This is a genomic window from Sorangium sp. So ce1036 (assembly GCF_051369805.1).
Classification (GTDB): domain Bacteria; phylum Myxococcota_A; class Polyangia; order Polyangiales; family Polyangiaceae; genus Sorangium; species Sorangium cellulosum_F.
Genome location: NZ_JBBMOX010000001.1, coordinates 2,100,317 through 2,561,689, shown reverse-complemented (window position 1 = coordinate 2,561,689; position 461,373 = coordinate 2,100,317). Strand labels below are relative to the sequence as shown.

Genomic DNA, 461,373 nt, shown 5'->3' with positions numbered 1-461,373 from the left:
GCGAGCCGGGCGATCGAAAAGCTCGCGCAGACGCCGCTCCTCTGCTCCGTCATCTGCGTCGTCCACCGGTTCCTCGGACAGAGGATCCCGGAGCGTCGGGTCGCCCTCTACGAGGCGATCACCAACGTTCTGCTCTATGAGTGGGACCGGGCCAAGTTCCCGGAGGGCACGGCCACCGGCAAGCTCGATGCGCACGCAAAGCGCGCCTTGCTCGCACGGCTCGCGCTTTCGATGCACCGGGCGCGCGTGGCGGAGCTGCCCGCGGAAGAGGTGATAAAGCAGCTGGCAGCACACCTCCCCGATCTTGGCCATCCGGAGGAGGACGCGGCGGCGATCGTGGCGGAAATTCGCGACCGCGACGGCGTGCTCGTGGAGCGGGCACCGGGATCGTTCGCGTTCTCGCACCTGACCTTCCAGGAGTACCTCGCGGCGATGGAGCTCGTGAACGCACACGCGTAGGACGATCTCCTCCTCGAGTACCACGACAGGTGGTGGCACGAAGTCATCGTTCTGGCAGCCGGTTTTCCAGGCGCACATGCCGAGAGGATCATCCGCGGGCTACTCGGCAAGGACGGCGACGAGGTCGCGACTGGAACGATGCTCGCGGCGCAGTGCGCGGAAACAGCGATCGAGGTGCGGCAGCCGCTGCGCAAGGAGCTCGAGAGACGCGTGGCCAAGCTGGTTCCGCCGACAAGCCCCACGGAATTACAAGTACTGGTAAACTTGGGCGCAGCGGCTGGGCCGACGCTGCTGCGAAAGCTGGAGAAAGCGAGCACAGTCGGTAAAGCCAGGATCATGAACACGCTTCGCTCCATCGCGTACAGACACCGAGACTACGAGCATACGACGAATGCGGCGATTCGTCTCATGAAAGACTCGACCCCGATCGATCGCTCGACGCCGACTCGTTCAGCAGCGACGCCGCCCGCTCCAACAACCCTCGCGGAGCACGCCGCAGGCGTGGCGGCGGAAATGGTCAATTTTTCTGATGCAGCATTCTCCGCCATTCATGCCACCATGCCCGGCGCAGATCCGAGCGCTGTCAAGATGTTACGGGCGCTGGTGAAATCCGCCAAAGGCTCGGAGGGGCGCGAGAGGCTGCAAGCGCTTATCGAACACTACGAGGCCGCCCACGCCCCCGCTGGCCCCGCTTCCGCCGTCGCTGCCGCCCGCTCGCCCAGACGCACCGCACGTTCTGGTTGATCGCCTCGGAGAACGCCGAGTGCGGCGCGATCAGGAGATCCTCCACCCGCACGTCGAGGTCCGCCGCGATCAGGATCAGGCGGCACACGAAGACGAGATGGCTCTCGATCGCCCTGCCCCGATGGTAACTGAGCCCGTGGCGGTTCAGGTCGAGATCCTCGACCGTGCGCTTCGCCTGCTCGTCTCCCTTGCGGCCGCCCATCGTGCCGTCCTCCGCGAACACGAAGCGGCTGCCCGGCTTGCCCTGGTCGGGTCGAACGTACCCGCCGTTCGGCCACCTGTCGTGCTTGGCGCCGTTGCACCCCATGCACACCAGGAAGTAGTTCTTCCAGCCGTAAGCCTGCGCGGGGAAGCGCGCCTTGGGTCGAAAGTGCTCGACCTGGCCCGGCGGCTTGGCCTTGCCCTTCTTCCCGGCATGCGTCGAGCTGACGCGCGACTGACAGTAGGCGCAGAAGCCATGCGACATCCCGGCGATCGCCTGCCGGACGCGCGCGTCGGTCCGCCACACCGGCGGCAGATCCGGTCTGCCCTTCGCATCGAGCGGCAGCACCTCCGGCGCGTGGCGCGCAAACCCCTTCTTCCGCTTCGCCCCTTGCTCTGCTCGCGGCGCGTCGTCACGCACCGACGACAACCCAAAGCATCGCGAAGGGCGCACGTGCCGCGTGACTTCAATAAGCCAGAGAGGCTGCCGGTCACTCGCCTGATCGAACGCTTGTCGATCACGTAATGCAGCGATGGCCCGCCGCTGCCTCAATAAGGCGGCAACATCCTCCGGAATCCGTGCTTCAGCGCCAGCACCAGAAAGACCAGGTTGCGCACGGGCAGCGCCGGCCAGAACAGGGGGAGCGGCCCCTCGCATCGGGGAGAGCGCTCTCCCGCCGCGGCGCCGTCCCCCTCGCCGTCGAGCTCCCGCGCGAGCCGCGCCCCCAGCCGCCGCATCCACGCGACGGAGACAGGCACGTCCACGATGCCGTCCAGCCACGCCTCCGGGATGGCGCGCGCCCCGAGCGTCGCGCCCGCGAGGCCCCCGACGATCGCCCCCGTGCTGTCCGCGTCGCCCCCGAGCAGGATGACGTCCTCGACCGCGCGCCGGAAATCGCCCGGGTGCGCCAGCCAGCAGAACAGGGCCGCCGGAACGGTGTCCACGATGAAGCCGCTCACCCCGCGCTCGAGGCCGATCGCCCGCGCATAGTCCTCTGCTGACGCGCCCCGGCCGAGCAGCTCCGCCGCGCGGTCGAGCCGGCGGCGGAGCTCCCCGTCCGAGACGCGCTCGCGGAGCGCCGCGAGCAGCTCGGCCGGGCGCACCTGCCCGGGCGCGCGCACCGCGGCGTACGCGGCGGCCAGCGCGACCAGCCGCGCCCCCTCCTCGGCGCGCGGATCGGTGTGCGTGAGGCGCGTGGACGCGCGCACCATCGGCTCGATGCGCGAGGGCGTGAGGGCGAGGCTCGCCCCCAGGATCGGCGCGCGCATCGCGGCGCCGTTGCCGGCCGAGAAGACACCGCTCCGCTCCGGGGAGAAGCCGAGCCAGAGCTTCACGATGGCCCGCAACGTGGCGTAGCCGATGCCCGCAGGCAGCGCGGCCAGCCAGCCGCGGAGCCGCCACCCGAGCGAGCGCGCGAACCGCGCAGGATCCCCCCGCGCGGCCAGCAGGGCCTGCGCGGTCATGCAGGCGTGCTCGGCGTCGTCGCTGATCATCCCGCGGCCGAGGACGAACCGGTGCTCGAGCGGCGCCCCGCCGAAGAGCCGCGCGGCGCGGCGCGGCGACAGGCCCTCGCGGGGCAGGCCGAGCGCGTCGCCGACCGCCGTGCCGAGCAGGACGCCGATGAGCCGGTCCTCGCGATCGATATGCGTCATTGCCATGGACATGCGAGCGCGCCATTCACGCTTCATGCCCGGGAATCACCGCAACCGGATCTCCGCGAGATGCCGCGGCGAGAGACCGCGGCGCGCCCCCGGAGCCTGTCAGGATGTCCGGCGCCGCCCGCGCCGACCGACATCGTGTCAGCCGCGCGTCGGCGAGCGCGCGATGGCCCTCGCTCCCCGCCGGCGCCGGCGCGCCGGGGGCCGCACCCCACGCCGCCAGGTTGCCTCCCGGCCCCTGCGCAGGCAAGCCGACGGCGGTCGGCGCCAGGTCAGCCGCGCCGCTCACCGCGCGATGCATCATCCCCCGGCCGGGCCGGCGGCGCGCACGGATCGCGCTCGAGGCCGAGGCAGAACGGGGGCCGCACCCCGCGGATAGCTGTTGACCATGAATCGATGAAGTGCTCTGCTCGCGACCTCCATTGTTGACATGGAACCGCTCGCCGACGCGGCGGTCGATCTCGGCCCGCTCGCCCTCCCCATCGCCCGGGCGCCTCGATACGCCTCCTGCGCCGGGTCCTGTCAGCCCCCCGCAGCGCCCCTGTCGCGCCGGCGCACGCTCGCGACGCGCGTCGACGCGCGCGCCCAGCCCGCCGGCGAGCACCACGAGCGGACATTTGTATCCGCGCGACAACCGGAGGAACTCCGGGCGTCGCCGCCGCGTGCTCGCGGGTCGGCGCACGAGGCGTCCTGGGCAATCCGAGTCTGGCGGCGGGAGTGACCCCATGGCAGAAGGGGCGCTGGGTCCTCAGGCGTGCTGAGCATCGCACGCGGCAGCCCGCGTCGCCGCGGACCGGCCGCAAGCTCGAGGCAGCGGAGCGAGGTCGCGGCTCGGAAACGGTACGGCAACGAATCAAGGGAACGATCATGAAGAAGACCTTATTGCTCGCGCTGAGCGTGCTCTCGCTGGCCGCGTGCTCCTCGGAATCCACCAATCCCTCGAACCCCGGCGCGGGCGGCGGCAACGGTGAGGGGGGCAGCGGCGAGGGCGGCAGCGAGGAGACCGGCGGCGGCGGGGACGGAACCGGCGGCAGCGGCGAGGGGGGCAGCGGCGAGGGGGGCAGCGGCGAGGGCGGCGGCCCGGTCGCGGAGCTCGACTGCGAGAACGACCCCGAAAAGTGCTACGTCCGCGTCGACGGGACTAAGCTCGTGCTCGACGGGGAGCCGTACAAGTACATGGGCACGAACTTCTGGTCGGCACCTTACATTGCGCAGGATCGCCTGAGCACCGAGCTCGACATCCTCCAGGCGCATGGCGTGCTGAACCTCCGGATCATGGCGCTGAGCGAGGGCGACATCCCCGCGTCGCAGCAGAACGACGCGCTGTACGGCCCGCAGCGGATCTTCCCGGCGTCATCGAACGAGCCGTGCGCCGATCCGGAGCTCGAGGAGTTCGCGGACCACCTGAAGACGGTGCTCGACGAGATCCACGGCCGCGGGATGAAGGCGGTGATGACCCTGAACGACTTCTGGCACTGGTCCGGCGGGATGCCCCAGTACATGAAGTGGGCGCACGAGGAGGCCGAGACCTCGTGCGGAGAGGACTTCAGCGCGTACCAGGTCGGCCTGACCCACCCCGAGACGGGGGACGCGCTGCTCGAGGACGGCCACCACGTGCCGTTCCAGGGCTCCATCCGGTTCGAGGAGGGCACCGGCGACGACTGCCAGGCCGTGGCCAAGGGCGAGTGGGCGATCCCCCACCCGGACACGCTCCCGCCGGACACGAACCCCTGGCCCGACCAGATGGACCTCTCGACCCTGTTCTTCTGCAACAAGAAGGCCCAGGAGTTCTACTTCAGCCGGGCCAAGGTCGTGATCGAGAAGCTCAAGGACCACCCGGGGATCATGGCGTGGCAGCTCGGGAACGAGCCGCGCTCCTTCAAGGGCTGGGGCCCGCTCTTCAAGCTCTGGGTCGAGCGAAACGCCAAGTTCATCAAGGACATCGACCCGAACCACCTCGTCTCGATCGGCTCGGAGGGCGACCTGTCCTACAACTGGGGCGACTACGCCAACAGCGATTTCCGGGACTTCCACGACGTGCCCGGCATCGATTACCTCACCTTCCACATCTGGCCGGAGAACTGGCAGTGGTACGACCCGTCGCTGCCGGCGGACAGCGACGACGAGAGGTCGCTCCAGGCGGCCATCGCCAAGAGCGACGAGTACATCGCGCTGCAGCTCGAGCACGCCGCGGCGCTGAACAAGCCGATCGTCGTCGAGGAGTTCGGGCTCGCGCGCGACGACAAGTCCGAGCCGGTCGCGTCGCCCGTCACGAAGCGGAACGAGTACTACACCTCGGTCTTCGAGGCCGTCGTCGACAACCCCGAGCTCGCCGGCGTCAACTTCTGGGCCTGGGCCGGGATCGGGCGGCCGTCGGACGACGCGAACGACCACTGGCTCCTCGGGGAGGAGTACATCGGCGATCCGCCCCACGAGATCCAGGGGTGGTACTCGGTGTACGACGACGACACGGAAACGCTGAATGTCATCATGAGCTACGCCGACCAGATCACTACGATCGAATAACCGCCGGCGCCCCATAGCAACCCCATTCCACTGACGCGGAGGTCACCTTGATTCGTCGTTCTACGTTCCTCATGGCAATGCTCTCGCTCGCGTTCTCGGCCGGCTGCTCGAAGCCGTCCGAGGGCGAGGCGGGCAAGACGGGAGAGAGCGCCGCGAAGACCGCGGACACCAAGGGTGCAAACAAGAAGATCCGGATCGGCTTCTCGATGGATACCCTCAAGGAGGAGCGGTGGCAGCGCGACCGCGACCTCTTCAAGGCGAAGGCCGAGTCGCTCGGGGCCGAGGTCCTCGTGCAGTCGGCGAACGGCGACGACGCCCTGCAGAACTCGCAGGCCGAGAACCTGCTCACGCAGGGCGTCGACGTCCTCGTGGTCGTGCCCCACAACGCGAAGACGACCGCCACCATCGTGGCGTCGGCGCACAAGCAGAAGGTGCCCGTCCTCGCCTACGACCGGCTGATCCTCGACTCCGACGTGGACCTCTACGTGTCGTTCGACAACGTGCGCGTGGGCGAGCTCCAGGCCGAGTACCTGGTCAAGAACCACCCGAAGGGCAACTACATCCTCATCGGCGGCTCCCCGACCGACAACAACGCGAAGCTCTTCCGCGAGGGGCAGATGAACGTCCTGAAGCCGCTCATCGACAAGGGCGACGTCAAGGTCGTGGCCGACCAGTGGGCCAAGGACTGGCAGCCGGTCGAGGCGCTGAAGATCACGGAGAACGCGCTCACGAAGAACAAGAACGACGTCACCGCCGTCGTCGCCTCGAACGACGGGCTCGCGGGCGCGACCGTCCAGGCGCTCGGCGAGCAGAAGCTCGCCGGCAAGGTCGGCGTCTCGGGTCAGGACGCCGAGCTCGCCGCCTGCCAGCGCGTCGCGGCCGGCACCCAGAGCATGACCGTCTACAAGCCGCTCAAGGCCCTCGCCGAGAAGGCCGCCGAGCTCGCCGTCAAGCTGGCGAAGAAGGAGGACCTCGGCGAGAAGACGCAGACGGTCAACAACGGGAAGAAGGACGTCCCGAGCGTGCTCATCGCGCCGATCGCCGTGGACAAGACGAACCTCGCCTCGACGGTGATCGCCGACGGGTTCCACAAGGTCGAGGACGTCTACAAGGACGTTCCCAAGGACCAGTGGCCGGCGGCCAAGTAGCCGCGGGACGAGAGCTGCATCGCCGCCGCGAGCGATCTCGCCACCGCGGGGTCGCTCGCCGCGCTCCGCGCCGTCCCCGACGCGGCTCCTGACACCCGATCTCCCTCCGGCATACCGCGCCTCGCCCGAGGCGGACTCGATCTGCTCGAACAACGCCGGATCGCAGCGACTACATGAGGAATCGGGATCTGCTCGTGAACACGCAGCATCCCTAAATCCGGCGCTTCCTGGATGGCCCGGATCTGCGCCGCCGTCATGCTGGCCGTGCGCTCGCGCCGCCGATCATGGCGCAAGGAGATCCGATGTCTTCACTGAAGCGACGACTGCTCTTGCAATACGGCCTGACCGCGACGGGCGGGCTCCTCCTGTTCCGTCGCGAGGGGCTCGCGCGGGTGCCCGTGGGCCGATGTGACTTCCCCGCCCCGTCGTTCCCGACGCTCGACCCCGGGTGCATCCCGAAGTACACGGAGCCGCTGTTGATTCCCCCCGTCATGCCCAGGGCGAGGGGGCGCCTCATCCACGACGATTTCATCGACTATTACGAGATCGCCGTCCGTCAGATCAGGCAGCAGATCTTGCCGGCGGACTTTCCCCGGACGACGGTGTGGGCGTACGGCTCCGCCCAGCACCCGGGGACGTTCTCGTATCCCGGGTTCACCATCGACGCCACGTGGAGGAAGCCGGTGCGCGTGAGGTGGATCAACGACCTCACCGATCGCCGGACGGGGAAGTTCCTCCCGCACCTGTTCACCGTCGACCCGACGCTCCACTGGGCCAACCCGCCCGGCGGGGAGGAGGGCCGCGACGACGCGCCCAAGTTCAGGGGCCCTTGCCCGCCGGATCCTTACAACGGCCCCGTGCCCATCGTGACCCACCTCCACGGGGCGGCCCCGGTGGAGCAGGAGAGCGACGGCTTCCCGGAAGCGTGGTTCCTGCCGAACGCGCGCAACATCCCGGACGGCTTCGCGACGACCGGGACCTTCTACGATTACTTCCAGAAGACATCACGCCTCGGGCCCCTGTGGAGGCCGGGGTCGGCCGTGTTCCAGTACATGAACCGCCAGCGGCCGACGACGCTCTGGTACCACGATCACTGCCTCGGTATCACCCGGCTCAACGTCTACGCCGGGCTCGCCGGCTTCTACCTGATCAGCGGCGGTCCCCACGATCTGCCGAGGGGGGTGCTGCCTGGACCGCGCCCGGGGCCGCTCGACCGCCCCGGAGCCGAGGTGTTCGATATCCCGCTCGTGATCCAGGATCGCTCGTTCAACAACGACGGCTCGCTCTTCTACCCGGACAGCCGGGGGCTTCCGGCCGCGCTCGCCAGGGAGGTTTACACGCCGAACGGCCCCATCGCGCCGTACTGGGTTCCCGAGTTCTTCGGGAACACGATGGTGGTCAACGGCAAGACGTGGCCTTACCTCGACGTCCAGAAGCGCCGCTACCGGTTCCGCATCCTGAACGGCAGCAACACGAGGCTCCTGGTCCTGAGGCTGAGCAACGAGCTCCCGATTTGGGTGATCGGCTCCGACGAAGGCTTCCTCCCCAGGCCCGTGCAGGTCAATGAGCTCTTCGTCGGGCCGGCCGAGCGCTGGGACGTCATCATCGATTTCAGCGGCGTCCCCGCCGGCACCGAGATCCTCCTCCTCAACGTCGGACCGGAGGTCCCCGCCGGCATGCCTGGCATGCCGTCCGTGGCCGACCCGGACACGACGGGCCAGGTCATGCAGTTCCGCGTGAAGGAGGCGACGAGCACGGACACGAGCACGCCCCCTGAGCTGCTCACGCTGCCGGATTTCGATCCGCTCGGCGACGAGGACGCGGCACGGCGCGTGTCGCTGAACGAGGAGATGCTGGAGGGAGTGGGCCCGATCCGGGCGCTCCTCGGCGTCGTCCGTGGGGAAGACACGCCGGTACGGCTCCACTGGGACGATCGCATCACGGAGAGGCCGGACCCGGGCTCGATCGAGCTCTGGGAGCTCTTCAACTTCACCGCGGACGACCACCCGATCCACCTCCACAACGCGCAGTTCCAGGTCGTCAACCGCCAGGTGCTCGACCAGTCCGCGCCGCCCATCGATCCGTTCCCCGGGGAGGAGGGCTTCAAGGACACGGTCGGCGCGCTCGCTGGTCAGATCACGCGCATCAAGGCGAAGTTCCCCAGCCCCGGGCTGTTCGTGTGGCATTGCCACATCCTCGAGCACGAAGATCACGAGATGATGCGGCCTCTGCTCATCGGGCCGAAACCCCGCGATCTCCCGTTCCACGAATCCGAGCATCGAGATCCGCGGGGTCACTCGAGGGAGTGAGCGCCCGCGTCGTCGACCGCGGCGGGCTCGACACGGAAAACAGCGCCTGAGCGCCGCGCCCCGCGTGCGACCAGAGGACCTCCGGGCCGATACCGCACCACCTCCCGGATCCCTTCTCTCCCCGCGGGCGCGGCGCACGCCTCGCGCGCAGGCGCACGTTCTGCGAGCGCGCCGCGCCGGCCAGCCCGCCGAGCTCGCCGCCCCGCGCGGCGCGACGCCAGGATCCCGGGACGCTGCGCGGCGGGTGGTCCCATCGGGCACGCGGCCTGCTTCTTGCTGGGCTCATGGCCACGTCAGCACGTCACCCAGTCCCCTTGTTTTCGCGCCCGAGGACACCATGAGCACCCAGACGGTCTTGCCCGAGCCCGAGCCCTCCCGTCAGATCCGTCAGCTCGTCGAGGCGGTCCTGCCGGATGCACGGGTGGTGGAGATCGCCCCCCTGGGGCCGGACGGCAGCTCGAGCCACGACCTCACCGAGAAGGCCGCCGGGTACGGCGTCGCGCGCCGGATCACGGTGGCGGGGCGGGACGGCTCGACGCGGAGGCTGGTCTTCCACACGTCGACGGCGAACGAGTTCGGGCACGAGCGACGCGCGGATCGCGCGGCGGACATGCTGCTCGCCTTCGACACCTTCGGGTCGATCCCGTCGCACGTCCGCGCGGTGGACGTCGGCTCGCTGACCCGCGACCATCGCTTCCTGTCGCTGCGGGACGCGGGCGAGTTCTACCTCCTGACCACGTACGCCGAGGGGCACGTCTACGCGACGGATCTGCGCCGGATCGCGAAGGAGCGCCGCGCGCTCCCGGAGGATCTCGCGCGCTGCGAGGCGCTCGCCCGCTACCTCATCGCGCTCCACGGGGCGCCCGGCGCGCAGCCGGGCACCTACCGCCGCGCGGTGCGCGATCTCGTCGGCCACGGCGAGGGCATCTTCGGCATCATCGACGGCTACCCGGACGACGTGCCCGGCGCGCCGCCGGAGCGGCTCCAGGCCATCGAGCGGCGCTGCGTCGAGTGGCGGTGGAAGCTCCGCGGCCGGGACACGCGGCTCGCGCGCACGCACGGCGATTTCCACCCGTTCAACATCGTCTTCGACGAGGGATCCGACCTCACCCTGCTCGACACGAGCCGGGGCTCGCAGGGCGATCCCGCGGACGACGTCACCTGCCTCGCCATCAACTACATCTTCTTCGCGCTGGACGCGCCCGGCGCGTGGCAGGCGGGCTTCCGCGCGCTGTGGCGGCGGTTCTGGCAGGTGTACCTCGGGTGGAGCGGCGCCGCGGGCCTGCTCGAGGCGGCGGCGCCGTTCCTCGCGTGGCGCGCGCTCGTGCTGGCCAACCCGCGCTGGTACCCCGCGGTCACGCAGCGCGCGCGGGGCGCGCTGCTCACGCTCGTGGAGCGCGCCCTCGACGCCGAGCGCTTCGATCCGGACGACGCCGAGAGGATCTTCGCGTGAGCGGCGGGGTCGTCTGGATCACGGGGCTGCCGTCGTCGGGCAAATCCACCCTCGCCGGCCGGGCGCTCCGCGCGCTCCGCGGCGAGGGCCTCGCGAGCTGCCTCCTCGACGGCGACGAGATCCGGGACGCGCTCGTCCCGCGGCCCGGCTACGACGCGGCGGGCCGCGACGGCTTCTACGAGACGCTCACGCGCCTGTCGGCGCTGCTCGCGCGCCAGGGGCTCGTCGTGGTCGTGCCGGCGACGGCGCACCGCCGCGCCTACCGCGAGCGAGCGCGCGCGCTCGCGCCGCGGCTCGTCGAGGTGTTCGTGGACGTGCCCCCCCCGATCTGCCGCGAGCGCGACGCGAAGGGCCTTTACCGGGCCGCCGGGGCCGGCGCGCTCGGCGGGCTCCCCGGCGCGGGCCTCGACTACGAGGCGCCGCGCGCGCCGGAGATCGTCGCGCGCGGCGGCGAGGACGACGAGGCGCTGCGGGCGATCGTCGCGGCCGCGAGGTCCTGGTCCGCGTCCGGGGAAGGGGCCCCGTGGTAGGCTCCGCCGCCGTGCCCGGCCGCGAGAGCCTCTTCGAGGAGATCAAGCGCTACGTCCGCTTCGACGAGGACGACGCGCGCTGCCTCGCCGCCTTTCGCGCCCACGCGGAGCCCCACTTTCCCCGCATCGCGGCCGAGTTCTACGATCGCATCCGCGAGCACGAGGACGCCCACCGGGTCTTCACCGGCGAGGAGCAGGTGGAGCGGCTCAAGCGCTCGCTCGTCCGCTGGATGGCGCGGCTCCTCACGGGGCCCCACGACGAGGCGTACTTCGAGGAGACCGCCAAGATCGGGCGGATCCACGTGCGGGTCGGCCTGCCTCAGCGGTACATGTTCACGGCGATGGCGCTCATCCGCCTCGCGCTCGACGAGATCGCCCAGGGCGCGCTCGGCGCGCGGGCGGCCGAGGTCCGGGCCGCGGTGAACAAGGTCCTCGACCTGGAGCTCGCCATCATGCTGGAGACGTACCGGGACGCCTTCCTCGCGCGCGCGCAGCGCGCCGAGCGCCTGGACCGGGAGGAGGTCGGCCGCACGCTCGCGCGCACGGAGCACCGCTACAAGAACGCCGTCGAGCTGGCCCGCATCCTCATCGTGGGCCTCGACGCGCACGCGATCGTGCGGCTCTTCAACCGGGAAGCCGAGCGGATCACCGGGCTCGGGCGGGAGGAGGTCGTCGGGATGCCGTTCGTCGAGACGCTCCTCCCCGAGGAGGTCCGCGGCGATCACGGCGCCCTCGTGAAGGACATCGCCGCGGGCCGCCGCGCCGGCGCGGACCTCCTGGAGAGCAGCCTCCGCACGCGGGCCGGCAAGATCCGCGACGTGCGCTGGCAGCTCGCGTATGCCCCTTCCGAGGTCGACGACGGGGTCGTCCTGTTCGCGATCGGGCAGGACACCACCGACGAGAACGCGCTCGCCGCGCGCGTGCGGCAGAGCGAGAAGCTCGCCGCGGTGGGGACGCTCGCCGCCGGGCTCGCGCACGAGATCCGCAACCCGCTCAACGGCGCGCAGCTCCACCTGACCTTCCTGGAGCGGGGCCTCGCGCGCGCCGGCATGGCGGATCCGGACACCCAGGACGCGATCCGGGTCGTCCACGACGAGATCCGCCGCCTGTCCGCGCTGGTGAGCGAGTTCCTGGACTTCGCGCGGCCGAAGCCGCTGGTCCTCACGCAGGCCTCGCTGCTCCCGCTCTGCGAGCGGGCGGCGCGGCTCGCCCGGTCGGACGGCGCCGGCGCGCACGTCGAGGTGGAGCTCGACCTGCCCTCGGCCGACATCGTGCTCGACCTCGATCCCGCGAAGATCGGGCAGGTCCTCCTGAACCTCCTCCGCAACGCGATCGAGGCGCTGGAGGCGGCCGGCGGCGGCGCCGTGATCCTGCGCGCGCGGCGGCGGCCGCGCCACGCCGTCATCGAGGTCGAGGACAACGGGCCCGGGCTCGCGAGCCCGGACGCGCCGATCTTCGACCCGTTCTTCTCGACCAAGCCGAACGGCACCGGGCTCGGCCTCGCGATCGCGCACCGCATCGTCACCGACCACGAGGGCGCCATCGAGTTCGAGAGTCGTCCGGGCAGGACGCTCTTCCGGGTGACGCTCCCCATCCGCCTCTCCGGATGAGCCTCCTCGCCCGCATCGACCAGGCTGGAGCTGCGTCTGGCACGCAAATTGGTAGCTGTCCTTGCGTGGAACCCCGCGTCGAGGACCCGCTGATTCTCCTGGTCGACGATGACGTCCGGACCGCCCGCGTGCTGGTGCGCCTGCTCGAGGACGACGGCTTCCGGGTGGAGCTCGCCACCGACGGTGCCCTAGGCATCGCGCGGCTCACGCGGCGCCCGCTGCCCGACATCCTGGTCACGGACTTCCGGATGCCCCACGCCGACGGCATCGCGGTCGCGCGCTTCGCGAGGTCGCTCCGGCCGGGGCTCCCGCTCTTCGTGCTCACCAGCTATCCCGAGATCGTGGCGCGGCTCGGGCACGAGTTCGAGCCCCGGGCGGTGGTGCACGAAAAGCCGGTCGACTACGCCGCCCTGAGCAGGGATCTCCGCGCGAGCGCGGCCGCGATGCGCGCCGCCGAGCAGCCGAGCCTCCCCCGCCCCTGCCCCGGCCCGAGCCAGTGAGCCCCCGGCGCGCGGCGCCGCCCCCGGCGAACGACTTGCGCTCGCGTGCAACCGCTGCGGCCGGCCGCCCCCGCCCCGCGGGCGGTCCACCCCGGAGCGGGCCGCGCCGCGCGCCGCCCGGGGAGAGCGCCGGGGGAGCGCGCCTGGCGCGGGGCGTGCACCGGGTCGGGGCATGTCCCTCAGCCGTTTCGAGCATGGAGCCGTGAGCGCGGAGCTCACCGAGACCGCAATCGATGTCGCGCGCCGGATGCGTGAGTTCCGCGTCGGGTGCGTCGTCGTCACCGAGGGCGCGCGCGCCATCGGCATCCTCACCGACCGGGATCTCGTGCTGCGGGTCCTCGCGGAGGGGCGCTCGCCCGCGGAGACCCTGGTCTCCGAGATCGTCACGTACGACCCGACCACGCTCCAGCAGACCGACAGCATCGAGACGGCGCTCCGCATCATGCGCGAGCGCGGCATCCGCCGGCTGCCGATCGTCCGTCACGACGGCAAGGTGACCGGCATCGTCACGGCCGACGATCTCATGGTGCTGCTCACCGCGGAGCTCTCCGACCTGGGCGCCGGCATCCGCGAGAACGTCGAGGCGACCGAGACCCGCTGAGACGCCCGCCCGCCTCCCCGCAGACCCCTCGCGCCGCCTTCGCTGCGACGCAGATCTTGCGTTATTTCCCGGGGGACACCCGCCTGCGGGCGGCGCGGCCGAACGGGGATCGCGGCGCCCCGCGGTCGAGGTATCCTCCCGAGGTCTGCGGAAGGAACGACATGAACGCTGGGAAGAAGCAGGGCTCGCGGGTGCTCGTCGTGGACGACGAGGCGAGCGCGCGCTCGGGGCTGGAGAAGCTCCTGCGGCAGGAGGGTTACCTGGTCGACGCGGCCGCCGACGGGGTCGAGGCGCTCGAGGTCGCGGCGGAGCGGCCGCCGAACATCGTGATCACCGACCTCAAGATGCCGAGGATGGATGGCGTCGCGCTGCTCGGGAAGCTCCACGAGCAGGATCCGGATCTCCCGGTGATCGTCGTCACGGCGTTCGGGGACGTGTCCTCCGCGGTGCAGGCGATGCGGGCGGGGGCCGAGGATTACCTGACGAAGCCGGTCGATTTCGACGCGCTCCTCCTCGCCATCGAGCGCTCCATCGAGCGGAGCGCGCTCCGGGTCGAGGCGGAGAACCTGCGCCGGCAGCTCCGGGAGCGCGAGGGCGAGGGCGTCGAGGGGCTCATCGGCGCGAGCCCGGCGATGCAGAAGGTCTACCGGATGGCGCGGCAGGTGGCGGGGGCCCGGGCGACGGTGCTCATCACCGGCGAGAGCGGCACGGGCAAGGGCGAGCTCGCGCGCGCCATCCACGCGAAGGGCCCGCGCGCCAAGGGGCCGTTCGTCGCGCTGCACTGCGCGGCGCTCGCGGAGTCGCTCCTCGAGAGCGAGCTGTTCGGCCACGAGCGCGGCGCGTTCACCGGCGCCGACAAGCGGCGCATCGGCCGGTTCGAGCAGGCGCACGGCGGGACGCTCTTCCTCGACGAGGTCGGCGAGATCGCCCCCTCGACGCAGGTGAAGCTGCTCCGCGTCCTGCAGGAGAGGACGTTCGAGCGCGTCGGCGGGAACGACCCGGTGTCGGTCGACGTGCGGCTCATCGCGGCCACGAACCGCGATCTCGTGACGGCCGTGCAGGAGGGCCGCTTCCGGGAGGACCTGTATTACCGGCTGAACGTCGTCCACATCGACATGCCGCCGCTGCGCGTCCGCGACACCGACGTGCTGCTCCTGGCGAACCACTTCCTCCGCCGGTTCGCCGCGGAGAACCGGCGCAAGATCGAGGGGTTCACGGACCGGGCGCGGGGGAAGATCGTCGCCCACCGGTGGCCGGGGAACGTGCGGGAGCTCGAGAACGCGATCGAGCGGGCCGTGGTGCTCTGCGACGACACGCTCATCGACGAGGAGCACCTGCCCATCGACGTCGCGCCGGTCCCCAAGGGCGCCGTGCGGATCCCGGGCTCGACCATGGCGGAGATCGAGCGCTACGCGATCCTCTCCACGCTGGAGGCCACGAACGGGTCGACGACGCGCGCGGCGGAGCTGCTCGACATCAGCATCCGCACCATCCAGTACCGCCTCCACGAATACGGGATGACGGCGAAGTCCAGGCGGCCGCCGCCGGCGGAGTAGCGGCAGCGATCGGCGCCCCCGCCGTCACGCCGGCCGGCGCGCTGGCCGTGCTGAAGCCGACACGGCACGCCGGCGGCGCCCGCGCGGTGCGCATCACGCGTTGAGAAACGGATTTCGGTCTCGCTCCTCACCGATGGTGGTGGAGGGGCCGTGTCCGGTGACGACCCGGGTCGACGGGTCGAGCGTGAGCAGCTTGCGCCGTATGGATGAAAAGATCGCCTGCGAGTCGCCTCCCCACAGATCGGTCCTGCCGATGCCGCGCCGGAACAGCGTATCCCCCGTGAACGCGACGGCGCCCGCCTTCGACTCGATCAGGAACGACACGCTGCCGGGCGTGTGCCCCGGCGTGTGGAGCACGTGGAGATCGAGGCCGCCGGCCTTCACGATCGCGCCGTCGTTCAGGTCGCCGTCGATCTCGCACGTCTCCGGCGTCGCCACGCCGAGGAACGCCGCCTGGATGGGGAGCATGTCGTAGAGGAACCGATCGGCCTCGTGAATGCGCGCCGCGGCGCCCGACCATCGCTGCAGCGGCGCCGTGGCGCCGACGTGATCGATGTGCGTGTGCGTGTGAACGATGGCCGCGACCTGCGCCCCGGCCCGCTCGAGGCGCGCGCGGATCTCGTCGAAGTCGCCCCCGGGGTCGATGACGATCGCGCCCTTGCTGACCGGGTCGACGAGGAGCGAACAGTTGCACCCCAGCGGCCCTGTGGGAAATGTCTCGATCTGCACGGGGCGAGCTTGTAGCACGCCGCGCGTCGGACCCCACCGCGGCTTCGCCGCGACGCCGGCGGCCGGGGAGGCGAGCCCGACGCCGCGGCCCGGCGGCGGGCGATCGCCCGGGCGCGGAGGCCTCCCGCCGCGCGCCGGGCGTCGCGCCCCCCGGCCCGCTATTTCGGCGCGCTCACGATGCTGCCGACCCGCCCGAGGCTGTTGGTCCAGTAGACGCGCTCCGCGTCGACGGCGATGCCGAGGGGCGACCGCTCTCCCGCGGCGAAGGCCCCGGTGACGCCGTTCGGCCACGCCCTCATGACGTCCGTCGAGGTCGGGTCGGCCCAGTAGATGCCGGTCCGGTCGGCGGCGATGCCCCGCGGATTGCCCAGCCCACGGGCGACGACCGTGACCTCGCCCCCGGCCTTGGGCGCGCGGACCACGGTGCCCGTCCTGCTGGTCGTCCAGTACACGTGGGTGGCGTCGACGGCGATCTCGCGCACCTCGCCCTGATCGGTCGCCAGCGTGGTGGGCGGGGTGTCGCCCCGCGCGTCCTTCGGCGCGGCCATCACGCGGCCGCCGCCGTCGCGGAGGGTCCAGTAGACATGGGTCGCGTCGACGGTGAGGGCGTGGGGCGTCCCGCCGGTGGGGATCTCGACGAACGGGCCATTGCCGCGCGAGCTCTTCCGCGTGCGGACGAGGGAAGCGCCCTCGCGGTTGACCCAGTAAACGAACTCCTCGTCCACCGCCACGCTGAAGGGATCGGACTGCGCCGCGGCGACGACGACCGGATCCTCGCCGCCGCCCACCGGCACGCGCACCACCTGGCCGTTGTCCTCGCCGCTCACGCCCTGGTTGACCCAGAAGACGTGCGTCCCGTCGGACACGATGCCCGCCGGGTTGACCTGGCCGGTGGCGAGCGGGATCGTGGTGTCGCCGTCGCGCGACAACTGCATGACGGAGCCCTCGACCCCCCCGTTGGTCCAGAACACGTTGCCGCCGGCGGCGGCGATGTACAGCGGCTCGTGCTGGTCGGTGGCGTGGACGGTGACGGGGACGCAGGCGCCGGCCCGGCAGGTGCCCTCGCACTCGACCGGGCAGGTGCCGCAGTGCCGGGCGTCTCCGGTCACGTTGACCTCACACCCGTTCTCCGCATCGCCGTCACAATCGACGTAGGTCTCCCCGCAGGTCGGCGGCTCCACGACCCCGGTCCCCGCGCCGCCCCCGCCCGCGTCGCCCCCGCCCTGGCCCGTCGCGCCGCCCCCGCCCGTCGCGCCGCTGCCCGCTCCGCCCGAGGAAGACGACGTCGCGCTCCCCTGCCCCGAGGAGCCGGAGACGAAGAGGCTCGACGCCTCGGGAGCGGAGCAGGCGACTACGGCGAGCCCGATGGGCAGCGCGAGGAGAACGGCGTGACGCATTGTGCTCTGCATGGAAACCTCCACCCATACAGGCTACACGAGCCGATCGGGAAAACGCATCTGCGAATTCGGTGTGTCGTCTCCTGTCGTGCGCCGACGCCTCGTGTGCCCGCGCGCGTCGGCGCCCATGTGGGGTGAGCCCCCAAAGGGCCGCACCGCCTCGCGGCTCAGCGTTCTTGCGTCGAATTCTCGTCTCTCACAAGAAACGGAGATCCTGGAGTGACACTCCCCTCTCCCGGCGCGCTCTCGATCCGCGCTCGCCGCCGGGCCCCGGGGTTTCGCGGTATGGCGCTTGACCGAGAGGGGCGCTACCCTCGGGCGCCGGGTGTCAGCGCGTACGATGCCAGCGAGGGTGGACCTGCCGTTCCGCCGCGGAGCGCCTTGCGGGCGCGGCGCACCGACGCGCGCGCGGCGCCGGGGCGGGGGCGCGCGGGCGGGGGGCGCCCCCGCATGAGCGGGTCCGTGTACATCGCGGGGGGCAGGGCGAGCTCCGCGGCGCAGGAGCGGGCCATGGCGCTCATCGGCCGCACGCTCGTGAACCGCTACCGCATCGAGGAGCTCGTCGCGATGGGCGGCATCGCCGCCGTCTTCCGCGCCACGAAGCTCGCGACCGGCGAGGACGTGGCCGTCAAGGTGCTCCACCCCGACGCCGAGGAGCTGCCGGAGCTCATCGAGCGCTTCGAGCGCGAGGCCATCGCCGGCCGCCACATCTACCACCCGAACGTCGCGGCGGTGTACGAGACCAACCAGCTCGACGACGGCTCGTGGTTCATGGTGATGGAGTTCATCCGCGGCATCACGCTGCGCAAGCTCATCGACCAGGGCCCCATCCCGCCGCTGCGCGCGACGAACATCGCGCGCCAGATCGCGACCGCCCTCAACGCGGCGCACGACTTCGGGATCGTGCACAGGGACGTCAAGCCGCTCAACATCATGGTGCTCGACGGGCCGGAGGAGCGCGTCCAGCTCATCGACTTCGGCCTCGCGAAGGTCCCGGTCGAGCAGTTCTCCTTCACCACCGACGACGGCTCCCGCCGCTCGCTCACGAACGCCGGGGTGCTGCTCGGCACGGTGGCGTACATGGCGCCGGAGGCCGCGCTCGGCATGCGGTCGATCGACCGGCGCGCCGACCTCTACGCGCTCGGCGTCATCCTCTACGAGATGCTCGCGGGCAAGCACCCCTTCACCGCCGTCGAGCCGGCCGCGCTGTTCGCGGAGCACCGGTCGACGCCCCCGCCGCCCATCGCCGAGCGCTCCCCCGGCGTCGTCGTCCCGCCGGCGCTCGAGGGCGTGGTGATGCGCCTCCTGGCCAAGGACCCGGACGACCGCTTCCCCCATGCGCGCGCCGTGCTCGTGGCGCTCGACGCCGTCCTGCAGAAGCTCACGGCGCCGGAGAGCATGCGCATGGCCCCGGCGAGCCTCCGGACCGCGGCCCGCTTCATCGAGGGGCGGGCCTCGCGCGCCGCGCTGGCCGGCGCGGGCATCCTGTTCTTCGCGATCGGGAGCGCCATCGCCTGGCTGCTCGGGTCGGACTGATCGCGCCGGCGGCCGCGCCGCCGTCGCGGACGCACGCGCGCCCCGGGGTCGACCCGAGCGCGCGCGACGCGCGCCGCGGCGGGGGGCAAGAGGGGCCGCGAGGGCGCATGGGAAAGAGGGGAGAGGCGAGCGGCGCTCTCTCCCTCGTTTCCCTCGCGCCCTTGTGCCATTGCGCCTTTGCGGTCTTCTCCCTCATCGGCAGACCCCTGCAGAATTCACCATGATGGGCGATTCGGGGGTCGGCGCTCGCAGGATGCAAACCGCTGAATGACGAAGAGCCTTTGCGCGCACCACCTGGGCATGGGAGGCTCAGCAAGGAGTGATTCGAACAGGGGAGCGGCCAGGGAGCTGGACGTGACGGTGAAGGAGCTCCGCGCTGCCATCGACGATCTGGCCACGAGGCTGGAGGCACCGGAGATCGCGAGTCCGGCCGGCCGCCGCTGTCGTCGCCGCCGCGGCCGTCGCGGCTGCAGCTAGCCCGGAGTCCGAGAGGTCGAATCGGCGCGCCGCGCGGAGCAGCGCCGGGAACGAAACCCCATGACCGAAGGTGGCGTGCGACGCGGCCCCGGAGCCGGCGCGCCGCCCCTTCCCGGAGAGCTCGCGTGTCCACCCAGCCGCCCAGGAAAGAGGAGCTCCTCCGCGCCCCGCTCGCCGGGATGACGGGCGACTTCATCGCGCCGGAGCGACTCTGTCTCTACGACGAGGCGCAGTACGGGAGCCCCGGGTTCCCCTATGCGCCGCTCGATCCGGCCACGCCGATCGCGTGGGCGCTCGGGCGCTGGCTCGACACCGGCGCGCCTGTCCGCGTCCCCGCGCTCCCGGCCTGCCCCGACCACCGCACCGGCCCCGAGGCCCGCTTCTGCCAGGTGACCTCGAGCGGGCTCGCGGCGGGCGAGGCGCTCGACGGCGCGTCGATGGCGGCCGCGCTCGAGCTCATCGCGCGTGACGCCTTCATGATCTCGTGGCTCGCGCGCCGCCCCGGGCGGCGGATCCTCCCCGACGACACGCTCGACCCCGAGGTGTACGAGATCGCCCGGCAGCTCGCGGAGCAGGGCGCCCGGATCGAGCTCTATCTCCTCGAGGCGGGCATCGCGGTCCCCACGATCCTGTGCGTCGGGTACGGCGACGGCGAGCGCTGGCCCGGCGCCGTGGTCTCGCTCGCCGCCCACCTGAGCCCGCACGAGGCGATCGAGAGGGCCATCCTGGCGCAGGGCCAGGCAGGCCCCCGCGTCCTCCGGCGCATGACCGGCGACGAGCGCGCGATCCCCGAGCGGCCGGAGGACGTGCGCACACGCGCGGATCACGCCGCCTATTACGTCCCTCCGAGCCGCGCCACGGCCTTCGCCTTCCTCGGCGAGGGCGGCGTGCTGACCGCCGCCGAGATCGAGGAGCCCGAGAGGGTGTCGCTGTCCGAGCTCACCCGGCGCGTGACGGCCGCGGGGCTCCGCATCGCCATCGTCGAGGTGACATCCCCCGATCTCACGACGCCCCCCTCCCGCGTCGTCCGGGCGCTCGGGCCCGACTTCCAGCAGATCCACTTCGGCCACCGCGTCGCGCGGCTCGGCAACCCGCGCCTCCGCGCGATGGCGCCCCACGGCATCAACCCGGATCCCCACCCGATGGCCTGAGCGAGGCCTCGAGGCGTTGTCCCGCCGAGGCCCGGCACCGGATGGCCCGCCCCGGCGGCAGCGGGAGCCCCCGGCGCTCCTTGGCCGGGCGGCTCCCGCTCGATCGGATCCGTGTCAGTCGTCGACCACGAACTCCACGCGCCGGTTCCTCGCGCGGCTCGCCTCGTCGTCGCCCTCCGCAATCGGACGATCCGGCCCGTAGCCCTCCGTCTCGAGCCGGCCAGGGCTGACCCCTCTCCGGACAAGGTATCTCCGGACCGTCTCCGCGCGCTGCTCGCTGAGCTCGATGTTGAACTCCCGCGTCCCCGTCTCGTCGGTGTGCCCCTCGATCCGGACCCGCTCGACCTCCGGGTGCGCCTTCAGCACGAGCGCCACCTGATCGAGCGTCCTCCGCGACTCCGGCTCGAGCTCCGCCGACCCGGTCTGGAAACGGATCGTGTCGCGCATCACGAGCTCGCCGTCCTCGTACGTCACCCGCGGCTCGCCCTCGTCAGGACAACCGTCGTCGTCCTCGACTCCGTTGATCGTCTCCTTCTCGTTCGGGCACGCGTCGTCCGCGTTCGGGACGCCGTCCTGATCGTCGTCGGCGTCCTCCTCGGGGCAGCCGTCGCTGTCGTAGTCGGCGTCGCGATCCTCGGGGACGTCCGGGCACAGGTCGCGCTCGTCGTCGACGCCGTCGTGATCGCCGTCGTGCGACGTCGGCGTGTACTTCACCCCCGCGAACACGCGGAAGATCGGGACGCCGTACCCCGCCAGCGCGCCGATGCCCGGGCCCGCGACGATCTCCCACTCGTCGCTCGGGTTGATCTTCACGTAACCGAGCGCCTCGAGCGGGGTCTCCTCCAGGTCCGCCGCGGTGAGGCCCACGCCGCCGTTCGCCTCGGCGCCGATCTCGACCTTGCCGTCGATGCCGCCGAAGCGATAACCGAGCGCCGCGGCGTAGGTCAGCTCGCTCGCCGCCTCGACGTTCGCGTACTGCGTCCCCTCGCGGATCGCGACGCCCGCGTTCACGCCGAACCTGAGGCCCGGCGCGAAGCGGTGATCGAGCACGATGCGCGGCCAGAACACCACGTTGCGCGCGCCGCCCGAGAAATCGCCGGTGTGCGTGGGCACGCGCAGCTCGGCGACCAGGCCGAGGCCGATGGAGTCGCGATCGTCGAGCAGGCGCAGCTTCGGCACGATCCGGATGTCGCCGAGCCCCGCGAACGACGGCGACCCCTCGCCCGATTGCGCGAGGAAGAACGGCACGCCGAGGCCGATCGCGAACGGCTCGGCCAGCGTGACCGACGCGATGAGGTCGGCGCCGAGGCGGCCGCTCACGATCTCCCGCCGCACCTCGCCGTCGCCCGTCGCGACGATGAGCGGGTTGCGCGCGTAGTTCAAGAACAGCCCGAACGCCCAGGGGTCGGCGGGCTCGCGCACGCCGGAGCCCTCGGTCACGACGAACCCGTCGTGCGTGACGGCCGGCTTGAAGCGCTCGATATCGATGTCGTTCTCCTGCGCCGCCGCGCTCGTGGCGGCGGCGAGGACGATGCAAGCGGTGGCAGCGGTGATCCGTGCGCGCATGGGTCTCCTCGTCATCGACCTGTCCCGTGTCCGCGGCGCGGGCGCCGGCGCAACCGGAGCGCGAGCCCGCCGGCGGCGAGCAGCGAGAGGGCGCCCCCTCCGTACGGCGCCGGCCCCGCGGCGCAGGCGCAGGCGCCGCCGCGGACCTCGTCGCCCGGCTCCAGCCAGGGGCCGTCCGGCCCTCCCGCGCCACTCGATCCCGGGCCGCCCGATCCCGCGCCGCCCGACGCCGCGCCCTCGACGCAGACGCCCGTCGGCGCGCAGCGCGCGTCCGGACCGCACTCGGCGCCGCCCGGCGCGCACGGGCCGCACCGCCCGTTCGCGCAGACGAGGCCGTCGCACTCCGCGTTCGTCGTGCAGGTGCCCGTGGGCACCGGGACGCACCGCCAGTCCGGCGAGCACTCCTCGTCCGCGTCGCAGTCGGTGTCCTCCACGCACGACACGGGCAGCACGCAGGCGCGGTCGACGCAGACGCCGCGGCCCGCGCAATCGCCGTCCCACGTGCACCCCGAGGGCGGGACGATCACGTCGGGCACGCGGTCGGAGTCCGCGTCGCCGGGCACGCACGGCGCGGAGATGCCGATGTCGAGATCGCCCGGGCCGAGGCCCGCCGTGCCGCTCACCGACCGGAAATAAAGATTCGCGTCGCACGCCGCGGTGACGCCCACGACCCCGAGATCGATGGCGCCCTGCGCATACCCGCGCACCGCCTCGTTGATCAGCACGGGGTCGACGTCCGTCCCCACCTCGGTCGCGACCTGCTCCGCCGGCACCGTGAGGCGCTCGTAATCCCCGGACGCCCCGAAGGCCCAGACGCCCGCGAGCGTGCCGTCGCCCTTCACGCCGAGCACGACTTCATAGCCGCCCGGCGAGCTGTCGATCGTGAAATTCGGATCGATCTCCGTCGCCTCGGCCGTGCCCCCGGTCCCCCGGTTCCTGTCGGCGTCGATGAACACGTAGAGCGTGACGGCGCCGCTGATCGCGGCCGTCTCCGACACGTAGGCGCGCGCCCAGAGCCGTCCGGCGTCGGCCACCGCATAGGCCGTGCGAAAATCGATCGACCGCTCCGGCTGCTCGAAGCGCGCGGCGCCGTCCCCGGCCACGTCCTCGTCGCCGAACGGCCAGCGCGGCTCACCCGTCCTGTCAATGGCGACGATCTCGTCGAGCACCGGCGTCTTCCGCCCGCCGGTCCACGTCTGCGCGGCCGAGCTCGTCGGCCCGAGCACGACGGCGAGCGCCGCGCCCACAGCCAGCGGCGCGCTCCACGCGCGCCGCCGCACCCACCCATCTGTGTGATGTGTCATGGCGCGAGCATCCTCGCACAGGTCGCCGTAACCCTTGCAAATGAAAGGCATTCTGCGCAGACGGTGCGCAAGGGTGCGCGCCCGCGGCACCTCGCGCGCCCCGCCCGCTCGATGCCCGAGGCCACCGCGTCGCTTGGCCGCGCGCCCGGTTTCTCGTAACTGTCCATAGGTCAGTTACACGCCCGGCGCCGGCCCGTGGCCGCGCCGGCCCGGGACGAGCGCTGTCTGCTGAAGTCCTTCACGGCGTGAATGCCAACCCATCTTCCGAGGAAACCGGATGCACCGCACCGTTCACCATCGCCGCCCCGGAGCGCTCCGGGTGGCCTGCCTGCTGCTGCCTGGACTGCTCGCCACGGCGTGCTCGGGTGAAGACCCGGGCGCGCCGTTCGGGAGCGAGTTCGACGTCGCGCGCTACGACCTCCGGGGCGAGTTCGACTGGGAGCGAGAGCGCCTCGTGGCGACGCTGGATCTCACCCTCTCGATCACCGGCGAAGGGCCGCGCACCGTCGTCCTCGACAGCGCCGTCGCCGAGGTGAAGGGGGTCCGGCAGCGGGGCGGCGGCGCGCTCCCGCACACGTTCCACCGGGCGCACGAGGCGCTCGCGATCGATCTGTCGGGCGTGCCCGAGGCGGCGGACGGCGGGGCGATCGCCGTCGAGATCGACTACGAGGCGCTCGCGGGCGACGCGCTCCGCGCGGTCCCGGCGCGCAAGGGCGACCCGGTCGCCGTGCGCGCGGTCTACACGATCTCGGAGCCGCTCGGGGCGTCGCGGTGGATGCCGTGCCACAACACGCCCTCGGACCGCGCCATCTTCTCGATCGCCATGCGCGTCGACGGCGGCGAGGCGATGATCGCGAACGGCGATCTCGTCGGCGAGGAGGACCTCGGGGCCTCGGGCCGCCTCATCCGGTACGAGACCGCGTACCCGCTGCCGACGTACCTCATGGCGTTCGCCATCGGCGATTTCGAGGTCGAGCGCGGGGCGAAGGGCGATCTGCCCATCGCCGTCTGGCGCCGCCGCGGGCTGCCGGGCGACTACGGCAAGGTGCTGGGGGAGATCGAGCGCGCCATCGGTCGCTTCGAGGAGCTGCTCGTGCCGTACCCGTTCGAGAAATACGCGCTCGTGCTCCTGCCCGATTTCTCGGTGGGCGGCGTCGAGCACGCGAGCATCAGCTTCCAGCGCGAGGAGCGGAGCACGCAGCCGGCGCTCGCCTCGGATCTCCTGCTCACGACGCACGAGCTCGCGCACCAGTGGTTCGGCGATCTGGTGACGGTCGAGAGCTGGGACGATCTCTGGATCAAGGAGGGCATGGCGACGCTGCTCGAGAACGAGGGCGCGCGCGCCTACACGGACGAGAGCGGCGCGGGGACGCTGAACGGCGACGAGCTCGCCGCCGCGGACGGCGACGCCGTGCGCGACGTGTCGCTCGATCCGGGCGAGAAGTACACGAGCGGCCCGTACGGCCGCGCCGCCTGGGTGCTCACCCAGATCCGCAGCCTCGTCGGCGAGGACGCCTTCTGGTCGACGCTCCGCGGCGTGCTCGAGGAGCACCGCTTCGGCAGCCTCGGGACCGACGCGTTCCTCGACGCGTTCGCGCCGGCGCTCGGCCCGGACGCGACGGCCCGCGCGCGGCGCGCCGTCGTGGCCAGGGCGCTGCCGTCGCTCGAGGTCGACCCCGCGCCCTCGGGCGGGGCGTTCGTGACGCTGCGCGACCCGGAGGGCGCCCTCGTCGCGCCCCTCGACGTCGCCTGGGTGGCCGCGGACGGCGCGACCCGCGCCATGACGCTCGCGCCCGGCGAGCGCGTCGAGCTCGCGCCCGGGGCGCCCTCCGATCTGCTCGTCGTCGATCCGCAGGATCGCCACCCCGAGGCGCTCTTCCTGAGCGCGGTGGACGATCTCGAGGGCTACCTCGCCCACGTCGCGCCGCTGCGCGCGCCGAGGGTCCCGGAGGCGATCCCGCGCTTCCTCGAGCTCGGCGGCGCGCACCAGCTCGCCGCGCTGAAGGACGGGCTGCCGGAGGGGGTCGGGCCCGAGCGGTTCGAGGCGTTCGTCGAGGGGCTCGACGCCGGGGCGGCCCGGGGCGTGGCCGTCGCGGAGGCGTGCGAGGCCGCGGGCGCGGACGACCTCGATCCCGCGCTCCGCGACGCGTGGGCGAGCGTGCTCGCCGGCCTCTTCGCGGAGGCGCCGCCCAGCTACGGGCTCGATTACGTCGGCAGCTACGCGGCGTGCGGCGCCGTCGTCTCGCCCGAGGACCTGTTCGCGGACGAGTGGGCCGCGCTCGAGGCCGGGCTGCCGTCCGGCGAGCTCTCCGGCGAGCGGCTCCATCTCCTGTCGAAGTTCCGGTTGCCGGCCGCGAGGGCGCTCCGCGCGTGGGGGCAGGTCGCGCTGACGTCGGGCTCGGTGCGGGCGCGCCTGCTCGCGATCGAGCACCTCACGACCTACCTGGGCGGGGTCGCGCCGGCCGAGCTGCCCGCGTGGCGCGCCTTCTTCGCCCGCGTGCTCGACGAGACCGATGTCTCCGAGATCCTGCGCGCGGACCTCCACGCGGTGGTGGCGTCCGCCGCGCCCACCGCGGCGGAGAACGCGGGCGCGCTCAAGGGGCTGCTCCGGGTGCTCCGCGCCCGGGAGACCCGCGCGGTCCACGCCGCGGCCGTCTGCGCGGCGTTCGAGCTGACGGGCGATGACAAGGGAGCCTGGGGCCGGTTCACCGCGGCGCTCGAGGGAGCAGCCCTCTCGGATCGCGCCGCGGCCCTGCTGCGCGCTCCCGCGGCGTGCGGCTGAGGCTCCCCTGCCCCGGCATCGCGCATGTCCGGTCCGCCTCGCGCTCCCGCGAGGCGGACCGCCTGCGCCGGGGCCGGGCGCCGCTGCTATGCTCTCCGGCCCATGCCGGAGCTCAATGACCTTGTTCGCCAGGGCGCCCCAGTCGCCCGCGTCGCGGAGTACCTCGACGGGCTGACGCACGAGGAGCGCCTGCGCGCCCTGTCCATCACGACGCGCGCGGTTCAGCGGGCGCTTTACAACGCCGCCAGCGCATCACCACCGCTCACGCTCGACTTCTTCGTCCCGGGCGGCACCCCGCCCCGCGTGGCCGTTCATCACAAGGGGAGGAACAGCCTGCCCCTCCCCCCGCCGCTCCGCGTCTTCGAGAAGCGGTTTGCCGCCCCGGAGGACGGGAGCGCCCGCCTCTTCGGTTACAACGAGGGGCTCACGCGCGCGTGGATCGGCCCGGGCTACTTCGTCGCGGTGCCGACGGCGGGCAACGCCGCGTGGCAGGAGCGCGGCGCGATCGTGATCGATTACTTCCAGGTCCCGGACGGCCCGGTGCCCGACGGCTGGCCGAAAGTCGTGCCGAACAGCCAGGGTCTCCAGTCCGTCGTTTACGCCGGGACACGCGATTTCATGCGCAGGGTCTCGAAGGACGTGTCGATCGGCGCGGCGTTCAAGGGGGAGAAGGCGCTCGACCACTACTTCACGCTGTGCCGCGAGCCGCGCGACGGCTGACGGGCGCAGCTCCGGCGCATCACCGGCCACCTCGACCGCGTGCTGTACGAGGACGGCGCGCGTCGCGCCGCTGACGCTACTGCGGGAAGTCGGGCCGAGAGACAAACCGCCATGACGCCAAGGGCGCCAGGAAACCAGGGAAGTAGAAGGGGGAAATGGGGGGACAACCGTTCCCCTCTCTTCTTGGCGTCGTTGGCGCCATGGTGGTTCTTCTGCTGGTCCGGGGCAACTTTCCGCAGCAGTGACAATCCGGGTTGAACTCAGACCCATAACCACAGAGGCGCAGAGGACACAGAGGAGAGAGAGCAAGAGAACTCTCCTCTCTGTGCCCTCTGCGCCTCCGCGGTTCAAATCCCTCTCCTTTCCTCGTGGGTTCAACCTGCTCGGCGCTCCAGGCTGGGCCAGATGGGTCGGCGGCCGGGTCGCGCCTCCCCGGCGGCCGCCCCACGCGCCATCGGCCCCGGCTCCTCAGCCCCGCGCCCCTCCGGCTGGCCCCGTCGTGCCGAGGCGCGCCGCCACCCCCTTGCGCAGGAGCCCCATCTTGTTCCGCATCGCCGTGACCTGCTGCCGCATCCCGTCGGCCTGCTCGGCGAGGTCGACGAAGCCGGCGGCGCTCGCCGCGTGAGCCAGCGCGCGCGCCTCGTCGGCGAGGCGCGTCATGCGCCCCTCCACCTCGTCCATCGCCGCCACGACCGCGGCGATCTGCTCGGGCGCCGCCGCCTCGCGCTGCCGCGCCGCGATGTCCTGCACGAGCTGGTTGATGCGCCGCCCCTCCTCGCCGAGCGCCGCGAAGCGCTGGAACAGCGCGCCGAGCTGCTCCGCCCGGCCCCGGATCTCCTCGCCGCGCGCCGCGAGCGCCGCCGCCGTCGCCTCGTGGCGGTCGCGCGCCGCCGTGATGGCCGCGATGAGCGCCCCGAGCGCCGCGCTCACCCGCTGCTGCGCCCCGGCGGCCTCGGTCGTCGCCCTGGCGGCGCGCTCGATGCCCTTGCGCGTATCGAGCGACATCCTCCGCACCGCCTCCGCGATCCCCTCGAAGGCGTGGAGCTCGCGCTCGAGCGCCCGCGCCGCCTCGGCGAGCTCCCCCCCGCCCCGCAGGCGATCGTCCCTGTCACCGCCTCCCCGGCCGTGCTTCTCGCGCTTGCTCACGTCTTCACTCTCGCGCGCCTCTCCGACGCCCTGGAGAGCCAGGCTATCATCCTGCAGGCGGATGTCCTGCCGCGCCCTTTCGTGTTCTGGCGCTGCTCAGGGCGGTGTACTGTAGCGAAACGTCACGCCCGACGTCGTACCCCCTCGGAGGAACCGATGCGAAGCGCGCTGCTCGTCCTCGTCGGCGCTCACGTCCTGCTGGGCTGCGGGGCGGCGCCGGGGACGGAGCCGGCCCACGCCGCCCGCCCCACCACGGAGATCAGGAGCGCCGCCCCGCACGAGCGGCGCCCGGCCCGGCCGGCCGGAGAGGAGCGCGCCGCCACGGGCTCGGCCGCGGCGGCCCTGCGCTCGACCGACGCGGACTGCGCGGCGCTCGCGCCGGAGGTGCAGAAGGCCTCGCGGATGATCGAGGTGCTCCGCGAGTCCGACCTGAGCACGCCGCCGGACGCGCTGCGCAGGATCGCGGACCGGCTCGACCTGTGGGCCAGGGCGACCGCGGTCCGCGCGTCCGATCCGGAGCTCGCGGAGAGGGCCCGGGACCTCCGGGAGAGCTTCGCCCGGACCGGCGCCGCGGTCCGCGAGCTCCGGGCGACCCTCGAGGCGCGCGACATCAAGAAGGCCAGCCTCGGGCGCGCCAGGCTGGAGCGGGAGCTCGATCGCGACGCGAAGGTCGTGAGGAGCGTGGCCGGCCGCTGCAAGAGCGACCCGTACGAGCCGATCCAGGGCAAAGCCCATATCCCGCCCCACGTCGTGCGGCGCGTCGTCCACGAGAACTTCGCGCCGATGCGCGCCTGCTACGAGAAGGGCCTTCGCCGGGACCCCCGGCTCGAGGGGCGGATTCCCGTGCACCTCGTCGTCGACCGCGACGGGAGGGTCACGTACGCGGGCGACGCCGACCGCCCCGCCGCGGACGCGCCGCTCCTGATCGCGCTCCCCTCGCCCGGCGCGACGCCGCCGTCGTCGCCGGCCCCGCCGCTCCGCGACGAGGGGGTGGTCGACTGCGTGCTCGGGGTCTTCCGCGGGCTCCGGTTCCCCGCCCTCGCGGACCGCAAGAGCGTCGCGACGGTCGTGTATCCCATCGTCTTCGGTGTGGACCACAACCGCTCTCCGGCACAGTGACCAGGTGACGCGGAGCGCAATCCCCGCGGCCCGGCGCACCCCCGACCGATCGAGCGTGGCCGGCGTCAAGCACGCTCGCGCCCCGACGTGCAAAGAAGTTTCCTTCTCCAGGACCCGAGGGTAAGCATTCCGCCGATGAACCTCTCGCTCACCGAGCTGCAGGACATCCGCCGCACCCTCGCGGCGCGCATCGTCTTCGGCCTCTCCACGCCGGGCACCGAGATCGCGGCGCTCCCCGCCTACCTCGCGCCGCCGCCGGCCGGGATGACGGGGCGCGCCGTGGTGGTCGACGCCGGCGGCACGAACCTGCGCGCCGCCATCGTGGAGCTCATGCCGGGCGGCGCGTCGCGGATCGTCGCCGGGCCCGAGTCGGCGAGGTTCCCGGGCGGGCCGGAGATCGCGGGCGACGCCTTCTTCGAGGTGCAGGCCGAGGTCGTCGAGCGCCTCGGCGCCGTGCACGGCCTGCCGGTGGGGTACTGCTTCTCGTACCCGTCGGAGACGCTGCCGTCGCTCGATGCGCGGCTGCTCCGCTGGACCAAGGGCATCCAGATCCCGGGGGTCGAGGGCACCTGCGTGGGCGAGCGGCTCGGCCGGGCCCTCGCCGCGCGCAGGCTCCGGCCGGGGCCGGTCCGGGTGCTGAACGACACGGTGGCGAGCCTGCTCGGCGGCGCGTTCGCGCACGGCGGGGCGCAGCCCGCGGCGTTCATCGGGCTGATCGTCGGGACGGGGACCAACATGGCCACGTTCCTGCCCGCGAGCCGGATCCCGAAGCTCAAGACGGGGCACTTCGTCGCGCCGATGGCGATCAACCTCGAGAACGGGAACTACAACCCTCCGCACCTCCGGCCGGTCGACGCGGAGCTCGACGCGGCCTCGGAGAACCCGGGGGCCCAGCGCTTCGAGAAGGCGGTCTCCGGGGCCTACCTGCCGCGGCTGTTCGCGCGGCTGTGCCCCGATCACGCGCCCCTCGCGAGCGCGGCGGATCTCGTGGCGCTCCGGGAGCAGGGCCCGGACGGGGCGCGGAAGGTCGCGGGCGAGCTGCTCCAGCGCTCGGCGGACCTCGTCGCGGCGGCGCTCGCGGCGGTCGTCGACGTGCTCGAGGGCCCCGCCGGGGTCGGCGTCCTCGCCGAGGGCAGCCTCTTCTGGGGCGATCCGCGCTACGCGCCGCGCGTGCACGACACGCTGCGCGCCCTCGTCGGCGCGCGCGTCGAGCCCCGGATCACGCGGCTCGACCACGTCAACCTGATCGGCTCGGCCTGCGCGGCGCTGTTCGCCTGACCGAGCCCGCTGGCGCCGCGCGCGCCGGCCTTCCTCCCCCGCGACCTCCCTTGCACGACGCTCCGCGCGCCCGGCCACCCTGGCCCGGAGGGCAATCCCTGGTGGTTGAAGAACAGTTCTCCAGGACATGCTCGCTTTCCCCCTCCGCGCCGCGCCGCGCGGAGGGCGCGGGAGGGGTCCGGCCGGTGAGGCGCGCCGTCGCGGCGGGCTTCCGCCCCCGTCCGGTCGTCACGAGCGGGTTTCTCGAGCCAGAATGGCTAACGTGTCGGGGGAGATGAGCACGACCACTCGCAGACTCGCGTTCCAGAGGCAGCCGCACCTGGTCGACGGCAGCGGCAGCGTCGGCGTGTGGCTCACGCAGCCGGCCGGCATGCTGGTGCAGCTCCTGCGGGAGACGGTGACGACGGGCGACATCGCGCGGTTCATCTCGCACGACGCCTACCAGCGGCTCGTGGGCGTCATGCGCCCGGACGAGCGGGCCTTCTTCCTCTACGACATGGCGCTCATGGTGCGGTACGAGAGCGAGGCGCGCGTGATCCTGACGCAGTGGGGGCTGAACGTGCGCGACCGGATCGAGCACATCGTCATCCGGCCGCCCCCGGAGATGAACAAGCTCGGGCGCATGGGCATCCAGACGATCGCCGCGGCGATGAGCCTGGCGCGCGTGCCGATCGACATCGTGGACGACCTCGAGCCGTTCCTGCGCGCGCGGAACCTGCGGCCGCGGCTGGGCGCCGGCTGAGGAGGGCGCTCGGGGGCGGGGGGCGCTCACGGGCGGGGGGCGCTCACGGGCGGAGGGCGCTCACGGGCGGGGGGCGCTCACGGGCGGAGGGCGCTCACGGGCGGAGGGCGAGCGCGTCCGGCGCGCTGCGGGGGGGGCGGGCCGGGGCCGGCCTCGAGGAGGGCCCGGTCCGAGGAGGCCGCGCGCGCCGCGCGGCGCCCGGTCGATGCCCTGGATACTCTCCGCATCCCATCTGCCTTCTTGGAGCCAAGTCGAGTGGCTTGCAGAGGATTCCGCCTCCCGGAAACCGTCGAGCCCAGTCATGAGCAGCCTGCCCACATCGGCTGCCAATCGACGTATCCGGCGACTCCATCATGCCAATGCCACCGTGGTCGCTCACTGACTTCAACTCCGTGCATGCATCGAGCAACGACGCCGGAAATGATCCGGATGAAACGGCAAACCAGAGCGATGGGAACGCCATCGGGGGGATGAGGGTTTCAGCGGCCGCGCGGACCGCGCCCCGCTCGACGCGCTGCATCTCGCCGCCCCCGATCGACAGCTCCACCCGCAACAGCACGGCACCGCTGCGCACGTCATCCGCCTCCCAGGCGCGCCAGCACGCACGTCACGTTGTCCGGCTCGCCGTGCTCGTTCGCGAGGTCGACGAGCAGGCTCGCCGCCAGGCTCAGGTCGCGGTGGCTCCCGAGCACCCCCGCGATACGCCCCTCGGGCACCGGGCCCCACAGCCCGTCTGAGCACACGAGGAAGATGTCTCCTGGTGCCGTCGGCTCCACCCGCGACTCGATCTCGACGTTCTCGTCACACCCCAGCGCCCGTGTCACCGCGTTCGCCCGGTCGCTCAACGCCTCGACCGCCTCCCGCACACCATCGCCATCGTAGAGCAGCTCTTCTAGCAGCGTGTGATCCCGCGTCAGCCGCTCCAGCTTGCCGCCGCGCATCCGGTAGACCCGCGAGTCGCCCACGTGCGCGATGTACGCCATCCCGAGCCCGAGAAGCACGCCAGCGAAGGTCGTCGCCATTTCACGCGTGTGCTCTTGCCGCTGGCTGGCTTCGTAGATCGCCCGGTTCGCCCTCCGCACGCTCAGCACGAGCCTCACCTCGTCCCGGTCGTGCGGCGTCGCTGTGCCGTACGGCCACGTCTCCTCGATCTCCTCGTCCACTTCGAAGCAGCTCTTGACGACCTCGATGGCCATGCGCGACGCCACCTCGCCGGCCGCGTTGCCGCCCAGCCCATCGGCCACCATGAACAGCCCGAGGCACGGCAGCGCCGCCAAGCTGTCGTCGTTGTGGCTCCGTCGCCGGCCCACGCCCGAGTGCGCTGCCGCCTCGATGGCGACCTGTGGATACACGATCGTCCTCCTCGCGCGCTCGTCGTCAGGACGAGCCGAGCCATGGCGCGCTGACATCACCGGCGCGCGTTCTCCTCGATGTGATCAGGCCGCGCCGCGCGCGGCCTTCGCTGCGTCGTTACCGCTCCGCCGTCAGGGCGGCGCGCGTTCTCGCCTCAATCACTCGCCGCGCTCGAGCTGCTCTCGCGCGCCTTCGCCTCGTCTCACGCGCGCAGCCTCGACGCCTTGAGGCTGCGCGCTCACTCCATCAACGCTCCGACTCCGCGGCGGCGTGGCTCGCCGCAGGCGACGCCTCCTTCACCGGTGCGTTCATCGTGGCGGGCACCTCCGTGTGCGACGGACGCAGCAGATGCATCGTCAGCTCCAGCGTCTCCCCCGCCTTCGCCTTGATGACAAGCTGCGCCGGCACGTACCCATCGAGCTCCGCTTGGATCCGATGCGGACCCGGCGCCAGGAACACCGGAACCGAGAACGGCGTGCGGCCCCGCTTGCACCCATCGACCGTCACCTGCGCGCCTTCCGGCGTTGTCGCCAGGTTGAGCGTCATGACCCTGGTCACTGCTTCCTTCAGCGCTTTCTCGGACTGCTCCAGCAGCGCCATGTCGTCGGGCGTCAGCTCCACGGACGAGGACCGCTGCGCTGGCTCGGTGCTGTCCGCTCTCCAGCAGGTCGTGCGCTCCCCCTGGGCCGTCCTCTCCGCGGGCGGTTCCTGTGGGGACGACGACGGCTGCGCCAGCGTCGCCGTGACATCCGCGGACCGAGCGGCGCACCCAGCGAGCCAAACCCCGGCGGCCAGCACGAGGACGCCGAACCGTGGCGAGGCGAGATGGGAGATGCCCACGACCCGGCGGTGCTCGGGGCTGTGCGCCTGTGCGTCGCCCGACCGTCCTACGTCTCGCGCTCCGCGCGGGACGAGAGGGGATGCTTTGCTCGCGGCCTTGCTGCTCATCGTTCTCATCGCTGCCCTCCGTCCACGGGTTGCCTTCGAACCACCGCGCGCTGCTGGAGGTTGCACCGGAGCGCTCACGGAAGCTCCTGTTCCGCGGCCACCACGCCCTCAGCTCCGGCGTTGAGCGCGACGTTGTTGCTCCCGCCAGGACCACCGGCGCCCGGGGCCCCCGGCGTCAGCGTCGTCTTGCCTTCCTGCTTCACCGGCTCACCCCGGAACGCGATCGCAAGCGACGGCCCACCGAGACCTCCACCGCCGGGCCCGCCGTTCCCTCCCTGACCCCCCTGCCCGCCAGCGCACGCGTTCTTCGAGCCGCCCACGCCCATGCCTCCTAGCCCACCGACGCCACCGGCGCCGCCCGGCTGCAGGTCACCGCCGGCGCCTCCCTTGCCTCCGCTGCCCGCCTTCAGCGAGCAGTCCGTCAGCGTCACCGTCCCCTCCACGCTCACCAGCGCGATGCTCGCTCCACCGGCCCCACCGCCTTGGCCGGGCAGCCCGCCGCAGCCGCCAGCCCCGCCACTGCCGCCGCTGGCGCCGGCGCCCGCCATGCCGCCAGCGCAGACGAGGCCACCCTTCGCGCCACCACCGCCGCCACCGCCCTGTCCGGGCTTGCCTGCGCTGCCCGCGCCGCCGCTGACGCCCGCGTAGCCGGATGCGCTCAGCGTCCCGATGCCGCTCGCCCCGACGCCAGGTTCACCGGCGGTGCCGTTGCTGCCGGCACTGCCACCGCCTTTGTTCGGATCGTTCGGGATGGCACCACAGTTCCACATGGATGTCGTGGAAGCAGGCTCTCCCGCACCGCCTTGACCCTCGATCCCGATCTGCCCAGCATCGCCGCCGCCGCCGTTGCTCACCTTGCCGTCGCCGCCTTCTCCGCCGATCGACAGCGTGTCGCCCTCGCACGCGTTCTCGACCTGAGCCCCTCCGGGCAGCGTCTCATCCGGTGCACCTGACGTATCCAGATCGCTGCACGCGTTGGCTCCGTCCACTCCTCGCGGTCCCTGTATCGCCGCCTCGCTCGGCGCGTCCTCTCCGTCGGGGCCATCGGCCCCGTTGCCCGCGACCAGCTCGCACCGCGCAAGCTCCGCCGTCGCACCATCCACCAGCACCGCGATCGACGAGCCGCCGGCCGCCTGCGCGTCCGCGGCGCGCGCCGACACGTCTTCGATCCTCACGGCGCCCTCGCCTCGCACCAGCTTCAGCGGGATCGCGTCCGCGCCCGGCGCCACGGTCGTCTTCTTCTCCTCGCCGATCCATCGCCACCCGTTCGCGCAGTCCAGCCCGCCGAAGAGCGTCACGCCGGCGGGCACCTCGACCGCCTCCGCGAACTCCTCCGCGCACGCGTACACGGCGGTCCCCCTCTCCGCCGCTCGCGCGATCGCCTTGCTCAGCGTCTTCACAGGCTCCGCCTTCGTCCCGATGCGTCGGTCGTCGCCGCTCGCCGCGACGAACACACCGCACGCATCGCTCACGCCCTCCACGCTCTCGCTCGGCACGCATCCCCCGGCCGGCCAGCCGCTGCTGGTGCTGGTCGTCGGGCGGAAGTGCTCGCACGTGAGCATCAGCTCGCAGTCGTCCTGGATGTGGTACCAGAGCCCATCGCAACCGCTGGCACCGATGACGAACGCCGTGGTTACCGTGAGCGCGCCCATTCTTTGACGTGTCATCGCCTGACTTCTCCGGCTCATCACCATGCCCCCACGACGATGATGCCGCTGCCGTGCAAATCGACGTTGGGTAGCACCGACACCTCCGTCGAGTTGGTCGCCGCTCGCCTGGGCCAGAGCGCATACGTCAGCGCGGCAAGAGCGGACACGCCCGACGCGACGTAGCTCCCGAACGCAGCGTCACCCAGGCCGTCGGCCTTTGCTCCCAGCCGATTCAGCTCGGCACACCGCACCGTGAACGCGGTCGACGGCTCGATGCATTGCCCGCCAGCGCCCTGGATCGACCGGCTCTGCGCACGCGCCTCGTCGTTCGCGTTGTTCGACGCCATCGTCATGCCCACGCCCACGCCGAGCCCGACGACGCTCGCAGCTCCCAGCGCGATCATCGGCACCCAGCTCCGCTCCGCCGGCGGCACCACGGTCGTCTCCGGCAGCTTCGCCGGCCCCGGCTCGCTCGCCGCCCGTGGCCCCGTCGTCCCCGCCGGCCCCGGCTCGCTCGCCGCCCGCGGCCCCGTCGTCCCCGGCGCCTCCACCGCGGCCGGCTCCTCCGCATCCCTCCGCACCAAGTACAGCTTCATCCCGACGACATCGCCTGCTTTCGGCTCGATCCGCTCCTGCGCCGGCTTGTAGCCGTCGAGCTCCGCCTGGATCATATGCTGCCCCGGCTCCAGGAACACCGGCAGCGCCAGCGGCGTCCGCCCCATCTCCGCCCCGTCGACCGTCACCTCGGCGCCCTCCGGCTCCGTCTTCACCGTGATCGCTGCGACCTTCGCCAGCGCCTCCTTCAGCAGCACCTCCGCGCGCTGCCGTTGCGTCACCCTCGTCGCGGGCGCCTCACGCAGGTACCAGGACAGGTGCTCCGCGGCGTCGCGGTACTTGCCGAGCCGGAGCTCCGCGACGCCGAGGTTCGATGCGATCTGGTAGTGCCGCTCGATCCGCCACGCCGCCAGGAACGACGCGTGCGCCTCGACCCAGCGCGACTGGTTGAGCGCCGCGAGCCCCTCGTCGTAGAGCTGTCGCGCCTTGTCCGTCAGCGCCTCCGCCTCGGCCGCGCCGGGGGTTTCGGCGCTCGTCTGGGCGCGGCTCGCGGGCGCGAGCAGCGCGATCGAGACGCCGAGCGAGCACATCAACGCATGCTTGTTCATCGTTAGAACTCCGGTACTCCTTCGACAAAGGGTGGCGGCTGCGGCGGCACCATCGGTGGTTGCGAGGAGGCTGGCGACGCGAGCGCGTCCTTGGACGCGGCTGCACCAGCGGGCTCCTCCTCGGGCGAAGGCGTCCGCTTCAAGAGCAGGACAATGATGGATGCCCACCCCCCGTCGGTGCTCGGCGCTCCGCGCCTGCGCGCCGCCGGCCCCTCCCATGTCCCGCGCTCCGCGCGGGACGGGAGGGGTTCCCTGGAGGACGCTGGCGGTTCTCCGCCCGCGTCTTCGTGGCGTCGCGTTCTCCATCCACGACGGCTCCTGCACGAGGCAAAAGCGATCCGCTGCTGGGCTGCCTTCAGCGACCGTCGGATAACATCCGCTCTCGCGGCCCGACGCAGAAGGGGTCAGCAGATCTCCGGTCCATCCGCCCGCGCCTTGGGCATTCCACTCTTCGGTGGTGAGGTTGTCAGCGCCAAGCAGCCCACCGTGCCGCGTTTCCGCGACAAAACGGTCCCTACCACCCCAGCGCAGGGGGCGTCCACTCATTTCTCTTGATCCCTTCAACTCAGCCGCTCACGGCGCAGCTCTCATGATCTCAACAAGATGCATTCCGGTGAGACCCACGAAATTGCCACGCACCACATCCTTTTCTTACTGCCCGCAGCTCTCGTCGGTCGCGAAGTCCCAGCAGGCCCCGCTCGCGCCCGGCGTGCCGGCGCCTTCCGGCGGTCCGCCGAGCCCGACCTGCCCGCCGTCGCCTGCCGTGCCCGCCGTGAAGTCCTTCAGCTCAACCGCGGCGCTCGGTGCTCCGGCATACGCGATGCCCACGGCGTGACCGCCTCGGCCGCCTCCGGCAGGGCCGCCGTCTCCGCCTCGGCCACCTCGACCGCCATCGCAGCCAGGGATCGAGCCCACCTCCCCAGAAGCCTGCCCCCCCGGACTGCCGGCGCCGCCGGCGCCGCCGGGGATTCCGGCCACTCCGTCTCCCCCCTTGCCCGCCTTGCCCACCGCGACGGTCACCTCCGTCAGCACCAGCTTCGTCCCCAGGCTGAGGATGCCGATGCTCGACCCACCGGCCTTGCCGCCGCCTCCTCCTTTGCCGCCGCACCCGCCGGCCCCGCCTCCGCCGCCGCTCGCGCCGGGTCCTTCCACGGTGTCGGCGCCGGCCAGGCAGAATAGCCCGGCCTTTGCACCGCCGCCGCCTCCTCCCCCTTGACCTCGCTTCCCCGATGTGCCTGGGCCCCCGTCGCCGCCGCCGATGCCGGCCAGCGTCAGCACGGTGCCGCTGCCCGCGGCACCTGCGACGCCGGAGGCTCCTGGCGCGCCGTCTTCTCCACGTCGGCAGTTGCCCGCGGCCCCCGTTTGTCCCGTGCCGCCGAGTCCGTACGCGTCGGGGTTCTCCTCCGGCAGCGGCGCGCCGTCCTCTCCGCGTTGCCCGTTCCCCTCATCCATCCCCGGGCTTCCTCCGAGCCCACCTTGGCCGCCGCGCGTCTCGCCGTCCTCGCACGTCGTCACGCCGGGCTCGCCGCCGAAGACCAGATCGCACGCGTTCGACACCGCTCCCGCCGGCGCTCCCGCCTGCGGCGGCTCCGCTGGCGCCTCACCCTTCGCGCCATCCATCCCGTCGCCCGCGGTCACGTCCACCTGCACGAGCTCCGCCTCGATATCTGCCACCGCCACGCCGATCGACGACCCGCCCGCCTCCGTCGCGCTCGCCGCGCGGACCGCGAAGCTCCTCACCTTCGCCCCGCTCGCGCCTTCCGACAGCGTGAGCGCGATCTGGTTCGCCGGCGCCTCGATCGCGCTTCGCGCCTCCTCGCTCCACGCCCACTCCGCGCCGCAGTCGAAGCCGCCGATCACCTCGACCTCCGCCCCGATCGTCACGCTCTCCGCGAACGCTCCGCCCGCGCACGCCAGCACCCGCTTGCCGTTCGCGTTCGCGATCGCCTCGCTGAGCGACGCGTACGGCTTCGCCTTGGTGCCATCGCCGCCGGGCGCCGCGCTCGCGCTCGCGAACACCGCGCACTCGTCGATCACCGTGCTCGCGTCCTCCGTCGGATCCGCCTCGCACGCGAGGGTGCTCCCGCCGCCACCGCCCTCGCCGCTGCTCACGTCGCAGACAAGCGTGAGCGCACAGTCGTCCGGCATCACATACGGGAAGCATCCCACCTGCTGGCTCCCCGCAACCATCATCCCGAGGATGAGCACCGAGACACATCGAGCAGTCCGACGCATGCTTCCCTCTCCTCGATCCACTACGCCCTGCTCAGAAGTCACCGCGTACTCCAATCCCGAGGCCATTCGACCCGACGAGCGGCGCTACATGCACACGCCGCTCGTTGACCGAGGGGCGCGTGATGAGGCCATAGACGAGCGTTCCGATCCCGACCGTACCCGCACCGACGAAGCTCCAGAACGCCGCGTTGCTAAAGTCGTAGCGCGCCGCGACGGCATCGTTCAGCGCCGTGCATCGCGCGGGTGAGCCGGGAGCTGCACATGCACCCAGGCCGCCGCTTTGCCGTAGCAGGCTCTGTTGCTCTTCCGCGTCGCTGGCGTTCGCGTTCGCCAGCACCGTGAACACCACGCCCGCGACCGCCGCCGCCCCCGCCGTCGCCGCGCCGCCGATCAGCACCGCCGTCCTCGGCCCGCCGGCGCGCTCCTCCGCGCCGCGCGCAGGCGGCGCCAGGGTCATCACCGGCGGCTTCGGCGGCGGCGCGCTCGCCGACTTCCGCTGAAGCTCCACCCCGTTCTCGCTCTCCTCACCGGCCCCGACCTGCACCGTCATCTTCTTCGTGTCGTACCCCTCGTGCTCCACCGAGATCGTGTGCGTCCCTGGCTCCACGAACACCGGATCCGCCAGCGGCGTCTGCCCTCGCCAGGTCCCGTCCACGAACACCCGCGCCCCGTCCACGTCCGCGCGCACCACCAGCGTGCCCACTTTTGACCGCGCCTCCGCGTACATCGCCGCGCCTCGCTCCCGCTCCACCGCCGTGCTCGTCGCGTCCTCCCCCATCTCACGCACGTACCTCGCGAGGTGCTCCGCCTGTCCAGCGGCGCACCCAGGCAGCGGGATGCTGGCGGCGAGCATCGCGATGGCAGACACAGAGGAAGCGTGACGAGGGATGCCCACCCCCGGCCCGTGCTCGGCCCTTCGGGCCTGCGCGCGGTCCGCCCCTCCCAGGTCCCGCGCTCCGCGCGGGACGGGAGGGGTCCCCTGGAGCGCGCCGGCGGTTCTCTGCCCGTGCCTTCGTGCCGTCGCGGTCTCCATCCACGACGGCTCCTGCACGAGGCAAAAGCGATCTGCTGCTGGGCTGCCTTCAGCGACCGTCGGATAACATCCGCTCTCGCGGCCCGACGCAGAAGGGATCAGCAGATCTCCGGTCCGTCCGCCCGCGCCTTGGGCATTCCACACTTCGGTGGCGAGGTTGTAAGCGCCGGGCAGCCCACCGTGCCGCGTTTCCGCGACAAACCGGTCCCTATCACCCCAGCGCAGAGGGCGTCCACTCATTTCTTTTGACCCCTTCAGCTCAGTAGCTCACGGCGCAGCTCTCATGATCTCAACAAGATGCATTCCGTTGAGATCCACGAAATTGCCACGCATCACATCTTTTTTTCCTTCTTACTGCCCGCAGCTCTCGCCGGTCGCGAAGTTCCAGCAGACTCCGCTCGACCCTGATGCGCCGGCGCCTTCCGGCGGTCCGCCGAGCCCGACCTGCCCGCCGTTGCCCGCCGTACCCTCGGTGAAGTCTTTCAGCTCAACCGCCGCGCTCGGTGCCGCGGCGTACGCGATGCCCACGGCGTGACCGCCTCGGCCGCCGCCACCGGACCCGCCCGCGCCGCCTCGACCGCCTCGACCGCCGTCGCAGCCGGGGATTGAGGGTGGGTTCTCCGATGCAGCTCCGCCTGCGGCGCCGGTGCCACCGTTCGCCCCGTTCTGCCCAGCCACTCCATCTCCCCCCTTGCCCGCCTTGCCCACCGCGACGGTCACCTCCGTCAGCACCAGCTTCGTCCCCAGGCTGAGGATGCCGATGCTCGACCCACCGGCCTTGCCGCCGCCTCCTCCCTTGCCGCCGCAGCCGCCGGCGCCGCCTCCGCCGCCGCTCGCGCCGGCGCCCTCCACGGTGTCGGCGCCCGCCGGGCAGAACAGTCCGGCCTTCGCACCGCCGCCGCCACCTCCCCCTTGACCTCGCTTCCCCGATGTGCCGGGGCCCCCGTCGCCGCCGCCGATGCCGGCCAGCGTCAGCACGGTGTCGCTACCGGCGGCGCCTGCGACGCCGGATGCTCCTGGCGCGCCGTCTTCGCCTCGCCTGCAGTTCCCCGCGGCACCCGTTTGTCCTGCACCCCCAAGCCCGTACGCGTCGGGGTTCTCCTCCGGCAGCGGCGCGCCGTCCTCCCCGCGCTGCCCGTTCCCTTCCTCCATCCCCGGCGTGCCTCCGAGCCCACCTCGGCCGCCGCGCGTCTCGCCGTCCTCGCACGTCGTCACGCCGGCCTCGCCACCGAACACCGCGGCGCACGCGTTCGACACCGCTCCCGCCGGCGCTCCCGCCTGCGGCGGCTCCGCTGGCGCCTCTCCCTTCGCGCCATCCATCCCGTCGCCCGCGGTCACGTCCACCTGCGCGAGCTCCGCATCGATGTCCGCCACCGCTACGCCGATCGACGACCCGCCCGCCTCCGTCGCACTCGCCGCGCGGACCGCGAAGCTCCGCACCTTCGCTCCGCTCGCGCCCTCCGACAGCGTGAGCGCGATCTGGTTCGCGGGCCCCTCGATCGCGCTCCGCGCCTCCTCGCTCCACGTCCACTCTGCGCCGCAGTCGAAGCCCCCGATCACCTCGACCTCCGCCCCGATCGTCACGCTCTCCGCGAACGCCCCGCTCGCGCACGCCAGCACGCGCTTGCCGTTCGCGTTCGCGATCGCTTCCCCGAGCGACGCGTACGGCCTCGCCTTCGTTCCATTGCCGCCGGGCACCGCGCTCGCGCTCGCGAACACCGCGCACTCCTCCGTCACCGTGCTCGCGTCCTCCGTCGGATCCGCTTCGCAGACGTGGTCGCTGTTGCCGCCGGCACCACCGCCGCCCCCCACGCCGAGATCGCAACCGATGAGCTTGTGCTCGCAATCGTCACGAAATGCGAGCGGCCAGCACCCAGGTAACACGGTCGCAGCAAGCATCGCGCTTACGAAGAATGTCGATGTACGACGAGCAGAACGACCCATGATGTTGTTCCTATCTCCCCTGCGAGCCGCGCCCTCAGAACTCACCGCTGACAGAAACGCCGAAGCCGTTCGCTCCCACGACCGGCATGGCACGGACGCCGTGCTGCGGCACTGAGGGCCGTGTCGCGAACCAGTAGATCGCCGTTCCCGCGCCGATTGCACCCGCAGCAGCGAAGCTCAAGATCGCCGCGTTGGCCGCTCGGATATGGGCGTCGTCCGTATCGCTGAGGGTCGAACACGTCGCCGGTGCGCTCGCGCGTGAGCATGGTCCCGGCCCGTTCTCGCGCACGAGCGCTTCCCGCTGTGTTTCGGCCTCGTCACCCTTCGCCACCGCGAGGACCGTGAACACCACGCCCGCGACCGCCGCCGCCCCCGCCGTCGCCGCGCCGCCGATCAGCACCGCCGTCCTCGGCCCACCGGCGCGCTCCTCCGCGCCATGCGCAGGCGGCGCCAGGGTCATCACCGGCGGCTTCGGCGGCGGCGCGCTCGCCGACTTCGGCTGAAGCTCCACCCCGTTCTCGATCTCCTCACCGGCCCCGACCTGCACCGTCATCTTCTTCGTGTCGTACCCCTCGTGCTCCACCGAGATCGTGTGCGTCCCTGGCTCCACGAACACCGGATCCGCCAGCGGCGTCTGCCCTCGCCAGGTCCCGTCCACGAACACCCGCGCCCCGTCCACGTCCGCGCGCACCACCAGCGTGCCCACCTTCGACCGCGCCTCCGCGTACATCGCCGCGCCTCGCTCCCGCTCCGCCGCCGTGCTCGTCGCGTCCTCCCCCATCTCACGCACGTACCTCGCGAGGTGCTCCGCCGCGTCGCGGTAGCGGCCCAGCTTGAGCTCGGCCGCGCCCAGGTTGCCGCGGATCGTGTAGTGAGCGTTCAGCGACAGCGCCGCCAAGAACGCGGCCCGCGCATCGGCCCAGCGGGATTGCGCGAAGGCATCGACGCCTTCCTTGAAGAGCTTCCGCGCCTGCTGCGTCATCGCGGCTGCCTCCGCCTCGTGCGGCGCCGCGCTCGGCTGGGTCCTGCCGGGCGCGGTCCAGGTGAGCAAGGCGACAAAGCCGGCGAGAGACGCGATACGACGAACGTGCCTGTGCATGATCAGAACTTCGGCTCCGTGTGGGGGGCACTCTTGCCCGGTGCTTCGGGGGAATCGTTCGCGCTGCCGAGCGGCGCCGGCGGCCGCGTTTCGGGCGGCGTGGAGGTGGGCGCCTCGGATGCCGCCGGCGCGGGTTGCGCAGGCCGCGTCGCTTGCTCCTCCGATGGCGATCGCGTCACCTTCGGTGGTTGCGGCGGCGGGGCTACCCACTTCGCGGAGCGCGGCTCCGGCGCGGGCCGCGGCTCCGGCGCGGGCCGCGGCTCCGGCGCGCTTTCCACCGACACCGAGCGCGCGGGCCGCGCGGCGCGTGACGCCTCGGTCGATGCCGGGTGAGGCGAGGCGTTCAACGCCGGCACGCTCGCCGCGGGCGCATCGCTCCCCGCGGGCGCATTGCTCCCCACCGCGGGCGTACCGCTCACCGCGGGCGTACCGCTCACCGCGGGCGCATCGCTCACCACGGGCGCGACACTCGCCGCCGCCTTGCTGCTCGCCGCCGCCCCGCGCGCCCCCGGCGCCTCCGCCGGCCGCCTCGCTCCCCACATCGCCGCGGCCCCGATCCCCGCCACCAGCGCCAGCGCCGCCACCGCCGTCCCGACACGCCGCGCCTTCGCCGGCCTCGCCGCCGCCCCGTCCTTCTCCTCCGCCGCCTCGCTCCTCGGCCGGTTCGCCGACGGCAGCGCGCCCTTGTCGATCACCGCCGCCGCCGCCTCGTCCGCCGCCCACGGGCTCCGGCCAGCGCTCTTCTCGCCGCTTCGCTGCTCGCCCGCGCTCTTCCCGCCGCCTCGCTGCTCGCCGGCGCTCTTCTCCCCGCCCCGTCGCCCTGCGCCCTTCGGCGCCACCGCGTCCCGCAGCCGCGCCGCCTCGGTCGGCTTCCCCTCGTGGTCCACCCGCACACTCACGCTCGGCGCCCGCGGCGGCGGCCCTTGCCTCGTCCTCTCCCACGCCGCGTACTCCTGCCAGTACGCCTCCACCTCGTCCCGCAGCTCCGGCTCCACGTGCACCACCCCCGTGTGGAACGCCGGGTGCCCCAGGGGTGGGCTCGATCCGGGCACAGGGCTCGCCGGCGCGACCGCGCCCGCGCCCTCCTCGCGACCTCCGCGCTCGTCCCGGTCGTCGTCCTTCAGTGCCACTGCGTCGCCTCCCATCCGTGCCGCCGAGATCCGTGCCGCCGAGATCCGTGCCGCTGCGCGGTCACCGCGATCCATCGCCCCAGCGCGCCCGGTTTCTCACCGTTCTCACCGCGCTCCGCGGCGCGCCGTCCGCTCACAGCTCGTCCTCCCGCGGCGGCAGCTCGGTCACCCCGGCCGCGCGCATCAGCTTGCCCAGCCGCACGATCGCGCGGTCGTGAACGCGGTACGCGCCCGGGTGCGGGATCCGGAGCGCGCCGCCGACCTCGTTCAGCGGCCGCCCCTCCAGGTAGTGCATCGACAGCACCTCGGCCTCGCGCGGCGTCAGCCTGGCCAGGGTGCTCCGGAGCAGCGCGTGGGCCCGGTCGTGGCGCTCGCGCCGCGACAGCGCATCCTCCGCGGTCGCCGGCTTCGCCGCCCCGACGGCCGTCGCGAAGACGCTCGCCGCGAGGCCGTCGACGTGGTCCAGCAGCCGCTCCTCCGCCTTGCCGTCGATGTCGGTCATCACGTCGCCCTGCCGCCGCCTCCGGCCGACGAAGTCGTACCCGCCCTTCATGCAGAGCGCGAGCACCCGCTCCTGCTCCGCGGCCTCCCGGGCGTAGCCGTCGAGCATCGCGCCCCGGATGCGGTACCGCGCGAAGCGGGGAAAGCTGTCGCCGCGCGCCGGGTCGTAGACGCGCGCCGCCTCGACGAGCCCCGCGTGGCCGAGCGACACCAGCTCGTCGAACGAGAGGCGGAAGCGGAGCCTCGCGGCCAGCCCGCGCGCCACGCCGCTCACCTCGTCCACCGCCGACGCCACGAGCGCCTGCTGCGCCGGCGTGAGCCGGTCCCCGTCCCCGGGCTCAGCCATTCTCGCCGCCCCCCGCCTTGCGCCCCGGCTCCGCGCCGCCGTCCCGGGCCTGCACGCCGCTCCCGAGCGGCGCCGCCCGAGGCCGCGCGCGCTCCACGAGATCCCGCCCGACCTCGTCCTCGGTGAGCGCCTCGACGAGCAGCTCGCGCATGATCTCGAGCAGCTCCGGCCGCGCGACCCCGCGGTAGGGCGCGAGCGCCCGCTCGACGACCTCGTCGAGGAAGGGATCGGCCGCGCTGGGTTCGTCCTTCGCCATGTTCTCGCTCCTTGGCGCGCCGCTCCGCGCGCTCAGAAAATCGGCTTGCTGCCGAACGGCGGCTCGCCGCCCACCGCCCGCCGAGGTCGGGCCGGCTTGGCGGGCGCGGCGGCGCGCCCGCGCGAGGGCATCGGGTAGATGTCCTCGTCGTCCTCGTAGATGTCGCTCGACAGCCAGTCCCACGCGTGCGGCGCGGGCGCTCGCGCCGCCCCCGCGCCCGGACGCGCCCGGGTCGCCGGCGCGCTCGCCCGGGCCGGCGCCCCGGCGCCCCCGGCGCTCTCCCTGGCCGACGCCCCGGCGCTCTCCCTGGCCGGCGCCCCGGCGCTCTCCCTGGCCGGCGCCCCGGCGCTCTCCCTGGCCGGCGCCCCGGCGCCCCCGGCGCTCGCCGCGGTGCGGGGTGACGGCGCCGCCTCGGGCGCCTCGGCCTCGGCCTCTTCGGGCCCGGGCGCCGGCGCGGTCGCCTGCGCGGCGTGCGCGGGCGCGACGCCCGGCGGCGCCCCGGTCTCGCGGGTCTCGCGCGCGCCGGGGAGCGCCGGCTCCGCCCGCACCGTCGCGACGGCCGCGCTCGAGGCGTGGGGCGCGGACGCGGCCGCCGCGACCTCGCCGGCGGACGCCGCCGCCGCGGGACGCTCGCGGCGCGCGTGGATGTACAGCGCGGTCACGGCGCCGGAGATCGGGATCGCCAGCACCGCGGCGGCGAGACAGCGGCGCAGGAGCAGCGCGCGCCGGCGCCGGTCGGCGACGCGGTCCGTCGGCGGGAGGCCAGGCGCGGGCGGGACCGACCCCCGGTCTCCCGGCGACGATCGCACCGTGACGGGCCCGGGCGTCATGGCCAGCGGCCAGCCCGGTTCTGCCGCAGGCGCAGCGCTCGGCGGCGGATGCGACGGAGCGACCGAAGGCTGCGCCGGCCGCGCCCCCGTCGCCGCGCCCTCCTCGCACGCCTCGGCCTCGCCCGGATCGGCCGAAGCCGCCAGCCCGGCGAGGATCACCCGGGTCTCGGCGGGCATCGGCGCCGTGATGAGCCGCTCGGGCGAGCGTGGCCCGTGGTGCTCCCGCCGGGACCCCGGCTGCCCCGCGTCCTGCTCCGCCTGCTCCGCCTGCTCCACGGCGAGCCGGCCGGCACGCGCGTCCGAAACGTAGCGCTCCCGGAGCTCGCGGAGCGCGCTCGCCGCCGCGCCGGCGTGCCGGAAGCGCGCGGCCGGCTGCTTCGCCAGCCCGAGCTGGAACACCGGCCAGAAGTATGCCGGGATCGACGGCGTGACCTCGTGCAGCGGCGTCGGCGGCCAGAAGAGGTGCGCCGCCACGAGCTGTCCCTCGCTGGGGATCCCCGAGAGGCCCCGGCCCGTCGCGAACACGTAGCGCCCGGCCAGGAGCTCGTAGATCACCAGCATCAGCGAGTAGACGTCGCTCGCCGGCGTGCACGGGTCGCCGTAGCACTCCTCCGGCGCCATGTACGCCGTCGTGCCGAACCGCTGGCCCGGCCGGGTGCTCGGCAGGCCGTCGACCTGGATCTTCGCGATGTTCAGGTCGAGCAGCTTCACGTCGCCGTGCCGGTCGAGGAACACGTTCTCCGGCTTCACGTCCCGGTGGACGATCCCGAGGTCGTGCGCCGCCGCGAGGCCGTCGGCGATCTCGATCCCGAGGTGGAGCCCCCGCGCGACCGAGAGCGGCGACTCCACCTGGCAGATCCGGCGCAGCGACTGGCCCTCGAGCAGCTCCATGGCCATCCAGACCGTGCCGTCGGGCAGCGTATCGGCGCTGTGCACGGAGACGATGTTCTTGTGCCGCAGCCTGCACAGCGCGATGGCCTCCTTGCGGGCGCGCTCGCGCGCCTGCGCGGAGCTCGCGTAGCTCGGCAGCAGCAGCTTGAGCGCGACCCTCCGTTGCGTGAACTCGTGGACCGCCTCGTAGACGGCGCCGAGGCCGCCCGTGCCGAGCACCCGGACGAGCCTGTGGCCCGCGACGACGCTGCCCGGCGCATAGGGAGCCGGGGGCGCGGATCGCTGACTCCCATCGTCCGTGTCGCGGTTTTCGCCGTGACTCATCCCATCCACCACCGCATCAAGAGCGCGGCGACCATACCAAAGAACGCCGCCGTCGAACCGACGAGGAGCCATGTCATCGCCAGCTCGCGCGTGCGCGAGGCGAAAGCCCGCGCGCCCCGCGGCCGCTCCTCGGCCTCCGGGGGGAGCGATGCCCGGCGGATCGACCGATCCGGCGCCCGGACGACGACGCATTCCGCAACGACCGGCGGCGCGTCTGGGACGAGCGGTAATGGAGCCGTCTCCATGGGAATTGGCGCCGCATCGCGCCGCGGCCACGGAAGGGGCGAGCGCGGGGTAAAGCAAGCTGGAAGCGGCTCGGTGCCCAGCCGGGCCAGAGGAGGCTCACTGCGACCCACCGGCTCGGTGAGCACCGGCTCGGTGAGCACCGGCTCGGTGCCCAGCAGGGCCAGAGGAGGCTCGCTGCGGCCGACTGGCTCGGTGATCACCGGCTCCGTGGCCAGCCGGGCCAGAGGAGGCTCGCCGCGACCCACCGGCTCGGTGGCGCAATCGCCGGTGCGAACGCGCTCGTCCACCGGCACGGTCACGAGGTGGCGTTCGATCGAGCGACGGGCTGTCACGGCCATGTTCCTCCTCGGAGAGCGCGCAGACAGGACAGCGGCGGAAACACCGGGAGCCCGGGTGTCGGCCAGGCGGCGGCTGTCCTCCGCGCGTTCGGGCGGATCTATCGGCGTGGAGGCGTGGATTTCTCAAGAAACAGGTCGATCGCAGAAGCGATCCGGGCCCATGGCCGCGCTCTCCGCGCCCATGGCCGCGCTCTCCGCGCCCATGGCCGCGCTCTCGTGGCCCATGGCTGCGCTCTCCAAGCCCATGGCCGCGCTCCCCGCGCCCATGGCTGCGCTCTCCGCGCCCATGGCCGCGCTCCCCGAGCCCATGGCCGCGCTCCCGTGGCTCATGGTTGCGCTCTCCGGGCCCATGGCCGCGCTCTCCGCGCCCATGGCCGCGCTCTCGTGGCCCATGGCTGCGCTCTCCAAGCCCATGGCCGCGCTCTCCGAGCCCGTGGCTGCACGCTCGGAGGTCATCGCTGCATCCTCGGACAGCGTGCGTTGCGCTCTCAGGGAACCTCGCGCATCGCCGAGGAACGGTGGCGGCGCGGCGGCGGAGCTACGCCGGCACGCCGGGCTGGGGCTGGGGCTGCGGCGACGTCGCGGGGGCCTCTTCGGTGGGCTTCTCCGGCTTCGTGCGCCGTGGTGAGAAATAGCGGCCGAGCGAGATGGGGACGAGCCGCGGCACCGACGGATCGACCAGGTGGCCCGCATCGAAGAGGTCGATGATCATCTCCAGCAGGAGGAGGTTCATCCCATCCCAGGTATCGACCTCCGTCTGGTCGACGCTCGCGCTCGCCGTCACGGCCGCGGCGGCGTCGCCGGCCTTGCGGATCTCTCCCGCGAGCGCCTCGATCTCGTCGAGCTTCGCGGCGTCGAGGCGCGTCCCCTTCCGGCGCTGCTCGGCCGCGGCGGAGGTGTCGGCGAGCAGCTCCCGCCCCACCTTGACCAGCGCGGCGAGCGACGTCGCGAGCTTGCCGGCGTCCGGCGCGACGCCGTAGGCGCCGTCGATCTTCTTCAGCAGCCTGGGCTCGCCGCCGCTCAGGATCCGGAGCGCGGTCGTGAGCTGCTCCCGTATGCCCCGCCCCTTGCGCCGCGCCGCGTCCGCCGCGGCCTCGCGCGCCGCCTTGGCGCTCCCGGCCTTGGCCTTGCTCCCATCGCGCGCGGCCGCGAGCCGGCTGCCGTGGCGCGCCGCCCAGATCGCGACCCGCAGCAGATCGTCGGACAGCCCGAGCAAGGCGTCGCGCTGCGCCTCCGTCGCCTTCCGCAGGAACGCGTCCGCCTTGCCATAGAGACGCGCCGCGTCCCGGTCGATCCGCGAGGTCGCGACCGCTCGGCCCTCCCGGACGAGATCGGCCTTCTCGACGCCGCCCACATACGCGCGCACCTCCTCGACGGTCGCCTCGCCCCGGCGCTCGACGAGCTCATCCAGGCTGTAGATCGCGTCCTCTTCGTCCTCCCCTACCCGCTCGGACCGCGCCTCCTGGACTCTCGCCCTCGCGACCGTCGATTTCGCCTTCCGAGGTGCGGCCGTGGATGCCCCCTTGGCCGCTCCTCGGTTCCTTGATGTGGTGTTTGTCGCCATAGCATCCATGATGCTACGAAGGACGGCATCCCGAGCGCAACGACCTGGCCCAGCGCTGGCGCCCAGGTCGGTGCTCTGCCGCCGGCCCACGCCGCGCCGCGATCCCCGTCGACACGGTCGTGGCCATGGCGGCGGCGACGCCCTCGTCGGAGCTCGGTGAAGGCGTCTGCCGGGTGGGGTCGAGTTACAGCACAGGCGAGGCGGTCAGTGGCCGCCGCCGGTGCCCTTGATCTCGAGCTGAGGACGGGTGGGGTGCGGCCAGTCGAGGTGGAAGAACTTGCCGCGCGGCTGGTCCGTGCGCTCGTACGTGTGGGCGCCGAAGTAGTCGCGCTGCGCCTGCAGGAGGTTCGCCGGCAGGTGGGCCGCGCGGTAGCCGTCATAGTACGAGAGCGCCGACATGAACGCAGGGGCCCAGACGCCGTTCTGCGCGGCGATCGAGACCACCCTCCGCCAGTTGGCCTGTCCCCGCTTGATCTGATCGTTGAAGTACGGATCGAGCAGGAGGTTCGTGAGGCCAGGATTGCGCGTGTACGCCTCCGTGATCTTCTGGAGGAACCGGGCCCGGATGATGCAGCCGCCGCGCCAGATGCTCGCGATGGTGCCGAAATCGAGCTTCCAGTCGTACTCCGCCTGGGCCGCCGCCATGAGCTGGAAGCCCTGGGCGTAGGCGCAGATCTTCGAGCAGTACAGGGCGTCGCGGATGGCGTTGATCGTGCCCTGCCTGTCCTCGATCGGCGCGGGGGTCGGCCCGGCGAGGTGCTTCGACGCCTCGACGCGCTCGTCCTTGAGCGCCGACAGGCAGCGGGCGAACACCGCCTCGGCGATCGCGTTCGCGGGGATGCCCATGTCGAGCGCGTTGCTGCTCGTCCACTTGCCCGTGCCCTTCTGCCCGGCCGTGTCGAGGACGAAGTCGACGAACGGCCTGTCCTTCTGGACGGGATCCTTCTGCTGGAGGATGTCCGCCGTGATCTGGATGAGGTACGAGTCCAGATCCCCGCTGTTCCACTCGGAGAAGATGCGCGACATCTCGTCCTTCGACAGCCCGAGCAGCCCCTCGAGGAGCGTGTAAGCCTCGCAGATGAGCTGCATGTCGATGTACTCGATGCCGTTGTGGACCATCTTCACGTAGTGGCCCGCGCCGTTCGGCCCGATGTACGCCGTGCAGGGGACGCCGCCCTCGACCGGCTTGCCCGGGGCCGCGCCCTCGATGGGCTTGCCGGTCACGGGATCCACCTTCGCGGCGATCGCGCGCCAGATCGGCTCCAGGTGCTGCCAGGACGCGGGGTCGCCGCCCGGCATCAGCGAGGGGCCGAAGCGCGCGCCGACCTCGCCGCCCGAGACGCCCGAGCCGAAGAACTTGCACTTCGACGCGTACTCCTGCTCCCGCCGGATGGTGTCGGTCCAGAGCGAGTTGCCGAGATCGACCACGATGTCGTCCGGCTCGATCCCCGCCTCGAGGAGCTGCTTGACCACCATGTCCACCGGCGGACCGGCCTTGACCAGGATCACCGCCTTGCGGGGCTTCTTCAGGGCGCGGACGAAGTCCTTCAGCGTCTCGCAATAGACCAGGCCGCCCGGGGTGCTCGGGTTCCTCGCGACGAAGTCCTTGGCGACCTGCACCGTGCGGTTGTACACGGCCACCTTGAACCCGTGGTCGGCCATGTTGAGCGCGACGTTCTCGCCCATGACGGCCAGCCCGATCATGCCGATGTCGCAGCTGGATGTGGCATCATTCATCCCGGTTCTTCTCCTTCACACGTGGCTCATGCGCCGTCAGCCACCGCTGTCTTGTGCGGATCGGACGGCTCAGCAAGGCGTCGGCCCGCGCGTCGTCGATCTCTCTCTGTGGGTCGGCTGGCAGCCACGGCGGCGCATTCTTCGCAGGCCGGGGCCGCGGCGTCCAGTGCGGTCGCGAGCGGCCGCCGCGGCGCCGTGCCGCGCCGCGCCACGCGCGGCGGCCCCGCGGGCGTGGGGCCTCGGCGCGCGGCGCGGGCGCCCGCGTCCGGCGCGGTGGGCCCGCGTCCGGCGCGGTGGGCCCGCCCCGCGGGCGTGGGGCCGCGCTCACGGCGCGTGATGAGCTCGCGCCGGCGCGACCGGGCGGCCTCGCTCGCCGACGAGGTGCTCGCGAGCGCCCCGTACTCGCCTTCCACCAGCTCGCCATCCCGAGCGCCGCGTCGCTTAGGTTCGCCCGCGGCCGCCCTCGACGCCGCTCGCCTCGAAGCGCCTCACGCTTCGCGATGACGCGCCGGATCCGGCGAGCCGGCTGTCGCCGGGAAGATCGCGCGCCAGCCGAGCTGGTCCGCGAGCAGGGCGCCGAGCACGGGCCCCAGCGCGGGCACGAACGCCAGCATCGAGCCGAACAGGCTGTCGATCACCGCCCCCTTCGGCGCGCTCCGCACAGACGTCGCGCACCGTCACGAAGGTCGAGCAGCGCGTCGAGGGACCTTCCAGCGGGGGCGCGTGACGGAGACCTCCTCGGGATCTGGCCGCCTCGCGGAACCCGCCCATCGCAGGGACGATCCGTTATAGTATCAACAAAAAAAAACTTCACGCCAACACGCGACGCGGCGAGGAGCTTACGAGGAGAAGACGACCGATGATCACGAAGACCACGACGGCAGCGCTTGGGCTCGCAGGGTTCGGCCTGGTCACAGGCTGCACGGAGACGCTCGACTCGCAGCAGATCCGCACCGGAGGGATCTCTGCGACCCTGGAGGCGGTCGCCGAGAGCGCGTCGTCGACGAGCGTGACGGCCACCCTCAAGGCCGGCGGCGACGAGAGCAACACGTACATCATCCTGAGCGGAGGAGACCGGATCTCGGCGGAGGCGGACGGGGAGACGGTCGACATGTCGGCCGAGAGCTCCGGCGTCTACGTGGCCCGGTTCAAGACGGGCGCGGCAGATACCGAGTTCAAGGTGCTGCTGGATCGGGAGGACGACGACGACGCGCCGGGCAACACCGGGACGCTCCCGGCCCCGTTCGATCTCGAGGCGTTGCCGTCGGAGCCGGCCTCGCGCGGCGAGGACCTCACCGTCTCGTGGTCGCCGAGCGGGACCGGCGACGACATGCAGATTCGGGTGAACGGGAGCTGTATCTTCTCCCGGACGATCGACGTGGGGGGCGACCCGGGGACCTACACCATCAAGGCGGGGACGCTGGAGTCGACCCGCTCGGACGAGCCCGAGACGTGTGATGTGGACCTCGAGATCAGCCGCACGCGCTTCGGCGATACGGACCCAGGGCTGGACCCGGAGAGCTCGTTCGAGCTCAAGCAGGTCCGGAGGGACCGCTTCCCGTCCGCACCCTGAGCCTCCGGGGCGCGGCGGTGGTGCGGCTGCTGCGGGATCAGCCGAACAGCGCCGCGTAGTCGCCCTCGCGAAAGCCCACCAGCACCTTGTCCCCCTTCACGAGCACGGGGCGCTTGACGAGCTTCCCGTCCTCGGTGAGCCAGCGCGTGATCTCCTCGTCGCTCGCGGCGTCCACGCGGGCCTTGCCGAGCGCGCGGTAGCTCTGCCCGCTCGTGTTGAGCCACCGGCGCACGGAGAGCCCGCTCGCCGGGATCCACCGCGCGAGCTCGTCGGCCGTCGGCGGCTCGTCGACGATGGGACGCACGGCGACGTCGACGCCGTGGTCGCCGAGCCACTTGAGGGCCTTCTTGCAGGTGCCGCAGCCGGCGTAGGAGAGGATCTGGACCTTGCTCATGCCGGGGCTTCTGCCGCCTTCGCGAAGGGGAAGCAAGGGATGACGGAGCACTGGCCATGCCATCGCTCGTCGCTCGTCGCTCGTCGCTCGTCGCTCGTCTTCCGTCTTCCGTCTTCCGTCGTCCCTCCCCCGTCTTCCGTCGTCCCTCTTCCTCTTCGTGCGCGTGCGCGTGCGCGTGCGCGCTCATTCCGTGCACGTCTATCGTCCTCCGCTTCTGTGTCCATCCGCGTATTCATGATCGTGCGGGCGCTCAACACGACTGCTCGCGAGCACGTGGACGAACACGGAATGAGCGCGCACGCGCACGCGCACGAAGAGGCGGACGAAGACGGAAGACGGAAGACGGAAGACGGAAGACGGAAGACGGAAGACGGAAGACGGAAGACGGAAGACGGAAGATGGGGGACGGAAGATGGGGGACGGAGTGTGAGGCGGGACACGGACTGCATCAAAATGAATCCCGCCCGGTGCCGTGGAGCCCCGATCCCGCGCTACCGACGGATTCGGACTACCGGATCTCCTCGGTCGATGAAGCCTCCTCGCCTCCTCGACGCGGAAGAAATGCCGCTTCGCGGGACGAGCCCTCTGGTATACGTGCGCGCGGAAAGGAGCCGCCTCCGGCGGCGCAGCGCCTCGTGATCCGCCTCGATTCCATCAGCAAGCAGCACGGCAAGCAGATCCTCTTCCTCGAGGCCTCGGCGGCGGTGAACCGCGGCGAGAAGGTCGGCCTGGTAGGGCCCAACGGCTCGGGCAAGACCACGATCTTCCGGATGATCACCCGCGAGGAGGCCCCCGACGGCGGCCAGGTCGCCATCGACCGCGGCGTGACCATCGGGTACTTCAGCCAGGATGTCGGCGAGATGAAGGGCAAGAGCGCCGTCGCCGAGACGATGGACGGCGCCGGCCCGGTCTCCGTCGCGGCCGCCGAGCTCCGCGAGCTCGAGGCCGCGCTGGCCGATCCGGAGCGGATGGACGAGATGGAGAGCCTGATCGAGCGCTTCGGCCACGCGCAGGCGCGCTTCGAGGAGCTCGGCGGCTACGCGCTCGACGCCAGGGCGCGCGAGATCCTCGCCGGCCTCGGCTTCAGCCAGGCCATGATGGACGGCGACGTGGGCGCCCTCTCGGGCGGATGGAAGATGCGCGTCGCCCTCGCCCGCATCCTGCTCATGAGGCCCGACGCGCTCCTGCTCGACGAGCCGACCAACCACCTCGACATCGAGTCGATCATCTGGCTCGAAGGCTACCTCAAGCAGCATCAGGGGGCGCTCATCATGACCTCGCACGACCGCGAGTTCATGAACCGCATCGTGACCAAAATCATCGAGATCGACGGCGGCGAGCTCACCTCCTACTCCGGCAACTACGACTTCTACGAGCAGCAGCGCGCCATCCACGAGCAGCAGGCGGAGGCGCAGTACGAGCGCCAGCAGGCGATGCTCGCGAAGGAGATGCGCTTCATCGAGCGCTTCAAGGCGCAGGCCGCCAAGGCGGCGCAGGTCCAGTCGCGCGTGAAGAAGCTCGAGAAGATCGACAAGGTCGAGCCGCCAAAGCAGAGGAGGACCATCCGCTTCGAGTTCAAGCCGCCGCCGCGCTCGGGCGACGACGTGGCGCGGCTCGAGGGGGTCAAGAAGGCGTACGGCGGCCGCCCCGTCTACGACGGGCTCGACCTCCTCATCCGCCGCCGCGAGCGCTGGTGCGTGATGGGCGTGAACGGCGCCGGCAAATCCACCCTGCTCAAGCTCGTCGCGGGCGCGGCCGCGCCGGACGAGGGCAGCGTGACCGTCGGCGCGAGCGTGAAGCTCGGCTATTTCGCGCAGCACGCGATGGAGCTCCTCGACCCTTCGCGCTCGGTCTGGGAGTCCATCGTCGCGAGCTTCCCGCAGGCCTCCGTCGGCTCGCTCCGCACGCTCGCCGGCGCGTTCGGCTTCTCCGGCGACGACATCGACAAGCCCTGTCGCGTCCTCTCGGGCGGCGAGAAGGCGCGCCTCGTGCTCGCGATCATGCTCTACGATCCGCCGAACTTCCTCGTGCTGGACGAGCCGACCAACCACCTCGACATGGCCACCAAGGAGATGCTCGTCGAGGCGCTCTCCGCGTTCGAGGGCACCATGCTGTTCGTCTCCCACGATCGCCGCTTCCTCGCCGCGCTCTCCAACCGCGTCCTCGAGGTCCTGCCCGAGGGGCCGCGCGTCTACGGCGGCGGATACCTGGAGTACGTGGCCCAGAGCGGACACGAGGCGCCGGGGCTCAGGAGCTGAAGCGTCGGGCGCGCAGCACCCCAGGCGCCCGGCCGCGCGGCGCGAGCGCCGATCGAGCTCAACTTCCGTTGTCGTCGACTGGAGCGCGGCGCGAGGTAACACCTACGCGAGCACCGCGCTGTCGTGCGTGGAGGCCTGCATGGATCAGCTCGGTGGACCGAACCCACAGCGGCTCTCCAGTTTCATCCGCCGCCGCCGTGACGCGATCCTGGAAACCTGGAAGGCGCAAGTCCGGTCGCTGAGCCCCGCGAGAGGGCTGTCGGATCCGGTCCTGATCGACCACATCCCACACCTCCTCGAGTACATCGCCGACGTGGCGAGCGGCGCGATCACGGGGGCCGCCGTCCCCCGGACGCTCCGCGGAATGCCCGGATGTCACGCGCTGAGCCGGCTGGGCCAGGGGTACGATCTCGCCGACGTCGTGCAGGAGTACGCGACGCTCCGCACGGTGCTCCTCGACCTCTGGGAGCGGGAGGGGAGCGGCGACGGCGCGGGCGGCGGGCGGATTCTGCTCAACAAGGCGATCGACGACGCGATCGCGGACGCCGTGACCCGCTACCAGGACGCGCGCGTGCGGCTGCTCCAGGTGCTCGAGCGCATCTCGATCGCCGCGCTGGGCAGCAGCGATATGGACACGTTCCTGGGGGCGCTCCTGCGCGCCACGCGGCAGGCCGCGGCGGCCGTGGACGTGGCGATCCTGCTGCTCCGGGACGGCGACGCGTTCGAGGTCCAGGCGAGCGCCGGCCTGGAGGACGATCCCCTGCGCGGCGCCGTGATCGACGCGGCGCGGGAGCTCGCGCGCGCGGTCCTGGACGCGGGCCAGCCCTGCTCGCTCGACGAGGTGCTCGGGTCGGCGCCCGGCGCGGCGCGGGCGCTCCGGTCGAGGGGGCTGCGCGCCGTCTACGGCGTGCCCCTGCTCCACGAGGCGCGCCCCCTCGGCGTCACGGTCTTCGGGTCGCGCAGCGCCGACGAGCTCTCCGAGGAGGACATCCTGATGCTCCGCACGATGACGAGCCGCGCGAACGCGCTCATCCTGCAGGCGCAGCTCGCCGCGAAGGAGCGCGCGGCGATGCGCGAGGCGGACGACGCCCGCGCGCTGCTCGAGGAGGTGATCGAGCAGATGCCGGCGGGGGTCATCATCGCCGAGCGGGGGACGGGGCGCGTCCTGCTCAAGAACCGGCAGGCCGCGGCGATCGCCGGGCGGCCGCTCGACGCCGCGCGGGGCATCGAGGACTACGCCGCGGAGGCGGGGTTCCACCCGGACACCGGCGAGCCGTACGAGCGCTCGGAGTGGCCGCTGGCGCGCGCCGTCACGGCCGGCGAGGTCGTGCGCGACGAGGAGATCGAGGTGCTGCGCGGCGACGGCACGCGGCGGCGGATCCTGGTCTGCGCGAGTCCGGTCCGGGATCCGGACGGGCGCGTGTCGGCGGGCGTCGCCACCATCTTCGACGTCACCGAGCGGACGCGCTCCGCGCAGGCGCAGCGCTTCCTCGCCGCCGCGAGCGCGGCCCTGAGCGACAGCCTCGATTTCGACGACACGCTCGGCCGGCTCGGCCGCCTCGCCGTCCCCGAGCTCGCGGACTGGTGCGTCGTCCACACGCTCCCCGAGGCCGAGGCGGCGCGGCGGGTCCTGGTGACGCACGCGCGGCCCGAGGAGGTCAGGCGGGCGCGCGCGCTGCTCCGGCGGCTCGATCCGCCCCCGGAGCTCGCCGCGCGGATGGAGCAGGTGCTCCGCGGCGAGCGCGCGGAGCTCCTCCGGGACCTCTCGCGCCCGCGCCCGCTGCTCGCCTTGCTCGGCGAGCAGCGGGCGCGGGCGCTCGTCCGGGAGCTCGGGCTCCGGTCGGCGATGCTGGTCCCCCTGATCGCGCGGGGCCGCGCCTTCGGCAGCATCCTGCTGGCGACGGCGGAGTCCGGGCGGCTCTACGACGAGGCGGACCTCGCGGTCGCGCGCGATCTGGCGCAGCGGGCGGCGCTCGCGGCGGACAACGCCCGGCTCTACGCGGCCGCGCAGCGCGCGATCGAGCTGCGCGACAAGGTCCTCGCCACGGTGTCGCACGACCTCAGGAACCCGCTCAGCGCGATCATCACGGCGACCGCCGTGCTGACCCGGCGCGCGGCGGCGCGCGGCGAGGACCGGGCCGACGCGAAGGCGATCGAGGCGATCCAGCGCTCGGCGCACCGGATGGACCGGCTGATCCACGATCTGCTCGACTTCGCGAGCCTGCGCGCGGGCCGGCTGGCGCTGAGCCGGAAGCCGCAGGATCCGCGGGAGATCGTCCGGGAGGCCGTCGAGACGTTCGAGCCGCTCGCCCTGGAGAAGGGGGTCCGCCTGGGCGCGACGTCGGACGACGACGTCCCGCTCATCCCCTGCGATCGCGATCGCATGCTCCAGGTGCTCTCCAACCTGCTGAGCAACGCGCTCAAGGTGACGGAGCCGGGGGGCGCGGTCTCGGTGAGGTGCGAGCGCCGGGCGGAGCACGTCGTGTTCTCGGTGGCGGACACGGGGCCGGGGATCCCGGAGGACGAGCTCCCGCACCTCTTCGAGCGGTTCTGGCGGGGCCAGCGGAACGGCTACAAGGGCACCGGGCTCGGCCTGGCCATCGCCCGGGAGCTCGTGGTGGCGCACGGCGGGACCCTCGGCGTGGAGAGCCGCGTGGGCGAGGGGAGCACCTTCCGGTTCACGATCCCCGTGGGCGACGTCGAGCGCTGAGCCCGGGCCGGCCGGGAGACGTCGGGGGCTGCGCCCCCCGGCGGGGAGAGGGAGGAGTGGACGATCGATCGCGCCGGCCCCAGGAGGTCCCTCCGGAGGACGAAGCATGGCGAGCGAGAGGACGCAGGACCAGCTCGGTATGGAGCGCCCGGAGCACGAGGTCAGCGAGGAGAAACGGCCCGAGTCGCAGGCGGACGTGCCTGGCGTGCGCGGGCCGGTCACCTCGTCCGGCGAGCGGGAGGATGCGCCTTCGGGCGAGGTCGAGACCTGGGGCAGCGAGGGGGGCGCCGGCACCTACGAGGGGGGGCCGGTCGTGTCGGACACGAAGCTGCCGCCGGGGCGCTCGGGCCGCAGACCGGCGTGATCGCGGCGGTCTGCGCGTGGCGGGGGCGCGCGGAGCGGGCTCGTCGAGCGGGCGTCGAGCCTCGGGCCCGACGGAGCAGCTCACGGCCGCTGCCGGTGTTGCAGCGCGGGCCTGGGCGCGCACCGCTTGATGTAGTCCGGTCCGGGGCAGCCATCGTGGGTCAGGACCTCGCCGTCCTTGCACACCACGAGCGCAGCCCGGATGTCGAGGCATCTCCCCGGCCCCGCCTCCACGCATCGATGCTCCGTGGTGGTCCCGAGGGCGCAGCCGTCGACCTGCCCCTCGGGGCAGTCGAGCAGCGGCCCCGTGGAGCAGGCGTCCCCCTGCCGGACGCCCGGCGCCGTCGTCCCCTGCGCCGCTTGCTGCGTCGTGCAGGCGGCGCTCACGGCGAGCGCGAGCGCGGTGAAGAGGAGTGGGCCCCTCCGGGGCGTGCGGCTCCGAGCGTCCATGCCGTGGTTCTCCGTGGGTCAGGTCCGGACGGGGATCCCTGAGGCAGGCCACCGCCCGGCGCGCCCGGCAGACTACTCCACGAGACGGCGCGCCCCCGGCGCTTTCGCCACCGCCGCCGGGGGGCGCGCGGCCGCGAGGATGCCGTGGGCGCAACCTCGGTCAGGTCGGCCGGCGTCGGCGATCGTGCTGGAACACGCGAGGAGGCACGCGCCGGTCAAAACGCGCCGCCGCCGTGCGCGAGCAGCGCCCAGCTGTCGCCGCCCGTCGGGGTCGCAGAGCCGCGCACCGCCAGGTCGTCGAAGAACGCGGGACGGAAGTTGAGCCGAGCCCCCAGCTTGACGTTGCGCGTGACGAGCCGCTCCACCCCCGCGCTGATCGGCACCGACAGCGCGAACGCGTCGCCGCCCTCGCCTGCCCAGCCGACGTAGCCCACGCCCGCGACCACGAACGGCTGCACCACCGCCTGGTCGGCGCGCATGATGTTGTAACGCACCCCCGCGTCGAGCGACGTCATCACGAGCGCCTCGTCCGTGGTGGCACGCTCGTTCACCGAGCCCGTGTAGTTGCCCTCGATCGCCACGCGCGGCGACAGGGTCCCGGTCACGCGCACGTTCCAGCTCGGGCCGATGCCCGCGGCGCCGCCCACGTAGCCCAGCACGCCCAGGCCGCCCTCGACCGCGATCGCGGGCTCGGGGATGCGCCGGATGAGCGGCTGATCCGCCGAAGGGACCTCCCCGGTCGGCGGGCCGCCGCGCTGGCCCGTCGCCCCCGTGTCCTGCGCGCCCGCTGCCAGCGCGAGCGTCATCGTGGCAGCGACGGACATTCCCGCCGCCGCGTATCGTAGCGTCCGCATCATCGGTCTCCCTCCGTGAACTGGTTCCGCCTGTGACGCCGGCGTGTGCACACAGTGGGCCACATTTCCCCTGTGCAGCGCGGGCCCGGCCGCCCGCAGTGAGCCGTTGCGGCGGCCCGGCGGGTCTGAGAGAAGCGGCGCTCCGGCCGCCGCGGAGACACCGGACCCGGCCGCGCCCGTACCGGGCGCTCGGCCATCGAGACGAAAACCAGAGGAGCCACACGATGTTGTCGAAGAAGAGCATCTACGAGACCCTCGCCGCGCTGAGCACGGGTGCCATGGTGATGAGCGGCTGCGGCAGCGCGCAGGCGCCGGTGAACGCGGCCGAGGTCCCCGCCGCGCAGGAGACACCTCCGGCCGCCCCGGCCGAGGCCACCTCCGGCGACGCCGCCGCGGGCGAGGGCGCCCCCGCGGCCCCGGCCCCCGCAGCCCCGGCCGCCGCGGCCCCGGCCCCCGCGGCCCCCGCTGCACCGGCCGCCCCGGCCTCGACCGACGCGTCCACGCCCCCCGCCGACGCGCAGTCGGCGCTGACCGCGCCCCAGGTCGCGCCCACGGCCACCCCGGCCCCCGCCGCGCCCGGGCCCGCGCCCACGAGCGCTCCGGCCAAGCCCGCCGCGAAGAAGCCGGCCGCCAAGAAGCCCGCCCACGCGGGCTGCGGCCAGGGCACCTGCGGCTGACGCGCGTCCGCCGTACCCGCGGAGGTCCCCCCATGACCGGCAGCGCGCTCACCGGCGTCGGCCTCGGGCTCCGGTGGGAGCTCCTCGACGAGGTGCTCGCGGCGGTCGACGCGCTCGACCCGCCCGCGGCGCTGCCCGTCCCCTTCTTCGAGCTCTCCCCCGAGAACTACCTGCGCCGCGGCGGCTACTTCCCCGCCGCCATCGAGCGCATCCGGGAGCGCTGCCCGATCCTGACGCACGGGCTCACCCTGTCGGTCGGCGGGCTCGACCCGTTCGACCCCGGCTACCTGCGCGCCCTCAAGGAGCTCCTCGGGCGGCTCGATCCCCCCTTCCACAGCGACCACCTCTGCTTCTCCGGCGTCGACGGCAGGATCCTCCACGACCTCCTGCCGCTCCCCCTGACCTCCGCGGCCGCCGCCCACGCCGCGGCCCGCATCCGCGAGGCCGAGGACCGGCTCGAGCGCCCGATGGCGATCGAGAACATCACCGCCTACCTGGTCCCGGGCCGCGCCGCGATGGACGAGGCCGACTTCCTCGTCGAGGTGCTCGAGCGCGCCGGCTGCGGCCTCCTGCTCGACGTGAACAACGTCTACGTGAACTCCCGGAACCACGGCTTCGATCCGGCTGCGTTCCTCGAGAAGATCCCGCCCGGGCGCGTCGTCGCGATGCACGTCGCCGGGCACGCGTTCTGCGCCGAGGCGGAGCTGCTCATCGACACGCACGGCGCCCCGGTGATCGCGCCCGTGCTCGACCTGCTCGCCCGCGCCGTCGCGCGGACCGGGCCGGTGCCCGTCGTGCTCGAGCGCGACCACGACGTGCCGCCGCTCGCGGCGCTGCTCGCCGAGGTCGCGGAGGTCGACGCGGCGTACCGGCGCGGGCTCGCCGCGCGGGAGGCGCGGGCGTGAGCGCCGCGGAGGGCGCGCCGCCCGAGCTCGCGGCGCTGCAGCGGGCGCTCCAGCGCACCGTGAGCGCGAAGGACGACGGCGCCATCGCGGCCGATCCGCGCGCGTGGCTCGAGCGCGCCGGGCTCACGGGGCCGGACCTCGAGGCGATGGCCGCGCTCCCTCCGGGGCGGCTGCTCCTCTACCGGCGCCTCGTCCGCCGCGGGCTGACGGGCGCGATCCGCGCCGAGATCCCGCGGACCGCGGCGCGGCTCGGCGCGCGGTTCGAGGCCGACGTCGCCCGCTTCTTCGAGGAGGAGCTGCCCCGCTCGCGCTACCTCCGCGACGTCGCCTTCGAGTTCGTGGCCTTCGCGGCGCCGCGCTGGGCCGAGGACCCGGACGTGCCCTCGTACCTCGCGGATCTCGCGCGCCACGAGCTCGTCGCGCTCGCGGTGGCGTGCGCCGAGCCGGACGGCGCGGAGACCGTCACGCCGAGCGCGTCCGGGTCGGGCGCGTCCGGCGAGGAGCTCTCGCTCGACCGGGGCGCGCGCTTTCAGCGGGCCGCCACGCTCGTGCGCCACGAGCACGCGGTCCACCGGCTGTCCGCCGACGAGGCGGCGCGCGACGTCCCTGTGCGGGAGCCGGTGAGCTTGCTCGTGTACCGCGACGCCGAGCACGAGGTCCGCTTCCTCGAGCTCACGCCGCTCGCGGCCGAGATCCTCGGCCGCCTCCTCGCCGGCGAGGCGCTCGGGGAGGCCGTGATCGCGGGCTGCGCTGCGCTGGAGCACCCGGTCGACGGCCCGGTGCTGGAGAGCACCGCGGCGCTCCTCGGCGATCTCGCCGAGCGCGGGGTGCTCCTCGGGCCGTCGCAGCGCTGATCTCCGGCCCGTGGAGGGGGTTGCCCGCCCGGGGCCGGCAGCGGCCACGCCCTCCGGAGCACGCGCGGCCGCGCTTGCTCCGACGCGCCCCCTCCGGAGCACGCGCGGCCGCGCTTGCCCCGCGGCGCTGCCCGGGGGTAACGCATCCCCGTGGTGATGGCGGATCGACCCATGCAACGCACCCTCTTCTGGCTGGCGGCCGGCCTGTGGCTCGGTTGCGGCGGCTCCGGCGCCACAGGGCACGGGTCCCAGGCGGGCGCCTCCGGCGGCGGGGGTGACAGCAGCCATCCGGGCAGCGGCACGGGCGACCGCAGCAGCGCGGGCGGCGGCGACACCGGCGCCGGCGCAGGAGGTAGCGGAATGGGAAGCACCGGCGTGGGCGGCAGCGGCGAGGAGAGCACCGGCGCGGGCGGCGGCGGGGAGAGCACCGGCGCGGGCGGCGGCGCCTCGGCGCCCGCGGGCGTGCCCTTCGTCTATGTCGGCGGCCATCAAGGCATCTTCGTCTTTCGCCTGGACGAGTCCGACGGATCGCTCTCCGCCGTGGAGGGCCCGATCGACGCCGAGATGAACCCGACCTTCCTCGCCGTCGACCCGGCGCACCGGCACCTCTTCGCGGTGAACGAGCTGGGCGAGGTGGACGGCGAGAGGTCGGGCGCGGTCAGCGCGTACCGGATCAACCCGGCGGACGGGACGCTCACGTTCCTCAACAGGGTCTCCTCGAAGGGCGCCGGGCCTGCCCACCTCGCCGTGGATCGCGCCGGCCGCTTCGTCCTCGTCGCCAACTACGGCGGGGGCACGGCGGCGGTGCTCCCCATCGGCCAGGACGGCGCGCTCGGCCAGGCGGTCTCCGAGGCGGTCTTCCCGGGTCGCCTGCCGAGGTCGCATCACATCGTGACCGCCCCGTCGAACCGGTTCGCGTTCGTCACCAACCTGGGGCTCGACGCGATAGCCCAGCTCACCTTCGATCCGGACACGGGCCAGATGGCGCCCAACGATCCGCCGGCCCTCTCCCTCCCTCCGGGCACGACCCCCCGGCACCTCGACTTTCACCCGAGCCGGACGCTCGCCTACGTGATCCACGAGTCCTCCGACGCGAGCACCACGCTGGGCTACGACCCGCAAAAGGGCACGCTCGCCGCCCTGTCCACCGTCTCGACGCTCCCGGACGGCGTGAGCGGCCTGGCGAACACCTGCGCCGAGATCCAGGTGGCCCCCACGGGCAGGTTCGTTTACGGCTCGAATCGAGGCCACGACAGCATCGCGATCTTCGCGGTCGACGCCGGGACCGGAGCGCTCACCGCCGTCGGCCACCAGCCCACCCAGGGGAAGACGCCGCGTCATTTCCAGCTCTCGCCGACGGGCAAGCTGCTGCTCGTCGCGAACCAGGACTCCGACAGCATCGTCGCGTTTCACGTGGACGAGACGACTGGCGCCCTCGAACCGACCGGCCGCGTCACCGAGGTACCCCGGCCGACGTACGTGGGGATCGTGGCACCGTCGGGCCGGTGAGCGCGTCGCGACGAGCTACTCGTCGCTGGGTGAACAGTGCACCACGTCGGCGTCATAGGCGTCGCACAATATCTCACACAGCTCAGCTCCTTCCCAGCAGCACCCGGCGTTCGAGCACCCTTGCGCGTCTCCCTCTATCCCGTTGCTGCACACGACGAAATAAGGAGGACACTCGGACTCCGCTTCGCAGACTTGCCCGCAGTCACCGCACCCGCCGGCGCCCGCCGTGACAAGGACCTGCATGACCATCCCAACGAACACCGCAGACAGCGAGAATCGCGCCAGTTTCAAGGTGCCCCCTCCCGAAGCGCTCGCCATGGGCCGGCGAGCCCGCCCCTCATCGCGTCCGCATCGACCTCTCGTGCCGTCCCGCCGCCGCTCGTCTCCTCCACGGGATCGCCTGTACCCGTGGAGGGCATGCCCGGCAGCGGGGCCCACGGCGGCCGCATCCGTCAGCGGATGAAGATGGCCTCATCCGACTGACAGCAGAAGAACGACTCGCCCCTCGGGCTCACGTCACCCGTGGGCACGCCGCCACGCGCGGCGCACGAGCCTGGCTCATCCTCGATCCACTGCGCGTCCAGGCTCGCCAGCCGCAGGCCCGGCCCCGTGACGCACTTCGGGCCGGCGAGCGTCACCGTCACCGCGTCGAGGACCCGCCCGCAACTGCGGTCCTCATAGGCCGACACCAGCGCGATGCACCTGCTGCCGTGCGCCGGGCCGCACTCGCACCGCGTGCAGCCGCGCGTGTCGTCGAAGCCTTGAAAGAACGTGCGCATCTCGGGGTACTCCGCCGGGCAACGCGGGGCGCCCTCGCGGAGATAGTGGATGCACACCGTGAAGTCCGGATGTCGCGACGCGAGCGACGCGACGCAGGTCGCGTCAAGGTCCGAGTCGGCGCGCTCCTCCTCGACGCCGGCGCAGCCGCGCGCGCGCTCGCCCCACGGCGCGGGCAGATCGCGCGGCTCTCCTGCGCGCTCGTCCACCACCTCGCAGGCGCTCACCGTCGGCGCCGGGATGCGGAGCGAGCCGATCTCCCCCGGCGTCGCCGCGGCCGGCGCCGCACACGCGCCGTCCCACCCCGCGGGCGCGTCGAACGACATGGATCCCGGCCCGTCGCACGCGGCCGAGGCGCTCCCTTCGAGGGCCCGGGGCAGCTCGCAGGACGGCTCGGAGCACCTGCAGGGAGGACACTCGTGCGCGCGATCGAGGCCGCCGTAGCCATCGAACACGCGCTCAGGCGCCTCCTTCGGGCACTCCGGCACGGACGCCTCATCGCCCGGCTCGCCCATCCAGAGGAGGATGGGATCGCTGAAGCCGGGGGGCGGCGGGGCCGTCACGCACGGGTCTATACTTCCATAGAGGTCCAGGCCGGGGTACGGGTCCTCCTCCGTGCTCAACATGATCTTTCCGGCCGTCCAGCAGCCCGCGACGCTCCCGAGGGCAGCGACGGCGAGCGCCGTCCCGGCCCGACGATTCTTCATGATCATAGGCCTTCTCCGACTCGGATCGACGCCGCTCTCTGACACGGTATCTTCGCGCGACGCCGATCCCCGCGGCCCCCCGGGATCTCCCCGCTTGTTCAGGCACGTTGACGAGGCGATCCCCCCGGGGCGCGCGGCGCTGGCGACGCTCCAGAGCGAACGAGCGCCCGCATTCCGATCTCATACTTGTATCGACCCATGCAGGAAAGTCCAATCTTGCGCGCAGGCTCAACGATCCGAGGCATTCCATCGGACGCGCATGAATTCTCATTTTTTCCGAAGCTCAGACGACGACCTTGCGAGAGTCCGTGTTCGGGCAGAAGCGCCTGTGAATATCTGGCGTTCTCCCTGGGCGGATCGGTCGGGTCGACGGGTCCCGGCGGCGGATCCGTATGGCCAGCGCAGGGCCGGCCCCTGAGCGCTGCCCGGCGCGCGCAGGGCAGCCGGTGGCGTCGAGGCGGACGTCACCGAGCTCGACGGCGCCGTCCTCCCCGACCGCCCGGCGTCAGCCCCTGGCGCCGCCGCAGGCCACGCGCGACCTGCGGAGCGCGCATAAGGCAACTCCCACCGCGCAAAGGCCGCTGAGCAGCAGCCATGCGCGACGCGGCACGACGAGGAGGCGAGTTCCTGGCGCGGCCACCTTCAACCCGTCCACAAGGCAGCCGCATATCGCCAATCCATCGAAACATCGCATCGGGCACCCCACGTCGATCTCGCCCTCGAACAGGTCCCTCTCGGCATGGCGCACCACCCCTTCCGCCGAGAGCGAGGATCCGGCCACCTTGAAAACGAGATCGGCCGCTCCATGGAGATAATCGCCCGCGCCCAGCGCCAGCGTCGTGCCGCAGGTGCTGTCCTGGCGGCCCGCCTGGTGGTCGTAGCCGCCCGCGACGCCGACGTCGCGGGCGAGGGTCGGCTCGCGGACGGCGAGCTGGCGCTCGACCCGCTGGAGGGTGTGCTCGCGCGAGGTCCTCGCCCGGTCGAACGGGACGAGGATCTGGCCGGCGCGCGGCTGGAGATGGCGGCGCCGGCGCGGCGAAGGCCGCCGGGGCGCCGCGAGAGGGTTCCAACCGGGCGCGCTGCCACTAAGATGGCGCTGACGCACGCGCGGGGCGCTCCCCCGGCGCCCCGCCGCGGTGCGCAGGGAGCTCATGAGCCAGAACCCGGACCGCAGCGATCCGCTCCACATCGCCGGCACCCTGATCGCCGACAAGTACCGGATCGAGCGCGCCGTCGGCGAGGGCGGCTTCAGCGTCGTCTACAAGGCCGAGCACGTCATCTGGAAGCAGCCCGTCGCCCTCAAGTGCTTCACGCTCCTCGCGAACGCGCCGCCCGAGCAGCGCGAGTCGCTGCTCCAGGGGTTCATCCAGGAGGGCAAGCTGCTGGCGGAGCTCTCGAGCCGCTCGGCCTCGATCGTCCAGGCGCGCGACATCGGCACGTTCAACGCGCCGGATGGACAGTGGCTGCCTTACATGGTCCTCGAGTGGCTCGACGGCGACCCGCTCGACCGGGTCCTCGACGAGGAGGCGCAGCGGCGCATGCCCCCGCGCGATCTCCGCGAGGCGGTCGCGCTGCTCGAGCCGGCGGTGACCGCGCTCGAGCTCGTGCACGCGCGCGGCATCGCGCACCGCGACATCAAGCCGGCGAACCTCTTCGTCATCGGCCCCGCGCGCGGCGCCACGACGCTCGTGAAGGTGCTCGATTTCGGCATCGCCAAGGTGATGGCCGAGCACGCGGCCGCGGCGACGGCGCTCGCCCACACCGGCAAGGACATCACCGCGTTCACGCCGATCTACGGCGCGCCCGAGCAGTTCAGCCGCACCCACGGCGCGACCGGCCCCTGGACGGACGTGTTCGCGATGGCGCTCATCCTGATCGAGGTGATGCGGGGCGGCGCGCCGGCGCTGGAGGGCGACGACTACATCCAGCTCGCGGTCGCGAGCCGCGACCCGTCCCGCCGGCCGACCCCGCGGACCCTGGGGCTCGCGGTCAGCGACGAGGTCGAGGCGGTCTTCGCGAGGGCGCTCGCGGTCGCGCCGGCCGATCGCTTCCCGACCATGGGGAGCTTCTGGTCGGCGCTGCACCGGGCGCTCTTCCCCGGCAACCCGAGCTGGACGGGCATCACGGGCGGCGGCGCCCGCGGCTCGCTGCCGGGCAGCGGGCCGGGCCGCGCGTCCCTGCCCGGCACGCTGCCGGGCGGCGCGTCCGTCCCGCCGGCGTCCTCGCCGCAGCTCGCGCCGACCCTGGTGGCGCCCCCGGGCCTGCCGACCGCGGCGCCCCCGTCCGCGGGCGCGTCCTGGCCCGGCCCGGCGCTCGAGAGCAAGATCACGGGCATCACGGGCGGCACCGCGAAGGACACGGCGGGGCGGCCCGCGGTGACGTCGCGGCGCACGCTGGTGCTCGGCGGCGCCGCCCTCACGCTCGCGGCCGGCGCCGCGCTCGCCTGGGGGCTGCTGCGCGACCAGCCGCCCGCGGCCGGGGCCTCGCAGGCCCCGCCGGCCGGGACCGCGGCCGCGGCGACCGCGAGCGCGACCGCGAGCGCCGCGGCCATGGCCGCGGCGCCGGCGCGCAGGACCGAGTGCCCTTCCGGCATGGTGCTCGTCCCGGGCGGCAAGTTCTTCATGGGCTCCGACGATCCGACGTTCAAGCTGTGGCAGCCCGCCCACAAGGTGACGCTCGACACGTTCTGCATCGACGTGCACGAGGTGACCGCGGGCGACTACCGGGCGTGCTCGGACAAGGGGGAGTGCAAGCGGCCCCCGCCCGTGCCGGATTTCCCGAAGGCGGACGGGGTGTCCGACGCCGCGCACCGGGAGACGCTCGAGGCCCTCGCCGAGCTCTGCACCTTCGGCAAGCCCGCGCTCGCGCGGCACCCGATCAACTGCGTGCCGTGGAGCCTCGCGGACGCGTACTGCGCAGTCCAGGGCAAGCGCCTGCCGACCGAGGCCGAGTGGGAGTACGCGGCGCGCGGCTCCGACGGGCGCAAGTTCCCCTGGGGCGACGAGCCCGGCGACCACACGTTCATGAACGCGTGCGGCGCCGAGTGCACGCGGTGGGAGCGGGCGCGCGGGCTGCCGGTGAGCCAACGCATGTACGAGGCCGACGACGGCTACTTCGGCACGGCGCCGGTCGGCTCGTTCCCGAAGGGCAAGACGCGGTTCGGCGCCCACGACGTCGTCGGCAACGTGTGGGAGTGGACCGCGGACTGGTTCGAGACCTACAAGGACGAGGAGCAGGTGAACCCGAAGGGGGCGCCCGCCGGCGATCGCAAGGCGATCCGGGGCGGGGGGTACAACGGCGGCTTCGCGCTGTGGGTCGACCCGGCGTTCCGCTACCACCAGCTCGCGACGGCGAGCGCCCCGGGCATCGGCTTCCGCTGCGTGATGAACCTGTAGCCGTGCCCGTCCCCGCCTCCCAGCTCACGAGCCCGTCGATCGCCGGCCCCCTCGGGACGCTCGCGTTCTCGCAGGTGCGCCCGCTCAGCGCGTCGCTCGCGCTGCGCGCGATCCGCTGGCACCAGAGCCTGGAGCGGCTCGGGGTCGTGCTGCCGTTCGCGCTCGTGCACGACGCGGGCCTGCTCTTCTCGACGCCGCGCGAGCAGCTCGAGCTCGGCCCGCGCTGCGACCCGAAGGAGCTGTCGGGCCGGCTCCGCGACGCGGAGCGCGTCGTGGCGGCGTACCGGGCGGTGCTCCGGGAGCTCGGCGAGAGCGAGGCCGCGCGCAGCGCGGCGCAGCTCCGGATGAACGACGACCTGGTCACGGTGGTGCTGTCGCGCCTCCTCGGCACGGTCGCGGCGCGGACGCCCACGGCGCCGGCGTACCGCGCGGCGCTCCCGGTGGACGCGGCGCTGTTCGAGGGCCTCGAGCCGCAGCTCCGGGGGCTGTTCCTGTCGACGCGGCGCGAGTTCGAGCAGCGGGCGCTCGAGGCGCTCGAGGTCGCGCGGCTGTACGTGCTCACGATGTCGGACGCGCTCGACGTCGAGACGCTGCGCCTGTTCGGCATGCTGGGCTCGGAGACGTCGGCCGGGGCGCTCGCCCAGGTCGACCTGCTCGCGGCGCTCTCGTCGCCCGAGGCGAACGACATCGTGAGCTTCTCGCTGGAGATCCTGCCGAGCGTCCTCGAGACGAAGACGCGCCCCGCGGCCGGCACCACGGCGGCGCACGGCTACTCGGGGCTGGGCACGCGCGGCTCGATCGACAGCATGGTGCTGACGGAGCTCGCCTGGGACGACATGGAGCTCGCGCGGCGCATCGCGGACAACGAGGTGCTCTATTTCGCCCGCGAGCAGAGCCGGGACGAGCAGCGGCGGATCCACTACCTGCTCATCGACGCGTCGGCCTCGATGCGCGGCGATCGCCAGACGTTCGCGCGGGGGATGGCGATCGCGACGGGCAAGCGGCTGCTGCTCGAGGGCGAGGACGTGGCGTTCCGCTTCTTCGACGCGCGCCTGTACGAGCTGCACCGCACGAAGAACGGCCAGCTCCCGACGGCGCACATCCTTTCGTTCAAGGGCGAGCGCGGCCGGAACCCGGCGCGCGTGTTCGCGGAGCTCGCGACGGATCTCGACCTCGCGCGGCACCACGATCCGCGCACGCCGGTGGTGCACCTGTTCACGCACGCGGCGCTCTACATCCCGCGGGAGATGGTGCAGGCGGTGCAGAGCCACGCGCACATCTCGGCGGTGTTCATGCTGCCGTCCGGGGGGCAGCTCGACCTCGACTACCTGGATCTGCTCGATGCGCACTGGGTGGTGGACCACGCGACGGTCGCGAGCGGGGCGGCGCGGGCGAGCGCGGCGAAGGCCATCCTGGGCGAGCAGGAGGAGGGGGCGGCCCGCGGCGGGGGGACGGGCGCGCGGCGCGCAGGGGGGTGAATCGCAGGGGATCTGCCGGGCTGCCCGGCCCCGGAGAGAGGGTATTGCCGGGCTGCCCGGCCCCCGGCGAGGGGGTTCGTGGGGCGGCGTGGGGGCCCCACGAACCCCCTCGCCGGGGGCCTACGCCTATCGATGAATCAACCGTCGACTCACTCAACCGCGCGCCGCCCCACGAACCCCCTCGCCGGAGGCCTGCGGCGATATGCCCTGCACCGCGGCCGGGAGCCTCACGAGGCTCGACCGTAATACTCCGGCTCGTTGCCGGGCTTCCACTTGATGTTGCACCCGATGCTCGGCCGCTGATCCGACGGGACAGGCGCTCTCCTGAGCACCGCGTCGATGGCGGCGCGGAGGTCGCGGCCGGTCACCGGGACGTCGTTGCCAGGGCGGCTGTCGTCGAGCTGGCCGCGATAGACCAGCCGGCGATCGGGGCCGAAGAGGTAAAAGTCCGGGGTGCACGCCGCCCGGTAGGCCTTGGCGACCTCCTGCGACGCGTCGAGCAGGTAAGGGAACGTGTAGCCGACCTCGCGCGCCTCCCTCGCCATCGCCTCGGCGTTGTCCGCGGGATAGGCGACGACGTCGTTGGGATTGATGGCCACGACGGCCAAGTCCTCGGGGCGGTAGTCGCGCCGCAGCCTGGCGAGCTCGTGGCGGATGTGTTTGACGAACGGGCAGTGATTGCAGATGAACATCACGAGGAGCGCCGGCGGCTCGGTGAAGTCCGACAGCGCCACTTGCTTTCCGTTGAAGTCCGGCAGCCTGAAGTCGGGCGCCGGGGTGCCCAGCTCAAGCATCGTGGACGGGGTGCGTGCCATGACAGATCCTCCTCTCGGATGGCCGGGCGCACCATATCACGCACGATGACGGGCGCGACCGCTCCACCCCCCCGCGGCGAGCGGGGCTCACGCCGCGCCGGGCGGCTCGCGCCCGAGGACCCGGGCGACCGCCGCCGAGAGCGCGGGGGGCCGGACCGGCTTGGTGAGGTGCACCTGGAACCCCTCCCGCAGCGCGCGCTCCATGTCGTCCCTGCGCGCGAGCGCGGTCAGCGCCAGCGCCGGCACGCGCCCGCCCTGGGCCTCGGGCAGCGCCCGGAGCCTGCGGATCAGGGAGTAACCGTCCTGCCCCGGCATGCTGATGTCGCTGATCAGCACGTCCGGCACGCAGAGGCGCAGCCGCTCCAGGGCCTCGTCCGCCGACGCCACGTCGTCGACCTCGGCCCCGCAGCGCTGGAGCACGAGCCGGAGGAGCTCCCGCGAGTCGCCGTCGTCGTCGACGAGCAGGACGCGCACCCCGTCGAGCTCTCGCCGGATGCTCCGGGGCGGCTCCGAGGTCCGGGGCGCGTCGCGCTCGGCCAGCGGGGGCGCGGCCTCGACCGGCGCGGCCCGCCTGGGCAGCCGGATCGTGATCGTGGTCCCCTCGCCCTCCCCCGGGCTGTCGGCCTGCACGGTGCCGCCGTGCAGCTCGACGAGCTGGCGCACGAGGGTCAGCCCCAGCCCCAGCCCGCCGTGTCGGCGGGTGATCGAGCTGTCGGCCTGCCGGAACCGCTCGAACAGGTGCGGCAGGAGCTCCGGCGCGACGCCCACGCCGCTGTCGGTCACCGCGATCTGCACGAGCGACCCCTCGGCGCGCAGATCGATCTCCACGCGCCCCCCGCCCGGGGTGAACTTGATCGCATTCTGGAGGACGTTCCAGACGACCTGCTGCAGCCGGTCGGCGTCGCCGTGGACGAAGCCCACCCCGGGCCCCGGGCGCAAGCGCACCGAGATCCCCTTGGCCACGGCGGCGAGCCGCACCGACTCCATCGCCGCCTCGACCACGGAGCCGATGTCCACCGGCTCGATGTCGAGGCTCAGCTTGCCCGAGGAGATGCGCGAGGCGTCGAGCAGATCGCCGATGAGCTGCGTCTGCGCGCGCACGTTGCGATCGATCACCGCGAGGCCGTGCGCTGCCTGGTCGGGCGGCAGCTCCGCCTGCCTGAGCAGGTGCACCCAGCCGGAGATGGCGCCGAGCGGCGTCCTGAGCTCGTGGGAGAGCATCGCCAGGAACTCGTCCTTCATGCGGCTCGCCGCCTCGGCCTGCTGGCGCACCGCCTTCTCCCGCGCGAGGAGCTCCTCCCGGCGGCGCGCCTCGTCGCGGTGCTTGCCGGCGTCGCGAAACACCAGCACCACGCCGACCACCTTGCCCCCCTCGTCCCGGATGGGCGCCGCCGAGTCCTCGATGGGCCGCTCCGTGCCCCGCCGCGACCGGAGGAGCGTGTGGTTGCTGAGGGTGACCACCCTCCCCTCGCGCAGGACGCGCGAGACCGGATCCTCGGTCGGCTCGCGGGTATCCTCGTCCAGGATCCGGAAGGTCTCGGCCAGGGGCCGCCCGGCGGCTTCCTCGCGCTGCCAGCCGGTCAGGGACTCGGCGACCGGGTTCATGAACGTGACGCGCCCCTCCCTGTCCGTGGCGATCACGGCGTCTCCGATGCTCGCCAGGGTGATGCGCAGCCACTCGCGCTGGGCGTGGAGCTCGGCCTCGGCCCGCCGCCGGTCGTTGATCTCGCGGGACAGCGCCTCGATCCGCTCGTTCAGGACAGCGAACCCGGGCGTCGCCTCGGCCTTCAGCCGGCAGCGGAGCAGCACGAGCGCCGGGGACGCGCCGTCGCGCGGGCGCACGAGCGCCCCGTCGACCCGGCATTCGCGGAGCGCGCCCGAGCCGGCGCGGAACGCGAGGGCTCCGACGACCATCGCGCGGCTCCTGGCGCACAGGCCGAGGTACCGCTGCACCTTCTCGAGGGGATCGGCCACGAGCTCGCCCACGGGGCGGCCGCGGACGTCCGGCGGCGCACCCCCGCACAGCGCGCCGGCCGCAGCGTTGCAGGCCAGCACGAGCCCCCCGGACGAGACCAGGAACATCGCCTCGGAGAAGGGACCGGAGAACCGCTCGAAGCTACCTGCGTCGTCCATCTCACCGCTTACCCGCGGAAGTACTCTCTCCCCTCTGCGGTCACGGCGGCAGGCGTCGGCTGCAGGTAGACCACCACGCGGCAACCGCCATGCCCCTGCGCGATGGTCTCCTTCAGCTCGACCTTGGCATACCCCAGGTTCTCCGCGGCGATCGCGCCGAAGACGTTCGAGGTCATCATGCACAGCGACCGCCGGCCCACGACCTTGTCCTCGAAGGGACAGGCGCGGTTGCCGAGGACGATCTTCTCGTCATCCTCCTCGATGACGTGGAAATCGCCCTGGATGCGGCGCTTGAGATCCACGAGCACCGCGGCGACCTGCTCCCGGGTGAGCTGCGGGACCGCGAGGGCCGCCCGGTAATCCCGGTCCATCTGCAGCCCGATGTGCTGCCCCACGACGCTGATGAACCCCGAGGCCTCCTTCAGCCCCACGACGTCCTCGAGCGTGCCGGCCAGCTCGCGGAGGAGCGCGCGCAGAAAGACGTCTCGGTTCAGCGGTACATCCGCGGCGATGACCTTGAGCTGCGAGGACTGAGACATCGGCCTCTTCCGTGGTTGAGAAGAAAACGGAGGTTCAGCGGGCTCTCTGCGGGGCGCCGGAGGGCCTCGCCGGTCCCGGCGAGCGCCCGGCGCCACGAGCGCAGCCTCACAGGCTGGTCCAGGCGGCAGACAGCTTCAAGCGCTCGATGCGCGAGGGAGCAGAAAGTGACGAGCTCATCGGTCGCTGCGACCGCGCGGCCCGTCCGAGGCGCCCTCGAGACGATCGCGATCACCTCGGGAAGTGGCGCTCGATCATCGAGAAGAACGCCGCCCCCTCGGGCTCGCCGCCGATGCTCCAGTACGTGATCCCGCCGAGCCCGCCGCGCCTCGCGGCGGCGACCTTCTCCTCGAGCGACGCGAGATCCTCGAAGAAGAGGTGATCTCCGCTCGCCAGGGCGCGGTTCGGCGCCCTCCCCGCCTCGACCGGCGCTCCGCCGTCCTCCCCGCAGCGGCGCATGTGCCCGGTGCTCGTCTCGTAGCGCTCGCCCGCGAGCTCGAGGCACTTCGTCAGCGGCTCACACCCCACGACGGTCCCCTCGTCCTCCGGCGCCTCGGGCCCCACGAGTCCGTAGTTCGGCAGGCCGAAGATGAACTTCGGCGCTCGCGCGCCGCCGTCCAGCGCCCCGATGTGCGCGATGGTCCGCTCGAGCCACCCGAGCGGCGCGACCGGCCCCGCGTGGGAGCCGCCGCCCCAATGGTAGTCGTAGCCCATCACGTGCACCTGGTCCGCCGACGCGCTCAGCGCCTCGTAATCGAACACGCCCCGCGCCGACGTCACCGCCGGCACCGCGAGCGAGAGCGTCTTTCCGCGGGCGTGGAGCGCGCGCGCGAGCTCGTCGATGAACGCCGAGAACGCCGCCCGCTCGGCCTCGATCGTCTCGCCCGGCCCGAGCGCGGACGACAGGTGCTCGTAATCGATGTCGATCCCGTCGTAGCCGTTGTCCATCACGAGGGCCACGACGCCCGCCACGTGCTCCGCCCGGAGCGCGGGATCGTGGATCATGGCGTGCACCGCGGCGACATCGGGCCTGTCGACCGCGGCGATGAGCGGGACGAGCCGCGTCGGCCTGCCGCCGCGCGTCGTGTTGTCGAGGACGCGCCGGTCGTGGAAGCCCGCGTACGGCTCCTCCCTGCCGCGCGGGTGGTTCTCGAACGTGGTCGGCGAGGCGACGCGCCACCACTTCGGGTGGACGGCGTCGAACGCCGCGGCGTGGGCCGCGAAGGTGTCGTATCCGAGCTCGCTGGACTCGGGGTCTCCGAGGAACTCGTGCAGCCACCCGCAGAGGCGATGATCGCCGGAGGCCTCCTCGCGCGGCGCGGGGGCCCGCGCGGCCAGCGCCTCGGTCGCGCGCGGCGCGCCGCCGGCCGGCGCGGCCGGCGCCTCCGCCGCGGGCAACGCGCCGCAGAGCCGCGCGGCGGACGCCGTCACGCGCGGCGCCGCGCGCCTCGCCTCCGGCTGCACGGACGTGCGCGCGCCGCCATCCCCGCAGGAGACCGCGGCCGCGGCGGCCGCGGTGAGCAAACCAACCCAGCGAAGCACCTTCATCTCGATGTTCTTCCCTCGAATCCAGGAGCCGACATGCGGGCGCGCCGACGCCGCCCGCCCCCCTCGACGGCCGCTCTCTAGCAGCGCGCCGGCGCATCGACAGCCGGGTTCTCTCGGTTCCGCGGGCCGCATCACGGCGGACCCGCGATGCGCCGTTTCACGGTTCCTCCATCGCCGCGCGGCCGCGACGCTCGTGGTGTACTACCCTCTCCTGCCCGCATGAGCCCCGGCGTCCGCCCCCTGCACGAGCTCCGCGAGGAGGCCCGCTCCGCGCTGGCCAGGAACGATCTCGTCCGCGCGCGCGACGCGCTCCTCGGCGCCCTCCAGCACACCATCGCCCGCGAGGAGGACTACGTCGCCATGACGGACGAGCTCCGCGAGGTGCTGGTCCGGCTCGGCGAGCCCAGGGCCGCCCTCACGGTCGCCTGGTACGCGGGCAGCGAGCTCACCCAGCGCCCCCTCGTCCCCCACGTCCCGCCCATCGATCGCGCCCGCACCGCGCTCGCCTGGGCCGAGCGCGAGCAGGACCCCGAGCGGCAGAGGCGGCTCTACGCCCGCGCCGCCGACGAGTACGAGGCCGCCGGCCTCGTCGCCCAGGCCGCGATCGCCCGCGAGCGGGGCCAGGATTTCGCCCGCGCCCGCGCGCTCTGGTCGCGCCTCGCCCAGCTGCTCTCCTCGTCGGGCGCCGACCTCTACGCCGCGGGCCTCGCCCGCTTCAACCTCGCCCGCACCTCGCTCCGGACGGGCGACGCCGCGGCGGCGCGCGAGGCGGTCTTCGCCTCCGTCCACCTGCTCGAGGAGGCCGCCGACCGGTACGAGACCATCGGCCAGCGCGAGCGCGCCTTCGACTGCTACCAGGTCCTCATCGCCGTCGGGCGCGAGAGCGGCGCCTTCGAGCACGTCCTCGAGGGCTACGTGAACGTCATCCGCATCCTGCGCGAGGACCACCTGCGCTACTACGCGCTCCAGTCCTACGAGGAGGCGGTCGCCGTGGCCGAGCGGCAGGGCGAGATCGCCGCCGCCGCCACGCTCGCCCGCGAGATGGCCGCCTACGCCCGCAAGGAGGGGCTCGCCGCCGTCGCCAACTTCGCCGTGCTCGCGCAGGCCCGCCTCTGGCAGGAGGTGTCCGCCGTCTCGCAGCGGCGCGCCGCCCCGCCGGAGATCGCCGAGAACGCGCTGCTCGCCGCCGTGATCGCGCTCGGCGAGGCGGGCCAGTACAGCAAGGTGGGCGGCGTCTACCGCGCCCTCACGGCCCTGCCGATCGACGAGGCCCGCAAGGGCCACTACGCCCGCGCCGGCGCCCGCTACGTCGACGCGCAGGATCTGCCGATCGACGCGGCGCCCTTGCCGGCGCACCTCCGCCACGAGCTCGGCTTCCCCGACGTCTGGCACATCGATCTGGTCGAGTGGGAGCAGGCCGGCAGCGCCAGCCAGGCGTGCGGCGACATCGTGCTCGACCCGGCGCAGTGGTCCGAGGTCACCCGCCGCCGCGCCATGCTCGCCCGGCTGACGGCGCTCGGCGTCGAGCGGAGCGCGCCCGACGGCGCGCCCGCGTCCGCGGCACCCGAGCGCGCGCCCGCGCAGCAGCTCGTCACGCTCGCCGAGCAGCTCGCGACCGTGGAGCTCTACACGATCCTCTCGCCGCTCGAGCACCTGTTCCGCCGCCCCGAGCCGAAGATCCGGGTGGCCGTCGCCCGCGCGCTCTCGCGCTTCTTCTACAAGCGCACGTTCATCACGCTCCGCGAGGCGCTCGCGGATCCTGACCCCACGGTGGTGCACGAGGCGGCCCGCGCGCTGGAGGGGATCCACTTCCCCCACGCCTTCGATCCGCTCGCCCGCATCTACCGCGAGGCGCAGGCGCCCGCCGTGCGCGCCAGCGCGGTGCGCGCCATCGCGAAGATCGACACCCTCGAGGCCGCCGAGATGCTCCTCGGCATCCTCCAGCACGAGGGCAGCGAGGAGCGCGTCGCGGCCGTCGAGGCGCTCAAGCGCGCGCGCGGCATGAAGTTCGTGGATCTCGCCCGCGGCTCGCTCGCCGAGCTGCCGAGCTCCACGCAGGCCGTGGTGCGGGAGATCCTCCAGGGCCGCGGCATCAACGCCTGATCGCGCCCCGCGCGCGTGCGGCGCCGCCCGTTGCCGCCGGGGGGCTCACCTCCGGGGCTTGCGTTCCGGCGAGCCCCCTTGGTGGCTCGCCTGCACGAAAGCCCCTCCGGTGAGCCCCCCGGCGGCAACGGGCGGCGCCGCACGTGCGAGCTCGCCGGTCACGAAGGGCCTCCACACCGGGGCGGCGCCGTGGTAGCGCGCTGTCAGGACAGGGGCCGCGACCTGCGCCCCCATGCCCCCCTCCTCGCGCGCTGGACTCGTCATCTTCGCGAGCAATCTCGCGATTACGCAGCGCGGCAAGGAGATTCCTTAACGACTTTGCACATCGCATCGACCGCTCCGGGGCTCCACGGCACGGTCGAGTCGGGATACCCTGCACGCGCCAATCCAACTCATCCCGAGAGATTCCCGGCGCGCGATGTCGTAATCCTTGAAGCGGACGGAGCGCTTGGGGGAGCGCTGGGAAAACGCCGTCCGAGCTCCCGGTGGTGCGCTGCTCGACAAGGGTCGACTTCTCAGAGCGCCGCCGGCGGCTCGTCTTGCGCGTGCCAGCAGCTGGGCGCCGCGCCACCGTCCGCGGCGCCCAGCTGCTCACGCCTTCCGCGGCGGCGGGCCGCGCGCAGCGCGCTCTCCGCGCGCGCGGTCGCCCTCGCCGCGGTCTCGGCGCGGTCGCCCTGCGCGGGCGGCTCAGCGGCCGAAGATCGACTGGAGCGCCGGCACGAGGTCGGCGCGGCGGAACGTGTACCCTAGCTCCTCCGCCCGTCGGGGATAGACGCGCTGTCCGGTCGTGATGATCTCGGCCGCGTCGCCCAGCCCGAGCTTCACCACCGCCTCGGGCACACGGAGCCACGAGGGGCGGTGGAGCACGACGCCGAGCGCCCGCGCGACCTCCTCGCCGGTCGCCGCGTTCGGCGACGTCACGTTCAGAGGGCCGCGCACCGCCTCGTTGTCCAGGGCGAGCAGGGTGAGCCCCACGACGTCGTCGACGTGGATCCACGAGATCACCTGGGTCCCGTCGCCGATGGGCCCGCCCAGGAAGAGCTTGAACGGCGCGATCATCTTGTCGAGCGCCCCCCCGCCCTCGCCGATCGTCACGCCGATCCGCAGCTGCACCGACCTCGTGCCGTGCTGCGCCTCGACCGCGCGCGCGGCCTCTTCCCAGCGGACCACGACGTCGGCGAGGAAGCCTTCCCCGGGCGCGGCGCTCTCGTCGAGCACCTTGTCGCCCGGCTGCGGGCCGTAGTAGCCGACGGCCGAGGCGCAGACGAACACGCCCGGCTTGCGCCGGGCCTTGCCGATCGCCTCGCCCATGAGGCGGGTCGTCTCGACGCGGCTGTTCACGATCTGGCGCCGCACCGGCTCGGTCCAGCGCTTGGCGATCGGCTCGCCCGCGAGGTGGATGATCCCGTCCACCCCGTCGACCTCCTCGAACCACGGCCCCGGCCGCTCGGGGTCCCACGTCGCCACCCGCGCCCCGGGCAGCGCCGCCTGCGCCCGCTGCACGTCGCGCGTCAGCACCGTCACCCGATCCCCCCGCGCCAGCAGCGCCTTCACAAGACCGCGCCCGATAAACCCGCTGCCGCCGGTGACCAGAACCGTCTTCACGGGATCCTTCTATCACGGCTTGGACGGAGACGGAGCGCGCTGACGGAAGCGCAGGAGGTGCGGCGGACGGACCAGGGCGCTCCTGTCGTGACGCGGAGCACGATAGACGGTAAGAGGAGGTGGTGATGGACGACCTAGAAACCTTCAAGAAGCTACCGCTCGGCGGCCTGGATCGCCGTGCACTCGTCGGGGCGCTGGCCGAGCACGGCGCGCGCGTGGCGGCCGAGCAGCTCGCGGCGCATCGCGCCCGCATCAGCCCGGCCGGGACGCGCATCGCCCCGGACACCGCGGTGCTGATCCTGGGCGGCTCGAACGGCATCACCCGGGCGCTCGCGCTGCAGCTGCTCTTCGGGGAGCGCGCGGCCGTCTTCGGCGTGCACTTCGACAGCGAGAAGATGCAGATCGGCCCGCACCACGTGAAGGCGATCACGGAGGCGGCGGCGGCCGAGGGGCTCACGGCGCGCTTCTGGAACGGCGACGCCACGAAGCCGCAGGTCATCGACGAGGTCGTCGCCGCGCTGAAGGAGCGGTACCGGGCGGTGCACCTCGTGAACGGCATCGCGAACGGCGCGACGAAGCGGTACGCGGAGCACGGGCCGACGAAGGTGAAGGAGCTCGACGTCGCGTTCGATCCGGTGCTCCAGGTCCCCGACTTCTCCCGCCCCGAGAACCTCCGCAAGCTCGGCCTCGTCGACGTCGAGGTCGCGAACGACGCCGACATCGAGCGGACGAACAAGTTCATGGGCACGTCGTCGATGCTCTGGGCCGAGCCGCTCGCCGCGGCGGGGCTGCTCGCGAAGGGCGAGAGCGTGGTGGCCTTCTGCGACTACGACTTCCCGAGCGACGATCCGGTCTATGCGGTGGGGCCGCTCGCCGGCTCGAAGATCCTGCAGCGCAAGACGATGGGGGAGATGAGGGAGCGGTTCGGCGTGCGGACGGCGCGCATCTGCTACCCCGCCCTGGCGACGACCGCGCTCGGGGCGATCCCTGGAGGGCTCCTGATGTACGCGCTCAGCGCGCAGATCCTGAAGGAGCGGGGGCAGTTCAAGGACATCCTCGAGCTCGCGCGCGACACGATGGAGGTGTGGCGCCCGAGCTGGGACGGGAGCGATCTGCGGGTGGACGCGGCCTACCAGGCCTGCCTGCCGGAGTTCAACGAGCGCAAGGCGCGGCTCTCGGCGAAGGACGTCCCCGACGCGTTCCGGCTGCTGTTCGCGTGATCCCCCGCGCGCGCAGGGCGCGCGCCTCACCGCCTCACCTCCAGCCGATCACCGTAGCCCGCGGGAGGGGGAGCAGCCCGCCGGGCGCTCCCCTCCGGGGCTTGCGTTCCGGCGAGCCCCTGTTGTGGCTCGCCTGCACTCCAGCCCCTCCAGGGAGCGCCCGGCGGGCTGCTCCCCCTCCCGCGGGCGGCTCTCACCCCTCGGCCCGCGCGACCTCGGGCTCGAGGCGGGCGACCTGGCGCTTGTCGGGCATCTGGAGGATGCCCACCCAGGCGAGCACGCGGATGACCTGATAGGCCGGGTCGATCTCGTACCACCGCACCGCGAAGTTCGGGCTCATCGCGTACTTGTGGTGGTTGTTCTGGAACAGCTCGCCGAGCGTCACGAAGTCGAGGGCGAGCGTGTTGCGCGAATCGTCATCGCTGTTGAAGTTGCGATAGCCGTAGCGGTGGCCGCACCAGTTCACGATGGCGCCGTGCAGCGGGCCCATGGTCCAGTGGAGCGGGAGGAACAGGAACTGCCACCAGTGCGAGGCGAAGGCGATGTAGAAGAACGTGTAGCCCGTGCCCCAGGCCAGGCGGCTGATCCACGAGTTGCCGATGCGGTCGAGCGTGCGCCACTCGGGGTAGCCGCCGAGGAACCGCGGCTCCACGTTCGCCGTGCCCGCGTAGATCTCGTCGTAGCGCTTCGCCGTATCCCACATCATCGCGAACGGCTCCTTGTAGTACCGCGGCGAGTGCGGGTCCTTCGGCGTGTCGCTGTACGCGTGGTGCATGCGGTGCAAGATCGCGTAGACCCAGGGGACGAGGTACGAGGAGCCCTGGGTCAGGTACGTGAGGAAGTGAAAAATCCGTTCCCAGCGCTTCGACATGGTGAACATCCGATGCGAGGCGTACCGGTGAAGGAAGAAGGTCTGGAAAAAGACCGAAAGTGTCGAGTGAGCGATGAGAACGATCACGATCTCCATGGTTCGCTTCTAGCCCGGGGGGACGCGGCGACAGGTCAGCGCACGGTCACGATTCCGTAATGGGCGCAGGCACCGGGCGTTTCTTCTGCGGGAGTGATGTCCTCGACGATCGCCCGCGCCCGTCCGTGGTAACGGGCATGTCGTGAAGGCTGTGATCATCGGGGCGGGCCGGGGCAGCCGGCTGCGTCACCTGACGGAAGAGCTGCCGAAGACGCTGGTCCCCATCCTCGGCCGTCCGATGCTCGACGGCATCCTCGACGCGCTGGCGGCGGGCGGCTTCAAGCGGTCCGACATCGTGTTCGTCTGCGGCTACAAGGCCAGCGTGATCCGCGCCGCGTACCCGGATCTGACGTACGTCGAGAACCGCGACTGGGAGCAGAACAACATCCTGCTCTCGCTGCTCTGCGCGCGCGAGCACCTCGCGGGCGGCTTCGTCTCGACCTACGCGGACATCGTCTACCGCCCGGAGATCGTGGCGGAGCTGGTCCGTTCTCCGCACGACATCGCGCTCGCGTGCGACACGGACTGGCGGCGCCGTTACCGGGGCCGCTCGCAGCACCCCGAGACGGACGCCGAGAAGCTCCGCGCCGACGGGGACCGCGTGGTGGAGATCTCGCGCCGCATCGCTCCGGAGTCCGCGGCGGGCGAGTTCATCGGGGTGATGAAGCTCTCCGCGCGGGGCGCCGCGCAGTTCCTGTCCGCGTTCGACGCCGCGCGCGCGGCCTTCGCCGAGAGCCCCGAGTTCCGCGAGGGGCGCACGTTCCGCCGGGCGTACCTCATCGATCTGCTCCAGCACATGATCGAGGGGGGCAGCGCGATGCACAGGGTGGATACCCATGGGGGGTACATGGAGATCGATACCCTGGAGGATGCGGGGCTGGCGGAGAGGTGGTGGGGGGGCGGGGGCGCAGAGGGGGCTGGAAGGGGCTGAGAGGGGGACGGGGGCCGTCCGCGTCCACGTGGCCGTGGTCGTGGTCGTGGTCGTGAACGTGGTCGATCAGGGCGCGACGCCCCGCTTACATCGAATCCGCAAAGCTCGCCCCCTGCGCGAGCAATCCGGGCAGCCCCCCCGTATGCAGGAACAGCACCCTCTTCCCCGCCAGCTCGCCTCGCTCGGCCAGGTCCCAGAGCCCCGCGAACGCCTTGCCCGTGTACACCGGATCCAGGAGGAGCCCCGAGAGCCGCGCCACCTGGACGATCCGCTGCCGCTGCTCCGGCGTGGCCACCGCGTACGCCGGACCCCTGGCCGAGTCGTCCACCACGAGGTGGGCCGGCGCGCCGAGGTGCGGCTCGAGCGCCCGCGCGTCGTCCATGAGCTGGAGCGCGACGCGCGCGAGCGTCGCCCGGTCGTCGCTCACCGCCATCGCGCGCACCTCGCCGGCGACCCCGTAGCGGGCCGCGCCGAGCGCCGTGCCCGCCGCCGTGCCGCCCGAGCTGCTCGCGTGCACGATGACGTCGAACGGCTTGCCCCCCGCGAGGCCGAGATCGAGCTGCTTGCGGATCTCCTCCATCGCGCGCACGTAGCCGAGCGCGCCGAGGCCGTTCGAGCCGCCCTCGGGGATCACGTACGGCCGGCCGCCCGCCGCGCGGATCTCCGCCGCCGCCTCGGCCATCACCGCCTCGCGGTCCCTGTACGCCTCCGGCGAGATCAGCCGGACCTCCGCGCCGGCGAGCCGGTCGAGCAGCGCGTTGCCCTCGAACGGCGCGCCGGCCGCCACGTCGGCGGTGCGCAGGTACAGCACCGCGCGCAGGCCGAGCCCGGCAGAGAGCAGCGCCGTCGCGCGCGCGTGGTTCGACTGGAGGCCGCCGCAGGTGATCACGCAGTCCGCGCCCTCCTCCCGCGCGGCGGCGAGCAGGTACTCGAGCTTGCGGATCTTGTTGCCGGCCTCCGGGCCCGCCGTCATGTCGTCGCGCTTCACGTAGAGGTCGACGCCCATCGCGTCGGCGAGCCGCTTCGGGCGCTGGATCGGGGTCGGAAGGTGGGCCAGCGCGAGTCGTTTGCGCATCGTCTCTCTCCAGTCTCTCTGTCCCGGGGATGGCGCCGCGGCCGGCGCCGTCACCCCACCTCGACCAGCCGGGCGCCGCTCTCCACCGCGGCGCCCGGGGTCACGTAGATCTTCTTCACCACGCCACCGCGGGCCGCGCCGAGCTCGTTCTCCATCTTCATCGCCTCGACGACCACGAGCGGCGCGCCGGCCAGGACCTCGTCCCCCTCGCGGACGAGCACCTTGAGCACCCGGCCGGGCATCGGCGACGTCACGAGCCCCTCGCCCAGGACCGGCCCGGCGCTCCTTGCGCTGCGCAGATCCCGCGCCCGCTCGCTCTCCACCCGCGCCGTGAAGCGCCGGCCGTTCGCGGCGACGTCCACGTCGGGCGGCGCGCCGGCCAGCCAGAGATCCACGCCGCGGCCGTCGAGGCGGACGTGCAGCGACGCGCCTTGCCCGGAGACGTCGGCGGCCAGCGGGCGCCCCTCGACCGAGACCTCGAGCTGGCCGTCCGGCAGGTGCGTGACGTCGACGGGGATCTCTCGGCCGGAGGGAAGGGTGACGTGGTATCGCATCGCGTCTCGTTGATCTTACCAGGTGGCGCCGCCGCGCCTCCGCGGCGGCGCGCGGCGAGCGCGAGCCCCCTCGACGCCGTCGCGCAGCCGCCCCTCTAGCACCCTGGGCGGCCCCCGTCTGCCGTGTCGCGCGCGAGCTCGACCGGAGGCCGGGCGAGCCCCGGCCGGCTCAGTGGAGCACGCCCAGCTTGAGGGCGATCAGGAACTGATCGGAGAGCGGGATCCCCGCGGCGTCGTCGAACGCGCCCCCGGGGAAGAAGGCGCCGGCCTCGGTGCCGAGCTGGATGGTGACGAGCCTGCCCATCGCGATGCGCGCGTCGACGCCGAGGTCGAGCTCGACGCCGAGGTCGCGGCGGCGCCGGTCGCCCCCGTCGTAGTTGGCGAGGCTACCGGACGCGGCGACGCGGTACGGATCGACCGGATCGGCCGTGGTGTGCGCGATGACCGCCCCCGCCTTCAGGTCGAGCCAGCGCGCCGGCCGCACGACGACGCGCGGGTTCACGTAGGCGGCGCCGAAGATACCGCCCCTGGAGGGCAGCGCCCTCAGGCCCGGCCCGGGCGCCGCGCCGGCGCGCTCCGCCTCGAGCTCGAGGATCGTGGCCGCGCGCGCCGTCTTCCAGGCGAGCACGTGGTCGAACAGGAGGAGCCCGACGTGGTGGCCCGGATCGAAGGTGAACCGCCGCGACACGCCGTCGCCGGGGTCGTCGTCGCCCGAGGCGTAGCCGGCCTCGATCTCGGTGACGACGCGCCCCCAGCGCTCGCCCGGCCGCGGCGAGCGGCCGGCGACGTGCACCGCGCCGAGCGTGGCCGCGCCGCCGATCGAGCGCACCGCGCCGGGCGCGCGCTCGGCCCCCGGGCCCGGAGCCTGCGCCGGGTCGCGCGGGGAGAACGCCGCCGAGCCCAGGATCACCGCGGCCTCGATCTGGCCGTACACGTGGGCGCCGCCGTCCCCCGGCACCTGCGCGTTGAACTTGCCCGTCACGTCGATCACGCCCGCCGTGAGCGCCTCGGTGAACCTCGCGGGGCTCCCCTTCACGCGCCGCTCGCGCGTTTGCCGCCGCAAGGCGGCGTAGATCCCGACCTCGCCGCGCCGCTCGCGCCAGAGCGCCGACGCGACCGCCTGGAGCGCCCGGTCGCCCGCCCCCCCGTCCTGCCCCTCGACGTCGTTGCCGAGCAGGTCGGCCGCGCCGTCCTCGAACACGACGTCGCCCGCGACGGTCACGATGAGCGGCGCATGCCGGCCCATCGGCGTCGCGGCGAAGAGCACGCGCTCCACCAGCGAGCCGCGCCTGGGATCCCCGAAGAGCGTCGCGTGATCGCCGTCGTTGGCGACGAGCCCCATCCCCCAGTGCGCGCCCTGCTGGCCGAGCCGGAAGATCCCGATCTCGGTCGGCACCTCCAGGTAGAGGTAGCGCGGGTGCACCTCGTACCACGAAAGGGAGGCGCGCGCGTCGCGCACCTGGTCGACGTACCGCGTGGTATCCCCGGCGAGGAGCCCCCGGACGACATCGATCTGCGCGATGACGGAGGCCTTGTCCTTGTAATGGAAGCGCGGCGAGAGGCGCAGCCAGTGGGCGACGTACTGGTGCTGCCCGAGCCTGGTCTCGCTCGGCGCCGACGGGGGCGCCTCGAGCCGGAGCGCGCTCATGGCGCGGTAGCGGAGCTGGTACTCGCCCTGGAGCGAGAAGGTCGCCCGGGTCGGATCGGGCAGGCGCGACGGCGCGCGGCCGGTCTCCAGCACGAAGCGCTCCTCGAACTCGCCCGCGGTCGGCGAGGTGGCGCCCGGCGTGGCGGTGCCCGCGGCCGGCGAGGCGGCGCCCGCGGCGGGCTGAGCAGCGGCCGGCGCGGCGAGCGCGACGGCGAGCGCAAGCGGAGCGAGGAGGGCCAAGGTGAAGCGCATCGGAAGCAAGCGGCGCGCTCGTGCCGAGCCCGGTCGGGCGCGCCCCGCGGAGGATAGGCGGATCGATCTCCGCAGGGCACCGGATTCTTCCGTCGCCGCGGACCCCAGCGTGGTGGTCGTGGTCCGGTCTCCGCGCGCTCCGCGCGCTCCGCGCTCTCCGCGCCTTCCAGGCGATCGCCGCCGGACATCGCCGGACCGGATCGCCCCGGGCAGGCGCCCGGACGGATCGGCCAGGATCGCCCCAGGCGAGCGGCCGGACAGCGCCGAGCGCGGCCTCGCGGGTGTCCTTTCCTCGCGGCGTCCGCCGCCCTAGCGTGCGCCCTCGTGACCCGCACCGCGCCGCACCCCCCCGCCGTTTCCCCGCTCTTTCTGGGCCGTCCTCTCTCGCTCGCGGATCTCGAGGACGCCGCGCGGCGCGGCCGCCCGGTGGCGATCTGCGCCGAGGCGCGCGCCCGCGCCGCGGCCTCGCGGCGCGCGATCGACGCGATCGCGGCGGCGGGCGACGCCGCGCCCGCGGTGTACGGGATCAACACCGGCTTCGGCGCGCTCGCGGAGACGCGCATCGCCGATCACGACATCCGGGCGCTCCAGCGGAACCTCGTGCGGAGCCACGCCTGCGGGGTCGGCCCCGACCTGGGCGAGGCCGAGGTGCGCGCCATGATCGTCCTGCGGGCGCAGGTGATCGCGCTCGGGCACTCGGGGGTGCGCACGGAGGTGCTCGACCTGCTCGCGGCGCTGCTCGAGCGCGGCGTGTGCCCGCGCATCCCGGCGCAGGGCTCGGTGGGCGCGTCGGGCGATCTCGCGCCGCTCGCGCACCTCGCGCTCGCGCTCCTCGGCGAGGGCGAGGCGCGCTTCGAGGGGCAGCTCATGCCGAGCGCGGCGGCGCTCGCGAAGGCCGGCCTCGCGCCGCTCGAGCTCGCCGCGAAGGAGGGGCTCGCGCTGATCAACGGGACCCAGTACATGACCGCGCTCGGCGCGCTCGCGCTCCGGGACGCGGCCGCGCTCTGCACGGCCGCGGACATCGCCGGCGCGGTGAGCCTGGAGGCGCTCATGGGCTCGAAGCGCCCGTTCGACGAGCGGCTCATGCGCGTCCGCCCCCACCCGGGCCAGGCCGGCACGGCGGGCAACCTGCGCGCGCTGCTCGACGGCAGCGAGATCATGCAGAGCCACGCGGACTGCCCGAGGGTGCAGGACGCGTACTCGCTCCGCTGCATGCCCCAGGTGCACGGCGCGACGCGCGACGCGGTGGCCTGGGCCGCCGAGGTGCTGACGCGCGAGGTCAACAGCGTCACCGACAACCCGACGGTGTTCCTCGGGGAGGGCGGCGCGGAGCTGATCTCGGGCGGCAACTTCCACGGCCAGCCGGTCGCGCTCGCCCTGGACCTGGCGGCGATCGCCGCGGCCGAGCTCGCGAACATCAGCGAGCGGCGGGTCGAGCAGCTGGTCAACCCGGCGCTCTCGACCGGCCTCACCCCGTTCCTGGCGCCGAACAGCGGGCTGCACTCGGGGTTCATGATCGCCCAGGTCGCGAGCGCGTCGCTGGTCAGCGAGAACAAGGTGCTCTGCCACCCGGCGAGCGTCGACTCGATCCCCTCGAGCGCCGGCCGCGAGGATCACGTGAGCATGGGGAGCATCAGCGCCCGCAAGCTCTCGCAGGTGATCGAGAACGTCCGTAACGCGCTGGCCATCGAGCTCATCACGGCGGCGCAGGGCGTCGATCAGCGGCGCCCCCTGCGCCCGAGCGCGGGCGTCGCAGCCGCCCACGCCGCCATCCGCCGCGTGGTCCCTGGGCTCGTCGAGGATCGCCCCCTCTACCGCGACATCGCCGCCGTGGCCGAGCTGATCCAGAGCGGCGCGCTCCTCGCCGAGGTCGAGCGGGCGGTGGGACCGCTCAACTGATTTTTTCTGTTAAATAAATTACATCTGGGACGATTATTTGGAAATTTGATTCGAGTCAACGGAATGCAAATGCTCCATCGAACGGCGAGATGCTGTACATTGGCGCAGTGCCCATTCCGGTCAGCACCCCGCCGTTTCCATTCGATGCCGTGCGAGACCTGCTCGGCGTGGTGAGGGCGATCTACGCGGCGGCCAAGGACGGGGGGGCGTCGCGGGAGGACCTCGCGCGCATCGCCCGGGTGGGCAAGGAGCTGAGCCGGGCGCTGGATCTGGCGGGGGCTCCCCAGCAGGGGGCGTCGGGTCAGGCGGCGGCGTGGAGGGTGACGGACAAGGCGATGCTGCAGGTGAACGACCTGGTCGACCCGCTTACGCCGGCGGCGCCGCTCCTCCTGGCTGCCCGGAGCCGCGTCGCGGGGAGCCGGCTGTCGATGCGCAGCAAGCCGCAGGCGCGGTAGGGGGGACTGCTACCCCTCTGACGAGAGCAGACACGGCCCGACCGGGGCGGGGAACAAGGGCCGCGGGCCCCGCCGCTCGGCTGGATTCGTCAGCGGCGACCGAAGAGCCTGCGGCCCCGCGCCCGCTCGGCGTCGCGCCGGATGCCTTGCATCACCACGCGGATGAGCTCGCGGGTGTAGGCGCGCTTGTCGTGGCGCTTGTGCTCGGGCAGCCTGACGCCCAGCGCGTGGGCGAGACGCTCCACGTTCTCTACCTTGGCCTCACGCAGACACTCGATGTCCAGATCCATGTGCGATGTGGCGCTCCCCCTTAATCGAACCCCCGTCGATTGTCGAGCCCGGAGGACGCGGAGCGAACGGCGCGCCGGCTGCCATCAGACCGTGACGGGCGCGCCGCGTCTCGGGCCAGACCGTGACGGGCGCGCGGCGTCTCGGGCAGGTCGGCGGACCGAGCCGCCCGCCGCCCGTCCCCCGGCGCGCCCCTAAGGCCCTCCCGGTCGACGAGACGGGCGCCGTGATCGGGCTCGTGGGCTGGGGGGCCCGGCCGATGTGGATGATCTGGCTCAGGAGGCGTTCCTGGCCGTGATCGCCAGGATCGGTGAGGGAGAGGGGAGCCCAGACGCCTCGGAGACGTCGAGCCCGAGCCGCGGAGGCTCGGCGGTCATCTCATCGAGACGCTCACATCAGCAGACCCGCTGCTCTGATAGCCTTCCACGACCATCGAGACCTCGTACAAGCTCCCCATGTTCATCCCCAACCTCTCCCATGCATTGAAGTGATTGGCGACGGTGATGGTCCCGCTCGTACGCTTCTCCTTCCGGACGCTCCAGTACTGATAGAACGTCTTGGTACCTTCGATGGAGGGCTGGTTGACCCGCTGGGTCCGATAGATGTCGTAGGTGCCGCCATCGCTGGTGACGGTGCCCATGAACCCCTCCCCGCCCGGGGGACGCCAGCTGCCCCAGCTATCGATGATGTAGTACTCCACGAGCGGGCTCGTCGTCCACCCATAGACACCCAGGTACGAATTGCCGTTCGGCCGGTAGTCGGCGTCGTAGGTCACGATCTGATTCTTCGAGCCGGGCCTGATCCCCTTGCGCCCCAGCAGATTATTGATGTTGCTCCACTCGACGCTGAAGCCATCCGCCGTGTTCGTCAGGCATCCGCTCCCCTGGTCCTTCCAGTACTCATAGGTGAGGCCGCAGTGGTTGCCAGTTTGATTGCTGCAGACCCTCTGGTCGGGTGTCGAGCACGTGTTGGGTGTGCCGCCGCCGCTGCCGCCGCCCGCCCCGCCGCTGCCGCCCGCCCCGCCGCTGCCGCCCGCCCCGCCGGCCCCCGAGCTGCTGCTCGACGACGAGCTCGAGCTGCTGCTCGACGACGAGCTCGAGCTGCTGCTCGACGACGAGCTCGAGCTGCTGCTCGAGGAGGTGGAGCTATCCGAGCCTCCGGTGCCGGTGACCGACACGATCGAAGGCCTGCCGGTGCCTTTCCCGCAGAACCCGAACCTCGCGTTGTCCTTGTTCCAGCTCATGTTCGTGGCGATGAGCTGCCCGGCGGACGAGCCGGACGGATCGAAGTTCGCGCTCCACGAGCCCGTCACCGTCGTGCCGTTGAGGCCGATCACCACGCGCCAGCCGTCCCGGCCGGTCGCGTTCTTGACCGTCACGTCCGCGCAGTAACCATCTTGCCAGCTCGACTGAACGGCGAGGGTCGCCGACGAGCCGTCCGGGCCCTCCAGCGCGGAGTCCAGGAGCTCGATGTCCTCGGCCTCGATGTGCTCGACGCTGCACGCCAGCAGGCCGCATGCGATCGAAGCGGATAAGTAGCCAAGTAAGGGAGCGATGCGCATTTAAGGTTTCTCCATGATCGGACCGGCGGAGTCGCGGGCCTCTGCTCGAGACGGAGTCGTGAACCATCGAGACGCCCGCGAGCCCTCCGATCTTTTGGTTAGAGTTCAAATTTTTTCGACCAGCGTGTCCGTGATCCCGGTAATCCCGATGATCACAGATGCCCCCGCGGGCCTGCGCCGACCACATGCCTGGCAATCACGATGTTTGTCGGACAGATGCTCACACTCAAACACCCCGTGTGATGGGGCCGGGCGCCTGCTCAGATGTAAGCAAGAACAACGCGGGCACGCGGCCGCAAGAAGCAAGCAATCCCGGCAATGGCCTCACTCGGAGTCGCCCCTGGGCGATCCTGCAACCGGCTGCGGCCCCCGGCCGAGGACGGTCCGGACCGCCAAGGGAGATTAGAACATTCACACAAACAGGGGGCGAAAGTCAAGACTCTTTTCTTAGTCGAGGCCGTTTTGCCGCGCTTTGCCGTACAGTGTCCGTTCGGCGTACAGCCACGTTGCGCGCGTGGGTTCGAGCATAGAACCCAGACTCGTTCACTCTCCTGGGAAAGCGACTCTATATCGATAATTGACCCATCATGCGTCGACGGGGCCTCTTCAGTGCCGCAGTCCGCTCGCGGGTGGTGCGGGGCGGCCCTCCGCGCACCGCCCAACCCCGGCCGATCGGGATCATCCGGCCTCGCGGGAAAACTCCACGAAGAACGTTGCCGGACCGCCGGGATCAGCCTGGTGCAGCACCTCGGGCTTGACGAGTCCGGGGGACTCCGGATCGCGCAGCATCCCTCGACCGCCGAGCCCGTCGATGCGATACCGGAGCCGCCCGAAGCTGGGCGGCACGGGCGCCGTCGACATCTCCTCCCCGGCGTCCGGAGGTCTGCGCTGCCTCGTCCAGGCGCCGAGGCGCTGCCCGCCGATGTCCTCGATCACCATGGACCTCGGACATGCGACGAGCTCGCTTCACAGGAGGACCTGCGAGCGCGTACCCTTGCGCGCGCGGCATGCTCGCCGGCCCGGGCGAGCCGGGGTGAAGGCTCGATGGACCACCTCGGGCGACCTGCAACGCAAGACGATCCGCACGCGACCCATGCACGTCCCCCTCCCAGCAGCGAAGCACTCACCACCGATCGCTCTCGTGGCCCTGTGCGCCTCGTGCGCCTTGTGCGCCGCGCCCACACGGGCCGAAGCGCAGTCGGGCCCGCCTCCAGAGTCGCTGTCGCCGTATCCACCGTCGCTGTCGCCGCGTCCACCGTCGCCGTCGACGCCGCCGGCGGCGGTGGAGGCGCCGCCGCCCCGTCCCTCACCGTCGCCGCCGCCATGGCACCAGGGCATCTCCGACGATCGAAAGCAGCAGGCGCACGTGCACTTCGCGGAGGCGCGGGCGCTGCACCGGCGCATGATGCTCGTCGAGGCGCGGGCGAAATACGAAGAGGCGCTGGCTGCCTGGGAGCACCCTGAGCTCCGGCTTTATCTCGGGCGGGTGTTGAGGAGCATCGGGCTGCCGCTCCTGGCCTATGAGAACCTGCGACTCGCCCTGCGATGGGGGCCCGGGGCGCTCGATCCAGAGAAGGAGCAGGAGGCGCGCGCGACGATACGCGCGCTCATGGAGAACGAGCTCGCCGCCATCGAGATCCGCTGCGATGAGCCGGGCGCTGCCGTGCTGCTCGACGGCAAACCTTGGTTCGTCGGCCCCGGCACCGAGCGTCGGATGGTCACGCCCGGAGAGCACATCGTCATGGTGAGGAGGGACGGCTACTCCACGATCGTCAAACCCATCCTCGTGATCGCCGGCAGAGAGGCCTCAGGCCAGCTCGCGCGGCGCGTCGATACCGTCGTTGCCCCGCCGCCGTGGCCCAGGTGGATCCCCTGGGCCGTGCTCGGGGCAGGCGCGGCCCTGGGCGCCGCCGGCGGCGGGCTGATGTGGAGCGGAGAGGCGGACAGGGGCAACCAGGGCGGCGACGACGTCGCGATCGGCGCCTTCATCGCCGGCGGGGCGATAGCGGTCACGGGGACGGTCCTGCTCCTCATGAACAGGCCACAGGCCTACCGCATCCACGATCGGGGCGAGGTGAAGGTCGAGCTCCGGCCCATCGCGTCGCTCGGGGCTGGGGGGCTGTCGGCCCGGCTCGTGTTCTGATCCGGCGGAGCCGGGACGCGCTGGCACGTTGCGCGCGGGCGCATCGAGCGTGCGGCGCATCGAGCGTGCGGCGCAGCGCGACGGCAAGGCGCTCGAAGCCCTCTGCGGTGCCGCCGACGGGTTCTGCGAGGACGAGGCGCGCCCGCGCGCGCCCCTGCCCGGCCCTCCGCCGCCCGGCGCCGCGTTCGAGGCGCTCGGGAAGCAGCGGACGTCGGGTGAGCGGATCCGGCGCTCTACCCCGACCACCGCCTGGGCGCTTCGCTCTGGCGTCGCGCGCGCCCTCCGCGCCCGAATCGCGTCCGGGGCGCGGCCAGGACGGCGGCCGAGCGTGGGCTCGGGGAGCTCGCCCCGCTCGACCCGCGATCCCGGACCGCTGCGCCGACAAGGCGGCGGAAGCGGGCGGACCGGCCCATCATGGGGCGAGGGCGCCGCACCGGAAACGGTCAAAAAAACCCAATGATTTCGCCTGGTAGCCCCGCCCGGACTCGAACCGGGACGCCCGTACGGGCCGCGGATTTTAAATCCACCGCGTCTGCCATTTCGCCACGGGGCCAACTGGTTGATAATGTAGTATATTATCGCTTCGTCCCGCGCCGCACCACCCCCTTCGCTGTCCGTCCCGCTGGCGTGATCCTCGTGCCCTGGGCTCGCCTCGGCGAGGGAAGCTAGCTCGCTGAGGGCCCGCTCTGCAAAGGTCCTGGCCGCCCGGCGGCCCCTGTGGCCCACGACGGAGCTCCGGTGCCCGATCCGATCGGCGGGCCCGATCTCGTTCCGGCCGCTCACGAGCGCGACGGTGATGGACGTCGCGCGCGTGTCGTGCGCGCGCCTGCTGGCGGTCGTGCTTTCCTCTCGAGGCGCAGCGCGCCCGCCCTGGAGGGCGACGTCCCGCGCCTGGCAGGCGCGCCGCCTCGCCGATGCGCGGGCCCCCGCGGGTCAGGAGCCCACAGGAGGCGCCAGCACAGCGGGATCGCGGTGCTGGCCAGCAGCCGCGCGCCCTCGTCGGGGCAGAGGCACGCCTTCGCCATCGCGGAGCCGATCTTGGGGAGGAGGCCGCGGGGGAGCGGGCTGGTCGCGACGAGGAGGCAGGGGAAGACGGCGATTGCCATGAGCCGGTGCAGGAGCTGCGCGATGTGACGGCGCGACGCGGGCGAAATCGGCGGGAGCGCGCGCATGGCGCGGTGACATACAGGGTTCGTGCCTAACAACTTGCCGGTGGGGCCGTGCGCTTCGGCATCGCGCGTGCGGCCGGTCCGGCGGCCCGCTTCTCTACGTAGATCTGCGTATCGTGGGGGGTGCGGGGAACCGGCTAATATCCTCCCAGAATCGAACGGCGCCAGGGTGTTCTCGCCGCCTGTTTACGTGCTACCGGAGGAGGTTTCTGCATGGCCAAGGTAGATGCTTATCATACGAGCACCCGCGAATATCCGCCTGAGCATCGGGAGGTGTATCACGACCAGAGCACCTGCCGATACGGAGAAGAGATCAAGCCCGAGCATCGGCTGAAGGGTACGGGTGGCAAGAGTCACTGCTTCGAATGCCAAAGAATCGGTTAGAGATTCGTCGGGCCCGGAGTGTGCGCCGAGACGACGCTTGCCCCTGCTTTCGTTCCATGTCCGGATCGCGCCATGTTCGTCCACCGCAGTAACCGCCTCGAGTCGCTCCTCGATGAGCTCGCGGCTCTCGTGGCGATGCCGGGGCCGGCGCCCACAGAGCCCGAGGTGATCGTCGTCCAGAGCAAGGGCATGGAACGGTGGCTCGCCTTGGAGCTCGCCCAGCACCTCGGCATCTGGGCAAACGCGCGATTCCCCTTCCCGCGCCGTTTCATCGAAGAGGCCCTCGCGGCAGTGCTCGACGCCCCCGCCAGCGAAGCGCCGCGCTTCACGCCCGAACAGATCGTCTGGTCGATCGCGGCGCTCCTTCCCGATCTCGTCACCCAGCCCGCCTTCGCGGAGCTTCGCGGCTACCTTGAGGGCGATGCGCTCGGCGTCCGGCGCCTCGATCTCGCCGCACGCGTCGCCGACCTGTTCGATCAGTACCCCGTTTACCGCCCGGACCGCGTCCTCGCCTGGGAGGCCGGCGAGGACGATGGCTGGCAGTCGAGCCTCTGGCGCGCCCTCGTCGCACGCGTCGGCGCCACGCACATCGCGCGCCGTGCGGCCGATTTCGCCGCGGCCGCCGCGCGCCTCGGCGAGGCGCCCTCCGGGCTCCCCTGCCGCATCAGCATCTTCGGCATCGGCAGCCTGCCGCCGCTCTTCGTCGATCTGTTCGCCGCGCTCGGACGCCTCATCGAGGTGCACCTGTTTCTCCTCAGCCCCTCTCGTGAGCACTGGGCCGAGATCCGCTCCAGGCGCGAGATCGCGCGCGAGCTCCGCGCCGCGCACCGCAACGGGCCAGCCGCCGAGCCCGAGGAGGCGCTCGCGCTCGCCGAGGGCAACCCGCTCCTCGCCTCGCTCGGCCGCATGGGGCGCGACTTCCAGTTCGTGCTCGAGAGCCGCGTCGATTACGTCGAGGACCCGCGCGATCTCTACGTCGATCCCCTCGCCGCCGGACCGCGGAGCATGCTCGCGGTGCTCCAGTCCGACATCCTGTCATTACGCCACCGCCGCGCCGGGGACCCCGCGACACCGCCGCTCCCTGTCGCGCGCGACGATCGCTCGATCACGATCCACGTCTGTCACGGCCCGATGCGCGAGGTCGAGGTGCTGCGCGACCAGATCCTGGCGATGCTGCACGACGTGCCGGGCCTCGAGCCGCACGACATCCTCGTGATGAGCCCCGATCTCAAGACCTACGCGCCGCTCGTCGAGGCGATCTTCGGCACCGATCCGCGCGAGCGGGACCACGTGCCCTTCCGCATCGCCGACCGCGGCATCGAGGCCGAGAGCCCCGTCCTCGAGGCGTTCTTCGCGCTGCTCTCCGTGGTCGCCGGGCGCGTCAGCGCGAGCGCGGTCCTCGAGCTGCTCGGCCGCGAGCCGATCCGGACCGCCTTCGCGATCGCCGAGGACGAGCTCGATGCCCTTCGCGGCTGGGTCGTCGAGTCCAACGTGCGCTGGGGCATCGACGCCGCGCACCGCGCCCGCTCCAAGCAGCCCGCCTTCCACGAGACGACGTGGCGCTTCGGCCTCGACCGGCTCCTGCTCGGCTACGCCATGCCGGGCGAGGGCCGCGTCCTCTTCCAGGGCACCCTGCCGTTCGATGATGTCGAGGGCAGCGACGGCGACCTGCTCGGGCGCTTCGCCGCTGGCTGCGAGCGCCTCTTCGCCCTGGAGCAGGCGCTCGCCGGCCCGCACCCGGTCGCCGTCCTTCACGAGAAGCTGTCCGCCGCGCTCGATGGCCTCCTCGCGGCGCCAGACGGCCACGCGCACGAGCTCCAGGCGCTCCGTGAGGCCCTCGCCGACCTCGTCGAGGACGCCCGCGAGGCCGGCTTTGACGAGCCCGTCCCGCTCGAGGTCGTGCGCGCGCGGCTGGAGGCGCGCCTCGGCGAGCCGGGCGGGGCCCACGCGTTCCTCGCGCGCGGCGTCACCTTCTGCGCGCTCCTGCCGATGCGCAGCATCCCCTTCCGCGTCGTGTGCCTGCTGGGCATGAACGACGAGATATTCCCGCGCGCCGCGCGCGCCGCGAGCCTCGATCTCATCGCGGAGCACCCGCGGCGCGGCGACCGATCGCCGCGCGACGAGGACCGCTACCTGTTCCTGGAGGCGCTGCTCTCCGCGCGCGACCGGCTCCTGCTCACCTACGTAGGCCAGTCGATGCGCGACCACGCGGAGATCCCGCCGTCGGTGGTCGTCAGCGAGCTGCTCGACGCCATCGACGAGGGCTTCACGCTCGATCCTCCGGCGCGCGGCGCCCGCATCCGACCCGCGCGCGAGCACGTCCTGGTGCGGCACCCGCTACAGCCGTTCAGCCCCGTGTACTTCCGGGCCGGCGGCGACGCGCGCCTCTTCAGCTATGCGGCTCGGTTCTGCGAGGGAGCGCGCGCCCTCATCGACCCCCGCGTCGAGGAGCCTCCGTTCTTCCACGCCCGACTGCGGCCGCCGGACGAGCCGATCACCGCCGTGACGCTCGACCAGCTCAGCGAGTTCTTCAGGAACCCGATGAGGGCGCTCCTGCGCGATCGCATCGGCCTCCGGCTCGAGGAGGGCGACGAGGACGTCCCCGACCGCGAGCCGATGGATCTCTCCCCGCTCGACAAATACCAGCTCGGCTCCGACCTCTTGCGCCGCGCGCTCGGCGGCGACGATCCGCGCGCCGCGTACCAGTACCTGCGCGCGAGCGGCGCGCTGCCGCTCGGCGCGGTGGGCCGGTGCCGATTCGAGCAGAGGCTCCCCGAGATCGAGCGCATGACCGCCGAGATCCGCCGCCACGCCGACGGCGAGCCGCTCGCGCCGCGCGAGATCGATCTCCTCGCGGGCGGCGCGCGGGTGACGGGGTGGCTGCGCGAGCTCTGGCCGGGGGCGCAGGTGCGGTATCGCTTCGGCAAGGTCAAGGCGTCGAACGAGCTCGCGCTCTGGATAAGGCACCTCGCGCTCCAGCTCGCGGCGAAGCCAGGAGACCCGAGCGAGAGCCTCTTCGTCGGCTACGACGGAAAGGTCGAGGTCGTGCGGTATCGCCCGGTGGCCGACGCGCTCGGACACCTGGCTGCGCTCGTGGACCTCTATCGGGCGGGGCAGGAGCAGCCGCTCCCCTTCTTCCCCGAAACCTCGCTCGCGTACGCGAAGGCGCTCGTGAAAGGCCAGTCCGAGGACGCGGCGCGCGCGGCGGCGCGTTCCACCTTCAAGCCGGACGGGGGCCGGGGCGCGGAAGGCAAGGAATCCGCGGATCCCTATATCGCTCGGGTGCTCGGCGGTCGGGATCCGACGGATCCGACGCTGCGCCTCGCCTCCGCCCCCGGCGCTGGGGCGTCTCCGGAGCACGGCTTCGCCGAGCTCGCAGCGACGGTGTTCCGGCCGCTGATCGAGCACCGGGAGGAGGGTTGAGGTGGAGAGGTTCGACGCCCTGCGGACCCCGCTCGCCGGCAGCCTCATCGAGGCGAGCGCCGGGACGGGAAAGACGTACACGCTCACCACCTTGTTCCTGCGATTGCTCCTGGAGAAGGGGCTATCCGTCGGCGAGATCCTGGTCGTGACGTTCACCAAGGCGGCGACGGCGGAGCTGCGTGACCGCATCCGCGGGCGCCTCCGCGAGGCGCTCGCGGCGCTGTCGGACGAGCGCGCCGCGGGCGACGAGGAGCTCGCCGCGCTCGTCCGCGAAAGCCGCGATCCCGCCCGCGACAAGGCGCACGTCGTCCAGGCCCTCCGCGCGTTCGACGAGGCGGCGATCTTCACGATTCACGGCCTCTGCCAGCGCATCCTCGCCAACCACGCCTTCGAGAGCCATGCGAGCTTCGACGCCGAGCTCGTCGCCGACCAGGGCGCCTTGCTGGACGAGGTGGCGTCGGATTACTGGGCCGAGTCGCTGTACCAGGCGCCGTCGAGCTGGGTCCGCCATGTCCTCGGCGCCAGGATCTCGCCGGAGAGCCTGGCGCAGCTCGCGGCAGCGGCGGGGGACGACCCCGAGGTGCCGGTCCTCCCGGAGCCGCGCGCCCCCGAGGCGATGGAGTCAGCCCTCGAGGCCTTCGGGGCGGCGCGCGACGAGGCGGCGGCCATCTGGCGCGACGAGCGCGAGCGCGTCATCGAGCTGCTCGGACCCCTGGACCAGCGGCAGTACAACCGGAAGCACGTCCCCCAGTGGGCGCGCGAGATGGACCGCACGCTCCTCGACGACGAGACGGGCTCGCTGCCGCTGTTCAAGCAGTTCGAGAAGTTCGAGAAGTTCACCACGCAGAGCCTCAAGAAGGGCGCGAAGAAGGGCCAGAGCCCGCCCGACCACCCGTTCTTCAATGCGTGCGACAGGCTACGGAACGCGGCCGACAAGGCGACGGCGGCGATCGACGAGCGCATCGTCGCCTTCAAGCGCGATTTCGTCCAGTTCGCCCGGCGGGAGGTCCGGCGCCGCCGCGAGGCCACGCGGACGCAGAGCTTCGACGACCTGCTCCACAAGCTCGACGCCGCGCTCCGCGGCCACGCCGGCCCCGCGCTCGCGGCCGCGGTGCGCGGCCGCTACAGGGCGGCGCTCATCGATGAGTTCCAGGACACCGACCCTGTCCAGTACCGCATCTTCCGCGCCATCTACTCCGGCCCCGCGGCCGGGTCGCTGTTCCTCATCGGCGATCCCAAGCAGGCCATCTATTCCTTCCGCGGCGCGGATGTCTTCGCCTACCTGCGCGCGGCGCGGGACGCCGAGGAGCGGCGCTTCACGCTGGACACCAACTACCGATCCGATCCCGATCTCGTGGCGGCGGTCAACGCGGTGTTCGCCCGCGCCCGCGACCCGTTCCTGCTCGGCGAGATCGGCTTCGTCGAGGTGAACCCCGCGCCGGGAGCGACCGCGCGGCTCAGCGTGCCCGGCGCTCGGGTGGCCCCGCTGCGGCTGCTGTTCGTCGCGCGCGAGGGGCGCACGGACAAGCCCACCGCGCAGCTCACCAAGGACTGGGCTGGCCACAACCTGCCTTCTGCGGTCGCCGCGGACATCGCACGGTGGCTCCAATCCGGGGCCACCCTCGACGGGCGCCGGCTCTCCCCGGGTGACATCGCGGTCCTCGTGCGCAAGAACAGCCAGGCCGCCGCCGTGCAGGAGGCCCTCCGCGCGCTGCGCATCCCGAGCGTGCGCCAGGGCGACGTCAGCGTCTTCGACGCCCCCGAAGCGCGCTGCGTCCAGCACGTCCTCGCGGCGATGGTCGAGCCCTCGTACTCCGGCGCGGTGCGCCTCGCGCTGAGCACGAGCCTGTTCTCCCTGAGCGCGGACGAGATCCACGCGCTCGATGCGGACGACGGGGCCTGGGAGGCGTGGGTCTCGCGCTTCCAGCGCTGGGCGCACCTCGCCCGCGACCGTGGCTTCATCACGGCCTTCCGGCGGATGCTCGACGAGCAGGACGCGCCGGCCCGGCTGCTCCGCCTCGTCGACGGGGAGCGGCGGCTCACCAACCTCCTTCACCTGGCCGAGCTCCTCCACGTCGCCTCGACGCGCGAGCACCTCGGCCCGGCGGGTCTCCTCCGGTGGCTCTCCACGATGCGCCGGAGCAAGGGCGCCCGGGACCGGCTCGGCGCCGAGGCCGCGCAGATCCGGCTCGAGAGCGACGATGTCGCCGTGAAGCTCGTGACGATCCACAAGAGCAAAGGGCTCGAGTACCCCGTGGTCTACTGTCCCTATCTCTGGGAGGGCGTGCGCCGCCCCCAGGATAAGATCGGTCCGATCAGCTTCCACGATCCCGCGGACGAGCACCGGCGCAAGCTCGATCTCGGCTCCTCACAGAGAGAGGAGCACAAGAGGCTCGCCGAGCGCGAGGAGGCCGCCGAGAACCTGCGCCTACTCTACGTCGCGCTGACGCGGGCCAAGCACCTGTGCTCCGTCGTGTGGGGGAATTTCGACAGCGCGGAGACGTCGGCCCTCGGATATCTGCTCCATCAAGGACCGGCGTCGGAGGGGGATCGATTCGAGTCGACGAAGCAGCGCATCAAAACGCTGGATGACGATGAGCTATTCGAGGAGCTGAAGGAGCTCGTCAAGACCACGGCAGGCGCGGTCGCCCTGGAGCAGCTCACGCTCGATCCCGGCCCCCCCTACACACCACCCCCCGACGCAGGTGGCTCGCTCCGCGCCCGGGCCGTATCCCGATCGCTCGCCTCGTGGCGGAGGACGAGCAGCTTCTCCGGCCTCATCAAGACAACCACCGCCGCGGTCCCGACGCCGCTCGAATCCGAGGGCCGCGACCACGACGAGGCCGAGGCGAAGGCGATCGTCGAGGAGGCCCCCTCACCGCCCGCGGTCCCCGCGCACGGGACCCCGGTCCTGCTCCACGCCTTCCCGCGAGGCCCCGGCCCCGGCGACATGATCCACAAGATCCTCGAGCTCGTCGATTTCGCGGCGCCCGAAGCCGACGTCTCGGCCTGCGTCGCGCGGCAGCTCAGCCGCTTCGGCCTGTCCGTCGCGACATGGCAGCAGACCTTGACGCGCGCCGTGCTCGGCGCGCTCGCCACACCGCTCCCGGCCCCGTGGGCGCCGGACGCGGCGCCGTTCGCCCTCCGGGACGTTGCCCGCGGAAAGCGCCTCTCCGAGCTCGAGTTCGTCTTCCCGGTCGCAGGGCGCCGCCCCGACGGCACGGGGGAGCCGTTCACCCAGAGGGCGCTCGCCGATGTCTTCGCTCGGCACGCGCCGCCGCCGATCCCGAGCGATTACGCGGAGGCGCTCCGGAGCCTGCCGTTTCCGCCGCTCGATGGATTCCTGCGCGGGTTCATCGATCTCGTATTCGAGCACGAAGGGAGGTATTACGTGGTCGACTACAAATCGAACTTCCTCGGTCCCCTCCCCTCCCTGAGGGATCCCCTTGTTCTTCGCGGAGCCGGGAATCCATCGCCCGGCGGGTGGTTGATGCGGCATGATGCCGCCCGTGACCGTTGCCGATTCGCTTTCGACCCAGAAGCCCGACCGAGAGAAGCTCGGCCTGGAGCACACCCGCGAGTTCGTGGACCGCGTCTTCGGCCCCGATCTGCATGCCCTGCGCGTGTTGTCGCTGGCCAACGGCGTCGCCGGGGTTCTGAACGCCGCCGTCCTGTCGATCCACGCCATCGGGCAGGCCTACGCGAACGTGGCGAAGATCGCCGCCAAGAGCGGCGTCAAGCAGGTCGACCGCATGTTGGGTAACGACGCCCTGTCGCTCGACATCGTGCTGGCGCGCTGGGTCCGGTTCGTCGTGGGAGAGAACGCGTCGATTCTCATCGCCCTCGACTGGACCGACTTCGACAAGGACGACCACACGACGCTCTGCGCCTACATGGTGACGACCCACGGTCGGGCGATGCCGCTGGCTTGGAAGACGGTGAAGAAGTCGGCGCTGAAGGATCAGCGCACCGGACATGAACTGGAGATGGTCGAGCGACTGCACACCTGGCTGCCCGAGAACGTGAACATCACGCTCCTGGCCGACCGGGCGTTCGGCTACCAGGAGCTCTACGCGCTCTTGGAAGCGTTCGGCTGGGACTTCGTCATCCGGTTCCGAGGCTGCATCCTCGTCGAATCGGCCGAGGGCGCGGTGCGTCCCGCCGAGGACTGGGTGCCGTCGAACGGCCGGCCGAAGTTGTTGGTCGGCGCGCGAGTGACGGACAAGCGTGCCGCCGTGGGCGCCGTGGTGCTCGTGAAGGCGGCGCGCATGAAGGAGGCATGGTGCCTGGCGACGTCGCTCGCGACCACGAAGGCGGCGGAGGTAGTCAAGCTCTATGGCCGGCGGTTCACGATCGAGGAGACCTTCCGCGACACCAAGGACCTCCACTTCGGCATGGGGCTGTCGGCGACGAACATCCGCGATGCGGCCCGGCGCGATCGGCTCCTGCTGCTGGTCGCCATGGCGCACACGCTCTTGACGCTGCTCGGCGCCGCCAGCGAGGCCTCCGGGCTCGATCGAACTCTGAAGGTCAACACGGTCAAGAAGCGAACGCACTCGCTCTATCGCCAGGGGCTGTACTGGTATCACTGCATCCCCACGATGCGGGAGGAGTGGCTTCGCCGCCTGGTGGATGCCTTTGACCGCATCGTCCGCGAGCATGCGTTCTTCAGCCATTTCTTCGAGGTCAAATGGTGGAGTAGACCCCAGCCCGCCGTGCATGACGCACGGGCCAGCAGCCCCTCATTAAACCGTACGTGCGGATCTCCCGCATACGGCTTCCCTCGACGTTCACGTTGTGCCCCTTGAATGTGCCAGTCGGAGCGCCCGGGGGAGGTAAAACCGCTCCAGACCGTGCTGGTCATAGAGTGTTCCCCGGTGCGTGAGCGACCACGCCGGGCGACGGAGGGCGTGCTTGCGCGCCCACCATCGCGCCATGCGCTGCTGCACGAAGTAGTCGAGATCGGCAAGCGCCCGAGGACGGACCTGTCGGAAGTAGTTCCGAGCACCCCGAATGTAGCCGTTCAGATCAGCGATCATCGCCTTTAGGCTCATCCAGGTGCGTCGTGTCCTCCGACGGATCTCGTCACGGATGCGCTTCGCGGTCTTGCCGGCAAGGTCAAAGACGTAGGGCCGATACCGCCAACGCACCTGATGGCCAAGGAAGGCGAAATCCTCCTTCCGGGCGTTCAGGATGCGCGTCTTCTCGGGATGCAGCACCAGCCCGAGTCGGCCCACGATCTTCTCCACCCACGCCATCTCTTTGTCCGGCTTACGAGGCGTGAGCACCACGAAATCATCCGCATACCGGATCAGTCGTCCTGCGAGTTCTCCTCGTTCGACCCGTCGCCGGAAGTTTCGATCCAAAAGGTGCAGATACAGGTTCGCCAATAGCGGCGAGATGACGCCGCCTTGCGGCGTCCCCTGTCGGTTCCGCCGCGGGTGGCCGCCCTCCCGCTCCTGTACGATGGGCGCTTCGAGGAAGCGCTTGATCAGCGCCAACACCGCGCCATCAACGACACGCTCCGCAACTGCCTTCATTAGGTGGTCATGCGGAATTGTGTCGAAGTAAGCGCTGAGATCGGCGTCAATCACCCAGCCCATCCCCTGCTCCAGCGCCTCGCGCATTGCCCCCAGCGCTTGGTGGGCGCTTCGCTTCGGACGGAAGCCGTACGAATCCGGCTCGAAATCCGCCTCGAAGATCGGCTCCAGCACCAGCTTGAGCGTCGTTTGCACGATGCGGTCGCGGATATTGGGAATGCCTAACGGCCGCTCCCCGCCGCTCAGCTTCGGGATGTACACCCGTCGGACCGGTCCCGGTCGATACATCTTCGCTTTCAGTTCATGGTGCAGCTCCTCCAGCAGCGCCGTCGCTCCGTTCGCCTCGATCATCTCGAAGGTCATGCCGTCGGGTCCTGGAGCACCTCCGTTGGCTTTCGCCAGCGCATAGGCGTGGACCAAGATGTCCGGCCGGCAGACCTTGTCGTAGAGCGCGTAGAAGCGGAACTTCGGCTCCTTCTTGGCGCGCAGGTACAGCGCCCGTTGCAGTTCCCGGATCTTTGTCGGCGTTCCTAGTGTTGCCACAATCGCCTCTCCTTCCCCGCAGGGGTCGCATCGTCGAGCAGGGCCCCTTCCCTCCGGCGGCTTTCACCGCCTTCTTCGGTACTACGAACCCTTCCGACTCCTCGCCGGCCCGACCATCTCGGCTTGCGACCTTGAATGATCCGTTGCAGTTGCCAGCCACACCGGGCGAGGTCTCCCGTGTTCAGCGCGTTCCTGTTGCGACGTGCTGCCCCTGCTACCCCGGGAGAGCGCAGCGGTGCGTTGGTCGAGCACCTTCCCGCCACGTGCTGCCTTCGCCGATTCCCCTAGCGGCTCGGCCTCTCCGTTGATTGACGAGGCTACATCTGGGTTCGCTTCGCGCTGCGGCCCGTCGCTTCGCAGCCGTGGATTGCCGCCCACAGCTTTCCGGCCCCGCTTCTGCTGGATACCTCGCGGCATCACGCAGGGGACCTGGCTACCTATCTTCTCGACTTTTGACAGGGTGAGCTCCTTTCATCTCACAAGGAACGCGCCGCTTTCACGGCGCACAGGGGATGCCTCAGCCTTCGTGGAACACACCGAGGGAAGAACGTTGTCGGAGCGTTGAAGTTTCAGTTTTCCAAATCCAACACGCTCACGGATGACGCCAGACTCAATGTTGCCACCATCATGCATCAGCACGTTGAGACATACCTGCTTGCTGCTGGAGATGTCGCCAGCGCCAGGCACTGCGCCGTACTGGACGTCTTCACAAAGAGTTGGCATCGGGCCCCGACTGCCTTCCGGGTACGCCGAAACACCGTCGCAGCAGCGTGCCAAGAGGTGGCCCTTTGGTGGTCCGCTGTGTGAGGACTATTCCGGAAGGCTAACGAGCCGCTGCAGCGTACGAGCGGCGCAAGCGCTCGCTGTCGATCGTCAGAGACAGAGCCAGTTCACGATTGATAAGCGGGAGGTAGAGGTGGTAGCGTACAGAAATAGAAGCGGCAACTCTGGAGTATTGTCTTACGAGATCGGCGCCGAAACTATCACGGTTGAATTCAGAGACAGAAGTTGTTATCTGTACAACTACACGAGCGCTGGAAGAAGCAATATCGAAACAATGAAGAAGCTGACCGTCAATGGCCATGGATTAAACGGATTCATAAATCGTTATGTAAAGTTCATGTATGCCAAGAAAATAAGATAACAACGCCCAGACTCAGACTTGTGCTTCGCTCATACGAATCGATGCGACCTAGCTCTCGCCGGCCTTTCGCCACCGAGGGAGACGCTCTATTTCATGGAGCGTCGACTGGACCCTTGCACCGGCCGATTCTCTCCGATGTCTCCTTGATTAACGCGTGCGCCGAGTCCGGCGTGCGCGCCGCTCGGAACGAGGCTTGCGGCGCGCTCAGCAACCCGCTGATGAGCGCATCTGCCTTGCGTGGGTGACGCCCCGGGTCAATCCCCGCCCCGGCCCACCTCGCGAAAGCGCACCTCCACGCGCTTCGCCCCGAGCTGCGTCGCGAGCGCCGTGATCTGCCGCTCGGCCTGCGCCCTCGCCCGCGACATCACGTCCCCCTCGAGCGCCGCCTTCTCGATCGCGGCCGTCGCCTCCCTCCGGGCTCGCGCCTCGAGCTGCTCGTTGCGCCGCGCGAGCAGGCTCGTCGACCGCGTGTAGACGTACGTCTCGTCCTCGTCGAGCCGGGTGGAGAACACCTCCGGCGCCGGCAGCGTGATCCGCGCGACGCCGGTCTCCGGATCCATCGCGATGTCGCCCTCGCCGAGCCGCGCGAGGTCCACGCCGATGGTCACGTGGCCGACCGCGACGAGCAACAGGGCGTCGGTGGCCTGCACCAGGCCGAAGAGGCGGCTCTGCCTGTCGGCCAGATCCACGACCTTCTCGACGTGCACCTCCGTGGTCTCGAGCCGCGACAGGTCGCGGATCGCGATGAGCAGCGCCGGAGACGGCCGCGCGACCACGGTGTCCGCCGGCCCGCGAGCGCCGAGGCGCGGCGCCACCACGAACGCGCCGAGCCCCACCGCCGCGAGCAGCGCGACGCAGGCCAGCGCGATCTGCGCGGCGCGGCCCAGGGGCGCGCGGGGGCGCGGCGCACGAACGACCACCGAAGCGTAAGGATCCTGGATCGGGCCTTCCATCAGGGAGCAACCTCGGAGAGCAGCCTCGGAGGACCACGCGCGCGGAAGGCGCCCGCGACAGCTCGGCCTGTGCACGGACCAGGCTGAGCCGCGCGTCCTCTTCGAGAGATCTGAGAACAGGAACGCCGGAAGGCGAGGAGAAATCGAACCGGGCCCGCTTCCCAGGGCAGGTTGGCGGGGATCGCCCGGCGTCGCGCCGGCCTCGGCCGCGACACCGGACCCAGCCGCGCGCCGGATTCAGCCGCGCGCCGGCCTCGGCCACGCGCCGGCCTCGGCCGCGCACCGGACCCAGCCGCGCGCCGGCCTCGGCCCAAGCCTACCTCAGCGCACCGCCAGCCTCATCCTCGCGCCAACGTCAGCGTCCCGCCAGCCTCCGCCTCGCGCTTGCCCTCACGCCGCGGGCGCCGTGGATCGCAGGACCGCCGGCGCCGCCTCGCCGCCCGAGAGCGCCCGCTCGAGCGTGCCCTCGTCGACCTCGCCGTCGGCCGCCTGCTCGAGCGCGATCCGGACGTCGCAGCTCGCGCAGCCCTCGGCCGCGACCCGCAGCCGCTCCGCCGTCGCGCGGTCGCGCGCGGAGGAGAGCGCGAGCGCGGCGCCGATGCGGAGCTCGGCCGGCGCGCCGCCGGCCTCGAGCACCGCGAGCGCCTGCTCCCGCGTGAGCTTCGCCGTGCGGTAGTCGGCGCCGGCCTCGGCCACGAGGCAGCGCAGCGCCGCCCGCCACGCCGGCGCGGTCCGCCCGCGGCGCTCGAGGAGCGCGCCGGCGCCCCCCGCCTCGGGATGATCGTCGCGCCCGATGCGCTCGCGCAGCAGCCGGAGCAGGTGCTCGCGGCGCCACTCGGCCAGCACCATGCTGAGCCCCGTCTCCGTCGGGTCGCGCAGCAGCTGCGGCGGGACGATGGTCAGCGCGACCTCCTCGCCCCCCCGGAGCACGAGCTCCACCCCGAGGCAGGTCTCGTCGACCCGCTCGATGCTGCGGAACGAGATGAAGCGCTCGCCCCCGTCGCTCCGGATCGAGACGCCATCGTGGCCGACCACCAGCACGCGGCGCCCGGAGCCCTCCCGGAGCAGCGCCGCGAGCGCCCACGCCGCGACGCCCGTGACGACGCCGAGCGAGATCGCCACGTCGAGATCGATCACCGCCCAGCAGACCAGGGTCACGAGCGCCGCGACCCCCACGAACAGACGGCGCCCGAGCGGCAGCGGCGCGCCGTACAGCCGGGCGCTCCAGGTGCCGCGCGCCCGCCCGGTCGCGATCGCGCCGAGCAGCCGCTCCGCGTCGCCCGGCTCATCGAGGCGCACGCGGATGATGTCGCCGTCGTCGGTCCTCAACGCGACCTCGCCGCCGGAGCTCGACAGCCGGGCGCTCGTCAGGGAGGCGAGCGGGAACGAGCTCCGGTCGCCAGGATGCTCGATCGAGAGCGCGCCGCCCACCCGGACGACCGCGGCGCCGGAGGAGCCCACCACCGCCCGGAGCCAGGCGAACGGCGTGTAGATCAGGCACGCCAGGCCGAGCAGCCCGAGCACCGCGCCGAGCGTCGCGAACAGCATCACCAGGCCGAAGGCCAGCGGCTCGGCGAGCGGCACGATCAGCCGGGCCGCGGAGAACAGGATGAGGAGCCAGGTGAGCGTCGCGGTCAGGAACCGGCCGAGGGCGCGGACGCTCGCGTAGGGCTGGACGACCACCCCGCAGCGCTTGAACACGCCGTCACTTCCAGCGGTTCCTGCCACCCCTTCACGGTGAGCGCACCCGCCCTCCATTTCAAGCGCACAGCGCGATTCCAACGGGAGAGGAGCGCCCGGTCCGCTGCGCGGCCTCAGCGGTAAAGGTGCGCCCGGCCCATCGCGCGATTCCAGCGAAAATTCCAGCGAGAGAGGAGCGCCCGCGCCGCCGCGGCGGCCACCCTCCGGCCGTCCTCAGTACGCGTCCGCCGGGGCGCGCGCGTCCGCGGGGAGCGAGAGCGAGACCATCGCCACCGCCGCGTCCCCGCCGTCGAGCCACTGGTAACGCGCCAGGTTCGACAGAACACGGCCCACGTACTTGCGCGTCTCGTCGTAGGGGATCCGCGCCACCCACACGTCGGTGTCCCTGTCGATGCGGCCCTCGAGCCAGTGCGACACGGCCTTCGGCCCCGCGTTGTACGCGGCCGTCGCGAGCGGCAGGCTCCCCTGGAACGTCCGGAGCAGCTTGCCGATGTAGAAGCCGCCGAGGCGCAGGTTCACCGGCGCGCTCTTGAGCTGCCCGAGATCGAAGCCGAGCGAGAGCTCGCGCGCCGCCTTCCGGGCCGTCGCCGGCATGAGCTGCATCAGCCCGACCGCGCTCGCGGGGCTTACCACCACCGGATCGAACGCGCTCTCCTGCCGCATCAGCGCGTGGACGAGCCCCTTCGGCAGCCCGTGCTGCGCCTCCAGCGCGCGCACCTCGCCGAGGTACGGCGCCGGATAGACGCACTCCCACGCCCAGCGCTCGGCCTCCGAGGGCGCGCGCTGCAGCGCCGCGGCGGAGATCGCCCGCGTGCCCACCCGGTAGCGCCGCTTCGCGGGCGAGAGCAGCGCGTACATCTTGCAGAGCGCCTCGCTCTCCTGCCCCTCGTAGGCCGCCGTCACCTCCCGCTCGTTCTCGGCGAGGTAGGTCTCCGCGTCGCCGTCGAGCCCCATCGACGCGAGCAGCGCCGCCGCCGGCGGCAGCTTCACCTCGAGGGGCCGAGCGTCCTTGCTCGACGCCGAGCCGAGCAGCGGCGGAATGGGCGCGCCCACCGCCGCGAGGCGCGACCGCGCGAGCAGCGCCCCCCACGAGAGCGGCTGCTCCCGCATCACCTCGGTCCAGATCCGCACCGCGCCGCCGCGGTCGCCCCCGCGCAGCGCCGCGAGCCCCGCGAGCTCGCGCAGCCTCGCCGCCTCGACCGCGCGCGCGCGGCGCGCGAGCTGCTCCAGCGGCTTGCGCGCCCCCCCGGCGCCCTTCGTCGACAGCATCGCGAGCGCCCGCTCGAAGCGCGCCTCCGCGCGCCGCGCGCTCCGCGGGTAGGCGGCGAGGAACCGACCGTACTGCGCGACCGCCTCCGTGTAGCGCCCGACCTGCATGAGGAGCTGCGCCGCGAGGAAGCTCGAGAGCTCGCCCCAGCGGGTCCTCCGGAACCTGCGCGCGACCGCGAGGTGCTGCTCGATCGCCTCGCCCTCGCGGTGGAGCCGCGAGAGCGACCGCGCCGCGAGGTGGAGCTGCTCCGCCTGGCGCGCGGACGGCGACGCCGCCCCCTTGAGGAACGCCTCCGCCGCGCCCGCGTAGTCGCGCGCCCGGTACAGCGCCGTGGCGCGGCGGTGGTGCAGCTCCGCCGCCGGCACGCCCGACAGCTTGTCGAGCTCGGCGATCGCGTCGGCCGCGCGGCCCGCGGCGACCATCGCGTCGACCGCCTGGAGCCGCTCCCCCGGCGAGGCCTGCCCCGGCGCCGCGGCGAGGAGCGCCGCGGCCTCGCGCCCGTCGGGCGACGACGGCGCGTTCTTGACGATCCACCGGAGGTCCACGAGCGCGAGCTCCGCCGCGGCGGCCTTCGACCTGCCCTTGTCCGCCGGCCGCTCGGGCGCGTCGTGCACGGCGAGCTGGACGCGCGCCCGCGAGAGCCGCGCCGTCGCCTCGTCGCGCGACCTGCGCGCGCGCTGCGCCGCGCCCACGGCCCGGTCCGCGAGCGCGCGGGCCCGCTCGAGGTCGCCACCCTTCCTGTAGGCGGTCGCCGCCCGCGCCAGATCGAGCGCGCTGCCCGAGGCCTCGTAGTACGCCGCCGCGGCGAGGAACGGCCCCACCTCGAGCGCCGCCGCCGCGCGGTAGCGCGCCACCTCGCGCGCGAGCAGCGGCAGCGCCTGCTCCAGGCCGTGGAGCAGCTCCACCGTCTTCTCGTGATCGCCGAGCTCGAACGCGACGCGCGCCCGCGCGTACTTCATCGACGGCAGCGCCCGCTGCTCGAGCGGCATCGCGTCGATCCGCTCCGCCGCCTCGGCCCAGCGCTCGAGCCGCACCGCCTCGACCCACCCGCCGTCCAGCGCGGGCGACTCGCCCTGCGGGGCGGTCGCGGCCGCCGCGGGCGGCCCGGCCGGCGGCGCGAGGCGCGCGGTGCTCTGCGACGGCGGCGGCCCGGCCGTGCGGTGCTCGGCGCAGGCGGCGAGCGAGAGGCCGAACAGGCACGTCGCGGCGAGCCGGCGGCGCGCTTCCCGTGATGACGGCTTCGGTAGCGACGGAGCCCGATTCATGGCCGACCCGGCGCGGTGGACGATCCGCCGGCAGCGCGCCCCGTGGACGGAGCCCCGCGGGGCGGCGGCCTCCGCGCGCAGGCCGCTCGCGCCGCAGCGCTCGCGCTGCCGACCCCTCTAGCTAGCAAGCTTCCGCGCCCTGTCGCAAACAAAGTGTGGCGTCCGACGCGATCCACCGCTTGCCGATCTCGACGTCCTCCTCGAACAGGAACGCCGCGATCTCATCGAGCGAGCCGGCCCGGTTCGGCGGAGCACCGAGCCGCAGCGCCGCGGCCTTGCCGAACGCGGCGGCCACCGGGTGGGGCGAGCTCGCGAGCCGCAGGAGATCGGGCACGAGCTCCGTCGCCCCGAGCACGCCCGCGAGGATGGCCGAGAGCGGCCGCGGATCCGCGGGGCAGCCGTGGCTCGACGTGAGCGCCGCGCGCAGCACCGCGACCGTCTCCGGCGCCGCGCCCCGCGCCGCGGCGGCGCGGTAGCCGCCCGCCGGCAGCGCGAGCCGCGCCGCGCCGCAGCTCGTCACGCACGCGGCGTCCGCCGCTCGCAGCAGCGCCGCGGCGACCGGCTCGGTCACGCCGTCGCCGAGCGCCGTCACCCCCTCGATGTCGCCCGCGACCGGCCGTGCCGCCTCCTGCGCGTAGCCGTCGAGGTTCGCGAGGAGCCGCTCCAGGTTGACGGCGCCCGCGGCGCGGCCGGCCAGCACGTCGCGCTCGGTGTGCACCGTCACGAGGCTCGACACGACGGCCGGCGTCCCGCCGCGCATCGTGTGCGACACGTCCACGCTCACGCGCCGCACGGCGGGCCACCGCAGCACCCGCGGCGCCGTGTCCGGGTCGACGAGGACGCCCCAGGGCACGACGGCCATCGTCACCTCGCGCGCGCCGCGCCGGGCCGAGATGCGCTGCCCGGCGCGCGCGAGGGTGAGCGCGCCGATCGCGCTCCCCATCGCCATGAGCCCCAGCGAGAGCGTCTGGCTGCCGGCGCTGAAGAGCGCCGCGGCGACGCCCGCGAGCCCCGCCGTCCCCGCCGCGGCGAGCGCCCCGGTCGAGCCGGGATCCGGGTGGAGCCCGACGTAGCGAAAGTCCGGCGGAGGCAGCTTGCGCAGCACGGTGAGCACCCCAGAGGACGACTCTAGGCCGCCGCGCCCCGGCGCGCCACCGGATGCGCGGCGGCGCCGCCCGCGGGCGGCGCTGCGCGCCGGGTGGCGTGCGGCGCTCCGCGCGCGCGCCGCGCGGTGGTAGCTTCGACCGCGGTGCTGCTCTCCCGCGTCCGCCTCGCCCATGTCGGCCCGTTCGACGACCTCTCGCTCGGCTTCGAGGACGCCGCCGGCGCGCCGCGTCGGCTCGTGGTCCTCTTCGGCGGCGACGGCGTGGGCAAGACGTCGATCCTCTCGGCGATCGCGTCGACGCGGCCCGGGTACGCGGTCGCCCAGCCGAGGTCGCGCGGGGAGGACGGCCCGCCGTCGGCCGTGGTCGCCGACTGGGTGCTCGGCGTCGACGACCCGGCGCGCGCGCACCCGCTGCGCGTGGCGAGCCCGAACGCCCGCCTCGACGAGCCCGAGGAGGCGGCGGTCGTGCGGCGGAGGGAGCAAGCGCTCTTCGATCGGCGCGCGGCGGAGGGCGGCTTCGTCCTCGTCGCGCTCCCGGGCGCGCGCTGGTTCTCTCGCGCGTCGATCGTGCTGACGGCGCCCGAGCGCAGCGTCCTCCGCTACGACGTCCGCGCGGTCGCGGGCTTCGACGACGCGACGCGCGCCGATCTCGCCCGCGAGACGAAGCAGGTGCTCTCGTTCGTCCCCCTCGCCGCCGCGGTCGCGCGCGGCCGGCCGGAGGGCAGGCCGGACGCGCGGGCGGCGCGCTTCGATGCGCTCGAGCGCGCGCTCCGGGAGGTGCTCGCGGTGCTGCTCGAGGGCACCGGCGCGGCGTACCTGGGCGTCGATCCGCTCCGGCTCGAGCCGGTCTTCGAGCGCGCGGGCGGCCAGCGCGCGGACTTCGACGACCTCGGGCGGAGCGCGCGGCACATCGTCGCGTTCGGCGCGCTCTCGCTCCGCGCGCTCGCGGCCGCGCACCCGGGCGTCGATCCGCGCCTGGCCGAGGGCGTGGTGCTGATCGACGACATCGAGGCGCAGCAGCCGCTGCACCGCCAGCGCTCGCTCACCTCGCGGCTGCGCGCGGCGCTGCCCAACGTGCAGTGGATCGTCACGACCTCATCGCCCGCGGTCGCGCTCGGCTGCGAGCTCTCCGAGGTGATCGCGCTCCGCCGCGACCCCGCGTCCGGACGCGTCGAGCTGCACCAGGGCCCCGACGCCGTCCTTCACTAGCTAGTAGTTCGTAGGGCGGCGGTCACGCCAGCGGGACGGCGAGGAGCACGATCTCCTTGCCGCGCACCTCGATCTTGTAGCGCATCGGCTTGCCGTGCTTCTGGCCGAGCTCCTGCTCGCTCGCCTTGAGGCGGGCGACGAAGGCGTCGCGGGTGATGTGATCCACCGGGTTGCCGAGCGAGCGCTTCGCGGCGATGTACTCGCGGAAGATGCGCGCATAGTACGCGTCCTCCGGCTCCTCGAGCAGCGCCTTGGCGTCGGCCGGGATCTCGTCGGCGGACAGCGCGGCCATCCGCTCGTCGACCTCGAGCGCGTCCCGGAACGACGCCGACGCGGGCGCGCGCGACGGCCGCCCGTCGGCGTCGGTCTCGTCCTCCTGCACGCCGAGGAGCTGGTTGAGGAGCGAGTTCAGCCGGAACACGAGCCCGCCGAGCTCGGCGTGCTCGATCCCGAACCGGAGGTCGGTCCGGCCGTTCATGATGGCGAGCAGGCCGTCCTCGATCTCGGAGATCGGCCGCGAGACGTACGCGTCCAGGAAGTAGGCGGCGACCACGACCAGCACGAGCCCGAGCGCCGTGACCCCGAGCACCGGCCAGAGCAGCGCGCCCGCGGTCCCCGGCGCCTTGAGCTCCGCGATGCTGAGGAGCACCGCCCGCCGCCCGTCGCCGTAGCCGTCGAGCGCCTGCCCCACGGCGCGGTACTCGGCCGGCAGCCCGCCGATGTCGACCATGCGCCCGGAGCCCAGCGCGTGCAGGGCGCCGTCCTTCGCGGGCGACGCCGTGAGCGCCGAGACCAGCTGGGGCGAGGCGTCGCGCGACTTCGCCACCACGTCGAGCCCGTCGCCCGACTGCACCGCGACGACGAGGATCCGGCCGCTCGTGCGCTCGCTCGCGTTGCTCAGCCGCTCGTCGTTCAGCGCGGTGCCCACCGCGACGGCGCCGACGATCTGCCCGGCGTCGTCGCGGACGGGCGCGTAGGACGCGAGCAGCTGCTCGTTGCGCGCCCGGCTCACCCACACGTCCGAGCCGGTCACGCCCTGCTCGATCGCGCGCTTCAGCGACGGGTAGACGGCGCCGAGATCGTCCCCCCGCATGAGGGCGGACGCGTTCCGGCCGAGGACCACGCCCTTCCTGTCGACGAGGACCACGAGCGAGGGCGGGGTCTTGGCGAGCTCGGGCGATGCGGCGACCGCCTCCCGGATCGCGTTGGCCGCGCTCGTGGCGGCCTCGGCGCGCGCCGGGGCGGTGCCCGCGTTGAACGGCTCGCGGAGCCTCGGGCCGCTCGCGTGCGAGGCGAGCCAGCGCTCCAGCACGAGGCCGTCGACCTGGAGCTGCGCCATGGCGGCCGCGAGGGCGCGGGGCGCCTCGCCGGAGGCGGAGATGCTCCCCAGGGAGGCGCGCGCGAGGGTGTACGAAAGCCCTCCGACCATGAGGACAATCACGGCGAAGACTGCGATGATCTTTCCGCGCATCCTGCGTCTCCACTCCTTCTTGTGGGGGCCCAGGGCAAGCTAACATCCGCTGCGGCGCTGCTACAACTCTCCCAACCCGGCACATGGCGCACTTGAATCCACCGCACACCGAAGGCCCGCGCCTCTACGTCGTCGACGACGCGCTGTTCGAACAACACCGCGCGCGGGGCGCGCACCCCGAGCGCCCGGAGCGCCTCGAGGCCGCCCGCCGCGCGATCGCGCGCTGCGCCGCGTCCGGCCTCTCGCTGGAGCGCGTCGCGTCGCGCGACGCGACGCCGGACGAGCTGGCCCGCGCGCACGTCCCGCGGTACCTGGAGTCGCTCGATCGGCTCAGCGGCCACTACGCCGCGCTCGATCCCGACACCTACGTCGTGCCCCGCTCGGTCGACGCGGCGAAGCGGGGCGCGGGCGCGGCGGTGGCGCTGGTGGAGTCGCTGCTCGCCGGCCCCGGCCGGCTCGGGGCCGCGCTGCTGCGCCCGCCTGGCCACCACGCGACGCGCGACACCGGCATGGGCTTCTGCCTGCTGAACAACGTCGCCGTGGCCGCGCGGGCCGCCCTGAGCCGCGGGCTCTCGCGGGTGGCGGTGATCGACTTCGACGTGCACCACGGCAACGGCACGCAGGACATCTTCTGGGACGACCCGCGGGTCCTGTTCTGCTCGCTGCACCAGTGGCCGTTCTATCCCGGCACCGGCGCCGCAGACGAGATCGGCGGGGGCGAGGGCACGGGCTACACGCTGAACGTGCCGCTGTCCGACGGGGCGACGGACGCGGTGTACGAGGCGGCGTTCGACGAGATCGTCCTGCCGGTGCTGGACGAGTACGCGCCCGAGCTCATCCTGGTGTCGGCGGGGTTCGACGCGCACGAGCGCGACCCGATGGCGGCGATGAAGCTGTCGCGGTGGGCCTACGCGGCGATGGGCCGGCGGCTCGCGGCGATGGCGGCCGCGAAGGCGGGGGGCCGGCTCGGCGTCCTCCTGGAGGGCGGCTACGACCTGTCCGCGCTCGAGAACTCGCTCGCCGCGGCGCTGCTCGGCGCGGCGGGCTGCGCGCTACCGGACGAGCCGGCCGGGGCCGCGGCGCAGCCGGCCCAGCGCGCGCCGATCTCGCCGCGCCACCGTGCGGACCTGGACCGGGTCCGCACGGTCGCGCGGCGCCGGTGGACGACGCTCTGAGCCGGCCGGGCGCCGCGGCCGGCGCGCACGGGCACGGGGGCGCGGCCGGGGCGGCGGGGGGGCGGGTGTGGGAGGGCCCACAGGTCGACCCAAAAAAAGCAGATGCGCCGGTGCGTTACCCGATTGCACTTTGCGCGGAGCTGAGTATCCTGCCAGGCCTTCGCAGCCCGCTGGGCCGTGAAGAACGGTGGGTATAGCTCAGTTGGTAGAGCACTGGATTGTGGCTCCAGGTGTCGCGGGTTCAAATCCCGTTACTCACCCCAGGTAGAACAGCCCGAAATCGCTGAAGAAAACGGCGACCCGAGGGCTTCGTGCTGCGCCTTCTCTTGGAGGAGACCCGCGCCGGCCGACCGGTTGCCGGGAAAGAGGTGCTCGCGCAGAAGCTCGGCATGCGGCGCCAGAACGAGCCCGGGCAGGCGAGGCTCTTCGCCGAAGGCGTGCGCGTCGCCGACGAGCAGAGCGCGGAGGACGCTCGGCGCAAAGCTACTTCAGCGCGCAGTAGGCGCGCTGTGGTTCCTGCAACTCCTTCTCGGCATCGCGCAGAAGCGCTGCCGCGTCGTCGCAGTGACTCCCCTCGCCCAGCATCACGCACGCGCGCACGTTCCCAGCGGCGATTCTGAGGTTCACGATCCCGGTGAAGTCCGCCGCCATCTTGTTGAGCTCGGCGCGCACGTCGTCCACGCTTCCGACAGCGTCGGCGCCGCCGCCGTTGCGCGCGAGCTTTCGGAGTTGGCCGAGAAGGGCACGCGCGCGTCGGACCGCACCGTTGCGAGCTTCGAGGCAGACCTTCTCCAGCCGCGCTGTTTCTGCGCCTGACGAGGCTTTTAGGAGCTCGTAGACCAGGGCCGGGTTGCAGTGGCCGTCGTCCCGGCAGGCCTCCCGCATGCGCGCCTCTCGCTGCGCCGCGGTCCACGTCGCGATCTCCTCGCGGGCTGGAAGCGCGGCGTTCGCCGTCGTGGAGGCTGGTGGCTTGGCGGACGTGGAAGCGGGCCGAGCCCCGGCCGGTACCTGTGCCGCCGGCGCCGCCGGGCGACTGTTCGTCTTCGGCTCGAAGGCCGAGCGCGACAGGACCACGAGCAGCACCGCGCCGAAGATGACGCTCCACACGATGATCTGCCGCTTCGAGAGCGCGCCGGGCTGAGCCTGAGGAGGCTCGCCGTCGGGTGTCTGCATGCTCGCAGACTAGGTGCTGAGATGCCCGCCAGTCGACGGGTTGGTGAACGCGAGCGGTACCGGCGGGGGAAGCCCTATCGGTCGATCGCCCGAGGGCTCGGGGTGTCGGTGGGGCACGCTGCGCACCCCCGTCTACAGTTCCAGGGGTGTCCAGGCGGGGACCTCCCGACTTTTCCGCGCAAGGGTTGCGCGAGTGAAACCTGGGTGAACAACCAGCACCCCGAGCAGGCTGGCGCTCTCCTTGCCCTCGCCGCGGCCGAGCATGCGGCTGATGGCCATCGCCCCGGACCGCGCCGAGGAGCTCCGCGCTCGTGCCGAGAGGCGCTCCGGCGAGACGAGAGATGACCTGGCCGAGCGGGCATCCCTCGCCGCCGCCAAGGCCCGGTTCATGCTGAGCGTCGAGCTCGTCATCGCGGGGGAGGCGCTCATTCGCAAGAACCTCGCTGACATCGCCGCCGCGGTCGAGAGCGCCAGGGACGACGCGAAGTGGGCACAGAAGCTCGGGGCCGACGTCAAGCCGATCGGCAACTTCCACAAGCTCGCTCACGTCCAGCACGCGCAATTCCTCGCGCTGCCAGAGAAGGCGCGGCACTGGTACGGTCACAGCCGCTTCTTGGGCTACACCTGCGGTGTCTCGATGCAGCTCGGGGCGGGTGGTAATCCTGAGACGCCTGCCTATCGGTTCGAGCTCAGCCCTCCGAGTAGCGGGGGCGGAGATGCGACGAACACCCGTGATGCGAAGGAGAAGATCGACCGCTGGCTGAACTGCACAACGGCCGACGAGGCTCGCGCGGTGTCGCAGGAGATCGACGCGAAGCGAGAGGCGGAAAAGCTCGCCCGCTTCAAGGCCACCTACGCTCCCCCGCCGCCCGGTGGACTCTGTTTCAGAGCGGACGGGACCGTCCAGCCGCGCGAGCTCCCGCCCGATCTCACGCCGACAAAACAGGAGAGCGGTGACACGTCTGCTGGTACGACGACCCGTTACATGAGCTTCCGCGGGGCGGAAGCCTTGCCGTACGGACGCTTCTACGATCGTTCGGTGCGGCAGCTGGAGCTCGAGATACAGGCGCAGATCGCTGCTGCGAACGACTGGATCGCCCTCGGTCAGTACACCTGAGCGCCAGCGCTCACCTGCGCGCTGGCCGCAACGCCTTGATCAGCGCGGCGATCCCGAGCGTGCGCCACCGATAGAGCGTACTGACCGGCGTGTCCTGCTGCGCGGCGATCTCCTCCATCGGGATCTCGTCGATGTCGTGGGCGATGACGACGGCGCCCTCGTGCTCGGGCAGCTCGCGCAGGGCGTCGAGCAACGCGAGGCGCAGCTCCTCGCGCTCGAGGTCCCGCTCCGCGGTCGGCTCGCGTTCGACGTCGGGCGGGTCAGCAACGAGCTCCTCGCGTCGCGTCCGGGCAGCCTCGAGGTGATGGGAGACGCGGTGAAAGGCCAGCGCGCGCAGCCAGGCACGGAGCGCGCGCACCGGCGGAGCGTCCGGGTCGGGGCGGTAGCGCTCTTCCTCGCTGGCCTCCCACGCGGCGAGGAGCACGTCTTGGGTGAGGTCCTTGACGTCCTCTCTCGTCGCCTGGGTGCCTCGAAGGCTGCGCGCGATGAAGGCCCGGACGATGCCCGCTTGGGCGATGAGCTCCGCCGCGGTCAGCCGCTTCGGGGCGAAACGCCTGTTCCGGATGATGAAGACGGCAGCGAACGCGATGAGCTGCCCGAAGGTCAGGACTATGACGTCCGGCGCCATATGGCTACCCCTTGGACTGGCACGAGAGAGATGTAGAGCGCGATCAGGACCGAGCGCGCGAGCTCCCAGGACTCGAAAAGGCCCACGCGGTACGGGCCGATCAGCATCATCGCCTCACCGATGATCAAGAACCCTGCGGCGAGGTGATGGGTCCGGCCTCGCTCGTCTCCGAGGAACCACGAGATCAGGCACCCGACCGACACGCACAGGGCGGCGAGCTGCAAGGCCAGGTAGGCCTTCCCGAGGAGCTCTCCCCGGAAGGTGGGGTATCCGGCGGCGAGAATCGCGACCGCGACGAGGTAGACCGCGAGCACGCCCCACGGGCGCCGCCGCCCGAAGATCCACACCGCGAGCGCGGCCACCCCGGCCATCCAGCCCACGAACATCGCTGACTCGAAGTGGAAGGCCGCCCGCACCCATCCCGTGAACGGGGCGCCCTCGAGCTCGGCGCGAGCGGGCCGAAGCACCTGCGCGCCGATCAACTCCCGGACGGCGTCGCTCCCGAGGCCGTAGGCGAGCAGCCAGGCGATCGGTCGGTGCTCACGCTGATGCCGCGCGACGATCCAGGAGAGGAGCGTCGCCAGGGCGGAGAAGCCCCATAGCGCCGGGATCACGGCGACGCCTGGGCTTGCGGGTGGGCGACGGGGTGGTCAGGGCCAGGGGCGCGGGCGGCGCCCCCGCGCGGCGCTGTCAGGGCTTCGGGAGACGGTGCGGCGGGCACGGCGCCGACCGTACGCGGCGCTTCCAGGTGGGCCAAGAAAGGGCGGTTCCTACGCCGATGAGGGCAAGGAACTCGAGGAACCTGCCGATGATGCCGGGATCCGGGGGGGTGATGGGCATGCGGGCGAGGCTACCAGCGCCGGCCCGTGGACGTCGTCCACTTTCTTGGCTCGGCCGGTCTACCTGTGGCACGCGCGCGCACGCGCGAGGGGGTGGCCAGCGTCAAGAGGAAAGGCGCTCCCGAGCGGCAGCTCTTCGCCGCCCGATCGCCCCGACAGCGCCGCGCCCGCGGGCTGGACGAGCGCGGAAGCTACCAGGGCTTCCCGCCGGTGGGTGACGATTTCGTGAGAGAAGATCGGGCGCATCCGTAATGCCGCGACCGGAGCGGGGCGCTGCAGGCTGGGGGGCCGGCCGTCGAGCTGCGCTTCGTGCGCTATGCTGGCCGGGCTCGAGGCGCAGCGCCGCCGGCGTCTACGTCGCCCTCGAGGGTTGCCCGCCCCACGGGGAGCTCGCCGCCCTGGCCGTGGCCGTCGCCCGCGGGGAGCTCGCCCTCGAGGCGCAGCTCGACATGGTGCTCCGCGCTCCGCGCGCGCGGGGTGAGCGGGGTCACGGCGCGAGCTCTGCCGGCGCTAGCCCCCCGCGCTCCGCGCGCGCGGGGTGAGCGGGGGCAACCGTAGAGATGAAGTCTACGGTTGCGGACCGCGCTCGCGCGCGTGGGGGGTGATCGGATCAGGGGTCGAAACCGGCCGCAAACGCCCGGAATCGCTCAAGTCCAGGCGATCGCCTGGGAAGACTGGCGCCCCTCGAGGCGTGCCTCGTGCCTCGTGCCTCGCCGCCCTCGCCGCCGGCGGTGGCACCGCGCCGGCCCTGGAAGGCCTCGAGGTGCCGATCTGGAGCTCGGCGCAGCCGTGCTGCCGGGCGGGGCGCTTACCGGCGCAGCGCTACGACGGCGAGCCCGACGGCGAGCCCGAGAGCGAGCGTGAGCGCGAGCGGGTCCGGCGGTTCGATGCTCGCGGCGCTCGGCGGAGGCTCCGAGGTCATCGCCTCGACGCCCGGCCATGGCGGTGTAGCGCCGGCGACAAGGGGGTGCGGCGGGGTGATGCCGGCGACACCGGGGTGCGGCGGGAAAACCCCGGGAAAACCCGCACTTCGCAACGCCCGCAAGCGCCTTGTGGCTCCAGGTGTCGCGGGTTCAAATCCCGTTACTCACCCCAGGTAGAACAGCCCGAAATCGCTGAAGAAAACGGCGGCCCGAGGGCTTCAGAGGCAAGAGGTAGACGAAGTCGAGGGCGCGGATAGCGCGGCGGGTCCAGGCCCGTCCCTGGCGACCCGGCCCTGACCTCCAGGCCGCGCGCGTCGCGTGGACGGCCGTGGGCCCAGGGCGGCGGGCCGCGTCGAGCACGTCGGCCTCGAGCGTCCGGGCGATCGGGGTCGACCCCCCACGCGCCGCGCGCCCTCGCGCGTCGCCCATGACCGAGACCTGCCTGGGCTCGCCGCGAGGCAGGGCCGCGCGGGCCAGCGCCTCGGCGGCGCTCGCAAGAGGGATGTCACGGGCTGCCCGCGGGAAGAGGGAACCAGGAACACGCGCATGACCGGCGTGCGCCGCTCGCCCGGTCACCTCGATTCATGGATATCCACCCAGCGCGGTGAGCGCTTGTCCACGCGGACGGAGACAGCAAGTCTTTTTCTCGTAACCCGTTCGCCACAAAGCCCGCGTAGCGTCCGCGCCCATGCACACCACCTCTCCCGGGCGCCGCGCGCGGGCCGCGCGCCTCATGACTGTCATCCTCCTCGCAGCCGGCGCGACGCCGCTCAGCGCGTGTGTCGTCGAATCGAGCGAAGCGTCGGAACGTGCCGAGTTGCCGGCCCCCGGCGCCGTCGACGTCGTCCAGCCGATCACGCTGTCCGACCGCGCGCGCGTGCCCGAGAAGGAGCCGGGGTTCCTCGGCGCGGAGCTCGGGAGCCATGAACTCGTCATCACCCATGACGGCAGCCTGCCGCCGTTCGCGCCGGGCGACGTGCTCGGCGGCACGCAGGGCGGCGGCTACCTCATCCGCGTCGTCCGCGTCCGCGCGCTCGACGCGATGCGCGTGGCGCTCGAGACGACGCCCGCCTACCTCACGGAGTTCATGACCGAGGGGCACTTCCGCGTCCACTACGACGCTCGCGAGTACGCGCGCGCCCTCGACGCGCACGCGGCCCGCGCCCGCGAGCTCGGCGAGGAGGACGGCGAGCCGATCGCGAGCCAGGCCGAGGCCCTGAAGGTCTCGTCCGGCGCCTCGCTCAAGCTCGTCGATCTCTCCTCGGCCGCGCTCCCCGCGTCGTGCGGGGTCACCGCGCACGGGGCGGCGGAGCTCGACGTCGAGGCCGAGCTCTCCCCGGTGCTCGACCTCGAGGTCCACGTCGGCCCGAGGGGCAAGCTCAACCCGGTGCCCGAGCTGAAGCAGCTCCGTTTCGTCGCGTCCGGCGAGCTCGATGTGACCGCCAGGCTCCGCGGCGCGGGCACGGTCGAGGGGCGCTGCACGGTCGATCTCCTCGCGCTCGCCGGCGGCGTCCCGAGCCTGCCCCTCCCGACGCTGACGTTCTGGGTGGGTCCCGTGCCCGTGATCGTCACGACGGAGGTCGTGCCGAGGGCGAAGGCCGATCTGGGGCTGTCCTTCACGGCCGCCGAGGTGACCGCCGAGGCGCAGGCGACCGCCGAGATCGCGGCCGGGGTCGATTACCGGAACGAGGAGTGGCGCACGATCTGGGAGCCCTCCTGCTCGGCGTCGGGCACGGCGGAGGTCGGGGCGCCCGGCCCGATCACGGCGTCCGGCAAGGTGAGCGCCGGCGCGGAGCTCCGGGCGCGCCTGTACGGGATCCTCGGCCCGAACGTCGGCGTGCAGGCCTATGCGCGCGTCACGGCGGAGACCGCGCCGCCTTATTGCTCGTACGACGCGCGCGTCGACGGCGGCGTGCGCGCCTACGCCCAGGCGGAGGCCGGCGTGTCGGTCGGCCCGCTCGATCTCACGTTCAAGAGCCTCGATCTGGTCGATCTCGAGCTTTTGCACTTCGACGGGCCGCGCACCTCGGGCGCGCTCCGCGACGCGCCCGAGTGCCGCGAGCCGCGCTGATCCGGCGCTCTGGCCGGGAGGCGAGGCGCCCCGCCCCCCTCGCGCGCTCGCCGGCTCAAGGCTCCACGCAGGCCACGTAGTCGCACGACGCCTCGTTCACGCACTCCTCGGATCGCTCGATCAGGTCGTTGCCCTGGATGCCGAGGCACGCGGTCTCGCAGCTCGTCTGGTTCGGCGGCGGATTCCCGCGCTCCTCCTCGCACAGGATCCGGTGTTTGCAGAGCTCATGGCACGAGTGCAAGATCTCTTCGTCCTTGCATCCTGCGGCGACCAACCCAAGAGCGAGCGCGACGACGAGGGGAATCGTTCGGAGTTCTGCGTTCTTCATGATCAGCCCATCTCGGTTGTGGAACGGCGTTCTTCTCGGGGAGCGACCCCGCCGTCGACCTCTGGCCTGGGTCATCGTGCGTGACGCGAGCGCGGGGCGCGGCGCGGGACCGGCGCCCTGGCTCGAGCCCGAGAGCCTCACCAGGAGGCCACGCGTCCGCGCCCAGCATAGACGAATCCCGCGCAGCCGCCCACGGCGCGCGCGGGCTGAGGCGCGCGCGCCGAAGGACACCTCGCCGCGCTGGCCCGATACGCCTGGCGTGTTACATTGCGGCATGGGCGCTCCCGTGCGCCCACAGACGCCGAGGACGGATGCCATCCAAGCAAGCCGACACCCCGCTCGAGGCTGATCCGGGCCAGCGGTGGGCGCAAGAGAAGCCCGCGGCCACGCGGCTTCCGCAAAGCACGCTCCGCGGCAGGCGGATCATCGAGCGGCTGAAGCGCCGCCGCGAGGAGGCGGTCTGACGCCGCAGGGACGCGAGGCGCGCTCGACCGAAGGACGGCGAGATCTGTGGCGGACGCTGGCCCAGCTGGTGCTCAGCCTGGGCGCCCTGTTCGGGGCGATCGCGCTCGCGGCGCACGTCGCGCGCGACCCGCTCGACGCGCTCGGCCGCGCGTTCGTGGAGCGCTTCGGCCTCGCCGGGATGTTCCTCGGCACCTACCTGGCCGACGCGTTCTCGTTCCCGATCCCCCCGCAGTTCTACATGCTGACGGCGATCTCCTCGGGAGGCCCGCAGGTCGCGCCCATGGTCGTGATCTCGGTGGCCTCGCTCCTCGCCGGCAGCACGGGTTACCTCCTCGCCGGGCACCTCGCGCGCTTCCGCATCCTCGCGGCGCGCCTCGAGCGGACGCGGCCCAGGATAGACCGCCTGTTCGCGCGTTACGGGTACTGGGCGATCGCGATCGGGAGCCTCACGCCGGTCCCCTTCTCGATGCTCTGTTACCTGTCGGGGCTGTACCGGATCCCGCCGCGCTACTTCGTCACGCTGGTGCTGTTCCGCGTGCCGCGGCTCATCCTCTTTTATGCGCTCATCCGGCTGGGATGGAGCCAGTGAAGCCCTGGTACGAGCGCTACCCGGAGCTCTCCGTCTCTTCCGACGAGGGGTTCACCCTGACGCGCTCCAGGATCTGATCGACCATGCCGAGGTCGATCCCGGAGCGCTCCACCACGTTCCTGGAGAACAGCCGAGTCGCCTCCTTCGCGAGCTCCTCGTCCGGGAGGAACGGCCGCGCGGGCGACCGCGGCGCCGGCAGGCCGATCTCCTTCTCCAGCTCGGAGATCGCCCGGATCATCTCCTGATAGCACGCCGACACGATCTGCACGGAGAACGGGAACACCTGGGCATTGCCCCTGCCGGCGCGCACGGCGTGCAGCGTCGCGGCGACCTGCTCCGCGAACTGCCGACTCCCGAACGCGTTGGCCATCTGCGCGTAGACCGCGATCGACTCCTGGTCTGCCGCGAGATCCTCCTCTCTCGTGTGCGGCGCGCCGGGCCCCGGCGCCGACGACCACCGGACGACGATCCGGGCGTAGTCGTCGAGCGCGCGCCGCTGCAGCGCCAGCCGCTGCAGGAGCGCCTCTCGCCGCTGCCGCGTGAGCTCCGCGCTCTCCTCGCGCTCGGCCCGGCGGTCCCCGCTGAGCTCTGCCGATCTGCGCGCGAGGTAAGCGCCGATGAAGAGGGCGACGCCGTTGCTAACAGCGATGAAGAGCATCTCCAGAATCTTGGGATCCATGCCGGTTCTCGAGACTTCTAGCACGTTCGCGCTGAACGCAGTGATATGCCGCACGACACGAAGAAAACTTGACGGCCGCCCTCCTCCCGTGCAGGTGCGCCGCCCCCCCCCACAGGCGGCCGCGGCGCGGGCGGAGGCGCGCGGCGATCGTGATAGGATGCTCGCATGAGCGGTTCACGCGACGAGGGGGCCGGCCCGCACCTCTCGGGGCTCGAGGCGCCCCTGCGCGAGGCGCTCGAGAGGAGCCTCGCCGACCGGCTCGCGGGGAGCCCCGGGGCGGCGCTCAACCTCGACAACGCGTTCTGGGGCGCCCCCGCGCCCCGCGACCTCGGCGAGGCGCTCACCCGGCTCGGACCGACGTGCCTCAACGTGGTCGCGCGCATCTTCGAGCGGCTCCGCGACATCGATCCTGCGCTCGGGCTGTGGAGCCAGATCAGGTATCTGCGCAACGTGTGGTGCGGTGGGAGCGCGGGATTCAAGGTGGTCTACGCCGAGCCGGCCGCGATGCGCGAGCGGCTCGACGGCCTGCTCGCGGGGGCGGGCGGCCGCCGCGTCGCGCGTGACACGGTCCTCGGGGGGATCGAGCACCAGCGGGGCGCGCTGCTCGGCGCGCTCGCCAGGAGCTGGCCCGCGCTCCTCGGCGGCGGCGAGCCGCTCGACGCCGACACGTGGCGCGAGGTGCATGAGCCCGATCAGGAGGCGGTGCACCTCTGCGTGGGCAAGATCGAGCCCCGGCCGCCGGAGCTCGACGACATCCACCTGGACTGGAGATCTCCGGTGGTGGGCGTGGACGAGGCCGCTCGCCGCTGCCGGTACGGTCTCCTCATCAGCGTGGTCCACTGGTTGCAGGCGCGCTTCGGCCTCGGCAAGCCGGTGTTCCCCTTCCAGCGCATCGACGAGGAGCTCGCCGCGCTCTCCGAGCGCCGCCGGGAGGCGGCGGCCTGGGCCGCGTTCGCGGCGCGCTGGCGCGACGCGCGGTGGACGCTCGCGATGCGGGGCAGCGAGGGGGCCCGGGAGGCGCTCGGCTGGCTCCGCGCGTGCGAGGCGCTGATCTCGGCGCAGGAGGAGGCCTGAGGCAGCCGCCCATGCCCTACCCCGCCCCCGATGGCACCGAGCTGATCGAGCACCTCGGCACGGGCGCCACCTTCGACGTGGCGCTGGTCCGGCCGAGGAGCCGCACGCCCGTGGCGCCCCCCGCCCCGCTCCCCGTCCCCCTCGTTTGCAAGCGCCTCGCCCCGGGCGCCCTCCACGCGCACGCCGGGCGGGCCGCCATGATCCGCGAGGCCAGGGCGCTCGCCCTCGCGCGGCACCCGGCCCTGCCCACGCTCGCGCGCGTCGGCGCCGATCGCCACGGCCCCTTCCTGCTCGAGAGCCGGCGCGAGGGCGCCTCGCTCCGCGACGTGCTCGACGGATGGCGCGACCGCGGCCGACCGCCGCCCGCCTCGCTCCTCGTCCACATCGTCAGGACCGCGATCGAGACCCTCGCCGAGCTCCAGGAGCTGGAGGACGCCGGGGGGCCGCTCCGCTTCGTGCACGGCGATCTCGGCCCCGATCACGTCCTGCTCGGCCCGCTCGGCGACATCGGCCTCGTCGACCTCGGCGCTGCGCGGTTCCGGGGCATGGATCCGGACCTCGAGACCGCCGACCGGGGCACCGTCCCGTTCGTCGCTCCCGAGATCGCCCGCGGTGAATCGCCGCCGACCCCGCGCGGCGACGTCTACGCGATGGCGGCGACCCTCGTCGCCTTCGCCACCGGCGCGCCGCTCACGCGCGCGAGCGAGCCGGCCGCGATGCTGCTCGAGATCAGCGAGTCGGGCCTCTGCCTCGACGCCCTCGCGGCCGTGGAGGCGCTCGCGCCGGGGCAGCGCCGCGCCCTCGCGCGGGCGCTCGACCGCGACCCCGAGCGCCGCATCGGCACCGCGCGGGCGCTGCTCGACGCGCTCGACGCGGCCGCGCCGCGGCCCGCGCCCGGCGCGCCCGGCACACCCGATGCGCCCGGCGCGACCCTCGAGCGCGCGCCCGGCCCCGATGGCCGCCAAGATCGTGGACACACGGGGCCCGAGGGCTCACCCTCGCCCGCATGAAACCCCACCTAGGCCACGACAAGCTCGCCCTCGACACGCTCGCCGTCCATGCCGGACAGCCGCCGGATCCGACGAGCGGCGCCGTCATGACCCCGATCGTCCTCGCGAGCACCTTCGCCCAGGAGCGGCCGGGCCAGCACAAGGGGTTCGAGTACTCGCGCAGCGGCAACCCCACCCGCAAGGCGCTCGAGGCGTGCCTCGCCGCCCTCGAAGGGGGGCGGCACGGCTTCGCGTTCGGGAGCGGCTCCGCGGCGGCCGCCACCCTGCTCCACACGCTCCGGCCCGGCGATCACGTGCTCTCGGGCGACGACGTCTACGGCGGCACCTTCCGGCTCTTCGACAAGGTCATGCGGCCGATGGGCATCACCTCGGCCTCGGTCGACATGCGCGACCTCGACGTCGTCCGCGAGGCCCTGACCCCGGCCACGCGCATGATCTGGATCGAGACCCCGACGAACCCCATGCTCAAGATCTTCGACATCGCGGCGCTCGCGGACATCGCGCGCGCGCACGGGGCGCTGCTCGTCGTCGACAACACCTTCGCCACGCCGGTGCTCCAGCGGCCGCTCGCCCTCGGCGCCCACGTCGTGGCGCACTCGACCACGAAGTACCTGAACGGCCACTCGGACGTCGTCGGCGGGGCGCTCGTCACGTCGGAGGACGCCCTCGCCGAGCGGGTCGCGTTCCTGCAGAACGCGCTCGGCGCGGTGCCGAGCCCGTTCGATTGTTACATGGTGCTCCGCGGGCTCAAGACGCTCGGGGTGCGCGTCCGCCAGCAGTGCGCGTCGGCGGCGCGCATCGCCGAGCGGCTCGCCGAGCACCCCGCCGTCCGCGCGGTGCACTACCCCGGCCTCCCCACGCACGCGGGCCACGCGCTCGCCGCGCGGCAGATGCAGGCGCCCGGGGCGATGATCTCGTTCGTCGTGCGCGGCGGCCTCCCCGTCGCCTCGCGCTTCCTGGAGCGGCTCGCGATCTTCTCGTGCGCGGAGAGCCTCGGGGGCGTCGAGTCGCTCGCCGAGCACCCCGCCCTCATGACCCACGCCTCCGTGCCCGCCGAGGCGCGGGAGGCGCTCGGCATCGACGGCGGCCTCCTCCGGCTCTCGGTCGGCCTCGAGGCGAGCGAGGACCTCTGGCAGGACATCGCGCAGGCGCTCGACGACGCGCACGCGGCGCCGAGCGCCTGAGCGCGCGCACGCGGCGCCGGGCGCCGGAGCGCGCGGACGCGCGAGCGCCGGGCGCGTCGGCGAAGGCCGTTTGCTCACGAGCGCCGGAGTACGATAAAAGCGAGGTGCGGCCTCGGGGCCGCCATCTACCAACGGAGCGTTCGATGAGTCTCGCCCGCCTCGGCTTCGTGCCCGTGCTCGGCCTTCTCCCCCTGCTCGGCTTCGGCTGCAGCGACCCGGCGCCGCCCACCCCGCGCGGCGCCTTCACGCTGAGCTTCGTCGGCGGGGGCTCCACCTGCAACACGACGGGGCACGGCGCGAACCTCGGCGTGGTGAGCCAGGACAGGAAGGACGAGGTGCTCGCTGACGGCGACGGCGCCGTGGTCGAGTGCGACGTGTCCGGCTCGGGCAGCTTCTCGGTCTCCGGGAGGGCCAGAGACACCGCCAACGCCGAGGAAATCCAGGTCACCATCGACGGCATCACCCCCCAGGCCTCGCAGGCGGAGCCCGCGACGGGCTACATCAGCTTCTCCTCGGCCAGGACGGGCGGCGAGGTCTTCGTCTCCGATCCGGACGATCCGTGCCGCTTCTGGTTCACCCCGGGGAGCCAGCAAGGGGTCGACGCGGGCAAGATCTGGGCTGTCTTCGAGTGCCCGAGGATGCTCAACGAGGGCTACGTCTGCTCCATCCGGGGCGGCGTCCTGGCCTTCGACAGCTGCGGGATCTGACCGGCCCGGGGCGCGCCGGGCACACCGCGCGCGCCGTTCGCCCCGCGGGCGCGCGTCCGCTCCTCGCCGCGCGCGCCCCTCGCGCCAGCGGGCGCGCGTCAGCTCTTCTCGGAGCCCGAGACCGACACGGCCGGGACCGTCGCCCGGTCGTTCACGCTCACCTGCTGCGAGTCGGCGGGCGGGCCGAGGGTCGCGCTGTTCGGCAGCTCGGCCTCGTCCTTCTCGTCGATCCGGATCACGAGCGCGGTGATGTTGTCCTCGCCGCCGTTGTCGTTGGCCTTGGCGATCAGGCGGCGGCACATCTCCGGCACCTCGCTGGTCGAGCTCACGATCGCGAGGATCTGGTCGTCCGAGAGCATCCCGCTCAGGCCGTCGGAGCAGAGCAGGTAGACGTCGCCGGGCTGCGGCTCGTCGCTGATCAGATCGACCACCACGCTGTCCTGCATCCCGAGCGCGCGCGTGATCACGTTGCGCGGCAGCTCGGCCCGCTGCTCCTCGGTGAGCTCGGGCATCGCCATGATGTAGTCGTTGAACAGCGAGTGGTCGCGGGTCAGCTGGCTGATCGAGCCCTTGCGGACGCGGTAGGCGCGGCTGTCGCCGACGTGGCCGACGTAGATGCGGTTCTTCTTCTTCGAGAAGAGCGCCCCCACGACGGTGGTGCCCATCCCGGCGCAGTCGCGCGACCGGATGCTGCGCTCGAAGATCTGACGGTTGGCGACGCGGATGCCCGCGACGAGCCGGTTCTCCTCCTCCGACAGGCTGGTGTCGAAGTGGAATGGCCAGGTGGCGTCCTCCCGCGACGTCGACCGGAAGAAGTCCGCGATCGACTCGGTCGCCAGCTTGCTCGCGACGTCCCCCGCGCGGTGGCCCCCCATGCCGTCCGCGACGATGAACAGGTCATACTCCGACAGGACGGCGTAGCTGTCCTCGTTGTGGTCGCGCTGGAGACCAACGTCCGTCATTCCTGAAGCGATCGCTCGCATAACCTCGGGAATCCTTGCGACGGCTCCGGGTCGGAGGCTTCGATAGCCAACCGTTTCATGCCACCGAAAACCTGTCAAGCTGGGCCCTTCGCGCCGTTTCGGGCGTCCTGAGACGCCCGCTCGCCGACCTTCCTGATCCTACCGACTTGGCCCGGGGGGACCGCAAGCCCCTTTTTCATCCGGCGCCTTCTGTCGGGATGCCAGAGGTCGCGGGCCGCGCGCCGGCAGGACTCCGAGGCTCCTCCCGGAGCCCCCCCTCCGGCTCACCCCTCGTCCGAGCGCCCCGAGCGCCGCTCGCCTTGGACTCCGCCCCACCCAGATCCGCACGCGCCTCGCCCGAGGCACGCGCCTTCACGCTCCATCACGCTCCGCGCCGGGAGCACGCCGCCGCAGGCCCCTTCAGGCCCCGCTCACACGTCCAGGATGTCCTTCTCCTTGGCCGCGATCACCGCGTCGACCTGCCTCGTGCCCTCGGACACCACCTCGTCGACCTTCTTCTTGGCCCGATCCGCGTCGTCGCCGCTGACCTCGCCATCTTTCTCGAGGGTGTCGATCAGCTCGTTGGCATCCCGGCGGTGCTTCCGTATGGCAACTTTACAGTCCTCTCCGTTCTTCTTGGTCAGCTTCACCATCTCCTTGCGCCGCTCCTCGGTGAGCGGCGGGATGGGCAGCCGGATGAGGTCTGCGTCCACCTGAGGGTTCAGGCCGAGATCGCTCTCGCGGATCGCCTTCTCGATCGCCTTGACCTGGTTCTTCTCCCACGGCTTGACCGTGATGAGCCGCGGCTCCGGCACCGACACCGTGGCCATCTGCGCGATCGGCGTGGGCACGCCGTAGTAGTCGACGCGAATGCCGTCGAGCATGGCCGCGTTCGCGCGCCCGGTGCGCACCTTCGCCAGGTCTCGCCGGAGCGCTTCGATGGCCTTGTCGATCCCTTCGCGCAGCTCCTTGATGACGTCCTCGAGCATGATCCGGCTTCCTCCGTGTGGGGCTCGCCCAGCCCGCCCTCTCCGCGAGCGGGGGCGGAGCTTACCGCGGATTTCTGAGCCGGCGGAGAAATCGATCTGGTCGACGCGACCGGCGTCGCGGAAGGCCGCTCGCCCCCGCCCGGGCGCCGCGGCGCGCCGGCCGTCAGCCAGCCCGCGGTGGTGGAGGAGCGCTCCGGGGGCTCACCGGAGGGGCTGGAGCGCAGGCGAGCCACAACAGGGGCTCGCCGGAGCGCAAGCCCCGGAGGTGAGCCCCCGGAGCGCTCCTCCACCACCGCGGGCTGCGGGCTGGCTGACGGCCGGCGCGCGGGGTGGCGTGGCCGGCGCGCGGCGCCCGCCGGCCACGCCACCTCGGCCGCCCCCGTCGCGCCGAGCTGTAGTAACTCTGGGAAGAAGGCGACCCATGCGCGATCTGGACTGGAACAGCTTCGACGTCCTCGTCGTCGATGACGAGCAAGACAACCTCGATGCCTTCCGGTTCGCCTTCCGGAAGTCGTTCAAGCTCCATTATGCGCTGGGCGGCGCCGAGGCCCTGGCCCTGCTCGATTGGCTCGATCCTGCGGTGATCGTGGCCGACCAGCGGATGCCGGGGATGAGCGGTATCGAGTTCCTCAAGCGGGCCAAGGAGCGGCGGCCGGACGCGGCGGGCGTGCTGCTCACCGCCTACGCGGACATGGCGGTGCTCATCGACGCAGTGAACTCGGGCGCGGTCGATCGGTACGTCCAGAAGCCCTGGAACTCCCGGGAGCTCGCCATCGTCCTGCGGCAGGCGATCTCCGTGGTCGCGACCGTCCGGGAGAACCGGCGGCTGCGCGAGCAGCTCGCGCTCTACGCCGGCTACCTCGAGCGCGAGCAGCGGGACCCGATCGATTTCGGCGAGATCGCCGGGGAGAGCGAGGCCATGCGCGAGGTCTCCGCCCGGATCGGCGAGGTCGCGAAGACCTCGACCCCCGTGGTGATCGAGGGCGAGGAGGGGGCCGAGAAGGAGGTGGTCGCCCGGGCCATCCACGTCGGCTCCCCGCGCGAGGAGCAGCCGTTCGTCAAGGTGACGTGCGCCGCGTTCCGGGGCGACACGCTCGAGCGCGAGCTGTTCGGCTGGCGGCGGGGCGCCTTCGACGGCGCGTACACCGAGCGCGCGGGCCGGCTCGAGCTCGCCCACCGGGGGACGATCTACCTCGACGAGCCCGCGCCGCTCACGCCCTCGCTGCAGGCGCGGCTGCTCCGCGTGCTCACCGACGGCGAGGTCGAGCGGCTCGGGTCGACCGAGACCGTCCGCGTCGACGTGCGCGTCGTGCTGTCGCTCACGCCCGGCATCGAGGAGGCCTGGGCGCGGGCGGGCGTCCTGCCCGAGCTCGTCTCGCGGCTCTCGGTCTTCCCGCTGCGGCTGCCCCCGCTCCGCGAGCGGCGCGAGGACATCCACGCGCTCGCCGAGCATTTCCTGCGCAAGTACGCGCGCCGCAACGCGCGCGCGGCCACCTCGCTCTCGGAGGAGGCGCTCGCGAAGCTCACGGCGTACGCGTGGCCAGGGAACGCGCGCGAGCTGGAGAACGTGATCGAGCGAGCGGCCATCCTCTCGCGCGGCGACGTGATCCTGCCCGAGCACCTCGCGTTCACGGCGCGCCCGCCGCAGCCGGCGGAGCCCCCCGCCCGCGCGCCGAGAGCCGCGCCCGCGCCGGGCGCGGAGGCGGACGCCGCCGGCAAGGCGCCCGCCGCGCCGGTGTCGCCGCGGCCGAGGCTCGACCTGAGCTCCCAGCTCGACGAGATCGAGCGGCGGGAGCTCCTCGCCGCGCTCGAGCGCTGCGGCGGGAACAAGGCCGAGGTCGCGCGGCAGTTCGGCATGCAGCGCACGACGCTCTATTACCGGCTGAAGCGGCTCGGCATCGACGCGTGACCCGCCCTCGCGACGGCGGGAGGCGGGGGGCCTGGGGTGCTCACCTCCGGGGCCTGCGTTCCGGCGAGCCCCTTGCGTGGCTCGCCTGCACTCCAGCCCCTCCGGTGAGCACCCCAGGCCCCCCGCCTCCCGCCGCCGCGCCGGTCGACGCGGGCGGCGACTTGCGGCAGATTGCGGCGAGATGCTGAAGGTCGGGGAACGCGCGCCGGAGATCGACAGGCTGACCACGGACGGCCAGCGCTTCGTGCTGTCCCGCCAGGGCGGGCTCTGCACCGTCCTGTTCTTCTTCCCCAGGGCCTTCACCCCCGGCTGCACCGTCGAGACGCAGCAATTCCGCGACCATCACGTCGAGATCGCGCTCGCGGGGGCGCGCATCGTCGGTATCAGCACCGATGATCACGAGACGCAGTGCAGGTTCGCCGCGTCGCAGAAGGTCCCTTTCCCCATGATCGCCGACAGCGATCTCGGCGTGTGCCGCGCCTACGGGGTCCTCTGGCCGATCCTCGGCGTCGCCCGGCGGGTCACCTACGTCATCACGCCCGACATGGAGGTCGCTGCGGTGTTCCGCCACGAGCTCCAGATCAGGAAGCACCGCGACGACGTGCTCTCGTTCATCAACGAGCGATTCCAGTCGGCGCGCGCCGCCGGGGACACGGCGGGCTCGCCGCACGCGCAGCGAGCGCCGCGCGAGGGCGATGTCCCCGCGCCCGGCGAGGCGCCCGCCTCGCCGGGCCAGCGCTCCTGAGCGGGGCGCGCGTGAGCCCGCCCGCCATGCGCCCCACGCCTCCTCGTCGCGGTCGCGGGCCGTCCGACGGCGCGGCGCTCCCCGAGCGCGCGGCGCTCCTCGAGGGCGCCGCGCCCTTGCCGCGCGACTTCTATGCTCGCCCTCCGCTCGTCGTCGCGCGGGCGTGCATCGGCAAGGTGCTCGTCCACAGGACGCCCGAGGGCATCGTGGCCGGCCGTATCGTGGAGACCGAGGCGTACCGCGGCCCGGAAGATCTCGCCGCCCACAGCGCAGGAGGCCGACGAACGTCGCGGACGGAGGTTATGTTTGGCCCGGCGGGATATGCCTATATGTTCGTGCTCTATGGTATGCATTGGGCGTTCAACATCGTCGTGGCGTCCGAGGGGGAGCCTCACGCGGTGCTCGTCCGCGCCATCGAGCCTGTGCTCGGGCTCTCGATCATGAGCCACCGGCGGGGTATCGCGCCCGACCGGGTCGCGCTGAGCAACGGTCCAGGCAAGCTGTGCCAGGCGCTCGCGCTCGGCCGCGCCGCCTATGGAATGGATCTCTGCGGAGCTCGGCTGTACCTGCTGCCCGGCCCGGCGGGGCCCATCGGCCGGTCGCCTCGTATCAACGTGGACTACGCAGGTGCCTGGGCGCAGAAGCCGTGGCGCTTCTACGAGCGAGGCAATCGCTATGTGTCCGTTTCGCCTCGCCATTGACCGGTCGTGAGCGTCCGGACAATCGAAGTGCTCGCGCCCGGCCCCGGGATCGCGCGACAATGGGCCTATGGGGTTCTGGCCATTCGGGGGGCGTGAGCGCGCCGACGTCGAGAGCGCATCGCGCATCGTCACGGCACCGACACGCGGCTATGCCGTCCGGGGAAAGTTAACGCTCTATTTCAAGGAGCCGCAGACGCAGGCCTCGGCGGACAGGGCCGCGGAGCGATGTGTCCAGATCGCCGAGGGCCTGCTCCGCGAGATCGCGGATCACGAGCAGCTCCGCGGCAGGGAGGCGGAGCTCGCCTCGGCGATCGCGGCCCGCGCGCCGCAGGGCGCCGCGGCGTTGCGCGCCGTCGAGCTCACCTCGCTGCACGCCCTCGTCGACCGCGGCAGCTCGCCGCGCCGGAGCGCGCCGGCCCTCGCGTCGCCGCTCGGCGCCGAGGCGGCGCGGGGCGGCGCCGGCGCGCGCGGGTCGGCGAGCGACCTCTCGCTCGCCGGCGCTGGCCGGACCACCGGAGCGCCGCCGGCGAGCCCCCGCGCCGGCGCGTACGGCGCGCAGGTCTCCGGCGCGCTCCCGGGCGTCGCGCAGCGCGCGCCGGAGACCTGCGCGCCCCCTCCGCTCAGCGTGCGCTCGCCGCCGAGCTCCGGCGCGGGCCGGCTCCGGGGCGCGGGGGCGGGCAACGCGCGGGCGTCGAGCCCGTCGCTGGTCGGCTCGCCGCCCGCGGTCGTCGCGACCGCGCTCGCGCCCCTGCTGCGCGACGCGGCCACGCGGCTGCTCCTCGGGTGCCTGCGCGCGCACGACCTGATCATCGTGCGTCGCGTCGCCATCGATGCCGGCGCGACCGAGCAGCTCGTGGCGCTCGTGCCGGTCTCCGAGGCGCCGCCGGGAGAGCTCGAGGCGAGCCGGGCCGCCGAGCTCTCCCGGTGGCACACGGCGCTCGGCTCTGCCGTGCTCAGCCAGCTGCGCACCGAGTCGTGCGCGATCAGCGCGCAGAAGGCCAGGGCGGCGCTCCGCACCGCGCAGATCACGCCCGGCGTCGCGGCGGAGATGGTCGACGCGCTCTGCCGCACCGCATTTCCCGGCCTCGCGCTGTCGAGCGCCCAGATCGCCCGCTATGCCGACCACGACCTCGGCGAGCAGGCCGCCGAGAGCGTGGCGCGCGTCCTCCGCCACCCGAACTCGAAGCAGCTCCGGGTCGCGCTCGGCCCCCTGCTCGAGGCGGTGGAGCGCGACGTGGCGGCGATCTCCCGCATCACGAAGACCTCGCTCGGCGGCGCGCCATGACGGCGCTGCGTTCCGCGGGCGCGTACCCTTCCCGTCGAACCGGAGCTAGAGGACGCACGTGCGACTACAATCCTCCCCCCATGAGCTCCCTCCTGTCTCCCGGTCGCTCCGCGCCGGCGTCGCGGCGCTCGCCGCGCTGCTCTGCGCGTGCGGGTCGACCGAGCCCACGGTCCCGCCGCCTGCGACGCCGGAGGTCGTCATGAGCGGCGCGGATCACGCCGCGGGAGGCGGCGCCGGGCGCGCGGAGGCCGACGCGGAGCGGGCGCTCGCGGCGGTGCTCACGCGCGTGCTCGAGGACCACCTCCGCGACGAGCCGGTCCGGGCCACCGAGGCGGGGGACCACCGGCACGACGCGGCGTGGCCGGACGTCACCGAGCAGGGCGAGGCGGCGCGTCGGCGCACGATCGCGGAGGCGCTGTCGGCGCTCGAGGCCGTGCCCAGGGAGAAGCTCGGGGTGCAGAGCCGCGTCGACGCGGACATGATCGAGAACCAGCTGCGGTCCTGGCTGTTCGGGATCGACGAGCTCCGCGAGCTCTCGTGGAACCCGATGGTCTACACGGGCCTCATCGGCGACGGGCTCGACCCGCTGATCACGCGCAACTTCGCGCCGCTCGAGGACCGCATGCGGAGCCTCGGCGGTCGCCTCTCGGGCATCCCCGCGATCGTCGCGGCCGCGAAGGCGCGCCTCCGGGAGGCGCCGCCGCGCATCCACACCGAGACGGCGATCCGGCAGAACAAGGGGCTCATCGCGCTCTGCAAGGGGGAGCTGCCGGCGCGCTTCGCGTCGGTCCCGCCGCAGAGGGCCGAGCTCGAGGCGGCGGCGAAGGCCGCGGCGGCGGCGCTCGAGGACCTCCAGGCGTTCCTCGAGGAGGACCTGCTCCCGCGGAGCAACGGCGACTTCCGGCTGGGCCGCGCGCGCTTCGAGAAGAAGCTCCGCTTCACGCTGGACGACGCGACGGTCGACATCGACGGCGTGGTCAAGAGCGCCCGCGCGCTGCTCGCAGAGACGCACGCGGAGATGCTCGAGACCGCGCGGGAGCTCTGGCCGTCGCTCTTCGACGCGCGCAAGCAGCCGTTCCCGCGGGTCGAGACGCGGGACGAGGAGATGGCCGCCATCCGGAAGGTGCTGGACGCGCTCGCGGCCGACCGGCCGACGAACGAGACCATCGTGAAGGAGGCGGAGGCGCTCCTCGCGGCCGCGACCGACTTCGTGCGGAAGCACGATCTCGTGCGCCTGCCCGAGGAGCCCTGCCGCGTGATCGAGATGCCGGAGTACCGCCGCGGCGTCGCGGTCGCGTACTGCGACGCGTCCGGCCCGCTCGAGGCGAAGCAGGAGACGTTCTTCGCGATCGCGCCGACGCCGAAGGGCTGGCCGAGGTCGCGCGTCGACTCGTTCTACCGCGAGTACAACCGGAGCATGCTCGCCGACCTCACCGTCCACGAGGCGATGCCGGGCCACTTCCTGCAGCTCATGCACAACAACAAGTTCCCCTCGAAGATCCGCGCGGTCTTCTCGAGCGGCCCGTTCGTCGAGGGGTGGGCGGTCTACACCGAGTGGCTGATGGCGCACCACGGCTTCGGCGGCCCGAAGGTCCGGATGCAGCGCCAGAAGATGGTGCTGCGCCTCGCGGCGAACGCCATCCTCGACCACGGGGTGCACGCGGGCGCGATGGACGAGAAAGAGGCGCTCGCGCTCATGATGGAGGACGCGTTCCAGGAGGAAGGCGAGGCCGTCGGCAAGTGGGCGCGCGCCCGGCTCACGAGCGCACAGCTCACCACGTACTTCCACGGCTTCACCGAGATGATGCGGCTGCGCGCCGCGCACGAGGGCAAGCCCGGCTTCACCGAGCGCGCCTACCACGACCGGCTGCTCAGCCACGGGTCGCCGTCGGTGCGGCACCTCGAGGCGCTGCTCTCGGAGTAGCGCGGGTCAGGGTGGGGGGGCACCTCGGGTGCCCCTCCGGCTCACACCGGGCTGATGGAGCCGCCGAGCTCCACGAAGCGCGTCTTCGGGAACGCCTTCGCGCAGGTCTCGAGCTGCCAGTCGCCCTTGAAGAGCACGACGGCGTTGCCGTGCACGTCGAGGGCGCCGTAGCCGTACAGGTTCGACTCGAGCTCGGCGAGGGGAACCGGCTCGCCCTCGACCCAGCGCGCCAGGCTGAACGAGAGCCGCTCGATGCGCGCCTCGACGCCGTACTCGGCCGAGAGCCGGTGCTTCACGACGTCGAACTGGAGCTCGCCCACGACGCCGAGGATCGCCTCGCCCTCGCGCCCCTCGGGGGGCCGGAAGAGCTGGACCGAGCCCTCCTGCGCGAGCTGCTCGAGCCCCTTCTTGAGCTGCTTGCGCTTCATGGGATCGAGCATGACGACGCGGCCGAACTGCTCGGGCGGGAACTGCGGCAGCGGCGCGTACCGCACGGGCGAGCCGCCGCCGCAGAGCGTGTCGCCGATGAGGAACAGCCCCGGGTCGAAGACGCCGATGATGTCGCCGGCGAAGCCGTCGTCCACGAGCGTGCGCTCCTGGGCCATGAACTGCACCGGGTTGGTGAGCCGGATGTCGCGGCCGAGGCGGACGTGGTGCACCTTCATCCCGCGCTCGTAGCGGCCGGAGCAGACGCGGAGGAACGCGATCCGGTCGCGGTGGGCCCGGTCCATGTTCGCCTGGATCTTGAAGACGAACGCGGTGAACCGGTCGTCGTCGGGGGCGATGGGGCCCTTGTCGCTGCCGCGCGGCGCGGGCGGGGGCATGAGCTCGATGAAGGCGTCGAGGAACTGCGGCAGGCCGAAGTTGGTGATGGCGCTGCCGAAGAACATGGGCGTGACCTCGCCGCGGGCGAGCCTGCTCTTGTCGAGCGCGTCGCCGGCGGCGTCGATGAGCTCGATGTCGTCGCGGAGCTGGCGCGCGCCCTCCTCGTCGAGCGCCTCGACGAGCTCGGGGGCGTCGAGCGAGACGACCTCCATCGGGGCGATCTCGGCGCCGTGCGCGACGTGCTCGAAGAGGAACACCTGCTTGCGCTCGCGGTGGTAGACGCCGCGGAATTTGCCGCCCGCCGAGATGGGCCAGGTGACCGGGTAGACGCCGATGCCGAGGACCTCCTCGACCTCGCCGATCAGCTCGAACGGGTCGCGGCCCGGGCGATCGAGCTTGTTGACGAACGTGAAGATCGGCATCTGCCGGAGCTTGCAGACGCGGAACAGCTTCTTCGTCTGGGCCTCGACGCCCTTGGCGCAGTCGAGGATCATGATGGCCGCGTCGGTCGCCATGAGCGCGCGGTAGGTGTCCTCGCTGAAGTCGGCGTGGCCAGGGGTGTCGACCAGGCTCAGGAGGCGGCCCTTGTACGGGAACTGGAGGACGCTGGTCGAGATGGAGATGCCGCGCTCGCGCTCCATCTCCATCCAGTCGCTGACCGCGTGGGCCCGCGCCTTCTTCGCCTTCACGGCGCCGGCGAGCTGGATCGCGCCGCCGTAAAGCAGGAGCTTTTCGGTCAGCGTGGTCTTGCCAGCGTCGGGGTGGGAGATGATCGCGAACGTCTTTCGGCGCGCGATCTCGCGGGTGAGCATCGGGTCGGGCACAGCGGCGCGGCAGGATAGAGGCGGGGAGGGCCACGTCAACCTGTCCGGACCGTGACTTACTTGGATGGCGACGGGGGGCCAGGGCGGGAGGGGGGTGAGCGCGGGGGCGGGAGGGGGTCCCCCCACGAACTCGGGCCTGCTGGAGGGCCGTGGCCGGACTGGACGGGAGAGGATGGTCAGAACGGAGAAGGCTGCGGGGAACGCCGGCCCTCGGATTCGTGGGGCCCACCCCCTCCCGCCCCCGCGCTCACCCCCCTCCCGCCCCGACCCCCTCAGCCATGAACCAACCTCATCCATGACCTCATGACCACCTCCGCAAACGTGGCCGTGGTCGTGGACGCGAACGTGGCCGTCGCCGTGGCCGTGGTCGCGCCCCCGTCCTCCACGCTCGCGCCCGGAGGTTCGCCCTCTTCTACTTGCCCGGCTTCAGCGAGAGCGTGACGGTCACGCCAACAGGATCCGCCGTGGGAACCCCGATGGCCCTGTTCTTCAGAAACAGCCGGATGCAGCGCTCGGCCTCAGCGGTCACGCCCCTGGAGCTCAGGACCTCGACCCCCTCGGCGCGACCACGGACGCGGACCAGGAACTGGAGCTTGACGTTCCCCGATGAGCCCGTCAGCCCGCCATGATCCGCGACGCACTTCGCCAGATCGGCGGAAAGCCTCCCGAGCCGCTTGGTCACGTTCGGGACCTCGCCGTTCAAGAACTCCGGCTCGCCGACCTCCACGATCGGCGGCGGCGACGCGACCGGGGCCTCCGGCGCCGCGCCGTCGGGCGCGCCGGCGTCGCCAGGTGCCCCGCCATCGCCCGGCGCGCCCGCGTCGTCCGACGGCGCGCCCGCGTCGTCCGACGGCGGCTCGGGCTGCGGCGACGGCGGGAGCCAGCCGGCATCCGCCTCGCCCGGCTCGAGGCACCGCACAAAGCCACGGTGCGGATCCTCCAGCGCGCCGTGCGGGCACCGTACCCCTCCATCGCCCGCGTCCGGCGTCGACGCCGTGATCCACCCCTGCCCCGACGACCCCTGCCCGGAGGCCGGCGGCGCGCCGCCCTCGGCGACCGCGCTCACACACGCGCCCACGGCGCTCAGCGACAGCGCCAGGCTGATCGCCCAGTGCTTGAAAGGCCCACCTGCTGCTCTAGACCTCATGGGCGCGTGTGATACTGCGGAACGGCCGCCCGTGCAGAACAAATGGCGGTCCAAGGCGCTCGGTCCGGCCGCCGCGCGTCGCGCGACGCACGGCGGCGCAGCCGGCCGGAGGCCGCGGCGTCAGCGCTGACCCAGGTAGTCGAGCTTGCCGATGTCGAGCCCGTTGTGGCGCAAGATCGCGTACGCCGTGGTCACGTGGAAATAGAAGTTGGGCAGGACCCACTCCAGGAGAAACGCCTCGCCCAGGAAGCGCAGGGGCTCGCGGCGCGTGGGCACCGTGATCTCGCGCTCCTCGGAGCCGTCGATCTGCTCGGGCCCGAGGCCGTTCAGGAACGCGATCGTCTTTTCGAGCCGCGCCTGCAGCTCGTCGAAGCTCGCCTCGTTGTCCTCGTACTTCGGCACCTCCACGCCGGCCAGCCGCGCCCCGCACCCCTTCGCCAGATCGGTGGCGATCTGCACCTGGCGCGTGAGCGCGAACATGTCCGGCGCGAGGCGCGCGTCCAGCAGGACGCGCGGCTCGATCTTCCTGGACTCGGCGTACGCGGCAGCCTTGGTGAGGATCGCCGAGAGATTGCCGAGCATCTTCACGAGCACAGGGACCGAGGACCGATACATCGAGATTGCCATCTTCATCTCCTTGGCCCCCGCACGCCACGCGCGGCGCGTGTACGCCTCACGGAGCCGTACGGGCCGCGGTGCCGGCGAGGACGCGCAAACCTAGTGGACATCCGGCGCCCGGCGCAAGCGCGCCCGGCGCGCCCCGGGATCAACGGAGCTCGATGCGCGGCGACCGCGTCGCGCAAGCCTCATGCTCCCTGTCCGCTCCGTGAGCTCATGCAAAGCACGTTGACGAGGCGAGCGCGTGACCCCACAACACCGCTCACCATCAAGCGCGGCAACAGACGCGGCCACGCCCCTATTTCGCCGGTCGTGAAGAACGGAGCTTTCTCGATGAAGATCGAGTGACCGCGCGACCGAATGACCGCGTGTCCGAATGGCGCCGCTCGACCCCTCGTCCGCTCGCGTTGCCCCCCTCGCCCTCGCCACCTGCGGAGTCGAGCGGCGCGAGGAGCCCCCCGCTCGCCGTGCGTCGCTCAGAGCGCGACGTGCGCGAGCGAGCCGGCGGACGCATCCCAGAGCGCCTGGGCCCGCGACAGCACCTCGCCGTGCGCCTTCGTCCCCTCGGTGGGGCCCGTCACCGAGACCCCCCCGCCGCCCGGCCTGATCTCCACCCGCTCGACCCCCGCGTCCGGGAACTCGCCGCGGAGCTCCCTGGTCATCCGCTCGCCGATCCGCGAAAGGAGCCGCGCGAGCCGCTCGGGCGTGATGTCCCGGAACGTGAGCACCTGCGGGAGCCTGAGCTCCGAGACGACGCGCGCGCGGTCGGACAGCGCCGGCTCGCCGAGCCGCCGCTCCAGGAGCGCCGCGAACACGCTCCCGTACGCCCGGTCGACCTGCTCCCGCCGGAAGCCCTCGTCGATCGCCGGCCCGAGCCGCGCCTCGAGCTGCGCGACGCCGTTCAGCCCGTTCGCGAAGCGCCCCTCGTTCTGCGCGAAGTACTCGCCCCGCGCGCGGAGATCGCGCGCCAGCGCCGCGAAGTGGTCGCCCATCGTCGACAGGGCGCGCAGCACCAGGTCGGCGAGCCGGAGCTCCTCCCGGATCCAGCCGACGTCCGTCACGCGGTCGGCCATGAACGGCCAGAGGACGAGGTTGTAGTAGTTGTTGAAGTCGAGCAGGTACTTCAGCCGGTAGAGCTCGAAGCAGCCGAACACCGGGTACATGTGCTCGTAGAGCCGGAGCGTGCTGTCGTACTTGAACCGGTAGTACGCGTCGTAGGCCGCGACCCTCTCCTCGAACCCGGCCCGGTCGCCGCGCACGTCGGCGAGGATCATCTGGGTGATGAACTCGTTCGAGGTCGCGATGAAGTCGGAGCCGGGGCTGTAGAACGGATCGACGAACGCGCCCGCCTCGCCGGTGACGGCGTACCGGTCGGTCGAGAAGTACCGGTCCGCGTGGTACGGCAGGTGGGCATAGCCCTGGAAATCCTCGAGCTCCGCCCCCTCGAGCAGGTCGCGTACCGCGCGGTGGGCGCGAAGGAAGCGCTCGAGCTCCGCGCGCGTGCGCGGCCCCCGGAGCGCGGCGCCCGAGCCCTCGCCGATCCGGTCCTTGTCGAACACCACGCCCACGCTCATCAGATCGCCGGCGAGCGGGATGAACCAGATCCAGTACCCGTCGTACATGAAGTGGTTCGTCGACAGGTGGCGCGACGTGTGGCGCACGCGCGATCGCCACGCCGGCTCCGTGACCGCGTCGAGCCCCGCGACGCCGCGGTAGCGGCCCCACGCGGCCGCCGTGTTGAGGCGCGCCTCCTTGTGCACCTTCACGCCGAGCTTGCGGAGGAGCACGTGCCGCCGCCCCGACGCGTCGCACACCCAGCGGCAGGCGACCTCGCGCCGCTCGCCGCCCTGCTCGTAGACGACCCGGTGCCGCCCGCGCCCGTCGATCGCGACGTCGATCACCTTCGCGCCGAGCTCGACCTCGGCGCCCGCCGCGCGGTTCATGGCGACCAGATCGCGCTCCAGCCGCGCGCGCTCGAGCTGGAAGCTCGGGTGGAACGGCATGTGGTCGGAGCCGATCTCGCTCATCCGCGGGAGCGGCAGGTCCTTGCCCTCGGCGTCGAAGAAGAAGCGGAGCCCGTTCTTCGGGAGCTGGTGCTGGTAGAGGTACGTGCCGAGGTTCAGCCGGCGAACCATGTAGTGGGCCGCGACCTCGACCGTGCTCTCGCCGACCTTGTGGTCGACGATCGCCGAGGCCGCCTCGAGCACGAGCACCCCGAGATCGGGGCAGGTGAGGCGGAGCTGGCGCGCGAGGAGGCCTCCGGCGATGCCGCTGCCGATGATGACGATGTCGACCGTGCGCATGTCGGCGGCGCTCATACCGCGCCCGCCGCCGGCGGCGCCGGCTCGCCGAGCAGCTCCGCGCGGAGCGCGCCGGGCATCGCCGCCGCCTCGTCCGGGCGGAGCAGCCCGTCGCCGTGGAAGATCGACGCCGAGAGGCGCCCGCCGAAGCGGCTGAAGATGACCTGGAACCCGGGCGGCGTGACCACGGCGGGCAGCGGGTACGCCGACACCACGGGGAGCCCCGCGAACCGCTCCACCGTGACCGCGCCCGGGTTCGAGACGATCAGCGAGGCGAGCTCGCCGCCGAACGGCTGGTCGCCGAGCCAGCGGTACACCGGCCCGGGGAGCCAGCGGGCGAGGTCGAGCGCCGCCACCATCGCGAGGTCGAGCTTGTCGCGCACCATCGCGCGCTGCTGCTCGGCCAGGGAAGCCACCGCGCGGGCGTCGTCGTAGAGCTCGTCACGGCGCAGCGAGAGCAGCACCATCGTGAGGTGGTTGCCGAAGAGCCGGCGCGCGCCCGCCTTGGGGTCGAGCGACAGCGGGAGCGGGACCACGTGGTGCGGCGGGGCGAAGCCGCGGCGGACGAGCGCCCGATCGGCCAGCCGGGTGGCCGCGATCAGCATGAGGCTCGACTCGGCGAGCCGCGCGCGCTGCCGCACCCGGAGGTCGAAGGCGCGGGTCTCCTCCGCCGAGAGCACGAGCCGGAGGACGCGCGAGGCCGTGGGCCGGACCCCGGGGCAGGCGCGCGCGAGCGAGAGGATGGGCGCGCGGCCGAGCGCGAGCGCGTGCTCCTTGTACGCGCGCGCGAGCGCGAGCCGCGCGTCGCGATCCAGGCCCGAGAGGAGGCGCTCGGGGCTGTCGTGCCGCTCCTGCCGCGGCGGCGCCTCGTCCGGCGCGTCGCCGCTGCCGGAGCCGAGCCAGGCGACGAGCCGATCCGCGCCCCTGCCGTCCGTCAGCGCGTGATGGTGACGGAACACGACGGTGTCCCCGGCCCCCGCCCCGCGCAGGACGTCGATCGCCCACGGCCGCTCCCCGGAGATCCGGTCCGCGAGCAGCGCCTCGACGCGCGCTTCGCGCTCGCGCTCCCCCGACACCTCGATGAGGCGCGGCGCCGGCGCCCGCCGGTGATGATCGACGACCCAGCGCGGCCGCCCCGCCCGCCCGAGCAGGCTGTTGTCGAGCCGGAAGCGGAGCTCGGGCACGTCCCGCGTCGCGCGCTCGAGGCGCGCCGCGAGCCGCGCCATGTCGAGGCGGCCGTCGAGCTCGAGCACGAACAGGCAGTGATTGCCGGCCTGGCCGCGCGATCGCATGGCGCGATCGTTCATGAGGTGAAAGAAGTCGATGCCCCCGAGCAGGACGGTCGATGTCATGATCTCCGCGAAGCGCCGCCGTCAGGTGGAGGCGCCGGCGACCGTAGCAGCCAGACCGGCCGCACGACAGCGCCCGGAAGCCAGGGCCCGCCCGCCCGCGAGCGGGCGGCGAGCGCAGCAATCCACACCGTGATTCGACTATATGGTTAGATTCATCCCGTGAATCTTTCAGCCATCGACGTCAACCTCGTGATCGCGCTCGACGCCTTGCTGCGCGAGCGCAACGTCACGTACGCGGCCCGCCGGATGGGCCTGAGCCAGCCCGCGATGAGCCACGCGCTGACGCGGCTGCGCGAGCTCTTCTCCGACCCGCTGCTCGTGCGGGTCGGCCGGCAGATGGCGCTGTCGCCGCGCGCCGAGGCGATGATCCCGCAGGTCGCGTCGATCATGCAGGAGCTCGCGGGCCTCTTCGGCATGGAGACGCCGCCCTTCGATCCCGCGACGACCCCCCGCGCCTTCCGGATCGCCGCGGCGGAGTACGTGGACCTCGTCCTCCTCTCGAAGCTCAACGCGGCGCTCGCGCAGGGCGGCAAGAACCTCTCGCTCCACCTGCTCCCCCTCGACGCGCGCGCCGCCGACGCGGTCCGGATCGGCGAAGTCGATCTCGCGATCGGCGCCTTCCCGGCGGACGCCCTCCCCTCCGGCGTGAGCCGCGAGGAGCTCTTCGAGGATCGCTTCGTCGGGCTCGCCCGCGCGAGCCACCCGAGGGCGCGGGGGCGCGTCGACCTCGACACCTACGCCGCCCTCGAGCACGTGACCGTCCCCCGGCAGGGCGCGCACGACGGGGTCGCCGACGATCTCATCGCGGCGCGCGGCGTCCAGCGCCGCGCGGTCATGACCGTGTCGCACGTGCTCCTCGTGCCGCACGTGGTCGCGGGCTCGGACCACGTGGCGACGGTGGCCACGCGCATCGGCAGGGCGTTCTCGAGCATGCTGCCGCTCCGCACCTTCGACCTGCCGTTCGAGCTGCCCCCCCTCCAGATCTCGATGCTGTCGAGCACCCGGACCCACAACGAGCCGGCGCAGGCGTGGCTGCGCGGCGTCGTGAACGACGCCGTGGCGCACATGCAGGACGCGGGCCGGCGGAAGCGCGTGTGACGACGCCGCGCCCGGCTCCGGGGAGCCCCCTGCAGGCCCACCCCCCGGAGCCGGGGCTACCGGCCGAGCGCCTCGGCGCGGTTCACGATGCGCGGCGTGAGAAAGATGACGAGCTCGCTGCGGGTGTCGCTCGCGCGGCGCCGCTGGAAGAGCATGCCGAGGATGGGGATGTCCCCGAAGAACGGCACCTGATCGAGGTTGCGGCCGGTGTTGCGGGTGAAGATCCCGCCGATCACCGCCGTGTGCCCGTCCATGATCAGGAGATCGGTCTCCGCCTCGCGCTTCAGGATGGTGGGGTCGCCCCGCGCCGAGGTCTGGTTGAAGTCCGGCTCGTCGCGGTTGATCTTCACGTGCATCGCGACGCTGCCGTCCGACGTGACGTGCGGCCTGACGAGCAGCTGGAGCTTGGCCTCCTGGAACGTCGTCTGCACGCCCTGGGCGCTGATCTGCGAGAACGGGATCAGCGTGCCCTGGCTGATCCGGGCCTCGCGGTTGTCGAGCGTGAGGATGCGCGGGCTCGAGACGATCCGCAGCATGCCGCTCGCCTCGGCCGCGGAGAGCCGGACCGCGAGGTTCACGGTGTTGTTGATCGACCCGAGCGTGAAGCCGAGCGCGCCGCCCTGCCCGGTGCCGACCGTGGCGGGCAGGTTCACCGCGAAGTTCGGGTTCGCGACCTGGTTCGCGAACGGCGAGAGGCCGGCCGTCGGCGTGTTCGAGTCGGACGCGCCGCCGGTGAGGCCGATGGCCGAGGGGAACACGAGCCCGGTCGGGTTGCCCGTCGCCGCGCTGAAGGTGCCGTCGCCGCCCCACTGGATGCCGACGTCGCGCAGGTAGCGGCTCGTCGCCTCCACCACGCGCGCCTCGATCAGGACCTGCGGGGTCTGCGTGTCGAGCGAGCGCACGAGCTCCTCGATCTGGTTCAGGTTGCCCGCGACGTCGCGCGCGATGAGCACGTTGGTGCGCTCGTCGACCGCGAGCGAGCCGCGCGGCGACAGGAGGTCCTTCGAGCGATCCTGGAGGTCCCTCGCGTCCGCGTAGTTGATCGGGATGAGCCGCGTCTCCACGGGGGCGAGCTGGAGCTCGCTCTTGCGCCGCGCGATCGCGAGCTCCCGCTCCTTGTTGAGATCGGCGATCGGGGCGACGCGGATCATGTTGCCCTGCCGGACCATGCCGAGGCCCTTGGCCTGGAGCACCGTCTCGAGCGCCTGGTCCCACGGGACGTTGCGCATCCGGATGGTGACCGTCCCGCTCACGTTGTCGGCGGTCACGATGTTGACCCGCCCGACGTCGGAGATCAGCCGGAGGACGTTGTGGATGTCCGCGTCCTTCAGATCCAGGTCGATGCGCCGCCCCGTGAAGCGCCGCTGCTGCCCGGCGAGCGCGGGCGTGAAGGCGCCGGCCTGGTCGGGCTCGGCGATCGACTCCCGGGCGTCCGTCGCGAGGTGGGGGCCGCGCCCGGCCTCGCCGGGCTCCTCGACCGCCCCCCCGAACGAGGTCTCCACCCGGGGCGCTCCGAGGTCGAGGGGCTCCTCGCGCGCGACCGTGCGCGTCCGCCGCGCCGCGCCCCCGTCGGCGCCGACGCCCGAGAGGCTCGAGGGCAAGGCCCCGCGGGCCACGTTGAGCACGAGCGCGTTGCCCTCGCGCGCGAGCGCGCCCTGCGCGCCCTCGACCTGCTCGACCTCCACGACGACCTTCGAGCCGTCGCTGTTGCGCCGGAACGTCGAGATCGCCCGCACCGGGCCGCCGAAGGCGCCGACGTCGAGCTTGCGCTGCAGGGCGTCGGGGAGCCGGACGCCGCTGAGCTCGATGACGCGGCGGCCGCCCTTGCCGGTCGACTCGCGGTAGCTCGGGATCGACGAGAGCTCGATGATGACCCGATCGAGCGTCGCCTGGTGCTCGAACCGCACGTCGGTGATCGCCGCCGGCTCGCGCGACGGCGCCGCCGCGCCGGGGCCGCTCGGCGCCCGTGGCGCCATGGGCGCGGTCGCGTCCGCGGCCGCGAGCTCGACCAAGAGCGCGCCCTGCTCGGCGTGGATCCGGTAGGCCGCGGGGCGCGCGAGCTGCACGAGCACCCGCGTCGTACGCCGGGCCGCCTCGCCGAACCCCTGGGTCATCACCCCCGCCACGATCGCGTTGCCGCGCGTGATCGCGCCGGGAGCCCCGCGCACCTCGGCGCCCTCGAGGTGGATGAGGAGCCGCTTGCCGCCGTCCGCGACCTGCGCCGAGAAGCGCGGCGCGCCGCTCGTCGCGACCACGATCTCGGCCCTGTCCTCCGCCGGCGCCGTGAGCCTCACGTCGCTGACCTGGATCGGCGCGGCGGCGGATGCGTCTCCCGCAGGAGCGCCGAGGCTCAACATCACCCCGAGCGCCGCGGCACGGCGGAGCGCGCCCCGCTTCGGAAGCGCGCCCCGCTTCGGGCGACAGTCTCGATTGCTCTTCATTGCACTCCCGCTTCGCGGTGACGCGAGATCTGCGTCACGCTGCCGGGAAGCTACTTCGGGTGCCCGACGCGGGCCCAATTCGTGGCGTTCAGGGCGCGCCGAAGGCCGGCGCGTTCGCCTCGCCGAGCGGCCTCAGCGCGATCACGCGCGTGGTCGGCGGGATCTCCGGGTGCGACGGGTCCTCGCGGATGAAGACGACGTCGGAGTCGCGGATGCGATCGACGCGCCAGTTCACGGCGACGTCGACGCCGGTCGGCCCGCCGGAGTGCACGATCTCGGCCTTGCCGACGAAATCGCCCACCTTCACCACCCACCCGAGCCCCGTCGGATCGGTGAGCAGCGCGCGGGCGGGCGCGCGCGAGACCACGCCGACCAGCTTGAGCTCGTCGAGCGCGAAGCGGTCCACGAGGACCTGCCGCTGGATCGTGACCCGCCCCCTGGCCTGCGTCGCGAAGAGCGACTCGAAGCTCCGGAACGGGTCGCGGCTCCTGTCGCTCTCGGTGAAGTCGGCCTCCTGGAACTCGCGGAGCGGCAGCGGCGGCATCTCGGGCGCGCCGGCGTCCGCGGCCGCGCCGGACGCGCCCGGGGCGGCCGCGCGCGGCGGCGAGGAGGTGACCGCGGTCGCGGCCTTGCCGGCCGGCTTCTTCGCGGGGGCGACCGCCGGCTCGTCCTCGCACCCCGCGAGCGCGAGGGCCGCGGTCGCCGCGAGGGCGAGCAGCAGCTTCCTGCCGGCGCTCACCGGACACCTCCGCCGCGCCGCGGCCTCACGCCGCTCGTCGGCGTCTCCCCCGCGCGCACGGCGCGGAACGCGGTGGCGAGGCACTCCACCTCGACCTGCACGTCGCTGCCCTCGACCTTGGGGTTCTTGATCTGGACCTCCTCGAGGTTGATGATGCGGTCGAGCCGCCCCACGCCGTGGAAGAACTTCGCGACCTGGTGGAACTTCCCGGTGAGCGTCAGCTTCATCGGCACCTTGGAGAAGAACTCCTGCGGGATCTCCTCGGTCGGGCTCCACGAGGTCAGGTTGACGCCGGAGACCGTCGCGACGCCCTGGATCGCGGAGAGGAAGGCCGGCGTCTCGGACTCGTCCGGCAGGATCTTCTTCTGCTCGCGGCTCAGCTGCTCGCGCCGCGTCTTCTCGTCGAGATCCTTCTGGTAGGCGGCCTTCGACGCCTGCGCCTTGGTGAGCTCCGCCTGGAGCGACTGCTGCTGCTGCGTGGCGCTCGCGATCTGGGAGTCGACGTCGGCGTAGAAGCCGACGAAGTAGAGGATGCCGACGAGCGCCGCGAAGAGCGCGCCGACCCCGAACTTGGCGAGCGGCGGCAGCCGGTCGAGCGCCGACCCGGCCTGCGCGGGATTGGGCTTCGTGGCCATCAGTACCTCACCTTGAGCTGCAGCGCGAACGAGACGAGCTCGAGCCGCGAGGCCTTCTCGTTCTCCTTCTTCCCCGGGAGCAGCTGCACGTCATAGAAGTACGACGACAGCTTCAGCCGCTGGGCGAGCTCGTAGACGTCGGTGCCGTCGCGCGCGAGCCCCTCGACGCGCACGGTCCGCTCCGACTCCACGTAGCTCGTGAGCCACAGCCGCCGGCTGTCCCACGAGGGGTTGTAGACGGCGAGCGGGTTCTCCTTGCGGAGCTGCGCGAGCTTGTCCGGGTCGGCGGTCGGCCCCTTGCCGTTCGTGAGCAGCTGCGCGAGCTCGATCAGGACCGCCGTCGGCCCGCTCCGCGCCGCCTGGAGCTTCGCGATCGCGTCCTCGCGCGCGCGGAGGACCTCGAGCGACTTCTTGATCTCCTCGTGGTTGGAGACGAGCTTGCGGATGTCCTGGATCTGGCTGTGGAGCAGCGAGTTCTTCCGCGTGTGCTCGGCGAGCTCCTCGACCTTCGTCTGGTGGAAGAGGAAGAGCCCGACGATCTCGAGGATCACGACGCCGAGCGTGACGAGGAGCCACCTCTGGCTCGCCTGGGGCGCGGCCCCCCGCGCGCCGCGCCGCTGCGGGAGCAGGTTGACGCGGATCAAGAGCGCTTCTCCCGGTCCTTGCGCATCGCGAGCCCGAGCGAGACGCAGAACTGCGCCGCCCGGAGCCGGAGCAGCTCCTGGTTGACTTCCTTGGCTTCCACGGTGATGCGCTCCATCGGCTGGATGAGCTCGACGGCGACCCGGGCGCGCCGCCCGATCGCCGCCGGCAGCGCCGGCAGGTTGGACGAGCCGCCGGTCAGGTAGATGCGGTGCATGTCGCCCTCACCGCTCGTGGCCAGGAAGAAGTCGAGCGAGCGCTGGATCTCGCCCGCGATCGAGTCGCACACCTGCTCGATGGTCTCGATGACCTGCGCGGGCACGCCGCCCGGGCCCGAGGTCACGCTGGCGCACTTGAACTCCTCGGCCTGCTCGAAGCTGATGCCGAGCTTCCGCTGGATCTGCTCGGTGATGTAGTTGCCGCCGTTGCCGATGTCGCGGGTGAACGCGCTGGCGCCCCGCGACACGATGTTGATCGACGCCAGGCTCGCGCCGACGTTGATGATCGCGAACGTCTGGTCCGGCGGGATGCCGCGGTTCACCTCGAACAGGTTCTGCACGGTGAACGCGTCGATGTCGACCACCATGGGCTTGAGCTTCGCGGTCCTGGCGATCTGGGTGTAGTCGTTGATCTCGTCGCGCTTGGCGGCGACGAGCAGGAGATCCATCTGCCCGGCCTCGGGGCGGCGGCGCAGGACCTCGTAGTCGACGTGCACGTCCTTGATGTCGAACGGGATGTGCTGCTCGGCCTCCCACTGGATCTGCTCGTCGAGCTCCGCGGCGGTCATCAGCGGGACCGTGATCTTGCGGATGATGACCGCCTGCCCGCTGATGCTGAGCGCGATCTCGCGCTGGCGGATCTTTGCATCCGAGAACGCGCGGCCGAGCGCCTCGACGATGGCCTGCGCGTTCATGATGTGGCCGTCGACGATGGCCTGCGGCGCGAGCGGCGCGTAGCCGAGCCGCACGAGGCCATACCCCTTACGGCTCTCCTTGATCTGAGCGATCTTGATCGCGCTCGATCCGATATCGACCCCGACCAAGTTCTTGCCTTCCGACATCCCGTCCGTCCTGGCCCGCGCCCGCCTTGGTGAAGAGGAGCGGCCGGGCTGCGTTGCCCGGCCCTCGCCGCGCCCGATCCTTCTGGTCGCTTCTGACGAAGCTTCGCACCACCGCCGATCGCGGGGCAAAAAACCGCTTTACGCTCGCCTGGGGCCCGCCTATCGAAGCTCGAACTACGGTGCGGCGCTCCCGGTCCGGCCGGCGGCGCGCGCCAGCCCAGGGTAGCACCGTCCGGGCCTCGGTCGTCGGGCACGGATGACGTCAGGTCAGAGTCCCCCCATGCATCCGGACTTCTCCCGTTTCCGCGGCACCTGCGCCCCGCGCGCCGGCTCCGCGACGCAGTCTCGCCCGCGGTCCCGAGGACGGCGGGTGCTCGCGGCCCTCGCGTCGGCCGTCCTCCTCCTCGCCGCCGCGACCGGCCCGGCGCTCGCCGAGGACGGTCACCACACCGTCTACGCGGGGCAGACGCTCGGCAAGATCGCGAAGCGCTACCGGGTCACGGTCGACGCGCTCCGCGAGGCGAACGGGCTCAAGCGCGGTGAGCCCATCCACCCCGGCGATGTCCTCGTGATCCCCGAGCGGGGCAAGCCCGGCGCGCAGGCCAAGGCCCGGCCGAACCGGCCGGCCGCGCTGCGCCGCGGGCCGGAGCGGAGCCGCGGCTCGAAGGAGCGGGACGCCGAGGTCCGGTCCGCGGGCAGAGGGCCGAGCAAGAAGAAGGTGGCGAAGGCCGAGCCCGCCGCGAAGAACAAGGGCTATGCGAAGCGGCCCAGGCGCCCGGGGTGGGTCCGCCTGGTGCGCGGCACCGAGCGGCTGGAGCTCCGGCTGCTCACGCCGAAGGGGCGCCTCGTGTCCAAGGCCCTCCCCAAGCTCAGCCGGCTGATGCGGGCGTCACCCACCGCCTCGATCCCGATCGACCCGAGGCTCGCCACGCTGATCGGCATGGTGAGCAACCATTTCGGCGGCCGGACCATCCGCATCGTGAGCGGTTACCGCCCCTACTCCCCGACCCAGTACACGCCGCACTCCAACCACAACTTCGGACGTGCCGTCGATTTCATGGTGGAGGGCGTGCCCAACACCGTGGTCCGCGATTTCTGTCGGACGTTTCGCAACGCGGGCGTCGGATACTATCCCAACTCGACCTTTGTTCATCTGGACGTCCGTTCAGAGAAGGTCTACTGGGTGGATTACTCGGGGCCCGGAGAGCCGCCGCGTTACGCTGGGGCGAAGGGCTCTGTCGCCCCCGACGAGGCGGCGCGCGATGTGCCCCTCTCGGCAGAAGAAGAGGTGTACGGGTCAGAGAATACCCGTGCCCCTCAGCCGCAAGCGTCGAATATCACAGTGACAAATCAGGGAACGGGGCCCGGCGGCAACGGGGGGCGGAGGCAGGTGGGGTCAAATGCACCCACCTCGGCCCCCGGCGCTTCCCCGGCGGGAAGATGAACTGCCCAGACCGCTGGCTAGTATCCACACACTGAACATCCGCACCAGACACAATTGCACGGCTCTGCCTTGCACGCTGCGAGAGTTGTGGCACCAATCCACCTCACGTGCAGCAATCGACCCGACTGCAGCGGGAGGAGCTCGCTCCTCCGAGGCCATTCGTCCCGTGTTGTGAGGGGGACGGGTTTGTCCAGCCGGTCCTGCTGGGCACGTCGTGCCCGGTCGTCACGTGCGATCACGACCTGAGTGAGCACGGCTTGAACGACGCCACAGCGTTGCTCTGCGCGCTGCCGGAGCCGGGGTCGGCGCACGCGCGGGATGCATGGGAATCCGTGGAGGCCATGGCGGGCTGCGCGCGCGACGTCTGGGAATCCGCGGAGGCCATGGCGGCCTGCACGCACGATGACTCCTGGGAATGCGCGGAGCCAGGCGGGCGCGTGGACGCGCCGCCGTGCGGCGCCGGCGCGGCCGAGACGGACGGACGGCGCGAGCGCGAGCCGTCGTGCGCCCCGCTCCACCCGGAGGTGCTGAAGGGGTATTTCCCGCTCGTCCGCAAGCTGGTGCGGCAAGTGTCGCGGCACCTGCCGCCCAACGTCCAGCGCGACGACCTGCTCAGCGCCGGGCTGCTCGGGCTCGTCGACTCGCTGCGCAAGAACGGCGGCAGCGACGGCGAGACGTTCGCCGGCTACGCGAAGCTCCGGATCCGCGGCGCGATCGTCGACGAGCTCCGCGCGCAGGACTGGCTCTCCCGGCGGGCGCGCGAGGCGGTCGAGGCCGGCGCCGCGAACAGGTCCTGCGGGACGACCGTCTTCGTGAGCCTGAGCGAGGTGACCCCGACCGAGGAGTCGGCGCACCTGTCCGGGGGGGACGACCCGATCGAGGCGATGTCGGCGCGCGCGACCCGGCGCGCCCTGGTGGGGGCCATCGCGCAGCTCCCGGAGCGCGAGCGGCGCGTGATCGGCATGTACTACTTCGAGGGCGCGAAGCTGAAGGAGATCGGCGCCGTCCTCGGGGTCGGCGAGCCGCGCGTGTCGCAGCTGCACACGCGCGCGCTCGGGATGCTGCGCGGCATGCTCTCCCAGGCCTGACCGCCGGTCAGAAGAGCGCGCCGCCCCTGCGCCTTCGCGCGCTCCACGCCTGACCGCCGGTCAGGGGAGCGCGCCGCCCTTGAGCCTTCGCGCTCGGCCGGGCATGGCGACGCCGACCGCGAAGAGCGCCGTCTCGCCGTACGCCTCCTCGAGGGCGGGGTCGCCGGAGGCCCTGTGCACGAACGCGTTGCGGTGCGCGCCGCGATCGAGCGCGACCACGCGCGCGCAGCCGAGGTCGAGCAGCGCCTCGGTCGTGGCCTCGTCGCTGTCGAACGTCGTCATGGCCGTGACGAGCGCGCCGTCAGGGAGGACGCAGGCCGCGCCACGCCGGCGCATCGTGCCGATCTTGCGCGCCGCCGGCCGCATCGTGCCGTCGTCGGCGGTGAGCGGCAGCTCGGTCGCGTCCATGCCGGGCGCGATCTCGACGCCGCCGGCGGCGTGGATCTCCACCCGGCCGTCGCGGACCACGAGCAAGCCCCCCTCGCCGCGGAAGGGGAGGCCGATCGTGCCGGCCACGGCGAGCCCGTGCGGGCGGCGCCTGCGGCCGGTGCCGACGCCGATCGCCGCGAGCACCCGCTCCCTCTCGTCGGCCGACACCTCGGTCGCGAGCTTCGGCGCCTTGCGCGGCGAGATCTCGCGCGAGCCGGCGCGGAGCCGGAAGACGAAGCGGTCCGGGGCGAAGGTGAAGACGCGGACCCGGGCGCCGAGGTGCACGACGTCGACCGAATGCACGGCCGGGAGCCAGGCGGGGTACGGCTGCGCGGCGCCGTCCGCCGTCCACGACAGCCCGTCCGGCAGCGGCAGGGCGGGGTCCGCCCCGTGCGAGACGAGGTAGATGAAGGCGTCCGGCGACGCGGAGAGGAGGCGCTCGGGCACGAGCGACATGGCGGGCGCGAGGCGCTCGGCGCTCAGGCCGCCGCCGTCGCGCGGGCGCACGAGGGCGACGCCGAGCGGGGACGGCGCCCTGCCCAGCGAGAGGCCCGCGGCGCACCCGCCGCGGCGGAGCGCCATGCCCAGGGTCGCCGCGTCGAGGGCCTCGCCCCAGGCGTGGATCACGAAGCCCCGCTCGGTCATGCACAGCGCGGCGCGCTCGACGAGGAGGTCGTCGTCGTCGCCCGGCGAGAGCGCCGCGCCCCCGCCGGCGTCGAAGAGCGCCGGGCCCTGCCAGAGCGCCCAGAGCGAGTCCGGGATCCCGCCACGCGACGGCCACGCGCCGAAGAACGGCCGACCGCTGCGATCGACGGCGAGCGTCGCGGCCCCCGCGGCCGGAGGCACGAGCGCGCGCCGCTCGACGATCATGCCCAGCGCCCCCGCGCCGCCCGGCGCCCCCGCGCCGCCCGGCGCCCCCGCGCCGCCCGGCGCGGAGCCGGCGGGGCGGGCGCCCAGGCCGATGGCGCCCACGATCCGGGGCAGCGCCCGCCCGGGGATCGTGCCGGTCCCGCGCGGGCCGATCGTCGGGCGCGGCGCCTCGAAGCCCGCCTGGAGGTCGAACCCGATGCGCCGCGTGTCGATGGCGAGCAGGTGGACGCGCCGGCGCGGGTGCTCCGGATCGGGTCGGACGAACGTCGTCGCGAACGCGCTCCCCGCGGGAGGTCGCGCGCCGTCGCCGCCGGCACCGGGAGGGCTTTGCCCGGGCGGCGAGGGCAAGAGGCTCCACACGCCCTCGCCGGGGAGCGGAGGCTCGACCGCGGGCGCCACCGGCGGCGGCGGCCACAGCGAGGGCAGCCCCGGAGGCACGGGCTCCGGAGCGAGCGGGTCGCCCGGGTTCGCGGGCGGAGCGTCGGGCTCCGCGCGGAGCGCCCCGGCCATGCGGCCCGCAGCGAGCGCGAGCCGCTCCACCGCGGCGGCCGCGCCCGGGCCGAGCAGGCGCCCGGCGGACCGCTCGGCGAGTTCCACGAACGACGGCACGCGGCGCGGGACGCGATGCGCGCGGGCGCCGAACGGATCGTTGCCGCCCGTCTCGAGCTGGCCGGTGCTGGCGTCGAGCGCCGCGGGCAGCGCGTCCGGCCCGAGCGCCATGACCAGCGCGTCCTCGACGAGGTCGAGCCGCGCCGTCGAGGGGGGTTTCTCGAACGAGATCTCGGTGCGCGACACGCCGTCCACGGCGCCGGCCTCGAGCCACCCGAAGGCCGCCGCGCGGAGCCGCTCGCCGAGCGGCCGCGCCCGCAGATCCGCGTCGCCGCCGAGGTCGAGCAGCGTGATCCCCTGCACGACGCCGTCGGCGAAGGTGGTCACCGCGACGCGACGGCCACGGGCCACGAGGTCGCGGTCGTCGCCGAGGGGCGTGTCGGTCAGGTTGCGGACACCGTCCAGGCTCACCGGCCGACCGGAGCGGGTGAGCCGCACGCGCGCGCGGTACAGCTCGGCGGCGCCGCGCCCGGCAGGCGCGCCCCCGGCGTCCGGCGCGCCCCCGGCGTCCGGCGCGCCCAGGAACAGCACCCGGCGGCCCAGCAGCGCGTCGTGGAGGAACCCGCCGCGCTCTTCCCAGACGAAATCGTCAGGGCTGACGGCGCCGCCGATGGCGTCCCCGAGCATCCCGGCGATCGCGTCCGTCGTCCGCGCCGGCGGCGCCGGCGTCGCGAGCCGCGCGGCGACCCCGAGCACGACGGCGCCGAGCGCGATCGGGAGCCGGCCGCGCAGATGATCCACCCACGTGGAGAGCGCTCGCCCCGTCATCCCTTTTCCAGCGCGCTCCTTCCACCTTCCGCGCCGGCCTGGACGGCCGCCGCGCGCGGGCGGATCCCGAGGAGCTCGCGCGCGCGGTCGGGATCGACCACCTCGCGGCCGATGCTCCGCGCGTACGCGGCGGCGCGCGCGACGAGCGGCGCGCTCCCCTCGGCGAGCACGCCCTTGTCGAGGTAGATGTTGTCCTCCAGGCCGACCCGGGCGTGCCCGCCGAGCTGCATGGCGAGCTCGGTCATCGGGCGCTGGTGCCGACCGACCGCGGCCACGCCCCAGGTGGACCCGGGCGGGATCTGGCCGATCATGAACCGGAGCACGTCCTCCCGCGCGGCGATGCCGCCGGGCACCCCGAGCACGAACTGGAAGTGGAGCGGCGCCGCGAGGTGCCCCTCGGCGAACAGGCCGAGCGCCTCGTGGATGTGCCCGACCTCGTAGCACTCGAGCTCGGGGACGCTCCCCGCGGCGCGGATCCGCGCGGCCATGTCCCGGATGAGCGGCCGGGTGTTGTCGAAGATCCCGTCGCCGAAGTTGATCGTGCCGCAGTTCAGCGTGGCCATCTCGGGCTTGCAGAGCAGCGGCTGGGCGCGCTCGTCGACGCTCATCCCGACGGCGCCGCCGGTCGACGTCTGGACGATGACGTCCGTCTTCTCGTAGATCGCGGCGATGGCCTCCTCGAACAGCGCGCGCGACTGGCTCGGCGACCCGTCCGGGTTCCGGACGTGCAGGTGGATCACCGCGGCGCCCGCGTCGCGGCAGCGCGCCGCCTCGTCCGCGAGCTCGCGCGCGGTGACGGGCAGGTGGGGCGTCTGCGCCCGGGTCGTCTCGGCGCCGACGATCGCCGCCGTGAGGATCAGCGCGCTGTCCGGCGGCGTGACGATGATCCGCGGGGGCGGCGTGATGATCGGCCGCGGCTCCGGGAGCTGCGCGTGGTCCGGCGGCGGCGCCGACAGGGCCGGCAGCACGAGGCGCGGCCGACGCTGAAGCTCCTTCGGGACGACGCAGGTGCCGAGCGCCCGGCAGACGATGATCGGCTCGGCCAGCGCGTCCGCCGCCGAGGGGGCGACGCCGCCTTCGCGGACGCTGGCGACGACCTTGCGCGCCTCGAACGCCATGGCGCGCGACGTGGCGCCGACCTTCGTGATCACCCCCGTCGCCTCGATGAAGTCGCCTGCTCGGACCGGGGCGAGGAACTCGACCGCCTCGTACGCACGGAAGAGCCCCTCGTCGCCGTCCAGGCGGATGAGGAGCTCGGTGGCGACGTCGCCGAAGAGCGCGAGAATACGCGCGCCATCGCACAGCTCCCCCGCATAATGTGCGTCGTGCGCGCCCATCCTGACGCGCAGCGTGACCGTGAGACCAACCCCAGTGCTCATGGGTGCGAAGACTCAACAGTCGACAGTCGGTAGTCAACAAGGGAAACTCCCCCCGCTGATGAACCTCGTAGAAGCAAGAAATCTCCCGCGGCACGTCGGAATCATCATGGATGGCAACGGCCGCTGGGCGGAGCTGCGCGGCGAGCCGCGCGAGGCCGGGCACAAGGCCGGCAGCGCCGCCGTGCGGCGGATCGTGCGCGCCTGCCGGAAGCTCGGCGTGGAGGCGCTGACGCTGTACGCGTTCAGCGAGCAGAACTGGGCGCGCCCGCGCGGCGAGGTCGACGCGCTCATGGGGCTCCTGCGCGAGTTCCTGATGAGCGAGCGCGGTGAGATCCTCGACAACGACATCCGCCTCGTGGCCATCGGCGACATCAGCCGGCTCCCCGAGGTCGTGCGCGAGGTGCTCGACCCGCTCCGCACGGCGTCCGCCGAGAACACGAAGATGACGCTCGCGCTGGCGCTCTCCTACGGGGCGCGCGAGGAGATCGCCGCCGCGGCGCGCGAGCTCGCGAAGGAGGCGGTCGCCGGGAAGCTCGATCCGGAGGCGATCGACGGGGCGCTGCTCGCGGCCCGGCTGCCGAGCCAGAGCGTGGGCGAGCCGGATCTCATCCTCCGCACCGGCGGCGAGCAGCGGCTCTCGAACTTCCTGCTCTACGGGGCCGCGTACGCCGAGCTCTCGTTCACCGAGCGGCTGTGGCCGGACTTCACCGAGGACGACCTCTTCGCGGCCATCGCGGCCTACCAGCAGCGCCTGCGCGACGCCGGGCCCGCGGACAGGGCGCAGGGCGACGCGGCCCGCGCGAACGGCGCGCCCGATGCGGATCGGCCGTGGCGCGCGCGCGAGCTCGCCGCGCACGACGGCCCGAGGACGGGGGTCTGACGCTTGCTCGCCTCGAACCTCGCGACGCGGGTGCTCACCGCGCTCGTGGCCGCTCCCCTCCTCCTCGCGCTGCTCTACCTCGGACCGAGCTGGGGCTGGGCCGCGCTCGTCGCGGTCGCCGCCGCCATCGGCGCGCTGGAGTTCTTCTCGATGACCCACGCGGACGACCGCGTCGGGCGGCTCGCCGGCGTCGCGCTCACGCTCGTCGTCCTCGGCGTGATCGTGGGCTTCGGGCGCTCGCCGGCCGCGCTCCTCGCGCTGATCTTCCTGCTCCCCTTCGCCGCGATGCTGCTCACGCTGATGCGCCTCGGCGACATGCGCACCGCGGCCCTGCGCGTGCTGGCGGCCACCTTCGGCCCGCTCTACGTGGGCGGCGGGCTCGGCGCGCTGGCGCTCCTCCGGCGCGACGCCGGCGCCGACGGCCCCTCGTTCGTGGTGCTGGCCCTGCTGCTCTCCTGGTTCTCCGACACGGGCGCCTACTTCGCCGGCCGCTTCCTCGGCAAGCGCAAGCTCTACGAGGCCGTGAGCCCCAAGAAGACCGTCGAGGGCGCGCTCGGCGGCCTGCTCTTCGCGGTGCTCGGGGCGCTGCTCGCCCATGTCTGGTTCCTCCGGTCGCTGCCCCTCGTCGATGGGCTCGCCCTCGCGATCGTCGCGGGCGGCCTGGGCCAGGCAGGAGACCTCGGGGAGTCCTTGTTCAAGCGCTCCTTCGGCATCAAGGACTCCGGCGGGATCGTGCCGGGCCACGGGGGCATCCTCGACCGGGTCGACGCCCTGCTCGTCACCGGGACGATCACGTACCTGTACGTCCTCTGGTCCAGATCGTGAGCCGCGGCCTGCGGCGCGCGGCGCACGGGCCGACGTCGTCGGGCTGCCCGCACGCCGCGCGCCCAGGCTGAGGCCCCGCGCCCCCCACGCGGCCACGCCGGCGCCGGCGCGACGCCGCGTCGCCGGCGTAACGCGATGTCCCGATCTCGCCGACTCGCGACAACGCAGCGCGCAATCCCCGTGCGAGCGAATCCGCGCGCGCTCGAACCGACATTGAACCGGGGGTCGACCCGGACTAAAAAACTACAGAACCATGGAAGAACAACTCAGCACCAAACCCGCAGCGCCGCCGGTGAGCGTGCCTCCCGCTCCCGGTCAGAAGCCCAAATACGAGTTCTTCAAGGTCGTCCAGGGTTATCTCGACGAGGCGGCCCGCCTGATCGAGGTGCCCGGTTACATCACCACGATCCTGAGTCAGCCCAAGAACGAGATCATCGTCAATTTCCCGGTGCGGATGGATGACGGCAGCATCCGGCTCTTCAAGGGCTACCGGATCCAGCACAACAACCTGCTCGGGCCCTTCAAGGGCGGTATTCGCTACCACGAGACCGTGACGCTCGACGACCTCAAGGCGCTCGCGGCGATGATGACGTGGAAATGCGCGCTCATGAACCTGCCGCTCGGCGGCGGCAAGGGAGGCATCAAGTTCAACCCGAACGCGGTCTCGCGCGCCGAGCTCCAGCGGATCACGCGCCGCTTCTTCCATGCGCTCGGCGCGAACATCGGCCCCGAGACGGATATCCCCGCTCCCGACGTCGGCACGGACGCGAAGACCATGGCGTGGGCCATGGACACGTACATGAACACGGTCGGCCAGCTCTTCAAGCAAGCGGTGAAGGGGGTCGTGACCGGAAAGCCGGTGGCGTCCGGCGGGACGCACGGGCGCGAGAAGGCCACGGGACAGGGGGTCGTCCACTGCATCACCGAGTGGGCCGAGGAGCACGACGTGAACCTCGGCGGCGCGACGCTGCTCGTGCAGGGGTTCGGCAACGTCGGCTCCAACACCGCGGTGCTCCTGTCCAAGCTGGGCGCCTCGACCATCGCCGTCGGTGACCACACGGGGTATCTGTACAATCCCGAGGGGTTCAATCCGCACAAGCTGCAAGACTATGTGAGGAAGCACCGCTCGATCGCCGGTTATCCGGCCGGCAAGCCGATCAGCCGCGAGGAGTTCTTCCGGCTCAAGGCGGACATCTTCATCCCGGCGGCGCTGGAGAACCAGGTCGGCCCGGAGGAGGCGAGCTCGCTCCAGGTCCGGCTCGTGGCCGAGGGGGCCAACGGGCCCTGCTCGCCCGAGGGCGAGAGGGTCCTCTTGGAGCGCGGGATCGACATCCTGCCGGACGTGCTCGCCAACTCGGGCGGCGTCACGGTGAGCTACTACGAGTGGGTGCAGAACAAGCGCTCGGAGACGTGGACGCTCGAGGAGGTCGACGCCCGGCTCGAGAAGGCGATGAAGCGGGCCTACCGCGAGGTGGCCGAGATGGCGCGGCAGAAGAAGTGCACGCTGCGCATCGCGGCCTACGCCGTGGCGCTGCAGCGGCTCGCGGCCGTCTACGGCGAGCGCGAGATCTTCCCCTGAGCCAGAGGATCGAGCGTCGTCGTGGGAGGGGCGTCGGCCCCCTCCCCCCGAGCGTTCACGACGGGCGCGCGGCCTTCCCCCCCGGCGCCGGCCTGTCGCCGGCCCCCGGCGCCGCGCCGGGGGCCCGCGTGATCTCCGCCGCCCGGCCGGCGACCTGGAGCGCCTGACCCACGACGGCGTGCTTGTACTTGACGTAGCCGAGCGCGATCACCCGCGGCCCGCGCGGATCGGCGACCCGGCTCGTGACGGCGCCGACCGCCGCGCCGCCGGGCAGCGCGATCTCGGCGCCCGGGGGCACGTCGTCCTCGCCCTCGACGGCGAGTTGCACCAGCCGCTTCTTCGCGTGGCCGCGCATCTGGAGCATGAACACCGTCTCCTGCCCCAGGTAGCAGCCCTTGTTGAACGAGACGGCGCGCGCCTCCAGCGAGGCCTCCTGCGGGAAGTGCTGGTCGTCGAAATCGACCCCGAACCGCGGGACGTTGTTCTCGACGCGGAGCACCTCCCACGCCGCGTCGGTCGTGGCGAGGACCGGGCCGGCCCCGCCCGCGGCGAGCAGCGCCGCGAGGACCGCGCCCTCGGCCTGCCGCGGCGCGACGAAGAGCGCGCCGCCGAGGCCCGTCCAGTCGACGATCGCGGCGTCGGCGCCGGCCGCGCGCCCCGCCGCCACCAGGTCGGCCGACCGCGGGCCGTGGGCGAAGATCCAGCCGTGCTCGTCGGAGGCGTCCCGGATCTCGGCGTCCTCCATGATGAGGTAGCGCTCGAACGTCTCGCGGAGCTGCCCGATGCGATCCCGCCGCGCGCCCACATGGATGCGGCCCTCCGCGATCACGATCCACACCTCGGCGAAGATCTTCCCCGTCTTCACCACGTTGAGCCCGTACGCCCCGCCGGCGGGGGGCTCCGCCCTCCCCCCGGCAGGCAGCGGCTTCTGCGGCGCCAGATCGCAGGTGACCAGGCCGTTCAGCCAGCTCTGTCGGTCCGATCCGGTGACGACCAGCGTCCCGAGCTCGGTCACGGGCTGCACGAGCGCCCCTTCACGGAGCGCGCGCCGCTGCTCATCCAGTTCGTGGGTCGAGTCCATCGGATCCGGATCGTGGAGGCAGAAGCCCGGTCCGTCGAGGGGGGAGCGCGACGTTCCGGCGGGCCGCGGCGCCCCCTGGCCCGCCCGCGCTCAGGGATCGACCTCGGCGACGAGCGCCGGGAAATCGGCCGACGTGTGGACGGCCGGCGCGACGATCGCCGCGTCGACGTGGCCCACGAGGCGGCGGAGCGCGTCGGCGTCGGCCGAGACCACCTCGGCGACGACCGTGAGCGCCCTCGGGAGCGCCCCGGCCGTCGCGATCACCGCCTCGGCCGAGTCGCCCCGGACCAGCACCGCGCGCGCGCCGACCTTCACGGCGGCCGCGGCGCCCTCCGGGCTCTCGGCCAGCGCGAGCGGCAGCATGCGCATCGTCCTCGCCCCCTTCGCGAGGCGGTCCCAGTCGTCGAGCGGCAGCAGCGCGTCGATGCACACCCCGTCCGCCCCGTGGAAGCGGGCCGAGAGCGCGCCGTCGCGATCGCTCACCCGCGACAGGCACAGCGACGGAACGGTCCTCGTCGCGCCCGCCGCCCGCTGCATGACAGGCCCCGCCCCGGCAAAGGCGAGCGCGGAGATGTTGAGCTCATGGAGCCGCGCCGCGTCCTCCGCGGGCGCCTCCGAGTCGATGAGCCCGACCAGAGCCATGTTCTTCCTGCGGGTGGAGATCACCTGAAGAAGATCGCGTGTGGACGGGACGATCGATCCCGCGTCGAAATCCGGCATGGTGAGAGGGCCGGTAGACGAGCCGAACGCGAGGGTCAAGCGAGGGATCGCGCGATCTCCTCTCCGGGCCAGGGTCGAGAATTTTCGGCGGTGATGTCCTGCACGCTCGTCCACACCGCTGTCCTGTCGCCGCCGCGGCGAGCTCGGCGTTCGTGGCGAAGCGCGGATGCAGGGTCGATCCTGTGTCGATGGATACGAGCCGGGCGCGCATCACGTCGCGCATTGCATCGATGGGCGCGCCCGGCTGCGCGGATTCCACCGAGGGCGACGATCGCCATCGCCCGAGGGGATGGGCGCATCGGGGCGGGAGCGAGCTCAGCGCTGCCGGAGACGCGCGGCGCTCGCGGATCGAGGTGCACCTCATCACCGCAGGCGCTCATGCCTCGGGAGATCGTGCCTCGGGAGACACGCACACGCACACGCGCACGCACAGCGCATCGTAATTTGACGTGTTGCCCGGCGTCGCGTAATCCAGTTCTCCATGTCAGGCAGTCGTGGTCTTCGCTGGCCTGCGGCGCTCGCGCTCGGCGGGTCGTTGCTGGGACTCTCGTTCAGCGCCTCGTCGACGCTCGATTACATCCGGCACCTCGACCGGCAGGTCCACGACCTGCATTGCAGCTTCATTCCCGGCCTCACCGCGCAGCAGGGCGCCGACAGCGCCTGCCGCGTGGCCATGTACAGCCCCTACTCCGCCCTGCTCCGCGAGAGCTTCTGGGGCGGTATCCCGATCTCGCTGTTCGCCCTCGGCGCGTTCGCGTTCTTCGCGGCGTTCGCGCTCTACGTGCTGCTCGCGGATCGGCACGCGCCGCGGCGCGCGGCGCACTTCCTGTTCGTCGCCGGCCTGACCCCGCTCGCCGTGTCGCTCCTGATGGCGCTCATCTCGGCGGTGCGCCTCGGGGTGTTCTGCAAGACGTGCGTCGGCATGTACATCTCGTCGGCGCTGCTCGCCGCCGGCGGCGTCTGGGCGTTCCTCGAGGACCGCCGGGAAGCGCGCGCCGCGGCGTGGTCCAGCGCGACGCCGCGCCCGGCCGGGGCGGTCGGGGTGGGGCCCACGGTGCCCATGGCCCCGCTCGGCGTCGCCGGGCCGGGCGGGGCGGCCGCCGCGCCCGCCGCGCAGGGCCGCCGCCCGATGGGCTCGTGGCTGCTCCTGCCGCCCTGGCTCGTCGCGCTCGGCGTGGCCGCGGTGACGCCGGCGCTGCTCTACGCGAGCGCGCTGCCGAGCTACGACCGCTACATGACCGGCTGCGGCAAGCTGGAGAAGCCGACCGAGCCGAACGGCGCGCTGCTCCACGTGAAGCAGGCGGGCGCGGTGCAGCCGGCGACGATCTTCGTCGATCCGCTCTGCCCGACGTGCAAGGCGTTCCACCAGCGGCTCGTGGCCGAGGGGGTGTTCGAGAAGCTCGACGCCACGCTGGTGCTCTTCCCGCTCGACAGCGAGTGCAACTGGATGCTCAGCCAGCCCGTGCACCCGGGCGCGTGCCTCGTGTCGAAGGCCATCCTCTGCGCCGATCACCGGGCGCTCGACGTCCTCGAGTGGGCCTACGACAACCAGGAGAGCCTGCTCGAGGGCGCCCGGGCGGGGGCGGGCGCCGCCAACGTGCAGGCGGCGATCCGGCAGCGCTGGCCGGGGTTCGACGCCTGCATGGAGTCGAAGGCCACGACGCTGCGGCTGAACCGGATGCTCCGCTACATCGTGGACAACAAGCTGCCCGTCTCGACGCCGCAGATGTTCCTCGGTGAGACGCGGCTCTGTGACGAGGACACGGACATCGGGCTCCCGTACGCCATACGGCGGCTCGCGCCGGCCCTCCGGACGAGGTGAGGTGGTCATGAGGGGCGCAGGGGTCATCGGGATCGCGGCCGGGTGCGCGCTGCTGGTCGTGTCCGGCATCACCGTGCACGGGCAGGTGGAGGCGGCGTCGCAGCGCCTGAAGACGGGGGTGGCCGCGGCGGTGAAGCCGGCGGTGGCCATCGCGAACGACGCCGAGGCGCCGTACTGCACCCCGGCGTTCAAGACGGTGCTCCAGCGGGTGCTCAACGCGTGCGGCCTGGTCGGGACCGAGTCGCGGCGCGGGTGCCAGCCGGCCGACGTGAAGACGCTCGCGTCGATCAGCGACGACGATTTCAACGCGCTCTTCACGCCGCTCAGGAATCGCGGCGGCGTCGTGATGTTCGACGACGGCTCGGAGAAGCTCGACGAGGAAGGCAGGAAGATGGTCGAGGAGATGTGGCTCGACCGGCGCGGGGCGCGCTATTTCTTCATCGTCGCGCGCGCGTCGAAGACGGGGACGCCGGAGTTCAACCGGACCCTGTCGCACAAGCGCGCGAACAGCGTGCTCTTCGACATCGCCGACCGGACGAAGGACCAGGAGCTGGACAAGAAGGTCGGGATGCTGTGGCTCGGGAACGAGTTCGCCCAGCTCGGCGCGGAGTACTGCCAATGGAATATCTCGCGCAAGGACAAGGCATGTACGGCAGAGGCCATCAACCGGAGCGCGTTCGTCTCGTGGGTGGACTGTCAGCTGTGAGGAGGAGGGGCGCGCTCCTCCGCGCCGCCGCCGCCGTGGCGGTGGCGGCCGGGCTCGCGGGCGGGTGCGACACGGAGAAGCCGGGTCTGCCGCCGCCGCCGACGCCGGGCCAGGGGCGGAGCAACGCGGTGACGGCGCCGAGCGCCGCGACAGGCGGCCCGGCCGGAAGCACGAGGCCGGCCGCGAGCGCTGCGAGCGCGGCGAAGGCCGCGCCGCGGCAGCTGTGCGCCGGGCAGTCGCCCCGGCCTGCGCCGTCGTCGGGAGGGCTCACGGCGGTCGCCGCCAAGGGGGCGGGGCCGCTGCCGGCGAGCATCGGGTTCGGCGTCGGGAAGTGGGTGTGGGTGAATTTCTGGGCGGCGTGGTGCAAGCCGTGCCTGGAAGAGATGCCGCGGCTGCTCGGGTGGCAGCAGAAGCTCCGGGCGGCGGGCGTGCTCATCGATCTCGCGTTCATCTCCATCGACGACGACGAGCGGCAGCTGTCGCGGTTCCTGGAGGCCCAGCCGGGCACCGGCGTGCGCGCCTCGTACTGGCTGCCCGACGGGGCCCCGCGGGCGGGGTGGCTGCGGGCGCTGGGCGTGAAGGAGACGACCGAGCTGCCGATCCACGCGATCGCGGCGCCGGGCGGGCAGGTGACGTGCGTGATCCAGGGGGCCGTGGAGGACAGCGACTACCCGACGATCGCGGCGCTGTTCGGGGCGACGAAGTAAGCGGCGGCGGCGCCCCCGGCGCACGCGCGCGTGCTGGCGCCTCGACGGCTCGAACGTCTGCTCTTTTCAGGCGGTTGCCACCCATCTGTCGCCCCCGGTGGTGGGCCCCCCGGGGTGCTTCACCGCGGCCCTGACCCGGGGGCTGCTCCTGCGGCGCCCTCGTGCGCGAGCAGCCATCGTTTCCTCTCGAGGCCGCCGGCATATCCGGTGAGCGCGCCGCTGGCGCCGAGGACGCGATGACACGGGATGATCACGCTGATCGGATTGCGCCCGTTCGCCAGGCCGACCGCGCGGGACGCCGACGGCCGCCCGAGCGACGCCGCGATCTCCCCGTAGGCGCGCGTCGCGCCCGGGGGGATGCGCTGGAGCTCCGCCCAGACGCGGCGCTGGAACGGCGTGCCGCCCGGCTCGACGGGGATGCCCGAGAGCGCGCCGAGATCGCCGCCGAAATAGGCCCTCAGCCGGCTGGAGAAGCCGTGAGGATCCGCGGCGCGGCGCAGGGCGACGGCGCCGTGCCGCGCCGCCAGGAGGCGGCGGAGGCGCGGCGCGCAGTCCGCGAAATCGAGCGCGTGGATCGCGCCGCCGGAGGCCACCAGCAGGAGGCCCCCGATCGGCGACTCGACCTCATCCAGCAAGAGCTCCACGCGAGACCTCTCCTTCCGCGGGGTCGACTCCCCGCATGTCCACCATCCACAGGAGCACCGCCGCGTAGGCGCGCCACGGGCGCCACGCCTCCGCCATCGAAAGGAGGTCCGCGCCGGAGACGCCGCCGAGCGCGCGCCGCAGGCCGAGATCCGTGGCAGGAAAGGCGTCCGGCTCGCGCAGCGCGCGCATCGCGATGTACTGCGCGGTCCACTCCCCGATGCCCGGCACGCAGGTGAGCGCGCGCACGGTCTCTTCCAGCCCGCGTGACGCGTCGAGGGCGACCTCGCCCCGCGCCACCCGCGCCGCGAGCGACGTGATCGCCGCCGCGCGCGCCCGCGGCAGGCCGAGATCCGTGAGGTCGGCCGCGGCGAGCGCCTCGGGCGTCGGGAAGACGAGACGGAGCCCCTCGGCGCCCCCGGGCAGGCAGGCGCGCAGCGAGAGCGGCTCGCCGTGCCGCTCGACGAGGCGGCCCGCGAGCTGCGTCGCGGCGCGCACGCTCACCTGCTGGCCGAGGATCGCCCGCACCGCGAGCTCGAAGCCGTCCCACGCGCCCGGCACGCGCACGCCCGGCATCGCCGCGATCCGGGGCGCGAGCCGCGGGTCGGCCCCGAGCTGCGCCGCGATCGCCTGCGGATCGGCGCCGAGGTCGAACAGCCGCCGCAGGCGCTCCGCGCAGCAGCTCAGCCCCTCGGTGCCCGGCAACCGCAGCCGCGCGAGGAGCCAGGGCTCGCCGCGCACCGGGCACACCTCGACGACGCCGTGCCCGCCGGACGCCCGCACGGTGCGGCGGTACGCCCCGGGGCCCGCCGACTCCACGCCGGGGATCGCGCGCTCCCCGAGGAAGCCCGCGAGGGCGTCCCAGTCGAGCGGCGGGCGGAACGGGAGGCGGAGGGCGATGCCCGGCGCGCCGCTGTCCGCTCGCGCCGGCCCCCCGCCCCGCCTCGCCGCGGCCCCTCGCAGCTCGCGCGGCGTCCGCGCGTACGCCGCGCGGATCGCGTCGTTGAAGCGGCGGACGCTCGAGAACCCGGACGCGAGCGCCACCTCGGTCATGGAGAGCGCGGTCTCGTCGAGGAGCTTCTTCGCGAAGAGCAGGCGCCGCGTCTGCGCCACCGCGAGCGGCGAGGCGCCTACGTGCCTCAGGAAGAGCCGCCGCAGGTGGCGCTCGCCCACGCCGAGGCGCGCCGCCAGCGCCGGGGCGTCGGCGTCGTCCAGCGCGCCCTCGGCGATGAGCCGCAGCGCCCGCGAGACCGTCGCGGAGGTGCCCAGCCACGCGGGCGTCCCCGGCGACGCCTCGGGGCGGCAACGCAGGCACGGGCGGTAGCCGGCCTCCTGCGCGGCGGCCGCGGAGCGGAAGAAGACGCACCCCTCCCGCCTGGGCGTCCGCGCCGGGCAGACCGGGCGGCAATAGATGCCGGTCGACCGCACCCCCGTGAAGAAGCGACCATCGAAGCGCGCGTCGCGGGCCTCGAGCGCGCGATAGCAGGTGTCCTCGTCGAGCCGCATGCCCCGCGTCGTAGCCCGGATGCCGGCGCGGCTCTGGCGGTTTTCGGACCTGGGAGGATCGGCGCGCCCGCCGCCCGGCCGCGCCGGGCGCGCCGCGGCTCAGCGCGCCGGCCCGGGCAGCGGCGCCGTGGCCGGCCCGCCCCGCATCGCCTTCACCGCCTCGACCATCAGCGACACGGCGAGCCCGATCAGCGCGAGCCCCACGAGGCCGTTCAGCGTGGTCGCGCTCAGCGTGAGCCCCTCGGCCAGCGCGGTGGTGAACGCGGTCCGCACCTGGAGGATGAGGGCCCACACGGTGATCGCCATGACGAACACCATCGGGAGCGCCGTGTACCAGATGCGCCGCTTCTCGCGGTGCAGCCAGACCGTGACCGCGAGCAGCGTCAGGGCCGCGAGCAGCTGGTTGCTCGTGCCGAACAGCGTCCAGAAGTCGAGGTACGCGGGCCGCACCCCGGGCGCGGGCGGGCGGGCGGTCATGATGAACAGCGCGGGGGGCGCCAGCGAGAGCGCGGTCGCCGCGGCGGACGCCAGCTTCCCCTTCCAGCCGAACAGCTCCTCGAGGATGTAGCGGCTGAGGCGCGTCGAGACGTCCAGCGTGTCGAACACGAACGTGGAGAACGCCATCGCGCCGAACGTGGCGGCGAAGAGGAAGTGCTCCTTGCCGATGATCACCGTGAGGAACTTGCCGATCCCGTCGCCGTAGATCTTGCCCGGCCCGGGCAGCTTCGTCCCCTCCGCCACGATGACGAGCGTCGCGAGCGCGATCAGCGCGACGAACGCCTCGGCCAGCATCGCGCCGTAGCCCACAGAGTGCGTGTGCGACTCCTTCGAGATCTGCTTCGACGTCGTCCCCGAGCAGACGAGCCCGTGGAAGCCGGAGCAGGCGCCGCAGGCGATGGTGACGAACAGGAACGGGAAGAGCAGGCCGGTCGCGCCGCCGGCGTCCCACGTGGTGAACGCGGGCTGCCGCAGCTCGAACTCCCCGGGGTACCGGAGGCCCCCGAAGAAGATCCCGATCACCCCGACCGCGAGCGCGATGTAGAGCACGAACCCGCCCAGGTAGCCGCGCGGCTGGAGGAGCAGCCAGACCGGCAGGAGCGACGCGACGAAGCAGTAGACCAGGATGATGAGGCCGAACGCGCGCTGCGGGTTGTCGATCGGCAGCACGAACGCGGTCGAGACCTTCGTGCCGAGCCAGACGGCGCCGAGCGTGGCGGGCACGAAGATCAGCGTGGTGAGCCACAGCGGCGGCTTCAGGTACCGATCGATGACGCCCATGACGAGCGAGAGCCCGAGGTAGGTGGCGCTCGCCGCCGCGACCGCCCCGCCGGCGTTGAACGGGAGCGCGCCCCCCGCGAGCTCCTCGGTCTTGCCGACGAAGGTGCTCGCCGTGATGTCCGTGAAGGCGACGATCACGTACGAGAGCGCGAGCCAGATGAAGATCATCATCGACAGCCAGGCGCGCCGGCCGATGTGCCGCTTCGCGATCTCGGCGACGCTCTCGGCCTCGTGGCGGACGCTCGCGATGAGCGCGGAGAAGTCGTGGACCGCCCCGATGAACACGACGCCGATCGCGATCCAGAGCACGCACGGCAGCCACCCGAACGCCTGGCCCGCGAGGATCGGCCCCGCGATCGGGCCCGCGGCGGCGATGGCGCTGAAGTGCTGTCCGAAGAGGTAAAACGGCTTCGTGGGGACGTAGTCGTCGCCGTCGTTCACCTTGACCGCGGGCGTCACCGCGCCGTCGTCGAGCGCGTAGTTGCGCGCGACGAGCCTCCCGTAGAAGCGATAGCCAAGGCACAGCACGACGATGACGGTCAGGGCGAGCAGCGGCAGCACGCGGCGGAGTATAAGGCCCTTCTTCGCAGAGGTGTTGGCCGGCAAACGGGGGAGCGAGGGTCGCCGGCCGGTGGATCCGGCGGCCTCCGCGCGCGGGGCGCCGCGTCGGATCCGGGCCGCCGTCCTGGAGGGTGAGCCGCGCGCTCCTCCCTGCCGCGCGCGAGCTCAGGACGGCAGCATCATCGGCGCGCGCACCCTCGCGGCGACGTCCTCGCCCGAGAGCCGCGCGACCAGCGCGAGCGCGAAGGCCAGCGCGGTACCGGGCCCCTGGCTCGTCACGAGCTGCCCGTCCTCGACCACCGGGCTCGCCACGAGCGCGCCGTGCGCCGACACCACGTCGTTCACCGACGGGTGGCACGCCATGCTCTTGCCCTGGAAGAGCCCGTGGGCGGCGAGCGCGATCGGCGCGGCGCAGATCGCCGCGACCGCGCCGCCCGCCTGCGCCTGGGCGCGCAGGCGCTCCCCGACGGCCGCCGCGCCGGCGAGCCGCTCGGCGCCTCCCTTGCCGCCCGGCAGCACCACCACGTCGAAGTCGCCCGTCACCGCCGAGAGCTCCGCGTCCGGCACGAGGCGCACCCCGCGGCTGCAGCGCACCGGCCCCGGTCCGTCGAGCCCGGCGAGGACGACCTCGATCTCGGCCCGCCGCAGCACGTCGACGACGGTCACGGTCTCCATCTCTTCAGCTCCCTCGGCCAGGATCACGAGCGCGCGCGGTGTCTTCATGCCGCCGCCATGGCGCCGCGAGCCGCCGGAGGCAAGCGGATGCGATCCGAGGTGTCCGGCGCCGGAGCCCGCTTCGCCTCGCGCAGCGACGTCTCCGTTGCTCCTCGATCCCCACCGCCGGCGTAGCGCCGCGGCGGCCGGCTCGCGATCCGATCGACAGGCGCCTACCGCGGCGCCCCCGGCCGCCCGCCGGGCGCCTCGCCGAGCCCAGGCCAGAAGCGGCCCACGTCGATCTCGCCGCCGAACGGCGGGAGCGAGAGCACGTCGTCGTCCGCGGCCGTGAGCGCGAGCGCCGGGCGCCGGTTCTCGGTCTGGTAGACCTCCACGAGGCGCTGCTCCGGGTCGACGAGCCAGATCCACGCGATCTCCGCCCGGGCGTAAAGGGGCAGCTTCAGCCGTCGATCGTCGCGCGCCGTGGAGGGCGACAGGAGCTCGCAGCAGAAATCCGGGACCTCCTCGATCGGGTTCCGCTCCAGAAACGCCGGCTCCGCGGAGGCCCGCCAGCCGGAGAGGTCGGGCACCGCGAGCAGGTCCCCCGGAAACCTGATCTCGGCCTCGATCTCGAACCACCACCCGTCCCCGCCCTCGTCGACGTCCCACCCGCGCAGCGACCGCAGGAGGCGACGGTGGGCGAGCCGGTGCAGCCTGCCCGGGCGCGACATGGTGCGGATCACGCCCGGCTCGAGGATCTCGCCGGTCACCCCCTGAGGCAGCGCGGCGATCTGCCGGTAGAGCTCGTCGAACGCGGGGAGCTTGCGCGCCGGCTCGGCCATGGGCGTCAGCGTAGCGATGCGCGTCGACCCCGCAAAGGGTGCCTGCGGCCGGGATGGACGACCCCCTCCCGGCAGACCGGCGGCGCGAACCCTTGACGCAAATCTCGCACGGACGCCGCCGGCCCCCCGGTGCCCCTTTGCCCGAGGGCGCCGACGCGCTAGGAGCGGGGGCCATGGCGGAGCCCTCGTTCGACGATCCGTTCGGCCTCTCGGGCCAGACCATCGAGGGGAAGTACCGCGTCGACGCCGTCGTCGGCGACGGGGGGTTCGGCGTCGTCTACCGGGGGGTCCACGAGGGCTTCGGCGAGCTCATCGCGGTCAAGTGCCTGAAGCTGCCGGCCTCGTTCGAGCCCGCGGAGCGCGATGCCCTGCTCGAGACGTTGCGCGGCGAGGGGCGGATCCTGCACCGGCTGTCGCGGGCCACGTCGGGCATCGTGCAAGCGCTCGACGTCGGCGCGTTCACCACGCGGGCCGGCGTGTGGGTGCCCTACCTGGTCCTCGAGTGGCTGGAGGGCCAGACGCTGGGGCAGCACCTCCGCGAGCGACGCGAGCGGGGCGAGGTGGGCATGTCGATCGGCGAGGCGCTGGAGCTGCTGTCGCCGGCCGCGCGCGCGCTCGCGGTCGCGCACGCGCACAAGGTGGCGCACCGGGACGTCAAGCCGGCCAACCTGTTCCTCACCGACGTCGGCGGGGCGAGGACGCTGAAGGTGCTCGACTTCGGCATCGCGAAGGTGCTGGCCAACCACCCCACGTTCACCGAGGCGCTCGCGGCGACGCGGATGGGGCCGAGCGCGTTCACGCCGCGCTACGGGGCGCCCGAGCAGTTCAACAAGTCCCGCGGCGCGACCGGCCCCTGGACCGACGTGTTCGCGCTCGCGCTCATCTTCGTCGAGCTCGTGAGCGGCAAGCGCGCGCTCGAGGGGGACGATCCCACGCAGCTCTACATCGCCTCGGCCGATCCGGCGGTGCGCCCGACGCTGCGCGCGCGCGGGCTCCCGGACGCGCCGGAGGCGATCGAGCGCGTGCTCGACCGGGCGCTCGCGATCGAGCCCAAGCACCGCTTCACGAGCGCGGGCGAGTTCTGGGACGCGCTCACCGCCGCGGCGTACGGCGCGCGCGCGGGGTCCTCGGCGGGGCACGCCGCGGGCGGCGCGGGCCTGCGCTCGACCCCCGACGTGGCGACCGCGCAGGGGCTCGGCGGGGCCGGCCTGCCGGTGGATCCGACGATGCTCGCCGACGCGCGCGCGAACGCCCCGGCGCAGCCCGCCGTGGTCAAGGTGAGCCACGGCGGCGCGAGCGGGCCGTCGGCCGCCTTCGGGGCGAGCGGGCCGTCGGCCGCCTTCGGGGCGAGCGGGCAGCCGGCCCTCGCCACGGGCGGGCAGCCGGCCCTCGCCACGGGTGGGCAGCCGGCCCTCGCCATGGGCGGGCAGCCGGCCCTCGCCACGGGCGGGCAGCCGGCCGCCCTCGCCACGGGCGGGAGGAGCGCGCAGGACACGGGGGCGCCCCGGACCGCGCAGGTCGACGATTCGATGATCGAGACGGTCGCGCCCGTCGCCCCCGTCGCGCCTGTCCCGCCCCCCGCGCGCGCCGCGGCGCAGCCTCCCGCGGGGGCGCCTCGGCCCGCCCCGGGCGCGCCCCCCGCGCCGGCGGCCGGCGCGCCGGGCGGCCCGCTGTCCCCTGCGGCGCCGCGGCCCGGCCGCAGCGCCGCGCGCGGGGTGCTGCTCGGGCTGGCCGCGGTGCTCCTGCTCGGCGGCGGCGGCGCGGCGGCGTACCTCCTGACGCGGGCGCCCGAGAAGAAGCCCGCGCGCGCGCCCGCCGCGCGGACCGCGGCCGCGGCGACGGCGCGGCCGGCCGGCCGCGCCGCGCCGGCGGCGACCGCCACGCCGGCGGCGAGCGACAGCGCCGCGCCGGCGGCGAGCGCCTCGGCCGCGACGTCGGCGGCGGCGCCCACCGAGATCCCGCCGCCGCCGGCCGACATGGTCTACATCCCGCCGACGTCGGCCACGATCGGCGCCCTGGTCGAGGCGCGCCAGGTGACGCTCACCCGGGGGTTCTACATCGACCGGAACGAGGTGACCGTCCGCGCCTACCGCGCCTGCATGCAACAGCGCATGTGCGGGGCGGCGGATCACGTCTCGCTGACGCCCGAGGTGCCGCTCGGCCTGCCCGCGCCGGCGCCGTCCGACGGCGAGGCCGAGCTCTGGTCGCGGCGCTGCAACGAGCCCCGCGGCTTGACCGGGCACCCGATGAACTGCGTCGACTACTCCCAGGCCGAGAGCTACTGCCGCTTCCGGGGCCGGCGGCTGCCGACGGAGGCGGAGTGGGAGATCGCGGCGCGAGGCGCCGAGGGCCGCCCGTTCGTCTGGGGCGCCGACGAGCCGACCTGCGAGCGCGCCTGCTACGATCGCAACGAGGGCTGCCTCGCGCGCGGGGCCGACGTCTCGACCTGCGCGTCCGGCGCCCACCCGAGCGATCGCACGCCCGAGGGCGTCTACGATCTCGCCGGCAACGTGTCCGAGTGGGTCTCCGACGGCTTCGTGTTTCCGCCGCCCGGCGGCGAGGACCCGCAGGGCGACCCGTCCGCCCCGCTCAAGGTGGTGCGCGGCGCGAGCTTCCGGGACGGCCCCGAGAAGGTCATCGCGACGTACCGCACCGCCGCGGCGCCCGTGACGGCGCACGCCTGGATCGGCTTCCGCTGCGCGATGGACGTCCCGGTCCAGGAGGGCGCCCCGGCGCAGGAGGGCGCCCCGGCTCCGGGAGCCGTACCGGCGCCGTGAGCCGGACGCCGCCCTGGAGCCCGAGGCCGGCTCAGGCTTCCGCTTCGTCCAGCTCGGGCTCTGCCGGCGCCCCGTCCCGGATCCCGAGCGTCTCCTCGCGCGCGGACAGGCACGCCTCGCTCCCCACCACGAAGGCGCGGCAGTTGTCCGGCCTGAGCTCGTAGATCGCGCAGCGCAGGTCGTCGCCGAGGTGCTGGCACCGGCCGCTCGCGGCGAAGCGCAGCGTGATCTTCCCGTCCTGCGCCCGCCGCACGTAGGCGCGCCCCGCGAGGTCGCCCCGCCCGGCCCCCCTCCAGCGCGCGAGATCGTCGCCGTCGAGCACCACGTTGGCGTCGTGGCAGCAGGCCCCGCACGCCAGGCAGTCGAGCGAGAGCTCGCGGCTCGTCCCGGGGTGCACGCTGTCCCGCTCGCACCAGTCGAGGACCGAGCCCTCGTATTGCCGCTTCACCCGCGCCGTCGCGAGCCCCCGGGCGGGCCCCTCGCTCACGCGGCGGAAGCGCTGCTGCTCGATCGACAGGAGCGCCCACTGCCCGAGCTCGGTGAGCTTCCCGTCCTCGTCCACGGAGAGCAGGAGATCGATCCGCTCCTCCGGCAGCACGATCGCCGCGTGCCCCCCGGCCCTCACGTGCGCCGCGGCGCGGGCGAGGTAACGCGGGCGGAAACGCCGCCAGATCGGGCGCGACACGACATACGCGGACATCGGCGAGCATCTTCGCGTCCCCGCCCCCCGATGCCAAGTCCCGCCCTCGGCGGTCGGGCGCGCTGCTATGCTGAAAGCGTGGAATATCAAAGGAAAATCGTGATCGTGAAGACCGGTGAGCCCGTCGCCTCGGTGCTCGAGCGGCGCGGCCACTACGCGACCCTGATCGAGCAGGCGATCGGCTCCGCGTGGGGCGGCGGATATGCCCATTTCGACGCCCGCACCGAGGAGTTCCCCGCGCCCGACGGCGCGGGCACCGCCGCGTTCGTGATCACCGGCTCGTCGGCGAACGTCCCTCACCGCGAGCCCTGGATGGTGCGCACCGAGGCCTGGCTGCGCGACGTCGTGGCGGCCGGCACCCCGACGTTCGGCATCTGCTTCGGCCACCAGATCCTCGCCCAGGCCCTCGGCGGCGAGGTCGTCCGCAACCCGCGCGGCCGCGAGATCGGCAGGATCCGCGTCGAGCGCCGCGCCGACGACCCCCTCTTCGACGGGCTGCCGCCCAGCTTCGAGACCCACGCGACGCACGTCGACACGGTCGGCGCGCTGCCCGCGGGCGCCCGGAGCCTCGCGTTCACCGAGCTCGACGATCACCAGGTGATCCGCTTCACGCGGACCTGCTACGGGGTCCAGTTCCACCCCGAGATGGACCACGACGTCATCGCCAGCCACATCGCGTCCCGGCGCGAGATCCTGCAAGCCGAAGGCCTCGACGTCGAGGCGCTCCTCGCCCGCGTCTCGCCCGGTCAGCTCGGCACGCGGACGCTGCACAATTTCATCCAGCACGTGGTCGCGCCCCGCGCCTGACCCCCACGCGGTCGCATCCCGCGCCTGCCTCCCACGCGGTCGCATCCTGCGCCTGCCCCCCAACGCGGTCGCATCCCGCGCCTGCCCCCCGTGGACCGTCGCGCCGGCGGGGGGTGGGGGACGGGGGGCTCACCGGAGGGGCTGGAGTGCAGGCGAGCCACGCAAGGGGCTCGCCGGAACGCAAGCCCTGGAGGTGAGCCCCCCGTCCCCCACCCCCTGCCGGCCACCCATGGGCCTCCTGCGGCCGAACGACTCCGGTACAGCGGCGCCGGTACTCGCCTGGTCATCCTCCTGACTGACGCGCCGGTCAGTCGCCCTTCGGCCTCGCCCGGCGGCCGCGCGCGGCGCCGGCCCGGGTCCGTCCCGCCCCCTCCGGCGCGGCGTCCTGCGGCCCAGCGCCCTTCGGCGCGCGCGGCCCGCGCTCGACGGCCGGGGGCTCGGCCGCCGCCCCCGGCGCGACGTCCATGCGGAGGTAGCCGCGCCGCAGCAGGTCGTACAGCGCCGTCACGATTTGCTCGCGCGGCAGGACGCGCGCCTCGAGGGCGTTCTCGAACAGCACCTCCTTCAGCGCCCCGATCGTGAACGTCGCATAGAGCTCGGTGTCCCCCGGCTCGACGATGCCGAACCGCTGCCCGTCGGCGAGGCTCCGCGTGAGGAGCAGCTTCACCTCCTGCCGGAACGCCCGCAGCTCCTTCACGAACGCCGGGTCGAGCCCCGCCGCGTGCGACAGGAGGATGCTCGTCAGCGCCGGATCATCGAGCAGGACCGCCACGATCGCGCGGATGTTGTGCTTGACCTGGGCCTCCACGTCCGCCGACGGATCCACGCGCAGGATGGCGCCGCCGAGGCGCGCGATGAGCCCGCGCACGAGCTCCCCGAACACCGAGCGCTTGTCGGGGAAGTACAGGTAGAACGTCCCCTTCGCGACCCTGGCGAGCGCGACGATGTCGTCGACCTTCGCCTCGTGATAGCCCTTCTCGGAAAACACGGCGCGCGCCGCGCGGAGGAGGGCCTCGCGGCGCTGGGACTTGTTCATGGGCCGGTCGCTTTACCATCACCGGCGCGCCATCTGGAAAGGATGTCCTCACCCCGGCGTCGCCCACGCGAAACAGGGGCGTGGGATGCTCTGGCCCCGGGATCCCCCGGGGGGAGCCCGCACCGAGCGGGCGCGCCCAGGGCGCAGGCGCGCGGGATTCAGGGCACAGGCGCGCGGATTGCAGGGTCGCGCCGCCCCCGAATCATTTTGATTTTCGGCGCATCCCGTTGTAGCCATCACGACTGACCAGCCAGTCAGTCGCACCGCTGGTGGTCGGCTGCGGCGGTGGGAGGAGCCCGATGGCAAGGCAGACCCAGGATCCGGTCGTGGTCGGCATCGACGTCGGATCGACGACCGTGAAGGCGGTCGTTCTCGATCCGCAGACGCTCGAGATTCTCTGGAGCGACTACCAGCGGCACCAGACGAAGCAGCCCGAGAAGGTGCTCGAGCTGCTCGAGGCCATCGAGGCGGCGTTCCCCGACTCGCCCCGGGAGCGCTGGCGGGTGTTCATGACGGGCTCCGGCGCCGCGCCCCTCTGTCCCGGCCTCGGCGCCAAGTTCGTCCAGGAGGTCAACGCGGTCACGCTCGCCGTCGAGAACCTGCACCCGGACGTGGGCAGCGTCATCGAGCTCGGCGGACAGGACGCCAAGATCATCATCTTCCAGCGCGACGAGAAGACCGGCGACAAGACGGCCGCGCCGTCGATGAACGACAAGTGCGCGTCCGGCACGGGCGCCACCATCGACAAGTGCATGATCAAGGTGGGCCTCCCCCCGACCGAGGTGGTGAAGATCCACTTCGACGACTCGAAGCTCCACCACGTCGCCGCGAAGTGCGGAGTCTTCGCCGAGACGGACATCGTGAACCTGGTGAAGAGCGGGATCCCCTCGACGGAGATCCTCTGCTCGCTCGCCGACGCGATCGTCCTCCAGAACCTGTCGGTGCTGACGCGCGGCTCGACGCTCAAGCACAAGGTCATCCTGCTCGGCGGGCCCAACACCTACCTCCCCTTCCTCCAGGAGTGCTGGCGCAAGCGGATCCCCGAGACCTGGGAGGAGCGCGGCTACGCGTGGCCGAAGGACCGGCCGGTCGAGGAGACGATCTTCGTGCCGGAGAACTCGCAGTATTACGCGGCGTTCGGCGCCTGCGTCTACGGGCTCAAGGAGCCCGCGGAGGTCGGCCGCTACGCCGGCAAGGCGGGGCTCGTCGAGTACATGACGAACGGCCGGAAGGCGCGCCTCGGCGAGAGCGCGGGCCCGCCGCTCGTGAAGAGCCGCGACGAGGTCGACGAGTTCAAGAGGCTCTACAGCATCCCGAGGTTCACGCCGATGAAGCTCGAGCCCGGCCGGGTGGTGCGCGGGGTCATCGGCCTCGACGGCGGCTCCACCTCGTCGAAGGCGGTGCTCATCGACGAGGACGGGAACATCGTCTGCAAGGCCTACCAGCTCTCGAAGGGCAACCCGATCCAGGACGCGAAGGAGCTCCTCGCCCAGCTCCGGCAGTACGTGGTCGACCAGGGCGCGACGCTCGAGGTGCTCGGCTTCGGCGGCACCGGCTATGCGGCCGACGTGCTCCAGGAGTGCATGAGGGCCGACGTCAACATCGTCGAGACCGTCGCCCACATGATGAGCGCGGTGAAGTTCTTCGGCGACGTCGACGTCATCTGCGATATCGGCGGACAGGACATCAAGGTCCTGTTCATGAAGAACGGCGACATCGCCAACTTCCGCCTCTCCAACTCGTGCTCTGCGGGCAACGGCATGCTGCTCCAGGCGATGGCCGACCAGTTCGGCCTGAAGGTGACCGAGTACGCCGACACGGCGTTCGGGGCCGAGCTCGCGCCGAAGTTCAGCTACGGCTGCGCCGTCTTCCTCGACACCGACCGGGTGAACTTCCAGAAAGAGGGCTTCTCGAAGGAAGAGCTGCTGGCCGGCCTCGCGCAGGTGCTGCCGAAGAACGTGTGGCAGTACGTCGTGCAGATCCCGCGGCTCGCGGCGCTCGGCACGCGGTACGTGCTCCAGGGCGGCACGCAGTACAACCTCGCGGCCGTCAAGGCGCAGGTCGATTACATCAAGGAGCGCGTCCCCGGCGCCGAGGTGTTCGTCCACCCGCACACGGGCGAGGCCGGCGCGCTCGGCGCGGCGTTCGAGACGCTCCGCGTGGTGAAGCGCAGGGGACACTCGACGTTCATCGGCATCGACGCGGCGATCGCCCTCGACTACACGACGAAGAACGACGAGGAGACGGTCTGCCACTTCTGCCCGAACGAGTGCAAGCGCACCTTCATCGACGCGAAGCGGCCGGACGGGACGACGAGCCGCTACATCTCGGGCTTCTCGTGCGAGAAGGGCACGGTCGAGAGCGAGCAGGCGATGCTCGCGCTCGTCGCCGAGCGCAAGAAGATCGCGAAGCAGTTCCCGAACCTCGTCGACTACGAGTCGAAGCTCGCCTTCCGGCACTTCTACGACACGGCGCCGCTACCCGCGGACGGCGCCCCGGTGAAGGACGTGGTCGTCAAGAAGGGCTTCCTCGGCATCCGCCGCGTGGAGACGACGCGCCCCTTCCGGCGGAGCGGCCCCGAGGTGCGCGAGCGCCTCCGGCGCGTCCGCATCGGCATCCCGCGCGTGCTCAACATCTACTCGACGGGCCCTTACTACCGGGCCTACTTCGAGGCGCTCGGCGTCCCGAAGCAGAACATCGTGTTCAGCGACGCGACGAGCGAGGAGATGTGGGTCGAGGGCGGCAAGTACGGCTCCATCGATCCGTGCTTCCCGTCCAAGGTGGCGCAGGCCCACATTCACAACCTCCTCTTCCACCACCACGCGGACGAGAAGAAGCTCCATTACATCTTCTTCCCCATCCTCACCCACGTGCCGAGCTTCGGCGAGGGGGTGATGGACAAGACGAGCTGTCCCATCGTCGCGGGCGTGCCGGACGTGATGAAGGCGGCGTTCACGAAGGAGATCGACTTCTTCAAGACGCGCGGCATCGAGTACCTCGACCCGCCGCTCACGTTCTCCGAGATGACGCTGACCGCGCGCCGGATGTTCGAGACGTGGGGCCCGCGGCTCGGCATCACCGAGGACGAGAGCGACCACGCGCACCGCGAGGGGGTGCGGGCGCTCGCGCAGTTCGAGCGCGATCTGCAGGACAAGGGGCGGGCGATCCTCGAGACGGTCGAGGCCGAGAACCGGGTGGCCATCCTGATGGTCGGGCGGCCGTACCACTCGGATCCGGGCCTGAACCACGGCATCCCCGAGGAGTTCCAGGTGCTCGGGTATCCGATCCTCTCGGTCCGGTCGATCCCGCGCGACATGGAGTACCTGTCGAGGTACTTCAAGGACGAGATCGCGAGGGGCCAGCACCCGCTCGACATCAACGATGTCTGGCCGGAGAACTACTCGGCCAACAGCGCGCAGAAGGTCTGGGCCGTCAAGTTCGCCGCCCGCCACCCGAACGTCGTGCTGCTCGACCTCTCCAGCTTCAAGTGCGGCCATGACGCCCCGACGTACGGCATCATCGACAGCATCGTGAGCGCGAGCGCCACGCCGTACGCCGCCCTGCACGACATCGACGCCAACAAGCCGGGCGGATCGATCAAGATCCGGGTGAAGACGTACGCCCACAGCCTCAAGCTGCACGAGGAGGCGCTCGAGGACGCCGCGAAGAAGCGGGCGGAGCTCGCCCAGCGCATCGACGAGAAGCGGCTCGAGCTCCTCAGGCTGAAGCGGGAGCAGCAGGCGGCGCGCAAGATCCAGGACCCCGCGCTCGAGCGGGAGATCGCCGAGCTCGCCGACAAGGTGCGGCGCTACGTGGCCCCGGAGTCGCCGCCCGAGGCGCCAAGGACGGGGCTCGTGCAGCTCAAGAAGAGGCAGTCCGACGGGACGGTCGTCCCTCTCGGAGCGTAGACCATAGCCAAGGTTCGGTGGGGGACGGCGCGGCCGCCCCCTTCCAGCGTCCAAGCGAAGGGAAGCCACGCCATGGAACAGACGATCACGCAGAAGACGCGCCTCCCTCTGGTGGGCGAGACGAGAGCCATCAAGGCGGACATCGACGTCGAGGCGGAGCTCAAGGCCTTCGAGGAGGCCGAGCGGGAGCGGCTCGGCCTCAAGGCCGAGCGCCGGCAGTGGGTCGACACCATGCTCGACCCGAAGATGACGAAGAAGGAGCGCGACAAGGTGACGCTCCTCATCAGCGGCCTGACCGCCGCGCAGGATTTCCTGTGCGAGGGCGCGCTGAAGGGCCTCGGCTACAACGTGCATTACTTCGGGATGAGCGACAACGCGGGGCTCCAGGCCGGCAAGGAGTTCGGCAACCGCGGCCAGTGCAACCCGACGTATTTCACCGTCGGCGGCCTCGTGAAGTACCTCATCGACCTGCGCGACAAGCAGGGCATGTCGACCCAGGACATCATCGACAAGTACGTGTTCCTGACGGCGGGCGCGTGCGGCCCCTGCCGGTTCGGCATGTACGTGACCGAGTACCGGAAGGCGCTCCGCGACGCCGGCTTCGACGGCTTCCGGGTGATGCTCTTCCAGCAGACGGGCGGCCTCTCCCAGGCGACGGGCGATGACGTCGGCCTCGAGATGAACCCTGATTTCTTCATCGCGATCATCAAGGCCATCGTCTGCGGCGACACGCTGAACGCGCTCGGGTACCGCATCCGGCCGTACGAGATCGAGCCCGGCGCGACCAACCGCGCGATGGAGAGCGCGAAGCGCATCCTCTACAGGGCCCTCTACGAGCGGACGAACGTCTTCCGGGCGCTCTACGAGGCGCGCAAGGAGTTCGAGCAGGTCAAGGTCGACAAGCTCCGGCCGAAGGCGAAGACCTCGATCATCGGCGAGTTCTGGGCGATGACCACCGAGGGCGACGGCAACTACGCCCTGCAGAGGTTCCTCGAGAGCGAGGGCGGCGAGAACGACATCCAGCTCACGACCGCGTGGCTGCTCTACAACATCTGGGAGTGCGCCCGCGACACCCGCGAGCGGAAGGACCTGCGCGGCGCGGATGACGGCCAGTACGGGCTCGCGGGCCTCGACGAGTTCGGGGTCGCGAAGCGCCTCGCGACGATGCGCCTCGCCGAGGCGGCGCTGCGCGTCGGCTTCCAGGCGTTCGCGCTGCCGCTCGGCCTGTTCGGCTACCACCTCCCGGACATGGACCTCGTCGCGGACGTGGCGAAGGACTACTACTCGAACGATCTCCGCGGCGGCGAGGGGCACATGGAGGTCGGCAAGCTCATCGTGAACGCGGTGAAGTCGAAGGCGCACCTCACGGTGAGCGTGAAGCCGTTCGGGTGCATGCCGTCGTCTGGCGTCTCCGATGGAGTCCAGTCGCTGATCACGGCCCGCTACCCCGGGACGATCTTCTGCGCGGTCGAGACGAGCGGCGACGGGGCGACGAACTTCTACTCCCGCATCCAGATGTACATGTTCAAGGCGCGCATCCTGGCCGAGGAGGAGCTCCAGCGCGCCTACCAGGAGGCGGGCGTCACCGAGGCCGAGGTGCGCGCCTTCCTCGAGAAGCACCCGAGGTACGCGAGCCCGCTCCACCACGCGCCGCACCGGGTCGCGGGGTCGGCCGCCAACCTCGTCTACGAGGTGGCGCCGCTCATCAAGCAGTCGGCCGCCGAGCGCGCCGTGGGCAAGGCGAAGGCGGCGGCCGCGTCGCTCCGCGACGCGGTGAAGGCGGCCCCGGAGCGGGCGAGGGCGGCGAAGGCGTTCCTGTCGGACCCGGAGACGCTCGCCCGGGCGCGCGAGGACGTGGCGCTGATCCGCGATATCGTCCGCGGCAAGGCGGTGGAGCGGTTCAGCCCGCTCGTGAAGCGCCTGGCCGGCAAGGCGTACTTCGAGAACAACCCCGAGGTGCGCCACGTGGCCTACCACGAGGAGCCGATCGCCGCGGAGTGAGGGAGGCGCTGGCCAAACGCATCACGGACGAGGGCGCCTGTCGCCGCGGGTCCGGGCGGCGACAGGCGGTCGGCACGAGGGCTCACGACGCGAGGCGGCGTACGCGGCGGCAACAGGCGGTCGGGCCGCGGCATGTCCGCGGCGCGCGTGACCGCGTGGGGGGTCCACGCGGGTCGCGACGCGCGGGCGAACTTCTGCTAAACAGCCGCCACCATGACCGAACTGCGCTCGTTGTCCCCCGATGCTCTTGCCTCGCTCACCCGGGAGCTCGAGGCACGTTATGCTGCCTTCGAAGCCCGCGGCCTGAAGCTCGACATGACGCGCGGCAAGCCGTCGTCCGAGCAGCTCGACCTCGCCAACGGCATGCTCGGCCTGCCCGGCGCGAGCGACCTCATCGCATCGGACGGCTCGGACACGCGCAATTACGGCGGCCTCGACGGCCTGCCCGAGATGAAGGCGATCTTCGCCGCGCTGCTCGAGGTACCGGCGGCGCAGGTCATCGTCGGCGGGAACAGCAGCCTGACCATGATGCACGACGCGGTCGTCCGCGCGCTGCTCCACGGCGTGCCGGACGGGAGCGGCCCGTGGGCGAAGCTGCCGAAGGTCAAGTTCCTGTGCCCGAGCCCCGGCTACGATCGTCACTTCGCGATCTGCGAGCACCACGGCATCGAGATGATCACCGTCGACCTGAAGGACGACGGGCCGGACATGGAGCAGGTCGAGCGGCTGGTCGCCGAGGACCAGGCCATCAAGGGCATGTGGTGCGTGCCGAAGTACAGCAACCCCACGGGCGCCACGTACGCGGCGGAGGTCGTGCGCAGGCTCGCGAGCATGAAGACGGCGGCCGCGGATTTCCGCCTGTTCTGGGACAACGCCTACGCGGTGCACGACCTCTACGCCGAGGGCGACCGGCTCGCGGACATCGTGTCGGCGTGCCAGGCGGCGGGTAACCCCAACCGCCCGCTCGTCTTCGCCTCGACGTCGAAGATCTCGTTCGCCGGCAGCGGCGTGTCGGCCATGGCGTCGAGCCCCGCCAACGTGGCGGACGCGAAGAAGCACCTCGGCATCCAGACCATCGGGCCCGACAAGGTGAACCAGCTCCGGCACGTGCGGTTCTTCAAGGATCACGAGGGCCTGCTGCGCCACATGCAGCGGCACGCCGAGCTGCTCCGGCCGAAGTTCGAGGCGGTGACGAGCATCTTCGAGCGCGAGCTCGGCGGCAAGGGCGTCGCCACCTGGACGTCGCCGCGCGGCGGCTACTTCATCAGCCTCGACACGCTGGACGGCTGCGCCAAGGAGGTCGTGCGGCTGGCCAACAAGGCCGGCGTGAAGCTCACCGGCGCGGGGGCGACGTACCCGTACGGCCGCGATCCGCGCGACCGCAACATCCGGATCGCGCCGTCGCTGCCGCCGCTCGACCAGATCCGCGTGGCCATGGAGGTCGTCGCGGTCTGTGTGCTGCTGGCGAGCGCCCGCAAGCTCGCGGGCTGAGCGGTCTACGCCTGTTCGGTGGGAGCTGCCCCCCCGATCCATCCCTCGGACACGACCCGTCCCCCACCGCGCAGACACGGCTCTTCGGAATGAGCGGCGATCCCGCAGCGCGGGAAATCGCGACGGCGGATGCCGTCAGCGATCAGGGGCCATGACACACCGCCTCGATGTTGTGCCCGTCCGGATCGAGCACGAACGCGCCGTAGTAGCCCGGGTGGTACTGCGGCCGGAGCCCCGGTGCGCCGTTGTCCGTGGCCCCCGCCGCCAGCGCGGCCCGGTAAAAGGCGTCGACGTCGGCGCGCGTCTTCGCGGCGAACGCGACGTGCAAGGTGCCCTTCAGCGCGGTGCCGCTGCTGATCCAGAACGCCGGGTCACTGGCAGGTCCGAAGCCGGCGACGCTGCCGCGACCCCCGGTCATCTCCGGGGTCAGCTCCATCACGAGCCCGTGACCAAGAGGGGCCAGGGCCGCCAGGTAGAACGCCTTGCTGCGGGCATAATCGGAGACCGGAAAACCGATGTGGTCGAGCATCATGCTCGTGATGATGCACCAGAGCAGCGCACTGGCTGTACAAAAGACGCGGTCCGGGCCCCGGGCCCTAGCGCGCGCCCTCGCGCTCGATGCCGCGGAGGACCTCCTCGAGCGCCTCCTGGGTGATGAGCCCGACATGCCGGAACGCCTCCCGCCCCTCCGCGTCGAGGATCACGACGCTCGGCACGTGGTGCAGCCCGGAGAACGGCCCCTCTCCGGCGATGGTCGCCGCGTCCGCGAGCGCCACCGGATAAGGGAGCTTGAGCGCGGAGACAAAGGCCTCGACGAGCGGCCGGTTCTCCTCCGCCTCGAGGACCAGCAGCGCCGCGTTGATGCGCGGCGTGTGATCGCGGACCAGCCCGGCCAGGAAACGCGCCTCCGCCTGGGAGGCCACATCATACGTCGCGACGAAGCCGATGACGCTGAGCCTGCCAGCGAGCGTGGCGGTGGAGAGCTCGCGGCCGTCGAGCGTCTCGTACGAGAAGGTCCGCACCGGGCCGCGCGCCGGGAGGGCCGGCGCGGGCGGGCGCTCGGCCGACGCCGGCTCCCGCGTCGCGCCGTCGCCCCCGGCACAACCGAGCGCGAGCGGGAGCGCGAGCAGCGCGCACGCGAGGAGCGGCGCGGGCGGCCTCACGGCAGCGGATCGCCCTCCAGGTGCGCGTCGAAGAGATCGGCGCAGAGCTGCAGCGAGGGGGGAAGCTCGGCGCCCTTGCGCCGCTGCGCCAGGATCGCGTGGCAGAGCTCCTCGATGACCAGCTTCATCGGCGTGGCCTCGAGGTGCGCGCCGTCGAGCAAGAGGCCAGGGCTGGGCGCCTCCTCCGCGCGGACGAGCGGATCGTGCCGGGCCCAGGTGATGCCGTCCTCCGGCAGGTAGCGGCACCAGAGCACCCGCACGAACCGGAGGTAGAGCGGCGTCACCAGCGCCACCACCCGGTCCCCACCCACCGTGACCCCCCGCAGGGCGACCCCCCCGGTCGGGCGCGGCGTGCGCTCCCCCGCCTCGAGCGCGACCTCGATCCGCGCGCGGCGCGCCGCGTCGCTCTCGACCGACAGGAGCGGCGCGTAGATCGCGACCGCGGGGACCTGCAGCTTGGGCGCGTCCTCCGCGAGGACGTCGAGCCACGCGTCGCGCGCCTCGGGGCCGAGCTCCCCGTACACGTGGGCCGCGGCGATGGCCGCCTCGGCGTCGGTCGCGAGCGCCGCGAGCCACTCCCGCCAGGCGGCGAGGATGCGCGGATCGAGCAGCGCGCCCGACGGCACGGGCCGGACCTGCGCCGCGGCCTCCTGGGCAGCGGCGCCCGGCGCGGACTCCTGGGCGAGATCGACCGAGCTCGGGTCGCGGCGCTCCGTCATGCCTCCCTCAGCGTGGCGCGCCGCGGCGCCGCGCGCCGACGTCCCGCTCCAGATCGAGCAGGAGCTCGGCGAACTCGTCGCCCCGACCGAGCGGCGCGGCGAGGGTGAGCTCCCCGCCGCGCTCCGCGAACAGGAGCGCGATGCCCTCGCTCGCCTCGACGATCCCCTTCACGAACACGACGTCGGAGGGCTCGACCACGACGTCCTGCACGAGCATCCCGGCGCTCGCCTCGACGATCGAGAGGGGACCGCGATCGGATCGCGGAGGCCCCCCGAACCCCGCCGAGGACCGGTCGCCGGCCGGAGCCCCGGCGGCGACCGGCCTGGAAATGCTGTCGCGCCGGCCCATCGAGGCGGCAGCTAAGCACCGCTCGCCGGAGGGATCCAGCGGGCAAACCCGGTGGGGATGACCGGGTCCCGGGCCGCGTCAAGGGGCCGCGTCCGTCCCTCGGCCCGCGACCCCGCGGTGCGCTCTCGAGGCAGCCGAGGCGCCTCGCCCGATCGTCGGCCCGCTCACCGCTCGCGCGGGGCGAAAACGCCGACAGGGGCGCTACACTCCCGCCCGATGTCAGCCTCACGATCCTGTAGCGAGCGAGCGGCGGAGCGCCGCGAGGCGTGCCCCGCGCCGCAGCCCAAGCGCGTCGTCGATGACGAGGACGAGCGCGAGCACGACGACGACAAGCTGCTCGACCTGCCGCCGCTCGGGCACGACGACGACGAGGAGGACGAAGAGAGCTTCGAGGACCTCCTGCAGACGGTCGACGACGCCGAGGGCGGCCTCGACGACGTGAACGCGAGCGACCTCGAGATCGGCGTCGAGCTCTCCGTCGACGAGGACCGCGCGGCCGGGGAGGACGAGCCCACGGACGAGGGCGTCGACGTGGGCGCGCTCCACGAGGGGATCGACGACGCCGGGGCCGGCTCGTGGCTGGCCGACGAGCCGATCGATCCCGGCGAGGGCGATCACGACGACCTCGACGAGGGCGGCGGGGCGCACGGCGACGACGGCGGCGCCGAGGGGACCGGAGAGGATCCGTCGGACGACGTGGACGAGCGCGAGCTGCCCGCGCTCGACGCGGACCAGGACGGCGTCTACGAGGGCGAGGACCTGCTCGCCGAGCTGCCCGACCTCGCCGACGATCAGCCCCCGGGCTGGGACGCGCTGCCGTGGGTCGTCGTCGAGGGCGCCGGCGCGGCCGTCCCGTGCAGCACGCTCGCGGTCGCGGGCGGCTACGTCGTCGCCGGCGGGGCCTGCGACGCCGCGCTGACGAGCGAGCCGGCCGCGCGGCCAGGCGGCCGCCCGCGACGCGCGGACCGGACCGGGGGCGATCGCGGGACCGTGCTCGTCGTCGATCCGGGCGCGCTGCCCGCGCGCCGCGCCGGCATCGACGCCTCGGCGGCCTCGATCGCGCTGACGGACGGCGCGCTGCTCATCGCGACGCGGCGCGGGAACCTGCTCTTCAGCGAGGACAGGGGCAAGACGGCGAGCCCGCTGGGCGCGTGGGGCTCGGGCGGGGCGCAGGTGACGCTCGCGACCACGCCGGGCCGGCTGTGGGTGCTGTCCGGCAAGACGCTGTGGTCGCCCGCGGCGGGCGCCGTCGCCCACTCGCTGGACGCCGGCGCCAGCGCGGCGGCGGGCGCGCCGCGCCGCGACGCGGGCGCGGCGCCGCCCCGGGCCTCGCTCTCGCCCGGGCCCGCGGTGCGGGACAGCGTGCTCCGGATGAGCGCGAGCGGGGGGGTGATCGTGGCGCTCACGAGCGCGCCGTCGGGCCCGCAGCTCGAGCGGCTCCGCGGCGACGACGAGGGCTCGCCGCTGCTCCCGCTGTCCGGCGCGGCGCGGCGCGCCGCCGAGGCCAACGACGGCCAGCTCGCGGCGGCCGCCGGCGGCCGCGCCCTCGCGCTCTCCGGCGCGGGGCTCCTCTGCGTGTCCCGCGACGGGGGCGAGACCTTCCGCGTGCTCGAGGGCCTCCCCCCGGTCGTCGCGCTCGCCTTCGCCGGCGATCACAAGGCCGCGCCGCTGCTCGCGCTCGTCGCCCGCGAGGGCGAGCGCCGCGCGCAGCTCGTCCACGTGCCGGCGAGCGCCGCGCCCACGCTGGTCGCCGAGATCGGGGCGGCGCCCCACGGCGAGCTCGAGGAGGAGCCCGCGTCCCCGGGCGCGGCGGCGCTCGCCTGGGACCCGTCCCGCGAGGTCGTGTGGGTCGCGTGCTGGGCGGGGCTCCTGGCGCTCTCCCGGCAGCGCAAGCACTGATCGCCGCGGGCGACCGCGGGCGCCGGTGACCGCCACGGGCGCCGGTGGGTGGGGCCCCCCTGGGGGCTCCCCTCCGGGGCTTGCGTTCCGGCGGGCCCCTTTCGTGGCCCGCCTGCACTCCAGCCCCTCCGGGGAGCCCCCAGGGGGGCCCCACCCACCGGCGCCTGCTCAGCCCGCGACGAACGACGCGTGGAGCAGCCGCTGCGCGGCCTCGGCCTCCGCGGCGCCGACGAGGGCGCCGAGGCGCAGCGGCCCCGCGACCGTGAGCCGGGGCGCGATGCCGGCGCGCGAGAGGACCTCCACGAAGCGGATCAACGGCTCCGCCGTCGCGGCGAGGCCGTCGCCGACGACGCTGACGGACGCGAGGCCCTCCACGAGCTCGAGCGACGGCAGCAGCGCGGCGAGCGTCCGCCTCGCCCCCTGCCAGTCGGGCACGTTGAGGAGCGGGATCACGAGCGCCCCGCCGCCGTCGCCGAAGGAGAGATCCCGGAAGCCGATCCCGAGCTCGCCGGCCGCGCGGAGGACCTCGTCGAGCCGGTGCCCGCCGCGGGCGCGCGCGAGCACGACGTTGCCCTCGGCGACGACCGCGCGCGCCCGCGACGCCTGGGCGCCCGCCGTGGACCTGCGCACCACGGTCTCCCTCGCGCCGGGGCCGGCGTCGAAGGTCGAGCGCGCGTAGAGCGCGACACCGGAGCGCCGCGCCCACTCGACCGCCTGCGCGCAGACGACCTTGGCGCCGCACTCGGCCATCTCCTGGAGGACCGCGCAGTCGAGCTCGGGCAGGTGGCGCGCGTCCGGCACGACCCGGGGATCGGCCGAGTACACCCCGTCGACGTCGCTGTAGATCTCGCAGCGCTCGGCGCCGAGCGCGGCCGCGAGCGCCACGGCGGTGGTGTCGGAGCCGCCGCGGCCGAGGGTCGTGATCTCGCGGCGGTAGCTCATGCCCTGGTAGCCGGCGACGATGACGATGCGGCCGCGGGCGAGCTCGTCCTCGATCCGGAACGGGCGGACCTCGATGATCCGCGCGTCGAAGTGGCGGTCGTTCGTGAGGATGCCGGACTGCGATCCCGTGAACGAGATCGCCTCGAAGCCCCGGGCCTGGATGGCGATCGAGAGGAGCGCCATCGAGACGCGCTCGCCGGTGGAGAGCAGCATGTCGAGCTCGCGCCGCGGGGGATCCGCGGGCGCGGCCGCGCCCGCGCTCGCCGCCTGCCGGGCGAGGGCGAGCAGGCCGTCGGTGGTCTTGCCCATCGCGCTGACCACGACCACGACGTCGTGGCCGGCGCGCCTGGCGGCGACGACGCGATCGGCGACCCGGCCGATCCGGTCGACGTCGGCGACCGACGATCCGCCGTACTTCTGCACGAGGATCGGCCGCCCCGCCCCCCGGGGCGAGGCGCCGGGCTCGCGCGGCGAGCCCTCCTGCTGGACGCGATCCGCCGTCTTCTCGGCCATGCTGCACCTCCGGGCGCGGCGCGTGCTGCGCCGCGGGATCCGGCTATCACGGGCGCGGCGGGCGGGCCAAGCGCGCGGCGCCCGCGCCCGGGGGTGGTGGCCACGCTCGGGGGCTCCCCGGAGGGGCTGGAGTGCAGGCGGGCCACGAGAGGGGCCCGCCGGAACGCAAGCCCCGGAGGGGAGCCCCCGAGCGTGGCCACCACCCCCGGGCGCGGCTCAGGTCGGCTCGCCGTGGAGCAGCATCTCGTAGAGCTCGGCCTCGGCGTCGCGCCCCTCGCGCCGCGCCGCCGCGGCGAGCCGCGCGAGCACGTCGCGGCGGCGCGGCGCGACCTCCTGCCGGGCGGCCTCGTCCCCCTCTTCCATGCGCGCCGAGAGCAGCGCGAGGAGATCGAGATCGCGGCCGAGCCGCGCGAGCACGTCGGCGAGCGCCATCGCCACGCCGTGGTCGGTGGGGTCGGCGCGGAGCCGATCCGCGAGCCGGTCGGCCAGGAGCTCGTCGTCCATGCCGAACGCGCGGGCGAGCGGCGCCTGCCCCTCCGCCAGCGTGACGCTGGGGGGCACGTACGCGCCCGGATCGGTGGACGTGGCCGACCCCTCGAACGTGGGCATGTCCTCCACCTGCCCGCGGTCGACCGGCGCGGGGGTGGCCGGCGCAGCGGCTCCCGGCGCGGGGACGGCCGGCGCCGGGGCGATCTCCACCGGCCCGGGCGGGGCGGTTCGCCGGCGCGGCACGTCCACGTGGACCTCGATGCGCTCCGCGGCCGCGGGGGGCCGCGAGGCGGGGCGCGCGGCCGCCGCCGGCGGGGGCGCGAGCTCGCCCGAGACGCGACGGAAGGCGGCGCGGATGCCCGGATCCCGCGGCCGGAGGCGCAGCGCCAGCCCGAGGTGGCGCTGCGCCGCGAGGAGATCGCCCCGGCCTCGCTCCTCGATCTCGGCGGCCTCGGCGAGCATGGCCGCGACCGCGGCGGGGTCGTCGAACGCGGGCGCCCGCCGCGGGCCCCGCCCGGGCCCCGCCTCGTCGGCGGCGCGGCCGTGCAGCGCGAGCTCCACCGCGTCGCGCAGCCGCCCGAGCGCGACCGACGCGCCCCCGAGGTCGCCGAGCTCGGCGCACCAGCGGCCCTCGAGCAGCCGCGCCTCGAGCGCCTCGGGCGCCTCGGGCGGGATGCCCCGCACGCGCGCGACCGCCGCCGGGCGATCGTCGGCGAGCTCCGCCAGGCCGCGGGCGAGCTCCAGGTCGAGCGCGCGGACCGGGGCGCCCTCCCCCCGCCCGCGCGCGATGAGCGCGCGCGCGCGGGCCAGCAGATCGAGGGCGCGCCGCCCCTCCCCGGCCGCCCGCAGCGAGCGCGCGAGGCCCGCGACCGCCTCGGGGCTCTCCGGCGCGTAGCGGAGCGCCCGCTCGAAGAGCGCCCGCGCGTCGGCCACGTGGCCGCGCGCGAGGTACGCCTCCGCGGCCCGGCGCCACACGGCGTGGCGCGCCTCGGCGCCGCGCGCCGCCGCCTCGAGGTGCTCGGCGTCCGCCAGCGCGCCGCGCGCGTCCGCGACGTCGAGCCGCGCCTCGAGCCGCGCCCAGCGCAGCGCCTCGAGCCCGGGCGCGCGCGCCACGCCGAGGTCGAGCGCGTCGAGGCGCACGTCGATCGCGTCGGTGAGCGCCGCCGCGCGGAGCCACGCGAGCGCGGCGAGCGGGCCGTAGGGCTCCGCGTGCGCGGCGCGGGTGAGCGCCGAGAAGGCGCCGTCGCGATCGCCGACCGCCTCGAGGAGCGCGCCGCCGAGGAGGCCGGCGTCCACGGCGGGCATGGCCTCGACGACGGTCGAGAGCGCGCCCTCGGCGCGGTCGCCGATCACGAGGTCGAGCCAGGCGAGGCGCGAGGAGATCTCCGGGTGCCGCGGGGCGCGCTCCAGCGCGGCGAGGTAGAGGCGGCGCGCCTCGTCGAGATCGCCCTCGAGCGCGGCGCGATCGGCGGCGCCCGCGAGCTCGGCCGCCTCGAGCGCCCGGAGCGCGCGCTCGTGGAGCGCGGGCGGCGCCTCGCCCTGCGCGCCCTCGACGCGGAAGCGGCCGGCCTCCGAGGCGACCGCCGCCCACCGCACCCCCGCGACGGCGGGCGCCCTCGCGCCGGCCGCGGGGAGGAGCCTGCGGACGATCTGCTCCACGGCGCGGTCCAGGACGACGGCGCCCTCGACCAGGCGCCCGTGGTCGTCCGCCATCAGCGCGAGCGCGCGGAGCGCGAGCGCGTGCGGCGGGGCCCCGAGGCCGACGCCGCGGGCGCGCTCGGGCATCAACCGGAGCGCGCGCTCGCCGGGCGCGACGGCGACGTCGAACGCGAGCGCCGCCTCGCCGGCCCGCAGCGCGACCAGCGCGCCGGCCTCGATCGGCGCGATGAGGAGCTGCGGCGCGCCGTCGCCGAGGAGGCCCCGGAGCCGCGGCGCGACCCAGGCGGTGAGGTCGGTCGCGCGCGCCTCGACGGCGAGCCGGGCGAGCTCACCGCGCCGGTGCCGGAAGCGCGCGACGCCGCCGGAGAGGTCGACGGGGAACCGGATCCCGGGGAGCCGCACCACGAGCTCGGTCACGCGGAGCGGGCCGAGCGCGAACGGCTCGCCGAGCTCGATCCCCAGGGCGCCCTTGCTGACGGCGAGCCGGAGGACAGGGCGGTCGTCGGGCGGGCGCGGGGCCGCGCCGCCTCCGGGCGCGAGCGCGCGGAGCGACGGCGAGGGGCCCAGCGCGCGCGCCGACCGGCCGCGCTTCTGTCCAGCAGCCATGCCGGGCAAGGCTACCAATCCTGCGGCAATTCAGGCGAGTTCGCGGCAAGGGGCGCGGCCAGCGCGGCGAGGGAGCGAGGCCGGCGCGGCGAGGGGGCGGCCGGCGGGGGTGACGGGGTATCTTGGCTGAAGGTGGGGTCTTTTGAACCGTCAAGGCGCCGAGGACGCCAAGAAAAACACAAAGATCTTGGCGTCTTGTGGCGCCTTGGCGGTTCCGGTGTCCCCGCAGGGTTGGGGCAAGTACCCCACTCCCCCGACGGGCGGGTCAGACGTCGCCCTTGGCGAGCTTGTCCTTCATCTTCTGGATGAGCGCGGGGAACCCGTCCTTCTTGATGATCTTGGTGAACTGCGCGCGGTAGCTCCCCACCAGGCTGACGCCCTCGGTGATGATGTCCTGCACGCGCCAGGTGTCCCCGCTCCTGGCGAGCTTGTAGGCGATCTCGACCGGCTCCTCGCGCGCGTCCGTCCTGGAGACCGCCCTGGTCTTGACCGTCAGGGCGCCGTTGCTCTCCTTCTCGCCGAGGTACTCGATGTTGAAGTTCAGCGTCTTCTTCAGGTTGCGCTCGTACGACCTGCGCACGAGCTGCTTGAGGAGCTCGGTGAACTGGCGCTTCTCGGCGTCGCTCCGGGCGGCCCACTCGCTGCCGAGCGAGCGCTCGGCCAGCGTGTCGTAGTCGAGCATCTCGTCGAAGATCACGCCGATCTTCTTCTGGCTCTCCCCCCCTCCCCGCTTCAGGAGGTCGAACAGGGCCGTCTGCTTGGCCTTGACGACGTCCGTGGCCGGTCCGGCGCTCGCGGGGCTCACCTGGCCGAGCGTGAGCGCGAGCAGCGAGAACGTCGCCGCGAAGAGGTGGTTCATCCTGCGTGTCACGTATGCTTCTCCTTCTTTCCTGCGAGCCGAGCGGAGCCCGGGTCGCTTGTAACGCTCGCCCAGCCCCCACGCAAACGGCCTGCCGGGTCGGACGGCGCCTCCGCGGCCCGGCGCCGTCCGGTCCCTGCTCTCCACGAACGCCGCGAAAAGAGACCGGAATCCGCCAGCCTGCCCCGGTCTCCAGGCGGGAAGACGAGCCGCCCCGCGGCGCTATTCACGCCCGGAGCGGGCTCGGCCGGAGATCCAGCGGGAGTCGACCGGGGCGCGGTGTGAACGCGGCGCCACGTGCCCGGTGTGGCCGGTGACGCGCTCCTGCTGGCCCGCGGCGGGGATCCGCACCCGGAACGCGGTGCCCTCGCCCTCGCGGCTGTCCACCTCGATCGTGAAGCCGTGATCGTCGAGGATCCGCTTCACCACCGCCAGGCCGATGCCCATGCCGTGCGCGCGGGTCGTGAAGAACGCGTCGAAGAGCCGGTCGCGGGCGCCCGCGGGGATCCCTCGCCCCTGGTCGCGGATCTCGAGGAGCCAGGCGCCCGCGTCGCGCCACAGGCGCACGGCCACGACCGAGCCCGCCGAGCTCGCCTGGATCGCGTTCCGCACGAGGTTCCAGACGACCTGCCGCATCTGGGCGGCGTCGGCGCTCACGGGCGCGGACGCCGGCCCCTCGAAGCGGACCTCGACGTCGCCGCCGCGCCCCGATTGCCCGGCGAGCACGACCACGTCGCGCGCCGTCGCCGCGAGGTCCACCTCCTCGAGCGCCGGCACCCGCGGGCGCGACAGGTCGAGCATGTCGCCCACGAGGTCGTTCAGCCGGGCGGTCTCGCGCTGGATGATCTCGCAGAGCATCCTGTCCTCGTCGGAGAGGGTGCCGCCCGTCCGCAGGAGCTCGATGGAGCCCGCGATCGAGCCGAGCGGGTTGCGGATCTCGTGGGCCAGCCCGGCGGCGAGGCGGCCCAGCGCCGCGAGCCGCTCGGCCTGCTCCGCCCGCGCCGTGGCCTGCACGAGGCGGCCGCCGGTCGTGCGCAGCCGCTCCGCGAGGTAGCTCGCGAGCAGCGTGACGACCATGATCGCGAGCAGGTTGACGAACAGGGGGTACCTGAGCTCGTCCCAGTGCGTCACGTACGCCCCCGCCGGCTGGTCGGGCGGCACGCCGAGGAGGTGCAGCCCGAGCGCGGCGCACAGGACGAGGTACGCGGTCGCGCCCGACGCCGCGGCGACGATCGCGCCGGGGAGGCCGAGGAGGATCGCCCCCGTCAGGCAGGTGAGCCCGTAGAGCGACGTCGCGCCGCTCGTGGCGCCGCCCGTGATGTAGACGAGCGCGGTCCAGGTGATCTGGTCCGTCACGAGCTGCGCCCGGGCGATGACGCGGAGGGCGCGGTTCATGCGCAGGAACACGGCGTAGATCCCCGCGACGCCGTAGGCCGCCGCGACGGTGACGAGCGCGACGATGCTGGAGAAGCCCCCCGGGGTGAAGCCGCCGAGGTACACGGCCGCGGTCACGATCAGGAAGACCGTGAGCACGACGAGGCGCAGCGCGATCAGCCAGGTGAGCCGGCTCGCGAGCGGCGCCTCGGCGGCGCCCGGCTCCCGGGGCGCCGCGGCCGGCGCGCCCGGGGGCGGCCCCGCCGCGGCCTCGCTCCGCGCGCCGGCCTCGCCGCCCGGGCTCGCCGGGGGGGCGGCGGACGGCGGCGTCACTCCGCCCTGATCTTGCCGGCGAGATCGAAGATCGGCAGGTACATCGAGACGAGCACGATGCCGACCATGCCGCCGACGACGACCATGAGGAGCGGCTCGAGCAGCGACGTCAGCGCGGAGACGGCGACGTCGACCTCCTCCTCGTAGAAGTCGGCGATCTTGTTCAGCATCGTGTCGAGCGCGCCGGTCTGCTCGCCGACCGCGACCATCTGCACGACCATGCCGGGGAAGACCTGCATCTCGCCGAGCGGCTCGGCCAGGTTCCTCCCCTCGGAGATCTTCTGGCGCGAGTACATGAGGCCCTCCTCGACGACGACGTTGCCGGCGGTCTTCGCGACGATGTCGAGCGCGTCGAGGATGGGCACGCCGGAGCCGAGCAGGGTGCCGAGCGTGCGCGAGAAGCGCGCCACGGCGATCTTCTGCATCACCGGGCCGAGGATCGGGACGCGGAGCAGGACGCGGTGGACGACGCGCTTGCCGGCCGGCGAGCGGTAGAAGTAGGTCGCGCCGATGACGGCCGCGATCGTCATCGTGATGGTCACCGGGAGGTACGTGACGAACGCCTTCGACGCCGCGATGACGATCTTCGTGAGCTGCGGGAGCGCGTCCTTGGCCCCGAACTCCGCGAACATCGACTCGAACGACGGGATGACGAACGACATCAGCACGACCATCACGACGATCATGATGAGGATGACGGCGATCGGGTACGCGAGGGCGCCGCGCACCTGGCGCGCGAGCTTGACGCGCTTCTCGATGTAGACCGCGAGGCGGTTCAGGATGCTGTCGAGGATGCCGCCCACCTCGCCGGCCTGGACGAGGTTGACGAACAGGTCGTCGAAGATCTTCGGGTGGCGCCGGAGCGCGTCGCTGAAGGTGGCGCCCTGCTCGACGGTGTTCTTGATGTCGCGCAGCGCGGCCTGGAAGACCTTGTTCGGCTCCTGGTTCGAGAGGATCTCGAGGCACTGGACCAGCGGGAGGCCGGCGTCGATCATCGTCGCGAACTGGCGGATGAACTTGACGAGGTCCTTGGCATCGACGCCCGAGCCGATGGTCAGGTTGAAGCTGAGCTGCGCCGCCTTCTTCTTGACGCGGGTCGGGCTGAGCTGCTGGGCGCGGAGCCGGTTCTGCACCGCCGCCTCGTTCTCGGCTTCCATGGTGCCCTTCCGGATCTCTCCGGTGCGGCCACGCGCCTCCCACACGAACTCCGCCATAGTGCCTTCGGTCTTCTCCCTGGCCCGCGACGGGCGAGCCGACGCGCCGGGGTGGCCCCGCCTCGGGGAACGCCAGGATAAAGTTCCGGGTGGTCCAGGGTCAAAGACGGTGGAGCGATCGCCCTCCAAGGGGTGGGCGGGTGCGAGGAGGGGCGGGTGCGAGGAGGGGGCGTGAGGTGAGGTCGTGCCAAGGCGCACGCGCCGGCGGGGGTCTCCGCGCGGCGGGGGCGGGCGGGCGCTCGGCCATCCGCCAAGACCGGGACCTGGGAGCTTGCGCTGAGAACACCGCCCGGCATGTCTCCCTTCGGGCCTCGCCTCCTGAGACGTTTCGTCGCGCGCCACACGAGGCGCGCCTGAAACCTCGAGCCCCCTGAAACCTCATGGCACCTCGGTCGGTGCTCGCCGCGCCCGCCCGCCCCCGCCGCGCGGAGACCCCCGCCGGCGCTCACGTCGAGCCGCGAGAACCCGGCCGACGCTCACGTCGAGCCGGGGGAACCCCGCCGGCGCTCACGTCGAGCTGGTCGAGCCGATGGCTCGCCAGGGGCCGGGGAGCAGGACGCCACGCGCTCGACTGTCCTGATGTGGGCCGCTGGCACGGATCGGTACACTTCGTCCATGGACGCCGGAGTGTGCCATCTGGACATCGGAGTGTGTCATCTGGACATCGAAGTGTGCCATCTGGACAGCAGGTCGGAGCATCCGGACACTGGTTTGTGCCATCCGGACGCCGGACTGCCCCACCCGGATGCTGGGCGGTGCCATCCGGACCTGCCATGGAACCACCTGGGCGGCACAGCCGCAGCACCAGGATGTGCGATGGCGCTCGCTGTCGGGGGAGCGTGGCATCCGATCCGCGTGGGCAGCGCCCCCTGGTGTCGAGGACGACCGAGCGTCAGCCGCGCTTCACAACCGGCACCAGATGCTGCCGCACCTCGCGCACAAAGCGTGTGAGGCCACAGGATGCGCCGCGGGACTCGAGGCGCTCGACGGGCGCGTCGGCCCAGCGCGCACCGGCGTCTCGCCCCGTGGCCGTCAGCGCCGCCAGCACCCGCTTGGCGTCCTTGCGATCCGCCTCGTTCTTCGAGGTGAGTCGCTCCGGCTTCGCGCAGGGGTCGAAGTGGAGCTCGCCGCAGAGAGCGGCGAGGCGTTGGCGCTCCGAGTCGTCCTCCGGGTCCCACGCCGCCACCAGCCAGGCCTCAACCTCGGGCTCAGCAAGCGCGCCGACGACGACCTCGAACGGCCACGTTCTCTTGCTGTCGGCTGCAGCCTGGGCAAAGCCCTCGGCGCGCTCTGGCCTGCCGTCCAGATCCCGTGCGATCACCACCGCCCTCGGGGGCTCGTCCTCCTCGGCGAAGAGCAGGAGCACGGCTCGATGCATGTGCGCGTCCTCTTCGCCCGGAACCCCTCCGAAACTACCGAAGATGCGGAGCCCGCGCTCGCGAGCGAGGCGCGCGGCGCCGTGGAGATCGAGCCAGCAGGCCCCCTCCACGCCTCGCCAGCTCCGGCACGGGGACAGGGGATCCTCCATCGACCCCCGACACGCCTCGAAGGTCTCTGCCACCCACGCGATCCCGTCGATGAGCATGCGGTCCACGAGGGACTTGATGATCCGTGTATCGCCTTCGCTCTCCGCGGCGATCCCGATGGCGACGGGACTCACTCTCGCCCCTCGCTCACCCACCCCTCCCCGACGAGGCTCCACAGCTCGCCAGGACGGAGATACCCGCCGCGCTTCTTCGCTGTCGGGTGCTCGTCGAGTCGGCGCAGGGCCGAGCCCCGTTCACCATCGCGGCTCATCACGAAGACCTCCTCCATGCGTAGCTCGTCGAGGAGGAACGGCGAGTGGCTCGTCGCCACGATTTGCAGGTGGGGCGTCGCCTCGAGGACGCCACGGAGGTACGCGACGAGCTTGCGCTGCGCAACGGGGTGCAGCGCCTTGTCCAGGTCGTCGAGCAGGACGAGGCTCGGCGCGTTGAAGCGCACCACCGTGATGAGCCCGAGGGCGAGCAGGGTCCCTTCGGAGAGCTGGTCGGCAGGCACCCACCCCAGCCCCTCCCACTCGACCTCGACGCGGGCGCCGGTGCGGTCGTGCACCTGCTCGGCCCAGAAGTCCTGGCCACCGACGGAGATCCGTTGCTTCTCCCGGCGCCGGACACGGGCGGGGAGCGCGCGGATACGCCGCGCGCCGGGGACGATCGTCGCCAGATCCCGTTCGATCGATTCCAGGGTTCCGTCGCGCAGCCCCTGCAGGTACTGCAACACGGAAGCCAGCCCCTCACCGTCGTGTCCGACGCCTGGGATCTCCTCATCGGAGTAGTGCTCCGCGGCGAGCGTCTCGGCGTGGAGCTTGAGCCGGACGACCGAGCCGAGCTTCGCCTTGCGGGGGCCTTCAAAGAAGCTCTGTTCTTCCTTCTGGTCGTCGCAAGGCAGACTGAGCTCCGTCTCCTGCCCTTCCTTGCCGAACCACAGGTGCCCCCACTCAGATCCCGGCTCCCTGTCCGGGGTCCCTCCGCGAAGCAGACGAAGACGGAACCGCCTTCCGTCCTCCAGGACGGCCTCCAGCTCGAGCTCGGTGGCGTCCGGCTTCGCGACCAGGTCGTCCACCGCGCCCTTGCCCCTGAAGAGCGCCCCCGAATGGATGGTCGCGGCCCCCCCGGGCTTCGCGGCGGCAAGCTGGAGCAGGTAGTGCATCCCCTCCAGCACGGTGCTCTTGCCCACGGCGTTCGGGCCGACCAGCACGTTGAGCCGACCGAGAGGCAGCCTCACGTCTCGAAGCAGCTTGAAATTTTTGAAGTTTGCTTCCGCCAGCATCGCCACCCTCTCGTTAGCCCGAGAACAGCGCTGGGTACAGAAGCCTCCCCGCGCCGCTCCGACGCATCGCCGTGAGCCAGCAGGCCATCGGCCCGCATGATCAGCCTCCGCCAGCCCTCGGGCGCACCCCCTCGCGCGATGTGCCGGGCGGACGCGGGCCGGTCCGTCGCCCATGACCGCGCTCCCCGGCATCGCCCGGCGAGCAGCCCTAGCCGTGCCCCCGCTCCGCCACGTAGCGGACCGCGCCGTGCACCTCGCGCAGGAGCGCGCCTTGCCGGCGCTCCACGCGCACGAGCTCCTGGTGGCCCTCCCACGCGCCGACCGGCGCGACCAGCACGCCGCCCTCGGCGAGCTGCTCCTCCAGCGCGGCCGGCGCGTCGGTCAGCGCGTACGTGATCGCGACCTTCCACGGCCTCGCAGGCGGCGACGAGCGAGCGTCCGTGAGCACGCGCTCGGCGAGCGCCCGGCCGTCGCCGCACAGGAGCGTGACGCTCGCGTCGTCCCCGGTCGCCGCGACGCCGCTGCTCGCGGTCGCCGCGCCCAGCGCGCCCTCGTCCAGGCGCGCCGGCCGCGCGCCGAGGAGCCGCGCCGCCCGCTCGTACAGGACGCCGTCGATCTCGATCGAGGTGACATGCCCCGCCGGGCCGACGATGCGCCGCGCGAGCGCCGCCCCGTAGCCGGTGCCCGTGCCGAGCTCGAGGAGGCAATCGCCCGGCGCGAGGCCCAGGAGGCTGTACGTGAGCAGGTAGGCGTGCGGCGCGCTCACCGTCGCCTGCCCCGCACGATCGAGCGGCAACGGCGTGTCGTCCGCCGACGCCGCGATGTCCTCCGGCAAGACGAAGCGCTCGCGCGGCGTGAGCAGGATCGCGTCGAGGTAGCGCGCCGAGAACGCGAAGCGGCGCGCGAGCTCCGCCACGAGCGGCGCGCGCGCCACCCGCCCCGCCCCGGCGAGCTCGACGTCCTCCGCGATGACCGCGTCGAGCTCCTCCGGGACCCTCGCCCAGCGATCCGCCCGGCGCGCGTCGTACCGCGCCGCGAGCGAGGCGAGCGCCGCAACCGCAGCGCGAGGATCGGTGCCCGTGGAGGACGTCACGGCGAGATCCTGAAGCAGGGCCGCGCGCTCCGCCCGATCTTTCACCGCGCGCTCCGCCCCATCGCTCGGGGATCCGTCCAGCAGTCTCCCCGGGTCCCCTCCGGCCCGCGCCAGAGCTCGTTTGACACGGACGCGCCCGTCTCCTCATCCTCGGCCATGCAACCGTTCACGTCGTCATCGTCATCGACATCGACCGGCGTCGTCGATCTCTCGCCGGTCGCACAGATCGCCGTCTCGGCGCACCGCGCGGCGCCCTGCGCATGCGTCGCCGCGGCCGTGCGCGCCCGCGACCATGTCCGGTACGGGCTCGGCGCCGCGGGGCGGCTGTGGCTCGAGGCGAGCCCGCCGGCCGGCGCGGGCGGCGCGGCCCCGCCCGAGGCGACGGTCGACGCGATCTTCGATCTCGCGTCGGTGAGCAAGCCGCTCACGGCGCTCGCGTTCGCCCGGCTCGCCCGCGCCGGCAAGCTGCGGTTCGACGAGCCGCTCGCGGAGGTGCTGCCCGAGCTCGCGGACACGCGGTCGGCAACCGTGCCGCTCGAGCTCTTCGCCGCGCACCGCGCCGGCCTCGAGGCGCACCGGAGGCTCCATCCGCCCGACGACTGCGGGCCCATCGATCCGCTCGGCGCGCTGCGCGTCTGCGCGGACGCGCGGCGCGATGGGTGCGCGGGAGCGCCGCCGGCCGGGGGGTTCCCGCCGGTCTACAGCGATCTCGGCTACCTGCTCCTCGGCGCCGCGGTCGCGCGGCGCGGGGGGGCCGAGCTCGACGAGATCGTCGAGCGCGAGGTGACCGGGCCGCTCGAGATCGCCATCGCGTCGGCGCGCGCGCACCGGCGGCGCGATCCGCGCTTCGACGAGCGCGTCGTCCCCACCGAGGAGGTCGCGCTCCGCGGGGGCGTGATCCGCGGGGCGGTGCACGACGACAACGCCTGGGCGATCGCGCAGGGCGGGACGGCCGGGCACGCGGGGCTCTTCGGGGACGCGCTCTCCGTGGCGCGGCTCGGGGTCGCGCTGCTCGAGGCGCTCGCGGGCGAGCGCCCGGAATGGCTCTCGCGCGACGAGCTCTGGGAGCTCGTGAAGCCGCGGCCGGGCGGGTCGCTGCGCGCCGGGTTCGACGGCAAGAGCGGCGAGACGCCGAGCGCCGGCGCCCGGTTCGGCCCGCGGACGTTCGGCCACCTCGGGTTCACGGGGACGAGCCTCTGGATCGATCCGGACGCGGAGCTCGTCGGCGTGATGCTCACCAACCGGGTCCACCCGACCCGCGCCTCCGACGCGATCCGCCGCGCGCGCCCCGCCACCCACGACGCCCTCGCCGACGCCATGACGCCGCGCGGGCCGCGATGACCGGCGGCCCACGACGCCCTCGCCGACCGCCATGACGCCGCGCAGCCCGCGATGACCGATGGCGCACCGCATCGAGCCCCGCGTGTTCGTGGGCCGCCGCCCTCCGGTGCTAGGCTGCCGCGGTGTCCCCCGGCACCCCCGAAGAGCTGGTCTCATCCCCCGGGCTGCTCCGCGCGCCGGTCGAGCCAGCTCGCCCGCAGGTCGAGCCAGCGCGCGCCTCGGTCGAGCCACCCCGCGCGTCGGTCGAGCCGGCGCGCGCGTCGATCGCGCCGGCACGCGCGCCCTTCGCGCCGCGCCCGGGCGCGAAGCCCCGCTCGTTCCGCCAGAACGCCGCGCAGAGCGGCCGCTTCATCCGCGCCTACTTCACGACGTTCGTCGTCATCGCGAGCTACCTCTGGTTCTTCTTCCTGAGCCGCCTCTTCGGCGAGACCTGGGAGAAGAACCGCGTCGACGAGGTCCACGCGAGGAACGCCCGCCGCATCGAGCGCACCATCGTCGAGCTCCAGGGGCTCTTCATCAAGGTCGGCCAGATGCTCAGCATCATGGCGAACTTCCTCCCCGCGACGCTCCGCGCCGGGCTCGAGGGGCTGCAGGACCAGGTGCCGCCGCGCCCCTACGAGGAAATCGAGGAGCGCATCGCCGAGGAGCTCGGGCGCCCCGTCGACCAGGTCTTCGCCCGCCTGAAGAGGGAGCCGCTCGCGAGCGCGTCGCTCGGCCAGGTCCACGAGGCGTGGCTCATGGACGGCACCCGCGTCGCCGTGAAGGTGCAGCACCGCGACATCGACGAGATCGTCCGCCTCGACCTGCTCACCATCCGCCGCATCATGGCGATCGTCGCGAAGTTCGTCCCGGTGCAGGGGCTCGACGCCTACTACCACCAGATCCGCTCGATGATCCTGGAGGAGCTCGACTTCGTGCGCGAGGCCAGGAACATCACGCGCATCGCCGACAACTTCGCCCGGCAGCCGGGCGTCCGGTTCCCCAGGCCCATCGACGCCTACTGCACGCGCCGCGTGATGACGACGACGTTCGTCGAGGGCATCAAGGTCGGCGACGTCGCCGCGCTCGACGCCCACGGCGTCGACCGCAAGGCGCTCGCCCGCCACATCGTGCAGGTCTTCTGCCAGCAGATCTTCATCGACGGCGTCTACCACGCCGATCCGCACCCCGGGAACATGCTGGTCGGGCCGAGCGGGGAGCTCATCCTGCTCGACTTCGGCGCCGTCGCCGAGCTCTCCCAGGAGATGCGCGAGGGCATCCCCGAGTTCCTCGAGGCCGTCATCCGCCGCGACACCGAGCGCATCGTCAAGGCGCTGCGCAAGATGGGCTTCTTCTCGCGCAGCGACACGCTCGACGTCAGCGAGCGCGTGGTCGAGTTCTTCCACCAGCGCTTCCAGGACGAGGTGAAGCTCGAGTCCTTCAACCTGAAGGACATCAAGCTCGATCCGCAGAAGGGCATCGAGAGCCTCATCGATCTGCGGCGCATGAACATCGGGCTGAAGGAGCTCTCCGGCGCGTTCCACGTGCCGCGCGACTTCGTGCTGCTCGAGCGCACGCTCCTGCTCCTCACCGGGGTGTGCACGCAGCTCGACCCCGACCTCAACCCCATGGACGTCGTGCGCCCCTACCTGCAGGACTTCGTCCTCGGCAGCCGCGACTGGGCCCAGATCGCGCTCGAGGCCGCGAAGGACATGGGGATCAAGGCGCTGACGATCCCCGACGATCTGCGCAAGTACCTCACGCGCGCCAACCGCGGCGAGGCGGAGGTGAAGATCCGCGGCCTCGCCCAGGCCGCGGGGCTGGTCTACACGGGGGTGCGCCAGCTCATCTACGCGGCGCTCGCGATCGCGGCGGGGTTCGCCGGGCTGGAGCTCTACCTCGCTGGCCACGCGGCGCTCGCGCGCTACTGCCTCTACGGCTCGGCGGCGGCGGGGGCGCTGCTCGCCGGGAGCCTCCTGTTCACGAAACGAGGGTGATGCACGCCATGAGCTCGATCGATCTGTCGCGTTACGAGGCCGATCTCGCCGCCGCCGAGGCCGAGGTGAAGCGGATCCGGGGTGAGAACGCGAAGCTCGCGGACACGTTCCGCGGCGCCCCGAAGGAGGCGTCGCGCGAGCACCTCCGCCGCGGCGCGGCGTCGCTCGCCGCCGCGAAGGAGCGCGCGGAGGCCGCGCGCGTGGCGCTCCGGATCGCGCAGGAGACCGGCTCGCCGTACGGGCTGCTCGCGCGCGAGGGCCGCGTCGTGGGCACGGTCGCCGTGGCCATCCCCGTCGGCACGCCGAGCGCCGATCGCGCCCGGCTCATCGACGAGGCGCTCGGGGCCGAGCTCACCTCCGCGGCGAGCGCGCTCGGGGTGGTGCTCGCCGCCCCCGCGGAGCGCTACACCCGCGAGCGCCCCGGGCGCGACCCCGACGGGCGCACCCTCCTCGACGTCGCCGGACACGTGGAGGGCGACGTGCTGATGCCCGCCGTCTCCAGGGCCGCGAAGGGCGCGCGCGGGCGCTGAGCGCGCGCCACCCGATCGCGCGCCGCCCGATCGCGTGGCGCTGGGCCGCCGCGCTCACGCCTTGAACGCGTCGACGATCGCGGCGGCGCGCTCCTCGACGCGCGCGCGGAGCGGGGCGAAGCGCGCGTCCGACCGCGCGCGCTCGAGCACCGCGCAGCGCTGCATCCAGAGGGCGTCGAAGAGCCCCGCGTCCACCGCGGCGGCGAGGGCGCCGAAGAGCGCCTCGTCGTCGCCGACGAAGGCGAGGGTCTCGGCGTACATCTGGAAGAAGAGCGGGCGGAGCCGGCTGCCCGGCTCGGAGCCCTCCGCCTTCGAGCGCAGGAAGGCCCGCTGCTCGTCCGTGAGCCGCGAGGTCGCGAGCACGTCGCGGTAGACGCGCGCGTACTGGATCGGGACGGTCTCCGCCGCGAGCAGCAGGTCGTCGATCGAGAACGGGCGGCTCCGCCACAGCCCGAAGCGCGCGCGCATCACCGCCTTGTGGAAGCGGTCCGACGGATCCTCGGTCGGCAGATCGAGCAGCGCGGAGACCGCCGCCCAGTCGCCGAGCAGCGCGCGGCCGCGCGCGAGCTCCCAGCGCGGCAAGAGCTCGCTCGGGTCGAGCGACAGCGCCGTCTCCAGCCGGAAGATCGCCTCCTCGACGAGCCCCGCCTCCATGAGGATGCGGCCGAGCAGCTCGTGCGCCCTGGCGAGGCTCGGCGCGCACGAGAGCGCCCTGCGCAGCGCCGGCACGGCGCCGACCGGGTCGCACGCGCTGAAGCGGACCGTCGCGAGGGCCACCCACGGCTCGCCGTGCGCGGGCGACAGCGCGATCGCCCGCTCGGCCGCCTGCTGCGCCTTCGCGAGCTGGGCCCTGCCGTCGCCCCGCGCCGCGAGCAGCCGCGCGGTCGCGACCGCGTAGCCGGACAGGAGCGTCGGGTCGTTCGGCGAGAACGCGAGCGCCTCCTCGAAGAGCGCCACGGCCGGCGCCGCGTCGCCGTACCAGAGCCGCCGGAGCTGGTGGCGCGCCCGGAGGTACAGATCGACCGCGCGCGGATCGCCCGACGCGTCGCGCTCGCGGCTGGCGACGTCGACGGTGAGCGCCGCGGCGATGGCGCGCGCCGCGTCGTCGCTCACGTCGAGCAGCGCCTCGGCCGAGCTGTCGAACCGCTTCGCCCAGAGCTGGAAGCCGTCCTCGACGCTGATGACGCGGGCGGTGACGCGCACGCCGCCCGGCGCCGAGCGCGACCCCGGCCGCGACCCTGGCGCCGCCCGGAGGCCGCGCGACGCGTCCTGCGCCGGACCGCCACCGGTGCGGCGGATGGATCCCTCGACCACGACCTGCACGTCGAGCTCGCGGCCGACGTCCCTGGGGTCGCGGCCGTCGAGCGGCACCCGGGCGACCGCGGCGCGCGGCCGCACCTTGAGGCCGGCGGTCATCGACAGGGTGTCGGTCAGGTCCTCGGTGAACCCGTCGGCGAGGTACTCGTCGTCCGGCGCGCCGGCGTTGCGGAACGGGAGCACGGCGACCGTCTTGAGCGCCGGCGTGAGCGAGGACCTCGGCGTCGTGGGCGAAGACCTCGGCGTGGGCACCGGCGTGAACGAAGGCACCAGCGTGGGCGAAGACCCCCTCGGCGCGGGCGCCGGCGTCGACGAAGGCACCAGCATGGGCGAAGACCCCCTCGGCGCGGGCGCCGGCGTGGCCGCCGAGCCCCTCGGCGTGGGCGACGGCGTGGGCGCCGAGCCCGTCGGCGTGAGCGAAGCCCCCCTCGGCGTGGGCGAAGTCCCCCTCGGCGTGGGCGTCGGCGTCGGGGCGGCCAGCGTGGGGGACATCGACCGCGGCGGCGCCTTGCCCGCGCCCGAGGCCGCGGCGACCCGGGTCACGCTCCCCTCGATCGGCTGCGGCGCCGTCGGCGCGCTCGTGACCGCGGTCGGGGCCGAGCCGCCGGCCAGCGACGGGACGGGGAAGAGGGCCGGGCCCGCCTGCGCGCCCGCATGCGGGGAGATCGATACGCGCGAGCGCGCGAGCAGGAGCGCGCGGTGGGCCTCCGCCGCGCTCCCGTACCGGTCCTCGCGCTTCATCGCCATGCACCGCAGGACGACGTCCGCGACGGCGAGCGGCACGTCGGGGCGGAGCGCGCGCGGATCCGGCGGGGGGGACGTCAGCCTGGCCATGGCGGCCGCGATCGCGCCAGCGCCCGGCCAGGCGCGCCGATGGGTCAGGCACTCGAAGAGGATCATGCCGAGCGCATAGATGTCGGTGCGGGCGTCGATGTCCGGCTCGCCCGTGAGCTGCTCCGGCGACATGTACGCGGGCGACCCGAGCACGAAGCCCGACGTCTGGCCGGCGCCCGACCCGGCCGAGGCGCGGGCGATGCCGAAGTCGGTGATGACGACCCGACCGCCCCTGTCGAGCAGGACGTTCTCGGGCTTGAGGTCGCGGTGCACGACGCCGGCCGCGTGCGCGGCGCCGAGCCCGTCGCACAGGGCGCAGCCGATGCCGATGACCTGCTGCACCGGCATGGGGCCGGTGCGCCCCAGCACGCTGTGCAGCGACTCGCCGTCGACGCACTCCATCGTGAGGAACTTCTCGCCCTCGTGGTCGCCGAAGTCGAACGTCCGCGCCACGTTCCTGTGGGTCACGCGGCGCGCGAGCTTCACCTCCTGCCGGAAGCGCTCGAGCATCCCGACGGACTCGGCGACATCGCGCCGGAGCATCTTGAGCGCGACCACCTCGTCGAGCTCGGTGTCGCGCACGCGGTACACGCTCCCCATCCCGCCGGTGCCGAGCAGGCCGAGGATCTCGTAACGCCCGGCGATGCGCTGCGGCGCGGAGGCGAACCCGGAGCCATGGCCGCGCTCGCTGCGCGACTCGGTGCGGGGCGTCGGCTCCAGCGCCGGTAGTCGCCTGTCGCTCACACGCCCAGTGTACCCGGCCCCGAGGGAAGAAGTCAGCGCGCCCTGGCCGCTGGACAGAAAACACGAAATCCCATCATTCAGCTCACCTGTCCACACCTCCTTCCTGCTTTCGCTCCCGCGGTCGGTCCGTTATATGTACGCGCCTCTCAGGTGGGCGAATGCAACATCGCACCAAGCATGAGCCGTCGTCCGCGCTGCTGGAGATCCGCCTCGATCCGGGCGAGTCGCTGCTCGCGGAGGCGGGCGCGATGGTCGCCCGGTCGCCGGGCCTCTCCACGGCGGTCCGGCTCAACGCGGGCCGCGGGGCCGGGTTCTTCGGCCGGCTGAAGGCGCTCGTCATCGCGCTCTTGCGCAAGTTCGCGGGCGGCGAGACGTTCTTCGTGAACCACATCGCGGCGCCCGAGGCCGGGTGGGTGTGGCTCGCCCCGCCGCTCGGCGGGCGCGTCCTGCACGTCCCCGTCCGAGGAGAGGCCGTGCTCTTCAGCGCGGGCTCCTACCTCGCGAGCGCGGGAGACCTCGACGTCAAGGTGCGCTGGGGTGGGCTGCGCGCGGTCCTCGCGCGCGAGAGCCTCTTCTTCATCGAGGCCTCCGGCGTCGGCGATCTCTGGATCGCGAGCCACGGCGCCGTCGAGGAGCTCGTCTGCGATGGCTCGCTCGTCGTGGACAGCGAGCACCTCGTCGGGTTCGACGCGTCGCTCACGCTCAAGCTCAGGAGCCCCGGCGGCGGGCTCACGGGCCTCATGGTCTCCGGCGAGGGCGTCGTGTGCGAGCTCGCCGGCCGCGGCCGCGTGCTCGTCCAGGCGCGCAGCCCGGGCGCGCTCGTGGGCTGGCTCTCTCCCCTCCTCCCCCCCTGAACGAGCGACGGAGACGCCCGATGCACGTGAATCTCCTCCACCGTCCGTTGCACGCCCTGGCGCAGTGCTGGCTCGATCCGGGCGAGCGCGTGATCGCCGAGAGCGGCGCGCTCGTGGGCATGTCGACCAACGTGCGCGTGGAGACGCAGTCGGGCGGCATCATGTCGGGGCTGAAGCGGATGCTCGCCGGAGAGTCGTTCTATCGAAACACGTTCACCGCGGAGGGCGGGCGCGGAGAGGTGCTGTTCGCGACGCCACTCCCCGGGGACATGGCGGTGCTCGAGGTGGGCGACGCGCAGTGGTGTGTCCAGAGCAGCGCCTACGTCGCCTCGACCCCGGGGGTCGCGGTGAGCGCGCGCTCGGGCGGGCTGCGCGGCGTCTTCTCGGGAGCGGGGCTGTTCGCCCTGGAGACGGCGGGAGAGGGGCAGATGATCCTCGGCGCCTTCGGCGCCCTCGAGCGGGTCCCGGTGGAGGGCCACGTCGTCGTCGACACCGGCCATCTGGCAGCGTGGGAGTCGACGCTCTCGTGCCGGATCGGCAAGAGCACCTCGACGTGGCTCGGCTCGTGGCTGTCGGGCGAGGGCCTGGTCTGTCACGTCGAGGGGCGCGGCAGCCTGTGGATCCAGTCGCGCAGCGCCGGGCGGTACGGCGCGGCCGTCGGCCCGCGGCTCGCGCCGCGGCAACCTTGAGCGATCCGGAGGCCCCCGTGCGCGACGAGATCCGAAACAACCCTGACTCCGGTGTCCTCCACGTGACGTTCGAGCGCGCCGGCGAGCAGATCATCGCCGAGAGCGGCGCGCTCCTCGCGCGCGACACGGCCATCGACATGAAGACGAGCCTGCACGGCGGGCTCGTCAGCGCGCTCAAGCGCAAGGTGACGGCCGGAGAGAGCCTGTTCCAGAACACGTTCACGGCGACGGCGCCCATGCAGTCGATGCGCCTCGCCCCGGCGCCGGAGGGCGCGATCGAGCGCATCGTCCTGCGCTCGGGCATGGAGGTGTTCCTCCAGTCGGGCGCCTATCTCGCCTCGACCGCCGGCATCGCGTTCGACACGAAGTGGCAGGGGGCCAAGGGCTTCTTCGCCGGCGGCCTGTCGCTGCTCCGGGCCTATGGCGACGGCCTGATCTGGATCTCGAGCTACGGCGGTATCCACACGATCGACGTCGGCCGCGAGCACCCGGGATACCTCTGTGACAACACACACCTGCTCGCGTTCACCGAGGGGCTGCGGTATCAGGTGCGCAAGCTCGCCGGCCTCAAGGGCCTGTTCCTGTCCGGCGAGGGGCTCGTCTGCGAGTTCCAGGGGCACGGGCGGATCTGGCTGCAGACCCGGAACCCGGCGGCGCTCTCGGCGTTCCTCCACCCGTTCCGGCCGGTGGGCGGGGGCCATTAGCGCGATCGCCGGCGAGCTCGACCGTCGGATCCGGGCCGCTCGCGACGTCCGACCGACAGCGCCTGGACCGCGGGGCGGCAGGGCGCCCGGGCCGAGGGATCGGGCCGGCGGCGGCGGCGCCGTGGCGCGGGCGGGCGCGCCCGGGTCGTCGGGCCGGTGCGCCGGTTCCTGCCAGCGGCGTGCGCCTGCGCGCCGTCCGGTCGCTCGGGGCTCGCGGGGCGCCCGGTCGAGGCCGGTGCGCTGTCATTGCGTTCCCGGAGGCGGACTCGCTAAAGTAGTCCGGCCTCACCGAGGAGGCTCGAACGGCGAGCGGTGGATGCCTCCGGTCCACGGCAGGGAGCTCGCGAGGCGAGCCTGGCTCTGCCTGAATGCCCCGAACCCGCTATGTGGAAGCTGACGATCGAGGACGACGAGGGGAAACAGACGGGGCTCCCCCTCGCCCATGAGGAGTATGCGCTCGGGCGCGGAGAGTCGAACTCGATCCGGCTGACCGATCGCAACGTCTCGCGCCGTCACGCGACGCTGGCCAAGAACGGCCAGGGCTGGGTCATCCGGGATCTCGACAGCTACAACGGCACGTACGTCAACGGCGTGCGCGTCCACGGCGAGCAGCACCTGCGCCACGGCGACCTGGTGCAGCTCGGCGACTACCGCATCGAGATCGTCGACGAGGCGCTCTCGTCCGCCGTGACGAGCCCGACGCCGCCGCCCGGCAGCCGCAGCACGGCGCACCTGCCGCTCCACACCCGGCCCAACCGGCTCGTGATGGTCGTGGGCCCGACGCCGGGCGCGGAGTTCCCGCTCGACGGCGAGCGCTTCACGATCGGGCGCTCCGAGGACGCGACGATCTCCATCAACCACAGCTCGGTGAGCCGCCTGCACGCGGAGCTCATCAGCCTCGGCAGCGGCCGCTACGAGGTGGTCGACAAGCAGAGCGCCAATGGCGTGCGCATCAACGGCGTCGAGCTCAAGCGCGGCCTGCTCGAGGCGGGCGACGCGATCGAGCTCGGCGACGTGCGCCTCCGCTTCGTCGGCGCGGGCAAGATCTTCCGCGCCGGGCCCGACGGCGCGCCCGGCCTCGGCGCCGCGCCCGGCGCGTACGGGGGCGTGGCGTCGTCGCAGCGGACGCCCTCCGGCGGGCTCGGCGGGGTGAGCAAGGTGATGGGGATCTTCCTGGCCGTCGTGGTGCTCCTCGCCATCGTCGCGCTCGTGGTCACGCGCGTCCGGTCGCGCGGGGCGGCGGCGCAGCCGGAGGCGGCGCCCGCGGCCACGGCGGCGTCCGGCGACGACGCGCGCCTGCTCGCGGCGGCGCACGAGCGCTTCCTGGCCGGGGACGTCGACGACGCGCACAGGAAGCTGCAGCAGATCGCCGAGACGGCCCCGCTCCGCGAGGCGCAGCACTTCAAGGACATCGAGCGGGCGATCGAGGAGCGCTGGGCCGAGGGGATGTTCCAGCGGGTCGAGCGGGCCGAGACGGACGCCGAGAAGCTCGCGCTGCTCAACGAGATCGCCAAGACGACGAGCGTGCCGGCGAGGCTCCGCGAGAAGGTCGCCGAGATGCGGCGGGAGATCGACCCCGACGCGCCGGCCGAGCCGCCGCCCGCGCCGCACGACGGCCCGCCGTCGTTCGCGGCCGCGCAGCCGGCGCACCCCGCGCAGCCCGCGCCGGCGCCGGCGCCGCCGGCGGCCTCGGCGACCGCGGCGGCCTCGGCGGCCAGGCCCGCGGAGACGGGCGCGGTGCCGGTGAGCGCTCCTCTGGACTCGAGCTCGTACCCGGCGCAGCGGAGGGTGCTCGAGCCGAAGGTCTGGGGCGGCAAGGCGTCGATCAGCGAGATCAGGCTGCTGCGCGCGATTTGCATCCACCAGGGCGATGCGGTCTGCCGCGACAGGGCCACCGCGCTCCTCGAGAAGCGCCAGCCCTGACGGGCGCGCACGCCTGGGCGCCGCTATCCTCGCCGCGCGCATGACCTCGACCTCTCCCGGCAACCCCCGCGAGCCGCTGGCGCGCGGCGACAGCGATCCCCGCGAGCCGGCGGCGCACGGCGGCAGCGACATCCGCGAGCCGCCGGCGCGCGGCGACAGCGACGCGCCCCCCGGGGCGAGCGCGGCCCCCGCGGCCGGGGCGGCCTCGGGCTCGCCGCCGCGCAACGGGCTCACCTCGCCCGCGGCCGCGGCGATGGCGACGCTCCTCTTGCTCGTGCTCTTGCCCTACGCGCACCCGGGCCTGTGGCGGCTCCAGCTCCTCACGCCGCTGCCCGAGGGCGAGGGGCTCGTCGTGGCCGCGCCGCCCGCGCCCGCGGCGTCCGTCGGCGAGACGGCGCTCGTCGCGGAGACCACCGAGCAGGCCGAGCTGCGCCTGCCCGAGGAGGTCGCGCTGCCCGAGGCCGCCGCGGAGCTGATGCCGGCCGCGGTCGCGCTCGAGGGCAAGCCGCCGCGCCCGATCGAGGACCCGAGCGGCCGCGCGATGACGCCGTTCTTCCGCGCGCTCGCCGCGGTGGAGCGCGGGACGCCGGGGTCGATCGCGCGCATCACGTACTTCGGCGACTCCATCGTCGCGAGCGACTTCGTGACGGCGACGCTGCGGCGCAAGCTGCAGAAGCGGTTCGGCGACGCGGGCCACGGCTTCATGCTGATGGCCAACGCCTGGCCGGGGTATTTCCACAACGACGTGGTGCGCTACGCCACGCGGGGCTGGCAGGTGAGCCGCGTGGTGGGCCCGTACGCCAAGGACGGGCTCTACGGGCTCGGCGGCGTGTCGTTCCGCTCGGAGTACACGGGCGTGCTCTCGCGCTTTGCGACCGCGAAGACGGGGAGCTTCGGCCGCGCGGTCTCGCGCTTCTCGGTCGACTACCTGAGGCACCCCGAGGGCGGCCGGATGGAGATCAAGATCGACGGGGAGACCCGGGAGATGATCGACACGCGGGCCGACCAGACGAGCGCGGTGATCGCGACGTACGAGGTGCCGGACGGGCCGCACGAGCTCGAGGTGCGGGCGCACGGCCCGGGGGTGCGGGCGTTCGGGGTGTGGATGGAGCGGGACACGCCGGGGGTCGTGCTCGACGCGATCGGCATCCAGGGCTGCCGCATCCGCTTCCTCGACAAGAGCGATGACGCCCATTTCGCCGAGCAGCTCCGCGCCCGGAGCCCGTCGCTGACGGTGTTCCAGTACGGCATGAACGAGAGCGAGGACGGCGAGCTGTTCCCGCTGGATCAGGTCGAGTCGACGATGAAGGCGGTGCTCGATCAGGTGAGAGCGGCGCTGCCGGAGTCGTCGTGCTTGCTGGTCGGCCCGATGGATCGCGCGGACAAGAAGGGTGAGGGATACCGGAGCCGCCCTGTGATCCCGAAGCTCTCGGCGATCCAGCGCCGGGTGGCCGGGCAGGTGGGCTGCGGGTATTTCGATACGTTCGGCGCGATGGGCGGGTCCGGGTCGATGGGGATCTGGGCGAGGCGGGGGCTCGGAGGGGCGGATCTGGCGCACCCTTCGGGGGCGGGGGCCGAGGTCATCGGGCGGTGGCTCTACCTGGCGCTGATGGAGGCGTACGAGGGGTGGAAGGCGGAGACGGGGCGGCCTTGAGGGGATCACCGGGGGTGGCTGCCCCCGGCGGTCACCAGCGTGCACGTCCACGTCAACGTCTGAGCATCCATCACATCTCGCCTAACCTCGCGAAATTACCCGCATTTAGCCCAAGGGCAAAGTCCAATCAGAGGGCTTGAGCGAGATGTGACGGATGATGAGACGTTTACGTTTACGTGGGTGGGCGTTGGGGGGCTTCGGGCGCTGAGCGCGACCGAACAAGCTTGGTCAACACCGAGGCGGGAGACGGGAGCCTGTGCCGCCCATGGGCGGCCCTGGTTCCATGGGAGAAGGAACCACCGAGGCCCAGAGGACAGCGGTTCTTCGCGCTCTCCTCTGCGTCCGCTGGGCCCCGGTGGTTCAAATTCTTCCCCCCCACGAAACCAGGGACGAGCTTGGGCGACAACGTACTAGCCCGGCGGGGTGCCGCGGCCGCGGATCAGGGGGAGGTACACCTCGTCGACGATCTCGACGAGCACGCTGTCGGGCACGTGCGGCACGCCGCGCGTGATGAACTCGTTGCGCAGCAGGACGACGGCCACCGTCGCGACGCGCGGGTGCAGGGCCTCGGGCGTCGCCTCGCCGCGCGCGACCGCGCGGCCGAGGATCGTGAGCCACACCGCGCTGCCGCCGTCGCTCGACGCGTCCTGCAGCTCCTTCAGCAGCTCCGGCTCGCCGCCGAGCCCTGCCAGCAGGCCGCGGAGCACGTCGCCGAGCGGTGAGGACCACTGCCGGTTCGCCCGCCGCAGCAGCTCGAGCACATCGGCGCGCAACGAGCCGGTGTCGGGCAGCTCCGCGCTGCCCTCGGCGAACTGCCGGTACGCGGCGACGGCGAGCGCGGCTCGGCTCGGCCACCGACGGTAGATGGCGTTCTTGTTCGTCCCCGCCCGCTTCGCGACCCGGTCCATCGTCAGCCCGGGGAAGCCAACCTCGGCGAGCTCCTCGGCCGCGGCGCGCAGGATCGCCTGCTCCAGGACCACGCCACGCCGCCGTTCAGCCACCACCGCGGTCACCCGCCTTCTGACACGTGAGTCATACCGCCTTGCGCACACGCCGAAACGATTTAAGGTACGCTCAGTACCTTAACCGGAGCGACGACCTTGCGAGCCTACGGCATTTGCTACGACACCGGCTTCCTCAACAAGGGCAACAGCACCCACGAGCCGTTCGAGCCCGACCGCGTGAGGCGGGACATGCGGGTCCTCCGCGCCGACCTGCACTGCACCGCGGTCCGCATCACCGGCGGCGACGTGGACCGGCTGAAGATCGCCGCCACCCACGCCGCCGCGGCGGGCCTGGAGACCTGGATCTGCCCGTTCACCGCCGACCTGACCGGCGATGAGCTGCTCGCGCTCCTCGCCGAGTGCGCCGACCACGGCGAACGGCTCCGCCGCGAGGGGTCCGAGGTCGTGCTCGTCACCGGCTCGGAGCTCAGCCTGATGAACAAGGGCTTCGTGCCCGGCGAGACGTTCCTCGACCGGAGCAAGGTGCTCGCCGAGCGGGGGGCTCGGCTCCAGGAGCTGCTCGCCGCGCTCCCGGCCCGCATGAACGAGCTCCTCGCCCGGGCCGTCGCGGTGGTCCGCGGGCGGTTCGGCGGCAAGATCAGCTACGCTTCGCTCCCGTTCGAGGGCGTCGACTGGACGCCGTTCGACTACATCAGCACCGACGCCGGCTACCGGTACGCGCCGATCGCCGAGCGGTTCCCCGAGCTCATTCGCGCCTTCGTCGACCAGGGCAAAGCCAAGGGCAAGCCCGTCGTGATCACCGAGTTCGGCTGCGCGACCTACAAGGGCGCGGCCGACGCCGGCCCGCGCGGCAGCGAGATCGTCGTGTGGGACGAGGCGACCGCGACGCCGCTCGAGCTGAACGGCGAGTACCTCCGCGACGAGGCCGGGCAAGCGACCTGTCTGCGCGAGCTGCTCGAGATCTTCGAGACCGAGGGGGTCGACACCGCGTTCGTGCACGCCTTCGCCGGCTACGTCCTGCCGCACCGCCCGGACGCGCCGCGCAAGGACCTCGACCTGGCCAGCTCCGGTGTCGTGAAGGTGCTCGAGGACGGCACCTGGGAGCCCAAGGAGGCGTTCTCGATGCTCGCCGACCACTACGGCCGGAGGACCTCGACCGGCGCCGGCCCCTCGACGACCGGCGCTGCCAGCGCGACCGCAAGGCCGGAAATCAGCTCGAGTCCGGCGCCTCGTCGAGGCGATTGACGTCGATCGCCGCCCCTCCGGGCTCCACGGCGAAGAGGCGAGTCAGAAGCCTTCTTGCCGGAGGCGCTCGATCACGGCGCGGTAGAAGTCCAGGTAGCGCCAGGTGTTCCCCTCCCCCGGGCTCTGTCCGAAGAGCTGGCCGATCTCGTCGAAGTGGTCGGCCGGCACGCAGCCCCAGAAGCGCCCCCACCGGGCGTCCCGCGCGCGCACGAGGCCGTCATTCGGGAACGACTCGCCGAACCCGCCGTCGAGGATGGCCTCTGTCAGCGAGAGCAGCGGGTGCACCGGATCGAGGTCGGCGTCGAACCGCGCGACGAAGGGGGCGGGCTCGTGCGTCATGCAGTCGCGCCCCCCTTTCGCGCGGCCGGACCGGCCGCTGAAGGAGGCATAGAAGACGCCGGGCGCGTCGGTGTACTTCGTGTTGAACTCCTCGGTCCCCGGCGAGGAGAGCTGCTCGAGCGCCGCCACGACGCTCGTCTCGTTGCCTATCTGATCGTAGAGCGGCGCCCCGATGGCGTTGAGGAGGTCGTCGAGGACCTCCTGCAAGCGCTCGTGCGCGACGAGCTCGAGGGCCACGTCGGCGATCATCGAGCCCTTGTGGGGCGTCGCGAAGGTCACGACCGAGGCGACGAGATCGGGCCGCTCGTGCGCGACCACGCGGGCGTCGAGGCCCCCTTGCGAGTGGGCGATGAGGTTCACCTTCTCGTGGCCGGTCTCCGCGAGGATCTCCTCGATCCGCGCGATGAGCTGGGCGCCGCGGTAGGCCGAGCTGTTGAAGGGGTCGACGGCGGGGGTGTAGACGGTCTCGCCGCTCTCCGCGAGCGTGTGTTTGAGGTTGTAGAAATAGGTGTTGTACCCCGCGCCCGCGAAGTCCTCGTACCCGAAGAAGCCGTGGGCGAGCACGATGGGATAAGGGGGGCCGAGCCTGGCGATAGAGGGCCAGCCGCCGCTGCTGCCGCCGCCGGCGCCGGGGCCGCCGCCCGGGACATCCGGCAACCCCGTCCCTGATCCCGAGGCGGGGCCGCCGCCGACTCCCGTGATCACCTCCCCCGTGTCCCATGGCGCAAACGGCTCTTCCGCGGCGCCGCAGCCCGCGAGGAGAGCACTGGAGATCATCGCACACCCCCCGAGATGAACGGACACCCGTCGTCCTGGACGAGAGTCCTTGTGAGACTTCCACCTACGCGAACCACCCACCCGCGTCGACGAAGCAAGATCCAGCACCACCACCTCCCGCCGGAATCAGCGCAGAGTCCGCTGATGGAGACCTGGTGTCAAGCAGTGTCAGAAACTTGAACCATGGGTGCCTGTTGGCGCGTTGCGTCGCAAAAAGCGGTGTGGATGACAGGGGTGGTGAGGGTGGTGATGATGATTGCAATGCATCGCGTCGTGATGTCCGGATGCGGTGTCGGCGCATCGCGTCGTGCGGGAGGGCGTGGTGGTGACGGTGGGGTGGTGACGGTGGGGTGGTGACCGTGGGGCGATGACGGTGGGGTGGGCGGCGAGGAAGGCGTGGTGAGGAGGGGATGGCGGGCGGTGTGGCGGGGACGGCGTGGCGGGGATGGCGTGGTGGGGACGGCGTGCTGGGGACGGCGTGGTCGGGGCGGCGTGGTCGGGGCGGCGTGGCCGGGACGGTGCGGGTGGGGGGCGGCGTGGCCGGGACGGTGCGGGTGGGGATGCGATCTTTTTCTGTGCGGAGCAGCGCGCCGGCTCCGGTAGGTTCGTGGGCCATGCGATCTGTCCAGAGCTCTTTTGCGCTTGTTCTGATGACATCGGTGCTCGCTTGCGGCGGCGCCTCGCCGCCTGCGGCCTCTCCGGATCCGGTGGAGTCGGACGCCGCGGCCGCGGCGCCCGGGGGGGCGGCTGGGGAGCGGTCGGAGGAATCGAAGGAGGGTGCCGCGAAGACAGAGGAGGACGCGGCGGCCGACGCGTCGAGGCAGATTCCGACGACGTGCGAGCAGAGCGACGACATGTGCTTGCCCCCCGCGGCGTTCGTGAAGCGGCTCTGCAGCGGGTTCCACCCGGACGTGGCGCTCAGCCTCTTCGCCAAGGGGACGCCGTTCACGCGCGGGTACCTCACGCGCGATACCGAGGCGTGGAACGCCTCGGGCGGGTCGTCCTCGAACGACAAGCTGCTCTTCGACGAGGAGGTGCTGATCCTCTCCCGCCGGAAGGCCGACACGGGCGGCATGGTCGTGAGCGGCGCCGGCGGCGGATACGACGTGCTCCGGTGGGACGGGACGTGCGCGTCGCTGATGACCGAGGAGGTCCGGCTGCACGTGCCGCCGAAGCCGAAATTCGCGAAGGTCCCGTGGAAGAGCCTCGACCAGAAGACGCGCGAGGCGTTTCAGGCCGACGAGAAGGTCGGGAAGATCGTCGCGGAGCGGCGGCGAGAGTGCAAGGGCGCGACCATGGGGGCGGTCAGCTTGAAGTGCGAGAAGGTCGACAAGCAGATGGGCGCGGCGCTGGTCGAGTTCGTGCGCAACGGGGGGGCGCTGCCGACGCCGGGGCCGCTGCCGTGAGGCGGGGGGCGGCGGGGAGCGCGTGAGGCGGGAGGGGCGGCGGGGAGCGCGTGAGGCGGAGGCCGCCGTGAGGCATGAGGCGGAGGCCGCCGCCGTGAGGCATGAGGCGGAGGCCGCCGCCGTGAGGCGTGAGGCGGGGGCCGCCGCCGTGAAGCATGCGGCGGGGGGCGCTGACGGCGACGGGGCAGGCCGGAGCCTGAAGACCGGAGCCAAGGTCGCTACCGCAGGGGATCAGGGGCAGCCGGGGAAGCGCTGATGGCGCCGGACCGGGGACCGGGACCGTCCGGGACCGGGGTCACCCTGGAACCGAGGCCATCAGAAGTGAGGCGGGCGGCGCGAACAGGCAGGAGGACGCAGCCGTCGGAGCTGCTACTCCTGCTTGTCCTTGGGGGCCACGTAGTCGGGCGGGGGCTGCGCGGCCTCGGTCCCGCCGCTGAAGAAGTACTTGTCGAGCTCGGTCATCCAGATCCGCTGGCCGGCTTCCGAGATGAGGTCGAGACGGTACTCGTTGATGAGCATCTTCGAGTGCTCGAGCCACATCCGCCACGCCTCCTTCGAGACGTTCTCGAAGATACGCTTGCCCACCTCGCCCTTCAGCGGCGGCTTCTCCAGACCCTCCGCCTCGCGGCCGAGCTTCACGCAGTGGACCATCCTCGCCATGATTTGCCCGTCTCCTTTTCCTTTTCGCGGGTCTCTTAGCCGAGCCAGGGGGAGCCGTCGAGGGCGGCGGACGAGCAGACGAGGCCTGCGGCTGGCGGAGGCGGGGGCGGCGGGGAATGAGGGGCGGAGGCTGGGGGGGTGAGCGACGGACGGGGCGAGGGGCGGGGGCGGGCCGGCGTGGGGAGCGGCAGGTGCCCGGATGCGGGAGCAGGCAGAGCTTGGTCGCCAGGGAGAGGCAAGCCCGGCCGGGGTGCGGCGGCCGAGCCAGGCGGGGTGGCCGAGCAACTCGGGTAGCCGGCCAGCCCGGAGTGACCGGGCAGCCGCCGCAGCCGAGCAAGCCGGGCAAGCCGAGCCAGGTCGGGGGAGCCGGGCAAGCCAGGAAGCCAGAGAGGCGATCTGACGCGGAGGGGTTGACGGCGGCGCGGTTCCTAGCAATATTCGGTCCGTCTGAACGAACCACGAGGGGGCGATCGGCTTCGACGTGGGGACTGAAGGTTTATCTGCGTGCTGGCGGCTCCTGCTCCGCCTATCAAGCGGGACGTTACAAGTGCGAACGACAACGCATACGCTGTCGCGGCCTAAGAACCGCTAAGCCATCCGAGGAGGAGATCGTCCTGGTACTCCAAGGGTGTCAACCACAGGGCTGGGCCGCGTGAGGGTGCCCTCGATAGCGCGGCCGAGATTCAGTGAGGGATAGGTCGTGGCCGAATCCACGAACGCCGTCGCCGGCGCATGGCGACTACGCACGTGAACGAAGGTAGACTGGATGCCTTGCGGACCCGGGTTCGATTCCCGGCGCCTCCACTCAGAAGACACGGTGATCGCCGTGTTTTCTTGCTTTTGTGTGACCTGCGTGTGACCTGACAAATTTTTGGTAGGTCTGGTTTGCTGCGCAGCCGGATGTGGGCGGGACCACCGGGAACGGGCGCAGCGGGGGACGCCAGGGTACGGGACTCCCACGAGGCTCCACGACGGGCGACCGGCTGACACCAGGCCGGCGGGGCCAACCCCGGGTCCGAGCTGGCGTGCTGGCGTGCTGCGCAGCTCGAAGCCAGGCGAGCGGGCGCTACCGTCGGGCGGGAATGTAGGTACAGGTAAGGCCCCTCCCCTGCGGGGCCGCCCCCCCACCCTGCCGGCGGCCCTCTGCCGTCCGGGCTCCTCTTGACACGGGACGGCACCTCGGATGGCCTCACAGAGCGGGGTGGCGATGGGGGTAGCTGGAGCAGCGGCGAGGCTCGGAGAAACGCCTTCGGATGCATCTGCGTGCGGACGGCTGCGCCGCCGGAACCATCGCGTTACCCAGATGCGCACGCCGAAGCGTACGAACACGTCAACCAGGCCCGCAGCCAGTCTCTTGACTCAAGGCGGTTGCGTTAGGCTCGCATGCAGGCAGACGGCGCACAACGCAGTGCAACACACTCACTATCGCACCTCTCATCGCAGAAAGCAATCGCGCTCACAACCACCGGAATTGGCACATGACCAGAGATTGCCCAAAGTGCGGCCTCGTTAATCACCCATCCGCCGAACGATGCAACTGTGGCTACGACTTCCTCAGCGGGACCATGAAGCGACGGCGCTCAACGTCAAAGAAAGGCTCAAAACTACAAGGCACCGAGACCAATCTAATCTGGGGACGAAGATTTTTGCTTGGTGCGCTATACGTCCAATTCCTGCTCGCACTCGAATGGGCCATGGCGCTCGAATGGAGCATATTATTTGCTCCCATAACGGCGATACTCTACTTGGCTGGGGTGTCGAATATCGGAAAAGGACTTCGATGGTCGAGATCTGCCATGGCCCTAAACTTGGGCATCATGCTTACTCTCGCACTGCTCTGGTACATAACTGGGGCATCAAACTTCATCAGCTGGCTACAATGGTCAGGTTCTATTATTCTCGGAACCTCAGTGACTGTTCTTGTTGGCGCAGCAAATCTTGTGGCTGTGCTGCGGCTGCGGTCAAAGGCCACGAGCGCGCTTCGACGAGCCGGGCACAAAGTCGGCATCTTTGGCATCTAACAGCGCCTAACAATAGCCCGCCGACCTCGCTCGAGCGCCCGCTCGCTTGAGACAAACGGTACGCGCATTAGATTGCACGCGTGGGCAAGCTGTTGGTGCCGGACGAACTCTGGGAGCGAATCGAACCTCTATTGCCGAAGGCGGAGCCGAAGCCGCAGGGCGGCCGGCCGCGCACGCCTGATCGAATCGCCCTGACGGGGATCTTGTTCGTGCTGAAAACGGGGATTCCTTGGGAATATCTCCCGCAAGAGCTCGGCTGCAGCGGCATGACGTGCTGGCGCCGGTTGCGCGACTGGCAGCAGGCTGGCGTCTGGGGTCAGCTCCACAAGGCATTGCTGGATGAGCTCGGCGGGGCCGACAAGATCAACTGGGAGCGTGCTGCGCTGGATGCCTCGCTGGTTCCGGCAAAAAGGGGGGTGAAGAGACTGGCCCGAACCCCACAGATCGCGGCCGGCCGGGCACGAAATATCACATTTTGGTCGATCAGAATGGTATCCCGCTCGCCGTCGAGATGACGCCGGCGAACGTCCATGACTCGAAGATGTTCACGCCTATGGTGGATGCGGTACCGACGATCGCGCGGCCTTGCGGCCGACCGCGGCGCCGCCCCAAGAAACTGCACGCCGATAAGGCCTACGACGACCCGGCCCTGCGCTTGGCTTGCCATCTGCGCCACATCGTGCCCCGCATCGCTCGCAAGGGCATCGAGTCGTCGGAGAAGCTCGGCCGTTACCGCTGGGTCGTCGAACGGACGATCGCATGGCTCCGCCGCTTTCGGCGCTTGACTGTGCGGTATGAACGCCGTGCCGATATTCACCGAGCGTTCCTCCAGCTCGCCGTGTGCCTGATCTGCCTCTGCCATATCCAGGCCGGGTTTTGTTAGGCGCTCTAAGCCGAGGGACCCATTACGTTAAACACTCACACGGTGGGTATTGGCACTGCCACCTTATCGACAAAGTTCGCGCGAGCGGTGATATGGAATAACAGGCGCGTCCAAAGACTGCTGTTATCGAGCGCGCCTCGCGCGGCGGTAAACCGACAGGTCAGTAGGTTGACACGCGGCGCCAGCGCTTGAGCACGGCGGCAAGGCGGCTGCGTCCCCGGCGGAGCCGTGAGAACGCGGTCCCGATGGGCAGCCCGAGGCTCTGGGCGATTTCGCTCACCTGCTCGCCCTCACCGACGAGGATGAGCCCTGGCGCTCCCGGGGATGCACCTCCCAGAGCAGGTCCAGCAGGGCCCGCGCCTCGACCTCCGCATGGGGCGACGGCGCCTCGTGGCCGACGTGGGCCGGCGGATCCGCGGCGGCAACCCGCCCCCGTCCGACGCCACGCAACTGTCGCCCCCGTCCGGTCGATACCTCGGACATGATCGACGTAGCCGCTCCGCAGAACGCGTTCTGAAGCGTGCTTGTGGAAGGCGACCCCGTGCGTAGAGTCGCGGTGCGATGACGAAGCGACGGAGCGGGGAGGAGGGAGTCGAGATCCCGAGCCTGACAACGGCGGTGCTGACGCTGTCTGCGCCGCACGTCGCGTGGCAAGGTCGCGAGGACGCCCCCGCCCGCGCGAAGGGGCAACCGCGTCGCGCGGCCGGGCAGAAGGAGCGCGCGGGAGCAGCCGACGCCGCAGGCGTGCGGCGCCGCGAGAGCGCCGCCCTCCCGTCCGCGGAGGAGGTGGGCGGACGGCGGCCGACGCGAGGCGCGGACAAGCAGCGCGGAAGCGATGCGACCCGAAGGCCCCCCGCCAGGACGAGCTCGACGGCGGCCGGGCAAAGCGACGACAGCGCCGGCTCGACGAGCCGACGCTCCTCGGCGCGGAAAGGACGCGCGCCTGGCTCGGCCGCTCCGAACGCGACGAGCGCTGTGGGCGCGATGGAAGCGGGCGACGCGGCGCGATCAGCGAGCGCGCAGGACGAGCCGCGAGCCGGTGATCCGAGCCAGGTCCAGGTACTTCAGCCGCCCCTCGGCGATGAGGCGTTGTCGCGTCGCGACCCAGTTCTTGGGACTCAGGTCGAGGATGCGGCTGAGCGGATAACTCGGAGCCACGGTCAGGATCTCCTGCAAGTAAAGCTCGGGATCGAGCCCAGGGCGGGCGCGTCTAACCTGGAGGAATGGTTCCGGAGAGGACGCGCAGCAGGTAGTCGTGGTTCCATCCAGCTTTCTTTCGTTTTGCGGCAATCCCACGCTTGGTGGTCTGGTCTTGCTTCAGGAGATTGAGAGCAATCTTGCGCAGCAGCCCGATGTTCTCCTGCCCGGCTCGAACGCGGCTTTCATCCTCGCGGAATGCGACATCGAGCACCCAATGGCATCGATTTTCGATCGACCAGTGCGCACGAATCAACGATGCCATCGCTTTGGCTCCAGTGCGTGCGCTCGAGCTGATGAAATAGTGCCTCTCGGACGTGAGCTCACCGCCGGGGCCGGCCTGGCGTTCCCGTTCGACCATCGTGATGCTCCGCAGGCCCGGCCACTTCGGTGCCTCCGTGATCCGGCTCAGGTCCGTCGTGGTCCAGACGCGCCGCCGCTCACGCCTCCCGTGTCCCTCTTCGACCGTCTCGTGCACCGTGTGCTTTACAAGCGAAAAGAAGCCGGTGCCGGCCTCGGAGAAGATCTGAGCGACTTGCTCATAGAGCTTGGTCTGATTCGCTTTGAGAGCGAGCAGATAGGCGGCTCCCCTGTCGACAATTCCCTGGGCAATTTCCTTCTGGGTTCCCATGGCGTCGATGGTCACCGTGGCACCTCGAAGATTCAGCATGCCGAGCAGTTTCGGGATGGCCGTGATCTCGTTCGACTCGGGGTCGGTCGCCACCTGACCGAGCGTCAGGCTGTTCTGCTGAACCCAGGCGCTGACCAGGTGCAGCGGCGAGCGCTCGGCGGCACGGTCGAACGATCGGCGAGCCGTCTTGCCATCGATCGCCACCAGCTTACCGTCGGGCGAGCCGACCAGCGCCTGCATCCAGGCCACGAAGCAAGCGCTGAACGCCTCGGGGTCGAGCGCGCTCAGGACCCGACGGAACGTATCAGCGCTCGGGATGCCTGCCGGCAGGTCCAGAAACGTCTTCAGCCAGCCATGCTTGCACTCACCGAAGTCGGCGAAGTCGTCCCAGCCCTCCGCCCCGCAGATCGTGCCGAGGATAGCGATGGCAATGATGTCCAGCAGTTTGTGGTCAGATCGCCCGACGACGCGCGGGTCGGGCAGCGATGCGAAGTGCTCGATGAACGGTGCCATGCCCCGAGATCTGCCACACGACATGTCGCTGTGTTCGGCCGCCAGCCCCGACCAGCCGGCCACGAGCGAGTTTAAGTCATTGTTTTTATGTTAGTTTTGATGCGCCCGCCCTGGGATCGAGCCCGTGCACCTGGCAGGTCGCGATGAGCGACGTGATGGCGCACGCCCGGACCGCATGCTCGTCGCTGCCGTGGAAGAGCCAGTTGCGCCGCCCCTTGACGACGCGGCGCAGCGCCCTCTCGGAGGCATTGTTGTGGATGGGGATCTCCCCGTTGGAGAGGAACTCGCAGAGCGCGGCCCTCTGGTTGTGCAGATAGACCAGCCCTTCGCGCAATGGCGAATGCTCCGGGACGACCTGCCGCCGCGCCTCGACCCACGCGAAGAGCTTGCCAATCAGCGGTGCGGACTCGCGCTTCCGGATCTCGAGGCGCTCGTCGGGGCTGCACAGCGCGCATTCCTCCTCGACCCGGAAGAGCGCCTGGAGGGTCTGGAGCGCGAACGCCGCCTCCTTGCCCGCCCCGGCCTTGAACGCCTTGAAGAAGCGCCTTCGTGCATGGCTCCAGCAGCCGGCCTCGCGCGCCTTGCCCGGCCCGAACAGCACGTTGTGGTTGGACGAGGCATCGGCGACGAGCGTCCCCTGGTAGCCGCCGAAGAGCTTCGTGACGGTGGGGCCGTCGTACGTCGGTGTATAGCGAAACAGCACCCCATCGCCCGGCGCGACCAGGACGAAGACATGCCCGTAGCGGTGCTTCTCCTTGGCCCGGATGGCGGTGCCCGTCGCATCCATGGCGAACCACGACCTCGAGAGCGCGTCGCTCCAGATGGCATCGGCGATGCGCATCGCGATGCCACCACAATCGTACTGCCAGCGTGTCATGTTGCCGCGGCCGATGCGGAAGCCGTGGCGCTCCGACTCCACCTCTTGCCGGTAGTAGGGCGTGTGGTAGTCGAGCTTGTGGACGAACAGGTGGGCCAAGAGGCTCGGATCGGCAAGGCACCTGTCGATCGGGCGCTCCGGCAGCGAGGCGATCTTCACCGGTCCGCCGCTGTCCTCCGCAGCGTCCGACTCGGGCGTGTAGCGAACGAGGACGCCGTCGACGAAGGGGCTTCGCTTGAAGCCCGTGTCCGCGGGGATCCCCAGGAGCTCGTGCTCCCGCACGACGAGGGGCTCGTCGAGCTCGCGCGTGAGGGCCGGTCCACCGGCTGGCAAAGGAGCAGGCTCCTCGCCCGCTCCGCTGCTCGCCGCCGGCGCTTCCGCCTTGGCCACGTACTTGGGGCGACGCCAGATGATCTCCACGGGGCCGCCGCGCCGGTGGCCGATCACCGAGCTGTCTTCGGCGCCCACACGCTCGAAGCGCTCGATGCCTTTGAGCAGCACCTCCGGCGGCAGCGACTCGATGACTACCCGCGGAATGACACTGATGCGGCGGCGCCCGTGCTCGTGGCGCTTGGCTCGTTTGCCTCCTCCGGGATCCGAGCCGGAGGAGGATTCTGCCGTCCCCGCGCGCTCCGGCGGGCTCGCGGGGCCCGGCGGCGGGCTGCTGACCTCGTCTGCGTCTGCTTCGGGCGAGGCGTCGAGGCCCTCGGCCTGCGGTGCAGCCGCCCCCGAACAGGCATCGGGCTCCCCGGCCAGCGAAAGCCGCAGCTGGTCAGGCGAGACTCGCTCGGAAACATGGCGCCGGAACCCGATCTCCAAGGTCCGGATCGTCTCCTGCAGCTGTTGATTATACGCCTTGAGCGACTCGACAGAGCGAGCGAGCTCTTGCGCCTGCTGCGCCGCCGTCGAGAGGTCGGCCAGCCTCGCCTCGAGCTCCTGCACCCGCCGGAGCAGCGCGTCGACCACCGACGCGGCGTCGGCGGGGCTCCCCTGTCCTTGTCCCCTGGCCTGGAGATAGCCGAGCACGAGCGCCGCGCCGTCAAGGCGCTCTGTCTCCGCTGGCTGCGGCAGCTCGGTCTCACCGGGTCGGGTCGTCGAGGTCAAGGCGCGCCATGAATGCCCCCTTTGCTTGCGCTTGGCAAGTACCTTATGTAGACAATATTCGCTGTCTTTGATGAGAATTTCTCACCGAAGACGGGAATGCAAACAGGCATGGTGCGCCCTCGGCGCCGCGCTCTCGCGAGGTCTTCGGGATGATGCAGCTCGTGCCCTGATCCATCTCCGCATCGGGCTGCGCCGGCCACCATCGGGCTGCGCTGGCGCCGGCAGCGCGGTGAACGAGCGGCGGCGCAGACGCCTCAGTGGACCACCCGGCGGCGGCTTGCCAGCTCTTCCACGGGTAGACCGGCGAGCAGTTGCGCGAAGTCGTGTGCTGACAGCTCGATACACTTGCCGTCGGCCTCGGTGAACGAGGGCAGAACAAATGCACCCTTCGAGAGACGCTTGTACAGGATTGTATACCCGTTGCGGTCCCACCAAAGTGCCTTCAGCCGGTTGCGCCTCTTATTGAGGAACAAGAACAGCGCGCCACTGGCCGGGTCCAGACACAGCACCTGCCGGGTGATCGCGGCGAGCCGGTCGAATGCGCCACGCAAGTCCACTGGACCGACCGCCAGATAGACGGCTATCGTCGCGGGGGTCACCGTCCCCTCCGCAACGCTTCGATCGCTTCCACGAGGTCGCGCGCGCCTATCCCACATACCTGCATCCGCGTCCCATCGGTAAATGCGACGTTGAGCCGCAAAGACGGCGCTTCTCGGCGCTCCGGGCGCACCACGACGGGTAGGAACGGAACATCCTGTTGAGCCGCCTTGGTGGCTCCTGGCAACGCCCCGTCGTCTACGCGCTCACCGCCAGCCAGCCATCGGTCGGCAGTCATCTTGTGGACACCGAGCTCCGTGGCGATCTCGGTCGGCGTCGCCCCCGCGCGGGAACGCTCCCTGGCGTACGCCTCGGCTCGCTCCCGCAGCTCGCTCGGGTACTTCCCACGGCTCTTCTGCTCTCGATACCTCGACAGCTCCGCACGCAGCTGCACCAGCTCCCTGCTTCCTGGCATCGCTCGCTCCTCTTCGCTCGGCGAGGGCACGGCCCTCACCGGACGTCGCGTAGCGTGCAACCGAATCTGGCCAAGGGAAAGACGTGGTCTGCGGAGCGGCTACTGATCGACCCTGACGACCTCGCCGCCATCGCGGACGCCGCTCTCGCCGAGGAGGACGAGACCCTCTCCCTGCTCGTCGCCCCCGGCCTCGTGCTGGAGCTCGCCTATGACCGCTGCGGCCCGTTCGCCGCGACCTGGCGGACCGGGTCATGGTGGCGGGCGGCCGAGATCGGGGAGGCCTGAACTCGGGCCCCGCTCAGTCGGGCGTTCCGGATTGTCGGCGGCCCTCGGGCATTGGTGACCCCACGCCACGAGGGACCGCGCGACGATCACGGATCGGCGACCGTTACCTGCGCCGCCTGTACTCCGGCCGCATGAACGGCGGCGCCTGCACGAACGGCCTCGGAACCCGAGGAAGCGATTCGTGACGCGGCAACGGGGCTGGACGAGGGACGCGTGTGCGCTCGTCTTCCAGCTCGGCGAGGATCTCAACGTGCAGCTTCAAGAACTGAAACATGTCGTCTCGGCTTCCTTCCCAGGAGGCAGATCACCGCCTTGGCAGCGCCGAGACCTTGACGCGTGCCAGAACCTCGGTAGGCTCTGGCGCAGTCGCCCGTGCAGGGACTGTCGGTCGCGGTTCTCAGAGCTGCGCGACAGGAAAGACGAGAAGGGGTTCCGGGGACCAGCCGGAGCCCTTTCGCCTTCCATGCGCAGCGGAATTTACTGTGAGCCCGACAAGCTCGTGCCTCCAGGCCACAGGTGTGGCATGCCGGGCAGCCTCGGGCAACAAAAATATCCGCTTACAAAGTAGCGCTCAGCGCTAGGATATCTACGCGTAGCTACATGCGCAAGAGCTAAGTTTCGCTTGCGCAAGCGTAAGGCATCGCGCGGAGGGCTACCGCGTTCGCAAATTCGACGAGCTCCGCGGGCGTGGCAGGTGCGATCTACCGGAAGCGGCGCCACCGCTTGAGGACGGTGGCAAGGCGATTCCGTCCCCGACGGATCCGCGAGAACGCCGTCCCGATGGGTAGGCCCAGGTTCCGGGCGACCTCGCTCACCTGCTCGCCCTCGCCGACGAGGAGGCAGCTATTTGTGGCGCACGTAGGCGCGATCCAACAGGTCGAGCACCTTCAGTGCGCCGATCGCCTGCTGGAAGCGCTCCCAGTCGCGCGGCTTGCGCTGGCGCTTCGGGGCGGCGCGGACGCCGAGGTCGAGCACAGCGCGCCACAGCGCCCACGGGTCCCACGGCCGCACCCCGGGGAGCCCGTCGAGCACGCCGGTCTCGTCGGCGATGCTGGACAGGTCCTCCTCAGCGAGGCGCAGCACGTGGGGGGCCCGGTCCGTCGGGCTCAGGCCGAGCGCCCGCGCTTCGATGGCCCGGAGCGTCTCTCCAGGCGAACGGTGCTCCGCCCGGGCGATGAGGGTGACGAGCTCCTCCAGCCGGTAGTCCCCGCGGGACGGCAGCGGTACGGACTCCGAGCCGCGGCTGAGCCAGTGCGGGCTCCCGTCGAGCCAGCCGGTCGCCCGGAGGTAGGTGTGCACGTCCTCGCGGGAAATCTCGCCCGTGATCGCCGGGCCAGGCAGCCGGAGGCGATGCCGCCGCTTCATGGCTCGATCCTTCATCGACGCCACCTCCTGAGCCGCTGGGCCAGCGCCTTGCGGGCGATGCGGAGCCGGGACGCTGCCGTGGATGGGTTGATCCCGCGCCGCTTGGCGTACTGGACGAGCGACTCCGGGTCGTCCAGAGCGAGCAGGATCTCGCGCTGCCACGCCTTCAGGTCGACCAGCACCTCCAGCATGTCGCGGGCCAGGATCTGCGCTTCGAGGCTCGGCCCCAGGATGTCGCGGCGCAGCCCGAGCGGCTCCGGGTGGATGATGGAATGGCGCACGTAGGCGCTCAGAACGTAGTGCGACGCGTTCCGCCAAGCGACGCCGCGGAGCCAGTTGCGGAGCGCCACGCGCGGTTCCAGGCTCGGATCCGGCCGGTACATGCCGCGCTTCACCGACTGCCAGGCGCCGAGGAGCACCTGCTGCGCCACGTCGGCGCGGTCGCGTCGAGGCACGCCGCTCTTGATGAGCGTCGCGATGATGAGGCCTTGCTCGGCCATGAGCGCCTCGATGCTCGGGAAGGCCGGGGGATGTTGCGCGGCGGGCGGGCGCTTGGCCCCCCTCCGCCGCTTGCTCACCCCGCCCTCCCGCGTTCAGCCAGGCCGGCGGGCGCCTGGGAGCTGCCTGGATCGGCGGGCGACCAGGGGCGAGCGATGGACGGATCGATTCCTTGGCCCCTCGTGGGACCTCGAGATACAAGGATCATTTGTCGGACCTCGTGTGAGCGGGGTTCGGCCACGCAGCCCGGGCGACGGCCATCGCCGCGGGCTGCACTTCATTTAGTGCCTTGTAACAGGCGTGATCAGGGAGGCACAACTCACGCCAATCTGCTGCGCAGCTTTCTGCGAAGCAGTGGAGACGGCGAGTACGTCAGTTCTCGTCAGGGAGCATGATGGTGATGACCGGCTCGCCGTCGTCGCCGGGCCCGCAGATGGCCTTGAGCTCCACGAGGGAAGGCCTGATGGACTCGGTGATCACGCGGAGCTGGAAACGGAGCTCGCTCGCCTCCATCGCTCGGAGGGCGAAGCACCGGAACATCCACAGAATGTCCCAGAGGCGCCCGTCCTCGCTGCCGGCTGCCCGGATCGCGGCCGGCGTCAGCTTCACGTAGCGCTCCCAGACCGAGCTCGTCACGGCAACCGGGATCCTCACGCCGAGCTCGCGTGCCATCTTGGAGACGTCGATGAGCACGCCGTCCTCGATGGCCTCCTTGCGGGTGTACGTGTGGATGACCTCCATCGTGATCTCGTCGTCGATCGCCGCCCGATGAGCCCGATCATCAGACTTTCCGTTGTTGCCCGCCATAGACTCCTCCCTTCAAGTAGCTTCTTGGCCCCACCGGTGCCACATCACGCCAAAGTCGATCACCCATCGAACACGGCGCCCGCTGTCCCTCGGCGGAACGCCAGATATCTCGTGCTGCACGACACGGATTACCTGCCTCCCGTGCTCGTCGCGCTGCCCTCCGTCGAGCCCACGGATGAGCGCCGTCGTCTCGTCGGGGTAGCCTCGGGCTGTCACGTCGAGCGCCGTCCAGACGTGCTCGGGGCCGCCGTACTCCGGGCCGCCTCCCACGATCACCACATCGCCTTCATGCAGGGCCGGCAACCGCTCGCGGACCTCCACGAGCGCGTCCGATTCCGCGGCGATCTCGACGAGATCCGCCACCGCTCGCCCGGTGCGGTAGGGCGCGCGCAGGATCGGGTGATGTACACCGAGGCGCCTCCACATCCCTCGAACGACGAGAGCGCAACCGGACATGGCGCCCATTTCCAGCGCCCGCTGGCGTTCCTCCCCCGCGGCGATCAGGTCCAGATAGCCGTCCTGGTTGCTCGTCACGCCGAGGCCGTCGAGACTTCGAGCAAGCTCGATGCAACGGCGGCGCGCGGGAATCTCCTGGGAGCGACCTGCTGCGATACGCGCGCTCGTGAGTGCTTGACCGAATGCTGTTCGCATTAAAAACCTCCGACGCCGCTATCCCCGGGCCCGCGCTTTCCGCGGGACACCGGGGCTCAGCCAGCGACGGAGGCCGTCAGAGGCCGATCGCCTCGCGGATCTCGTCGGTCATCCAGGGCGCTCCGCGCAGGTACGCCACCGTCGCGCTCGACTTGTCGAAGCAGGCTTCGGGGAGCGCGCCCCTGCCCGCCTGCCCGCGGGCGACCTTCAGCACGATCGAGTGGAGCTTCGCGTCGTGCCCCAAGGCGAACCGGCGCTTCGGGCCGAGCTCGGCGCCGCAGCCGCAGAGGCAGAAGCCCGTCGCCGTGGTGACCGTCTTCTTGGCCCGCGGAGCCTTGGGCGCCTTCGCCGCCTTGGCCTTCTTGCTTGCGGCAGGCTTGCCAGCGGCAGGCTGCCCGGCCTGGGCCTCGCTGCCCTCCGTCTGCCCCTCGGAGGCGTTCTCGTGGCTCTCGGCAGCCGTCTCCGGGGCCTTCTCGCCCGCCTGGGCCTCGCTGCCCTCGGCGGGCTCCTCGGGCGCCTTCTCGACGTCGTTCGCGGCCTCGACGGCCGGCGCTCAACTTCGTCGGCGCGGTCTGCACCGACAACCCCGCCGAGAACCGGACCGACGTGTTCATCCCGGGGATCTGGCAGGTCAGCCCCATCGTGACGAGCACCTACACGGCCCGGCCGGGCGAGCTCGTCAAGGTCAACCTGAACGACCCGGTGACCATCACGCTCCCGTCGGCCCTGGGGAACGTCGGTGCGGCGATCCTGATCAAGGAGGTCGTCGGAGGGAGCAGGACGCTCACGCTCGCCGCGGGGCCAGGGCAGACCATCGAGGGCGCTCCCACGTTCAGCCATAGCGGCCCGTGGGCGTGCCTCCGGCTGATGAGCGACGGCGCCGGCTGGCTCGTCGTCGGCTCCTACGAGGGGCCGCCCCCCTCATGAGCACGGGGCCTCCCCCTGCGGGGCCTCCCCCTGCGGGGCTGTGCCCCGACTTCAGGACACGGGGTTCCCTCTGCGAGGCCGGTGTGGCGAGGAGCTCTCGGGCATGGCTGACAGCCGCGGTACGGCGGAGCCAGCGGTCCAGCTCGGCGAGGTCGGTGCTCGCGAGGACGCGCTCCCACGCCGCCGCGGGCCGCGGAGACCTCCAGCCGGTGCCCCCCCGGCAGGCGACACAGACGAGCCTTACATCCGAGCAAGCCGCCCGTCTTCGAGCAGCACCCGGGGAAGGACGAAGGCGAGTACGCCTCCGTCCCAGCGACGAGGCAGGCTCAGCGCATCCGCGGGTCGCTCATTCGCCCTCCTTCATTCGCGGCTCGAGAGGCGGATCGAGCGCATCGCCATGGATCTCGCGCAACACGATCGCGGCGTGCCGGGCTCCGCTCTCGACTGCATCGAGAGGATCCATTCCGTGTGTGGTAAATGGGCGCCCATCGAGATCTACAGTGATAGCCCAAGGCCACTCCTCCTCCGGAGGGCTTCGTGTTGGCTCATGGATCCGAACGAAGATGTCGCGCGGTTTGTCGCCGTCTGGCGTCACCCTAAAAGTTAGCTCGATCATCACTTGCACCTCTTGTCGCAGTCTCTGAGGCATCGTCCGTATTCTTGCATACACTCGTTCTTGCAGTTCCTGTCCCCCTTTGGGCAGTTTTTGTGGCACAGATCCAATATCCGATCGCACTTTTCCTTGCACGCTTCTCGGCAATCGGACTTTGCGCCCATCCCCCACTCGCAAGAGCCGCAAGACTGCCCTCTGTGCCAACGTCGGGTGAGACAGGCTCCCCCTGGAAATCTGTGGTGAGAGGGCGGAGAATGGACCTGACCCGTGCCGAAGCCTTCCCATCTCCGATCCGTCGATCCTACCCCCGCCCCAGCGGCGCAGGGCGCTGCTCCCCGCCCGAGTGGCGTCGCCGTCGAGACCCTGCCGAAGCCGGGCAAGAGGCGGAAGTTCTCGGCGGCTGAGAAGCTGCGCATCGTTCGCGCGGCGGCCGCGTGCACCGAGCGCGGGGACATCGAGGCGCTGCTGCGCCGCGAGGGCATCTACAGCTCCCTCCTGGCGGCGTGGCGCAAGCAGCTCGCCCTTCACGGCAGCGAGGCTCTCGCGGGGCGCAAGCCCGGCCGCAAGCCGAAGCACGACGCGAAGGACCGGCGCATCGCCGAGCTTGAGAAGCGCTCGGCGCGGCTCGAGGAGAAGCTCGCGCTCGCTGAGAAGCTCATCGACCTCCAAAAAAAAGTCTCTGCCATTCTGGGTGTCAATCTCACGACCGACGAAGAGCGCTGATGGACGTCATCGAGGAGCTCGATGACCCGCACGTCCCCATCGCCCAGGCGTGTGCGGCGCTCGGCGTCAGCCGCGCCACGCTTTACCGGCAGACCCAGCCCGCGAAGCCGCCCGCGCTGACCGGGCCCGCTCCGAGCCCACGCCGGCTCAGCGACCCCGAACGGCAAGCCGTGCTCGACGTGCTGCACAGCGAGGAGTTCGTCGACCAGCCCCCGCCAGAGGTCTATGCGACGCTGCTGTCGCGCGGCGTCTATCTCGCCTCCATCCGCACGATGTACCGCCTGCTCGCGGCGTCCGGCGAGAGCGGCGAGCGACGCGCGCAGCGTGGGCCGATGAAGCATGCCAAGCCGACGCTCACCGCCACGGCTCCCAACCAGATCTGGACGTGGGACATCACCAAGCTGCGCGGGCCGCTGCCCGGGGTCTTCTACTGCCTGTACGTCGTCCTCGACCTGTTCAGTCGCATGACCGTCGGCTGGCTGCTCGCCGAGCGCGAGAGCGCAGAGCTCGCCGAGCACCTGTTCGCGGAGACCGTCGCCCGCCACGACGTCGAGCCCGGCTCGCTCACGGTGCACGCCGACCGCGGCTCCGCGATGAGGTCGGAGGGGCTCGCCCAGCTCCTCGGCTCGCTCGGCGTCGTTCGTAGCTTCAGCAGGCCTCACGTCAGCGACGACAACGCCTTCTCCGAGTCGCAGTTCAAGACGCTCAAGTACCAGCCCGACTATCCGGACCGCTTTGCCTCGCTGGCTCACGCACGAGCGTGGTGCCAGGAGTTCTTCACCTGGTATAACGACCTTCATCAGCATTCTGGACTTGCGCTCTTCACACCTGCTGATGTATTCTATGGCCGAGTCGAAGATGTCGCGGCTCGGCGCCAGGTCGCCCTGGACACGGCCTACGCCGCGCATCCGGAACGCTTCCCAAACGGGCCGCCCGTCGTGCGCAGGCCGCCCGCTTCGGTAGTCATCAACCCGCTGTCCGTCGACGACGCCGCCTCCGAGGCCGCGGCGCCGACGCACACGGCCACCACCCGCGCCGCGCCCGAATCTGGCGTCACGCACACCGCCGTGCCGCAGCCGCCCCGACCGGACGCTGCCCAGAGCCGGAACGCGCTCCTCAGCGCCATGCCCTCATAGGATTCTCGTCCGGCCTGTCTCAAACCTGTTGGCATTCTCCGCGGGCTGCGTAGAAAACCGCACCGGAGGTATCGATGGACGAGAGCACACGCACCTGGCGCGACCGTGTGGCGCGCTGGCACAAGAGCGGGCACTCCGCCCGCGTGTTCGCAGAGCAGGAGGGGGTCAACGCCGGCACGCTCTACTCCTGGAGCCGCCGGCTGGGCATGAAGCGGAGCGAGCACCGGCAGCGCTCGGAGGGGGCGACGCTGCCGGCGCTGCTGCCCGTGGTGGTCGCCCCGGCAGGAGCTACGGCGCCCTCGTCGAGCGCACCGCTGGAGATCGTCTTGCCGGACGGTGCGGTCGTCCGTGTCCCGCCGTCGTTCGACGAGGCCACGCTGGCGCGCGTCGTTCGTGCGCTCGGGGGTGCGCGATGATCCCGGGCCGTGTCTCGATCTACGTTGCCACCGAGCCGCTCGACCTGCGCCGGTCGTTCGATGGCCTTGCCGCCGTCGTGCGCGAGGTGCTGCGGCAGGATCCCCTCTCCGGCGCGCTGTTCCTCTTCTTCAACCGGGCAGCCGACCGCTGCAAGGCCCTGTGGTGGGACCGCAGCGGGTATTGCCTGCTTTACAAAAGGCTAGAGCGCGGAACGTTCCGAGTCCCGCGCGCGATCACACCGGGCGGCACGAGCGTCGTCATCGACGCCGCCGAGCTCGCGAAGATCCTTGAAGGCATCGCGCTTTCGCCCTCGAAGCTGCGGCGAGAGGTCCGGCTCGCCGAGGCTGCACCGCCTCCAGCGCCCTGATCCTACCCGAGAGCTCTGCATGCTTCCGGGGTGCATCGATAGCTGCATTCCCGTGAGAGGTAGTAATTTTCCTCAACAATCCTCTTCAAAAAACATGAGCTCACGAGTACTTACGGCGCCGTGAGCAAGCCGCTCGAGGAGCAGATTCGTGAGCTCAAGGACAAGCTTGCGCGCGCTTCCCACGAACGGGACGAGTACCGCAAGCTCTACGAGCTCGCCAGCATCGAGCTGGAGCGGCTTCGCCGGCACATCTTCGGCCAGAAGGCCGAGCACGTCGACCCAGCGCAGATGCAGCTCGCCTTCGACGCGATCGTGCAGATGCTCGCGGGCGCCGGTGCGCAGCCGGACGCGGGCGCGACCAGCTCGCCGGACGGCCACGATGGCGCGGCGCCGAACGGCTCCTCCGGAGGCGGGGACAAGAAGCGCCAGGCCCGCCCGCACGGGCGGCAGCGCCTGCCCGAGCATCTGCCTGTCGAGCGGATCGAGCTGTTGCCGCCGGAGGCGCAGGATGAACGCGCAACCACGCTTGTCCGTATCGGCGAGGAGGTGTCGGAGACGCTGGAGTGGCGGCCCGCGAGCTTCGTGCGGCTGCAGATCGTGAGGCCGAAGTTCGCGGTCAAGGGTGAGCCCGAGCAAGGTATCACGATTGCGGACGTCCCCGACAGCCCCATCCCGCGCAGCCTCGCCGGTCCGGGGTTGCTCGCGCACGTGCTGGTGAGCAAGTACGCGGATCACTTGCCGCTCAACCGGCTGGAGAAGATGTTCGAGCGCTGGGGCGTTCACCTGTCGCGCTCGACGCTGTGCGGCTGGGTCGAGTCGTGCGCCGACCAGCTCGCGATCCTCGTCGGGGCGATGGCCAAGGACGCCCTGAATGCGCACTGCATCGCCATCGACGCCACCGGCGTGCTCGTGCAAGCAAAGGAGAAGTGCCGGCGGGGCCACTTCTGGGTCCTGGTGGCGGACCGGGATCACGTCCTGTTCCGGTTCACGCCCCATCACAACCAGGATGGCCCCAAAGAGTTCCTTCGCGGCTACAAGGGCTATGTTCAGGCCGACGCCTCGAGCGTCTACGAGCAGCTCTTCCGCACCGAAAAGGTGACCGAGGTCGGTTGCTGGGCCCATTGCCGGCGGAAGTTCTTCGAGGCGATGACCTCCGACCGAGACCGCGCGACGGTAGCCATCGGCTTCATCCGCAAGCTCTACGCGATCGACAAGGCGACCAAGAAGCTGTCTCCGAACCGTCGAACCGAGCAGCGCCGGACGGATGCCGAGCCCGTGCTCGTGGCCTTCCGCGCCTGGCTTGAGACAGAGGACCTGCTCGTCCTGCCGAGGAGCCCCATCGCCGGCGCCATCGGCTACGCGCTCAACCAATGGGTCGCACTCACTCGCTTCCTCGAGGATGGTCAGCTCCGCCTGGACAACAACCGGAGCGAGCTCGAGCTCCGCCGTGAAGCCGTGGGCAGGAAGAACTGGCTCTTCGTGGGCAGCCAGGACGGCGCCGAGTGGAACACCACCATCGTGTCGCTCATCGCCTCCTGTGCGCTGCACGGCATCGAGCCCTGGGCTTACTTGCGCGATGTGCTGATCCTGCTGCCAACCTGGCCTCACGAGCGGGTCATCGAGCTCGCTCCCAAGTCCTGGAAGCAGACCCTCGAGAACGCTGACACTCGGCAACGGCTCGCGGCCAGTCCGTGGTCTCGGGCGCCGGCCGCAGCCCCGAGCTGATCGCTGCTCGGCCTCGCCATCCGCTGCCGCGGGCACGGACGCACCGTTGCCGGCCGCCAGACTCGCGGCTCGCCGGCGTTGACGCGCTGGTGCCGCCTCTTCGGCCCTCGCTCGGCCGGCGCGTGGCCGCCGGCGCCGCGTCGACGACTCGGGCTCGGCAGAGGCATCGGCGGCACGCGGCTTCGCCGCCGTGCGGCTGCGGGCGACCTGCACTCGGGCGGCGATGTCGGCGTCGACCGCCGCGTCCCCCGCTCGCTGCTGCGCCCAGCCTCCCTTCGTCGCAGGCCGCTCTTGCTCTGGCATCGCGTCGCGAATCTACGGCGGCGGCACGCACCTCGCGAGGATGGGGTCTACAGAACGGATACGTGAACTTCACCGGCATCCGGCGTGGTCTCCATCGGCACCGGCTGCGGATTTCACCGGTGAACTTCACCGAATTCCCGCGGGTTACCGAGATCATCAACACCCAGCGGTCCAGCTCGGCGAGGTCGCTGCTCGCGAGGACGTGCTCCCGCGCTGCCGCGGGTACGGATGCGGCCGGCCCTATGGTCGCCGCGCCGCATCGTCGAAGGTCTATGTTTCCGGAGGAAAAATGGGCGGGTTGAGCGTTCCTCCGCCCGCAAGCTCCACCTTGTCTGCCACCATCCTCTTGATGAATCGCCCTGCGTCCTCAATCGCAGCCGCCCAGTCCACCTGTTTCAGGCGCACACTGTCGTCATACTGGAATCCAAGCACGTCAACGGCCACGGACCACGTGAAGCCATCTGGATCCGGACGCACGTCACTGATCCGGAGTGTGATGGTTCGAGGCGAGCTCCCGTCCGCGGGTGTAAATGTCGTGGTGAGCTCCAGCATTGGTCCTCCTAGCACTTTCGGTCACAATCCCTGAGGCACGAGGAATACTCGTCGTTGCACTTCTTGCGACAGCTTTGAGTGCGGTCATACTTGTTGCAGTCTTCGTGGCATCGATCATGAATTCTGTCACACTTCTCCTTACATGCCTCTTTGCAGTCGGACGACCTTGAGCCTGTCCCCCACTCGCAAGAGCCGCAAGACTGCGCTTCGGAGCTCTTCCCGACTCCGTAGGCCATCTCGCAATAGTCCTTGGCTTCATCGAGTGACGCATGCTTGCCCTGGTACAGGGTCGTGCAGGTAGCTGCGCTTCCACCACAGATGCTCGAGCCGGCCTTCCATGTGACCGTACACGTCACCGTTTGCGAGGCGCACAGATCATAGGAACCATAGTTACCGTCGGTGCTTTGCGGCTTCCGCGGCACGTTGCCGAAGCCTCCTGCCCCCGTCGGGTAGATGATGCCGCCGCCGGCACCGCTCGTTTCATCACCGGGAAGCCAGCACTCACCGACGTCGAAATTGCAAGCGACAAGACCAGCGATAAGACCGACAAGCAGGACCGCAAAAGCTCTGTTCATTTCGACTCTCCCCCAAATCTCCAAACAGGCCCAGCAGCGACCATCGCCACCCAGCTACCATGAAGCACACGACTATCTCCACCAGCCCAATCCAGGTTAGCGCTCACGGACACGCCCAGGGGCTCGGAGAAGTACCAGTCGGCCTGGGCGTGACCGCCCGGAGCAACCCCCACCACTCGGTTGCAGCTCATGGGGCCGCACACCGGCATCGCGTAGATCGACACGGATGGCCCGAGGCTCGCCTTGCCCGTCTTCCAGGCGTACACGAGGGAGATTGCTGTTCGATCGTAGATCCCGACGCGAGAGCCAGGAACGACGCTGAACATGTTGTGGAGCTCGATCTGGAAATCCTTCTCTCGGCGCCAGAGCAATCCGCCGAAGGGGCTCAGCGCGAGCCTCGGGCCAGTCCCGATCTGGAACCCGCCCACGCTCACGCCACCGCTGAGCTCGAACGCCCTTGCCGGCGCCGGAACGACGACGAGCGCGCAGGCACAGACGCACAGCACGAGCGCCTTCGCCTGCCTCTTCGGCCCGTGGCCCATGCTTCACCCCCCATGGGCACCGTCCTCCTGCTGGAAGCCGGCGTCAACCGGTAATCCAGGACCCAATTATGTCCACACTGTCACCACGCCTACGGCGAGCCGTGCGCTGGCCCGGAGGGGCTCCAACCAGTGCTTACGAGCATCGTCCTGGGTTCGTTTGTCTCCGTGTGACCTCCGTGTGCCCCGACGTCAGGGCACGAGACTTCACGAGAGGGCACGAGAGGGTACGGGAGGAATCGAACCCGCGATGGCGTCTGAGCAGCGCCTTCAAGATGGAGGGGCGTTCGCTCGATTCCGATCAGGTTTGCCGAGGAACAAAAGACGAAGCCCCCTCAGAAAACTTGCCATAAGTCGTCCGAGAGGGCCCGCTCCGGGTGTGGAAGACCGGAGAGGATGCATGCTGGCTCGCCTTTGTCCTCGGGGACAAATTTTTCTCATGCCTCCAGGAGATCGACCAGGAGATCGCGCGGCAGGTGGCGCGGGCGGGGTGCCCGCGGTGCGGCGGCCCGCTGGATCGTAGCGACTATGACCGCAAGCCCCGCGGCGATCGCTTCATCGCGGCGACCGCGGAGCCGCCGGTGCGAAGGATCAGCTACTGCTGCCGCCGGGAGGGGTGCCGGCGGCGGCGCACGCCGCCGTCGGTCGTCTTTCTGGGCCGGCGCGTCTACCTCGGCGCGGTCGTCATCGTCGCGAGCGCGAGCGCGCTTTTGCGGCGCACGACGGCGTGTCCGCCGGCGCAGGTCCCGCCGGCAGACGTGCCGCCGGCAGAGGTCGCGCCGGCGCAGGCCTCGCCGAGACGGACCCCGGCGACGCAGGTCCCGGCGCGGACGCTCGGGCGGTGGTCGAGGTGGTGGCAGACGGAGTTGCCGGTCACGGGCCTGTTCGTGGCGTTGCGCGGGCTGCTCGCCTCGCCCGTGGACGCGGCGAGACTGCCCTGCTCGCTGCTCGAGCGGCTGACCGGCAGCGCCGTCGAGCAGGTCACGGCGCTGCTCAAGCTGCTGGCGCCGCTGAGCACGGGGTCTGTCGCTGACGGCGCACGATTTCTGAGGAGCGCTGGGGCCTGATGAGGGGCACGCAGAAGATGTAAAATGAAGGGATTCGCAGGTTGGCGTAGGGTTTCCCTCGCGGCGCACGGACAGATGACCCTGCCCGCGGAGAGGACCCATGAGCCACGAAGACACGCCAGCGCGCGTGCGATGGGCACGTCTGCGCCTTTCGATCATCGGACCGCTGCTCGCCTCGCCGGCGGTGCGGGGGCGGCTCGGCGAGACCATCGCCGAGCTCTCCGGCCGCCCCTGGCATCACCCGACGACCGGCGAGACGGTCTGTTTCTCCGCCAAGACGATCGAGCGGTGGTACTACGCCGCGCGCAGCGAGCTCGACCCGTTTCGGGCGCTCGCACGCAAGGTGCCCAAGCACGCCGGCACCCATCCGAGCGTCACGCCGGCTCTCGCCGCCGCGCTCGGCAAGCAGCACGCCGAGCACGAGACCTGGAGTTACCAGCTCCACTATGACAACCTCTGTGCGAGCGCGAAGCAGGATCCATCGCTCGGGAAGCTCCCCGGTTACGCGACGATCTGCCGCTTCATGAAGGACCAGGGCCTGACGAAGAAGAAGCGGCAGACCCGTATCGCCCGGGGCGAGGGCTACGTGCCCCGCGAGGTCAGGTCCTTCGAGGTCGAGCATGTCAACGGGCTGTGGCACCTCGACTTCCACAAGGGCTCGCTCAAGGTGCTCCACCCGTCCGGCGCGTGGGTGAAGCCGGTCATGCTCGGCGTACTCGACGATGCCTCGCGGGTCTGCTGCCACGGGCAGTGGTACTACAAGGAGAACACGCAAGCCCTGGTGCATGCGCTCTCGCAGGGGATCCAGAAGCGAGGACTGCCGCGCGCCCTGCTCGACGACAACGGCTCGCAGATGGTCGCCGCCGAGACCACGGAGGGGCTCTTGCGCCTCGGCATCGTCAACTTCAACACGATGCCCCGCACGCCCGCCCAGAACGGCAAACAAGAGTCCTTCTGGGGCCCGATCGAAAAGCGCCTGCTCGCCATGCTCGAGGGCGTCGAGGGGTTGACCCTCAGCCTGCTCAACCAGGCCACCCAGGCATGGATCGAGCAGGAGTACCACCGCGCTGTCCATAGCGAGCTCAAGGAGGCGCCGCTGGAACGCTACCTTCGCGGTCCCGACGTCGGCCGGCCCAGCCCTGGCTCCGAGGAGCTGCGCCGCGCCTTTCGCATGGAGATCACGCGTACCCAGCGCAAAAGCGATGGGACCGTGACGGCGTGCGGCGTGCGCTACGAGGTCCCCTCTGCCTATCGCACCCTGAACCGGCTCCGCCTTCGCGTGGCGCGCTGGGACCTCAGCCATGTCGATCTGGTCGACCCGCGCACCGGCGCTCACCTCACCACGCTCCGGCCGCTCGACAAGGTCAAGAACGCCGATCGCGCGCGCCGCGCGCTCTCCGAGCCCGCGCCGGCGCCGCGGCGCTCCGGGATCGCGCCGCACCTCAAGGCGCTGATGGCCGAGTACGCCGCCACCGGGTTGCCGCCTGCGTACCTGGCGCTCGACGACGGCGGGCAGGACGGCGCTCCCGAGGATGGCGCCGCGCTCGACCCAGCGAACCAAGATCCTTGTCTTGAATCGACGGAGGAGGCCCTCTCATGACCTCGAAGATTCTGTCCCTCTACAGTCTCATCTTCAACCCCTTCCGACCCGACCTCCCCGTCGAGGCGCTCCACGTCACGCCACAGGTCCACACCTTCCTGCGGCGCGTCGAGAGCGGCGTCACCGACGGCGGCTTCGCGCTCGTCACCGGCGACCCCGGCACCGGCAAGAGCGTCGCGCTCAGGCTCGTGCGTGAGCACCTCGGCACCTTGCCTGACGTGACGGTCGGGACCATCGAGCACCCGCAGAGCCGCGTGCCCGACTTCTATCGTGAGCTCGGCGAGCTCTTCGGCGTGCCCCTGAGCGCCCATAACCGCTGGGGCGGCTTCAAGGCGCTGCGGACGCGCTGGAGCGAGCACATCAGCACGACGCGCAGCCGCCCCGTGCTCATCCTCGATGAGGCGCAGGAGGCGCTCACTCAGGTGCTCTGCGAGCTGCGCATCCTCGCCAGCAAGGACTTCGACGCTCGCCAGCTGCTCTGCGTCATCTTCGCCGGCGACGGCCGCCTGCCCGAGCGGCTGCGTACCCCCGAGCTCTTGCCCCTCGGCAGCCGCATCCGCCGCCGCCTCCACCTCGATTACGCCTCCCGCGACGATCTCACCGCCTGTCTCGACCATCTCCTCGAGGCCGCCGGCAACCTCGCCTTGATGACCCCGGAGCTGAAGGCCACCCTCGTCGATCACGCCGCTGGCAACTACCGCATCCTGATGAACCTCTGCGACGAGCTGCTCGCCGCCGGCGCCGACCGCGGCCTGCCACGGCTCGACGAGAAGCTCTACCTCGAGGTCTTCTCTCCGCCCCAGCGCCCGAAAGCATCGACGAAGAAGCGATGAGCCCCTCGGTCCGCCGCAGGCTCTACGCCGCGCGCGAGCTCCTGGAGCTGCGGCTGCTCTCCGCTGCGCTCGATGCCGTCTCCACCGCGCTCCGGCTCGAGCACCCGACCCTCGACACGCTCGCCGAGCCGACGGAGCCGCCTACGCTGTGCGCGGCACGCCATCTGCTCGTCCAGATCCGCTCGCTCCGCGGCGCCATCCGCTCCTACCGCTCGGCCGTCCACCGCGTCCTCGAACAACCCGACGATGACGGCATCCCCTTCTGACGCGCAAGCTACCCGCTTGACGCTCCGCGTCCCTCAAGCTCCGTGCGCAAGAGCCCCTCAATTCTCGTGGTTATGCTCAGACGTTGGCGTGCTGGCCGCGCGTGACGGGGATCGAGACCGGAGGGGGCAGGCAGCGCTCGGAGCGGCGGCGGTCGATCACCTGGCGGACGGCACCGACGTGGATCGTGTCGCGCTCGAGCACCTCGACGAGGGCCTCTTCGAGCTCTGCGGCGCCGACGGCGTCGAGCATCTGCAGAAGCCGGGCGATCGCGCTGCCGACGTTGCCGCCGCGCTCGGCGATGACGCGAAGGAAGGCCTGGCTGCTGCGGGCGGCGCGGGCAAGGCGATCGAGGCCGCGGTGCTCGCGGGCGCGGCGCTTCTCATCGACGAGGCGCTGAATGTGCTCAGGCTGCTCGATCTGCTGACCGCGATCCCACGAACGGGCGTGGGTCGCGACGATCTCGTTGCCGTCGGCGATGCGCACCTGTTCGAGGTCGGCGAAGACGACCAGCGTGCGGCGCGTCCGGTCGTGGGGGACGGAGTAGTCGTTGAGATCGAAGCGCGCATAGGGGGTCTTTCCAACCTCGACCTCGACGCGCTCGTGGGCCGGAAACGGCGTGTCGGGGTATTGCAAGAGGACGCTGCGCTCATCGTCGAAGGCCTGGCGCACGGTGCGGGCGCGGTCCTCGACCCAGGAGCGATCGAGCGCCGCGGAGCTGGTCCACTCGGCCGCTTGTCGGTTGAGATCGTCAAGGTCGGCGTAGGTCCGGGCCTCGAAGAACGCCTCGCGGACGTAGCGGATGGCGCGCTCGACGCGGCCCTTCTCGTTACCGCGGGCGACGGCGACGGGGCGCGGCTCGAAGCGGTAATGCGCCGAGAGATCCAGCAGCATGGGGTGGAACCGGATCGCGTCGCCGTGGCGCTCCACGACGGCGCTCTTGAGGTTGTCGTAGAGCAGCACGCGTGGAACACCGTCGAACTCGGCGAACGCCTCGACGTGCCCGCGCACGAAGAAGGGCATCGCCGCGCCCGGGAAGAAGCGCAGGAAGATCCGCCGCGAGTAACTGAGCACCATGACGAAGGCCCAGAGCGGTCGCCGAGCCCGGCCGATAGCCAGCTTGCCGAAGTGCGCCCAGTCGACCTGCGCTTGCTCGCCGGGCAGCGTGCGGAGCCGCTGGAATGCCTCGGCCGGCTTCTTGGGGCGGAGGCGGCAGATCACCCGGCGCAGATGATCCGGACCGCCCGGATAACCGCGCTCCTTGAGCATGACGAAGAGGCGACTCGAGCGCAGCGAGGGATACTTGCCGAGCTGCTCGACGATGAACGGCACGAACGGGTCGACCATGGACGGGCGCGGCGCGACGACCTTCGGGTCGACGCCCGCTTGCCCGAGCACGCGCTGCACGGTGGTGTGGTGCAGCCCGAGCTGGCCGGCGATGGTGCCAACGGGCCACTTTTCGCCGTGGTAGAGGCGCAGGATCTCGGCCTCCTTCTCCTTGGCGATCACCGCCACCTCCCGTCACCGCGGTGGCCCTCGTGGGACGCGGGGAGCGCGTCGGTGGAGAGCTGGCCGAGCGCGCCGCTCGCGCATGGCCCAGTGTGGAAGCCGCGCTCCGCAGAGCGAGCAGCGGCCGACATCTCGGATCCGATCGTCATCGTTGTCCTTTCGGCCGGGGGTGATCTCCGGCGCGACCTGGGACATCGACGCGGCCGCGGCTTCCGTCACCCTGTGATGCGTCACTTTCTGCGCCGAGAACTTGTCCCGCTGCCGCTCGCGGTACCGGGCCTGGCGAGCGGCATGGAGGCGGCGAGCGCGAAGCCGGGTCCGATAGGCGGCGCCGGCGCGGCGGAGCGACTCACGACGCCGGAGCGGGCGGCAGTCGAGGCAGAGGCGCTGGCCGCGATCGCAGCGACGGCAGAGGCGAAGCTGGACGCGGCAGCAGGCGCAGAGGGCGAGGCGGTAGGTGGACGAAGGCAACGAGCTCCATGCCGCCGATTTCTGGACCTGGAGCCCGGCTTGTGATGAGGGTGGGGGACTCCGACAAGGCGGAGCTCCAGAAGGCCCGAGGGTGGCAGCCCTCGGGCCTTCGACTTTTCGGCGGGCCCAACGTCTACGCTGCGGAGGCGAGCGGGGCCCAGATCGGCGCAGGTGGTGCGGGCGGTGAACGGTGAACGCTGGCGATCACGCGGCCGCGGTCTTCACCGATCGGACGCGGGACGCGATGATCACCGACAGGACGTGAGCTCACCGCCGGGGCCGGCCTGGCGTTCCCGTTCGACCATCGTGATGCTCCGCAGGCCCGGCCACTTCGGTGCCTCCGTGATCCGGCTCAGGTCCGTCGTGGTCCAGACGCGCCGCCGCTCACGCCTCCCGTGTCCCTCTTCGACCGTCTCGTGCACCGTGTGCTTTACAAGCGAAAAGAAGCCGGTGCCGGCCTCGGAGAAGATCTGAGCGACTTGCTCATAGAGCTTGGTCTGATTCGCTTTGAGAGCGAGCAGATAGGCGGCTCCCCTGTCGACAATTCCCTGGGCAATTTCCTTCTGGGTTCCCATGGCGTCGATGGTCACCGTGGCACCTCGAAGATTCAGCATGCCGAGCAGTTTCGGGATGGCCGTGATCTCGTTCGACTCGGGGTCGGTCGCCACCTGACCGAGCGTCAGGCTGTTCTGGTGAACCCAGGCGCTGACCAGGTGCAGCGGCGAGCGCTCGGCGGCACGGTCGAACGATCGGCGAGCCGTCTTGCCATCGATCGCCACCAGCTTACCGTCGGGCGAGCCGACCAGCGCCTGCATCCAGGCCACGAAGCAAGCGCTGAACGCCTCGGGGTCGAGCGCGCTCAGGACCCGAGGGAACGTATCAGCGCTCGGGATGCCTGCCGGCAGGTCCAGAAACGTCTTCAGCCAGCCATGCTTGCACTCACCGAAGTCGGCGAAGTCGTCCCAGCCCTCCGCCCCGCAGATCGTGCCGAGGATAGCGATGGCAATGATGTCCAGCAGTTTGTGGTCAGATCGCCCGACGACGCGCGGGTCGGGCAGCGACGCGAAGTGCTCGATGAACGGTGCCATGCCCCGAGATCTGCCACACGACATGTCGCTGTGTTCGGCCGCCAGCCCCGACCAGCCGGCCACGAGCGAGTTTAAGTCATTGTTTTTTATGTTAGTTTTGATGCGCCCGCCCTGGCTTCTCCGACGACTCGATGCCCTTGCGAGCGATGCGGGGCACGATGTGGCGCAGATGGCAAGCCAAGCGCAGGGCCGGGTCGTCGTAGGCCTTATCGGCGTGCAGTTTCTTGGGGCGGCGCCGCGGTCGGCCGCAAGGCCGCGCGATCGTCGGTACCGCATCCACCATAGGCGTGAACATCTTCGAGTCATGGACGTTCGCCGGCGTCATCTCGACGGCGAGCGGGATACCATTCTGATCGACCAAAATGTGATATTTCGTGCCCGGCCGGCCGCGATGTGTGGGGTTCGGGCCAGTCTCTTCACCCCCCTTTTTGCCGGAACCAGCGAGGCATCCAGCGCAGCACGCTCCCAGTTGATCTTGTCGGCCCCGCCGAGCTCATCCAGCAATGCCTTGTGGAGCTGACCCCAGACGCCAGCCTGCTGCCAGTCGCGCAACCGGCGCCAGCACGTCATGCCGCTGCAGCCGAGCTCTTGCGGGAGATATTCCCAAGGAATCCCCGTTTTCAGCACGAACAAGATCCCCGTCAGGGCGATTCGATCAGGCGTGCGCGGCCGGCCGCCCTGCGGCTTCGGCTCCGCCTTCGGCAATAGAGGTTCGATTCGCTCCCAGAGTTCGTCCGGCACCAACAGCTTGCCCACGCGTGCAATCTAATGCGCGTACCGTTTGTCTCAAGCGAGCGGGCGCTCGAGCGAGGTCGGCGGGCTATTGTTAGGCGCTCTAAGAAGCTTTGAGGCCAACAACAACGCTCAGCAGATTGGCAATAAGCTGGCCCATCTGCGATGACTCTGCCGCAAGATCCACGTCCGCCTTCTTCGGCCTCCCAGAATGCACGAGCTGGCCCCGTAAATTATACCAAGACTGAAACCGCGCCGCTGCTTCTCCTCCTAGCAGCTGACGAACAAGACCGGCTGTGGCCTTGGTCACTGATTTTCGACGGAGATGTCGAAGCGCATCTAGTATCGCCACCTTGTCATCATGATCTTCCCCGCCATCAGTCTGCTGCTCTTCAACTTTTCGGCAGAAATCATCAGCCAGTCGCTGTCCCCACACGCCCAGAGGAGCCCCTCCGGACAAAACCTCTACAATCGTTGCGTACAAAATTATCTTTGAGCGGCTAGACCCCTCCCAGAATGTACGGCTATACAGCTCCAGTGCCAGTGACTCGCTGGGACTTAAACCTCGCTCTGCAAGCTCAAAACTTCTATTGAATTCCGGGACAAAATCTTCAGCTTTGCGCGAAGTCATAGCAGTGCCGCCCATCCTAATCCACGCAACCGGTGGCGACTCCTCGAATACACTCACGCCGTTCCGATCCCATTCTCTCCGAATACCGTCCCTGCGTAAGAACTCATCAACGAGCGCCTGAGCGAGAGATCCGCCACGATCCTCGACATCAAATCCCATACGAAGACCAAGGCTAGACATTAGCAGAGCATTTCGGATTCGTTCACCGAGTCCCTGCGCACTCGATCTCGAATCCAGATTACCACTGATTATGTGCAATTCCGTAGCCTTGCCTATCTCCGATGCGTCCAACGCCGACATCATGAGGCGCGGACCGTCTGGGCCGAGTTCCAGCGGCATTTCTCGTTCGTGCTCATTGATATTCATACCCCTGGTACGAAAACGAACTCGAACCCTGAACGCCATGTCTAAACTCCCTTGTCATGACTCGGAGCCCCTCGGTCGAGCGTTCCGGATGCCGGCGGCCCCCGGGCATGCGTATCCCCACGCCACGAGCGACCGCACGACGATCACGGATCGGCGATGGCTACCGGCGCCGTCTGTACTCCGGCCGCATGAACGGCGGTGCCTGCACGAACGGCCTCGGAACCCGAGGGAGCGGTTCGTAACGCGGCAACGGAGCGGGAGGAGGAACGCGTCGATGCGCGTCCTCCAGCTCGTCGAGCATCTCAACGTGCAGCTTCAAGAACTGGAACATCTTGGTTCAACTGCCTTTCTTCGGTTTGAATGCCTTTCTAGAGAGCAGACCACCGCATTGGCAGCACCAGAACCTTGACACGTGCCAGAACCTGGGTAGACTCCGGCACAGTCGCCCGTGCAGGGACTGTCGGTCGCGGTTCTCAGAGCTGCGCGACAGGAAAGACGAGAAGGGGTTCCGGGGACCAGCCGGGACCCTTTCGCCTTCCATGCTCACAGCTCAACAGCCGTGAGCTGAGTAAGATAGATCACAACACGTTCTCAACGTGGCCGCCGTTTTTTTACGGCGGAAGACCGCAGGTAACCAGGCCCACCTGCTGTCCTTACGGTTCTTCAATGTGGGCCCACGGCGCCGGAGCCGGCGAGTGGGAAGGGTTCAGGAACCGCACTGATACATGCAGCACATCTTTGGAGGAAACGCGAGGGTTGTCAAGGACTAATTGATTTTTGGCTTCATCCCCCTCCCTACTGCGGGCCCTCCCTCTGTACTTACTGTGAACATTCAAGAAGGGGTCTACCGCGAGCGACGCCACCGCTTGAGCACGGCAGCGAAACGACTCCGTCCACGGCGGAGGGGCAGCCCGAGGCTCCGGGCGATCTCGCTTACCTGCTCGCCCTCGTCGACGAGGAGGCAGCTACCTGTGCCGCACGTAGGCGCGATCGAGCACGTCGAGCACCTTCAGTGCGCCGATCGCCTGCTGGAAGCGCTCCCAGTCGCGCGGCTTGCGCTGGCGCTTCGGGGCGGCGCGGACGCCGAGGTCGAGCACGGCGCGCCACAGCGCCCGCGGGTCCCACGGCCGCACCCCGGGGAGGCCGTCGAGCACGCCGGTCTCATCGGCGATGCTGGACAGGTCCTCCTCGGCGAGGCGCAGCACCTGGGGCGCCCGGTCGGTGGGGCTCAGGCCGAGCGCCCGTGCCTCGACTGCGCGAAGGGTCTCGCCAGGGGAGCGATGCTCCGCCCTGGCGACGAGGGTGACGAGCTCCTCCAGCCGGTAGTCCCAGCGGGACGGCAGCGGCACGGACTCCGAGCCGCGGCTGAGCCAGTGCGGGCTCCCGTCGAGCCAGCCGGTCGCCCGGAGGTAGGCGTGCACGTCCTCGCGCGACACCTCGCCCTTGATGGCCGGCCCGGGCAACCAGAGGCGATGCCGTCGCTTCATGGCTCGAGCCTTCATCGGCGCCACCTCCTGAGCCGCAGGGCCAGCGCCTTGCGGGCGATGCGGAGCCGGGACGCTGCCGTGCTGGGGTTCATCCCGTGCCGCTTGGCGTACTGGACGAGCGATTCCGGGTCGTCCAAAGCGAGCAGGATCTCGCGCTGCCACGCCTTCAGGTCGACCAGCACCTCCAGCATGTCGCGGGCGAGGATCTGCGCTTCGAGGCTCGGCCCCAGGACGTCGCGGCGCAGCCCGAGCGGCTCCGGGTGGATGATGGAATGGCGCACGTACGCGCTCAGGACGTAGTGCGACGCGTTCCGCCAAGCGACGCCGCGGAGCCAGTTGCGGAGCGCCACGCGCGGTTCCAGGCTCGGGTCCGGCCGGTACATGCCGCGCTTCACCGACTGCCAGGCGCCGAGGAGCACCTGCTGCGCCACGTCGGCGCGGTCGCGTCGAGGCACGCCGCTCTTGATGAGCGTGCCCACGATGAGGCCTTGCTCGGCCATGAGCGCCTCGATGCTCGGGAAGGCCGGGGGATGTTGCGCGGCGGGCGGGCGCTTGGCCCCCCTCCGCCGCTTGCTCACCCCGCCCTCCCGCGTTCAGCCTGGCCGGCGGGCGCCTGGGAGCTGCCTGGATCGGCGGGCGACCAGGGGCGAGCGATGGACGGATCGATTCCTTGGCCCCTCGTGGGACCTCGAGATACAAGGATCATCTGTCGGACCTCGGTAGTGCGGGGTTCGGCCACGCAGCCCGGGGTGTTGGCGCACCCGCGGGCTGCACTTCATTTGGGCCTTGTAACAGGCACGATCAGAGAGGCACAACTCGCGCCAATCGGCTGCGCAGCTCTTCTACAAAGCTGTTCTGCGAAGCCGCAGAGATGATGGCGTCAGTCCTCGTCAGGAAGCATGATGGTGATGACCGGCTCGCCGTCGTCGCCGGGCCCGCAGATGGCCTTGAGCTCCACGAGGGATGGCCTGATGGACTCGGTGATCACGCGGAGCTGGAAACGGAGCTCGCTCGCCTCCATCGCTCGGAGGGCGAAGCACCGGAACATCCACAGAATGTCCCAGAGGCGCCCGTCCTCGCTGCCGGCTGCCCGGATCGCGGCCGGCGTCAGCTTCACGTAGCGCTCCCAGACGGAGCTCGTCACGGCGACGGGGATCCTCACGCCGAGCTCGCGTGCCATCTTGGAGACGTCGATGAGCACGCCGTCCTCGATGGCCTCCTTGCGGGTGTACGTGTGGATGACATCCATCGTGATCTCGTCGTCGATCGCCGCCCGATGAGCCCGATCATCAGATTTTCCGTTGTTGCCCGGCATAGACTCCTCCCTTCAAGTCGCTTCTTGGCCCCACCGGCACCACACCACGCCAAAGTCGATCACCCATCGAACACGGCGCCCGCTGTCCCTCGGCGGAACGCCCGATATCTCGTGCTGCACGACACGGATTGCCTGCCTCCCGTGCTCGTCGCGCTGCCCTCCGTCGAGCCCACGGATGAGCGCCGTCGTCTCGTCGGGGTAGCCTTGGGCTGTCACGTCGAGCGCCGTCCAGACGTGCTCGGGGCCGCCGTACTCCGGGCCGCCTCCCACGATCACCACATCGCCTTCATGCAGGGCCGGTAACCGCTCGCGGACCTCCACGAGCGCGTGCGATGCCGCAGCGATCTCGACGAGATCCGCCACCGCTCGCCCGGTGCGGTAGGGCGCGCGCAGGATCGGGTGATGTACACCGAGGCGCCTCCACATCCCTCGAACGACGAGAGCGCAACCGGACATGGCGCCCATTTCCAGCGCCCGCTGGCGTTCCTCCCCCGCGGCGATCAGGTCCAGATAGCCGTCCTGGTTGCTCGTCACGCCGAGGCCGTCGAGACTTCGAGCAAACTCGATGCAACGGCGGCGCGCGGGAATCTCCTGGGAGCGACCTGCTGCGATACGCGCGCTCGTGAGTGCTTGACCGAATGCTGTTCGCATTGAAAACCTCCGACGCCGCTATCCCCGGGCCCGCGCTTTCCGCGGGACACCGGGGTTCAGCCAGCGACGGAGGCCGTCAGAGGCCGATCGCCTCGCGGATCTCGTCGGTCATCCAGGGCGCTCCGCGCAGGTACGCCACCGTCGCGCTCGACTTGTCGAAGCAGGCCTCGGGGAGCGCGCCCCTGCCTGCCTGCCCGCGGGCGACCTTCAGGACGATCGAGTGGAGCTTCGCGTCGTGACCGAGGGCGAACCGCCGCTTCGGGCCGAGCTCGGCGCCGCAACCGCAGAGGCAGAAGCCCGTCGCCGTGGTGACCGTCTTCTTGGCCCGCGGAGCCTTGGGCGCCTTCGCCGCCTTGGCCTTCTTGCCTGCGGCAGGCTTGCCTGCGGCTGGCTGCCCGGCCTGGGCCTCGCTGCCCTCCGTCTGCCCCTCTGAGGCCTTCTCGTGGCTCTCGGCAGCCGTCTCCGGGGCCTTCTCGCTCGCCGGGGCCTCGCTGCCCTCGGCGGGCTCCTCGGGCGCCTTCTCGACGTCGTTCGCGGCCTCGGCGGCCGGCGCTCAACTTCGTCGGCGCGGTCTGCACCGACAACCCCGCCGAGAACCGGACCGACGTGTTCATCCCGGGGATCTGGCAGGTCAGCCCCATCGTGACGAGCACCTACACGCCCCGGCCGGGCGAGCTCGTCAAGGTCAACCTGAACGACCCGGTGACCATCACGCTCCCGTCGGCCCTGGGGAACGTCGGTGCGGCGATCCTGATCAAGGAGGTCGTCGGAGGGAGCAGGACGCTCACGCTCGCCGCGGGGCCAGGGCAGAGCGTCGAGGGCGCTCCCACGTTCAGCTACAGCGGCCCGTGGGCGTGCCTCCGGCTGATGAGCGACGGCGCCGGCTGGCTCGTCGTCGGCTCCTACGAGGGGCCGCCCCCCTCATGAGCGCCGAGCTTCCCCGCGGGGCCTCTCCTTGCGGGGCCTCCGCTGGGGAGCGAGGCGGAGTTGGTCTATTCGGGTTCGTCATCAGCGATGCGGCAGGCGGCCCCTGTCGATGCCGGCGTGCGCGGGCGGGGAAAGAACGGCGGATCGAGCGTTCCTCCGCCCGCTGCCTCTACCTTGTCAGCGACACGGAGCGCGGCAAACCTTGCCGCATCCTCGATGGCTTCGGCCCAGTCTCGCCCACGAAGGCGAGTGGCTTCCGCTTTCGCGAAACCGAGGATCTCCACGGCGGCAGACCATGGGTTCGCGGTTCCCCCATGCGTCTCGGAAACATCGCCAATCCGAATCGTGATGACCCGTTGGCTGCCGTCTGCCTGAGTGAGCATTGTCGATAATTCGAGCATGGCTACCTGTCGCACTCCCTCAAGCACTCAACATAGTCCTTAAGGCAGTCGTCACGGCATTTTTTATCTTTGCATTTGTCCATACACTTATCGTAGGCCCTATCACAAATCCTCTTACATTTCTCATCGGATGCCCCCGTGCCCCACTCGCAAGAGCCGCAAGACTGCGCTTCGGAGCTCTTCCCGACTCCGTAGGCCATCTCGCAATAGTCCTTGGCTTCGTCGAGTGACGCATGCTTGCCCTGGTACAGGGTCGTGCAGGTAGCTGCGCTTCCACCACAGATGCTCGAGCCGGCCTTCCATGTGACCGTACACGTCACCGTTTGCGAGGCACACAGATCATAGGAAGCATAGTCACCGTCGGTGCTTTGCGGCTTCCGCGGCACGTTGCCGAAGCCTCCTGCCCCCGTCGGGTAGATGATGCCGCCGCCGGCACCGCTCGTTTCATCGCCAGGAAGCCAGCACTCACCGACGTCGAAATTGCAAGCAACAAGACCAGCGAAAAGACTGACGAGCAGGACCGTAAAAGCTCTGTTCATTTCGACTCTCCCCCAAATCTCCAAACAGGCCCAGCAGCGACCATCGCCACCCAGCTACCATGAAGCACGCGACTATCTCCGCCAGCCCAATCCAGGTTGGCGCTCACGGATACGCCCAGGGGCTCGGAGAAGTACCAGTCGGTCTGTGCGTGACCGCCCGGAGCAACCCCCACCACTCGGTTGCAGCTCATGGGGCTGCACACCGGCATCGCGTAGATCGACACGGATGGCCCGAGGCTCGCCTTGCCCGTCTTCCAGGCGTACACGAGGGAGATTGCTGTTCGATCGTAGATCCCGACGCGAGAGCCAGGAACGACGCTGAACATGTTGTGGAGTTCGATCTGGAAATCCTTCTCTCGGCGCCAGAGCAATCCGCCGAAGGGGCTCAGCGCGAGCCTCGGGCCGGTCCCGATCTGGAACCCGCCCACGCTCACGCCACCGCTGAGCTCGAGCGCCCTTGCCGGCGCCGGAACGACGACGAGTGCACAGGCACAGACGCACAGCACGAGCGCCCTCGCCTGCTTCTTCGGCCCGTGGGCCATGCTTCACCCCCCCATGGCCACCGTCCTCCTGCTGGAAGCCGACGTCAACCGGTAATCCAGGACCCAATTATGTCCGCGCTATCACCGCGCCTACGGCGAGCCGTGCGCTGGCCCGGAGGGGGGCTCCGACCCGTGCTTACGAGCACCGGCCTTGGTTCGTTTGTCTCCATGTGACCTCCGTGTGCCCCGACGTCAGGGCACGAGACGCCACGAGAGTTATCGAGAAAGCACGGGAGGAATCGAGCCCTCGATGGCTTCGGCGCTCACCAGAAATGACCCACCCGTGCTCGTCAGAAATGGTCCGGGCGCGGATCAGCGATCGCTGCGTGGACTGCGAGCGCGGACTTGGAGCACGCGAGGCGTAGCGCGCCGACGTAGGCATCCGACGGTGCTACGCTCGCGCCCACAATGCCCTCCGACCTCATCCCGCCCGAGTACGCCGGCTGGTGGCGGATCACCGAGACCGGCACGTGGGTCAGCGAGCACCTGGACGACCTCGGCCCGGCCGTGATCTCGTTCACGGGGCACGGCGATCGGCTCCGCATGCACTGCCTCCTCGCCTACGTCACCGCAAGGTTCACGCGGGGCGGGATCTCGTTCACGTGGGAGGGCGCGTGGGAGTACGACCCGATGTCTGGAACCGGCCGAGCACGGCTCGGAAAGGACGGGCGGCTCACGGGGACGATCAAGATCAAAAACGGCGACGAGTCCGCGTTCGCCGCCGAGCGGACCAACGAGCCCACCGAGCCGATCCCCCAGCCGCCTTCCTACCGTGACAAGTGGCGTCGGAGGTGGTGATGGGCTCGGTTCGGAAGCTCGTGCAGCGCGCAGGCGAGGGTGAGATCGAGCTCGGACGCGAGGTGGGGAGCCACGGAGGACGGCGCTAAAACGGGATCTCGTCCGGCTCGATGGAGCGCGCGGGTGTGCGTGCCGATCGGTCCCGACGCGCTCTACACATACCCGAAGCTCGCGCCGCTCAGTGCGTGTCTCTTCCTCGACATCGACGCCGGCGCTCCGGCCGGCTTCGCGCTCACCTGCCGCGACGATCGCGGCACGCAGCACGTCGAGGAGATGTTCGTGATCGCCGGCGCGCGCCGCAGCGGCGCCGGACGGGGCGCCATGCGCCAGCTCTTCGCCGAGTACCCGGGCCCATGGACGCTCACGGTGCGCCCCGAGAACCCGGAGGGCCTCGCGTTCTGGCGACGCACAACGGCCGAGTTCGAGAGGATCTCCGTCGACGAGCCCGAAGAGCGCGGCGCCGACGGGATCGTGCGCACCCGCTTCTCGTTCATGATGCCTGCGCGGCTCTCGCGCTGAATCGTCCGGCGTTTCGAAGAGGCCAGTCGGCGCCCTGTGACCTACGTGTGCCCCGACGTCAGGGCACGCAGCTCCCCGAGAGCCCTCCCTTCCCAACCTGCGGAAGAGGGGCTCTCGGGGAGGGGAGCTTCGAATGACCGACGCCCGGGAATCACGCCGAATGGAGGGCAAGGCCAGAGTGGCTCTCATGCCCCCCAAGGGCATCATTACTGCAGCACTGTCTCCATATCCCAGTCAATCCACATGTCTTTCCATTCGCTGACCGGCTGCTGAACGCCGTTGTCCAGGATTCCCATCACGTCCGTGTTTGCGCTGGTGTCGCCCTCGAAAGCTCGCTTGAACATTTCGCCTGCAAGAGCGGTTTGAGAGCCCGATGCGCCGCAGTGATTTGCGCTGTACATCTGGAAACCCATGCGCTCCGGAACACCGAGCGCCTTCCATACCGGTTTTGCTGCCCATGCGGAGAGCGCTTCACAGGTCCCACCCAGATGACACCATGAGTTCCTGCCATTGCTATTCGTGAAGTGCACCAGATGCCGTGGAGCGATCGTCGCCAGGAGCAAGTGCGTATCGAAGGGGAGGTTGTACACCTTCGAGGGGTCGCTCCGGAGCCAACGGGCCGCACCGGTCACCCAGGGTCCGCAGATACCGCTGTCTTCGAGGTTGTCGATGCTCTGAGGCTTGGCATCTGAACACTGCCAAACAGAACTACCTTCACCGTGCCTGAACCACTCTGCCTGACGCAAATTGGCTACACCACCACCGCCCGATTCCACGATAACGACCAGCGGTACACGACTGAAGACACCCGCCAGGTAAGCACCTTTTCCGCATCCGGAGCACCCCGACACCATCACCTTCGTGGGGTCATGCCCGCTGCCCGGGTTCTGCTCCAACACGTCCATCACCCGGTCGATCATCCATCCGTTGGCGATGTTGGTGTTGAGCTCGGACAAGCCAAAAAGATTTCTTATCTTGCTTTCAAAGCCGCTTCCAAACGACAGCGTCTTGCTGTTTGACGGGAAGATTCCACCCGACAACTTGAGCGCGATCACATCGCCGGATCCATTGATAGTCGCCGAGAAGTTCTCTGTCTTTCCACCCACCTTGGCAGTGATCGAAACGGTACCTCCGGACACAGTTCCGGTCACCTCATCCGGCTCGGAGGGAACTGGACCGTAAAGGTACTTGGCAGCCATCGCCAGGATTTCCTTGCGGCGACACTCCCACTGTTCTTTGGTGGTGACCTTCGTTCCGTCAAAGAACGTGAACGGATCCGGGAGTTTCATGTTTACGTCGGTCAGACCACTCGGATCAGGCAAATCGGGCAGGGTACACGTGAAGTTGCCGCCGCCAGTCCCGCTGGTCCCGCTGGTCCCGCCAGTCCCGCCAGTCCCGCCAGTCCCGCCAGCCCCGCTGGTCCCGCTAGCCCCGCCGGTCCCGCTAGCCCCGCCCGTTACGGAGCCGCCCACGCCGGCTCCGCCCGTCGGAGCACCGCTGCCCGTAGTGCCGACTCCGCCGGTCGCGGAGCCTCCACCCGTGGCGACTCCCTCGCTCCCGCCCGATGTCCCGCCGCCTGTGCCCCAATCACCTCCCTCGCCACCGCCGGATACTGTGCCTGAGGAGCAACCAGCGAAGTTCAAGAGGGCGAGGATGGGAATCGCGAGAGCGGTGAATCTGCACGTGGTACGCGAACGGACAGACATGAAGGCCTCCGAGTTTCGATTGCAGTAGCGAAACGTGGCACGCGGCGCATGACACGTGACACGCGGAAAAACCGGTGTACTTATAGCATACTGTAGGGAAGTTTGCGTGTTCTTCGCGTTGGTGACGTCATTTTTGCCACGCGTACAAATTTGCGTTGTGACTATGCCGCCACTTGATCGCCCCGAGAGCCCAGCCGTCGTAACGATGCGCCCGCTTCGGTTCAGCCCACACCTTCTGACCGATGACGTAGAATGGTACCGCGTAGGCGGCCGGGTGAGACATGCTTCCAAAGCAAAGCGCGCCTTGCCGGAAACCTGTGGTCGGCGTTGCTCTCCGGATCGGGGACAACGTGCCTGACCGGCTTCTTCTCACGCCCGGCCGCGCGCGCGAATCATCGTGACAGCCTACACCCAAAGGAGGACAATTTGCCCCATGGCAGCTCCCGGCGTTTTCGAGGTCGTCGTACCAGACTCCATCTGGGTCACCGAACGTCCGATATGGTTCAGCGGTGTCCGCCTGCGATCGAGGACCACCGTCGTTCGACTCTCGGGCGATACCCTCTGGGTTCATAGCCCATGCACCCCCACCGACGATGTATGCGCGGCGCTCGGCGCGCTCGGCGAGGTGGGTTGGATCGTCGTGCCCAATCGGTTCCATTACCTACGAGCTCCGGCCACTGCCGCTCGACACCCGAACGCACTCGTCGTTGGACCGCAATCTGCCCAGTCGCGCGATCCGCACGTCAGCAGAGGAGATCAATCGGGGAGGGCGGCGGTCAGGTCCAGCTCGACCAGGTGACCGGGGAAGCCGAGCGAAGCGACCCCGAGCAGGGTGCTGGCCGCACCGAAGGCCGGGCCGAGCGCCGAGTCGTTCAGTCGCCGCCACACCGCGCCCAGCACCTGATCGTCGTCGCTGACCACGTAAATCACCGAGCGCACCACGTCGGCGGGCTGCGCCCCGGCCGCGGCCAGGACGGTCAGGGCGTTCGCTGCCACCTGGTCGGCCTGCGCGAGGTGGTCGCCCGCGCCGACCACGTTGCCGTCGAGGTCGAGCGGGCACTGGCCGGCGAGGAAGGCCAGCCGGCCAGCCTCGACGATCGTGACGTGATGATAGCCGGGAGTTGGGTGGACGCCGGGCGGGTTGATCTTGCCAACGCGCATCGAGGGGGGGAAGCGAGAGCAAAACGATTCGAGGATGTCAAGGGCCGTGCGCGTTGCTGGGCCGACAGCGGTTCGAGCGTCCGAGCCGTGCTCGCGAACGCGCTCGAGACCCGCCGCGCAGACGTGGATGACCCATGGCGCCCCCGGCAGGCGGCTCGACGTCACACGCTGGGCATGAAAGCGACGATGCGCTCGAAGAACCAGTACATCGCCAGGGTGCCCATCGCGTAATATCCGGCGATCGCGAGGCGGACGCCCGACGCGCGCTCGAGCCTGCGCGACGCCGCGCGGAGCGCCAGCAACCCCGCGATGAACACGAGCTGCCCGATCTCCACGCCGACGTTGAAGCAGAGCAGCACGATCGGGCGCTCCGCCCCGGCGATCTCCAGCTCCGCCAGCGCGCTGGCGAAGCCGAAGCCGTGCAAGAGGCCGAACGCGAACGCCACGAGCCAGGGCCGCTGGCGAGTCAAGCTCGGCTGCTTCGTGCGCGCCTCGCCGGCTATCTCCACGGCGACGAACGCGATGCTGAGCGCGATGACGGCCTCGACGGGGGCGGTAGGCAGGCTGGGCAGCCCGAGGGTCGCCGTCCCCAGCGTCAAGCTATGCGCGATTGTGAACGCCGTGACGGTCGTGATCAGGACGCGCCACGAGTCCAGCAACCAGAACAGCCCTACCACGAACAGCAAGTGATCCAGCCCGAGCCAGATGTGCGTGATCCCGAGCCAGATGAAGCTGGACACCCCGCGCAGCGCCCCGGCGTCGTGCCGGACCTCCGACACCCGGACGTGCGGCTGCGCGGCGGTCAGGCTCAACGTCCGGGTGCTGCCGTCAACCCACTGGATCTTGATCATGCCGGAGGACGAGAGATCGCCCAGGCCGTCGAACCCGACGCGCCCCGACAGGCCGCGCGCGCCGCAGTCGAGGCGCGGCGCCGCGAACCGGCAGTGCTCGGGGAACACGGGCTTCAGCAAGTCGTACGCCGCGCCGGCGTCCTGGATCCCCTGCGTGCGCTCCCAGCGCGCGATGAACTCGCCCGGTGAGCGCTCGTCGAGCGCCAGCACGCTCAGCGAGGGTGTGTGGGCGTGCGCGCTCGCAGCGAACAGGGAGCACAGGGTGATCCACAGCAACGCCGCCGCGCGCAGCCCCGTCGCGCCCGTCATGGCTGCCCCTCGATCCAGACGCGCCACCGCGATGTGAGGCGGCTGAGCTCCGCCTGAAACGCGCGCGCGGTCCGATCCTTGCGATAGTCCTCGCTCACCTGCTCGCGGACGGTCGCGAACGAGGGCTCCGAGGCCGCGGTGCGCTCGACGACGCGCACGACGTGAACTCCGCGGCTGGACCGCAGCTCTCGCCAGACGTCGCTCGGCGACGCCCAGAGGTCGCGCGCGAGCTCGGGGCCGTACAAGGAGGCTAGCTGTGCTTCGGAGCGGCGCGCGTAGTAGGTCGGAACGGGCAGCCCCGGGCCGTCGGCCGCTCCGCCTCGCTCCAGCGACGACAGGAGCCGTCGCGCGTGGTCGTCGGCGTCCGGGCCGCCGCGGATCAGGTACTCGCGATAGCTGATGGTCTCCGGGATGACGTAGTCCGAGCGATGCTCTTCGTGATAGCGCTGCAGCTCGACGTCCGTGGGCGGCTCCTGGTCGAGCTCGGCTTGCAGCATGCCGCGCATCCGGGCGATGACCTGCGCGCGCAGCACGGGATCCGTGTGCACGAGGGACAGGCGCACCCCCTCGCGAAACAGCGCCTCGTCCTCGACGTAGCGTCGGATGAGCTGCTCGCGCTCCGCGTCGCTCGGGGCCCTGCGCTGGCGCTGCTCGAACAGCGTGACGAGCTCTCGCTGCCTGGACACCGACACCTCGAGCGTGGGCACGTCGGGCGCGCGGGTCACCAGGCGATGGCCGGCGAACACCAGCGCCCCGAGCAGCGTGAAGTGAACGAACGGCTCGGACGCGATGCGCCGCAACCAGGCGGCGTAGGTCCCGGCATGGCCCGATGGGCCCTCGATCGCGGTCGAGCCAGCGGTTGGACGGGCGGCGGTTCGAGTCATGGCTCCCGAGAGTGCAGCGTATCCGGCTCACGGCGTGGCGAGCGCGGCGGACGCTACCGGCCCTCCGTAACATCTCCGTTTCGGCGGCGCGACGGCGGGATGAATTGACGGTCGGGCGCCGGAGCGGCGCCCGCCGCGGATCGCGCCGCGGTCCGCGACGAGAGGCACCGAGAGGTAACGAGCGCCGCACGGAGCTGTGACCTGGACCGCCTACAAGCGCGGCCGCGAACGGAGTCAGGTTCGCCCACCTCGGCCAGGGGAGCACCCGCACATGACAAGAACCCATCGTTTGATGCTCACAGTAGCCGTCCTCGCGCTGTGGTGCACCGCAGCGCGCTCGGCGAGCGCGCAAGCCGCGTTCTCGGTCGTCTTGATCCCCGACACCCAGAACTACAGCCAGTACTCCTCGTACGAGGTCTACGAGCACCAGACGCAGTGGCTCGTGGATAACCGCTCCGCGCGCAACATCAAGTTCGCGGTGCACCTCGGCGACATCACCAATCACGACACCGCGAGCGAGTACGACGTGGCGAGCGCCGCGCACACGCTGCTGGACATCGCCGGCGTGCCCTACAGCATGACCATCGGCAACCACGACATCTTCCCGAGCAACGAAGCCTACGAGCGCGACTCGCTGTACGCCAACTACTTCGGTCAGCCGCGCTACGAGGGCGAGCCCTTCTACGGCGGGGCCTACGACGCGTCCAACACCAACAACTACACGTACTTCGAGTCCGGCGGGCTCGAGTTCATGGTGGTGAGCCTCGAGTTCGCGCCGCGCAAGGACGTGGTGACGTGGGCGAATCAGGTCATCGCGAGCCACCCGGACCGACGCGTCATCGTGGCCACGCACTGCCACATGAACAGCAACGCCGAGCACGCGAGCGGCTGCGCCGACCACTACAACCTCGAAGGCCGCGACGGCGTGGACCTCTGGGAGGAGCTGATCCAGCGCCACAGCAACGTGTTCATGTCCGTGAGCGGACACATCCAGGGCGTGTCGTACCGCCGCCGCACCGGCAGCAACGGCAACGTCGTACACGAGATCCTGAGCGACTTTCAGAGCGAGCCGGTCCTGGGCAACGGCCACGCGCTGGGCAACGGCTGGCTGCGCGTCCTCACGTTCGATCCGGCGCAGGACCAGATCACGGTGGAGTCGCTGAGCGTCGAGGACGGCAACTGCGCGATCTTCGCGAGCTGTCAGGCGACGCTGTACCTGAACTACGACAAAGTGACCAACCCGACCGCGACCAAGCACAACCAGCAGAACTACGCCATCAGCTACGACATGCAGTCTGCGCTGCCCGGGTACGCTTACGGAGCCAGCGATATCCTGTTCAAGGATCGCATGGCCAACGTGCAGCTGACGGGCAAGCACTTCGACCCAAAGATCGCGACGGCGCCGAACGGCAACTTCGTGGTGGTCTGGGAGGATGACCACGACGACAACGGTGTCGGGCAGATCTACGCGCGCGGCTTCGACCCGGACGGCAACGCGCTGTTCTCGCAGATCGCCGTGAACAGCGTGGCTTCAGGTCAGCAGATGCACCCCGACATCGCCATCGACGACTCGGGGCGCTTCGTGGTGGTCTGGGAGGACGATCAGGACGGGAACGGCGTCTACGAGATCCTGGCGCGCGGCTTCAACGCCGATGGCAGTGAGCGCTTCCACGATCGTACGGTGAACAGCGTGTCGAGCGGCCAGCAGTCGAGGCCCGCGGTGGCCTGCGACGCCGACGGCGACTTCGTCGTCGCCTGGGAGGACGACCAGGATGGGAACGGGTACTACCAGATCCTGGCGCGCGGCTTCACCGCGGCCGGCGCGGAGCGCATCGCGACGTTCACCGTCAACAGCGTCGCTGCGGGTGAGCAGTTCAACCCGGACATCGCCATGGATCCGGATGGCGACTTCGTCGTCGCCTGGGAAGACGACCAGGACGACGATGGGAACTTCCAGATCCATCACCGGGGTTTCACCGCCACGGGCGGCAACCGCTTCGCGCAAGGGGCGGTCAACACGAACACTGCGGGTCAGCACACCAGACCGTCGATCGGCATGGCGAACAACGGCGACTTCGTTGTGGCCTGGGAGGACGACCAGGACGAGAACGGCTACTACCAGATCTATGCACGCGGGTTCACGATCACCGGCGCCGAGCGGTTCGGGGTGATGACCGTCAACAGCGTGGCTGATGGTCAGCAGGTCGCGCCCAGCGTGGGGATGCGCGGCGACGGCGCGTTCGCGGTGGTCTGGCAGGATGACAAGGACGACAATGGCGTGTACCAGATCCTGGGGCGCGACTTCACGTCCGGCGGGGCGCAGCACCGGGCGGACTTCACCGTCAACAGCGACTCGAGCGGCCAGCAGCGGTCGCCTGTGACGGCCATGGATGATCAGGGCCGCTTCGTGGCGGCCTGGGAGGATGACATGGACGGGAACGGGAAGGCGCTCATCCTCGTCCGCAACTTCAATTATTGATAGTCGACGCGGCGGCCTGGCAAGTCGGGCGCCGGCCGCTGTCGAGGTCGGCCGACGCGAAGGGAAAGGCTCCCTCTCGGCCTGCGAGAGGCCACGTCGCCGACCACATCGCCGCGCGGCGGTCCCCCACGTCGGCCTGTCGCTCGGCTTCGGCGCACACGTCGGGTCGATCCCCGGCGGCCGGGGGGGCCGCCAGGGCACACCTCAGCGTCGCGGCACCTGCGGCGGCTCGGGCCCGCGGCTTCCAATTTGTCCAAGATGGCGGCGCGCGCGGACCGCAAAGTCGGCTCATGAAGATCATCCTCTTCCTGGTCATGCTCGCTCTCGGGGGCTGCATGACCGACGACACGCAATCCACCTCGGCCGAGGCAGGCTCCGCGACCACCTTGGCATCCGCCCGCTACCAGGTCACGGACGTCGATCGTGCCGTTCGCTTCTACACCGAACGACTCGGCTTCGCGCTCGAGGTGCAGGCCGGCACGCAGCTCGCGGCGGTCTCGCGCGGTGACTTGCACCTGCTCCTGAGCGGCCCCGGCAGCTCCGGCGCGCGCCCGATGCCCGACGGCCGCGCTCAGGTCCCCGGCGGCTGGAGCCGCGTCGTCCTCTACGTCGACGACTTCGCCGCGCTCATCGATCGACTCCGTGCGGCCGGGACACCCTTCCGAAACGACATCGAACGCGGCACGAGCGGCGCGCAGATCCAGATCGAGGATCCGGACGGCAACCCGATCGAGATCCATGAGGCGTCGGAGGGATCGACCTCGGCCGCGGCAGGCCCCGATGCCACCACGGCAGCCGTCCGTTACCAGGTCACGGACGTCGATCGCGCCGTTCGCTTCTACACCGAACGACTCGGCTTCGCGCTCGACGTGCAGGCCGGCACGCAGCTCGCGGGGGTCTCGCGCGGTGACTTGCACCTGCTCCTGAGCGGCCCCGGCAGCTCCGGCGCGCGCCCGATGCCCGACGGCCGCGCTCAGGTCCCGGGCGGTTGGAACCGCGTCGTCCTCTACGTCGACGACTTCGCCGCGCTCATCGATCGACTCCGTGCGGCCGGGACACCCTTCCGAAACGACATCGAACGCGGCACGGGTGGCGCGCAGATTCAGATCGAAGATCCGGACGGCAACCCGGTCGAGCTTCGCGAGGCGCCGGAGGGTTAGAGCACCGCGTTGGAGCTCGTAACACGCTTGTACCAGGCATCAGCGATCGTTGGAGCACAGCGCGCCGGCGATGATCCCCTCCTGCTCCGCGAACACGCGGGCGGAATGCCCGCCCTTGCGCCAGCGCGCCCCTCGGTCGCGCCAGGTACGTGCGCTCTCGTCCATCGATATCTCAGGCGCGAAATTTCCGCGCAGCCCAGAGGCTCGACGACAGCATGGGGGTCGCCGCACGCATGCAAACCGGCCGGCGAGGGAGCAGCCCTGGTTCCGCGCGAGCTTCGGCTCGAACTTCGGCAACCGGGTGAACAACCTCCCCTTCGACCATCACATGGTCATGGGCCTCGTCGCGCCGCGCGCGCTGCTCGTCCTCGACAACAAGATCGACTGGCTCGGCATCGACAGCACCTTCACGGCCGGGTCCATCGCCCACGCGATCCGGGAGGGGCTCGGAGTGCCCGACAAGATGGGCTACTGGCAGCTCGGCGGCCACATGCACTGCCAGTTCCCGTCGCAGCAGCGGGCGATCCTCGATGCGTACGTGAAGAAGTTCCTCGTCGGGGGCGGCACCGCCGACACCAACGTGCTCCGGGGCGAGGGGGCGAGGGCCGATCTGAACCGGTGGATGAAGTGGACGGCGCCGAGGCTCCAGTGACCGATCCCGGCGCGGGGCCGCCGGGCCCCGACGCCGTCGCCTGAGGTCGGCGACAAGCAGATTCGTCCCCGGCGGAGCAGTGAGACGGCGGTCCCGACAGGCACCTCCAGCGCCCGCGCCATCCCGCTCACCTGCTCCGCCCTCTCCGCACTCTCTGCCCCGGACGAGCACGTTCCGCTCGTGGGGCTCCCCGGCCAGCGCAGATCCAGTGAAGCTCGATGGGCTGGCCCCATGGCCACGCCGCAGGAATTCCGGCTGCGGCTGGAGGATCTCGGCTACCATCGGATCACCGAGGAACAGAAGGAGGGAGCGGCGATCGACGTCATCGCGTTGTTCCAGCGCGATCGGCGGGCGCGAGCCCACGGGGGATCCTGGACGACAGGACGCGCGCGCGCAGGGAGACCGCGCACGAGCATCAAGGGAGTGGAGGACGGATGGCAGCGCGCAGCGTGGTGTGCACTCTGATCAACAAGACGGGCGAGCTGTTGTCGCTCGCAGACACCCAGCTCGACCACGGCATCTTCACCCCGGGGAAGACGCCACCGGCGACCTGCAATGGAGCCGCGTCGTGGTCGGGGGAGTCCGATGGCCTCATGACGGGGACCGAGGGTCGCGTCACCTACAAGGGGCCGAGCGGCGCCGTGACGCTCCACTGGAACAACCCGTTCGTCGGCGACAACGACCACGGCGCGACCCCTGCGGGCGACTACGTCATCGAGGCGTTTCAGGGCCCCGAGGCGGGGAGCAACGTGAGCGCCACCTGCGTGGTGGGCCGGAAGTGCAGGCCAGACCTGACCGGGCCGAAGGCGACGGACGAGCCCGCGCAGGCGCCGCCGGCCCCGCCGGCGAGGCCGGCCGCCGCGGCGCCCGAGGCGCCGGGCAAGGACAGCCATGTGCCGAAGCTCGGGGGCCAGCTCACGGTCATCACCCGGAAGGACTGGCTGGTCGACATCGCCTGGCAGGCCGTCAACTGCATCGAGTGGAGCCCGCTCATCCTCGAGATCACCGAGAACCGGCACGGCAGCCAGAGCGGCGCGGAATGCCCGGGGGCGCTGCCCACCTTCCCGGGCGTCAAGGAGGGCGGGACGTGCAGGCGATCGCACGCCGCGCTGGCGAGGACCAGGATCGAGCGAGAGGCGTCCTGCGACGCCGAGACGAAGCGCCTGAAGGCCGCAGGCATGGAGCCCTCCGCCGCGGAGCAGGAGGCGCGGAAGAAGCACCCGTTGCTCTACAACGATTTCTATAGCTGGTGCGGCGATCTCGTGACCTGGGTGTTCTGGAAGGCATGGGTGCTGCGAGGGAGCCCGGAGGACAAGATCACGAAGACGGAGCTCGGAAAGTTCCTCAACCGGGAGGCCCTCAACGGCGCGTGGCAGCCCGGGAAGAACCTGAGCATGGTCGAGGCCTACGCGAAGGAGGCTTCCACCGGCCTCCTCGTGTGGCACCCTCCTGGCGATGGCTACTTGCCGAGCCCAGGGGATATCTTCATGGCCAACCGCGCGGCCGGGGGACATATCGCCATCGTCGCCGATCACGAGCGCGAGCCTCCCGGCGGCGGGGAGCGGGGCGCCGACCTGTTCACGACGATCGACGGAAAGTCGTTCGATCTCGACAGGGAGCGCGGCTGGCTCCCCTCGCTGGAGAAGCTCAGGAAGGAGGGGCACGCGATCGAGCTCCCCGCCGGGAAGTGGCAGGGCGTCGCCCAGACGAGGCGCCGGAGCAACGACAAGAAGGATCCGCTGCGCGGCTTCATCGACACCTCGAAGCTCCGTGAGGTCCTCGGCTATCGGTGATCGCGAGCGACCTCGCCCCACGGCGGGCGCGCCGCCGTCCCGCGGGGGCGCAAGATCGCCCGGACGAGGCGTCGCGCCCGCGCGCCCGGGCCGCGAGGCGGCGCGGGCTGGCCGGGCCGCGCGGGACGAGCTCCCACGGGTCTTGGCGCGAGGGCGGCCCGTTGACGCATGAAACCGCCATGGATATAGCGGCGCGCCAGGGCAGTCTCCGGCGTTTCACACGAGCAACTGGGAGAGAACCGATGGCCAGTCTACAGAGATCTCGCGGGGGCACCGCAAGGCGCCGTGACGCCTCGTGCTCCTCGCGCAAGCTGCCAGAGAGGAGGCTCGGCCGACGACCACGAGCGCTCTTCGTCGCCGCGGTGCTCGCGCTCGTCACCGGCGCACCGGGGCGCCAGGCGCTGGCCGCGGATCAGGCGCCTGGCGGGCCCGGTCGATGGGTCGCCACATGGCACGCCAGCCCGACGCCGGGCGGCACGTTCAACGCGCAAGATTGCCCGTCGGACGTCGGTCTGGCCGGCCAGACGGTCCGGAACATCGTCCGCGTGAGCGCCGGCGGCGGCGAGGTGCGCGCGCGGATCTCCAACGCCGGCGGCAGCGAGCCCCTCAAGGTGGGCTCGGCGTCGATCGCGCTCTCGACGGGCGGAGCGGCCACGGGCGCGCCGCAGCCGCTGCGCTTCGGGGGCCAGACCTCGATCGTCATCGCCGCGGGCGGCGAGGCGGTGAGCGACCCCGTGCCCCTGAAGGTGCAGCCCCTGCAGACGCTGGCGGTGAGCCTCTACCTGCCGGGCAAGACCGGGCCGGCCACGCAGCACTATTTCGCGGCACAGGACAGCTTCCTCGCCTCGGGCGACCAGACCAGGGCCGGCGCCGCGAAGAGCTTCACGCGGAAAATCTCGTGCTGGATGTTCCTGTCGGGCGTCGACGTCAAGGCCGCGCCGAACGTCGTTGGCACCCTGATCACCCTCGGCGACTCCATCACCGATGGATACCTCTCGACCAAGAACACCAACCGTCGCTACCCCGATGTCCTCGCCCAGCGCCTGGCCAGCCGGAAGGGCCCGACCCTCGCCGTGACCAACGCCGGGATCATCGGGAACGAGCTGCTCACCATCCGTCCCCAGCTCCAGTTCGGTCATCCCGTCCCGGCCCGCCTCGCGCGCGACGTGCTGACCCAGCCCGGCGCGCGCGCCGTCATCCTGCTGGCGGGCATCAACGACATCGGCGATCGTTCGGCCAAGGCGGCGGATCTGATCCCGGTCTATCGCCAGATCATCCAGTCGGTCCGCGCCGCCGGGTTGAAGATCTATGGCGGCACCCTGGTGCCGTTCGCCGGCTCCACCGGGACCTACAAGGGAGACTACGGGACGGCCAGAGGCGAGCAGGAGCGGCAGAAGCTGAACACCTGGATCCGCACCAGCGGCGCCTTCGACGGGGTGATCGACTTCGACAAGGCGGTGCGAGACCCGTCCAGTCCGGGCCGCCTGCTCCCGGCCTACGACGGCGACCACCTGCACCCGAACGACGCCGGGTATCAGGCGATGGCGAACGCGGTGGACCTGGACGCGATCGTCGGCGAGATCGTCAAGGGCAGCGCTCCGTGACCTCTCCCGTCCCGGCGCCGCCGGTGGCCGCGCGCCCCCGGGCTTGTCCGGGGCGCCGGCGCGGCGTATAGCCGCCGCCGACGCCGCATCCCCGGGCGGCGATCCCGTCGACCCGTGCAGCCGTCCCCCGAGAGCCTCGAGCGCGAGCGCGTCCTCGCGTTGCTCCAGCGCCACGGCTGGAACGCGACCTCGTTCCAGACCCTCGAGTCCGACTTCCGCTACTGGTTCCACGGCGACGACGCCTGCGTGGCCTACGTGGACACCGGCGCGGCGTGGGTCGCCGCCGGCGCCCCGCTCGCGCCGGCCGAGCGCCTCGCGGACACCGCGCGGGCGTTCGTGGAGGCGGCCGCGGCCGAGGGGCGGCGCGCGTGCTTCTTCGGCACGGAGGCGCGGTTCTCCCGCCAGTACCGGTGCGCCACCCTGCTGATCGGCGAGCAGCCGGTATGGGATCCGTCGCGCTGGGCCGACGTGCTGCGGTCCAGCCGCAGCCTGCGCGAGCAGCTCCGCCGCGCCCGCGCCAAGGGCGTGATCGCGCGCGCGGTGAGCCCCGCCGAGCTCGAGGACGCGTCCGGGCCGCTGCGGCACAAGGTCGAGGGCGTCATCGCCCGGTGGGCGTCCTCGCGGCCCATGGCGCTCATGGGCTTCCTCGTGCAGCTCGAGCCGTTCTCGTTCCCCCGGGAGCGCCGCTACTTCGTGGCGGAGGCCGGCGGCGCCGTGGTCGGCTTCCTCTCGGCCGTGCCCGTGTACGCGCGGCGCGGCCTCTTCCTCGAGGACCTCCTGCGCGACCCCGCCGCGCCGAACGGCACCGCGGAGCTGCTCGTGGATCAGGCGATGCGCGCCGCCGCGGCCGAGGGGTGCGCCTACGTCACGCTCGGCCTCGCCCCGCTCGCCGGCCCGGTCGCCCGCGGCTTGCGCGCGGCGCGCCGGCTGGGCGCTCGCCTCTACGATTTCCGGGGGCTCTACGCGTTCAAGGCGAAGCTGCGGCCCGAGCGATGGGAGCCGATCGACCTCGCCGTGCCGCCCGGCGGACACGGCCTCCTGGCCATCCACGACGTGCTCACGGCGTTCGCGCGCGGCGGCCTCCTCCGCTTCGGCGTCGCGACGCTGCTGCGCGGGCCGGCCGTGGTCTTCGAGCTGCTCGGCGTCCTGCTCATCCCGTGGACGGCGCTGCTCGCGCTCGCGCCCGCGGCGCGGTGGTTCCCGTCGCCCGCCGTGAAATGGGCCTGGGTGGCGTTCGACGTGGGCCTCGCGCTGGCCATGCTGCGGCTGAGCCGGCGGCCGAGCCCGTCGCTCCTGCTGCTCCTGGCCGCCCTCGTGACCTGCGACGCGGCGCTGACGCTGCTCCAGGCCGTGCTGTTCAACGCGCCGCGGATGCGCGGCGCGCTCGACGTCGCGATCGCGGCGGTGGCGGTCGCGGCGCCCACGGTCGCGGCGATCCTGCTCTGGAGCGCCCGCCTGCACGCGCCCGCGCGGCGCGCGCGGGCGGACGGCGCCCGGGGAGGCCGGCGCGTCAGCCCGTCGCCCGGTGCCGCCGCTTCTCGTACGTCCCCATGAGCTCGGCCTCGGCGAGCATATGGCCATCCATTGCCCGCAGCACGTCGGCCTTCGTGGCCCCCGGGGTCAGGGACCGGAGCTCCGTGTCGAGCGCGTAGAGCCGGAAGAAGTAGCGGTGCCGGCCGATGGGCGGCGCGGGACCGCCCCAGGCGCGCTTGCCCCAGTCGTTGCTCCCGACGCGCGTGCCCTCCGGCAGATCGGCCCCCCGCGCGCCCTCCTCGAGCGAGCGCGCGGACGGGGGGATGTCGTAGAGGACCCAGTGGACCCACGTGCGCTGCGGGCGCGCGGGATCCGGCGCGTCGGGATCTTCCACGATCAAGGCCAGGCTCTTCACGTCCCCCGTGACGCCGGTCCACTCGAGCGGGGGGGAGATATCGTTTCCGTCGTCCGTGTACCGGACCGGGATCTCGTGGCCGTGAGCGAATGCAGGCGAGGTCAACGTCAGCGCCATGGCGGCCTCCGTGCCGAGGTTCGTCCTCGGGGGCCCTTCCTGGTGCCCGGGGCGCGCTCCAGCAAGCGAGGGTGCCGCGGGCAGCGCCGCGCACCGGCGGGCGGAGGCGCTGCGCCGAGGCGCGGCTACCCGCCCCGCCGCTTCGCCAGCTCCGCTTCCAGCGCGCGCAGCCGCTCCTCCGCGGCCAGCGCCCGCTGATCTGCGGCGGCGGCCCGCGCGTCGGCCGCCCGCTTCGCCTCCTCGGCCGCTCGCTTCGCCTCCTCGGCCGCCCGCTTCGCCTCCTCGGCCGCCCGCTTCGCCTCCTCGGTCGTCGGCACGAGGTCCGCTCCCGCCGCGTCGCGCGCGATCCGCAGCCGCACCGCGCCCCGCTCCCGGCCTACCACCAGGAACGCGTCGACCTCCTCGCTCCGCGCCGGGCCGTCGCCGCGGTAAACGCGCACGAACGCCCCGTCAGCGTCCCGGCGATAGACCTGCAGCGGCACCCGCACGCCGCGCCGATCGGGGCTGAGCGCCGCCTCGGGATCGAAGATCACGAGCTCCCGCACCCCGAGCTGCGCGTACTTCGGCGGGTTCTCCTCGTAGTCCTTCTTCCATTCGTCGGACACGATCTCGACCGCCCAGCGCGGCGGCCGGTGGCCGGGCAGCCACGTCTGCCACATCTTCGGCCGCGGCGGCGGCGGCGGATCCTCGAGCAGGTAGACGTCCGGCGAGACCCGGACGAGCGGCTCCCCCCGGACCCAGGCGAAGAAGTGATCGCCCCCGCAGTACAGCGTCGTGATGCCGCGCTCCGCGAGGAGCTCGCTCAGGCAGGACAGGAGGATGCGGATGATCTCGCCCTGCTCGACGCTCTCCCCCATGTCGTCCTCGTCCGTCAGGTACCAGGCCGACCAGTCGACCGGCGCGCCCACCTCCTCGGGCGCTGGATCGTGGACGACGAACGCTCCTGGCCTCCGGCCGCGCCGTACAGGACTTGCTACGCCGCTCGGCTGCATCATTCACCGAGCATACCCCACCCCGGCGCAACGCGACAGCAGCCCCGGCCCGGCCCGGGGGCCCCCCGAACGCGACCACCCCCCCGGGGCCCGCGTCCCGCAGGCTGAGGCGCCCGTCACAGCCCGAGGCGCCGCAGCGGGAGCTCCCGCACGCGCGTCTTCGTCAGGGCGAAGACCGCGTTCGCGATCGCCGGCGCGACCGGCGGCACCCCGGGCTCGCCGACGCCGCCGGGGGGCGCGTCGCTCTTCACGATCTCCACGTGGATCCGCCTCGGCACCTCCGTGCTGCGCGCGACCGGGTAGTCGCGGAAGTTCGTCTGCTCGACCGCGCCCCCCTTCATCGTGATCGCGCCGTGGAGCGCGACGCTCATCCCGAACACCACGGCGCCTTCCATCTGCGCGCGCACGCGGTCCAGGTTGATGATCGTGCCGGGGTCCGCGACGAGCCACACCTCGTCGACCTGCACCTTGCCGAGCGCGCCCTTCGAGACCGCGGCGACGACCGCCACATACGTGAGGAAGCTCCGGTGCGCGGCGAGCCCCAGCGCGCGCCCCGCCTTGCGCGCCGCGCTCCACCCCGAGAGCTCCGTCACGCGCTCGATGACGCGCCGCAGCCGGCCCACGTCGACCGGGTGCTCGTCGAGCGACGCCCCGTAGTTCGGGAGCTTCGAGAGGCCGAGCTCCGCGGGCGTCGCCTCGCGGGCCGGGCCGAGCACCTCGAGCAGCACGTCGCGCGGATCGGCCTGCCGCGCGTGGGCGATCTCGTCGATGAAGCTCTGGATCGCGAACGCGTGGAAGATGTTGCAGACCGACCGGAGCCACCCGATCCGGACGTGCGCCGTGGCGTCGCACGCCTCGACGCGCAGGTTCGGCGTCGCGAGCGCGACGTCGAGCACGCCGAGGTCGAGCTCCATCGCGCTCGGGGTCGTCGCCTTCCCGTCGAACGTCGACGGGATCGGCGGGAAGGCCGTCCGGTGCAGCCACGCGGTGAGCTTGCCGTCCGCGTCGAGCCCCGCCTTCAGCCGCTGCGTGCTCACGCTGTGGAAGTAGCCGCTCTGCACGTCGTCCTCGCGGGTCCACTGCACGCGGACCGGCGCCCCCACCTCGCGCGCGAGGAGCGCCGCCTCGGCGACGTAGTCCGGCTTCGACTTGCGGCCGAAGCCGCCGCCGAGGAGCGTCACGTGCACGGTGACCTTCCCCTCGTCGAGGCCGAGCGCCCGCGCCACCTCGGCGCGCGCCGCCTGGGGGTTCTGCGTCGGCGCCCACACCTCGCAGCCGTCCGCGTCGACCCGCGCCACCGCCGCGGGCGGCTCCATGGCCACGTGCGCGAGGTGCGGCACGTGGTACTCGGCCTCGATCGTGCGCGCCGCCGCCGCGAACGCCCGGTCCACGTCGCCGACCTGCCGCATCACCTTGCCCGGCGCGCTCGCCGCGCGCGAGAGCGCCTCCCGGAAGCTCGCCGAGTCGTACGCCGCGTTCGCGCCGTGATCCCACGTGACCTCCAGCGCCGCCCGCCCGCGCATCGCGGCCCACGTCGTGTCCGCCACGACCGCGACGCCGCCGAGCGGCTGGAACCCGGCCGGGCCCTTCGGCGCCGGCAGCTCCACGAGCCGCTTCACGCCCGGCACGGCCAGGGCGCGCGCCCCGTCGTACCGCGCGACCTTGCCGCCCACGACCGGCGGGCGCGCGACGACCGCGGTGAGCATCCCCGGCAGGCGCACGTCCGCGCCGAACTGGGCGGCGCCCGTGACGATGGCCGGCCCGTCGAGCAGCGGGAGCGGGCCGCCGACGCGCTTGAGCTCCGAGGCGGGGCGGAGCGCGACGGCCTTCGCGTCCGGCACCGGGAGCTTCGCCGCGTCGGCCACGAGCTCGCGGAAGTCCAGCGAGCGCTTCGACCTCGCGTGGTGGACCGCGTGCCCCTCGGCGACGCACTCCGCCGCGGGCACGCGCCACCGCCTCGCCGCGGCCGCGACGAGCATGGCGCGCGCCGTCGCGCCCACGCGCCGCAGCGGCTCGTAGCTGCCGCGCACGCTGCGCGAGCCGTCGGTGTTCTGGTCGCCGTACGCCTTGTCGCCGTCGGCCTGCACGACCTTGACGCGCGCCATGTCGGCGCCGAGCTCGTCGGCGACGAGCACCGGCAGCGAGCTGCGGATCCCCTGCCCCATCTCCGACCGGTGGCAGACGATCGACACCGTCCCGTCGGTCGCGATGTGCAGGAACACGCTCGTCCGGAGCCCGGCGGACGCCGGCGCCCTGGCCTCGGCGGCGTCGGCGCGGCCCTCGGCGAGCCCGAGCGCGAGCCCGCCCACCGCGAGCCCGAGCCCCGCGAGGAAAGAGCGGCGGAGGAGGACGACCCGTTGCTGTTCCATCTTCACTCCGTGGGCAGGCCGGCGGCCTTGCGGACCGCCGCCCGGATGCGCGTGTACGTGCCGCACCGGCAGAGGTTGCCGGCGAGCGATCGATCGATGTCCTCGTCCGAGGGCCGCGGGTTCTTCCGGAGCAGCGCCGCGGCGCTCATGATCTGCCCCGCCTGGCAGAAGCCGCACTGCGGGACGCCGAGATCCACCCACGCGCGCTGCAGCGGGTGGTCGCCGGACGGGCTCAGCCCCTCGATCGTCGTGACCGAGGCGCCCGCCGCGCGCCGCACCGGCGTCACGCACGCGCGCACGGTCTCGCCGTCGAGGTGCACCACGCACGCCCCGCAGAGCGCCTGGCCGCAGCCGTACTTCGTCCCCGTGAGGCCGAGCACGTCGCGCAGCACCCAGAGGAGCGGCATCTCCGGATCCACGTCGAGCCGGTGCTCGGCGCCGTTCACCTTCAGGATGATCATGGTCGTGCCTCCTCGGGCGGGCACGCGGCGCCCGCCTTCACCCACGCGTCGATGAGCGCGCCGAAGGCCGCCTGCGACCCCGGCGGCGTCGTGCGGCCGTGCCCCGGCGCCCACCCCCAGGCGACGAGCTCGTCGTGCGCGGCGTGCTCGGCGATCTGCGAGAGCGTCTTGTCGCCGTTGCGCGCGGGATCCTTGATCTGCGCGCAGATCGCCGAGGGCGAGCGGCCCAGCCACGCCATCTCGGCGGGCGCGAGGTGCCAGCCCGGCGCCCCGGGCACGCGCGCGAGCTCGAGGTTCCTGTCCTGGTGGCACGACGTGCACTCCATCGCCACCACCCCGCGATCCCGAGCGCCGCGCTCGACCGGCGGATCGTGGCGCTCGCCGCGATCGCCCTGGCGCGGGACGCCGTCGTGCGGGTGGCAGTTCACGCAGCGCGGATGGAGCAGCACCTTGCTCGCCTCGAGGAAGATCGAGGCCGCGCGCGCGTCGTCGTCCCGGATGGCCGCGAACGCCTCCGGGCCGCGGAGCTCGCCCGGCGCCGCGGGCGGGAGGACCGGCTTCGGCGCCTCCGCGCGCGGCGCGTCGCACGCCGCGGCGAGGAGGGCGACGCCCGCGAGAAAGGAGAGGTGGAGTGGCTGCATCGCTCGGCGCAGACTGCTGGCTTTGCGTCCACGACACAAGTACCGCAGCAACACCGGAACGCCTCCGGTGCATCCCGGGCAACGGATTCAGCGCCGCGCACGTTGTAGCGAGCTGTCACGAGCGCTCCCCGGAGTGCGGCTCCGCGCCACGGCGGCCGGCGCGAGCTCCCTCACGATCCCGGAACGACACCCTCCAGAACGCTGGCTCGCCCCGTGCAAGCCCGCGTCGTCCATGAGCAAGACGGTAGGGATGGGCGAAGCCACACAACCGTCGCCGTGCCTGATCGCCCCAGCCGAGGCAACTTGTCACGTCGCGGCGTCGGACGTGGAGCCTGGGCCTCTTCCGGGCGCGCAGGCGGGGTCGCAGCTCCGGCTCCTCCGCGCGCTCGGCCAGGGCGGGATGGGGAGCGTCTGGCTCGCCGAGCACGTCGCGCTCAGGACGCAGGTCGCGGTGAAGTTCCTCCGCGACACGTACGCGGATCACCCGCTGGCCGTCGAGCGGCTCCGGCGCGAGGCCGAGGCGGCCGCCCGGATCCAGAGCCCCCACGTCGTGCGCGTCTTCGATCTCGGGTGCACCGACCAGGGGACCCCCTACATCGTGATGGAGCACCTCGAAGGCGAGACGCTCCACGACCTGCTCGCGCGGCGCGGGCGGCTGTCGCTCGACGAGACGGCCTGCATCGTGCGCCAGCTCGGCGCGGCGCTGGCCAGGGCGCACGAGGCGGGCGTCGTCCACCGCGACATCAAGCCCGAGAACGTCTTCCTCGTGGCCGGCGAGCGCGATCCGTTCGTGAAGGTGCTCGACTTCGGCATCGCCAAGGACACGGCGGGCGACGCCGAGCGGCTCACCATGACGGGCGCCATCCTGGGGACGCCGCACTTCATGTCACCGGAGCAGATGGCCGGTGGGACGCGGGTCGGACCCGCGAGCGATCTCTGGTCGCTCGGCGTCGTGAGCTACCTCTGCCTGACGGGACGGACCCCCTTCGGCGGCGCCACCATCGCGGCGGTCGCGGTCGCGATCGATCGAGGGCCGCCCCCGCTGCCGTCCCGGCTCGTCCCCGGCCTGCCGCCCGCCATCGACGCGTGGCTCCTCTCGCTGCTCCAGCCGGACCCGGCGCGCCGCGCCCAGAGCGCGCGCGACGTCCTCGACGCGCTGGACGCGGCCCTGGCCGCGCCCCGCGACGCGCGGCCCGCCGCGGCCCGGACGGAGCCCACGCCCGCGCGCGACGCCCTCGCCTCGGGCGAGGGCTTCCCGTCGCTCGTGACCACGTTGCTGCCGTTCGTCCCGCTGGGCCCGGGCTCGCCGGGGCTGCCGGCGCGCAAGCGCGCCTGGGCCGTGGCCGCCGCCGCCATCCTGGGGGCCGGCACCCTGGCCTGGGCCGGCGCTTCCGGTGTGACCCGGGCGGCGCCGGCGGTGCAGCCGGCGCAGATCGCGTCGCTCGGGCTGGGCGGCGACGGGCCGGCCGAGCGCCCCGCCTCCCCTGCCGCCGGGCTGGCCGCGCACTGCGCGCCGGGCGCGTCGCAGCCAGGAGGGCCGGGCGCGGAGCGAACCGGCGCGCCGGACGCGCCGCCCTCCGGAGCGCCGGGCGCGTTGCCCTCCGGAGCGCAGGGCGCGCCGTCCCCCGGCGCGCCGGACGTGCCGCAGGCCGCGCCGCAGGCCGCGCTCGGGGCGCCGGGCGACTCCCTGGCGCCGGACGGCGTCCAGGCGGCGCGCTCCGCCGCTCGATCCGCCCCCGCCGCGCTGCCGGCCGGCAAGAAGGTCACCCACCGCGCGCGCGCGCGCCGCGATCTCGGCTTCTGACAGAGGACACCCATGCACCCGGGGCCCAGGACGCTGTGGATGATTCCCTGCCTGTTCGTCGCGACCTTGCCGCCGAGCGCCACGGCAGCGCAGGCCGACTCCGTCGCCGCGCTGGACGAGAGGACGCGCAGCGAGGCCCGTGAGCTCGTGTACCTGGGCGACGAGCTCTTCGCCCGGAAGAAGCTCGCGGAGGCGCTCCGCGCTTACCAGCGCGCGGAGCAGCTCGTCGCCGTGCCCACGACCTCCATCGAGGTGGCGAAGACGCTCGCCGCGATCGGGCGGCTGAGCGAGGCGCGCGACATCGCGGCGGCGATCGCGTCGGAGCACGCGACCCCGGGAGAGCCGTGGCCGTTCACCCAGGCGCGGCGCCGCGCCGACGCGCTGCGGGCCGAGCTCGACGAGCGCATCCCCCGGCTGCGGGTGACGATCACGCCGGACCCCGGCGGGGCCCCGCTCAAGATCGACGGCCAGGAGGTGGCGCTCTCCGCGGAGGGCGTCCCGATCGATCCGGGCAACCACTGGATCGAGGTCGAGGCCGACGGCTACGTCGCCGTGAGGCAGCGCGTCTACGTCCCGGAGAAAGAGGTCACGACGCTGGACATCGCCCTCACGCCGGAGCCTCGCTCGGGCGGCGCCCCGTGGATCCTCGGCGGGTTCCTGGTCTCGGGCGCGGGGCTCGCGGTGGGGATCGGCGCGGGCGCGGCGTACCTGAGCGAGCGGAGCGACCTCGAGGCGGCGTGCCGGCGGAGGGACGCGGGCTGCTCCGGGGACGCGCGCGCCGGCGCGAACGCGCTGGGCTGGACCTCGAACGTGGGGTTCGGCCTCGCCGTCGCCGGCGCGGCCGTCGGGGGGCTCGCCCTGGGCCTCGAGGGCTCGAGGGCGCCGGCCTCGAGCGTCGCCTGGACCCTCGGGCCCGGCTACATCGGCGTGCGAGGGACGTTATGACGAGGCGCCCCGCCCTCCTCGGCGCGCTCGCCGCGTGGCTCGCGGGCTGCCAGGTCGTCGCCCCGCTCCCCGCCGCCGGGGACGAAGGCGATATCCCCGGGCTCGACGACGTGGCCGCGAGCGCAGGCGCGGACGCGGGCGCGGGCGCGGGCGGCGGCGCGGGCGCGGGCGGCGAGGACGGCGAGGACGGCGACGGCTGCGAGGCGCTCTGCACGGTCTTCGCGGCGCTCTGCCCGCGCGCGATGGCGGAGCTCGAGGGCTGCGCGTCCCTGTGCGCCCTCTGGCCGACGCCGGAGGTCTCCAGCGCGTGCGGAGAGATCGACGCCGAGGGCTCGCTCGCGTGCAGCCTGCAGCAGCTCTACGTCGCGCTGGAGGAAGCGGACAGCGACGAGCGCGAGGACGTCTGTGACGACCTCCTGGATGGCCGCTGTCCGGAGCCCGGGTGCGAGGGCGACGCCGGCGACTGAAGGACCACGGCTCCGAACGGCGCAGCGCGCCGCGGCGCGAGGTGCTACCCCCTCGCGCACCGTGAGCCCCCGCGTTCCGCAGCAGCCGAAAATCACCCCGCCCGCCCGAGGCGGCGCGGCCTCGTCCGCGTCCGCGAGCCCGGTCCGCTTTCCCGAGGAGCTGCCCATCTCGGCGCGGGTGCTCGACATCGCCCGGGCCATCGAGGCGAACCCCGTCGTGATCGTCGCCGGCGAGACCGGCTCCGGCAAGACCACGCAGCTCCCCAAGATCTGCCTGGCCATGGGCCGCGGCCTCTCCGCCCGGATCGGCGTCACCCAGCCGCGCCGCATCGCCGCCACCAGCGTCGCGGCCCGCGTCGCCCGGGAGCTCGGCGTCGAGCTGGGCAAGGAGGTCGGCTACAAGATCCGCTTCTCGGACCGGACCAGCCCGGCGACGTACGTCAAGTACATGACCGACGGCATCGTCCTGGCCGAGATCCAGGGCGATCCGCGCCTCCGCGCGTACGACACGCTCATCATCGACGAGGCCCACGAGCGCAGCCTCAACATCGACTTCCTGCTCGGCTACATCAAGCGCCTGCTGCCGGCGCGGCCCGATCTCCGCGTCGTCATCAGCTCCGCGACGCTCGAGACCGAGCGGTTCTCGGCCTACTTCGGCGGCGCCCCGGTCATCGAGGTCTCGGGCCGCACCTACCCCGTCGAGGTCATCCACCGCCCCCCGGAGAGCGGCGAGGCGGAGCTCGCCGACGCCGTCGCCAACACGGTCGAGGAGATCACCTCCATCGATCCGCGCGGCGACATCCTCGTGTTCCTGCCGGGCGAGCGGGAGATCCACGACACCATGGCCGAGCTCGAGCGCCACGGCCTCCCGCACACGACGCTCCTGCCGCTCTACGGCCGGCTGCCGCAGGGCGACCAGCAGCGGGTGTTCCAGCCGCTCTCCGGGCGGCGGATCGTGCTCGCGACGAACGTCGCCGAGACGTCGCTCACCATCCCGGGCATCGTGTACGTGGTCGACGCGGGGCTCGCCCGCGTCAACCGCTACGTCCCCCGCACGGGCGTCACGCAGCTCCAGATCGAGCCCATCTCGCGGGCGAGCGCCGATCAGCGCAAGGGGCGCGCGGGCCGCGTGCAGAGCGGCGTCTGCTTCCGGCTCTACGCCGAGCAGGACTACCAGGCGAGGCCCGCCCACACCGACCCGGAGATCCTGCGCGTCGGCCTCTCGGGCGTCATCCTGCAGATGAAGGCGCTCGGGCTCGGCGACATCGAGGGCTTCCCGTTCCTCGACGCGCCGTCGAAGCGCGCGATCGACGAGGGCTACCGGGTGCTCGAGGAGCTCGGCGCCCTCGACGACGCGGGGGCGCTCACGGACATCGGCCAGAAGCTCGCGCGGCTGCCGCTCGACCCGCGGCTCGGCCGGATGATCCTGGGCGGCGAGCGCGAGGGGGCGCTCGCCGAGGTGCTGATCATCGCCGCCGCGCTCGGGGTGCAGGATCCGCGCGAGCGGCCGCTCGCGGCGCAGCGGCAGGCCGACGACGCGCACCGGAAGTTCCGGGACGAGGGCTCGGACTTCGCGGGCCTGCTCAAGCTGTGGGCGTTCTACCAGGACGCGCAGGGCCGGCTCACCCAGAACCAGCTCCGCAAGGCGTGCCGCGATCACTTCGTCTCGTACCTGCGCATGCGCGAGTGGGCCGACGTGCACCGGCAGCTCACCCGCATCACGCGCGACATGGGGCTGTCGCCGAACACCGCGCCCGCGAAGGGGGAGGCCATCCACCGCGCGCTCCTGCCCGGCCTGCTCAGCAGGATCGGCATGTGGAACCAGGAGCAGCGGGTGTACCTCGGCGCCCGCCAGACGCGCTTCCAGCTCCACCCCTCGTCGGGCCTCGCGAAGAAGCCGCCCGCGTGGATCATGGCGGCCGAGCTGGTCGAGACCTCGCAGCTCTTCGCCCGCATGGCGGCGGCCGTCGATCCCGCGTGGCTCGAGGCCGCGGCCGGCCCGCTCTGCAAGCGCAGCTACAGCGATCCGCACTGGACCGCGCGCTCCGCGACGGTGACGGCCCGGGAGCAGGTGACGCTCTACGGCCTGCCGATCGCGCGCGACCGCCGGGTCGACTACGGCCCGATCGATCCGCGGGCGTCGCGCCAGATCTTCATCGTCCACGCGCTGGTGCGGCAGGAGTACGCGACGCGCGCGCCGTTCATGGAGGCGAACCGCCAGCTCTTCGAGGAGGTCCGGCGGCTGCGGGACAAGGCGCGGCGGAGCGAGCTGCTCGCGGACGAGCACGCGCTGGAGCTCTTCTTCGACCGGCGCCTGCCCGAGGGGGTGTACAGCGGCAAGACGTTCGAGGCGTGGCGCAAGGAGGCCGAGGCGAGCGACCCGCGGGTGCTCCACCTCGCGCTCGCCGACGTGCTGCTCGACGAGGCCACGGAGCTCACCGAGGAGCGCTTCCCCGACGCGCTCGAGCTCTACGGCGCCTCCGTGCCGCTCACCTACCGCTTCGAGCCGGGCGAGGACGACGACGGCATCGCGCTCGCGCTGCCGCTCGTGCTGCTGCCGCAGGCCGATCCGGACGAGCTCGAGTGGATGATCCCCGGCTGGCACGCCGAGAAGATCGCCCAGCTCCTCGAGACGCTGCCGAAGGCGCTCCGCAAGGCGCTCTTCCCGATCCGGGACGTCGCCCGGGAGCTCGCGGACGAGCTGCGCCCGTTCGAGGGGCCGCTGCGGGCCGCGCTCGCGCGCGCGGTCGAGGAGCGGACGGGCGAGCGCGTGCCGCCCGACGTGTTCCGGCCCGAGGATCTGCCGCCGTACCTGCGCTTCTACTTCCGCGTGCTCGGCGAGGACGGGCGGGTGATCGGCGAGGGGCGCGACCTTTGGGATCTGAAGGATCGCTTCTCGGGCCGCGCGCGCGAGGCGTGGGCGCGGGCCGGCAAGGCGGGCGTGGAGCGGGAGGGGCTCACGTCGTTCGCCGTCGAGGCGCTGCCCGAGCGCGTGCCGGTCGACGCCGGCGGGATCCGGGTGTTCGGCTACCCGGCGCTGGTCGACGCGGAGACGTCGGTCTCGGTGCGCGTGCTCGCCTCGCGGGCGGCGGCCGACGAGGCGACGCGGGGCGGGCTGCGGCGGCTGATCCTGCTCCAGATGGGGGGCAAACCGAGCCAGCTCGAGCAGCCGCTGCGCAGCGCGGTCGCGGTGAGCGGGCTCGGCGCGAAGGTGGCGCCGGGCGAGCCGGGCCTGGCCCGGCAGATCGTGCTGCGCGCGCTCGACGAGGCGTTCCGGCTCGGCGATCCGGCCGCGTTCCCGAGGACGCGGGCCGCGTTCCAGGCGCGCCTGACCGAGGGCCGGGGGACGCTGCAGGGGGTGCTCGGCCGGCTCACGGGGCTCGCGCGGGAGATCGGCGTGGAGCTCGACCGGGTGCAGTCGATGCTCCGGACGATGGCGGGCAAGCCCGGCGCGGCGCGGCCGGCGCTCGACGACGTGCGCACGCAGCTCGACTTCCTGTTCCCGGTGGGGCTCTTCTCGCGCGCGCCGCTCGAGCGGCTCGCGCACCTGCCCCGCTACCTGCGCGCGATGCAGATCCGGCTCGAGCGCCTGCCGAACGGCCCGCAGAAGGACCAGGCCAAGGCCGCGCAGGTGCTGCCGTTCTGGCAGGACTGGCTCAAGCAGAGGGACGCGCTGCGCAAGCGGGGCGTCCCGGCCGAGGAGCTGGAGTCGTTCCGCTGGATGGTCGAGGAGCTGCGCGTGTCGCTGTTCGCGCCCGAGCTGAAGGCGGCGGTCCCGGTGTCGCCCCAGCGGCTTTCGGAGCAGTGGAGGCGCATGCTGGGATAGCGGCGCCCTTGACGACACCGCAGGCGCGCGATCCGAGCCGTTCTTCCACGCCGCGATGTACGGCCCGAAAAAAATGGACCGACCCGTGTCGGCTTTCTCTCCCCGCTTCCGGATGAGGGGGTGAGGCGAGCGGACGGCGGGGTGAGACGCACCCCGGGACCGCTCGCCTGCGCTCAACCCTTGAAAGAAAGTCCTGGGAGCCACCATGAACACCATCGCCTTCTGCCGCAGCCTCTCGCCCCTCGCCTTCGTCCTGCTCGCCGCCGCCCCCGGCTGCGTGGCGTCGAGCGCCGAGACGCAGGACGACATCTTCGCTGAAGGAGCCCTGGAGTCGGACGGCGCGCAGCTCGAGAGCGCCGCCGCCGAGCTGGCGAGCACGCCGGCCGCCGACGGGGACGCGCCCCTGTCGACGACGGCGAGCACGCTCGTCGGCCTCTCCACGGGGTTCTACATCCCTCCGCGCGTCGGGGGCGACGCCGAGTTCGACGGCCACGGGCCGAGCGTGTCGCTCCAGGTCGAGCTCAGCGTCTTCAATGGCAACGAGCTCTGGGCCGCCGTCTCCATGGACGCGCTGGAGACCAAGAGCAACTGGACGCACGCGGAGGGGACCGCCTGGTACCGCCTGTACACCGCGCGCAGCCCGATCGTGGAAGTGGACGGCCCGGGCGACTTCAGCCACTCGTACACGGACACGGACCACGCCCATGACATCTTCTCGTTCGGGCCGGAGAGCCTCGTGAACAAGCTGGACTATGTCGGCGATACGAAGGGCAACGAGGCGGGGACGAGGACGGGGGTCAGGGTGTACTTCAATCCGATCACGATCGTGACGGAGTGACGGGGAGCGGCCCGGCTCCGCTCCGCCGCAGGGACGAACCTGGGTGACCACGATCAGCGGAGCGCGTCGCGCAGCGCCGTGTCGAGCGTATCGAGCACCAGACGCACGCGCGGCACATTGCGCAGCTCCCGGTGGTACGCGAGAAAGACGGGCACCGACGGCAGCTCCGCGTCGACCTCGAGCCGCACGAGCCCCGGCGTCGAGCGCACCGCGGGCTCGGACAGGACCGCGATCCCTTGCCCCTGCAGCGCCGCCTCGAGGAGCGCAAAATGCGAGTTCGACCGCAGGACGAAGCGCTTCGCCCCGTGGGCCACGAGCCACGTCGTCTTCGGCGCTGGCCCCGGCGTCCCTTCGTAGCCGACGAAATCGTGGCGCGCGAAATCGGCCGTCCTCAGCCGCCCGCCCCGGAGCCGCCGCTCGATGTAGCTCGGCGCGGCGTAGAGCCCGAACGGGACCCGCCCGACCGGGCGATGGACGACCGCGGGCGACGACGATTTGCTCGAGCGCATCGCGATGTCCGCCTCGCGCCGCGCGAGGTCGACGACCCGCGCCTCCGAGAGGATCTCCAGCTGGAGCCCCGGATACAGCCGCCGGAGCCCACAGAGGAGCTGCGTCACGGGCCGCACGACCGCGTCGGCCAGCGACACGCGCACGGTCCCGGAGAACGCCTCCTCCCCTCCGTCACGACGGATCGCGCGCAGCCCGCTCTCGATCCGCTCGGCGAGCGCCACGAGCTCGAGCGCGTCGGGCTCGACGGACGTCCCCCCGTTGCTCCGGTGCACCAGCGGCCGCCCGAGCGCCGCTTCCAGCGCGTCGATGCGCCGCGCGACCGTGGAGGTCGAGACCCCGAGCGCCTTGCCCGCGGCGAGGAAGCTGCGATGGCGGTGCAGCGCGAGGAGCACGCGGAGATCGTCCCAGGGCGGAGAGCCTGCGCTTTGCATTCCTGGAAAACGACTTACCACCGATGCCCGTTGTCGACCATCGCGCCGGAGACCATCGTCCAGGCATGAATGCTTTCGATTTCAAGGGCAAGACGGTGCTCGTCACGGGCGCCTCCATGGGCATCGGCGAGGCGTTCGCCCGCGAGCTGTCGCGGCGCGGGGCGACCCTGGTCCTCACCGCTCGCAGCGAAGCGAAGCTGGCCGCGCTCGCCGCAGAGCTCGGCGAGGCGCACGTCTTCGCCGCGGATCTCGCCGCGCCAGGCGCCGCGCAGCGCCTCTTCGACGCCGTCACCGCGAAGGGGCTCGAGGTCGACGTCCTCGTCAACAACGCCGGTTTCGGCGTCTATGGCGCCTTCGGGGACCTCTCCCTGGCGACGCAGCGCGAGCAGGTCTATCTGAACGTCGGCGCGCTCGTCGAGCTCACGCACCTCTTCATGCCCATGCTCGAGCGGCGCCAGGGGGGCGTCATCCAGGTGGCCTCGATGGCGGCCTTCCAGCCGATTCCGTACTTCACGGTCTACGCGGCGACGAAGGCGTTCGTCCTCTCCTTCGGCGAGGCGCTCTGGGCCGAGTACCGCCCGCGCGGCGTGCGCGTCCTCACCCTGTGCCCCGGCGCGACGGAGACGCCGTTCTTCCAGCGCGCCGGCGAGGTCCCGTTTGCCAGCAGGAGGGCGCGGCCGGAGGACGTGGTGCGCCTCGGGCTCGCGGCCTTCGTGGCCGGCCGCGCGACGGTCGTCCACGGCGCCGCGAACAGGATCACCGCGTTTCTCTCCCGCTTCCTCGACCGGGAGCTCCTCGTGAAGGCGATGGCGCGCCTGGGGAAGCCAGCGGCGCCCGAGCTCCCCGGCGCCGCCGGTCGTGCGGCTTGATCGGGTCCGCGCCCCAGGGAACGGGCGAGCGCGGGCCGATCACCCGGCGCAAGGACATGAGATGTGGAGGATGTGGTGGAGGAGAGGGCGGCGGGCGGTTACCGGCATCCGTGCAGGATCTGCAGCAGCGCCTTCCCGTGGAGCGCGCGGCGCGGGGCGATCGCCGGGGGGCGATCGGAGCCGAGCAGCCGCGACCGGAGCGACCTCGACCGGGTCGCGTCGCGCGGCGAGCTCTGCCACGGCGCCTTGCTCGCGCTCGCGGGGTGCGCGAGCGCGTAGCGCAGGAGCTCGTGCGTCCACGGCTCGAACATCGCGAACACCTCGTCCGCGAGCGCCTTGTACCGCGCGCGCGTCTCCGGATCGAGCGTGATGCGCGCGAGCTCCGCGTGATCGGCGTTCACCGCGTGGCCCGACTCGCGCTCGAAGTGGAAGTTGCCGCAGTAGCGGAGCTGCGTCCCGAGGCGCCTCTCCAGCACCTCCGCCAGGGGGAGGATCGCCCCGAAGAGGACGTTGCCAGTCTCCTCGATGGCCTCGATGATGACGAGCCGCTCGAGGCCCGTCGTGCCCTTGATGAGCGCGGTGAGCCGCGCGGTCAGGATCCTGTTCTGTATCGTCTCCTCCCCCCAAAGGAAGCGCATCCACTCCGTGCCCCGCGCCTCCACGTTGTAGCCGAGCTTCTCCAGATCCTCCAGGTACCAAGGCCAGTGGTGGTCGTCCTCGCGCGAGTGCTCGTTGACCATCTCCTGGTAGACGTCCGCTGCGCCCTCCTCCCGCAGCACGAACTTGTTCAGGTCACCGAAGCTCAAGATGAAGTGAGCCATGCACGGATAGAACGCGAGCCGCTCACGCGGATCGAGCTGCTCGTCACGCATCCGCTCGAACAGGGGTAGACGAGCGTATGCCTGCTTCTTCTCGAAAATGTGCCGCAAGACCTGCCGCATAAGCGATCTCCTTTCGGCTGATTGTGTTGGTCGGTGCGATCCCTCTGTTTGTGAAGCCAAGCGTCGTGCGTGCCCCCTGAGGCCCCAAGACGATGGCGCGCCGAAATGGATGCTGTCGGATCTCACCTGGGGTGAAATCCTGCTACGAACCCCCTCCACTACACTCCGAGCTTGATTTCCGAAAATTCACGTCAAACCACCTCAGACGTCATGCAACGTTGGGGGGTGCTTCCACTCGGTAAGGGCACTCTAGCGCAAGTCGGGCGTGAGCTGAATCCGGTATCTTCAGGAAAATCCATACCGACGTGGGGGACGGCGCCCAGGTAGACGAAGTAGCGTCGATGTGCGACATCGTCGCTCGACGTCCGGCCTCGGTTGATGACTCGTCCCGAAGCGCGCCCGAGAGCGCCCATCGACTCACCGCCGAACGTGGGAGTGGGCCCATGTCGCACACCCATATTTCGAGCATGCTTCTGGCGGGTCCCACTCGCTCGCACCTGAGCGATATCGAGCCGGGTGGACGGGCCGGCGACGTCGGTCGCGAGCGCGTGATCAAACAGCTTGAAGAGGGACAGCCGGCGCATGTAACTTGCCGAGTTGTGCCGTGAAAAACCAATTCGACTCAGTCGTGGTGATGGAACCTGAGAGCCGCGCGCTCCCGAAGGGCGCCCCCGTGCGAGACGAGGTCGTGCGGCTGGTCCGTGAGAAGCGCTACGAGGAAGCGCTGGCGGTGCTGTACCAGGCGCGCTCGGAGTCCCCCGGCGATCGCGAGTTGCAGGCGAGCATCGAGCGGATCAAGGAGTTCCTGGCCGGCGCCTACGCCAAGCGGCTCGGCGGCCTCGACAAGGTGGCGGGGCCCATCCCGATGTCCGCGGGTCGCTCGCCCGACGCGCTGCTGGTGGCGCGGTACGTCGATGGCTCGTCGACGTTCGACGACATCGCGCAGATGTGCCCGCTCGGGCGGCTCCGCACGCTGCAGGTGCTGGTCGGGCTCTACACGGGGAGAGAGGTCGCGTCGCCGTTCAGCGAGAGGACCTCGCCGACCGTCGGCGAGAGGACCTCGCCGAGCGTCAGCGAGAGGACCTCGCCGAGCGTCAGCGAGAGGACCTCGCCGAGCGTCAGCGAGAGGACCTCGCCGGCCATCAGCGAGATGACGCCGATGCCCGTGCGGCGGGCGTTCGACACGATGCCCGAGGCCGGCGCGGACATGGCGCCGCCGACCATGCCGGCGCGCGGGGTGCAGCGGCGACCGCAGGAGCCTCCCCCCGACAGCAAGCCCTTCACGCTCCCGGTGGCCGAGAGCGCGGAGGATCGGCGCTACCGCGAGGCGTTCGCCCGCGGCACCGCCGCGTTCGTGCAGCGCCGCTACGCCGAGGCGATCGAGGCCTTCGAGGCCTGCGCGCGCATGCGCCCGGGCGACGCGGGGGCGTCGGTCATGCTGCGCCGGGCGCAGCGCGAGCGCGACCTCGGAGGCTGATGGGGATGCCCATCGTCGTGGTCGCCGATCCCGATCTGCGCGAGCGCATGCGGTGCATCCGCGTCATCGCCGGGCAGGCGCCGGTGAGCGCCCTCGGCGCGGCCACCTGGGAGGAGCTCGAGCAGGCCCTCGACGGCGCGCCGCACGCGGAGCTCATCATCTACGCGCCGGCGCTCCCGGGCGAGCCGGAGGACGCCGTCGCGCGGCTCCTCCGCCGCACGGCGCGGCTGGTGCTCGCCGTGAACGACGGCGACGAGGTCCCGGACGCGGCGAGCACCACGCGCGTCGCGTGGCCCATCGCCGAGGAGACGCTCGTCCTCATGGCGCACGCCGCGGGCGCGCAGTCGGCGCCGCTCGGGATGAACTTCGTGCCCGTCGACTTCTTGCAGATGATCTGCATGTCCGGCGACTCGCACGTCCTCGTGGTCAGCAACGACAGCGCCGACGTCGGCCTGATCGAGGTGCGGCGCGGCCAGGTGTGGACGGCGTTCGACGGGCTCGGCGTGGGCGAGGCGGCGTTCGCCCGGCTCATCCGCCCGGAGATGCGGGTGCGCGTCACCCCGGCCGTGGGCTCGACGAAGGAGCGCACCATCTTCAAGGATCTCTCGGAGCTCCTGCTCGACTCGCTGCGCCGCATCGACGAGGGCAGCGTGGAGGCGCCGCCGCCGATCTCCTCGCGGCGCATCGAGATCGCGATCTCCTCGCCGGAGCAGATCGCGTCCCGCATCAAGCAGCTCAACGCCGACGCGCGGCGCCTCTTGATGGAGCGCAGCTACAGCGAGGCGGCCCGCGTCCTCACCGACCTCTCCGCGCTCGATCCCGCCTCCAGCCTCGTGCGCGCCAACCTGGAACAGCTACGCAAGCTCGGATACCCAAGATGACCCGATCCATCGCATTCGCCAGCCTGAAGGGCGGAGTGGGAAAGACCACCGTGGCGCTCAACTGCGCCTTCGCCTTCGCGCGCCGGGGCGCGCGGACCCTCCTCGTCGACACGGATCCGCAGGGCGCCATCGGCATGTCGCTCGACGGCGTCGGCGACCGCGCCGGCCTGGCCGCGAACCTCGCGCGCGGCGGCCCGCCGCTCGAGGGCCTGGTGAAGACCCGGCTCCCGGAGCTCTGCCTCCTGCCCATGGGCGTCGTCGACGCGCTCGACGAGGATCGCTTCGCCGTGGTCGCGCGCGACGCCAACATCCTGGGGCGCATCCTGGAGCACAGCCAGCGCGACTTCGACCTGGTCCTCTTCGACACGCCGGCCGGGCTCGGCGGGATGTCGCGCCTCGCGCTGGAAGAGGTGGACAGCGTCATCGCCGTGGCGCAGTGCGAGCCGCTCGCGCTCCGGGCCCTGCCCCGGCTGCTCGAGCTCCTGGCGAAGCTCCGCGAGATCGGCTCCGCCTGCGCCCTGCTCGGCGTGGTCGGCACCATGAGCTCGTTCCGCGACCCGGTCCTCTTGGCCTCGCTGGAGGAGCTGTGGTCCCTCTACCGCGATCAGGTCTTCGACACCGCGATCCCGCGCGACGGCACGTTCCTCCAGGCGAGCCGCGCGGGCGTGCCGCTCGGCCTGCTCAGCCGGCGCCCGCCGGCGGTCGCCGCGGTGTTCGACAAGCTGGTGGCCGAGATCGAGGAGCGCCTCGGCCCGGCGGAAGGAGGAGGGGACAATGACGGTCCGATCCGTCTCGTGGACTGACGCGCAGCGGGTGTCGTCGCTGCTCGAGCGGGTGGGCGCGCCGCGGTCGCGCGAGCCCGCGGCGCTCGTGCGCGCCATGGGAGACGCGCGCGCCGGCGCGCCCGGGAGGGCGGCGCCCGCGCCGGCGAAGGCCGCGCCTCCGGCGCCGAAGGAGGTGCCGCGCCTCGTGCAGACCTCCGACAACCCGTCCGACCGGCTCGACGCGCTCGTCGCCTGGACGCTCGCCCATCACGCGTGCGCGGGCGCCTTCGTCGCCGACGACAACGGCCTCACGCTGGCGGCGCACGGCATCTCCGAGGCGCACGTGTCCCTCGTGGGCCCGCTGCTGTCGGCGCTGGTCGGCGTCCGCACCGTCCCCGGCGTCGACGCCACCGCGGGCGCGCTCTGGCTGGGCGCGCAGATGATGTCCTGGGTCGAGGCGCGCACGGCGCGCGGGGGCTTCTGCCTCGGGACGGTGGGCGACGAGGCACTCTCCACGCGGGCGTTCGAGCAGCTCAAGGAGGCGCTCGAGACGACCGTGCGCGGGCTGTAATCTATCCGGATGGTTCAACGCGGGCGCGCGCGCCCAGGAGCGACCGAAGCACGATGATCGACACCAAAGTCCTCGAGGCCGCAGTCCATGATCTCCGCAACATCCTCCGCGACGGCTTGCTGGCCACCGACATCTGGGACCGCACGGCGGGCCTGTCGCTCGCCGGCTTCAACCAGCAGCCGGTGGCGGTGGCCCTCTTCACGCGCATCACCGAGGAGCTGGACAGCTCGCTCCGTGACTCGAGCTTCCCGCCGCTCGGGCGGTATTACCTGCTCGACATGGCGGGCAACCACACCGTCGTGGTAGTCAACCACGGGAACCTGCTCCAGGGCATCCTGGTGGACAACAAGCGGGCGAACCTGGGGATCCTCATCTCCGTGGCCATCCCCCGGATGCTCGACACCGTCGCCCAGGCGATCGAGCGCTGAGCAGCTCGGCCCTCCCGGCCCGGTCCGGCGCGCTACTCGCGGTGCCACGCGACGATCGCGTTCGCCAGGGAGCCCAGCACGCCCACGGCGTAGACCACCCTGGCGTGCTCGGGCGAGGCCGCCGCGATCACCGCGCTCGCCGCGCACAGCGCGGCCGATAGCCAGCTCGCCTTCGGCAGGCCCGGCGCGGCGGTGGCGTGGACCGTCGCGAAGAGGAGCAGGTCGGTCGCGAGCGCGCGCTCCAGCGGCTCGTCCGTGATCACGGCGAGCCCCCGGTGCAGGAGCATCGCGCCGCACAGCACCTTCACCACGTGGCCGATCCGCCGGTTCACCGCGTTCTTCGAGAGCGGGCGGCGGAAGATCCAGAGCAGCGAGAGCGCCGAGGACGCCGTGACGCAGCCCATCCCGAGCAGGTGCGCGGGGCGGGCCACGTGGACGAAGCGGCCCAGCGCGAGGGTCGCCATCGCGACGGCGACGGCGACGATCGCGAGGCCGAACCGGATGCGCTCTCGCCTGGAGACGGTGAGGTCGAGATCGGAGCTCCTCGCGAGCTGGTCGGCGAGGGCGTCCAGCAGGTCGTCGAGCCTCGGCCACCGCTCCTCGGGGCGGGCGCGGAGCCCCCGCGCGAGCGCGCCCCGGACCCACGACGGCACCTTCGAGCCGGGCGGCGCCGGGCTCAGGAGATCTCGCCGCGCGCGGTCGAGCCGCGCGTGGAGGTCGCCGCCCTCGAAGGGCAGCTCGCCGTAGAGCGCCTCGTACATCGTGGCGCAGTAGCTCCACTGATCGCTCTCCGCCGTCGCCGGCGCCCCGCTGGCCTGCTCCGGAGCCATGTAGGCCGGCGTCCCCATGAACGCGCTCCCGGCCGTGAGGGGCGCGCGGAGCGGGTCGGTCCCCGCGACACCGACGCCCGGGCCGCCGGAGGGCAGGGAGACCTCCTCGAGTCCTGGGCGCGCGATGCCGAAATCGGCGATGCGCGCCCGGCCGTCCTTGCCGATCAGGATGTTGTCCGGCTTGACATCGCGGTGGACCAGCCCCTCCCGGTGCGCCGCCGCGAGGCCGCGGCCCGCCTGGATCCCCGCGGCGAGCACGGCCTCCCACGCGCGAGGCCGCTCGCCGCAGAGGTCGCGGAGCGTGCGGCCGTCGACGAACTCCATCGCGACGAACACGCCCTCGCCGTGCTCGCCGATCTCGTAGATGGGGACGACGTTCGGGTGCGAGAGCCTGGCCATCACCTGCGCCTCGCGCACGAGGCGGGCCCGGCCTTCGGGATCGACCCTCCCGGGCGCGATGAGCTTCAGGGCGACGCGGCGGTCGAGCTCCGCGTCGTACGCCGCGTAGACGATGCCCATGCCGCCCTGGCCCACCCGGGAGAGCACCGTGAACCGCCCGATGCGCGCGCCGGGGCTCAGCGCCTCGTCGCGCGCGGAGAGCGCGACGGCGGCGCCCTCCAGGAACCCGCCCGGCTGCGCGCCGTCGCACTGGACGAGGCTCCACACCTCCCGGAAGAGGTCCGGGCGACCCGCGCACCGGGCCTCGAGGAACGCCCGGCGGAGGTCGTCGCGCTGATCGAGCGCGGCCTCGAAGAGCGCCTCGACCTCGCCCGGATCAGGGCGGGGGCTCATCTCCGCCGCGCAGCGCCCGGTAGAGCCACGCCCTGGCGAACCGCCACTCACGCTCGACCGTGCGCGCCGTCACGCCGAAGATCTCGGCGATCTCGGCCTCGGTCAGGCCGGCGAAATAGCGCAGCATCACGATCTCGGCCTTGCGCGGGTGCTCCCGGCTCATGGCGCGGAGGGCCTCGTCGAGGGCGATCAGGTCCTCGAACGGGAGATCGATGGCGATGGGCAGCGCCTCGATGGCCTCCGCCGGCGCGCGCTCCTGATCGCCGCCCCGCTTGAGGGAGGCCTTGTGCCGCGCATGATCGACGAGCAGATCGCGCATGGCCCGGGACGCGGCGCCGAAGAAATGGGCGCGGCTCTCGAACCGAGGCTCCCCCTCCCGGAAGAGCTTCACGTAAGCCTCGTGGACCAGGGCGGTGGGGCCGAGCGTCTGCCCGGCGCGGAGGTGGCGGACCCGGGCCAGGGCGATGGCCTTGAGCTCGGCGTAGACGGCGTGAAGGAGCGCGTCCGTGGCGTCCTTCTGGCCGCCCTGCGCCGCGTGGAGGAGCACCGTGATCCCCTCGCCGGCGCCCGGCCGGGGTGCGCGTCGATCGCTCGCGGTCATGGATGCTCCTCGCTCGGGCCCGAGCCTACACCAATCCGCCGGCCTGGCGAACGCGAGCGTGCGCTATGTCCCCCCGAGGCGCCGCGTTGCCGCCCGCGCGCGGCGCGGCGTCGTCAAAGGCGCGGTCCGGGCTGGCGACGCGAGCCGCCTGTCTCGCCCGGGAGCCGCCTATCTCGCCCGGACGAGCGGCGTGTCCACGAGGTGCTCGGACAGGAACCACACCTGCATCTCGTTGACGCGCACGATCCCGCTGACGAGCAGGTCGTTCGTCCCCTCGTCCCCGCACTCGGACGCCTTGCTGGCCGCCTCGCGCGCCTCGATCAGGATCTGCTCGTGCGCCTCCAGCAGCCGCGAGAGCTGCACCGGGACCTCCTCGCGCCCTCGCGGGGGCCGCTCGATCCGCGTCATCTCCGCGACGTCGTGCGGCATCGCGATCGCGACCCCGCCGAGCGTCTGCACCCGCTCGGCCAGGTCGTCGACGAGCTTGGCCTGCTCCGCGTAATGTTTGTCGAGCAGCTCGTGCAGCGAATAGAAGGTCGCGCCCGACACCTGCCAGTGGTGCTTCTTGTACATGTCGCGCAGGGCCAGCGTGTCGCACAGGATCTGGTTGAGCGCCTCGACGCTCGCCGCGCGCACGTCGTCGCTCAGGCCGAGCGGGTAGCGCGTGAGCGCGCCGTACGGCTGAATCTCCTCGCCGCGCTGGCGCAGGATCGGCCGGGACTCGGGCGGGCTCCCGCCGTCGCCGGCCGGCTGCTGCCCGATCGGCTGCTTCTTCTGGGCCTCGATCGTCGTCTTCTGGGCCTCGGTCATCGTCGCCATGTCACACCTCCCCGTCAGACCTCCATCGCGTTCGACGCGCGCGATCGCAATCCCTCCCGCAGGGGCAGGCGCTCGCCCGCGACCCGGCGCCGAGGCGCGCGGAGCTCGGCCTGCGCGTCGCGAGGACGCCCGGCGCCGTCCGCCGGCCGGGCTCGTCCACCGCGACCCGAAGCCGGGCGACCTGCGGGCTCGAGGGCGGCGCGCTCGCTCGGTCGCGGAGCGCGCGGACGGCGACGCGTCTTCCTGGAGAAGCTCGGTCTGGCCAGGCTGCCCGGCCACGACGAGCGGGACGGAGAAGAGGGCGGCATTCCAGCGCTACTCGGCGCCCTGCGGGTCCACGCAGTTTTGTCGCGCTCGCCAGGAGTCATCCCAAGTAAGCTGAGCGCTCCCTTCCAACCTCGTGACCGAACACAGAGAGGCAGCGCCATGATGCGGTCGTCCGTTGTCCTGATCCCCCTCGCGACCCTCGCCTTCGCGATCTCGTGCAGCAGCGAGAGCGACAAGCCACCTCCAAGGCAGGGAACCCAGATCTCGAGCACCGGTGTCACGACGGGTGGAGGATCCGACGGCGGCGGCGGACACGGCGGCCTCGGCGGACAGGGCGGCTCCGGTGGACAGGGCGGTGTCGATGGGCAGGGCGGCGGCGGACACGGCGGCCTCGGCGGACAGGGCGGCTCCGGCGGGCAGGGCGGTGTCAATGGGCAGGGCGGCGGCGGATACGGCGGCCTCGGCGGACAGGGCGGCTCCGGCGGACAGGACGGCGGCCCGAGTGGACCGGGAGGCGCCGGCGGACAGGGAGGCGTCGATGGGCAGGGCGGCGGCGATACCACGCCGACCTGTACCAACGGCGTGAAGGACGGCGACGAGACGGCTGTCGATTGCGGCGGCACCTGCGCGCCCTGCCGTGACGGAAGCGCGTGCTCGGTGCCCGGAGACTGCCTCTCACGGCGATGCGAGGAGGGCGGCGGCGGCAACGGCGGCGCCGGCGGCAGCGGCAGCGGCGGCAGCGGTGGCCATGGCGGTAGCGGCGGCGGCGCCGTGTGCGTGGCGGCGGACTGCGCGAACGGCGTGAAGGACGGCGACGAGACCGGCGTCGACTGCGGCGGCGGCGCCGCGCCGCGCGGCGACAACCCGGCGTGCCCGCCTTGCGCCGACCTCCAGGCGTGCACGGTGGGGTCGGATTGCGCGTCGCTGAGCTGCGTGGGCGGCATATGCCTGTCGCCGAGCTGCAGCGACGGCGTGAAGAACGGGACCGAGACCGACATCGACTGCGGTGGGCTCTGCGCCGGTTGCCCGCCCGCCGCGGCCTGTGTCAGGTCGACCGATTGCCGCGAGCTGGTCTGCGCCAACCAGGTCTGCTTGCCGCCGAGCTGCAGCGACGGCGTGAAGAACGGGACCGAGACCGACATCGACTGCGGCGGGGCGGCGTGCGGCGCCCGGTGCCCTGCGGGGCAGCGGTGCAGCACCAGAGACGACTGCACGACGTCGATCTGCAGCGGCAGCGGCGCGAATCGCACCTGCGCGTGCCCCGAGTCGATGGTGATCGTGCCCGTGGCAGGCGGCGGGAGCTACTGCATCGATCAGTACGAGGTGACGAAGGCGGAGTACAACAGCTTCTACCAGGCGAACCCCCCGGTGATCGCCGGGTTGCCGCCCGCGTGCGCCGGCAACATCTTCCGGCCCTCGGGCGGGTGGCCCTTCACCGACGGGAGGGAGCCCGTCACCTACGTCGACTGGTGCGACGCCTTCTCGTACTGCAGCTACAAGCTCAAGCACCTCTGCGGCAAGATCGGGGGCGGCGCGATCTCGCCCGAAGCCTTCGACGATCCCACGCAGAGCGAGTGGTTCAACGCGTGCTCCGGTCAGGGCGTGAGCGACTACCCGTACGGCGACGAGCACGACGAGAGCAAGTGCGTGGATAACCCGGAGGAGCTCATCTCCAGGAAGCCCGGGCCGCCCAACCCGAGCCCGCCCGTCCCGACGTGCGAGGGGGGCGTGACGGGCCTGTACAACATGAGCGGCAACGTGGCCGAGTGGGAGAACTCGTGTGACGAGCAGGGCAACTGCCATATCCGCGGCGGCTCGATCAGCTCCGGCGCGGACCATGCCCTCTGCGGCGTCAAGCCGCCGGAGAAGCCGGAAGACCCGAACGAGAAGCCGCCCACCTGGCCGCGGCGCGACAGCAGCAGCCCTCACATCGGCTTCCGCTGCTGCCTTTGAGCACCTGAGCTCCGCGCATCCAGGCGCACAGCGCGCCGGGGGACCACCCCGGCCGCGCTGCCTGCGACGGCTCCCCGACGCCGCGTCCCCCCGGGCTCGTCCCCGGCGCCGCGTCGAGCCGGCGGGCTCCGGGAGAGGGGGCGCGCCGCGGCAGCCGGCCCCACGGCGGGCCCTCTCCGCACGGCACGCCGCCCCTGTCAGAGATCAGCGCGTCGCCTCGGGGTCGCAGCCGTAAAGGACGTCCACCTGCGCCCCGGCGTCGGCCTGGACCGTCTGGCACGCGTCCGGACACAGCTTGATCGTGTCGCTCTCGATGTAGAAAGAGCCCGCCTCGCAGGCGTCCACGCCGGCCACCTGCTTGAACGATCGCGCCTCGCTCCCGTCGCCGGGCGTGTACTGCACGACCACGGTCGCGAGGTCGATGATCTCCCCGGGCGGCGAATCCGGCACCTCGAACTCGCAGTCGACCACCGCGCCGGTGATGACGCCCTCCGCGATCGCCTGGAACACCACGTCATAGGAGCTCGTCTCGCAGAGCGGGAACCGCAGCCCGCCGGACCGCCTGCTGAGCGCCTGGTAGCCGGTGCCGGGCGCGACCGCCGTGCCGCACGTGCCAAGGACGGTGTCGCCCTCCGGCGGGTACGCGTCCGTCGCGGGGGAGTTCTCGCTGAGCCCGACGATGCTGTGGAAGATGTAGTTGGGCGCGCTCGCGTCGCCGAAGACCCGCGGCTCCAGGCCGAGCAGCATCTCCTCGACGCGCGCGGCGACGTCCTCCCCGGCCTCCGCGGTGTTGCGATCATCGAGGTAGACGTTGCGCTCGAGGTGGCTTGTCTGGCAGCCCACGTTGTCGTCGGTGATCACGACGAACACCTTGAGCGAGTCGGCGCGCGTCCACTCCGACCAGCCGAGGGGCGCGGCGCCGTACTCGTCGACCACGCCGCCGCTGTAGCTGGCGAGCATGTTGCAGATCGCGTTGTGGCTCCGGTTCTCGTAGCTGTAATGATAGAAGGTGGGCGGGTTGTTCCCGGGCTGCTCGGGGATGGGGTCGCAGCTCGCCGCGCTGAGGGGGGCGCCGATGCACACAGAGTCTCCGACGTTCGGGTCGCCGTGCTGGGCGAGCATGATGACGCGGTAGTCGATGCCGCTCGCGGCGATGATCGCGGCGAAGCTGTCATTGATGTTGTTCTGTACGCTGATGATCTCGTTCGCCATGCTCTCCGAGTTGTCGATCATGAAGATGATGTCGACCGGCCGCTTGGTGAGCGTCGCCTCGGCGACCGTGGCGACACACGCCGTGTCCGGCGTGACCGGTGGAGCGCCTCCGCTGCCGCCTCCGTAGCTCAGCCCGCCGGCCTCACCGCTGCCGCCGCCATCTGCGCCGTCGCCGCCGCCGGCGCCGCTTCCGGCGGTCGCCCCGTCATCGCCGCCGTCGCCGCCGCCGCCGACTCCGTCACCTCCACCGACGCTCCCGCCGGCCGCCGCCCCGGCGTCGCCGTTCGACCCGGAGCTGCTGGAACAGCCTGCCGCGCCGGCCATGGCCAAGAGACCGAGCCCAAGAAGCGGAATCAACAGGGTAGACCTGGAGAGCATCACATGAACCTCGAGCGCTAGGGCGCAAGAGCGCGCCATACTAGAATGCACGAACACGACACGATGTCGTGAGTGAATTTTTGAATCGCATGCAATTTTTTCTTTCGACGGCTGTCGCGCGACGTGTCGTGAGACGTGCGCTCATGGCCGTTGTCCTCCCTTCGCCAGCGAGCCTCGAAGGGATGCGGTCCGGGGCGTGACTCCGCTTCACCCGTGTACGCGCACGGGCGACGCGAGGCGGGGTGCGCGAGCCCACATGGATTGAGGAGCCGAGGAAGCGAGGAGCGCGCGGCGCGGCCGGCCGGGCCAGGGGACCTCTGGCGCGGGGGGCGGGCGCCGCGCGGAGAGGGGGCGTCGCGGCGGGCTCCTCGGAGCTTCCGCGGCCGCTCGATGGTCTCTGCACAATGCGCCCCTAGGATGCAGGATATGAGCGTACGTCATGGCTTTCCCCCCATCGGCATCGATGCGATCGCCCTCAGCGTCCCCCGCCGCTTCGTCGAGCTCGGCGAGCTCGCCGAGGTCCGGGGCGTCCCGCCGTCCAAGTACCTGACCGGCCTGGGCACCCGCCGGATGGCGATCGCGGCGCCCGATGAGGATCCGATCACCCTCGCGGCCAACGCGGCCCGCCGCCTGTTCCAGCGCTCGGGCGCGAGCCCTTCGGACATCGGGCTCTGCGTCGTGGGCACCGAGACCGCCGTGGATCACTCGAAGCCGGCGGCCTCCTTCGTCCACGGCCTGCTCGGGCTGCCGAGCGCGTGCCGGGTCTTCGAGGCGAAGCACGCCTGCTTCGGCGGGACCGCGGGGCTGCTCAACGCGGTGGACTGGATCGCGTCCGGCTCGGCGCGGGGGCGCGCCGCGCTCGTCGTGTGCTCGGATGTTGCGCGCTACGCGCTGGGCTCCGCGGGCGAGCCGACGCAGGGCGCCGGCGCGGTGGCGCTGCTCGTGCGCGAGCGCCCGCGCCTCCTGGAGATCGAGGTCGGCCGGACCGGCTCGTACGCGCGCGACGTCTACGACTTCTGGCGGCCGCTCCACCACAAGGAGGCGCTCGTGGACGGCCACTTCTCGGTGCAGTGCTACCTCGACGCCCTGGCCGGCGCGTACGAGGAGTGGCGCCGCCTGGGCGGGGACGGCGAGCCGCTCGCGCGCACCTGCTACCACGTCCCCTACGGCAAGATGGCCCGCAAGGCCCACCGGCATCGGCGGATGATGGACGGGCTGAGCGAGGAGGCCGCGGACGAGAGCTTCGCCGTCGAGGTGGAGCCGTCGCTCGATCTGCCGGCGCGGATCGGCAACATCTACACGGGATCGCTCTACCTCGCGCTGGCGTCGCTGCTCAACGCGGAGGCCCGCGCCCTGGAGGGGCGGCGCATCGGGCTGTTCAGCTACGGGTCAGGCTGCTGCGCAGAGTTCTTCGCGGGCAGGATCGGGCCGGAAGCCGGGGCGTTCGCGGCGCAGCTCGAGATCGAGGCCCCGCTGGGAGACTGCCGCCGCGCCTCCGTGGCCGAGTACGAGGAGCTGCGCAGGAACGACGAGGCCGCCGACCGGCGGCCGGCGCCGGAGAAGGCGGAGCGCGGCGGCGCGAGCCTGAACAGCCGCGCCGTGTATCTCGGGCTCGATTCGAGCGAGCGGCGGGTCTACGCGAACGAGTGAGCGGCAGGGCCGGCAACCCGACCCAGGTTGAGGCAGGGGGGCAACTTCACCCAGGTTGGGCCGGCAACCCGACCCAGGTTGAGGCAGGGCAACCTCACCCGGGTTGGGCCTGCGGCACCAACCCGACCCAGGTTGAGGCCGGGCAGGGCACCAACCCGACCCAGGTTGAGGCCGGGCAGGGCACCAACCCGACCCAGGTTGAGGCCGGGCAGGGCAACCTCACCCAGGTTGGGCCTGCGGGGCCTGCGCCTCACCCAGGTTGAGGAACTCCCCCCGGCCGCCCGCCGCGACGAGCACGCGGACCATGCCGTCAGGAGCCGATCTTTCCAGCTCGTCTGCCATCTCCTCCGTGACAGGTGCCAGCGACCTCAGAAGCTCCGCCAGCGCCGAGCGCGCCAGCACGCCGGCCAGCACCGGCGTGCGCTCGCCGGTGCTCAGGGCTCTGCGGAGCACCCGCTCGGGATCGAGCGCCCTGTTGCGCTGCTGCAGGCCGAGCGCGATCAGGTACCCGGTCGGCTCGCGCAAGCTGAGCACGTAGGCGGCGAGCGAGGCGCCCGCGCCCTCGCGCGCCGCCTCGCGCAGCAGGCGCGCCAGCGCCGGACGGTATGCTGCGAGCAATTCGGCCCGCTCGTCATGCTCGGTCATGCTCGCCCTGCCCTTTCGCGACGATGGCGATCGTCATGAGAACGCGCGTCGGCGACATGCCCGTCTCGCTGACGACGAGACGGACGGCCTCACCGCGAGCGCACGCCCTCCGGAACTCCTCGAGGATGTGCAGCAGCTGCTGCACCGTGAAAAATGCCGCGATCCGCGCCTCGTCGCGCGGCCTGCGCCGGGAGACCGGCGGCAGCCCTCCGCGCGACAAGGCGCGGCGGAGCGCCCGCAGGGCGCTGAACTCCGGCGCGTTCAACGGATTTTCCGTCGATCCATATGTCGGGACCATGTACCTCCAGCGAGGGCCCCTGCCCTCACTGTTCCTTGTTCCGGCCACCCCGCCGCGCGTGTCACGGAATCAACCGAGACCGCGCCCTTCCGGACCGGAGCGACGAGGCAGGGCGAAGAAGACCACCCCCCGACGCCTGAGCCCCCCGGCCGCTCCTCCCCCTCGCCGCCGAGACGGTACGGCAGAGCTCGCCCGTGCGAAGGCCCCCCCGGGCCCCGGGCGCGTGGCCGGAGCGACCCGCGGCCCCCTCAGCCGGCGGCGCGCGCGCCCCGCCCCGCGCGCGCCGCCGTGGGCACCGCGCGGCCGGCCAGCGAGAGCAGCGCGTGGAGCCCTCCCGACACGAGAAACCCGACGAACCACGCATACGCGTAGATCGAGCGCAGCACCTCCGGCACCGCGTCCTTCATCGAGGGGACGGCCTCGGCCAGGAACCCGGGCAGGTTGATGAGCACGCCGACCGCGAGCGCCGCCATGGCCCGCCAGTTCACCCCGGCCTGGAACTCGTACGCGCCGCCGCGCCGGTACAGGTCGTCGACCTCGAGCCGCATCTTCCGGAGCAGGAAGTAGTCGGCGATCAGGATCCCGCCGATCGGCCCGAGGAGCGCGGAGTAGCCGACGAGCCACGTGAAGATGTACCCCTTCGACGACTCGATGAGCTTCCACGGCAGGATCGCCGCCCCGAGGATCGCCGTGATCACGCCGCCCGCCCGCGCGGAGATGCGGCGGGGGGCGAGGTTGGAGAAGTCGTTGGCCGGCGACACGACGTTGGCCGCCAGGTTCGTCGACAGCGTGGCGACCGACAGGCCCAGCATCGCGAGGACCATGACGAAGGCGCCGCCGATCCGCGCGACCAGCTTCACCGGATCCCAGAGGAGCTCCCCGAAGATCACCGGCGTGGCCGACGTGACCGCGACGCCGATGAACGAGAGCAGCACCATGGTCGCCGGCAGCCCGAGCGCCTGCCCCACGGCCTGATCGCGCTGGGTGCGCGCGTACCGCGTGAAATCCGGGATGTTCAGCGAGAGCGTCGCCCAGAACCCGACCATCGCCGTGAGGCCCGGCGCGAAGACGGAGAGAAACTGCCCCTCGGGGATCCTGGACGGCTGCGACAGCATCGGGCCGAACCCGCCCGCGCGCGCGTACGCCCACCCGAGCAGCACGAGGCCCATCACGAGGAGGAACGGCGCCGCCCAGCTCTCGAGGAACTTGATCGACTCCGTGCCCTTCAGGATGAAATGGAGGTTGATCGCCCAGAACACGGCGAACCCGAGGAGCTCCCCCGGGTGGATGCCGATCGCCCCCTGGAACGCCGCCGAGGTGAGCGGCGCCTCCACCGAGGGCGCGAGCGCGACGAGGAGCTGCCAGAGCGCCTGCCCGCCGAGCCACGTCTGGATGCCGAACCACCCGCAGGCGACCAACGCGCGCAGCACCGCGGGCACGTTCGCGCCCATCACGCCGAACGACGCGCGCGCGAGCACCGGAAACGGGATGCCGTACCGGGTCCCCGCGTGGGCGTTCAAGATCATCGGGACGAGCACGATGAGGTTGCCGAGCGCCACGCACGCGAGCGCCTGCTGCCAGCTCATCCCCTGATCGATCAGCCCGGAGGCCATCGTGTACGTCGGGATGCAGACGGCCATCCCGACCCAGAGCGCCGCGAAGTGCCACAGCTTCCAGGTGCGCGCCGCCTCCGGCGTGGGCGCGAGATCCTCGTTCGTCAGCGACATCGATGCTCCTCCCTGCCCCTCCGCCGGCGCGTGCGCGTGCGCGGTCGTCAGGCTCCAGGCCGGCGGGTGAGGAGCCCTGGATCACGAGCTCCGTGCGCGGGCGGTCGTCTCCAGACCGCCGGGCACGAAGTCTGTCCCCTTCTGGACACGGTCGTTCCACGTCTCGGGCGGCTTGCCCGAGGGCACCTCCTTCATCGTGATGCACCCGGACACCGGGCACACCAGCGCGCACAGGTTGCAGCCGATGCACTCCTCCTCGTCCACGAACGGGACGCGCGACGGCGGCGCCACCCCGCTCGGGTTCGCCGTCACGACGCGATCCGGGATGGCCCTCGGGAAGCGCGTGTGGCCCGCCGCGCGCGCCTCCTCCTCCGTCCTCCCGGGCAGGTGGATGCACTGGTGCGCTCCATCCATGCACGCGACGTGACAGAGCTGGCAGCCGATGCACTTCTCGGCGCTGATCTCGGCGACCACGCGGTAGGAGAGATCGAGCTCGCCCCACTCCCTGAGCTGCGGGACAGCCCGGCCGCGGAGCTCGCTCACCGAGCGCATCCCGTGATCGTCGAGCCAGTCGCTCAGCCCCTCGATCATCTCCTCGACGATGCGGTAGCCGCGGTGCATCACCGCGGTGCACACCTGCACGCTGGTCGCGCCGAGCGCGATGAACTCCGCGGCGTCGCGGGAGCTCGCGATGCCGCCGATGCCCGAGAGCGGCAGCCGGCCGATCTCGGGGTGGCGCGCGAGCTGGCCCAGGAGGTGGAGCGCGATCGGCTTGACCGCAGGCCCGCAGTAGCCGCCGTTGGTCGACGCGTCGCCGACGCGCGGCAGCGGGACCATCCGCTCCAGGTCGACGCCCATCACCGACTTGATGGTGTTGATCAGCGAGATGCCGTGCGCCCCGGCGCGGAGCGCGGCCTCGCCCGGCGCGACGATGTCGCCGACGTTGGGCGTGAGCTTCACGATGACCGGCGTCGTCGCGAGCTCGACCGCCCAGCGCGCGATCTCCTCGAGGACCGCCGGCTCGTTGCCGACGGCCGAGCCCATGCCGCGCTCGCACATGCCGTGGGGGCAGCCGAAGTTGAGCTCGAGCCCGTCGGCGCCCGTGTCCTCGGCCTTGCGGATGATCTCCCGCCACTCGTCCCGCGTCTCGACCATCAGCGAGGCGATGAGCGCGTGGCCCGGGTACCGCCGCTTGACCTCGCGCATCTCCCGCAGGTTCACGTCGAGCGGCCGGTCGGTGATGAGCTCGACGTTGTTGAGCCCCATGAGCCGCATGTTGCCGTGATCGATGCCGCCGAAGCGGCTCGACACGTTGACGATGGGGTTTCCGAGCGTCTTCCAGACGGCGCCGCCCCAGCCCGCGTCGAACGCCCGCCGGACCTGATCTCCGGTGTTGGTCGGCGGCGCCGACGCGAGCCAGAACGGGTTGGGGCTCTTGATCCCGGCGAAGTCGATAGACAGGTCGGCCATCGCTCAGCTCCCTCGCGGCGGCGGGCCCGGCGCCCTGCCGCCCGCCTGCCGCGTCAGCGCCTCGTGCATCGCGCGCGCGGCGATCTTCGCCTCGGCCACCGCGTTGACGACCTCCATGCCGCCGTTCACGCAGTCGCCGCCGCTGTAGACCCTGGGGTTCCCCGTGCGGTGCGTCGCGGGATCGACGAGGACGCGCCCCCGCTCGTCGAGCGCCACGCCGTCGAAGGCGAGCGCCACCCGCGTCGCCCGGCTCTGCCCGATCGCGACCGCGACGAGGTCCGCCGGCAAGAGCTCCTCCACGGCGGGCGCGGGGCCGCCCGGCGCCGGCCCACCGGGTCCGCCCGGCGCCGGCCCGCCCGGTCCGGCGTCCGTGGCCGCGATCCGCAGCCCGACGACCCGCCCGGCCTCGCGCACCACCTCGACCGGCGCCCGGTTCTCGATGAGCCGCGCGCCCGCGATCCGCGCGCCCTCGAGCTCGTGCGCGTAGCCCGACATCTCGGCCTCCGAGCGGCGGTACACGATCGCCACGTCGATCCCGAGCGCCGCGAGCTCGTGGGCGACGTCGAGCGCCGTGTTGCCGCCGCCCACGACGACCGCGCGCCGCACGCCCGCGAGATCGAGCCGCGGATCGGCCTTGAGCCGCTCGATGAGCGCCGTCGCGCCCACCACGCCCTCGCCGTCCTCCCCGGGGATGCCGAGGCGCGCGTCGCCGCCCAGGCCGAGCCCCAGGAACACCGCGTCGTACCCCTCGAGCAGCTCCCGCGCCGAGATCTCCCCCGGCGCGGCCGCCTGCTCCACGACCGCGACGCCGGCGCGGAGCTCGATGTCCCCGAGCGACAGCACCCACTCGATCTCGCGGAGCGCCTCGCGCCCCTTCATCTTGTACGGCGCGATCCCGAGCGTGTTCAGGCCGCCGGGGATCGACCTCCGCTCGAAGATCACGGCGCTGTGCCCCTCGAGGGCGAGGTAGCCCGCCGCGGCGACCGACGCGGGCCCCGCGCCGACGAGCGCGACGCGCCTGCCCGTGGGCGGCCTCGCCCGGAGGAGCCCCGGATCGCGCGAGAGCGCGGCCTCGACCGCGTGGCGCTGGAGGCGGCCGATCGCGATCGGCTCGCGCCCCCACGCGTTGTAGACGCAGTCGCCCGCGCAGAGCACCTCCACGGGGCAGGCCTGCCCGCACGACTTGCCGAGCAGGTTGGCCGTGAGGATGGTGCGCGCGGCGCCCTTCACGCTGCCCGTCGCGATCTTCCGGATGAAGCTCGGGATGTCGATGGCGGTCGGGCACGCCCTTACGCAGGGGGCGTCGACGCAGTAGAGGCACCGGTTCGCCTCGGCGACCGCCTCGGCCTCGGTGTAAAGCGGGTCCTTGTCCTCGAATCGCTCCTCGATCCGCCCGGGCGGGAGGATCGAGGAGAGGGATGGCGCGCGGGTCATTGGTCGTGCTCCCGGGGCAGCGGTCTCGGCTACGCGGCCCGGGAGCCCGGGGCCGGAGCGAGCCGGCGCGGCAGGTACCGCCCCGCGCCGCGCTCCACGTCGAGCTTGCCGTCCTTGCACTGGACCCTGCCGTTCACGATGACGTGCGACGGCCTCCCCTTCACCTCGAACCCCTCGAAGATGCTCCGGTCGCACCGGTGGTGGTGGGTCTTCGCCGAGAGGGTGCTCGTCCCCGCCGGGTCGAAGACCACGAGATCGGCGTCGCCGCCGGGCACGATCGACCCCTTGCGCGGGTACAGCCCGAAGATCTTGGCCGGCTGCGTGGCGAAGAGATCGACGAAGCGGTGGACGTCGATCCGCCCCTCGAGCACCCCGTAGGTCCAGAGCAGGGCGAGCCGGTGCTCGATGCCGGCGGCGCCGTTCGGGATCCTCGAGAAGTCGTCCTTGCCCATGTCCTTCTGGCCCGCCTGGTTGAACGGGCAGTGGTCGGTCGCCACCGTCTGGATGAGCCCCGAGGCGAGCGCCGCCCACAGCGCGTCCTGGTGCCCCTTCGGCCGGATGGGCGGGCTCATCACGTACGCCGCGCCCTCGAAGCCCGGCTTCTCGTAGACCGAGTCGTCGAGCAACAGGTACTGCGGGCACGTCTCGGCCAGGACCACCTGGCCCCGGCCCCGGGCCTCGGCGACCGCGGCGAGCGCCTCCTTGCAGGTGAGGTGGACGATGTAGATGGGCTCGCCGATCACCCGGGCGAGCATGATCGCGCGCCCCGTCGCCTCGCCCTCGATCGGCGGCGGGCGGCTCAGGGCGTGGTACCGCGGGTGGGTCTTGCCCTCCCGGAGGAGCTTCTTCTGGAGCGCGACGACCGCATCGCCGTGCTCGGCGTGCACGGTCACGAGCGCGCCCAGGCCCCGCGCGGCCTCCATCACCTGGATGAGCTCCGGATCGTCCACGCCGATGGCCCCGCGGTAGGCCATGAACGTCTTGAACGACGGGATGCCGTGCTCGCGCGTGCAGGCGGCCATCTCGGCGAGCGTCCTGTCGCCGAACCAGGTGACCGCCATGTGAAAGGCGTAATCGGAGACCGCCTTCCTGGCCTTTTCGTTCCACATCGCGAGCCCGTCGAGCAGGAGCTGCCCGCGGCCCGGGATCACGAAATCGATGATGGTCGTCGTGCCCCCGGCGACGCCCGCCGCGGTCCCGGTCTCGAAGTCGTCGGAGCTCTCCGTGCCCATGAACGGGAGCTCCATGTGCACGTGCGCGTCGACCCCGCCGGGGAAGACGAGCTGCCCCGAGGCGTCGATCACCGTGTCCCCCGCCCGCTCCTTCTCGAGCCCCGCGCCGACGGCGGCGATCTTCCCGCCCTCGCAGTAGACGTCGCCGAGGAACCGATCGCTCGCCGTGATGATCTCGCCGTTCTTGATCAGGATGCCCATACGCTCGCCATCCTTTCGCCGCGGCCTGGGCCGGTCAGGGGTGCTGCTTCGTGAGATCTCCGTAGCTCTCGGGCCGCCGGTCGCGGAAGAACTGCCATGTCCGGCGGACCTCCTCGATCAGGTCGAGGTCCATCTCGGCGACCACGAGCTCGTCCCCGTCCTCGCTGCCCGTCGCGAGGAAGTTGCCCCGCGGATCGCAGAAGTAGCTCGTGCCGTAGAACTTGCCGATGTTCCACGGCGCCTCCGTGCCGACCCGGTTCGAGGCGGCGATGAAGTAGCCGTTGGCCACCGCGTGCGCGGGCTGCTCGAGCTTCCAGAGGTACTGGGAGAGCCCGGCCACGGTGGCCGAGGGATTCCACACGATCTCGGCGCCGTTCAGTCCGAGCAGCCGCGCCCCCTCCGGGAAATGGCGGTCATAACAGATGTAAACGCCGATCCGCGCATACCGCGTCTGGAACGTGGGGAATCCGAGGTTCCCCGGCTTGAAGAAGAACTTCTCCCAGAACCCGCTCGTGTGCGGGATATGGGTCTTCCGGTACTTGCCGAGGTAGGTGCCGTCGGCGTCGAGGACGGCCGCCGTGTTGTAATAGACGCCGGCCATCTCCCGCTCGTAGATCGGGATGATCATCGCCATCTCGTACTTCCTGGCGTAGGCCGCGAGCCGCTCGACCGTCGGCCCCGGGACCGGCTCGGCGAGATCGCACCACCGCGCGTCCTGGGAAGGGCAGAAGTACGGCGCGTTGAAGACCTCCTGGAGGCAGAGGATCTGCACCCCCTTCTTCCCCGCCTCGTCGATGAACGGGAGGTGCTTGTCGAACATCGCGTCCCGGATGGCCGCGACGGAGGCGCCCTCGTCGTTGATCGGGTTCGAGCACTGGATCAGCCCGCCAAGTACATTGCGTGCCATCAGAACCACCTCGTGATGACGATCTTGCGCTCCGTGTAGAAATCGATGGCCGTCGGGCCATGCGCCTTCAGGTCGCCGAAGAAGCTGCCCTTCTGGCCGCCGAAGGGGAAGAAGGCCATGGGCGCCGCGACGCCGATGTTCACGCCGACCATGCCGGCGCCGACGCGGCGCTGGAACTCGCGCGCGGCGCGGCCGCTCGAGGTGAAGATCGAGGCCGCGTTGCCGTACTCGCTCCGGTTCGCGAGCGCGATCGCCTCGTCGAGGTCCCGCGCGCGCACCAGGCAGGCGACCGGGCCGAAGATCTCCTCGGTCGCGATCACCATCCCCGGCTTCACGTCGTCGAAGACCGTGGGCCCCACCCAGTTGCCGTCCGGATACCCCTCGACCCTCGCGCCCCGGCCGTCGAGAAGGAGCTTCGCCCCCTCGGCCACGCCCCGGTCGATGTACGAGACCACCCGATCGCGGTGCGCCGCCGAGATCACGGGGCCCATGGTCACCCCCGGCCTGGCCCCGTCCCCCAGCACGACCGCCCTGGCCCGCTCGAGGAGCCCCTCGCGCACCGCCTCGTACGTCTCGCCGACGCACACGACGACGCTGCCGGCGAGGCAGCGCTGGCCGGAGCAGCCGTAGATGGATTCGGCGATGGCGGCGATCGATCTCGACGGCTCGGCGTCCGGCATGACGACGAGGAAGTTCTTCGCCCCGCCGAGCGCCTGGACCCGCTTGCCCGCCTCCGCGGCGCTCCTGTACACGTGGCGAGCGACCGCCGACGAGCCGACGAACGAGACGCCGGCGATGCCCTCGTGCGCGCAGAAGGCGTTCACGACCTCCCGGCCGCCGTGCACCAGGTTGACGACCCCGGGCGGCAGCCCGGCCTGGTCGATGAGCTCGAAGATGCGCTGCTGCGAGAGCGGGACCTGCTCCGACGGCTTGAGGACGAACGTGTTCCCCGTCGCGATCGCGTACGGCAGGAACCAGAGCGGGACCATCGGAGGGAAGTTGAACGGCGTGATCGCCGCGAAGACGCCGAGCGGCTGACGGACCGTGTGGCAGTCGATCCCGGACGCGACGTCCTCGAGGCCCTGCCCCATCAGCAGGGCCGGGATGCCGGCCGCGTGCTCGACGTTCTCGATGCCGCGCCCGAAGTCGTTCCTCGCCTCGGCCAGGGTCTTGCCGTGCTCGGCCGTGCAGATGGCCGCGATCTCGTCACGGTGCGCGTCGAATACCTCGCGGAGCCTGAAGAGGTGGCGCGCCCGCTGCACCGGCGGCGTCGCGCTCCAGCCGGGATACGCCGCCTGCGCGGCCTTCACCGCCGCGTCGACGTCCGCCGCGGTCGAGAGGGGGACCTTCGCGAGACATTCCCCGGTGGCCGGGTTCTTCACGTCGAGGAGCGTCGTCCCCGAGGATCGAGACCAGGCGCCACCGATGAAGTTTTCCAGCACGCGCATTGCGAAACGAACCTCCCCGGGCGGGTCGTCCCATGGACTCGTGCAGACAGCCAGGGCGGAGGCCCTGAACGCCTTGCACTACAACCCACCGATCGAGCGCTACATGGGGTTGGGGCCATCCGTCAAGTCTCGGTGAGATGCGGCACGCATTGCAGCCGCCGGACGGCGCTCCTCCCGGTCCCATTTCGTAGTAGTATAACCCACACAGAGCGTGTTGAAGCTCCAGGCAAGTGCCCAGCAGCAAGTCATGAAATCCTTTGGAAAGAACTCGGGTACGCCCTGGGCATGTCGTGAAAACGTGAGCAGCAGCGCATTCGGGCGACGTCATCGGCGGCGCCCCGCATCGAACCGGCCCGACGCCACCCGAGCCCGCCTGGGCGCGCTGCCCGGAGCCGCGGCTCGCGGCCGCGCCGCGCGCGCGGCGCTCGGGGCCAACGCCGCATCGAGCATCGCCCCCGGGCCGTCGATCCCGCATTCAAACCGTCCCAGGCGCAATCCAGTGCACTCGGGCACCCGGGGTCAGGTGCTTGACAACCGGCTGTGTCCGGGAGACGCGCGCGCGCTCTGGCGGCTCGGCGACACGAGGACGTAAGATCGAGGTGCGCCCGGTGAAGCGATGATCCTACCCACCATGCTGTTCGACACGACGGAGCACCTGCTCATCGCCGTCCACGGGAGGGAACCGCCGAGCGACGACGAATGGGAGGCGTATATGCGGACGGTCTTCGATCGGCCCGCCACCTGCTCCAAGACGCTGGTCGTGACCGCCGGAGGGGGGCCCAACGCGAAGCAGCGCGCCGCCATCAACGAATTCGTGAGCAAGAATACGCTCACGGTGGCCATCTGCACCGACGCGCTGCTCGTGCGGCAGATCGGGATTGCGCTCAGCTGGTTCAACCCGAGGGTGAGGTCGTTCCGGGGCAACGACATCGCGGCCGCGCTGCGTTATCTCGACGTGACCGGGCCTGAAGCGGCCCTCGTGCATCACAAGGTTGCCAAGATGAGGCTGGAGATGGAAGGTCGGGCGCCTCGGGCGACGCGCTGACCGGGGGGTCGCTCACGGGATCCCGGCGCCGCCTGGGCTCTCGACGCCAAACACAGGAGAGACGGGAACACCGCAATGGGCATGACCGGCTGGCAAGGGCTCCTCATCGAGAACCGGCAGCGCCACGCGCCAGGGGCCGAGTGGCGGCCTCGCTTCTTCCGGCCGACGAGCGAGGCGGACGCCGGGGAGCTCGGGCGCTTGCTCCGGGGTGACGCGCGCCTCCAGGTCTTCGACACGATCGACCGGCAGCTCGCGGATCTCGTGAGGACCCGGCACCCCAGCCGGACCCTGCGCGACGACGAGATCGCGCGGCTCGTGGAGGAGCACCTCGCGGGCGTCCCCCGGGAGGCGTACGGGGTCTGGGTTCATTACCCCTGGTCGCACCGCCTGGTGCACCTGCTCGATCGGGAGGAGTTCATCGAGCTCAGGACCAACCGCAACCGGTACAAGATCACCGGCGAGGAGCAGGAGCGGCTCGCCGGGCGGCGGGTCGGCGTGATCGGGCTCTCCGTGGGCCAGTCCGTGGCGCTGACCATGGCGCTCGAGCGGAGCGCCGGCGAGCTGCGCATCGCGGACTTCGATCACCTCGAGCTCTCGAACATGAACCGGATCCGGACCGGCGTGCACAACCTCGACGTGCCCAAGGTGTACGCCACCGCGCGCGAGATCGCCGAGCTCGACCCGTTCCTCGAGGTGAGGTGTTTCCCCGACGGGGTCACGGCGGACAGCATGGATCGCTTCCTGCTCGAGGGGGGCAAGCTCGATCTCGTGGTGGACGAGTGCGACAGCCTCGATATCAAGCTCCTGATCCGCCATCGCGCGCGCGCCCACCGCATCCCGGTCCTGATGGACACGAGCGACCGGGGGCTCATCGACGTCGAGCGCTTCGACCTGGAGGGGGATCGGCCGATCCTCCACGGGCTCGTCGGCGATCTCAGCCCGGACCTCATCCGCGGCCTGTCGACCGAGGACAAGGTGCCTTACGTGATGCGGATCATCGGACAGGACACGATGTCGGTCCGGTTCCGCGCGACGCTGCTCGAGGTGCAGCAGACGGTGAGCACGTGGTCGCAGCTCGGCTCGGCGGTGGTGCACGGCGGGGCGGCGGCGGCGGACACGGCGCGCCGGATCCTCGCGGGGGAGCCGGTGCCCTCGGGGCGGTACTACGTGGACCTGGAGCAGATCATCGGCGGGGCGCAGCGCGGGCAGCAGGAGGGCGCGCCCGCGCCGGCCGCGCAGGGGGCGCCCGCGCCGGCCGGGACCGAGGGGCGGGGCCGGGCGTTCGAGCCGGGGTCGCTCGCGGGCGTCGCCGGGGACGCGGGGGCCGTCGAGCTCGACCGGGGGCGGCTGGAGCGGCTCGTCGGCGCGGGGATCGCGGCGCCCTCGGGCGGCAACTGTCAACCGTGGCGCTGGGTCTACGAGGCGCGGCGCCTCGGCCTGTTCCACGACCGCGCGCGCTCCGAGTCGCTCGCCGATTTCCGGGGGGCGGGCGGCGTGGTCGCGCTCGGCGCGGCCGCGGAGAACGTCGTCCTCGCCGCGCATCGCGAGGGGCTCGGCGTGCGCGTCTCGCCCTTCCCGCGCGCCGGCGACGAGGACCTCGCGGCGGTGCTCGAGTTCTTCGAGGCGCCGGTGAGCGGCGTGGAGGGGCACGCGATGGACGGCCTCGTGGGCGCCATCGGGCAGCGGCACACGAACCGGCGCGTGAGCCGGCGGGCGGAGCTCGCGGAGGAGCAAGCGGCGGCCCTGCTCGCCGCGGTCCGGTCGATCCCCGGGGCGGATCTCCAGCTGATCCGGTCGGCCGCGGCGCTCCGGGAGATCGGGGCTCTCCTAGGCGCCGCCGATCGGCTCCGGCTGCTCTCGGAGCGCATGCACGCCGACCTGATGAAGGAGATCCGCTGGACCGAGGCGGAGGCGGAGGCGCGCCGGGACGGCCTGTTCATCGGCTCGCTCGAGCTCTCGCCGACCGATCGCGCGGGGTACGACGTCTGCCGGGACTATCGCGTGCTGGAGCTCGTGCGGTCCTGGGGCGGCGGCAAGGCGCTGGAGAAGCAGGCGAACAAGGCGATCTCCGGCGCGATGGCGGTCGCGCTGATCACCATGCCTCGCGCGGGGCTCGAGGACTATTTCCAGGGCGGGAGGGCGATGGAGCGGGCGTGGCTCACGGCGACGCAGCTCGGGATCGCGGTCTACCCGATGGCGACGCTGCCGTACATGTTCGCGCGGCTGATCCGCGGCCACGGCGAGGGGATGGAACCGGAGACGGTGGTGGCGGCGAGGGCGCTCCGGGAGCGGTATGTCCGCCTGTTCGACGTCACCGACGCCACGGCGGAGATCCTGCTCTTCCGTCTGTCTCTCGCGGACCCGGCGTCGACGCGCTCGCTCCGGCGCCCCCTCGAGGACGTGCTCCTCGTGCGCTGATCACGAGCTCGGCAGGCCTGGAGGGGTGTTCGTGGGGCGGACCGAGGCTCGTGGGGTAGAGGTCAACGAATCGGTAGGCCCCCGGGGAGGGTGTTCGTGGGGCGGCGTGGGGGACGGACCGATGTCTGAACCTGATTTGACGTTCTCTCTCCGGCGCGCGCAGCGCGTCGGAGAGAGAACGTCCCAGGTGAGTTCGGTGGGGCCCCCACGCCGCCCCACGAACACCCTCCCCGGGGGCCGGGCAGCTCTGGACAACGCCCTCTCCCTCTCTCTCCCTCTCCCGCAACCTCAACCGTCTACACGCGATCCCCGTTCTGGAGCCATGACCGCGCAGTCGCCTCGTCCTTGAAGATCCGGAGCCACTTCGTGGCCCCCGCCTCCCGGGCGATCCGGTTGGCCTGCAGCGCGGCGACATCGCTCTGGACCACCTCGGCCACACGGACCACGCCCATGTCCGCGCAGGCCGAATCGATCTCTCGCAAGAGCTCCGTCGCCTCCTCGGACGCGATGGAAAAGCCGCGCAGATCCACGAAGATCCGGATCTTGCGACCGTACAGCGAGCCGAGGGCCTTCCTGTACTCGGCGGCATACGCATACGCCTCCTCGGCGCGCACGACGCCGATCAACGCCACCTCGACGACGGCGTTGATCTTATCGATCTTGATACGGTACATGTCTCCCCCCTTCCGGGAGCTCGGGGCGACGGACGACCACGGTCTGTGACTCCTGAGCCAGCCCTATCGATGCGGCTTTGGCAAGGTGAGCTTGTAGACGTGCTCCACGAACTCGGGGACGAGCTCCATGGCGATGATCCACAACCTCCCCTCCCCCAGATCGTTCACGGTCGCCCGACCGGTGTGGGTGAGCTGCCCGCGCTCGCCAAAGTAGATGAACGACGTGCGGTGGTGCCGGTGGAACCAGCCGCACGCCGCGTCGAGCAGCGGGCGGAACGCGGCCTCACCCCCCGGGCGCATCGGCACGAGGCGGACCGAGTCGAGCAGGCGGAACAGGTTGGTGCCGAGCTCGCCGAGCTCGAGCACCGCGGCCGCGATGGGCTCGCCGCCTCGCCGCGCGACGAGGAGCGCGCGCTCCCGCTCCAGGCCCGCCGCGCGCCAGCGCTCGATGCACGGCCCGAGCGCGAACCGGCCCGGCACGAGGTCGAGCGCCTCCGTGTACAGCCGCGGCGACGTGACGCGGAGCTGCTCGAGCATCTCCGCTTGCTCCAGCGCCGTCGCCTCGCCGATCTGAAGCGCCGTCGCCTCGCCGATCCCGGGGAGCCCCTCCGCCCCGCCGCGCTCCCCGGGCGGCGGGTCCGGCACGTCCACGCCCATCAGCCGGAACGGCAGCGCCGCGGCGAGCCCCGTCGCCTCGTGCGTGCGCGCGAACTCGAAGAACGACCGCTCGTTCCACGACACGCGCGCCTCGGCATAGACCATCATCCACCGGCACTCCGGGTCGGCCTGGGCGTGCTCGCAGCAGCGCGTGAAGATGTCGCGGAGCACCTGCCGGGAGCTCAGCGTCGACGCGCTCTTCGGCCGCTTCGCGAGCTGGTGGAACATCCACGTGCTGTGGTACGGCTTCATGAGCGAGAAATTGCCCTCGATGCCGTGCTCGGACAGGCAGGCCACGTTGTACAGGAGGTGCGGCACCGCCGCCGCCTTCTGCGCCATCGTCAGGAAGCTCGGCCTGATGGCGTCGAAGTGCTCCGGCCGCCGGCCGGAGAGGTTGAAATAGCCAGACGACGCGAACAGATCCCAGAGCTCCGCCTGCCAGGCCGTCCCCCCGTAGGTGGTCGCGTGCAGGATGCGGGACACGAGCCGGAGCCAGCGCCGCTCGTCCTCGCGCCGCGCGGCCGTCACGTGCACGCTGCAGAGCTGGGTGAGCTCGCCCCCGGCCGCGGACACCGACCGCACCTCGCCTTGCAGGTGCACCACCCCGTCGTCGCCGTCCGGGAGCTCCAGCGAGAGCTTGAGCCTCGGCTGGAGCGGCGGCTGCCCCTCCCTGAGCGCGAGCCGCAGGCTCGAGAAGGACACGTCGACCACCTCCGCCTCGACCGGCGGGAGGTGCAGCCAGAGCGGGTGCAGGAAGCGCGCGGTGAGCTCGGCCTCGACGCCGCGCTGGTGCAGGCTCTGACGGACGCGCTCGACCGTCGCCGGCAGCCCGGAGACCACCTCGCCCGGGCGCACCTGCTCCGCCCGGATGCTGAACCGAAAGACGGAGTTGTGTCCCGCGATCTCGACCGCGGCCGCCTCGCTCCAGCCCTCGATGCCGCACCACCGGACCGTCCCGGCCCCCACCTCGCTGAGCAGCACGCAGAGGGGCGGCGCGCTCTCGGCGGCGCGGCGCACGACGCCCTTCTTGCGCAAGAGGACGCTCAGGATGTTGCGCACCCGCCGCGGGTCGTCGATGATCTCGTGCACCGGCGCGGCCTCCGCGGCAGCCTGCCTGAAGAGGCTCGCCGCCGCCGCCTTCGCGGCGCCGGCCTCGACGAGGACCCGCAGCACGTCGCGGATCTGCCCGCGCGCGCGGGGGGGCACGTCCTGGAAGGACAGGCCGACGAGCGGCCCTCGCAGGCCCATCGACTGCAACATCAACAGGGCGGGCAGCGGACCGACCTCGGCGCCGCGCCAGTACAGGCGCGCCTTGACGACGCTGCCGAAGGGAAACGACGTCCGGTAATCGGGCTCGATCCAGGCGCCCATCACGCCGAGGAGGGCGATCGGGTAGCTGGACTCGAACCCTTCGATCCGCACCCACGCGGCGTCTGCCTCGAGCCAGCACGCCTCGGGCGCCTCGGACAGCTGCGGGCGCTCGAGGAGAGTCCGCCCCAGCGCCAGCCCGTCGGCGCCGCCGCGGTACGCCCAGCTCTCCGCCTCCCCCAATCCCACCTTCGGGACCTCTGTCACGTGGCTCTCCCCCCCGGTAAGAGAACACCTGTCCTCGGTGAGGCACAGCCCCCGACACCGCTCTTGCCGTACGGACACGCGCCCGCGAGCTCGCCAACACCCCTCAAGAGCTCACCCGGATGCCAGCACGGAGGCAGATCCACTTGACACTTCTTACTTCCCTACCATCTCTACAGGAAGCTGACATCCCCGGTCAAGCGCCCGGCATGTCGCGAGGGGCGCGCGCGGGCTCCACGCCGCTGAACACCGGAGCAATGCCCGGGCGCCTGGACGTCGAAGCGCGTCGGGCGCGTCAGCCGCGTCGAGCTCGTCAAGCAGCGCCGAGGCCGCCACCTCGGCGAGCCGGGATCCGGCGCGGCTCGCCATGCTACAACGGGCCACCTCGATGCTCGACCTGAGCCCATTTCTCCACGCGGACGGATGGATCACCCTGGCGACGCTGAGCGCGCTGGAGATCGTCCTCGGAATCGACAACATCGTCTTCCTCTCGATCATGACGGCGAAGCTGCCGGGGCCCCAGCAGCCGCTCGCGCGCCGCATCGGCCTCCTGCTCGCGCTCGGCATGCGGCTGCTCCTCCTGCTCGCGATCTCGTGGGTGATGGAGCTCAAGGCGACCCTGTTCACCCTGCTCGGACACGCGTTCAGCGGGCGTGACCTCATCCTGCTCGCCGGCGGCATGTTCCTGATCGGCAAGGCGACCCACGAGATGTTCGACAAGCTCGAGGTCGCCGAGAGCAAGGACGACAAGGCGCCGGCCAGGGCGTCCTTCGGCACGGTCATCGCTCAGATCGTGGTGCTCGACATCGTCTTTTCGCTCGACTCGGTCATCACCGCGGTGGGCATGGCGCAGCACATCTCGATCATGATGGTCGCCATGTTCATCGCGGTGGGCGTGATGCTCGTCTTCGCCGGGCGCATCGGCGCGTTCATCCACCGCCATCCGAGCATGAAGATCCTCGCGCTGAGCTTCCTCCTCCTGATCGGCGTGGTGCTCGTGGCCGACGGCATGGGGCAGCACATCAGCAAGGGCTACATCTACTTCGCCATGGCCTTCTCGCTCGGCGTCGAGCTCATCAACATGCGCCTCAAGCTGCGCCAGCAGCCGGTCCAGCTCCACTCGAGGCTGGGCAGCTCGCCGGACCTCCTCGAGCAGGGCGAGCAGCCTCAGCCGAAAGGCTGAGGCGGGTCGGCGGAGCGCGCTCGGCCGGCCGCCGAGGGGACAGCGCCGCCCGCCGCTGGACCGACCACCGGGAGAGCCTGTAAACAATTCGCACAGACGGGACGTCCGAGGGTCGACGGAGGCGGCGGCCGGTCCCAGAAGTGACACCGGGGTTCTCCACCGAGGTGAGCGTGAGCGAGGAGCACGGGGACGCGGACAAAGGAAGGCGGCGGCGGGTCGTCATCATCGATGACGACGACGCGATCGTCGAGACGCTGGAAGAGGTGCTGGAGGCGGAGGGATACGACGTCGAGGGCTACACCGATCCGCTCGAGGCGCTGGAGCAGCTACGCTCCCAGGCGCCGCCGGACGTCATCGTCCTCGACTGCGTGATGCCGTTCATGGACGGGCCGCGCCTCATGGAGACGCTCACGGCGGAGGGCAGCACGGTGCCGGTCGTGCTCGTCACCGCGCTCAGCGATCCCGGCTTCTGCATCGACCCGAACCACCCGAGCGCGACGCGGGTCATCAACAAGCCGTTCGACCTGGAGCAGCTCCTCGAGACGCTCGACGACCTCGCCAGCGCGCCGGCGGTGAGCGATCCGGGCTCGATGCGGCGCGCGCGCGCCGCGTCGACGCAGCAGACCTGAAGGGCGCCGCGCGCGCCGGCCGCGCGCGGCCCCGGCCCGCCGCGCGGGCGCGCCGGCGGGGCCGGGGCGAGGCGGCGGCTCAGCGCTGGGAGAGCGTCGCGGCGAGCCCGTGGACGGCGTCGGCGCCCGCGGGGACGGTGAGGCTCGACCCCTTGAAGTCGTCGCCGATCGGCTCGTAGGAGCCGTCGAGGCACTGCGCGAGGAAGATCTCCGCGATCGCGTTGAACGACGTGCGGTTCTCCGGGCGGTTGAAGCCGTGGCCCTCGTCCGGATAGAGCACGTAGGTGACCGGGATCCCCTTGCTCTGCATCGCCTTGACGATCTGGTCGCTCTCGGCCTGCTTGACGCGCGGGTCGTTGGCGCCCTGGCCGATGAGCAGGGGCCGCTTGATGTGCTCGACGCGGGTGAGCGGCGAGCGGGAGCGCAGGAGCTCCTTGCCGTCCTCGGTGCGAGGGTCGCCGACCCGCTGGGCGAAGAGCTCGAGCATCGGCGCCCAGTACGGCGGGATCGACTCGAGCAGGGTCACGAGGTTGGACGGGCCGACGATGTCGACGCCGCAGGCGAAGGCCTCGGGCGTGAAGGTGAGGCCGACGAGCGTCGCGTAGCCGCCGTAGCTGCCGCCCATGATCGCCACGCGGTCCTTGTCGGCGATGCCCTGCGCCACCGACCAGCCGACCGCGTCGAGCAGGTCGTCGTGCATCTTGCCGGCCCACTCGCGGTCGCCCGCGTTGATGAACCTCTTCCCGAAGCCCGTCGAGCCCCTGTAGTTGACGCTCAGCACGGCGTAGCCGCGATTCGCGAGCCACTGGTGCATCGGGTTCAGGCCCCAGGTGTCGCGCGCCCACGGGCCGCCGTGCACGAAGAGCACCATCGAGAGCGGCCTCTCCGGCTTGCCGTCGCCGTCGGGGTCGGCGGCGCGCGGCAGCGACAGGTAGCTCACGAGCTCGAGGCCGTCGCGCGCCTTGATGACCACGGGGTGCATCTTCACGAGCGGCACCGACTCGAGCGCCTTCTGGTTCGTGAAGAGGAACTTCGCCTGCTTCTTGTCTCGATCGTAGAGGTAGTACCGGACGGGGCCGTCGGAGACGACGTAGGCGACCGTCCAGCGCCGGTCGTCGAGCGAGCGGCTCAGGATCTCGAGATCGCCCTCGGCGACCGCGCGGAGGGCGTCGAGGTCCGGCTGCAGTCCCTTGTCGAGCACCTGCCAGCGCTGGCGCTCGTACGCGGAGGTGATCGCCTGGACCTTGCCCGTCCTCGGGTGGGTGATCGCGTCATCGACGTCGGCCTTCGGGTCCTCGGCGAGCAGCGACGGCTTCGCGGTCCGCGGGTCGAGGGCGACGAGCGCGGAGGTGTCGCGGCCGCGGCTGTCCTGGAAGTAGAGGGTCGTGCCGGCCGTGTCGAAGCCGATCGCCCCGCTCGTGGCGCTGTCCTCCGGCCCGAACGCGACGAACGGCCTCGGCGCCTTGCCCGTGATGTCGAGGTACTCCTGGCCGCCGTCCGGCGTCATGCGCATCGCGAGCCGCGCCTTGAAGTCGTCGTCGGCGACGAACCCCGCGAACCCGTCGTTCTGCCGCACGAGCTTGCGCTCGCCGGTGCGGACGTTGACGCGGTAGAGGTCGTGGTACCGCTTGTCCCGATCGTTGATGCCGATCAGGATCTCGTTCGGGATCTTCGGGCTCACCCCCACGACGTTCGCGGCGATGCCGTCGTACGGCGTGAGGTCCTTGATGTCGCCGGTCTTGAGGTCGACGGCGTAGATGTGCCAGTTCTCGTCGCCGCCCTTGTCCTGGCGATAGAGGACGTGCTCGTTCGTGTAGGGGAACAGGAAGAAGCGCACGCCGCGGCTCTTCTCCTGGGTGACCGGCCTGGCCGACGCGGGGTCGTCGACCGGGCCGACCCACACGTTGAGCACGCCCTCGGAGGGGGCGAGGAACCCGAGCCGCTTGCCGTCGGGGCTGACCCGTGGGCTCGCGCGATCGGGGTTGCCGAACAGCACGCCGCGCGGCGCGAGCGTCGCGTCGGCCCGCGGCGCGGGCTTCGCCGGCGCGGCGGGCGCGGCCGCGGCGGGCGCGGAGGCCGGCGGCGGCGCCGCGGAGGGCGGCGGCGCCGGGGCCTGCGCCGGGGCGCCGCCGCACGCGACCGGCACGAGCAGCGGCAGCAGGAACAGCGATCGGATCTTCTGGGGGAGGTTCATGGATTCACCCGAGAGGCGGAGTCGCCGGCGGGGAACCCGCACGCGGCCCTCTCCGCGCATCCCGCGTCATACCCAGATCGCGCGGGCCGGTCCATGCCGGGCGCGAGGGCCGCGCGCGCCGGGGGCGGGCTTCGATGCACGCCCGCCGGCCTCCGCCCGATGCGCGAGGGCCGGGGGCGGGCTCTCCCGCCCGGCGAGGGCGTGCGCCGTCGCCGGGCGGCATGGGGGGACCGATCGCGTCAGGCGGCCCGCTGCGGCGTCGTGGAGGGCTGAGCGCGGGCGTCCAGCGCGAGCTTGCTCGACAGCCATTTGCGGACGAGCGCGAGGTGGATCATCTCGTGCTGCTCGGCGATGCGGAACTCGGCCGCCATCTCGTCCTGGCCGTAGGCGACGGCCAGGTCGATCAGCATCCGCCAGCTGTCGTTGTCCGCGAGCTCGGCGACGAGCAAGGACTCCAGGCTCTGCCCGAGGTTGATCCTGGGCTCGACGGCCACCGACAGGAGGCCGCTCGACGCCAGGCCGATCACGTCGGCCCCGGGCGTCTGCGCGGTCGGATCGGCGCCGAGCCGCTCCATCGCGCGGCACACCATGGCGAAGTGCCGGGTCTCGTCGTCGCGGATCGCCTCGAGCTCCGCGCGGGTCGGGCCGCCCTCGAAGCCGCCCTCGGCGTCGAGCTTGGCGATGATCGCCTCGTAGAGGCGCGTGCCCGACCGCTCGAACGCGAGGCGCTCGCCGAGCTTGTCGACGAGGAGCGCGGGCCGCTTGCCCTGGATGAGCTCGCCGGCGGCCTTGGCCATCCCCTTGAGGCTCGCCGGCGGCGGCACGCTGCCGATCGTGCCCGACCCCCGCGCGTACTCGATCCTGACGGCGGCGGCGTCGGCCTCGCTCCCGGGGGAGCTCGGCGGCACCGCCTGCGCGAACTCGACGAGCTTCTTGCTGTCGAGGGGGGAGGTCGCGATGCCCGTCGTGTTGGTTCCCATCGTGATCTGCTTCATGGCGTCGCCTCCTTCTGTCCGACGATCTGCGCGGCGCGCCGCGAGAGCTCGGTCCCCGGCGTGTACTGGTAGCCCGCGGCGACCAGCTCGGAGGGAGAGCCCGCCGAGTTCAACCGCTTCCTGTACTCGAGGGTCGCGGCGGACTCCGGGACGACGTTCGGATCCACGATCTGATCGCCGACCGCGCGGAGGTGCACCTCCCTGGAGAGCACATCGCGGACGAACTGGCGATGGCTCGTGTGAGAGACCGGATCCGGGAGCGAGGCCGGCAGGATCTCGGCCGCGTCCCGCTTCTCGAGCCGGTTGAAATGCTCGATCGCCACGTGGAGCTGCCCGAGCTCGTAATCGAGGAATCGCTCCCAGAGCTGCTTGACGCGAGGGTTCTGCTCCTGCTGGAGGCAGCTCCAGTAGTTGTAGACCTCGTTGGCCTCGTGCAGCACCCACTTCTCCAGCCAGGTCTCCTCGGGGTCGATCAGCGCCTCGTACTGGGTGACGTGCTGCTCCTCGATCGAGTCGATCTCGGCGTAGAGCAGCCGCGCCACCGGATCGGCGAAGAACGGCCCCACGTTGGCGTAGTAGTTGTGCGTCTGCTGCTCGGCCGACATGATCGTGAGCGCGTTGAGCTTCGTGATCACGCTCGCCTTGCGGCGATCGTACGGCGCGCGCACGTCGTCCACGGGGGCGCGGTGCTCGACGAGGGTGGGCCGCCCCGGCGTGACATCGGTGTACGATTGAAGGATGTTGTTGGCGTCCTTGCCCTCCAGGCGGTCCAGGAGCGCCGAGTAGCGATAGAGGTGATCGTAGTCCTCGAGCATGCCGAAGCGATAGACCTGCGCGAGGTACGGGTCCGGCTCGGACAGCGCCGCGTGCGCGGTGATCTCGATCGCGACCTGCTCGTAACCGATGGTGGTCTCGAGCGGCGACTGGTCCGGCGGGTTGAGCCAGTTCACCGCCGTGATCTGGTGGTGATCGACGCGGCGCACCTCGGCGAGCACGCGCCGCAGATCCCGGTTCATCCGCGCGAAGCTGTGCAGGAACCGCACGCTCTCCATCTCGATCCCGTTCATCAGGATGACGCGCACCCGGGTGAACGCGTCATCATCGAGCTTGCTGAATGGAACGTCGACGAGCTCACGCCAGTTGAACGACTGGCGTTCGAGCGGTATCCCCCGCTCTTTCAGGATATCAAGAGCCATGTTGCCCCCCTCCTCGCGCGTCGTGCGTCGTGCGTCGTGCGTTCGAAGACGACCGCTGTGCACGGTACCTGAGGCCGCCCCCACCGCAGCGCAAGCGCGACGGCCCGCGGGCGCGCGCGCCCGCGCCTCGACGCTGGCCGACGCAGCGCGCCTCGCGCCGGCCCGCCCATCGCCGGCCTCGTCGCCGGTGCGGCCCGGGGGGCCTGCCACGCTCTCGGCGCTCTCCACCGAGGGCGGCGGCGCGGGGTGCGCCCGAGCGTCCAGCCTGGTCGGGTATACCGCGCTGGCCTGGCCGTCGGCGCCGGCCGGCGGCGCCCGTCCCGGTGAGCCGCGCCGCGCTACCGGCGGCCCGGGCCGACGCCGGGGCGCACGCCGGGTTCGACGCGGCCGCCGGGGTGAGCTATCGAGCGGGCGTGGAACTCCTCCGTGAATTCTTCAGCAGGCTGCGGGAGCTCGAGTCGCTCCTCCAGTGGGGCGGCTACCCCGTCCTGATGACCATCATCTTCGCCGAGACGGGGCTGCTCGTCGGGTTCTTCCTGCCGGGGGACTCGCTGCTCGTCACCGCCGGCGTGCTCGTGAACGCAGGGCTCATCAACCCGCTTGGAATATCGAACTTCCAGAACCTGCTCGTGATGAACGTCACGCTGATGGCGATGGCGATCATCGGCGACGCGGTGGGCTTCTCGATCGGGCGGCGCGCCGGGCCGAAGATCTTCACGCGCGAGCAGTCGCTCCTGTTCCGCAAAGACCACCTGATCGCGACGCAGAAGTTCTACGAGAAGCACGGCGGCAAGACGATCATCCTCGCTCGCTTCATGCCGTTCGCCCGGACGTTCGCGCCGGTCGTGGCCGGCGTGGGGCAGATGGAATACCGGCGCTTCGCGATGTTCAACGTGGTGGGCGCCGTGCTCTGGATCTTCTCGATGACCTTCCTCGGGTACTTCCTGGGCAAGGTCTTCGACGCGAAGCAGATCGAGCGGGTCGTCTACCTGATCATCTTCATCTCGGTGGCGCCGGTCTTCGTCGGGGCCATCAAGCACAGGCTCCAGCAGCGGAAGAACGCCGCGCGGCTCGAGACGGAGCAGCCGTAGGCGACGCCCACGAGGCCTCTCCGCGGCGCGCGCGGCCGGGGTGAGCCGGCCGCGGCCGCGTCACCCTCGCCCTACCACGTCCGCGAACGCCTCCCCGCTGGCCGCCGTCGCCGCCGCGGCCAGCCACCGCTCCAGCGCCGCCGGCGCCTCGCACGCGAGCACCCGCGCCTCCACCGCCCCCGGCACGGCGAGCCCCCGCGCCGCGAGCACCGCGAGGATCGCGCGGGCCTGGGTGCGCGCCGCGACCCACTCGTCGGTGAACCGCGACGCGTCGCGCTCCTCGAACAGCGCCGCGACCGGCACCGCGCCGAGGCCGTGCTTGCCCAGCTCCGGCAGGAGCGGCACCTCCGCGCCGGGACGGTAGGTGATCGACGCCGAGCCCGGCCGCACCACCTCGAGCTCTCGCCGCTCCGCGTGCGCGATCCACACCCAGGGCCAGTCGTGCTCGAGGTAAAGCTTCACCTTCTCCTCGAGGTAGCGCTTCGACTGCGTGCCCCGGATCTCCACGGCCAGCACCGGGGTGCCGCGGTAGGCGTCGTTCCGCGGCGCCGCGAGATCGCCCACGACCACCACGTCCGGCGCCCGCAGCGACGGGCCCGCCTGGTCGCTGAGGTCGCAGTACACATCGGTCATCACCGTGAGCCCCTCGCGCGCGTGCGTGCGGAACAGCGCCGCGACGAGGGCCATCACGATGCCGTGGATGTCCCTGCTCCCCATCTGCTCGACCAGCTCCCCGCGGTGCAGCTCCCAGGGGCTGCCGTCGTAGCAATCGGCGGCCGTGCCCAACCGGCGGCCGGTCGGGCCGAAGTCCCGCAGCTCGATCGGCCCCGTGTTCCGGGGCGGACGGGTCGTCGGCAACGCGCTCCTCATGCGTGCGAGCATAGCACACGGCGCCGCGCGCCCGCGCCCGGGGGTGACGAGGCACCCCGGGGGGCGCGCGTCAGGCCGAGAGCCGCTGATCGGCCACGTCGAGCGCCGCGTCCAGCGCGGCGATCCCCTCGTCGATCTCGGCCTCGCTGATGATGAGCGGCGGCGCCACGACGAGGTGGCTCACCCACCCCATGATGGACACGCCGCGCCTCGCGGCCTCGGCGACCACCGCGTCGACCACGAGAGGCCGCCTCGCCGCCTTGTCCTGCGGGACGTTGAACGGCTCCTTGGTCGCGCGATCCTTCACGAGCTCCACCGCCCAGAACAGGCCGATACCCCGCACGTCGCCGATCGAAGGGTGCCTCTCCTTGAGCGCGCGGAGCCGCTCGCCCACGCGCTCTCCCATCTTCGTCGCGCGGCTCAGGAGGTCCAGGCGGCGATACTCGTCGATCGCCGCGATCACCGGCGCGAGCGTGAGCGGGTGGGCCTCGTAGGTGTGGCCGTGAGCGAACATGTTGTCGTCGAAGTGGTCGGCGATCGCGCGCGAGGTCGCGACGACGCCGAGCGGCGCGGCCGCGTTCGTCACGCCCTTCGCGGTCGTCAAGATGTCTGGCGCCACGCCCCAGTGCTCGATCGCGAACCACTTTCCGGTCCTGCCCCAGCCGCTCATCACCTCGTCGGCGATCAGGAGCACGCCGCGCTTCCTCGCGAGCTCCGCGATCCTCGGGAGGTACTCGGCCGGCGGGATGAGCACGCCGTTCGTGCCCACGATCGGCTCGACCAGCACCGCCGCCACGTTCTCCTCGTGATCGATCATGTAGGCCAGGTAATCGGCGCACGCGACGCCGCACTCCGGGTAGCCCCGGCCGAGCGGGCAGCGATAGCAGTTCACCTCCGGGGCGAACACCACGCCCTGGATCTTGCCGGTCGGCTCGATGGACCAGCGCCGGAGGTCGCCGGTCGCCGCGACCGAGCCGGCCGTGGAGCCGTGATACGAGGTGTAACGGGCGATGATCTTGTGCTTGCCCGTGTAGAGCCGCGCTATCTTGATCGCCGCCTCGTTCGCCTCCGTGCCCGACGTCGCGAAGAAGAACTTGTCGAGCCCTCTCGGCATCACCTCGAGGAGCTTCTGCGCCGCCCTGGCCCGGACCTCGCACGTGTGCGCCGGGCTGATGTAGGCGAGCTGCCTCGCCTGCGCGCAGATCGCCTCGATCACGGCCTCGTTCTGGTGGCCGAGGTTCGAGCAGACGAGCTGGGAGGACATGTCCAGATAGCGCTTGCCGGACGCGTCCCAGAAGGCACAGCCCTCCGCGCGGGCGACGTGGATCGGCTTCCATCCGCGCTGGGCGCGCCATGTGCCGTACGTGTGCTTCGTGGTCAGCTCGATGATGTCGTCGCTCATGGCCACCTTCGCTGTTCGAGGGAGGCACCCAGCGTAGAGCGTCCTTCGACCTCCTCGCACGTGAATTTCCCTGCGGCGCTCGCCCGCTCCGTCCTCCACGCCGCGACGGGCCCGGGCCTTCTGTCCTGCCGTGATTCGCTGTGGATGCCGTGAAGCGCGGACGGCGCGATCACGCCCGCCGCGCCGCCGCGCGGGCTCGCGCCCCGGCGCGGCGGCTTCAGGACGCCGCCCTGCCCTGCGCGCTCGCCGCCGCCACGTCGCGCAGGCGGGCGATGCGGAACTCCAGCCGGGAGAGGACATCGTCTCGGGTCGCCCCGCTCCCGGCGTCCATCAACACCTGCTGGCACATCGCGCACATCTGAAGGAGGTGAGCCCGGAGCTCCTCGACGCTCGCCCGTCCACTCTTGAGCTCGTCGAGCCGCCTCGCCAGGCCCGCCGACTCGCGGCCTGCCTGCGCCGGATCCGCGGCCGCTGCCGGCTCGTTCCAGCACGCCGAGCTCACCCCGCACAGGAAGCACGGACCTTCGATGGGTTTCTGCAGCATGGATCTCCCTCGCGAACTGGGTCTGGAGGAGCATCCTGGAGCCGCGCTCCCGGATCACAAGCCGGCCCGGCGCCGCGGGCCGACCTGCGACGCGCCCTGCGCGCCGCGCGCGCCTCGCCGGGCGGGGTCGCGGCGCCGGGGAGACCCGCCCTCCGCGCGCCTCAGGAGACGCGCATCGGGCAGCGGGCGGCGGGCTGAGCCGCGGCGCGCTCCGCCGCCGCCTCCGCCTGGCCCTGCCGGGCCGAGGCAGCGCGCCCGCTCTCCCTGGGCCGCTCCCGCGCTCCCTCCAGCACCATCGCCACCTTCCCGCTCGGCCCCATGGTGATGCCGCGCCGCACATGCTGGATGGGCGCCTGGCTCGCGAGCCGGAGCCGGGCTCTCCCCAGGATCGTGCCGAGGACGACCTTCATCTCGTACGTCGCGAACGCCGCGCCCAGGCACCTCCGGGCGCCGCCTCCGAACGGGATGAACTCGAACGGAGAGGGCTTGCGGTCCAGGAAGCGCGAGGGATCGAATCGCCCCGGCGATGGGTAGATGTCCTCGCGGCCGTGCAGGAGCAGCGGGGAGGCCGTCACCGCCTCGCCGGCCGGGACGGTGTAGCCCTGGAGCTCAAGGGGTCTCCTCAGGACACGGCCGACGTCGACGACCGGCGGGTGAATCCGGAGCGCCTCCAGGCACACCGCCTCCAGGTACGAGAGCGACGCGAGCGCGTCCGGCGCGGGCGCCGGGCCGAGGGCGTCGATCTCGTCACGGAGCCGCGCGAGGACGGCCGGCTCGCGGTGCAGCCAGTACATCGCCCAGGCGAGCGACATGGCCGTGGTCTCGTGGCCCGCGAACAGGAGCGCGCGGAGCTGATCCGCGATCTCCAGGTCGCTCATGGCCCCGCCGTCGTCGTAGCGGGCGCTCATCATCAGCCCCAGGATGTCCTGCGAGGCGGCGCCCGACCCGCGCCTCCGCCGGATCTCCTCGACGAGCAGCGCCTCGAGCGCCTTGCCCGCCCGCTGGTGGCGCGCCCAGGGGCCAAGGCCGGCGAAATCGCGCCGGAGCGCCGGGATGATGATGAAGCTCGGGCTCAGCGACTCGACGAGGCGGAGCACGGCCTCGCGCGTCCTGGCGACGCGCGCCTCGCCCGTCACGCCGAAGACGACGCGGATGATCACGTCGAGCGCGATGGCCTGGGTCGCCTCGAGCATCGAGAACGGGGCGCCCGGCCGCCACCGCGACGCCACGTCGAGGCAGATCTCGGCGATCGCCTCGCCCTGGGCCCGCATCGTGGCGGCCTGGAACGGCGGCGTGAGCAGCTTTCGATCGCGCCGGTGCCGGGCGCCCGTCGTGACCACGACCGAGGACGCCCCGAACACCGGCGCGGTCAGCTCCGCGCCCCAGACATCGAACGTGTCCGGGTCGGCCGTGTAGATCGCGCGGATCGCCTCCGGATCTCCCGTGATGGTGAGAGGTCCATTCGGCGTCCTCATGCGGAACGTGTAGCCGTGCTCGGCGGCGAGGCGCTTCAAGACCGGCTCGGACGAGATGAATCCGGCGCGGATGAAGTCCACGAGGTTGAATGATGTCGGTCCGGGCGGCAGATGTCCCATCGGTTGGCTCCGTGGAGGGCTGGGAGGCGTGCTGTCATGTCCCCGGACGTCCGGACGAGCCGAGGGCGCCAGCGAACCGGTCCGACACGCGCGCCGGCGTTTGGTTCCAGCAAACGCCGGCGCGCGACGGAGAGCGCCGCTCAGGCGTGCCGCTCACACCGCCGCGCCACCTCGTGGACGGCCTCGTCGAGCGGGAGCTCGCGCTGCCGTCCCCCCTCGCGCTCCCGGAGCGCCACGGAGCGGCGCTCGGCCTCGCGCTTGCCGACCACCGCGACGAGGGGGATCGCGGCCGCGTGCGCGAGGGCGATCTTGCGCGAGAGCGTCTCGTCCCCCGCGTCGAGGATCGCGCGCACCCCCTTCTGCTGGAGCCGCAGGAGGACCTCCTCGGCATAAGCGCGCTGCGCCTCCGCCACCGGCACGACGACCACCTGCTCCGGAGACAGCCAGGGTGGCAAGGCGCCCCTGGATTGCTCGAGCAGGACGCCGAGGAAGCGCTCCAGGCTGCCGAGCAACGCGCGGTGGAGCACGGCTGGGCGCCGGCGCGCCCCCGACGCGTCGACATACGTGATGTCGAACCGCTCGGGCAGCACGAAATCGAGCTGGATGGTCCCGCACTGCCAGCTCCGCCCGAGCCGGTCGCGCAGCACGAACTCGAGCTTGGGCCCGTAGAAGGCCCCCTCCCCGGGCTGCTCCCTGCAATCGAGCCCCGCGCTGCGCGCCGCCGCGGACAGCGCCGCCTCCGCGCGATCCCACGCGGCGTCGCTCCCGGCGCGCTCGGCGGGGCGCGTCGAGAAGCCGACCCCCATGTCCTCGAAGCCGAAGCCGGAGTAGAAATCGCGGAGCGCGCTCGCGAAGCGCACGACCTCGGGCTCGACCTGCTCCTCCGTGCAGAAGATGTGGCCGTCGTCCTGGGTGAACTGGCGCAGGCGGAAGAGGCCGTGGAGCGTGCCGCTCGGCTCGTCCCTGTGCACGAGGCCGAACTCGCCGATGCGCAGCGGCAGATCCCGGTACGACGGCGCCATGCGCGCCACGATCTGCATGTGCCCCGGGCAGCTCACGGGCTTGATGGCGGCCGCGTGACCCTCCTCGGACAGCCGGAACATGTTCGAGGAGAAATTGTCCCAGTGGCCGCTCGCCTTCCAGATCGCCTGCCTCAAGATCTGCGGCGTGCGGACCTCTCGATAGCTGTCGCGCATCATCTGACGCCGGACCGCCTCCTCCAGGAGGCGATAGAGCGTGAAGCCGCGCGCGTGCCAGAACACCATGCCGGGCGCCTCCTCCTGGAAATGGAACAGGTCGAGGCGCTGGCCCAAAATGCGATGATCGTCGTCGTCGAGCATGTCAGTCTCCGTCGGGCAATGGCCGGTCGGACGGAGCGCAGCGACGCGACGGCCCCGTCCGGATTCCGGCGGGGCCTGGTTTCTCGTGTGATCGTCAGCTCAGCGCACGCACACGAGACCCGTCCCGCCGGTGCGGGTGGTGGTCGTCGTGGTCGCGGTGAATACGCTCACGAGGCGTGTTCTATCGTGCGATAGCGAGATCGTCAAGCGGGACGGCGGCGGGCGTTTCTCTTCTTCATTCTTCACATCCCGGGAGCGCAGGGCGGCCGGGCCGGCGCCGCGTCAGCGCGCGGGCGCCGGCGCGCCCCGCTCGGCCCCGGACAGACGGCCGGCGACGGCGCGGGACAGCAGCACGGCTCCGGTGAAGACATAGCCCGAGAGCGATCGGAGGACGTCGTAACCGCGGCCGGCCAGCGGAAGGCTCTGGAGGATGTCGCCGACGCTCCACATCTCCTCGTGACGCGTCACGTGGAAGCGCTCTCCTTCTTCGATCATCTCGAAGTCGTAGGTCAGGATCATCCGGAGGCGGTACGCGCGGCGCGGGAGCAGCCTCAGGCTCTGGGTGCTGTCGACCAGGACCCGGCCCGCGTCGCGCCGCTCGGACAGCCGGACGTTCATCTGGGCGATGTCGAGGTCACCATGGACGCCGCGATGGGTTCCGGACAGGTCGGTCTGGTACGTCTCGACCCCGCGCACGCGCCGCCACGGGTTGACGAACTCGATGTCAGGGGCGAGGTAGGGATAGACCTCCTCCGCGAGGACCGAGGCAGGAACGCTCGTGTCGTACATGAGGTGCGTCATGCGCCTGAAGCGCCTCTCGATGTCGGCGAGCCCCAGGCCCGGCAGCGTGGGGATCGTGAACGGGCGGCAGTTCACCTTTGTCGCCATGTCGTGACTCTCCATCTCGGCGTGCCCCCGCTCGGGTGTGAAGCACCGGCGCGGACAGGGAAGGTGGAGGCCGAGACGCAATGGACGGGCCGCGAGGCCCGGGTCCCGCGCGCGGCGCGGCGCCTCGCTCCGCCCAGCATGCCCCGTGAGCCGCCGCGCAGGGCTCTCGAAAGGCCCTGCTCTCCGCGCGGTTCAGCGCAACAATCGGCGCGCTCGCCCTGGATTGGCCTGGTCCCGGGGGCGCTCGCGGCTATCTTGCCGCGCCGTTCGGCCGACCGCGCGCGGCGCCCCGCGTCGCGCCGGCGAGGTCGAACGGAGAGGGAGTGTCACGGGTGCCGGAGCGCGCAGCATGGATCGCCGGGAATCTCATCAAACCGCGCCGCGCGGCCGCGCGGCGGGTCGCCGCCATGACGGCGCTCGCCCTCGCCGCCGCGGGGTGCGCGCCCCCGGCGACGGCGGCGCGCGCCGCGCCGCCACGAGCGGCCGACGGCGCGGGCGCGGGCGCGGGCGCGGCCAGCGCGGCGCAGCGCTTGCGCGAAGCGGAGTCGCTGGCGGGCCATTACCGCGTGATCGGCGTGCAGCTCTTCGTGCTGGACGAGGCCAGCGCGGCGGACGCGCAGGACGAGCGCGGCGCGGCGCGGCGGGCGGCGCTCGAGGCGGAGGCCGCGCGCGTGCTGGAGAGGACGGTGGCGGCCTACACGGCGCTCGTCGACGCGCCGGCGCTGCGCCGGGCGGAGCAGCGGCCGCGGGCGCTCCTCGGGCTCGCGCGGGCGCTCCAGGATCGCGGCGAAGCGCGCGGCGCCGAGGCGCGGCTGCGCCAGCTCGTCGAGGACCACCCGGACGCCAGCGAGGCGCCCGAGGCCTACCTCGCGCTGGCGAACCTCGCGTTCGCGGCGGGGCGCCTCGACGCGGCCGCGCGCGCGTGCGACGGCGCGCTCCAGCGCGGCGCGGGGGCGGCGCTGCGCAAGCGCGCGCTCTACGTGAAGTCGTGGAGCCTGCGGGGCCTCGGCGGCCGGGGCGCCACCCTCTCGGCCATGGCGGCGCTCCGCGAGATCGTGCAGCTCGGCCCCGCGGGCGAGGGCTCGCCGGAAGCGACGATCGACGCGGCCGCGGAGCGAGAGCTCGTCGAGCTCTACGCCGCGCACGGCGACCTCGACGAGGCCGGCGCGTTCTTCGCGGGCGCCGGCGATCACGCGGGCCCGCGGCTGCTCGCCGAGGTGAGGGCGCGCGCCGCGCGGCAGCGGCGCCCGCCGCCGCTCGACCGGCCCATGCTCTGAGCGCCCCCCCGCGCGGCCATTGCGCTGCCCGCCGCGCGCACGGAGAATGCCGGTCCGGAGAACCGCAGCGCATGAGCCCGTGCCCGTCCGAAGACGCCCTCGCCGCCTGGCTCGAGGGCCAGCTCCCGCTCGACGCCGCGGCGAGCATCCGGGGGCACGTGGACGGCTGCGACGACTGCCGCGCCCTGATCTCGGCCAGCCCGAGCGAGAGCGACATCGACGCCCCGCTGCTCCCGTCCACGCGGGAGCGCGTCGACGATCTGGCGCCGCCGTCGTCCTCGGTCCCCTGGGCGCCGCCCGCCGCCTTCGACGACTTCCGCGTGATCCGGCCGCTCGGCCGCGGGGGCATGGGGCAGGTGTTCCTCGGGCACGACGAGGTCCTCGATCGGCCCGTCGCGCTCAAGTTCGTCTCGGCGGACAAGCCCGATCCGCGGACCATCGAGCGGCTGCGCGTCGAGGCCCGCGCGATCGCGCGCCTCCAGCACCCCAACGTCGTCGCCGTCTTCCGGATCGGCGAGGTCCGCGGGCGGCCGTACATCGCGTACGAGCTCGTCGAGGGCGAGCCGCTCGAGCTGCTCCCCAAGCCGGTCCCGTGGCCGAGCGCGCTGCGCATCGCGCTCGGCCTCGCGCGCGGGCTCGCCGCGGCGCACCGGCGGGGCGTCCTCCACCGCGACATCAAGCCGGCGAACGTGATGCTCGACGCGAACGGCGAGGTGAAGCTGCTCGACTTCGGGCTCGCCAAGCTCATCGACCAGCCCGGCCCCGCCGGCCCCGACCCGGGCCGGCGCGCGGCGCCGAGGAGCGCCGTCGCGCTCCGGGCCCCCGCGAACCTGGCGTCGTTGACGACCGCCATCCCGGCCGAGTCCGGCGCGTTCAGCGCGGTCGAGACCGCCGCCCTGACCGACGGCGGCATGATGATGGGCACGCCGCTCTACCTCGCGCCGGAGCTCTGGGCCGGGACCGCCGCCACGCCCCACTCGGACGTGTACGCGCTCGGGCTCGTCCTCTACGAGCTGTGCGCGGGCCGGCTGCCCCACGCGGGCCTCGACGTGCACGCCATCGCGAGCTGGGTGACGGCGCGGGCGCTCCCGCCGCTCCGCTCGCTCTGCCCGGACATGCCCGAGATGCTCGCGGCCATCATCGATCGCTGCGTCATGCGCGCGCCGGAGGCGCGCTTCGCCTCGGCCGCGGAGGTGCAGGCCGCGCTCGAGGAGACCGAGGCGCTCTGCCGGGCGTTCCAGATCGTGCGCCCCGGCGCGCCGCCCTCCGGGCCCCGGGAGGAGGACGCGGACCTCGTGAGCGCCTCCTTCGCGCGCCTCCTGCCGCGCGCCGAGGAGCTCGTCGCGCGCTTCTACGAGCGGCTCTTCGCCCGGGAGCCGGCGCTCCGCGCCCTGTTTCCGCCGGACATGCGCGAGCAGCGGCTGAAGCTCGCCGCCACGCTGCAGCTCGTGATCGACAACCTCCGCGCGCCCGACAAGCTGCTCGAGATGCTCGAGGCGCTCGGGCGCCGGCACGCGGGCTACGGCGTGGCGCCCGAGCACTTCGACGCCCTGGGCCGCGCGCTGCTCGAGGCGCTCGAGGAGCTCGAGGGCGACGCGTGGGGGCCCGCCACCGCGCGGGCCTGGGCGGGCGCTTACGCGCAGATCGCCGGGGCCATGCGGCGCGGGATCGAGGCCGCGCCGCGGACGACCGGCGCGCCCCGGCCGGCGCCGGGGGCGGGCCGCGCGGCGGAGATCCGCTTCGCCACGAGCGCCGACGCGAGCCTGGCCTACACGGTCACCGGCGCCGGGCCGATCGACCTGGTGCTGGTGCAGGGGTGGGTGACGCACGCGGAGGCCGCGTGGGAGCACGCGCTCGTGTCCCGGTTCTTCGCCGAGCTCGGCGCGTGGGCGCGGCTCATCGTGCTCGACCAGCGCGGCACCGGGATGAGCGAGCGCGAGGGCGCCGGCGCGTCGGCCGAGCAGCAGGCCGAGGATCTGCTCGCGGTCCTCGACGCGGCCGGCGTGGAGCGCGCGGCGCTGCTCGGCGTCGGCGCCGGGCTCGCGCCGTGCGCGCTGCTCGCGGCGTCGCACCCGGCGCGGGCGCGCGCGCTGATCGCGCTCGGGAGCGCGGCCCAGATGGCGGCCTGGCCGGGGTGCCTCTTCGGCGTCACCGGCGAGGGCGCCGACGAGGTCGAGCGCGCGCTGCGGAGCGGGTGGGGCGAGCCGCTCTTCCTCGATCGCCTCGCCCCCTCGGCGGCGCAGGACAGCGCGTTCCGGCGCTTCTGGGCCGCATACCTGCGCCTCGGCGCGAGCCCCGGCGGCGCGGCGCGCTTGCTCCGGGCCCACGCGGCGGTCGACCTCCGCCGCGCGCTCGGCCGGGTGAGCGCCCCGGCGCTGGTGCTGCACCGGGCCGGCGATCGGGCGGTGCCCGCCGCGGCCGGCCGCGACCTCGCGGGCCGCATCCCGGGCGCGCGCCACGTCGAGCTCCCGGGCGAGGATCACCTGCCCTTCGTCGGCGACACGCGGCCGCTGATCGCCGAGCTGCGGGCCTTCCTGGGCGCGGGCGACGCGGGGAGCCCCGGCCCGGCGCGCGCCACGGAGACGATGAGGAGCTGAGCGAGCGCGCGCCGCCCCGGCGTCAGCCCGGCTTGCGCCCCACGAGGATGATGCACGGGTACGCGAAGCGGATCTCGTCCCCGTCGATCCGCGCGCCGACGCCGAGCGCGTCGACGCCGACGTCGGCGCGGTAGAGGGCGCGGAGCCGGTCCGCCCCGCCGGGCTCCGGGAAGGACGCCTGGAGCGCGGCCTCGAGCTCCATCTCGAGCTCGTACCGCGCGACCCGCTCGATCTCGAGGCCCGCCGCGGCGAACAGGGCGGCGAGCTCGCGCTCGGTGAGCGCGCGCGCGTGCGACGGATCGCGGATCTTCTCGGCCCTGTCGTACGCGTCCCGCCTGTCCTCCGCGGGCGCCACGTCGATCACCGCGACCCGCCCGCCCTTCTGGCACACGCGGGCCATCTCGCGCAGCGTCGCGAGCGGATCGAGCAGGTGATGGAAGCTGTAGCGCGTCGTGACGAGGCGGTAGCTCTCCGCCGGACAGGGCAGGCGGCTCGCGTCGCCGAGCTCCCACGCGACGTTCGAGACGCCGAGCTTCACCTGCCTCCTCCGCGCCTCGTCCAGCATCGCGGGGACGATGTCGATCCCGCGCACGCTCGCCACGTGGGGCGAGAGCGCGCAGGCGACGATCCCCGGCCCGCACGCCACGTCGAGCAGCGTGATCCCCGCGGGAGAGCGGCACGCGACCTTCCGTCGTGACGCGTCGATCGTCTCGATCTACTTCGATCCCGCGGCGTTCCCGCACCCGCTCCCGGGGGTCAGGGTGTTCGACGCGCCAGCGCTGCTGCGCGAGATGGTGCTCCACGCGCGGCGCTGGACGGTCGCGCGCCGGCCGGACGACGTCACGGCCAACACGTTCTTCTCGGCGATGGCCGATGTGGTCGGGCCGCTCGTCGATCGCGGCGCCACGTACCGGCTGCCCCGCGGCAGGACGCAGCCCGTGCAGCGGGCGATCGAGTGCGCGCTCCGCGACGTCGCGAGCGCCGACCTCCGGCGGGCCGCGGCGTTCGCCGGGGCGACCGAGCGGACGCTGAGGCGGCGGTTCCGCGAGGAGACGGGCGTCACGTGGCGCGCCTTCGTCACGCGCGCCCGCGTGCTCCGGGCGCTGGACCTGCTCTCGATCCCGGGCGCCAGCGTCACGCGGGTCGCGCTCGACGTCGGCTTTCACAACCTCGGGGCGTTCGCCGCCGCGTTCCGCGCCGTCACCGGGCAGACGCCGAGCGAGTTCCGCAGGGCCGCCCTGCCCTCGCCGGGCGGCGGCGGGCCGCCCGCCGACGGATAGCCCGGGGATGGAGAGCTCGGGGATGGATGGCTCGGCGCAGCGCGCCGCCCCGGGGGCGCCGATCCCCGCCCTCGCCGACGGCGCCGCCGGGGCGTCTTTCGCGCGCGCTCGGGCGGCCGCGCCGCGGCGTGGCTACTGCGCGATCGCCTTGAGGTCGAGCATCTCCTCGACGCTCGGCACCACGATGAGGTCGCAACGGCGGTTCTTTTGCCGCCCCTCGTCGGTGTCGTTCGCCGCGACCGGGTCGGTGTCGGCGAAGCCCGCGGCGCTCCAGTGCGCGACGGGCATCGCGCCCCCGCCGCCCCTGGCGTCGGCCGGGCTGACCAGGAACAGCAGCACCTCGCGCGCGCGCATCAGCGACAGGCCCCAGTTGTCGCCGAACCGGCCGCCCACGAGCGGCTTGTTGTCGGTGTGGCCGGCGACCTGGTAGTCGCGCTGGAGCAGCGACGCGTCGTTCCGGATGACGTTCGCCACCTTGAGGAGGATCTCCTTGCCCTCCTTCTTGAGCGTCTCGCGCCCGGAGTCGAAGAGCACGTCGCCCGGCAGCGAGATGACCATGCGGTTGCGCCGGATGTTCACCGCGAGGCCGAGCTTCGTGAGCTCGTCCAGCTTCTTCCTGAGCGTCTCGAACCGCGCCTTGATCTGCTCCAGCTGGCGCGCCCGCGCCTTGAACTCGGCGAGCGCCTTCTCCCGCTCCTCGAGCGTGGAGCTCAGCTGCGACACCTGGGTGCTCGTGGCCTGGAGGTTCTCGCTCAGCTTGCTGATGTCGATGCCCGCCGCCTCGAGCTGCCTCGTCAGCTCCGCGACCTTCGCGCGCTCCGCCTCGAGCTCCTTCTCGGTCTGGGCGAGGCGGCCCTCCGTGGTCTGGTGCTGGCTCTGAAGGCGGTTGTACTTGTCGAGCTGGGCCTTCCACTCCTCCTCGGAGTAGCCGCACCCCAGCGAGAACGACGCGATCACGGCAGGCAGGAAGGCCGCGAACGCGGATCTGCGACCTTTCAAGACACGAAGGTGCATGAGCACGCTCCTTCACTCGTGGTTGTGAACATGGCCGGAGGCCTTTGGGCTCGTCCCGCGGCCATTCCGGGTCACAGCGGCCGGTCAGGCCGCGCGGGGACGTACCCTAGCGAGGTCGCGCGCGGTTGTAAAAGCCCCCATCGCCCCATCGAGCCCGCGCCGCGAGCGCGGTCGACGCGGGGAAGAACGAGGGAAGGCGCGCCGCGCGCAGGTCGAAAACCCCTCGCGCGCGAGCCGGGCGCCGGGCATCCTGGTCCTGCAGACGTGGGGTCGGCATGGACGTGGCTGCTCGAGTGGTGCGCCGAGGCCCTCGGCGCGACGGACGGGCCTGCCGGCTGCCCCGAGGCCGGCGCGCGGCGGCGGCGCCGGTCGCTGTTCTTCCTCGCGCTCTCGCTGCTCATCGTGGCGAGCTTCTTCCTCGGCGAGCTCTGGGGTCTGAAGGGGCTGCTCCCCTCGATCGCGCTCTTCCTGCTCGCGGTCCAGGCGACGCGCGCCGTGCTCGACGCGCGCGCGGCGGTGTGGCGCGCCGCCGCCCTCGACCTCGACGACCCCGCGCAGCGGCCGCCCGAGGGCGCGGCTCCGTGGCTCGCGCCGCCGACGGCGAGGGTCCTGCGCGCGCTCGCCGCCGTGATCGACGCCGCGCGCCGCGAGCGCTACGCGATCGCGCTGGAGCGGCTCCCGCACGTCGAGCGGGCCGCGCTCCGGCCCGACGAGGCGCGGCTGCTCGATGCCGCGCGGGCGCTGCTCTCCCTCGGCCTCGGCGACCCGGCGCGCGCGGCGCAGCAGGCGATCCTCGCGCTGCCGACGGGGATCGACGCCATCGACGCGCGGCTCGGCCGCGTGGTGCTCGCCGACGCCTGGCGGTCCCCCGCGCGGCTCGAGGCGATCGAGCGCGCGTGGCGGCGCGAGCTCCGCGGCGGCGCGACGTCCGAGGCGCTCTCGCGCCTCCTTTCCCTGTCGCGGCTGCGCTTCCTCCCGGACGCGCTCGAGGCGCTCGATGCGGCCGAGGCGCGCGCGCTGTCGGCGGAGGCGTGGGCGATCGGCGAAGAGGAGCTCGCCGCGGCGCTCGAGGCGCGCGCGCGGCCGGGCATCTACCGCTGAGCGCGGCGGTCAGGGCACGGGCTCGCGCGGCACGGCGGGCGCGACCTCGCGCTCCAGGCGGAGGCCGCCGAGCGAGATCTCGACCACCGCGGCGAGCCGCTCGGCCACGAGCCGCTCGGCCGAGGCCCCCTGGGCGCGCGTCCCGGCGACGAAGGCGACGCAGCGCCGGCCGGAGCCCCCGAACGCGAGCGCGAAGCCCCGGATCGGCGCGCCGGGCGGGGCCTCCACGACGCCGATCTGCACGACGGTGTCGAAGCCCTCGGGCGCGTCGACGCGGCGCTCCACCGCGGTGAGGCTCGGGTCGGGGCGCGGCAGATCGCGCCAGAGCCGCGCGCGCGCCTCGCACGCGGCCCGGCTCGCGCGGCCGTCCTCCCGCCAGGCGCGCACGAGCAGCGAGGTCGACGACGCGGCGTGGGTCGCGACGAGCCAGGGGCCCTGGCCGTCCTCGACGCGGAAGCCGCGGGCGTCGGGCAGCGGGAGCCGGAGATCGAAGCGCTCGGAGCGGTACTCGCCGAGCTGGCCGTCGCCGAGGTCGGGCGGCGGCGGGGGCGGCGCGGACCTCGGCGGGGGCGGAGGCGGCGCCGCCGGGGCCGGCGCGCACGCGGGCGCGAGCAGGAGCGCCGCGGCGAGCGGGGGGACCAGCGCGGCGCGCCTCATCGCGCGAGCAGCACGAGCACGGCGCCGGCGCCCCCCTCGGTGTCCGGGGCCGTGGCGAACGCGGCGACGTGGCGCGCGACGCGGCCCTGGCTGAGCCAGGCGGCGATCTCGCCGCGGAGCACGGCGTAGCCGCCGGGCGAGTGGCGGCCCTTGCCGTGGACGATGGCGACGATGCGGTCGCCGTCGCGCTGGCGCTTTCCGACGAACGCCTCGACGGCGTCGCGCGCCGCCTCGAGCCGCAGGCCGTGCAGATCGAGCGTGCCGTCGATGGCGTAGCGGGCGCGGCGGAGCCGCCTGAGCTCGCGCGGATCGACGTCGAGCCGCCTGCCCTCGATGCGCTCGCCGTCGTCCGTGGTCTCGAACTTGATCCCCTCGATGACGAGCGAGCGCATGCGCGAGCGCGCATCCTCGTCCGGATCGGGCGCGGGCGCCGGCTGCGCGGCCCGCTCGACGCGGCTCGCGGTGGCCGGGATCCGGTTCACGCGGTCCTCGAGCACGCGGACGCCGGCCATGTAGATGGCGAAGGTCTCGGGGTCGACGGGGCGCGGGGCCGCGAGCTCGCCGCCCGCGCGCGCCACCGGGCCCGCGCTCGCGGGCGCCTTCGCCCTGGGCTGCGCGCCGGGCGCGGCGGCCGGCGCGCTGGCCGCGCCGGGCTTCGGCTGCGCGCCGGGCGCGGCGGCCGGCGCGCTGGCCACGCCGGGCTTCGGCTTCGCCCTGGCGACCTGCCGGAGCGCAGAGAACGGCTGGTAGAACGCCTCATTCGCCTTCCGCGCCGCCTTGGTGGCTCGCGCCGGCCTGGCGGCCGATCTCGGATCTGTCTCGCGCTTCGCGCCCTTCGCCATCCCCCAGAACATCGCGCGCGAGGCCGCGGAGCGCAAACCGGACGGACTCGATGCCGGCGAGCTGCCCGTCCTCGAACTGCCAGTCGGGGTCGTCGAGGTCGGGGAAGTCGTGCGGGTTGCGGATGTCCTCGGCCGTGAGCGTGGGGAGGAGGCGCCGGGCGAGGTCGATGACCTTGGCCCGCTGCGCCTCTTCCATGGCCGAGAGGAGCTCGAAGATGCGGTGGAAGAGCTCGGCGGGGGACGGGGGAGCTCCCGGGGCGCCGGGGCTTTCGCGGTCGGGAGAGCGCATCTGGCGCAGGATACTTCATCGGACCGAGGCCGCCGCGGCCGCGCGCGCACGCCCTGGCGGCGCGGCGCCTGGGGTGTCACCCGCCCGGGACCGGGAGGTCGGTCCGCGTCGCCGGGCGCGACGGCGAGGGAGCGCGGGCGTCCGCCGGCACCCCGAAGGCGGCGAGGGTGAAGACGGGCATGAGGGCGCCGAACACGCCGAGCCCCATGAACGCCGCGATCCCGAGGTGCAGGAGGGCCGTGGCCACGATGACGGCGCGCCGGGTGAGCCGCGGCCAGATCAGGAACGCATACCCGATCTCCACGCCGAGCACGGTCCACCCCGCGGCCTGCGCGATGAACGGGTGCCAGGCCAGCCAGGAGAAGTCGAGCTGGCGATACTCCGGGAGCATGAGCGAGCGCCAGATCGCCTCGCCGTTCCACCACGACGCGCCCCTCGCCTTCTCCAGCCCGCTCGCCAGGTAGGCGATGCAGAGGTGTAGCTGGACGACCCTGAGCCCGAGCCGCGCCGCCGACGTCGGCACGACGGGCGCGCGGCCCGGGTCGCGCGCCCGGCGCCATCGATCGAGGGACAGCGTGGCGCCCGCGGGGACCCAGATGAGATAGAATAGAAAGATGTTGGCGAAGAGGTCCGCCCCGTAAAGGGTGGTGTCCGCCGTCACCATCAGCATCCTGTGGGTGCTCCACGAGAGCAGGGCGGCGGCCCTCGTCCAGAGCCCGCAGAGCAGCGCGATCAGGGAGAGCACGTAGAGGGCTCCGGTGCCCACGAGGACCGAGGCCTCGTCGATCCCGAGCGGGGCGAGCCGGTCGGCCATCCAGCCGATGCCTGGCAGGGCGAGCCGGCCGAACGCCTCGCGCAGCGGGCCCTGGAGGATGCCCTGTCGACCGTAGAGCTCGAGGAACGCGGGCGCGATGAGCGCGGCCTGGACGAGGAGCACGGCCGCGAGCCCGATGCGGAGCGCCGCGAGGGGCGCCGGGGACGCCGGGGCGAGCGCGAAGCGCTCGACGAGCGACCAGGCGCGCGAGAGCCTCGCCCCGCGGGAGACGCCGCTCGACCCGCTCACGGTGCACCGCCGTCGCTCCGCGGGGAGGCGGCCCGGAGCCTGGATTTCGTGACGAGCTTCGCCTGGTAGAGCAGGTCCCACGATGGCCGCGCGCCGTCGCGGTATCCCTGCATCGAGGGGAGATCGCAGATCTCGAGCCGGACGACCACGCTCTCGGCGCCCGGGTGCCTCGCGAACATCTTGCCTGCCCACGAGGCCACGAGCGAGCGCCGCAGCGCCTCGTGGTCCGCGAGCAAGAACAGCGAGATGATGCTCCTGACCCGGAGATCCGCCTCGTGGTTCGCCCCGGACTCCAGCACCTCGGCGCGCGCCGTCCCACCCGCGTCGGCGATCTGGAACGTCGCCCAGGGCAGCGCGTTGACCTCGGGAGCGAAGAAGTTGTAGCCGCTGTCGGCCCCGGAGAGCGCGCCGTAATAGGCGACCGCCCGGCCGAGCCGCCCCGCGCTCTGCAGATCGACCTGGAGCGCCCCGAGGACGACGCAGACGAGGTGCGCCGCGGCGACGCTCGGGATCAACAGCGCGCGCCCGCGGCTCCTTGCTCTTCCATCCATGCGGCTCCCCTCCGGCTCCCCGCGTCGCGGGGGCCGGCTCATCCGCGCGACGCCGAGGCGCGGAGGCTGGGCCGCCGCCCCTCGGCGCCGCGCGCAAAACGAATCAGCGAGGCTCCGCCAGGCTCACCGCGGGCGCGGGGAGATCGCCTATCGGCGCCATCTCGGACCGCCAGGGGCCTGCGTACGGCCGGTGCCCCCCGTACGGCCGGTGCCCCCCGTGCGGCCGGTAATGCCCGTACGGCCGGTAATGCCCGTACGGCCGGTGCCCCCCGTGCGGCCGGTAATGCCCGTACGGCCGGTGATGCCCGTACGGCCGGTAATGCCCATAGGGCCTATAATATGGCACCTCGGCATCAGGGAGCCGGGCGTCCCGCGCCGAGCGCGTCGTCTCCTCGACGAGCACGAGATCCTGGATCGGGGTCGTGGTCTCCGCTGCTGCGATCTGTGTGGCGCCGAGGCCGATCCCGGACAGCGCCAGCGCACCGAGCGCTTTCATCAGTTTCATCATGGACTCCTTTTCGAGGCGAGCGGCTTGATGGGTGTCATCCCATGCAGGCTGCGTCCATGGTGATGCAAGCGTGAGGCCCGTTCGCAGCGTACCGAGGCGCCCCACACCGGAGCGACAATTCCTGACAAACGCGTCTCCGCGCGCCGCGTCCCGCCGCCTTGAGCCCGGGCGTGCACGCTCTGGACAGCGCTCGTCGACGGAGGTCCCGGCGCGCGCATTCGCGCGCATCGAGGCCGCGGCGACGGCGCCCCGCTCGGCTCAGGGTATTACCAGGACATTCGATAGATCATCGATGATCCTGCCGGGATCGGCGCCCTCGAAGTTGACGAGCAAGGTGACAGAAGCATCACTGTCAATCGCGTAATAAGACGAGGACGTGAACCCCCAGATACCCCCGTCGTGCCCGAGCTGGGAGCCGAGCCGAGATTCACGGCGGGACAGCCCGAGGCCGTATCCGCTCACCGCGCCCAGCGGCGCGTCCACCCGCGTGGTCATCTCCTCGAGCTCGGCGGCGCCGAGCAGGTTGCCGTCGAGCACCTTCCGGTAGAAGCGCGTGAGATCGCCGGCGGTCGAGACGAGCGCGCCCGCCGTGCCGGCCGCCGACGGGTCGACCGCAGAGGTCGTGTCGATCAGCCGGCCCTGGATCCGCCCGTGGCCGTGCACGAGGCCCGGCAGAGCCGCCTCGGCGCCGTCGAGGTAGGTGTGCGTGAGCTCGGCCGGATCGAGGATGCGGGTGCGGAGCAGCTCGCCGACGGGCCCTCCCGAGGGCGCTTCGAGGAGCAGGCCCGCGATGATGTAGTTCGTATTGGAGTAGGCGAAGCCCTGCCCCGGCTCGAAGTAGGGCGGATGCGACGCGGCGATCTCGAGGATCTCCTCGGGCGCCCACGCGCGCGTCGGCTCGGCCAGGGCCGCAGACCAGAAGTCATCGCTCTCCGTGAAGTCGAAAACGCCGCTCGTGTGGTTCAGGATCTGTCTCACGGAGATCTGCTCGCCGCGGGGAACGCCGCCCACGTACGCGGAGACGGCGTCGTCGAGCGACAGGCGGCCTTCGGCGCGGAGCATCAGCGCCAGCGTGGCGATGAACGTCTTGGTGATGCTCCCCACGCGGAAGAGGTCGTCGGGTTGCATCGCGACCTTCGCCTCGGCGTCGGCCACCCCGGAGGCGCCGCGCCAGCCGCACCCGCCGAGGGTCACGGCGGCGGCCGCGCCGGGCAGCCTCTGAACTGCCACCGCCGCGTCGAGCGCGCGCTGGAGCTCGGCCGCGAGCGCGTCGCAGGAGGCGCCCGCCTCGCCGCCCGGGTCCCCGACTCCGGCGCTTCTGACTCCGGTGCTTCCGACTCCCCCCGTCGCGACGCCACCGCTGCCGCCGCCCTGACCGTTCGAATCGGCCACGGTCTGGAGCGGCGCGGTCGAAGCGCCGCTGCACCCCGTGAGCAAGACGACCCCAGCACAGGCGAACCAAGCCGTCCGCCAAGGAACACGGCTCATCGATCCGATCTCCACGGCCCCCCATGAAGTTCACTGCTGCGCTCCGCCGCGCTGCTCCCGAGAGCCTCCCAGGGCGGCTCGCGAACGACGCGCATGAGGACGCATGGGGAGTGACCGTGACGAGCATCGCCAGGGGTGGCGGCTCCTCAGGCTCGCTTCGGGCGAGGACAAGCCGCTCGAGCACCTGTTCGTCGAGGTCGCGAACGGAGGGGTGCTGGAGGGCGCGGAGCGGCTCCGCCTGCTCCAGGACGTCGACGCGTTCGAGAATACCTGGTTCCCCCGCGCCCGCGTCATCATCCGCCGCATCGTCCCGCGCGCCCGCCGTGAGGCCTTCGAGGCCGCCTTCTTCAAGGTAAGCGTTCACTGCCCGGACCGCTTGTCCCGCAGCCACCTTCCGGAGAATGTCCGGTCGCTTGCATGAGGAGGCCAGCTGCGTAGGGTTCGGGTCCTGTGGAGCGCGATTGGCGAGACGACCGGATCGAGGAGCTGGAGGCCCTCGTCGCGAGGTTGATGCGGCGGGTGGCCGAGCTTGAAGCACAGCTCGCCCAGTCCTCCGGTAACTCGTCCCGGCCGCCCTCGACCGATCCTCCCGGCGCGCCGCCGCCGTCTCGCCCGAAGCGCACAGGACGGCGGCGTGGTGGGCAGCCGGGGCATGAGAAACATCGTCGCACACTCGTGCCGCCCGAGCAGGTGGACAAGCTCCAGACCTGCAAGCCCGAAGCGTGCCGGCGTTGCGGCACGGCTCTGGCGGGAAACGACCCCGATCCTCACCGTCATCAGGTGGTCGAGATTCCGAGGGCGAAGGCGACCGTCGAAGAGTTCCAGCTGCATGCACTGAAGTGCGACAGGTGCGGGATCTCGACGCGGGCGACGTTGCCGCCTGGGGTCCCGACGAGCTCGTTCGGGCCGCGCCTGCAAGCCCTGGTCGCGGTCTTGAGCGGCGCCTACCGCCTGTCCAAGCGCGCGATCGACGAGCTGGTGGGAGACGCGTTCGGTGTGCCGATCGCCCTCGGCAGCGTCTCCAACCTGGAGCAGGCGACGAGCGAGGCCCTCGCGGCACCGGTCGAAGAGATCGCCCAAGCCCTGCCCAAAGAATCGATCGTCCATATGGACGAGACGGGGTGGTTCGAGCAGAGTAAGCGGGCCTGGCTGTGGATCGCGGTGACCGCCCGGATGGCGTTGTTCGCCATCCGCCATAGCCGCGGCGCGCACGTGGCCAAGGAGCTGCTCGGTTCGGCGTTTTCGAGGATTCTGATCTCGGACCGCTGGACCACCTATGCGTGGGTCGACACCCAGCGGCGACAGCTCTGCTGGGCGCACCTGCTGCGTCAGTTCCTCGGGTTCCAAACTCATGGCGCTGAAGCGAGCGCCATTGGCCGCGCGTTGGAGTTGCTCACCGAGACGATGTTCCACCTCTGGCATCGAGTGCGCGACGGCACGATGACGCGCAGGGAGTTTCAGAAGCGCATGGGGCCCCTGCGCAACTATGTCATTGCGCACCTACGTGAGGGCGCGGGCTGCTCGCTGCGCGCCGTTGCAGGTCGATGTCGCGAGATACTGGAACTCGAGCCGGCGCTCTGGACCTTCGTCGATGTTGAAGGTGTTGAGCCGACGAATAACGAGGGAGAACAGCGCATTCGCCACGCGGTGATGTGGAGAAAGACCAGCTTTGGAACCGATAGCCCCAACGGCAGCCGATTTGTCGAGCGCATCCTGACGGTCGTGACGACGCTGCGGATACAGAAGCGCAATGTCCTCGACTACCTGACCGATGCTTGCGAAGCGAATCTCCACGGTCGGCCGGCGCCCTCCTTACCGAGCGCCGATCCCGTTCGGCTGGCCGATGCGCCCGCTCGCTGGACCTCGGCGGCCGCCCCCGCGACCGCTCGGCGGCGCCGCGGCCCAGCACCGGCCTTGCCCCCGCGGGTGCGCTGCTCAGCGCGGCGGCACCGCCGCCAGGGGGAGCGCCCGCAGCAGCGCGACCACCGTGAGCGCGTGGCTGATCCGACCGTCTTGCATGGCCGCCATCACCTCGCCCGCGGTCATCACGACCGCTTCCGTGCTCTCGTGCTCGTCGCCCTCGGGCTCGCCGATGAGGCGTGCGCCGCGCGCCAGGTAGAGGTGGCAGCGATTCGGCTGGAGCGCCGGATTCGGGTGCACCCACCCGAGCGGCTCGATCGACGCCGCGGCGTAGCCCGTCTCTTCCACGAGCTCGCGCAGCGCCGCCGCTGCCGGCTCCTCTCCTGGGTCGACGATGCCGCCCGCCGTCTCGATCGTCACCGCATCGACGCCGTGCCGGTACTGCCGCACCAGGACGAATTCCCCTGAGTCGGTGATCGCCGCCACGGAGATCCAGTCGGCGAGCTCCAGCGTGAAGCTCGTGTAGGACGCGCCCTCGGCCACGACGTCATGACGATGCACCGCCAGCGGGCCAAAGCTGCCGGCGACCACCGAGGCGTGCCGGCGAGGAATCGTGATACCCATCGCGCGTCGATACTACACCACGGCGCCCCGCGGCCGGGGAGAGCGCCGTCGAGGTCGCTCGCGTCGCGCATCCTGGGGTGAAGGTCGCTCTCGACTGCTCGCTCGCACCTCAGGAATCCGCCCCTCGCTCCTTGGCTGGCGCATCGGCCTTCGCCGCCGCATCGGCCTTCGCCGCCGCGTCGGTCTTCGCTGCCGCGTCCCCCTTTGCCGCCTCGCCCTTCGGTGCCGCCTCCCCCTCCGGCGCCGCGTCGTCGCCCTTCGGCGCGGCCTCGCCGTTCGCCGATGCCGAGCTGTCCGCGGTCGCCGGCGCGGCGCTCGCCACCGCCGTCAGCGCCGCCACCGCCGCCGCGCGCGCGGCGTTCGCCGCCGCCGGCGCCGCCCCCGCGGTCGCCGGCGCCGCGCTCGCCGCCGCGCCCGGCACCTCGCGCGCCGTGGTCGCCGGCGCGGGCCGCTCGCGGCGCTCCTTCCGCAGCACCTCCTCGGCGTCGTCGCCGGGCACCCCCGCCGTCGCCCCCTGCCCCGCCGTCGCTCTCTGCCCCTCGTCCTGCGGCGGCGGCCACGCGGTGACGTAGCGGGGCTGCTCGCCAGGGCCGGACGCGTCGATCCATGACACGCTCCCTGTCCCCGGCGCGCGCACGTCGATGTGCACGAACGAGCTGTTCGGATAGTACCCGCAGCCCGTATCGGCGAGCGTCCGGCACGCGGCCGCGAGCTCGTCGTTGCGCACCCCGGCGATGCGCAGATCGAGCGCCCGCCCGGTCTGGTGCAGGCTGCCCTGGCTCTGCGGCCGGTACCCGCTCACCAGCGACACGAGCCGGCCCGGATACCGCCGCGCGAGCGCGTCGACGCGGACGAGCAGCCCGGGATCGAGCAGCCGCACGCCGGGCGCGATCTCCCCGGCCCGGAGCGCACCCCGCTTGCCCCCCTTGCCCCCGGGCGCACCGTCCGGCGCGCGCCGCTTGCGGCCGGCAGCCTCCGGCTTCCGCGCAGCGAGCGCACGCTCGTCGGGCAGGACCGGCCGCGGCGTGCCCCACGGGCGCGCGAGCAGGGACAGGGCGCGCCGCGCCTCCTCGCGCGGCCTCCCGGCGCAGTCGACGAGCGCGAGGCGATCGGGCTCCATCCCGCTGCGATCGATCGAGAGCGCCGGACCGAGGCACGGCTTCGCCGGAGCCTCCTTGCTCGCCCGCTTCTTCGCCCCGCGCCGCTTGCTCTCGACCGTGCGCGCCGCCCTCTTCTTCTTCTTCCGGCGCTCTTTCTTGGCCGACCTGGCCGCATGCCCGCGCCTCTCCGCGCTCTCCGCCGCGCGCGGCGTCTTCTTGCGGGTGCGCTCCTTCCGGTCCCCGGCGTCGTTCTTCTTCCCGTCCTTCGTCCTCTTCTTCCCGTCACCGGCCGCCTTGGAATCGGACTTCGCGGCGCTGGACCTCGTGGCGCTGCGGCGCGCCCCCGTCTCCTCGCGATCTTCTGCCGCGCGCTTGCGCCGCGTGCCCGCGGGGCTCGCCGGCGGACGCTCACGACGGGCGAGCTTGCCGGCCTCCTCCCCGGCCTGCTCGGCCGCATGCGCCCTGGGCAGCGGCTCCGCGCAGAGAGGCCCGGCCGAGGCGGCCGGCACCGCGATGCCCAGCAGCGCGGCCAGCGCGGCAGCCCGAGCACGCTTCAGACGCGCGCGCATCGCCGCGCTGCGCATCGGCTTCCCTGCGGCCCGCGGCGCCGCGCCTGCACTGCTCACGGATCGAAGGCTCACCATGGAAAGCTCCAGTCGGGTCGGGTGCGGGTGCTCCTCCACCACGGATCTCCCGGACACGTCGTCGCCGCCCCTCCGTAGGTGGGGGACAGGAAAGGCAGTCAGCGGTCCGCTTCTTGAATCGACCTCGGCCGCGGGGTCGGCGACCTCGACACAGCGTCTCCGGCGCTCCCTTCACGAAAGCTCCTTGAAGGGAGTGGACCGGGTAGACCCATGTAGACCAGGTGCCCCCCGGAACCAGGAACCAGGAACCAGGAACAAGGATCCCTGAGGACACGAATGTCATGAAGTGCGGCGGGCAGCCCAATTTTCTGCGGCGCTGACCAGAGGCTGTGGTAGGAACCAGCTGCCTCGCGACCGCAGTAGGGTCGTGAGCGCGGCTCCGGGTGGCTTGGGGGCAGAGCCCCTCATCACGCGGTCCGCGGTCGGGGTTCTCTCGGCGCAGTGCGGCGTGGCCCTGTCTCCGCGATCAACGGGATCGACCGGGGGCACCAGGCGTCGCGTTCCAGCGCCATCTCGTCCGGGCCGTCGCAGATCGCGGGGGAAGCGCCCGGTTCAACTCACACCAGCCTCAGTCACCACACCATCGATGCAAGCGGGGCGCCACACGCGGGATGCGGAAGCCGAACCCGGTGGCGCGTCCATGTCCGCTCCGACGTCAGCAAGGGCACGACATGCGGCGAATTCGTAGAGACGCAACCAAGGTCTGGCACAATCCCGAGCTTCACACCGCCTACGGCCGCGGTCAGCCGAACAGCGCAGGGCTGCCGCGCCCGACGCAGACCGGCGAGGACCGTAGGGCGGCGAAGCAGCACCGCGCAGCGCTCGAGGCGCTGTTCTCCCCGCGCAAGGAGCCGGAGGCAGAGGACAGCAAGGGCGGGCGCGTCAAATCCGGACGCGACGCCGCGTCCAAGGCGCCGGGGCGGATCGTCCTCGCGCCGCCCCCGCAGAGCGACCCGAAGGCCGTCGAGCGCCAGCGGCTCCTGGCGAAGCTGCTCGACGCGTCGGGCCGGCCGAACATCTCCAAGGCAGCGAACGATTTCCTCCGCGCCGGCCACACCTTCCCGGCGGAGCAGGACGTGTACCTGCAGCTTCTCGAGCACAGCGACGAGCAGCGCATCCAGGAGGCGATCGACGAGCTCTCGGGCATCCTCGCCGGCGAGCTGCCCAAGCGGCGCGCGGTGCTCGAGTCGCGGCTGCGGCGCATCGAGCAGTTCGCGGAGGAGCCCGCCACGCGCGCGGCCGCCGAGCGCCTGCGCCGCCAGGTGAGCGGCAGGCCCGACGCTCCGGGCGCGAACGGCGCCTCCGGGCCCGGCTCGCAGCCGCGGCCGTCGGGCGAGCAGGCCGCCCTGCCCCGCGCGGCGGCGGGCGGCGCGCCCTGCGCCCTGTCCGAGGCCGGCGAGGCGGAATGACGCGCGCGGAATTCGAGGCCGAGCTCCGCAAGCTGATGCAGGCGTTCGAGACGGGCACCGCGAACGAGCGGTGCGTCGAGTGCGTCGCGTGCGAGCGCTGCGTCGACTGCACGTTCTGCCGCAACGCGAAGGCGCTGCAGCGGTGCCACTACTGCGTCGACACGCAGCGCTGCTCGGACAGCACGCACTGCCGCGGGTGCCGTGATCTCATCAAGTGCAGCCACTGCGTCGCGTCCGAGCGGTGCACGCAGTCGTCGTACCTCGTGCGCTCGGTCGACTGCACCGGCTGCACCTACTGCTTCGGCTGCGTGGGCCTCGTGCGCAAGGACTTCCACATCCTCAACCAGCCGTACGATCGGAGCACCTACTTCAAGCTCACGGCCAAGCTGATGCGCGAGCTCGGGCTCGCCGCGGGCGCCGGGGCCGAGCCCGTCGCGGCGCAGCGCTCGGCCCAAAGGTAGCGATGCGCGCGGTGGTGCAGCGCGCGCTCGCCGCGCGCGTCGAGGTCGAGGGCCAGGTGGTCGGCGCGATCGAGCGCGGCCTCGTGGCCTTCGTCGGCGCCGCGAGGGACGACGAGGACGCGGACGCCGACTACGTCGCCGGCAAGGTCGCGGGCCTCCGCGTGTTCGCCGACGAGGCCGGCAAGATGTCGCGCGCGCTCGCGGACGCGCGCGGCAGGGTGCTCGCGATCAGCCAGTTCACGCTCTTCGGGGACGTCCGGCGCGGCCTGCGGCCGAGCTTCGACGGCGCGATGGAGCCCGTGCGCGCGGAGGCGCTGTACGAGCGCTTCGTCGCCGCCCTGCGGGCGCGCGGCGTCGACGTCCAGACCGGCCGCTTCCGCGCCGACATGCGCGTGTTCGTCGAGAACGACGGGCCGGTCACCATCCTCATCGATTCGAAGCGCACGTTCTGACATCGCCCGAAGCGGACGTCCTGACACCGCCCGAAGCGGGACGCTCTGGTACCGTTCAGAACGGATGCTCTCGCGCTGTTCAACGCGGGACGTCCTGACGCCGTTCAGAGCGGACCTTCTGTCACCGTCCAGCCCGTCGCGCTCCTCTGCGGGAGCCCCTTTCCGCCCCGCCTCGCCCAGGCTACCGCGGAGCCATGCGGATCAGCATCGTGGGAGCAGGCGCCCTCGGGCGGATCTACGGCGTGCGCCTCGCCGCCCAGGGAGACGACGTCACCTTCGTGGTCCGCCCCGAGCGCGTCGCCGACGCCGGGCCGTTCGTCATCGAGCAGGTCAACGGCTCGCGCCGCGACGCGCTGGAGCGCCCGCGCCTCGCGGCGGAGATCCCGGCGGACACCGAGGTCGTCCTCGTCACCGTGCGCTTCGAGCAGCTCGCCCCGGCCCAGCCTGACCATGGCGGCGCCCCGCCGCGCGCGGCGGGGCGCAAGTCGGTCGCGGACCTGCTCCGCGGCGGCCCCGCCGTCCCCGCCGTGGTGCTGACGCCGCTCATGCCGCCGCAGCGCGCGGCGCTCGATCAGGCCGCCCAGCGCCGCGTCACCCCCGCGATGCCGAGCGCCTCAGGGTACCTCGACGAGCGCGGCGTGGTCCGGTACTGGATCACCGGGCTCGCGTCGACGCTCATCGACGAGGACGGGGGCGCGCCCGCGGAGCGGCCGACGCTCGAGGAGCTCGCGCGCCGCCTCACGAGCGCCGATGTGCCGGCGCGGCTCGAGCGCGGCGTGGGCGCGCACAACGCCGCGACGACGACCGCGTTCTTCCCGCTGATCGCCGCCATCGACGCGGGCGGCGGCGTCGTCGGCCTCGCCTCGGATCCGCGCGTGCTCGGCGCCGCGCGGGGCGCCACCCGGGAGTGCGCGGCGCTCGCGGACAGGCTGGGCAAGGTGGCCCCCTGGGCGAAGCTCCTGGCCAGGCTCGCCGGCCCCCTCACGCTGAAGCCCGGTATCCAGATCGCTCGCCACCTGTTCCCCGAGGCGCTGCGGTTCGTCGACACCCACTTCGGCCCCAAGCTCCACGCGCAGCACCTCGCGATGGGCGCCACGATCCTCGCGCTGGGCCGCGAGCACGGCGTGCGCCTGCCGTCGCTCGAGCAGCTCATGACCTTGATCGAGGGCCGCGAGGCGGCGCGCTGATCCGCGCGTCAGCGCGCCGCCGCGAGCCGCGCCGCGAGCGCGATCGCCTCGCGCATGCCGCGCGCGTCGGCGCCCCCTGTGCCTGCGCGATCGTAGGCCGTGCCGTGGTCGACGCTCGTGCGCACGATCGGCAGGCCGAGCGTGACGTTCACCGCCTCCCCGAAGCCGAGGAGCTTGCACGGGATCGTCGCCTGGTCGTGGTACATCGCGACGACCCCGTCGAGCGCGCCGCTCGCCGCGAGCCGGAAGGCCGTCTCGGCGCCGACGGGCCCCGAGAGCTCCGCCGCCGGCCCCGAGCGCGCGAGCCGCCGCGCCGCGAGGCGGATGCCCGGCGCGATCCGCGCCCGCTCCTCGTCGCCGAGGAGCCCGCCCTCGCCGGCGTGCGGGTTCAGCGCGGCGACGGCCACGCGCGGCGCCTCGCGGCCGAGGGCCGCGAGCAGCCGCGCGAGCCACACCGCTGCGCGCGCCACCTCGCGCGGGCTCACCGCGTCGGGCACCTCGCGCAGCGGCAGGTGGGTCGTCACGAGGGCGGTCACGAGCTTGCCCGAGGCGAAGGCCATCGTGACCTCGCGCGCGCGGAGCCGCCGGCCCAGGTGCTCGGTGTGCCCGAGGAAGTCGGCCGACCCCGGCGCGCCGCTCGTGGCGATCGCGTGCTTCGACGCAGGCCCCGTGACCAGCGCCGCCGCGACGCCGCCGCGGACGAGGTCCGTCGCCTCGTCGATCCACGCGAGCTGCGCCGCGCCGTCCTCGGCCTCGGGCCGCCCGAACGCGCTCGGCCGCGAGAGGCGCGTGCTGCCCGCCCAGAGCCCGATCTCGCCGGGCGCGAGCCGATCGACGGCGGCGCGGCCGTCGACCACGACGAGGCGGCGCGCCGCGACGCGCACGAGCCGCGCGGCGCGGCGGAGCGTGGCCTCATCGCCGACGAGCACGCAGCGCACGCCGGCGACGGACGCCGCGCCGGCGACGGCCACCTCGGGCCCTACCCCGCTCGGACAGCCGACGCTGATCGCGACGACGGGCGGCGGCTCCGCGCGGCGCGACCGTGCGCGCGCCGCGCGGGCGGCGGTCGATCCTGCAGCGCTGCGCCGCTCGCCGGACGTCATCGGACGACGCGCCGCTCGCGCCCCGTGGTTGTGGAGCCGTCCCCCGACGGCCCTGACCGCGGCTCGCCGCGCACGGACGCCTCGCCGCGCGCCGGATCGCGCTCCTCGTCGCGCTCCTCGTCGCCGTCGTCGTCGCCGTCGTCCTCGTCGCTCTCCTCGTCGTCGACGTCCTCGTCGTCCTCGTCGAGCTGCTCCGCGCGCTCGTCCGCCGCGTTCGCCGCGCTCCGCTGCGGCGCCTTCGCCGCGTCGCCGCCCTCGGGGCCGCCGGCGCCGACGACGGGCGACTCGAGCCGGTACCCGGCCCCACGCAGCGTGACCAGCGGCAGCGCCGCGCCGAGCTTCGCCCTGAGGCGCCGCACGTGGATGTCGACCGTCCGCGCTCCCCCCTCGTACTGGCTCCCCCAGACGCGACGGAGCAGCTCCGTCCGCGACACAACCTTGCCGCGGCGTTCGCACACGTACGAGAGCAGCGCGAACTCCTTCGCCGTGAGCGGCACGTGCATGCCGCCGACCGACACGTCGTGCGCTGCGCGATCGATGACGATCGCGCCCACCTTCACCCGCTCCTCGGTCGCGAACTCGCTGCGGCGCCACTCGACGAGGCGCACACGCGCGTAGAGCTCGGCGGGGACGTACGGCACGAGCAGGAAGTCATCGAAGCCGCTCGACGGCTCGATGCGCGCGATCTGTGCCACGCTCACCGCGACCAGCGCGCCGACCTCCTCGAGGCGCGGCTCGCGGCGGAGCGCCCGCAGCGCCGCCGCGGCGAGATCGGGCCGGTCGAGCGCCTCGACGACGATCGCGCGCGCCTTGCTCTCGTCGTCGTGGAATAGCCGCGGTGGGTCGTCCCAGAGGTCGAGGGTCCGGACGTCGGCGCCGAGCGATCGCAAGACCGCCGCGGCGCCTTCATCACGTTCGAGATCTGGCCCGTGCCCCACAATGGCTATGAACGAACGGCGCGCCATGTCCGCCCCGTATACGGGTGCTACATCGTGGCGGCAAGACGCACCGCGCCAAACGACCCAACAACGCGAGGCAGCTTACCTATGCCTGCACCCCGGACGGCCGAAATCAGCCGATCCGCGTCCCGCCGACGGTGATGCGATCGATCTTGATCGTGGGGCACCCCACGCCGACCGGAACGCTCTGTCCGTCCTTGCCACAGGTCCAGATGCCGTCGGAGGTGGCGACATCGTGGCCGAGCATCGTGACGCGCCGGAGGACGTCGGGGCCGTTTCCGATGAGGTTCACGCCCTTGAGCGGCGCGGTCAGCTTGCCGTCTTCGATGAGGTAGCTCTCGGTCAGCGAGAAGACGAAATCGCCGTTCGAGATGTCGACCTGGCCGCCGCCGAACTTCCTCGCGAAGATGCCGCGCTTCACCGAGCGCACGATCTCCTCGGGATCGTGCGGGCCGGCGAGCAGGATGGTGTTCGTCATGCGGGGCATGGGCGCGGCGGCGAAGCTCTCCCGCCGCCCGTTGCCCGTCGGCGTGAGCCCGTAGTGCCGCGCCGAGAGCCGGTCGTGCATGTACCCGACGAGCTTGCCGTTGTCGATGAGCGTGCTGCGCTCGGGCTCGTGCCCCTCGTCGTCGACGTTGATCGTGCCGCGGGACTGGAGGAGGGTCGCGTCGTCCACCACGGTGCAGAGCGGGCTCGCCACGTCCTTGCCGACCTGCCCCGAGTAGTTGCTCGTGCCCTTGCGGTTGAAGTCGGCCTCGAGCCCGTGCCCCACGGCCTCGTGGAGCAGGATGCCGCTGTCGCCGGGCGCGAGCACGACGTTCATCTCGCCGGCGGGCGCGTCGCGCGCGTCGAGCATCGCGACCGCCTGCCGCGCCGCCTCCTCGGCGTGCCACTCCGGCGACCTGCCCTCGAAGTACGCCGTCGTCATGCGCCCGCCGCCGCCGCTCGACCCTTCCTGGCGCTTGCCGCCGCGCTCGGCGAGCGCCCGCACGCCGAAGCGGATGAGCGGCTGGACGTCGTGCGCCATCCGCCCGTCGCTCGTGGCGATCAGGACCTCGCGCACCTCCTCGGCGAAGCTCGCCTCGGCCTTGACGATGCTGGGATCGTAGGCGAGCGCGGCGGCGCTCGCGCGCTCCAGGAGCGAGCGCTTCTCGAGGCCGGGGACGTCGAGCGAGACGTGGGGCAGCTCGTAGCGGCTCGGCAGCGGGCGGCGCCGGAGCTCGATCTTCTCCTTGCCGCCGGTGCCCATCGCGATCTGCGCCGCCGTCTCGGCCGCGCGCTTCATCGCGTCCCACGTGAGGTCCTCGGTGTAGGCGTAGCCCGTCGCGTCCCCCCGCTGGACGCGCACGCCGACCCCCATCGACACCCCGCGGGACGCCGCCTTGAGGATGCCTTCGTCGAAGGTGAACCCGCCTCCCGCCCGGTATTCGAAGAAGAGATCGGCGTAATCACCTCCCTTGGAGAGGGCGACCGAGAGCAGCCGCTCGCAGAGCGCGGCGTCGACGGCATTCTCCTCTCCGGGAGCGAACGGGGCGCGGTAGGCCTGGCTGCGCGACATGGTCGGCCAACTCTAGGTCCATTCGCCGGGACGGTCGAGGCGTGGCGGCACCTGGAGCGCTCCGGGCGATCGCCAGGCCGGCGACCACCTCCAGCCCGCCGGCGCGGCGCACATCCAGCCCGCCGGCGCGGCGCACATCCAGCCCGCCGGCGCGGCGCACATCCAGCCCGCCGGCGCGGCGCCTGTTCAGCCCGCCAGCGTAGCATCTGTTCAGCCCGCCGACGCGGTGCGCGCAAGCGTTGCGCGACGCCTCGCCCGAGCCGCCGTTTCCGGCAAGCGAGGAATACGGAACACCTCCTGCCACCGGTCCGCGCGCTCGCGCCCCGCCCCGCCCCGGAGATCCTGATCACGGAGGCGCGAACGTCGAACGTGCGGGCGTCGCGCGACGACAGCCGCGCTCGCGGTGTGGGGCAACTTCCTGCCCCTTCACCGCGGATCGGCCGTGCGGCGTCCGCGGGTCGGCCGTGTGACGTCGGTCACGACGCGCGGCGCCGCCGGGACCGACCCGGCAGAGGTATGCAGAAATGTGCAAGAACGCCGCTCGACTGCTATGCTTCGAGCTGTCCTCGCGTCGGTGGTGGCGATGGCCGCCTTCTCCGCGATCTTCTCGATTCCCCGGTGATCAGCGTGCCCCGGCGCGCTCTTCGACGCGCCCCGATCGGATTCGCCTAGCGTCCGACCGGGGCGGGGGGATCCAGGCCGCCTCGCAGGTGTCGCCGCGTTCGCCACGGCGCCCACGCGGGGCCCGCGTGCTGCAAACAAGCACCTTGGCGGTAGCTTCCGGAACTTCCGATGCCGCGCGCTTGTACGTGGTAGCGGGATTGGCTAGGTGTTTTTAGGCGAGGTGAGGGACGCCGACCGGGCGCCCGAGCAACGCCTTGCTGTCCTCGCAGGAGATTCCCATCGCCGTGGCGGTCGATCGCGACAAGGTGCTCCAGACCGCGCAGAAGCTTGTCGAGCGGAAGCGCTTCGACAGAGCCATCGCCGAGTACCAGAAGCTGGTCGCGGAGGATCCGAGGGACGTCCGGACGCTGCTCAAGATCGGCGACCTCTATCTGCGGATGGAGGAGTACGTCGATGCGATCACCACCTACGAGCGCGTCGGCCAGTTCTACTCGCTCCAGGGCTTCGCGCTGAAGGCGATCGCGGTCTACAAGCAGATCCGCGAGATCATCCACAAGCACGTCCCCCAGTACGAGGACCGCTTCGGCCACATCGTCCCGCGCCTCGCGGAGATCTACACGCAGCTCGGGCTCACGAGCGACGCGCTCGCGGCCTACGACGAGGTCGCGACGCGCCTCCTCCGCGCCGGGCGCGACCGCGACGCGATCGACATCTTCAGGAAGGTCGTCGACCTCGACCCGAACAACCCGCTCCCGTATCTCCGCCTGGCCGAGGCGCTGATCCGGGTCCGCGACTACGACCTCGCCATCCAGCGCTTCGGGACGGCGGCCGAGATCCTGCTCAAGCTCGGGCGGCGCGACGACGCGCTGAAGGTGGTCGAGCGCCTGCTCCAGCACCGCCCGGACGCCCGCTTCGCCCGCATGGCCGCCGAGATCTACCTCGACCGCGGCGAGCCGAGCGACGGGATGTCGGCCCTCACCAAGCTGCAGATCGCGTTCAAGGAAAACCCGCGCGACCTGGAGACGCTGGCGCTGCTCGCCCGCGCCTTCGACCTGCTGGGGCAGCCGGCCAAGGCGATCGAGGTGCAGAAGGAGTCGGCGCGCATCGCGAAGGAGGCGGGGCGGCTCGACCAGTTCACCGCCCTCATCACCGCGCTGCTCGCGCGCGCCCCGAACGACGAGGGGGTGCGCCAGCTCGCATCCCAGCTCGCGCCCGCCGGGCGGGACACGCGCGCATCCATCGACGTCGAGCTCGTCGAGGAAGAGGAGGAAGAGGCCGACGACATCGAGGAGCTCGAGGTGGAGGACGCCGAGCCCTCGTCCGCGGTGCCGTTCCCGCTGCGCGCGTCGCAGCCCTCGACGGCGCCGGTCGCGAGCCCGCGGCAGCTCGCCGCCCACGCCGAGAGCCTGCGGCGCGACCGCCAGTACGACAAGGCGGTCGCCCTCCTCAAGGGCGGCATCGCCCGGCTGCCGGCCGCCCGGGAGCTGCGCGAGAAGCTCTGCGACGTCCTGATCGAGGCGGGAGACCAGGACGGCGCCATCGAGCAGATGCTCGAGTTCGCGCGGCAGCTCACCAGCGAGGGCGCCGTCGATGACGCCGCGAGGTTGCTCGACGAGGTGCTGCTCCTGGAGCCCGGGCACGCCCAGGCCACGGAGATGCTCCACCAGCTCGGCTACGCCGTGCCGCAGGAGGAAGAGCTCGACGAGGTGCAGGTCGGGTCGGAGGCCCCGCCCGCCGCCGGCGAGAACGAGGCGTACGCCTCCGAGGTGCCGAGCCAGGAGCTCTACGACCCGAGCGCGCCGCTGCCCGCGTACACGCTCGACGAGGACGGCGTGGTCGAGGCGCTCCCCCGGCGGCCCCCGCTCGTCACGCACCTCGACGACCCGTTCGCGAACGAGCCGCCGCTGCCGAGCTTCCCGATCGACGACGACGACGTCGTCGACAACGATGTCCTCGACGACGATCTCGTCGACAACGACGTCCTCGAAGACGATGACGACGAGGAGACGGCCTCGGTCCACCCGGGCCGTTCTCCCGGGCACCCCCTGGCCATCGCGGCGTCGCAGGCGCCTCCGCCGCCCTCGATCCCCCCCGCGCCCCCGGTGCTCGCCGGGCCGCCATCGACCCTGTACACCCCCGCGTCGGTCCGGCCCACCGCCAGCCGCTCCGTGCCGCCGGGCTCCGGGCGGCGCGCGGACGCGCTCGACGAGGACGCGCTCGAGGAGGTCGAGTTCTTCGCGCAGCACGGGATGTTCGACGAGGCGCGCAACATCCTGGAAGAGCAGCTCGCGCGGCTGCCGAACCACCCGCTCCTGATGGAGCGGCTGCGCGACGTCGTCGAGCTGGCGTCGCAGGCGCGCGTGGCCGCGGACAACCAGAGCGGCACGCGCGCGGTCCCGCGCGGCAGCGAGCGGCCAGACGAGGATCGCGCGTTCGACATCGCGGAGTCGCTCAAGCTGATCGACGAGCTCGAGGTGGCGCCGGGCTCCGTGACGGGCGTCCAGGACGATCCCCGGCAGGTCAGCGTCGATAGCGTCTTCGAGCAGTTCAAGGCGGGCGTGGCGGCGCAGGTCTCGGAGGCCGACGCGGCGACGCACTACGATCTCGGCGTGGCGTACAAGGAGATGGGCCTTTACAAGGAGTCCATCGCCGAGTTCGAGCTCGCCGCCCGCGATCCCGGGCGGGAGTGCGTCTGCCTGTCGATGATCGGGGTCACGCACCTCCAGATGGGCAACGTCGACGCGGGCATCGAGGCGCTCATCCGGGGGCTGCACGCCTCGCACAAGACGATCGAGCAGGAGCTCGCGCTGAACTACGAGATCGCGAACGCCTACGAGATGCGGGGCACCCCCGAGCAAGCGCTCTACTACTTCCAGCGCGTCGCCCGGATGAGCCCGAGCTACAGCGACCCGCGCGGCAGCATCGCCGAGCGGCTGCGCCGCATCGACGCCCCGAAGCCTGCCGCGCGCGCCGTCGGGGCCGAGATGATCGCGGACGAGTTCGACGCCGCCTTCGACGACATGCTCCCCAGCGGCAAGCTGCCCTGAGCGCGGCCCTCCGGGGGCTCACCTCCAGGGCCCGCGAGCGCCGCGCGTCCAGGCCGGCGTATCCGCGAGGCCGGAGATCGCGAGGTGCCGGAAATTGGGCCCAGGCGGGCGCCCTCATGTACCGGAGGTCCATGAACCGACCGTTCCTGTTCGCCGCCGTCACCTCGCTCCTCGCCGCCGGCTGCGGCGCGGGGCTCGACATGAACGCGCGAGCCGGTAGTCCCCAGGACGCCTCCGTCAAGGCGGCGACCGAGGGGCGGCGCGAGGTCGCCGAGCGCGCGGAGGGCTCGACCGACGCGGGTCGCCCGAGCGCGCAGGGAGCGGCCGTCGCGCGCGCCCCGGGCGACTACGTCGCCTACCGGTTCTCGGGCAGCTTCCGGAAGACGCCGCTGCTCCTCACGCAACGCGTGGTCGCGCGCGAAGGGGACGTCCTCGTCGTCGACATGACCCTGGCGGACGACCAGGAGACCGAGTCGCTGCGGGTCCGCATGAGCGACGCGCCCGGACGGCGCGGCGAGATCCTCGGCGCGGCGTGGCTCGACGGCGGGGCCGAGCGGCCGGCGACCCTCGCGGCGTACGAGGCGATGATGGAGAAGACCACGCTCGCCGCGGACGAGAACGAGGCGGTGCTCGGCAGCGAGGCGGTGAGCGTCGACGTCGGCGGCGCCCCCATCGCCTGCCAGGAGACGAGCTTCCGCGTGCGCATCGGCAGGACGAAGGCGACGATGCGCACGCTCCAGAGCGACGACTTCGCCTGGGGCGACGTCGGCGGCGAGATCACCACCGAGGACGGGCGCGTGCTGTACCGGGCAGAGCTCGTCGACAGGGGGCACGCGGACGCTGCGCCGCGCGGCGCGGACGCGACGGCCGCCGGCGCAGATCCCCACCCCGTGCCGCGCCCGGCGACGGTAGCGCGGTCCGATTACGAAGACTGAGCCGAGAGGGGCGCGTCGCCCTGGTCCCCCTTGCGCGCGAGGAGCTCGCCCGAGCGCGCGGCCGCCGCCTTGACCAGGTGGCCCATCTTCGGGTGCTCGGGCTCGAAGTCCGGCTCGATCCCCTCGGCGCGGAGCGCCTCCGTGCAGACCGGGCCGATCGAGGCCACCACGCCGCGCGCGAGGCGCTCGCGCAGGCGCGCCACGAGCCCCTCCTCGGCCGCCACGAGCAGCGCGTGCTCGACCTGCGCGCGGCTCGTGAAGAGCGTGATCGCCGCGCCGCCGTCGGCCAGGGCGTGGAGCGCCCGCCGCAGCGGCGCGGTGTCCTCCGGGAGCGCCCAGCGGTACGCCGGCACCGGCGTGACCTGGGCGCCGGCCGCCCCGAGCCCGGCGTAGAGCTCGTGGCTCGGGGCCCCGTGCTCCTGGACGGCGATGCGCTTGCCGCTCAGGTCGCCGAGGCCCCGCACGACGTCGAGGATCTCCCGCCAGGTGTTCGGCTCGGGGACCGTGAGGAAGCGGGTCATGCCCAGCTCGCGCAGCGCCGCGGCGGGCTTGGGGCCGCGCGCGACGAGCTGCACGGACGAGAGCGCCGCGGTCATCCGCGACATGCCCTGGGCGCTCGCCTCGCCCTCCCCGCCGGGCGCGCCGTCGCTGCCCGGGCCGGGCTCGAGCGCGGGCGCCGCCTCGGCCACGAGCGCCCTGGTCCCAGCGCCGGTCATGAGGATCACGAGGTCGAGCTCGGCGCCCGCGAGGCGCCGCGCGAAGTCGAGCGCGCGCTCGTTTCGCTCGATCGGCACCTCCCGCAGGGCCGGCGCCGTGATGGGCACCCCGCCGTGGCGCTGGATCAGCGAGGCCATCTCGGTCGCGCGGCGGCTCTCGAAGCTGATGACGCGGCGCCCCGCAAAATCGGGGGGTGCGGTCGGGACAGGACGGTCGTTCAGTGGGCGCGGGGGCGTACTCACGCGGGCAGCATAGCCCGAGTCCAGCTCGGGCGGGTTTCGGGCCGTGAACCAGTTTGCTAAGCTCTGCGTGTGACCCATCCGATGAGCGACGAGGCTGGCGGGGCCGGGGGCGGGCTCGCGCGTGCGACCTCGGAGAACGACGTCGGCCCCGATCCTGTCATCGGCGCGGGCATCGCGCTGTTCGGCATCTTCTTGATGGGGGTGGGCGGCGCGCTGGGCGCGCACTACCTCTTCAACTTCGGCGTGCTCGTGGCGGTGCTGGGGGCCGTCCTGTTCGTCCTCTTCGTGGCGGTCACGGCGCTCAAGCAGCGCCGCGCGCTCGGCCCCACCCCGCGCGCCTCGAGCCCGGACGGCGGCCCCGCCGAGCAGCGAGACGCGCACGACTGATCCGGCCGCGCGGCGCGCACGCGCCGGCCGGCCGCCCTCCTCGGCGTTCAGCCCTGGGATCCGTCGCCCGGGTCGCGCGGCGCGCCCGGAGATGCCGGGGGGCTGCCCTCGTCGCCGGCCCTGCCGGAGAGGTCCGGCTCGATGTCGACGAGCGACACGCCGAGCTCCTGGGCGATGCTTTGGATCTCGGCCCGCTCCGCCGCCGTGGGCGCGCCATCCGCCGCGGCGAGCCGGATCAGGAGGCGCACGACCTCCACCCGCTCGCTGGCGTTGCAGAGCGCCTTGAGCTCGCGGTAGCAGCGATCGACCTCTTCCTCCTGGAGCGCGGGCAGCTTGCCATGAAGCGCATTGCACACCGCGTCGACGCCGCTCGGCGCGAGCCCGTCCACGTGGGTCAAGAGCTCGCGGAGCAGCGCGTCTTCCTTGTCGGTGAAGCGACCGTCGACGCAGGCGACCTTACCCAGCAGGACGATGACGGTCGCGATGTAGCGGAGGACGACCGCCTCGTCCTCCGGGAGCGCCGCGCGGAGCTCCTTCAGGAGAGCGTCGAGGTTCGGGAACGAGTCCCCTTGCTTCAGGCCCAGCCAGGCGAGGAGTCCCACGCGCCGAAGCTACCAGATCCTCGCCAGGCTGGGCAGCCCGGTGGAGCACCGCTCTTGTCGCAGCTCACCCACACCCATCACATGCGGCGCCCTAGTCCTCCCCGTCGCGCTCCGCAAGCCAGTCGTCCACGGGGTTGTCCGACTTCGGGGTCTTCAGGATCGAGCCGTCAGGCCCGTCCTTGCGCACCACGAGCGTGCGCCGCGTCGTCGTGTCGGGCGTCTCGCGCGCGACCACGGTGATCACGTTGACCCCGGGCCGGAGCGGCGCCTCGAACGAGAACTCGGCCCGCTTCGGGTCCGCGCCGTCGCGGTTCGACTTGTAATAGAGCTTCCGCGAGCCGACGAAGATGAAGGTGTCGAGGAGCCGCTCGCTGTCCGACGCCGTCCCCGTGATCTTCACGGTGTCGGCGGTCGTCGCCAGCGCCGCCGCGGCGATGTCGAGCGTCGGGGGCGCGTGCGAGTAGATGTCCTCGAACGCGACCGTCGCGGGGGCCGCCGCCGCGCCGCCCGGCGTCGCCTCCCGCGCCGCGATGAACGCGAAGCGGCCTCCGCCGAGCTCGACCTTGAGGAACCCGCCGGGCGCCTCGCCGAGCAGCTTGACGACGGTGCCCGCCGGGAGCCGGCCGAAGGCGTGCGCGCTCGCCTCCGGCGACGGGAGCAGCATCGCCCCCTCCGCCCCCGCCTTCACGGTGGAGCCGCCGCCCTGGATCGCGACGCGCGGCGAGATCGGGATCTTCACCTTCTCGCTGGCGAACTCGCGCAGATCGCGATCGCCGACCGACAGCGTGAGCGTCGCCTCCGGCTCCGACAGCTGCGCCCCCACGTCGAACGTGAAGACCACCTTGCGCACGTCGCCCGGCTTGATGTTCGAGATGTCGAAGCGCCCGGCGTGCAGCAGCAGCCCGTCGCCCGACAGGTTCGCGATGTTCGCCTGGGTCTCGTAGGACGGGCCCTTGCCGACGTTCTTGACGGTCAGGTACATGCTGACCCGCTCGCCCTTCTGGATGAGCCCGTCGCCGTTGCCCCCCCGATCATCGGCGATCTGGTAGGCGTACTGGAAGAGCGGCCGCTCGAGCGCGCGCACCGTGGGCCGGATCTCGACCGGGGGCGGCTCCGGCGCGCCGGAGACCTCGAACTTCACCTTGACGCCGTCGCTCCGGGAGAGGGCGTCCATCGGGATCTTGCAGACGCGCTTCTCGTTCGCCTTCCTCGGCTTGGTGGAGCCGATCTTGCGCCCCTCGATCTCGCACCAGCCGAGCGGCGCCTTCGCCGTCTTCGTCTGGCCGGGCCCGATCTTCCCGAAGATGAGCTCCTTGCTGTCGTAGTAGAGGTTGTCGCTCTCGGTCGTCCCGCGCAGCCGGTACACCGGCTGCTTGCCGTTGTTCTTGACCGTGACCCGGAGCTCCATGGGCTGGCCGGCGATCACCTCGGCGTTCGGGCGATCGGTCTCGACCTTGATGTCGAGCTCGGACTTGGCCGCGGGCGTCGTGCCCTCGGGCGCGTCGGACCAGTCGACGCCCAGCTTCGCCAGCTCGGCCGAGACCTTGGCCAGCTCCTCCTTGCCGACCTGCTCGATGTAGCCGTGCACCGCCCGGAGCTGCTGGATCCTCGGGGTGCTCGGCGGCATCCGCGCGGCGAGCTCGCGCGCGAAGCGGATCGGGAAGTCGAGCGAGAAGTCCTCGTCGATGTCGCCCCCGCGGTCGCGCAGCCGCTCGCGCTCGGCGCTCGTGAGCTGGTAACGCACCACCTCCGACGGCTTGCCCGCCGCGGCTGCCCGCGCGTTCGAGAGGTGCGCCGAGAGGTCGCGCTCCCGGAGGCCGTCCTTCTGCACGGTGAGATCCATCTCGAGCTCGTCGACCGTCATCGGATCGAGCTCGATGTCCGGCGTGACGCCGACGCCCTGGATCGAGACGTCGCCCGGCGTCAGGTACTGCGCGATCGTCAGCTTGAGGGCCGCCTTCTCCGCCGTGACGTCGGGGAAGACGAGCTGCACGCTCCCCTTGCCGAACGTCTGCGAGCCCACGACGATGGCGCGATCGTTGTTCTTGAGCGCGCCGGCCACGATCTCGCTGGCGCTCGCGCTGTTGCCGCTCACGAGCACCACGATCGGGTACGGCGGCTCCGTGCCAGGGCCCTTGGCGCGCTTCTCCTCGCGCCCCTCCGAGGCGCCGACCGTCGAGACGATGACGCCGTCGGCGAGGAACTTGTCGGCGATGCGCGCGGCCTGATCGAGCAAGCCGCCCGGGTTGCCCCGCAGATCGAGGACGAGCCCCTTCAGCTGCCCCCTGCTGCGCAGGCCGTCGAGCGCGGCGTCGAGCTCCGCGGTCGAGGTCGCCTGGAACGTCTTGAGCCGGACGTACGCGATGCCGCCGTCGAGGGCGCGCGACTCGACGGACCTGACCTTGATCACCTCGCGGGTCAGCTCGAACGGCTTCGCGCCCTGCCACCCGCCCTCGCCCTCGCGGGTCACCCACACGGTCACCGCGGTGCCAGGGTCGCCGCGGAGCCTCCGCACGGCGTCGTCGAGCGGCATGTTGAGCGTCGACTCGTTGTTGATCTTCACGATCCGATCGAGCCGCTTGAGGCCCGCCCTGCCCGCGGGCGTGTCGGGCATCGGGTTCAGGACCGTGAGCATCTGGTCGCGGATCGAGATCACGACGCCGAGCCCGCCGAACGCGCCCGACGTGGAGAGGTTCATCTCCTTGTACGCCTCCGGGCTCAGGAACGCCGAGTGCGGGTCGAGCGTGTGCAGCATGCCGTTGCACGCGGCGTACTCGACGTCGCGGAGATCGACCTCGGTGCCCTTGAGGTTCTTCTGCAGGAAGGCGAAGACCTCGCGCAGGCGCGCGGAGACGTCCCAGGGGCCCTGGATGTTGTCGATCCGGAACTTCCTCGCGCTGGTCTCGACGCGGACGGTGACCTCGTTGGGATCCTCGTTCAGGACGATCACCTGCGCGACGTCGCGCTGCACGGCGTTCAGCGCCGAGAGCAGCATCTCCTTCGGCTTGACGCGATCCGGGTCGACGTACTTGTCCCGGATCATCTTGAGCGTCTCGTTCACGGCCTCGAGGCGGGTGAGGTCGTACGGCGCCTTCGCCACCTGCCCGGTGACGGCGAGCGCCGGCTCGAACCCACGCCAGAGCCCCCCGGGGCCGAACTGCAGTACGAAGTACGCTGCCAGCGAGAACGCGCCGAAGAGCGCGAGCACCTTGCCGAGGCGCTCCAACAATCTGTGAGGCATACGGCGATCGAGTATAGACGCGCCTCCGCGAGCGTCGACCGGCGTCCGCGCATGCCGGTTCGAGCGCGCGCCGCGCGCCGTGCGCCGCGGCCGCTACGCGGGCTTGTGGGTGTCTTCTTCCTTCGTCTCGGTCTTCGGCGGGAGCTGCTTGGAGGGATCCTCGTCGTCGTCGTCGCGGAGCCCCTTCTTGAAATTCCGGATGCCTTCGCCGATTCCCTTGCCGACCTCTGCGATCCGGCCCGCTCCGAAGAGAAGCAGCGCGATGCCGATGATAAGGGCGAGCTGGAGCGGTCCGACATTACCCATGGCGATGTTCCTTCAGAGGCTGCCGCGCTCTCGGCGGCAAACGGCGGGCCGGGGCCTGCACCGCTGCACCCATACCACCCATCCCCCGCGCGGGCAATGCAGCGGCTCGGAGCCTTGAATCCCGTGCTAGGCTCGCGCAACCGTCTTCGCTGGAGGAGGGAGAGGGGCGTGCGCCCCCGCTCGCTCCGCCAGGGATTCACAACTTCAGACCGGCTCGACAGCCCAGGCGGGCCGCCGGGCCGAACCTCTAGCCTTCGTAGCCTTCGCGACGAGCGACACGGGGAAAGATCGATGCCGTTCAACCGCATGAATCGAAAGGCAGCGCATTGTCTGGCAGGGGCGTCGGTCGCGGCGGCGGTGCTCGCCGGCGCGCCCGAGCGCGCGAGCGCCCAGGACGCGGGCGGGGCGGCCAGCGACACCGTGAGCGTCGACGGCAAGGGGATCGTCGGGGGCGCGCTGCTCGGCGGCGAGGTCGTGATGCTGACGATGGGGGCGATCGGGGTCGAGCGCGCCTGGCCCTACCTCGTCTTCGGCGGGCTCGGCGCCGTGGGCGGCGGCGTCGCCGGCTACTTCGTCGAGGCCGCGGAGCCCCCCGCCGAGGTGCCGCTCTACATGCTCGCGGGCGGCATGGCGCTCGTCATCCCCACCCTCGTCGTCACGCTGAACGCCACCGCGTACCGGCCCCCGGAGACGGACCAGAGCGAGCCCATTCGCAACGAGCCGGTCGCGGAGCCCCCCCAGCCGGGCATCAACGTCCAGATCACGTCGGACGCCGCGCCCCTCCTGCGGGGAATCCGGGCAGAGGCCCCCCGGCTCGGCCTCATCGACATCGCGCCGAGCCGGGTCGCGCTCGGCGTGCCGGCGCTCTCGCTCAGGCCGCTGTACTCGCAGGACGAGCTGTTCAAGTTCCGCGTGACGCAGGGGCACGAGCTCCGCGTCCCCGTGCTCCGGGCGACCTTCTGACCCGCCGCCGGGCTGGCGTGCGCATGGTCCCGCTCGCCGGTCTCTGTGCCGATCGCAACGCTCGGCGTTAGGCTCTCGCCGTGGCCGATCTCGACGACACCCCGCTCCCCTGGTCCACGCGCCTCTGGTTCGCCTTCGTCTGCTTCTTCCGCGTGCTGCTCGATCCGCAGTTCGCCGCGCGGGCGTGGCGGGCGCGCGCCGCGCTGCCGCCGGCCGAGGCGGCCGGGCCGCAGGCCCAGCTCGACCGGGCGCGCGAGGGCGGCGCGCCCCCCCTCCCCGAGCCCGAGAGGGCCGCGGAGCCGGAGGAGAAGGCGCCCGCCGCCGCGCCGCCGGCCGCGCCCGCCGTGGGCTCGGCGCTCCAGCTGCTCTCGCTGCTCCAGCGCGAGGGGCGGCTGGTCGACTTCCTCGAGCAGGACATCGCCTCGTTCAGCGACGCGGACATCGGCGCGGCGGCGAGGATGGTGCACGAGGGCTGCCGCAAGGCGCTGCTGGGCCACGCGAAGCTCGCGCCCGTGCGGCGCGAGGAGGAGGGGGCGAAGGTCACGCTGGAGGCAGGCTACAATCCCGCCGAGGTCAAGCTCATCGGCAACGTGTCGGGCAGCGCGCCGTACAGGGGCGTGCTGCGCCACCGCGGCTGGCGCGCCGACGAGCTGTCGCTGCCGATGCCGATCGCCGGCCACGACGCCAGCATCATCGCCCCCGCGGAGGTCGAGCTATGAGCGCGCGCTACATCGTCGGCATCGATCTGGGCACCACCCACTGCGCCCTCTCCTATGCGCGCGTGCCCGAGGAGGGCGCCGACCCGCGGCTCACGCCGTCGCCCGAGGTGATGGCCGTCCCGCAGCTCGTGGCGCAGGGGGAGCTCGAGGCGCGGCCGCTGCTGCCCTCGTTCATGTACATCCCCCACGAGAGCGAGGGGCTCCAAGGGCTGCCGTGGGACGCGGAGCGGCGGTTCGTGGTCGGCGAGCACGCCCGCGCGCGCGGGGCCGACGCGCCGGCGCGCCTCATCTCGAGCGCGAAGAGCTGGCTCTGCCACCCCGGCATCGACCGGCGCGGGCCGACGCTGCCGGTCGGCGCGCCCGAGGACGTCGAGAAGATCTCGCCGGTCGAGGCGTCGTGGCGGTACCTCGAGCACCTCACCGAGGCGTGGGACCACGTGTTCGCGAAGGACGATCCGGAGCTCGCCCTCGCGAAGCAGGAGATCGTGATCACCGTGCCCGCGTCGTTCGACGCCGCCGCGCGCGATCTCACGGTCGAGGCGGCGAGCGCGGCCGGCTTCGAGGATCTCACGCTCCTCGAGGAGCCGCAGGCCGCCGTGTACGCCTGGATCGACGCGGCCGGCGAGGCGTGGCGCAAGCACCTCCAGCCGGGCGACGTGCTGCTCGTGGTCGACGTCGGCGGCGGGACGACCGACTTCTCCGCGATCGCCGCGGTCCCGCGCGACGGGTCGCTCGAGCTCGTCCGCGTGGCGGTCGGAGACCACATCCTGCTCGGCGGCGACAACATGGATCTCGCGCTCGCGCACGTCGTGAAGGCGAAGCTCGCGGCCGAGGGCAAGGAGCTCGATCGCTGGCAGATGACGTCGCTCACCCACGCGGCGCGCGTCGCCAAGGAGCGGCTGCTCGGCGATCCGTCGATGACGGCGGCGCCGATCGTGATCGCCGGCCGCGGCTCGAAGCTGCTCGGCGCGTCGATCCGGACGGAGCTCACGCGCGACGAGATCACGCGGACGCTCGTGGACGGGTTCTTCCCCGAGGTGCCGTCGTCCGCGCGCCCCGCGACGCGCGCGCGCGCGGGCCTCACGCAGCTCGGCCTGCCGTACGCGCAGGATCCGGCGATCACCCGCCACCTCGCCGCCTTCCTCGGGCGGCAGGCCGGCGCGACCTCCCGGCTGGAGGGCTTCGTCCCGAGGGACGCGGCGGGCGCGGGGCCCGACCGCGCGCCGCAGCTCCTGCACCCGACGGCGGTGCTCTTCAACGGGGGCGTCATGAAGAGCGCGGCGCTGCGCGAGCGGCTCGTCGAGACGCTCGGCGCCTGGCTCGAGGCGGACGGCGCGCCGCGGCCGCGGGTGCTCCCGAGCGACGACCTGGATCTCGCGGTCTCGCGCGGCGCCGCCGCCTACGGCCTGGCGCGGCGCGGCCGCGGGCTCCGGATCCGCGGCGGGACGGCGCGGGCCTACTACGTGGGCATCGAGGGCGCCGTGCCCGCGGTGCCGGGGCTGGAGCCGCCGATCACGGCGCTCTGCCTCGCGCCGTTCGGCATGGAGGAGGGCACGGAGGCGACGCTGCCGCCGCAGGAGTTCAGCGTGGTGGTCGGCGAGCCGGTGCGCTTCCGCTTCTTCAGCTCGTCGGTGCGCCGGGAGGACCAGGCGGGGGCGGAGCTCGAGCACTGGACGCCCGGCGAGCTCGAGGAGCTCTCGCCCATCGAGATCACCTTGCCCACGGAGGGCCGGCGCGAGGGGGACATGGTGCCGGTGCGGCTGCACGCCTCGGTCACCGAGGTGGGGACGCTGCTCCTGGAGGCGATCCCCCGCGAGGCGCAGAAGCCCAACGAGCGCTGGCGGATCGAGCTGTCGGTGCGCGCCGAGGAGTGAGGCGCCGCGCCGAGGCGCGCCGAGGCGACACGGCGCGGATGACCTCAGCCCGCGGGGGTCACTCGCCCCTGTCCTGGGCGCAGGCGGTGCCCTCCGCCTCGCACTCGCCTCCTATTTCGAGGGCCGCCGCGCGGCCGCACGTCTCGCATTCGGCGCTCGGCGCCTCGTCCGTGGTGCACGAGATGTAACAGGAGTCGCCCTCCGCCGCGCCGCAGACCTCACAGATGCACGTGGTGACCGCCACGTACTTCGGCCGCGAGACCTCGCACAGATCGGCGACGTCGGCGCCCTGGAGGAGCGGCGCCGAGCAGGTCACGCACGTCTCGTCGCCGGTGGCGCCGCCCTCGCCGGCACCTCCCTCGCCAGCGCCGCCCTCGCCAGCGCCACCCTCGCCGGCGCCGTCCTCACCGCCAGCGCTGCCCGTGCTGGCCGTGGTGGTCGTGGTGGTCGTGGTGTCCGAGGGCTTGGTGTCGTCGTCCCCGCAACCCGCCGAGATGGCGGTCGTGGCCAGCAGGAGAGCTGTCGAGCCAATGCCAACAAGATGGATGCTACGCATGATGTCCTCCAGCGCGCTTGAACGAGCGCAGACCTTCGATAATCGATCTATCAGCCGGCCTCGGCGGGACATATCGATCGATGCAATCCCCGCTTCCCGGCGCGGGCACACTACTCCAGCCAGCCGGCGGGGCTCAACGATTTCGGTGCAAAGCACAGAAATCGCCTCTCGCGCTCACGCCGATGACGTGACGAAATCACGATGGAACAAGCGCTCGTGAGGACGAGGCCGTCAGCGCCCGCGGCTCGGGAATCGCCCGACGAGGCGCCCTGCCGCGGCGGAACACGGCTGCCCAGAGCAAACCCGCGCGCATCCCCGCCGCGCGGGCGCCCGCTCAACCCTGTTGCGAGTCGCCATGAGCGCCCCGTCGTGAGGGATGGCGCGCCGCAATGTCTGAATCTCCTCGATGTCTCACGAGGCTCCGCGCGCTCGCGCTCGACACGCCCCTGCGCCCGTCGCCGAAGCACCTCCGACGCGCCGTCTCGACTCCGCAGCTCTCGGGTCGGGAAACCGGGGTGAACCTCGCGAAGAGGGCGCGCTGGGCTCGAACGTGGGACTCGAAAAACGCACCCGAGCGCGGCCCCGCGCCAGCTCGCTGCTATGCTTGGAGATGCGATGCCGCAGCCGTGTCCGGTCAGAGAGCCCGAGCTCGCTCTGCCCGCGGGCGCTGCGCGCCAGCGACACGACGAGACGCGCGCCGCGGCCGCCGGCGACCCGCACGGCCCTGCCGCGCGTTTCGGGTCACGGGGGGAGGCCGCGATGATCTCCTGGTTGCGCGTGGGTCTGTCGGCGACGCTCGCGGGCCTGTGCGCCTGCGCGAGCACGCCCGTGCAGTGGCCCTCGCCAGACGGGCAGCCGAAGCTCCCGCCGGCGCGAGAGATCAACCCCGTCGCGCGGCCGGACGCGGCGCACGTCACCGCGATCGTGGGGGCGACCCTGATCGACGGCCACGGCGGGCCGCCTGTGCGGGACGCCGTCGTCGTGGTCCGCGGCGAGCGCATCGTCGCCGCGGGCGCGCGCGGCGACACGGCCGTCCCGGCCGGCGCGGAGGTCGTGCGCGGCGCAGGGCTCTCGGTCCTGCCGGGCCTCATCGACGCGCACTTCCACCTCGGCGACGATGACGGGCTGCCGGGCCTCGTCCTGCAGCGCGGCGTGACCTCGCTGCGCGAGCCGGGGCACTGGATCGAGGCGTACGACGCCGCGCGCCGGCTCGGCCCGGTGCCGCGGCTCTTCTTGATGGGGCCGCTGCTCGACGAGCCCGCCTCCGCGTACCCGGAGAGCGCCATGGTCGTGCGCGACGCGGCCGAGGCGCGCTGGGCCGTCGATCGGCTGGTCGAGCGCGGGGCCTCGGGGATCAAGGCGTATTTCCGCCTGCCGCTCGGGACCGTCGAGGCCGTGATCCAGGCCGCGCACGCGCGCGGCGTGGTCGCCACCGCGCACCTGGAGGCGGTGGACGCCGCGGCGGCGATCCGCGCCGGGATCGACGGGATCGAGCACATCACCTCGCTGGGCACCGCGCTCGTGCCGCCGCGCGAGGCGGAGCGTTACCGGCAGGCGGTGCTCGCCGACAACACGGCGCGGTTTCAGGGGCGTTATCAGCTCTTTCGCGGCATCTCCCTGGAAGCCCCCCGGACCGCGCAGCTGCTCGGGCTGCTCGCGCTGCGCGGCACCTTCCTGGCCCCCACCCTCGCCGTCTTCGAGCGCCGCGCCGGCGACGAGGGCGTGACCGAGGCCGAGGTGCGCGGCTTCGAGAACATGATGAGGCTCGTCGGCAAGGCGCGCCGCGCCGGCGTGCGGGTGGTCGTGGGCTCGCACGGCGCGGCGCCGGGCGCCGAGCGGGGGTGGGCGTACCAGCGCGAGATGGAGCTGCTCGTCGAGAGCGGCCTCTCGCCCATGGAGACCCTCGTCGCCGGCACGCTGGAGAACGCCAGGTTCTTCCGCATCGACGACCGGCTCGGCAGCGTGGAGCCGGGTAAGCTCGCCGACCTCGTGCTGGTCGAGGGCGACCCGCTCGCGGAGTTCGGCGCGATGCGCCGGGTGAAGCAGGTGATGTTGAACGGGCGATGGGTCACCGCCCTTCAGGGCGACTGAGCCCGAGGCGGGCGCGGGGGGTGGGATGGCGCCCGCGGGGGGTGGGATGGCGCGCCGCGCGGTGACCGCGCGGCGGCGGGGCCTCAGCCCATCTCGACCTCGACCTTGACGGTCGCGCCGGTCGGGGCCAGCGGGATCACGTTGCCCGCGACGGGCTTGCCGTCCACGACGAGCTTCTTGACGCCCTTGCACACGCCGGAGTTCTTGACGCTGATCTCGTAGGTCGCCCCGCGGAACCGGCGGCTGATGGAGAAGCTCTTCCACGCCTTCGGCACGCAGGGATCCAGCCGGAGGCCGTCGTACTGGGGCTGCACGCCCAGGATGCCCTGGCTGACGGACACGAACGTCCAGGCCGCCGTGCCGGTGAGCCAGGCGTTCTTGGCCTCGCCGAAGACCGGGGCGTCCTTGCCCGCGATCATCTGCGCATAGACGTAGGGCTCGGCGCGGTAGGTCTCGATCTGGCTCTCCTTGGCCGAAGGACAGATGGAGAGATAGTACTCCAGCGCGCGCTCGCCCTCGCCGAGGAGACACCAGCCCAGGTGGATCCAGGTGTTGTTGTGGCAGAAGATGCCGGCGTTCTCCTTCACGCCCGGCGGATACGAGGTGACCTCCCCGAGCTCGAGGTGATAGGTCGAGTACGCCGGCTGCTGCAGCACGATGCCGTTCTTCGTGTAGAGGTGCTTGTGCACGCTCTCCAGCGCCTGCCTGGCGCGGCCGTTGTCCGCGCCGGCCCCGCCCAGCACGCACCAGCCCTGGCTCTCGATGAAGATCTTGCCCTCCTCGCTCTCCTTGCTCCCGACCGGCCGGCTCTCGGCGTCATAGGCGCGGCGGTACCACGCGCCGTCCCACGCCTCCTTCTCGACCACGGCCAGCATCTCGGCGTGGTGCCCGCGCATGCGATCCGCGTCGGACTTCTGGCCGAGCCAGTCGTACAGGGCGGCCATCTCGCGGCTCGCGTAGAGGAACAGGCCCGCGATCATCACCGACTCGGCCTTCGAGTCCTTCACGTCGCCCGCCGTCTGGAAGCTCTCGTTGGGCTCGGTGCTGAAGCAGTTCAGGTTCAGGCAGTCGTTCCAGTCGGCGTGGCCGATGAGCGGCAGCCCGTGCGGGCCCCGCTTCTTCATCGTGTACGCGATCGACGTCTCCAGGTGGTGCAGGAGATCCTCCTTCGAGCCCGGCTTGTCGGCGTAGCCCACCGACTCCTTGAGGATGCTCTTGTCGCCCGTCTCCTTGATGTAGGCGCACGTGGAGAGGATGAGCCACAGGTGATCGTCGTAGAAGTCGCCGCCGATGTCGGCGTTCCCCTTCTTCGTCAGCGGCTGGTACTGGTGGTAGCAGGTGCCGTCGCTGAGCTGGGTGGCGGCGATGTCGAGGATGCGCTGGCGGGCGCGCTCGGGGATGAGGTGCACGAAGCCCAGGAGATCCTGGTTCGAGTCGCGGAAGCCCATGCCCCGGCCGATGCCGGTCTCGTACATGCTGGCCGACCGCGACAGGTTGAAGGTCGCCATGCACTGGTACTGGTTCCAGGTGTTGAGCATGCGCCGGGCGTGCTCGTCCGGGCAGTCGGCCTGGAAGTTCGCGAGCAGCCCCGCCCAGTCCGCCTTGAGCTGGGCGAAGGCGCCGTCCACGACGCCGGGCGCCGAGTACTTGGCCAGGATCTCCTTGCCCTTCTGCTTGTTCATGACGAACGGGGCCTTGAACTTGGGCAGATCCCCCTGGTCCACGTACGAGAGCACGAAGCTCAGCGTCTCGCTCTCGCCGGGCGCGAGCGAGAGGCTCACCTGGTGGCTGCCGATGGGGTTCCAGCCGAACGCCTTGGAGCCCGTCGCCTTGCCCCGGAGCGGCACCTGGGCCTCGTGCAGGCCGTGGTGCACGCTGCCGCAGAACGCGTCGCGGCTCGTGTCGAACCCGTCGATGGCCCGCGTGCACGCGAAGAGCGTGTAGTGGGAGCGGCGCTCGCGGTACTCGGTCTTGTGATAGATGGCGCTCCCCTCGACCTCCACCTCGCCGATGGAGTAGGTGCGCTGGTAATTCGTCATGTCATTGAGGGCCTCGAAGAAGCAGAACTCCTGGAAGGAGAAGAGCTGGAGGTCCTTCTTCGAGCCGCTCTTGTTCGTGACCCGGGTGCGCCAGATCTCCACGTTCTCGCCGGGCACGATGAAGAAGAGCACCTCCACCTCGACGCCGTTCTTCTCGCCCGTGATCTTCGTGTAGCCGAGCCCGTGGCGGCACTCGTACCGATCCAGCGCCGTCTTGAGCGGCTTCCACATCGGATTCCACACGACGCCGCCGTCGTTCACGTACAGGTAGCGCCCGCCGACGTCCATGGGCACGTTGTTGTAGCGATAACGGGTCAGCCGGCGCAGCTTGGCGTCCTTCCAGAACGTGTAGCCGCCCGCCGTGTTGGTGCAGAGGCCGAACATCTCGTCCGAGCCCAGGTAGTTGAGCCAGGGCAGCGGCGTGTCGGGCCGGGTGATGACGTATTCGCGGCTCTCGTCGTCGAAGTGGCCGTACGGATTGCTCATGGACGCGCGGTCTCCGTGGATCGGGGGAAGCGGTGTAACCGGATCGAGAAGGAAGCGTCTTCCTCTCGGCCGACAGAAGACGGACAGAAAAAAACCCGGAGGCGGCGCTGCCCCGGGTTTCAGAAGCCGAAGACTGATGGGCCTGGGGCCTCCGAGCGAGCTCAGAGGGCCGCCACTCTAGCCCCCGCGCCCCGCCCTTGTCAACCGGGCCTGGGGGACACGGCCCGTCCCCCGCCCCGCGCGGCGAGCGCCCTCTCCCTGGCCTCCCCCATCGACGCAGGGCCAGGAGTGGTTCCGGGCGACAACGTCGCTAGCGCTCCCGGAGCGCCAGCCGGCCGATGGCCACCTGACGGTGCGTGGTCGGGTGGTAGACCGTGGTGGCGGCCATGCTCCAGGTGTGCCCGACGACGGTGTCCGACCGGTCCACGTAGATGCGCATCGAGCCGAAGCCCGCGCCGGTGGACCACCGGCCGCCCGACCGCCTCCTGGAGTCCGACGTGCCGTGATGGTAGTTCGTCGAGTCGACCACGAACACCTCGTACTGGGTCGTGCCCACGACATAAGGCGGCATCGGGAACCGGCGCTTCGGCGCCCGGCGGAGGATCGCGACATGCCCCGAGGACGACGCGCTCTCGGGATAACGGAGGGCGAGGATGTCGCCGGCGCGCGCGTCCTCGGGGCTCTCGATCCGCTCGAAGCCGTCCTCCGCGAGGATGGCGTCGTGGTAGGTGGCGGCGTTCGGGCTCGCGCTGTCCAGCCAGTCTTCAAAGGTGTCTGCGCTCCAGCCGTAGCTCCGCTTGAGCAGCGCCGTCAGGAAGGTCGCGCACTGCGTCCGGTTCGCATAACGCCTCGCGCCGGCCACGCCAGCCCACGTGATGAAGGGGCGCGAGCCGTACTCGTTGTCCTCGGGAGCGATGTTGTCGACGAGGCGCTCCGCCCAGGTGAGATGGGCGGTGGGCTGCGCCGCCGCCGGGCGCGGCGCGATCCACGCGAGGCCAGAGAGGATGAGACAGGCGACCCCCAACGGACGACGACGGACACTCGCCATGATCCACCACACCATGCGATGAGTTGCTCGGACCGGCGCGTCGCTCCCAGCGCGCGTATTCCCGTGATGTATTAACCATCGTGACGAGACGCCGATCAATACAAATTTGCACCACCAAGGTTTTTGGGGGGCCGCTTGTCCCACAGACACACAGGCAGACGGGCATCCTCAGGCGTCATGACGCGCGCCCGGCGCGGCATCGCGGCATCGCGGCATCGGGACAGGATGCGAGCCGGCGCAGCGGAAAGCGGGCGATCTCGAGTGGAGGCCCGTGTTAACCTGGCCTGTTGTCCTGGCGCACGCGCAGCGCAGTGAGCCGCGCGCCGGAAGGCGGGGAGCGCCGCGGGGACCGGGCGCCCGGCGCGCCGGCCCACGGGCTCGGGGCGATCAGTTCGCCGTCTTGATCCGGAACTCCACGCGCCGGTTCATGGCGCGGCAGCCCTCGTCGTTCGTGAAGCAGACCGGCGCGGCGGCCCCGTAGCCCGGCGCCGTCATCGGCGTCGTGACGCCGCGCTGGACGAGGTAGCGGACCACGGCGTTCGCCCGGCGCTCGGACAGCTTGATGTTGTGCTCCACCGAGCCCTGGTTGTCGGTGTGCCCCTCGACCGTGAGCGCGATGATCTCGGGGTGCGTCCGGAGGATGTTCGCCACCGCGTCGAGGACCGGGAACGACTCGGGGCGGATCTCGTCCTTGTCGAGATCGTAGAAGATCGGCCGGGCGATCTTGATGCGATCCCCCTCGATGACCGCATCGGCGGGCGCCGCCGGCTGCGCGGGCGGCGGGGGCGGCGGGGGCGGCTGGGCCGTCATCGCCGCCGTCGTCTCGACCTTCGCCGACCCGCACCCCGCCGCAAGGCCGCCCATCACCACAAGCCAGATCGCCCGGTTCGCTCGCATCTCCCTGCCTCACCGCGCCTCTAGGGCGACAAACGGGTTGAACCCCCCTGAAAAGTGCAGAAATTCGAACCGCCAAGACGCCAAGGACGCCAAGGACGCCAAGGAGAGAATCAATTCTTGGCGTCCTTGGTGTCTTGGCGGTTGAGCTCTCGCTTGTTCAACGTGATCGGTGCTCTAGCACGGGGCTCCGCCCGGCAGAAGCGCCCCGGCGAGCGCCGCGGCCCGCGCCACCCCGGGCCGAGCACGCCGGGCATGCGGCCTTCGCCGCGTCGATCCAGTATCGTGGCAGCGCTCACGTATGCCCGCCCCCGCGAAGAACCGGAGCCTGATCGTCGGCATCGACCTCGGCACCACGCACACCGTCGTGGCATGGGCCGAGCGCGACGCCAGGCCGGACGCCATCCGCATCTTCTCGATCCCGCAGCTCGTGACGGCCACCGAGATCGAGGCGCGGCCGCTCCTGCCCTCGCTGCTCTACGCGCCCCTGCCCGCCGAGGCGCAGGCCGACCCGTTCGGCGACGCGCCCTTCGTCCTCGGCGAGCACGCGCGCCGGCGCGGCGGCGAGGTCCCCGGCCGGCTCATCGCCTCGGCGAAGAGCTGGCTCTGCCACGCCGCCGTCGACCGCACGGCGCCCATCCTGCCGTGGGGCGCGCCCGACGAGGACGAGGCCGCCGCGCCGCCGCGCGCCTCGCCGCTCGACGCCAGCGCGCGGATCCTCGCCCACGTGCGGCGCGCCTGGGACGACGCCTTCCCGGACCACCCGCTCGCGGCGCAGGAGGTCGTGCTCACCGTGCCGGCCTCGTTCGACCAGGTCGCGCGCGAGCTCACCGTCGAGGCCGCGCGCCTCGCCGGCCTCTCGGTGCGGCTGCTCGAGGAGCCGCAGGCCGCGTTCTACGATTTCATGCGGCTCGCGGGCCCGGAAGGCCAGCGCGCCCTGCTCGACCGCTCGGGCGGCGAGGCGACCGTCCTCGTCTGCGACGTCGGCGGCGGCACCACCGATCTGTCGCTCATCCGCGTCTCGCCGCGCGGCGCCGGGGCCGCGGGGGGCCCTCCGATCGAGGTCTCGCGCGTCGCGGTCGGCCACCACCTGCTGCTCGGCGGCGACAACATGGACCTCGCGCTCGCGCACCTCTGCGAGCCCCGCCTCGTCGGCGCCGGCGAGCGGCTCGACCCGGCGCGCTTCGGGCAGCTCGTGCTGGCCTGCCGCGCCGCCAAGGAGCGCCTGCTCGGCGGCGGCGAGGGCGACGCGGGCGATGCAGCCGGCGGCGCGGCCACGCAGCCCGCGCCGGACGAGGCGCCGGTCACCGTGCTCGCGCGCGGCGCGCGGCTCGTCGGCGGCTCGCTCACGACGCGCCTCGGCCGCGACGAGACCGAGCGCGTCGTGCTGGACGGCTTCTTCCCCGAGGCGCCGCGGGGCGCCCGCCCCCAGCGCGGCGGGAGCGGGCTCGTCGCGTTCGGCCTGCCCTACGAGCGGGACGTCGCGATCACCCGGCACGTGGCCTGGTTCTTCGCGCGCCACGCCCCCGGGGCCGCCGGCCCGACCTCGCTGCTCCTGAACGGCGGCGTCTTCCGCGCGCGCCGCGTCGCCGAGCGCTGCGCCGAGGTCATCCAGCGCTGGGGCGGCCCGCCGCTCGACGTGCTGCAGCAGGCGGATCCCGACCTCGCGGTCGCGCGCGGCGCGGTCGCGTACGGCCTCGCCCTCGCCGGCCACGGCGTGCGCATCGCGGGGGGCGCGGCGCGCGGCTACTACGTCGGCCTGGAGCCGCCCGCCGGCGGGGGGCCGCGCCCCGCGGTGTGCGTCGTGCCGCGCGGCGCGGAGGAGGGCAGCGCGCACACGGCGGCCGGGCGGACCTTCGCGCTCGTGGTGGGCCGCCCCGTCCGGTTCGACCTGTTCGCGTCGGACGACGCGCGCGAGGACCGCGCCGGCGACATCGTCCCGCTCGAGGAGGACCGGTTCCAGGCGCTGCCGCCGGTCGCGGTGGCGTTCGACGCCGGGGACGCGGCGCGCGCCGCCGCCGGCAAGCAGGCGGAGGTCCTCGTGCAGATCGAGGGGGAGCTCACCGCGATCGGCACCCTCGATCTCGCCTGCGTCGAGGTGGGGGTCCCGGCGCCGCGCCGCTTCCGGCTCGCGTTCCAGCTCCGCGAGGAGGGCCGCGACGCCCGCGCCGCCGGGGCGGGAGGTGCGCCGGGCGGGGCCGCGCCGGGGCGGGCGCCGGGCGGGGCCGCGCCGGAGAGGGCGGCGGGCAGGCCGGCGGCGCCGGCGCCGGGCGGCAAGCGCCTCGACGACGCGCGGGAGGCGCTCGACCGGGTGTTCGGCAAGGGGCGGCCCGACGTCGCGCCGCGGGAGGTGAAGAACCTCGTCCGCGAGCTCGAGCGCGTCCTCGGGGAGCGCGCGACCTGGACGACGGAGACCGCGCGGGCGCTGTTCGACGCGCTCATCCCGAGCGCGCGCTCGCGGCGGCGCTCGGCCGATCACGAGCGCGTCTTCTGGTCGCTCGCCGGCTACTGCCTCCGCCCCGGCTTCGGCGACGCGGGCGATCCGGCGCGCGTCGCCGCGCTCGCGCCGCTGTTCGCCGAGCGGCTGGCGTTCCCGCAGGAGGCGCGCTCGTGGCAGCAGTTCTGGATCGCCTGGCGCCGCGTCGCGGGCGGCCTCGACGAGCCGCGGCAGGTGGCGATCCGGGACCTCGCCGACCCGTTCCTCGCCCCCGCGGAGCAGCGGCTCAAGAAGCCGAAGGGGGTGAAGCCGGAGGCGCTCGACGACCTGCGCGAGCTCTGCGCGTCGCTCGAGCGGGTGCCCGCGGTCCGGCGGAGCGAGCTCGGCGCGTGGCTGCTGGAGCGCACGTGGACCGAGCGCGATCCGCGGCTGTGGGCGGCGATCGGCCGCGTCGGCGCGCGCGTCCCGGCCTACGCGAGCGTGCACCACGTGGTCTCGCCGGCCGCGGCGGAGCGCTGGCTCGACCACCTCCTGCGCGAGAAGTGGGAGGAGCTGCCGACCGCGGCGGCGGCCGCGGTCCAGCTCGCGCGCAGGACCGGCGACCGGGCGCGCGACGTGTCGGACCGCGTCCGCGGCGAGGTGGAGCGCCGGCTCGTCAAGGTCGGCGCGCCGGAGGCGTGGGCGCGGGCCGTGCGCGAGGTGGTCGCCGTCGAGGAGGCCGAGCGCGAGGCGTTCTTCGGCGAGGGGCTGCCGGTCGGGCTGCGGCTCGTCAGCGAGTGAGGGCCGCCCCCCGCGCGCGGGCGGCCCGGATGGGGCCGCCCGCAGGGAGAGCGCGCCGGGACCTCGTCACGGCCGCGCGGGCAGGCTCACGCGGTCGTCCCCCGACGCCGCCGCGATGCAGGCGTCGAGCTCCGGCGTCTCCCGCCACCCGCACGCGCCCGACGCGTCGCGCTCGCACACGCCGAGCTCCTGATAACACGCGTACTCCTCGCGGAACTCGCACGTGGTGATCACGTCCCTGTCGGCGCAGACCTGCCCGCTGCAGCCGGTCACGACGCAGGGCGCGGGCTCGCCCCCGTCCAGGCACGCCGCGAGCTCCGGCGTCTCCCGCCACCCGCACGCGCCCGACGCGTCGCGCTCGCACACGCCGAGCTCCTGGTAACACGCGTACTCCTCCCGCCACTCGCAGGTGCTCGCCATCGGCTCGTCGGCGCAGATCTGCCCGCTGCAGCCGCTCACGACGCAGGGCGCGGGCTCGCCCCCGCCCAGGCACGCCGCGAGCTCCGGCGTCTCCCGCCACCCGCACGCGCCCGACGCGTCGCGCTCGCACACGCCGAGCTCCTGATAACACGCGTACTCCTCCCGCCACGCGCAGTCGGTGGCCACGTCCTCGTCGGCGCAGACCTGCCCGCTGCAACCGCTCACGACGCAGGGCGCGGGCTCGTCCCCGCCCAGGCACGCCGCGAGCTCCGGCGTCTCCCGCCACCCGCACTCACCCGAGGCGTCACGCTCGCACACGCCGTGCTTCGCGTAACACGCATACTCCTCCCGCCACTCACAGGTGCTCGCGATGTCCTCGTCGGCGCAGAGCTGCCCGCTGCAGCCGGTCACGACGCAGGCCGTGGGCGCGGGCCCGGGCCCGCCGCCCCCGGGTCCACCGCCGCTCGAGTCCGGGACTTGACAGCCTCGCCCCTTGGCGCCGGTGAGCACCGGGACGAGGAGCACGAGCATCGAGACGACCAACCGATGACGCTTGCTGAATCGATCCATATCAAGCCCTCCTAGCAAGAGTTCGACCGTGCCATCCGGCACGCGCCAGCGCCAGCGCCTTGTGGCTCCCGAGGCCGGCGGTACATCCACAGGGCACCCACGTCACCCCGCTGCCAGCAGTGCCCGCCAGGGAATCGACGCCGTCTTCCGTACACCAACCGTTCAGCCCGCGACCGGTCCGCGGTTGCAGGCGCCGCGCACGGTTTGCGGGGAAAGAGCGACAGCAGCGACCTGGTGGCTGCACACTCTGGCACAGCGCGGTGCGGCTCACCGAAGAACCGCGGGTTCGACAACGCCGCGCCGGCGCCGCCGGCCGTGGACCGTCGCGGGCTGAGCGATTGGCGCGCGGAGGACGCTATCGCTCCCCTAGTGGGAGCTGCTGGCGGAAGGCGCTGGAGTCCGACGTCTGCATCGAGGCGGCGGCGGACAACAGGACGCCGGTCCGCGGCGCCTGCATCCGGCTCAGCGGGGGCACCGCGCGGAGTGCCGGCTCAGTGCCGGAGCGGCTCGGCTGCGGCTGCGGCTGCCGGTGCGTCGTCGTCCTCGCTGCTCGCCTCCGCACGCTTGACCTCTTCCTCGTACGCAAGAAGCACGAGGGGCCGAAGCCGCTCGAGGTCCTTCAGGCCGGCGATGTACACGCGGCTTTTACCGATGTTCTCGGGCGCGGGCTCGATCTCGAAGCCCGGGACGAGCGGCGACGCGCGCTCGACGGCTAGGCGCGTCACCACCGCCTTGCGGCGCCCGTCGAAGAAGAGGCGCATGAACCATTTTCTCCGGTTTCCGATGTTCAAGCCGAAGTAGTTCACCGCATCAAGGTACTGAACCTCAGGCTTGTCCTTCAGCGTCGAATCGGCGCAGATGCGCGAAATGATCTCGAAAGCTTCGAGCTCTTCGGCGGTGGTCACGACGCCCTTACCAATGTCAGGCTGCGACTCCGCCGCCGGCCGCGGAGAAGAAGGCTGCGGCGGCGTCCCGACTGCAGCAACCGGCGCCTGATGGACGGGATCGTAGGTTTCCTGCTTTATCGAACGGGTCGCCATTTCGAGGAGCGTCGACTGGATCGCCTTCTTCACAATGGGCACGAACTTCTCGAGCCTCTTGGCCGTGAGCCTACCAGTCGTGATATTGATTTCATCCAGAAGAAATCGAGTAAACGACTCCGACGGATTCCGGAGAAGCTCATTCACGTAGCCCGTCACCTTGCCGGTATATATGATATCCTCGGCGCGCTGCCGCACGAGAGCAGCATCGAAGAACGCCTTCGAAAACGCCTCCAGCGTCTCGACATCGCGCTCGGAAAAGGCGAGGACATCGAACTCGAAGAAGGCTTTAGAATCCATGATATTGGGCTCTTCGAGATCCGTGAAGAACAGATAACGGATACCGTTCGTCACAACGGCAACCTTCACCGACGGCGTGGCATTGAAATAGCGCTGAAGCTGACCATTGTGAAGGTTCGGCTCCACATCCGCAGACTTGCACTCGAAGAACATGATCGGCATACCGTTCAGGTAGATGGCGTAATCAACCTTCTCGGATGGGCCGCTCGGGCGCTTCTTGGCAAAATCAGCGATGTACTCAGGATGCACCTCCGTCGGGTCGAAGATGTCGTACCCGAGCGCATCCAGGAAGGGGAGGATGAGCGCGTTTTTCGTCGCTTGCTCTCCTCGCGTATTGGGTTGTCGTCTACGGACATTCTCGCTCAGGCGGCGGATATTGTCGAGGAGTGCCATATTCCCTCCGAGAGCACCGGCATGGATCCAGCGGGTTCACTGGCAGTCGCTCCTCCGGAACAGGAGCGCACACTTTCACGCTAAACGATACACCTATCGTTCTCGTTGCTGGATACGAAAAATTCCTCAGCATTTGTAACAAAAACAACATATGATAGCAGCAGGTGCCCGGCTTGCTGCCCCCAGGGCAACGCCACGCCCTGCTTCCACATGAAAGACGGGTGACGCTCGACGGCGACCGCGCGCTCTGCTCGCTCGGGGATTTCGAGCTTGGAGGTCGTCGACGTCGGCCCCTGATCCGCGCACCGCGCCGTCGCTGCCCAGCGTGCGCGGCGACGGCGCGATCCGCTCCCTGTCCGATCCCCTTCGCCTGCCCGATCCCCCGCGCCGCCACGCCTGCCCGAGCAGGCCGGCGCCGGGCGCGCTCGTCGCTGGCCCGCCCCGCGCCGGCCCTTGGCGCCGGCGCTCAGGTGCGGCACGACAGGGTCCCTATGGGCAGAGCCGAGCTCGGGCAGCTGATCGATCGCGGAGCACTCGACGCCTCGGGCGGCTCGCAAGGCCGCCTCTCGCTCGCCGTCCCGGCGGCGTGGGCGCGCGACGGCGCGGGCATCGAGGTCACCGTGCCCGCGCGCATCTGCTGCGCGCGCTGCGACGGCGGCGGCTGCGATAGCTGCGACCGGAGCGGCGCGCACCGCGCCCCGGCAGAGCCCGCCGCGCGGACGCTCCGCCTCTCGCTGCCGGCCGACCTCGCGGGCTGCGTCACGGTCCGGCTGGTCCGCCCCTTCGGCGAGCACGCCCCGCTCGAGCAGCTCCTCGTCGAGCTCCGCGCGGACACGGCGGCGTCGCCGGGCGTGCTCCGCGTGCCGCCGCCCCCGTCGAGCGCCCTCGCGCGCTCCCGGGCGGCGCGCGGGCCGCTCCTGGGCGCGCCGCTCAGCGCGCCGGCCGTCCTCGCGGCCCTCGCGGCGCTCGCGGCGGTGGTGGGCCTGCTGCTGAGCCGCTGAGCGGACGATCCGCGCCGTCGGCCGGCGATCCCGCCCCTCATGGACACGGGCCACGCCGGCCGCGGATCCTCGCTCGCGGGTCCTCGCTGTCGTGCACGGCCCATGCTAGCGAGACGCCCACGGACGCGCGCGATCGCCCACCTCGGCGCCGCGCCCGCAGAGGGAGAAGAACGATGAGCCTCAGCGAGCCCATGCGCTCCAGGATCGCCACCATCATCCGCGAGAACGATGTCGTCCTGTTCATGAAGGGGTCGCGGAGCATGCCGCAGTGCGGCTTCTCGGCCACGGTGGTGAACATCCTCGACGAGCTCCTGCCCGAGTACCGGACCGTGAACGTCCTCTCGGACCCCGAGCTGCGCGACGGCATCAAGGAGTTCTCGAGCTGGCCGACGATCCCGCAGCTCTATGTCCGGGGCGAGTTCGTGGGCGGCTGCGACATCGTGAAGGAGCTGCACGCGACCGGGGAGCTGGTGAAGACGCTCGGCCTCGCGCAGGAGGAGGTCCCGGCGCCCTCGATCCGCGTGACCCAGGCCGCCGTCGCGGCGTTCGAGGCCGCGCGGGAGTCCGACGCCGACTTCGTGCACATCGAGATCGACCCCTCCTACAAGTACGGCCTCTATTTCGGCCCGCGGGAGGCGGGCGACGTCGAGGTCCAGGCGGGCGGCCTCGTGTTCCTGCTCGATCCCGCGAGCGCGCGGCGCGCCGAGGGGCTGTCGATCGACTTCGTCGAGGGCCCCTCCGGCGGCGGCTTCAAGCTGGAGAGCCCGAACGAGCCGGCGAAGGTCAAGGAGCTCGCGCCCGCCGCGCTCAAGGAGATGATGGACCGCGGCGAGGCGCTCGAGCTCTTCGATGTGCGGACGGACCAGGAGCGCACGATCGCCAGGATCAACGGCGCGCGGCACCTCGACGCCGATGGCCAGCAGTACCTGGAGCGGCTCGACAAGGGCACACGGGTCGTCTTCCACTGCCACCACGGCGGGCGCAGCCGCGCGGCGGCCGAGCACTACCTCGCGAAGGGCTTCAGGAACGTCTACAACCTCCAGGGTGGGATCGACGCGTGGTCGAGCACGGTCGACCCCTCGGTGCCGCGTTATTGACCCTGCCATCGCGACGTCCCCCGCCGTCGCGCGCCCCCGCCTCCTTCCTGTTCGCTTCCCCCGTCGATCCAGGGCAATACCGTCCGGCGGGCGCATGCCGGTCGAGCGCCGGCAGCGCCCGGAGAGACCTGTCAAGGAGGGAGGCCCATGAGCGCAGAGATCAGCCACCGAACCACCGACCTGTGCGACGCGCACCCGGATGCGATCCTCGTCGCCGAGCCGATCTTCCGGGATTACGGCGGAGCTCGCCTGTTTCACGGGCGCGTCGCCACGGTCAAGGTCCACGAGGACAACGTGCTCGTCCGCGCGGCGCTCGAAGAACCGGGCCATGGGCGGGTGCTGGTCGTGGACGGCGGCGGCTCCCTCCGCTGCGCGCTCGTCGGCGACAACCTCGCCGCCCTGGGCCACCGGAACGGATGGGCCGGGTTGATCGTGTACGGCTGCATCCGCGACTCGGAGGCGATCAGCCGTATCCCCATCGGCGTGAAGGCCCTCGCGACGCACCCGCGAAAGAGCCACAAGAAGGGCGCAGGAGACCGCGACATCCCCGTGACGTTCGCCGGCATCACCTATGTCCCCGGCAGGTTCGTTTACGCCGACCACGACGGACTCATCTACGCCCAGGCGCCGCTCGCCTGAGGCGCTCCCACGGGCGCTGTCGCTCGGGCGAGGCAAAGCGCACCTCGATGCGCAAATTCGCCACAGGACGCGCGCGCGATGCGCGCTGGCTGTCCCAGATGGATGGGCCCGGCTCCGGCCAGACCGCGCCGGCGTCGCGCGCCGCGTCGAAGCGCGCCGACTGGCCCGGCCAATGCATTCGTGGCGGGAACACCAACACCTCGCAAAAGCGGGAGGAGGAGAATGGGCAACATGACGTCCGACCTGAAGAGCGACCTGCAGAAGAGCCTGGAGGCGCTCCAGACGCTGCGCGATGAGATCCGGGTCCGGCTGCACCTCGCCGGGATGGAGGCGAAGGATGCCTGGGGCAAGCTGGAGCCCACGCTCCTCGACGCCGAGAAGCTGGCCGAGGACGTCTCCGAGACGTCGCGGAACGCGCTGCGCGACATCGTGGAGAAGGTGAAGGAATTCCGCTCGTCGCTTCCCTCCTAGCTCTGCTGCGGGAAGTCGGCCTGGAAAGCGAACCGTCACGCCGCCAAGGGCGCCATGAAATAAGAGGAATAGGAGAGGGAAACGCTGGAACGGCCCTCCCCCTCTCCTCGTGGCGGCCTTGGCGCCTTGGCGGCTCTTCTGCTGATCCGGGGCAACTTCCCGCAGTCGTGCCAGCGCCCGCGCGGCCCGGAGCGCCTCTCGTGGCGGCGGCGGCCGGTGGTGGGGTCACCCCCGCAGCGCCGCCGCCATGACGCGCGCGATCGCGCCCCACCCTGGCCCGGCCGCGCAGGCCGAGAGCCGCTCCCCCACGACGTGGGCGCGCCGGTGATCGCGGAAGCTGGGCGGCCGCGGAACGGTGGTGAGCGGCGCGCGCAGGATCGCCTTCTCGACCTGCCCGAGCATCGCCGTGTTGTGGACGAAGCCGAGCCCGCTCTGGATGTCGGCGAGCGTCGCGCTCGGGTGGCCCCCCCACGGCGGCACGACGACCGCGTGCGCGGCCGCGGGCGCGTGGTTCACCGCGATGATGCCGTACCGGAGCTCGAGCAGGGCGCGGTCGAGCGCGGCCTCGACGGCGGGGTCCTCCTCGGACGCCGGGTGCGCCACCAGGGTCGCGCTCAGGGTGCCGCGGAGCCTCTCGTTGCAGAAGCGCGTCGCCGCCGAGAGGAACTCCGCCGGATCGCTCGAGCCGACCTCGACGATCGGGACGAGGCCGCTGGGCGACTCGGTCGAGAACAGGGGCTCGTCCGCGTCCGCCTCGGTCAGCCCGGTGACGAGCGTCCACGGGAGCTCGCCCGGCCCGGGCGCGCCGAGGCGCGCGGCCCCGCGCGGCAGCGGCGCGTCGGCGGACCCCTCGAGGTGCGTGTCCGCGAGCGGCGGGCGTCCGCCGAGGAGCGCGGCGCGCTGCGCCTCGGCCCCGGGGTGGCCGGCGCGCCGCGGCGGCGCGCCGGCGAGCGCGCGGCGGAGCATCCGGAGGAGCAGCGACCGCTGCGCGAAGCCCCTCGGCAGCACGAGCACCCGGGCCGCGTCGCGGCCGAGCGAGGTGCTGCTCGCGATCTGGCTCGCGAGGCTCCGCGCCTGGAACCAGAGCTCGTCCTCGCCGTAGAGCCACGGCATGACGAGGACCGGCCCCACGTTGCCGAGCGCGGACGTGATCGGCTTGTCGAGCAGCGGCTCTCCCGACGCCCGCCGGCGCGCCGCGAGGGGGCCCGGCGGCCCCCAGACGAGCGCGTCGTGCGCGGCCGCCGAGCCGGTGATGTGCACCTCGGACACCGCCGGGTGGCCGGCGAGGTAGGCGCCCACGTCGGCGCCGCCGTACACGACGCGGAGCAGCCCGCGCGAGACGAGCGGCGCGAGGGTGCGCTCGAGGATCGGGCCGAGGTAGGCGTTGCGGGGGCTCATCTTGAGCGCCACGACGCGCCCGTCCACGAACAGCTTGTGGAGCGCATCCCGCAGCGGGACGCTCGCGGCGTCGCCGGCGCCGAGCACCAGCGCGACGCCCCCGTCGGGGTCGCGCTGCTGATAGAAGGGCGCTTGCCCTTCCAGCACGCCGGCGCGCGTCGCGCCGGGCTGCATCAGCGCGCGCGCGCGGAGCGGCCCGTGGAGCACGGCGTCCTGGAGGCGCGCGGGGAACACGTCCACCTCGACCCGGCCGTCGGCGCGGACGCGCACCGCGCCGCGGCCGAGCCGCGGGCGGCCGCGGGCGGCGATGTCCTCGAGCGCCTCGGCCAGGAGACGCGCGTGCGCGAGGGTGACGCACGGCCCGGAGAGCCACGCCTCGCCGCTCGCCGCGGAGCCGGGGTCGAGCCTCAGTTCGGCGCACGACGCCTCCACCATGGGGCGGGCAGCGGCGAGCAGGCCCGGCAGCATCGAGCGGAGCAGAGAGGCCTTGTCGCGCGGCGACATGCGCGCGAAGCCGAGCGCAGCCGCGCCGAGCTCCGAGAGCGCGCGATCGAGCTCGGCCGCGGGGGTCTCCGCCCCATGCGCGGCGTCCATCGCGGCCTCGGGCTCCAGGACGCCGTTCGCGGCCGCGGGTTCGTCGTTCGTGACCGCGGGTTCGCTGAGGGCGGCGCCGCCGGGCGCGTGGGCGGTGGCGGGATCGGAATCAGGCGGCATCGGCAGGGAGATTACCGTCAGGTGATCGCGCGCGCGAGCGCAGCGACCGGTCGCAGCGCGCGTGTAGCCGGCCTGCACGGGATTCGGTAGAGTGAAGCGCCATGGACTGCGCTTCCAACACGGGCCGGGGCTCCGCGCGCGCGCCCTCCTCCAGGGCGCTCCGCCGCCCGGCAGCCTGCGGCGCCGTGCTCGGCGCGCTCCTCTTCGCCTTCGCCCCCGCGGCGGCAGCGCAAGAGCCCGGTCAGCCGCTCCCGCAAGGTCAGGGACAGCCCGCCGGAGCTGCCCAAGCAGGGACCGGCTATCCCCAGCAGGGCCACGCCCAGCAAGGTCAACCCCAGCAGGGGTATCCTCAACAAGGCTATCCCCAGCAGGGGTATCCTCAGCAGGGGTATCCTCAGCAGCAGGGATACCCTCAACAGCAGGGATACCCTCAACAGCAGGGATACCCTCAACAGCAGGGATACCCTCAGCAGGGGTATCCTCAACAAGGCTATCCCCAGCACGGTTACCCTCAACAGCAGGGCTATCCCCAGCAGGGTTACCCTCAGCACGGCTACCCTCAACAGCAGGGCTATCCCCAGCAGGGGTATCCTCAGCACGGCTACCCTCAACAGCAGGGCTACCCGCAGCAGGGCTATCCCCAGCAGCCGCCCGGCCAGGGTCAGGGCTACGCGCTGCCGGACGGGCCGCCGCCGCCCCCGAGGCCGCCGGAGTCGTCCTGCTGCCGCTGGTCGGTCCGGTACAACCCCTTCGAGCTGCTGCTCGGGAGGATGACCTTCGAGGGCGAGGTCGTCATCGTCGGACCGCTCACCGTGGGCGTCGCGCCGTCCTGGATCTGGGGCTCGCTCATGGATGAGCAGCTCGACACGACAGGCTTCGCGCTCGCCGCCGACGTCGGCGTCTACGTGGAAGGCAAGCCGCTGCGCGGCTTCTGGATCAAGGGGCGCATCGGCTACGAGTCGTTCGAGGCGGTCCTCACCTCCCGCTTTCCGACCGTCGAGCCGGGCGTCGGCGACGTGAGCAGCGTCGTGCTCGGCGGCATGCTCGGCAGCACGAACGTCTTCGGCCGGGACGGCGGGTTCGCCATGTCCGGTGGGATCGGCCTCGGCGTCGCGCTGGCCGATCCGGTGCAGATCGTGGCCGGCAACGAGTATGTCGAATTTTACAACAAGGCGGGAAAGATCAAGCTCCTCGGCTCGCTCTCGCTCGGCGTGGTGTTCTGACGCGCGCCCCGCGCCCCGCGGCCCCCTGCCTGACGCGCGCCCCGCGCGCGGCGGCCCCCTGCCCGACACGCGCCCCGCGCCCTGCGGCCCCCTGAGAACTTGGCCCCGCGCGCGGCGCCGTGGGACGTCTGCACCATGCCCCCTCGCATCGCCCGCCGTGCCGGGCCGGCGCTGCTGCTCTCGTTGCTCGCGGCGCTCGTGTCGATCGCGCTCGCGCGTCCGGCGCGGGCGTGGGTCGAGGTGCACGTCGCCGGAGACGACGTGCGGCTCTCGATCGACCGGGCCGGCGCCGCCACGGTCGAGCACAAGGTCACGCTGAAGATCTCGGGCGGGCCCCTCCGCGCGCTCGACATCCGGGGCGTCGATCCGGACGCGCAGATCGAGCCGGGCAGCTACGTGGTGCCCTCCAAGGCCGCGGCGGCGAGCTCGCTCGCGTCCGCGACGCCGGTCGCGCTCGAGCTCCTGCCGCCCGACACGCGCCTGCGCGAGGACGGCACGCGCCGCCCGCCGACGCTGCGCGCGCGCTTCGACGGCAAGGGCCTGAGCCGTGGCGTGTTCGTGCTCCTGTTCCGCTACCGCACCGACCTCATGCAGCGCGGGCTCATCCAGCGGGACGGCGAGAGCGCGCGCATCTCGTGGACCGGCCCCCTCTGGAACGACGGCTACGACGCGGCCCGCCTCACCGTCGAGCTCCCGGCGGCGCCCGACGAGCCGCGCCACGACGAGGCGGGCGGCGGCGACGCGGGCGTCGACGAGGCGGGCGACGCGCCGGTGACGCTCTCGACGCTCCGCCGCCTGGCCGACCAGGACGAGCTCGAGCTGCTCCGCCCGTACGCCCCGAAGAACGAGCCGCTGCGGTGGACGATCCGCGCCGACGCGCGCGCCTTTCAGCCCGCGGCCGCCGCGGCGCCGCCCGGCGCCGACGCCCTCGGGCGCCTCGCCGACGCCGCGGCCGCGGGCGCGGATCGCGGCCGCACCCTCTACCTCGCCGGCGGCCTGGCCCTCTTCGCCTTCTACAGCGCCCTCGTCGCGCTCAAGGCGCGCGAGCACGAGCGCCTCGCGCGCGCCGCGGGCGCCGCGCCGCGGCCGCTCATCCCGATCCCGCTCGCGCCCCGCGCCGCCCTCGCGGGGCTCGCGCTCGTCGCGGGCGTCGCCCTCGAGCTGCTGCTCAAGGACGGCACCGCGGGCGCCGCGCTCGTGGCCGCGGCCACCGCGCTCGCCGCGCACCGCACCCCGCGCCCCGAGCGCGCCGGCGGGGCCCTGCGCGGCCCGGGCAAGTGGCTCCCCGTCGCGGAGGCCGAGGCGCTCCGCGAGCCGCCGCGGCCGCGCGGCGTCTACCTCGACGTCTCGACGCGCGCCGGCAAGGGGCTGCTCCTCGCGCTGCTCGCCGCGCTCGGCGCGGGCGTGCACGCCGTGGCCGCCGTCTCGCCGTACCACGCCCACCTCCTCGCGCTCGACGCGACGGCGCTGCTCGCGATCTTCTGCACCGGCCGCCTCGCCGAGCTCCCCCCCGACCCGGCGGCCCGGCCGGTCGCGTTCCTGCGCGACGTCGCGCGGCGCGTGAAGCGCGCGGTGAAGGGGCGCGCGAGCGCGGCGCCCCGGGCCGCGGCGAAGGCGGCCGGGCGCGCGGGCGCGCGGGCCGGCAAGGCGCCCGCCGGCGCGGCGGCCAGCGCCGCGACGACGCCGGAGCTCCGCGTCGTCGGCCGGATCCGCATCCCGGACGGCAGCCCCGACGCCGACGAGCTCCGGCTCGGCCTCGCGCCGCGCGCCGCGCTCCCCGGCTTCGTGTCGATCGAGGTCGGCGTCGTGTACGCGCCCGGCGCCGGCGGCGCCATCGGGCTGCCCGAGGTCCTCCTGCGCGTCGTGCCCGGCTCGCCGTGCGAGCGCGCCGTCGAGTCGCTGGCGAAGAGCGGCCGGTCCTCGCGCGGCCGTCGCCCCGGTGAGCGCGTGCTCGCGTTCGCGCCGCGGCTGCCGACCGCGCGGATGACGGCCGGCATCGCCGCCGCCCTGGTCCGCGCCGTCTCGACCCCGCCCGCGGACGCCGCGCCGACCCGGCCGCGAGGCGCCGGCGCGCCCCGGACGCCGCGCCCGCGGAACAAGGCGGTCTCCGCCGCAGCCTAGCACTACTGCGGGAAGTTGCCCCGGCTCGGCAGAAGAACCGCCATGGCGCCAACGACGCCAAGAAGAGAGGGGAAGGGTCGTCCCTCCATCTTCCCCTTCTAGCTCCCTGGTTTCTTGGCGCCCTTGGCGTCATGGCGGTTCGCCTCTCGGCCCGACTTCCCGCAGGTGCGCTAGTACGCTGTCCCCCGGGACCCGGACACGGCCCGTCCCGCGCCCCGCGCGGCGCCCCCCTCTCCATCGGCCCACGGGGTGGGCGCCGAACCAGGGACGACCCCGGCGACGCGGACTGGCGACCTCCACGGAAAGGGCGCCAACCGCTTTCAGAGCGGGCAGCCGCCCGCCCTGGAGCGCCGTGCAGGCCATAATCGTCGCAATCCGCCCGGACGCTTCGAGTCGCCGATCCAAGCACGGATGCTCCCCGAGCCCCGCAGGAGCACGCGCGGTCGGATCGGCGCCAACCTCCGGAGTTCTGAAGGTTCCCCACCTGCAGAGAAAGCAGACGTAGACGACAAGCTGGGACGGCCGGGAGAAAAAGACGACAACCTGCCTGACCTCCCACCCTCCCGCGCGAGCTTTCTGGTCAGATCGGAGTATCCTCAGAGATCCGACGACTGACGCGCTTCCAGCCAGCGCGCCAGTCGCCGGCGCACGACCGTACGGCCATGTACGACGCCAGCGCGCATCACCACAGCGCGACGTGCCTGCGCACCATGCTGCCGACAGCGACATGGCATGGCGCCCTGACCGATCGCCGATCGTGCGATGCCAACAAAACAAGAAAAACGCGCGCAGCCCCGCTCGAGCGTATAGCGAGCGCCGACCTCATCATGATAGTCTCGCGCTGATCGTCTCTTCTCGAGCACCTGCGCACGGAGCGGATCGAATCGTGCATGGGCTGGCGCTCTCGCTGTCTCCTCAGCGAGGGCTGAGCGCCAATCGACGCTCGGGACCCTTATTGGCCCTCGGGCACCTCCGGAGCCCGGTCACACGGCACATTTGCGCGCGACTGGCTCACTCCGACATGGCCCTGCTCTGGCCTGTTTCCGTCTGTCGATGTCAGCCGTCCTCGGACAGGCCCCCAGCCGATCGGGAGCAATCATGGCAAGAAGACCCGTCATCCGCAGTTTCACGTCCCCCACCCTGTCCGCGTGCGCTGCGGCCTGCGTGGGGCTCGCGGCGACCGGCGCGCACGCGGCGTACCGCTTCGACGCGGCCGAGGCGGCGTTCGACGCGACCTACGCGGCCACCCCCATCGACGTCGAGGGCGTGGTCGTCGACGAGGCGGGGGAGCCGATCGCGGGGGCGGAGGTGACGGCCATCGGCTGGGGGAGCGGCGCGGCCAACGACGGCGAGTTCGCGTTCACCAACGCCGCGGGCGCGTTCACGCTATCGGCGCTCGCGCGGCGCTCGGTCCTCCTGCGCGTCGAGGTCGACGGGTACTACACCGAGATCGTCCCCGCCGATCTGCACCGCCCGCTCGACGAGGCCGCCGTCGGGACAGGCACGATCGTGCTGACCGAGCAGCGCCCGGGCCGCGCGCGGATCCTCGTGGGCGGTGACACGATGTTCGGGCGGCGCTTCGTCGACAGCGACGGCGACGGCATCGAGGGCGAGGCCGGCGACCTGATCCGCCCGGCGACGCGGCGCGCGGACGCGAGCGCCGTCCTCGGCTTCCTGCGCGACGTCCTGTCGGCGGCCGACTACACCCAGGTCAACCTGGAGTCGCCTGTCACGGCCAACCCCGAGACGCCCCACCCGTACAAGTCCTATACGTTCTTCTCCTACCCCGAGACGGTCAGGGCGCTCGCGCTCGCCGGCGTGGATGGGGTGAGCCTCGCGAACAATCACATGTACGACTACCTGGACGGAGGCGTCTCCGACACGCTGAGCGCCGTGCCGAACGCCGGCCTCGACGGGTTCGGCGCGGGCCCCGACGAGACGACGGCGAAGGGCACCGTGCTCTACAGGACGATCCGCGGCGTCGACGTGGCCTTCCAGGGGTTCAACCAGCAAGTGAACGACGGGACCACGCTCGCGGCGTACACGCTCACCGCCTCCGACGGGCCGCCGGAGAAGGCCGGCGCGCTCGCGCTCAACAGGGACACGATCGCCGACTTCATGAGGGAGGACGCGCCCGGGTACTTCGCCATCCCGGTGCTGCACGGGGGCATCGAGTACAGCGACTATCCCTCGTCCGGCATGCGGCTGCGGTTCACGCAGCTCGTCCAGATGGGCGCCGGCATGGTCGTCGCGCACCACCCGCACACGATCCAGGGCGTCGGGCTGGTCGACGCCGGCGCCGGCCCCCGCTTCGTCTTCATGTCGCTCGGCAACATGGTCTTCGACCAGGAGGTCTTCGAGACGTTCCAGTCGTACCTCGCCGCGATCGACATCGACGAGGCCGCGGACGGCAGCCGTGCGGTGCACCGGGTGCAGCTCATCCCGTTCCAGAACGAGGGCTACGTGCCGAAGCTCGTGAGCGGCGCCTGGCTCGATCGGGCGATCCGCAACATCGGCCACCTCTCCACGACGCTGCCGCCGTCGGCCACGGCCGGCGGGGCGGCGGACGGCCTCACCGGGGCGGTCGTGTTCCCGAGCGGCCCCCGGGCCGCGGCGGCGAGCGCCGCCTCGCAGTACACGACCAGCGAGCGCGTCGAGGCGCGGGCCGTGCCGCTCGCGAGCCGGAGCACCGGGCCCGTCGCGTACCCGCGCTCGAGCGCCGCGGACTCGCTCGCCGGCCTCAGGACGAGCGCCCCCGCGAGCTGCGACTACGGCCGTGAGATCATGCTCTACGGCGACTTCGAGGACCACGACGTCGACGACGCCTTCCACGAGGGCTCGATGTGGTCGATGAGCGACTACCGCCGCGTCCAGAACAGCGTCGTGCGCAGCGGGACCGGCGCGATGGTGTTCCTGCGCAAATCGAGCAGCACCACGCAGGTCTCGACGTACATGAAGAACCGCGTCAAGTTCCAGCCCGGCCGCAAGCTGAGCCTGAGCGGCTACCTCAAGGGGGAGAACGCGGGCCAGTTCCGGGTCCAGGTCTACTGGTACACGAGCGGCGGATCGAGCGTGTCGAACAGCACGATGTACACGCGCGCGGCCGGCACCTACGGCTGGGAGCGGTTCGACATCGACCTCACCCCGCCGTCGAACGCCGGCTCCGTGCGCGTCTATTTCAGGGCGACCCCGCCCGCGACCGGCGAGGCCAACACGTTCCTCGACGACGTGTCGCTGGTCGAGTGGGAGGGCACGATCGCGGACGGCGCGGCCGGGTTCGCGTTCCCGACGCCCAACGACTGGAGCTTCGTCCGCTGCACGGCCGCGAGCACGGGGCTGACGAGCCTCGGCCTGACCCTGACGCACCGGACCTACGCGCTCGCGCCGGCCGCGCCCTGAGCGCGCCGGCGTGGCCCGAGCCGCCGCCGGCCACGGCGGCGCGCCGCTCCCCCCGCTCGACTTCCCGCAGCGGCTTCGTTAGCCTCACGGCGCGCGCCACGCCGTGGGCTCCACACCTGGTCAGCGCCCGCGCACCACGGGGTCATCATGAGAGAACCGCGCCATCCGTTGCAGCTCGCGCCCGCGCTGGCGCTCTGTGCGGCCGCCCTCGGCTGCGGCTCCGATCCCGAGGTCGAGGACCTCGTGTGGCCGATCGGGGGGACGCGCGAGGTCCAGCCGCTGTCGTCGAGCTTCGGCCCGCGGCTGCAGACCTCGCGCGACGGCGTGTACGATTTCCACCGGGGCATCGACATCCCCACCGTGATGGGCACCCCGGTGTACGCCGTCGCGGCGGGGACGGTGACGCGCGCCGGGCGCTACAGCGATTTCGAGGACGTCGCGGTGCAGATCGAGCACTGCGACGAGGAGGATGCGTGCTTCTACAGCACGTACATCCACCTGGTCATGCCGCTCGTCGAGGAGGGCGAGGAGGTCGGGCGCGGCGCGCACATCGGCTACACCGGCCTCGCCGCCAGCAGCCTGTTCCCTCACCTGCACTTCGAGATCCGGGAAGGCGGCACCGCGAAGGCGTACAGCGTGCATCCGCTCCGGTTCTTGCCGGCGCCGCCCGGGCTGCCCCCGGCGCTCACCGCGCGCCGCACCGACACCGACGGCGCGTCCAGCGTCTCGGTCGAGGTCGAGGTCTCCACGCCCAGCGTCGCCCCGGGCCTCGTCGAGGTCGCGGTCGCGACGTCGAACCGCTCGACCGGGGAGCTCATCGAGGAGCGGGTGTTCAACTACGAGGAGTGGAACCGCAAGTACACGTCCGACGAGGACCCCGCGACCATCGACAGCCAGAGCCTCGGGGGCGTGCGGATCGAGCCGGCGAAGTTCAACGCGCAGTCCTCGGCCTACGTCATCGTGCTCCGCTTCAGCAACCTCGACGGGACGGCGTCGGAGGACGATCTCCGGATCACCGCGCGGGCGCGCGACGTGAACGGCCACGAGGTCAAGGCGCGCGCCCGCTGAGCCGGGCGGGCGGCGGCTCAGCCGTCGCCGACCAGCGCGGCCATGTCCGCGGGCAGCGGCGACGTCACCACGAACGCGGGCACCACGTCGCTGCCGCCCCAGCCGATGTGGTGCGCGTGCAGCGCGTGGCGGCTCAACCCCTCCACCGCGGGCCCGCCGTAGAGCACGTCGCCGGCCAGCGGGTGCCCCACCGACGCGAAGTGCGCCCGGATCTGGTGCCGCAGCGCCTTCGGGGCTCGCGCCTCGACGAGCTCCCAGAGCCCCGCCTGCCGCACGCGCTTGTACATCGTCGCGGCCGGCCGCGGCGCGTACCGCGCCACGTCGCGCGGGTGGATGCACGGGTAGACCCGCTTCTTGTCCTTCGGGTGCGGCGCGAGCGGCACCTCGATCGATCCCATCTCCGGCAGATCGCCGATCTGGCAGATCAGGAGGTAGCGCTTGTCGAGCCGCCCCTCCTTCAGCCCGGCGCAGAGCGCCGCGAACGCGTCGGCCGTCCGCGCGGCCAGCACGAGGCCGCTGGTGTCCGTGTCGAGCCGGTGGCACAGCCCGGGCTCCCGCGGGGAGAAGCCGATGCGCGCCATCTCGGGGTAGCGGGCCACGAGCGCGTTCGCGAGCGTGCCGCGCTCCCCCGGGTCGAGCGGCGCCGTGGGCATCCCGGCGGGCTTGTCCACCACCACGAGGTCGTCGCGCTCGAGCACCACCTGGAGCGGCACGTCGGGATCCGGCGTCGCCGCCCCGGAGGCCTCGGCGGGCTCGACGTCGACGAGCACCACCTCCCCCGCCTCCGCCACGTCGCCCTTCGACGCGCGCCGGCCTGCGCCGCTCTTGCCGGCGCCGAGCACCCGCACGCGCCCCTCGGAGAACAACCGCTTCGCGCCCGCCCGCCCCAGCCCGGGCACCCGCTGCACGAGCAGCTTGTCGAGGCGCGTCCCTGCATCCAGCTCGGTGATCGTGATCTTCATGGCTCCTACGGAAGCGTGCCCTGCCAGCCGAGGCCGAGCGCGGGAGCCCGGAGGCCCCCGACCACGCTCTCTCCTATCACTCCGATCATGGGCAGGCCGACGCGGTTCCACGAGGCGCTCGCCGCGCGCCCGCCCGCGGGCGCGGGCCGCGTCATGAACCACGCGACGCCCGCCCCCAGCAGGAACCCGCCCGCCGACGCGCCCACCCAGGCCCGCTGCTGAGCCGGCGTCGGGGACTCGAACACGAGCGGGCTCGCGAGCGCGGCGGCGCCCAGGCCGCCGAGCAGCGCGCCCACGTCGATCGACAGGACCTGTGAGGCCGTGACGTCGACCTGCGTCGCCGCCGCCGCCGCAGCGAGCCAGCCGAGCGCGGCGCCGTAGCCCATCCCCGCGATCGGCGTCTCGTACACGTCGGCCCTGGCCGCCCACTCGACCAGCCCGCCCAGGAGGAGCCCGAGCCCGCCGCCCGACTGCGCGAGCAGCGCGCCGCCCTCGGACATGGGGCCGAGCGAGAGCCCCAGCGCCGCGAGCGAGATCCCGGCGGTGCCCCCGATGAGCCCGGAGGCCCAGCGCTCCTGGCCCGGATCGCCCGCGTGCTCCGCGAAGCGGCCCTGGTAGATGAGGTGGCCCGCGATCGTCGGCCACCACGCCGCGGAGCCGAGGAACCACGCGTCGGCCACGCCGATGTCCCACTCCTCCGCGATGATCATCGCCCCGCCGAGCCCGATGCCGGCCCCGACCGCGAGCAGCGGATAGAGCAGGCGCGGATCGTCCGAGCCGCTCGATCGCTGGATCGAGAAGCCCACGAGGCCGCCGTAGAGCGTCGCGTTCGCCGCGAGCGTCGCCTTCCCCGCGCTGCGCGCCGGCGTGGCCAGGCTGCCCCGGCACCGCTCGGAGCACGGCGCCTCCTCGCGAGGACGAGGCGCGGCGGCGGCGTCGCCGTCGAGCTCCGCGAGCAGGTCGCGGAGCATCACCGCGGCGCGCACGGCGAGATCGTCGCGCGCGACGCGCTCGACGCGCACCCGCAGCGACCGCGCGCCCGGCGGCGCGAGCGCCATCCTGAGCTCCACCAGCTCTCCGCGGAGCGCGAGGCTCGGCGCGATCACGAGCTTCGTGCCCGAGCGCGCTTGCGCCACGAGCTCGGCCTCGTCGAGCGGCGCCCGCGACGCGACGCGGCCGGGGAGGTCCAGGGCGAGCCCGAGGTCCTGCGCGGTGTCCGAGAGGAGCGCGTCGAGCGCGCTCGCGAGCTGCGCCATGCGCTCGACGGCCTCGGGCGCCACCGCGGTCGGGAGCACGACCGCGGGCCGCGCCGGGCGCGCGGGCTGCCTGGACAGGGCGGGCGAGGCCGCGCGCAGAGGCGCGGGCGACGCCGCGCGCGCAGGCTCGGCCGGCGCCGCGCGCGCGGGCTCGGCCGACGCCGGCGACGCGGCGAGCGCGGCGGCGAGCGCGAGGGCGCCCGCGCGACCGCGGAGGTGCCAGGGATCGATCATGGGGTCGCTGCTCGGGCCCCGCGGCGCGCGCCGCGCCGGCCGCCGCCGCGCGGGGCGCCGATCAGAACATCACGGTGCCGCTCGCGAAGACGTCGAACGTGTTGCTGTCGTTGACGTAGAAGCGGCGGCCCACCGAGTTGATGGTCTGGCGGTAGTTGGGGTTCGGGCTGCCGGTGACCTCGAAGGAGCCGTCGGCGTTCTGGCGGCGGCACGGCCCCGAGGCCCCGGGGCTGTCCTTGAACGCCGCGTTGCACGGCTGGTCGCCGCCGATGCCGTGCGCCTGGTCGTGGCGGAAGCCGACGCCGAGCTGGAACTTCACGTTCTCGCTCGCCTGCCACGCCACGCTCGCCTTGACGCGGTAGGAGCCGTACGCCTGCACGTCGCTGAGCCCCGTGAAGTACGTCCGCTGCGAGCCCTCGTCGATGATCGACGGGGCGCAGGCCGCCTGGACGCCGTTCCTGCAATCGGTCGGGTTGTACGACGGGTTCTCGCGGAACGCCGCCCACTGCGGCTGCCGCAGCGAGGGCGCGTCGCTCGAGCCGAGCGCGTCGAACAGCTCCGAGTAGTCGCGCCCCTCGGAGTGGTACTCGCCGGTGAAGCGCAGATCGAACGTGAGCCGGCTGAACTTCTCGCGGTTCTCCCACGGGATGATCATCACGCCGAGCAGCACCGTGCCGACGAGCGGCGGGTGGTTGACCAGCGACCGCTCGAGGTCGATGAGGCCGTAGTCGCTCGACTCCTGCTGGAACTCGAACAGCGCCTTGAGCCCGCCGTACGGCTCGACGTACTTGATCCGCTTCGACAGGAGCGTGTGCACCTCGAGGCCGATCGTGCCGCGAGAGACGCCGGGCTCGCGCTGGCTGATGCGCCCCCCCTCGAACTGGAGGTCGTTCCGGTCGTTCCGGTTGATGTCCGTCGGATCGGCGCACTTCACCTGCCCGTCCCTCGGCGACTCGGTGCAGGCGTGCATCGGCTCGCTCACGGGGAAGCGCCCCTCGATCCCGAACAGCCAGGTCGGCTTCGTGCGGTCGCGCGCCTGGTTCATGATGTTCACGTCGAGGCCGACGGCCAGGTGCTCGATGCCGCTGCGGCTCGGCGACCTGAAGGGCAGGTCGAAGAGCCGCTCCCCCGGCGCGCCCGCGAGCGCGACGTCCTGCTGGCCGGCGCTGCCGTCGAGATCGGTGAGCTCGCGCGAGCTGTTCAGGATGATCGGCAGCTTGAGGTAGAGCGCCAGGTCCTTGTAGAGGCCGACGTCGACGCGCGGGATGAGCTTCGAGGTCGTCTCGCTGTAGCTCGCGACGTTGAGCAGGTTCGACGTGTAGCCGCCCGTCGACAGCCCCGGCGCCGCGATGCTCGTCTCGCGGCGGATCTTCGCGCTCTTCGTCGAGTACTCGAAGCCGAGGCTCAGGTTCAGATCGAAGGTGTCGCCGTCGTCGAAGGCGTCGATCACGTTCGTGACCTCCCCCGACTCGAGCATCACGCGCGGCTCGGTGGCGCTCCGCGGCTCGTCGGCGGCCGCGGGGGGTGTCGCGAGGAGCGCCGCCGCGGCGACGGCGAGCGACACGAACGCCGAGCCCCCATCCACGCTGATGGCGACGCGCGCTAGATGGCCTTCGCCGTACCTTCTGCCGTGCATGCTCATGGTTATCCGTCGGACGGACGCTACCGGCCGAGGTAGGAGGGTGTCAATCCGCGAATCGCTCGCCCGGCCACTCAGCCCGTCGGCGAGCGCTCGTCGGGGGCGAAGGGGCTCTTCCCTTCCTCGCTGTCGGGGAAGATCTCGCTCGTGATGTCCTCCGCGGCGAGCTCCTCGCGGGCGGTGGTCAGGTCGCGCGACGTCTGATCGAGCCGGTCGGCGAGCACCCCCAGGAACTGCCAGAGCAGCTTCACGGCGAGCTCGTGCTCCTTGCGGAGGATCTCGAAGAAGTCGGCGCGCCGGACGGCGATGAGCTCGCTCTGCTCGACGGCCGAGACGGTGGCCGAGCGCGGCATGCTCCGGATGAGGGCCATCTCGCCGAAATGCTCGCCCGGGCCGACCTCGCTCAGCACGGCGTCGCCGCGGACGATCCGGACGAGGCCCGAGAGCACGATGAACAGCTCGTCGCCGCGATCCCCCTCGCGGACCACCACCTGGCCGGGCTCGAACGAGAGCACCTCGGCGACCTGCATGACCCGGAGCATCTCGCGCTCGTGCAGGCGCGCGAACAGCGGCATCTTCGCGAGCACGTCGCGCTTCAGGGCGAGCAGCCGCGCGCGGACGCTGTCGCGGTGGTCGCCCTGGCCGAGCCGCACGAGGACGGCGGTGATGTTGTCCTTGCCGCCCTTCCGGTTCGCGAGATCGATGAGGCCGTTCGTGGCGGCCTCGCCGTTCTCCTCCTCGAAGAACGGCTCGAGCTCGGCGGTGTGCGCGATGTACCCGTGGAGCCCGTCCGACGCGAGCAGGAACTGGTCGCCCGGGAGCACCTCGATCGTGAGCGTGTCGACCTCGACGCGCTCGTACACGCCGACGGCGCGCGTGATCGCGTTCTTCTGCGCGACCTTCTCGATCTGGTCGCGGGTGAGCTTCCCGCGCTTGATGAGCTCGTTGTAGACGGTGTGGTCCTCGGTGACCTGCTGGATGCGCCCGTCGCGGAGCAGGTAGATGCGGCTGTCGCCGACGTGCGCGATGTAGCCGTGCGAGCCTGCGATGAGGAGCGCCGAGAGCGTCGTGCCCATGCCGCGCTTGGTCGCGTCGGCCTTCGCCTCCTCGTGGATGCGCGCGCATGCGCGCTGGACGGCGTGCTCCAGCAGGCTGAGGACCTCCTTCATCGCGGCGCGCCGCACGTTGCTGCGCGCCTGGTTCTCGATGAGATCCCGCTCTTTCTTGAGCTCCTCGTGGATGATCCGGACCGCGAGGGCGCTCGCGACCTCGCCCGCGGCGTGCCCGCCCATTCCGTCGGCAACCACAAAGAGCGCGAGCTTCTTGTCGACGAGGTAGTTGTCCTCGTTGTGGTCCCGCATGCGGCCGACATCCGTGGCCGCATAAAACCTGATGTTTTCGGACAGGCCCATCGGTCCGGGCAGGCTACCCGAGGCCGCGGGAGGAAATCACTAGCGATTGCGCCCGCCGCGAACGGGACAACCTCCCCCTGGCTCGCGGCGCGCCCCGCGCGCCCGGGACGCGCCTGCGTGGGCAGGAGGCGCTCGGGGTGCGGGTGGGGCACAGGCCGCCGTGGCCCGGGCAACGAGCGGCGGTACATTCCGGGGAGCTCATGGGAACGTCGCTCCGGCTGGTCCTCTTCGATAACACCGACCTCGGGCGGGGCGCCGCGCGGTGGGTGAACGACGCGCGCCGCCGGCTCGTGGGCCTGCGCCGCGCCGCCGCCCCCGCGGCGCCGGACGCGACGGCGCCGGACGCGCCGCCGCCGGATGGGACGGCGGACATCTCGATCGGGCTCACGCGGATCTGGCGCGCCGGAGCGGTCCTGCACCGCATGACGGGCGCGGCCGACGCGTGGCTGGGCGCCGCGAGCTGGGCCGAGTCGCTCGCGTGGGCGGCGCGCACGGCGCGCGCGCGCCGCCAGAAGATCGCGTCGCTGCAGGCCTGGGGCCACGGCGGCTGGGGGTACATGGCCCTCGGCGGGACCCGGCTCGACGAGGCCGCGCTCCGGCCGGGCTCCCCGCTCGACGACGCGCTGACCGCGTTCAGGGAGGAGCTCACCGGCCCCGAGGCCGTCGTGTGGCTGCGGTGCTGCAGCGCCTTCGGCCACACCGGCCGGACCTTCGCGCGGGCGCTCGCCGACCGGCTCGGCTGCCGGGTCGCGAGCCACACGTACATCATCGGCTTCTATCAGAGCGGGACCCACTCGCTCCGCCCGAGCGAGGAGCCGACGTGGGATCCGCGCGAGGGCGTGCGCCTCTCCGGCGGGCGGCCGGTCGGCGCCAGGGCGTCGGGGGCGAGCGAGCCGAACACCGTCACGTGCCTGACGCTCAATCTGCCGCCGGGCTACTGAGGCCGCGAGGCCGCCGGCTGCCGCGAGCGCGAGGCCGCCGGCTGCCGCGGGGCTACCGAGGTCGCGAGGGGTCGCCCGTGGGGTCGGGCGGCGCTCGACCTGCTCGCAGGCGCCGGCGTACCCTTCCGCCATGACGCCGCCTGGAGAGGCGCGAGACCGCGCGCTCGATCTGCTGCGCCGCGGGGACATGGCCGGCGGGATCGCCGGCCTCGAGGGGCACCTCGCGGCCGAGCCGGGCGACGGCGGGGCGTGGCTCGCGCTCGGCGCGGCGTACGCGACGCTCGATCGCTGGGCGGACGCGGCGCCGGCGCTCGCGCGCGCCGTGGAGCGGGGCGGCGACGCGGTCGAGGCGCGCCTCGCCCACGCGCGCGCGCTCGTCCGTATCGGGCAGCTCGACGGCGCGGCCTCGGCGCTCCAGGGGGCCGCCGCGATCGCGCCCGCCGACCCGCGGGTGCTGCGCGAGCTCGGCGTCGTGCTCTACGACCAGCGTCGCTACGACGAGGCCGCCGCCTGGCTCGCGCGCGCGTGCGAGGCGGCGCCGGGCGACGCGCGGGCGGCGTTCGCGCTGGGCCTCGCGCACGAGGCGCGCCGGGACATCGCGGCGGCCATCGCCGCCTACCGCGAGGCGGTGCGGCGGGCGCCGGGGTTCATTGACGCGCGGCTCACGCTCGCCGACGCGCTGGCGTCGATCGGCGAGCACGAGCAGGCGCGGATCGAGCTCGAGGCGCTGCTCGCGCGCGAGCGGAGCCACGAGCGCGCCGCGCGCAACCGCGAGGTGCTGCGGCGCGCGCTCGCCGAGATGCGGGCGCGCCGGCTGCTCGGCAAGACGGAGCGGGAGCTCGCGCGGTCGGCGCTCGTCGTGGAGGCGCAGCTCGCGCGCCGCGAGACGCTGGCGCCGCCCGTCTCGGTGGAGGGCGGGGGGATGCGGCGGACCGTCCGCTACACGGCGCCGCTCCTCGAGCTCCACGTCACCCTCGACGCGGGCGGGGGCCCCGGCGGCGGCGCGATCGAGGCGCTGCACCTCGCGCTGACCGATCCGGATCGCGCCGCGCGCGCCGAGGATGACGTCTTCAAGGTCACCGTGATCGGCGAGGACGGCCGGCAGGCGCCGGTGAGCTACGCGACGGGCGCGTCGCTCACGTTCCTGCGCGAGGCGCTCGGCTGCCCGATGACGCAGGCGAGCGCGCTCTATACCTCGCTGCTCCAGGGGAGCCCCTCGGTCGACTGGGGCGGCGCGACGCTGCGGTTCGCGAGCGTCCCGGGCACCGCGGGCAAGCCCGGCGGGGAGCGGCACGGCATCCTGGTCAGCCAGCGGGGCTAGAGCGGCGGTCTCTTCATTCTGCCGTCCCCTGTCCCACGAGGCGCCGCCTCAAGGACGCGCGACGGCGTCGCGCGGCGCGTCGCCGGGCTCGATCATCCCGAGATCGTGCAGCGAGGAGTAGTGGCCGTCCGGCGCGAGGATGATGTGATCGACGAGCGGCACCCCGACCACCTCGCCGGCCGCAGCGACCGCATTGGTCATGTCCACGTCCTCGGGAGAGGGCGCCGAGTCGCCGCTCGGGTGGTTGTGCACCAGCACGAGCGCCGAGGCCGCGTCCGCGAGCGCGGCGCGCAGGATGTCCCGCGCCGCGACCGAGCACCCGTGGAGCCCGCCCTGCGCGACCCGGCGGGCCCCCCGCATGCCGTTGCGGCCGTCGAGCGAGATCACCCACATCTGCTCGTGATCGAGCGGGCCGAGGTGCGCCGCGCACCACGCCGCGATCTCGGCCGAGGAGCGCACCGGAGGGCGCGGGCGCACCGCGCGCTCGAACGCGCGCCGCCCGAGCTCGAGCGACGCGGCGATGCGGAGCGCCTTGGCGAGGCCGAGGCCGGGGTGCTCGGCGAGCGCGTGCGGGCCGAGCCGCGAGAGCCCCTCCAGCCCGGAGAAGCGGGCCAGGATGGCGGCGGAGACGAGCGTCACCGGGGTGCCGACCAGCCCGGTGCCGAGCACGATCGCGAGCAGGTCGGCGTCGCCGAGCGACCAGATCCCCTCCTCGAGCGCGCGCTCCCGCGGGCCGGCGAAGCCGGGCAGCGCGGCGGGATCGTCCGCGCAGGGCTCGGGGAGGTGTTCGGGCGACAGGAGGGCGCTCTTCCACAGGCTCATGCGCGGGCGACAAGCACGCCGCGGGCCCGGCCGGCTACGCGCGCCGGCGCGGGGGATCGCCCGCCGACGAGGTGGCGGAGCGGCGGCGGCGACGGCGGCCGCCAGGGCCGGGCGCCTGCGGGGGGTGGGGCGCGCGTCACTCGACGCGGACGATCGCGTCCGGGGGCAGGCTCTCGGCGAAGGCGTCGCGCGCCGCGCGCACCTTCGCCTCGACGAGGCCGTCGAAGGTGAGCTTCGTGCGGTAGTCGGCGCCCGACCACCGCGGGTACGAGCCGATGTCGACGTCGCGGTGGGCCGCGACCACGCGATCGAGCATCGGCTTGAGCTGCCCCTCGTCGAGCGTCGTGAACACCGCGAGCGAGACGAACGGCGTGCCGCCGGAGAGCTCCGCCTGGATGAGCGACTGCTTGGCCCGGAAGATCTGCGGCACGCCGGGCAGCATCCACACGTTGCGCATCACCACCGCCGGCCACGCCGCGCTCTCGCCGGCCACGAGCCGCGCGCCCTCCGGGACGCGCGCCATGAGCAGGTGCCCCTCGGTGAGCCGGTCGCCGTAGTACTCGCGCAGCATGCGCTCCATGTTGGGCGCGCGGACCACGGGGACGCCGAACGCGCGCGCGACGCCCTCGATCGTGAGATCGTCGTGCGTCGGGCCCACGCCGCCGCTCGTGAACACGTAGTCGTGCGCCGCGGCGAGCGCCTTCACCTCCGCGGCGATCACGCCGAGCTCGTCGAGCACCATGACCGCCCGCACCAGCTTGACGCCGAGCGAGCGCAGGGTGCCGGCGAGCACGACCAGGTTCTCGTCAGCGATCTTCCCGCTGAGCAGCTCGTTGCCGATGATCAGCGCCGCTGCGGTCCTCATCTCCACCTTGCTCCGCTCACCCCTCGAACTCGCGCGTCACCGGGCGCCCGTCGGCGTCGATCCCGAGCAGCTCCTCGACGCGCTTCTCCGCGCGGTCGAGGCGCTCCTGCGCCGAGCGCGACAGCCGGATGCCCTCCTCGAAGAGCGAGAGCGCGCGCTCGAGCGGCAGGTCGCCGCCCTCGAGCTCCGCCACGATCTTCGCGAGCCGGCGCGTCGACTCCTCGAAGGACAGCCCGCCGGCGCCCGCGGCCGCGTCGCCGCTCCCCGGAGCGCCGACGGCGTCGGTCGCCCCCGTCGTCGACGCGGCGCCGGGCGCCGCGCTCGCCCCCGCGTCCGCGCCGCGGCCGCTCTCGTCCGTTGCGTCGCTCATCGTCGTCATGAGCCAGAGTCCCCCGGCCGTGCGGCCGGCGCAAGCAGGACGGAGCTCGCCCCGGGCGGCACCCCCGGCACGAGCAGCACGCCGTCCGGATCGGCGACGACCGGGACGGCCAGCCCATCCGGGCGGACGAGCCGCGCCGGGCGCGACGACGCGCGCGCGGCCGCGCTCGGGTCGTTCGGGACGATCGCGATCCACACCACGCCCGTCGCGAGCGCGGCGCGCGGCGGGTCGAGCGCTCGCCCCGCGAGAGCGGCCCGCGCGAGCGCGCGCACGCCGTCGTCCGGATCCAGATCCCGCGCCGCGAGGAGGACGCGCCTGCGCTGCACCTCGGCGCGCCGGGACAGCCCCCGGACGATGGCGCGGCGCACCGCCGCGTCGTGCTCGAAGCGGTAGGCGCGCGCGAGGAGCGAGACGCTGTCCGGCCTCGGGTCGTGGCCGAGGCCGAGCGCGACGTGCGCGCGCACGACGGGATCGCTCCCCTCGAGGAGCCGCTCGATCCGCCCGCGGATCACGTCGTCGTCGCGGGCCGCGAGCGCGCGGGCGGCGAGCGGCGACAGGGGCCCGCCCGCCTCGGCGAGGGCGGCGAGCCGCGAGGTCGCGACCGCGCCGCCCCGGGGCTCGGCGAGCAGCGCGACGCCGGCGGAGATCGCCGCCGCGTCGGGCGCGCCGTCCGGGCCCCCCGGCGCGACGAGCGCCGCGAAGAGCGGGGCGAGCGCGGCGAGCGCTCCCTCGCCCCGCGCGAGCGCGCCGCGCGCCGCCGCGTGGACCGCCGCGCGATCGCAGGCGGCGGGCGAGCACGCGCCGAGGACCTCGACGGGGCCGCGGAGGCCGAGCGCCACCGCGCCGAACACCGCGACGGCGCGATCGGCCGACCCACGCGGCGCGGCGAGCGCGGCGAGCAGCCGCGCGGGGAGCGCCTCGGGCGCGTCGCGCAGCGCGAGGGCGCGGACGACGCCGGCGCGCAGGCCGAGCCGCAGGAGGCCCGCGTCCCGCGCGGCGCGCGGGCCCTCGATCATCTCCCCGACGGCGGCGCGCGCCTCGGCCCCGGGCAGGGTAGCCAGGGCGAACGCGGCCGCGGTCGCGAGCTCGGGCCGCTCCTCGAGGATCCGGCGCAGCTGCCGCGCCGCCTCCGCGCCGCCGGCGCGGCCGAGCGCCGCGACGGCGCGGGGCCGCGCGTCCTCCGGGAGCAGCGGGATCGCGCGCGCGAGCGCGGGCACGAGCCGCTCCGACGGCGCGAGCTCGGCCAGCCCGAGCCCGGAGAGCCGCGCGGGCTCGGCGCCGAGCAGCGCGGCCACGGCGTCGGGCGCCTCCTTCGCGCCGAGGTGGACGAGGATCTCGGCGGTCGCCTCGAGGAGCCGCGGATCCGGCTTGCGCAGCCACGCGCGCGCCTTCGCCAGCGCAGCCTCGTCGCCGAGGCGCGACAGCGCGCGCGCCGCGGCCACCTGCGCCGCCCTGTCGCCGCGGTCGAGCATCGGCCGGAGCACCCCGATCGCCCGGAGATCGCCGAGCTCGCCGAGGAAGCGCACGAGCGCCGGCTCGAGCCGCTTGCGGCTGCCGAGCAGGAGCTGGAGCGAGCGGGGCGGGTAGGCCCGGAGCGCGCTCGCCGCGGCCTCGCCCGCGGCCCCGCCCTGCACGATCGCGTTCACGAGCGCGGAGAGCGCGCGCCGGTCGCCGGAGCGCGCGAGCGCGAGCGCGGCGGTGCCGCGCAGCACGCCGCCGAGCGGCGAGGCGGCGCTGCGCGCGGGGGCGCCGCCCTCGGAGAGCTCGCGCGTCAGGAGCTGGCGCACGCCGTCGCGCCGCACGTGCGGGGCGAGCGCCCGCACCGCCGCGAGGCGCGCCCGCGGGTCGCGCGCCGCCGGAGAGCCCTGCTCGAGCGCGGCGAGCAGCGCGCTCGTCGCCTCCTCCGTGCCGATCGCGCCGAGCCGCTCGATGCCGCGGAGCCGCGCCTCGGGATCGCTCGACGAGAGCAGCCGCTCCGCGACCGGCACCCCCAGGCTGCCCCTGAGCGGCGCCGCGCCCGCTCCGGCGGCGGCCGCGTCGCCGCCGTCGCCCGCGCGCTGCGCCGCGGCCGGCCCGGCGAGCGCGGCCGCGGCGATCGCCGCCGCGAGGCCCAGGGCGCGGGGGGTTCCAGGGAGGGATCGCATTCGCTCGGCCGCACTATCCCGCGATCGCCCCCCCGCTGTCACCCTCGGCCCGGGCCGCCGTGACGGGCGGTGGGGGACCTGGGGTGCTCACCTCCGGGGCTTGCGCTCCGGCGAGCCGATCCGGTGGCTCGCCTGTGCACCAGCCCCTCCGGCGAGCACCCCAGGTCCCCCACCGCCCGTCACGGCCGCGCGACGCGCCGGAAATTTGATGGAAGCACGCGGCAGGTCGACCTACGGTGCGCCGCGAGTGTGAGCCTGTGAGCGAGGTGACGCTTGATCGACCTGGTACGGACACTGGAAAAAGCCATCACGGTATCCGCCAACAAGGCGTGGCCAGTCTTGCAGCATCTGAACCGGCTCGCCGCGGAGCCGGCGCCGTTTCACCCGCGGTGGAGCGACAGACCGATCCCGAGGAGCGGCCAGCGCTCGAAGCCGCCGCTCGGCTGGCCCCGTGAGACGGACAGCCTCTGCCCCCGTTGCGTCAAGGAGGCTCGCGCCGAGATCCTGAGCGGCGCGGCGGACTGGACGAAGCTCATCTCCGACAAGCCCGGGGAGATCCGCGCCCGCATCGTCGAGCGCGACGGGCGCGTCGTCATGGAGAAGACCTGCCCGAAGCACGGCTCCTTCTCGGACACGATCTCGATCGACCCGGCCTTCCTCGCCCGGATCGAGCGCCTGTTCGGCGGCCGAGACGTCGAGATGACGCCGGATCGGATCCACGACCATGGATCGAGCACCATCCGGTACGGGCGCGGCGCGGTGCTCACGGTCGACCTCACGAACCGCTGCAACATGATGTGCGACCCGTGCTTCATGGATGCCAATCAGGTCGGCTACGTGCACGAGCTCTCCTGGGAGGAGATCACGCGCATCCTGGACGACGCCGCGGACGTGCGCCCGCGCCGCCAGATGTCGATCCAGTTCTCCGGGGGCGAGCCGACGCTGAGCCCGCACTTCCTCGACGCCATCCGGTACGCGCGCAAGAAGGGCTACTTCGCGGTGCAGTGCGCGACGAACGGCCTCCGGTTCGCGGAGGAGCCGGGCTTCGCCAGGAAGGCCAAGGAGGCGGGCCTCCGGATGGCTTACCTGCAGTTCGACGGCGTGACGAACGCCGCCAACAGCCACCGGAAGATCAGGAACCTGTACGACGTGAAGCTCAGGGCGATCGAGGAGCTCTCGGCCGCCGGGATCGACGTCATCCTGGTCGTGACGATCGTCAACGGCATCAACAACGACCAGGTGGGCCCGATCATCGACTTCGCCGTCCAGAACGCCGACAAGATCACGGTCGTCAGCTTCCAGCCGGTCAGCTTCACCGGCCGCGACGAGGACATCTCCGACGAGCTGCGCGAGCAGCAGCGCTACACGCTCAGCCACCTGGCGCACGACATCGCGCGGCAGACCGGCGTGACCGACCCGCTCCGCGACTGGTTCCCCCTCTCCGCGCTGAGCCCGTTCGGCGACGTGACCGATCTGCTCGACGGCCCCGACAAGGACTGGGGACAGATCAACTGCGGTTGCCACCCGAACTGCGGTATCGGGACGGTCCTGTTCGTCCACAAGAAAACCAAGCAGATGATCCCGCTGCTCGATTTCCTCGATGTCGAGGGGCTGCTCAAGGATCTGCGGGAGATCTTCGACGCCGGGCGCGGCCGCACCTTGACGAAGGCGCAGGTCGTCGCCGCGCTGCTCCGCCATTACCGGCCCGAGAAGGCGCCGCCCGGCTTCCACCTCGGCACGCTGGTGAAGCAGTTCATGAGTCAGACCGGCGCCGCGCACGCCGGCGAGGGCGACGCCCGCGAGTACGAGTGGCGGGTCCTGTTCGTCGCGGGCATGTGGTTTCAGGACCTGTTCAATTACGACTTCCGGCGCACCGAGATGTGCATCATTCCGTACGGAACACAGCTCGGCGAGATCAGCTTCTGCGCTTACAACACCGGCGCCGGCTGGCGGAACATCCTCGAGAAGATGAAGGCCAATGCCACCGTGGCCGAGTGGTACAGGCGGCACGGCAGGCATCCCGTGCACGCCAAGAATAAGGATCTTCCGCTTCCGGCCTACGACAATCCCCTGACGATCGTCGAGCACGACCTTGCGCTGCGCGAGCGCGAGCAGGGCGGCGCACGCGCGCGATCGGCCGCCAGGCGGCTGCCGATCGTGAGCTGATAGGCCGGCTTCGCGCGGCCGCGCCGCCGCTGGCCCCGGCGGCGCAGCCGCGCGCCCGCGGTCGCAGAGCGCCTCACATCGATGAGCGGGGAGCGCTGGTCACGTGGGCTGCGGGGGCCCCGTGCAGCGCGGGACTCGTGGAGAACGCACCAACCATGGTGTAATCTCCTCATGTGACCTTGTACGCGGGCCGCTATGAGACCGTGCGCGCCATCGCGTCGGGCGGCATGGCCACGGTCTACCTGGGGCGGGCCGTCGGCGCCGGGGGGTTCGAGCGCCTCGTCGCCCTGAAGATGATGCACCCGCACCTCGCGGAGGAACCCGAGTTCGTCGCGATGTTCCTCGACGAGGCGCGCCTGGCCGCGCGCGTCCGCCACCCCAACGTGGTCGCGACGTTCGACCTGGTCGAGGATCCGCTGTTCCTCGTCATGGAGTACGTCGAGGGCCCCTCGCTTCACCACCTCCTGCGCACGTGCGCGCGGGCGAGGCGGCCCGTCCCCCTCGGGATCGCGCTCCGCGTCTTCCTCGACATGCTCGCGGGCCTCCACGCCGCGCACGAGCTCACCGGCCCGGGCGGCGAGCCGCTCCACCTCGTGCACCGGGACGTCTCGCCGCAGAACGTGATCGTCGGCGTCGACGGCGTCACGCGCATCACCGACTTCGGCGTGGCGCGCGCCGAATCGAGGCTCGTCTCGACGCGGGGCAACGCGCTCAAGGGCAAGCTCGCGTACATGGCGCCCGAGCAGATCCGAGCCGAGCAGGCCGATCGCCGCAGCGACGTGTACTCGGCGGGCGTTGTGCTCTGGGAGATGCTCACCGAGCAGCGCCTGTTCAAGGCGGACAACGAGGGCGCGTTGATCGCGCAGATCCTCGAGGGCGCCCCGGCGGGGCCGCGGGCGGTGATGCCGTCGGTCCCGGTCGCGCTCGACAGGATCTGCCTGCGGGCGCTGCGCGCGGATCGGGACGAGCGCTTCCCGACCGCGGACGCCTTCGCGGACGCCCTGGAAGAGGCCGCCGCGAACACGCCGGGCCTCGCCGTGGCGTCCCACCGGGCGGTGGAGGCGCTCCTCAAGGAGGTCGGCCTGCACGCGTCCCCGGATCCGCTCGCAGGCTCACCGATCAGCGCGCGGAGCGGGCCCGCGTCCAGCTCCGCGCCCCGATCGCTGCGCGCGCCGCTCAGCCAGCGTCCGCCGCGCAGCCAGCGTCCGCCGCTCGGCCAGCCTTCGCCCCTGAGCCAGCGGGGCACCCCGCTCGCGTCGGGCGGCGCGGGCGCCGACACCAGCACGCCGGGGCTGGGCGCCGTCGTCTCCGAGGCCGCGCTCCAGCGCCAGCGGCAGGGCCTCGTGCGCCGCAGCCTGATCGCGACCCTCTTCGTGCTCCCGCTCGCGCTCGGGGTGGGGGCTTTCCTGGTCCGGAGCGGGCGCGATCCTGCTGGGCAGGAGGCGGGCCCTGGCGGCCCCGGCTCGCCCGCCCTGTCTCTCCCGCTCTCGTCCACGGCGGACCGCATGCCCACCCCGCCGATGGCGCCGGTGCAGGCCACGGCGCCCTCGCCGGGCCCCGCTCCCACCGCGTCCGCGCCGGGCCCCGCTCCCACCGCGTCCGCGCCGGGCTCCGCTCCCACCGCGTCCGCGCCGGGCTCCGCTCCCGGCGCTCCCGGATCGGCGAGCGCGGCTCCGGGGCCGAGCTCCAGCGCGCCCACGCCCTCCGCGGCCAACAAGCCCAGGACGGGCCCGTCCCAGACGCGCGCGGCTGGCCGGCCCGCAGCCCCGACGAAGCCCGCCCCCCGCACGTCGACCGTGCGCAGCACATCGCCGAAGGCCCCGGCGCCGAAGCGGACCCGCGCTCCGCGGACGAAATCCTGGACGCCCTTCCGGCCGACGGAGCTGTGACGCGCGACGCCGGCGCGACGGCGATGATCCTTTTCGAAGGCCCGTCCAACACTTTGATGAGGGAGACCCGTCCAACGCGCCGGCGACCCCGATCGCGCTCCGCGTCAGCGCCGATCGCGCGGAGCACGGCGCTTGTCCCGCTCCGAGGGCGCCGCATCGCGACACCTACACCCTCGCCAGAGGCCGCAGATGGCAAGTCCCCGTCTCACGAGCACGACATACGAGGCAGGCTATTCTTGTGGTGGGCCCGGCACGTGCTCGCCCAAGTGAAAGACGCGCCGCGCGTCAGACGTTATCCCGGGGGGAATCAGCTCATGCGCTCGCTTTTCGAGCAGGTGGTCGAGTGCTGCGGCCTCGCGCCCACCTTCGCCAGGAAAATCATCCAGGAGGCCTGCGACCGGAGCGGCGTGTCGCCGCCCGAAGGGATGACGCCGGCCGACCTGATCCGCGCGCTCCCCCATATCCGCAGCGCGCTCGGCGTCTTCCTCGATCCCGGCGAGGTCGCGCTGAAGACGGCGGCCATGCGCGCGCTCGTCCGGGGATCCTGGCCCTCCATGCCCGCGGTCAAGGCCCCCGGAACGAGCCAGGAGAGCCGGGCAGCTCAGGAAGAGCCGGAGATCAAGTCGAGCTCGTAAAGGTCGTAATGCGATCGCCGGGGCGTCGGACGACCGGAAATCGCGGGGCGCGGCGTCGGCTCGACATGGCCGACCCATACCGCAGCCGGCGGGGCTCCTCAATGACCGCGGCCCGGGCCGCGGCCGAGCCCGTCGCAGGCGACGCCGCGCCGCGAGCGCGTGAGCCGCCGCGGCGCGTCGCGCGCCCGCCGCCTCGCGCGCGCTCCGGCGAAGGTTGTGCTTTCCGTCCGATCGCGCGTACCCTCCCGGCGCCGACGCCTCCGGAGGGTGACCTTGACACTGCTCGTCAGCGACTCGATTGCTCAGCGCGTCCAGCGGCTGGAGATCCCGTTCAACAGCTTCGGGGTCGATCCCTACGGCATCTCCCGAAAGCACCTCGGTCTGTTCTTCACGTTGCTGGATTTCCTCTATCATCATTACTTCACGGTGGGCGTGAGCGGCGCGGAGCACGTCCCGGCGCGCGGGCGCGCGATGCTCGTCGGCAACCACTCGGGCGGCATCGCCATCGACGGGGCGATGGTGGTCGCGTCGATGTTCTTCGAGATGGATCCCCCGCGGCTGGCCGAAGGGATGGCGGAGAAATTCATCAATCGCCTCCCCTTCACCTCGCTCTGGTCGAGCCGCACGGGGCAGTTCACCGGCCTCCCCGAGCACGCGAGCCGCCTGCTCGAGGACGAGCGGCTGCTCGTGGTGTTCCCCGAGGGCGCGCGCGGCACGGCCAAGCTCTACGGCGAGCGCAACTCGCTCGTGCACTTCGGCTCGGGGTTCCTCCGGCTCGCGCTCAAGACGAACACGCCCATCATCCCGTTCGGCTTCGTCGGCGGCGGCGAGGCGGTGCCCACCGTCGCGAACTCCTACACCGTCGGCCGGCTGTTCGGGGTGCCGTACATCCCCATCACCCCGTACCTCGTCCCGGCGCCGCTGCCGGTCCGGCTGGAGATCACCTATGGCGAGCCCATGAGGTTCCCCGGGACCGGCGCGGAGGAAGACGAGGTGATCACGGCCCACGTCGAGCAGGTGAAGGCCCGGATCGCCGAGCTCATCGAGGTCGGGCGAGAGCGGCGCCACGGGGAGCTCGCGGCCGGCCCGGGCAGCGCCGCGCGGCCCGGGGCGCCCTCGTCGAAGGAGCGCGCATGAGGATCCTCATCCCCGGGATCTCCGGGCTGCTCGGCCGCATGGTCGCGACGCGCCTCCTCGACCAGGGGCACGAGGTGATCGGCATCGATCGCCGCCCGTGGCCGACCGCCCCGGCCGGCGTCGAGATGCACAACGTGGATCTGCAGAAGCGCGCCGCCGAGGACGTGTTCCGCAAGCGCCGGCCTCACGCCGTCATCCACATGGCGACCGTGACGCACCTCGCGGAGCAGACGGAGGAGCGGTATCGGATCAACCTCGGCGGCACCCGCGTCGTCTTCGACAACAGCCGCGCCTGCGGGGTCGAGCACGTGATCTTCGTCGGTCGACACACGTATTACGGCGCCGGCCCGGAGTCGCCGCTCTACCACACCGAGGAGGATCCGCCGATGGCGGTCTCCACCTTCCCCGAGCTCGCCGACCTCGTCGCGGCCGATCTCTACGCCTGCACGGCGCTCTGGCGCGCTCCGGAGCTCTGCACGACCGTGCTCCGCATGTGCTACACGCTCGGACCGACAGGCCACGGCACGCTGGCGAGCTTCCTCCGGGGGCCCCGCGTCCCGTACGTGCTCGGGTTCGACCCGCTGTTCCAGTTCATGCACGAGCAGGACGTCGTGACCGCCATCTGCCTCGCCCTCGAGAAGCGCATCCGCGGCGTCTACAACGTCTCGGGCCCGCAGCCCGTGCCGCTGTCGCTCATCATCCGGGCGGCGGGCCGGGTGGCGGTGCCCCTGCCCGAGTTCGTGCTGCGGAACGCGCTCGGCCGCTTCGGCTTTCCGAAGCTCCCGCGCGCGGCCCTCAGCCACATCAAGTATCCCATCGTCGTGGACAGCGCCGCCTTCCGCGCCGCCACCGGGTTCAAGCACGCCGTCGACGAGGCGCAGGCGATCCGCGAGTACCGCGACGCGCATCCGATCCAGGCAAGCTGATCCGAGACGTCCGGAGCGCCGGACACCGCCCCGAGGAGGTCCCGTTGTTGTCCGACAAGGTCAAGCAGTTCGCGCCGGCCAGGCTCACCGCGGACGTCAGCCGGCTGCCCGAAACGGAGAGGAGGGCGCTCGACAAGCTCATCGAGGCCTCGAGGCTGCTCGATCCCATCTTCGACCGCCAGGCGTGCGCCACGAACCCGGAGATCCGCGAGCGGCTCCTCGCGGACCAGAGCCCGGAGGGGCGCGACCGGCTCGCCTATTTCGACATCATGCGGGGCCCGTGGGACAGGCAGGATCACCACCGCCCCTTCGCCGTCGACCGGCCGCGCCCCCCGGGCGCCGGCTTCTACCCGGAAGATCTCTCGGCCGCCGAGCTCCACGCGTGGATCCAGCGGCACCCGGGCGACAAGGCGGCGTTCGAGAGCCTGTTCACGCGGATACGCCGCGACGACGGCGGGCTCGTGGCCGTGCCGTACAGCGAGGCCTACGCGGCGTGGCTCGCCCCCGCCGGCGCGCTGCTCCGCGAGGCGGCGGCGCTCACGGAGAACGAGAGCCTGCGGAGATTCCTGCGTTCCCGCGCCGACGCGTTCCGCTCCGACGACTACCATGCGTCGGACAAGGACTGGATGGACCTCGACAGCCAGGTCGAGGTGACCATCGGCCCGTACGAGACCTACGAGGACGAGCTCCTCGGGCTCAAGGCCTCCTTCGAGTCGTTCGTCACGGTGAGCGATCCGGAGGCGTCCCGGCGGCTCTCCAGCTACAAGGAGCTCCTCCCGGAGATGGAGCGCAACCTGCCCATCCCCGACGAGGTCAAGACGGAGCGCGGCGGGGAGAGCCCGATCCGGGTCGTGGACCTGGTCTTCAGCGCCGGCGACGCCCGCAAATCGGTCCAGACCATCGCGTTCAACCTGCCGAACGACGAGCGTGTCCGCGCCGAGAAGGGGGCCAAGAAGGTCCTGCTCCGCAACGTCATCGAGACGAAGTTCGAGCGGATCATGCGCCCCATCGCCGAGCGCATCCTCGACCCGGCGCAGCTCGATCACCTGTCGTCCGAGGCGTTCTTCAACGAGACGCTCTTCCACGAGCTCTCGCACAGCCTGGGCCCTGCGTTCACGACCCTGGGCGGGGAGCGGGTCGAGGTGCGGCTCGCGCTCGGGGCGAACTACTCCGCCCTCGAGGAGGCCAAGGCGGACGCGATGGGCGCCTACAACGTCCTCTTCATGATCCAGAGGGGCCATTTCCCCGCCGACTTCAGGGAGAAGCTCCTCGTCTCCTACTTCGCCGGGCTCTTCCGGAGCACGCGCTTCGGCGTGGCCGAGGCGCACGGCAAGGGCGCCGCGCTCCAGATCAACCGCTTCCTGGAGGAGCGCGCCGCCCGCTTCGACCCGGAGGCCCGGCGCTTCACGGTCGACACCGCGGAGCTCGAGGCCGCGATCGCGCGGCTCGTCCGCGACCTCTGCCTGGTGCAGCACCGCGGCGACAGCCAGGCCGCCGCCGAGCTCCTCTCGAGGTACGGCGGCCTCTCGGAGCCCATGCGGCTGGCGCTCGGCGGCCTCGAGGGGATCCCGATCGACATCCGGCCGATCTATCCGCTCGCCGGCGAGTGAGCCGCCGGCGGGGGGCGGGCGCGTCCGGGGTGCTCACGGTCCGATCTCGGCGAGGAACGCGTCGCCCGTGCCCTCGCTCGCGAGCGCGCTGCTCCCGAGATCCACGCCGCCGCTGAAGCGGCCGGCCACCCAGCTGCCGCCGAGGCGATCGACCGCCACCGCGGCGGCGCGCTGCTCGCCCGAGTCGCCGAAGGAGCGCCACCAGCGCACGCCGCCGTCGGGGTCGAGCCTGGCCACGAACGCGTCGGCGGCGCCCGTCGCCGTGTGCACGTCGTCCCCGACCACGATGCTGCCCAGGAAGGAGCCGGTCACGAAGACGTCGCCGGCCAGATCGACCGCGACCGAGGCGCCCTCCTGGTCGGCGCCGTCGCCGAACTGCTCGCTCCAGCGCGCGACGCCGTTGCTGCCCAGCTTGACGAGCAGGATGTCCTTGTCGTCGTCGGTCGTGAGCGGCCGCTCCCGGAACGTGACCTTCGAGCGAAACGAGCCGACCACGAACACGTTGTCCGCGCCGTCCACGGCCACGCCGAGCGCCTCGGCGGCGTTGCTCGCCTCGGCGTTCTTGCTCCAGAGGTGGTCCCCCGCGGCGCTGAGCTTCGCGATGAACAGGTCGGACCTGGCCTGGGTGACGAGCTCCGGGCCGCCGAGATCGATGTTCCCGCCGAACCAGCCGGCGAGGAGCAGGTTGCCCTCGCTGTCGATCGCGACGCCCGTGCCGGCCTGGTGGTGCTCGGCGTCGCCGAACCGCATGGCCAGGCAGACCGCGCCGGTGGCGTCGAGCTTGATGAGGAACGCGTCGCTCTCGCCCGCGCTCGTGAGGACGATGGGCTCGCCACGGCACGACGTGCCGAGATCGAGCGTGCCCCAGAACCTGCCGGTGACGAACGCGTTCCCCGCCGTGTCCACCGCGACCGCGGTCGCGAACTGGTTCGCGCCGTCGCCGAAGCGCCGGCTGAACCGGTGCGCCCCGTCGGCGCCGAGCCGCGCGACCACGACGTCCTCGCCCTTGCCGGGGCCGCCGGCGAGCTCACCGCCGCCGAAATCGACGTCGCCCGACGCGCCGCCCACGATCACCACGTCGCCGTCCGGCGCGAGCGCGACCCCCCGGGCCACGCTGTCGGCGAAGCGGCGGCTGAACCGGGGGCGCATGTCGCGGGTGAACGAGATGACGAAGGCGTCCGGATCGCCGACGTGGCCGAGCTCCTCGGTCAGGCCGCCGCCGAGATCCGTGCTGCCGGACGCCGAGCCGGCCACCACGACGGCGTCCTCGCCGACGGCGACGGCCGTGCCGCGCTGGTCGCCGGCGCCGCCCAGCGCGACCCCCCGCACCGGCTCGCCCGCGCAGCCCAGCCCGTCGCAGTTCTCGTCCGCCGCCGTCTCGCAGTCCTCGTAGTCCGGCAGGACCTGGCCGGCGCACGCGCTCATCCCGGTCCCGTCGGCGTTGCAGGTCGCGACGCCGGCCAGGCAGAGGCCCCTGCCCTCCGTGTCCAGCGGGCCCTCGTAACAAGCCGCCTCGGCGAGGGGAGCGCAGGTCTCCGCGATCTCGCCGCCGCCTCCGCCATCGCCGCCGCCAGGGCCGAAGTCGGCGCCGGTGCCGGTGTCGACGCCGCTCTCGCCGCCGCCTCCGCCCCCCTCGACGCCTGGATCCGCCGCCACGTCGGGGAACGGCGCGAGGAAGATGCACGCCCCGCCGCCGGTGCTGGCCAGGGCGAGGGCGAGCATCGCGGGGAGGCGCACGCCGGCACCGCGTCCGCGGCTCACAACGACCCCCGCAGGGCGACGCCCGCGCCGTCCGGCCCGATCCACGGCGAGAGCGCCGTCGGCCCGGGAGCGCGCGGCCGCGACGCCGACGACCGCGCGGCGTCCGGAGAGGCCGACCGCGCGGGCGACGAGGGCCAGAACAGGTAGGTGGCGAAGCCGCCCGCGAGGAGGGCGGCCCCGGTCAGCGCCGTGCTCGTGATGGCGAGCGCCTGCCCCCGCTCGTACAGCGCCTCCCGCTTGCCCAGCGAGCCCGGGGCCGGATCCGCGTTCTCCTTCAGGTAGCTGTGCCGCACGTCGTACGCGAGGGCTCCCGTGATCACGGCGCCCACGGCGAGCGCGGCCGCCGTCCCCACGACGACCTCCGCCGGGAGGAGCGGGTCGGGCGCGGGCTCGCCGCGGGGCGCCGGTCGAACCGGCGCGCGCCGCCTCGGCGGGGCCGACGACCGCTTGCGGCCGAGCTCGGCGCGCAGCTCCACGAGCGCGCCGGTGTCCGCCTGCACCGTGGCCTCGAACGTCTCGGTGTAATTCTCCGCCTCCACCACGACCCGCCGCGCTCCGGGCGTGACGAGGATGGCCGCCCCGACGAGCGCGGGGTGGATCGGGTCGCCGTCGATCTCGACGCGCACGCCGGCCGCGTCGTCGGGCAGGCGCAGGACGATCTGCGACGCCCTCGCGCGGAGCGCCTCGATGCGGGATCGCGACTCCCTGGCGAGCGCGACCTCCTTCCGCGCGGTCGCGCCGGACAGGGCGAGCTCGAAGGCGTTGAGCGCCTCGACGACCTCGCCGAGCGCCTCGTGACACACGCCGATGTGGTACCAGAGCGAGGGCGACACGACGATCTTGCGGATGCGCTCGTACGTCTCCAGCGCTTCCGCCCAGCGGCCCTGGTCCTCGGCCGACAGGGCGATCGCGAAGAGGCGCCGCGCCGACGCGAGCTCCGCGGCGTTCGGCGGCCGCGACGCCGCCGGAGCCGCCATGTCGCGCGGCCCGCGCTCGACGCTCCGCGGCATCGCCGCGGCGCCTCGCGGAGCCACCCCCGCGCCCCGCGGAGCCGTGTCGGCGAACGCAGCTGGACCGACGCCAACCATGGCGAAGAATACCACTCCGCCGATGGTGATCCGACGCTCCACCCACGCCTCCTTCCTGCAGCAACCGATAGAGGCACTCCAACGGTAATCTCGCCGAGCGATTCTAGACAACTGGAAAAATGTTTGAGATTGCCCCTCGATCCTGGAACGCTCTTGCACCACCGGTGAGGCCTTCAGCGTGGTCGGATTCAAGACGACACAGGAGTCACAGGTACGAGCCGTGATACCGCCCGTCGATCTCGCGCCTGGCCACCTGCTCGGCCGCTACGAGCTGCTGATCGCGATCGCGCAGGGCGGAATGGGGACGGTGTGGGCGGCGCGCGACCGCGGCAGCCCGGCGGGCGACAGGATCGTGGCCGTCAAGACGATGCTGCCGGCGCTCTCCAGCGATCCGCGCTGCAAGCGCATGTTCCTCACCGAATCTCGCATCGCGTCACGGATCAAGCACCCCAATGTGTGCGCGATCCTGGATCAGGGTGAACAGAACGGCGTCCTCTACTTCGTGATGGAGTGGATCGACGGGGACGCGCTGGTGGAGCTGCTCGGCGGCAGCACCCGCAAGCAGAACCGGCCGATCCCGCTGCCGGTCGCGGTGCGGATCGCGATCGAGGCCGCGCGGGGGCTGCACGCGGCGCACGAGCTCCGCGACGACAGCGGCGCGCTGATCGGGCTCGTGCACCGCGACGTCTCGCCGCACAACATCCTGATCACGCGGGACGGCTCGGTGAAGATCGCCGATTTCGGCGTGGCCAAGGCCGTGGCGCAGGCGGACAACCCGACGACCAACACCGGCCACATGAAGGGCAAGATCCTCTTCATGGCGCCCGAGCAGGTCTACAGCGAGACGCTCGACCGGCGGTCCGACATCTTCGCGCTCGGGATCGTGCTCTACCAGCTCACCACGGGCACCCACCCGTTCGCCGCGAGCCACGACCTCGCGACCATGGCGCGCATCGCGCGGCCCGAGCCGGTCGATCCGCCGAGCTCGCTCGTCCCCGGGTACCCGCCCGAGCTCGAGGCGGCCGTGGTGCGCGCGCTCGCCAAGGATCCCGCCGAGCGGTTCCCGACGATGGCCGAGCTCGCCGAGGCGCTGGAGGCGGTGAACGCCGCGCTCGGCGCGCGCCGCGAGGAGGTCACGGCGTACATCCGCGACGCGCTCGCGACGCGCGTCGCGCGCCGCGCGGCCGTGATCCGGGACGCGGTGCGCGCCGCGGACGGCTGGTCGCGGGGGCGGCCGTTCTCGCGCCTGGACCCGCGGAGGAGGGCTCGGACGATCGCGACCGCGGCGGCGCTCGTGGCCTCGGGCGCGCTGCTCGGGGCGGCGACGCTGCTGTGGATCGGCCTCGCGGAGGGCCCCGCCGCGCCGGGCGTGGCGGTGCCCGCGCCGCCGGCCTTCCCGGCGGAGCCGCGGCCGCGGATCGCCACCGCGGAGCCGCGCGCGGCGCTGCCGGAGCCGCCGCGCGAGGCCGCGCTCTCGCCCTCCTCGTCGCCCGCGGCGCCGCCGTCCGCCGCCCCCGCGCCGAGCGCGAGCCCGGCCCCGCCCCCGGCGCGCGCCCCGGCCGAGACCGGGCGCGCCAAGTTCCGGGATCCCGGCTTCTAGAGCGGGCGCGGCGCGCGCGGGGCCGCGGCTCCCGCGCGAGGAATATTCGGGCGCCGCCGGTTGTCCTCGGGCCGCCGGGCTTGCTATGAGCTCCCACCCGTTATGCACGACGTACGCGCCCTGAACGAGCTGGTCGCCAGAGAGAGCGCCTTCATCGACACCCTACTCAACGAGGTTGGCAAGGTCATCGTCGGCCAGACGTACATGATCGAGCGCATCCTCATCGGGCTGCTCACCGGCGGGCACGTGCTGCTCGAGGGCGTCCCCGGCCTGGCCAAGACGCTCACGGTCCGGACGCTCTGCGACGCCATCGACGCGAAGTTCTCCCGGATCCAGTTCACGCCGGATCTCCTGCCCGCCGACCTCATCGGCACGGTCATCTACAACCACCAGAAGGGCGACTTCACCTCGAAGCTCGGCCCGATCTTCGCGAACCTGGTGCTCGCCGACGAGATCAACCGGGCGCCGGCGAAGGTGCAGAGCGCGCTGCTCGAGGCGATGCAGGAGCGGCAGGTCACGATCGGCGACACGACCTACCCGCTGCCGAGCCCGTTCGTGGTCATGGCGACCCAGAACCCGATCGAGCAGGAGGGCACCTACCGCCTCCCGGAGGCGCAGGTCGACCGGTTCATGCTCATGGTCAAGGTCGGCTACCCCGGCCGCGCGGAGGAGCGGCAGATCATCGACCGCACGACCGCGGTGATCGAGGGCAAGGCCGCCAAGGTGACGTCGCCCGAGGAGCTGGTCTCGGCGCGCAAGGTCGTGCGCGACGTCTACATGGACGACCGCGTGAAGGACTACATCGTGGACGTGGTCTTCGCGACCCGCGAGCCCGGGCAGAAGGGGATGCGGGAGCTGAGCAGCCTCATCGAGTACGGGGCGAGCCCGCGCGCCTCGATCGCGCTGGCGCTCGCGGCGCGCGCGCACGCGTTCCTGCGGCACCGGGGCTACGTCACGCCGGAGGACGTGAAGGCGATCGGCCCCGACGTGCTCCGGCACCGGGTGGTCCTGACCTACGAGGCCGAGGCCGAGGAGGTGACGGCCGAGCAGATCGTCCGTCGCGTGTTCGAGGTGGTCGAGGTGCCGTGAGCAAGGCGCCGGACGAGCGACGGGAGGGGAGCGCGGCGGCGGCGCGGGGGCGCGCGGGCGCCCGCGGCGCGGAGGGCGGCGCCCGCCCGGCCCGGGGCGGCGCGCGGGAGCCGCGCGACGGCGCGAAGAGCCCGCTGTCGCCCGAGCTCCTGAAGCAGCTCCGGCGCATCGAGATCCGGACGCAGCGGCTCGCCAACGAGCAGCTCTCCGGATCGTACTCGTCCGTGTTCAAGGGGCAGGGCCTCTCGTTCCGCGAGGTCCGCGCCTACCAGCCCGGCGACGACGTGCGCTGGATCGACTGGAACGTCTCGGCCCGCATGAGCGAGCCGTTCGTGAAGGTGTTCGTCGAGGAGCGGGAGATGACGGTCATGCTGGTCGTCGACGCCTCCCAGAGCGAGCAGTTCGGCACGAGGCGCGCGTCGAAGGCGCGCGTGGCGGCCGAGATCGCGGCGCTCTGCTCCTTCAGCGCCATCAAGAACAACGACCGCGTGGGGCTCGTGCTCGCGACCGAGGCGATCGAGAAGCTGGTGCCGCCGAAGCGGGGCGACAAGCACGTGATGCGCGTCATCCGGGAGATCCTCGGGCACGAGCCGAGGTACACGGGGACGAACCTGAAGCTCGCGCTGGAGACCCTGGTCAAGGTCGCGAAGCGGCGGAGCGTGGCGTTCGTGATCAGCGACTTCTTCGCCACGGGCTTCGAGCGCGCGCTCTCGCTCGCGAGCGCCAAGCACGACGTGATCCCCGTGATGCTGGTCGACCCCCGCGACGAGGAGCTGCCCGACGTGGGGCTCGCCACGTTCGAGGACCTCGAGACCGGGGAGGAGGTCGTGGTGGACACCGGGGACCGCGCGGTGCGCGATCACTACCGCGCCTCCATGCGCAAGCTCCGGAGCGACCGGGACAAGCTCTTCAAGAAGCTCGCGCTCGACGCCGTGGTCGTGAAGACGGGCGAGAGCTTCGTGACCCCGCTGCGCGACCTGTTCGCCAGGCGGGCGCGGAGGATCAGGCGATGACGCGGCGGCGCCCCTCCGCCGAGGCCGCCCGCGCGGCGATGGCGTGCGCGGCGGTCGCGGCGGCGCTCGCGGGCGCGGTCGGCGGCGGCGCGGCGCTCGCGCAGCCGGCCGCGGGCGGCGCCGGCGGGCCCGCCGCGCGGGACGACGCCGCGCCGCCGCAGCCGCCCACGCAGGCGAGCGCCGCGCAGCCCGCGACCGCGCAGCCGCCTGCTCCGGCGAGCGCCGCGCCGCCCGCGACCGCGCAACCCGCGCCACCGCCGCCGCCGCCGCCCGCGCCGGCCGCGACGGGGCGCGACGGGGCGAAGGCGTGGGCCTCGTGCGCGGAGCACGTGCCGACCGGCGCGACGCGGCCCCGGATCCAGGAGACGTTTCCCCGGAACGGGTTCAGCGGGTACGCGGCCCCCCTCGAGGTCACGGTCGCGCACGGCAAGGGCGAGACGGTGCTCCCGGAGGGCTTCAAGGTCCAGGGCGACAGCGACGCGGCGCGCGCGCTGGAGCAGGCGGGGTTCGTCCTCCCCGAGGCGGACGCCGGCGCCGGGCCGACCAGCACGACCACCGCGACCGATTCCGGCGCGACGACCACGCTGGTCATCCCGTTCGTCCCGCTGCCCAAGGAGCCGGGGAGGAACGTGCTGGTCCTGCCGCCGGTGCCGATCGCGGTGTCCCGCGCGAGCGGCGAGCTCGTGACGGTCTGCACCCGGCCGCACGAGATCGTGGTCGAGGATCCGATCGCCAACGAGCGGGATCCCCGGGTCAAGCCGAACCCGCCGCCGCGGCCGCAGCGGGAGGAGTGGGTGCTCGCGAAGCAGCTCACGGCCGGCGTCCTCCTCGGCGCGGCGCTCGGCCTGCTCCTGGCCTGGCTCGTGCGGCGCTGGCTGCGCCGGCCCCGCGTGGCGCCGGCCCCGCCGCCCAAGCTGCCGTGGGTCGCCGCGCTCGAGGAGCTGGAGGCGCTCCGGCGCTCCAGCCTGCTCAGCGAGGGGCGGACCGACGAGTACTTCGATCGCGTGAGCGACTGCGTGCGCAACTACCTCGGCGCCCGGTACGGCTTCGACGGCCTCGAGACGACCAGCGACGAGATGCGCGCGCTGCTCGCGCGGGTGCGCCCGCCCGTGCCGGTGCTGCCGCAGATCGATCGGTTCCTCGCCGACTGCGACCTCGTGAAGTTCGCGCGCCTGCAGCCGGGCGAGGCCGACTGCCTCGACGCGCTCGAGCGCGGCGAGATCATCGTGCACCGCACGACGCCGCCCGCGGCGCGGCCCGCGCAGGGCGCGGCGGGGCCGGGCGGCGCCGGGGCCGGCGGCGCGCCGACGGCGCCCGAGGCGCCGCGCGGCCGCCCGTCCCGGGCGCCGGAGGAGGCGCCGTGAGCCGCTGGAAGCGCGCGGCGCTCGCGGTCCTGGCGACGCTCGTCGTCGCCGCGCTCGCCTGCCTGTACCCGTACCTCGCGCGCCGCGACGCGTGGGCCTCGGCGAGCTGGCAGAACCCGTGGTTCCTGGCCGCGCTCGTCGCGGTGCCGGTCGTCTGGTACTGGGGCATCTTCGCGGAGGACGCGCGCAGGCCGAGGCTCCGGCTCGGCACGGTCGCGCCGCTCGCGCGCGGGCCGCGCGGCCTGCGCAGCCACCTGCGCGATCTGCCCGGCGTGCTGCGCGCGGTCTCGCTCGGGCTCCTCATCCTGGCGATGGGGAGGCCGGTCAGCGTGCTCCGCGAGCAGCGCACGGACGACCGGGGCATCGACATCGTCGTGGCCCTCGACCTGTCCGGCTCGATGCGCGCGATCCTCGACGCGAAGCCGAGCGACCTGCCCGGCCAGCCGAAGCTGCCCCGCAACCGGCGGCTGACCCGGCTCGACACGGCGAAGCTCGTGCTCCAGGACTTCATCGGCCGGCGGCGGACCGACCGCCTCGGCGTCGTCGTCTTCGGCAAGGCCGCCTACGTGCTGTCGCCGCCGACGCTCGACTACCACCTGCTGACGCAGATGGTCTCGCGGATGACGCTCAACGTGATCGACGGCAGCGCGACGGCGATCGGCGACGCGCTCGGCACCGCGGTCGCCCGCCTGCGCCGGAGCGACGCGCAGTCGAAGGTCGTCATCCTCCTGACCGACGGCGACTCGAACGCGGGCTCGATCTCGCCCGAGTACGCGACCCACCTCGCGACCTCGCTCGGCGTGAAGGTCTACACGATCCAGATCGGCACCGACGACGAGGTCGAGGTCGAGGACGGCGTCGATCTCTTCGGGCAGCCGCGCTACGTGCGCCACCGCTTCCCCGTGAACCCCGCGCTGCTCCAGGAGATCGCGCAGAAGACGGGCGGCCAGGCGTACGTGGCCACCGACGCCAAGGCGCTCGCGGACAGCATGCACGACGTGCTCGACAAGCTGGAGAAGACCCGCTTCGAGGCGTCGAGCGCCTCGTACGAGGATCTCTTCCCGCTCCTGCTCCTGCCCGGCGTGCTCCTGATCGGGCTCGACGCGCTCCTGCGCGCCTGGCTGCTCCGGAGGTTCCCGTGAACTTTGCGGCCCCCTGGTACCTGCTCGGGACGGCGTTCGCCGCGCTGATCGGCCTCCTGCTCATCCTCGGCGGCCTCGGCGTCGCGCGCGCCGTCAAGCGCTTCGGCGACGAGGACCGCGTGAAGGCGCTCACCACCGCGGATCCGGCCAAGCGCCGCGCCTGGAAGGGCGTCCTGCTCGTGCTCGCGACCGCGCTCGCGTTCGTGGCCGCGGCGCGCCCGCAGTACGGCAAGGGCACGCGGCTCGTGCCGGCGACCAACGTCGACGTGGTGATCGCGCTCGACTACTCGAAGAGCATGTACGCGCGCGACGTCGAGCCGTCCCGCATCTTCCGGGCCAAGGTCGAGGTCGCCCGCCTCATCAAGGACCTGGAGGGCGCGCGCTTCGGCGCGGTCGCGTTCGCCGGGGAGCCGATGGGCTTCCCGCTCACCGCCGACGGCGCCGCGATCGCCCAGTTCTTCCGCCAGCTCGACCCGAACGACATGCCGATCGGCGGCACCGCAATCGCGCGCGCGCTCGACCAGGCGAACGACCTCCTGAAGCGCGATCCCAAGTCGGCCGAGCACCGGCGGATCATCCTGCTCGTCACCGACGGCGAGGACCTCGAGGGCTACCCGCTGAGCGTGGCCCAGGCGATCGGCGCCCAGGGCACGACGATCCACGTCGTGCAGATCGGCGGGCGCACGCCGGAGCCGATCCCCGAGATCGGCCCGGACGGCCACGTGGTCGGGTGGCGGACCGATCGCCAGGGCAGGCCGCTCACGACGGAGCTGTCGCTCGCGGGCGAGCAGCAGCTCGCGGCGATCGCGCAGGCGACGCCGGGGGGGCAGATCATCCGCGCGGAGAAGGGGACGACGGGCATCGAGACGATCGCCGCGGAGCTCCGGCGGCAGATGAAGAGCGAATTTTCGGAGCGGGTCGAGACGGTCTACGCGGACGTCTACTTCTATCCGCTGGGCCTCGCGATCCTGCTCCTCATCGCCGAGGTGTTCCTCAAGGACGCCCCGCGGCGGCGCTTCGTGGCGGTGCGGCCCGAGGCCGCGCCGAGGCGCGCCGCGCTGCTCGGGCGCGCGCGCCCCCTCGGCGACGCGGGCCTCGCGGCGGGGGCGGCGCCGGCCGGCGAGGCGGGAGGGCAGCATGCCGCGTCGTGATCGCAAGCGCGTGGATCTCGCCGGGTTCTTCGTCCGCCACGGGCGCGGGCTCGCGCTCGCCTTCGCCGCGACGTGCCTCACCGGGGCCGCGTTCTCGGCGGCGTCCGGGTGCAGCGGGTGGGACCCGACGTCCCCGTTCGAGCGGAACGCGCCGGAGGTCGACCAGGCCATCGTCGAGCTCGACGCGGGCAACCTCGAGTCCGCCGAGGAGCTCCTCCAGAGCTACCTCGGGACGGGCCCGTGCAGCGACGCCGGCATCGGCCTGCCCGACTCGGTCCGGCAGAAGCCGAACGGCGCGTTCGATCTCGGCCTGACGCTGTTCCACCTCGCCGAGCGCTACGGCCACAGGTTCGGCGACGAGGAGCTCGCGGACGGCGGGCCGGAGCAGGAGCAGAACGACGTGCTGCGCGGGATCGAGATCGACTGCGCGCTGGTCCTCGTGAAGGCGATCGCCGCCGAGCCGCGCGTGCCGGCCGACCTGCGCGCGCGCGCCCGCTACCTCTCGGGCAACCTCGAGTTCTTGCGGCGCAGGTACGAGGACGCCGTGAAGTACTACGACCAGGCGCTTTCCATCGTCCCCGGCGTGCCCGAGGAGGCGGGCGGCGACGGCGTCGGCCGGGACGCGGCCTGGAACCGGGCCATCGCGCTGCGCCGCATCGAGGAGCAGAAGGACGCCGGCCCGCCGGACGCCGAGCCCGACGCGCAGCCGGACGCCGAGCCCGACGCGGGCGAGCCCGACGCGGGCGACGACGGCGGCGGTGAGCCCGACGCGGGCGACGACGGCGGTGAGCCCGACGCGGGCGACGACGGCGGTGAGCCCGACGCGGGCGACGACGACGGCGGTGAGCCCGACGCGGGCGACGACGGCGGCGAGCCGGACGCGAGCGACGACGGCGGCCAGGACCAGGCGCCCGACGCCGCGCCGCAGGATCAGGCGCCCGACGCCGGCGAGCCCGAGCCGCCGCCCGAGCAGCCCACGCAGCCGCCGCCGACCGGGCGGCAGGACGATCGCATCCTCGACCAGCTCGAGGAGGCGCCGACGTACCAGGAGCAGGAAGCGAAGAGCAGGGCCGGCGCCCGGCGCGGGCGCGCGATGGAGGACAAGTGACGCGCCCGCCGCTCTCCCCTGCCCCGCCCGCGCTCGCGGCGCTCGTCGCGCTCGTCGGCCACCGCCCGGCGCAGCGCGCGGCCGCGCTGCTCCTCGCGCTCCTCGCGCTCTTCGCCCCGCTCCACGCCCGCGCCGAGCCGCAGATCTCGGCGCGCGCGATCCCCACCGAGGCCGAGGTCGGCGAGCCGTTCACGGTCGAGGTGAAGGCGCTCGTCGAGCGCGGCGCGGGCATGCCGTCCGATCCCGAGCTGCGCGTCCCTCCGGAGCTCTCGATCCTCTCCGGCCCGAGCATCGGCACGCAAATGCAGACGCAGATCGTGAACGGCGCCGTGTCGACGCAGCTCGGCATCAGCGCGAGCTGGCAGATCGTGGCGGACAAGCCCGGCCGCTACACGATCCCGGCGCCGACGATTTCGTGGAACGGCCGGCGCCTGCCGGCGCGGCCGATCCAGATCCGGATCGTGCCGGAGGGCTCGCGCCCGCGCCGCCCGAGCAACCCGTTCCTCTTGCCCGGCGGCCCGCTGCACGGCCTCCCGTGGCCGTTCGGCGGCCCGGGCGGGCGGACGCTCGACGACCTGCTCGACGACGAGCTCGAGGCCGCGCCCGACGAGACGCCGGAGCTCGCGATGCCGCGCGAGCCCGACCCGGTGGTGTTCCTGCGCGCCATCCCCGACAAGACGGCCGCGGTGGTCGGCGAGCAGGTGACCGTCTCGTTCTACCTGTACTTCCGCGAGAACGCGGAGATGACCGAACCCCGCGCCGCGCCCGCCGCGGACTTCGTCCGCCACGCGCTCCTCGAGGATCCCCGCCACGTGCGGCCCGTGCACACGCGCGTCGGCGGGCACCTCTACAACGCGCGGCTGATCGACAAGCTGGCGCTGTTCCCGCTGAAGGCGGGCGAGCTGCACACGGGCCGCATGCAGGCGCGCATCACGGGCCGCCGGATCGGCTCGCGCGTGCTGCGCGAGTCGAACGACGTGGTCATCCGGGTCACGGAGCCGCCGCTCGCCGGCCGCCCGTCCGGCTATGTCCTCGGCGACGTCGGTCGGTTCACGCTGAAGGCGACGGTGCAGCCGCGCCGGATCGACCAGGGCGGCTCGGTGGCCGTGACCGTGCAGGTCGAGGGCACCGGCAACCTCCCGCAGTCGCTGCGGGTGCCGGAGCGGACGGGCCTCGAGTGGCTCGACCCGGAGAAGCGCGAGTCGATCGAGCCGCGTGGCGGCGAGATCGGCGGCTCCCGGTCGTTCGGTTACGTGGTCCGGATCGAGGAGAGCGGCACGGTGGATCTCGGGAAGATCGAGCTGCCCTACTGGGATCCGGCGCAGAAGCGCTACGTGGTCGAGGGCGTCGAGCTCGGCAGCGTCGAGGTGACCCCGGTCGCGCCCCCTTTCGCCTCCGGGTCGCCCGCCGGGGCTCGCGACGCGGCCGCGCGCGCCGAGCCGTTCGCCGCGATGCCAGGGCTCCGCGCGTCGCTCGGCGCGTATTCCCCGCCCGCGACGCTGCCGCTCGACGGGGCGCCGTTCTGGTGCCTCCTGGCCGCCCCGCCGCTCCTCGTGACGCTGTTCGGCGCGGGCGATCGGCTCGTGCGCCGCGCGCGCGAGCGCCGCGCGGCGGGCGAGGCGTCGCCCGCCCGGCTCGCCGCGGTCGCGCAGCGCGAGGCGGAGGAGGCCGCCGCGCAGGGCGACCTCAAGGCGACGGCGGCCGCGATCGAGCGCGCCGTGCACCGCGCGATCGAGTCCGCGACGGGGCTCCGCTCCCGGGGCGTCCTGCTCGAGGCGCTCTCCGGCGAGCTCGAGCAGCGCGGGGTGCCGGGCGCGCTGTCGGCGCGCGCCCACGAGGTGCTGGCCGCCTGCGAGGCGATCCGGTTCGAGCCGGCCGGCCGCCCGGGGGACGGCGCCGCGGCCGCGCTCGTCGAGCAGGGCCGCGCCGTCATGACCGAGCTCGCGCGATGGAAGGCGACGTGACGGGCCGCCGCGCGCGCCTCCTCGCCGCCCTCACGCTCGCCGCCTCCGCGGGCCTCCTGCCCGCGATCGCCGGCCTCTCGCCCTCGCTCGCGCCCGCGCTCGTCGGCGAGGCGCGCGCGGAGCCCGCGGAGCCGCCGGAGGCGCTGTTCCGGAAGGGCACGGAGGCGCTCGGCCGCGGCGAGTACGGCGCCGCGATCGACACGTTCGAGCTGCTCGCCGACCGCGGCTTCGTGCACCCGGACGCGAGCTACAACCGTGGCCTCGCCTACGTGACGCGCGTCCGCGACGGCGCGGATCGCCCCGGCGACCTGGGCCGGGCGGCGGCGGCCTTCGAGGAGGCGCTGCGGCTGCGCCCGGGCGACGCGGACGCCGATCGCGCGCTGGACCTCGTGCGCGCCGAGATCACGCGCCGCCGCGCGCGCCGCGCCAAGGATGCGGTCGAGGTGCGCCCGACGCTCGACCGGGTCCTCGTCGGCCTCGCCTCGGAGCGCACCTGGGCGGCGGCCGCGCTCTTCTCGTCGTTGCTCCTCGCCCTCGGCATGGTGCTGCGGCGCCGCCCGGCGGGCCCCGCGCACGTCGCGGGCAGCGTCCTCGCGCCGACCGCGCTCGTCGCCCTGCTCGCGCTCGTGCCGCTCACCTACGCGGCGCGGCACCTCCGCCTCACGACGCGCCCGGGCGTCGTGGTGGTCCCGGAGGTCCGGCTGGTCGACGAGTCCGGGCGCGCGTTGCCCGACGCCGAGCAGACCCTGATCCCGGAGGGCGCGTCGGTCGAGGTCGGCCGGAGATCGGGCGGGCTGGCCGAGGTCCGCTGGGGCGCCACGGAAGGCTGGGTCTCCCTGTCGAGCATCCGGTTGCTCGCTCCATGAGCCGCGCCATCGTGTGCTAGGTTGTCCGCGTGTGGGTACGCCGCGCAGCCATTCGCCCCGTCCCCTCGTACGCCCAGGTGCCGGCGCGCGTCCTGTCCGAGATCGAGGATCAGCTGGCCGAGGACGACGACGACTCCCGCAAGCAGCTCGATGACGCGTTCACGCGGTTCGAGCAGACGCAGCCCGCGCTCGCGGATCGCATCTCCGGGGTGCTCTCCGGGCCGCTCGACGAGACCGCGCTGGCCCTCGGCTACTTCCTGACGCTGGCGATCTGGCTCGCGTTCGACGAGCTGTTCGGCCAGGACCTCGAGGAGGTCACGGAGACGGCGCTCACGGGCGTCGAGGAGTCGCTGAACCTGGACGAGCAGATCCGCCTGCACGATCCCGCCGAGGCGGTCGACTCGGATGACGTCATTGCGATGGAGCAGCCGGACGTGCTGGCCTTCGTGCAGGAGCACCTCGACGCGGCCCTCGAGGCGAACGCGCACGAGGTCGACGTCGACGACGTCCACGCGATCTACCGGGTGGTGCTGATCGAGGTGCTGGCGCTGAGCTACGCCGTCCGGCCGCCGTCGAACTGGGTGACGCTGACGACGGAGTTCACGGCGTAGTCTTGTTCGGCGCTCTAGGCGGGCTCCCGACGAGCGGCGTCCCCCTCCCACCCGGCGAGATAGCGCGCGAGCGCGTCCTCCAGCGCAGGCAGCAAGATCCCTCGCCGGCTCCCCAGCGCGCTGTAGCGAGGCCGCGGCGCGACGAACGGGAGCGCGCTGCTCGGGCACCGGACGAGGCGCCCCGCGTCCACGCGCACCAGCGCGGCGCTCCGCGCGGCGAGCTCGGCCCACGTCACCGCGTCGCGGTTCGTCAGGTGCCAGATACCGCTCTCCCCGTCGATGAGGAGATCGAGCGCCGCGTTGACGAGATCGGGCGTGTACGTGGGGGTCACGATCAGATCCTCGGCCGCGCTGAACGGCCGGCCGTCGCGGAGCGCGCGCAGCGCGGCGGCGACGAAGTTGCGCTCGTCCCAGGGGCCGAAGAACGCCGCCGTGCGCACCACCAGCGCGCTCGGCAGGACCTCGGTCACCCGCCGCTCGGCGGTGGCCTTGCTCCGCCCGTACGCGCTGAGCGGCCTCGCCGGGTCGGTCTCCACGTAAGGCGTCCGCTGGGCGCCGTCGAAGACCAGATCGGACGAGAAGGTGACGAGCCGGACGCCGCGCGCGCGGCACGCGGCCGCGAGCACCGCGGGCCCGACGGCGTTCTCACGCTCGCACCGGCGCGGATCGCGCTCCGCGTCGTCGACGCGCGTGTACCCCGCGGTGTTGATGACCGCCCACGGCGCGTGATGCGCGAGGGCGCGCTCGACCGACGCGGGATCGGCGATGTCCATCTCGCCACGGCCGAGCAGGCGGCGCGGGAGCCCGCGCTCCGCGCAGAGGCGCGCGAACGCTCTGCCGAGCGCGCCCGAGGCGCCCGCGATCAGGAGGGGCGGGCGCCCGGCGCCCCCGGCCGCGCCGCCGCCGGCCGACGTCCCGTGGATCGCGCCCTCGCGCTCGCCCGCCCCGACCCCGGCCTCACGCTCCTCCCCCACGCCGACCGCCGGCTCCCCCACGCGGACCGCCGGCTCCCCCACGAGGACCGCCGGATAGAGCAGCCGCTCCCGGCGACGCCACCACCCCGGCGAGGGGAGCACCGGGTGCTCGAACGGCTCGCCGCGCGCGAGCGCGCGGACCAGCGCGGCGAGCGCCGTGGGGCGCGGCCCGGAGCCGCGCACGTCGAACACGCCGGCCTCGTAGTGCCCGCGCTCCCGCACGACCAGGCAGTCCCAGTCGAAGGAGCCGAGCATCGCCCACACCGTCACCGCCCGCACGTCGGCGCCCGCCGCGCGCGCCGCCGCCGCCGCGTCGAACGCCTCGAGCAGCCACCGGAGCTGCTCCTCGCGGGGGCCGCCCAGGTGCGCCTCGGTGATCGCGACCGGCCGCCGGTAACGCTCCCAGACCTCCAGGAGGCGCGCGAGGTGCCCGCCCATGCCCTCCGCGACGACGCGCACGGCCTCGACGTCGGCGTACGCGTGCCTCTCGTTGCCCCCGCGCGCCCAGGCCGGGTAACGCTCCACGCGCTCGTCGATGAACCGATCGCTCGTGATGTAGTGGTTGATGCCGAGGATGTCCGGGGGGCAGGGCGACTCGACGAACGCCTCGAGCTCGCCGGGGGACGCGCCCCACTCGAGGAGCCGGGGATAGAGCGGGTGATCCCGGTCCACCCGCCCCATGAGCAGATCCATGCTCAGCCACCGCCTGTGATTCTCGTGCTCCGCCTGGTAGGCGAGCAGCGGCGTGCTGAACGTCTTCCCGAGATCCTCGGTCTGGACCAGGCGCGCGCGCGGGTTCACCTCGCGGATCGCGCGCATCGACGCCGCGACGGCGCGGCACTGCGACAGGAGCGCGCGGACGAAGGTGCGGCCGTCCCGCCCGTGCGGGTACCAGTGGCCGTACATGCCGGAGAAGCGCGCCGTGGTGAGCGGCTCGTTCACCGGCGTGTAGTGCTCGACCCACGGGTAGCGCTCGGCGACCTCGCGGGCGAAGCGCGCGAGCCCCGCCGCGAAGCCCGGCTCGACGAGGCTCGTCGAGGGCGGCCCGCTGCCGTGGTGGACGAGCCCCACGATCGGTCGAAGGCCCAGCTCGCGCAGCCTCGGGAGCCGCGCGTCGGCCCAGGCGAAGCGCGCGGGGCCGCCCTGCGCCGCGCGCTCCCAGAGCACGGGGTAGCGGATCGCCCGGATCCCGAGCCCGGCGAAGCGCTCGAGATCATCGAGCCTCCGCGCGTGGCCGCTGCGCTCCATCTGGTCGTGGTACGTGTCGCCGACGCGGTTCACCGTGCACTCGACGCCGCCCCAGAGCTCGAGCGCGGGGGCGCCGCCCTCGCCCGCGGCTCCGCTCACGCCGCCTCCGTGAGCGCCCGGACGCCCGGCGCCCCCGTCAGCCTCGCGTAGAGCGTGAGGGCCTGGGCCACGACCTGATCCATGTTGTAATAGCGGTACGTGCCGAGCCGGCCGGCGAAGTGGACGCCGGCGGTCTCCCGGGCGAGCTCCTCGTATTTCCGGTAGAGCGCCGCGTTCTCCGGCCGCGGCACGGGGTAGTACGGATCGCCGTCGCCCTTCGGAAACTCGTAGACGATCGTCGTCCTCGGGTGCGTCTGGCCGGTGAGGTGCTTGAACTCGGTGACCCGCGTGTAGCTGTACTCGTTCGGATAATTGATGACGGGCGCCGTCTGGTACACCTCCTGGTCCTTCGTCTCGAATTTGAACTCGAGAGAGCGGTACGGCAGCTTCCCGAAGCGGTGATCGAAATAGGCGTCGATCGGACCTGTGTAGATCATCTCACGGTGCGGGATCACGTGGCGGATCTCGCGGTAATCCGTGTTGAGCAGGATCTTGATGCCCGGGTGATCGAGCATCCGCTCGAACATCCGCGTGAACCCGTGGAGCGGCATCGCCTGGTAGGTGTCGGAGAAGTAGCGGTCGTCCCGGTTCGTGCGGACGGGGACGCGCGCCGTCACCGAGGCGTCGAGCTCCGAGGGGTCGAGCCCCCACTGCTTACGGGTATAGTTGCGGAAGAACTTCTCGTAGAGCTCGCGGCCCACCTTGCTGAGGATGACGTCCTCCGACGTGCGGATCCGCTCGCGCCGCTCGGCCCTCGACGCGAGGAAGCCCTCGACCTCCAGCGCGTTGAGGCTCAGCCCGTAGAGGGCGTTGATCGTGTCGAGGTTGATGGGGATCGGCAGGAGCTGACCGTCGACCCAGGCGCGCACGCGGTGCTGGTACGGGCGCCACTCGGTGAACTGCGAGAGATAGTCGAAGACCTCACGCGAGTTCGTGTGGAAGATGTGGGGCCCGTACCTGTGCACGAGGACGCCGGCCGTGTCGTGGTGGTCATAGGCGTTCCCGCCGACGTGCTTGCGCACGTCGCAGAGCAGGATCCTCTTGCCGGCGCCGCGGGCGAGCCGCTCGGCGAGGACGCACCCGGCGAAGCCGGCGCCGACGATGAGGTAATCGAACACCGCTCACCTCCCGGGCGCGCCCGCGCCGCGGCGCGAGAGCACGCCGTCGAGGAGCCGCTCGATCCGGGCCCACGTGGCGTCCCACGAGCTCTGCCCCAGGAGATCATCGACCCTCGAGAGCAGGCGGCCGCGATCCTCGGCCAGGGACGCCTCCACGGCGGCGACGAAGTCGGCCGGCGCGTCCGCGATGCGGACCAGCCCGAGCTCGCCGTAGGGCTGCACCACGTCGCGGATCGACGTCGAGACGACGGGCTTGCCGCCCGCCAGGTACTCCGGCGTCTTCGTCGGGCTGATGAACCGCGTGGCCTCGTTCCGTGCGAACGGCATGAGCGCCACGTCCCAGCCGCCGAGGTACATGGGGAGCTCTTCGTACCGCTTCTGCCCGAGATAGTGGATGTTCGCGGCGCGGGGCAGCGACGCCGGGTCGATCTTGACCACCGGGCCCACGAGCACGATCTGCCAGGCTGGCCTGAGCGCGGCCACGGCCGCGACGAGCGCGGTGTCCATCCGCTCGTCGAGGACGCCGAAGAAGCCGAGGCGCGGCCGCGGGATCGACGCCTGATCGTCGGGCTCTTCGCGGCCCCCGCCGCGCGCCTTCGCGAAGTGGGCGACGTCGACGCTGCTCGGGAGCGCGTGCACGCTCGGGTGCAGCGCGCGCTTGGCCTCGTAGAGGCTCGCGCCGCCGGTGAAGACCAGATCGGCGAGGCGGAGGAGCTCGGTCTCATGCTCCTTGATCGAGGGGGGCGCTCCGGCGAAGGCCGAGAGCTCATCCATGCAATCGTACACGATCGCCGCGGGCTTGAGGTGCCGGGAGAACGCGAGCGCCATCGGCGTGTAGTACCAGAGCACGTGATCGCTCACCGCGTGGCGTCTCATCATGTCGTCGAGGAGCTCGCGCAGCATCGCGGCGGCGCGCGACGGCGCGACGCCGGCGGGCAGGTGCGGAGTCGCGACGCAGACGCCGTGCGGCTCGACCGCGGTCTCCTCGAGGCGCGGCGGTCCGCCGCCCCGCGTCGGCTCTTCGAAGAAGAAGACGCGGCGCCGCCGCGCGCAGCGCGTGAGCAGGTGCTGTGGGCGCTGAAAGACGAAGTTGAAGCGCAGATGTGAGAAACAGAGCACGTCCGGCCGCCGTCTCAGGCTCATCGGTTCCTCCCCTCGAGCCCCGGTGTGCATCCGCGTCCCGGCACGGGCTCCGCGCAGGCGCCTTTCAAGGAGCATGCCCGGAGCGCATGACGCGGCGCTCTTCGCATCACCGCGAGGATCGCTGAGCGCCGCGCTGCGATCGCGCAGCGGCGAAGGGCGCGTGGAGGATGAGCGTGATCGCCCGGGAGTGTGCGGCGCCGCGATGAGCGCGACCGCCAGGGCGCGCGGCGGCGCGATGAGCGCGACCGCCAGCGTGTGTGCGGCGGCGCGATGAGCGCGACCGCCAGGGGCGCGCAGCGCGGCGCAGCGAGGGGCGCGCGCGCCGACCAGGCCGAGGCGCTCGCCCCGGCGCGGCTATCCGTGGCCGCTGGGCGGAGGCTCGATGATCCCTTCTTGCCGCGGGCCATCGCGCTCCCGGAGATCCATGCAGTCGGGCAGCGGGTGGCCGGCGGCGTGGCCGCGCGTCGCCGCGGCGATCTCGTGGAGCGGGAACTTCGGCGTCCGGTCCGCGTAGAGGAGCCCGTTCGCCTCCTGGTACGTGTCGGCGAACTGCGTGTAGCAGAAGCCGGAGAGCAGCTCGACCGAGCGCACGGCCGCGATCAGCCGCTCGTACGCGCGCGCGAACGCCTGCGGGGAGTCGCAGACCGAGTAACCCCAGATCCCCGGCTCGCCCCGCCGGAGCGCGATCCCGCCGAACTCCGACAGGATGATCGGCTGGTCGATCTTCTTCTCGTGCCCGCCGAGGACCAGGATGCGCCCCCCGGGGCGCTCCCGCTGGAACAGCCGGGGGCGGACCTCGTCGGCGTGGTAGCGCCGCGCGAGCCGCTCCGCGTCGGCGTCGTAGTCGTGGATGCCGATGATGTCGGTCGCGACGCTCTCCCACCCGTCGTTGCCGACCACGGGGCGGGTCGCGTCGAGCGTCGCCGTGAGGTGATAGAGCGCCTCGACCCAGTGGCGCTCCCCCGCGTTGTCCGGCAGGTTCGGCACGCCCCAGGACTCGTTGAACGGCACCCACGCGATGATGCACGGGTGGCTGTAGTCGCGCCGGATCGCCTCGGTCCACTCCCGCGTGAGGCGCTCGACCGACAGCATGGTGAAGCGGTAGGCGCTCGGCATCTCTTCCCAGACCATGAGGCCCAGCGTGTCCGCCCAGTAGAGGTAGCGCGGGTCCTCGATCTTCTGGTGCTTGCGCACGCCGTTGAAGCCCATCGCGCGCGCGAGCTCCACGTCGCGCCGGAGCGCGTGATCGTCCGGCGGCGTCATCCCGGTGCCGGGCCAGTAGCCCTGATCCAGCACCATCCGCAGCGGGAGCGGCCGCCCGTTGAGCACGATGCGGTCGCCCTGGATCGCGATCGAGCGCAGCGCCGTGTAGCTGAGGACGCGGTCGATGACCTCTCCGTCCGGCCCGAGGAGCTCGATCTCCGCCTGGATCAGGGTGGGCGAGTCTGGGCTCCAGAGGAGGAGGTTCCGGGAGTCGTCGATCCCGGGATCGGAGAGCGCGATCCGCCGGTGCACCTCGCTGGCGACCACGGCGTACGTGTCGTCGGCGAGCACCGTGCCGCCGCTGTGGAGCCGCAGCCTGAGGCGCAGGTCGTCGCGCCGGACCCCCGCGATCTTCACGTAGAAGTCGAGCTCCCATCGGGTTAGGCTCGCGGTCCAGCGCACCACCGCGACCGACGTCGCGGGGACGCGCTCCATCCAGACGGTCTGCCAGATGCCGGTCGTGCGCGGGTACCAGATCGAGTGGGGATCGAGCTGCCAGTCCTGCTTGCCGCGCGGCTTCGTCAGCTCGGCGGGATCATCCTCGGCGCGCACGATGATCTCCTGCGGCCCGGACGGGGTGAGGTAGTCGGTGATGTCGACGGAGAAGGGCGTGTATCCGCCGGTGTGCTGCGCGACCCGGCTCCCCTGGATCCAGACGGTGGCCTCGTAGTCGACGGCGCCGAAGTGCAGGATCAGCCGCTCGCCTTTGCGGAGATCGGGCGCCTCGAACATCCGCCGGTAGAAGCAGGCGCGGAAGAACCCCGTCTCTCCGACGCCGCTCCGCTCCGTCTCCGGCGCGAACGGGACCTCGATGGCGCGATCCCAGACGACCTCGCCGGGCTTGCGCCATCGCGCCTCCGGATCGAGCGCGAACGCCCATGTCCCGTTCAGGGAAGTCCACCCGGCGCGCCGGAGCTGCGGCCTCGGGTACCCGTGCTCGCGCCCCCCCACGTTCGACATGTCCTCCTGCAAGACCCCTCTCCCTTGCTTCCGTGTCATCCCGTGACGTGTCCTCTCTCCGACCGCGCAACCCCTGCGATGAGCACGGCGCCAGAGCGTCCCGCGCGCCGCTGGAGAATGCCCGTCCACCCGGAGTGAGTCCAACCTGCTTTATTGCGGACGTGGCGAGCACCTCACCTCGCGCGTCATTCCAGGCGAGCCGAACAGAGTGCCAATCTCACGTATTGCCGCTCTCTCCTGGACTTCTCTGCTTCAGGCGCTCTTCCGGGCATCCCGCCCTCCCCGCTGGCCCGGGAGGGCTCGCCGCTCCAGGGGTCGAGCTCCGAGCCCGATCGCCCTCCGAGCTGACCGCAGGGGTGCTCGTCTCTCGACGGGCCCGGGGGGCGGGCGGCCCACGATCCCGCGCGCGCGACGACCGAGGCTCCCCTCCCCCGCCCTGCCCCGGCCCGCCTCGGCGTCACCCCCCGGTCGCGCTATCATCGCCGGCCGCCGCCTCCACCGCGGAGCCCTGCCGCCCGCCGCATGTCCCAGCGCCCCCCCGCGTCCACCGCCCCTGCCTTCGCCGAGATGACCGTCGGCCATCACCGCCTCGCGCTCCTCAAGGACGGCGCGCAGGCGTACCCGGCGATGCTCGCGGCCATCGCCGGCGCGCAGCGCACCGTCTGCCTGGAGACGTACATCCTCAGGAGCGACCGCACCGGCCAGCGCTTCGCCGAGGCGCTCGCCGAGCGCGCGGCGGCGGGCGTCGAGGTGAGCCTGCTCTTCGACGCCTGGGGCTCCTCGGTGTCGTCGTCCTTCCTCGACGGGCTCCGCCGCGCCGGCGTCCGGCCCCTCGCCTTCCGCCCGATCGAGCTCTCCGCCCCGTTCGGGAAGGTCGCGCGCCGCGACCACCGCAAGGCGCTCATCGTCGACGGCGCCGTCGCGTTCATCGGCGGCCTCAACATCTCCGACGACTACGCGGCCCCGGAGGACGGCGGCGCCGGCTGGCGCGACACCCACCTCCGCATCGAGGGCCCCGCCGCCGCCGAGCTCCAGTACTTCTTCCTGCGCACCTGGCAGCGCGCCGGCGGCCCCCCCGTCGACGGCGAGCGCTACGGCTACGACGCGCGCAGGCCCGATCCCGCGGTCCAGATCATCAGCAACGATCTCCCCCGGAGGAGGCACCGCCACGGCATCCGCGACGCCTACCGCCAGGCCATCGAGCGCGCCCGGCGCCGGATCTTCATCACGAACGCCTACTTCCTGCCGCCGCTCCGGATCATCCACGCGCTCGCCGCCGCCGCCCGCCGCGGCGTCGACGTCAGGATCATGGTCGCGGGCACGACCGACGTGCCCGCCGTCCTGCTCGCGTCGCGCGCCATCTACGGCCACCTCCTCGACGCCGGCGCCCGCCTATTCGAGTGGCGCGGCCGCGTCCTGCACGCCAAGACCGCCGTCGTCGACGGCTCCTGGGCCACCGTCGGCTCCACCAACCTCGACAGCCAGTCGCTCCGCATGAACATCGAGGCGAACGCCGTCATCACGCACCGCGGGTTCGCGGGCGCGATGGAGCGGATGTTCACCGAGGACCTCGCCTCGTGCCGCGAGATCACCGTCGCGCGCTGGATCCGGCGCCCCCTCTGGGAGCGGGCCGCCTCCTGGACGGCCTACCTCGCGCGCGACTGGCTCTGACCTGCCCGCGCCCGCCGCCGCGGCGGGGTGGAGCGGGGCGCCGGGGGCTCCCCTCCGGGGCCTGCGCTCCGGCGGAGCCCCTCTGGTGGCTCGCCTGCGCTCCGGCCCCTCCGGTGAGCCCCCGGCGCCCCGCTCCACCCCGCCGCGCCCGCCGCCGCCGCGCGGTGCTACCGTTCGCCATGTCCGATTTTCGCCGCTTCCGCGGCACCGAACGCTACCTCACGAGCGAGGCGCTCGAGGCCGCCGTCAACTGCGCGCTGGTCCTGGAGCGGCCGCTCCTCGTCAAGGGAGAGCCCGGCACCGGCAAGACGCTGCTCGCCGAGGCCATCGCAGACAGCCTGTCGGCCGAGCTCATCCCCTGGCACGTCAAGAGCACGACGCGCGCCCAGGACGGGCTCTACGTCTACGACACCGTCCAGCGCCTCCACGACTCGCGCTTCGGCGACGGGGACGTGCGCGACATCCGCCGCTACATCAAGCTCGGCCCCCTCGGGCAGGCGTTCAGCGCCGAGCGGCGCGTCGTGCTCCTCATCGACGAGGTCGACAAGGCGGACCTCGAGTTCCCGAACGACCTCCTCCACGAGCTCGATCGGATGCGCTTCCGCATCGCCGAGACCGGGGACGACATCGTCGCGCGGGAGCGGCCCGTCGTGATCATCACCAGCAACAACGAGAAGGAGCTGCCGGACGCCTTCCTGCGCCGCTGCGTGTTCCACTTCATCGACTTCCCGGAGCCCGAGCTCATGCGGGAGATCGTCCGCGTCCACCACCCCGACCTCGATCGGACCCTCGCCGACCAGGCCATGCAGGTCTTCTACGAGATCCGGAGCAACGCCCGGCTCCGGAAGCGGCCGTCGACGAGCGAGCTCATCGACTGGATCGCGGTGCTGCGCAGGGCGGGCGTGAGGGAGGTGAGGCTCGAGAAGGCGCTGCCCTTCCTCGGCGCGCTGCTCAAGAAGGAGCAGGACCTGGCCGCGCTCGCCGACCAGCTCGCCGGCGGCAGGCGGTACCGGTCGTAGCCATGTTCGTCGAGTTCCTCTACGAGCTCCGGGCCCGCAGGGTCCCGGTCGGGGCCCAAGAGGCCGTCGGCCTCGCGCGGGCGCTCGCCGCGGGGCTCCACGACAGCTCGCTCGACGGCTTCTACCACGTCGCGCGGGCGCTGCTGGTCCACTCCGAGGCGCACCTCGACGACTTCGACCTCGCGTTCGCCAAGCACTTTCGCGGCGTGCCCGTCGAGGCCAAGGCGGTCGCGGAGGAGCTGCTCTCGTGGCTCCGGGATCCGGTCAAGATGCGCGCCCTCTCCGACGAGGAGAAGGCGATGATCGAGGAGCTCGACCTCGAGGAGGTGCTCCGGCAGTTCGAGGAGCGCCTGCGCGAGCAGCGGGAGCGCCACGACGGCGGGAGCCGCTGGATCGGGACCGGCGGCACCTCGCCGTTCGGCCGCCACGGCTACCACCCGAGCGGGATCCAGGTCGGCGGCCCCGCGGGCGGGCGGGGCGGCGCGCTGGCGAGCGCCGACGCGCGCCGCTACCGGGCCTACCGCAGCGACGTCACGCTCGACGTGCGCCAGATCGAGATCGCGCTGCGCAAGCTGCGCGCCTTCGCGCGCGAGGGCGGTGCGCGCGAGCTCGACATCGAGGCGACGATCGACGCGACGGCCAGGAACGCGGGCGAGATCGAGATCGTGATGAGGCCACCGCGCCGCCCGAGCACGCGCGTGATCCTGATGATGGACGTGGGCGGCTCGATGGATCCCCACGCCGCGCTCGTGTCGCAGCTCTTCAGCGCGGCGAGGCGCGCGACGCACTGGAAGGAGCTCCGGAGCTACTACTTCCACAACTGCGTCTACGGCAGGGTCTTCAGGACCGAGGGGCTGCGGGAGCCCGTCTCCGTGCGGGAGCTCCTCCACGAGTGCGGCAGGCACCACAAGCTCGTGATGGTCGGGGACGCGGCGATGGCGCCCTACGAGCTGCTCGGCGCGTCGATCTCCGGCGGCGGGGGCCTGTCCGCGCTCGAGGCCGACGCGCGGGCGCCCGGCGTCGCGTGGCTGATGATGCTCCGCGACCACTTCGATCGCGCGGCGTGGCTGAACCCGGACGGGGTGGGCCCGTACCCGCACCCGACCGTCGACGCCATCAAGAGCATCTTCCCGATGTTCCCGCTCACGCTCGAGGGGCTGGGGGACGCCGTCGCGGAGCTCGTCCGCGGCCGCGGCCGGGCCTGAGCCGGGGCCCGCCGCTCAGCGGCCCGCGCGCTTGAACACCTCCGCCGCGGTCTTCGCGACGAGGGCGCGGTCGAGCCATCGATCGAGCTCGCGCTCGCTCCTGCACGACGCGATCTTCGCCGTGGCCGCCTTCGTGAGCCGCAGCCCGCGCCGGCCCATCACCCGCCGCAGTGCATCGCGCTTGCCCTCGAGGATCCCCTCGTCGCGCCCCGCCTCGCGCCCCTCCTCGCGCCCCGCTTCGCGCCCCTGCTCGCGCCCTTTTGCGAGCACGGCGTCGAGGTCCTCGTACCCATGCCGCTGGAGCAGGTTGGTCAGCGTGGCCTTCTCGGCCTCGCCGCGGTCGTAGAGCGCCTCGACGCGGATCGCGTTCTTGAGGACGCCGGGCGCGCTCAGCATCTGACCGGGCAGCACGACCCGCGCGCGCTTGCGAGGCTCGTGCACCTCGACCCGCCGCGGGCCGTTGAGGCGCACCACCCACAGGAACCGCGTGCCGGCCGCGAGCAGCTCGGCGATCTTCTGCTGGAGCTTCGCCTCGTCCTGCCCCACGTCGGCGTACTCGATGGCGAGCTCCGGGACGCCGTTCACCCAGCCGGGCCGGTCGGGCACGTTGCCCACCGCGACGTCGGGCGCGCGGAGCGTGTCCGGGCCCAGGGAATACCCGGTGTCCACGCCGACCTCCTTGACCGCGGGGTCCCACCCCACGACCGAGCTGCCCAGCGAGTTCGGCCCGGAGGCGCGCCCTCCGGTGGGGGCGCAGTAGATGGGGTGGCCGTTCGAGAGCTCGTACGGGTCGCCCGAGCGGAGGTGCTCCACGCGGAAAGGTCCGCGCTCGGTCGGCCGGCGCCTGGCCCGCTGCTGCATGAGACGACGATAGCACACGGGCGGCGCGCCCCGTCGGCCGTCCGCCCCCCGGGCCGGCCGGCCTGGTACGTCGTCCCCCGAGCCCGTCCCGGGGACGCAGCGCTAGTCGTTCGGCAGCCACATGCGGAACGCCGTGCCCCGCCCCGCGCCCCGCGTCGCGGTGATCTCGCCGCCGTGCGCCTCGATGATGATCCGGCTCAGCGCGAGCCCGAGGCCCGTCCCCTTCACCTTGGCGGTCACGAGCGGCTCGAAGAGGTGGTCGATCACGCACGGGTGGACGCCGGGGCCGTTGTCCTCGACCTCGAGGTAGGTGCGCTCGTCGCCTCGCCAGGCGCGCGTGACGATCGAGCCCCCGGGGGCGCCGTCGAGCGCCTCGACCGCGTTGAGGTAGAGGTTCGAGAAGACGCGCTCGAGCAGGATGGGATCGCAGAGGAGCGTGAGATCGGCCGGCGCGACGGCCACCTCGAACTGGACCGCCGTGGGCAGGACCAGCGCGTGCCGGGCGCTCTCGATGAGCTTGCCGACCGGCGCCGGCTCGCGCCGCAGCGGCTCGCCGCGCGCGAGCCCGAGGACGCTGCCGATGACCTCGTGCGCCTTGCGGATCTCGCTCGTCACCCGGTCGAGGTGGCGCATCAGGCGGGGCCGATCGTCGAGATCGCGCTGCGCCAGGAACAGCGACGACTCGGCGACCGCGAGGGCGTTGCGCAGCTCGTGGGCGACGCTCGCGCCGACCGCTCCCGCCGCCGCGAGGCGCGCGGCGCAGCATTCGGTCCTGGAACCCTCTTTTGTCATACGTCCGCGCTGAGCGTAGCCGATGCCCCGCGCGATCGCCCGCGCGCCGAGCGGGCGGCGCGCGGGCGCGTCCAGCGAGGATCACGACCTGGGCAGAGACTCACGATCGGGGCGCACGGGCCCGGGTCACTCGGCGCTGGTGGCGAGCGCGTCGGCCGCGGGCGCGGGCGGCTGCGCTCGCTCCGGGGCCGGCTTGACGCGGCGCGCCCGCGCGAGGTCGAGGAGGGAGAAGCGCTCGGGCGCCGCGGAGCCCGCCGGCGCGGTGCGGCCGAACAGCTCGAGCCGCACGGCGCGGTGAGGCGGCGGCACGAGCGCGCCCGGCGCCTCCCCGGGCTCGCCGGCGATCACGGCCGCGACCTCGGACGACTTCACCGCGCCGGAGCCGCGGATGTCGACCTCGACGTCGAGCGCCACGAGGTCGCCGGCGAGCCCGGCGCGCGCGAGGGCCGAGAGCACGTCGGGCCCGCCGACCTCGGCCCGCACGAGGTACTGGCGGACGTCGACCATCTTCGCGAGCCGCTCGATCTCGCGGCGGATCGGGAGCGCGGGGGCCGCGAGGGCGGCGCTCGCGCGGGCGGCGAGGATCGCCTCGGCGTCGCGGCCGATCGCGGAGCGCGCGAACGCGAGCGCGTAGCGGGCCCCGGCGATCAGCTTGCTGAGGGCCGGATCGTCCGGGCCGAGCTTCACGGCGGCGCGGAAGACGAGCCCGCGCGGGCTCGCGGCCGTCATGGCCTGGGCGAGCGCGTCGAGCGCGGCGGCGTCGAGATCGCGCTCGAGGCGGAGGTCGACGTACTCGTCGAGGCTGATCACGCCGAGCGAGAGCGCCGGCGAGAACGTCATGTCGGGCTTGGGATGGAAGCCCGCGGTGTAGGTCATCGGCGCGCCGACGCGCCGGAGCACGCGGGGCAGCTCGCGCACGACGTCGAGGTGGCCGAGCAGCGCCATGGGCCCGGTCTTCTCGAAGCGGAAGCGGTAGCGGATGCCGCCGCGCCCTTGCCGCACCGGCGCGGGCTTCTTCTGCTTCGGCGCCCTCGGCGGCGCCTCGGCGGCGGGCAGCGCCTCGGCGGCGGCGGGCAGCGCCTCGGCGGCGGCGGGCAGCGCCTCGGCGGCGGCGGGCAGCGCCTCGGCGGCGGCGGGCAGCGCCTCGGCGGCGGCCGGCGCCTCGGCGGCGGCCGGCGCCTCGGCGGCGGCCGGCGAGGCCTCGGCGGCCGGGCCGGCGGCGGGCGGCGCGTCGCGATCGTCGGGGAGGACCGGCAGCGAGCGCCGGTGCGCGCCGAGCTTCTCGAGGAAGGTCAGCCGCTCCTCGCGCATCTGCGTCATGTCGCAGGCGACGCCGCAGTCGTAGCAGACGAGCCGCCGGGTATCGGCCGTCGCGTCCTCGAGGTTGGTGTGGTGCACGAACGTGCCGGCGACCTTGCCGCACGGCGGGCTGAGGCGGTTCTGGAGCGCCTTCCTGTACTCCCTCGCGAGGAAGCCCTCCTCGAGGCCGACGTCGATGTGGTCCCACGGCAGCCGCGCGGTCAGCGGGAGGGTGCCGAGGTACCTGGCCCGGTCGACGCCGTGGCGCACGAACGCCTCCTCCCACACGGACAGCTTGAGCTGGTCGTCCCACGAGTCGAAGCGGGCGCCGTTCTGCCAGGCCCGCTCGAGGACGTCGGCGAGGCGGCGATCGCCGCGGGCGAAGATGCCCTCGAGGACGCTGGCGTGCGCCTCGTGGGTCCTCAGCGTGACGGCGCGGTAGGGCCGCACCGTGTCCTTGAGGAGCTGCTGCTTGCGCCCGACCTCGGCGAGCGTGTCCATCGCCGCCCACTGGAAGGGGGTGTGGGGCTTCGGCACGTGGGTCGAGACGCTGACGGTGACGTCGACCGGCTTGCCCTTGCCGGCCGCCCTCCTCCCGGCGGCGGCGGCGCGGGCGCCCGTCTCGACGATGCCGCGCACGTCCTCGTCGGTCTCGGTCGGGAGCCCGATCATGAAGTAGAGCTTCATCTTGCCCCAGCCGCGGCGGAACACGCGCTCGGCCGTCTCGAGGAGCTGCTCCTCCGTGACGTTCTTGTTCACGACGTCGCGCATCCTCTGGGTCCCCGCCTCGGGCGCGAAGGTGAGGCCGGTCGCGCGCACTCGCTTGAGCTCGTCGAGGAGCTCGGGCTCGAGCCCGTAGGCGCGCAGCGACGAGACGCCGAGGGAGATCCGCTCGGCGGTGAGGCGCTCGGTGACCTTCTTGATGAGCGGAGAGATGCAGGAGACGTCGGCCGTCGAGAGCGCCGTGAGCGAGACCTCGTCCTGGCCGGACCGCTGCACCGCGCGCATCACGGTGTCGACGATCTGCTCGGGATCGCGCTCGCGCACGGGGCGGTAGATCATGCCGGCCTGGCAGAAGCGGCACCCCTCGGTGCAGCCGCGGGCGATCTCGATCGACATGCGGTCGAAGATCGCCTCGGGGCCGCCGGTGGGGCTCTCGTCCGGGAACGGGTACTGGTCGAGGTCGACGAGGGCGCGCTCGATCGGGAACGGGATGCCGTCGGCGAGCGGGCGGTCGACGACCTCGAGGCCGGTGTCGGGGTCGAGCCGGGTCGCGTAGAGCGAGGGCACGTAGACGGCGCCGAGGCGCGCGATCGCGAGGAGCCGCTCGCGTCGCGGCGCGCCCTCCCGCTTGAGGCGCGCCCACGTGAGGGCGACCTCCGAGGCCTTCGCCTCGCCGTCGCCGATGACGAGGGCGTCGAGGAAGGGGGCGATCGGCTCGGGGTGGGTCGCCGTGGGGCCGCCCGCGATGACGAGCGGGTCGTCCTCGCCGCGGTCCGCGGCGCGGAGCGGGACGCCGCCGAGGTGGAGCATCGTGAGGATGTTCGAGTAGGTGAGCTCGAACTGCAGGGAGAAGCCCACGACGTCGAAGTCGCGGAGCGGGCGCGCGGACTCGAGGGAGACGAGCGGCAGCCCGCGCTTCACGAGCTCGGCTTCCATGTCGACCCAGGGCGCGTAGCAGCGCTCGGCGAGCGTGCGGGGGTCGTCGTTGAGCAGCTTGTAGAGGATCTTGAAGCCGAGGTGGCTCATCCCGATGTCGTAGACATCCGGGAAGGCGAGGCAGACGCGCGCCTCGACCGCGGACCAGTCCTTCACGACCGAGCCGACCTCGCCGCCCGCGTACCGCGCGGGCTTCTCGACCTGGTCGAGGAAGGAGGCGTACGGGTGGCCTGAGAGGAGGGGGAGGCTGTCCATGGCGCCTCGCGCGTAGCATGGCCGGGGTTCGCCGGCATCCGCCGAGCGCCCGGCGGCCTCGGCAAGGAGCCCCGGCACGCGCGCCCCCTCCGCGTCGCGGCCATGGCCATGGTCGTGGCCGTGGCCATGGTCGTGGCCGTGGTCGTGGTCGTCGCCGGCTGACGTGACCGTGGACGTATGCACTCCCATCCACGAGGGGTGCTGGCTAGCTCGCCCGTCAGAAGGCGGCTGCCAGTCCAGGGGCCGTCCTGGCCGTGGTCGTCCACGTCGACGTCTGACCGTGTACGACCGCGTTCACGTCACCTCCATGTCGACGTTCACCTCCACGTTTGCGCTCCGCCGGTGGATACGCGGCAATGCCCGGGAGGTCGCGACGCGTCGAGTCCGTTTGCCAGGGCCGGAGAAGCGCGATGCCGCCTCCATGATTTCTCCGTGCGTGTCGGAAAGTTCATCTTCCGTGCCGCCGAGATGCCGGTGGCGCGGCACCCCTGTGCGCCAGTAGAATGACGAGCTTGCAAACTTTGGATGAAGTCAACGGCGGAAAATACCGACATGCTTAAACGCACACGCTTTACCGGGCCCAATCGATCCATCTCCCTCGTCATTTTCGGACTGAGCGTTGCCTGCGGCCAGGCACCGGACCGGCTGCCCGTGATGCCCGAGGACGGCGCTGGAGGCTCCGCGGTGGGTGGCGGCTCCGCGACAGGCGGCGGCTCGGCGGCAGGCGGCGGCTCGGCGGCAGGCGGCGGCTCCGCGACAGGCGGCGGCGCGAGCGACGGCGGCGGCACGAGCGACGGCGGCGGCTCCGCGACAGGCGGCAACGCGAGCGACGGCGGCGGCTCCGCGACAGGCGGCGGCTCCGCGGTCGGCGGCGGCTCCGCGACAGGCGGCGGCGGCGCGGGGACGGGTGGAACGAACGAGCCCGGCACCGTGGGGACGGGCGGGACCGGGGACGGCGGGGCGCCCACGACGAGCACGTCGACCGGAGGCTCGAGCGACGACGGCACCACGCCGACGGCTCCATCGTTGATCGGGGATGTCGCGTTCTCGACGCCGAGCCAGACCTTCAGGGATCAGATCCAGGTGGGAATGACCACGACCATCGCGGGGGCCGAGATCCGCTATACGGTCGATGGACAGCTGCCGACCGCGGCCTCCACGCTGTACACGGGCGAGCCCGTGATCCTCACGGCCACGACGCAGCTCCGCGCGCAGGCGTTCGTGGAGGGCGCCGCGAGCGGCTCCGTGAGCACGGGCATCTACATCGCGCGCACCGTTGATGCGATCTCCGATATCCCCATCATGGTCGTGGACGGTTACGGCAAGGGCAAGCCGACCGACAAAGAGGTCTACTTCGACGCGGCGGTGATGATCTGGGAGCCGGTCAACGGGGTGGCCTCGATGGCCTCGCTGCCCACGCTGGCGATGCGCGGGGGCTATCACGTGCGCGGCCAGTCGTCGCGCTCCTTCCCGCAGACGCCGTACAAGCTCGAGCTGTGGGACAACGACGACGAGGACCTCGACTACGAGATCCTCGGCATGCCCGCCGACTCGGACTGGGCGCTGATCCCGCCCTACTACGACCGCACGTTGATCCGCAATCCGTTCACCTACACCCTCGGCCGGGACATGGGCCTGGAGGCGCCGCGCACCAGGTTCGCCGAGGTCTACCTGAACTACGAGGCGCGCCCCATCGGCGAGGCGGACTATCAGGGCATCTACTGGGTCTCGGAGACCATCAAGAACAACAAGGTGCGCACCGATCTCAAGCAGCTCGACGAGGACGACCAGGAGCTGCCCAAGATCAGCGGCGGCTACATCTTCAAGTTCGACCAGGCGGCCGCCGAGGAGCCGAAGCTCCTCTGCACCGGCTCGGAGCCCCTCCCGTCGTTCGGGGGCTTCGGGGGGCCGCGCCCCGGCACGGGCGGCACCTGCTGGATCGATCTCGAGGTGGTGGACCCCGATCCCCTGAACGAACAGCAGAAGACCTGGTTGACGCAGTACATCCAGGCGTTCCACGACAGCCTCCACCAGACGCCGATCGGCGATTATACGGCGCACATCGACGTGCCGTCGTTCATCGATTACCTGATCATCAACGAGCTGACGCTCAACGTGGACGCGTACGTGCGGAGCGCCTACTACTTCAAGGATCGCAACCAGAAGCTCAAGGCCGGCCCGCTGTGGGACTACAACTTCGCGCTCGGCGGCGTGGGCGCCCAGGACGCGACGCCGCAATCGGCGTCCGACACCGGCTGGCGCTTCAGCGGCCAGAGGAACGTCAACAACTGGTATCAGAAGCTCACCGCCGATCCGGCCTTCATGGCGCAGGTGAGGGCGCGTTACACGGAGCTTCGCCAGACGCTCCTGTCCCAGGCCGCGATCGAGCAGCGCATGGACAGCCTGAGCGGCCCGCTCGCGCGCGCCGTGGTCCGCGATTTCGAGCGGTGGCCGGTGGCGAGCATCATCCGGTCGAGCACCGGCTTCCTCGGCGGCCCCACCGAGCCGACGTGGGAGGGCCAGCTGCAGGTCATGCGCGACTTCCTCATCGAGCGGCTCGCCTGGATGGACACCAACTTGCCGTGACACGGCACGAGGGTGACGGCGGCCCGAGGTAGGGAGACCTGGGCCCTCGGCGCCCCCGGCCCCGGCCGAGGGGCGACGGCGGCGGCACCCAGCACCCCTGCGGGAGGTGCCGCCGGGGGCCCGCGACGGAGCGGGTCCGTTGCAGAGGGCCTGCCGCAGGGGGGTCTGCAACGGATCGACCTCCTCCGGAGGGCTGGCCGCAGCACGTGCGCGATGCTGGACGAGCGCGCGATCCAGGCGCGGAGCGATCGCGACGGTGCCGCCTCGTCCGGGCTCGGATGGCTGACGCGGGTCGATCGCCGCCAGGGCAGCGCGAGGACCCGCATGGGCTATGCTCACGCCGTGCGCGAGCGTGACCCCCACCACGTGGCGATCGATCGAGAGCTGCACGTCGAGTACCGCGATCCCAGCGACTTCGATCGGATCGCGTTCGCCCTGCGCGCGCTCGACCGCCTGCGACCGAAGCGGATGACGGTGGCCGTCTACTCGGCCGTCTCCACGCTCCGCGTCGAGCGCGGCCGCAACCTGCAGCGCGGCGAAGGGGGCTCGTGGGCGATCGTCGGCATCCCCCCGCACGCGAGCCGCGAGCACATCGCCTATGCGCTCGCAGAGCTCGCCGGCGTCGAGGCGGTGCCCTACGCAGTGCAAAGCCTGCTCGCCGCCGAGCGCGCATCCGACGCCTAGGACCGCGCCGCCCAGGCTCGCAGTGCGCGGCAGCGAGCACGGGCACCGACGCGGCAGCGAGCACGGGCACCGACGCGGCAGCGACACGGCACCGACGCGGCACCGACGCGACCCCGGTGCAGGATCGATGTGGGACCGTTCCTCACGGGCGTCGCCCCCGCCGGGCGGCCGGGACGCGCCCTCTCGATCCCCCACCCCGGCGACCATGCGACCCCCGCGAGATCCGCCGAGCCGGGAACGCATGGTGGATGGTATTGCGCCCCGTGCGAGAGGGAGACAGTCTGCTCCCGTGCCAGCCAGGATCCGGCAACAGATCGAGCACCACCGCGCCCTGAGGGCCGTGTGGAGCGTCATCGTCAGCCTGGATCGTCACAACGCGCCGCGGGCCGCGAGCGCGATGGCCTTCGACGCGTTCCTCAGCCTCATCCCCCTCGCCGCCTTCGCCGGCTACGTGCTCAGCCGGAGCTACCAGCGGTCGGAGGTGATCGTCGGCCCGATCCTGCAGGCCGTGCCCCCGGAGGTCGCGGCGCTCGTCTCGGAGGAGCTCATCCGGCTCGCGCAGTCGTCCGCGGTCGCCCCGATCAGCCTCACCGGTTTCCTCTGGCTCACGTCCTCCGGGCTCTCGACCGCCATGGGCGTGTTCGACACCATCTACAACATCCGCGAGCGCCCCTGGTACGTGCGCAGGGCCATCGCGGCGGCGTGCGTCGTGGCCAGCCTGGCCGTGGTGCCCGTCGTGGCCGGCGTGGGCGTGCTCATCGGCTCGCTCTCGGGCTCGCTCGGCGCCCGCGTCGTCGCCTTCGCCCTCCCCGCAGGACTCGTCATTTGCATGGTCGCCGCGTTCTTCCGGATCTCGATCCAGCGCCCGAACATCGAGCGCCGCCGGATCTTCCCGGGCGCGGTGCTCACGGTGGTGCTCTGGGCGATCGTGTCGACCCTCTTCTCCCTCTACGTCGCCACGCTCGGCCGCTACGCCACGTTCTACGGGAGCCTCGCGACCGTCGCGACCTTCCTCTTCTGGCTGTGGCTGCAGGCGCTGGCCCTGCTCATCGGGGGCGAGCTGAACGCGCGCCTCGAGCGCGAGCGGGACGGGGTGATGTCGATCCCGCCCCCAGGCAAATGGAGCCCGCTCTCGCTCGCCGATCTGCCCGAGCCCTCCCCGCCCACCCGGCGCTCCCCGCCCCCCGCGAGCCCCCTGCTGCTCCCGAGCGCGCCGCCCCTCCCGAGCACACCGCTGCTCCCGAGCGCCACGTCCCCCACGAGCACCCCGTCCTCCACGAGCACCCCGTCCTCCACAAACACCCCGTCCTCCACAAGCACCCCGTCCTCCACAAGCACCCCGTCCTCCACAAGCACCCCGTCCCCCACGAGCACCCCGTCCCCCACGAGCACCCCGTCCCCCACGAGCGCCATCCCGCCCTCGATCACCCCGCTGCCCCCGAGCGCCACGCCGCGCCCGAGCGCCACGCTCCCCCGCCGCGCCGCGGCGCGGCTCGGTGACGACGAGGGCGCGGACGAGGACGAGGAGCGCGGCGCCCCGGGCTCGGCGCCAGAGCAGCGGGTCGCAGGATAGGCGCGCAACGGCGACCGCGCGCTGAAGGACGGACGATCGTCGCACGACCGCTCGGCTCGGCACGGGCAGTGAAAGCTCCGTCGCTCGTTCGCCGCTCGGCGGCTCACCCGGCGCGCATTCGCACGGTGGGTGCGCGCGCTTCGCGCAGAGAGATGTCGAGGGCGGGCGTGAGGGGGAGCGGTCGAGCGTGCACGCGCACTACGGAGCGGGAGGGGACGGGGGTGGCAGCCGACACCCCACGCCTTCTCCAGGAGATGCCGGGCTGTACTTCCTCGGGCCGCTGCACGAGCTGGTCGCCGTCGGCCTGCACCGCCCGGCGCTGGAGGCGCTGTGCGCGGGACAGCGCGACCTCGAGGAGCCGCCGATCGACCGCGCCTACCTGCTCAAGATCCTCGACGAGGAGATCTCCAGGCAGTTCGGCCAACCGCTCCGGCCGCTCGTCGAGCTCGTGCTCAACGCCGCCGACGCCGCCCGCGCCCCGCAGCCGGTCGTCGAGGTCACCGTCGCCGACGGGCGGGTCGACGTCTGCGATACGGGCGCCGGCATGGGGCTCCGGGCAATCCTCTCACGGCTGCTCATCCCGTTCGCGACAGATAAGCGGCCCGGGATCGATCTCGGGCGGTTCGGGGTCGGGTTCTTCTCCGTGCTCGGCTTCGGGCTCGCGCACCCGGAGAGCTTCAGCCTACAGCTCACCACCGGCGACGGCGTCGAGGGGTGGGCGATCCGCGTCGTGGCCTGGTCCGGCGACGACGAGGCCTGCGCCGCGGACGAGCCGGCCGCAGAGGAGCCCGGGCGCGCCCGCGGCCGCGCGTCGGTCGAGCTCACCTCCGCGCTGATGTGCTCCGTGCGCCGCATCGCGCCGTTGCTCGGCACGCGCGTGCGCGTCACGTCGGCGCAGCTCGAGGCGATCGCGGTCCGCGCGTACCTGCGCGACGCGCTGCACTTCTTCCCGGCGAGCCGCGCCCTCGTGCTGCTCGACGGCGCCGCCTTGAACGACGGCCGGCTGATCTCGGGAGGACAGCTCATCGAGGAGCCGATCGCGCACCGCGCCGGCCGGGCCCCCGGAAGCGCGCGCGGCCCGGTCGGCGAAGCGCGCGGCGGTCCGGTCGGCGAGGCGCGCGGCGGTCCGGTCGGCGAGGCGCGCGGCGGTCCGGTCGGCGAGGCGCGCGGCGGTCCGGTCGGCGAGGCGCGCGGCGACGGGCTCCTCGCGCGGTTCCACCTCGGCGGGCGAGGGCTGCTCCCGAGCATCTCGGCGGCCACGTTCCACGCCGGGGTCAAGGTCGACGCGTGCCTCGCCCTTGCGGAGCTCGCGCTCATCGATTTCCCCGGCGTGGTGGAGCTGACCGAGGGGCGCGACGCGCTCAAGGTCGGCCCGGAGTTCACCGAGGTTGCGGCGGCCTTCCACCGGCGGCTGATCCAGCTCGCCGTGGCGCGCGGCGAGGGCCGCCGCGCGCGCGACCGGCTCGCCGAGGTGGCCGCGCAGATCAGCGCGCTGATGCTGCAATCGGCCGGCTGGGACGAGGTGGCCAAGGACGTCGCCGCTGCCCTGCTCGGCCCGGGGCGCTGCATGGTGACGGCCGAGCGGCGCGAGGCGCTGCTCGGGTTCCTCGGGCCGAGCGTGGCCGAGCGGCTGTTCGTGCCGGAGAGCTTCTGGGCCGAGCGCGAGTGGCAGCCCCACCTGCCCGGCGAGCGCGAGCTCCTCGAGGAGGAGCTCGACTTCGATCCGCCGGAGACGCTCTCGACGCTCGCGCGGCGCCGGGCCGACCTCGCGGGCATCCCCCTGCTCCTCGCCCGCGCGCCGAACCCGCACACGACCCTGGTCGCCCTCTGCCGGAGCCGGCCGCTGCCGGGCGCCGCCGGGAGCGCGGCGGCGGCGCGCGGGATCCCGGGCGCGCTCCCGCTCCCCCGCGTCGCGGAGCGGCGGCCGGCCGGCCCGCTGCCGTGCCTCGGGACGCGCCGCCTCCTGCTCATCCGCGACGACAGCGCGGCCGTCCGGCGCCCCGCGGGCTGGAGCGACTGGTACGCCCTGCGCGCCGCCTTCGATCGGGCCTCCGGGGTGCGCGAGGCCGATCTCGAGCGCGATCTCATCGTCGGCGAGCCGGTGGACGACGCGGCAAGCGCCGCGCTGGGGGCCGGCATCTGGACGTCCGGAGGCGAGCCATGAGCCAGATCTCGTACGGGCTTTTCTCGGAGCTGCTCCTCGTGCGGATTCACGGGCGCGCCGAGGCGTACCTCCAGGCGAGCGGCGCCGCGCGGAGCGCGATCGTCGCCGCCTGCCGCAGCGAGGCCACGGTGCCGGACCTCGCGCAGCGGATCCTCTCGCGCACCATCTACGCGCAGGCGTCGTCGCGCGTCGGTCCGCTCCGCGAGCTCCTCCAGAACGCGCTCGACGCCTCGCCGCCCGGCGCCCGCATCGACGTCCGCTCGAGCGAGGACGGGCGCGAGATCTCGGTCACCGATCACGGCCGCGGCATGACCCGGACCGAGCTCCTCACCGACCTGCTCGTCCCGTTCCGGAGCGGCAAGGCGGGCGAGCCCGACGCGATCGGCGAGCACGGGATCGGCTTCTTCTCGGCGCTGGAGATCGCGCCCTGGATCGAGGTGGTCACCGCGACGGCGACCGACGGGCACCGGCTGCTCGTGGCGCCGCTCGGGGCGGGGCCGCGCTACGAGGACTTCTCGTGGACCCTGCTGCCGCTGCCCCGCCTGCCCCCCGCGCCCGCCCCGGCGCTCGCCGGCGACGGGCGCGCGCGCGGCCCCGCGCCGCAGCGCCGCAGCGCGACGGGCACCTCGGTGCGGCTGTCGCTCGCGCAGCGGGTCTCGCGGCCGGCGCTCGCCGCGGAGGTCGCCGCGGCGGTGGGGCTGGTCGATCCGAACGTCGCGCGGATCTACGTCGACGGCGCGCTCGTCAACACGGCGCGGGGGCGCCTCCGGCGCGCGGCGGAGGTGCCGATCGCGCTCTCGCCGTCGGGCGAGGTCCTGGGCGCCCTCGAGCTCCTCGTCGGCCGCGGCGACGGCATCGAGCCGCAGCTCACCATCACCCAGAAGGGGCTCACGGTCGCGACGCGGATCGATCCCTTCCCCGGCCCCGAGCTCGGGCTGCACCGCGAGATCGCGCGGGCGATCACCGCGGCCGGCTTCGGCCTGGTCGCGGAGCTGCCGATCGGCGTGCCGCTGAACAAGGGCCGCTCGGCGGTCGCGGCGACCGCGGCCGCGGCGGTCGAGGCGGCGATCGTCGCCGCCTTCGAGCGGTTCATCCTGCGCGACGCGCTCTACGATCGCGAGCTGCTGCGCGCGGTGGATCACCGGCTCTCGTCGGTGCTCGACCGGCTCGTCGCCGCGGCGCTGCTCGGCGAGAGCATCACGATAGCGTCGGCCCAGCGGGTGGACGAGCTCGACCCTGCCGCGCGCACGCCCACGGTGGCGGCCCCCGAGCAGGTCATCCGGTTCGCGAGCGGGCTGCTCGACGCGCCGCTCTTCCGGTCGATCGTGGTCGACGCCGGCGGCCAGCGGGCACAGGCGGGCGCCGCGGGGGCCGCGCCGCCGACGCGGCCGGGCCAGCTCCAGTGGAGGAGCGTGCCGCTCACGCTGCGCGAGCTCCTGGAGGCCCACCGGGCGGGGGTGCTCCGGCCGCTCGAGGGCGCTCCGTTCCAGGAGGCGCGGCGCACCGCGCGCTGGCACCCGGGCGCCCCCCACCCCGCGCGCGAGGCCGCCTTCGGACGGGAGGCGCCGTTCGCGCGGCCCGGGGAGCTCGTGTACCTCGCCATCGACGAGCCGCTCGCGCAGGCGTTCTGGCGGCGGCTCGTGACCGAGGGCGCGTCCGCGCAGCCCCTCGCGGCCGCCGCGGCCGGGGCCGCGCGCGCGTCGGGGGCGGCGTGCCCGATGCCTCGCACCTCGCGCGAGGTGCTCCTCAAGCTCGCGGCCGACGTGCCCGGCGTGCGCGCGGTCGTCGCGGCCATGACGGTGCTCGAGCGGCTCGACGCGGCGATCTCGGAGGCCGCGGACCTGCCGACGTCGCCGATCTGGGTGCACCAGGACCTCTACGGCCCCGACGAGATGGCGCACACGGACGGGAGCGGCATCAGCGTGAACCTCGCCTCGGCGCGGGTGCGGGCGCTGCTCACCGCGGTGCTCGTGCGCGACGACGCGATCGCCTTCAGCGCGCTCATCGACCTCCTGCTCCACGAGAAGACGCACGTGTCGCTGGCGAGCTACGTCCCGCGCCCGACGGCCGAGCACGGGACGAGCTTCTACCGGCGCAAGGACTGGATGCGAAGGCGGCTGCTCTCGGCGATCGCGAGCGGCGCGGTGATGGACCCGATGCGGTGGCTCGCGGTCGCGCGGCGGGGGCTCGGGAGCGCGGCGCTGCCGGCGCCGGCAGAGCTGTCACGGGTGCTGCTGTCCGGCGCCGCTGCGGCCTGAGGACCGGACGGACAACCTGACCCGGACAACCTGACCCAGGTTGGACAAGCCGGACAACCTGACCCAGGTTGAACAAGCAGTGAGCACCCGACCCAGGTTGCCTGCGCTGAGCACCCGACCCAGGTCGCTGAGCACCCGACCCAGGTTGCCTGCACCGCCGACCCAGGTTGCCTGCGCCGACCCAGGTTGATCGCGCCGCGCCGCGATCCGCGTCGCAATCCCGGTTGGCTGCACTGTATCGCGGGTTGGGGCAGCGCCACACGCCGGCCCAGCATGGCGGAAGCTGGCAGAAGCCGGCGGCCGCCACCCACAGGCCGAGGCAACTCCTTGAAATGATTCACGCCACTCCACGGCGCGGCGCTTGTCTATGTGCTCCGACCATGAGCCAGCCTCGCGAGATCGCTCCAGGCGCCACCTACCTGGTCACCCGGCGCGTTCTGCGCCGACACCTCCTCTTTCGCCCCGATGCGGCCATCAACCAGCTCATGCTCTACGTCCTTGCTGTCTCGGCCCGCCGCTACGACGTCGAGGTTCATGCCTTCTGCATGATGTCGACGCATCTGCACCTCGTCGTGACCGATGTGCATGGCGTCCTGCCGCGATTTTTGCAGTTCTTCCATCGCATCGTCGCGCTCGGCACCAAGGTGTTGCGGAAGTGGGAGGGGCCGGTATGGGACCATGAAGCCACGAGTGTGGTACGGCTGCTGACGCAGGCGGCGGTGGTGGAGAAGATCGCCTACGTCCTCGTGAACCCTGTGGCCGCTGGCCTCGTCCGGCATGCGAGCGAATGGCCGGGCGCCAGGGTGGACGTGGGTGAGATCGGCCGTGGCGTGCTGCACGCGGCGCGTCCCTCGGTATATCTCGATCCAAAAAATCCGCAGTGGATCGAGGAAGCAATGCTCCCACTCGCGCTTCCGCCGGGCATCGACCAGGACAACGCGGACGGCTTTCGCCATCAGGTCGCCGCTGAGGTCGAGCGACAGGAAGCGCTGGCCCATGCGGAGGCGGAGCGGCAAGGGCTTGGTTTCCTGGGCGCCGATCGAGCCAGCGAGATCCCCCCCTATGAGCGGGTCACGAGCTTCGAGGTGTTGCGCAAGTGTAATCCGACGTTCGCAGTCGGCCGTGAGCAGGGTGACGCGCGGCGAACCGCTGCGGCTGCTGTGCGGGCGTTTCGCGCCTCGTACCGCGCGGCGCTGGAACGATGGCGTGCCGGCGTGCGCAGCGCCCTGTTCCCGGCGGGGACGTGGTGGATGCGTACGTTTCACGGCGCCAGCGTGAACGACGTGGTGCTCTCGACGTAGAACCGCTCACCGGAGCGTGAGCGAGACGGGCAGTGGCGAGCGACAGCTTCGGCGTGTCGTCGTGAGGTTGTGCGTTCGCAGAAGTAGGAGCAGGCGACAGAGCCTCCACACAGCATTGAGCGAATGGGCACGCATGCGTCGTGCCGCGCTGAGCATGGGCGACGAGGCGCGGAGACCGGGTCGCTGGAGGTTGTCAGGGCCGACTGGGGCCGTTCCATACCGACGGGCGAGCCGCGGTCGATGGCTCATCGTAGGTCGGGTCGGCCGGAGTCGACCTGGTTCGGCCGGAATCAGCCTGGGTCGGGTCGGCCGGGCCGGCCGAGGTCAACCTGGGTCGGCCGAGGTCAACCTGGGTCGGGTCGGAACCCGGCCAACCCGGGTCGGGTCGGCCAACCCGGGTCGGGTCGGCAAGGTCAACCTGGGTCGGGTCGGAACCCGAGTCGGCCAACCCGGATCGGGTCGGCATCAGTTCACTTCGGCGTGAGACCAGGCGAAGTCGCCGACCAGACGCAGATAGTATCCGCCGTCGCAGGCGGGGGGATAGCTCGAGGGCGACACCCACGTGTTCAGGACGCTGACTCCGTTGAGCTCGACCGTCGTCATGTTCCACGATTGCAGGTTCGAGCTCGCAGCATCGAAGAACACGCAGGTATCGACGGGACCGTCGCTCACATAAGGGAGGGTCACGTGCGCCGCCGACTCGCAGCCCGCGGGTACGCAGGTGGAGCACACCCCGCAGTCCGCTTCACAGGACTGGCAGCTCTCGAGCGCAGAGCACGTGCTGTCGCCGCAGCTCCCGGGGTTGGCCGCCACCAGAGGCGCCGCCGTGGCGAGATCCGGCAACGGGCCGATCTTGCGGCTGAGCTGATCTTGCTGCGGCTTCCCGGTATTCACGAGCAGATCGCGCACCTGTTGCGGCGTGAGCGGCCCTGACGCTTGCCGCGCGACGCCCTGCAGCACGGCCACCGCGCCGCTCACGATCGCGGAGGCGCTCGACGTTCCGGAGAACGTCGCGGTGTAACGGTCCCGCTCGCCCAGCGTCCCACTGTAGAGCTGGCCGTCGCCTCCCGTCGTGACCACGTTCTGTCCCCAGGCATGGACGTCCACGCGGTCGCCGCTGTTGCTGGAGCAGTTCGGGCCGCGTGAGGTCGACAGGCTCGCGCCCACCATCAAGGCGCCGGAGTCCCGGACGGCCCGGTCGAAGGCCCCACCGTACGTCGGGTGGTCCAGATCCACCGAGCCGTTGCCAGCCGCCTCGACCACCATGATCCCGTTGGCCGTCGCCGTCTGGATCGCGTCGAACGAGGCCTGGAAGAACTCCATGGGAACGTAGTTGCACTGGGTGGTGTTGCAGCTGCACGTGGTCGTGCTCGGGCCGCGAGAATGCACCTCGATGAGCACGACGTCGCCGGCCGTGAGCTGCGCGGCAGCCAGCGCGATCGCGGGCCCGACGTCGATGCCCACCCAGCTCGCGTAGCCGATGCCCGCGAGCGGCGCGACGCCGGTCACGCCGAAGCCGTTCTCCTGCCCGACCAGGACGCCAGCCACGGCGGTGCCGTGGTCCGCGCCGCCAGGGCTCGGCGCGGGCGCGTAGAAGAACGGCGCCGGGAGGTCCTCGTGATCGGGGACCCAGTATCGCTCCACGTCGATGATTCGAACGTCCTCGCCACGGCCGCCCGGGAGCAAACGCGCCTCGGCCACCCCCATGCCGTTCTCGTCGCTCTCCACGTAACCTTGCATGGACGTGAAATCCGGCGTGCTCGCGTCCAGGGCCACGACGCCGGCGCTCGCCTCCGGGGCCGCGGTCGCGGGCTCGGGCTTCGGCTGCACGTAGGCGATCTCCACGCTGGGGTGGGCGTTCAGCGCCTCCACCAGCTCGACCAGCGCGCTCCGCGGGCCTCCCGACCAGGGGGCGTCGAAATAGAGCGACAGATCCGCGAGCCGCCTCGAGCTCCGCTGCTCGCCGCTCGCCTTGAGCGACGCGAGCCGCGCCTCGGGCAGCGGAAACAAGGACTTGAGGCCCATCGATCGCTTCGCGAGGAGCGCGGTGACGCTGCCCAGATCACGCGACAGCTGATCGGCGTCGAGGCCGCTCGCAGCGCTCGAGAGATCGCCGATACCAGGGCTGCTCAGCGTCGAGCCGCGAAGCTGAACCCCTGTCCCTTCGTGGAACTTGATCACGACGCGGACGTCGGAGACGTCCTCCGGGATCCACGCGGACGCTCGCGACTTGTCCGGAACCGCCCGCAGGCCTCGAGCCGGCGCGCTGGCCGGGCTCCCGGCGACCATGGGCTGCGACACCCCGGCGACCGGCTCCGCATCGCCGCAGCCCAGGGCGCCGGCCGAGATCCCCAGCAGCAGCGCGTGCAGGGCGCGACGCAAAGAAACATGACGAGACACGATGTTGGAGTGCTTGGTTTGATTGACTGGCATCACGGCATCAAAAGCAAGGGTGGACGATTTCCTGTTCGAGGGCGAACAGAGGACCGCCGCGCCTGTCCTCGGCAGCGTTGAGTCTCGGGCTCAAGGAGCCTTCGGAGACAGAGGGGCCTTCGAATACGAACAAAGCAGGGTCCGGGCGCGCGTCTGGGCGTCACCCTGGCATCACGGACACCTGCGCCGCGCCCTGCTGGATGCTGCCGAGGCGCTCGCGACGTTCGGAGCAGACTTGTCATGGCGATCGGGCGCTGTCAAGCGACCGGATGCCAGCATCCGCTTCATACTTCTTGACATTTCACGAGCAGCGCGGGGGTCACTCGCCCATCTTCTCCTCGTACTTCGCCGCGATGTCGTGCTCGCACAGGAACTCGATGGTCACGCCGATCTTCGAGAGCGCAGCGCGCCACCCCCACCACTTGCTGTCGAAGGACTGCAAGATCGGCGGGTGCTCGGCGTGCGCGGCGGCCACGGCGAGGAATTTTCGATCCGAGCGATCATAGACGATGCCCCCCGGCGGCCTCGGCAGCTCGACGAAATCCTCCTCGTCGTCCGGCGTGATCGGCACGCGCGTGACCTTCTCGCCGCCCCACTCGTGCGTGAGCAGCCACTTGAGGAAGGCGTCCCCCGGTCCGGGCTGGCCCCTGGCGCTCAGGTTGGCGCGGTACTCCGCGACGATCCGCCCGCCGTCATCGATGAAGACGTGCCCCCTCGCCATCACGGCCTGAAGCGCCCTGGCGCTCGCCACGGTGCAGGCCGCGGACACGCCCGGGTTCGCGCCGTTGGCGGTCATCGTCACGTTCGTGTCGACCACGCAGCGCAGAGGCACCCGGGTCACGAGGATCTCCCCTTCCGCATTCGCCTGGCCTGAGCCTCCGTCCGGGCGACGAGATCGTCCATCTCGTCCCCGAAGAAGCCGTCCGGCCAGTTCCGGATGTTGCCGTAGTCGTCGACGTCCAGCTCCTCGATCCGGGCGCTCGCGTCCTCGGTATGGACGAAGTAGAGCGCGGCGTCGTCCTTCGAGAGCTCCTCCTCGGCGATGCGCCGCTGGAGGCGCCGCAGGAAGTGCTCGGAGTGGCTCTCGACGATGAGCTGGCAGTCGCGCGCCTCGCCGTCCTCGCGGGCGCGGATCGCGTCGATGAACAGGTCGGCCAGCTCGGCCTGCACGCGCGGGTGCAGGTGCATCTCGGGTTGCTCGAAGATCACGATCGAGCGCCGGGGCACGTAGAAGCACTCGACGATCACCGGCAGCACGTGGCTCACGCCGAAGCCCACGTCCGAGAGCTTCACCTCCGGGCGCCTCGCGCCCGTCCGCACGAGGACCTCGTACTCCTTGCGGTGCTCCCCCAGCGCCTTGACCTGGAACTCGTGGATCAGCCCCATGCTCCGCAGCCGCTCCGCCACGGCCTGCGCGAGGGGCATCGGCCTCTGCCTCCCCTCCCAGTGGAAGGCCCGGTCGCCGGCGGCGAGGATCGCCTCGATCGCGCGCTCGCCGCGGGCTCCGACGTGCTCCGGGATCTCGCCGGACCAGAGGTGGTGCCGCCTCGGGACCTCGCGGAACGGCCCGACGTAGAACACGCCCTCCAGCAACCGCTCGAGCTCCAGCGCGAGGTCGGCCGTGAAGGCGGCGTTCTGGTAATACGCGGCGACCTCGTCGGGGAAGCCGTAGAAGCGAACGGGCGCGGGCAGCGCCGAGGCGTGGCCCTCGCGGCGCGCCAGCGCATAGCGAGAAGACGAGAGATCGAACTCGGCCTTCCTGCGGCGCTGCCTGGCCCCGGACCGCTCCGTGACGGCGAGATCGAGGACCCCGGCCCCACCCCTCCGCAGCTCGTAGCGGAAGGACTCGGTCCAGGGTTGATGCCTCTCGTCCGCGACGAGGCGCGCCCCGAACTCGAGCTCATCGCCCGCGTACGCCGCGCCCGAGAGCGGGTCGCGGATCTCGAGCGGCCGCTCCAGCGACCACCGGAGCGTGAACTCGACCGGCCGCGAGACGTCGTGTCCGTGCACCGTGTCTTCGTACGTGCCGACCTCCACGAGGCCCCGGCCGTCGCCGAGCTGCAGCGCGCGCTGCCGGTCCGGAGACTCGGCCGTCTGCTTCAGCAGCAAGAGCAGCTGCGGGACGCTCGTCTTGCCGGCGCTGTTGGTGCCGAAGAGCACGGTCAGCGGAGCCAGCCGGATGTCCCCCGAGTCCTGCCAGGCCTTGAAGTTCCTGAGTCGCAGCTTGGTCAGCATCTCCGTCTCCCGCTCGAACAGCCGCTGCTGGAGACCGGCCGGCCTCGGCGCGCCTGGCTCCGGCCCCGTCGCCCGGTCGTCGCCGCGCCGCGCTGCCCTCTCGTGGGGAGGAAGGGAAAGCAAAGCGCTTCGATGATGTCAACGGCGAACCGCCTCGTTCACCTCGGGAGGACAGGGCCGGAATGATCACGCGCTGGCCGGACGACCGGTCGAGGGCCCAGCGGCTCGGGGGGCCCGCGCGGGCGTCATGATCTCGCTGACACGCCGGCACAGCTCGGCACAGGCGCCGGGGGGAGCGGCATCGAAGGGCCGAGCGCTGGACGGGACGGGAGCGCTTCAGCGGGAGACGAGATCCTTCATCCAGGGCACGTCGCTGGCCATCGCCTCCTGGAGCACGCCGGCCCACTCCTGGTCGGTCATGCGCTCGAAGTTGTCGGTGATCTTCTGGAAGTACGACGAGGCGAGCCCCACGAACGCGCGCGGCGTGCCGCAGGGGTCGGCCGTCACGACCATGAGCCGCGGCAGGCCGGTGCCCACGTGCAGCACGCGGCCCACCGGCGCGCCGCCCTCGTCGGTCGGCTGCGTATGCACGTCGGCGATCGTCGGGTCCTGCTCCACGGCCTTCGACCGGTCGAAGAAGAGCTGCGCGTACCAGCCGTCGGCGCCCACGGGAGAGCCGCAGCCGTGCTGGATCCGGACGGCCTGGTTGATGAAATCGAGGTGCTCCTGCGTGAGGGGCACGCCGGCGCGCTCGTTCTCGGCCATCTCGCCGAGCGTCCGCGCGATGTCGTGGAGCTGCGAGAAGTACGAGAGCAGCCGCTCCTCGAAGTTCCTCGGCGCCCCCGACAGATCGAGCGCGCCGACGATCTCGCCGCCGTGCTCGGCCAGCTCCGCGATGCGCGCGAAGAACGCCGGGTACGGGTCGACGTACGCGTCAGGGAACTCGCAGGTGGCGCCGCTCGTGTACGACTGCTTGGCGTAGAGCAGCGTGTCGTGGCGGAGCTCGGCCCAGGAGGCGAGCTGGGTGTTCAGCAGGCGCCGGCCCCACGCCTCGGTCTTCGCCACGCCGGGCAGCCCCTCGCCGTCGCCGAGCGCCCGCGCCGGCGACAGCTCCCTGAGCGCGCCGAGCCAGCGGTTGTAGAGGTTCTTGCCCCAGAAGTCCGCGGGGTGCGCGTCGACGAGCACGCGCATCATGTGCAGGTCGGGCGCGTAGGAGAACCGCCCGAGCTCGGGCGCGAGGAGCTGGCCCGCCTGGTCGTTGCCCATCGCGGCGAACGCCGCGTCGAGCGGGCTCGGCATCATGCGCTTCACAGAGCCGCCCTGCACCCGGTCGTAGACCACGTTCGAGAAGACGTGCGAGTCGACCACGTACCGCTGGCCGAGCAGCGCGAAGCTCGACGAGAGGGGCAAGGTGCCCTGGCCCAGCCCGTTGATCATGATGTGGCTCGAGATCCGCTGCGTGCCGTGCCCCCCCTTCACGATGGCCTCGGCGATCCGCGCGTCCGGGACGCCGGCCAGGCCGGCGGCGTCGGAGAGCTCGAGGTCGGCGAGCAGGTCGTCGAGCTCCGGCAAGGTCATGTAGTCGCTCTCGCCGACGAAGGCCTGGATCGTGTCGTCGATGCGCTTGTAGCGCGCGACGGTGTCGGCCTCGGCGAGGGCGCGCAGCGCGTACGCGCCCTCGATCTGCCGCCGCTGGAGGACCTGGGAGCCGTCCGGCCGGGTCTCGAGGAAGCGGAAATCCACGCGGCCGAGCCACATCATGCTGCGGAAGTAGCGCTCGAGCTCGGGATGCATCTCGTCGACGTAGTGACCGCGGGGCTCAAACTGCGAGAAGTCCATGAGCCGCTCGGCGCCGAAGAGCTCCACCTCGGCCATGCCCTGGTGGGCCTCGGCGCCCGCGACGAGCGCCGCGATCTCCTCGGCGCTCGCGCCCGCGACCGGGGCGACGGGCTTGCCCTCGAGCAGCGCGAGCGCCACGGCCGTGAACAGGTCCGCGTCCACGCGCGCCTGGTCGCCGAGCGCGCCGGCGGCGCCCGCGGCGAGCCGCGCGCGCATGTCCTTCAGCATCTTGCCGAGCTCGGGCACGAGCGAGACGACCTCCACCTCCTTCAGGATCGCGTCGTACGAGCTGTGGACCGCGTGCAGGATGGAGTCCGCGGACACGTAGAGCGGCAGGTCGAGCGCGTAGATGCTCGCGTAGCCGTAGACGAAGGTCGGGAAGCGGTGGCTGTCCGCGATGACGAAGCCCTTCTCGGAGAGCGTCGCGAGCTCGGCCTCGCCGAGGGCGAGCGCGGTGCCCTGGAGGAGCGCGAGGCCCTCGGCGTCCGCCGGCGCGTAGGACAGGCCCGACGAGAAGGAGACGGCGTACTTCGAGGCGAAATCTTCGGCCGACATGCTCGCCGAGGCGTCGCGCTCCTCGAGCAGCGCGGCGAGCTCCGCCTGCTGCTCGGGCGCGAGCGGCGTGGTCGGCCCGGGCTCGGACGGCGTGGTCGGCCCGGGCTCGGACGGCGTGGTCGGCCCGGGCTCGGACGGCGTGGTCGGCCCGGGCTCGGACGGCGTGGTCGGTTCCTCTGTGCCCGAGACGCCATGCCCGGGCTGGCGCGCGTCGCCAGCACAGCCGGCGGCGAGGGTGGCGAGGAGCGTGACGATGGGAAAGTGAAGAAGCAGGTTGCGCATCGGGTTCCCCTTCCAGAGAACGCCCCGGACCCCGGGGCGACGGCGGTGCTGTGGGCAAAGATGGTGCCGCAGGCGGGGATGCCGGACCTGTCCCCTGCGACAGGGTGAGACAGCCCTGCTCCGGCCGGACCTGTAATGAGGCGCACCGGCGCGAACGACGCAGGCTTCATGATGCGCGCAACATCCCCCTTCGCCAGCGCACGAGGGCTCCTGCGCGCTCAGCCGATCTCCCGGCGATTCGGCTCGTCGGCCCCTCAGTTTCTGCCAGTTTCCGCGATCTGCGCGCCGGACCGGCCGATCGCGCAGGCGACGCATTCCGTTTCGACATGGCCAATTGCCAGCGCCTCTCGCGCTGTCAGCGGACCGGGCCAATGGGACGTGCCGTCGCGCGGAGGGGCGTGACGTCGGCGCGCGAGGTGGCTACAAGGGGCGCGGAGGTCACTGCCATGTCCATCACGTTCTACTACTCTCCGCAGTCCAGCGCCGGGCGCATCCGCGTGTCGCTCGCCGAGCTCGACGTTCCCCACGAGATCATCCGGGTCGACCTGCGCGCCGGCGACCAGAAGAAGCCGGACTTCCTCGCCCTCAACCCCAATGGCAAGGTGCCAGCCCTCGTGATCGACGGCACCCCGATGTTCGAGTCGGTGGCGATCCAGATCGCCCTCGGCGAGCGCTACGGCGTCGAGAAGGGTCTGTGGCCGGCCCCCGGCTCGCCCGAGCGGCTCATGGCCCTGACCTGGCTCGTCTGGGGCCAGGTCAGCCTCACCGGCGCCCTGTTCCACTACATGGCGAACACGAGCGAGTATTTCCCCAAGGAGATGCACAACGAGAAGCAAGCCGAGCAGGCCCTGACCGAGGTGCGCGACCTGCTCCGCATCCTCGACAGCCGCCTCGACGGCCGCCCGTACCTCACCGGCGAGCGCTGTACCCTGGCGGATCTCGACCTCGCGTCCGTGCTCGGCTGGGGCCTGCCGGCGGCCAAGATCGACTCCTCCGAGCAGAAGAACGTGCAGGGCTGGCTCGGCCGCATCATGGAACGCCCGGCCGTCAAGGCGGCGATGGTCGAGACCTGAGCCCGGGGGCGCCCCGCTCGCCGAGCGGGCGAGGCGCCCCCGCCTCTGCACCGCCTGCGCGGCCAGGACTGACGGTCCTCCACGCTGTCGGCGCGCTGCCGGGCACCGCGCCCGGGTGTCCTTGCGCGCGGCCGACACATGCTAGAACTCGGCCGCAATGACGGTCCTCCAGGTCGCCGACCTCAGCTTCGGTTACGGCGCCGACAAGCTGTTCCAGGGCATCACCTTTTCGCTGGAGCACGGCCAGCGCGCCGCGCTCGTCGCGCCGAACGGCGCGGGCAAGTCGACCCTGCTCCGCCTGGTCGCCCGGGAGCTCGTCCCGGACACGGGCTCGGTCGTGATCCGCAAGGGGGTTCGGGTCGCCTACTTCCGGCAGTCGCACGAGCTCCACGCCGCGGGCACGGTGCTCGACGCCTTCCTCTCCGGGTTCTCCGAGGTGCTCGAGCTGCGCCACGCCCTCACCGCGGCGCAGCACGCCGCCGCGAGCGGCAGCGAGGCCGATCTCGCCCGCCTGAGCGACCTCACGGACCGCTACCACATCGCGGGCGGCGACGACCTCGAGCGCCGCGTCGAGATCATCGCGGCCCACCTCGGGTTCAGGCCCGCGGACATGGACCGCCCCGTCTCGAGCCTGTCGGGCGGCGAGCGCGGCCGCCTGCAGCTCGGCGTCGTGCTCGCGATCGAGCCCGACCTCTTGCTGCTCGACGAGCCGACGAACCACCTCGACATCGAGACCATCACCTGGCTCGAGAAGCACCTCGCGGGCCTCGCCGGCGCGCTGCTCTGCGTCTCGCACGACCGCGCCTTCCTCGACGCCGTCTGCCCGAGCACGATGGAGCTGGGGCACCGGAGCTTCCGGGTCTACCCGCTCAGGTACAGCGACTACGCGGTCGCGCGCGAGGAGGACCTCGCCCGGGAGCGGGAGCTCGCCGAGCGGCAGGAGGCGTTCGTCGCGAAGACCGAGGAGTTCATCCGGCGCAACATCGCCGGCCAGAAGACGAAGCAGGCGCAGAGCCGGCGCAAGATGCTGGAGAAGCTCGATACCGTCGAGCGCCCCGAGGACGTGTGGGCGACGGCCGAGCGGGTCCGCTTCCGGTTCGCGCCCGCCCCGCGCAGCGGGGACATCGCGCTCGACGCGCGCGGCCTCGGCGCCTCCCGCGGCGGGCGCGCGCTGTTCTCCGGGGTCGATCTCCTGCTCCGGCGCGGCGACCGCGTGGGCGTCGTGGGGCCGAACGGGTCGGGCAAGTCGACGCTGCTCAAGCTGCTCGCCGGCGCGGGCGCGCCCGAGGACCAGGGCGAGGTGCGGCGCGGGACGAACCTGTGCCAGGGCTATTTCGACCAGCACCTCGGCTCGCTCGACCCGGCCCGGACCGCGGTCGAGGAGATCCGCAGCGTCCGGGCCGACATGAACGTCGACGCGACCCGCCAGTACCTCTCGCGCTTCCGGTTCTACGGCGACGACGCGCTCCGGAAGGTCCAGGGCTTCTCGGGCGGCGAGCGGAGCCGGCTCGCGCTCGCGAAGCTGCTGCTCGAGCCGCGCAACCTGCTCTTCCTCGACGAGCCCACGAACCACCTCGACATCCCGGCGGCCGAGATCCTCGAAGAGGCGCTCACGGGCTTCGAGGGCACGGTGGTGCTCGTGTCGCACGACCGGCGGTTCCTGGAGGGGGTGACGACCCGCATCGTGGCGGTGCGCGACGGGCAGGTGGACGTCTATCCCGGCGGCTTCCGCGACTACCGCGACCACCTGGAGAAGCTCGCGGCCGACGCCGCGCGCGAGGAGGAAGCGGCGCGCGCTCCGGCGCAGGGCGCGCGGGGCGGGCGCGGCGCGGCGCCCGCGGCGGCGCCGCGCGACGAGGCCCGGGCCGCGGCGGGCGACCGGAGCGGCAAGCCTGCGCGCGCGGTGCGCCGGAGCGGCTCGACGATGCCGCCGACGGGCGACGCGGGCGACGCGGCGGCGCGCCGGCGGGCGTTCGAGAGCGACAAGGCGGCGGCCCGGGCGGCGGAGCGCAAGCGCAAGCGGGTGAAGGAGCTCGAGGCGGAGATCGCCGCGGGCGAGTCGCAGCTTGCGGTGATGCGGGAGGAGCTGAAGAAGGATCCCGGTGGCGACTGGGCGAAGCTCGCGGAGGCGGCGCGCAAGGAGCAGGCGCTCGCGAAGCGCGTGGACGAGGCGATGGCCGAGTGGATGGCGCTGAGCGAGGAGCTCGGGGCGTCGGCGACGGCGGGGGGCGGGGCGTGACCCGCGCGGCGGCGGGCGGCGGGCGGCGGGGCGCGGCGGGCGGGGCGCGGGCGGCCCGCGCCCGCCTCGCCGCGCTCCTGCTCGCGCTGCTCGCCGCGGCGCCGGCGGTGGGCTGCACGGAGAAGGGCGACGACGGCACCACGCCGAAGCCGGCGTCGGCCGAGCTGCCGCCGCTGGAGCTGCGCGACGACACGGCGAACCTGATGCTCACGTGGATCGACGAGAAGGGCGACACCCATGTCGAGCTCCGCCCCGCCGATGTTCCGCCCGAGGGCCGCTCGCTCGTGCGCGCCATGCTCTCGGACCGGACGGAGGGCACGCGCGACGTCTTCTACATCGCGGATCTGACGCAGAGGCGCCCGGACGGGACGTATGCGGTCCGGACGATGCCGCGGCGGGCGTGGGAGTCGCTGCTGGAGAAGCGGCGCGCGGAGCACCTCGCGAAGACGGCGCCCCCGCCCGCGGCGCCGGGCCCCGGCGGCTCGGCCGGCGCCGGCGCGTCCGGCGCCCCGAGCCAGCTCGCCGGCCTGACGGTGATCATCTACGGCGCCTCGTGGTGCAAGCCGTGCCACCAGGCCGCGGACTACCTGCGCGCGAAGGGCGTCGCCGCGATCGTCAAGGACATCGAGGAAGACCCGGCCGCGGCCGCGGAGATGCAGGACAAGCTCGCGAAGAGCCACCAGCGCGGCGGGAGCATCCCGATCATCGACGTGCGCGGGCAGATCCTCGTGGGGTTCAGCCCGGCGGCGATCGACGCGGCGCTCGCGCGGGCGGCGCGCGGCGCGACGCTCTGACGCGGAGGCCTCTGCATTTTACCTCTTGCCGCGCGTGACGAAGGCTGTGCCTGCCCCCCTCGCTGCGATCGTGCTGCTTACCGCCGTCACGATCATGACCGGGGCCCACGTGCCCACCGTTGGCGACATGGGTGAGCTCCCGTCGGCGCTCCCCTCCTTCCATGTTCCTGCGGTCCCCTTCACGCTCGCGACCCTCCGCATCATTGCTCCCTACGCGCTCGCGATGGCCATGGTGGGGCTGATCGAGTCGCTGCTCACCGCGGCGGTCATCGACGAGATGACCGACACGCCGAGCTGCAAGCACAGCGAAGCTCACGGGCAAGGCTTCGCGAACATCCTGACCGGCCTCTTCGGGGGCATGGCGGGCTGCGCGATGATCGGGCAGTCGGTGATCAACGTGCGATCAGGAGGGCGGGGACGCCTCTCCACCCTGCTCGCCGGCGTCTTCCTCCTCTTCTTTGTCGTCGTCCTCGGCGACTGGGTTGCACGCATTCCGACCGGTGCGCTGGTCGCGGTCATGATCACCGTGTCGATCGGGACGTTCGACTGGAGGTCTCTCGGTCGGCTGCGGGTGATGCCGCTGAGCGAGACCATCGTGATGGTCTCCACCGTGGCGACGGTCGTCCTCACCCACGACCTGTCCATCGGTGTGCTGGTCGGCGTGCTCCTGAGCGCAGTGTTCTTCGCGCGTAGCGTCGGGAAGCTCGTGTCCATCGAGCGCACGGTGTCGCTCGATGGCCGGCGGGTCTACGTCGTGCGTGGCGAGCTCTTCTTCGTGTCGGTCGAGCAGTTCGTCGCTGCGTTCGACTACCGGGAGACGGTAAGGGAGACCGAGATTGACCTCACTCACGCTCACGTCTGGGACGCCTCGGCCGTCGCGGCGGTGGATCGCGTCGTCCTCAGGCTGCGGAGCCAGGGGGCACACGTCCGTCTGTCTGGTCTGAACGAGGCGAGCACGGCGTTGCTGGGACGACTTGCGATCTACGATCGGCCGGACGCCGTCCTCGCGAGAGGACACTGAGGCGAGGTCGGCCACGGGGCGCGCTGGACGAGAGAGGTGAATCGGTATGGCGGCGATCTCCCGACGCGCGCGACGCTGCTACGCAGAAGGCCTCGGCGGCCTCACCAGAGGGGCTCGCGTGGACGTGCCAGCGTCGCGCGCGCAACGTCACGCCCGTCGCGAGCGCGACACTACGGTGGCGTCAGGGCCGCGATGGGAGCGCCCGGGCATGTGGCAGGATGCAACGCCGCCGCCGGCGCGCGATGCGCGCTCCCGTGCTGCAGGCTGGTTCCCCTCGCCATCGCCGCCGTGTGTACGGCATGGCTGGAACGTGTTCAAGAGCTACTGGACGCTACCCCGCGTGCTCGGCACTCTCCGGCGGACATGCGCATCGGTGAGCGGTTGCGGAGCGCGCGCCAGGCGAAAGGGATCTCACTGCGAGCGCTCGGCGAACGAACCGGCTTCTCGGCGAGCCTCGATCCGCTCGCGCTCCCCCTCG

364 protein-coding genes, 2 tRNA genes, 1 other RNA gene and 10 pseudogenes (1 of these 377 running past the window's edge) are annotated in these 461,373 nt (G+C 72.3%); 177 read left to right on the top strand and 200 right to left on the bottom strand.

The annotated features are described in order from the left end of the window. A protein-coding gene (locus WMF31_RS09805) for an NACHT domain-containing protein (protein WP_436601675.1) crosses the window boundary here: on the top strand, positions 1-459 show its 3' portion. It extends 432 nt beyond the left edge of the window; only the last 459 of its 891 coding nucleotides appear in the window; the start codon falls outside the window, past its left edge; it ends in the stop codon at positions 457-459. Positions 460-597: 138 nt separating this feature from the next. After that, positions 598-1,203 (top strand): hypothetical protein, encoded by a 606-nt coding sequence (locus WMF31_RS09800; RefSeq protein ID WP_436601674.1) that lies wholly within the window; start codon positions 598-600, stop codon positions 1,201-1,203. Here WMF31_RS09800 and WMF31_RS09795 read toward each other — a convergent pair. Both WMF31_RS09795 and WMF31_RS09790 read right to left on the bottom strand, forming a co-directional pair. Further along, complete coding sequence (locus WMF31_RS09795) at positions 1,109-1,834, bottom strand: hypothetical protein (RefSeq protein ID WP_436601673.1); 726 nt, start codon at positions 1,832-1,834, stop codon at positions 1,109-1,111. The two genes, WMF31_RS09800 and WMF31_RS09795, sit on opposite strands and share 95 nt — an antisense overlap. Positions 1,835-1,953: 119 nt before the next feature. Then, positions 1,954-3,063, bottom strand: coding sequence for an ADP-ribosylglycohydrolase family protein (locus tag WMF31_RS09790; RefSeq protein ID WP_436601672.1), 1,110 nt, complete (start codon positions 3,061-3,063; stop codon positions 1,954-1,956). A gap of 867 nt (positions 3,064-3,930) precedes the next feature. Between WMF31_RS09790 and WMF31_RS09785 the strand changes: the two genes are divergently transcribed. From WMF31_RS09785 to WMF31_RS09745, 9 genes are all read left to right on the top strand, one after another. After that, entirely contained in the window at positions 3,931-5,589 is a 1,659-nt protein-coding gene (locus WMF31_RS09785; protein ID WP_436601671.1) for a glycoside hydrolase 5 family protein, read from the top strand. Between the two features lie 71 nt (positions 5,590-5,660). Beyond that, complete coding sequence (xylF, locus tag WMF31_RS09780; RefSeq protein WP_436606536.1) at positions 5,661-6,737, top strand: D-xylose ABC transporter substrate-binding protein; 1,077 nt, start codon at positions 5,661-5,663, stop codon at positions 6,735-6,737. Positions 6,738-7,039: 302 nt separating this feature from the next. Then, on the top strand, positions 7,040-9,046 hold the full coding sequence (locus tag WMF31_RS09775; RefSeq protein ID WP_165373388.1) for a multicopper oxidase family protein: 2,007 nt from the start codon (positions 7,040-7,042) through the stop codon (positions 9,044-9,046). Positions 9,047-9,383: 337 nt separating this feature from the next. Next, on the top strand, positions 9,384-10,499 hold the full coding sequence (locus tag WMF31_RS09770; RefSeq protein WP_436601670.1) for a phosphotransferase family protein: 1,116 nt from the start codon (positions 9,384-9,386) through the stop codon (positions 10,497-10,499). After that, positions 10,496-11,029 (top strand): adenylyl-sulfate kinase, encoded by a 534-nt coding sequence (locus WMF31_RS09765; protein WP_436601669.1) that lies wholly within the window; start codon positions 10,496-10,498, stop codon positions 11,027-11,029. The genes WMF31_RS09770 and WMF31_RS09765 overlap by 4 nt, the downstream gene beginning before the upstream one ends. Before the next feature lie 11 nt (positions 11,030-11,040). Next, complete coding sequence (locus WMF31_RS09760; protein ID WP_436601668.1) at positions 11,041-12,639, top strand: protoglobin domain-containing protein; 1,599 nt, start codon at positions 11,041-11,043, stop codon at positions 12,637-12,639. A gap of 65 nt (positions 12,640-12,704) precedes the next feature. Then, positions 12,705-13,139: a response regulator gene (locus WMF31_RS09755; RefSeq protein ID WP_436601667.1), complete on the top strand. Its 435-nt coding sequence runs from the start codon at positions 12,705-12,707 to the stop codon at positions 13,137-13,139. 172 nt (positions 13,140-13,311) lie between these two features. Continuing rightward, the gene (locus WMF31_RS09750; protein WP_436601666.1) at positions 13,312-13,740 is read left to right on the top strand and encodes a CBS domain-containing protein; all 429 of its coding nucleotides are present in this window, start codon (positions 13,312-13,314) and stop codon (positions 13,738-13,740) included. Positions 13,741-13,901: 161 nt separating this feature from the next. Further along, the gene (locus WMF31_RS09745) at positions 13,902-15,296 is read left to right on the top strand and encodes a sigma-54-dependent transcriptional regulator (RefSeq protein ID WP_436601665.1); all 1,395 of its coding nucleotides are present in this window, start codon (positions 13,902-13,904) and stop codon (positions 15,294-15,296) included. 93 nt (positions 15,297-15,389) lie between these two features. Here the strand turns inward: WMF31_RS09745 and WMF31_RS09740 are convergent, their stop codons facing one another. Next, positions 15,390-16,025, bottom strand: a complete 636-nt coding sequence (locus WMF31_RS09740) for an MBL fold metallo-hydrolase (RefSeq protein ID WP_436601664.1) — start codon at positions 16,023-16,025, stop codon at positions 15,390-15,392. A gap of 158 nt (positions 16,026-16,183) precedes the next feature. Beyond that, positions 16,184-17,422: a hypothetical protein gene (locus WMF31_RS09735; RefSeq protein ID WP_436601663.1), complete on the bottom strand. Its 1,239-nt coding sequence runs from the start codon at positions 17,420-17,422 to the stop codon at positions 16,184-16,186. 450 nt (positions 17,423-17,872) lie between these two features. On the opposite strand from WMF31_RS09735, the gene WMF31_RS09730 reads away from it, so the two are divergent. Both WMF31_RS09730 and WMF31_RS09725 read left to right on the top strand, forming a co-directional pair. Further along, the gene (locus tag WMF31_RS09730; RefSeq protein WP_436601662.1) at positions 17,873-18,958 is read left to right on the top strand and encodes a serine/threonine-protein kinase; all 1,086 of its coding nucleotides are present in this window, start codon (positions 17,873-17,875) and stop codon (positions 18,956-18,958) included. Positions 18,959-19,560: 602 nt separating this feature from the next. Then, positions 19,561-20,586 carry a YcaO-like family protein gene (locus WMF31_RS09725; RefSeq protein ID WP_436601661.1) on the top strand — a complete coding sequence of 342 codons (1,026 nt, stop codon included), beginning with the start codon at positions 19,561-19,563 and terminating at the stop codon, positions 20,584-20,586. A gap of 114 nt (positions 20,587-20,700) precedes the next feature. On the opposite strand, the gene WMF31_RS09720 is transcribed toward WMF31_RS09725, so the two are convergent. Then, the gene (locus tag WMF31_RS09720) at positions 20,701-22,152 is read right to left on the bottom strand and encodes an OmpA family protein (RefSeq protein ID WP_436601660.1); all 1,452 of its coding nucleotides are present in this window, start codon (positions 22,150-22,152) and stop codon (positions 20,701-20,703) included. 11 nt (positions 22,153-22,163) lie between these two features. Further along, positions 22,164-23,456 (bottom strand): hypothetical protein, encoded by a 1,293-nt coding sequence (locus WMF31_RS09715; protein ID WP_436601659.1) that lies wholly within the window; start codon positions 23,454-23,456, stop codon positions 22,164-22,166. A gap of 277 nt (positions 23,457-23,733) precedes the next feature. On the opposite strand from WMF31_RS09715, the gene WMF31_RS09710 reads away from it, so the two are divergent. Both WMF31_RS09710 and WMF31_RS09705 read left to right on the top strand, forming a co-directional pair. After that, a complete protein-coding gene (locus WMF31_RS09710; protein WP_436601658.1) occupies positions 23,734-26,238 on the top strand; it encodes a M1 family metallopeptidase in 2,505 nt (834 codons plus the stop codon). 102 nt (positions 26,239-26,340) lie between these two features. After that, positions 26,341-26,958: a hypothetical protein gene (locus WMF31_RS09705; protein WP_436601657.1), complete on the top strand. Its 618-nt coding sequence runs from the start codon at positions 26,341-26,343 to the stop codon at positions 26,956-26,958. A gap of 468 nt (positions 26,959-27,426) precedes the next feature. Here WMF31_RS09705 and WMF31_RS09700 read toward each other — a convergent pair whose 3' ends face one another. Beyond that, on the bottom strand, positions 27,427-28,104 hold the full coding sequence (locus WMF31_RS09700) for a hypothetical protein (RefSeq protein ID WP_436601656.1): 678 nt from the start codon (positions 28,102-28,104) through the stop codon (positions 27,427-27,429). A 156-nt stretch (positions 28,105-28,260) separates the two neighbouring features. Here WMF31_RS09700 and WMF31_RS09695 point away from each other — a divergent pair, with 156 nt between their 5' ends. The 3 genes from WMF31_RS09695 (at position 28,261) to WMF31_RS09685 (ending at position 31,243) form a co-directional block, all read left to right on the top strand. Further along, positions 28,261-29,223 carry a hypothetical protein gene (locus WMF31_RS09695; protein WP_436601655.1) on the top strand — a complete coding sequence of 321 codons (963 nt, stop codon included), beginning with the start codon at positions 28,261-28,263 and terminating at the stop codon, positions 29,221-29,223. A 135-nt stretch (positions 29,224-29,358) separates the two neighbouring features. Continuing rightward, a complete protein-coding gene (locus tag WMF31_RS09690; RefSeq protein WP_436601654.1) occupies positions 29,359-30,501 on the top strand; it encodes a hexokinase family protein in 1,143 nt (380 codons plus the stop codon). A gap of 274 nt (positions 30,502-30,775) precedes the next feature. Continuing rightward, entirely contained in the window at positions 30,776-31,243 is a 468-nt protein-coding gene (locus tag WMF31_RS09685; protein ID WP_436601653.1) for a hypothetical protein, read from the top strand. 575 nt (positions 31,244-31,818) lie between these two features. Here WMF31_RS09685 and WMF31_RS09680 read toward each other — a convergent pair. The 17 genes and pseudogenes from WMF31_RS09680 to WMF31_RS09600 form a co-directional block, all read right to left on the bottom strand. Next, positions 31,819-32,595 (bottom strand): PP2C family protein-serine/threonine phosphatase, encoded by a 777-nt coding sequence (locus WMF31_RS09680; protein ID WP_436601652.1) that lies wholly within the window; start codon positions 32,593-32,595, stop codon positions 31,819-31,821. Positions 32,596-32,842: 247 nt separating this feature from the next. Continuing rightward, positions 32,843-33,217, bottom strand: coding sequence for a PEGA domain-containing protein (locus tag WMF31_RS09675; RefSeq protein WP_436601651.1), 375 nt, complete (start codon positions 33,215-33,217; stop codon positions 32,843-32,845). Between the two features lie 401 nt (positions 33,218-33,618). Further along, positions 33,619-35,211 (bottom strand): PGRS family protein, encoded by a 1,593-nt coding sequence (locus WMF31_RS09670; protein WP_436601650.1) that lies wholly within the window; start codon positions 35,209-35,211, stop codon positions 33,619-33,621. Between the two features lie 20 nt (positions 35,212-35,231). After that, a complete protein-coding gene (locus WMF31_RS09665; RefSeq protein WP_436601649.1) occupies positions 35,232-36,356 on the bottom strand; it encodes a PEGA domain-containing protein in 1,125 nt (374 codons plus the stop codon). A gap of 651 nt (positions 36,357-37,007) precedes the next feature. Beyond that, on the bottom strand, positions 37,008-38,591 hold the full coding sequence (locus tag WMF31_RS09660; RefSeq protein WP_436601648.1) for a hypothetical protein: 1,584 nt from the start codon (positions 38,589-38,591) through the stop codon (positions 37,008-37,010). A gap of 31 nt (positions 38,592-38,622) precedes the next feature. Further along, entirely contained in the window at positions 38,623-39,459 is an 837-nt protein-coding gene (locus tag WMF31_RS09655; RefSeq protein ID WP_436601647.1) for a PEGA domain-containing protein, read from the bottom strand. A gap of 516 nt (positions 39,460-39,975) precedes the next feature. Continuing rightward, positions 39,976-41,523, bottom strand: a complete 1,548-nt coding sequence (locus WMF31_RS09650; protein ID WP_436601646.1) for a hypothetical protein — start codon at positions 41,521-41,523, stop codon at positions 39,976-39,978. 79 nt (positions 41,524-41,602) lie between these two features. Further along, positions 41,603-42,667, bottom strand: a complete 1,065-nt coding sequence (locus WMF31_RS09645) for a PEGA domain-containing protein (RefSeq protein WP_436601645.1) — start codon at positions 42,665-42,667, stop codon at positions 41,603-41,605. A gap of 2 nt (positions 42,668-42,669) precedes the next feature. Continuing rightward, the gene (locus tag WMF31_RS09640) at positions 42,670-43,797 is read right to left on the bottom strand and encodes a hypothetical protein (protein WP_436601644.1); all 1,128 of its coding nucleotides are present in this window, start codon (positions 43,795-43,797) and stop codon (positions 42,670-42,672) included. A gap of 133 nt (positions 43,798-43,930) precedes the next feature. Beyond that, the gene (locus WMF31_RS09635) at positions 43,931-44,644 is read right to left on the bottom strand and encodes a sigma-70 family RNA polymerase sigma factor (RefSeq protein ID WP_436601643.1); all 714 of its coding nucleotides are present in this window, start codon (positions 44,642-44,644) and stop codon (positions 43,931-43,933) included. Continuing rightward, positions 44,637-44,900, bottom strand: a complete 264-nt coding sequence (locus tag WMF31_RS09630) for a hypothetical protein (protein ID WP_436601642.1) — start codon at positions 44,898-44,900, stop codon at positions 44,637-44,639. The genes WMF31_RS09635 and WMF31_RS09630 overlap by 8 nt, the downstream gene beginning before the upstream one ends. A gap of 32 nt (positions 44,901-44,932) precedes the next feature. Further along, on the bottom strand, positions 44,933-46,945 hold the full coding sequence (locus WMF31_RS09625; protein WP_436601641.1) for a serine/threonine-protein kinase: 2,013 nt from the start codon (positions 46,943-46,945) through the stop codon (positions 44,933-44,935). Then, the gene (locus tag WMF31_RS09620; protein ID WP_436601640.1) at positions 46,942-47,529 is read right to left on the bottom strand and encodes a hypothetical protein; all 588 of its coding nucleotides are present in this window, start codon (positions 47,527-47,529) and stop codon (positions 46,942-46,944) included. Before WMF31_RS09620 ends, WMF31_RS09625 begins: the two co-directional genes overlap by 4 nt. A gap of 123 nt (positions 47,530-47,652) precedes the next feature. After that, positions 47,653-47,985, bottom strand: a complete 333-nt coding sequence (locus tag WMF31_RS09615) for a hypothetical protein (RefSeq protein WP_436601639.1) — start codon at positions 47,983-47,985, stop codon at positions 47,653-47,655. Positions 47,986-48,067: 82 nt separating this feature from the next. Further along, complete coding sequence (locus tag WMF31_RS09610) at positions 48,068-49,093, bottom strand: hypothetical protein (RefSeq protein WP_436601638.1); 1,026 nt, start codon at positions 49,091-49,093, stop codon at positions 48,068-48,070. Positions 49,094-49,297: 204 nt separating this feature from the next. Further along, the gene (gndA, locus tag WMF31_RS09605; protein WP_436601637.1) at positions 49,298-50,830 is read right to left on the bottom strand and encodes an NADP-dependent phosphogluconate dehydrogenase; all 1,533 of its coding nucleotides are present in this window, start codon (positions 50,828-50,830) and stop codon (positions 49,298-49,300) included. Positions 50,831-51,366: 536 nt separating this feature from the next. Further along, positions 51,367-51,520 (bottom strand): annotated as a pseudogene (locus WMF31_RS09600) (CmlA/FloR family chloramphenicol efflux MFS transporter); the annotation flags it as partial. Between the two features lie 169 nt (positions 51,521-51,689). Between WMF31_RS09600 and WMF31_RS09595 the strand changes: the two are divergent. After that, positions 51,690-52,403 carry a hypothetical protein gene (locus WMF31_RS09595; protein WP_436601636.1) on the top strand — a complete coding sequence of 238 codons (714 nt, stop codon included), beginning with the start codon at positions 51,690-51,692 and terminating at the stop codon, positions 52,401-52,403. Positions 52,404-52,440: 37 nt separating this feature from the next. Here the strand turns inward: WMF31_RS09595 and WMF31_RS09590 are convergent, their stop codons facing one another. Together WMF31_RS09590 and WMF31_RS09585 are read right to left on the bottom strand one after the other, a co-directional pair. Further along, the gene (locus tag WMF31_RS09590; RefSeq protein WP_436601635.1) at positions 52,441-52,797 is read right to left on the bottom strand and encodes an arsenate reductase family protein; all 357 of its coding nucleotides are present in this window, start codon (positions 52,795-52,797) and stop codon (positions 52,441-52,443) included. Between the two features lie 279 nt (positions 52,798-53,076). Beyond that, positions 53,077-53,217 (bottom strand): annotated as a pseudogene (locus tag WMF31_RS09585) (hypothetical protein); the annotation flags it as partial. A 215-nt stretch (positions 53,218-53,432) separates the two neighbouring features. On the opposite strand from WMF31_RS09585, the gene WMF31_RS09580 reads away from it, so the two are divergent. From WMF31_RS09580 to WMF31_RS09570, 3 genes are all read left to right on the top strand, one after another. Further along, on the top strand, positions 53,433-55,055 hold the full coding sequence (locus WMF31_RS09580) for an ABC-F family ATP-binding cassette domain-containing protein (protein WP_436601634.1): 1,623 nt from the start codon (positions 53,433-53,435) through the stop codon (positions 55,053-55,055). Positions 55,056-55,194: 139 nt separating this feature from the next. After that, positions 55,195-57,765, top strand: coding sequence for an ATP-binding protein (locus tag WMF31_RS09575; protein WP_436601633.1), 2,571 nt, complete (start codon positions 55,195-55,197; stop codon positions 57,763-57,765). A 106-nt stretch (positions 57,766-57,871) separates the two neighbouring features. After that, positions 57,872-58,129: a hypothetical protein gene (locus WMF31_RS09570; RefSeq protein WP_436601632.1), complete on the top strand. Its 258-nt coding sequence runs from the start codon at positions 57,872-57,874 to the stop codon at positions 58,127-58,129. A gap of 80 nt (positions 58,130-58,209) precedes the next feature. On the opposite strand, the gene WMF31_RS09565 is transcribed toward WMF31_RS09570, so the two are convergent. Both WMF31_RS09565 and WMF31_RS09560 read right to left on the bottom strand, forming a co-directional pair. Then, the gene (locus WMF31_RS09565) at positions 58,210-58,578 is read right to left on the bottom strand and encodes a hypothetical protein (RefSeq protein ID WP_436601631.1); all 369 of its coding nucleotides are present in this window, start codon (positions 58,576-58,578) and stop codon (positions 58,210-58,212) included. A 215-nt stretch (positions 58,579-58,793) separates the two neighbouring features. After that, positions 58,794-59,402 (bottom strand): hypothetical protein, encoded by a 609-nt coding sequence (locus WMF31_RS09560; RefSeq protein WP_436601630.1) that lies wholly within the window; start codon positions 59,400-59,402, stop codon positions 58,794-58,796. 254 nt (positions 59,403-59,656) lie between these two features. Here WMF31_RS09560 and WMF31_RS09555 point away from each other — a divergent pair, with 254 nt between their 5' ends. The 4 genes from WMF31_RS09555 (at position 59,657) to WMF31_RS09540 (ending at position 63,377) form a co-directional block, all read left to right on the top strand. Further along, on the top strand, positions 59,657-60,109 hold the full coding sequence (locus WMF31_RS09555; protein WP_436601629.1) for a hypothetical protein: 453 nt from the start codon (positions 59,657-59,659) through the stop codon (positions 60,107-60,109). A 32-nt stretch (positions 60,110-60,141) separates the two neighbouring features. Then, on the top strand, positions 60,142-61,014 hold the full coding sequence (locus WMF31_RS09550) for a DUF692 domain-containing protein (RefSeq protein WP_436601628.1): 873 nt from the start codon (positions 60,142-60,144) through the stop codon (positions 61,012-61,014). Then, entirely contained in the window at positions 61,011-61,868 is an 858-nt protein-coding gene (locus WMF31_RS09545) for an HvfC/BufC N-terminal domain-containing protein (protein ID WP_436601627.1), read from the top strand. Before WMF31_RS09550 ends, WMF31_RS09545 begins: the two co-directional genes overlap by 4 nt. 171 nt (positions 61,869-62,039) lie before the next feature. Beyond that, a complete protein-coding gene (locus WMF31_RS09540; protein ID WP_436601626.1) occupies positions 62,040-63,377 on the top strand; it encodes a lactonase family protein in 1,338 nt (445 codons plus the stop codon). Between the two features lie 452 nt (positions 63,378-63,829). On the opposite strand, the gene WMF31_RS09535 is transcribed toward WMF31_RS09540, so the two are convergent. Together WMF31_RS09535 and WMF31_RS09530 are read right to left on the bottom strand one after the other, a co-directional pair. Further along, positions 63,830-64,861, bottom strand: a complete 1,032-nt coding sequence (locus WMF31_RS09535) for a hypothetical protein (protein ID WP_436601625.1) — start codon at positions 64,859-64,861, stop codon at positions 63,830-63,832. A 505-nt stretch (positions 64,862-65,366) separates the two neighbouring features. After that, positions 65,367-66,014, bottom strand: coding sequence for a hypothetical protein (locus WMF31_RS09530; protein WP_436601624.1), 648 nt, complete (start codon positions 66,012-66,014; stop codon positions 65,367-65,369). Here WMF31_RS09530 and WMF31_RS09525 point away from each other — a divergent pair. Together WMF31_RS09525 and WMF31_RS09520 are read left to right on the top strand one after the other, a co-directional pair. After that, positions 66,013-68,256, top strand: coding sequence for an SUMF1/EgtB/PvdO family nonheme iron enzyme (locus tag WMF31_RS09525; protein ID WP_436601623.1), 2,244 nt, complete (start codon positions 66,013-66,015; stop codon positions 68,254-68,256). The two genes, WMF31_RS09530 and WMF31_RS09525, sit on opposite strands and share 2 nt — an antisense overlap. Before the next feature lie 2 nt (positions 68,257-68,258). Beyond that, positions 68,259-69,734, top strand: coding sequence for a hypothetical protein (locus WMF31_RS09520; protein ID WP_436601622.1), 1,476 nt, complete (start codon positions 68,259-68,261; stop codon positions 69,732-69,734). 227 nt (positions 69,735-69,961) lie between these two features. On the opposite strand, the gene WMF31_RS09515 is transcribed toward WMF31_RS09520, so the two are convergent. The 4 genes from WMF31_RS09515 to WMF31_RS09500 all read right to left on the bottom strand — a co-directional run bounded on the left by WMF31_RS09515 (position 69,962) and on the right by WMF31_RS09500 (position 74,767). Then, on the bottom strand, positions 69,962-70,549 hold the full coding sequence (locus tag WMF31_RS09515; protein WP_436601621.1) for a thioredoxin family protein: 588 nt from the start codon (positions 70,547-70,549) through the stop codon (positions 69,962-69,964). Positions 70,550-70,636: 87 nt separating this feature from the next. Beyond that, positions 70,637-72,682, bottom strand: a complete 2,046-nt coding sequence (locus WMF31_RS09510) for an ATP-binding protein (RefSeq protein WP_436601620.1) — start codon at positions 72,680-72,682, stop codon at positions 70,637-70,639. 8 nt (positions 72,683-72,690) lie between these two features. Further along, entirely contained in the window at positions 72,691-73,221 is a 531-nt protein-coding gene (locus WMF31_RS09505; RefSeq protein WP_436601619.1) for a methanogen output domain 1-containing protein, read from the bottom strand. A 229-nt stretch (positions 73,222-73,450) separates the two neighbouring features. Further along, entirely contained in the window at positions 73,451-74,767 is a 1,317-nt protein-coding gene (locus WMF31_RS09500) for a glycosyl hydrolase family 18 protein (protein ID WP_436601618.1), read from the bottom strand. 219 nt (positions 74,768-74,986) lie between these two features. Between WMF31_RS09500 and WMF31_RS09495 the strand changes: the two genes are divergently transcribed. Next, entirely contained in the window at positions 74,987-76,870 is a 1,884-nt protein-coding gene (locus WMF31_RS09495) for a HEAT repeat domain-containing protein (RefSeq protein WP_129351659.1), read from the top strand. A gap of 687 nt (positions 76,871-77,557) precedes the next feature. Here the strand turns inward: WMF31_RS09495 and WMF31_RS09490 are convergent. Further along, a complete protein-coding gene (locus tag WMF31_RS09490; RefSeq protein WP_436601617.1) occupies positions 77,558-78,475 on the bottom strand; it encodes a TIGR01777 family oxidoreductase in 918 nt (305 codons plus the stop codon). Between the two features lie 125 nt (positions 78,476-78,600). On the opposite strand from WMF31_RS09490, the gene WMF31_RS09485 reads away from it, so the two are divergent. Continuing rightward, positions 78,601-79,695, top strand: a complete 1,095-nt coding sequence (locus tag WMF31_RS09485; protein WP_436601616.1) for a hypothetical protein — start codon at positions 78,601-78,603, stop codon at positions 79,693-79,695. Between the two features lie 193 nt (positions 79,696-79,888). Here WMF31_RS09485 and WMF31_RS09480 read toward each other — a convergent pair whose 3' ends face one another. After that, positions 79,889-80,662 carry an acyl-CoA desaturase gene (locus WMF31_RS09480; RefSeq protein WP_129351665.1) on the bottom strand — a complete coding sequence of 258 codons (774 nt, stop codon included), beginning with the start codon at positions 80,660-80,662 and terminating at the stop codon, positions 79,889-79,891. A gap of 142 nt (positions 80,663-80,804) precedes the next feature. Between WMF31_RS09480 and WMF31_RS09475 the strand changes: the two genes are divergently transcribed. Further along, positions 80,805-81,593, top strand: a complete 789-nt coding sequence (locus WMF31_RS09475; RefSeq protein ID WP_129351667.1) for an NTP transferase domain-containing protein — start codon at positions 80,805-80,807, stop codon at positions 81,591-81,593. Positions 81,594-81,678: 85 nt separating this feature from the next. Here WMF31_RS09475 and WMF31_RS09470 read toward each other — a convergent pair whose 3' ends face one another. From WMF31_RS09470 to WMF31_RS09460, 3 genes are all read right to left on the bottom strand, one after another. Continuing rightward, complete coding sequence (locus tag WMF31_RS09470) at positions 81,679-82,668, bottom strand: D-cysteine desulfhydrase family protein (protein WP_436601615.1); 990 nt, start codon at positions 82,666-82,668, stop codon at positions 81,679-81,681. A gap of 50 nt (positions 82,669-82,718) precedes the next feature. Then, entirely contained in the window at positions 82,719-83,222 is a 504-nt protein-coding gene (locus tag WMF31_RS09465; protein ID WP_436601614.1) for a biotin/lipoyl-containing protein, read from the bottom strand. A 169-nt stretch (positions 83,223-83,391) separates the two neighbouring features. Further along, positions 83,392-85,122 carry a hypothetical protein gene (locus tag WMF31_RS09460; RefSeq protein ID WP_436601613.1) on the bottom strand — a complete coding sequence of 577 codons (1,731 nt, stop codon included), beginning with the start codon at positions 85,120-85,122 and terminating at the stop codon, positions 83,392-83,394. A 324-nt stretch (positions 85,123-85,446) separates the two neighbouring features. On the opposite strand from WMF31_RS09460, the gene hutH reads away from it, so the two are divergent. Beyond that, a complete protein-coding gene (gene hutH, locus WMF31_RS09455; RefSeq protein ID WP_436601612.1) occupies positions 85,447-87,021 on the top strand; it encodes a histidine ammonia-lyase in 1,575 nt (524 codons plus the stop codon). 107 nt (positions 87,022-87,128) lie between these two features. Then, entirely contained in the window at positions 87,129-87,476 is a 348-nt protein-coding gene (locus tag WMF31_RS09450; RefSeq protein ID WP_436601611.1) for a hypothetical protein, read from the top strand. An 89-nt stretch (positions 87,477-87,565) separates the two neighbouring features. Here the strand turns inward: WMF31_RS09450 and WMF31_RS09445 are convergent, their stop codons facing one another. The 3 genes from WMF31_RS09445 to WMF31_RS09435 form a co-directional block, all read right to left on the bottom strand. Further along, entirely contained in the window at positions 87,566-87,766 is a 201-nt protein-coding gene (locus WMF31_RS09445) for a hypothetical protein (protein ID WP_436601610.1), read from the bottom strand. A 371-nt stretch (positions 87,767-88,137) separates the two neighbouring features. Beyond that, entirely contained in the window at positions 88,138-89,325 is a 1,188-nt protein-coding gene (locus WMF31_RS09440; protein WP_436601609.1) for a glycoside hydrolase family 11 protein, read from the bottom strand. 678 nt (positions 89,326-90,003) lie between these two features. Continuing rightward, a complete protein-coding gene (locus tag WMF31_RS09435; RefSeq protein WP_436601608.1) occupies positions 90,004-90,264 on the bottom strand; it encodes a hypothetical protein in 261 nt (86 codons plus the stop codon). A 427-nt stretch (positions 90,265-90,691) separates the two neighbouring features. Between WMF31_RS09435 and WMF31_RS09430 the strand changes: the two genes are divergently transcribed. Next, complete coding sequence (locus tag WMF31_RS09430) at positions 90,692-91,468, top strand: hypothetical protein (protein ID WP_436601607.1); 777 nt, start codon at positions 90,692-90,694, stop codon at positions 91,466-91,468. Positions 91,469-91,935: 467 nt separating this feature from the next. Here the strand turns inward: WMF31_RS09430 and WMF31_RS09425 are convergent. After that, positions 91,936-92,021: transfer RNA gene (locus WMF31_RS09425), tRNA-Leu, on the bottom strand. A gap of 1,072 nt (positions 92,022-93,093) precedes the next feature. Here WMF31_RS09425 and recC point away from each other — a divergent pair. From recC to WMF31_RS09410, 3 genes and pseudogenes are all read left to right on the top strand, one after another. Further along, the gene (gene recC, locus WMF31_RS09420) at positions 93,094-96,444 is read left to right on the top strand and encodes an exodeoxyribonuclease V subunit gamma (RefSeq protein WP_436601606.1); all 3,351 of its coding nucleotides are present in this window, start codon (positions 93,094-93,096) and stop codon (positions 96,442-96,444) included. 1 nt (position 96,445) lies between these two features. Beyond that, positions 96,446-99,856: pseudogene (recB, locus tag WMF31_RS09415) on the top strand (exodeoxyribonuclease V subunit beta); the annotation flags it as partial. An 88-nt stretch (positions 99,857-99,944) separates the two neighbouring features. Further along, a pseudogene (locus tag WMF31_RS09410) lies at positions 99,945-101,126 on the top strand (IS4 family transposase); the annotation flags it as partial. Positions 101,127-101,234: 108 nt separating this feature from the next. On the opposite strand, the gene ltrA reads toward WMF31_RS09410, so the two are convergent. From ltrA to WMF31_RS09380, 6 genes are all read right to left on the bottom strand, one after another. Next, positions 101,235-102,527 (bottom strand): group II intron reverse transcriptase/maturase, encoded by a 1,293-nt coding sequence (gene ltrA / locus WMF31_RS09405; protein WP_436601605.1) that lies wholly within the window; start codon positions 102,525-102,527, stop codon positions 101,235-101,237. Positions 102,528-103,350: 823 nt separating this feature from the next. Further along, positions 103,351-103,611: a hypothetical protein gene (locus WMF31_RS09400; protein ID WP_436601604.1), complete on the bottom strand. Its 261-nt coding sequence runs from the start codon at positions 103,609-103,611 to the stop codon at positions 103,351-103,353. A gap of 314 nt (positions 103,612-103,925) precedes the next feature. Continuing rightward, the gene (locus WMF31_RS09395) at positions 103,926-104,624 is read right to left on the bottom strand and encodes a DUF4230 domain-containing protein (RefSeq protein ID WP_436601603.1); all 699 of its coding nucleotides are present in this window, start codon (positions 104,622-104,624) and stop codon (positions 103,926-103,928) included. A gap of 390 nt (positions 104,625-105,014) precedes the next feature. Then, positions 105,015-106,325 (bottom strand): hypothetical protein, encoded by a 1,311-nt coding sequence (locus WMF31_RS09390; protein ID WP_436601602.1) that lies wholly within the window; start codon positions 106,323-106,325, stop codon positions 105,015-105,017. Between the two features lie 213 nt (positions 106,326-106,538). Continuing rightward, entirely contained in the window at positions 106,539-108,860 is a 2,322-nt protein-coding gene (locus WMF31_RS09385; RefSeq protein WP_436601601.1) for a transglycosylase SLT domain-containing protein, read from the bottom strand. 121 nt (positions 108,861-108,981) lie between these two features. Beyond that, on the bottom strand, positions 108,982-109,965 hold the full coding sequence (locus tag WMF31_RS09380) for a hypothetical protein (RefSeq protein ID WP_436601600.1): 984 nt from the start codon (positions 109,963-109,965) through the stop codon (positions 108,982-108,984). Between the two features lie 144 nt (positions 109,966-110,109). On the opposite strand from WMF31_RS09380, the gene WMF31_RS09375 reads away from it, so the two are divergent. Then, positions 110,110-111,174 (top strand): AAA family ATPase, encoded by a 1,065-nt coding sequence (locus WMF31_RS09375; RefSeq protein WP_436601599.1) that lies wholly within the window; start codon positions 110,110-110,112, stop codon positions 111,172-111,174. Between the two features lie 22 nt (positions 111,175-111,196). On the opposite strand, the gene WMF31_RS09370 is transcribed toward WMF31_RS09375, so the two are convergent. After that, complete coding sequence (locus tag WMF31_RS09370) at positions 111,197-112,645, bottom strand: MXAN_5187 C-terminal domain-containing protein (RefSeq protein WP_436601598.1); 1,449 nt, start codon at positions 112,643-112,645, stop codon at positions 111,197-111,199. An 83-nt stretch (positions 112,646-112,728) separates the two neighbouring features. On the opposite strand from WMF31_RS09370, the gene WMF31_RS09365 reads away from it, so the two are divergent. Next, positions 112,729-113,820, top strand: coding sequence for a histone deacetylase family protein (locus tag WMF31_RS09365; protein WP_436601597.1), 1,092 nt, complete (start codon positions 112,729-112,731; stop codon positions 113,818-113,820). 187 nt (positions 113,821-114,007) lie between these two features. Further along, positions 114,008-114,083: transfer RNA gene (locus WMF31_RS09360), tRNA-His, on the top strand. 220 nt (positions 114,084-114,303) lie between these two features. On the opposite strand, the gene WMF31_RS09355 is transcribed toward WMF31_RS09360, so the two are convergent. After that, the gene (locus WMF31_RS09355; protein WP_436601596.1) at positions 114,304-114,993 is read right to left on the bottom strand and encodes a hypothetical protein; all 690 of its coding nucleotides are present in this window, start codon (positions 114,991-114,993) and stop codon (positions 114,304-114,306) included. A gap of 271 nt (positions 114,994-115,264) precedes the next feature. On the opposite strand from WMF31_RS09355, the gene WMF31_RS09350 reads away from it, so the two are divergent. Then, positions 115,265-116,110 carry a hypothetical protein gene (locus WMF31_RS09350; RefSeq protein WP_436601595.1) on the top strand — a complete coding sequence of 282 codons (846 nt, stop codon included), beginning with the start codon at positions 115,265-115,267 and terminating at the stop codon, positions 116,108-116,110. 10 nt (positions 116,111-116,120) lie between these two features. On the opposite strand, the gene WMF31_RS09345 is transcribed toward WMF31_RS09350, so the two are convergent. The 3 genes from WMF31_RS09345 to WMF31_RS09335 all read right to left on the bottom strand — a co-directional run bounded on the left by WMF31_RS09345 (position 116,121) and on the right by WMF31_RS09335 (position 118,068). Beyond that, positions 116,121-116,738, bottom strand: coding sequence for an RNA polymerase sigma factor (locus tag WMF31_RS09345; RefSeq protein ID WP_436601594.1), 618 nt, complete (start codon positions 116,736-116,738; stop codon positions 116,121-116,123). After that, positions 116,720-117,352, bottom strand: a complete 633-nt coding sequence (locus tag WMF31_RS09340; protein WP_436601593.1) for a hypothetical protein — start codon at positions 117,350-117,352, stop codon at positions 116,720-116,722. Before WMF31_RS09340 ends, WMF31_RS09345 begins: the two co-directional genes overlap by 19 nt. 539 nt (positions 117,353-117,891) lie before the next feature. Then, a complete protein-coding gene (locus WMF31_RS09335; RefSeq protein WP_436601592.1) occupies positions 117,892-118,068 on the bottom strand; it encodes a hypothetical protein in 177 nt (58 codons plus the stop codon). Positions 118,069-119,188: 1,120 nt separating this feature from the next. Between WMF31_RS09335 and WMF31_RS09330 the strand changes: the two genes are divergently transcribed. Continuing rightward, complete coding sequence (locus WMF31_RS09330) at positions 119,189-120,571, top strand: hypothetical protein (RefSeq protein WP_436601591.1); 1,383 nt, start codon at positions 119,189-119,191, stop codon at positions 120,569-120,571. 55 nt (positions 120,572-120,626) lie between these two features. Here WMF31_RS09330 and WMF31_RS09325 read toward each other — a convergent pair whose 3' ends face one another. Beyond that, entirely contained in the window at positions 120,627-120,899 is a 273-nt protein-coding gene (locus tag WMF31_RS09325; protein ID WP_129351703.1) for a hypothetical protein, read from the bottom strand. Positions 120,900-121,210: 311 nt separating this feature from the next. Here WMF31_RS09325 and WMF31_RS09320 point away from each other — a divergent pair, with 311 nt between their 5' ends. Both WMF31_RS09320 and WMF31_RS09315 read left to right on the top strand, forming a co-directional pair. Beyond that, on the top strand, positions 121,211-121,363 hold the full coding sequence (locus WMF31_RS09320) for a hypothetical protein (RefSeq protein WP_436601590.1): 153 nt from the start codon (positions 121,211-121,213) through the stop codon (positions 121,361-121,363). A gap of 68 nt (positions 121,364-121,431) precedes the next feature. After that, positions 121,432-121,953: a YqaA family protein gene (locus WMF31_RS09315; protein WP_436601589.1), complete on the top strand. Its 522-nt coding sequence runs from the start codon at positions 121,432-121,434 to the stop codon at positions 121,951-121,953. Positions 121,954-121,969: 16 nt separating this feature from the next. Here WMF31_RS09315 and WMF31_RS09310 read toward each other — a convergent pair whose 3' ends face one another. After that, complete coding sequence (locus WMF31_RS09310) at positions 121,970-122,632, bottom strand: hypothetical protein (RefSeq protein WP_436601588.1); 663 nt, start codon at positions 122,630-122,632, stop codon at positions 121,970-121,972. 165 nt (positions 122,633-122,797) lie between these two features. Here WMF31_RS09310 and WMF31_RS09305 point away from each other — a divergent pair, with 165 nt between their 5' ends. From WMF31_RS09305 to WMF31_RS09290, 4 genes are all read left to right on the top strand, one after another. Then, complete coding sequence (locus WMF31_RS09305; RefSeq protein ID WP_436601587.1) at positions 122,798-123,706, top strand: hypothetical protein; 909 nt, start codon at positions 122,798-122,800, stop codon at positions 123,704-123,706. An 11-nt stretch (positions 123,707-123,717) separates the two neighbouring features. Then, on the top strand, positions 123,718-124,716 hold the full coding sequence (locus WMF31_RS09300; protein ID WP_436601586.1) for a protein kinase domain-containing protein: 999 nt from the start codon (positions 123,718-123,720) through the stop codon (positions 124,714-124,716). Then, the gene (locus WMF31_RS09295; RefSeq protein ID WP_436601585.1) at positions 124,713-125,900 is read left to right on the top strand and encodes a cystathionine gamma-synthase; all 1,188 of its coding nucleotides are present in this window, start codon (positions 124,713-124,715) and stop codon (positions 125,898-125,900) included. Before WMF31_RS09300 ends, WMF31_RS09295 begins: the two co-directional genes overlap by 4 nt. 143 nt (positions 125,901-126,043) lie before the next feature. Continuing rightward, positions 126,044-126,607, top strand: coding sequence for a hypothetical protein (locus tag WMF31_RS09290; protein ID WP_436601584.1), 564 nt, complete (start codon positions 126,044-126,046; stop codon positions 126,605-126,607). 98 nt (positions 126,608-126,705) lie between these two features. Here WMF31_RS09290 and WMF31_RS09285 read toward each other — a convergent pair whose 3' ends face one another. Together WMF31_RS09285 and frr are read right to left on the bottom strand one after the other, a co-directional pair. Next, positions 126,706-127,569, bottom strand: a complete 864-nt coding sequence (locus tag WMF31_RS09285) for a Stp1/IreP family PP2C-type Ser/Thr phosphatase (protein ID WP_275938649.1) — start codon at positions 127,567-127,569, stop codon at positions 126,706-126,708. A gap of 431 nt (positions 127,570-128,000) precedes the next feature. Further along, the gene (gene frr, locus WMF31_RS09280; RefSeq protein WP_129351719.1) at positions 128,001-128,558 is read right to left on the bottom strand and encodes a ribosome recycling factor; all 558 of its coding nucleotides are present in this window, start codon (positions 128,556-128,558) and stop codon (positions 128,001-128,003) included. Between the two features lie 421 nt (positions 128,559-128,979). Here frr and WMF31_RS09275 point away from each other — a divergent pair, with 421 nt between their 5' ends. The 5 genes from WMF31_RS09275 (at position 128,980) to WMF31_RS09255 (ending at position 135,122) form a co-directional block, all read left to right on the top strand. Next, positions 128,980-130,467: a sigma-54-dependent transcriptional regulator gene (locus WMF31_RS09275; RefSeq protein ID WP_129351721.1), complete on the top strand. Its 1,488-nt coding sequence runs from the start codon at positions 128,980-128,982 to the stop codon at positions 130,465-130,467. 181 nt (positions 130,468-130,648) lie between these two features. Further along, a complete protein-coding gene (locus WMF31_RS09270) occupies positions 130,649-131,212 on the top strand; it encodes a peroxiredoxin (RefSeq protein WP_436601583.1) in 564 nt (187 codons plus the stop codon). A 26-nt stretch (positions 131,213-131,238) separates the two neighbouring features. Further along, the gene (locus WMF31_RS09265) at positions 131,239-131,913 is read left to right on the top strand and encodes a DNA-3-methyladenine glycosylase (protein ID WP_436601582.1); all 675 of its coding nucleotides are present in this window, start codon (positions 131,239-131,241) and stop codon (positions 131,911-131,913) included. 67 nt (positions 131,914-131,980) lie between these two features. After that, entirely contained in the window at positions 131,981-133,198 is a 1,218-nt protein-coding gene (locus WMF31_RS09260; RefSeq protein ID WP_436601581.1) for a hypothetical protein, read from the top strand. A 58-nt stretch (positions 133,199-133,256) separates the two neighbouring features. Then, entirely contained in the window at positions 133,257-135,122 is a 1,866-nt protein-coding gene (locus WMF31_RS09255; RefSeq protein ID WP_436601580.1) for a DUF885 domain-containing protein, read from the top strand. A gap of 41 nt (positions 135,123-135,163) precedes the next feature. Here WMF31_RS09255 and WMF31_RS09250 read toward each other — a convergent pair whose 3' ends face one another. The 5 genes from WMF31_RS09250 to WMF31_RS09230 all read right to left on the bottom strand — a co-directional run bounded on the left by WMF31_RS09250 (position 135,164) and on the right by WMF31_RS09230 (position 142,188). Beyond that, a complete protein-coding gene (locus tag WMF31_RS09250; RefSeq protein ID WP_436601579.1) occupies positions 135,164-136,759 on the bottom strand; it encodes a peptide chain release factor 3 in 1,596 nt (531 codons plus the stop codon). Positions 136,760-137,183: 424 nt separating this feature from the next. Further along, complete coding sequence (locus tag WMF31_RS09245; protein ID WP_436601578.1) at positions 137,184-137,918, bottom strand: hypothetical protein; 735 nt, start codon at positions 137,916-137,918, stop codon at positions 137,184-137,186. Positions 137,919-138,038: 120 nt separating this feature from the next. Then, positions 138,039-138,545 (bottom strand): DUF1993 domain-containing protein, encoded by a 507-nt coding sequence (locus WMF31_RS09240; RefSeq protein ID WP_129351738.1) that lies wholly within the window; start codon positions 138,543-138,545, stop codon positions 138,039-138,041. Between the two features lie 467 nt (positions 138,546-139,012). Beyond that, positions 139,013-140,839 carry an NAD(P)/FAD-dependent oxidoreductase gene (locus tag WMF31_RS09235; RefSeq protein ID WP_436601577.1) on the bottom strand — a complete coding sequence of 609 codons (1,827 nt, stop codon included), beginning with the start codon at positions 140,837-140,839 and terminating at the stop codon, positions 139,013-139,015. 11 nt (positions 140,840-140,850) lie between these two features. Beyond that, positions 140,851-142,188: a wax ester/triacylglycerol synthase domain-containing protein gene (locus WMF31_RS09230; protein WP_436601576.1), complete on the bottom strand. Its 1,338-nt coding sequence runs from the start codon at positions 142,186-142,188 to the stop codon at positions 140,851-140,853. A 159-nt stretch (positions 142,189-142,347) separates the two neighbouring features. Between WMF31_RS09230 and WMF31_RS09225 the strand changes: the two genes are divergently transcribed. After that, positions 142,348-143,286, top strand: coding sequence for a LysR family transcriptional regulator (locus WMF31_RS09225; RefSeq protein WP_436601575.1), 939 nt, complete (start codon positions 142,348-142,350; stop codon positions 143,284-143,286). A gap of 56 nt (positions 143,287-143,342) precedes the next feature. Here the strand turns inward: WMF31_RS09225 and WMF31_RS09220 are convergent, their stop codons facing one another. From WMF31_RS09220 to pilM, 5 genes are all read right to left on the bottom strand, one after another. Beyond that, on the bottom strand, positions 143,343-145,727 hold the full coding sequence (locus WMF31_RS09220; RefSeq protein ID WP_436601574.1) for a type IV pilus secretin PilQ: 2,385 nt from the start codon (positions 145,725-145,727) through the stop codon (positions 143,343-143,345). A gap of 88 nt (positions 145,728-145,815) precedes the next feature. Continuing rightward, positions 145,816-146,466, bottom strand: coding sequence for a pilus assembly protein PilP (locus WMF31_RS09215; RefSeq protein ID WP_436601573.1), 651 nt, complete (start codon positions 146,464-146,466; stop codon positions 145,816-145,818). After that, positions 146,463-147,101 carry a type 4a pilus biogenesis protein PilO gene (locus WMF31_RS09210; RefSeq protein WP_436601572.1) on the bottom strand — a complete coding sequence of 213 codons (639 nt, stop codon included), beginning with the start codon at positions 147,099-147,101 and terminating at the stop codon, positions 146,463-146,465. The genes WMF31_RS09215 and WMF31_RS09210 overlap by 4 nt, the downstream gene beginning before the upstream one ends. Further along, a complete protein-coding gene (locus tag WMF31_RS09205; RefSeq protein WP_436601571.1) occupies positions 147,101-147,745 on the bottom strand; it encodes a PilN domain-containing protein in 645 nt (214 codons plus the stop codon). The genes WMF31_RS09210 and WMF31_RS09205 overlap by 1 nt, the downstream gene beginning before the upstream one ends. Beyond that, a complete protein-coding gene (gene pilM, locus WMF31_RS09200; RefSeq protein WP_129351754.1) occupies positions 147,742-148,803 on the bottom strand; it encodes a type IV pilus assembly protein PilM in 1,062 nt (353 codons plus the stop codon). Before pilM ends, WMF31_RS09205 begins: the two co-directional genes overlap by 4 nt. A gap of 370 nt (positions 148,804-149,173) precedes the next feature. Here pilM and WMF31_RS09195 point away from each other — a divergent pair, with 370 nt between their 5' ends. Next, positions 149,174-150,247, top strand: coding sequence for a DUF882 domain-containing protein (locus WMF31_RS09195; RefSeq protein ID WP_436601570.1), 1,074 nt, complete (start codon positions 149,174-149,176; stop codon positions 150,245-150,247). Between the two features lie 257 nt (positions 150,248-150,504). Continuing rightward, positions 150,505-151,335: a sigma-70 family RNA polymerase sigma factor gene (locus tag WMF31_RS09190; protein ID WP_436601569.1), complete on the top strand. Its 831-nt coding sequence runs from the start codon at positions 150,505-150,507 to the stop codon at positions 151,333-151,335. A 60-nt stretch (positions 151,336-151,395) separates the two neighbouring features. Here WMF31_RS09190 and WMF31_RS09185 read toward each other — a convergent pair whose 3' ends face one another. Continuing rightward, positions 151,396-154,011, bottom strand: a complete 2,616-nt coding sequence (locus tag WMF31_RS09185) for a hypothetical protein (RefSeq protein WP_436601568.1) — start codon at positions 154,009-154,011, stop codon at positions 151,396-151,398. After that, positions 154,008-155,390, bottom strand: coding sequence for a 3-keto-5-aminohexanoate cleavage protein (locus WMF31_RS09180; protein WP_436601567.1), 1,383 nt, complete (start codon positions 155,388-155,390; stop codon positions 154,008-154,010). Before WMF31_RS09180 ends, WMF31_RS09185 begins: the two co-directional genes overlap by 4 nt. 58 nt (positions 155,391-155,448) lie before the next feature. On the opposite strand from WMF31_RS09180, the gene uppS reads away from it, so the two are divergent. From uppS to WMF31_RS09165, 3 genes are all read left to right on the top strand, one after another. Next, positions 155,449-156,270: a polyprenyl diphosphate synthase gene (gene uppS / locus WMF31_RS09175; protein ID WP_436601566.1), complete on the top strand. Its 822-nt coding sequence runs from the start codon at positions 155,449-155,451 to the stop codon at positions 156,268-156,270. Between the two features lie 3 nt (positions 156,271-156,273). Beyond that, entirely contained in the window at positions 156,274-157,095 is an 822-nt protein-coding gene (locus tag WMF31_RS09170; RefSeq protein WP_436601565.1) for a phosphatidate cytidylyltransferase, read from the top strand. 253 nt (positions 157,096-157,348) lie between these two features. After that, positions 157,349-158,674 (top strand): Glu/Leu/Phe/Val family dehydrogenase, encoded by a 1,326-nt coding sequence (locus WMF31_RS09165; RefSeq protein ID WP_436601564.1) that lies wholly within the window; start codon positions 157,349-157,351, stop codon positions 158,672-158,674. A 55-nt stretch (positions 158,675-158,729) separates the two neighbouring features. Here WMF31_RS09165 and ygfZ read toward each other — a convergent pair whose 3' ends face one another. After that, complete coding sequence (gene ygfZ, locus WMF31_RS09160; protein ID WP_436601563.1) at positions 158,730-159,755, bottom strand: CAF17-like 4Fe-4S cluster assembly/insertion protein YgfZ; 1,026 nt, start codon at positions 159,753-159,755, stop codon at positions 158,730-158,732. 90 nt (positions 159,756-159,845) lie between these two features. Continuing rightward, positions 159,846-160,475, bottom strand: coding sequence for a hypothetical protein (locus tag WMF31_RS09155; RefSeq protein WP_436601562.1), 630 nt, complete (start codon positions 160,473-160,475; stop codon positions 159,846-159,848). Positions 160,476-160,956: 481 nt separating this feature from the next. Between WMF31_RS09155 and WMF31_RS09150 the strand changes: the two genes are divergently transcribed. From WMF31_RS09150 to WMF31_RS09140, 3 genes are read left to right on the top strand one after another with little or no spacing between them, the layout of a single operon-like run. Beyond that, complete coding sequence (locus WMF31_RS09150; RefSeq protein ID WP_436601561.1) at positions 160,957-162,297, top strand: vitamin K epoxide reductase family protein; 1,341 nt, start codon at positions 160,957-160,959, stop codon at positions 162,295-162,297. Between the two features lie 7 nt (positions 162,298-162,304). After that, on the top strand, positions 162,305-163,003 hold the full coding sequence (locus WMF31_RS09145; RefSeq protein ID WP_436601560.1) for a hypothetical protein: 699 nt from the start codon (positions 162,305-162,307) through the stop codon (positions 163,001-163,003). Next, on the top strand, positions 163,000-163,710 hold the full coding sequence (locus WMF31_RS09140) for a TlpA family protein disulfide reductase (protein WP_436601559.1): 711 nt from the start codon (positions 163,000-163,002) through the stop codon (positions 163,708-163,710). The genes WMF31_RS09145 and WMF31_RS09140 overlap by 4 nt, the downstream gene beginning before the upstream one ends. A gap of 119 nt (positions 163,711-163,829) precedes the next feature. Here WMF31_RS09140 and WMF31_RS09135 read toward each other — a convergent pair whose 3' ends face one another. From WMF31_RS09135 to WMF31_RS09115, 5 genes are all read right to left on the bottom strand, one after another. Beyond that, positions 163,830-164,354, bottom strand: coding sequence for a methylated-DNA--[protein]-cysteine S-methyltransferase (locus tag WMF31_RS09135; protein WP_436601558.1), 525 nt, complete (start codon positions 164,352-164,354; stop codon positions 163,830-163,832). Continuing rightward, a complete protein-coding gene (locus WMF31_RS09130) occupies positions 164,335-165,858 on the bottom strand; it encodes an AlkA N-terminal domain-containing protein (protein WP_436601557.1) in 1,524 nt (507 codons plus the stop codon). The genes WMF31_RS09135 and WMF31_RS09130 overlap by 20 nt, the downstream gene beginning before the upstream one ends. Positions 165,859-165,957: 99 nt before the next feature. Beyond that, positions 165,958-167,697: a carbon starvation CstA family protein gene (locus WMF31_RS09125; protein WP_436601556.1), complete on the bottom strand. Its 1,740-nt coding sequence runs from the start codon at positions 167,695-167,697 to the stop codon at positions 165,958-165,960. A 165-nt stretch (positions 167,698-167,862) separates the two neighbouring features. Further along, the gene (locus tag WMF31_RS09120) at positions 167,863-168,420 is read right to left on the bottom strand and encodes a DJ-1 family glyoxalase III (RefSeq protein WP_436601555.1); all 558 of its coding nucleotides are present in this window, start codon (positions 168,418-168,420) and stop codon (positions 167,863-167,865) included. 164 nt (positions 168,421-168,584) lie between these two features. Continuing rightward, positions 168,585-169,193 carry a Uma2 family endonuclease gene (locus WMF31_RS09115; RefSeq protein ID WP_436601554.1) on the bottom strand — a complete coding sequence of 203 codons (609 nt, stop codon included), beginning with the start codon at positions 169,191-169,193 and terminating at the stop codon, positions 168,585-168,587. Positions 169,194-169,366: 173 nt separating this feature from the next. Here WMF31_RS09115 and WMF31_RS09110 point away from each other — a divergent pair, with 173 nt between their 5' ends. After that, complete coding sequence (locus WMF31_RS09110) at positions 169,367-171,970, top strand: SUMF1/EgtB/PvdO family nonheme iron enzyme (protein ID WP_436601553.1); 2,604 nt, start codon at positions 169,367-169,369, stop codon at positions 171,968-171,970. Positions 171,971-172,001: 31 nt separating this feature from the next. On the opposite strand, the gene WMF31_RS09105 is transcribed toward WMF31_RS09110, so the two are convergent. Continuing rightward, the gene (locus tag WMF31_RS09105; protein WP_436601552.1) at positions 172,002-172,670 is read right to left on the bottom strand and encodes a YkgJ family cysteine cluster protein; all 669 of its coding nucleotides are present in this window, start codon (positions 172,668-172,670) and stop codon (positions 172,002-172,004) included. A gap of 78 nt (positions 172,671-172,748) precedes the next feature. Here WMF31_RS09105 and WMF31_RS09100 point away from each other — a divergent pair, with 78 nt between their 5' ends. After that, entirely contained in the window at positions 172,749-173,477 is a 729-nt protein-coding gene (locus tag WMF31_RS09100; RefSeq protein ID WP_436601551.1) for a glutamine amidotransferase, read from the top strand. A gap of 307 nt (positions 173,478-173,784) precedes the next feature. Here the strand turns inward: WMF31_RS09100 and WMF31_RS09095 are convergent, their stop codons facing one another. Beyond that, positions 173,785-174,513, bottom strand: a complete 729-nt coding sequence (locus tag WMF31_RS09095; RefSeq protein ID WP_436601550.1) for a TetR/AcrR family transcriptional regulator — start codon at positions 174,511-174,513, stop codon at positions 173,785-173,787. Between the two features lie 299 nt (positions 174,514-174,812). Between WMF31_RS09095 and WMF31_RS09090 the strand changes: the two genes are divergently transcribed. The 3 genes from WMF31_RS09090 (at position 174,813) to WMF31_RS09080 (ending at position 181,913) form a co-directional block, all read left to right on the top strand. Then, complete coding sequence (locus tag WMF31_RS09090) at positions 174,813-178,421, top strand: BadF/BadG/BcrA/BcrD ATPase family protein (protein ID WP_436601549.1); 3,609 nt, start codon at positions 174,813-174,815, stop codon at positions 178,419-178,421. 72 nt (positions 178,422-178,493) lie between these two features. Continuing rightward, entirely contained in the window at positions 178,494-180,422 is a 1,929-nt protein-coding gene (locus WMF31_RS09085) for a 2-hydroxyglutaryl-CoA dehydratase (protein ID WP_436601548.1), read from the top strand. A gap of 213 nt (positions 180,423-180,635) precedes the next feature. Next, the gene (locus WMF31_RS09080; RefSeq protein WP_436601547.1) at positions 180,636-181,913 is read left to right on the top strand and encodes an aminotransferase class I/II-fold pyridoxal phosphate-dependent enzyme; all 1,278 of its coding nucleotides are present in this window, start codon (positions 180,636-180,638) and stop codon (positions 181,911-181,913) included. 142 nt (positions 181,914-182,055) lie between these two features. On the opposite strand, the gene WMF31_RS09075 is transcribed toward WMF31_RS09080, so the two are convergent. The 4 genes from WMF31_RS09075 to WMF31_RS09060 form a co-directional block, all read right to left on the bottom strand. Further along, on the bottom strand, positions 182,056-182,442 hold the full coding sequence (locus WMF31_RS09075; RefSeq protein ID WP_436606535.1) for a VOC family protein: 387 nt from the start codon (positions 182,440-182,442) through the stop codon (positions 182,056-182,058). A 67-nt stretch (positions 182,443-182,509) separates the two neighbouring features. Then, a complete protein-coding gene (locus WMF31_RS09070) occupies positions 182,510-183,076 on the bottom strand; it encodes a TlpA family protein disulfide reductase (protein WP_436601546.1) in 567 nt (188 codons plus the stop codon). Then, positions 183,073-183,795, bottom strand: coding sequence for a hypothetical protein (locus tag WMF31_RS09065; RefSeq protein WP_129351800.1), 723 nt, complete (start codon positions 183,793-183,795; stop codon positions 183,073-183,075). The genes WMF31_RS09070 and WMF31_RS09065 overlap by 4 nt, the downstream gene beginning before the upstream one ends. Before the next feature lie 7 nt (positions 183,796-183,802). Further along, a complete protein-coding gene (locus WMF31_RS09060; RefSeq protein WP_436601545.1) occupies positions 183,803-184,144 on the bottom strand; it encodes a hypothetical protein in 342 nt (113 codons plus the stop codon). Positions 184,145-184,360: 216 nt separating this feature from the next. Here WMF31_RS09060 and WMF31_RS09055 point away from each other — a divergent pair, with 216 nt between their 5' ends. After that, entirely contained in the window at positions 184,361-186,043 is a 1,683-nt protein-coding gene (locus WMF31_RS09055; protein WP_436601544.1) for a hypothetical protein, read from the top strand. Between the two features lie 168 nt (positions 186,044-186,211). Here WMF31_RS09055 and WMF31_RS09050 read toward each other — a convergent pair whose 3' ends face one another. The 8 genes from WMF31_RS09050 to WMF31_RS09015 all read right to left on the bottom strand — a co-directional run bounded on the left by WMF31_RS09050 (position 186,212) and on the right by WMF31_RS09015 (position 197,936). Then, complete coding sequence (locus WMF31_RS09050; protein WP_436601543.1) at positions 186,212-187,498, bottom strand: aspartate kinase; 1,287 nt, start codon at positions 187,496-187,498, stop codon at positions 186,212-186,214. A 216-nt stretch (positions 187,499-187,714) separates the two neighbouring features. Beyond that, positions 187,715-190,252: a tetratricopeptide repeat protein gene (locus WMF31_RS09045; protein WP_436601542.1), complete on the bottom strand. Its 2,538-nt coding sequence runs from the start codon at positions 190,250-190,252 to the stop codon at positions 187,715-187,717. A gap of 265 nt (positions 190,253-190,517) precedes the next feature. After that, a complete protein-coding gene (locus WMF31_RS09040) occupies positions 190,518-191,123 on the bottom strand; it encodes an MlaC/ttg2D family ABC transporter substrate-binding protein (protein WP_242515300.1) in 606 nt (201 codons plus the stop codon). A gap of 210 nt (positions 191,124-191,333) precedes the next feature. Continuing rightward, positions 191,334-192,818 (bottom strand): sensor histidine kinase, encoded by a 1,485-nt coding sequence (locus WMF31_RS09035; RefSeq protein ID WP_436601541.1) that lies wholly within the window; start codon positions 192,816-192,818, stop codon positions 191,334-191,336. Next, positions 192,815-194,032 carry a type II secretion system F family protein gene (locus WMF31_RS09030; protein ID WP_436601540.1) on the bottom strand — a complete coding sequence of 406 codons (1,218 nt, stop codon included), beginning with the start codon at positions 194,030-194,032 and terminating at the stop codon, positions 192,815-192,817. Before WMF31_RS09030 ends, WMF31_RS09035 begins: the two co-directional genes overlap by 4 nt. A gap of 892 nt (positions 194,033-194,924) precedes the next feature. Further along, a complete protein-coding gene (locus WMF31_RS09025) occupies positions 194,925-195,398 on the bottom strand; it encodes a hypothetical protein (protein ID WP_436601539.1) in 474 nt (157 codons plus the stop codon). A 290-nt stretch (positions 195,399-195,688) separates the two neighbouring features. Further along, a complete protein-coding gene (locus WMF31_RS09020) occupies positions 195,689-196,843 on the bottom strand; it encodes an AAA family ATPase (RefSeq protein ID WP_436601538.1) in 1,155 nt (384 codons plus the stop codon). Between the two features lie 208 nt (positions 196,844-197,051). Next, positions 197,052-197,936: a protein-L-isoaspartate O-methyltransferase family protein gene (locus WMF31_RS09015; protein ID WP_436601537.1), complete on the bottom strand. Its 885-nt coding sequence runs from the start codon at positions 197,934-197,936 to the stop codon at positions 197,052-197,054. A gap of 156 nt (positions 197,937-198,092) precedes the next feature. Between WMF31_RS09015 and WMF31_RS09010 the strand changes: the two genes are divergently transcribed. The 3 genes from WMF31_RS09010 to WMF31_RS09000 all read left to right on the top strand — a co-directional run bounded on the left by WMF31_RS09010 (position 198,093) and on the right by WMF31_RS09000 (position 201,783). Continuing rightward, positions 198,093-199,277, top strand: coding sequence for a serine hydrolase domain-containing protein (locus tag WMF31_RS09010; RefSeq protein WP_436601536.1), 1,185 nt, complete (start codon positions 198,093-198,095; stop codon positions 199,275-199,277). Between the two features lie 122 nt (positions 199,278-199,399). After that, complete coding sequence (locus WMF31_RS09005) at positions 199,400-201,253, top strand: AarF/UbiB family protein (protein WP_436601535.1); 1,854 nt, start codon at positions 199,400-199,402, stop codon at positions 201,251-201,253. Between the two features lie 8 nt (positions 201,254-201,261). After that, a complete protein-coding gene (locus WMF31_RS09000; RefSeq protein ID WP_436601534.1) occupies positions 201,262-201,783 on the top strand; it encodes a hypothetical protein in 522 nt (173 codons plus the stop codon). Between the two features lie 54 nt (positions 201,784-201,837). On the opposite strand, the gene WMF31_RS08995 is transcribed toward WMF31_RS09000, so the two are convergent. Further along, positions 201,838-204,678: a protein kinase domain-containing protein gene (locus WMF31_RS08995; protein WP_436601533.1), complete on the bottom strand. Its 2,841-nt coding sequence runs from the start codon at positions 204,676-204,678 to the stop codon at positions 201,838-201,840. A gap of 158 nt (positions 204,679-204,836) precedes the next feature. Here WMF31_RS08995 and WMF31_RS08990 point away from each other — a divergent pair, with 158 nt between their 5' ends. The 5 genes from WMF31_RS08990 to WMF31_RS08970 all read left to right on the top strand — a co-directional run bounded on the left by WMF31_RS08990 (position 204,837) and on the right by WMF31_RS08970 (position 210,502). Beyond that, positions 204,837-205,532 carry a TIGR00266 family protein gene (locus WMF31_RS08990; RefSeq protein ID WP_436601532.1) on the top strand — a complete coding sequence of 232 codons (696 nt, stop codon included), beginning with the start codon at positions 204,837-204,839 and terminating at the stop codon, positions 205,530-205,532. A gap of 20 nt (positions 205,533-205,552) precedes the next feature. Beyond that, on the top strand, positions 205,553-206,221 hold the full coding sequence (locus WMF31_RS08985) for a TIGR00266 family protein (RefSeq protein ID WP_436601531.1): 669 nt from the start codon (positions 205,553-205,555) through the stop codon (positions 206,219-206,221). Positions 206,222-206,238: 17 nt separating this feature from the next. Beyond that, positions 206,239-206,925: a TIGR00266 family protein gene (locus tag WMF31_RS08980; protein ID WP_436601530.1), complete on the top strand. Its 687-nt coding sequence runs from the start codon at positions 206,239-206,241 to the stop codon at positions 206,923-206,925. A gap of 384 nt (positions 206,926-207,309) precedes the next feature. Beyond that, complete coding sequence (locus tag WMF31_RS08975) at positions 207,310-208,848, top strand: FHA domain-containing protein (RefSeq protein WP_436601529.1); 1,539 nt, start codon at positions 207,310-207,312, stop codon at positions 208,846-208,848. Between the two features lie 40 nt (positions 208,849-208,888). After that, positions 208,889-210,502: a GDSL-type esterase/lipase family protein gene (locus WMF31_RS08970; protein WP_436601528.1), complete on the top strand. Its 1,614-nt coding sequence runs from the start codon at positions 208,889-208,891 to the stop codon at positions 210,500-210,502. A 410-nt stretch (positions 210,503-210,912) separates the two neighbouring features. On the opposite strand, the gene WMF31_RS08965 is transcribed toward WMF31_RS08970, so the two are convergent. Beyond that, the gene (locus tag WMF31_RS08965) at positions 210,913-211,503 is read right to left on the bottom strand and encodes a TetR/AcrR family transcriptional regulator (protein ID WP_436601527.1); all 591 of its coding nucleotides are present in this window, start codon (positions 211,501-211,503) and stop codon (positions 210,913-210,915) included. A gap of 99 nt (positions 211,504-211,602) precedes the next feature. Here WMF31_RS08965 and WMF31_RS08960 point away from each other — a divergent pair, with 99 nt between their 5' ends. Further along, a complete protein-coding gene (locus WMF31_RS08960) occupies positions 211,603-212,712 on the top strand; it encodes a hypothetical protein (protein WP_436601526.1) in 1,110 nt (369 codons plus the stop codon). 42 nt (positions 212,713-212,754) lie between these two features. Here the strand turns inward: WMF31_RS08960 and WMF31_RS08955 are convergent, their stop codons facing one another. Then, the gene (locus WMF31_RS08955; RefSeq protein WP_436601525.1) at positions 212,755-213,828 is read right to left on the bottom strand and encodes an esterase/lipase family protein; all 1,074 of its coding nucleotides are present in this window, start codon (positions 213,826-213,828) and stop codon (positions 212,755-212,757) included. Positions 213,829-214,478: 650 nt separating this feature from the next. Here WMF31_RS08955 and WMF31_RS08950 point away from each other — a divergent pair. After that, the gene (locus WMF31_RS08950) at positions 214,479-215,234 is read left to right on the top strand and encodes a hypothetical protein (RefSeq protein WP_436601524.1); all 756 of its coding nucleotides are present in this window, start codon (positions 214,479-214,481) and stop codon (positions 215,232-215,234) included. A 369-nt stretch (positions 215,235-215,603) separates the two neighbouring features. On the opposite strand, the gene WMF31_RS08945 is transcribed toward WMF31_RS08950, so the two are convergent. Continuing rightward, a complete protein-coding gene (locus WMF31_RS08945) occupies positions 215,604-215,894 on the bottom strand; it encodes an oxidative damage protection protein (RefSeq protein ID WP_436601523.1) in 291 nt (96 codons plus the stop codon). A 462-nt stretch (positions 215,895-216,356) separates the two neighbouring features. Here WMF31_RS08945 and ssrA point away from each other — a divergent pair. Beyond that, positions 216,357-216,701, top strand: a transfer-messenger RNA (tmRNA) gene (gene ssrA, locus WMF31_RS08940). A 1,294-nt stretch (positions 216,702-217,995) separates the two neighbouring features. Next, a pseudogene (locus WMF31_RS08935) lies at positions 217,996-218,798 on the top strand (IS5 family transposase). Between the two features lie 1,008 nt (positions 218,799-219,806). On the opposite strand, the gene WMF31_RS08930 reads toward WMF31_RS08935, so the two are convergent. The 5 genes from WMF31_RS08930 to WMF31_RS08910 all read right to left on the bottom strand — a co-directional run bounded on the left by WMF31_RS08930 (position 219,807) and on the right by WMF31_RS08910 (position 224,132). Continuing rightward, complete coding sequence (locus tag WMF31_RS08930; protein WP_436601522.1) at positions 219,807-219,956, bottom strand: hypothetical protein; 150 nt, start codon at positions 219,954-219,956, stop codon at positions 219,807-219,809. Between the two features lie 52 nt (positions 219,957-220,008). Next, entirely contained in the window at positions 220,009-221,139 is a 1,131-nt protein-coding gene (locus WMF31_RS08925) for an ISAs1 family transposase (RefSeq protein ID WP_436601070.1), read from the bottom strand. Positions 221,140-221,224: 85 nt separating this feature from the next. Beyond that, the gene (gene tnpC / locus WMF31_RS08920; protein WP_436601521.1) at positions 221,225-223,120 is read right to left on the bottom strand and encodes an IS66 family transposase; all 1,896 of its coding nucleotides are present in this window, start codon (positions 223,118-223,120) and stop codon (positions 221,225-221,227) included. A gap of 254 nt (positions 223,121-223,374) precedes the next feature. Continuing rightward, positions 223,375-223,719, bottom strand: a complete 345-nt coding sequence (tnpB, locus tag WMF31_RS08915) for an IS66 family insertion sequence element accessory protein TnpB (RefSeq protein ID WP_436600077.1) — start codon at positions 223,717-223,719, stop codon at positions 223,375-223,377. Then, positions 223,716-224,132, bottom strand: a complete 417-nt coding sequence (locus WMF31_RS08910) for a helix-turn-helix domain-containing protein (protein ID WP_436600078.1) — start codon at positions 224,130-224,132, stop codon at positions 223,716-223,718. Before WMF31_RS08910 ends, tnpB (WMF31_RS08915) begins: the two co-directional genes overlap by 4 nt. Before the next feature lie 54 nt (positions 224,133-224,186). Between WMF31_RS08910 and WMF31_RS08905 the strand changes: the two genes are divergently transcribed. Beyond that, the gene (locus tag WMF31_RS08905; RefSeq protein ID WP_436601520.1) at positions 224,187-224,417 is read left to right on the top strand and encodes a hypothetical protein; all 231 of its coding nucleotides are present in this window, start codon (positions 224,187-224,189) and stop codon (positions 224,415-224,417) included. Between the two features lie 843 nt (positions 224,418-225,260). Here WMF31_RS08905 and WMF31_RS08900 read toward each other — a convergent pair. The 5 genes from WMF31_RS08900 to WMF31_RS08880 form a co-directional block, all read right to left on the bottom strand. Next, on the bottom strand, positions 225,261-225,782 hold the full coding sequence (locus WMF31_RS08900) for a hypothetical protein (protein ID WP_436601519.1): 522 nt from the start codon (positions 225,780-225,782) through the stop codon (positions 225,261-225,263). 11 nt (positions 225,783-225,793) lie between these two features. After that, a complete protein-coding gene (locus WMF31_RS08895) occupies positions 225,794-226,282 on the bottom strand; it encodes a sigma-70 family RNA polymerase sigma factor (protein ID WP_436601518.1) in 489 nt (162 codons plus the stop codon). Between the two features lie 370 nt (positions 226,283-226,652). Next, entirely contained in the window at positions 226,653-227,087 is a 435-nt protein-coding gene (locus WMF31_RS08890) for a DUF6573 family protein (protein ID WP_436601517.1), read from the bottom strand. A gap of 12 nt (positions 227,088-227,099) precedes the next feature. Next, positions 227,100-227,738: a hypothetical protein gene (locus tag WMF31_RS08885; protein ID WP_436601516.1), complete on the bottom strand. Its 639-nt coding sequence runs from the start codon at positions 227,736-227,738 to the stop codon at positions 227,100-227,102. Positions 227,739-227,814: 76 nt separating this feature from the next. Further along, positions 227,815-227,982: a hypothetical protein gene (locus tag WMF31_RS08880; protein ID WP_436601515.1), complete on the bottom strand. Its 168-nt coding sequence runs from the start codon at positions 227,980-227,982 to the stop codon at positions 227,815-227,817. Positions 227,983-228,344: 362 nt separating this feature from the next. Here WMF31_RS08880 and WMF31_RS08875 point away from each other — a divergent pair, with 362 nt between their 5' ends. Beyond that, on the top strand, positions 228,345-228,665 hold the full coding sequence (locus tag WMF31_RS08875; protein ID WP_436601514.1) for a hypothetical protein: 321 nt from the start codon (positions 228,345-228,347) through the stop codon (positions 228,663-228,665). A 346-nt stretch (positions 228,666-229,011) separates the two neighbouring features. On the opposite strand, the gene WMF31_RS08870 is transcribed toward WMF31_RS08875, so the two are convergent. Beyond that, the gene (locus WMF31_RS08870) at positions 229,012-229,281 is read right to left on the bottom strand and encodes a hypothetical protein (RefSeq protein ID WP_436601513.1); all 270 of its coding nucleotides are present in this window, start codon (positions 229,279-229,281) and stop codon (positions 229,012-229,014) included. A 354-nt stretch (positions 229,282-229,635) separates the two neighbouring features. Between WMF31_RS08870 and WMF31_RS08865 the strand changes: the two are divergent. From WMF31_RS08865 to tnpC (WMF31_RS08850), 4 genes and pseudogenes are all read left to right on the top strand, one after another. Next, positions 229,636-230,975: pseudogene (locus WMF31_RS08865) on the top strand (IS3 family transposase); the annotation flags it as partial. 236 nt (positions 230,976-231,211) lie between these two features. Then, positions 231,212-231,553 (top strand): IS66 family insertion sequence element accessory protein TnpA, encoded by a 342-nt coding sequence (gene tnpA / locus WMF31_RS08860; protein ID WP_436600137.1) that lies wholly within the window; start codon positions 231,212-231,214, stop codon positions 231,551-231,553. Next, positions 231,550-231,921 (top strand): IS66 family insertion sequence element accessory protein TnpB, encoded by a 372-nt coding sequence (gene tnpB, locus WMF31_RS08855; RefSeq protein ID WP_436600136.1) that lies wholly within the window; start codon positions 231,550-231,552, stop codon positions 231,919-231,921. Before tnpA ends, tnpB (WMF31_RS08855) begins: the two co-directional genes overlap by 4 nt. A gap of 120 nt (positions 231,922-232,041) precedes the next feature. Continuing rightward, on the top strand, positions 232,042-233,646 hold the full coding sequence (gene tnpC / locus WMF31_RS08850; RefSeq protein WP_436600135.1) for an IS66 family transposase: 1,605 nt from the start codon (positions 232,042-232,044) through the stop codon (positions 233,644-233,646). Between the two features lie 573 nt (positions 233,647-234,219). Here tnpC (WMF31_RS08850) and WMF31_RS08845 read toward each other — a convergent pair. Then, positions 234,220-234,501 carry a hypothetical protein gene (locus WMF31_RS08845; protein ID WP_436601512.1) on the bottom strand — a complete coding sequence of 94 codons (282 nt, stop codon included), beginning with the start codon at positions 234,499-234,501 and terminating at the stop codon, positions 234,220-234,222. 571 nt (positions 234,502-235,072) lie between these two features. Continuing rightward, on the bottom strand, positions 235,073-235,618 hold the full coding sequence (locus WMF31_RS08840; protein WP_129350277.1) for a hypothetical protein: 546 nt from the start codon (positions 235,616-235,618) through the stop codon (positions 235,073-235,075). 374 nt (positions 235,619-235,992) lie between these two features. Here WMF31_RS08840 and WMF31_RS08835 point away from each other — a divergent pair, with 374 nt between their 5' ends. The 4 genes and pseudogenes from WMF31_RS08835 to WMF31_RS08820 all read left to right on the top strand — a co-directional run bounded on the left by WMF31_RS08835 (position 235,993) and on the right by WMF31_RS08820 (position 239,381). Next, positions 235,993-236,682 (top strand): hypothetical protein, encoded by a 690-nt coding sequence (locus WMF31_RS08835; protein ID WP_129348455.1) that lies wholly within the window; start codon positions 235,993-235,995, stop codon positions 236,680-236,682. Between the two features lie 100 nt (positions 236,683-236,782). Continuing rightward, a pseudogene (locus tag WMF31_RS08830) lies at positions 236,783-238,192 on the top strand (IS481 family transposase); the annotation flags it as partial. 86 nt (positions 238,193-238,278) lie between these two features. After that, positions 238,279-239,115, top strand: a complete 837-nt coding sequence (locus WMF31_RS08825) for an ExeA family protein (protein WP_129348457.1) — start codon at positions 238,279-238,281, stop codon at positions 239,113-239,115. Then, complete coding sequence (locus WMF31_RS08820) at positions 239,112-239,381, top strand: hypothetical protein (protein WP_129348459.1); 270 nt, start codon at positions 239,112-239,114, stop codon at positions 239,379-239,381. The genes WMF31_RS08825 and WMF31_RS08820 overlap by 4 nt, the downstream gene beginning before the upstream one ends. 76 nt (positions 239,382-239,457) lie before the next feature. Here WMF31_RS08820 and istA read toward each other — a convergent pair whose 3' ends face one another. Further along, a complete protein-coding gene (gene istA / locus WMF31_RS08815) occupies positions 239,458-240,888 on the bottom strand; it encodes an IS21 family transposase (RefSeq protein WP_436601511.1) in 1,431 nt (476 codons plus the stop codon). A gap of 225 nt (positions 240,889-241,113) precedes the next feature. On the opposite strand from istA, the gene WMF31_RS08810 reads away from it, so the two are divergent. Then, complete coding sequence (locus tag WMF31_RS08810) at positions 241,114-241,404, top strand: hypothetical protein (protein WP_436601510.1); 291 nt, start codon at positions 241,114-241,116, stop codon at positions 241,402-241,404. Positions 241,405-241,607: 203 nt separating this feature from the next. Here WMF31_RS08810 and WMF31_RS08805 read toward each other — a convergent pair whose 3' ends face one another. The 7 genes and pseudogenes from WMF31_RS08805 to WMF31_RS08775 all read right to left on the bottom strand — a co-directional run bounded on the left by WMF31_RS08805 (position 241,608) and on the right by WMF31_RS08775 (position 247,629). Continuing rightward, on the bottom strand, positions 241,608-242,447 hold the full coding sequence (locus WMF31_RS08805) for an ISAs1 family transposase (protein ID WP_436601509.1): 840 nt from the start codon (positions 242,445-242,447) through the stop codon (positions 241,608-241,610). Between the two features lie 106 nt (positions 242,448-242,553). After that, a pseudogene (locus tag WMF31_RS08800) lies at positions 242,554-243,203 on the bottom strand (IS5 family transposase); the annotation flags it as partial. 79 nt (positions 243,204-243,282) lie between these two features. Next, positions 243,283-244,176, bottom strand: a complete 894-nt coding sequence (locus WMF31_RS08795) for a hypothetical protein (protein WP_436601508.1) — start codon at positions 244,174-244,176, stop codon at positions 243,283-243,285. 965 nt (positions 244,177-245,141) lie between these two features. After that, positions 245,142-245,663: a hypothetical protein gene (locus tag WMF31_RS08790; RefSeq protein WP_436601507.1), complete on the bottom strand. Its 522-nt coding sequence runs from the start codon at positions 245,661-245,663 to the stop codon at positions 245,142-245,144. Between the two features lie 11 nt (positions 245,664-245,674). Further along, on the bottom strand, positions 245,675-246,163 hold the full coding sequence (locus tag WMF31_RS08785; protein ID WP_436601506.1) for a sigma-70 family RNA polymerase sigma factor: 489 nt from the start codon (positions 246,161-246,163) through the stop codon (positions 245,675-245,677). 380 nt (positions 246,164-246,543) lie between these two features. Beyond that, positions 246,544-246,978, bottom strand: coding sequence for a DUF6573 family protein (locus tag WMF31_RS08780; protein ID WP_436601505.1), 435 nt, complete (start codon positions 246,976-246,978; stop codon positions 246,544-246,546). A gap of 12 nt (positions 246,979-246,990) precedes the next feature. Beyond that, positions 246,991-247,629 (bottom strand): hypothetical protein, encoded by a 639-nt coding sequence (locus tag WMF31_RS08775; RefSeq protein ID WP_436601504.1) that lies wholly within the window; start codon positions 247,627-247,629, stop codon positions 246,991-246,993. A 606-nt stretch (positions 247,630-248,235) separates the two neighbouring features. Between WMF31_RS08775 and WMF31_RS08770 the strand changes: the two genes are divergently transcribed. Further along, positions 248,236-248,556: a hypothetical protein gene (locus tag WMF31_RS08770; RefSeq protein WP_436601503.1), complete on the top strand. Its 321-nt coding sequence runs from the start codon at positions 248,236-248,238 to the stop codon at positions 248,554-248,556. A gap of 65 nt (positions 248,557-248,621) precedes the next feature. Here WMF31_RS08770 and WMF31_RS08765 read toward each other — a convergent pair whose 3' ends face one another. Next, positions 248,622-248,957: a hypothetical protein gene (locus WMF31_RS08765; RefSeq protein WP_436601502.1), complete on the bottom strand. Its 336-nt coding sequence runs from the start codon at positions 248,955-248,957 to the stop codon at positions 248,622-248,624. Positions 248,958-249,492: 535 nt separating this feature from the next. After that, positions 249,493-250,038 (bottom strand): hypothetical protein, encoded by a 546-nt coding sequence (locus tag WMF31_RS08760; RefSeq protein ID WP_436601501.1) that lies wholly within the window; start codon positions 250,036-250,038, stop codon positions 249,493-249,495. A gap of 408 nt (positions 250,039-250,446) precedes the next feature. Between WMF31_RS08760 and WMF31_RS08755 the strand changes: the two genes are divergently transcribed. Both WMF31_RS08755 and WMF31_RS08750 read left to right on the top strand, forming a co-directional pair. Next, positions 250,447-250,836, top strand: coding sequence for a hypothetical protein (locus WMF31_RS08755; RefSeq protein WP_436600399.1), 390 nt, complete (start codon positions 250,447-250,449; stop codon positions 250,834-250,836). A 129-nt stretch (positions 250,837-250,965) separates the two neighbouring features. Continuing rightward, a complete protein-coding gene (locus WMF31_RS08750) occupies positions 250,966-251,355 on the top strand; it encodes a GNAT family N-acetyltransferase (protein ID WP_436601500.1) in 390 nt (129 codons plus the stop codon). Between the two features lie 206 nt (positions 251,356-251,561). Here WMF31_RS08750 and WMF31_RS08745 read toward each other — a convergent pair whose 3' ends face one another. Next, positions 251,562-252,644, bottom strand: coding sequence for a glucuronyl esterase domain-containing protein (locus WMF31_RS08745; RefSeq protein WP_436601499.1), 1,083 nt, complete (start codon positions 252,642-252,644; stop codon positions 251,562-251,564). An 850-nt stretch (positions 252,645-253,494) separates the two neighbouring features. On the opposite strand from WMF31_RS08745, the gene WMF31_RS08740 reads away from it, so the two are divergent. Further along, entirely contained in the window at positions 253,495-253,860 is a 366-nt protein-coding gene (locus tag WMF31_RS08740) for a DUF4336 domain-containing protein (RefSeq protein WP_436601498.1), read from the top strand. On the opposite strand, the gene WMF31_RS08735 is transcribed toward WMF31_RS08740, so the two are convergent. The 3 genes from WMF31_RS08735 to WMF31_RS08725 form a co-directional block, all read right to left on the bottom strand. Beyond that, positions 253,818-254,222 carry a RidA family protein gene (locus tag WMF31_RS08735; protein ID WP_436601497.1) on the bottom strand — a complete coding sequence of 135 codons (405 nt, stop codon included), beginning with the start codon at positions 254,220-254,222 and terminating at the stop codon, positions 253,818-253,820. The genes WMF31_RS08740 and WMF31_RS08735 overlap by 43 nt on opposite strands. Positions 254,223-254,383: 161 nt before the next feature. Then, positions 254,384-255,382: a HupE/UreJ family protein gene (locus tag WMF31_RS08730; RefSeq protein WP_436601496.1), complete on the bottom strand. Its 999-nt coding sequence runs from the start codon at positions 255,380-255,382 to the stop codon at positions 254,384-254,386. Further along, positions 255,379-256,266 (bottom strand): peptidyl-prolyl cis-trans isomerase, encoded by an 888-nt coding sequence (locus tag WMF31_RS08725; protein ID WP_436601495.1) that lies wholly within the window; start codon positions 256,264-256,266, stop codon positions 255,379-255,381. Before WMF31_RS08725 ends, WMF31_RS08730 begins: the two co-directional genes overlap by 4 nt. Before the next feature lie 292 nt (positions 256,267-256,558). Here WMF31_RS08725 and WMF31_RS08720 point away from each other — a divergent pair, with 292 nt between their 5' ends. From WMF31_RS08720 to WMF31_RS08690, 7 genes are all read left to right on the top strand, one after another. Further along, on the top strand, positions 256,559-258,745 hold the full coding sequence (locus tag WMF31_RS08720) for a metallophosphoesterase (protein ID WP_436601494.1): 2,187 nt from the start codon (positions 256,559-256,561) through the stop codon (positions 258,743-258,745). A gap of 290 nt (positions 258,746-259,035) precedes the next feature. Next, positions 259,036-259,905 (top strand): VOC family protein, encoded by an 870-nt coding sequence (locus WMF31_RS08715; protein WP_436601493.1) that lies wholly within the window; start codon positions 259,036-259,038, stop codon positions 259,903-259,905. A gap of 70 nt (positions 259,906-259,975) precedes the next feature. Beyond that, positions 259,976-260,557 carry a glucuronyl esterase domain-containing protein gene (locus WMF31_RS08710; protein WP_436606534.1) on the top strand — a complete coding sequence of 194 codons (582 nt, stop codon included), beginning with the start codon at positions 259,976-259,978 and terminating at the stop codon, positions 260,555-260,557. A gap of 231 nt (positions 260,558-260,788) precedes the next feature. Beyond that, positions 260,789-261,022 (top strand): hypothetical protein, encoded by a 234-nt coding sequence (locus WMF31_RS08705; protein ID WP_436601492.1) that lies wholly within the window; start codon positions 260,789-260,791, stop codon positions 261,020-261,022. Continuing rightward, on the top strand, positions 260,992-262,350 hold the full coding sequence (locus WMF31_RS08700) for a hypothetical protein (RefSeq protein WP_436601491.1): 1,359 nt from the start codon (positions 260,992-260,994) through the stop codon (positions 262,348-262,350). The genes WMF31_RS08705 and WMF31_RS08700 overlap by 31 nt, the downstream gene beginning before the upstream one ends. A gap of 362 nt (positions 262,351-262,712) precedes the next feature. Continuing rightward, the gene (locus WMF31_RS08695) at positions 262,713-263,954 is read left to right on the top strand and encodes an SGNH/GDSL hydrolase family protein (protein WP_436601490.1); all 1,242 of its coding nucleotides are present in this window, start codon (positions 262,713-262,715) and stop codon (positions 263,952-263,954) included. A 114-nt stretch (positions 263,955-264,068) separates the two neighbouring features. After that, a complete protein-coding gene (locus WMF31_RS08690; RefSeq protein WP_436601489.1) occupies positions 264,069-265,508 on the top strand; it encodes a GNAT family N-acetyltransferase in 1,440 nt (479 codons plus the stop codon). Here the strand turns inward: WMF31_RS08690 and WMF31_RS08685 are convergent. The 5 genes from WMF31_RS08685 to WMF31_RS08665 form a co-directional block, all read right to left on the bottom strand. Next, the gene (locus WMF31_RS08685) at positions 265,465-265,959 is read right to left on the bottom strand and encodes a YbhB/YbcL family Raf kinase inhibitor-like protein (protein WP_436601488.1); all 495 of its coding nucleotides are present in this window, start codon (positions 265,957-265,959) and stop codon (positions 265,465-265,467) included. The two genes, WMF31_RS08690 and WMF31_RS08685, sit on opposite strands and share 44 nt — an antisense overlap. A 125-nt stretch (positions 265,960-266,084) precedes the next feature. Further along, positions 266,085-266,954 carry a Uma2 family endonuclease gene (locus tag WMF31_RS08680; protein WP_436601487.1) on the bottom strand — a complete coding sequence of 290 codons (870 nt, stop codon included), beginning with the start codon at positions 266,952-266,954 and terminating at the stop codon, positions 266,085-266,087. Between the two features lie 113 nt (positions 266,955-267,067). Continuing rightward, entirely contained in the window at positions 267,068-269,320 is a 2,253-nt protein-coding gene (locus tag WMF31_RS08675) for a molybdopterin cofactor-binding domain-containing protein (protein ID WP_436601486.1), read from the bottom strand. Positions 269,321-269,322: 2 nt separating this feature from the next. Next, a complete protein-coding gene (locus tag WMF31_RS08670; protein WP_436601485.1) occupies positions 269,323-269,781 on the bottom strand; it encodes a (2Fe-2S)-binding protein in 459 nt (152 codons plus the stop codon). Beyond that, positions 269,778-270,422 carry an Isoquinoline 1-oxidoreductase subunit gene (locus tag WMF31_RS08665; RefSeq protein ID WP_436601484.1) on the bottom strand — a complete coding sequence of 215 codons (645 nt, stop codon included), beginning with the start codon at positions 270,420-270,422 and terminating at the stop codon, positions 269,778-269,780. The genes WMF31_RS08670 and WMF31_RS08665 overlap by 4 nt, the downstream gene beginning before the upstream one ends. A 325-nt stretch (positions 270,423-270,747) precedes the next feature. On the opposite strand from WMF31_RS08665, the gene WMF31_RS08660 reads away from it, so the two are divergent. From WMF31_RS08660 to WMF31_RS08640, 5 genes are all read left to right on the top strand, one after another. Then, the gene (locus WMF31_RS08660) at positions 270,748-272,226 is read left to right on the top strand and encodes a protein kinase domain-containing protein (RefSeq protein ID WP_436601483.1); all 1,479 of its coding nucleotides are present in this window, start codon (positions 270,748-270,750) and stop codon (positions 272,224-272,226) included. A gap of 12 nt (positions 272,227-272,238) precedes the next feature. Beyond that, the gene (locus tag WMF31_RS08655; RefSeq protein WP_436601482.1) at positions 272,239-273,171 is read left to right on the top strand and encodes a PEGA domain-containing protein; all 933 of its coding nucleotides are present in this window, start codon (positions 272,239-272,241) and stop codon (positions 273,169-273,171) included. After that, positions 273,168-273,638, top strand: coding sequence for a hypothetical protein (locus WMF31_RS08650; RefSeq protein WP_436601481.1), 471 nt, complete (start codon positions 273,168-273,170; stop codon positions 273,636-273,638). The genes WMF31_RS08655 and WMF31_RS08650 overlap by 4 nt, the downstream gene beginning before the upstream one ends. 61 nt (positions 273,639-273,699) lie before the next feature. Beyond that, positions 273,700-277,464 (top strand): ATP-dependent RNA helicase HrpA, encoded by a 3,765-nt coding sequence (hrpA, locus tag WMF31_RS08645; protein ID WP_436601480.1) that lies wholly within the window; start codon positions 273,700-273,702, stop codon positions 277,462-277,464. 205 nt (positions 277,465-277,669) lie between these two features. Continuing rightward, entirely contained in the window at positions 277,670-278,302 is a 633-nt protein-coding gene (locus WMF31_RS08640; protein ID WP_436601479.1) for a hypothetical protein, read from the top strand. Between the two features lie 53 nt (positions 278,303-278,355). Here WMF31_RS08640 and WMF31_RS08635 read toward each other — a convergent pair whose 3' ends face one another. Beyond that, positions 278,356-279,243, bottom strand: coding sequence for a LysR family transcriptional regulator (locus WMF31_RS08635; protein ID WP_436601478.1), 888 nt, complete (start codon positions 279,241-279,243; stop codon positions 278,356-278,358). A gap of 65 nt (positions 279,244-279,308) precedes the next feature. Here WMF31_RS08635 and WMF31_RS08630 point away from each other — a divergent pair, with 65 nt between their 5' ends. Then, positions 279,309-280,112 carry an SDR family NAD(P)-dependent oxidoreductase gene (locus WMF31_RS08630; protein WP_436601477.1) on the top strand — a complete coding sequence of 268 codons (804 nt, stop codon included), beginning with the start codon at positions 279,309-279,311 and terminating at the stop codon, positions 280,110-280,112. Positions 280,113-280,210: 98 nt separating this feature from the next. On the opposite strand, the gene WMF31_RS08625 is transcribed toward WMF31_RS08630, so the two are convergent. Beyond that, entirely contained in the window at positions 280,211-281,053 is an 843-nt protein-coding gene (locus tag WMF31_RS08625) for a hypothetical protein (RefSeq protein WP_436601476.1), read from the bottom strand. A gap of 634 nt (positions 281,054-281,687) precedes the next feature. Between WMF31_RS08625 and WMF31_RS08620 the strand changes: the two genes are divergently transcribed. Genes WMF31_RS08620 through WMF31_RS08600 form a run of 5 tightly spaced genes read left to right on the top strand, consistent with a single transcriptional unit; the run spans position 281,688 to position 285,174 of the window. After that, on the top strand, positions 281,688-282,530 hold the full coding sequence (locus WMF31_RS08620) for a tetratricopeptide repeat protein (protein WP_436601475.1): 843 nt from the start codon (positions 281,688-281,690) through the stop codon (positions 282,528-282,530). A gap of 5 nt (positions 282,531-282,535) precedes the next feature. Continuing rightward, a complete protein-coding gene (locus WMF31_RS08615) occupies positions 282,536-283,411 on the top strand; it encodes a DUF4388 domain-containing protein (RefSeq protein ID WP_436601474.1) in 876 nt (291 codons plus the stop codon). Then, complete coding sequence (locus tag WMF31_RS08610; protein WP_436601473.1) at positions 283,408-284,214, top strand: ParA family protein; 807 nt, start codon at positions 283,408-283,410, stop codon at positions 284,212-284,214. Before WMF31_RS08615 ends, WMF31_RS08610 begins: the two co-directional genes overlap by 4 nt. Then, positions 284,186-284,746: a hypothetical protein gene (locus WMF31_RS08605; RefSeq protein WP_436601472.1), complete on the top strand. Its 561-nt coding sequence runs from the start codon at positions 284,186-284,188 to the stop codon at positions 284,744-284,746. The genes WMF31_RS08610 and WMF31_RS08605 overlap by 29 nt, the downstream gene beginning before the upstream one ends. A 53-nt stretch (positions 284,747-284,799) precedes the next feature. Next, complete coding sequence (locus tag WMF31_RS08600; protein WP_129351990.1) at positions 284,800-285,174, top strand: hypothetical protein; 375 nt, start codon at positions 284,800-284,802, stop codon at positions 285,172-285,174. A gap of 32 nt (positions 285,175-285,206) precedes the next feature. Here the strand turns inward: WMF31_RS08600 and WMF31_RS08595 are convergent, their stop codons facing one another. The 3 genes from WMF31_RS08595 to WMF31_RS08585 form a co-directional block, all read right to left on the bottom strand. After that, positions 285,207-286,796 carry a serine/threonine-protein kinase gene (locus tag WMF31_RS08595; RefSeq protein WP_436601471.1) on the bottom strand — a complete coding sequence of 530 codons (1,590 nt, stop codon included), beginning with the start codon at positions 286,794-286,796 and terminating at the stop codon, positions 285,207-285,209. Continuing rightward, a complete protein-coding gene (locus tag WMF31_RS08590) occupies positions 286,780-287,397 on the bottom strand; it encodes an ECF-type sigma factor (protein WP_436601470.1) in 618 nt (205 codons plus the stop codon). Before WMF31_RS08590 ends, WMF31_RS08595 begins: the two co-directional genes overlap by 17 nt. Before the next feature lie 168 nt (positions 287,398-287,565). After that, on the bottom strand, positions 287,566-288,216 hold the full coding sequence (locus tag WMF31_RS08585; protein ID WP_436601469.1) for a Dps family protein: 651 nt from the start codon (positions 288,214-288,216) through the stop codon (positions 287,566-287,568). A gap of 426 nt (positions 288,217-288,642) precedes the next feature. Here WMF31_RS08585 and WMF31_RS08580 point away from each other — a divergent pair, with 426 nt between their 5' ends. Beyond that, positions 288,643-290,436 carry a formylglycine-generating enzyme family protein gene (locus WMF31_RS08580; protein ID WP_436601468.1) on the top strand — a complete coding sequence of 598 codons (1,794 nt, stop codon included), beginning with the start codon at positions 288,643-288,645 and terminating at the stop codon, positions 290,434-290,436. Positions 290,437-290,640: 204 nt separating this feature from the next. On the opposite strand, the gene WMF31_RS08575 is transcribed toward WMF31_RS08580, so the two are convergent. Next, entirely contained in the window at positions 290,641-292,026 is a 1,386-nt protein-coding gene (locus tag WMF31_RS08575) for a hypothetical protein (protein ID WP_436601467.1), read from the bottom strand. A gap of 426 nt (positions 292,027-292,452) precedes the next feature. Between WMF31_RS08575 and WMF31_RS08570 the strand changes: the two genes are divergently transcribed. Next, a complete protein-coding gene (locus WMF31_RS08570; RefSeq protein ID WP_436601466.1) occupies positions 292,453-293,676 on the top strand; it encodes a hydroxymethylglutaryl-CoA synthase family protein in 1,224 nt (407 codons plus the stop codon). 219 nt (positions 293,677-293,895) lie between these two features. Here WMF31_RS08570 and WMF31_RS08565 read toward each other — a convergent pair whose 3' ends face one another. From WMF31_RS08565 to WMF31_RS08530, 8 genes are all read right to left on the bottom strand, one after another. Next, entirely contained in the window at positions 293,896-294,321 is a 426-nt protein-coding gene (locus WMF31_RS08565; RefSeq protein ID WP_436601465.1) for a hypothetical protein, read from the bottom strand. Then, positions 294,308-294,586 (bottom strand): hypothetical protein, encoded by a 279-nt coding sequence (locus tag WMF31_RS08560; protein WP_436601464.1) that lies wholly within the window; start codon positions 294,584-294,586, stop codon positions 294,308-294,310. Before WMF31_RS08560 ends, WMF31_RS08565 begins: the two co-directional genes overlap by 14 nt. A 281-nt stretch (positions 294,587-294,867) precedes the next feature. Further along, on the bottom strand, positions 294,868-296,346 hold the full coding sequence (locus WMF31_RS08555) for an NCS1 family nucleobase:cation symporter-1 (RefSeq protein ID WP_436601463.1): 1,479 nt from the start codon (positions 296,344-296,346) through the stop codon (positions 294,868-294,870). Between the two features lie 81 nt (positions 296,347-296,427). Beyond that, the gene (gene preA / locus WMF31_RS08550) at positions 296,428-297,816 is read right to left on the bottom strand and encodes an NAD-dependent dihydropyrimidine dehydrogenase subunit PreA (RefSeq protein ID WP_436601462.1); all 1,389 of its coding nucleotides are present in this window, start codon (positions 297,814-297,816) and stop codon (positions 296,428-296,430) included. Between the two features lie 3 nt (positions 297,817-297,819). Next, positions 297,820-299,250 carry an FAD-dependent oxidoreductase gene (locus WMF31_RS08545; protein ID WP_436601461.1) on the bottom strand — a complete coding sequence of 477 codons (1,431 nt, stop codon included), beginning with the start codon at positions 299,248-299,250 and terminating at the stop codon, positions 297,820-297,822. Positions 299,251-299,279: 29 nt separating this feature from the next. Next, on the bottom strand, positions 299,280-300,683 hold the full coding sequence (gene hydA, locus WMF31_RS08540; RefSeq protein WP_436601460.1) for a dihydropyrimidinase: 1,404 nt from the start codon (positions 300,681-300,683) through the stop codon (positions 299,280-299,282). Positions 300,684-300,717: 34 nt separating this feature from the next. Then, complete coding sequence (locus WMF31_RS08535; RefSeq protein WP_436601459.1) at positions 300,718-301,590, bottom strand: nitrilase-related carbon-nitrogen hydrolase; 873 nt, start codon at positions 301,588-301,590, stop codon at positions 300,718-300,720. Then, positions 301,590-303,038, bottom strand: coding sequence for a CoA-acylating methylmalonate-semialdehyde dehydrogenase (locus tag WMF31_RS08530; protein ID WP_436601458.1), 1,449 nt, complete (start codon positions 303,036-303,038; stop codon positions 301,590-301,592). The genes WMF31_RS08535 and WMF31_RS08530 overlap by 1 nt, the downstream gene beginning before the upstream one ends. 616 nt (positions 303,039-303,654) lie before the next feature. Here WMF31_RS08530 and WMF31_RS08525 point away from each other — a divergent pair. Together WMF31_RS08525 and WMF31_RS08520 are read left to right on the top strand one after the other, a co-directional pair. Then, complete coding sequence (locus WMF31_RS08525; RefSeq protein WP_436601457.1) at positions 303,655-304,083, top strand: hypothetical protein; 429 nt, start codon at positions 303,655-303,657, stop codon at positions 304,081-304,083. An 81-nt stretch (positions 304,084-304,164) separates the two neighbouring features. Next, a complete protein-coding gene (locus WMF31_RS08520) occupies positions 304,165-306,501 on the top strand; it encodes an Rv1355c family protein (protein WP_436601456.1) in 2,337 nt (778 codons plus the stop codon). A 296-nt stretch (positions 306,502-306,797) separates the two neighbouring features. Here the strand turns inward: WMF31_RS08520 and WMF31_RS08515 are convergent, their stop codons facing one another. Continuing rightward, a complete protein-coding gene (locus WMF31_RS08515; RefSeq protein WP_129352016.1) occupies positions 306,798-307,175 on the bottom strand; it encodes an STAS/SEC14 domain-containing protein in 378 nt (125 codons plus the stop codon). Between the two features lie 63 nt (positions 307,176-307,238). After that, the gene (locus WMF31_RS08510) at positions 307,239-309,407 is read right to left on the bottom strand and encodes a hypothetical protein (RefSeq protein WP_436601455.1); all 2,169 of its coding nucleotides are present in this window, start codon (positions 309,405-309,407) and stop codon (positions 307,239-307,241) included. A 385-nt stretch (positions 309,408-309,792) separates the two neighbouring features. On the opposite strand from WMF31_RS08510, the gene WMF31_RS08505 reads away from it, so the two are divergent. Next, positions 309,793-310,587: a TerC family protein gene (locus tag WMF31_RS08505; protein ID WP_436606533.1), complete on the top strand. Its 795-nt coding sequence runs from the start codon at positions 309,793-309,795 to the stop codon at positions 310,585-310,587. Positions 310,588-310,757: 170 nt separating this feature from the next. Beyond that, the gene (locus WMF31_RS08500; protein ID WP_242515322.1) at positions 310,758-311,216 is read left to right on the top strand and encodes a response regulator; all 459 of its coding nucleotides are present in this window, start codon (positions 310,758-310,760) and stop codon (positions 311,214-311,216) included. Between the two features lie 79 nt (positions 311,217-311,295). Here the strand turns inward: WMF31_RS08500 and WMF31_RS08495 are convergent, their stop codons facing one another. From WMF31_RS08495 to WMF31_RS08485, 3 genes are all read right to left on the bottom strand, one after another. Continuing rightward, positions 311,296-313,410 (bottom strand): S9 family peptidase, encoded by a 2,115-nt coding sequence (locus WMF31_RS08495; RefSeq protein ID WP_436601454.1) that lies wholly within the window; start codon positions 313,408-313,410, stop codon positions 311,296-311,298. Positions 313,411-313,649: 239 nt separating this feature from the next. Further along, positions 313,650-314,405: a ferritin-like domain-containing protein gene (locus WMF31_RS08490; RefSeq protein ID WP_436601453.1), complete on the bottom strand. Its 756-nt coding sequence runs from the start codon at positions 314,403-314,405 to the stop codon at positions 313,650-313,652. Then, entirely contained in the window at positions 314,402-315,601 is a 1,200-nt protein-coding gene (locus WMF31_RS08485) for a hypothetical protein (protein WP_436601452.1), read from the bottom strand. The genes WMF31_RS08490 and WMF31_RS08485 overlap by 4 nt, the downstream gene beginning before the upstream one ends. 413 nt (positions 315,602-316,014) lie before the next feature. Here WMF31_RS08485 and WMF31_RS08480 point away from each other — a divergent pair, with 413 nt between their 5' ends. Next, entirely contained in the window at positions 316,015-316,692 is a 678-nt protein-coding gene (locus WMF31_RS08480; RefSeq protein ID WP_436601451.1) for a VTT domain-containing protein, read from the top strand. 60 nt (positions 316,693-316,752) lie between these two features. Here the strand turns inward: WMF31_RS08480 and WMF31_RS08475 are convergent, their stop codons facing one another. From WMF31_RS08475 to WMF31_RS08450, 6 genes are all read right to left on the bottom strand, one after another. Beyond that, entirely contained in the window at positions 316,753-317,562 is an 810-nt protein-coding gene (locus tag WMF31_RS08475) for a Uma2 family endonuclease (protein ID WP_436601450.1), read from the bottom strand. Positions 317,563-317,632: 70 nt separating this feature from the next. Next, positions 317,633-318,964 carry an aminotransferase family protein gene (locus tag WMF31_RS08470; protein ID WP_436601449.1) on the bottom strand — a complete coding sequence of 444 codons (1,332 nt, stop codon included), beginning with the start codon at positions 318,962-318,964 and terminating at the stop codon, positions 317,633-317,635. Between the two features lie 217 nt (positions 318,965-319,181). After that, a complete protein-coding gene (locus WMF31_RS08465; RefSeq protein WP_436601448.1) occupies positions 319,182-319,508 on the bottom strand; it encodes a hypothetical protein in 327 nt (108 codons plus the stop codon). Between the two features lie 161 nt (positions 319,509-319,669). After that, positions 319,670-321,103 carry a cytochrome P450 gene (locus WMF31_RS08460; protein ID WP_436601447.1) on the bottom strand — a complete coding sequence of 478 codons (1,434 nt, stop codon included), beginning with the start codon at positions 321,101-321,103 and terminating at the stop codon, positions 319,670-319,672. 140 nt (positions 321,104-321,243) lie between these two features. Then, positions 321,244-322,443 carry a threonine--tRNA ligase gene (gene thrS / locus WMF31_RS08455; protein WP_436601446.1) on the bottom strand — a complete coding sequence of 400 codons (1,200 nt, stop codon included), beginning with the start codon at positions 322,441-322,443 and terminating at the stop codon, positions 321,244-321,246. A 282-nt stretch (positions 322,444-322,725) separates the two neighbouring features. After that, on the bottom strand, positions 322,726-323,331 hold the full coding sequence (locus WMF31_RS08450) for a hypothetical protein (RefSeq protein ID WP_436601445.1): 606 nt from the start codon (positions 323,329-323,331) through the stop codon (positions 322,726-322,728). Positions 323,332-323,663: 332 nt separating this feature from the next. Here WMF31_RS08450 and WMF31_RS08445 point away from each other — a divergent pair, with 332 nt between their 5' ends. Then, entirely contained in the window at positions 323,664-324,608 is a 945-nt protein-coding gene (locus WMF31_RS08445; RefSeq protein ID WP_436601444.1) for a hypothetical protein, read from the top strand. A gap of 71 nt (positions 324,609-324,679) precedes the next feature. After that, complete coding sequence (locus WMF31_RS08440; protein WP_436601443.1) at positions 324,680-327,205, top strand: alpha/beta fold hydrolase; 2,526 nt, start codon at positions 324,680-324,682, stop codon at positions 327,203-327,205. A 22-nt stretch (positions 327,206-327,227) separates the two neighbouring features. On the opposite strand, the gene WMF31_RS08435 is transcribed toward WMF31_RS08440, so the two are convergent. Further along, positions 327,228-327,851: a class I SAM-dependent methyltransferase gene (locus WMF31_RS08435; RefSeq protein WP_436601442.1), complete on the bottom strand. Its 624-nt coding sequence runs from the start codon at positions 327,849-327,851 to the stop codon at positions 327,228-327,230. Here WMF31_RS08435 and WMF31_RS08430 point away from each other — a divergent pair. Beyond that, positions 327,781-328,485: an AraC family transcriptional regulator gene (locus WMF31_RS08430; RefSeq protein WP_436601441.1), complete on the top strand. Its 705-nt coding sequence runs from the start codon at positions 327,781-327,783 to the stop codon at positions 328,483-328,485. The genes WMF31_RS08435 and WMF31_RS08430 overlap by 71 nt on opposite strands. 132 nt (positions 328,486-328,617) lie before the next feature. On the opposite strand, the gene WMF31_RS08425 is transcribed toward WMF31_RS08430, so the two are convergent. Then, on the bottom strand, positions 328,618-329,499 hold the full coding sequence (locus WMF31_RS08425) for an OmpA family protein (protein ID WP_436601440.1): 882 nt from the start codon (positions 329,497-329,499) through the stop codon (positions 328,618-328,620). A gap of 264 nt (positions 329,500-329,763) precedes the next feature. Here WMF31_RS08425 and WMF31_RS08420 point away from each other — a divergent pair, with 264 nt between their 5' ends. Next, the gene (locus WMF31_RS08420; RefSeq protein ID WP_436601439.1) at positions 329,764-330,600 is read left to right on the top strand and encodes a hypothetical protein; all 837 of its coding nucleotides are present in this window, start codon (positions 329,764-329,766) and stop codon (positions 330,598-330,600) included. A gap of 9 nt (positions 330,601-330,609) precedes the next feature. Here WMF31_RS08420 and WMF31_RS08415 read toward each other — a convergent pair whose 3' ends face one another. The 7 genes from WMF31_RS08415 to WMF31_RS08385 all read right to left on the bottom strand — a co-directional run bounded on the left by WMF31_RS08415 (position 330,610) and on the right by WMF31_RS08385 (position 335,998). After that, on the bottom strand, positions 330,610-331,257 hold the full coding sequence (locus WMF31_RS08415; protein WP_436601438.1) for a hypothetical protein: 648 nt from the start codon (positions 331,255-331,257) through the stop codon (positions 330,610-330,612). Next, entirely contained in the window at positions 331,254-332,099 is an 846-nt protein-coding gene (locus WMF31_RS08410) for a Smr/MutS family protein (protein WP_436601437.1), read from the bottom strand. Before WMF31_RS08410 ends, WMF31_RS08415 begins: the two co-directional genes overlap by 4 nt. Next, the gene (locus tag WMF31_RS08405; protein ID WP_436601436.1) at positions 332,014-332,388 is read right to left on the bottom strand and encodes a hypothetical protein; all 375 of its coding nucleotides are present in this window, start codon (positions 332,386-332,388) and stop codon (positions 332,014-332,016) included. The genes WMF31_RS08410 and WMF31_RS08405 overlap by 86 nt, the downstream gene beginning before the upstream one ends. A 76-nt stretch (positions 332,389-332,464) precedes the next feature. Then, positions 332,465-333,451: a hypothetical protein gene (locus WMF31_RS08400; protein WP_436601435.1), complete on the bottom strand. Its 987-nt coding sequence runs from the start codon at positions 333,449-333,451 to the stop codon at positions 332,465-332,467. Further along, positions 333,448-334,002: a hypothetical protein gene (locus WMF31_RS08395; protein WP_436601434.1), complete on the bottom strand. Its 555-nt coding sequence runs from the start codon at positions 334,000-334,002 to the stop codon at positions 333,448-333,450. Before WMF31_RS08395 ends, WMF31_RS08400 begins: the two co-directional genes overlap by 4 nt. Positions 334,003-334,105: 103 nt before the next feature. Continuing rightward, positions 334,106-334,498, bottom strand: a complete 393-nt coding sequence (locus WMF31_RS08390) for a hypothetical protein (protein ID WP_436601433.1) — start codon at positions 334,496-334,498, stop codon at positions 334,106-334,108. Positions 334,499-334,768: 270 nt separating this feature from the next. Next, positions 334,769-335,998, bottom strand: a complete 1,230-nt coding sequence (locus WMF31_RS08385; protein WP_436601432.1) for a serine hydrolase domain-containing protein — start codon at positions 335,996-335,998, stop codon at positions 334,769-334,771. A gap of 103 nt (positions 335,999-336,101) precedes the next feature. On the opposite strand from WMF31_RS08385, the gene WMF31_RS08380 reads away from it, so the two are divergent. Next, positions 336,102-336,419, top strand: coding sequence for a hypothetical protein (locus WMF31_RS08380; protein WP_436601431.1), 318 nt, complete (start codon positions 336,102-336,104; stop codon positions 336,417-336,419). A gap of 29 nt (positions 336,420-336,448) precedes the next feature. Next, a pseudogene (gene tnpC / locus WMF31_RS08375) lies at positions 336,449-337,846 on the top strand (IS66 family transposase); the annotation flags it as partial. 87 nt (positions 337,847-337,933) lie between these two features. Here the strand turns inward: tnpC (WMF31_RS08375) and WMF31_RS08370 are convergent. Beyond that, positions 337,934-338,482 carry an NUDIX hydrolase gene (locus tag WMF31_RS08370; RefSeq protein ID WP_436601430.1) on the bottom strand — a complete coding sequence of 183 codons (549 nt, stop codon included), beginning with the start codon at positions 338,480-338,482 and terminating at the stop codon, positions 337,934-337,936. A 109-nt stretch (positions 338,483-338,591) separates the two neighbouring features. After that, positions 338,592-340,208, bottom strand: coding sequence for a DUF882 domain-containing protein (locus tag WMF31_RS08365; protein ID WP_436601429.1), 1,617 nt, complete (start codon positions 340,206-340,208; stop codon positions 338,592-338,594). 689 nt (positions 340,209-340,897) lie between these two features. Between WMF31_RS08365 and WMF31_RS08360 the strand changes: the two genes are divergently transcribed. The 4 genes from WMF31_RS08360 (at position 340,898) to WMF31_RS08345 (ending at position 343,735) form a co-directional block, all read left to right on the top strand. Beyond that, positions 340,898-341,635, top strand: coding sequence for a hypothetical protein (locus tag WMF31_RS08360; RefSeq protein WP_436601428.1), 738 nt, complete (start codon positions 340,898-340,900; stop codon positions 341,633-341,635). Beyond that, positions 341,632-342,096, top strand: a complete 465-nt coding sequence (locus WMF31_RS08355; protein WP_436601427.1) for a hypothetical protein — start codon at positions 341,632-341,634, stop codon at positions 342,094-342,096. The genes WMF31_RS08360 and WMF31_RS08355 overlap by 4 nt, the downstream gene beginning before the upstream one ends. Before the next feature lie 2 nt (positions 342,097-342,098). Then, a complete protein-coding gene (gene dtd, locus WMF31_RS08350) occupies positions 342,099-342,548 on the top strand; it encodes a D-aminoacyl-tRNA deacylase (protein WP_436601426.1) in 450 nt (149 codons plus the stop codon). Positions 342,549-342,742: 194 nt separating this feature from the next. Next, positions 342,743-343,735: a ketopantoate reductase family protein gene (locus WMF31_RS08345; RefSeq protein ID WP_436601425.1), complete on the top strand. Its 993-nt coding sequence runs from the start codon at positions 342,743-342,745 to the stop codon at positions 343,733-343,735. A gap of 8 nt (positions 343,736-343,743) precedes the next feature. On the opposite strand, the gene pdxA is transcribed toward WMF31_RS08345, so the two are convergent. From pdxA to WMF31_RS08330, 3 genes are all read right to left on the bottom strand, one after another. Then, a complete protein-coding gene (gene pdxA, locus WMF31_RS08340) occupies positions 343,744-344,838 on the bottom strand; it encodes a 4-hydroxythreonine-4-phosphate dehydrogenase PdxA (RefSeq protein ID WP_436601424.1) in 1,095 nt (364 codons plus the stop codon). Beyond that, on the bottom strand, positions 344,835-345,728 hold the full coding sequence (locus tag WMF31_RS08335) for a winged helix-turn-helix domain-containing protein (RefSeq protein ID WP_436601423.1): 894 nt from the start codon (positions 345,726-345,728) through the stop codon (positions 344,835-344,837). Before WMF31_RS08335 ends, pdxA begins: the two co-directional genes overlap by 4 nt. Before the next feature lie 181 nt (positions 345,729-345,909). Beyond that, positions 345,910-347,355, bottom strand: a complete 1,446-nt coding sequence (locus tag WMF31_RS08330) for a TldD/PmbA family protein (protein ID WP_436601422.1) — start codon at positions 347,353-347,355, stop codon at positions 345,910-345,912. Between the two features lie 878 nt (positions 347,356-348,233). Between WMF31_RS08330 and WMF31_RS08325 the strand changes: the two genes are divergently transcribed. Together WMF31_RS08325 and WMF31_RS08320 are read left to right on the top strand one after the other, a co-directional pair. Then, the gene (locus WMF31_RS08325) at positions 348,234-351,026 is read left to right on the top strand and encodes a tetratricopeptide repeat protein (RefSeq protein ID WP_436601421.1); all 2,793 of its coding nucleotides are present in this window, start codon (positions 348,234-348,236) and stop codon (positions 351,024-351,026) included. A gap of 131 nt (positions 351,027-351,157) precedes the next feature. After that, positions 351,158-351,961, top strand: coding sequence for a hypothetical protein (locus WMF31_RS08320; RefSeq protein WP_436601420.1), 804 nt, complete (start codon positions 351,158-351,160; stop codon positions 351,959-351,961). On the opposite strand, the gene WMF31_RS08315 is transcribed toward WMF31_RS08320, so the two are convergent. After that, positions 351,949-352,920, bottom strand: a complete 972-nt coding sequence (locus WMF31_RS08315; RefSeq protein ID WP_436601419.1) for a uroporphyrinogen-III synthase — start codon at positions 352,918-352,920, stop codon at positions 351,949-351,951. The two genes, WMF31_RS08320 and WMF31_RS08315, sit on opposite strands and share 13 nt — an antisense overlap. A 69-nt stretch (positions 352,921-352,989) precedes the next feature. Here WMF31_RS08315 and WMF31_RS08310 point away from each other — a divergent pair, with 69 nt between their 5' ends. Beyond that, on the top strand, positions 352,990-353,307 hold the full coding sequence (locus WMF31_RS08310; protein ID WP_129352081.1) for a hypothetical protein: 318 nt from the start codon (positions 352,990-352,992) through the stop codon (positions 353,305-353,307). A 47-nt stretch (positions 353,308-353,354) separates the two neighbouring features. On the opposite strand, the gene WMF31_RS08305 is transcribed toward WMF31_RS08310, so the two are convergent. From WMF31_RS08305 to WMF31_RS08295, 3 genes are all read right to left on the bottom strand, one after another. Beyond that, entirely contained in the window at positions 353,355-353,909 is a 555-nt protein-coding gene (locus WMF31_RS08305) for a TerB family tellurite resistance protein (RefSeq protein ID WP_436601418.1), read from the bottom strand. Between the two features lie 91 nt (positions 353,910-354,000). Beyond that, the gene (locus WMF31_RS08300; RefSeq protein ID WP_436601417.1) at positions 354,001-357,150 is read right to left on the bottom strand and encodes an MXAN_5808 family serine peptidase; all 3,150 of its coding nucleotides are present in this window, start codon (positions 357,148-357,150) and stop codon (positions 354,001-354,003) included. 93 nt (positions 357,151-357,243) lie between these two features. Further along, the gene (locus tag WMF31_RS08295) at positions 357,244-357,456 is read right to left on the bottom strand and encodes a twin-arginine translocase TatA/TatE family subunit (protein WP_436601416.1); all 213 of its coding nucleotides are present in this window, start codon (positions 357,454-357,456) and stop codon (positions 357,244-357,246) included. A gap of 306 nt (positions 357,457-357,762) precedes the next feature. Between WMF31_RS08295 and WMF31_RS08290 the strand changes: the two genes are divergently transcribed. From WMF31_RS08290 to WMF31_RS08280, 3 genes are all read left to right on the top strand, one after another. After that, on the top strand, positions 357,763-358,419 hold the full coding sequence (locus WMF31_RS08290; protein WP_242515332.1) for a hypothetical protein: 657 nt from the start codon (positions 357,763-357,765) through the stop codon (positions 358,417-358,419). 80 nt (positions 358,420-358,499) lie between these two features. Beyond that, positions 358,500-359,138, top strand: coding sequence for a DUF2760 domain-containing protein (locus WMF31_RS08285; protein ID WP_436601415.1), 639 nt, complete (start codon positions 358,500-358,502; stop codon positions 359,136-359,138). Further along, positions 359,135-361,012, top strand: coding sequence for an Hsp70 family protein (locus tag WMF31_RS08280; RefSeq protein ID WP_436601414.1), 1,878 nt, complete (start codon positions 359,135-359,137; stop codon positions 361,010-361,012). Before WMF31_RS08285 ends, WMF31_RS08280 begins: the two co-directional genes overlap by 4 nt. Positions 361,013-361,070: 58 nt before the next feature. Here WMF31_RS08280 and WMF31_RS08275 read toward each other — a convergent pair whose 3' ends face one another. Beyond that, positions 361,071-361,568, bottom strand: coding sequence for a hypothetical protein (locus WMF31_RS08275; protein WP_436601413.1), 498 nt, complete (start codon positions 361,566-361,568; stop codon positions 361,071-361,073). Positions 361,569-362,327: 759 nt separating this feature from the next. On the opposite strand from WMF31_RS08275, the gene WMF31_RS08270 reads away from it, so the two are divergent. Further along, complete coding sequence (locus WMF31_RS08270; RefSeq protein WP_436601412.1) at positions 362,328-363,659, top strand: amidohydrolase family protein; 1,332 nt, start codon at positions 362,328-362,330, stop codon at positions 363,657-363,659. An 83-nt stretch (positions 363,660-363,742) separates the two neighbouring features. Here WMF31_RS08270 and WMF31_RS08265 read toward each other — a convergent pair whose 3' ends face one another. From WMF31_RS08265 to WMF31_RS08255, 3 genes are all read right to left on the bottom strand, one after another. Then, positions 363,743-366,184, bottom strand: coding sequence for a GH36-type glycosyl hydrolase domain-containing protein (locus WMF31_RS08265; RefSeq protein WP_436601411.1), 2,442 nt, complete (start codon positions 366,182-366,184; stop codon positions 363,743-363,745). Between the two features lie 310 nt (positions 366,185-366,494). Further along, positions 366,495-367,208, bottom strand: a complete 714-nt coding sequence (locus WMF31_RS08260; RefSeq protein ID WP_436601410.1) for a hypothetical protein — start codon at positions 367,206-367,208, stop codon at positions 366,495-366,497. Positions 367,209-367,619: 411 nt separating this feature from the next. Further along, positions 367,620-368,129 carry an OmpA family protein gene (locus WMF31_RS08255; RefSeq protein ID WP_436601409.1) on the bottom strand — a complete coding sequence of 170 codons (510 nt, stop codon included), beginning with the start codon at positions 368,127-368,129 and terminating at the stop codon, positions 367,620-367,622. Between the two features lie 298 nt (positions 368,130-368,427). On the opposite strand from WMF31_RS08255, the gene WMF31_RS08250 reads away from it, so the two are divergent. After that, positions 368,428-371,343 (top strand): Hsp70 family protein, encoded by a 2,916-nt coding sequence (locus WMF31_RS08250; RefSeq protein WP_436601408.1) that lies wholly within the window; start codon positions 368,428-368,430, stop codon positions 371,341-371,343. Between the two features lie 66 nt (positions 371,344-371,409). Here the strand turns inward: WMF31_RS08250 and WMF31_RS08245 are convergent, their stop codons facing one another. Together WMF31_RS08245 and WMF31_RS08240 are read right to left on the bottom strand one after the other, a co-directional pair. Continuing rightward, positions 371,410-372,333, bottom strand: a complete 924-nt coding sequence (locus tag WMF31_RS08245) for a hypothetical protein (RefSeq protein ID WP_436601407.1) — start codon at positions 372,331-372,333, stop codon at positions 371,410-371,412. A gap of 491 nt (positions 372,334-372,824) precedes the next feature. Next, a complete protein-coding gene (locus WMF31_RS08240) occupies positions 372,825-374,066 on the bottom strand; it encodes a type I restriction endonuclease (protein ID WP_436601406.1) in 1,242 nt (413 codons plus the stop codon). Positions 374,067-374,557: 491 nt separating this feature from the next. On the opposite strand from WMF31_RS08240, the gene WMF31_RS08235 reads away from it, so the two are divergent. From WMF31_RS08235 to WMF31_RS08220, 4 genes are all read left to right on the top strand, one after another. Continuing rightward, the gene (locus WMF31_RS08235; RefSeq protein ID WP_436601405.1) at positions 374,558-375,067 is read left to right on the top strand and encodes a hypothetical protein; all 510 of its coding nucleotides are present in this window, start codon (positions 374,558-374,560) and stop codon (positions 375,065-375,067) included. A gap of 173 nt (positions 375,068-375,240) precedes the next feature. Next, positions 375,241-376,164, top strand: coding sequence for a Grx4 family monothiol glutaredoxin (grxD, locus tag WMF31_RS08230; protein WP_436601404.1), 924 nt, complete (start codon positions 375,241-375,243; stop codon positions 376,162-376,164). Between the two features lie 147 nt (positions 376,165-376,311). After that, on the top strand, positions 376,312-376,803 hold the full coding sequence (gene rraA, locus WMF31_RS08225) for a ribonuclease E activity regulator RraA (protein WP_436601403.1): 492 nt from the start codon (positions 376,312-376,314) through the stop codon (positions 376,801-376,803). 231 nt (positions 376,804-377,034) lie between these two features. Continuing rightward, positions 377,035-377,274, top strand: coding sequence for a hypothetical protein (locus tag WMF31_RS08220; RefSeq protein WP_436601402.1), 240 nt, complete (start codon positions 377,035-377,037; stop codon positions 377,272-377,274). 225 nt (positions 377,275-377,499) lie between these two features. Here the strand turns inward: WMF31_RS08220 and WMF31_RS08215 are convergent, their stop codons facing one another. The 3 genes from WMF31_RS08215 to WMF31_RS08205 all read right to left on the bottom strand — a co-directional run bounded on the left by WMF31_RS08215 (position 377,500) and on the right by WMF31_RS08205 (position 380,236). Continuing rightward, on the bottom strand, positions 377,500-379,386 hold the full coding sequence (locus tag WMF31_RS08215; protein WP_436601401.1) for a hypothetical protein: 1,887 nt from the start codon (positions 379,384-379,386) through the stop codon (positions 377,500-377,502). A gap of 17 nt (positions 379,387-379,403) precedes the next feature. Continuing rightward, on the bottom strand, positions 379,404-379,985 hold the full coding sequence (locus tag WMF31_RS08210) for a hypothetical protein (protein ID WP_436601400.1): 582 nt from the start codon (positions 379,983-379,985) through the stop codon (positions 379,404-379,406). Positions 379,986-380,053: 68 nt separating this feature from the next. Beyond that, positions 380,054-380,236 (bottom strand): hypothetical protein, encoded by a 183-nt coding sequence (locus tag WMF31_RS08205; RefSeq protein ID WP_436601399.1) that lies wholly within the window; start codon positions 380,234-380,236, stop codon positions 380,054-380,056. On the opposite strand from WMF31_RS08205, the gene WMF31_RS08200 reads away from it, so the two are divergent. From WMF31_RS08200 to WMF31_RS08185, 4 genes are all read left to right on the top strand, one after another. Further along, positions 380,235-380,609 carry a hypothetical protein gene (locus WMF31_RS08200; protein WP_436601398.1) on the top strand — a complete coding sequence of 125 codons (375 nt, stop codon included), beginning with the start codon at positions 380,235-380,237 and terminating at the stop codon, positions 380,607-380,609. The genes WMF31_RS08205 and WMF31_RS08200 overlap by 2 nt on opposite strands. 135 nt (positions 380,610-380,744) lie before the next feature. Then, positions 380,745-382,730, top strand: coding sequence for a hypothetical protein (locus WMF31_RS08195; RefSeq protein ID WP_436601397.1), 1,986 nt, complete (start codon positions 380,745-380,747; stop codon positions 382,728-382,730). Between the two features lie 1,098 nt (positions 382,731-383,828). Next, positions 383,829-386,129, top strand: coding sequence for a CapA family protein (locus WMF31_RS08190; RefSeq protein ID WP_436601396.1), 2,301 nt, complete (start codon positions 383,829-383,831; stop codon positions 386,127-386,129). A 147-nt stretch (positions 386,130-386,276) separates the two neighbouring features. Next, positions 386,277-387,197, top strand: coding sequence for a M23 family metallopeptidase (locus WMF31_RS08185; RefSeq protein ID WP_436601395.1), 921 nt, complete (start codon positions 386,277-386,279; stop codon positions 387,195-387,197). A 17-nt stretch (positions 387,198-387,214) separates the two neighbouring features. On the opposite strand, the gene WMF31_RS08180 is transcribed toward WMF31_RS08185, so the two are convergent. The 4 genes from WMF31_RS08180 to WMF31_RS08165 all read right to left on the bottom strand — a co-directional run bounded on the left by WMF31_RS08180 (position 387,215) and on the right by WMF31_RS08165 (position 392,700). Continuing rightward, entirely contained in the window at positions 387,215-388,159 is a 945-nt protein-coding gene (locus WMF31_RS08180; protein WP_436601394.1) for an RluA family pseudouridine synthase, read from the bottom strand. 5 nt (positions 388,160-388,164) lie between these two features. Further along, the gene (locus WMF31_RS08175) at positions 388,165-389,649 is read right to left on the bottom strand and encodes a hypothetical protein (protein ID WP_436601393.1); all 1,485 of its coding nucleotides are present in this window, start codon (positions 389,647-389,649) and stop codon (positions 388,165-388,167) included. A 61-nt stretch (positions 389,650-389,710) separates the two neighbouring features. Next, positions 389,711-391,285, bottom strand: coding sequence for a hypothetical protein (locus tag WMF31_RS08170; protein WP_436601392.1), 1,575 nt, complete (start codon positions 391,283-391,285; stop codon positions 389,711-389,713). Between the two features lie 77 nt (positions 391,286-391,362). After that, entirely contained in the window at positions 391,363-392,700 is a 1,338-nt protein-coding gene (locus WMF31_RS08165) for a Stp1/IreP family PP2C-type Ser/Thr phosphatase (RefSeq protein ID WP_129352125.1), read from the bottom strand. A gap of 200 nt (positions 392,701-392,900) precedes the next feature. Between WMF31_RS08165 and WMF31_RS08160 the strand changes: the two genes are divergently transcribed. After that, the gene (locus tag WMF31_RS08160) at positions 392,901-393,641 is read left to right on the top strand and encodes a DUF4347 domain-containing protein (protein WP_436601391.1); all 741 of its coding nucleotides are present in this window, start codon (positions 392,901-392,903) and stop codon (positions 393,639-393,641) included. Between the two features lie 130 nt (positions 393,642-393,771). Then, entirely contained in the window at positions 393,772-394,962 is a 1,191-nt protein-coding gene (locus tag WMF31_RS08155; protein ID WP_436601390.1) for a tetratricopeptide repeat protein, read from the top strand. A 48-nt stretch (positions 394,963-395,010) separates the two neighbouring features. Here WMF31_RS08155 and radC read toward each other — a convergent pair whose 3' ends face one another. The 4 genes from radC to WMF31_RS08135 form a co-directional block, all read right to left on the bottom strand. Continuing rightward, positions 395,011-395,784 (bottom strand): RadC family protein, encoded by a 774-nt coding sequence (gene radC / locus WMF31_RS08150; RefSeq protein WP_436601389.1) that lies wholly within the window; start codon positions 395,782-395,784, stop codon positions 395,011-395,013. 136 nt (positions 395,785-395,920) lie between these two features. Next, a complete protein-coding gene (locus WMF31_RS08145) occupies positions 395,921-396,649 on the bottom strand; it encodes a competence/damage-inducible protein A (protein ID WP_436601388.1) in 729 nt (242 codons plus the stop codon). 16 nt (positions 396,650-396,665) lie between these two features. Further along, complete coding sequence (gene xseB / locus WMF31_RS08140) at positions 396,666-397,019, bottom strand: exodeoxyribonuclease VII small subunit (RefSeq protein WP_436601387.1); 354 nt, start codon at positions 397,017-397,019, stop codon at positions 396,666-396,668. A gap of 5 nt (positions 397,020-397,024) precedes the next feature. Beyond that, positions 397,025-399,172 carry a HEAT repeat domain-containing protein gene (locus WMF31_RS08135; protein WP_436601386.1) on the bottom strand — a complete coding sequence of 716 codons (2,148 nt, stop codon included), beginning with the start codon at positions 399,170-399,172 and terminating at the stop codon, positions 397,025-397,027. A 339-nt stretch (positions 399,173-399,511) separates the two neighbouring features. On the opposite strand from WMF31_RS08135, the gene WMF31_RS08130 reads away from it, so the two are divergent. From WMF31_RS08130 to WMF31_RS08105, 6 genes are all read left to right on the top strand, one after another. Beyond that, a complete protein-coding gene (locus tag WMF31_RS08130) occupies positions 399,512-401,338 on the top strand; it encodes a radical SAM protein (protein WP_436601385.1) in 1,827 nt (608 codons plus the stop codon). A gap of 173 nt (positions 401,339-401,511) precedes the next feature. After that, a complete protein-coding gene (locus tag WMF31_RS08125; RefSeq protein WP_436601384.1) occupies positions 401,512-403,227 on the top strand; it encodes a protein kinase domain-containing protein in 1,716 nt (571 codons plus the stop codon). Positions 403,228-403,541: 314 nt separating this feature from the next. Then, the gene (locus WMF31_RS08120) at positions 403,542-403,862 is read left to right on the top strand and encodes a hypothetical protein (RefSeq protein ID WP_436601383.1); all 321 of its coding nucleotides are present in this window, start codon (positions 403,542-403,544) and stop codon (positions 403,860-403,862) included. Between the two features lie 273 nt (positions 403,863-404,135). Further along, positions 404,136-404,999 (top strand): lysophospholipid acyltransferase family protein, encoded by an 864-nt coding sequence (locus tag WMF31_RS08115; protein ID WP_436601382.1) that lies wholly within the window; start codon positions 404,136-404,138, stop codon positions 404,997-404,999. Further along, positions 404,996-405,925, top strand: a complete 930-nt coding sequence (locus WMF31_RS08110) for an SDR family oxidoreductase (RefSeq protein ID WP_436601381.1) — start codon at positions 404,996-404,998, stop codon at positions 405,923-405,925. Before WMF31_RS08115 ends, WMF31_RS08110 begins: the two co-directional genes overlap by 4 nt. 44 nt (positions 405,926-405,969) lie before the next feature. Beyond that, positions 405,970-407,535 (top strand): dipeptidyl-peptidase 3 family protein, encoded by a 1,566-nt coding sequence (locus WMF31_RS08105; RefSeq protein WP_436601380.1) that lies wholly within the window; start codon positions 405,970-405,972, stop codon positions 407,533-407,535. A gap of 33 nt (positions 407,536-407,568) precedes the next feature. Here WMF31_RS08105 and WMF31_RS08100 read toward each other — a convergent pair whose 3' ends face one another. Then, positions 407,569-409,272 (bottom strand): hypothetical protein, encoded by a 1,704-nt coding sequence (locus WMF31_RS08100; protein WP_436601379.1) that lies wholly within the window; start codon positions 409,270-409,272, stop codon positions 407,569-407,571. A 20-nt stretch (positions 409,273-409,292) separates the two neighbouring features. Continuing rightward, the gene (locus WMF31_RS08095) at positions 409,293-410,306 is read right to left on the bottom strand and encodes a hypothetical protein (protein ID WP_436601378.1); all 1,014 of its coding nucleotides are present in this window, start codon (positions 410,304-410,306) and stop codon (positions 409,293-409,295) included. Positions 410,307-410,604: 298 nt separating this feature from the next. Here WMF31_RS08095 and WMF31_RS08090 point away from each other — a divergent pair, with 298 nt between their 5' ends. The 10 genes from WMF31_RS08090 to WMF31_RS08045 all read left to right on the top strand — a co-directional run bounded on the left by WMF31_RS08090 (position 410,605) and on the right by WMF31_RS08045 (position 422,292). Beyond that, positions 410,605-411,984 (top strand): serine/threonine-protein kinase, encoded by a 1,380-nt coding sequence (locus tag WMF31_RS08090; protein WP_436601377.1) that lies wholly within the window; start codon positions 410,605-410,607, stop codon positions 411,982-411,984. A gap of 102 nt (positions 411,985-412,086) precedes the next feature. Continuing rightward, the gene (locus tag WMF31_RS08085) at positions 412,087-413,073 is read left to right on the top strand and encodes an AAA family ATPase (RefSeq protein WP_436601376.1); all 987 of its coding nucleotides are present in this window, start codon (positions 412,087-412,089) and stop codon (positions 413,071-413,073) included. Positions 413,074-413,207: 134 nt separating this feature from the next. Beyond that, a complete protein-coding gene (locus WMF31_RS08080; protein ID WP_436606532.1) occupies positions 413,208-414,086 on the top strand; it encodes a DUF58 domain-containing protein in 879 nt (292 codons plus the stop codon). After that, a complete protein-coding gene (locus WMF31_RS08075) occupies positions 414,083-415,450 on the top strand; it encodes a hypothetical protein (RefSeq protein WP_436601375.1) in 1,368 nt (455 codons plus the stop codon). The genes WMF31_RS08080 and WMF31_RS08075 overlap by 4 nt, the downstream gene beginning before the upstream one ends. Next, positions 415,447-416,592 (top strand): vWA domain-containing protein, encoded by a 1,146-nt coding sequence (locus WMF31_RS08070; protein WP_436601374.1) that lies wholly within the window; start codon positions 415,447-415,449, stop codon positions 416,590-416,592. Before WMF31_RS08075 ends, WMF31_RS08070 begins: the two co-directional genes overlap by 4 nt. Further along, the gene (locus tag WMF31_RS08065) at positions 416,589-417,743 is read left to right on the top strand and encodes a vWA domain-containing protein (protein ID WP_436601373.1); all 1,155 of its coding nucleotides are present in this window, start codon (positions 416,589-416,591) and stop codon (positions 417,741-417,743) included. The genes WMF31_RS08070 and WMF31_RS08065 overlap by 4 nt, the downstream gene beginning before the upstream one ends. Further along, positions 417,730-418,851, top strand: coding sequence for a tetratricopeptide repeat protein (locus WMF31_RS08060; RefSeq protein ID WP_436601372.1), 1,122 nt, complete (start codon positions 417,730-417,732; stop codon positions 418,849-418,851). Before WMF31_RS08065 ends, WMF31_RS08060 begins: the two co-directional genes overlap by 14 nt. Beyond that, positions 418,848-420,815, top strand: a complete 1,968-nt coding sequence (locus WMF31_RS08055) for a BatD family protein (protein WP_436601371.1) — start codon at positions 418,848-418,850, stop codon at positions 420,813-420,815. The genes WMF31_RS08060 and WMF31_RS08055 overlap by 4 nt, the downstream gene beginning before the upstream one ends. Further along, positions 420,800-421,681 (top strand): hypothetical protein, encoded by an 882-nt coding sequence (locus tag WMF31_RS08050; RefSeq protein WP_436601370.1) that lies wholly within the window; start codon positions 420,800-420,802, stop codon positions 421,679-421,681. Before WMF31_RS08055 ends, WMF31_RS08050 begins: the two co-directional genes overlap by 16 nt. Before the next feature lie 29 nt (positions 421,682-421,710). Then, entirely contained in the window at positions 421,711-422,292 is a 582-nt protein-coding gene (locus WMF31_RS08045) for a hypothetical protein (protein ID WP_129352169.1), read from the top strand. A 14-nt stretch (positions 422,293-422,306) separates the two neighbouring features. On the opposite strand, the gene WMF31_RS08040 is transcribed toward WMF31_RS08045, so the two are convergent. The 4 genes from WMF31_RS08040 to WMF31_RS08025 form a co-directional block, all read right to left on the bottom strand. Next, a complete protein-coding gene (locus WMF31_RS08040) occupies positions 422,307-424,613 on the bottom strand; it encodes a sugar nucleotide-binding protein (protein ID WP_436601369.1) in 2,307 nt (768 codons plus the stop codon). Beyond that, the gene (glf, locus tag WMF31_RS08035; protein WP_436601368.1) at positions 424,610-425,731 is read right to left on the bottom strand and encodes a UDP-galactopyranose mutase; all 1,122 of its coding nucleotides are present in this window, start codon (positions 425,729-425,731) and stop codon (positions 424,610-424,612) included. The genes WMF31_RS08040 and glf overlap by 4 nt, the downstream gene beginning before the upstream one ends. Positions 425,732-425,734: 3 nt before the next feature. Continuing rightward, a complete protein-coding gene (locus tag WMF31_RS08030) occupies positions 425,735-426,874 on the bottom strand; it encodes a glycosyltransferase family 1 protein (RefSeq protein ID WP_436601367.1) in 1,140 nt (379 codons plus the stop codon). 354 nt (positions 426,875-427,228) lie between these two features. Continuing rightward, positions 427,229-429,097, bottom strand: a complete 1,869-nt coding sequence (locus WMF31_RS08025; RefSeq protein ID WP_436606531.1) for a glycoside hydrolase family 2 protein — start codon at positions 429,095-429,097, stop codon at positions 427,229-427,231. 522 nt (positions 429,098-429,619) lie between these two features. On the opposite strand from WMF31_RS08025, the gene WMF31_RS08020 reads away from it, so the two are divergent. From WMF31_RS08020 to WMF31_RS08010, 3 genes are all read left to right on the top strand, one after another. Further along, positions 429,620-430,768, top strand: coding sequence for a phospholipase D-like domain-containing protein (locus tag WMF31_RS08020; protein WP_436601366.1), 1,149 nt, complete (start codon positions 429,620-429,622; stop codon positions 430,766-430,768). Positions 430,769-430,947: 179 nt separating this feature from the next. Continuing rightward, positions 430,948-431,787, top strand: coding sequence for an AAA family ATPase (locus WMF31_RS08015; RefSeq protein ID WP_436601365.1), 840 nt, complete (start codon positions 430,948-430,950; stop codon positions 431,785-431,787). Between the two features lie 2 nt (positions 431,788-431,789). Next, positions 431,790-432,992, top strand: coding sequence for a vWA domain-containing protein (locus WMF31_RS08010; RefSeq protein WP_436601364.1), 1,203 nt, complete (start codon positions 431,790-431,792; stop codon positions 432,990-432,992). Positions 432,993-433,007: 15 nt separating this feature from the next. On the opposite strand, the gene WMF31_RS08005 is transcribed toward WMF31_RS08010, so the two are convergent. The 3 genes from WMF31_RS08005 to WMF31_RS07995 form a co-directional block, all read right to left on the bottom strand. Continuing rightward, positions 433,008-433,853, bottom strand: coding sequence for a Uma2 family endonuclease (locus WMF31_RS08005; protein ID WP_436601363.1), 846 nt, complete (start codon positions 433,851-433,853; stop codon positions 433,008-433,010). Positions 433,854-433,955: 102 nt separating this feature from the next. Further along, positions 433,956-434,645, bottom strand: a complete 690-nt coding sequence (locus tag WMF31_RS08000) for a sensor histidine kinase (RefSeq protein WP_129352185.1) — start codon at positions 434,643-434,645, stop codon at positions 433,956-433,958. Positions 434,646-434,771: 126 nt separating this feature from the next. Then, complete coding sequence (locus tag WMF31_RS07995) at positions 434,772-437,858, bottom strand: TIGR03960 family B12-binding radical SAM protein (protein WP_436601362.1); 3,087 nt, start codon at positions 437,856-437,858, stop codon at positions 434,772-434,774. A gap of 684 nt (positions 437,859-438,542) precedes the next feature. Here WMF31_RS07995 and WMF31_RS07990 point away from each other — a divergent pair. From WMF31_RS07990 to WMF31_RS07965, 6 genes are all read left to right on the top strand, one after another. Then, positions 438,543-440,444: a CotH kinase family protein gene (locus WMF31_RS07990; protein WP_436601361.1), complete on the top strand. Its 1,902-nt coding sequence runs from the start codon at positions 438,543-438,545 to the stop codon at positions 440,442-440,444. A gap of 342 nt (positions 440,445-440,786) precedes the next feature. Next, entirely contained in the window at positions 440,787-441,128 is a 342-nt protein-coding gene (locus WMF31_RS07985; protein ID WP_436601360.1) for a hypothetical protein, read from the top strand. A 289-nt stretch (positions 441,129-441,417) separates the two neighbouring features. Then, a complete protein-coding gene (locus tag WMF31_RS07980; protein ID WP_436601359.1) occupies positions 441,418-442,701 on the top strand; it encodes a YihY/virulence factor BrkB family protein in 1,284 nt (427 codons plus the stop codon). A gap of 187 nt (positions 442,702-442,888) precedes the next feature. Beyond that, complete coding sequence (locus tag WMF31_RS07975; protein WP_436601358.1) at positions 442,889-444,865, top strand: ATP-binding protein; 1,977 nt, start codon at positions 442,889-442,891, stop codon at positions 444,863-444,865. Next, a complete protein-coding gene (locus tag WMF31_RS07970) occupies positions 444,862-447,123 on the top strand; it encodes an ATP-binding protein (RefSeq protein ID WP_436601357.1) in 2,262 nt (753 codons plus the stop codon). Before WMF31_RS07975 ends, WMF31_RS07970 begins: the two co-directional genes overlap by 4 nt. A 380-nt stretch (positions 447,124-447,503) precedes the next feature. Then, a complete protein-coding gene (locus WMF31_RS07965; protein WP_436601356.1) occupies positions 447,504-448,424 on the top strand; it encodes a transposase in 921 nt (306 codons plus the stop codon). Between the two features lie 465 nt (positions 448,425-448,889). Here the strand turns inward: WMF31_RS07965 and WMF31_RS07960 are convergent, their stop codons facing one another. The 4 genes from WMF31_RS07960 to WMF31_RS07945 form a co-directional block, all read right to left on the bottom strand. After that, the gene (locus WMF31_RS07960) at positions 448,890-450,857 is read right to left on the bottom strand and encodes a S8 family serine peptidase (protein ID WP_436601355.1); all 1,968 of its coding nucleotides are present in this window, start codon (positions 450,855-450,857) and stop codon (positions 448,890-448,892) included. 319 nt (positions 450,858-451,176) lie between these two features. Next, the gene (locus WMF31_RS07955; RefSeq protein ID WP_436601354.1) at positions 451,177-451,698 is read right to left on the bottom strand and encodes a hypothetical protein; all 522 of its coding nucleotides are present in this window, start codon (positions 451,696-451,698) and stop codon (positions 451,177-451,179) included. Next, positions 451,695-453,092, bottom strand: coding sequence for a DUF3696 domain-containing protein (locus tag WMF31_RS07950; protein WP_436601353.1), 1,398 nt, complete (start codon positions 453,090-453,092; stop codon positions 451,695-451,697). The genes WMF31_RS07955 and WMF31_RS07950 overlap by 4 nt, the downstream gene beginning before the upstream one ends. A gap of 336 nt (positions 453,093-453,428) precedes the next feature. Beyond that, positions 453,429-455,768 carry a DUF3160 domain-containing protein gene (locus WMF31_RS07945; protein WP_436601352.1) on the bottom strand — a complete coding sequence of 780 codons (2,340 nt, stop codon included), beginning with the start codon at positions 455,766-455,768 and terminating at the stop codon, positions 453,429-453,431. A gap of 446 nt (positions 455,769-456,214) precedes the next feature. Between WMF31_RS07945 and WMF31_RS07940 the strand changes: the two genes are divergently transcribed. From WMF31_RS07940 to WMF31_RS07925, 4 genes and pseudogenes are all read left to right on the top strand, one after another. After that, a complete protein-coding gene (locus WMF31_RS07940) occupies positions 456,215-456,841 on the top strand; it encodes a glutathione S-transferase family protein (protein ID WP_436601351.1) in 627 nt (208 codons plus the stop codon). 157 nt (positions 456,842-456,998) lie between these two features. After that, positions 456,999-459,080: an ABC-F family ATP-binding cassette domain-containing protein gene (locus WMF31_RS07935; RefSeq protein WP_436601350.1), complete on the top strand. Its 2,082-nt coding sequence runs from the start codon at positions 456,999-457,001 to the stop codon at positions 459,078-459,080. Beyond that, a complete protein-coding gene (locus WMF31_RS07930; protein ID WP_436601349.1) occupies positions 459,077-459,874 on the top strand; it encodes a glutaredoxin domain-containing protein in 798 nt (265 codons plus the stop codon). Before WMF31_RS07935 ends, WMF31_RS07930 begins: the two co-directional genes overlap by 4 nt. Positions 459,875-459,893: 19 nt before the next feature. Beyond that, positions 459,894-460,895: pseudogene (locus WMF31_RS07925) on the top strand (SulP family inorganic anion transporter); the annotation flags it as partial. Between the last annotated feature and the right edge of the window lie 478 nt (positions 460,896-461,373).

Excerpts from the sequence above, each read along its gene's own strand:
- WMF31_RS09800 (WP_436601674.1), top strand. The coding sequence starts at position 598 with ATGCTCGCGGCGCAGTGCGCGGAAACAGCGATCGAGGTGCGGCAGCCG.
- WMF31_RS09790 (WP_436601672.1), bottom strand. The coding sequence starts at position 3,063 with ATGGCAATGACGCATATCGATCGCGAGGACCGGCTCATCGGCGTCCTG.
- WMF31_RS09785 (WP_436601671.1), top strand. The coding sequence starts at position 3,931 with ATGAAGAAGACCTTATTGCTCGCGCTGAGCGTGCTCTCGCTGGCCGCG.
- xylF (WP_436606536.1), top strand. The coding sequence starts at position 5,661 with ATGGCAATGCTCTCGCTCGCGTTCTCGGCCGGCTGCTCGAAGCCGTCC.
- WMF31_RS09775 (WP_165373388.1), top strand. The coding sequence starts at position 7,040 with ATGTCTTCACTGAAGCGACGACTGCTCTTGCAATACGGCCTGACCGCG.
- WMF31_RS09770 (WP_436601670.1), top strand. The coding sequence starts at position 9,384 with ATGAGCACCCAGACGGTCTTGCCCGAGCCCGAGCCCTCCCGTCAGATC.
- WMF31_RS09750 (WP_436601666.1), top strand. The coding sequence starts at position 13,312 with ATGTCCCTCAGCCGTTTCGAGCATGGAGCCGTGAGCGCGGAGCTCACC.
- WMF31_RS09745 (WP_436601665.1), top strand. The coding sequence starts at position 13,902 with ATGAACGCTGGGAAGAAGCAGGGCTCGCGGGTGCTCGTCGTGGACGAC.
- WMF31_RS09735 (WP_436601663.1), bottom strand. The coding sequence starts at position 17,422 with ATGCGTCACGCCGTTCTCCTCGCGCTGCCCATCGGGCTCGCCGTAGTC.
- WMF31_RS09730 (WP_436601662.1), top strand. The coding sequence starts at position 17,873 with ATGAGCGGGTCCGTGTACATCGCGGGGGGCAGGGCGAGCTCCGCGGCG.
- WMF31_RS09720 (WP_436601660.1), bottom strand. The coding sequence starts at position 22,152 with ATGCGCGCACGGATCACCGCTGCCACCGCTTGCATCGTCCTCGCCGCC.
- WMF31_RS09715 (WP_436601659.1), bottom strand. The coding sequence starts at position 23,456 with ATGACACATCACACAGATGGGTGGGTGCGGCGGCGCGCGTGGAGCGCG.
- WMF31_RS09710 (WP_436601658.1), top strand. The coding sequence starts at position 23,734 with ATGCACCGCACCGTTCACCATCGCCGCCCCGGAGCGCTCCGGGTGGCC.
- WMF31_RS09705 (WP_436601657.1), top strand. The coding sequence starts at position 26,341 with ATGCCGGAGCTCAATGACCTTGTTCGCCAGGGCGCCCCAGTCGCCCGC.
- WMF31_RS09695 (WP_436601655.1), top strand. The coding sequence starts at position 28,261 with ATGCGAAGCGCGCTGCTCGTCCTCGTCGGCGCTCACGTCCTGCTGGGC.
- WMF31_RS09690 (WP_436601654.1), top strand. The coding sequence starts at position 29,359 with ATGAACCTCTCGCTCACCGAGCTGCAGGACATCCGCCGCACCCTCGCG.
- WMF31_RS09685 (WP_436601653.1), top strand. The coding sequence starts at position 30,776 with ATGAGCACGACCACTCGCAGACTCGCGTTCCAGAGGCAGCCGCACCTG.
- WMF31_RS09670 (WP_436601650.1), bottom strand. The coding sequence starts at position 35,211 with ATGACACGTCAAAGAATGGGCGCGCTCACGGTAACCACGGCGTTCGTC.
- WMF31_RS09665 (WP_436601649.1), bottom strand. The coding sequence starts at position 36,356 with ATGAACAAGCATGCGTTGATGTGCTCGCTCGGCGTCTCGATCGCGCTG.
- WMF31_RS09660 (WP_436601648.1), bottom strand. The coding sequence starts at position 38,591 with ATGCGTCGGACTGCTCGATGTGTCTCGGTGCTCATCCTCGGGATGATG.
- WMF31_RS09650 (WP_436601646.1), bottom strand. The coding sequence starts at position 41,523 with ATGCTTGCTGCGACCGTGTTACCTGGGTGCTGGCCGCTCGCATTTCGT.
- WMF31_RS09645 (WP_436601645.1), bottom strand. The coding sequence starts at position 42,667 with ATGCACAGGCACGTTCGTCGTATCGCGTCTCTCGCCGGCTTTGTCGCC.
- WMF31_RS09635 (WP_436601643.1), bottom strand. The coding sequence starts at position 44,644 with ATGGCTGAGCCCGGGGACGGGGACCGGCTCACGCCGGCGCAGCAGGCG.
- WMF31_RS09630 (WP_436601642.1), bottom strand. The coding sequence starts at position 44,900 with ATGGCGAAGGACGAACCCAGCGCGGCCGATCCCTTCCTCGACGAGGTC.
- WMF31_RS09625 (WP_436601641.1), bottom strand. The coding sequence starts at position 46,945 with ATGAGTCACGGCGAAAACCGCGACACGGACGATGGGAGTCAGCGATCC.
- WMF31_RS09620 (WP_436601640.1), bottom strand. The coding sequence starts at position 47,529 with ATGGCCGTGACAGCCCGTCGCTCGATCGAACGCCACCTCGTGACCGTG.
- WMF31_RS09615 (WP_436601639.1), bottom strand. The coding sequence starts at position 47,985 with ATGACCTCCGAGCGTGCAGCCACGGGCTCGGAGAGCGCGGCCATGGGC.
- WMF31_RS09610 (WP_436601638.1), bottom strand. The coding sequence starts at position 49,093 with ATGGCGACAAACACCACATCAAGGAACCGAGGAGCGGCCAAGGGGGCA.
- gndA (WP_436601637.1), bottom strand. The coding sequence starts at position 50,830 with ATGAATGATGCCACATCCAGCTGCGACATCGGCATGATCGGGCTGGCC.
- WMF31_RS09595 (WP_436601636.1), top strand. The coding sequence starts at position 51,690 with ATGATCACGAAGACCACGACGGCAGCGCTTGGGCTCGCAGGGTTCGGC.
- WMF31_RS09590 (WP_436601635.1), bottom strand. The coding sequence starts at position 52,797 with ATGAGCAAGGTCCAGATCCTCTCCTACGCCGGCTGCGGCACCTGCAAG.
- WMF31_RS09575 (WP_436601633.1), top strand. The coding sequence starts at position 55,195 with ATGGATCAGCTCGGTGGACCGAACCCACAGCGGCTCTCCAGTTTCATC.
- WMF31_RS09570 (WP_436601632.1), top strand. The coding sequence starts at position 57,872 with ATGGCGAGCGAGAGGACGCAGGACCAGCTCGGTATGGAGCGCCCGGAG.
- WMF31_RS09565 (WP_436601631.1), bottom strand. The coding sequence starts at position 58,578 with ATGGACGCTCGGAGCCGCACGCCCCGGAGGGGCCCACTCCTCTTCACC.
- WMF31_RS09560 (WP_436601630.1), bottom strand. The coding sequence starts at position 59,402 with ATGTCCGTCGCTGCCACGATGACGCTCGCGCTGGCAGCGGGCGCGCAG.
- WMF31_RS09555 (WP_436601629.1), top strand. The coding sequence starts at position 59,657 with ATGTTGTCGAAGAAGAGCATCTACGAGACCCTCGCCGCGCTGAGCACG.
- WMF31_RS09550 (WP_436601628.1), top strand. The coding sequence starts at position 60,142 with ATGACCGGCAGCGCGCTCACCGGCGTCGGCCTCGGGCTCCGGTGGGAG.
- WMF31_RS09540 (WP_436601626.1), top strand. The coding sequence starts at position 62,040 with ATGCAACGCACCCTCTTCTGGCTGGCGGCCGGCCTGTGGCTCGGTTGC.
- WMF31_RS09535 (WP_436601625.1), bottom strand. The coding sequence starts at position 64,861 with ATGAAGAATCGTCGGGCCGGGACGGCGCTCGCCGTCGCTGCCCTCGGG.
- WMF31_RS09525 (WP_436601623.1), top strand. The coding sequence starts at position 66,013 with ATGAGCCAGAACCCGGACCGCAGCGATCCGCTCCACATCGCCGGCACC.
- WMF31_RS09530 (WP_436601624.1), bottom strand. The coding sequence starts at position 66,014 with ATGAGCTCCCTGCGCACCGCGGCGGGGCGCCGGGGGAGCGCCCCGCGC.
- WMF31_RS09515 (WP_436601621.1), bottom strand. The coding sequence starts at position 70,549 with ATGGCACGCACCCCGTCCACGATGCTTGAGCTGGGCACCCCGGCGCCC.
- WMF31_RS09510 (WP_436601620.1), bottom strand. The coding sequence starts at position 72,682 with ATGGACGACGCAGGTAGCTTCGAGCGGTTCTCCGGTCCCTTCTCCGAG.
- WMF31_RS09505 (WP_436601619.1), bottom strand. The coding sequence starts at position 73,221 with ATGTCTCAGTCCTCGCAGCTCAAGGTCATCGCCGCGGATGTACCGCTG.
- WMF31_RS09500 (WP_436601618.1), bottom strand. The coding sequence starts at position 74,767 with ATGAAGGTGCTTCGCTGGGTTGGTTTGCTCACCGCGGCCGCCGCGGCC.
- WMF31_RS09495 (WP_129351659.1), top strand. The coding sequence starts at position 74,987 with ATGAGCCCCGGCGTCCGCCCCCTGCACGAGCTCCGCGAGGAGGCCCGC.
- WMF31_RS09485 (WP_436601616.1), top strand. The coding sequence starts at position 78,601 with ATGGACGACCTAGAAACCTTCAAGAAGCTACCGCTCGGCGGCCTGGAT.
- WMF31_RS09480 (WP_129351665.1), bottom strand. The coding sequence starts at position 80,662 with ATGGAGATCGTGATCGTTCTCATCGCTCACTCGACACTTTCGGTCTTT.
- WMF31_RS09470 (WP_436601615.1), bottom strand. The coding sequence starts at position 82,668 with ATGCGCAAACGACTCGCGCTGGCCCACCTTCCGACCCCGATCCAGCGC.
- WMF31_RS09465 (WP_436601614.1), bottom strand. The coding sequence starts at position 83,222 with ATGCGATACCACGTCACCCTTCCCTCCGGCCGAGAGATCCCCGTCGAC.
- WMF31_RS09460 (WP_436601613.1), bottom strand. The coding sequence starts at position 85,122 with ATGCGCTTCACCTTGGCCCTCCTCGCTCCGCTTGCGCTCGCCGTCGCG.
- WMF31_RS09445 (WP_436601610.1), bottom strand. The coding sequence starts at position 87,766 with ATGGATCTGGACATCGAGTGTCTGCGTGAGGCCAAGGTAGAGAACGTG.
- WMF31_RS09440 (WP_436601609.1), bottom strand. The coding sequence starts at position 89,325 with ATGCGCATCGCTCCCTTACTTGGCTACTTATCCGCTTCGATCGCATGC.
- WMF31_RS09435 (WP_436601608.1), bottom strand. The coding sequence starts at position 90,264 with ATGGTGATCGAGGACATCGGCGGGCAGCGCCTCGGCGCCTGGACGAGG.
- recC (WP_436601606.1), top strand. The coding sequence starts at position 93,094 with ATGTTCGTCCACCGCAGTAACCGCCTCGAGTCGCTCCTCGATGAGCTC.
- WMF31_RS09400 (WP_436601604.1), bottom strand. The coding sequence starts at position 103,611 with ATGGCCATTGACGGTCAGCTTCTTCATTGTTTCGATATTGCTTCTTCC.
- WMF31_RS09395 (WP_436601603.1), bottom strand. The coding sequence starts at position 104,624 with ATGGAAGGCCCGATCCAGGATCCTTACGCTTCGGTGGTCGTTCGTGCG.
- WMF31_RS09385 (WP_436601601.1), bottom strand. The coding sequence starts at position 108,860 with ATGAATCGGGCTCCGTCGCTACCGAAGCCGTCATCACGGGAAGCGCGC.
- WMF31_RS09370 (WP_436601598.1), bottom strand. The coding sequence starts at position 112,645 with ATGCGCGGAAAGATCATCGCAGTCTTCGCCGTGATTGTCCTCATGGTC.
- WMF31_RS09365 (WP_436601597.1), top strand. The coding sequence starts at position 112,729 with ATGGCGCACTTGAATCCACCGCACACCGAAGGCCCGCGCCTCTACGTC.
- WMF31_RS09355 (WP_436601596.1), bottom strand. The coding sequence starts at position 114,993 with ATGCAGACACCCGACGGCGAGCCTCCTCAGGCTCAGCCCGGCGCGCTC.
- WMF31_RS09350 (WP_436601595.1), top strand. The coding sequence starts at position 115,265 with ATGGCCATCGCCCCGGACCGCGCCGAGGAGCTCCGCGCTCGTGCCGAG.
- WMF31_RS09345 (WP_436601594.1), bottom strand. The coding sequence starts at position 116,738 with ATGGCGCCGGACGTCATAGTCCTGACCTTCGGGCAGCTCATCGCGTTC.
- WMF31_RS09330 (WP_436601591.1), top strand. The coding sequence starts at position 119,189 with ATGCACACCACCTCTCCCGGGCGCCGCGCGCGGGCCGCGCGCCTCATG.
- WMF31_RS09325 (WP_129351703.1), bottom strand. The coding sequence starts at position 120,899 with ATGAAGAACGCAGAACTCCGAACGATTCCCCTCGTCGTCGCGCTCGCT.
- WMF31_RS09320 (WP_436601590.1), top strand. The coding sequence starts at position 121,211 with ATGCCATCCAAGCAAGCCGACACCCCGCTCGAGGCTGATCCGGGCCAG.
- WMF31_RS09310 (WP_436601588.1), bottom strand. The coding sequence starts at position 122,632 with ATGGATCCCAAGATTCTGGAGATGCTCTTCATCGCTGTTAGCAACGGC.
- WMF31_RS09305 (WP_436601587.1), top strand. The coding sequence starts at position 122,798 with ATGAGCGGTTCACGCGACGAGGGGGCCGGCCCGCACCTCTCGGGGCTC.
- WMF31_RS09300 (WP_436601586.1), top strand. The coding sequence starts at position 123,718 with ATGCCCTACCCCGCCCCCGATGGCACCGAGCTGATCGAGCACCTCGGC.
- WMF31_RS09295 (WP_436601585.1), top strand. The coding sequence starts at position 124,713 with ATGAAACCCCACCTAGGCCACGACAAGCTCGCCCTCGACACGCTCGCC.
- WMF31_RS09290 (WP_436601584.1), top strand. The coding sequence starts at position 126,044 with ATGAGTCTCGCCCGCCTCGGCTTCGTGCCCGTGCTCGGCCTTCTCCCC.
- WMF31_RS09285 (WP_275938649.1), bottom strand. The coding sequence starts at position 127,569 with ATGACGGACGTTGGTCTCCAGCGCGACCACAACGAGGACAGCTACGCC.
- frr (WP_129351719.1), bottom strand. The coding sequence starts at position 128,558 with ATGCTCGAGGACGTCATCAAGGAGCTGCGCGAAGGGATCGACAAGGCC.
- WMF31_RS09275 (WP_129351721.1), top strand. The coding sequence starts at position 128,980 with ATGCGCGATCTGGACTGGAACAGCTTCGACGTCCTCGTCGTCGATGAC.
- WMF31_RS09270 (WP_436601583.1), top strand. The coding sequence starts at position 130,649 with ATGCTGAAGGTCGGGGAACGCGCGCCGGAGATCGACAGGCTGACCACG.
- WMF31_RS09265 (WP_436601582.1), top strand. The coding sequence starts at position 131,239 with ATGCGCCCCACGCCTCCTCGTCGCGGTCGCGGGCCGTCCGACGGCGCG.
- WMF31_RS09260 (WP_436601581.1), top strand. The coding sequence starts at position 131,981 with ATGGGGTTCTGGCCATTCGGGGGGCGTGAGCGCGCCGACGTCGAGAGC.
- WMF31_RS09250 (WP_436601579.1), bottom strand. The coding sequence starts at position 136,759 with ATGCTCACCCGCGAGATCGCGCGCCGAAAGACGTTCGCGATCATCTCC.
- WMF31_RS09245 (WP_436601578.1), bottom strand. The coding sequence starts at position 137,918 with ATGAGGTCTAGAGCAGCAGGTGGGCCTTTCAAGCACTGGGCGATCAGC.
- WMF31_RS09240 (WP_129351738.1), bottom strand. The coding sequence starts at position 138,545 with ATGGCAATCTCGATGTATCGGTCCTCGGTCCCTGTGCTCGTGAAGATG.
- WMF31_RS09235 (WP_436601577.1), bottom strand. The coding sequence starts at position 140,839 with ATGCGCACGGTCGACATCGTCATCATCGGCAGCGGCATCGCCGGAGGC.
- WMF31_RS09230 (WP_436601576.1), bottom strand. The coding sequence starts at position 142,188 with ATGACATCGACCGTCCTGCTCGGGGGCATCGACTTCTTTCACCTCATG.
- WMF31_RS09220 (WP_436601574.1), bottom strand. The coding sequence starts at position 145,727 with ATGAAGAGCAATCGAGACTGTCGCCCGAAGCGGGGCGCGCTTCCGAAG.
- WMF31_RS09210 (WP_436601572.1), bottom strand. The coding sequence starts at position 147,101 with ATGGCCACGAAGCCCAATCCCGCGCAGGCCGGGTCGGCGCTCGACCGG.
- pilM (WP_129351754.1), bottom strand. The coding sequence starts at position 148,803 with ATGTCGGAAGGCAAGAACTTGGTCGGGGTCGATATCGGATCGAGCGCG.
- WMF31_RS09185 (WP_436601568.1), bottom strand. The coding sequence starts at position 154,011 with ATGACGGGGCGAGCGCTCTCCACGTGGGTGGATCATCTGCGCGGCCGG.
- WMF31_RS09180 (WP_436601567.1), bottom strand. The coding sequence starts at position 155,390 with ATGAGCACTGGGGTTGGTCTCACGGTCACGCTGCGCGTCAGGATGGGC.
- uppS (WP_436601566.1), top strand. The coding sequence starts at position 155,449 with ATGAACCTCGTAGAAGCAAGAAATCTCCCGCGGCACGTCGGAATCATC.
- WMF31_RS09165 (WP_436601564.1), top strand. The coding sequence starts at position 157,349 with ATGGAAGAACAACTCAGCACCAAACCCGCAGCGCCGCCGGTGAGCGTG.
- ygfZ (WP_436601563.1), bottom strand. The coding sequence starts at position 159,755 with ATGGACTCGACCCACGAACTGGATGAGCAGCGGCGCGCGCTCCGTGAA.
- WMF31_RS09155 (WP_436601562.1), bottom strand. The coding sequence starts at position 160,475 with ATGCCGGATTTCGACGCGGGATCGATCGTCCCGTCCACACGCGATCTT.
- WMF31_RS09150 (WP_436601561.1), top strand. The coding sequence starts at position 160,957 with ATGTCAGGCAGTCGTGGTCTTCGCTGGCCTGCGGCGCTCGCGCTCGGC.
- WMF31_RS09145 (WP_436601560.1), top strand. The coding sequence starts at position 162,305 with ATGAGGGGCGCAGGGGTCATCGGGATCGCGGCCGGGTGCGCGCTGCTG.
- WMF31_RS09130 (WP_436601557.1), bottom strand. The coding sequence starts at position 165,858 with ATGCGGCTCGACGAGGACACCTGCTATCGCGCGCTCGAGGCCCGCGAC.
- WMF31_RS09120 (WP_436601555.1), bottom strand. The coding sequence starts at position 168,420 with ATGAAGACACCGCGCGCGCTCGTGATCCTGGCCGAGGGAGCTGAAGAG.
- WMF31_RS09115 (WP_436601554.1), bottom strand. The coding sequence starts at position 169,193 with ATGGCCGAGCCGGCGCGCAAGCTCCCCGCGTTCGACGAGCTCTACCGG.
- WMF31_RS09110 (WP_436601553.1), top strand. The coding sequence starts at position 169,367 with ATGGCGGAGCCCTCGTTCGACGATCCGTTCGGCCTCTCGGGCCAGACC.
- WMF31_RS09105 (WP_436601552.1), bottom strand. The coding sequence starts at position 172,670 with ATGTCCGCGTATGTCGTGTCGCGCCCGATCTGGCGGCGTTTCCGCCCG.
- WMF31_RS09095 (WP_436601550.1), bottom strand. The coding sequence starts at position 174,513 with ATGAACAAGTCCCAGCGCCGCGAGGCCCTCCTCCGCGCGGCGCGCGCC.
- WMF31_RS09090 (WP_436601549.1), top strand. The coding sequence starts at position 174,813 with ATGGCAAGGCAGACCCAGGATCCGGTCGTGGTCGGCATCGACGTCGGA.
- WMF31_RS09085 (WP_436601548.1), top strand. The coding sequence starts at position 178,494 with ATGGAACAGACGATCACGCAGAAGACGCGCCTCCCTCTGGTGGGCGAG.
- WMF31_RS09080 (WP_436601547.1), top strand. The coding sequence starts at position 180,636 with ATGACCGAACTGCGCTCGTTGTCCCCCGATGCTCTTGCCTCGCTCACC.
- WMF31_RS09075 (WP_436606535.1), bottom strand. The coding sequence starts at position 182,442 with ATGCTCGACCACATCGGTTTTCCGGTCTCCGATTATGCCCGCAGCAAG.
- WMF31_RS09065 (WP_129351800.1), bottom strand. The coding sequence starts at position 183,795 with ATGACGGAGCGCCGCGACCCGAGCTCGGTCGATCTCGCCCAGGAGTCC.
- WMF31_RS09060 (WP_436601545.1), bottom strand. The coding sequence starts at position 184,144 with ATGGGCCGGCGCGACAGCATTTCCAGGCCGGTCGCCGCCGGGGCTCCG.
- WMF31_RS09055 (WP_436601544.1), top strand. The coding sequence starts at position 184,361 with ATGTCAGCCTCACGATCCTGTAGCGAGCGAGCGGCGGAGCGCCGCGAG.
- WMF31_RS09050 (WP_436601543.1), bottom strand. The coding sequence starts at position 187,498 with ATGGCCGAGAAGACGGCGGATCGCGTCCAGCAGGAGGGCTCGCCGCGC.
- WMF31_RS09045 (WP_436601542.1), bottom strand. The coding sequence starts at position 190,252 with ATGGCTGCTGGACAGAAGCGCGGCCGGTCGGCGCGCGCGCTGGGCCCC.
- WMF31_RS09030 (WP_436601540.1), bottom strand. The coding sequence starts at position 194,032 with ATGGCGGAGTTCGTGTGGGAGGCGCGTGGCCGCACCGGAGAGATCCGG.
- WMF31_RS09020 (WP_436601538.1), bottom strand. The coding sequence starts at position 196,843 with ATGCTGGCGGAAGCAAACTTCAAAAATTTCAAGCTGCTTCGAGACGTG.
- WMF31_RS09010 (WP_436601536.1), top strand. The coding sequence starts at position 198,093 with ATGCAACCGTTCACGTCGTCATCGTCATCGACATCGACCGGCGTCGTC.
- WMF31_RS09000 (WP_436601534.1), top strand. The coding sequence starts at position 201,262 with ATGAGCTCGATCGATCTGTCGCGTTACGAGGCCGATCTCGCCGCCGCC.
- WMF31_RS08990 (WP_436601532.1), top strand. The coding sequence starts at position 204,837 with ATGCAACATCGCACCAAGCATGAGCCGTCGTCCGCGCTGCTGGAGATC.
- WMF31_RS08985 (WP_436601531.1), top strand. The coding sequence starts at position 205,553 with ATGCACGTGAATCTCCTCCACCGTCCGTTGCACGCCCTGGCGCAGTGC.
- WMF31_RS08975 (WP_436601529.1), top strand. The coding sequence starts at position 207,310 with ATGTGGAAGCTGACGATCGAGGACGACGAGGGGAAACAGACGGGGCTC.
- WMF31_RS08970 (WP_436601528.1), top strand. The coding sequence starts at position 208,889 with ATGACCTCGACCTCTCCCGGCAACCCCCGCGAGCCGCTGGCGCGCGGC.
- WMF31_RS08955 (WP_436601525.1), bottom strand. The coding sequence starts at position 213,828 with ATGATCTCCAGTGCTCTCCTCGCGGGCTGCGGCGCCGCGGAAGAGCCG.
- WMF31_RS08950 (WP_436601524.1), top strand. The coding sequence starts at position 214,479 with ATGACATCGGTGCTCGCTTGCGGCGGCGCCTCGCCGCCTGCGGCCTCT.
- WMF31_RS08945 (WP_436601523.1), bottom strand. The coding sequence starts at position 215,894 with ATGGCGAGGATGGTCCACTGCGTGAAGCTCGGCCGCGAGGCGGAGGGT.
- WMF31_RS08925 (WP_436601070.1), bottom strand. The coding sequence starts at position 221,139 with ATGGCACCGTTCATCGAGCACTTCGCATCGCTGCCCGACCCGCGCGTC.
- WMF31_RS08910 (WP_436600078.1), bottom strand. The coding sequence starts at position 224,132 with ATGCCAGGAAGCAGGGAGCTGGTGCAGCTGCGTGCGGAGCTGTCGAGG.
- WMF31_RS08900 (WP_436601519.1), bottom strand. The coding sequence starts at position 225,782 with ATGAAGCGGCGGCATCGCCTCCGGCTGCCTGGCCCGGCGATCACGGGC.
- WMF31_RS08895 (WP_436601518.1), bottom strand. The coding sequence starts at position 226,282 with ATGGCCGAGCAAGGCCTCATCATCGCGACGCTCATCAAGAGCGGCGTG.
- WMF31_RS08890 (WP_436601517.1), bottom strand. The coding sequence starts at position 227,087 with ATGGCGGGCAACAACGGAAAGTCTGATGATCGGGCTCATCGGGCGGCG.
- WMF31_RS08885 (WP_436601516.1), bottom strand. The coding sequence starts at position 227,738 with ATGCGAACAGCATTCGGTCAAGCACTCACGAGCGCGCGTATCGCAGCA.
- WMF31_RS08870 (WP_436601513.1), bottom strand. The coding sequence starts at position 229,281 with ATGATCGAGCTAACTTTTAGGGTGACGCCAGACGGCGACAAACCGCGC.
- tnpA (WP_436600137.1), top strand. The coding sequence starts at position 231,212 with ATGGACGAGAGCACACGCACCTGGCGCGACCGTGTGGCGCGCTGGCAC.
- tnpB (WP_436600136.1), top strand. The coding sequence starts at position 231,550 with ATGATCCCGGGCCGTGTCTCGATCTACGTTGCCACCGAGCCGCTCGAC.
- WMF31_RS08845 (WP_436601512.1), bottom strand. The coding sequence starts at position 234,501 with ATGCTGGAGCTCACCACGACATTTACACCCGCGGACGGGAGCTCGCCT.
- WMF31_RS08840 (WP_129350277.1), bottom strand. The coding sequence starts at position 235,618 with ATGGGCCACGGGCCGAAGAGGCAGGCGAAGGCGCTCGTGCTGTGCGTC.
- WMF31_RS08825 (WP_129348457.1), top strand. The coding sequence starts at position 238,279 with ATGACCTCGAAGATTCTGTCCCTCTACAGTCTCATCTTCAACCCCTTC.
- WMF31_RS08820 (WP_129348459.1), top strand. The coding sequence starts at position 239,112 with ATGAGCCCCTCGGTCCGCCGCAGGCTCTACGCCGCGCGCGAGCTCCTG.
- WMF31_RS08810 (WP_436601510.1), top strand. The coding sequence starts at position 241,114 with ATGCGTCACTTTCTGCGCCGAGAACTTGTCCCGCTGCCGCTCGCGGTA.
- WMF31_RS08805 (WP_436601509.1), bottom strand. The coding sequence starts at position 242,447 with ATGGCACCGTTCATCGAGCACTTCGCGTCGCTGCCCGACCCGCGCGTC.
- WMF31_RS08795 (WP_436601508.1), bottom strand. The coding sequence starts at position 244,176 with ATGAATATCAATGAGCACGAACGAGAAATGCCGCTGGAACTCGGCCCA.
- WMF31_RS08790 (WP_436601507.1), bottom strand. The coding sequence starts at position 245,663 with ATGAAGCGACGGCATCGCCTCTGGTTGCCCGGGCCGGCCATCAAGGGC.
- WMF31_RS08785 (WP_436601506.1), bottom strand. The coding sequence starts at position 246,163 with ATGGCCGAGCAAGGCCTCATCGTGGGCACGCTCATCAAGAGCGGCGTG.
- WMF31_RS08780 (WP_436601505.1), bottom strand. The coding sequence starts at position 246,978 with ATGCCGGGCAACAACGGAAAATCTGATGATCGGGCTCATCGGGCGGCG.
- WMF31_RS08775 (WP_436601504.1), bottom strand. The coding sequence starts at position 247,629 with ATGCGAACAGCATTCGGTCAAGCACTCACGAGCGCGCGTATCGCAGCA.
- WMF31_RS08765 (WP_436601502.1), bottom strand. The coding sequence starts at position 248,957 with ATGCTCGAATTATCGACAATGCTCACTCAGGCAGACGGCAGCCAACGG.
- WMF31_RS08760 (WP_436601501.1), bottom strand. The coding sequence starts at position 250,038 with ATGGCCCACGGGCCGAAGAAGCAGGCGAGGGCGCTCGTGCTGTGCGTC.
- WMF31_RS08755 (WP_436600399.1), top strand. The coding sequence starts at position 250,447 with ATGCCCTCCGACCTCATCCCGCCCGAGTACGCCGGCTGGTGGCGGATC.
- WMF31_RS08745 (WP_436601499.1), bottom strand. The coding sequence starts at position 252,644 with ATGAAACTCCCGGATCCGTTCACGTTCTTTGACGGAACGAAGGTCACC.
- WMF31_RS08740 (WP_436601498.1), top strand. The coding sequence starts at position 253,495 with ATGGCAGCTCCCGGCGTTTTCGAGGTCGTCGTACCAGACTCCATCTGG.
- WMF31_RS08735 (WP_436601497.1), bottom strand. The coding sequence starts at position 254,222 with ATGCGCGTTGGCAAGATCAACCCGCCCGGCGTCCACCCAACTCCCGGC.
- WMF31_RS08730 (WP_436601496.1), bottom strand. The coding sequence starts at position 255,382 with ATGACGGGCGCGACGGGGCTGCGCGCGGCGGCGTTGCTGTGGATCACC.
- WMF31_RS08725 (WP_436601495.1), bottom strand. The coding sequence starts at position 256,266 with ATGACTCGAACCGCCGCCCGTCCAACCGCTGGCTCGACCGCGATCGAG.
- WMF31_RS08720 (WP_436601494.1), top strand. The coding sequence starts at position 256,559 with ATGCTCACAGTAGCCGTCCTCGCGCTGTGGTGCACCGCAGCGCGCTCG.
- WMF31_RS08715 (WP_436601493.1), top strand. The coding sequence starts at position 259,036 with ATGAAGATCATCCTCTTCCTGGTCATGCTCGCTCTCGGGGGCTGCATG.
- WMF31_RS08710 (WP_436606534.1), top strand. The coding sequence starts at position 259,976 with ATGATCCCCTCCTGCTCCGCGAACACGCGGGCGGAATGCCCGCCCTTG.
- WMF31_RS08705 (WP_436601492.1), top strand. The coding sequence starts at position 260,789 with ATGGCCACGCCGCAGGAATTCCGGCTGCGGCTGGAGGATCTCGGCTAC.
- WMF31_RS08700 (WP_436601491.1), top strand. The coding sequence starts at position 260,992 with ATGGCAGCGCGCAGCGTGGTGTGCACTCTGATCAACAAGACGGGCGAG.
- WMF31_RS08685 (WP_436601488.1), bottom strand. The coding sequence starts at position 265,959 with ATGGCGCTGACGTTGACCTCGCCTGCATTCGCTCACGGCCACGAGATC.
- WMF31_RS08680 (WP_436601487.1), bottom strand. The coding sequence starts at position 266,954 with ATGATGCAGCCGAGCGGCGTAGCAAGTCCTGTACGGCGCGGCCGGAGG.
- WMF31_RS08675 (WP_436601486.1), bottom strand. The coding sequence starts at position 269,320 with ATGGAACAGCAACGGGTCGTCCTCCTCCGCCGCTCTTTCCTCGCGGGG.
- WMF31_RS08670 (WP_436601485.1), bottom strand. The coding sequence starts at position 269,781 with ATGATCATCCTGAAGGTGAACGGCGCCGAGCACCGGCTCGACGTGGAT.
- WMF31_RS08665 (WP_436601484.1), bottom strand. The coding sequence starts at position 270,422 with ATGCAGCCACTCCACCTCTCCTTTCTCGCGGGCGTCGCCCTCCTCGCC.
- WMF31_RS08655 (WP_436601482.1), top strand. The coding sequence starts at position 272,239 with ATGCACCCGGGGCCCAGGACGCTGTGGATGATTCCCTGCCTGTTCGTC.
- WMF31_RS08650 (WP_436601481.1), top strand. The coding sequence starts at position 273,168 with ATGACGAGGCGCCCCGCCCTCCTCGGCGCGCTCGCCGCGTGGCTCGCG.
- WMF31_RS08640 (WP_436601479.1), top strand. The coding sequence starts at position 277,670 with ATGAACACCATCGCCTTCTGCCGCAGCCTCTCGCCCCTCGCCTTCGTC.
- WMF31_RS08635 (WP_436601478.1), bottom strand. The coding sequence starts at position 279,243 with ATGCAAAGCGCAGGCTCTCCGCCCTGGGACGATCTCCGCGTGCTCCTC.
- WMF31_RS08630 (WP_436601477.1), top strand. The coding sequence starts at position 279,309 with ATGAATGCTTTCGATTTCAAGGGCAAGACGGTGCTCGTCACGGGCGCC.
- WMF31_RS08625 (WP_436601476.1), bottom strand. The coding sequence starts at position 281,053 with ATGCGGCAGGTCTTGCGGCACATTTTCGAGAAGAAGCAGGCATACGCT.
- WMF31_RS08620 (WP_436601475.1), top strand. The coding sequence starts at position 281,688 with ATGGAACCTGAGAGCCGCGCGCTCCCGAAGGGCGCCCCCGTGCGAGAC.
- WMF31_RS08615 (WP_436601474.1), top strand. The coding sequence starts at position 282,536 with ATGCCCATCGTCGTGGTCGCCGATCCCGATCTGCGCGAGCGCATGCGG.
- WMF31_RS08610 (WP_436601473.1), top strand. The coding sequence starts at position 283,408 with ATGACCCGATCCATCGCATTCGCCAGCCTGAAGGGCGGAGTGGGAAAG.
- WMF31_RS08605 (WP_436601472.1), top strand. The coding sequence starts at position 284,186 with ATGACGGTCCGATCCGTCTCGTGGACTGACGCGCAGCGGGTGTCGTCG.
- WMF31_RS08600 (WP_129351990.1), top strand. The coding sequence starts at position 284,800 with ATGATCGACACCAAAGTCCTCGAGGCCGCAGTCCATGATCTCCGCAAC.
- WMF31_RS08595 (WP_436601471.1), bottom strand. The coding sequence starts at position 286,796 with ATGAGCCCCCGCCCTGATCCGGGCGAGGTCGAGGCGCTCTTCGAGGCC.
- WMF31_RS08590 (WP_436601470.1), bottom strand. The coding sequence starts at position 287,397 with ATGACCGCGAGCGATCGACGCGCACCCCGGCCGGGCGCCGGCGAGGGG.
- WMF31_RS08585 (WP_436601469.1), bottom strand. The coding sequence starts at position 288,216 with ATGGCGACGATGACCGAGGCCCAGAAGACGACGATCGAGGCCCAGAAG.
- WMF31_RS08580 (WP_436601468.1), top strand. The coding sequence starts at position 288,643 with ATGATGCGGTCGTCCGTTGTCCTGATCCCCCTCGCGACCCTCGCCTTC.
- WMF31_RS08575 (WP_436601467.1), bottom strand. The coding sequence starts at position 292,026 with ATGCTCTCCAGGTCTACCCTGTTGATTCCGCTTCTTGGGCTCGGTCTC.
- WMF31_RS08570 (WP_436601466.1), top strand. The coding sequence starts at position 292,453 with ATGAGCGTACGTCATGGCTTTCCCCCCATCGGCATCGATGCGATCGCC.
- WMF31_RS08565 (WP_436601465.1), bottom strand. The coding sequence starts at position 294,321 with ATGACCGAGCATGACGAGCGGGCCGAATTGCTCGCAGCATACCGTCCG.
- WMF31_RS08555 (WP_436601463.1), bottom strand. The coding sequence starts at position 296,346 with ATGTCGCTGACGAACGAGGATCTCGCGCCCACGCCGGAGGCGGCGCGC.
- preA (WP_436601462.1), bottom strand. The coding sequence starts at position 297,816 with ATGGCCGACCTGTCTATCGACTTCGCCGGGATCAAGAGCCCCAACCCG.
- WMF31_RS08545 (WP_436601461.1), bottom strand. The coding sequence starts at position 299,250 with ATGACCCGCGCGCCATCCCTCTCCTCGATCCTCCCGCCCGGGCGGATC.
- hydA (WP_436601460.1), bottom strand. The coding sequence starts at position 300,683 with ATGGGCATCCTGATCAAGAACGGCGAGATCATCACGGCGAGCGATCGG.
- WMF31_RS08535 (WP_436601459.1), bottom strand. The coding sequence starts at position 301,590 with ATGGCACGCAATGTACTTGGCGGGCTGATCCAGTGCTCGAACCCGATC.
- WMF31_RS08530 (WP_436601458.1), bottom strand. The coding sequence starts at position 303,038 with ATGCGCGTGCTGGAAAACTTCATCGGTGGCGCCTGGTCTCGATCCTCG.
- WMF31_RS08525 (WP_436601457.1), top strand. The coding sequence starts at position 303,655 with ATGATCCTACCCACCATGCTGTTCGACACGACGGAGCACCTGCTCATC.
- WMF31_RS08520 (WP_436601456.1), top strand. The coding sequence starts at position 304,165 with ATGACCGGCTGGCAAGGGCTCCTCATCGAGAACCGGCAGCGCCACGCG.
- WMF31_RS08515 (WP_129352016.1), bottom strand. The coding sequence starts at position 307,175 with ATGTACCGTATCAAGATCGATAAGATCAACGCCGTCGTCGAGGTGGCG.
- WMF31_RS08505 (WP_436606533.1), top strand. The coding sequence starts at position 309,793 with ATGCTCGACCTGAGCCCATTTCTCCACGCGGACGGATGGATCACCCTG.
- WMF31_RS08495 (WP_436601454.1), bottom strand. The coding sequence starts at position 313,410 with ATGAACCTCCCCCAGAAGATCCGATCGCTGTTCCTGCTGCCGCTGCTC.
- WMF31_RS08490 (WP_436601453.1), bottom strand. The coding sequence starts at position 314,405 with ATGAAGCAGATCACGATGGGAACCAACACGACGGGCATCGCGACCTCC.
- WMF31_RS08485 (WP_436601452.1), bottom strand. The coding sequence starts at position 315,601 with ATGGCTCTTGATATCCTGAAAGAGCGGGGGATACCGCTCGAACGCCAG.
- WMF31_RS08475 (WP_436601450.1), bottom strand. The coding sequence starts at position 317,562 with ATGAGGAGCGCGTTGCCGACGACCCGTCCGCCCCGGAACACGGGGCCG.
- WMF31_RS08470 (WP_436601449.1), bottom strand. The coding sequence starts at position 318,964 with ATGAGCGACGACATCATCGAGCTGACCACGAAGCACACGTACGGCACA.
- WMF31_RS08465 (WP_436601448.1), bottom strand. The coding sequence starts at position 319,508 with ATGCTGCAGAAACCCATCGAAGGTCCGTGCTTCCTGTGCGGGGTGAGC.
- WMF31_RS08460 (WP_436601447.1), bottom strand. The coding sequence starts at position 321,103 with ATGGGACATCTGCCGCCCGGACCGACATCATTCAACCTCGTGGACTTC.
- thrS (WP_436601446.1), bottom strand. The coding sequence starts at position 322,443 with ATGCTCGACGACGACGATCATCGCATTTTGGGCCAGCGCCTCGACCTG.
- WMF31_RS08450 (WP_436601445.1), bottom strand. The coding sequence starts at position 323,331 with ATGGCGACAAAGGTGAACTGCCGCCCGTTCACGATCCCCACGCTGCCG.
- WMF31_RS08440 (WP_436601443.1), top strand. The coding sequence starts at position 324,680 with ATGAGCCCGTGCCCGTCCGAAGACGCCCTCGCCGCCTGGCTCGAGGGC.
- WMF31_RS08430 (WP_436601441.1), top strand. The coding sequence starts at position 327,781 with ATGTCGATCCCGCGCACGCTCGCCACGTGGGGCGAGAGCGCGCAGGCG.
- WMF31_RS08425 (WP_436601440.1), bottom strand. The coding sequence starts at position 329,499 with ATGCACCTTCGTGTCTTGAAAGGTCGCAGATCCGCGTTCGCGGCCTTC.
- WMF31_RS08415 (WP_436601438.1), bottom strand. The coding sequence starts at position 331,257 with ATGAGGCGCGCCGCGCTGGTCCCCCCGCTCGCCGCGGCGCTCCTGCTC.
- WMF31_RS08410 (WP_436601437.1), bottom strand. The coding sequence starts at position 332,099 with ATGGCGAAGGGCGCGAAGCGCGAGACAGATCCGAGATCGGCCGCCAGG.
- WMF31_RS08405 (WP_436601436.1), bottom strand. The coding sequence starts at position 332,388 with ATGCGCTCTCCCGACCGCGAAAGCCCCGGCGCCCCGGGAGCTCCCCCG.
- WMF31_RS08395 (WP_436601434.1), bottom strand. The coding sequence starts at position 334,002 with ATGGATGGAAGAGCAAGGAGCCGCGGGCGCGCGCTGTTGATCCCGAGC.
- WMF31_RS08390 (WP_436601433.1), bottom strand. The coding sequence starts at position 334,498 with ATGAAAGCGCTCGGTGCGCTGGCGCTGTCCGGGATCGGCCTCGGCGCC.
- WMF31_RS08385 (WP_436601432.1), bottom strand. The coding sequence starts at position 335,998 with ATGAGCCGTGTTCCTTGGCGGACGGCTTGGTTCGCCTGTGCTGGGGTC.
- WMF31_RS08380 (WP_436601431.1), top strand. The coding sequence starts at position 336,102 with ATGGGGAGTGACCGTGACGAGCATCGCCAGGGGTGGCGGCTCCTCAGG.
- WMF31_RS08370 (WP_436601430.1), bottom strand. The coding sequence starts at position 338,482 with ATGGGTATCACGATTCCTCGCCGGCACGCCTCGGTGGTCGCCGGCAGC.
- WMF31_RS08360 (WP_436601428.1), top strand. The coding sequence starts at position 340,898 with ATGCGGCGAATTCGTAGAGACGCAACCAAGGTCTGGCACAATCCCGAG.
- WMF31_RS08355 (WP_436601427.1), top strand. The coding sequence starts at position 341,632 with ATGACGCGCGCGGAATTCGAGGCCGAGCTCCGCAAGCTGATGCAGGCG.
- dtd (WP_436601426.1), top strand. The coding sequence starts at position 342,099 with ATGCGCGCGGTGGTGCAGCGCGCGCTCGCCGCGCGCGTCGAGGTCGAG.
- WMF31_RS08345 (WP_436601425.1), top strand. The coding sequence starts at position 342,743 with ATGCGGATCAGCATCGTGGGAGCAGGCGCCCTCGGGCGGATCTACGGC.
- pdxA (WP_436601424.1), bottom strand. The coding sequence starts at position 344,838 with ATGACGTCCGGCGAGCGGCGCAGCGCTGCAGGATCGACCGCCGCCCGC.
- WMF31_RS08330 (WP_436601422.1), bottom strand. The coding sequence starts at position 347,355 with ATGTCGCGCAGCCAGGCCTACCGCGCCCCGTTCGCTCCCGGAGAGGAG.
- WMF31_RS08320 (WP_436601420.1), top strand. The coding sequence starts at position 351,158 with ATGAACCGACCGTTCCTGTTCGCCGCCGTCACCTCGCTCCTCGCCGCC.
- WMF31_RS08300 (WP_436601417.1), bottom strand. The coding sequence starts at position 357,150 with ATGCCTCACAGATTGTTGGAGCGCCTCGGCAAGGTGCTCGCGCTCTTC.
- WMF31_RS08295 (WP_436601416.1), bottom strand. The coding sequence starts at position 357,456 with ATGGGTAATGTCGGACCGCTCCAGCTCGCCCTTATCATCGGCATCGCG.
- WMF31_RS08290 (WP_242515332.1), top strand. The coding sequence starts at position 357,763 with ATGAATCGAAAGGCAGCGCATTGTCTGGCAGGGGCGTCGGTCGCGGCG.
- WMF31_RS08280 (WP_436601414.1), top strand. The coding sequence starts at position 359,135 with ATGAGCGCGCGCTACATCGTCGGCATCGATCTGGGCACCACCCACTGC.
- WMF31_RS08275 (WP_436601413.1), bottom strand. The coding sequence starts at position 361,568 with ATGCGTAGCATCCATCTTGTTGGCATTGGCTCGACAGCTCTCCTGCTG.
- WMF31_RS08270 (WP_436601412.1), top strand. The coding sequence starts at position 362,328 with ATGATCTCCTGGTTGCGCGTGGGTCTGTCGGCGACGCTCGCGGGCCTG.
- WMF31_RS08265 (WP_436601411.1), bottom strand. The coding sequence starts at position 366,184 with ATGAGCAATCCGTACGGCCACTTCGACGACGAGAGCCGCGAATACGTC.
- WMF31_RS08255 (WP_436601409.1), bottom strand. The coding sequence starts at position 368,129 with ATGCGAGCGAACCGGGCGATCTGGCTTGTGGTGATGGGCGGCCTTGCG.
- WMF31_RS08250 (WP_436601408.1), top strand. The coding sequence starts at position 368,428 with ATGCCCGCCCCCGCGAAGAACCGGAGCCTGATCGTCGGCATCGACCTC.
- WMF31_RS08245 (WP_436601407.1), bottom strand. The coding sequence starts at position 372,333 with ATGGATCGATTCAGCAAGCGTCATCGGTTGGTCGTCTCGATGCTCGTG.
- WMF31_RS08240 (WP_436601406.1), bottom strand. The coding sequence starts at position 374,066 with ATGGCACTCCTCGACAATATCCGCCGCCTGAGCGAGAATGTCCGTAGA.
- WMF31_RS08235 (WP_436601405.1), top strand. The coding sequence starts at position 374,558 with ATGGGCAGAGCCGAGCTCGGGCAGCTGATCGATCGCGGAGCACTCGAC.
- grxD (WP_436601404.1), top strand. The coding sequence starts at position 375,241 with ATGAGCCTCAGCGAGCCCATGCGCTCCAGGATCGCCACCATCATCCGC.
- rraA (WP_436601403.1), top strand. The coding sequence starts at position 376,312 with ATGAGCGCAGAGATCAGCCACCGAACCACCGACCTGTGCGACGCGCAC.
- WMF31_RS08220 (WP_436601402.1), top strand. The coding sequence starts at position 377,035 with ATGACGTCCGACCTGAAGAGCGACCTGCAGAAGAGCCTGGAGGCGCTC.
- WMF31_RS08215 (WP_436601401.1), bottom strand. The coding sequence starts at position 379,386 with ATGCCGCCTGATTCCGATCCCGCCACCGCCCACGCGCCCGGCGGCGCC.
- WMF31_RS08200 (WP_436601398.1), top strand. The coding sequence starts at position 380,235 with ATGGATGAGCAGCTCGACACGACAGGCTTCGCGCTCGCCGCCGACGTC.
- WMF31_RS08205 (WP_436601399.1), bottom strand. The coding sequence starts at position 380,236 with ATGAGCGAGCCCCAGATCCAGGACGGCGCGACGCCCACGGTGAGCGGT.
- WMF31_RS08195 (WP_436601397.1), top strand. The coding sequence starts at position 380,745 with ATGCCCCCTCGCATCGCCCGCCGTGCCGGGCCGGCGCTGCTGCTCTCG.
- WMF31_RS08190 (WP_436601396.1), top strand. The coding sequence starts at position 383,829 with ATGGCAAGAAGACCCGTCATCCGCAGTTTCACGTCCCCCACCCTGTCC.
- WMF31_RS08185 (WP_436601395.1), top strand. The coding sequence starts at position 386,277 with ATGAGAGAACCGCGCCATCCGTTGCAGCTCGCGCCCGCGCTGGCGCTC.
- WMF31_RS08180 (WP_436601394.1), bottom strand. The coding sequence starts at position 388,159 with ATGAAGATCACGATCACCGAGCTGGATGCAGGGACGCGCCTCGACAAG.
- WMF31_RS08175 (WP_436601393.1), bottom strand. The coding sequence starts at position 389,649 with ATGATCGATCCCTGGCACCTCCGCGGTCGCGCGGGCGCCCTCGCGCTC.
- WMF31_RS08170 (WP_436601392.1), bottom strand. The coding sequence starts at position 391,285 with ATGCACGGCAGAAGGTACGGCGAAGGCCATCTAGCGCGCGTCGCCATC.
- WMF31_RS08165 (WP_129352125.1), bottom strand. The coding sequence starts at position 392,700 with ATGGGCCTGTCCGAAAACATCAGGTTTTATGCGGCCACGGATGTCGGC.
- WMF31_RS08160 (WP_436601391.1), top strand. The coding sequence starts at position 392,901 with ATGGGAACGTCGCTCCGGCTGGTCCTCTTCGATAACACCGACCTCGGG.
- WMF31_RS08155 (WP_436601390.1), top strand. The coding sequence starts at position 393,772 with ATGACGCCGCCTGGAGAGGCGCGAGACCGCGCGCTCGATCTGCTGCGC.
- radC (WP_436601389.1), bottom strand. The coding sequence starts at position 395,784 with ATGAGCCTGTGGAAGAGCGCCCTCCTGTCGCCCGAACACCTCCCCGAG.
- WMF31_RS08145 (WP_436601388.1), bottom strand. The coding sequence starts at position 396,649 with ATGAGGACCGCAGCGGCGCTGATCATCGGCAACGAGCTGCTCAGCGGG.
- xseB (WP_436601387.1), bottom strand. The coding sequence starts at position 397,019 with ATGAGCGACGCAACGGACGAGAGCGGCCGCGGCGCGGACGCGGGGGCG.
- WMF31_RS08135 (WP_436601386.1), bottom strand. The coding sequence starts at position 399,172 with ATGCGATCCCTCCCTGGAACCCCCCGCGCCCTGGGCCTCGCGGCGGCG.
- WMF31_RS08120 (WP_436601383.1), top strand. The coding sequence starts at position 403,542 with ATGCGCTCGCTTTTCGAGCAGGTGGTCGAGTGCTGCGGCCTCGCGCCC.
- WMF31_RS08110 (WP_436601381.1), top strand. The coding sequence starts at position 404,996 with ATGAGGATCCTCATCCCCGGGATCTCCGGGCTGCTCGGCCGCATGGTC.
- WMF31_RS08095 (WP_436601378.1), bottom strand. The coding sequence starts at position 410,306 with ATGCCGCGGAGCGTCGAGCGCGGGCCGCGCGACATGGCGGCTCCGGCG.
- WMF31_RS08085 (WP_436601376.1), top strand. The coding sequence starts at position 412,087 with ATGCACGACGTACGCGCCCTGAACGAGCTGGTCGCCAGAGAGAGCGCC.
- WMF31_RS08075 (WP_436601375.1), top strand. The coding sequence starts at position 414,083 with ATGACGCGGCGGCGCCCCTCCGCCGAGGCCGCCCGCGCGGCGATGGCG.
- WMF31_RS08060 (WP_436601372.1), top strand. The coding sequence starts at position 417,730 with ATGCCGCGTCGTGATCGCAAGCGCGTGGATCTCGCCGGGTTCTTCGTC.
- WMF31_RS08050 (WP_436601370.1), top strand. The coding sequence starts at position 420,800 with ATGGAAGGCGACGTGACGGGCCGCCGCGCGCGCCTCCTCGCCGCCCTC.
- WMF31_RS08030 (WP_436601367.1), bottom strand. The coding sequence starts at position 426,874 with ATGAGCCTGAGACGGCGGCCGGACGTGCTCTGTTTCTCACATCTGCGC.
- WMF31_RS08025 (WP_436606531.1), bottom strand. The coding sequence starts at position 429,097 with ATGTCGAACGTGGGGGGGCGCGAGCACGGGTACCCGAGGCCGCAGCTC.
- WMF31_RS08020 (WP_436601366.1), top strand. The coding sequence starts at position 429,620 with ATGTCCCAGCGCCCCCCCGCGTCCACCGCCCCTGCCTTCGCCGAGATG.
- WMF31_RS08015 (WP_436601365.1), top strand. The coding sequence starts at position 430,948 with ATGTCCGATTTTCGCCGCTTCCGCGGCACCGAACGCTACCTCACGAGC.
- WMF31_RS08010 (WP_436601364.1), top strand. The coding sequence starts at position 431,790 with ATGTTCGTCGAGTTCCTCTACGAGCTCCGGGCCCGCAGGGTCCCGGTC.
- WMF31_RS08005 (WP_436601363.1), bottom strand. The coding sequence starts at position 433,853 with ATGCAGCAGCGGGCCAGGCGCCGGCCGACCGAGCGCGGACCTTTCCGC.
- WMF31_RS08000 (WP_129352185.1), bottom strand. The coding sequence starts at position 434,645 with ATGACAAAAGAGGGTTCCAGGACCGAATGCTGCGCCGCGCGCCTCGCG.
- WMF31_RS07995 (WP_436601362.1), bottom strand. The coding sequence starts at position 437,858 with ATGGACAGCCTCCCCCTCCTCTCAGGCCACCCGTACGCCTCCTTCCTC.
- WMF31_RS07970 (WP_436601357.1), top strand. The coding sequence starts at position 444,862 with ATGAGCCAGATCTCGTACGGGCTTTTCTCGGAGCTGCTCCTCGTGCGG.
- WMF31_RS07965 (WP_436601356.1), top strand. The coding sequence starts at position 447,504 with ATGAGCCAGCCTCGCGAGATCGCTCCAGGCGCCACCTACCTGGTCACC.
- WMF31_RS07960 (WP_436601355.1), bottom strand. The coding sequence starts at position 450,857 with ATGCCAGTCAATCAAACCAAGCACTCCAACATCGTGTCTCGTCATGTT.
- WMF31_RS07950 (WP_436601353.1), bottom strand. The coding sequence starts at position 453,092 with ATGCTGACCAAGCTGCGACTCAGGAACTTCAAGGCCTGGCAGGACTCG.
- WMF31_RS07945 (WP_436601352.1), bottom strand. The coding sequence starts at position 455,768 with ATGCGCAACCTGCTTCTTCACTTTCCCATCGTCACGCTCCTCGCCACC.
- WMF31_RS07940 (WP_436601351.1), top strand. The coding sequence starts at position 456,215 with ATGTCCATCACGTTCTACTACTCTCCGCAGTCCAGCGCCGGGCGCATC.
- WMF31_RS07935 (WP_436601350.1), top strand. The coding sequence starts at position 456,999 with ATGACGGTCCTCCAGGTCGCCGACCTCAGCTTCGGTTACGGCGCCGAC.